Annotated in this window: 407 protein-coding genes, 6 tRNA genes and 5 pseudogenes (1 of these 418 only partly in view); 150 read left to right on the top strand and 268 right to left on the bottom strand. The window is 62.4% G+C overall.

Going from position 1 to position 461,373, the window contains the following annotated elements:
- Positions 1-214 precede the first annotated feature (214 nt).
- Positions 215-1,615, bottom strand: coding sequence for a DEAD/DEAH box helicase (locus tag D0B32_RS21540; protein ID WP_117336337.1), 1,401 nt, complete (start codon positions 1,613-1,615; stop codon positions 215-217).
- 215 nt (positions 1,616-1,830) lie between these two features.
- Positions 1,831-2,688, bottom strand: a complete 858-nt coding sequence (locus D0B32_RS21545; RefSeq protein WP_117336338.1) for a LysR family transcriptional regulator — start codon at positions 2,686-2,688, stop codon at positions 1,831-1,833.
- A 146-nt stretch (positions 2,689-2,834) separates the two neighbouring features.
- Between D0B32_RS21545 and D0B32_RS21550 the strand changes: the two genes are divergently transcribed.
- Together D0B32_RS21550 and D0B32_RS21555 are read left to right on the top strand one after the other, a co-directional pair.
- Positions 2,835-4,136, top strand: a complete 1,302-nt coding sequence (locus D0B32_RS21550; protein ID WP_117336339.1) for an aspartate aminotransferase family protein — start codon at positions 2,835-2,837, stop codon at positions 4,134-4,136.
- 196 nt (positions 4,137-4,332) lie between these two features.
- Positions 4,333-4,677 (top strand): EthD domain-containing protein, encoded by a 345-nt coding sequence (locus D0B32_RS21555; RefSeq protein ID WP_181969868.1) that lies wholly within the window; start codon positions 4,333-4,335, stop codon positions 4,675-4,677.
- A gap of 51 nt (positions 4,678-4,728) precedes the next feature.
- Here D0B32_RS21555 and D0B32_RS21560 read toward each other — a convergent pair whose 3' ends face one another.
- Positions 4,729-5,646 carry a LysR family transcriptional regulator gene (locus D0B32_RS21560; RefSeq protein WP_117336341.1) on the bottom strand — a complete coding sequence of 306 codons (918 nt, stop codon included), beginning with the start codon at positions 5,644-5,646 and terminating at the stop codon, positions 4,729-4,731.
- Between the two features lie 114 nt (positions 5,647-5,760).
- On the opposite strand from D0B32_RS21560, the gene D0B32_RS21565 reads away from it, so the two are divergent.
- On the top strand, positions 5,761-6,771 hold the full coding sequence (locus tag D0B32_RS21565; RefSeq protein ID WP_117336342.1) for an alcohol dehydrogenase catalytic domain-containing protein: 1,011 nt from the start codon (positions 5,761-5,763) through the stop codon (positions 6,769-6,771).
- Between the two features lie 194 nt (positions 6,772-6,965).
- Entirely contained in the window at positions 6,966-8,018 is a 1,053-nt protein-coding gene (locus D0B32_RS21570; protein ID WP_117336778.1) for a sensor domain-containing diguanylate cyclase, read from the top strand.
- Positions 8,019-8,058: 40 nt separating this feature from the next.
- On the opposite strand, the gene D0B32_RS21575 is transcribed toward D0B32_RS21570, so the two are convergent.
- Positions 8,059-8,769, bottom strand: a complete 711-nt coding sequence (locus D0B32_RS21575; protein WP_259295087.1) for a DUF4239 domain-containing protein — start codon at positions 8,767-8,769, stop codon at positions 8,059-8,061.
- 559 nt (positions 8,770-9,328) lie between these two features.
- Between D0B32_RS21575 and D0B32_RS21580 the strand changes: the two genes are divergently transcribed.
- The gene (locus D0B32_RS21580) at positions 9,329-10,435 is read left to right on the top strand and encodes an alkene reductase (RefSeq protein ID WP_117336344.1); all 1,107 of its coding nucleotides are present in this window, start codon (positions 9,329-9,331) and stop codon (positions 10,433-10,435) included.
- A gap of 165 nt (positions 10,436-10,600) precedes the next feature.
- Positions 10,601-11,557 carry an NAD(+) diphosphatase gene (gene nudC / locus D0B32_RS21585; protein ID WP_117336345.1) on the top strand — a complete coding sequence of 319 codons (957 nt, stop codon included), beginning with the start codon at positions 10,601-10,603 and terminating at the stop codon, positions 11,555-11,557.
- A 46-nt stretch (positions 11,558-11,603) separates the two neighbouring features.
- Here nudC and D0B32_RS21590 read toward each other — a convergent pair whose 3' ends face one another.
- The 13 genes from D0B32_RS21590 to D0B32_RS21650 all read right to left on the bottom strand — a co-directional run bounded on the left by D0B32_RS21590 (position 11,604) and on the right by D0B32_RS21650 (position 24,062).
- Positions 11,604-12,023 (bottom strand): SRPBCC family protein, encoded by a 420-nt coding sequence (locus D0B32_RS21590; protein ID WP_117336346.1) that lies wholly within the window; start codon positions 12,021-12,023, stop codon positions 11,604-11,606.
- A 155-nt stretch (positions 12,024-12,178) separates the two neighbouring features.
- Positions 12,179-12,865: an enoyl-CoA hydratase/isomerase family protein gene (locus D0B32_RS21595; protein ID WP_117336347.1), complete on the bottom strand. Its 687-nt coding sequence runs from the start codon at positions 12,863-12,865 to the stop codon at positions 12,179-12,181.
- Between the two features lie 357 nt (positions 12,866-13,222).
- The gene (locus tag D0B32_RS21600) at positions 13,223-13,594 is read right to left on the bottom strand and encodes a Rieske 2Fe-2S domain-containing protein (RefSeq protein ID WP_117336348.1); all 372 of its coding nucleotides are present in this window, start codon (positions 13,592-13,594) and stop codon (positions 13,223-13,225) included.
- A 21-nt stretch (positions 13,595-13,615) separates the two neighbouring features.
- Positions 13,616-15,640: an AraC family transcriptional regulator N-terminal domain-containing protein gene (locus tag D0B32_RS21605; RefSeq protein ID WP_117336349.1), complete on the bottom strand. Its 2,025-nt coding sequence runs from the start codon at positions 15,638-15,640 to the stop codon at positions 13,616-13,618.
- Between the two features lie 24 nt (positions 15,641-15,664).
- Positions 15,665-15,955: an MmoB/DmpM family protein gene (locus D0B32_RS21610; RefSeq protein ID WP_117336350.1), complete on the bottom strand. Its 291-nt coding sequence runs from the start codon at positions 15,953-15,955 to the stop codon at positions 15,665-15,667.
- A 10-nt stretch (positions 15,956-15,965) separates the two neighbouring features.
- The gene (locus D0B32_RS21615; RefSeq protein WP_220444949.1) at positions 15,966-16,205 is read right to left on the bottom strand and encodes a toluene-4-monooxygenase system B family protein; all 240 of its coding nucleotides are present in this window, start codon (positions 16,203-16,205) and stop codon (positions 15,966-15,968) included.
- A 29-nt stretch (positions 16,206-16,234) separates the two neighbouring features.
- Positions 16,235-17,746 carry a toluene monooxygenase gene (locus D0B32_RS21620; RefSeq protein WP_117336352.1) on the bottom strand — a complete coding sequence of 504 codons (1,512 nt, stop codon included), beginning with the start codon at positions 17,744-17,746 and terminating at the stop codon, positions 16,235-16,237.
- A gap of 42 nt (positions 17,747-17,788) precedes the next feature.
- Entirely contained in the window at positions 17,789-18,271 is a 483-nt protein-coding gene (locus D0B32_RS21625) for a nuclear transport factor 2 family protein (protein ID WP_117336353.1), read from the bottom strand.
- A 27-nt stretch (positions 18,272-18,298) separates the two neighbouring features.
- Positions 18,299-18,733 (bottom strand): ester cyclase, encoded by a 435-nt coding sequence (locus D0B32_RS21630; protein ID WP_117336354.1) that lies wholly within the window; start codon positions 18,731-18,733, stop codon positions 18,299-18,301.
- Positions 18,730-19,764, bottom strand: coding sequence for a type 1 glutamine amidotransferase domain-containing protein (locus D0B32_RS21635; RefSeq protein WP_117336355.1), 1,035 nt, complete (start codon positions 19,762-19,764; stop codon positions 18,730-18,732). Before D0B32_RS21635 ends, D0B32_RS21630 begins: the two co-directional genes overlap by 4 nt.
- Positions 19,765-20,034: 270 nt before the next feature.
- Complete coding sequence (locus D0B32_RS21640; protein ID WP_117336356.1) at positions 20,035-21,732, bottom strand: NAD-dependent malic enzyme; 1,698 nt, start codon at positions 21,730-21,732, stop codon at positions 20,035-20,037.
- A gap of 42 nt (positions 21,733-21,774) precedes the next feature.
- On the bottom strand, positions 21,775-22,722 hold the full coding sequence (locus D0B32_RS21645; protein WP_117336357.1) for an AEC family transporter: 948 nt from the start codon (positions 22,720-22,722) through the stop codon (positions 21,775-21,777).
- A gap of 335 nt (positions 22,723-23,057) precedes the next feature.
- Positions 23,058-24,062, bottom strand: coding sequence for a hypothetical protein (locus tag D0B32_RS21650; RefSeq protein ID WP_117336358.1), 1,005 nt, complete (start codon positions 24,060-24,062; stop codon positions 23,058-23,060).
- A gap of 523 nt (positions 24,063-24,585) precedes the next feature.
- Between D0B32_RS21650 and D0B32_RS21655 the strand changes: the two genes are divergently transcribed.
- Complete coding sequence (locus D0B32_RS21655; protein ID WP_117336359.1) at positions 24,586-25,044, top strand: CHRD domain-containing protein; 459 nt, start codon at positions 24,586-24,588, stop codon at positions 25,042-25,044.
- 121 nt (positions 25,045-25,165) lie between these two features.
- Here the strand turns inward: D0B32_RS21655 and D0B32_RS21660 are convergent, their stop codons facing one another.
- The 3 genes from D0B32_RS21660 to D0B32_RS21670 all read right to left on the bottom strand — a co-directional run bounded on the left by D0B32_RS21660 (position 25,166) and on the right by D0B32_RS21670 (position 28,561).
- Positions 25,166-25,867, bottom strand: a complete 702-nt coding sequence (locus D0B32_RS21660; protein WP_117336360.1) for a cytochrome b/b6 domain-containing protein — start codon at positions 25,865-25,867, stop codon at positions 25,166-25,168.
- A 139-nt stretch (positions 25,868-26,006) separates the two neighbouring features.
- Complete coding sequence (locus tag D0B32_RS21665; RefSeq protein ID WP_117336361.1) at positions 26,007-27,329, bottom strand: TIGR00366 family protein; 1,323 nt, start codon at positions 27,327-27,329, stop codon at positions 26,007-26,009.
- Between the two features lie 317 nt (positions 27,330-27,646).
- Positions 27,647-28,561, bottom strand: coding sequence for a LysR family transcriptional regulator (locus D0B32_RS21670; RefSeq protein ID WP_117336362.1), 915 nt, complete (start codon positions 28,559-28,561; stop codon positions 27,647-27,649).
- Between the two features lie 192 nt (positions 28,562-28,753).
- Here D0B32_RS21670 and D0B32_RS21675 point away from each other — a divergent pair, with 192 nt between their 5' ends.
- Complete coding sequence (locus D0B32_RS21675; protein WP_117336363.1) at positions 28,754-29,812, top strand: aldo/keto reductase; 1,059 nt, start codon at positions 28,754-28,756, stop codon at positions 29,810-29,812.
- A gap of 198 nt (positions 29,813-30,010) precedes the next feature.
- Here D0B32_RS21675 and D0B32_RS21680 read toward each other — a convergent pair whose 3' ends face one another.
- The 11 genes from D0B32_RS21680 to D0B32_RS21730 all read right to left on the bottom strand — a co-directional run bounded on the left by D0B32_RS21680 (position 30,011) and on the right by D0B32_RS21730 (position 41,420).
- Positions 30,011-31,198, bottom strand: coding sequence for a porin (locus tag D0B32_RS21680; RefSeq protein WP_117336364.1), 1,188 nt, complete (start codon positions 31,196-31,198; stop codon positions 30,011-30,013).
- Between the two features lie 368 nt (positions 31,199-31,566).
- A complete protein-coding gene (locus D0B32_RS21685) occupies positions 31,567-32,592 on the bottom strand; it encodes a substrate-binding domain-containing protein (RefSeq protein ID WP_117336365.1) in 1,026 nt (341 codons plus the stop codon).
- Between the two features lie 218 nt (positions 32,593-32,810).
- Positions 32,811-33,755, bottom strand: a complete 945-nt coding sequence (gene rbsB, locus D0B32_RS21690; protein ID WP_117336366.1) for a ribose ABC transporter substrate-binding protein RbsB — start codon at positions 33,753-33,755, stop codon at positions 32,811-32,813.
- Positions 33,756-33,956: 201 nt separating this feature from the next.
- Positions 33,957-34,910 (bottom strand): ABC transporter permease, encoded by a 954-nt coding sequence (locus D0B32_RS21695; RefSeq protein WP_117336367.1) that lies wholly within the window; start codon positions 34,908-34,910, stop codon positions 33,957-33,959.
- 70 nt (positions 34,911-34,980) lie between these two features.
- Positions 34,981-36,498 (bottom strand): sugar ABC transporter ATP-binding protein, encoded by a 1,518-nt coding sequence (locus D0B32_RS21700; RefSeq protein ID WP_117336368.1) that lies wholly within the window; start codon positions 36,496-36,498, stop codon positions 34,981-34,983.
- Between the two features lie 91 nt (positions 36,499-36,589).
- A complete protein-coding gene (rbsD, locus tag D0B32_RS21705; RefSeq protein ID WP_117336369.1) occupies positions 36,590-36,988 on the bottom strand; it encodes a D-ribose pyranase in 399 nt (132 codons plus the stop codon).
- Positions 36,985-37,875, bottom strand: coding sequence for a ribokinase (gene rbsK, locus D0B32_RS21710; RefSeq protein WP_117336370.1), 891 nt, complete (start codon positions 37,873-37,875; stop codon positions 36,985-36,987). Before rbsK ends, rbsD begins: the two co-directional genes overlap by 4 nt.
- Before the next feature lie 214 nt (positions 37,876-38,089).
- Positions 38,090-38,866: a glycosyltransferase family 2 protein gene (locus tag D0B32_RS21715; RefSeq protein ID WP_117336371.1), complete on the bottom strand. Its 777-nt coding sequence runs from the start codon at positions 38,864-38,866 to the stop codon at positions 38,090-38,092.
- 123 nt (positions 38,867-38,989) lie between these two features.
- The gene (locus tag D0B32_RS21720) at positions 38,990-40,333 is read right to left on the bottom strand and encodes an NAD(P)/FAD-dependent oxidoreductase (protein WP_259295088.1); all 1,344 of its coding nucleotides are present in this window, start codon (positions 40,331-40,333) and stop codon (positions 38,990-38,992) included.
- A gap of 97 nt (positions 40,334-40,430) precedes the next feature.
- On the bottom strand, positions 40,431-41,147 hold the full coding sequence (fabG, locus tag D0B32_RS21725) for a 3-oxoacyl-ACP reductase FabG (protein WP_117336372.1): 717 nt from the start codon (positions 41,145-41,147) through the stop codon (positions 40,431-40,433).
- Between the two features lie 12 nt (positions 41,148-41,159).
- A complete protein-coding gene (locus D0B32_RS21730; RefSeq protein ID WP_117336373.1) occupies positions 41,160-41,420 on the bottom strand; it encodes a phosphopantetheine-binding protein in 261 nt (86 codons plus the stop codon).
- A 520-nt stretch (positions 41,421-41,940) separates the two neighbouring features.
- Here D0B32_RS21730 and D0B32_RS21735 point away from each other — a divergent pair.
- The 10 genes and pseudogenes from D0B32_RS21735 to D0B32_RS21780 form a co-directional block, all read left to right on the top strand.
- Positions 41,941-42,573: pseudogene (locus tag D0B32_RS21735) on the top strand (hypothetical protein); the annotation flags it as partial.
- Positions 42,574-42,999: 426 nt separating this feature from the next.
- Entirely contained in the window at positions 43,000-44,898 is a 1,899-nt protein-coding gene (locus D0B32_RS21740; RefSeq protein WP_117336780.1) for an AMP-binding protein, read from the top strand.
- Positions 44,895-45,842: pseudogene (locus D0B32_RS21745) on the top strand (acyl-CoA synthetase); the annotation flags it as partial. The gene D0B32_RS21740 and the pseudogene D0B32_RS21745, both read left to right, overlap by 4 nt.
- Before the next feature lie 186 nt (positions 45,843-46,028).
- On the top strand, positions 46,029-46,727 hold the full coding sequence (locus D0B32_RS21750; protein ID WP_117336375.1) for an outer membrane lipoprotein carrier protein LolA: 699 nt from the start codon (positions 46,029-46,031) through the stop codon (positions 46,725-46,727).
- 17 nt (positions 46,728-46,744) lie between these two features.
- On the top strand, positions 46,745-49,426 hold the full coding sequence (locus tag D0B32_RS21755; RefSeq protein ID WP_117336781.1) for an MMPL family transporter: 2,682 nt from the start codon (positions 46,745-46,747) through the stop codon (positions 49,424-49,426).
- Entirely contained in the window at positions 49,423-50,316 is an 894-nt protein-coding gene (locus D0B32_RS21760) for a polysaccharide deacetylase family protein (RefSeq protein WP_117336376.1), read from the top strand. The genes D0B32_RS21755 and D0B32_RS21760 overlap by 4 nt, the downstream gene beginning before the upstream one ends.
- A gap of 14 nt (positions 50,317-50,330) precedes the next feature.
- Positions 50,331-51,611: a beta-ketoacyl-[acyl-carrier-protein] synthase family protein gene (locus tag D0B32_RS21765; protein WP_117336377.1), complete on the top strand. Its 1,281-nt coding sequence runs from the start codon at positions 50,331-50,333 to the stop codon at positions 51,609-51,611.
- Positions 51,611-52,444 carry a beta-ketoacyl synthase chain length factor gene (locus D0B32_RS21770; RefSeq protein WP_117336378.1) on the top strand — a complete coding sequence of 278 codons (834 nt, stop codon included), beginning with the start codon at positions 51,611-51,613 and terminating at the stop codon, positions 52,442-52,444. Before D0B32_RS21765 ends, D0B32_RS21770 begins: the two co-directional genes overlap by 1 nt.
- On the top strand, positions 52,441-53,007 hold the full coding sequence (locus D0B32_RS21775; RefSeq protein WP_117336379.1) for a hotdog family protein: 567 nt from the start codon (positions 52,441-52,443) through the stop codon (positions 53,005-53,007). The genes D0B32_RS21770 and D0B32_RS21775 overlap by 4 nt, the downstream gene beginning before the upstream one ends.
- Positions 53,007-53,267, top strand: a complete 261-nt coding sequence (locus D0B32_RS21780) for a hypothetical protein (protein WP_117336380.1) — start codon at positions 53,007-53,009, stop codon at positions 53,265-53,267. The genes D0B32_RS21775 and D0B32_RS21780 overlap by 1 nt, the downstream gene beginning before the upstream one ends.
- 414 nt (positions 53,268-53,681) lie before the next feature.
- Here the strand turns inward: D0B32_RS21780 and D0B32_RS21785 are convergent, their stop codons facing one another.
- Both D0B32_RS21785 and D0B32_RS21790 read right to left on the bottom strand, forming a co-directional pair.
- Positions 53,682-54,719 carry an aldo/keto reductase gene (locus D0B32_RS21785; protein WP_117336381.1) on the bottom strand — a complete coding sequence of 346 codons (1,038 nt, stop codon included), beginning with the start codon at positions 54,717-54,719 and terminating at the stop codon, positions 53,682-53,684.
- 176 nt (positions 54,720-54,895) lie between these two features.
- Positions 54,896-57,046: a hybrid sensor histidine kinase/response regulator gene (locus D0B32_RS21790; RefSeq protein ID WP_117336382.1), complete on the bottom strand. Its 2,151-nt coding sequence runs from the start codon at positions 57,044-57,046 to the stop codon at positions 54,896-54,898.
- A gap of 505 nt (positions 57,047-57,551) precedes the next feature.
- Between D0B32_RS21790 and D0B32_RS21795 the strand changes: the two genes are divergently transcribed.
- The 3 genes from D0B32_RS21795 to D0B32_RS21805 are packed head-to-tail and all read left to right on the top strand — an operon-like array spanning position 57,552 to position 62,050.
- Positions 57,552-58,745, top strand: coding sequence for an HlyD family secretion protein (locus D0B32_RS21795; protein WP_117336383.1), 1,194 nt, complete (start codon positions 57,552-57,554; stop codon positions 58,743-58,745).
- A 19-nt stretch (positions 58,746-58,764) separates the two neighbouring features.
- Positions 58,765-60,354 carry a DHA2 family efflux MFS transporter permease subunit gene (locus tag D0B32_RS21800; RefSeq protein WP_117336384.1) on the top strand — a complete coding sequence of 530 codons (1,590 nt, stop codon included), beginning with the start codon at positions 58,765-58,767 and terminating at the stop codon, positions 60,352-60,354.
- A gap of 1 nt (position 60,355) precedes the next feature.
- Positions 60,356-62,050 (top strand): efflux transporter outer membrane subunit, encoded by a 1,695-nt coding sequence (locus D0B32_RS21805; protein WP_117336385.1) that lies wholly within the window; start codon positions 60,356-60,358, stop codon positions 62,048-62,050.
- Positions 62,051-62,062: 12 nt separating this feature from the next.
- Here D0B32_RS21805 and D0B32_RS21810 read toward each other — a convergent pair whose 3' ends face one another.
- The 3 genes from D0B32_RS21810 to glgX form a co-directional block, all read right to left on the bottom strand.
- Positions 62,063-64,135, bottom strand: a complete 2,073-nt coding sequence (locus D0B32_RS21810) for an AI-2E family transporter (protein ID WP_117336386.1) — start codon at positions 64,133-64,135, stop codon at positions 62,063-62,065.
- A 103-nt stretch (positions 64,136-64,238) separates the two neighbouring features.
- Positions 64,239-64,430: a DUF2934 domain-containing protein gene (locus tag D0B32_RS21815; RefSeq protein WP_117336387.1), complete on the bottom strand. Its 192-nt coding sequence runs from the start codon at positions 64,428-64,430 to the stop codon at positions 64,239-64,241.
- Positions 64,431-64,611: 181 nt separating this feature from the next.
- A complete protein-coding gene (glgX, locus tag D0B32_RS21820) occupies positions 64,612-66,831 on the bottom strand; it encodes a glycogen debranching protein GlgX (RefSeq protein ID WP_117336388.1) in 2,220 nt (739 codons plus the stop codon).
- Between the two features lie 195 nt (positions 66,832-67,026).
- Here glgX and D0B32_RS21825 point away from each other — a divergent pair, with 195 nt between their 5' ends.
- Entirely contained in the window at positions 67,027-67,428 is a 402-nt protein-coding gene (locus D0B32_RS21825) for a PRC-barrel domain-containing protein (RefSeq protein ID WP_117336782.1), read from the top strand.
- 84 nt (positions 67,429-67,512) lie between these two features.
- A complete protein-coding gene (locus D0B32_RS21830) occupies positions 67,513-67,944 on the top strand; it encodes a CBS domain-containing protein (RefSeq protein ID WP_117336389.1) in 432 nt (143 codons plus the stop codon).
- A gap of 161 nt (positions 67,945-68,105) precedes the next feature.
- Here D0B32_RS21830 and D0B32_RS21835 read toward each other — a convergent pair whose 3' ends face one another.
- Positions 68,106-68,546 carry a response regulator gene (locus tag D0B32_RS21835; RefSeq protein ID WP_181969869.1) on the bottom strand — a complete coding sequence of 147 codons (441 nt, stop codon included), beginning with the start codon at positions 68,544-68,546 and terminating at the stop codon, positions 68,106-68,108.
- A gap of 837 nt (positions 68,547-69,383) precedes the next feature.
- Between D0B32_RS21835 and D0B32_RS21840 the strand changes: the two genes are divergently transcribed.
- A complete protein-coding gene (locus D0B32_RS21840; protein ID WP_117336783.1) occupies positions 69,384-70,454 on the top strand; it encodes a hypothetical protein in 1,071 nt (356 codons plus the stop codon).
- A 105-nt stretch (positions 70,455-70,559) separates the two neighbouring features.
- Here D0B32_RS21840 and tkt read toward each other — a convergent pair whose 3' ends face one another.
- Entirely contained in the window at positions 70,560-72,632 is a 2,073-nt protein-coding gene (tkt, locus tag D0B32_RS21845) for a transketolase (protein ID WP_117336391.1), read from the bottom strand.
- 401 nt (positions 72,633-73,033) lie between these two features.
- A complete protein-coding gene (locus tag D0B32_RS21850) occupies positions 73,034-73,594 on the bottom strand; it encodes a cupin domain-containing protein (protein ID WP_117336392.1) in 561 nt (186 codons plus the stop codon).
- 430 nt (positions 73,595-74,024) lie between these two features.
- Between D0B32_RS21850 and D0B32_RS21855 the strand changes: the two genes are divergently transcribed.
- The gene (locus D0B32_RS21855; RefSeq protein WP_259295089.1) at positions 74,025-75,872 is read left to right on the top strand and encodes a potassium transporter Kup; all 1,848 of its coding nucleotides are present in this window, start codon (positions 74,025-74,027) and stop codon (positions 75,870-75,872) included.
- A 58-nt stretch (positions 75,873-75,930) separates the two neighbouring features.
- Here the strand turns inward: D0B32_RS21855 and D0B32_RS21860 are convergent, their stop codons facing one another.
- The 7 genes from D0B32_RS21860 to D0B32_RS21895 all read right to left on the bottom strand — a co-directional run bounded on the left by D0B32_RS21860 (position 75,931) and on the right by D0B32_RS21895 (position 83,549).
- On the bottom strand, positions 75,931-76,167 hold the full coding sequence (locus tag D0B32_RS21860) for a hypothetical protein (RefSeq protein WP_117336393.1): 237 nt from the start codon (positions 76,165-76,167) through the stop codon (positions 75,931-75,933).
- Positions 76,168-76,461: 294 nt separating this feature from the next.
- Positions 76,462-76,707 (bottom strand): DUF6723 family protein, encoded by a 246-nt coding sequence (locus D0B32_RS21865; protein ID WP_117336394.1) that lies wholly within the window; start codon positions 76,705-76,707, stop codon positions 76,462-76,464.
- Positions 76,708-77,229: 522 nt separating this feature from the next.
- Positions 77,230-78,534: an L-fuconate dehydratase gene (locus D0B32_RS21875; RefSeq protein WP_117336395.1), complete on the bottom strand. Its 1,305-nt coding sequence runs from the start codon at positions 78,532-78,534 to the stop codon at positions 77,230-77,232.
- A 210-nt stretch (positions 78,535-78,744) separates the two neighbouring features.
- The gene (locus D0B32_RS21880) at positions 78,745-79,686 is read right to left on the bottom strand and encodes an ABC transporter substrate-binding protein (RefSeq protein WP_117336396.1); all 942 of its coding nucleotides are present in this window, start codon (positions 79,684-79,686) and stop codon (positions 78,745-78,747) included.
- A gap of 82 nt (positions 79,687-79,768) precedes the next feature.
- Positions 79,769-80,794 (bottom strand): ABC transporter permease, encoded by a 1,026-nt coding sequence (locus D0B32_RS21885; protein ID WP_117336397.1) that lies wholly within the window; start codon positions 80,792-80,794, stop codon positions 79,769-79,771.
- 19 nt (positions 80,795-80,813) lie between these two features.
- A complete protein-coding gene (locus D0B32_RS21890) occupies positions 80,814-82,325 on the bottom strand; it encodes a sugar ABC transporter ATP-binding protein (RefSeq protein ID WP_117336398.1) in 1,512 nt (503 codons plus the stop codon).
- A gap of 399 nt (positions 82,326-82,724) precedes the next feature.
- Positions 82,725-83,549 carry an SDR family oxidoreductase gene (locus tag D0B32_RS21895; protein WP_117336399.1) on the bottom strand — a complete coding sequence of 275 codons (825 nt, stop codon included), beginning with the start codon at positions 83,547-83,549 and terminating at the stop codon, positions 82,725-82,727.
- A gap of 99 nt (positions 83,550-83,648) precedes the next feature.
- Between D0B32_RS21895 and D0B32_RS21900 the strand changes: the two genes are divergently transcribed.
- Positions 83,649-84,647, top strand: a complete 999-nt coding sequence (locus D0B32_RS21900) for a LysR family transcriptional regulator (protein ID WP_117336400.1) — start codon at positions 83,649-83,651, stop codon at positions 84,645-84,647.
- 24 nt (positions 84,648-84,671) lie between these two features.
- Here D0B32_RS21900 and D0B32_RS21905 read toward each other — a convergent pair whose 3' ends face one another.
- The 4 genes from D0B32_RS21905 to D0B32_RS21920 form a co-directional block, all read right to left on the bottom strand.
- Positions 84,672-84,989: a chaperone modulator CbpM gene (locus D0B32_RS21905; RefSeq protein WP_117336401.1), complete on the bottom strand. Its 318-nt coding sequence runs from the start codon at positions 84,987-84,989 to the stop codon at positions 84,672-84,674.
- A gap of 9 nt (positions 84,990-84,998) precedes the next feature.
- Positions 84,999-86,033, bottom strand: coding sequence for a DnaJ C-terminal domain-containing protein (locus D0B32_RS21910; protein ID WP_117336402.1), 1,035 nt, complete (start codon positions 86,031-86,033; stop codon positions 84,999-85,001).
- Between the two features lie 137 nt (positions 86,034-86,170).
- Positions 86,171-87,163, bottom strand: coding sequence for a zinc-dependent alcohol dehydrogenase family protein (locus D0B32_RS21915; RefSeq protein ID WP_117336403.1), 993 nt, complete (start codon positions 87,161-87,163; stop codon positions 86,171-86,173).
- 64 nt (positions 87,164-87,227) lie between these two features.
- Positions 87,228-87,503 carry a DUF1488 domain-containing protein gene (locus D0B32_RS21920; RefSeq protein WP_117336404.1) on the bottom strand — a complete coding sequence of 92 codons (276 nt, stop codon included), beginning with the start codon at positions 87,501-87,503 and terminating at the stop codon, positions 87,228-87,230.
- Positions 87,504-87,687: 184 nt separating this feature from the next.
- Here D0B32_RS21920 and D0B32_RS21925 point away from each other — a divergent pair, with 184 nt between their 5' ends.
- Entirely contained in the window at positions 87,688-87,867 is a 180-nt protein-coding gene (locus D0B32_RS21925; RefSeq protein WP_181969870.1) for a hypothetical protein, read from the top strand.
- Positions 87,868-87,927: 60 nt separating this feature from the next.
- On the opposite strand, the gene D0B32_RS21930 is transcribed toward D0B32_RS21925, so the two are convergent.
- Complete coding sequence (locus D0B32_RS21930; protein ID WP_117336785.1) at positions 87,928-89,352, bottom strand: TAXI family TRAP transporter solute-binding subunit; 1,425 nt, start codon at positions 89,350-89,352, stop codon at positions 87,928-87,930.
- Between the two features lie 400 nt (positions 89,353-89,752).
- Between D0B32_RS21930 and D0B32_RS21935 the strand changes: the two genes are divergently transcribed.
- From D0B32_RS21935 to D0B32_RS21945, 3 genes are all read left to right on the top strand, one after another.
- Complete coding sequence (locus D0B32_RS21935; RefSeq protein ID WP_117336406.1) at positions 89,753-89,974, top strand: hypothetical protein; 222 nt, start codon at positions 89,753-89,755, stop codon at positions 89,972-89,974.
- A gap of 424 nt (positions 89,975-90,398) precedes the next feature.
- Positions 90,399-90,668, top strand: a complete 270-nt coding sequence (locus D0B32_RS21940) for a hypothetical protein (protein WP_117336407.1) — start codon at positions 90,399-90,401, stop codon at positions 90,666-90,668.
- A gap of 92 nt (positions 90,669-90,760) precedes the next feature.
- Positions 90,761-91,090, top strand: a complete 330-nt coding sequence (locus D0B32_RS21945; protein ID WP_117336786.1) for a DUF4148 domain-containing protein — start codon at positions 90,761-90,763, stop codon at positions 91,088-91,090.
- 228 nt (positions 91,091-91,318) lie between these two features.
- Here the strand turns inward: D0B32_RS21945 and D0B32_RS21950 are convergent, their stop codons facing one another.
- From D0B32_RS21950 to D0B32_RS21985, 8 genes are all read right to left on the bottom strand, one after another.
- Positions 91,319-93,034 carry a SpoVR family protein gene (locus tag D0B32_RS21950; protein ID WP_117336408.1) on the bottom strand — a complete coding sequence of 572 codons (1,716 nt, stop codon included), beginning with the start codon at positions 93,032-93,034 and terminating at the stop codon, positions 91,319-91,321.
- On the bottom strand, positions 93,031-94,302 hold the full coding sequence (locus tag D0B32_RS21955) for a YeaH/YhbH family protein (protein WP_117336409.1): 1,272 nt from the start codon (positions 94,300-94,302) through the stop codon (positions 93,031-93,033). Before D0B32_RS21955 ends, D0B32_RS21950 begins: the two co-directional genes overlap by 4 nt.
- A 182-nt stretch (positions 94,303-94,484) precedes the next feature.
- The gene (locus D0B32_RS21960) at positions 94,485-96,407 is read right to left on the bottom strand and encodes a PrkA family serine protein kinase (protein ID WP_117336410.1); all 1,923 of its coding nucleotides are present in this window, start codon (positions 96,405-96,407) and stop codon (positions 94,485-94,487) included.
- Positions 96,408-97,330: 923 nt separating this feature from the next.
- Complete coding sequence (locus tag D0B32_RS21965) at positions 97,331-98,092, bottom strand: 2-keto-4-pentenoate hydratase (protein ID WP_117336411.1); 762 nt, start codon at positions 98,090-98,092, stop codon at positions 97,331-97,333.
- A gap of 336 nt (positions 98,093-98,428) precedes the next feature.
- The gene (locus D0B32_RS21970) at positions 98,429-100,255 is read right to left on the bottom strand and encodes a methyl-accepting chemotaxis protein (RefSeq protein ID WP_117336412.1); all 1,827 of its coding nucleotides are present in this window, start codon (positions 100,253-100,255) and stop codon (positions 98,429-98,431) included.
- A gap of 605 nt (positions 100,256-100,860) precedes the next feature.
- Complete coding sequence (locus tag D0B32_RS21975) at positions 100,861-101,916, bottom strand: LacI family DNA-binding transcriptional regulator (protein ID WP_117336413.1); 1,056 nt, start codon at positions 101,914-101,916, stop codon at positions 100,861-100,863.
- Between the two features lie 936 nt (positions 101,917-102,852).
- Complete coding sequence (corA, locus tag D0B32_RS21980; protein ID WP_117336414.1) at positions 102,853-103,830, bottom strand: magnesium/cobalt transporter CorA; 978 nt, start codon at positions 103,828-103,830, stop codon at positions 102,853-102,855.
- Positions 103,831-104,043: 213 nt separating this feature from the next.
- Positions 104,044-104,532 carry a hypothetical protein gene (locus tag D0B32_RS21985; protein WP_259295090.1) on the bottom strand — a complete coding sequence of 163 codons (489 nt, stop codon included), beginning with the start codon at positions 104,530-104,532 and terminating at the stop codon, positions 104,044-104,046.
- Positions 104,533-104,832: 300 nt separating this feature from the next.
- Between D0B32_RS21985 and cydX the strand changes: the two genes are divergently transcribed.
- Together cydX and D0B32_RS21995 are read left to right on the top strand one after the other, a co-directional pair.
- Positions 104,833-104,991 (top strand): cytochrome bd-I oxidase subunit CydX, encoded by a 159-nt coding sequence (cydX, locus tag D0B32_RS21990; protein ID WP_117336416.1) that lies wholly within the window; start codon positions 104,833-104,835, stop codon positions 104,989-104,991.
- Entirely contained in the window at positions 104,988-105,608 is a 621-nt protein-coding gene (locus tag D0B32_RS21995; protein ID WP_117336417.1) for an ATP-binding protein, read from the top strand. Before cydX ends, D0B32_RS21995 begins: the two co-directional genes overlap by 4 nt.
- Before the next feature lie 106 nt (positions 105,609-105,714).
- Here D0B32_RS21995 and D0B32_RS22000 read toward each other — a convergent pair whose 3' ends face one another.
- Together D0B32_RS22000 and D0B32_RS22005 are read right to left on the bottom strand one after the other, a co-directional pair.
- Positions 105,715-106,812 carry a saccharopine dehydrogenase family protein gene (locus D0B32_RS22000; RefSeq protein WP_117336418.1) on the bottom strand — a complete coding sequence of 366 codons (1,098 nt, stop codon included), beginning with the start codon at positions 106,810-106,812 and terminating at the stop codon, positions 105,715-105,717.
- A gap of 240 nt (positions 106,813-107,052) precedes the next feature.
- The gene (locus D0B32_RS22005; protein WP_117336419.1) at positions 107,053-107,517 is read right to left on the bottom strand and encodes an Lrp/AsnC family transcriptional regulator; all 465 of its coding nucleotides are present in this window, start codon (positions 107,515-107,517) and stop codon (positions 107,053-107,055) included.
- Between the two features lie 486 nt (positions 107,518-108,003).
- On the opposite strand from D0B32_RS22005, the gene D0B32_RS22010 reads away from it, so the two are divergent.
- Together D0B32_RS22010 and D0B32_RS22015 are read left to right on the top strand one after the other, a co-directional pair.
- A complete protein-coding gene (locus D0B32_RS22010; RefSeq protein WP_117336420.1) occupies positions 108,004-108,459 on the top strand; it encodes a Spy/CpxP family protein refolding chaperone in 456 nt (151 codons plus the stop codon).
- A 254-nt stretch (positions 108,460-108,713) separates the two neighbouring features.
- Positions 108,714-109,151: a PGDYG domain-containing protein gene (locus D0B32_RS22015; RefSeq protein ID WP_117336421.1), complete on the top strand. Its 438-nt coding sequence runs from the start codon at positions 108,714-108,716 to the stop codon at positions 109,149-109,151.
- Positions 109,152-109,208: 57 nt separating this feature from the next.
- Here D0B32_RS22015 and D0B32_RS22020 read toward each other — a convergent pair whose 3' ends face one another.
- The 17 genes from D0B32_RS22020 to D0B32_RS22100 all read right to left on the bottom strand — a co-directional run bounded on the left by D0B32_RS22020 (position 109,209) and on the right by D0B32_RS22100 (position 127,011).
- Positions 109,209-109,577, bottom strand: coding sequence for a DUF3022 domain-containing protein (locus tag D0B32_RS22020; RefSeq protein WP_117336422.1), 369 nt, complete (start codon positions 109,575-109,577; stop codon positions 109,209-109,211).
- Between the two features lie 49 nt (positions 109,578-109,626).
- Positions 109,627-110,589, bottom strand: a complete 963-nt coding sequence (locus D0B32_RS22025) for a YhfC family intramembrane metalloprotease (RefSeq protein WP_117336423.1) — start codon at positions 110,587-110,589, stop codon at positions 109,627-109,629.
- Positions 110,590-110,646: 57 nt separating this feature from the next.
- Positions 110,647-111,711 (bottom strand): LacI family DNA-binding transcriptional regulator, encoded by a 1,065-nt coding sequence (locus D0B32_RS22030; RefSeq protein WP_117336424.1) that lies wholly within the window; start codon positions 111,709-111,711, stop codon positions 110,647-110,649.
- Positions 111,712-111,718: 7 nt separating this feature from the next.
- The gene (locus D0B32_RS22035) at positions 111,719-112,684 is read right to left on the bottom strand and encodes a D-glycerate dehydrogenase (RefSeq protein ID WP_117336425.1); all 966 of its coding nucleotides are present in this window, start codon (positions 112,682-112,684) and stop codon (positions 111,719-111,721) included.
- A 4-nt stretch (positions 112,685-112,688) separates the two neighbouring features.
- Positions 112,689-113,990 (bottom strand): MFS transporter, encoded by a 1,302-nt coding sequence (locus tag D0B32_RS22040; protein WP_117336426.1) that lies wholly within the window; start codon positions 113,988-113,990, stop codon positions 112,689-112,691.
- A gap of 103 nt (positions 113,991-114,093) precedes the next feature.
- Positions 114,094-115,092 carry a sugar kinase gene (locus tag D0B32_RS22045; protein WP_117336427.1) on the bottom strand — a complete coding sequence of 333 codons (999 nt, stop codon included), beginning with the start codon at positions 115,090-115,092 and terminating at the stop codon, positions 114,094-114,096.
- A gap of 77 nt (positions 115,093-115,169) precedes the next feature.
- Entirely contained in the window at positions 115,170-115,961 is a 792-nt protein-coding gene (locus D0B32_RS22050; protein WP_117336428.1) for a sugar phosphate isomerase/epimerase, read from the bottom strand.
- Positions 115,962-116,142: 181 nt separating this feature from the next.
- Positions 116,143-117,216, bottom strand: a complete 1,074-nt coding sequence (locus tag D0B32_RS22055; RefSeq protein WP_117336429.1) for a porin — start codon at positions 117,214-117,216, stop codon at positions 116,143-116,145.
- 97 nt (positions 117,217-117,313) lie between these two features.
- A complete protein-coding gene (locus tag D0B32_RS22060; protein ID WP_310591203.1) occupies positions 117,314-118,288 on the bottom strand; it encodes a LysR substrate-binding domain-containing protein in 975 nt (324 codons plus the stop codon).
- A 120-nt stretch (positions 118,289-118,408) separates the two neighbouring features.
- Entirely contained in the window at positions 118,409-119,650 is a 1,242-nt protein-coding gene (locus D0B32_RS22065; RefSeq protein ID WP_117336431.1) for a cytosine permease, read from the bottom strand.
- A gap of 41 nt (positions 119,651-119,691) precedes the next feature.
- Complete coding sequence (locus D0B32_RS22070; protein WP_117336432.1) at positions 119,692-120,081, bottom strand: glutamyl-tRNA amidotransferase; 390 nt, start codon at positions 120,079-120,081, stop codon at positions 119,692-119,694.
- Positions 120,082-120,130: 49 nt separating this feature from the next.
- A complete protein-coding gene (gene arcC / locus D0B32_RS22075; RefSeq protein ID WP_117336433.1) occupies positions 120,131-121,090 on the bottom strand; it encodes a carbamate kinase in 960 nt (319 codons plus the stop codon).
- Entirely contained in the window at positions 121,087-122,514 is a 1,428-nt protein-coding gene (locus D0B32_RS22080; RefSeq protein WP_117336434.1) for a DUF1116 domain-containing protein, read from the bottom strand. The genes arcC and D0B32_RS22080 overlap by 4 nt, the downstream gene beginning before the upstream one ends.
- Positions 122,515-122,526: 12 nt before the next feature.
- The gene (gene fdrA / locus D0B32_RS22085; protein ID WP_117336435.1) at positions 122,527-124,080 is read right to left on the bottom strand and encodes an acyl-CoA synthetase FdrA; all 1,554 of its coding nucleotides are present in this window, start codon (positions 124,078-124,080) and stop codon (positions 122,527-122,529) included.
- A gap of 35 nt (positions 124,081-124,115) precedes the next feature.
- The gene (locus D0B32_RS22090; RefSeq protein ID WP_181969871.1) at positions 124,116-124,994 is read right to left on the bottom strand and encodes a DUF2877 domain-containing protein; all 879 of its coding nucleotides are present in this window, start codon (positions 124,992-124,994) and stop codon (positions 124,116-124,118) included.
- A 42-nt stretch (positions 124,995-125,036) separates the two neighbouring features.
- Positions 125,037-125,699: a cysteine hydrolase family protein gene (locus D0B32_RS22095; RefSeq protein WP_117336436.1), complete on the bottom strand. Its 663-nt coding sequence runs from the start codon at positions 125,697-125,699 to the stop codon at positions 125,037-125,039.
- 343 nt (positions 125,700-126,042) lie between these two features.
- Positions 126,043-127,011, bottom strand: a complete 969-nt coding sequence (locus tag D0B32_RS22100) for a LysR substrate-binding domain-containing protein (RefSeq protein ID WP_117336437.1) — start codon at positions 127,009-127,011, stop codon at positions 126,043-126,045.
- A gap of 115 nt (positions 127,012-127,126) precedes the next feature.
- Between D0B32_RS22100 and D0B32_RS22105 the strand changes: the two genes are divergently transcribed.
- From D0B32_RS22105 to D0B32_RS22130, 6 genes are all read left to right on the top strand, one after another.
- A complete protein-coding gene (locus tag D0B32_RS22105; protein WP_117336438.1) occupies positions 127,127-128,236 on the top strand; it encodes a YeiH family protein in 1,110 nt (369 codons plus the stop codon).
- 386 nt (positions 128,237-128,622) lie between these two features.
- Positions 128,623-129,360, top strand: a complete 738-nt coding sequence (locus D0B32_RS22110) for a glutathione S-transferase (RefSeq protein WP_117336439.1) — start codon at positions 128,623-128,625, stop codon at positions 129,358-129,360.
- Between the two features lie 157 nt (positions 129,361-129,517).
- Positions 129,518-131,251 (top strand): ClcB-like voltage-gated chloride channel protein, encoded by a 1,734-nt coding sequence (locus tag D0B32_RS22115; protein ID WP_117336440.1) that lies wholly within the window; start codon positions 129,518-129,520, stop codon positions 131,249-131,251.
- Between the two features lie 213 nt (positions 131,252-131,464).
- Positions 131,465-132,802, top strand: a complete 1,338-nt coding sequence (locus tag D0B32_RS22120; protein WP_117336441.1) for a C45 family peptidase — start codon at positions 131,465-131,467, stop codon at positions 132,800-132,802.
- 247 nt (positions 132,803-133,049) lie between these two features.
- Positions 133,050-133,301, top strand: a complete 252-nt coding sequence (locus D0B32_RS22125; protein WP_117336442.1) for a hypothetical protein — start codon at positions 133,050-133,052, stop codon at positions 133,299-133,301.
- A gap of 50 nt (positions 133,302-133,351) precedes the next feature.
- The gene (locus D0B32_RS22130) at positions 133,352-133,582 is read left to right on the top strand and encodes a DUF2795 domain-containing protein (protein WP_117336443.1); all 231 of its coding nucleotides are present in this window, start codon (positions 133,352-133,354) and stop codon (positions 133,580-133,582) included.
- Between the two features lie 46 nt (positions 133,583-133,628).
- Here the strand turns inward: D0B32_RS22130 and D0B32_RS22135 are convergent, their stop codons facing one another.
- On the bottom strand, positions 133,629-134,087 hold the full coding sequence (locus D0B32_RS22135; RefSeq protein WP_259295092.1) for a GNAT family N-acetyltransferase: 459 nt from the start codon (positions 134,085-134,087) through the stop codon (positions 133,629-133,631).
- Positions 134,088-134,421: 334 nt separating this feature from the next.
- Positions 134,422-135,336: pseudogene (locus tag D0B32_RS22140) on the bottom strand (LysR family transcriptional regulator); the annotation flags it as partial.
- A gap of 436 nt (positions 135,337-135,772) precedes the next feature.
- On the opposite strand from D0B32_RS22140, the gene D0B32_RS22145 reads away from it, so the two are divergent.
- Positions 135,773-135,985, top strand: a complete 213-nt coding sequence (locus tag D0B32_RS22145) for a hypothetical protein (protein WP_117336445.1) — start codon at positions 135,773-135,775, stop codon at positions 135,983-135,985.
- Positions 135,986-136,010: 25 nt separating this feature from the next.
- On the opposite strand, the gene D0B32_RS22150 is transcribed toward D0B32_RS22145, so the two are convergent.
- Both D0B32_RS22150 and D0B32_RS32340 read right to left on the bottom strand, forming a co-directional pair.
- Positions 136,011-136,634, bottom strand: coding sequence for a TetR/AcrR family transcriptional regulator (locus tag D0B32_RS22150; RefSeq protein WP_117336446.1), 624 nt, complete (start codon positions 136,632-136,634; stop codon positions 136,011-136,013).
- Positions 136,635-136,672: 38 nt separating this feature from the next.
- A complete protein-coding gene (locus D0B32_RS32340) occupies positions 136,673-136,948 on the bottom strand; it encodes a hypothetical protein (protein WP_147329552.1) in 276 nt (91 codons plus the stop codon).
- 91 nt (positions 136,949-137,039) lie between these two features.
- On the opposite strand from D0B32_RS32340, the gene D0B32_RS22155 reads away from it, so the two are divergent.
- The 3 genes from D0B32_RS22155 to D0B32_RS22165 are packed head-to-tail and all read left to right on the top strand — an operon-like array spanning position 137,040 to position 142,824.
- Entirely contained in the window at positions 137,040-138,194 is a 1,155-nt protein-coding gene (locus D0B32_RS22155; RefSeq protein ID WP_117336447.1) for an efflux RND transporter periplasmic adaptor subunit, read from the top strand.
- On the top strand, positions 138,191-141,319 hold the full coding sequence (locus D0B32_RS22160) for an efflux RND transporter permease subunit (RefSeq protein WP_117336448.1): 3,129 nt from the start codon (positions 138,191-138,193) through the stop codon (positions 141,317-141,319). Before D0B32_RS22155 ends, D0B32_RS22160 begins: the two co-directional genes overlap by 4 nt.
- Before the next feature lie 2 nt (positions 141,320-141,321).
- Positions 141,322-142,824 carry an efflux transporter outer membrane subunit gene (locus tag D0B32_RS22165; RefSeq protein WP_117336449.1) on the top strand — a complete coding sequence of 501 codons (1,503 nt, stop codon included), beginning with the start codon at positions 141,322-141,324 and terminating at the stop codon, positions 142,822-142,824.
- An 18-nt stretch (positions 142,825-142,842) separates the two neighbouring features.
- Here the strand turns inward: D0B32_RS22165 and D0B32_RS22170 are convergent, their stop codons facing one another.
- The 3 genes from D0B32_RS22170 to D0B32_RS33210 all read right to left on the bottom strand — a co-directional run bounded on the left by D0B32_RS22170 (position 142,843) and on the right by D0B32_RS33210 (position 146,890).
- Entirely contained in the window at positions 142,843-144,801 is a 1,959-nt protein-coding gene (locus tag D0B32_RS22170) for a tetratricopeptide repeat protein (protein WP_259295093.1), read from the bottom strand.
- A 171-nt stretch (positions 144,802-144,972) separates the two neighbouring features.
- Positions 144,973-145,644: a hypothetical protein gene (locus tag D0B32_RS32345; protein ID WP_147329553.1), complete on the bottom strand. Its 672-nt coding sequence runs from the start codon at positions 145,642-145,644 to the stop codon at positions 144,973-144,975.
- 1,105 nt (positions 145,645-146,749) lie between these two features.
- Entirely contained in the window at positions 146,750-146,890 is a 141-nt protein-coding gene (locus D0B32_RS33210; protein ID WP_404935578.1) for a helix-turn-helix domain-containing protein, read from the bottom strand.
- A 184-nt stretch (positions 146,891-147,074) separates the two neighbouring features.
- Here D0B32_RS33210 and D0B32_RS22185 point away from each other — a divergent pair, with 184 nt between their 5' ends.
- The 4 genes from D0B32_RS22185 to D0B32_RS22200 all read left to right on the top strand — a co-directional run bounded on the left by D0B32_RS22185 (position 147,075) and on the right by D0B32_RS22200 (position 149,753).
- On the top strand, positions 147,075-147,632 hold the full coding sequence (locus tag D0B32_RS22185; protein ID WP_117336452.1) for a PAAR domain-containing protein: 558 nt from the start codon (positions 147,075-147,077) through the stop codon (positions 147,630-147,632).
- Positions 147,629-148,165, top strand: coding sequence for a PAAR domain-containing protein (locus D0B32_RS22190; RefSeq protein ID WP_147329554.1), 537 nt, complete (start codon positions 147,629-147,631; stop codon positions 148,163-148,165). Before D0B32_RS22185 ends, D0B32_RS22190 begins: the two co-directional genes overlap by 4 nt.
- A complete protein-coding gene (locus tag D0B32_RS22195) occupies positions 148,162-149,085 on the top strand; it encodes a glycine zipper family protein (protein ID WP_117336454.1) in 924 nt (307 codons plus the stop codon). Before D0B32_RS22190 ends, D0B32_RS22195 begins: the two co-directional genes overlap by 4 nt.
- Before the next feature lie 62 nt (positions 149,086-149,147).
- Positions 149,148-149,753 (top strand): hypothetical protein, encoded by a 606-nt coding sequence (locus D0B32_RS22200; protein WP_117336455.1) that lies wholly within the window; start codon positions 149,148-149,150, stop codon positions 149,751-149,753.
- A 655-nt stretch (positions 149,754-150,408) separates the two neighbouring features.
- Here the strand turns inward: D0B32_RS22200 and D0B32_RS22205 are convergent.
- Positions 150,409-152,907, bottom strand: coding sequence for a penicillin-binding protein 1A (locus D0B32_RS22205; RefSeq protein ID WP_117336456.1), 2,499 nt, complete (start codon positions 152,905-152,907; stop codon positions 150,409-150,411).
- Between the two features lie 439 nt (positions 152,908-153,346).
- Here D0B32_RS22205 and D0B32_RS22210 point away from each other — a divergent pair, with 439 nt between their 5' ends.
- From D0B32_RS22210 to D0B32_RS22220, 3 genes are all read left to right on the top strand, one after another.
- Positions 153,347-153,946, top strand: a complete 600-nt coding sequence (locus D0B32_RS22210) for a plasmid mobilization protein (protein ID WP_117336457.1) — start codon at positions 153,347-153,349, stop codon at positions 153,944-153,946.
- A 493-nt stretch (positions 153,947-154,439) separates the two neighbouring features.
- On the top strand, positions 154,440-155,120 hold the full coding sequence (locus D0B32_RS22215; RefSeq protein ID WP_117336458.1) for a PspA/IM30 family protein: 681 nt from the start codon (positions 154,440-154,442) through the stop codon (positions 155,118-155,120).
- Between the two features lie 131 nt (positions 155,121-155,251).
- Positions 155,252-156,427: a tetratricopeptide repeat protein gene (locus D0B32_RS22220; protein ID WP_117336459.1), complete on the top strand. Its 1,176-nt coding sequence runs from the start codon at positions 155,252-155,254 to the stop codon at positions 156,425-156,427.
- A gap of 79 nt (positions 156,428-156,506) precedes the next feature.
- On the opposite strand, the gene D0B32_RS22225 is transcribed toward D0B32_RS22220, so the two are convergent.
- Positions 156,507-157,160 carry a TetR family transcriptional regulator gene (locus tag D0B32_RS22225; protein ID WP_117336460.1) on the bottom strand — a complete coding sequence of 218 codons (654 nt, stop codon included), beginning with the start codon at positions 157,158-157,160 and terminating at the stop codon, positions 156,507-156,509.
- Between the two features lie 125 nt (positions 157,161-157,285).
- Here D0B32_RS22225 and D0B32_RS22230 point away from each other — a divergent pair, with 125 nt between their 5' ends.
- The gene (locus D0B32_RS22230) at positions 157,286-158,896 is read left to right on the top strand and encodes an NAD(P)/FAD-dependent oxidoreductase (protein ID WP_117336461.1); all 1,611 of its coding nucleotides are present in this window, start codon (positions 157,286-157,288) and stop codon (positions 158,894-158,896) included.
- A 115-nt stretch (positions 158,897-159,011) separates the two neighbouring features.
- The gene (locus tag D0B32_RS22235; protein ID WP_117336462.1) at positions 159,012-159,989 is read left to right on the top strand and encodes an alpha/beta fold hydrolase; all 978 of its coding nucleotides are present in this window, start codon (positions 159,012-159,014) and stop codon (positions 159,987-159,989) included.
- A gap of 944 nt (positions 159,990-160,933) precedes the next feature.
- On the opposite strand, the gene D0B32_RS22240 is transcribed toward D0B32_RS22235, so the two are convergent.
- From D0B32_RS22240 to D0B32_RS22255, 4 genes are all read right to left on the bottom strand, one after another.
- Positions 160,934-161,752, bottom strand: a complete 819-nt coding sequence (locus D0B32_RS22240) for an ABC transporter permease subunit (RefSeq protein ID WP_117336463.1) — start codon at positions 161,750-161,752, stop codon at positions 160,934-160,936.
- The gene (locus D0B32_RS22245; protein ID WP_117336464.1) at positions 161,749-162,681 is read right to left on the bottom strand and encodes an ABC transporter permease subunit; all 933 of its coding nucleotides are present in this window, start codon (positions 162,679-162,681) and stop codon (positions 161,749-161,751) included. The genes D0B32_RS22240 and D0B32_RS22245 overlap by 4 nt, the downstream gene beginning before the upstream one ends.
- On the bottom strand, positions 162,678-163,844 hold the full coding sequence (locus D0B32_RS22250) for an ABC transporter ATP-binding protein (RefSeq protein WP_181969873.1): 1,167 nt from the start codon (positions 163,842-163,844) through the stop codon (positions 162,678-162,680). Before D0B32_RS22250 ends, D0B32_RS22245 begins: the two co-directional genes overlap by 4 nt.
- Before the next feature lie 99 nt (positions 163,845-163,943).
- Positions 163,944-165,044, bottom strand: coding sequence for a polyamine ABC transporter substrate-binding protein (locus D0B32_RS22255; RefSeq protein WP_117336465.1), 1,101 nt, complete (start codon positions 165,042-165,044; stop codon positions 163,944-163,946).
- Between the two features lie 664 nt (positions 165,045-165,708).
- On the opposite strand from D0B32_RS22255, the gene D0B32_RS22260 reads away from it, so the two are divergent.
- On the top strand, positions 165,709-165,912 hold the full coding sequence (locus D0B32_RS22260) for a DUF1289 domain-containing protein (RefSeq protein ID WP_117336466.1): 204 nt from the start codon (positions 165,709-165,711) through the stop codon (positions 165,910-165,912).
- A 189-nt stretch (positions 165,913-166,101) separates the two neighbouring features.
- Here D0B32_RS22260 and D0B32_RS22265 read toward each other — a convergent pair whose 3' ends face one another.
- The 7 genes from D0B32_RS22265 to D0B32_RS22295 form a co-directional block, all read right to left on the bottom strand.
- Positions 166,102-166,746: an OmpW/AlkL family protein gene (locus D0B32_RS22265; protein ID WP_404935579.1), complete on the bottom strand. Its 645-nt coding sequence runs from the start codon at positions 166,744-166,746 to the stop codon at positions 166,102-166,104.
- A gap of 82 nt (positions 166,747-166,828) precedes the next feature.
- Complete coding sequence (locus tag D0B32_RS22270; protein ID WP_117336468.1) at positions 166,829-168,019, bottom strand: nitronate monooxygenase family protein; 1,191 nt, start codon at positions 168,017-168,019, stop codon at positions 166,829-166,831.
- 214 nt (positions 168,020-168,233) lie between these two features.
- A complete protein-coding gene (gene cyoD, locus D0B32_RS22275; RefSeq protein ID WP_117336469.1) occupies positions 168,234-168,566 on the bottom strand; it encodes a cytochrome o ubiquinol oxidase subunit IV in 333 nt (110 codons plus the stop codon).
- Entirely contained in the window at positions 168,567-169,175 is a 609-nt protein-coding gene (gene cyoC / locus D0B32_RS22280; RefSeq protein ID WP_117336470.1) for a cytochrome o ubiquinol oxidase subunit III, read from the bottom strand.
- Complete coding sequence (cyoB, locus tag D0B32_RS22285) at positions 169,175-171,184, bottom strand: cytochrome o ubiquinol oxidase subunit I (protein WP_117336471.1); 2,010 nt, start codon at positions 171,182-171,184, stop codon at positions 169,175-169,177. The genes cyoC and cyoB overlap by 1 nt, the downstream gene beginning before the upstream one ends.
- A 3-nt stretch (positions 171,185-171,187) precedes the next feature.
- On the bottom strand, positions 171,188-172,060 hold the full coding sequence (cyoA, locus tag D0B32_RS22290; protein ID WP_181969889.1) for a ubiquinol oxidase subunit II: 873 nt from the start codon (positions 172,058-172,060) through the stop codon (positions 171,188-171,190).
- 486 nt (positions 172,061-172,546) lie between these two features.
- Entirely contained in the window at positions 172,547-174,139 is a 1,593-nt protein-coding gene (locus D0B32_RS22295) for an ABC-F family ATPase (protein WP_117336790.1), read from the bottom strand.
- 307 nt (positions 174,140-174,446) lie between these two features.
- On the opposite strand from D0B32_RS22295, the gene D0B32_RS22300 reads away from it, so the two are divergent.
- Complete coding sequence (locus tag D0B32_RS22300) at positions 174,447-174,653, top strand: dodecin (RefSeq protein WP_117336473.1); 207 nt, start codon at positions 174,447-174,449, stop codon at positions 174,651-174,653.
- A gap of 142 nt (positions 174,654-174,795) precedes the next feature.
- On the opposite strand, the gene D0B32_RS22305 is transcribed toward D0B32_RS22300, so the two are convergent.
- The 4 genes from D0B32_RS22305 to D0B32_RS22320 all read right to left on the bottom strand — a co-directional run bounded on the left by D0B32_RS22305 (position 174,796) and on the right by D0B32_RS22320 (position 179,714).
- Positions 174,796-175,890: a BMP family ABC transporter substrate-binding protein gene (locus D0B32_RS22305; RefSeq protein WP_117336474.1), complete on the bottom strand. Its 1,095-nt coding sequence runs from the start codon at positions 175,888-175,890 to the stop codon at positions 174,796-174,798.
- An 87-nt stretch (positions 175,891-175,977) separates the two neighbouring features.
- The gene (locus tag D0B32_RS22310) at positions 175,978-176,907 is read right to left on the bottom strand and encodes an ABC transporter permease (RefSeq protein WP_117336475.1); all 930 of its coding nucleotides are present in this window, start codon (positions 176,905-176,907) and stop codon (positions 175,978-175,980) included.
- A 19-nt stretch (positions 176,908-176,926) separates the two neighbouring features.
- On the bottom strand, positions 176,927-178,045 hold the full coding sequence (locus tag D0B32_RS22315; RefSeq protein WP_117336476.1) for an ABC transporter permease: 1,119 nt from the start codon (positions 178,043-178,045) through the stop codon (positions 176,927-176,929).
- Between the two features lie 91 nt (positions 178,046-178,136).
- On the bottom strand, positions 178,137-179,714 hold the full coding sequence (locus tag D0B32_RS22320) for an ABC transporter ATP-binding protein (RefSeq protein ID WP_117336477.1): 1,578 nt from the start codon (positions 179,712-179,714) through the stop codon (positions 178,137-178,139).
- 255 nt (positions 179,715-179,969) lie between these two features.
- Between D0B32_RS22320 and D0B32_RS22325 the strand changes: the two genes are divergently transcribed.
- Positions 179,970-180,902, top strand: coding sequence for a LysR substrate-binding domain-containing protein (locus tag D0B32_RS22325; RefSeq protein ID WP_074764203.1), 933 nt, complete (start codon positions 179,970-179,972; stop codon positions 180,900-180,902).
- A gap of 61 nt (positions 180,903-180,963) precedes the next feature.
- Here D0B32_RS22325 and D0B32_RS22330 read toward each other — a convergent pair whose 3' ends face one another.
- Positions 180,964-182,394: an 8-oxoguanine deaminase gene (locus D0B32_RS22330; protein WP_117336478.1), complete on the bottom strand. Its 1,431-nt coding sequence runs from the start codon at positions 182,392-182,394 to the stop codon at positions 180,964-180,966.
- Positions 182,395-183,008: 614 nt separating this feature from the next.
- Between D0B32_RS22330 and uraH the strand changes: the two genes are divergently transcribed.
- From uraH to D0B32_RS22345, 3 genes and pseudogenes are all read left to right on the top strand, one after another.
- Positions 183,009-183,362, top strand: a complete 354-nt coding sequence (gene uraH / locus D0B32_RS22335) for a hydroxyisourate hydrolase (RefSeq protein ID WP_117336479.1) — start codon at positions 183,009-183,011, stop codon at positions 183,360-183,362.
- 366 nt (positions 183,363-183,728) lie between these two features.
- Positions 183,729-184,922, top strand: coding sequence for a urate hydroxylase PuuD (locus D0B32_RS22340; protein WP_117336480.1), 1,194 nt, complete (start codon positions 183,729-183,731; stop codon positions 184,920-184,922).
- Between the two features lie 331 nt (positions 184,923-185,253).
- Positions 185,254-185,502: pseudogene (locus D0B32_RS22345) on the top strand (helix-turn-helix transcriptional regulator); the annotation flags it as partial.
- Positions 185,503-185,755: 253 nt separating this feature from the next.
- On the opposite strand, the gene D0B32_RS22350 reads toward D0B32_RS22345, so the two are convergent.
- The 10 genes from D0B32_RS22350 to D0B32_RS22395 form a co-directional block, all read right to left on the bottom strand.
- A complete protein-coding gene (locus D0B32_RS22350) occupies positions 185,756-186,268 on the bottom strand; it encodes an ureidoglycolate lyase (protein ID WP_117336481.1) in 513 nt (170 codons plus the stop codon).
- On the bottom strand, positions 186,265-187,278 hold the full coding sequence (alc, locus tag D0B32_RS22355) for an allantoicase (RefSeq protein ID WP_117336482.1): 1,014 nt from the start codon (positions 187,276-187,278) through the stop codon (positions 186,265-186,267). Before alc ends, D0B32_RS22350 begins: the two co-directional genes overlap by 4 nt.
- A gap of 62 nt (positions 187,279-187,340) precedes the next feature.
- Positions 187,341-187,862 (bottom strand): 2-oxo-4-hydroxy-4-carboxy-5-ureidoimidazoline decarboxylase, encoded by a 522-nt coding sequence (gene uraD / locus D0B32_RS22360; RefSeq protein WP_117336483.1) that lies wholly within the window; start codon positions 187,860-187,862, stop codon positions 187,341-187,343.
- Positions 187,859-188,809 (bottom strand): allantoinase PuuE, encoded by a 951-nt coding sequence (puuE, locus tag D0B32_RS22365; protein ID WP_117336484.1) that lies wholly within the window; start codon positions 188,807-188,809, stop codon positions 187,859-187,861. Before puuE ends, uraD begins: the two co-directional genes overlap by 4 nt.
- 279 nt (positions 188,810-189,088) lie before the next feature.
- On the bottom strand, positions 189,089-189,892 hold the full coding sequence (locus D0B32_RS22370) for an aspartate/glutamate racemase family protein (protein WP_117336485.1): 804 nt from the start codon (positions 189,890-189,892) through the stop codon (positions 189,089-189,091).
- 23 nt (positions 189,893-189,915) lie between these two features.
- Positions 189,916-191,400 (bottom strand): NCS1 family nucleobase:cation symporter-1, encoded by a 1,485-nt coding sequence (locus tag D0B32_RS22375; RefSeq protein WP_117336486.1) that lies wholly within the window; start codon positions 191,398-191,400, stop codon positions 189,916-189,918.
- 319 nt (positions 191,401-191,719) lie between these two features.
- Positions 191,720-192,436 carry a GntR family transcriptional regulator gene (locus tag D0B32_RS22380; RefSeq protein ID WP_117336791.1) on the bottom strand — a complete coding sequence of 239 codons (717 nt, stop codon included), beginning with the start codon at positions 192,434-192,436 and terminating at the stop codon, positions 191,720-191,722.
- A 323-nt stretch (positions 192,437-192,759) separates the two neighbouring features.
- Positions 192,760-193,686: a muramoyltetrapeptide carboxypeptidase gene (ldcA, locus tag D0B32_RS22385; protein WP_117336487.1), complete on the bottom strand. Its 927-nt coding sequence runs from the start codon at positions 193,684-193,686 to the stop codon at positions 192,760-192,762.
- 32 nt (positions 193,687-193,718) lie between these two features.
- Positions 193,719-194,363 carry a tRNA adenosine(34) deaminase TadA gene (gene tadA, locus D0B32_RS22390; RefSeq protein ID WP_259295116.1) on the bottom strand — a complete coding sequence of 215 codons (645 nt, stop codon included), beginning with the start codon at positions 194,361-194,363 and terminating at the stop codon, positions 193,719-193,721.
- Positions 194,364-194,521: 158 nt separating this feature from the next.
- Positions 194,522-194,968 (bottom strand): DnaJ family domain-containing protein, encoded by a 447-nt coding sequence (locus D0B32_RS22395; RefSeq protein WP_117336792.1) that lies wholly within the window; start codon positions 194,966-194,968, stop codon positions 194,522-194,524.
- 265 nt (positions 194,969-195,233) lie between these two features.
- Here D0B32_RS22395 and D0B32_RS22400 point away from each other — a divergent pair, with 265 nt between their 5' ends.
- The 3 genes from D0B32_RS22400 (at position 195,234) to D0B32_RS22410 (ending at position 198,022) form a co-directional block, all read left to right on the top strand.
- Positions 195,234-195,497 carry a hypothetical protein gene (locus D0B32_RS22400; protein WP_117336488.1) on the top strand — a complete coding sequence of 88 codons (264 nt, stop codon included), beginning with the start codon at positions 195,234-195,236 and terminating at the stop codon, positions 195,495-195,497.
- Positions 195,498-195,618: 121 nt separating this feature from the next.
- On the top strand, positions 195,619-197,130 hold the full coding sequence (locus D0B32_RS22405; RefSeq protein ID WP_117336489.1) for a RimK family alpha-L-glutamate ligase: 1,512 nt from the start codon (positions 195,619-195,621) through the stop codon (positions 197,128-197,130).
- Positions 197,131-197,230: 100 nt separating this feature from the next.
- Positions 197,231-198,022 (top strand): SDR family NAD(P)-dependent oxidoreductase, encoded by a 792-nt coding sequence (locus tag D0B32_RS22410; protein ID WP_117336490.1) that lies wholly within the window; start codon positions 197,231-197,233, stop codon positions 198,020-198,022.
- Positions 198,023-198,074: 52 nt separating this feature from the next.
- Here the strand turns inward: D0B32_RS22410 and D0B32_RS22415 are convergent, their stop codons facing one another.
- The 3 genes from D0B32_RS22415 to D0B32_RS22425 all read right to left on the bottom strand — a co-directional run bounded on the left by D0B32_RS22415 (position 198,075) and on the right by D0B32_RS22425 (position 202,082).
- Entirely contained in the window at positions 198,075-198,536 is a 462-nt protein-coding gene (locus D0B32_RS22415) for a hypothetical protein (protein ID WP_117336491.1), read from the bottom strand.
- 125 nt (positions 198,537-198,661) lie between these two features.
- A complete protein-coding gene (locus D0B32_RS22420; RefSeq protein ID WP_117336492.1) occupies positions 198,662-199,876 on the bottom strand; it encodes a PepSY domain-containing protein in 1,215 nt (404 codons plus the stop codon).
- 91 nt (positions 199,877-199,967) lie between these two features.
- Positions 199,968-202,082 carry a TonB-dependent siderophore receptor gene (locus D0B32_RS22425; protein WP_259295094.1) on the bottom strand — a complete coding sequence of 705 codons (2,115 nt, stop codon included), beginning with the start codon at positions 202,080-202,082 and terminating at the stop codon, positions 199,968-199,970.
- Between the two features lie 446 nt (positions 202,083-202,528).
- Here D0B32_RS22425 and D0B32_RS22430 point away from each other — a divergent pair, with 446 nt between their 5' ends.
- Positions 202,529-204,460 (top strand): potassium transporter Kup, encoded by a 1,932-nt coding sequence (locus tag D0B32_RS22430; protein WP_117336494.1) that lies wholly within the window; start codon positions 202,529-202,531, stop codon positions 204,458-204,460.
- Positions 204,461-204,488: 28 nt separating this feature from the next.
- Here the strand turns inward: D0B32_RS22430 and D0B32_RS22435 are convergent, their stop codons facing one another.
- Entirely contained in the window at positions 204,489-205,166 is a 678-nt protein-coding gene (locus D0B32_RS22435) for an alpha/beta hydrolase (protein WP_117336495.1), read from the bottom strand.
- 425 nt (positions 205,167-205,591) lie between these two features.
- Here D0B32_RS22435 and D0B32_RS22440 point away from each other — a divergent pair, with 425 nt between their 5' ends.
- On the top strand, positions 205,592-206,794 hold the full coding sequence (locus tag D0B32_RS22440) for an esterase family protein (RefSeq protein WP_220444950.1): 1,203 nt from the start codon (positions 205,592-205,594) through the stop codon (positions 206,792-206,794).
- Between the two features lie 83 nt (positions 206,795-206,877).
- Positions 206,878-207,366, top strand: coding sequence for an NUDIX domain-containing protein (locus D0B32_RS22445; RefSeq protein ID WP_117336497.1), 489 nt, complete (start codon positions 206,878-206,880; stop codon positions 207,364-207,366).
- 96 nt (positions 207,367-207,462) lie between these two features.
- Here the strand turns inward: D0B32_RS22445 and D0B32_RS22450 are convergent.
- Positions 207,463-207,843: pseudogene (locus D0B32_RS22450) on the bottom strand (zinc-binding dehydrogenase); the annotation flags it as partial.
- 340 nt (positions 207,844-208,183) lie between these two features.
- On the opposite strand from D0B32_RS22450, the gene D0B32_RS22455 reads away from it, so the two are divergent.
- Positions 208,184-208,801 (top strand): hypothetical protein, encoded by a 618-nt coding sequence (locus D0B32_RS22455; RefSeq protein WP_259295095.1) that lies wholly within the window; start codon positions 208,184-208,186, stop codon positions 208,799-208,801.
- A 148-nt stretch (positions 208,802-208,949) separates the two neighbouring features.
- Here the strand turns inward: D0B32_RS22455 and D0B32_RS22460 are convergent, their stop codons facing one another.
- Positions 208,950-211,145, bottom strand: a complete 2,196-nt coding sequence (locus tag D0B32_RS22460; protein WP_181969874.1) for a GAF domain-containing protein — start codon at positions 211,143-211,145, stop codon at positions 208,950-208,952.
- Between the two features lie 250 nt (positions 211,146-211,395).
- On the opposite strand from D0B32_RS22460, the gene D0B32_RS22465 reads away from it, so the two are divergent.
- Genes D0B32_RS22465 through D0B32_RS22475 form a run of 3 tightly spaced genes read left to right on the top strand, consistent with a single transcriptional unit; the run spans position 211,396 to position 213,449 of the window.
- On the top strand, positions 211,396-211,989 hold the full coding sequence (locus D0B32_RS22465; RefSeq protein WP_117336501.1) for a cytochrome b/b6 domain-containing protein: 594 nt from the start codon (positions 211,396-211,398) through the stop codon (positions 211,987-211,989).
- Positions 211,990-211,991: 2 nt separating this feature from the next.
- Positions 211,992-212,783, top strand: coding sequence for a molybdopterin-dependent oxidoreductase (locus tag D0B32_RS22470; protein ID WP_117336502.1), 792 nt, complete (start codon positions 211,992-211,994; stop codon positions 212,781-212,783).
- A 51-nt stretch (positions 212,784-212,834) separates the two neighbouring features.
- On the top strand, positions 212,835-213,449 hold the full coding sequence (locus D0B32_RS22475; RefSeq protein ID WP_117336503.1) for a hypothetical protein: 615 nt from the start codon (positions 212,835-212,837) through the stop codon (positions 213,447-213,449).
- 98 nt (positions 213,450-213,547) lie between these two features.
- Here the strand turns inward: D0B32_RS22475 and D0B32_RS22480 are convergent, their stop codons facing one another.
- Positions 213,548-215,014, bottom strand: a complete 1,467-nt coding sequence (locus D0B32_RS22480) for a DHA2 family efflux MFS transporter permease subunit (RefSeq protein ID WP_259295096.1) — start codon at positions 215,012-215,014, stop codon at positions 213,548-213,550.
- A gap of 17 nt (positions 215,015-215,031) precedes the next feature.
- Positions 215,032-215,460 (bottom strand): MarR family winged helix-turn-helix transcriptional regulator, encoded by a 429-nt coding sequence (locus D0B32_RS22485; RefSeq protein WP_117336794.1) that lies wholly within the window; start codon positions 215,458-215,460, stop codon positions 215,032-215,034.
- Between the two features lie 250 nt (positions 215,461-215,710).
- On the opposite strand from D0B32_RS22485, the gene D0B32_RS22490 reads away from it, so the two are divergent.
- Entirely contained in the window at positions 215,711-216,037 is a 327-nt protein-coding gene (locus D0B32_RS22490; protein ID WP_117336504.1) for a hypothetical protein, read from the top strand.
- A 59-nt stretch (positions 216,038-216,096) separates the two neighbouring features.
- Here the strand turns inward: D0B32_RS22490 and D0B32_RS22495 are convergent, their stop codons facing one another.
- The 6 genes from D0B32_RS22495 to D0B32_RS22525 all read right to left on the bottom strand — a co-directional run bounded on the left by D0B32_RS22495 (position 216,097) and on the right by D0B32_RS22525 (position 221,971).
- Positions 216,097-216,477, bottom strand: a complete 381-nt coding sequence (locus D0B32_RS22495; RefSeq protein WP_259295097.1) for an L-rhamnose mutarotase — start codon at positions 216,475-216,477, stop codon at positions 216,097-216,099.
- On the bottom strand, positions 216,474-217,592 hold the full coding sequence (locus D0B32_RS22500) for a mandelate racemase/muconate lactonizing enzyme family protein (RefSeq protein ID WP_117336505.1): 1,119 nt from the start codon (positions 217,590-217,592) through the stop codon (positions 216,474-216,476). The genes D0B32_RS22495 and D0B32_RS22500 overlap by 4 nt, the downstream gene beginning before the upstream one ends.
- A 34-nt stretch (positions 217,593-217,626) precedes the next feature.
- On the bottom strand, positions 217,627-218,418 hold the full coding sequence (locus tag D0B32_RS22505; protein ID WP_117336796.1) for a carbohydrate ABC transporter permease: 792 nt from the start codon (positions 218,416-218,418) through the stop codon (positions 217,627-217,629).
- Between the two features lie 100 nt (positions 218,419-218,518).
- A complete protein-coding gene (locus D0B32_RS22510) occupies positions 218,519-219,490 on the bottom strand; it encodes a carbohydrate ABC transporter permease (RefSeq protein ID WP_259295099.1) in 972 nt (323 codons plus the stop codon).
- Positions 219,491-219,492: 2 nt separating this feature from the next.
- Positions 219,493-220,803 carry a sugar ABC transporter substrate-binding protein gene (locus D0B32_RS22515; protein ID WP_310591206.1) on the bottom strand — a complete coding sequence of 437 codons (1,311 nt, stop codon included), beginning with the start codon at positions 220,801-220,803 and terminating at the stop codon, positions 219,493-219,495.
- A 106-nt stretch (positions 220,804-220,909) separates the two neighbouring features.
- Positions 220,910-221,971, bottom strand: a complete 1,062-nt coding sequence (locus D0B32_RS22525; RefSeq protein WP_117336507.1) for an ABC transporter ATP-binding protein — start codon at positions 221,969-221,971, stop codon at positions 220,910-220,912.
- A 249-nt stretch (positions 221,972-222,220) separates the two neighbouring features.
- Here D0B32_RS22525 and D0B32_RS22530 point away from each other — a divergent pair, with 249 nt between their 5' ends.
- On the top strand, positions 222,221-223,018 hold the full coding sequence (locus tag D0B32_RS22530; protein ID WP_117336508.1) for an IclR family transcriptional regulator: 798 nt from the start codon (positions 222,221-222,223) through the stop codon (positions 223,016-223,018).
- Between the two features lie 149 nt (positions 223,019-223,167).
- A complete protein-coding gene (locus tag D0B32_RS22535; protein WP_117336509.1) occupies positions 223,168-223,638 on the top strand; it encodes a ribonuclease in 471 nt (156 codons plus the stop codon).
- A 78-nt stretch (positions 223,639-223,716) separates the two neighbouring features.
- On the opposite strand, the gene D0B32_RS22540 is transcribed toward D0B32_RS22535, so the two are convergent.
- Complete coding sequence (locus D0B32_RS22540; RefSeq protein ID WP_117336510.1) at positions 223,717-224,106, bottom strand: DUF6632 domain-containing protein; 390 nt, start codon at positions 224,104-224,106, stop codon at positions 223,717-223,719.
- A gap of 198 nt (positions 224,107-224,304) precedes the next feature.
- Between D0B32_RS22540 and D0B32_RS22545 the strand changes: the two genes are divergently transcribed.
- Positions 224,305-224,556 (top strand): hypothetical protein, encoded by a 252-nt coding sequence (locus tag D0B32_RS22545; protein WP_117336511.1) that lies wholly within the window; start codon positions 224,305-224,307, stop codon positions 224,554-224,556.
- Between the two features lie 173 nt (positions 224,557-224,729).
- Positions 224,730-225,458 (top strand): SDR family oxidoreductase, encoded by a 729-nt coding sequence (locus D0B32_RS22550; RefSeq protein ID WP_117336512.1) that lies wholly within the window; start codon positions 224,730-224,732, stop codon positions 225,456-225,458.
- A gap of 126 nt (positions 225,459-225,584) precedes the next feature.
- On the opposite strand, the gene D0B32_RS22555 is transcribed toward D0B32_RS22550, so the two are convergent.
- Positions 225,585-226,835 carry a serine hydrolase gene (locus D0B32_RS22555; RefSeq protein WP_117336513.1) on the bottom strand — a complete coding sequence of 417 codons (1,251 nt, stop codon included), beginning with the start codon at positions 226,833-226,835 and terminating at the stop codon, positions 225,585-225,587.
- A gap of 211 nt (positions 226,836-227,046) precedes the next feature.
- Here D0B32_RS22555 and D0B32_RS22560 point away from each other — a divergent pair, with 211 nt between their 5' ends.
- The 3 genes from D0B32_RS22560 to D0B32_RS22570 all read left to right on the top strand — a co-directional run bounded on the left by D0B32_RS22560 (position 227,047) and on the right by D0B32_RS22570 (position 230,388).
- Positions 227,047-227,835, top strand: coding sequence for a hypothetical protein (locus D0B32_RS22560; protein WP_117336514.1), 789 nt, complete (start codon positions 227,047-227,049; stop codon positions 227,833-227,835).
- Positions 227,836-228,033: 198 nt separating this feature from the next.
- Positions 228,034-229,443 (top strand): TAXI family TRAP transporter solute-binding subunit, encoded by a 1,410-nt coding sequence (locus tag D0B32_RS22565; protein WP_117336515.1) that lies wholly within the window; start codon positions 228,034-228,036, stop codon positions 229,441-229,443.
- A gap of 192 nt (positions 229,444-229,635) precedes the next feature.
- Complete coding sequence (locus D0B32_RS22570) at positions 229,636-230,388, top strand: haloacid dehalogenase type II (protein ID WP_220444951.1); 753 nt, start codon at positions 229,636-229,638, stop codon at positions 230,386-230,388.
- Positions 230,389-230,447: 59 nt separating this feature from the next.
- Here D0B32_RS22570 and D0B32_RS22575 read toward each other — a convergent pair whose 3' ends face one another.
- From D0B32_RS22575 to D0B32_RS22590, 4 genes are all read right to left on the bottom strand, one after another.
- Positions 230,448-231,251 carry a molybdopterin-dependent oxidoreductase gene (locus D0B32_RS22575; protein ID WP_117336517.1) on the bottom strand — a complete coding sequence of 268 codons (804 nt, stop codon included), beginning with the start codon at positions 231,249-231,251 and terminating at the stop codon, positions 230,448-230,450.
- Positions 231,252-231,265: 14 nt separating this feature from the next.
- A complete protein-coding gene (locus D0B32_RS22580) occupies positions 231,266-231,892 on the bottom strand; it encodes a cytochrome b/b6 domain-containing protein (protein ID WP_117336518.1) in 627 nt (208 codons plus the stop codon).
- Positions 231,893-231,938: 46 nt separating this feature from the next.
- A complete protein-coding gene (locus D0B32_RS22585) occupies positions 231,939-232,775 on the bottom strand; it encodes a thioredoxin family protein (protein WP_117336519.1) in 837 nt (278 codons plus the stop codon).
- An 81-nt stretch (positions 232,776-232,856) separates the two neighbouring features.
- The gene (locus D0B32_RS22590; RefSeq protein ID WP_117336520.1) at positions 232,857-233,123 is read right to left on the bottom strand and encodes a pentapeptide MXKDX repeat protein; all 267 of its coding nucleotides are present in this window, start codon (positions 233,121-233,123) and stop codon (positions 232,857-232,859) included.
- A gap of 254 nt (positions 233,124-233,377) precedes the next feature.
- Here D0B32_RS22590 and D0B32_RS22595 point away from each other — a divergent pair, with 254 nt between their 5' ends.
- From D0B32_RS22595 to D0B32_RS22605, 3 genes are all read left to right on the top strand, one after another.
- Entirely contained in the window at positions 233,378-233,950 is a 573-nt protein-coding gene (locus D0B32_RS22595) for a sigma-70 family RNA polymerase sigma factor (RefSeq protein ID WP_117336521.1), read from the top strand.
- On the top strand, positions 233,947-234,588 hold the full coding sequence (locus D0B32_RS22600; RefSeq protein ID WP_117336522.1) for a DUF1109 domain-containing protein: 642 nt from the start codon (positions 233,947-233,949) through the stop codon (positions 234,586-234,588). The genes D0B32_RS22595 and D0B32_RS22600 overlap by 4 nt, the downstream gene beginning before the upstream one ends.
- A gap of 81 nt (positions 234,589-234,669) precedes the next feature.
- Positions 234,670-235,095 carry a cupin domain-containing protein gene (locus D0B32_RS22605; protein WP_117336523.1) on the top strand — a complete coding sequence of 142 codons (426 nt, stop codon included), beginning with the start codon at positions 234,670-234,672 and terminating at the stop codon, positions 235,093-235,095.
- 6 nt (positions 235,096-235,101) lie between these two features.
- Here the strand turns inward: D0B32_RS22605 and D0B32_RS22610 are convergent, their stop codons facing one another.
- Positions 235,102-235,401, bottom strand: coding sequence for a hypothetical protein (locus tag D0B32_RS22610; protein WP_117336524.1), 300 nt, complete (start codon positions 235,399-235,401; stop codon positions 235,102-235,104).
- A 383-nt stretch (positions 235,402-235,784) separates the two neighbouring features.
- Between D0B32_RS22610 and D0B32_RS32625 the strand changes: the two genes are divergently transcribed.
- The gene (locus tag D0B32_RS32625; RefSeq protein WP_181969875.1) at positions 235,785-235,958 is read left to right on the top strand and encodes a hypothetical protein; all 174 of its coding nucleotides are present in this window, start codon (positions 235,785-235,787) and stop codon (positions 235,956-235,958) included.
- Between the two features lie 164 nt (positions 235,959-236,122).
- Here the strand turns inward: D0B32_RS32625 and D0B32_RS22615 are convergent, their stop codons facing one another.
- Both D0B32_RS22615 and D0B32_RS22620 read right to left on the bottom strand, forming a co-directional pair.
- On the bottom strand, positions 236,123-237,229 hold the full coding sequence (locus tag D0B32_RS22615; protein WP_117334213.1) for an S-(hydroxymethyl)glutathione dehydrogenase/class III alcohol dehydrogenase: 1,107 nt from the start codon (positions 237,227-237,229) through the stop codon (positions 236,123-236,125).
- Positions 237,230-237,487: 258 nt separating this feature from the next.
- A complete protein-coding gene (locus D0B32_RS22620; RefSeq protein WP_117336525.1) occupies positions 237,488-238,195 on the bottom strand; it encodes a hypothetical protein in 708 nt (235 codons plus the stop codon).
- 250 nt (positions 238,196-238,445) lie between these two features.
- Here D0B32_RS22620 and D0B32_RS22625 point away from each other — a divergent pair, with 250 nt between their 5' ends.
- Positions 238,446-239,093 (top strand): DUF3471 domain-containing protein, encoded by a 648-nt coding sequence (locus D0B32_RS22625; protein ID WP_117336526.1) that lies wholly within the window; start codon positions 238,446-238,448, stop codon positions 239,091-239,093.
- 340 nt (positions 239,094-239,433) lie between these two features.
- Here D0B32_RS22625 and D0B32_RS22630 read toward each other — a convergent pair whose 3' ends face one another.
- From D0B32_RS22630 to D0B32_RS22640, 3 genes are all read right to left on the bottom strand, one after another.
- Positions 239,434-239,907 (bottom strand): Fic family protein, encoded by a 474-nt coding sequence (locus tag D0B32_RS22630; protein ID WP_259295100.1) that lies wholly within the window; start codon positions 239,905-239,907, stop codon positions 239,434-239,436.
- The gene (locus D0B32_RS22635) at positions 239,882-240,565 is read right to left on the bottom strand and encodes a hypothetical protein (protein WP_117336527.1); all 684 of its coding nucleotides are present in this window, start codon (positions 240,563-240,565) and stop codon (positions 239,882-239,884) included. Before D0B32_RS22635 ends, D0B32_RS22630 begins: the two co-directional genes overlap by 26 nt.
- Positions 240,566-240,758: 193 nt before the next feature.
- Positions 240,759-242,339, bottom strand: a complete 1,581-nt coding sequence (locus tag D0B32_RS22640) for a DHA2 family efflux MFS transporter permease subunit (RefSeq protein WP_117336528.1) — start codon at positions 242,337-242,339, stop codon at positions 240,759-240,761.
- A 281-nt stretch (positions 242,340-242,620) separates the two neighbouring features.
- On the opposite strand from D0B32_RS22640, the gene D0B32_RS22645 reads away from it, so the two are divergent.
- Positions 242,621-244,213: a flavin monoamine oxidase family protein gene (locus tag D0B32_RS22645; RefSeq protein ID WP_220444952.1), complete on the top strand. Its 1,593-nt coding sequence runs from the start codon at positions 242,621-242,623 to the stop codon at positions 244,211-244,213.
- Positions 244,214-244,217: 4 nt separating this feature from the next.
- Positions 244,218-244,640 carry a cytochrome c gene (locus D0B32_RS22650; protein WP_117336529.1) on the top strand — a complete coding sequence of 141 codons (423 nt, stop codon included), beginning with the start codon at positions 244,218-244,220 and terminating at the stop codon, positions 244,638-244,640.
- A 120-nt stretch (positions 244,641-244,760) separates the two neighbouring features.
- Here D0B32_RS22650 and D0B32_RS22655 read toward each other — a convergent pair whose 3' ends face one another.
- The 13 genes from D0B32_RS22655 to D0B32_RS22715 form a co-directional block, all read right to left on the bottom strand.
- The gene (locus tag D0B32_RS22655; RefSeq protein ID WP_117336530.1) at positions 244,761-245,216 is read right to left on the bottom strand and encodes a hypothetical protein; all 456 of its coding nucleotides are present in this window, start codon (positions 245,214-245,216) and stop codon (positions 244,761-244,763) included.
- 275 nt (positions 245,217-245,491) lie between these two features.
- Complete coding sequence (locus D0B32_RS22660; protein WP_117336531.1) at positions 245,492-247,033, bottom strand: amidase; 1,542 nt, start codon at positions 247,031-247,033, stop codon at positions 245,492-245,494.
- A 29-nt stretch (positions 247,034-247,062) separates the two neighbouring features.
- A complete protein-coding gene (locus tag D0B32_RS22665) occupies positions 247,063-247,827 on the bottom strand; it encodes an SDR family NAD(P)-dependent oxidoreductase (protein ID WP_117336532.1) in 765 nt (254 codons plus the stop codon).
- Between the two features lie 64 nt (positions 247,828-247,891).
- A complete protein-coding gene (locus D0B32_RS22670; protein ID WP_117336533.1) occupies positions 247,892-248,542 on the bottom strand; it encodes an ANTAR domain-containing response regulator in 651 nt (216 codons plus the stop codon).
- A gap of 1 nt (position 248,543) precedes the next feature.
- Entirely contained in the window at positions 248,544-249,698 is a 1,155-nt protein-coding gene (locus D0B32_RS22675; protein ID WP_117336534.1) for a transporter substrate-binding domain-containing protein, read from the bottom strand.
- Between the two features lie 118 nt (positions 249,699-249,816).
- Positions 249,817-250,803: an acetamidase/formamidase family protein gene (locus D0B32_RS22680; protein ID WP_117336535.1), complete on the bottom strand. Its 987-nt coding sequence runs from the start codon at positions 250,801-250,803 to the stop codon at positions 249,817-249,819.
- A gap of 13 nt (positions 250,804-250,816) precedes the next feature.
- Complete coding sequence (locus D0B32_RS22685) at positions 250,817-251,524, bottom strand: ABC transporter ATP-binding protein (RefSeq protein ID WP_117336536.1); 708 nt, start codon at positions 251,522-251,524, stop codon at positions 250,817-250,819.
- Complete coding sequence (locus D0B32_RS22690) at positions 251,521-252,231, bottom strand: ABC transporter ATP-binding protein (protein ID WP_117336537.1); 711 nt, start codon at positions 252,229-252,231, stop codon at positions 251,521-251,523. The genes D0B32_RS22685 and D0B32_RS22690 overlap by 4 nt, the downstream gene beginning before the upstream one ends.
- Positions 252,228-253,334: an ABC transporter permease subunit gene (locus D0B32_RS22695; protein ID WP_117336538.1), complete on the bottom strand. Its 1,107-nt coding sequence runs from the start codon at positions 253,332-253,334 to the stop codon at positions 252,228-252,230. The genes D0B32_RS22690 and D0B32_RS22695 overlap by 4 nt, the downstream gene beginning before the upstream one ends.
- Before the next feature lie 9 nt (positions 253,335-253,343).
- On the bottom strand, positions 253,344-254,213 hold the full coding sequence (locus D0B32_RS22700) for an ABC transporter permease subunit (RefSeq protein ID WP_117336539.1): 870 nt from the start codon (positions 254,211-254,213) through the stop codon (positions 253,344-253,346).
- A gap of 65 nt (positions 254,214-254,278) precedes the next feature.
- Entirely contained in the window at positions 254,279-255,514 is a 1,236-nt protein-coding gene (locus D0B32_RS22705) for an urea ABC transporter substrate-binding protein (RefSeq protein ID WP_117336540.1), read from the bottom strand.
- 255 nt (positions 255,515-255,769) lie between these two features.
- The gene (locus tag D0B32_RS22710; RefSeq protein ID WP_259295101.1) at positions 255,770-256,114 is read right to left on the bottom strand and encodes a DoxX family protein; all 345 of its coding nucleotides are present in this window, start codon (positions 256,112-256,114) and stop codon (positions 255,770-255,772) included.
- A gap of 2 nt (positions 256,115-256,116) precedes the next feature.
- Entirely contained in the window at positions 256,117-257,040 is a 924-nt protein-coding gene (locus D0B32_RS22715) for an NAD-dependent epimerase/dehydratase family protein (RefSeq protein WP_117336542.1), read from the bottom strand.
- Positions 257,041-257,180: 140 nt separating this feature from the next.
- Here D0B32_RS22715 and D0B32_RS22720 point away from each other — a divergent pair, with 140 nt between their 5' ends.
- From D0B32_RS22720 to D0B32_RS22740, 5 genes are all read left to right on the top strand, one after another.
- Positions 257,181-257,783, top strand: a complete 603-nt coding sequence (locus D0B32_RS22720; protein ID WP_117336543.1) for a TetR/AcrR family transcriptional regulator — start codon at positions 257,181-257,183, stop codon at positions 257,781-257,783.
- A 343-nt stretch (positions 257,784-258,126) separates the two neighbouring features.
- Positions 258,127-259,035 carry a DUF3034 family protein gene (locus D0B32_RS22725; RefSeq protein WP_117336544.1) on the top strand — a complete coding sequence of 303 codons (909 nt, stop codon included), beginning with the start codon at positions 258,127-258,129 and terminating at the stop codon, positions 259,033-259,035.
- A 2-nt stretch (positions 259,036-259,037) separates the two neighbouring features.
- On the top strand, positions 259,038-259,478 hold the full coding sequence (locus D0B32_RS22730; protein WP_117336545.1) for a group 1 truncated hemoglobin: 441 nt from the start codon (positions 259,038-259,040) through the stop codon (positions 259,476-259,478).
- A 179-nt stretch (positions 259,479-259,657) separates the two neighbouring features.
- A complete protein-coding gene (locus tag D0B32_RS22735) occupies positions 259,658-260,179 on the top strand; it encodes a methylamine utilization protein (protein WP_259295102.1) in 522 nt (173 codons plus the stop codon).
- A gap of 7 nt (positions 260,180-260,186) precedes the next feature.
- On the top strand, positions 260,187-262,580 hold the full coding sequence (locus tag D0B32_RS22740) for a bifunctional diguanylate cyclase/phosphodiesterase (protein WP_117336546.1): 2,394 nt from the start codon (positions 260,187-260,189) through the stop codon (positions 262,578-262,580).
- A 51-nt stretch (positions 262,581-262,631) separates the two neighbouring features.
- Here the strand turns inward: D0B32_RS22740 and D0B32_RS22745 are convergent, their stop codons facing one another.
- The 3 genes from D0B32_RS22745 to D0B32_RS22755 all read right to left on the bottom strand — a co-directional run bounded on the left by D0B32_RS22745 (position 262,632) and on the right by D0B32_RS22755 (position 268,685).
- A complete protein-coding gene (locus tag D0B32_RS22745; RefSeq protein WP_259295103.1) occupies positions 262,632-264,026 on the bottom strand; it encodes an efflux transporter outer membrane subunit in 1,395 nt (464 codons plus the stop codon).
- An 85-nt stretch (positions 264,027-264,111) separates the two neighbouring features.
- Positions 264,112-265,380, bottom strand: a complete 1,269-nt coding sequence (locus D0B32_RS22750; RefSeq protein WP_117336548.1) for an efflux RND transporter periplasmic adaptor subunit — start codon at positions 265,378-265,380, stop codon at positions 264,112-264,114.
- A 62-nt stretch (positions 265,381-265,442) separates the two neighbouring features.
- Positions 265,443-268,685: an efflux RND transporter permease subunit gene (locus D0B32_RS22755; RefSeq protein ID WP_117336549.1), complete on the bottom strand. Its 3,243-nt coding sequence runs from the start codon at positions 268,683-268,685 to the stop codon at positions 265,443-265,445.
- 232 nt (positions 268,686-268,917) lie between these two features.
- Here D0B32_RS22755 and D0B32_RS22760 point away from each other — a divergent pair, with 232 nt between their 5' ends.
- Positions 268,918-269,592, top strand: a complete 675-nt coding sequence (locus D0B32_RS22760) for a heavy metal response regulator transcription factor (protein ID WP_117336550.1) — start codon at positions 268,918-268,920, stop codon at positions 269,590-269,592.
- The gene (locus tag D0B32_RS22765; RefSeq protein ID WP_117336551.1) at positions 269,592-270,980 is read left to right on the top strand and encodes a heavy metal sensor histidine kinase; all 1,389 of its coding nucleotides are present in this window, start codon (positions 269,592-269,594) and stop codon (positions 270,978-270,980) included. The genes D0B32_RS22760 and D0B32_RS22765 overlap by 1 nt, the downstream gene beginning before the upstream one ends.
- Before the next feature lie 19 nt (positions 270,981-270,999).
- Here D0B32_RS22765 and D0B32_RS22770 read toward each other — a convergent pair whose 3' ends face one another.
- Positions 271,000-271,296, bottom strand: a complete 297-nt coding sequence (locus D0B32_RS22770; protein ID WP_117336552.1) for a DUF4148 domain-containing protein — start codon at positions 271,294-271,296, stop codon at positions 271,000-271,002.
- Positions 271,297-271,550: 254 nt separating this feature from the next.
- Positions 271,551-272,294: an SDR family NAD(P)-dependent oxidoreductase gene (locus D0B32_RS22775; protein ID WP_117336553.1), complete on the bottom strand. Its 744-nt coding sequence runs from the start codon at positions 272,292-272,294 to the stop codon at positions 271,551-271,553.
- Between D0B32_RS22775 and D0B32_RS32350 the strand changes: the two genes are divergently transcribed.
- From D0B32_RS32350 to D0B32_RS22800, 6 genes are all read left to right on the top strand, one after another.
- Complete coding sequence (locus tag D0B32_RS32350) at positions 272,293-272,538, top strand: hypothetical protein (protein ID WP_147329556.1); 246 nt, start codon at positions 272,293-272,295, stop codon at positions 272,536-272,538. The genes D0B32_RS22775 and D0B32_RS32350 overlap by 2 nt on opposite strands.
- A gap of 171 nt (positions 272,539-272,709) precedes the next feature.
- Positions 272,710-273,054, top strand: a complete 345-nt coding sequence (locus D0B32_RS22780) for a carboxymuconolactone decarboxylase family protein (RefSeq protein WP_117336554.1) — start codon at positions 272,710-272,712, stop codon at positions 273,052-273,054.
- 63 nt (positions 273,055-273,117) lie between these two features.
- Entirely contained in the window at positions 273,118-273,786 is a 669-nt protein-coding gene (locus D0B32_RS22785; RefSeq protein ID WP_117336555.1) for a cupin domain-containing protein, read from the top strand.
- Positions 273,787-273,788: 2 nt separating this feature from the next.
- Positions 273,789-274,928, top strand: a complete 1,140-nt coding sequence (locus D0B32_RS22790; RefSeq protein WP_181969876.1) for an FAD-dependent oxidoreductase — start codon at positions 273,789-273,791, stop codon at positions 274,926-274,928.
- Positions 274,929-274,940: 12 nt separating this feature from the next.
- Entirely contained in the window at positions 274,941-275,837 is an 897-nt protein-coding gene (locus D0B32_RS22795; protein WP_117336557.1) for a LysR family transcriptional regulator, read from the top strand.
- Between the two features lie 196 nt (positions 275,838-276,033).
- Positions 276,034-276,432 carry a tautomerase family protein gene (locus D0B32_RS22800; RefSeq protein ID WP_117336558.1) on the top strand — a complete coding sequence of 133 codons (399 nt, stop codon included), beginning with the start codon at positions 276,034-276,036 and terminating at the stop codon, positions 276,430-276,432.
- An 84-nt stretch (positions 276,433-276,516) separates the two neighbouring features.
- On the opposite strand, the gene D0B32_RS22805 is transcribed toward D0B32_RS22800, so the two are convergent.
- The 6 genes from D0B32_RS22805 to D0B32_RS22830 form a co-directional block, all read right to left on the bottom strand.
- The gene (locus D0B32_RS22805; RefSeq protein WP_117336559.1) at positions 276,517-276,783 is read right to left on the bottom strand and encodes a hypothetical protein; all 267 of its coding nucleotides are present in this window, start codon (positions 276,781-276,783) and stop codon (positions 276,517-276,519) included.
- Positions 276,784-277,195: 412 nt separating this feature from the next.
- The gene (locus D0B32_RS22810) at positions 277,196-278,497 is read right to left on the bottom strand and encodes a hypothetical protein (RefSeq protein ID WP_117336560.1); all 1,302 of its coding nucleotides are present in this window, start codon (positions 278,495-278,497) and stop codon (positions 277,196-277,198) included.
- Positions 278,498-279,085: 588 nt separating this feature from the next.
- On the bottom strand, positions 279,086-280,738 hold the full coding sequence (locus D0B32_RS22815; RefSeq protein WP_117336561.1) for a cyclic nucleotide-binding domain-containing thioredoxin-disulfide reductase: 1,653 nt from the start codon (positions 280,736-280,738) through the stop codon (positions 279,086-279,088).
- A 235-nt stretch (positions 280,739-280,973) separates the two neighbouring features.
- The gene (locus D0B32_RS22820) at positions 280,974-281,990 is read right to left on the bottom strand and encodes a zinc-binding alcohol dehydrogenase family protein (protein WP_117336562.1); all 1,017 of its coding nucleotides are present in this window, start codon (positions 281,988-281,990) and stop codon (positions 280,974-280,976) included.
- 85 nt (positions 281,991-282,075) lie between these two features.
- Entirely contained in the window at positions 282,076-283,053 is a 978-nt protein-coding gene (locus D0B32_RS22825) for a zinc-binding dehydrogenase (RefSeq protein WP_117336563.1), read from the bottom strand.
- Positions 283,054-283,201: 148 nt separating this feature from the next.
- Complete coding sequence (locus D0B32_RS22830) at positions 283,202-286,006, bottom strand: winged helix-turn-helix domain-containing protein (protein ID WP_181969877.1); 2,805 nt, start codon at positions 286,004-286,006, stop codon at positions 283,202-283,204.
- 829 nt (positions 286,007-286,835) lie between these two features.
- Here D0B32_RS22830 and D0B32_RS22835 point away from each other — a divergent pair.
- On the top strand, positions 286,836-287,210 hold the full coding sequence (locus D0B32_RS22835) for a hypothetical protein (RefSeq protein ID WP_117336565.1): 375 nt from the start codon (positions 286,836-286,838) through the stop codon (positions 287,208-287,210).
- Positions 287,211-287,495: 285 nt separating this feature from the next.
- On the top strand, positions 287,496-288,212 hold the full coding sequence (locus tag D0B32_RS22840) for an isochorismatase family cysteine hydrolase (protein WP_117336566.1): 717 nt from the start codon (positions 287,496-287,498) through the stop codon (positions 288,210-288,212).
- 36 nt (positions 288,213-288,248) lie between these two features.
- On the opposite strand, the gene D0B32_RS22845 is transcribed toward D0B32_RS22840, so the two are convergent.
- A complete protein-coding gene (locus D0B32_RS22845; RefSeq protein WP_259295104.1) occupies positions 288,249-289,184 on the bottom strand; it encodes an AraC family transcriptional regulator in 936 nt (311 codons plus the stop codon).
- Between the two features lie 105 nt (positions 289,185-289,289).
- On the opposite strand from D0B32_RS22845, the gene D0B32_RS22850 reads away from it, so the two are divergent.
- The gene (locus D0B32_RS22850) at positions 289,290-290,069 is read left to right on the top strand and encodes an SDR family NAD(P)-dependent oxidoreductase (protein ID WP_117336568.1); all 780 of its coding nucleotides are present in this window, start codon (positions 289,290-289,292) and stop codon (positions 290,067-290,069) included.
- A gap of 78 nt (positions 290,070-290,147) precedes the next feature.
- Here D0B32_RS22850 and D0B32_RS22855 read toward each other — a convergent pair whose 3' ends face one another.
- Positions 290,148-290,789 (bottom strand): TetR/AcrR family transcriptional regulator, encoded by a 642-nt coding sequence (locus D0B32_RS22855; protein WP_220444953.1) that lies wholly within the window; start codon positions 290,787-290,789, stop codon positions 290,148-290,150.
- 61 nt (positions 290,790-290,850) lie between these two features.
- Between D0B32_RS22855 and D0B32_RS22860 the strand changes: the two genes are divergently transcribed.
- Together D0B32_RS22860 and D0B32_RS22865 are read left to right on the top strand one after the other, a co-directional pair.
- Positions 290,851-291,705, top strand: a complete 855-nt coding sequence (locus D0B32_RS22860; protein ID WP_147329557.1) for a hypothetical protein — start codon at positions 290,851-290,853, stop codon at positions 291,703-291,705.
- A 287-nt stretch (positions 291,706-291,992) separates the two neighbouring features.
- Positions 291,993-292,277, top strand: coding sequence for a hypothetical protein (locus tag D0B32_RS22865; protein ID WP_147329558.1), 285 nt, complete (start codon positions 291,993-291,995; stop codon positions 292,275-292,277).
- Between the two features lie 205 nt (positions 292,278-292,482).
- Here D0B32_RS22865 and D0B32_RS22870 read toward each other — a convergent pair whose 3' ends face one another.
- A complete protein-coding gene (locus D0B32_RS22870) occupies positions 292,483-292,854 on the bottom strand; it encodes a nuclear transport factor 2 family protein (RefSeq protein ID WP_117336572.1) in 372 nt (123 codons plus the stop codon).
- A gap of 177 nt (positions 292,855-293,031) precedes the next feature.
- Between D0B32_RS22870 and D0B32_RS22875 the strand changes: the two genes are divergently transcribed.
- The gene (locus tag D0B32_RS22875; protein ID WP_117336573.1) at positions 293,032-293,742 is read left to right on the top strand and encodes a YafY family protein; all 711 of its coding nucleotides are present in this window, start codon (positions 293,032-293,034) and stop codon (positions 293,740-293,742) included.
- A 28-nt stretch (positions 293,743-293,770) separates the two neighbouring features.
- Here the strand turns inward: D0B32_RS22875 and D0B32_RS22880 are convergent, their stop codons facing one another.
- The 3 genes from D0B32_RS22880 to D0B32_RS22890 form a co-directional block, all read right to left on the bottom strand.
- On the bottom strand, positions 293,771-294,652 hold the full coding sequence (locus D0B32_RS22880; protein WP_117336574.1) for a fumarylacetoacetate hydrolase family protein: 882 nt from the start codon (positions 294,650-294,652) through the stop codon (positions 293,771-293,773).
- 92 nt (positions 294,653-294,744) lie between these two features.
- Positions 294,745-295,605 (bottom strand): NAD(P)-dependent oxidoreductase, encoded by an 861-nt coding sequence (locus D0B32_RS22885; protein WP_117336575.1) that lies wholly within the window; start codon positions 295,603-295,605, stop codon positions 294,745-294,747.
- Between the two features lie 158 nt (positions 295,606-295,763).
- Positions 295,764-296,513, bottom strand: a complete 750-nt coding sequence (locus D0B32_RS22890; RefSeq protein ID WP_117336576.1) for an SDR family NAD(P)-dependent oxidoreductase — start codon at positions 296,511-296,513, stop codon at positions 295,764-295,766.
- A gap of 139 nt (positions 296,514-296,652) precedes the next feature.
- Between D0B32_RS22890 and D0B32_RS22895 the strand changes: the two genes are divergently transcribed.
- Positions 296,653-297,270 (top strand): MarR family winged helix-turn-helix transcriptional regulator, encoded by a 618-nt coding sequence (locus D0B32_RS22895; RefSeq protein WP_259295105.1) that lies wholly within the window; start codon positions 296,653-296,655, stop codon positions 297,268-297,270.
- A 55-nt stretch (positions 297,271-297,325) separates the two neighbouring features.
- On the opposite strand, the gene D0B32_RS22900 is transcribed toward D0B32_RS22895, so the two are convergent.
- Genes D0B32_RS22900 through D0B32_RS22925 form a run of 6 tightly spaced genes read right to left on the bottom strand, consistent with a single transcriptional unit; the run spans position 297,326 to position 302,671 of the window.
- A complete protein-coding gene (locus D0B32_RS22900) occupies positions 297,326-298,594 on the bottom strand; it encodes a cytochrome c (RefSeq protein WP_117336577.1) in 1,269 nt (422 codons plus the stop codon).
- 7 nt (positions 298,595-298,601) lie between these two features.
- The gene (locus D0B32_RS22905) at positions 298,602-300,836 is read right to left on the bottom strand and encodes a molybdopterin cofactor-binding domain-containing protein (protein WP_117336578.1); all 2,235 of its coding nucleotides are present in this window, start codon (positions 300,834-300,836) and stop codon (positions 298,602-298,604) included.
- A complete protein-coding gene (locus D0B32_RS22910) occupies positions 300,837-301,292 on the bottom strand; it encodes a (2Fe-2S)-binding protein (protein ID WP_117336802.1) in 456 nt (151 codons plus the stop codon). It abuts the gene before it with no gap.
- A 48-nt stretch (positions 301,293-301,340) separates the two neighbouring features.
- Positions 301,341-301,928, bottom strand: a complete 588-nt coding sequence (locus tag D0B32_RS22915; protein ID WP_117336579.1) for a MarR family winged helix-turn-helix transcriptional regulator — start codon at positions 301,926-301,928, stop codon at positions 301,341-301,343.
- Between the two features lie 7 nt (positions 301,929-301,935).
- Positions 301,936-302,226 carry a muconolactone Delta-isomerase family protein gene (locus D0B32_RS22920; RefSeq protein WP_117336580.1) on the bottom strand — a complete coding sequence of 97 codons (291 nt, stop codon included), beginning with the start codon at positions 302,224-302,226 and terminating at the stop codon, positions 301,936-301,938.
- Positions 302,227-302,278: 52 nt separating this feature from the next.
- On the bottom strand, positions 302,279-302,671 hold the full coding sequence (locus D0B32_RS22925; RefSeq protein WP_117336581.1) for a tautomerase family protein: 393 nt from the start codon (positions 302,669-302,671) through the stop codon (positions 302,279-302,281).
- A 100-nt stretch (positions 302,672-302,771) separates the two neighbouring features.
- On the opposite strand from D0B32_RS22925, the gene D0B32_RS22930 reads away from it, so the two are divergent.
- On the top strand, positions 302,772-303,677 hold the full coding sequence (locus D0B32_RS22930) for a LysR family transcriptional regulator (protein ID WP_117336582.1): 906 nt from the start codon (positions 302,772-302,774) through the stop codon (positions 303,675-303,677).
- A gap of 52 nt (positions 303,678-303,729) precedes the next feature.
- Here D0B32_RS22930 and D0B32_RS22935 read toward each other — a convergent pair whose 3' ends face one another.
- Positions 303,730-304,659: a LysR family transcriptional regulator gene (locus tag D0B32_RS22935; RefSeq protein ID WP_117336583.1), complete on the bottom strand. Its 930-nt coding sequence runs from the start codon at positions 304,657-304,659 to the stop codon at positions 303,730-303,732.
- A gap of 170 nt (positions 304,660-304,829) precedes the next feature.
- On the opposite strand from D0B32_RS22935, the gene D0B32_RS22940 reads away from it, so the two are divergent.
- Genes D0B32_RS22940 through benD form a run of 4 tightly spaced genes read left to right on the top strand, consistent with a single transcriptional unit; the run spans position 304,830 to position 308,508 of the window.
- Positions 304,830-306,188: a Rieske 2Fe-2S domain-containing protein gene (locus tag D0B32_RS22940; protein WP_117336584.1), complete on the top strand. Its 1,359-nt coding sequence runs from the start codon at positions 304,830-304,832 to the stop codon at positions 306,186-306,188.
- Positions 306,185-306,673: a benzoate 1,2-dioxygenase small subunit gene (benB, locus tag D0B32_RS22945; protein ID WP_117336585.1), complete on the top strand. Its 489-nt coding sequence runs from the start codon at positions 306,185-306,187 to the stop codon at positions 306,671-306,673. Before D0B32_RS22940 ends, benB begins: the two co-directional genes overlap by 4 nt.
- Positions 306,674-306,712: 39 nt before the next feature.
- The gene (gene benC / locus D0B32_RS22950) at positions 306,713-307,735 is read left to right on the top strand and encodes a benzoate 1,2-dioxygenase electron transfer component BenC (protein ID WP_117336586.1); all 1,023 of its coding nucleotides are present in this window, start codon (positions 306,713-306,715) and stop codon (positions 307,733-307,735) included.
- Positions 307,732-308,508 (top strand): benzoate diol dehydrogenase BenD, encoded by a 777-nt coding sequence (gene benD, locus D0B32_RS22955; RefSeq protein WP_117336587.1) that lies wholly within the window; start codon positions 307,732-307,734, stop codon positions 308,506-308,508. The genes benC and benD overlap by 4 nt, the downstream gene beginning before the upstream one ends.
- Before the next feature lie 94 nt (positions 308,509-308,602).
- Here the strand turns inward: benD and D0B32_RS22960 are convergent, their stop codons facing one another.
- The 4 genes from D0B32_RS22960 to guaB form a co-directional block, all read right to left on the bottom strand.
- Positions 308,603-309,607 carry an enoyl-CoA hydratase-related protein gene (locus D0B32_RS22960; RefSeq protein ID WP_220444955.1) on the bottom strand — a complete coding sequence of 335 codons (1,005 nt, stop codon included), beginning with the start codon at positions 309,605-309,607 and terminating at the stop codon, positions 308,603-308,605.
- A 498-nt stretch (positions 309,608-310,105) separates the two neighbouring features.
- Positions 310,106-311,689, bottom strand: coding sequence for a glutamine-hydrolyzing GMP synthase (guaA, locus tag D0B32_RS22965; RefSeq protein WP_117336803.1), 1,584 nt, complete (start codon positions 311,687-311,689; stop codon positions 310,106-310,108).
- 197 nt (positions 311,690-311,886) lie between these two features.
- Positions 311,887-312,603, bottom strand: a complete 717-nt coding sequence (locus D0B32_RS22970; protein ID WP_117336589.1) for a hypothetical protein — start codon at positions 312,601-312,603, stop codon at positions 311,887-311,889.
- Between the two features lie 5 nt (positions 312,604-312,608).
- Positions 312,609-314,069: an IMP dehydrogenase gene (guaB, locus tag D0B32_RS22975; protein ID WP_117336590.1), complete on the bottom strand. Its 1,461-nt coding sequence runs from the start codon at positions 314,067-314,069 to the stop codon at positions 312,609-312,611.
- A 301-nt stretch (positions 314,070-314,370) separates the two neighbouring features.
- Between guaB and D0B32_RS22980 the strand changes: the two genes are divergently transcribed.
- Positions 314,371-315,348, top strand: coding sequence for a DMT family transporter (locus tag D0B32_RS22980; protein WP_117336591.1), 978 nt, complete (start codon positions 314,371-314,373; stop codon positions 315,346-315,348).
- Positions 315,349-315,437: 89 nt separating this feature from the next.
- Here D0B32_RS22980 and D0B32_RS22985 read toward each other — a convergent pair whose 3' ends face one another.
- Together D0B32_RS22985 and D0B32_RS22990 are read right to left on the bottom strand one after the other, a co-directional pair.
- The gene (locus D0B32_RS22985; RefSeq protein ID WP_117336592.1) at positions 315,438-315,773 is read right to left on the bottom strand and encodes an RnfH family protein; all 336 of its coding nucleotides are present in this window, start codon (positions 315,771-315,773) and stop codon (positions 315,438-315,440) included.
- The gene (locus D0B32_RS22990; protein ID WP_117336593.1) at positions 315,770-316,207 is read right to left on the bottom strand and encodes a type II toxin-antitoxin system RatA family toxin; all 438 of its coding nucleotides are present in this window, start codon (positions 316,205-316,207) and stop codon (positions 315,770-315,772) included. The genes D0B32_RS22985 and D0B32_RS22990 overlap by 4 nt, the downstream gene beginning before the upstream one ends.
- 100 nt (positions 316,208-316,307) lie before the next feature.
- Here D0B32_RS22990 and smpB point away from each other — a divergent pair, with 100 nt between their 5' ends.
- Entirely contained in the window at positions 316,308-316,754 is a 447-nt protein-coding gene (smpB, locus tag D0B32_RS22995) for an SsrA-binding protein SmpB (RefSeq protein ID WP_117336594.1), read from the top strand.
- Positions 316,755-316,868: 114 nt separating this feature from the next.
- Here the strand turns inward: smpB and D0B32_RS23000 are convergent, their stop codons facing one another.
- The 3 genes from D0B32_RS23000 to ppsA all read right to left on the bottom strand — a co-directional run bounded on the left by D0B32_RS23000 (position 316,869) and on the right by ppsA (position 320,967).
- The gene (locus tag D0B32_RS23000) at positions 316,869-317,801 is read right to left on the bottom strand and encodes an SPFH domain-containing protein (protein WP_117336595.1); all 933 of its coding nucleotides are present in this window, start codon (positions 317,799-317,801) and stop codon (positions 316,869-316,871) included.
- 173 nt (positions 317,802-317,974) lie between these two features.
- Complete coding sequence (locus tag D0B32_RS23005; protein WP_117336804.1) at positions 317,975-318,424, bottom strand: NfeD family protein; 450 nt, start codon at positions 318,422-318,424, stop codon at positions 317,975-317,977.
- 122 nt (positions 318,425-318,546) lie between these two features.
- A complete protein-coding gene (ppsA, locus tag D0B32_RS23010) occupies positions 318,547-320,967 on the bottom strand; it encodes a phosphoenolpyruvate synthase (RefSeq protein ID WP_117336596.1) in 2,421 nt (806 codons plus the stop codon).
- A gap of 647 nt (positions 320,968-321,614) precedes the next feature.
- Between ppsA and D0B32_RS23015 the strand changes: the two genes are divergently transcribed.
- The gene (locus D0B32_RS23015) at positions 321,615-322,430 is read left to right on the top strand and encodes a pyruvate, water dikinase regulatory protein (protein ID WP_117336597.1); all 816 of its coding nucleotides are present in this window, start codon (positions 321,615-321,617) and stop codon (positions 322,428-322,430) included.
- Positions 322,431-322,461: 31 nt separating this feature from the next.
- Here D0B32_RS23015 and D0B32_RS23020 read toward each other — a convergent pair whose 3' ends face one another.
- The 16 genes from D0B32_RS23020 to rpsB all read right to left on the bottom strand — a co-directional run bounded on the left by D0B32_RS23020 (position 322,462) and on the right by rpsB (position 338,621).
- The gene (locus D0B32_RS23020; protein ID WP_117336598.1) at positions 322,462-323,244 is read right to left on the bottom strand and encodes an RNA methyltransferase; all 783 of its coding nucleotides are present in this window, start codon (positions 323,242-323,244) and stop codon (positions 322,462-322,464) included.
- 97 nt (positions 323,245-323,341) lie between these two features.
- On the bottom strand, positions 323,342-324,127 hold the full coding sequence (gene rnhB / locus D0B32_RS23025) for a ribonuclease HII (RefSeq protein ID WP_259295106.1): 786 nt from the start codon (positions 324,125-324,127) through the stop codon (positions 323,342-323,344).
- Positions 324,124-325,293, bottom strand: coding sequence for a lipid-A-disaccharide synthase (lpxB, locus tag D0B32_RS23030; RefSeq protein ID WP_117336599.1), 1,170 nt, complete (start codon positions 325,291-325,293; stop codon positions 324,124-324,126). Before lpxB ends, rnhB begins: the two co-directional genes overlap by 4 nt.
- A gap of 3 nt (positions 325,294-325,296) precedes the next feature.
- Positions 325,297-326,085, bottom strand: coding sequence for an acyl-ACP--UDP-N-acetylglucosamine O-acyltransferase (gene lpxA, locus D0B32_RS23035; protein ID WP_117336600.1), 789 nt, complete (start codon positions 326,083-326,085; stop codon positions 325,297-325,299).
- 39 nt (positions 326,086-326,124) lie between these two features.
- The gene (fabZ, locus tag D0B32_RS23040; protein ID WP_117336601.1) at positions 326,125-326,592 is read right to left on the bottom strand and encodes a 3-hydroxyacyl-ACP dehydratase FabZ; all 468 of its coding nucleotides are present in this window, start codon (positions 326,590-326,592) and stop codon (positions 326,125-326,127) included.
- Between the two features lie 225 nt (positions 326,593-326,817).
- Positions 326,818-327,897 (bottom strand): UDP-3-O-(3-hydroxymyristoyl)glucosamine N-acyltransferase, encoded by a 1,080-nt coding sequence (gene lpxD / locus D0B32_RS23045; protein WP_117336602.1) that lies wholly within the window; start codon positions 327,895-327,897, stop codon positions 326,818-326,820.
- Between the two features lie 20 nt (positions 327,898-327,917).
- Complete coding sequence (locus D0B32_RS23050; protein WP_404935589.1) at positions 327,918-328,496, bottom strand: OmpH family outer membrane protein; 579 nt, start codon at positions 328,494-328,496, stop codon at positions 327,918-327,920.
- 51 nt (positions 328,497-328,547) lie between these two features.
- Positions 328,548-330,848, bottom strand: a complete 2,301-nt coding sequence (gene bamA / locus D0B32_RS23055; RefSeq protein ID WP_117336604.1) for an outer membrane protein assembly factor BamA — start codon at positions 330,846-330,848, stop codon at positions 328,548-328,550.
- Positions 330,849-330,911: 63 nt separating this feature from the next.
- Positions 330,912-332,336, bottom strand: coding sequence for an RIP metalloprotease RseP (rseP, locus tag D0B32_RS23060; RefSeq protein ID WP_117336605.1), 1,425 nt, complete (start codon positions 332,334-332,336; stop codon positions 330,912-330,914).
- A gap of 7 nt (positions 332,337-332,343) precedes the next feature.
- The gene (locus D0B32_RS23065) at positions 332,344-333,549 is read right to left on the bottom strand and encodes a 1-deoxy-D-xylulose-5-phosphate reductoisomerase (protein WP_117336606.1); all 1,206 of its coding nucleotides are present in this window, start codon (positions 333,547-333,549) and stop codon (positions 332,344-332,346) included.
- Between the two features lie 10 nt (positions 333,550-333,559).
- Entirely contained in the window at positions 333,560-334,387 is an 828-nt protein-coding gene (locus D0B32_RS23070; RefSeq protein WP_117336607.1) for a phosphatidate cytidylyltransferase, read from the bottom strand.
- A complete protein-coding gene (gene uppS, locus D0B32_RS23075; protein ID WP_117336608.1) occupies positions 334,381-335,163 on the bottom strand; it encodes a polyprenyl diphosphate synthase in 783 nt (260 codons plus the stop codon). Before uppS ends, D0B32_RS23070 begins: the two co-directional genes overlap by 7 nt.
- Before the next feature lie 64 nt (positions 335,164-335,227).
- The gene (gene frr / locus D0B32_RS23080) at positions 335,228-335,788 is read right to left on the bottom strand and encodes a ribosome recycling factor (protein WP_117336609.1); all 561 of its coding nucleotides are present in this window, start codon (positions 335,786-335,788) and stop codon (positions 335,228-335,230) included.
- 98 nt (positions 335,789-335,886) lie between these two features.
- Positions 335,887-336,600 (bottom strand): UMP kinase, encoded by a 714-nt coding sequence (pyrH, locus tag D0B32_RS23085; RefSeq protein ID WP_117336610.1) that lies wholly within the window; start codon positions 336,598-336,600, stop codon positions 335,887-335,889.
- Positions 336,601-336,821: 221 nt separating this feature from the next.
- Positions 336,822-337,703 (bottom strand): translation elongation factor Ts, encoded by an 882-nt coding sequence (gene tsf, locus D0B32_RS23090; protein WP_117336611.1) that lies wholly within the window; start codon positions 337,701-337,703, stop codon positions 336,822-336,824.
- A 165-nt stretch (positions 337,704-337,868) separates the two neighbouring features.
- Positions 337,869-338,621: a 30S ribosomal protein S2 gene (gene rpsB / locus D0B32_RS23095; protein WP_117336612.1), complete on the bottom strand. Its 753-nt coding sequence runs from the start codon at positions 338,619-338,621 to the stop codon at positions 337,869-337,871.
- A 461-nt stretch (positions 338,622-339,082) separates the two neighbouring features.
- Between rpsB and map the strand changes: the two genes are divergently transcribed.
- The 4 genes from map to D0B32_RS33120 all read left to right on the top strand — a co-directional run bounded on the left by map (position 339,083) and on the right by D0B32_RS33120 (position 344,691).
- A complete protein-coding gene (map, locus tag D0B32_RS23100; RefSeq protein WP_117336613.1) occupies positions 339,083-339,892 on the top strand; it encodes a type I methionyl aminopeptidase in 810 nt (269 codons plus the stop codon).
- Between the two features lie 35 nt (positions 339,893-339,927).
- Positions 339,928-342,507 (top strand): [protein-PII] uridylyltransferase, encoded by a 2,580-nt coding sequence (locus D0B32_RS23105; RefSeq protein WP_117336614.1) that lies wholly within the window; start codon positions 339,928-339,930, stop codon positions 342,505-342,507.
- 295 nt (positions 342,508-342,802) lie between these two features.
- A complete protein-coding gene (locus D0B32_RS33115; RefSeq protein ID WP_310591204.1) occupies positions 342,803-343,663 on the top strand; it encodes a hypothetical protein in 861 nt (286 codons plus the stop codon).
- Positions 343,660-344,691, top strand: a complete 1,032-nt coding sequence (locus D0B32_RS33120; protein WP_310591205.1) for a pseudouridine synthase — start codon at positions 343,660-343,662, stop codon at positions 344,689-344,691. The genes D0B32_RS33115 and D0B32_RS33120 overlap by 4 nt, the downstream gene beginning before the upstream one ends.
- Positions 344,692-344,893: 202 nt before the next feature.
- Here D0B32_RS33120 and def read toward each other — a convergent pair whose 3' ends face one another.
- From def to D0B32_RS23135, 5 genes are all read right to left on the bottom strand, one after another.
- Positions 344,894-345,427: a peptide deformylase gene (gene def / locus D0B32_RS23115; protein ID WP_117336616.1), complete on the bottom strand. Its 534-nt coding sequence runs from the start codon at positions 345,425-345,427 to the stop codon at positions 344,894-344,896.
- A complete protein-coding gene (ligA, locus tag D0B32_RS23120) occupies positions 345,424-347,475 on the bottom strand; it encodes an NAD-dependent DNA ligase LigA (protein WP_117336617.1) in 2,052 nt (683 codons plus the stop codon). The genes def and ligA overlap by 4 nt, the downstream gene beginning before the upstream one ends.
- Before the next feature lie 619 nt (positions 347,476-348,094).
- On the bottom strand, positions 348,095-349,339 hold the full coding sequence (locus D0B32_RS23125; RefSeq protein WP_117336618.1) for a cell division protein ZipA C-terminal FtsZ-binding domain-containing protein: 1,245 nt from the start codon (positions 349,337-349,339) through the stop codon (positions 348,095-348,097).
- A 97-nt stretch (positions 349,340-349,436) separates the two neighbouring features.
- The gene (gene smc / locus D0B32_RS23130; RefSeq protein WP_117336619.1) at positions 349,437-352,955 is read right to left on the bottom strand and encodes a chromosome segregation protein SMC; all 3,519 of its coding nucleotides are present in this window, start codon (positions 352,953-352,955) and stop codon (positions 349,437-349,439) included.
- A 147-nt stretch (positions 352,956-353,102) separates the two neighbouring features.
- Positions 353,103-354,149, bottom strand: coding sequence for a DMT family transporter (locus D0B32_RS23135; RefSeq protein WP_259295108.1), 1,047 nt, complete (start codon positions 354,147-354,149; stop codon positions 353,103-353,105).
- A 356-nt stretch (positions 354,150-354,505) separates the two neighbouring features.
- Here D0B32_RS23135 and dapC point away from each other — a divergent pair, with 356 nt between their 5' ends.
- From dapC to cls, 6 genes are all read left to right on the top strand, one after another.
- Positions 354,506-355,735: a succinyldiaminopimelate transaminase gene (gene dapC / locus D0B32_RS23145; protein ID WP_117336805.1), complete on the top strand. Its 1,230-nt coding sequence runs from the start codon at positions 354,506-354,508 to the stop codon at positions 355,733-355,735.
- 56 nt (positions 355,736-355,791) lie between these two features.
- Positions 355,792-356,619 carry a 2,3,4,5-tetrahydropyridine-2,6-dicarboxylate N-succinyltransferase gene (gene dapD, locus D0B32_RS23150; RefSeq protein ID WP_117336620.1) on the top strand — a complete coding sequence of 276 codons (828 nt, stop codon included), beginning with the start codon at positions 355,792-355,794 and terminating at the stop codon, positions 356,617-356,619.
- Positions 356,619-356,984 (top strand): ArsC family reductase, encoded by a 366-nt coding sequence (locus D0B32_RS23155; protein WP_117336621.1) that lies wholly within the window; start codon positions 356,619-356,621, stop codon positions 356,982-356,984. Before dapD ends, D0B32_RS23155 begins: the two co-directional genes overlap by 1 nt.
- Positions 356,985-357,102: 118 nt before the next feature.
- Positions 357,103-358,242 (top strand): succinyl-diaminopimelate desuccinylase, encoded by a 1,140-nt coding sequence (gene dapE, locus D0B32_RS23160; RefSeq protein ID WP_117336806.1) that lies wholly within the window; start codon positions 357,103-357,105, stop codon positions 358,240-358,242.
- Between the two features lie 27 nt (positions 358,243-358,269).
- Positions 358,270-359,154: a 50S ribosomal protein L3 N(5)-glutamine methyltransferase gene (gene prmB / locus D0B32_RS23165; RefSeq protein ID WP_117336622.1), complete on the top strand. Its 885-nt coding sequence runs from the start codon at positions 358,270-358,272 to the stop codon at positions 359,152-359,154.
- 124 nt (positions 359,155-359,278) lie between these two features.
- Positions 359,279-360,763 carry a cardiolipin synthase gene (gene cls, locus D0B32_RS23170; RefSeq protein WP_117336623.1) on the top strand — a complete coding sequence of 495 codons (1,485 nt, stop codon included), beginning with the start codon at positions 359,279-359,281 and terminating at the stop codon, positions 360,761-360,763.
- A 3-nt stretch (positions 360,764-360,766) separates the two neighbouring features.
- On the opposite strand, the gene D0B32_RS23175 is transcribed toward cls, so the two are convergent.
- The gene (locus tag D0B32_RS23175; protein ID WP_117336624.1) at positions 360,767-361,246 is read right to left on the bottom strand and encodes a glutathione peroxidase; all 480 of its coding nucleotides are present in this window, start codon (positions 361,244-361,246) and stop codon (positions 360,767-360,769) included.
- Between the two features lie 208 nt (positions 361,247-361,454).
- Here D0B32_RS23175 and abc-f point away from each other — a divergent pair, with 208 nt between their 5' ends.
- Together abc-f and D0B32_RS23185 are read left to right on the top strand one after the other, a co-directional pair.
- Positions 361,455-363,404: a ribosomal protection-like ABC-F family protein gene (gene abc-f / locus D0B32_RS23180; protein WP_117336625.1), complete on the top strand. Its 1,950-nt coding sequence runs from the start codon at positions 361,455-361,457 to the stop codon at positions 363,402-363,404.
- Positions 363,405-363,537: 133 nt separating this feature from the next.
- Positions 363,538-364,593, top strand: coding sequence for a CaiB/BaiF CoA-transferase family protein (locus tag D0B32_RS23185; RefSeq protein WP_117336626.1), 1,056 nt, complete (start codon positions 363,538-363,540; stop codon positions 364,591-364,593).
- A 119-nt stretch (positions 364,594-364,712) separates the two neighbouring features.
- Here D0B32_RS23185 and D0B32_RS23190 read toward each other — a convergent pair whose 3' ends face one another.
- From D0B32_RS23190 to alr, 3 genes are all read right to left on the bottom strand, one after another.
- On the bottom strand, positions 364,713-364,976 hold the full coding sequence (locus D0B32_RS23190) for a DUF2866 domain-containing protein (RefSeq protein WP_117336627.1): 264 nt from the start codon (positions 364,974-364,976) through the stop codon (positions 364,713-364,715).
- A 150-nt stretch (positions 364,977-365,126) separates the two neighbouring features.
- Positions 365,127-366,503, bottom strand: coding sequence for a DNA repair protein RadA (gene radA / locus D0B32_RS23195; protein ID WP_117336807.1), 1,377 nt, complete (start codon positions 366,501-366,503; stop codon positions 365,127-365,129).
- 135 nt (positions 366,504-366,638) lie between these two features.
- Positions 366,639-367,709 (bottom strand): alanine racemase, encoded by a 1,071-nt coding sequence (alr, locus tag D0B32_RS23200; RefSeq protein ID WP_117336628.1) that lies wholly within the window; start codon positions 367,707-367,709, stop codon positions 366,639-366,641.
- Between the two features lie 218 nt (positions 367,710-367,927).
- On the opposite strand from alr, the gene lplT (D0B32_RS23205) reads away from it, so the two are divergent.
- Together lplT (D0B32_RS23205) and thiD are read left to right on the top strand one after the other, a co-directional pair.
- On the top strand, positions 367,928-369,235 hold the full coding sequence (gene lplT, locus D0B32_RS23205; RefSeq protein WP_117336629.1) for a lysophospholipid transporter LplT: 1,308 nt from the start codon (positions 367,928-367,930) through the stop codon (positions 369,233-369,235).
- Between the two features lie 76 nt (positions 369,236-369,311).
- Positions 369,312-370,118: a bifunctional hydroxymethylpyrimidine kinase/phosphomethylpyrimidine kinase gene (gene thiD / locus D0B32_RS23210; protein ID WP_117336808.1), complete on the top strand. Its 807-nt coding sequence runs from the start codon at positions 369,312-369,314 to the stop codon at positions 370,116-370,118.
- A gap of 132 nt (positions 370,119-370,250) precedes the next feature.
- On the opposite strand, the gene D0B32_RS23215 is transcribed toward thiD, so the two are convergent.
- From D0B32_RS23215 to tsaB, 4 genes are read right to left on the bottom strand one after another with little or no spacing between them, the layout of a single operon-like run.
- Complete coding sequence (locus D0B32_RS23215) at positions 370,251-371,240, bottom strand: DUF1853 family protein (RefSeq protein WP_404935590.1); 990 nt, start codon at positions 371,238-371,240, stop codon at positions 370,251-370,253.
- A complete protein-coding gene (locus D0B32_RS23220; RefSeq protein WP_117336630.1) occupies positions 371,237-372,259 on the bottom strand; it encodes a uracil-DNA glycosylase family protein in 1,023 nt (340 codons plus the stop codon). Before D0B32_RS23220 ends, D0B32_RS23215 begins: the two co-directional genes overlap by 4 nt.
- On the bottom strand, positions 372,246-372,740 hold the full coding sequence (rimI, locus tag D0B32_RS23225) for a ribosomal protein S18-alanine N-acetyltransferase (protein WP_117336631.1): 495 nt from the start codon (positions 372,738-372,740) through the stop codon (positions 372,246-372,248). Before rimI ends, D0B32_RS23220 begins: the two co-directional genes overlap by 14 nt.
- Positions 372,737-373,639: a tRNA (adenosine(37)-N6)-threonylcarbamoyltransferase complex dimerization subunit type 1 TsaB gene (gene tsaB, locus D0B32_RS23230; protein WP_117336632.1), complete on the bottom strand. Its 903-nt coding sequence runs from the start codon at positions 373,637-373,639 to the stop codon at positions 372,737-372,739. Before tsaB ends, rimI begins: the two co-directional genes overlap by 4 nt.
- Before the next feature lie 169 nt (positions 373,640-373,808).
- Here tsaB and D0B32_RS23235 point away from each other — a divergent pair, with 169 nt between their 5' ends.
- The 3 genes from D0B32_RS23235 (at position 373,809) to aceA (ending at position 378,431) form a co-directional block, all read left to right on the top strand.
- Complete coding sequence (locus tag D0B32_RS23235) at positions 373,809-374,078, top strand: acyl-CoA-binding protein (RefSeq protein WP_117336633.1); 270 nt, start codon at positions 373,809-373,811, stop codon at positions 374,076-374,078.
- 650 nt (positions 374,079-374,728) lie between these two features.
- Positions 374,729-376,360 (top strand): DEAD/DEAH box helicase, encoded by a 1,632-nt coding sequence (locus tag D0B32_RS23240; protein WP_117336634.1) that lies wholly within the window; start codon positions 374,729-374,731, stop codon positions 376,358-376,360.
- Between the two features lie 763 nt (positions 376,361-377,123).
- The gene (gene aceA, locus D0B32_RS23245; protein ID WP_117336635.1) at positions 377,124-378,431 is read left to right on the top strand and encodes an isocitrate lyase; all 1,308 of its coding nucleotides are present in this window, start codon (positions 377,124-377,126) and stop codon (positions 378,429-378,431) included.
- A gap of 371 nt (positions 378,432-378,802) precedes the next feature.
- Here the strand turns inward: aceA and D0B32_RS23250 are convergent, their stop codons facing one another.
- Positions 378,803-379,237 carry a universal stress protein gene (locus D0B32_RS23250; RefSeq protein WP_117336636.1) on the bottom strand — a complete coding sequence of 145 codons (435 nt, stop codon included), beginning with the start codon at positions 379,235-379,237 and terminating at the stop codon, positions 378,803-378,805.
- Between the two features lie 182 nt (positions 379,238-379,419).
- Positions 379,420-380,322, bottom strand: coding sequence for a LysR family transcriptional regulator (locus tag D0B32_RS23255; protein WP_117336637.1), 903 nt, complete (start codon positions 380,320-380,322; stop codon positions 379,420-379,422).
- A 158-nt stretch (positions 380,323-380,480) separates the two neighbouring features.
- Between D0B32_RS23255 and D0B32_RS23260 the strand changes: the two genes are divergently transcribed.
- Positions 380,481-381,233 (top strand): (S)-2-haloacid dehalogenase, encoded by a 753-nt coding sequence (locus D0B32_RS23260; protein WP_117336638.1) that lies wholly within the window; start codon positions 380,481-380,483, stop codon positions 381,231-381,233.
- Positions 381,234-381,517: 284 nt separating this feature from the next.
- Entirely contained in the window at positions 381,518-383,122 is a 1,605-nt protein-coding gene (aceB, locus tag D0B32_RS23265; protein ID WP_117336639.1) for a malate synthase A, read from the top strand.
- 107 nt (positions 383,123-383,229) lie between these two features.
- Here aceB and D0B32_RS23270 read toward each other — a convergent pair whose 3' ends face one another.
- Entirely contained in the window at positions 383,230-383,637 is a 408-nt protein-coding gene (locus D0B32_RS23270; RefSeq protein ID WP_117336640.1) for a gamma-glutamylcyclotransferase, read from the bottom strand.
- A 197-nt stretch (positions 383,638-383,834) separates the two neighbouring features.
- Between D0B32_RS23270 and D0B32_RS23275 the strand changes: the two genes are divergently transcribed.
- The gene (locus D0B32_RS23275; protein ID WP_181969878.1) at positions 383,835-384,695 is read left to right on the top strand and encodes a helix-turn-helix domain-containing protein; all 861 of its coding nucleotides are present in this window, start codon (positions 383,835-383,837) and stop codon (positions 384,693-384,695) included.
- Positions 384,696-384,726: 31 nt separating this feature from the next.
- Here the strand turns inward: D0B32_RS23275 and D0B32_RS23280 are convergent, their stop codons facing one another.
- From D0B32_RS23280 to xylA, 6 genes are all read right to left on the bottom strand, one after another.
- Positions 384,727-385,191, bottom strand: coding sequence for a GNAT family N-acetyltransferase (locus tag D0B32_RS23280; protein ID WP_117336641.1), 465 nt, complete (start codon positions 385,189-385,191; stop codon positions 384,727-384,729).
- 244 nt (positions 385,192-385,435) lie between these two features.
- Positions 385,436-386,632 carry a sugar ABC transporter permease gene (locus tag D0B32_RS23285; RefSeq protein ID WP_117336642.1) on the bottom strand — a complete coding sequence of 399 codons (1,197 nt, stop codon included), beginning with the start codon at positions 386,630-386,632 and terminating at the stop codon, positions 385,436-385,438.
- A complete protein-coding gene (gene xylG / locus D0B32_RS23290; protein WP_117336643.1) occupies positions 386,629-388,188 on the bottom strand; it encodes a D-xylose ABC transporter ATP-binding protein in 1,560 nt (519 codons plus the stop codon). Before xylG ends, D0B32_RS23285 begins: the two co-directional genes overlap by 4 nt.
- A gap of 83 nt (positions 388,189-388,271) precedes the next feature.
- Entirely contained in the window at positions 388,272-389,300 is a 1,029-nt protein-coding gene (xylF, locus tag D0B32_RS23295) for a D-xylose ABC transporter substrate-binding protein (protein WP_117336644.1), read from the bottom strand.
- Between the two features lie 356 nt (positions 389,301-389,656).
- Entirely contained in the window at positions 389,657-391,135 is a 1,479-nt protein-coding gene (gene xylB, locus D0B32_RS23300) for a xylulokinase (protein ID WP_117336645.1), read from the bottom strand.
- 70 nt (positions 391,136-391,205) lie between these two features.
- Complete coding sequence (gene xylA / locus D0B32_RS23305) at positions 391,206-392,528, bottom strand: xylose isomerase (RefSeq protein ID WP_117336646.1); 1,323 nt, start codon at positions 392,526-392,528, stop codon at positions 391,206-391,208.
- A 276-nt stretch (positions 392,529-392,804) separates the two neighbouring features.
- On the opposite strand from xylA, the gene D0B32_RS23310 reads away from it, so the two are divergent.
- The 3 genes from D0B32_RS23310 (at position 392,805) to D0B32_RS23320 (ending at position 395,762) form a co-directional block, all read left to right on the top strand.
- Entirely contained in the window at positions 392,805-394,022 is a 1,218-nt protein-coding gene (locus D0B32_RS23310) for a DNA-binding transcriptional regulator (protein ID WP_117336647.1), read from the top strand.
- Positions 394,023-394,066: 44 nt separating this feature from the next.
- Positions 394,067-395,155, top strand: coding sequence for an aldose epimerase family protein (locus D0B32_RS23315; RefSeq protein ID WP_117336648.1), 1,089 nt, complete (start codon positions 394,067-394,069; stop codon positions 395,153-395,155).
- A 178-nt stretch (positions 395,156-395,333) separates the two neighbouring features.
- A complete protein-coding gene (locus D0B32_RS23320) occupies positions 395,334-395,762 on the top strand; it encodes a hypothetical protein (RefSeq protein WP_117336649.1) in 429 nt (142 codons plus the stop codon).
- Between the two features lie 88 nt (positions 395,763-395,850).
- Here D0B32_RS23320 and D0B32_RS23325 read toward each other — a convergent pair whose 3' ends face one another.
- From D0B32_RS23325 to gltX, 7 genes are all read right to left on the bottom strand, one after another.
- Positions 395,851-396,822 carry a hypothetical protein gene (locus D0B32_RS23325; protein WP_117336650.1) on the bottom strand — a complete coding sequence of 324 codons (972 nt, stop codon included), beginning with the start codon at positions 396,820-396,822 and terminating at the stop codon, positions 395,851-395,853.
- A 490-nt stretch (positions 396,823-397,312) separates the two neighbouring features.
- A tRNA-Asp gene (locus D0B32_RS23330) sits at positions 397,313-397,389 on the bottom strand.
- An 83-nt stretch (positions 397,390-397,472) separates the two neighbouring features.
- Positions 397,473-397,548, bottom strand: a tRNA-Glu gene (locus D0B32_RS23335).
- Between the two features lie 60 nt (positions 397,549-397,608).
- Positions 397,609-397,685 (bottom strand) — tRNA-Asp (locus D0B32_RS23340).
- 113 nt (positions 397,686-397,798) lie between these two features.
- Positions 397,799-397,874 (bottom strand) — tRNA-Glu (locus D0B32_RS23345).
- 154 nt (positions 397,875-398,028) lie between these two features.
- Positions 398,029-398,104 (bottom strand) — tRNA-Ala (locus tag D0B32_RS23350).
- A 122-nt stretch (positions 398,105-398,226) separates the two neighbouring features.
- Positions 398,227-399,642 (bottom strand): glutamate--tRNA ligase, encoded by a 1,416-nt coding sequence (gene gltX / locus D0B32_RS23355; RefSeq protein WP_117336651.1) that lies wholly within the window; start codon positions 399,640-399,642, stop codon positions 398,227-398,229.
- A gap of 452 nt (positions 399,643-400,094) precedes the next feature.
- Here gltX and D0B32_RS23360 point away from each other — a divergent pair, with 452 nt between their 5' ends.
- Positions 400,095-401,075 carry a patatin-like phospholipase family protein gene (locus D0B32_RS23360; protein WP_117336811.1) on the top strand — a complete coding sequence of 327 codons (981 nt, stop codon included), beginning with the start codon at positions 400,095-400,097 and terminating at the stop codon, positions 401,073-401,075.
- A gap of 154 nt (positions 401,076-401,229) precedes the next feature.
- Here D0B32_RS23360 and D0B32_RS23365 read toward each other — a convergent pair whose 3' ends face one another.
- From D0B32_RS23365 to D0B32_RS23385, 5 genes are all read right to left on the bottom strand, one after another.
- Positions 401,230-401,901: a C40 family peptidase gene (locus D0B32_RS23365; protein WP_117336652.1), complete on the bottom strand. Its 672-nt coding sequence runs from the start codon at positions 401,899-401,901 to the stop codon at positions 401,230-401,232.
- Positions 401,902-402,029: 128 nt separating this feature from the next.
- Positions 402,030-403,652, bottom strand: coding sequence for an ABC transporter ATP-binding protein (locus tag D0B32_RS23370; RefSeq protein ID WP_181969879.1), 1,623 nt, complete (start codon positions 403,650-403,652; stop codon positions 402,030-402,032).
- Positions 403,649-404,755, bottom strand: coding sequence for an ABC transporter permease (locus D0B32_RS23375; RefSeq protein WP_117336653.1), 1,107 nt, complete (start codon positions 404,753-404,755; stop codon positions 403,649-403,651). The genes D0B32_RS23370 and D0B32_RS23375 overlap by 4 nt, the downstream gene beginning before the upstream one ends.
- Before the next feature lies 1 nt (position 404,756).
- On the bottom strand, positions 404,757-405,794 hold the full coding sequence (locus D0B32_RS23380; protein ID WP_117336654.1) for a microcin C ABC transporter permease YejB: 1,038 nt from the start codon (positions 405,792-405,794) through the stop codon (positions 404,757-404,759).
- Between the two features lie 91 nt (positions 405,795-405,885).
- On the bottom strand, positions 405,886-407,703 hold the full coding sequence (locus D0B32_RS23385) for an extracellular solute-binding protein (RefSeq protein ID WP_259295110.1): 1,818 nt from the start codon (positions 407,701-407,703) through the stop codon (positions 405,886-405,888).
- On the opposite strand from D0B32_RS23385, the gene D0B32_RS32990 reads away from it, so the two are divergent.
- Both D0B32_RS32990 and fabI read left to right on the top strand, forming a co-directional pair.
- Complete coding sequence (locus D0B32_RS32990; RefSeq protein ID WP_259295111.1) at positions 407,702-407,830, top strand: hypothetical protein; 129 nt, start codon at positions 407,702-407,704, stop codon at positions 407,828-407,830. The two genes, D0B32_RS23385 and D0B32_RS32990, sit on opposite strands and share 2 nt — an antisense overlap.
- 146 nt (positions 407,831-407,976) lie before the next feature.
- On the top strand, positions 407,977-408,768 hold the full coding sequence (fabI, locus tag D0B32_RS23390; RefSeq protein ID WP_117336656.1) for an enoyl-ACP reductase FabI: 792 nt from the start codon (positions 407,977-407,979) through the stop codon (positions 408,766-408,768).
- A 203-nt stretch (positions 408,769-408,971) separates the two neighbouring features.
- Here fabI and D0B32_RS23395 read toward each other — a convergent pair whose 3' ends face one another.
- The 7 genes from D0B32_RS23395 to cysS all read right to left on the bottom strand — a co-directional run bounded on the left by D0B32_RS23395 (position 408,972) and on the right by cysS (position 417,075).
- The gene (locus D0B32_RS23395; RefSeq protein WP_117336813.1) at positions 408,972-409,304 is read right to left on the bottom strand and encodes a hypothetical protein; all 333 of its coding nucleotides are present in this window, start codon (positions 409,302-409,304) and stop codon (positions 408,972-408,974) included.
- 440 nt (positions 409,305-409,744) lie between these two features.
- Positions 409,745-409,838: transfer RNA gene (locus tag D0B32_RS23400), tRNA-Ser, on the bottom strand.
- Positions 409,839-410,002: 164 nt separating this feature from the next.
- The gene (locus D0B32_RS23405; RefSeq protein WP_117336657.1) at positions 410,003-411,253 is read right to left on the bottom strand and encodes an aspartate kinase; all 1,251 of its coding nucleotides are present in this window, start codon (positions 411,251-411,253) and stop codon (positions 410,003-410,005) included.
- Between the two features lie 483 nt (positions 411,254-411,736).
- The gene (tilS, locus tag D0B32_RS23415) at positions 411,737-413,191 is read right to left on the bottom strand and encodes a tRNA lysidine(34) synthetase TilS (protein WP_117336659.1); all 1,455 of its coding nucleotides are present in this window, start codon (positions 413,189-413,191) and stop codon (positions 411,737-411,739) included.
- 52 nt (positions 413,192-413,243) lie between these two features.
- Entirely contained in the window at positions 413,244-414,215 is a 972-nt protein-coding gene (locus D0B32_RS23420) for an acetyl-CoA carboxylase carboxyltransferase subunit alpha (protein WP_117336660.1), read from the bottom strand.
- 245 nt (positions 414,216-414,460) lie between these two features.
- Positions 414,461-415,630 (bottom strand): DNA-3-methyladenine glycosylase, encoded by a 1,170-nt coding sequence (locus D0B32_RS23425; RefSeq protein WP_117336661.1) that lies wholly within the window; start codon positions 415,628-415,630, stop codon positions 414,461-414,463.
- A 47-nt stretch (positions 415,631-415,677) separates the two neighbouring features.
- Positions 415,678-417,075, bottom strand: coding sequence for a cysteine--tRNA ligase (gene cysS / locus D0B32_RS23430; protein ID WP_117336662.1), 1,398 nt, complete (start codon positions 417,073-417,075; stop codon positions 415,678-415,680).
- A gap of 229 nt (positions 417,076-417,304) precedes the next feature.
- Between cysS and D0B32_RS23435 the strand changes: the two genes are divergently transcribed.
- The 4 genes from D0B32_RS23435 (at position 417,305) to D0B32_RS23450 (ending at position 420,561) form a co-directional block, all read left to right on the top strand.
- The gene (locus tag D0B32_RS23435) at positions 417,305-418,039 is read left to right on the top strand and encodes a tetratricopeptide repeat protein (protein ID WP_117336663.1); all 735 of its coding nucleotides are present in this window, start codon (positions 417,305-417,307) and stop codon (positions 418,037-418,039) included.
- Positions 418,040-418,180: 141 nt separating this feature from the next.
- On the top strand, positions 418,181-418,762 hold the full coding sequence (locus D0B32_RS23440) for a peptidylprolyl isomerase (protein ID WP_117336664.1): 582 nt from the start codon (positions 418,181-418,183) through the stop codon (positions 418,760-418,762).
- Positions 418,763-419,064: 302 nt separating this feature from the next.
- Positions 419,065-419,559, top strand: a complete 495-nt coding sequence (locus tag D0B32_RS23445) for a peptidylprolyl isomerase (protein WP_117336665.1) — start codon at positions 419,065-419,067, stop codon at positions 419,557-419,559.
- A 204-nt stretch (positions 419,560-419,763) separates the two neighbouring features.
- Positions 419,764-420,561, top strand: a complete 798-nt coding sequence (locus D0B32_RS23450) for a UDP-2,3-diacylglucosamine diphosphatase (RefSeq protein WP_117336666.1) — start codon at positions 419,764-419,766, stop codon at positions 420,559-420,561.
- A 46-nt stretch (positions 420,562-420,607) separates the two neighbouring features.
- Here the strand turns inward: D0B32_RS23450 and cysE are convergent, their stop codons facing one another.
- Together cysE and D0B32_RS23460 are read right to left on the bottom strand one after the other, a co-directional pair.
- Positions 420,608-421,492, bottom strand: a complete 885-nt coding sequence (gene cysE / locus D0B32_RS23455) for a serine O-acetyltransferase (RefSeq protein ID WP_117336667.1) — start codon at positions 421,490-421,492, stop codon at positions 420,608-420,610.
- A gap of 178 nt (positions 421,493-421,670) precedes the next feature.
- Positions 421,671-422,567 carry an RNA methyltransferase gene (locus tag D0B32_RS23460; RefSeq protein ID WP_404935584.1) on the bottom strand — a complete coding sequence of 299 codons (897 nt, stop codon included), beginning with the start codon at positions 422,565-422,567 and terminating at the stop codon, positions 421,671-421,673.
- A gap of 457 nt (positions 422,568-423,024) precedes the next feature.
- On the opposite strand from D0B32_RS23460, the gene D0B32_RS23470 reads away from it, so the two are divergent.
- From D0B32_RS23470 to D0B32_RS23485, 4 genes are all read left to right on the top strand, one after another.
- Positions 423,025-423,828, top strand: coding sequence for an inositol monophosphatase family protein (locus D0B32_RS23470; RefSeq protein ID WP_117336670.1), 804 nt, complete (start codon positions 423,025-423,027; stop codon positions 423,826-423,828).
- Positions 423,829-424,096: 268 nt separating this feature from the next.
- Complete coding sequence (lplT, locus tag D0B32_RS23475) at positions 424,097-425,392, top strand: lysophospholipid transporter LplT (protein WP_117336671.1); 1,296 nt, start codon at positions 424,097-424,099, stop codon at positions 425,390-425,392.
- A 108-nt stretch (positions 425,393-425,500) separates the two neighbouring features.
- Positions 425,501-428,200, top strand: coding sequence for a DNA mismatch repair protein MutS (gene mutS, locus D0B32_RS23480; protein ID WP_117336672.1), 2,700 nt, complete (start codon positions 425,501-425,503; stop codon positions 428,198-428,200).
- Positions 428,187-429,548 carry a hypothetical protein gene (locus tag D0B32_RS23485; protein WP_117336814.1) on the top strand — a complete coding sequence of 454 codons (1,362 nt, stop codon included), beginning with the start codon at positions 428,187-428,189 and terminating at the stop codon, positions 429,546-429,548. The genes mutS and D0B32_RS23485 overlap by 14 nt, the downstream gene beginning before the upstream one ends.
- Here D0B32_RS23485 and D0B32_RS23490 read toward each other — a convergent pair.
- Positions 429,528-430,070 (bottom strand): peptidylprolyl isomerase, encoded by a 543-nt coding sequence (locus D0B32_RS23490; RefSeq protein ID WP_117336673.1) that lies wholly within the window; start codon positions 430,068-430,070, stop codon positions 429,528-429,530. The genes D0B32_RS23485 and D0B32_RS23490 overlap by 21 nt on opposite strands.
- 32 nt (positions 430,071-430,102) lie before the next feature.
- Between D0B32_RS23490 and D0B32_RS23495 the strand changes: the two genes are divergently transcribed.
- Positions 430,103-431,371 carry a cupin domain-containing protein gene (locus D0B32_RS23495; protein WP_117336674.1) on the top strand — a complete coding sequence of 423 codons (1,269 nt, stop codon included), beginning with the start codon at positions 430,103-430,105 and terminating at the stop codon, positions 431,369-431,371.
- A gap of 231 nt (positions 431,372-431,602) precedes the next feature.
- A complete protein-coding gene (locus D0B32_RS32995; RefSeq protein ID WP_259295112.1) occupies positions 431,603-431,881 on the top strand; it encodes a hypothetical protein in 279 nt (92 codons plus the stop codon).
- Between the two features lie 213 nt (positions 431,882-432,094).
- On the opposite strand, the gene D0B32_RS23510 is transcribed toward D0B32_RS32995, so the two are convergent.
- The 3 genes from D0B32_RS23510 to D0B32_RS23520 form a co-directional block, all read right to left on the bottom strand.
- Complete coding sequence (locus D0B32_RS23510; protein ID WP_117336815.1) at positions 432,095-434,362, bottom strand: ATP-dependent DNA helicase; 2,268 nt, start codon at positions 434,360-434,362, stop codon at positions 432,095-432,097.
- Between the two features lie 62 nt (positions 434,363-434,424).
- Entirely contained in the window at positions 434,425-434,643 is a 219-nt protein-coding gene (locus D0B32_RS23515) for a DUF465 domain-containing protein (protein WP_117336676.1), read from the bottom strand.
- A 74-nt stretch (positions 434,644-434,717) separates the two neighbouring features.
- Positions 434,718-435,659 (bottom strand): colicin transporter, encoded by a 942-nt coding sequence (locus D0B32_RS23520; RefSeq protein ID WP_147329560.1) that lies wholly within the window; start codon positions 435,657-435,659, stop codon positions 434,718-434,720.
- Between the two features lie 301 nt (positions 435,660-435,960).
- Between D0B32_RS23520 and D0B32_RS23525 the strand changes: the two genes are divergently transcribed.
- Positions 435,961-438,309, top strand: coding sequence for a Tex family protein (locus tag D0B32_RS23525; RefSeq protein WP_117336677.1), 2,349 nt, complete (start codon positions 435,961-435,963; stop codon positions 438,307-438,309).
- A gap of 227 nt (positions 438,310-438,536) precedes the next feature.
- Here the strand turns inward: D0B32_RS23525 and D0B32_RS23530 are convergent, their stop codons facing one another.
- The 17 genes from D0B32_RS23530 to ndk all read right to left on the bottom strand — a co-directional run bounded on the left by D0B32_RS23530 (position 438,537) and on the right by ndk (position 457,900).
- Positions 438,537-440,423: a potassium transporter Kup gene (locus D0B32_RS23530; protein WP_117336678.1), complete on the bottom strand. Its 1,887-nt coding sequence runs from the start codon at positions 440,421-440,423 to the stop codon at positions 438,537-438,539.
- 305 nt (positions 440,424-440,728) lie between these two features.
- The gene (locus D0B32_RS23535; protein WP_117336679.1) at positions 440,729-441,313 is read right to left on the bottom strand and encodes a phosphoribosyltransferase; all 585 of its coding nucleotides are present in this window, start codon (positions 441,311-441,313) and stop codon (positions 440,729-440,731) included.
- Positions 441,314-441,316: 3 nt separating this feature from the next.
- Positions 441,317-442,663 carry an adenylosuccinate synthase gene (locus tag D0B32_RS23540; RefSeq protein ID WP_117336680.1) on the bottom strand — a complete coding sequence of 449 codons (1,347 nt, stop codon included), beginning with the start codon at positions 442,661-442,663 and terminating at the stop codon, positions 441,317-441,319.
- A gap of 203 nt (positions 442,664-442,866) precedes the next feature.
- Positions 442,867-444,018, bottom strand: a complete 1,152-nt coding sequence (locus D0B32_RS23545) for an ATP phosphoribosyltransferase regulatory subunit (RefSeq protein ID WP_117336681.1) — start codon at positions 444,016-444,018, stop codon at positions 442,867-442,869.
- 69 nt (positions 444,019-444,087) lie between these two features.
- Positions 444,088-444,279: a DUF2065 domain-containing protein gene (locus D0B32_RS23550; protein WP_117336682.1), complete on the bottom strand. Its 192-nt coding sequence runs from the start codon at positions 444,277-444,279 to the stop codon at positions 444,088-444,090.
- Positions 444,280-444,322: 43 nt separating this feature from the next.
- Positions 444,323-445,225, bottom strand: coding sequence for a protease modulator HflC (gene hflC / locus D0B32_RS23555; protein WP_117336683.1), 903 nt, complete (start codon positions 445,223-445,225; stop codon positions 444,323-444,325).
- Positions 445,226-445,236: 11 nt separating this feature from the next.
- Positions 445,237-446,655 carry an FtsH protease activity modulator HflK gene (gene hflK / locus D0B32_RS23560; protein WP_117336684.1) on the bottom strand — a complete coding sequence of 473 codons (1,419 nt, stop codon included), beginning with the start codon at positions 446,653-446,655 and terminating at the stop codon, positions 445,237-445,239.
- Positions 446,656-446,704: 49 nt separating this feature from the next.
- A complete protein-coding gene (hflX, locus tag D0B32_RS23565; protein ID WP_181969881.1) occupies positions 446,705-448,003 on the bottom strand; it encodes a GTPase HflX in 1,299 nt (432 codons plus the stop codon).
- Positions 448,004-448,033: 30 nt separating this feature from the next.
- Positions 448,034-448,270 carry an RNA chaperone Hfq gene (gene hfq, locus D0B32_RS23570; protein ID WP_006051315.1) on the bottom strand — a complete coding sequence of 79 codons (237 nt, stop codon included), beginning with the start codon at positions 448,268-448,270 and terminating at the stop codon, positions 448,034-448,036.
- A 142-nt stretch (positions 448,271-448,412) separates the two neighbouring features.
- Positions 448,413-449,750 carry a ribosome biogenesis GTPase Der gene (gene der, locus D0B32_RS23575; RefSeq protein ID WP_117336816.1) on the bottom strand — a complete coding sequence of 446 codons (1,338 nt, stop codon included), beginning with the start codon at positions 449,748-449,750 and terminating at the stop codon, positions 448,413-448,415.
- A 458-nt stretch (positions 449,751-450,208) separates the two neighbouring features.
- The gene (bamB, locus tag D0B32_RS23580; protein ID WP_117336686.1) at positions 450,209-451,354 is read right to left on the bottom strand and encodes an outer membrane protein assembly factor BamB; all 1,146 of its coding nucleotides are present in this window, start codon (positions 451,352-451,354) and stop codon (positions 450,209-450,211) included.
- Between the two features lie 62 nt (positions 451,355-451,416).
- Entirely contained in the window at positions 451,417-452,046 is a 630-nt protein-coding gene (locus D0B32_RS23585; protein WP_117336687.1) for a tetratricopeptide repeat protein, read from the bottom strand.
- A gap of 64 nt (positions 452,047-452,110) precedes the next feature.
- Positions 452,111-453,451 (bottom strand): histidine--tRNA ligase, encoded by a 1,341-nt coding sequence (gene hisS, locus D0B32_RS23590; RefSeq protein ID WP_117336688.1) that lies wholly within the window; start codon positions 453,449-453,451, stop codon positions 452,111-452,113.
- Between the two features lie 17 nt (positions 453,452-453,468).
- On the bottom strand, positions 453,469-454,776 hold the full coding sequence (ispG, locus tag D0B32_RS23595) for a flavodoxin-dependent (E)-4-hydroxy-3-methylbut-2-enyl-diphosphate synthase (protein ID WP_117336689.1): 1,308 nt from the start codon (positions 454,774-454,776) through the stop codon (positions 453,469-453,471).
- An 83-nt stretch (positions 454,777-454,859) separates the two neighbouring features.
- The gene (locus D0B32_RS23600; protein ID WP_117336690.1) at positions 454,860-455,975 is read right to left on the bottom strand and encodes a helix-turn-helix domain-containing protein; all 1,116 of its coding nucleotides are present in this window, start codon (positions 455,973-455,975) and stop codon (positions 454,860-454,862) included.
- A gap of 236 nt (positions 455,976-456,211) precedes the next feature.
- Positions 456,212-457,363 (bottom strand): 23S rRNA (adenine(2503)-C(2))-methyltransferase RlmN, encoded by a 1,152-nt coding sequence (rlmN, locus tag D0B32_RS23605; protein ID WP_117336817.1) that lies wholly within the window; start codon positions 457,361-457,363, stop codon positions 456,212-456,214.
- A 111-nt stretch (positions 457,364-457,474) separates the two neighbouring features.
- Positions 457,475-457,900, bottom strand: coding sequence for a nucleoside-diphosphate kinase (gene ndk, locus D0B32_RS23610; protein WP_074264186.1), 426 nt, complete (start codon positions 457,898-457,900; stop codon positions 457,475-457,477).
- Positions 457,901-458,168: 268 nt separating this feature from the next.
- On the opposite strand from ndk, the gene D0B32_RS23615 reads away from it, so the two are divergent.
- The gene (locus tag D0B32_RS23615) at positions 458,169-458,867 is read left to right on the top strand and encodes a Bax inhibitor-1/YccA family protein (protein WP_117336691.1); all 699 of its coding nucleotides are present in this window, start codon (positions 458,169-458,171) and stop codon (positions 458,865-458,867) included.
- Between the two features lie 244 nt (positions 458,868-459,111).
- On the opposite strand, the gene D0B32_RS23620 is transcribed toward D0B32_RS23615, so the two are convergent.
- The 3 genes from D0B32_RS23620 to dapA all read right to left on the bottom strand — a co-directional run.
- A complete protein-coding gene (locus D0B32_RS23620) occupies positions 459,112-459,885 on the bottom strand; it encodes an MBL fold metallo-hydrolase (RefSeq protein WP_117336692.1) in 774 nt (257 codons plus the stop codon).
- A gap of 8 nt (positions 459,886-459,893) precedes the next feature.
- Positions 459,894-461,030 (bottom strand): outer membrane protein assembly factor BamC, encoded by a 1,137-nt coding sequence (gene bamC / locus D0B32_RS23625; protein WP_117336693.1) that lies wholly within the window; start codon positions 461,028-461,030, stop codon positions 459,894-459,896.
- Between the two features lie 111 nt (positions 461,031-461,141).
- On the bottom strand, positions 461,142-461,373 hold the end of the coding sequence (gene dapA, locus D0B32_RS23630) for a 4-hydroxy-tetrahydrodipicolinate synthase (protein ID WP_117336694.1). Its footprint extends 677 nt past the window's final position; 232 of the gene's 909 nt are visible here — the last part of the coding sequence; the start codon falls outside the window, past its right edge; it ends in the stop codon at positions 461,142-461,144.

Here is a 461,373-nt window from a genome sequence, read left to right on the forward strand (position 1 = left end):
TCCCGCAGTCTGAGCGCGAGCGTCCAGCATGACGCCAGTTGCAAAACCCGACATCTGTAAATAGCCAGAACACGACATTAGGATATAGCCCTTACATCCAAAACGTTGATAATTTATATTATGTCAAATACAATTTCCATACGGATACGAGCAGCACTCCGTCTCCGCCCTCCAGAAATCTCCGGCGCTCGATGATGGCTGCAGGTCGTCGCCTTCAAGGCTGCCGTTTGCCGCGCCCACCAGCGGGCTTACCGCGTGGCTTCTGCACGCTGAATGGGCTACCGCTGGCCGACCGTGTGCCTTTAGGCTCGGCCGCAGCGCGTGGCATCGCCGGCTTATGTTTGCTTTTCCCATCTTGCGGGCTGCGTGTTTTGCCCGGCACCGGCATGGCGCCGACCGCAGCCTGCGAGACCTTGGGTTTCTTGGGCTTTTTAGGTTTCTTGATGATCTCGCCAGTCGCGCTGGTTTCCGGCACGCGGTGCTCTGCTTCAAAACCCGGCTCTTCCTCACGTCGCAGTGTTTGCCGGATCAACGCTTCAATCGCGGCCAGTTGTGGCGCCTCATCGGCGCACACAAGGGACACCGCCACGCCGCTCGCGCCCGCGCGCGCAGTTCGGCCAATACGGTGCACGTAGTCCTGCGCCACGATCGGCAGATCAACGTTGATCACCAGCGGCAGGTCGTCGATATCCAGTCCGCGCGCGGCCACATCGGTGGCGACCAGCATCCGTACTGCGCCCGTCTTGAAGCGTTCCAGCGCACGCAGTCGCGCGGGTTGCGGTTTGTCGCCGTGGATGGTGTCGACCGAATAGCCCGCTTCCTCCAGCATGGCCGCGAGGTAATCCACGCCATTGCGGGTTTTGACGAACACCAGCGCGTGCTCCCAATGGTTCGCGGCCACAAGGTGCATGAAGAGATCGGGCTTGTTCCGTTTATCTACCGGCACGACCCACTGCTTGATCTTGCTGGCGGCGGCATTGGGCGGACTGACGCTGATATTGACCGGGCTGCGCAGAATGCGCGCTGCCATGGCGCGGATTTCATCGGAAAACGTCGCGGAGAACAGCAGCGTCTGACGCTCAGCAGGCAACGCAGCGAAGACTGCGTTGAGCTCACGCGCAAACCCCAGATCGAGCATGCGGTCGGCTTCATCCAGCACCAGCGTCTGGACCTGATCGAACTGCACGGCGTTCTGGCGATTGAGGTCAAGCAAACGGCCCGGTGTGGCGACGAGCACATCCACGCCTTTGCGCAACTTCATCATTTGCGGGTTGATACTGACACCGCCGTACGCGGCCAGAAACCGTAAGTCGAGGCCCTTGCCGTACTCGATAAAGCTTTGCAGCACCTGTTCAGCCAGCTCGCGAGTGGGCACCAGCACCAGAACCCGCGCACGGTTGCTTGATACTGCCGGTCCGTGTTGCACCAGCCGCTGCAACAGCGGCAGCGCAAAACCCGCCGTTTTGCCCGTGCCAGTCTGTGCCGCGGCCAGGACGTCCTTGCCACTGAGCACGACGGGAATCGCCTTGGCCTGCACCGGCGTAGGTGTCTGATAGTTCAGATCCTGCAAGTTACGCAGCAAGGGATCGAGCAGGCCGAGCGAAGCAAATGACATGGAGCATGTTCCTGACTAAAACCGCAATTCTAGCGGCTACCGTGCTGATGACACCGCGCAAATCAACGGTCGGAAAGTTCGAAGTCGATCGTCACCGTCATATCTCGAGGCCTTTGTCAGCCGCGCCGAGATGGCCGCCCCGCCCTGCCGCGTCACGCCAGACTCAGCGTCGCGCGCAGCAGCTCGATCACAGCGCTTTGATCACAACATCTCGATCACAGCAGCGGCAGCATCGACCTGATGTGCTCCGCAAACGCCGCGGTCAGTAGCGACGGTCGCTCGCGCAGGAACTTCAGGGTAATGCCGACCGTGGGTAACGGCGGAAGCCCCGGATCGGCACTGAGTACGCAAAGATCCGGCGGGACGGCGGTCTCTGTCATGACGGCCAGCGCCTGCCCTGAACGAACCAGCGCGGTGAGCCCTGCAAGACTGCTGCTCGCATAGGCGACACGATATGCCCTGCCGGCGCGTTGCAGCGCCTCGCAAGCGGCGATGTGGTCAAGCGTATCCGGATCGGAAAGCGCCAGCGGCAGTGGATCGAAATGAGTGGAGTCCATGCCCGGATAGCCAATCCAGACCAGTTGCTCTCGACGGATGACGTCGCCATTCGCATCGTCTTGCGGCAGCGAGATCATCGCGAGGTCCACGGCACGCTTCTTCAGTTGTTCGAGCAGGCGTGGCGTGGGGCCGCAAACCACTTCCACGATCGCCTGCGGGTGCTGGCGCGAAAACTGCCGCAGCAACGGCGGCAGGAAGACGGCGGCGTAATCGTCGGGACAGCCGAAGCGCACGCTCCCGGACAGCCCCTTCCCGCTCAGATCGGCCATCGCTTCATCATGCAGCCGCAAAATACGTTGGGCGTGGATGAGCAGACGCTCGCCGGGTTCCGTCAATACGACGCCGCGGCCGGTGCGCTGAAGCAGCGGCTGATCGACAATCTCTTCGAGCCGCTTCATCTGCTGACTGACCGCGGACTGGGTCCGGCCGATCCGGCTGGCCGCGCGACTCAGCGCCCTCACCTCGGCGATGACGGCGAATGAACGCAACAGGTCGATCTCGAGTGAAAGACTCAAAATATTAGCCTCAAGGTATTAGCCCCACGGTATTAGCACCAAGGTATTAGCCCTATTTCTATCTCGCATCAGAAGTATTCGATTCTATAAAACCAGACTGCCGCCTAGACTGCAAGTCATTCCCATCACTTGCCAGGAGATGCCCCGTGTCCCGCAACAACGACGCCACGTTTTGGCACAACGCCAGACAGCACCTGATCCGTTATGGCGGCACGTTCGCGCCGATGATCATCGAGCGCGCCCAGGGCAGCTTCGTCTACGATGCGGACGGCCGGGCCATCCTCGATTTCACCTCGGGGCAGATGAGCGCGGTGCTCGGCCATAGCCACCCTGACATCGTGTCGGTGATCAACGAATATGCCGGCAAGCTGGACCATCTGTTCAGCGGGATGCTCTCGCGGCCGGTGGTCGAACTGGCCACGCGCCTCGCCGACATCACGCCGGACGGACTCGACCGGGCGCTCTTGCTCAGCACCGGCGCGGAGTCGAACGAAGCCGCCATCCGGATGGCGAAGCTGGTCACCGGCAAATATGAAATCGTCGGTTTTGCCCAGTCCTGGCATGGCATGACGGGCGCGGCAGCGTCGGCCACCTACAGCGCCGGACGCAAGGGCGTGGGGCCCGCCGCGGTCGGCTCGTTCGCGATCCCCGCCCCGTTCACCTACCGGCCGCGTTTTGGCGGCAATGGCGCGTACGACTACCTGGCGGAACTGGACTATGCGTTCGACCTCATCGACCGACAGTCCAGCGGCAATCTCGCCGCCTTCATCGCGGAGCCGATCCTCAGTTCCGGCGGCATCATCGAAATGCCACCGGGCTACATGGCGGCGCTCAAGCGCAAATGCGAGGAGCGCGGCATGCTCCTGATCCTCGACGAGGCGCAAACCGGAGTCGGACGCACGGGCACGATGTTCGCCTGCGAACGCGACGGCGTGACGCCCGACATTCTCACGCTCTCGAAGACACTCGGTGCCGGTCTGCCGCTCGCGGCTGTCGTGACGTCCGCGCAGATCGAGGAACGCGCCCACGAACTGGGCTATCTGTTCTACACGACGCACGTGTCGGATCCCCTGCCCGCCGCGGTCGGTCTGCGGGTGCTGGACGTGGTTCAGCGCGACGGACTGGTCGAACGTGCGAACGTGATGGGCGCGCGGCTCAAACGGGGCCTGCTGGATTTGATGGAACGCTTCGGCTGCATCGGCGACATTCGCGGACGCGGATTGCTGCTGGGTATGGAGATCGTCAAGGACCGCCAGACCAAGGAGCCCGCCGACGAGCTTGGCGCAAAGATCACCCGGGAGTGCATGAACCTCGGGCTCAGCATGAACATCGTGCAGTTGCCCGGCATGGGCGGCGTGTTCCGGATTGCCCCGCCGCTGACCGTACTCGACAGTGAGATCGACCTTGGCCTCGAGTTGCTGGGGCAGGCGATTCAGCGTTCGCTGTAGCTGCTTTGGCGGCCGTCTTCTTTGTCACGAAGACGGCCGCATGGATTTGGACCCGCTCTTCTCTTCGGCGTGGTACGCGACCGCGAGCAAAGACCGATTGTTCAGTTTCCTTTAAAACAGATCTGGATTTGCACGAATACTTGCTCCCATGCGCGGCGCTACAGTAGACATCTCTACTCAGCGTACGGAGCATCTGATGCTTAAGGTCTATATTTTGAGCCGTCGCCGTTCCGATCTGACACACGAACAGTACATGGCACATTGGCAGAATGTGCACGCGCCACTTTTCTCAAGCCAGCCCGATACGAAGCGCTACGTGAGACGCTATATACAGTCTCATCTCACGGGTGATCGTCCGGAAGGCCCCGTGCTGGGTGACGTGGACGGCATCGTACAGCTTTGGTTCGATGACATAGACGGCTTTCATGCCTTCGCCAATTCGCCTTCGTACAGAAACGTCATCCAGCCCGACGAAGAGCGATTCACCGATCCCGCGAAATGCGAGTACTTCTTTACGACGGAGCACGTCATCATGGAATGAACGGGCAGCTGGATGACGGCAGACCGGCCCCGACTCGCGAGAAGTTTTCCGCTACCGGCCAAACAAGGCCAGCCGCTGGCTTTCAAACGTGCTGACCACAAAATCGACGAAGACGCGGGTCTTGGCCGACATGAGTTTCCGGGAAGCGTAGTAAAGGAAAATTTCGCCGACATCGGCGTGCCAGTCCGGCAGCAGCCGGATCAGCTCCCCGCTCTCCAGGTCGGGCAGCACATCGAGCAGAGAAATCAACGCCACGCCCAGGCCAAGACGCGCAGCCTCGCGTATCGCGGTGGGATCGTTCACGACGATGCTTTCATTGAGCGCCGCGGTGATCTCGTCACCGTTCGTATTCCTTAGCATCCAGTGACGGACCCGCCCCGTGCGGGGCGAGCGCATGACGATGCCGTTGTACGCAGCGAGCCCCGCCGGATCGCTCGGCTGCGTTCGGCCGGACATATAGGCCGGAGAGGCCACGACGACGCCGTGCACCGGCGTCAATGGCCGTGATACGAGACCCGGCGCAAGCTCGAAGCCACCGCCAATTGCGGCGTCGTAGTTCTCGGCGATCAGATCCACGGGCCGGTTTTCAAAGTGCCACTCTGGGCGGATTAGCGGATACCTCGCCAGAAACGACGGCAACAACGGCAGGATGTGCATGATGCCGAATGTCGGGCTCATGCTGACTTTCAAAACCCCCGCTGGCTCGCTGCTTTGCGATGCCGCTTCGGCAATGGCGACCTGAAGCGCGTCGAGACTTCCATCAATCGACATGAGGAACCGTTCGCCCGCCTCCGTCAGCGTGAGTTTGCGCGTCGAGCGGTGAAAGAGCCGAATGCCGAGGTTGCGTTCGAGCATCGCCACGTTTCGGCTGACCGCGGCCGCAGTCAATCCCAGCCGGCGCCCGGCTTGCGCGAAGCTGCCGCCTTCCGCGGCTCTCACGAATGATTCGAGGTTTGCCAGAGTCTCCATATCCCGCGCCGATTACTAACGTTTGCTTGAAACAAGAACAAGACAATAGCCCCTAATCACGACGTAATAAAGTGCCTAACCTTGCTCCACCCCTTCAACGTGGAGTGAAACTGAATGAAAGCCATCGCATTTACTCGCTTCGGCGAGCCGGAAAAAGTTCTTGAACTGAAGACGCTGCCTGACCCGACGCCGCCAGGCCCCGGCGAAGTCGTGATTCGTGTGACGAAGCGTCAGCTTCATCCCGGCAATCTCATGATGGTTCGAGGCAAGTTCAATATCCCGCTGCCGGCGCACGGATTCCTGATTCCTGGAGCGGATGGTGCGGGCATCGTCGAGGCCGTGGGCGAAGGCGCGGATTCCGCCCATCTGCAGCCGGGTATGCGCGTGATCTTCAATCCGAGCCCGGGCGCATGGGCTGAGCGTCTCAAGGCGCGCGCCGAGTTTGTGACACCCATCCCGGACGATTTGCCCGACGCTATTGCGGTGCAGATGCTCCCCAATGCTGTGATTGCGTTCATGTTGTTGCGGGCAGCGCAACGCGCGGTGCCGGATGCTGGTCGTGAGACGCCGATTCTGTTGAACGCCGCCGGCTCCTCGGTAGCACGTCTCGTGACGATTGCAGCGCATCGGCGTGGTCTGAAAGTAGCGGGCACGGTGCGAAGCGCACAGGGGGCGAAGGCTCTCTCCGACCGGTTCCCGGACATGCCCGTGGTTTCGACAGCCGATCCGGACTGGCCTGACCATCTTCGCCATGCGACGGGAGCGCAACCGCTTCAGGTCCTGATGGATCCGGTGGGCGGCGCAATGGTGAATGACTTTGTTCCGTTGCTGGGCGACGGCGCAGCCGTGTTGCTGTACGGCGCAATGTCGCCGGAGCCCGTGGTCTACCCGTTGAGCGCGCTGCCCCGCGAGATCATGTTCACGGGCGTGTCGTCGTCACGCTGGATGCAGGACACGACCGCCGTACAGCGCCGCGAGGATGTGGCCGAGGCAATCGAGATCGGCCGCGCCGCGCCCGAACAGTTCGAGGTGGCGGCCGACTACGATCTGGACCAGTTCGCCAATGCGATCGAGCATATGGAGCGTGAAAATCGCCAGGGCTCAGTGCTGCTCAGCTCAGATTGACCGTCTGAAGTCGATCGATCGTAAAAAACGATCCAGCCCGGCATCATGGCTTGCGTCGGGCCGGACGCGCTGCTTCGGTCCGACAGTCAGCAAACCGTGCAGGTCGAGGCTTTGGGTGATCGCTGTTGCGCAACGCGTTAAAGGCGCGGCTGCGATTTGCCGATAATGCACTGACGCGTTATTGGACGATCACGATGAGCCAGGAAGACAGAGATTTGACCGACAGTTCACTTCAGGCCGCATTCCTGCGACACGAGGAAAGCCTTGCACCGCCCGGGCGCCTGCTCGGCGACGACAACCCAGCGGTTTATCGCACGCTGCTCGAATCCACCCATGCCATCCCCTGGAAGATCGACTGGGCGACCATGCAGTTCGCCTATATCGGCCCGCAGATCGAAGCGCTGCTCGGCTACGCGCCGCCCACCTGGAAAACCGTCGAGGATTGGGCCGCGCGCATGCATCCGGACGACCGTGAGTCCGTGGTGAATTTTTGCGTCGCGCAGTCGCAGGCCGGCACCGACCATGAAGCGGACTATCGCGCACTGACCGCCGACGGCGGCTACGTATGGATTCGCGACGTCGTCCACGTCGTACGTAAAGAGAACGGCGACGTCGACGCGCTGATCGGTTTCATGTTCGACATCAGCGAACGCAAGCGCACGGAGGAACGGCTTGCCGAACTCCAGCGCGAACTGGAACGCCTGTCGCTGTCCGACAGCTTGACGGGTGTCGGCAACCGTCGCAAGTTCGACACGGTGATGGCGCGCGAATGGGCAAGCGCGGCGGCATCGGGCAAGCCGCTTTCGCTCGTGATGATCGACATTGATTTCTTCAAGTCGTACAACGATTACTACGGTCACCTGCAGGGCGACGAATGTCTGACACGCGTTGCGCGCGTGCTCGGCGAGGCCGCCGGACCGGGCGCATTCCTCGGCCGGTATGGCGGCGAGGAATTCGTACTGGTGCTCGCGGAAACCGACGCCGAAGACGCCATGCGCGTCGCGGAACGTTGCCGCACGCTGATTGCGAATGAAGCCATCGCGCATCTGCGCTCGCCGCACGGTCAGCGCGTGACGGCGAGCTTCGGGGTGGGCACCGTGGTGCCGAACGAAGGCATCGACATCATGGCGTTCATCAACCTCACGGACGCGCAGCTTTACCAGGCCAAGGACCAGGGACGCAACCGAATTTCGGCGGTGGACCGGGCCGGTATCGGCGGCAAAGGATTCAAGCTGCAGTCACGCTGATCCGTTCTCATCCGACGCGGGCCGCAGTTGCCGGCAGCGCTCAGCGATTCTCGGGCATCACCTGCAGCAGGGGCGCCGGCGACAGCGCGATCTCGCCTGTAAAGGGTCGATCATGGGAGAGGATGAGAAAAAAGGTCGCGGCAAGTGCCGCCGAAAAGAGTCCGATTGCCACCGCCGATGTCAGCCGATTGTCGCAATGAACGAAGGCGATGGCGAACAAAAGGCACACGGCCAGAAAAGCCAGGCATAACCATTTGACACCATTCACTTCGCTGCGGCTGATCAGGATGCGCTCACGACGCACTTCGAGTGCCTGCTCGAGGGATGCCGCGACCTCGCGCTGCGCCGTCTGCTGTCCGGGCGTAACCACTGGCAGGGACAGCGTGTACTGCAGCGCGTTGTTCAGTGTCGGCGGACTGATGTTCAGCGTGACGGCTCCCTTCGCCACCAGCGGCCATTCAGTCGTCGCGGTGTACTGGATGTAGTCCCGGATCATCCTGCGCAATTCGGTCTGGGCGTCCTCCGGCAAAACCGCGGACACGACCACAACCGAGCGCAGCGCGCTTGCCTCCGTGGCGACCGCGGCAGTGGCACGCGCAGTATCGCTCCAGACCTGCGAGGCCGTGAAAGCGATAAACAGGCCGAACATGATGCCGAGTGGCGAAAGCAAGCCCGGTGAAATTGCCTTGAATGATCGGCCGTATGGACCGGCAGCGAGGCGCCCCGTGACGAAGTGGATGGTCGCGCTCACGAGAAAGATCGCACCGGAAGTGACGAGCGCCATCAACCACAAAGGCAGCTCATGGATCCATGTACTCATCATTGTGGCTGCGCAGTGCGCAGTCTGAAGGGGATGTTTTTGATGGTCCGGAGGAGTCCGAACGTCTCTACCTGACCACGAAGACCGTCGGCAGTCTGTGCGTTCGACCACGCTGCGGCGCGATGGCTGAAACGCCCGCGCTAACGGTCACCACGGCGTAAGACCCATACCCTCTCCAACATACCGTCAACGCGCCACGGCTTCCAATGCCGCCTTCGCCATGGCCCGGCAGCGCCCACCACCGCCCGCTCCAGCGCCGGGGCATGCCTCGCAAGCATGGCCACCCACCCACAAAGTCTTTTTCCTTCTGCACGGATGGGATTAAATTTCGCTCCAGGGCAGTGACGCGAAAGCGGTGAATTCGAACGGCTTATCGCGAACCTGCAGGCAATCACAACACGGTGATGTCCAGCAGGCAGCGAGCACCCGGTTTCATGCTGCTGCAGAAAAACATCATTTAGTTAGTTATCCTTCCATATCAGGATTGAACATGACCACGCTCTTCAACGGCTTCAATATTGGCCCCCGCGCATTGTCCCATCGTGTGGTGCTGGCCCCGCTCACCCGTATGCGTTCCGATGACGGCGATATCCCCAATGATCTGATGGTCGAGTACTACGCGCAGCGCGCCAGTATCGGCGGCCTGTTGATCAGCGAAGCCACGCCGGTTTCGATTCGCGGCAACGGCTACCACGGCGCGCCGGGCATCTACGCAGATAGCCAGATCGACGGCTGGAAAAAGGTCGTCAATGCGGTGCACGCCAAAGGCGGCCTGATCTTCATGCAACTGTTTCATGCCGGCCGTCAATCGCATCGGGACCTGCAACCCGGCGGTGACGCACCGCTGGCGCCGTCGGCCGTATCGTTCGAAGGCATGGCTCACACGAAGAGCGGCTGGCAACCGGCATCGGCGCCCCGCGAGATCACGCTGAACGAAATCAAGGTGGCCATCGACGAGTTTCGCCAGGCCGCGCAGCGCGCGCTCGCCGCAGGTTTTGACGGCGTCGAGATTCACGGCGCCAATGGCTACCTGATCGACCAGTTCCTGCAGGACGGTTCGAATCAGCGCACCGACGCCTACGGCGGCAAAGTGGAAAACCGCGTGCGCTTCCTGCTGGAAGCGACCGAAGCCGCTGTCTCGGTGTTCGGCGCGAACCGTGTGGGCGTGCGTCTGTCGCCGAGCGGCACCTTCGGTGGCATGTCCGACAGCAACCCGAACCTGACCTTCGGTCATGCCGCGGAAAAGCTCAACGCGCTGGGCCTCGCCTATCTGCACGTCATCGAGCCGCGCGTCGCCGGCAGTCAGGTGATCGAGGAAGGCGCGGAGCCGGTTGCCTCGCGAGCGCTGCGCAAGGTGTTCAGCGGCCCGATCATCGCGGCAGGCGGGTTTGACGCCGCGACGGCCGCAGCCGCAATCGAGGCCGGCGACGCCGATCTGATCGCCTTCGGACGCGATTTTATCGCCAACCCGGACTTGCCGCATCGCCTGCGCCATAACCTGCAACTCAACCCGTACAACCGCGACACCTTCTACGGCGGCGATCACCGCGGCTACACGGACTATCCGTTCGCGGCGAGCACCCTCACCGCTGCCTGAGCGTCCGTCCGCTCGTACGCAATCGCCCACACCGGCAGTGCTGTTTCAGGCCTGCCGGTGCAGGAAATAGGTGGGCAACCCACCCTTCCCCAAACCGCACGCCTCCCTACACCAAACCGCCGCCCGTGCCATACTCCAGATGGTCTCGACTTACACATTCTGGTGATGACTTCCTGCTCCACGTCCATCGGCTTTAACTGCAATCCGCTCGAGCGGCGCTCCGAAAAGCGCGACGACGGCGCCTTCATTGAACGGTTGCGCAGCGATCCGGCTGCGCGCTTTCTGGTTTTCGACGGCGACGTCCCTCTGCTCAAACGTGGCAGTCAGCACGACCCGTGGTTTCTGGCACGCGAAGCGGCGACCTTTGGCGAACCGTCGCTCAGCGTGTTTCTCGGTGAAGACAGCGAAGGCAGCGGCCGTTTTGCGCTCAGCTTTACTTTCGATACCGCGCTCGACCTCCCACCAGTGGACCCGTCACAAAGCACGACCCACGAACGCATCGACCTGCGCTCGATCGCGCTGCAAGGTCTCGTCGATGCCGACACGCTCGGCATCATGGGCGAGGGCAAAGCGATGCTCGACTGGCAGCGCCGTCATTCGTTTTGCGCAAACTGCGGCTCTGCCAGCCGCGTCACGGCCGCCGGATGGCAACGCCTCTGCGACGTCTGCGGCACCCGGCATTTTCCGCGTGTGGATCCTGTGGTCATCATGCTGGTAATCGACGGCGAGCGCTGCCTGCTCGGACGTCAGCGTCATTTCGCGCCGGGCATGTACTCGGCGCTGGCTGGCTTCGTCGAACCCGGCGAGACGGCCGAAGCGGCGGTGCTCCGCGAGGTCATGGAAGAAGCCCACGTGACATGCGCGCAGGTGGTCTACTTCGCGTCGCAGCCGTGGCCGTTTCCTTCGTCGCTGATGATCGGCTGCTTTGCACAGGCGAGCGATACGGACATCGTCGTCGACACCACGGAACTCGAAGACGCGCGCTGGTTTTCCCGCGCGGAAGTCACGGCCATGCTCGCCGGTACGCACGAGAGCGGCCTGTCCGCGCCCAAACCGTTCGCCATCGCCCATCATCTGCTGCGCGCCTACGCGGATAAAGGCGCCGCGGTGCTAAACGGCTAAGCGTAGCGTCGCACGGCGCTGGTCGTACCGGCGCCGCGCGTGACACTCAAGCCCGCTTCGCCAGCTCGTTCGCCAGCGCTTTCAAACCGTCTTCATAGATGCCCTGAAAAAGTCGTGAGGCATCCTCATCAGTTCCGCTCGTCGGCACAAACCGGCCCGACCATTCGACCCGGCAGTCATGGCTGCCGCGCTCGACCACCTTCAGCGTGGACTGGTAGTCGCGCACCGGAAACGGTGCCTGCAGGATGGCATACGTGTAGCTGCGCGCCGCATTGTCGAAGGCAATCAGTCTTTCGACAATGGTCTGGCCGCCCGGATTCGTCAGATGGCGCACACGTCCGCCCTCGCTAAGCTCGCTCTCCGGAATGTACGGCAGCCATTCTGGTAGCGAGCCGAAGCCGCCAATCAGTTGCCACACCTCATCGGCTGGCAGTGCGATTTCGATACTCGTGGATGCTTCAGCCATGACGCCTCCGTATTGTGCCGGTCGATCGGCGCAGCGGTCACCGGAGACTCACGATAGTCCGATGCGCCACGGCAAGCAATCCATACGAAGGGTTACGGGTCATCGCGCAAACGGCTTGCAACTACACCTTGGTATAACGCCCTCGCCGCGCTGGTTCATTCTTCCGGCGACGGCGGCTCCTCCGGAATGTCGTTCAGCAGTCGCTTGGCGGCGCGTTGAGCGAGCGGCGAAAGCTCGAGAAGCTCGCGCACCATGTCGTCGGTGAAACTTTCCAGTTCGCTATCCACGACGAAATCGGTCGCGACGCCCCAATCGTAAGCCTGCACGCCGTCGATCACGCGGCAGCGCATGACGATCTCCTTCGCACGTCCAATGCCCACCATTTTTTGCAGACGCGCCGATCCGGCCGCGCTCGGCACCTGCCCCGCTTTCTGCAGCGCATACAACGTGGTCTCAGTGGCAATTCTGAAATCGCACGCCAGCGACAATTCGAAAGCCGCCCCAAAGCAGTAACCGCGATTCGCGGCAATCACCGCCTTGCTGCAACGTGCGGGCGCGGCCATATTCCACGCGGCGCGGGATGCCTGCCCCGACTGCGCTTCCATGACACCCTCCATCAAACTGCCGCTCGAGAAATGCTCGCCCACGGCACGTACGACGATCACCCGCACCGACGGGTCGTCGTCGAGCGCCTCGAAGGTGGCACGCAACTGATCACGCTGGGCCATCGAAATCAGATTGAACGATGGCCGGTCCAGCACGACGTCTGCGCGGAGCGTCTCCTTGAAAAATTCGACGCGAAAGCCGTCGAGGTCTGCGGGTATTTTGGGGACCGGCACCATAAGGTATCCACTGTATCTGTCCGTCGAACACGGCCCATACGAAGCGGGCGCGAGGTCATGCATGGGATCATGCAGCTCGCTCGACGCGCTTTCATTGTGGAAACGGTTCGCTGACTTCGACAGCGCGCCGGGTGCGGTTTGCAGGAAAGCACGCAAATCTTGCAGAAATGGGAGGGGTCGCTGGCTGGGATGCCGGGATGGCAGGTGATGATGAGCGGAGCCACGAAACCACGCCCTTTCAATGCGTTTATTGAGGTGGTTGCAGCGGGCTCGTTGCAGGAATCGTGCTTTTAGCCATGCACGTGCGCAGATGAAATATCGGCGCACTGCGTTTGCGCGTCCCGCCCAACGAAATCCTTACACCCGCTCCCACGCAACCTGAATGCGGCCGTCCGCAATCCGCACCGCGTACCGCTTCAGTTGTGTGCCGGCAGGATTGATCCCGGCTCCACCGTGCGCGCAAAACTCCCAGCGGTGGATCGGACATACGATGACGCCGTTAGCGAATTCGCCATCGCCCAGCCGCCCGCCTTTATGTGGGCAGCGGTTTTCATAGGCGAAAACGGTGCCGGCCAGATTGATCAACAGCAGCGGACCGGCGACGCTCTCCGCCTCGACCCTATCGCCGATCCACAGGTCGTCTGCCTCCATCACGTCGATCCAGGCCGCGTCCTCCGGTGCGTCGTGGAACGACTCGGTTTGCTTGGGCGATGCGCCGCTGTCCATCATGTGCCCCGATTGCCGACGCCGTTACAGCCGCGTCTCCGCGGTCTCCATCACGTTGAGCGTGGGCCGTCCGCGGAACTGGTTGGCGTAGTGGCTGGGCGCTTCGCCAAAGTAACTGGTGAAGGCCTTCACGAAATGCGATGCACTCGCATAGCCGGTGCGCGCGGCCGCCTCGCTCACACCCCACCCTTCGCGGATCATCAGCACGCGGGCGCGTTCGAGCCGCAACTGCTTGAGGAAGTGATACGGCGAGACCCCGATAATCTCCTTGAACGAATGCGCGAGTGTCGAGGTACTCGCGCCCACCTCGCGGGCGATTTCGTCGATGCTGATGGACCGTTGATACTCCGCCTGCATGTAGCGGATCGCCGCGAACACCTTGCGCGACGATTTCCCGTACAGTGCCGCACTCACCAGACGTGGCGCCTGATCCTGACGCAGCAGCCGGAAGACGATTTCGCGCAGAAACAGGGGGCCGAGCGAGCGGCGCTCGCTATCGTCGTCGAGCGTCTTTACGAAACGCGTGACGGCATCGCGCAGATCGCCGTCGAACTTCGACACATAGGCTTCGTCGTCCTCGTCACTGGCCGGTTGCTGTGCTTCGAGCGTCGGCAGACTTTCGATCAGCACTTCCGCCACGGCCGCCGCCGGAATCTGCAGGATCATCGATAGAAACGGCCGCGCCGGCGACCCTTCGACAATCTCTGCCTGCAAACGCTTCGCGCGGTTGATCAGCAAATAGTTCGCCGCGTCGCAGAACTGCTTCGCGCCGTTGATCGTCACGCATTGGCGGCCCTGCACCACGACACAGAACGTCAACGCGCCCGTCTGGTCCCAATGCGGCGCCACCGGGCTTTCGAAGCGGTAAAACGTCAGCCCGGACCAGCGGCATGCATTGGCTCCCGGCATGGCCGCGTAGCGGTCGAACAGCGCGATCAGCGGATCGCTCAGCGGCGGTGTGGCTTGCACGGGTGGCGAGGCCTGTGGCGTAGTTTCCGCCGTCGGAGCCGGTCGATTCATGCTCTCGGCAATGCCGGCCGCCTCCAGTGAAGCCGCAATCGCATTGCGTGCCGCTTCGAGCGTCGCGTGTTCCTCCAGGCCCGGCGTCGATACACTCGTGAGCAAGGTGGCCAGGCCTCCCGCGGCTTCCTCAGCGCGGGTGCGCCACTTCTTGACCCAGCGCACGAAGCTGCCCGCGTTGTCCGGACTGCGCTCTATCGCAAAGCGCGCCAGCGCGCAGCTCCAGCGAGTGGCGCGCGCAGAGTCTTTGGCAAGGTTGGTCAACAGCAACCAGGTGAGATCGTCATTGTTCTTGCGTGCCACGTTGGCAAATTGACCGAGCAGGATTTCATCGAGCGCCGGCCTCAGCACGAGATTCACCGCCGTCAGGCATTCGGCCCAGTCGTACGCGATCAGTGCCGTCTCCAGCGCTTTTCTGGCGGGCTGCCAGCCGTGCTCCGCCTCCCAGATGCGCCGTCCCTCGTTGAGCGAATTCACGTCGGGCCGTGCGCGCTGCAATTGCCGCGTGCGATACGCAACCAGCGAACCGCGTCGCAACAGATCCGCCGCGGAAAATGCCGCGCAGTTCGTGATGTACGACGAAGGCGCAATGGTGCCCAGGTAGGCCTGGGTCATCTGCAAGCCGTGCACCGGATAACGCGTCGGCACCAGCAAATTGGCCAGCGTGTCCAGCCAGGGCGCCGTGATCTCGCTGTCATGCGCGGTGCCGTCGTACTGGTCGAGCACGCCCTTCAGCATGCTTTCCTGCTCGTCCTGCGCCGTGACGTACTTGCGATACGTCATTTCATCCGGGTCGCGAAACTGGTTCCACTCGGGCACCTGCACCGGCGACTTGTCGCGATACGTCAGATACCACATGTTGGCCGGCGTGGTGGGATTCGACTCGAACGCAGCGGAGCGATGTTTGCGCACCGTGTAGTTCGATTCGTGCGTCACGATCTCGTATTCGCTCGGCACATGGCGAATTTCGCTGAACGCGCTCCAAGTGCGCAACGGCCGTACCTTCGCCCGCGTGTCAGTCTTGTCCATCTGACGGCCTCCTCGTGGTCAGCGTCATCCGTTCCTGAACCGCCAGATCACCTCGTCCGACGTCGTCGTGATACGCCCTGCAAACGAGGCGAGAATCTGCTCCAGCTCGCGCATCTGATAAGGACGCCCAACGTGTCGCTCGATGGATTCCCTGCTCACGCGCAGGCACCATTCCGCCTGCACGCGCACGTAGGCGCCACGGTCGACCAGTTCGACTTCACGGTCCGGATTGTCTTCCACGATGGCGCGCACCACGGCATCTACTTCATCCACCATGCGCAGCACGGGTCCCACCATGTTTGCAGAGGCTGTCATGGTTGCACCTTCAGTCCTCATAGCGAACGGTCAGGCATTGCAGCGCCTGAATGCCTGCGCCCGAAACCGTCTCGCTCATTGGCAGCGCTGCGCCGTTGAGGTAGACCGCCATCGGCGCGTCGCGCCGCGCGACTCTGACGCCGACGGATTGCTCGGCGACCTTGGCGGCAACTTCCGCGATCGTGTCGGTGTCGAGCACGAAAACAAGCTGCGTGACGATGTCGCCCACGAAGAGCGCATTGATCGCCACAGGCGTCTGCGGCGTGCTGCGGGACGCGCTCATGCGGCGCCTGCTGCATAGTATTTGCCGTCACGATACGAGTGCGCCCAAGCGTAATTCTTCGCATCCATGCCCATCACTTCGGGTGTGAGGCCCATGTAGTCCAGCACACCAGCGAGCGTCTGCGGCTGCACCTCGCCGCCCAGATAGCGCTCGACGACCGTCTTCTGGTGAATCGTGTCCTTGTCTTCCCACCAGATCTGCCGACACGGTTTCGAACAGAAGTGATAGGTGTAGCCGTTGTGTTCGAGTGGATAGCTGCGCACCGGATACTTCGCGTTGTTCGGCGCCCCGGCCGTGCCGATCGGCAGATGGCAGCAGTTGCACAACCACGGCAGCGTCTTCGGCAGCGTCTTTTCTTCCTGACCGCTGTTGAGGTTGGCGATGATCGTGTCCCAGCCAGGGCCAAATTCTTTTTCCCAGCGCGGGTATTTCTCACGCAGCCAGTCGCGTTCGTCCTCGCTCACGCCACCTTGCGGTTTCCACCACACGGTTGGCCGCCAGAACCAGATGCCCATTTGCAGCGAGTGGTGCCACACGTCGAGACCATCGAGGAATTCCTGCCAGAACCACGGCTGTTTCAGGCCGTATTCCTTCAAGGTGCGTTGATACTGATTCACCACCCACTCTTCCATGAACTCCTTGTACGACAGTTTGCGATGTTCGAGCGGCGTGTAGTAGTCCATACAGATGCCGCTGATCACCGCAAAGAGCCGCGCGCTGATCCAGAAGGTCTTGTCGATCAGCCATTGAGCGCGCTTCGGATCATGCCGCATCAGAATTTCCATGGTGGGATGGCCCTGCTGCGCGTGGCGCGCTTCGTCGGTCTGCACCGACGAAATCATGTTGGCAAAGTTGATATCCGCGGAACTGAGCGCGTCCGCGGCAAGCCCGATGAATTGCACGTTGGTGAAGGCGGTTTCGAACGTGAACGGCAGCTGAATGGCAATATCCACTGCGCTCGGATTCACCATCATGCCGTCGAACGCCGCGCGTCCGGCCACCGCCACCCATTCGTCCGTGTGATAGGCCTTGAGCGCCCAATCGTACTGGCGATCGCGGTCGATGAACTCGTGCGCGAACAACAGGTCCAGTTGCGCGTGACGAATCTCGTCGAGCGAACCGAAGAGCGCCATTTGCCGCCATGCCGGCGACAAACCAAAGCGCGCCATGCGTAATTCAGCGAGCACGGCCAGATATTCGATCAGCGAGACCGCGCCATAGTGAAGCTTCGAGACCGACTTCCAGCCCTCGTCGAGATGCTCGAAAATCGACGAACGCCGCAGCGCGGATTTCACCGCATAGGCCGAGGCCTCTTTTTCACGCTGGGTCGCGACGTACTCGGGATAGGTAATCTTGTACGGCTCGTCCCACTGCTTCCATGCTTCGATCGGCACTTTGCCAGTGCCCGACAACCACTCGGGAAACACCGCTTCCTGATCGACATAGGAGAGCGTCCATTCGACGTCACGATACAGGTCGTACCAGTCTTCACGTTTCAGTGAAGCCATCACCACCTCCCAATGTTCCCCGCGCGTCGCTTGACGAACAGGTCAGTCACATTCGAGCCGTCCGAGCTGCCGGTACCATTCCGCGGTGTCCCAGTACGCGACGATGTCGTCAATCAGGCCGTCGCGGTTGACGTGAAACAGGAACAGGTGATCCAGGTCGTAGTGCTTGCCGCTGTTTTCGATCGTGCCGAATGCCTTTGCCTGCGTGCCGGAGATCACGACTTCGGCTGCCACATTGCCTGTATCGTCGTTTCCGAGCCAGTGCACCTGATTGGTCAGATCGGGGAACGCGTCGATCAGTGACGACCACCACGTCTTGCCGACCCCGCGCACCTTGCCGTCACCGCGCACCACGCGCTGCTTGCGCATGACCTCGGCCGGCACGTAGCGAAAGCCCGCGTTGTCCGCACAGGCCTCGACCATCGCCTCGACGTCATGACGCCGGTACGCGTCGAAGAAATACTCCACCGCGCGAATCGAGCGTTGTCCGGTTGCACTCGCGCGATCTTGCGGGATGGCATCCATCCTCGTCTCCTTTCCTGCGCGTGCCGCTCAGGTCGTGATCGTCACGCGGTCCAGACGGCGCACCGCAAGCCGCCGGTACAACTGGTTCTGGCACCAGCGTAACTTGACGTTTTCGATGTAATCCGCGTTGACGCGCAGCAGCCACGCTTCATCGAGATCGACGTGCTTTTCCTGGTTGATCGCGCCGAGAAATGCGTTGGCCTGGGTGCCGTCGAAACTCGTCTCCACCGCGACGACGTCATCGCGCGTGGCAAACATGCGCCGCGTGGTCAGACTCAGGTCAGGAAACGCATGGAACCAGTTTTCAAAAAACGCGCGGCCCTCGACGTGTATCGCGCCTTCGAGTGCGAGCGGCACGATCTGGATGCTGCAATGCGGCGCGCACATCGTCAGCGCACCGTTGACGTCATGCTGGGCGAGGCACGTCATGAACGCACTACCCACCTCCAGAGCCGAACTCATGCCGCACTCCCCTGCAACACGCCGAGCTTGCGCAGCACCGCGCCCGCGCACGCTTCGTCGGACATCTGGTTCTGCGCGGTCAGCAAATGACGGTCGACCACCACATGCGAGACCCAGGCCGGCGCTTCGTCATACACCACGCCGCGATTTTTCAGCTCGCTTTCGAGGAACCACGCGGGTCGTTGCAGTCCGGCAATGGCCTGCTCTTCCTCCTCGTTGCTGAAGGCCGCGACGCGAAATCCGTCGAACAGCCAGCCGCCGTCCGGCCCATTGCCGACCGAAAGCAGCGCGGCCGGTCCATGACACAGCAGCGCGATCAAACGGCGACGCGCATGCGCGAGCCGCAGCACCCGTTCGATGTCGCGATTGTCGGACAGATCGACCATCGTCCCGTGCCCGCCCGGGATGAACACCGCGTCGAACGACAGGATTTCTTCATCCGAAAGACTCGCCAGTTCGCCGGGCCGATTCAGGGCACGGTCGTTGGCCAGCGAATGTCCGCAGGTTTGCGCCAGCACCTCGCTGTCGCGCCTGATTGCGTCGGCGAGTATCTGCGTGCGCGCAGGAGGCACGAGCGCGCTCACTTTCGGCCGCGCCGCGAGGGCTTCGAGAAAACCAATGTCGTGTTTCCAGCTTTCTTTCGCCGCCGCTTCCACATTGGCGCGCGCAAGTCCGTGCTCGACGTTCGCGAAGGTCAGCGCCTCATAGACCCGGCGCGCCGCGATCAGATCGAGTTCTGTGTAGTGATGCAGCGTGAAGCGAATGCCTTCGGGGTCGTCGGCGAAGGTTCTGACGATGCCGGCCAGAAAGTCGCGGTCGGTGTCGGGATAATGAAAGCGTGGCTCCAGACTGAAGGGGTCTGCTATGCCGGGCCAGCCGTCCACTGTATAAATGCGCACGTCAACGCCCGCGGCGCGAAATATCCGCAATGGCGTGTAGACCTCGTCGGCCCAGTAGCCGGTGGGGAGCGTGCCGCCACCTATCAGTGGAAGCTCCCGCGCGCTGGACACGATCATCAGGATGCGGCGCATGTTTGGCCTCCTCTTCGACCATTTATAGTCGTCGCGCAACGAACCTGCAATGCGTCGTGCAGAAATGCCCGTTCCTGCAACGAGGCAAACTCGCCTCGTCTGAAACGGCGCGAAAACACCGCAGCACGCGCCCTGCTCACTCCGTAAAACGCGAAGCAAAAACGCGCCGGCGCGCGTCGCCACGCTGCATTACATAACGAAAGACGGCGCTCCTATTCTGGACGTTTCAGGGCCGTTCATTACGCGCCGTAGCCGCCGTCCCTCTCGCGCTTATCCCTCCTTCACATAGCGCCGATAACGCGGCGTCCACATATATTCCGCAATGCGCGCGTCGACGGCCGACTCGTCCGTGATGCTGGCCACGCCATCCGCCAGCGCCTGCCGCGCGACCGCTTTCGCCACGGCGAGGGCCACTTCGCGCAGCTGGCTCACGCGCGGCAAGAGCCGGCCGTGTGGATCGCTCAACGCTGGCGACATGGCCGCCACCGCCTTGCCCGCCACCATGAACATGGCATCCGTCACCCGCTTCGCGCCCACCGCCAGAATGCCGAGCCCCATGCCGGGGAAGATGTACGAGTTATTGGTCTGATTGTTCAGGATCTCCGTGCCCTGCCAGTTGACGGATTTGAACGGGCTGCCCGTGCCCACCAGCGCGCGGCCCTCTGTCCACGTGACGATCTGTTCCAGCGTAGCTTCGCTGCGTGAAGTCGGATTCGACAGCGGGAAGATGATGGGCTGCTTCACGTGCTGCGCCATCAAACGGATCGCTTCTTCTGTGAAAGCGCCGGATTGCCCCGACACGCCGATCAACACCGTGGGATGCGCGTTCGCCACCACGTCGTAGAGTCCAATCTTGCCCGGCGATTGCGTCTGCCAGTTGGCGACGGCGGCCTGGCTCTGCACGAAAGGCTGTTGCCAGGCCGTGATGTCCGGCATGCCTTCGACCAGCAAGCCGTTGCGATCGACTGCGTAGAAATGCGTGCGCGCCTCCGCTTCGCTCGCGCCCGCCTCGATCATGGCCTGCAGCACGAGCGAGACGATCCCGCAGCCCGCCGAGCCCGCACCGAGCAAGGCCACCCGTTGCTCGGTGATCGGCACGCCGGTCACGTCGATGGCAGCGAGCAGCGTGGCCAGTGCCACCGAAGCCGTGCTCTGGATATCGTCGTTGAAGGTGCAGAGCCGGTCGCGATAGCGTGCGAGCAACTGTCCCGCATGCGCACCGGCGAAATCTTCCCATTGCAGCAACACGTTCGGCCAGCGCTCGATGACAGCCGCAACGAACGCCTCGACGAATTCGTCGTACTCGGCGCCGGTGATGCGCTCATGCCGCCAGCCCACATACAGCGGATCGTTCAAACGCTCCTGATTGTTGGTGCCGACATCGAGCATGATGGGCAGCGTCTCTTCCGGATGAATGCCCGCGCAGCCCACATAAAGCGCGAGCTTGCCGATGGAAATACCCATGCCGCCCGCGCCCTGGTCGCCGAGCCCCAGGATGCGTTCACCGTCCGTCACGACGATAGCGCGCACCTGATCGAAGCGCTTGTCCGCGAAAATCTCGCGAAGCCGGTGTTTGTTGGCATAACTGAGGAACAGGCCACGCGGCTTGCGCCAGATTTCACTGAAGCGCTGGCATCCTTCACCGACAGTCGGCGTATAGACAATGGGCAACAACTCCTCGAGGTTGTTGACCAGCACAGAGTAGAACAAGGTCTCGTTGGTGTCCTGCATGTCGCGCAGAAAGGCATAGCGTTCGAAGTCGGTTTCGAAGCCGCGCAGCACCTTGATGCGGCGCGCGGCCTGGTCTTCGAGCGTGCCGACATGCGGCGGCAGCAGGCCATGCAGATGAAACAGGTCACGCTCTTCCTCGGAGAACGCGGTGCCCTTGTTGAGCCCCGGTTGATTGATAAGGTCATAGCCCATCAGATCCGTTGCAAGTGGCTTCGCTGCATCAGAGGTATCTTCCATGACGAACTCCTGCATGAGGTTAGGACAGGTTGAGTGCGCGAGCTACACCGCGAACATGCCGATGAGCAGGGCTTCCGTGCCGATTCCCAGCACCGTGCTCAACAGGATGGTCGAGGTCGCGTCTGCGGTGTACGTGTTGTTCTTCAAGGCGAACATGGCGGCGGCCGTGGCGGTAGGCACGGCGCCCGTGATGATGGCCTGATGGGCGGGTGCGCCCGTCAGCCTGAACAGGATCACGCCCAGCAGCATCATGGCCGGCATGATGAAATTCTTGATGCCGATGTTGGTCAGCACGTTGAGGTTGATCTGCAATTTCTCGCCATACAGCATCAGGCCCAGCGCGAACAGCGACGTGCCGCCCGCCGCTTTCGCCATCAGATCGACGGCGGTCAAGACCGGCACGGGCAGCTTGACCTGGTAGAAACTCAGGATCACCCCGAACACCGGCAGAAACACGATGGGATTGATGGCCGCCCCGCCCAGGCTGCGGCCGATCACCCGCATCACACTCGCACCGCTATGGCCGGCCTCCTGCTGGTCCATCACGTGCGTCAACGCAATGGTCACGGGCAGCATGATGATGCTGGTGACGAGGTTGCCGACCAGCACGACCAGATAGCCAGGCGGCCCGTACATGGCAACGAGAATCGGCGCGCCGAAATAAGCCATGTCGGGGAACCCGCAGACCAGCGCCTGCATGGTGGCCGTGCGCAGGTCGTGCTTGAACACATAGAAGCCCAGCGCAAGCGCAAGCAGATAGCTGCCCATCAGGCCGAAGGTCAGACAGGCCGCGAGCCCCGGATCGATGATCTTGTTGGCCGGCGTGGTGGCGGCCGCGAGGAACAGCGCGAAGGGCAACGCGAAACGGATGACCAGCGTGGCGAGCACGTCGGCGTCCGCATGTTTCAGCAGCCCGATTCGCCCGGCGAACCAGCCGAGCAGGATGACGAACGCGACCGGCAGAAGTCCATTGAGGATCGTTTCAATCACGGCGTTGACCTTTCAGGTTCGCTCGAAGACGGATGATGGATGACAAATAGAATGACGAACAGGATGACGAACAGGATGACAACCGGACCTTGCGAGTCGGGTTCGGCGCAACGCTTCTTGAGAGTAGTGCCCACGCAACTGAAAATCCATCCATTTCCGCGCAGAATGCGCTGAACCCGCTGGATGGGGCTGGCCGTTGCCGGCTGCCGCGGGCTGCAACTAAACGCAGCTCGATGCTCCCGGCTCCTGCTGCGTTGTCTGTAACGCACGCTGCCCGTCTGCGCTGCGTGCGTATCGACAAGGCGACGTCCGGCGCCGCACACTGCGATGCACCGCTAGAAGCGATAGCCGATGCCGCCCATGATCACATCCGTATCGCGGCTATAGCGTGTCATGACGCGGTTCCACGTGACCCGCGCCGACCAGTGCTGCGTGACGCGATACGCGGCGGACACCGACAGCAGTCCCGAGAGGATGCCATCGCCGGTATCGCGCTCGTCGTCGGAATCGCCATGATGGATGGCGGCATATAGACCCGCACCGACGCCGAGTGACAGATGTTCGTCGAAGAAGGCGCGCGTGAACCACAACTGCGCGGTCGCGCCATCGCGCCGCGCGGTGATGCCGCTGCCTTCGTGCAGATAGCCGATGGTCGCATCCACATACCGGGTCAGGCCGCGCCGGTATTCGATTTGTTCGGCCGCGGAGGTTTGCGATTCGAGGCTGTTCAGAATGGTCGCGCCGGCCATCACCGTGACTTCGTTGTTCGTCACTTTTTGCGTACGCGGCAACGCGAAGTCACGCGGCCCTGGCGTGTCGGGTCCGTCCAGTTGATAGCCGATGCCGAGCAGGATCGCGGTGGTGGACGGCCCGTTGGAAACCTGGACGTGATTGACCTGGAGATTGGCGGTCCAGCGATGCGCGCTATACCAGGTGGCGCGCGCACTGTAGACCACGCCCCAGCCGTGCGTATTCGAATAGCCCTGGTCCTGCTCGGCGGCCTCGGTATCGAAGTAACGGTAGGGACCTACGCCAACTGCGAACACCACGCGCCGCTGCAGGAGCGGATAGCGCGCCCACAACTGGACGAGCGGCCCGTCGCGATGATGATCGGGAACATGTCCTTCGTTCAGCCAGGTGAAAGTGCCGGCGAAGTATTCACCGAGGCCCTCGGTATAGTCCATCGCCCAGGAATACGAATGGCTGTGCTCGCCGGTTAGCGGACCGGTATAGAGCGAGAATTCCTGTGCCGCGGCGCGCTCCGCGCCTGCGGAGAAAACTGCCAACGCAGCAACGAGGCGTACGACTAGCGGAACCGCAAGACTCCGGTTTGCCTTCATCGTCGTAACGGAGGTCGGGTCGTGATGGAGGTTCGCCAGCCCGGCGGCCGACGATAGCGCTTGCTGCTCGCAGCCATTCTGACAGGGTCCGCGCGTTTCGTGTTTCACGCCAACCGTGGCGTTTATTTCAGCGAATTTCGTGGCGGCCGTCGTGGTCCTTTTGGTAGCCCGCGCGGCAACGTCGCCTGATATCTCGCGAGCATGACACGCCATTTACGCGTCAGCGATCTGCCATTGGGCTGCCATCAAGTGACACTCGTAGCGACGCTCGAGGCGAGACTCGAAGCGAGACTCGAGCCACCATCAAGATGCCATGCGCGCGTCATGCCTCACCGAGGCTATCCGCGTGGAGCGATTCATGTACGGCAAGTGCGACGTCAGTTCGCGACTAGTGTTACTGTGCGCTTGAGCCTATCCTTATCAAACCCCTGAACTGGTGGCGGCGTCCCCATCGCAGGCATGACACTCATCGCAAGTGTCCTGCTGGCCACCGGTAAAGGACCACCCCAAAGGAGCAAATCACATGACAGTATCCCTCTCGCGACGCGCGCTCATGCTATGCGCCGGCCTGGCACTGGCAGGTTCCATGACACTGGCTCAAGCGGCGCCGGTCGCATTTACCGTCCCGTTGACGGGCGATCAGCAAGTTCCACCGGTGCAGACGCCCGGCAGCGGCACGGCCAATCTCACCTACGACGCCAGCACCCACGTCGTCACCTGGAACATTACCTTCAGCGGACTGTCGAGTCAGGCGACGATGGCGCACTTCCACGGGCCGGCGGCAGCGGGCAAGAACGCGGGTGTGAAGGTGTGGATTTCGCAGAAGGGCAATATGGACGTGACGAGCCCGATCAGCGGACAGGCCACGTTGTCAGCGGACGACGCCAAGATGTTCGAAGCCGGCGAGATGTACATCAACGTGCACACCAAGACCAACCCGAATGGCGAGATTCGCGGTCAGGTCACACCGCCGAAAAACTAACGGGCTTGCGCGCGCTTCAAGCGCGTTTTTACCGCATGTTGTTCGCGGCTTTCTTCTGGCCGGCTCCGCCGCTGCACGAAATGCAGCACCTCATGCAGCACCACATGCAGCACCACACGCACTACATGTACGCGGCGAGCAGCATCACGACGGCCACCCCTGCGCCTAGCGGCAACAACGCCAGCCATGCTGGCGTTTGCCGCGGCGGGGCAATACTGGACGGCAGGCGCTTGTAGCCGGTCAGCATCGGGCGCAGCAAGTTGTGACGCTTGACGAGTGCGTAGAGCAGGATCACCACCACATGCAGCGTGACCGCTGCGACCAGCGCATCCCACGCGAGCCCATGCAGCGACGAGATGACATTGGCGAGCCAGGCCGGCACGCTGTCGCTCAACGGCCCCTGGTCGGCGATGTCGTTGTTGACATAGAGACCGCTCAGCGTTTCGAGCAGCAACAGCGCGAGCAGCAGTAATACCATCCAGCCGCCGGCCGCGTTGTGCCCGACCTGCACATCGGCTTCGCGACGAAACAGATGCCGCAGATGCCGCCACGCCGCAATGGGCGATGCCACGAAATGGCGGAAGCGCGCAGTGTCACTGCCCAACGCGCCCCATAGCAACCGAAAGATGACGAGCGCAAGCAGCGCCTCGCCTGCTCGCACGTGCCAGTCCATCCAGTTGAGCTTCAAGGTCACGTAGGCGCTCACCACCAGCACGACCATCAGCCAGTGAAAGAGCCGCACCGGCAAGTCCCACACGAGCACGGGCCGTGTGGATGACGGATCGCGCGGCGACGGTGGCGCGCCGGATTCATGCGGGTTCATGCGTCGCGCCTCCTTTTAACGGTCTGGCTTCGTTGCCCGCGTTTCGTTGCTCAATTTCGGGCCGCCCGCTGTTTGCCGGCTGGCCCTTGCGGGTCTGTCCGTGAATCGACCATGAAGCGAGCAGCCAGTGTGACAGCCTCTAGAACAGATACAAGCCCGCCACGAACACCACCCCCGAAAACAGCAGCGCCGTGACGCAATAACCCATGATGTCGCGCACGCCGAGCCCTGCGATCGCCAAGGCCGGCAGCGCCCAGAACGGTTGCGCCATGTTGGTCCACGCCTCGCCGTAAGCGATCGCCATCGCCGACTTGCCGAGGTCCGCATGCAACGCCTGCGCTGCCGGCATCACGAACGGGCCCTGCACCACCCAGTGACCGCCGCCGCTCGGCACCGCGAAGTTGATCACCGCCGAACTGAGGAACGCCAGCAACGGAAAGGTATGCACGTTGGCGATATCGACGAACCAGTTGGTAATCACGCCGGCGAGCCCCGAGTGATCCATCAGCGCCTGAATGCCGGCATAAAACGGAAACTGGATCATGATGCCGGCGGTGCCTTTGGCAGCCGCACCCACGGCGCGCGCATAGGCCATCGGCGTTTTGTGCAGGACCATACCCGCGGCCAGAAATACCAGGTTGACCGTATCGATGTCGAGCACGAAGCCCTTCTGCACCGTGCGCACGACCAGAAACACCGCCACTGCGAGCGCCACCAGCATGGCCAGCAGACGGCTCTCTTCGAGACGCTCGGCCAACGTCGCATTGGCCGACAGCGTACGTTCGACGGTGGGCGGGTCTTCGAGCAAGGCGGGATCCACGGCCACCACGTCCTCGGGCTTCGGCACCATCAGGCGGGCCAGGATTGGCAGCAGCACGATCAGACCGAACGTGATGAAGGCGTTATAGCCCGTGAAGAGCGTATGCGAGACCGGAATCAGGCCGATGGTCTTTTCCATCGGATTGCCCTTGGTGGCCGCGACGAGCGGCACCGAACCCGACAGGCCGCCGTGCCACGTGAGGAAGCCCATGTAGGCACTGGCGACCAGCAGCCGATAGTCGGTGCCCTGCACGCGGCGCGCCACTTCACGCGCGAGCATCGCGCCCAGCACGAGTCCGAAGCCCCAGTTGATCGCACATGCCACCGAGCCGCAGAACGCCACCAGCATCACCCCTTGCCCCGGCGTGCGCGCCGAACTGGCAAGCGCCACCAGCAGGCGCTTGACCGGTCCCGAACTGGCGAGCGCGTGTCCGGTAACGAGGATCATGGCCATCTGCATCGAGAAGGCCAGCAGGTTCCAGAAGCCCGCGCCCCACTCCATCACCAGTTCGGCGGGGCCCTTGGGCGTGAGGCCGAAGGCCAGCACGAAGGTGCCGATGGTCAGGAAGATCGCGAAGATCAAGGGATCAGGCAGGACCCGATGCACCACCTGTGTAAAAAACCGCGAGATACGCTGGATCAACTTGGCTACTCCTCGAAACTTATGTTGTTTTTTGATGAATACGGGGCGCCGCGCGGGCGTACCGCGTGCCTGCAGGAATCTCCCCGCTGCAGGATCGTCGGCGCAGTGTTTGACTGCTGTGCGCGGGCGGCTGCCTGCCCTTTGGATCAGGCGGCGATTCTTGCATAAATCCCGCTATCGTTCTTGTTAGCTGCGCAAAAGATAAGGAGGCTCGGGGTCCGCATTTGCACGCTCGTTTGCGTGCTCATTGGCGTACTCATTTTGCACGCCGGTAAAAGCGCGAGACGACATGCAGCGCGCCGGGTCACTCCCCTCCATCACTGCACGATGAACGGCAGCTTGAGCATATCCAGAAAAGCCCTTGCCACCGGCGTGGCCGGTTCGCCATCGCGGCCCTTGAAGACGGCGGCCAGTTCCCAGCACGGCTCGTCGGCTTCGCACAGCGTGGCGAGCGCGATGGGTGCGCCGCGCGTGTCGCGCACGCGGGCGGCCGCCACGGATTCCGGCACCATCGCCACCGCGAGACCCTGCGCGGCCAGTTCCAGCAGCATCGGCATATCGTTGACTTCGAAACCCGTGCGGCGTTGCAGGCCGGCGGCCGCGAAGCTGCGATCGACGAGCCGCCGCACACTCCAGTCCGGCCGCAGATCGGCGAAGATTTCCGTACTCAGATCGCCGAGCGTGAGCTCGCGCTGCCCCGCCAGACGATGCTGGCGCGCGCAGACAATCACCATGCCCTCGCAGGCGAACATCTGGCATCCAAGGTCGTCGGGCGCGGGAATGGTGGGCTGCGTGAAGGCGAGATCGATGCGCCCCTCCCGCACTTCGTCGATCAGCGCGCGCGAACCATCGAGTGTCAGTTCGATATCAATGCCACCAAAGGCGGCCCGAAACTGCCCGAGCGACGCCGGCAGATCGATAAACGGTGCAAGCCCGTGAATCGCACCAATGCTGAGGCGCCCGCGTGCGAGACCATGCACCTGGGTCACCGCATTGCGCGCCTCCTGGGCGGCGGCGAGCACCCGGCGCGCTTCGGCGAACAGTACCTCGCCCGCCGGAGTCAGCGCCACGCGGCGCGTGCTGCGCACGAACAGGGGTCCACCCAGGTCGTCCTCCAGCGAACGGATCGACGCGGACAGTCCCGACTGCACCAGATTCAGACGCCGTGATGCACGGGTGAAATGACGTTCTTCGGCGACCGCCACGAAATGTTCGAGCTGCTTCAGGTCCACGATGTACGGCTCCTTGACTGGCTGAATGATTCAGCATTCACAGCGCTTAATTTAAGCATATATTTCCGTTGGAACGATAAGTGAATCTCCGCTATCGTCAATGGCTCGCATGCTTCTGATGGCACAGCGCTTGCGCGTCTGTTCGGGCTTATCCGCGTCGCTACCTCGTCGATACACAGGAGATTGATTGACATGGAATATCGTCAACTTGGCCGCTCAGGCCTGAAGATTTCGACCATCACCCTCGGCACCATGACAATGGGCGGCAAGGGCAAATTCGCCAGCGTCGGTGAGGTGGGTCTCGAAGAGGCGCGTCGGCAGATCGATATGTGCCTCGACGCCGGCGTCAATCTGATCGACACGGCGGATGTCTACTCGGCGGGGGCGTCCGAAGAAATCGTCGGCGCGGCCTTGGGCGGCAAGCGCAAAGGTGGCGTGCTGCTCGCCAGCAAGGCGCGCTTCCCGATGGGCGACGGTCCGAACGACCGCGGCCTGTCGCGCCATCATCTGATCGAGGCGTGCGAAGCAAGCCTGCGGCGCCTCAAGACCGATGTGATCGACCTTTACCAGGTGCACGAATGGGACGGCCTGACGCCGCTCGAAGAGACGCTCGAAGCGCTCGACCTGCTGGTGAAGCAGGGCAAGATCCGCTACGTAGGCTGCTCGAACTACTCGGGCTGGCATCTGATGAAAGCGCTCGGCATCAGCGAGCGCGATCGTCTGCCGCGCTTCGTGAGCCAGCAGATTCACTACACCCTCGAAGCGCGCGAAGCCGAGTACGAACTCGCCCCCATCTCGATCGATCAGGGCCTCGGCATTCTGGTGTGGAGTCCGCTCGCGGGCGGCCTGCTTTCGGGCAAGCATCGCCGCGACCAGTCGCCGGAAGGCACGCGTCAACTGGCCGGCTGGACCGAGCCGCCGATTCGCGATGCCGAGCGCCTCTGGTCCATCGTCGATACGCTGGTCGAAGTCGCGGAGGAGCACAACGTTTCGGCCGCGCAGGTCGCGCTGGCCTGGACGCTGGGACGCCCCGCGGTGAGTTCGGTCGTGATCGGCGGTCGCAACGAGAAGCAGCTCAGCGATAACCTCGGCGCCGCCAACCTCACGCTAAGCGCCGAGCAACGCGCACGGCTCGACAAGGTGAGCCTGCCGCCCCTGCTCTATCCGTACTGGCATCAGATGCGCACCGCCAGCGACCGGCTCGGCGCCGCGGATCTGTCGTTGATCGCGCCACATCTCAAGGAGTCTTGATGAATCGCGGCGGTGGGTTTTGCGCGGACGTGCAGGAAGCACGTCTAGCCATTATCGGAATCCACCGTCTGCTGGCCACGGTCTCTTGACCCGCCGCGCAAAACAAAACCGGTTGTCCGTCCACACGGGCAACCGGTTTTTTCATGTGCAGCGAAGCACGCTCGCAGGCTGCCGTACGACAGTCCGCCAACGCCAGGCTTAGAACTTGTGCCGCAGACCGACGCTCACGAGTTCCTGCGTGTTGGTGCCGCCATAACCATACGAGCCCACGGAAGCCTGTGCGGCCACCACGCCCGTACCTTCCGCATCCAGCGTTTCGCCGCTGGCATGCTGCCATGCGCCGACCAGATAAACGTCGGTACGTTTGGACAGGTTGTAATCGACACCCGCTGAGACCTGATGGTAGGTCGCGCCGGTATCGCCGCTCGACTTGGTGTAGCTATATCCGACGCCCACCAGCAGGGCCGGCGTGGCCTGATAGTCGAGGAAACCCTGACCCGTGTTGTACTTCTCGGTCGAGGCAAAGGCCGACTGGCCATCCGACTTGTACTGCGAATTGCTGTAGCCCGCGCCGAATGTGAACGGTCCGAGTATGTACTGGCCGGCCACCCGCGCGATGTTGATGGACCGCGCGGTCTGATAACCGAGGTTGATGAGCGAGCCGTCGAAGGTGCCGTCCGAGGTACCGCCCCAACCGGTGCCTCCCGTCGTCGACGGACGCACGAGACCCGTGACCGACGGATTATCCGCGACGAAGTAACCGGCCGCGATCGAGAACGGGCCGTTGTTATAGGCCGCGGCTGCCGACCACGTCTGTCCTGAGCCGGTTTGCCCCGCTACGCCGCCGAACGCATACATGCCTTCGACCTGCAAACCGGAGAACACCGGCGAGACGTATTTGATGGCGTTGTTGGTGCGCGAGCTGTTGTCGTAGTTATCGACGTCCCCGGCGGTGGCGAACGTGCTGCCGAAGTAGTTGTCGGCCGTGATGCCCTGCACGAGATCGACCAGCGGATCATATTGGCGGCCCAGCGTGACGGTGCCGTACTGATCCGCGGAGAGGCCCACGAATGCCTGGCGACCCCACAGGCGGCCGCCCTGTGCAAGCGATCCCGTGGAAGGATTAAAGCCGTTCTCCAACTGGAAGATGGCCTTCAGTCCGCCGCCCAGGTCTTCCTGTCCCTTCAAGCCCCAGCGGCTACCGGACAGGTCGCCATTACTGGCATTGCCGATCGACCACTGATTCTGCCCGGCCGCATTGGCGTTATGAATGAAGGTCACCGCGGTGTCGATCGTTCCGTAAAGCGTCACGCTGCTTTGAGCATGCGCGGCGCCGGCAACACCAAGCAAGGCGAGCGAGAGGCTCGACAGGGCTATTCGTTTCATCATTTCTCCGGGAGGTCAATGACTCGGTTATTGCGTCAATGACAATAGCGCTTTGCACTCTTCCAGAATATAAAAAAAGATTCCTGTCGCAAAAACGTCACACCCGCTCAGCCTTGCGGCGCAAGGCGTGCCAGTACTATTGCGATAGTGGAAATACTTAATTGAGACAAAAGATAAGAGTGGCCTGCGCGCCGAGGCGAGATCCGGCACGGTAATGAATGGCTGGCAATTCTTCATGCAATTCGTAAGCGGCGCATTAAAGCATAACGAATGCCAGATATAGCGCTGCTTTCAATTCCGGAGAATGCAGACAAAGCGGATTAAATACGCAAAACCGGAATTCGATCTTCTTAATTTGTGCCAGATAATCAGTCGCCCCGGCCTTGCACACCCCGATAATGGATGTGCGCCGGCACCTGTAGCGATTCGAATGCGGCATTGCCTTCGAGCAAGGCGAACACGCAGCGCAGGCTATGCTCGGCGAGCTGCCGGCTGTCCTGCACGATGGCGTCAATGGAAAGCGGCAGGCAGTCGAGCAGTTGATGATCGTCGAAGGTCATCAGGCGGCGCGGCGCCTCGCCAAGCTTGTGCGCCTCGTTCATGAACGACAGCACCCCTTCCAGCAAGGTGATGGACCCGGCGAACAGCGCCTGCGGATACCGCCCGTGCGTCTCGAACCAGGCCTGCATCAGCGCGTGTCCTGATTCACGCTGATAGTCGCGTTGATGCACCCAGTCCGGTTGTTCCGTGAGGCTGTGTTTGGCCAGCGCCTGCCGGTAGCCCGCCAGGCGGTCGCGGCTCGCCGAGAGTTCCGGCTGACCGCCGAAGTACACCACCTCGCGCGCGCCCTCTTCCAGCGCGTTGCCGACGAGCGTGGCGACCGTCTCCGTCGCATCGGTCACCACGTAGGGGATGTCGCTGTCTTCCACGCGGCGATCGGCGAACACCAGCGGCAGGCGCTTGACCCACTTCTCGTAACGCCGCGCGTCCGCGGTACACGGCACCACCACCACCCCGTCCACCTGATGCGAAACGAGGTGGGCAATGCCTTCGGTTTCGCGCACCGGGTCTTCGTCGCTCGTCACGATCACCAGTTGATAGCCGTACTGTTCGCGGCATTGCCACTCCATTGCCTGGGCGAGCGCCGAGTGCGCGGAGTTGGTCAGATCGGGAATCACGAGGCCGATCGTATTGCTGCGCCGCGAGCGCAGCGCGCGCGCCGATTGCGACGGCGTGAAATGATGGTCCTTCGCAACCTGCAGCACGCGTTCGACGGTGGCGGCGGAGATGCGATAGCGCTCGGCATAGCCGTTCAACACCATGCTCGCGGTGGTGCGCGAAACGTTCGCGAGGCGAGCAATGTCGTCAATGGTCAGACGCTCGAACTGGGACACGCTGGCTTCCTGGAGACAAAGATGTCGACGCCTTCAACCACGCCAGTCCGCCAGCGTTCACTGCCATGACGGCGCAGCAAGCGGAGCACAACCGCGATCGGGGAAGGGAGAATGCCGCCACACCAGTGAACCTGGGTGGCGGCCCGCACGGCTTCACGCGTTGATACTAACGCTGATATCAGTGCCAGATGGTACTACGGGGAAGAACGGCTGAAAACTTACTGCTTGTAGAGGTTCAGCGGCACGGGGATGAACTTGTCCACCGGCTGGCCGTCCACCAGCTTCTTCGCGGTGTCCACGCCGTACTGGCCGATCAGTTCCGGCTGCTGCTGCACGGTGGCAGCCATCGTGCCGGCCTTCACGGCGGCGATAGCGTCGTCGGTGGCGTCGAAGCCCACCACGGCCACGTTCTTCAGACCGGCAGCCTGCAGCGCCTTGACCGCGCCCAGCGCCATTTCGTCGTTCTGCGCGAACACGCCCTGGATGTCCTTGTTGCTCTGGATGATGTTCTCCATCACCGAGAGGCCCTTGGCGCGGTCGAAGTCAGCCGGCTGCTTCGTGACGATCTTCACGCCGCCCTTCGCTTCGGCTTCCGTATCGAAACCGGCGCCGCGCTCGTTGGCTGCGGACGAACCCGGAATGCCCTGCAGTTCGACGATATTGCCCTTGCCACCCAGCTTGTCGACCAGGAAGTCGGCCGCCATCTTGCCGCCCGCCTTGTTGTCCGACGCAATGTGCGAGCTGACTTCAGCGCCGTTCACGCTGCGGTCGAGCGAGATCACCTTGATGCCCTTGTCCGTCGCTTCCTTCACGACGTTCGCCACGGCCGACGAATCGGTCGGGTTGATCAGGATGACGCTGACCTTCTTCTGGATCAGGTCTTCGACGCTGGCCTGCTGTTTGGCCGGGTCGTTTTGCGCATCCACGGTGATGAGGGTCACGCCGTCTTTCTTCGCTTCGTCTTCCGCACCCTTGCGCAGCGAGACGAAGAACGGATTGTTGAGCGTCGAGATCGACAGGCCGATCGTGACGGCACCGCCGGCGGCCGGCGCGGACGCGTCGCTGGCCGCCGCGGCGGCCGTGGTGTCCGGACCCTGCTTCGAACAGGCAGCGAGACCGACGACGAGCAATGCAGCGGCGAGCGGCGAAATCATCTTTTTCATTGTCTTCCTCCTGATACCCGCAGTTAGCGTGTGACGGGCATCCGTTAGTGGTACTACGCGGCTAAAACCGCGCCTGGGTTAAAAAATCGGTTCGGGTTGTTGCTTGTACGTTGTTGCTTGTGCGTTGTCACGTTCGGCCGGTGCGTGGTGCCTGCGCAAGAGCCAGGCATTGCGACGCACGCGGCCGGCAAGACATGCCGCTTATTTCTTGTTGCCGCGATCGATCAGCACCGCGAGCAGAATCACACCGCCCTTGATGACCTGCTGATAAAACGACGACACGTCCATCAGGTTCAGACCGTTGTTCAGCACGCCGATCAACAGCGCGCCCACCAGCGTGCCGAAGATCCAGCCTCGGCCGCCCGTCAGGCTCGTGCCGCCCAGCACCACGGCGGCAATGGCGTCGAGTTCGTAGCCGGTGCCGGCGGTCGGCTGCGCGGAGTTCAGGCGCGAGGTCAGCACCACACCCGCGAGTGCCGCCATCACGCCGGAGATCGTGTACACCCACAGCTGCACGCGATCCACCTTGACGCCCGAGAGCTTGGCCGCCTCGGTGTTGCCGCCGGTCGCATACACATGACGGCCGAACACGGTCTTCTTCAGCACGAACCAGAACACCGCGAACATCACCAGCATCAGCACGACGGGAATCGGCACCAGACGCGCCACGTAGCCGCCACCCAGCAACGAGAAGAAGTCGCTATTGAAGCTGCTGATCGGGCTGCCGTTCGAGACCACCAGTGCCAGGCCGCGCAACACCGTCATCGAGCCAAGCGTGGCGATGAACGGCGCCACCTTGCCCTTGCTGATGACGAGCCCGTTGGCAAGCCCCATCACGCCACCCGCGACGATGCCGGCGAGCGTCGCAACGCCGGCCGAGGTGCCGCTTTGCATGAGACTCGCGATGATCACCGACGACAGCGCCAGCACCGAGCCCGCCGACAGGTCGATGCCGCCCAGCAGGATCACGAGCGTCATCCCGAACGCGATCAACGCGTTGATCGACGCCTGGCGCATCACGTTGAGCAGGTTGTCGAGCGTGAGGAAGCTGGGGCTGATGATGGACAGCCCCACTGCGATGAGCAGCAGCGCGATGAACGGGCCGAGCTTTTGCAGCGTGGCCTTGGTACTGGGGGTCATGGTTAAGGTCGCCATATCGTGTCTCTCGATGTCTGCGGCACGGGCCGCGGTCGCATGTTGGGTTGAGCCGTTCGGGTCGGGTCGCTCAGGCGGTTGCCGTGACGGATGTGGCAGACGTGGCGTCCTTGCCGCCGGTCGCCGCGGTCATGATGATTTCCTGGGTGGCGCTCGCCGCCGCGAAGATGCCGTTCTGCCTGCCCTGATGCATGACGAGGATGCGGTCGCTCATGGCCAGCACTTCAGGCAATTCCGAGGACACCATCACGATCGCCACGCCCTGCGCAGCCAGTTGATTGATGATCGTGTAGATCTCCGCCTTGCCGCCCACGTCGACGCCGCGCGTGGGTTCGTCCAGCAGCAGCACCTTGGGCGGCTCCGCGAGCCACTTGGCGAACACCACCTTCTGCTGGTTGCCGCCGGAAAGCGACTTGACGTCCAGTTCGGCGTCGCGCGTGCGGATGCGCAACTGTTTGATCAACTGCGCCACGGCATTGCGTTCAGCCGTGTCGTTCACCACGCCAAAGCGCGCGTAGCTGTCCAGATGCACGAGCGTGGCGTTTTCGCGCACCGACATGCCGAGCACGAGCCCCTGGCTCTTGCGGTCTTCGGTGACGAAGCCAATGCCCGCGTCGATGGCGGAGGACGCATCGCGCACATCGAGCGCGTGGCCATCCAGCGTGATCGAACCGGCGGTCTTGCGATTCAGGCCGAAAATCGTGCGCAGGATTTCGCTGCGGCCCGCGCCCATCAGACCGGCCACGCCGAGCACTTCGCCCGCGCGCACGTCGAAGGAAATGCCTTCAATCTGGCCGTCGTCGGCGAGTCCTGATACCTTGAAGCGCACCTCACCCGGCGCGTGCTCGCGCTTCGGAAAACGCTCGCCCAGTTCGCGGCCCACCATCAGACGCACGACCTCGTCGAAGCTGGTCGACTTCACTTCGCGTTCGCCGACGAAGTGGCCGTCGCGCAGCACGCTCACCTTGTCGCAGATGCGGAAAATTTCTTCCATGCGGTGCGAGACGTACACCAGCGCCACACCGCGCGCCTTCAGCGCGAGCATGATCTCGAACAGCGTTTCGATCTCGCGATGCGTGAGCGCCGCGGTCGGCTCGTCCATCACCAGCACGCGGGCATCGAGCGAAAGCGCCTTGGCGATTTCCACCAGTTGCTGCTGCCCGATCGACAACAGCCCGGCTTCGGTCTGCGGATCGATGCGTTGCGCGCCGACCATGTCGAGCCATTTGCGCGCCTGCTTTTTCATGGCTGCGCTGTCCACCACGCCGAAGCGGCTCGGCTCACGACCGAGGAACAGATTCTCCATCACCGAGAGTTGCGGAATCAGGTTCAATTCCTGGTGGATGATGGCAATGCCGGCGCGCTCGGCGTCGACGGTGTCGCGAATCTGCGTCGCCTTGCCGTCGATGAGGATTTCGCCGGCGTCCGCCTGATAGACGCCGCTCAGAATCTTCATCAAGGTTGATTTGCCGGCGCCGTTTTCACCCATCAGCGCATGGATTTCTCCCGCGCCGATGTTGAACTCGACACCCTCCAGCACGCGCACCGGGCCAAACGCCTTGCCGATGCCTCGCATGGTCACTTGCATGACACGCCTCTCTCAAGAAAACGCCCTGCGACCGCGCGGTTGGCAGACTGTGGCAGCGATGCCAGAGCCATAACGGCGGCGCAGAGGGCGCTCAAAATATCACGCCCGAATGCAGGATCACGTTCGCGTACGGGCTGCATTCGCCCGTGCGAATCACGGCCTTCGCGCGCTGGCAGAGGCGCTTGAATTCTTCGTGCGGCACGTGATCAATCGTGATGTGCGCCTCGGCAAGCTGCGCCGTGCGTTCTGCCACGGCGGCGTTTTGCGTTTGCGCTTCGGTGGCGAACACCGCGCGCTCGGCCTTGAAGTCGGCCAGCACGCTGTCGAGCACCTCGAAAAACCCTGGTACGCCGAGCGTCAGCGACACGTCAATGCATTCGACGCCGTCGGGAACCGGCAGACCGCAATCGGCGATCACGAGGCTGTCGGTGTGGCCCATGCCCGCCATCACGCGGGCGATGTCACGATTCAGATGTCCGAGTTTTTTCACGCTTGAGCCTGCAGAAACTGTTCGAGTTCGGCGAGCGTCGGCATGCCGCCCTGGGCGCCCGCCCGTGTCACGGAGAGCGCACCCGCCGCATTCGCGCGGCGTACCGCTTCGGCCGTGCCGAGATGCCAGAAAGCGGCCAGCGCGCCGTTGAAGGTGTCGCCGGCGCCGGTGGTATCCACGGCGTCGACGCTAAAGCCTGCCTGATGCACCAGTTCGCCATCTGCGGTGGAGTAGTAGGCGCCGTCCTTGCCGTGCGTCATCGCAATGCGGCCCGGCATGCGCTGCAGCACTTCGGACCAGTAGGCCTCCGGCGTCTGCAAGGCAGTAGCGAGTTCGTGTTCGTTGGGGGTGAGGAGCGTGGTGAGCGCGATCAGCTCATCGGACAGTGCAACCGCCGGCGCCGGATTCAGGAAGAACGGCTTGCCGTGGCGACGCGCCAGTTTGCCCGCATGCAGGACCGTCGCAAGTGGCACCTCGAGTTGCGCGAGCACGACGTCCGCGTCGGCAATCGCCGCCTCGGCGCGGTCGATATCCGTGGCGCTGAGTTCATGGTTGGCGCCCGGCACCACGACGATGGCGTTGTCGCCACCGGTGAGCGTGATGCAGGCAATGCCGGTGGCTTCCTCGCCCGTCGAGATCCAGCGGGTGTCGATGCCCTCGCGTTGCAGCGTGGTTTTCATCTGCGCGCCGAACGCGTCGTTGCCCACACAGCCGATCATCGTGACCTCGGCCCCGAGACGCGCCGCCGCGACCGCCTGGTTGGCGCCCTTGCCGCCCGGAAAGGTGGAGAACCGCGTGCCGAACAGCGTTTCGCCGAGCCGCGGAAACGTTTCGGTTGCGACCACCATGTCCATGTTGATGCTGCCCACCACTACTACGCGCGCCATACCGCTCCTTCTGACCGCCGGACTCGCGCTTTCGCGCGATGTTGATTTTTTGCCGTGCTAAAACGTAATCAGCTTGGGAACGGATTTATACCAGAGGGATTCCCCGGAGGGAAGATACCCAGGGTAATACCTGATACGGCGTCAGGGTGGGGATGGGATGAAAGGCGCTGAAAGAAACAACGCGGCAGCGCAGGGAAGATGCCGCCGGGGCGGACTAGCTGCTGCGTCTTTGACTCAGCCGCAACGGCAGCAGTCTGGGCAGGCGCAGCAGGAAGCCGCAGAAGAGCCGCAGATGCATCCAGGCCAGTAGCAGGTTGTCGCGCACGTAGTTGAAGTGCGAAACGCCGCCTTCGTCCGCGCGGAAATAGCGCACGGGTGAGGTGATATTGACGGGCCACACGCCTTCCCAGCACAGCCGCACGGCCGCTTCCGGATCGAAGTCGAAGCGGCGCATCCACGTATGGCGGCGCATCAGCGTACGCAGCGGGGCGACGGGGTAGACGCGAAAGCCGTACAGCGAATCGCCGATGCCGGACCACAGTGTTTCCAGATGCACCATCCCGTTCGACAGACGCCGCCAGTACACGCGGATGAGCGGCGCCTTGTCGTCGAACTTCGGCAGGCCGAGCACCATCGCGCCCGGTTGCGCGCGTGACGCCGCCATGAATTCCCCGATCAGATCGGCGGGATGCTGGCCGTCCGAATCCATCGTCAGGACGTGTGTGAAACCGAGACGCGCAGCTTCGTCGAGTCCGGTCAGCACCGCACTGCCCTTGCCCTGATTGTGCGGCAGCACGATCACGCGCAACCCCGGGTCCTGCTTCGCCATGCTCAACAGACGCTCAGTACTGCCATCCGTACTGCCGTCCACCACCACCCACACCGGGTTCCAGTTGGCGCGCGCGTTGCGCACGGTTTCATCCACCTTGACGCCGGGGTTATAGCTCGGAATCAGAACCAGATGGGTCGACGATGGGCTGGTGTGGGGCATGGAAAACAGCGTGGCTCAATCAGGATTGCAATGTTTCGGGATGCGAACGAAGCGGCGAACTGACGGCAATCCCGGCGCCCGTGTGACATTGACGAAACGTGCTGGCGTGCTTCATTCTGGACGTCAACCGTTTGCCGTCATCTGGCCGTCGTCGCGTTCGCGCAGATTACGGCGCCGCGCCCGCCAGGCCTGCCAGGTACGCGGGGCGGTGAACAGCACCGAAACGTAATACACGCCCTTGAAGAGCCGCAGCGAACGCCAGATGGGCGTGTCTTCGAAAATGTCACCGGCCAGCAGCGAGAGCAGCGCTTCCTTCATGCGCAGCACGTTGCGCGGGCCCATGAAGAGCGCACGCATGGCTGGCGAGGTCATCCGGTAGATAAACCACGAGAAGGCTTGCGGGCCATGCCGCAGACGCTTGTCGAAGCGCTTGAGCGCGGCGTCGGCGCGGGCCGGATCGCGCAGGCAGACATCAATTGCTTCCGCGCCTTCAAAGGCGCTTTGCATGGCCAGCATCACGCCCGATGAAAACACCGGGTCGATGAACGCAAACGCATCGCCGAGCAGCAGAAAATTTCGGCCGTGCGTGAGTGAGCCGGTGTACGAGTAGTTGCCGGTCGCCTCGACCTTGCTGATCATGTCGGCGTCCTTCAGACGCTCGGCGAGCGGCGCGCACAGCGCGATCGTGTCGAGGAAAAAGTCTTCCAGCGAGCGCCCCTTGGGACGGCTTTTCAGATGATACGGCCACACCACGGCGCCAATGCTCGTGGTGCCGTCGACGAGCGGAATGAACCAGAACCAGCCGTGCTCGAACCAGAACACGGTGATGTTGCCTTCGTGCTCGCCGGGGTTGCGATGTGCGCCGCGAAAGTGCGCGAACAGCGCCGAACTGTTGTGCTTCTCGTTGCGCTTCTTGCTCTTGAACTGGTTGGCGAGCAGCGTGTCGCGGCCCGACGCATCCACCACGAAGCGCGCGCGGTATTCGACCTCGCGGCCGTCGTCGTGACGGGCGCGGATCACGGCGCCGCTGTCGTCGGGCAGAAACGCCACGTCGCGCGCGTGGCAGCCTTCCAGCACCTCGACGCCACGTGAGCCCGCATGTTGTAGCAACAGATGATCGAGTTCGGAGCGGCGCACCTGATACGCGCCAGGCATCGACTTGTCCCAGGCCTCGGCGAACAGGAAGCGCTCCATGCGATTGTCGTGCTGGGGCGAAACGAACTCCGCGCCCAGTTTGACCATGCCGATGGCGCGCACCTGGTCGCCCACACCGAGCCGGTCGAACAGCCGCAGGTTGGCCGGCAACAGTGATTCGCCAATATGAAAGCGCGGATGCCGCGCCTTTTCGAGCAGCCGCACGCGGTAGCCGCGTTCGGCGAGCAGCGCGCCGGCCGTCGATCCGGCGGGTCCACCGCCAATCACGATTACGTCGCACGGTGTCGTGTCAGCTTGCATTGCTTCGGCCATCGCTTCCCTCTGGATATGCTGGAGACTGACGTTGTTGCGGGTGTCGTTGCAAATCGTGTCGTTGCAAATCACATGCCCATGCCGCTGCGCGCTTACATCACGCCATGCCGCCGTTGATCGACATGACCTGGCCGGTCACATACGCCGCTGCATCCGAAACGAGGTACGCGACCATCGCCGCCACTTCGTCCGGTTGCCCCGCCCGCTGTGCCGGGACGATCTGCTTGATGCGTTCGGGCGCGAAGGCGGAGTCGGCCATCGGCGATTCGATCACGCCCGGCGCCACTGCGTTCACGGTGATGCCGCGCGAAGCGAGTTCGAGCGACAGCGCTTTGGTCGCGCCGATCAGACCGGCCTTGGCTGCCGCGTAGTTTACCTGGCCACGATTGCCCATCACGCCCGCCACCGACGCCATGTTGACGATGCGCCCCCAGCGGGTGCGGATCATCGGCATGAGAAGCGGCTGCGTGACGTTGAAAAAGCCGTTCAGCGACACGTCGATCACGCTGCGCCATTGTTGCAGCGTCATGCCGGGCATCGGCGCATCCGCGTGGATGCCCGCGTTGTTCACGAGGATCTGCAACGGCGCGCTTTCGAGTAAACCTTTCAGTGCGGCGGCGGTGGCCTCGGCGTCGGTGACGTCGAAAGCAATCGCATGCGCGTTGCCACCCGCCGCGACGATGCTGGCCACCGTTGCTTCGGCCTGCGCGATGCCGCGGTTGGCATGCACCCAGACCTCGTGGCCCGCCTGCGCGAGCGCCACGCTGATGGCCTGCCCCAGCGCGCCGCTGCCGCCTGTCACCAGCGCTCGCATGGTGTCTCCCGGTTACTTGACGCGATGCGCCGCAACGTAAGCGGCGAGCGAGCCGAGCGAGGCGAAGATTTTCTGGTTGTCCGGATTGTCCGAACGCAGCTCGAAGCCGTACTTCTTCGAGATCAGCAAGGCGATCTCGAGGATATCGATCGAGTCGAGCCCAAGCCCGTCGCCATACAAGGGCGTCGCGGCGGACAACGTGTCGAGTTGCACGTCTTCGAGATTCAGTTCGCCGACGATCAACGCGGCGAGTTCTTCTTCCAGTTTATTCATTGTGTGTACGCCGGGTTTGCTGCCAGTGGGAAAGTGCCAGGAGACCCGTCTGGGTTCCTCGCGGACGGCGCCCAGGTGCCCCCATGCCCCGTCGCAATGGCAGTCAGCCCGGTTTATTCGAGATTGTAAGTCTGGGGGCGATTCTAGACGAAGCGGTCCCAGGTCGTATACCGGGAAAGGGTTACACGACGTTGTGCGGTCTCGCCGCCGGCCAATTAGAGACGACGGCCCAAAACCGCACGGGCGCTGGGCGGCACCCGCCAGGCTAGAATTGCGGCCACCGCGCAGCTCGGGCGCGGCCAAACAAAAGGTTACAAACCGGGCCGCGAACCTCGCGTACCCTGCCGGTCTGTGATTCGCGCAGCTTTCAGGCCCGAATAATGCGTGGCGTCCAGAAAGCGGATTCCGCCTCTGGCGCCATTCATGTGATGAAAGAACAGGCTGATAAAACATACCCATCTATGCAGCGTTTTTTTTCGGTTTCAAGTGTGATGTTCGGGGTGGCGTCATGCGTTCGCTGATGCAGCTCGGGCCGCAATTCGCGCGCGGCGCCGCCACCTGTGGCGCGTTCGTCGCGTGCGAGGCCGGCACCCACTACGCGGCCAGCACGCCCGGCGCACAGGGGCTCGGCCTCATGGTGGTGGTCGCGCCGCTGCTCGCCATCGGGCTCGCGGCGGCGGCGCGCACCTCGCAGCGCGTGTGGCTGCTGCCCCTGTGGGTGCTGGGCTGTGTCGCGCTCTGGCTGTTGCGCGCGCCGCTCGGCCGCCATTTCGCGTGGGGCGCCTACTTCGAGCATCTCGCCATCAATCTGGTCATGGCCTACGTCTTCGGACGCACGCTCGCCGCTGGACGGCGCCCCCTGTGCAGCCAGTTTGCGGCCGTCGTGCACGGCACGCTCACGCCGGCGGTCGAGCAGTACACCCGTCAGGTCACCGTTGCGTGGACCGTGTTCTTCTTGACGATTGCGGGCGTGTCCACGTTGCTGTTCGCGGTGTCGTCGGTGGTGGTGTGGTCGACCTTTGCCAACTATATGACCCTGCCGCTGGTGGCGGTGATGTTCATTGGCGAACACGTATGGCGACGCGTGGCGTTACCGGAGATGCAGCGCTCCAGTCTGCTTGCCGTGGTGCGCGCCTGCCGGGAAACCCTGCAACGCAATGAGCCGCAACATGAGCCTCGCCATGCGCAGCAGAATGGGAAACGGAGTGGCCAACTCAGTGGCCAACTCAGTGGTCAACTGGGCGCGCGGCTCGGTACGCCAGCCGCCGCGCAACGTCCCATGCGCGCGGCATTGCATGCGCGGCCGGAGCGTGTGCAATGAGTGTGCGTGCCTCGTGATCCCGAGCGGTGACCACATATAAGAAAGCACCTCATGACCACTTTTAATAGACCACGCTCGATGACTCAAGTTGAGTGAGCCCCAATAAGAAATGCGTTCATCGGCAGGCCCCTTGAATGCATTCAATGAACAGGCGCCACAGATGGCGCCGATAAACGGCCGCAAAGAAGCGGGATGCAATGTCCGCGGCACCCGCCTCACCCGGTGCGCGGATTGACGATGATGGCCTCGATTGACGGTATGCCGAGTCTTCCTCTGCTGTTTCACACCTCGCAGGATCAGACCATCGCCTGGTGCGATGGCGCTCCGGTGCGCGTACGCGAATTCCTCGCCGACGTGCGGCGCGTCGCGCAGGCGCTGCCCGCGGGCGGCCACGTCTTCAACATGTGCACGGACCGGTATCGCTTCGCAGTAGGACTGTGTGCGTCGATACTCGCCGGCAAGATCAGTTTGCTGCCGTCCGCGCACACACCGGAAGCGGTGCGCCAACTCGCGGCGTTCGCCCCCGATACCTTCTGCCTGCACGACAGCGCGACCTGCAGCGTGGCACTGCCGCAGTTCCGGTTTCCCGAGGCGAGCCACGTTGGCGCGAAGTCAGATCGCGCTTTAAATGCGCTTTCAACCGCGAGCGGGTCCGAAGAGGAAGACGACGAATTCGTCGTGCCGCATATCGACGCCGCGCAAACCGTCGCCTGTCTTTTCACCTCCGGTTCGACCGGCGTGCCGGTGCCGCATGCCAAGAAGTGGGGCTTTCTCGTGCAGTGTCTGCGGACCTCGGCCGCGCGTCTCGGCCTGGCGGAACGGGGGGCGTGCACGCTGATCGGCACCGTGCCGCCGCAGCACATGTACGGCTTCGAAAACACGGTGCTGCTCGCGCTGGTGGGCGGCTGCGCCTTCAGCAACAGACAGCCGTTCTACCCCGGCGACATCGCCAGCGAACTCGGCGCGCTGCCGCAGCCACGCGTGCTGATCACCTCGCCCGTGCATCTGCGCACGCTGATGCTGGCGGGTCAAGCGTTGCCGCCGGTCGCGCTCACCGTGTCCGCGACCGCGCCGCTCGCCCAGGATCTCGCCGCACAGGCCGAGACCGCGCTGCACGCGCCGTTGCTGGAGATTTACGGCAGCACCGAAACCGGGCAGATCGCGACGCGCCGCACGGCGCACGAGGTGGCGTGGCGGCTGTATCCCGGCGTGCGGCTCGAAAAACGGCACCGGGCTCGCCCCGCGGCAGAGGTCGACGCACACCTTGGAACGCAGCCTGAAGCACAGCGCATCGCTCAGGACGAGCGGGCCGATGACGCGGACGACAGCGCGATCTGGGTATCCGGCGCGCACGTCGAGGCGCCCGTGCCAATGGGCGACGCCCTGGAACCGCTCGACGACAACCGCTTTCTGCTGCATGGACGCAAGGCCGATCTCATCAATATCGCGGGCAAGCGTACGTCGCTCGGCTATCTGAACCATCAATTGAATGCGATCCCCGGCGTGGTGGATGCGGTGTTCTTCATGCCCGATGACACGCAGGGCAGCGCGGGGCCGCTGCGGCATGGCGAACTGGTGACGCGTCTGCTCGCCTTCGTAGTGGCGCCTGGGCTGGCCGCCGCCGAGCTGCAACGCGCGCTGCGCGAGCGCATCGACGCGGCCTTCATGCCGCGTCCGCTGATCTTCGTCGACGCGCTGCCACGCAACGCGACCGGCAAGTTGCCACGTGACGTGCTGACGGCTATGGTCGCTCAGCATACGGGCGCTGCGCGACTTCGCGTCCCGGATGCGAAGGGTGCTGCCAGCGTTAGCGGTGTTCCGGAGCCCGCCGCCCTCACCTTCACGATCCCTGCGGATCACCCTGCGTTGCCCGGCCATTTCCCCGGTCAACCCATCGTGCCCGGTGTGGTCCTGCTGGATCACGCCATCACGATGATCGGCGCGGCGCTCGGGCGCTCGCTCGATCCCTGCCGTCTCACCTCGGCCAAGTTCCTGCATCCCGCTGCGCCCGATCAGCCGCTCACGCTGAGCTTCGAGGTCGCTGCGAGCGGCGCGATCCGCTTCACGATCAGCGCGGCTGGGCGCACGGTGGCAAGCGGCGTACTGGCCGCGCCGCAGTCCGCCAGCATGAGTTCACACGACACGGTGGCCGCATGAAACGCCCTGCCTGGACCCAACGCAAGGAGCGCAGCAATTTGCCGCTGATGCGCTTCATGACATGGCTGTCGCTACGCCTCGGCCGACGCGTGAGCCGCATCGTGCTGCTGCCCGCAAGCCTCTATTTCATGCTGGCCTCGCCTGCTGCCTGCCGCGCCTCGCGTGCGTATCTGTCGCGCGCACTCGGACGCCAGGCTTCCTGGTTCGATGTGCTGCGTCACCTGGTGGTGTTTGGCGCGACCATCCACGATCGCATTTATCTGCTCAACGAACGGTTCGATCTGTTCGATCTGCGTCTGCACGGCCAGAACATCGTCAGCGAGACGCTGGCGGCGGGACGTGGCGCGTTCCTGATCGGCGCGCACCTGGGCAGTTTCGAAGTGGTACGCGCGATTGGCCGCACGCGGCCCGACATGCGCGTCGCCGTCACGATGTACGAGGAGAACGCGCGCCGCATCAATGCGATTCTGGCGTCCATCAATCCCGCCGCGAAGCAGGACGTGATCGGGCTCGGCCAGGTGGATTCGATGCTGAAGGTGCGCGAGTATCTCGACACGGGCAGCATGATCGGCATTCTCGCCGACCGCACCCTGCTCGGCGACGCCCGCGATTCCATGCAGTGGATCGATTTTCTCGGCAGCCCGGCCGCTTTTCCGCTCGGACCGCTGCATATGGCAGCCATGCTCAGGCGTCCGGTGATCTTCATGACGGGCCTGTACCGCGGCGGCAATCGCTACGATATCCACTTCGAAAAGCTGGCCGACTTCACGCATCTCGAACGCGCGGCACGCAGCGCCGAAGTGCAGGCCGCGCTCACCCGCTACGTGGCGCGTCTTGAGACACACTGCCGCAGCGCGCCGTATAACTGGTTCAACTACTTCGATTTCTGGCACACCGAGCAGGCGCAATCCGCCGCGAATGTGGCCAGCGTCGCCAAACCGGGCGGCGTCCGGGCAAGCGGTTCGGGTCCTACCGGCACCGAGGACGTATCGCCTGAGGGCAACGCTGCCAATGTGGCGAACGTTGCCAACGGTACGTCCGCCACGACGGTGTCGTCCGCAACCGAAACGCCCCCGGCGATCAAGACCGCCGCCCCCGACCTGACCTCTCACAGTGGGAACGCCTGACGCATGAACGCCGCACGTCCCTTACCCTTCGTCCCGAGTCTTTTGAAAGCCTGTACGCTGAGCGCATGGCTCGCGTGCGCGCTGCCCTTTGCCGCGGCGAATGCGGCCACGAACGGTGCTGCAAGCGGTGCTGCAAGCGCTGCTGCGGACGCCGCCCATCCAGCCAGCGTCGCAGCCTCGGGCTCGGCATCCGGCTGGACACTCGACCGCCTGATGGCCACGCTCGCGCAAAAGAAGTCCGGGCAGGCGAGCTTCGAGGAGACCAAGTACCTCGCCATTGCGACGGAGCCCGTGAAGTCCACTGGAACGCTTTCGTTCGTCGCGCCGGATCACCTGGAAAAGCGCACGGAGAATCCCAAGCCGGAAGATCTGGTGGTGGATGGCGACAAGCTGACGATCGACCGCAACGGCCACAAGTACACCCTCGCGCTCACGCAATATCCGGAGCTGTCGGCCTTCATCGAAAGCATTCGTGCCACGCTTGCCGGCAACCGCTTTGCGCTCGAACAGGTGTACAAGGTTGCCGTCACGGGTAGCGGCGACGACTGGACGCTCACGCTCACGCCGCTCGATTCGCGCATGCAGGAGAAAATCAACACCATTACGTTGACGGGCACACGCGATCTGTTGCACACGGTCGCAATCCAGCAGGCCGATGGCGATCATTCGCTGATGCGTCTGCAAAACGGTACGGCTAACTAATGAACGCGCCGCGAGACATGCAGCCGGACACTTCGCGCGACGCAGCGCGGGGCGTGGCGCGCGCGCAGCACTCGCAGCAATCGCAGCAACCGCGCGCAGCCGGCGGCGTGCTGCGGCAACGCGCGGTGCTGCTATGGCTCGCCTTCCTGCTGGTCTGCGCCGTCGTGATCAGCCGCACCACGTTCACCGCCGACCTCTCCGCTTTCCTGCCACGCTCACCGAGCGCCGGTCAGCGTGTGCTGGTCGAGCAGTTGCGCGACGGCCTCGTGTCGCGGCTGATTCTGGTCGGCATCGACGGTGGCGACCCGGCGGGACGCGCGGCGCTGTCGAAACAGATGGCGGCCAGCCTGCGCGGCGACACGCAGTTCGCCTCGGTGAATAACGGCGAGCCCGTCAGCGAAGAACGCGATCAACGCTTCATCTTCGAGCATCGTTATGTGCTGAGCCCGCTCGTCACGCCGCAGCGCTTCTCCGCTGCCGGTTTGCATCAGGCGCTGGGGGACAGTCTCGATCTGCTGGGTTCGTCCGCGGGCATGTTCGCGAAGGACCTGCTGCCACATGATCCAACCGGCGAAGTCACGGCGCTCGTCAGCCGCCTCGATAGCGGCGCACAGCCCGTGTCGCAAGACGGCGTGTGGGCCTCGCGCGACGGCCGGCGCGCCGTGCTGGTCGTGCAGACCGCGGGCGCCGGCTCAGATACCGACGCGCAGGCTCAGGCGATGACCGCCGTGCAACGCGCCTTCGACGCCGCGGTCAAAACCACGACGGCAAATGGCGCTTCCACCTATCACTTGCAGATGACGGGCCCCGGCGTGTTCTCGGTCGAAACCCGTGACAACATCAAGCACGACGTCCGGCGTCTTTCCGCAATCAGCATCCTGTTGATCGTCGCGCTGCTGCTGGTGGTGTACCGCTCGCCGCTCGCACTCGTGCTGGGACTGTTGCCGGTGCTGTCCGGCGTCGCGGCCGGGCTCGCCGCCGTCAGTCTCGCGTTTGGCACGGTGCATGGTCTGACGCTCGGCTTCGGCACGACGCTGATCGGCGAAGCTGTCGATTACTCGATCTATCTATTTGTTCAGTCCTCCCAGGTACAGGGCGCACGACGCGGCGTCGCGCCAGGCGCGAGCAGCGATTCGTTGCGTCAATGGATCAGGCTCTACTGGCCGACCATCCGGCTCGGCGTGATGACCTCGATTTGCGGCTTCGCGTCCATGCTGTTTTCCGGTTTTCCGGGCCTCGTGCAACTCGGGCTTTACTCCATTGCCGGGCTCACCACCGCCGCACTCGTCACGCGCTTCGTGCTGCCGCATCTGCGCGGCACGCGCTTTGCGATTCGCGACGTCTCGGCGCTCGCCGCGCGTCTTGCGAGGCTCACCGCCGCCGCGCCGCGTTTGCGTGGCGCGCTCATGGTGCTGTTGATCGCCGCCGTCGCAACGCTGGCGTTGCATCGTCAGGACATCTGGAGTCACGAGTTGTCGGCATTGAGCCCCGTGTCGAAGCAAAGCACCGCGCTCGATGCCAGCCTGCGTGCTGATGTCGGTGCACCGGACGTGCGCTATCTGGTGGTCATTTCAGGTGCGAGTCAGGAGAGCGTGTTGGAAGGCGCGGAACGGGTTGCCGCACAATTGCAGCCCCTGGTGGATGCCGGGGTGCTGGCGGGCTACGAAAGTCCCGCGCTGTATCTGCCGAGTCTGGCGGCGCAGCGGGCGCGTCTTGCCAGCCTGCCAGCTGCGGATGTCCTCACCCAGCGTCTGCGTGACGCTGTCGTGGGTCAGTCGATCAGCGTCAAGCCGGAGGCGTTCGCCCCGTTCGTGGCCGACGTGGAGAGCGCGCGCCAACAGCCGCCGCTGCAACGTGCCGATCTGCACGGCACCTCGATGGCGCTCGCCGTCGATGCACTGCTGACGCAACGTGACGGCCGCTGGAACGCGATGCTCTCACTGCTTGCGCCGGAACATGCCGCAGGGGCCATGCAAAACACGACGCAAAACGCCGCGCAAAACACAGCGCCCACGCACAGCACTGCTGATCAATCGAGCCTCGATGCCGACAAAATTCGCGCAGCCGTCGCACAGGCGCACGTGCCCGACGCACTCTTCGTGGACATGAAGGCCGAAGCCGATCGCCTCTACATCAACTATGTGCGCGAGGACATTCATCTGTCACTGGCGGGACTGGCGGCGATCGTCGTGCTGCTGCTGATCGCGTTGCGTTCGCCGCTCGCGGTGGCGCGCACGCTCGCGCCGTTGCTCGCCGCTGTGCTGGTGGTGTGCGCCGGACTTGCGCTAGCCGGTGAACCGCTCACCATCCTGCACCTGATCGGCATGTTGCTGATCGTCGCGGTAGGTTCGAACTACGCGCTGTTCTTCAACAAGCCTGGGAGCGGCAGCCATCACATCGCCAGTGACAGCGCCACACCAGACAGCCAGGGCATCGCACCGCTCACGCTGGTCTCACTGCTGATCGCCAACCTCGCCACCGTGGCCGGCTTCGGCCTGCTTGCGCTGGCGCGCGTACCGCTGCTCAAAGCCTTTGGTCTGACGGTCGGGCCCGGCGCAATCCTCGCGCTGCTGTTCTCGGCGATTCTCGCGCCCACCATGACACGCGCCGTGGCGCCCGCAACCGCTGCGCGTCGCAAGGAACAGCGTTTCACCGGCGAAAACGCTGGCGGAGAACCTCGCACCGGAGACAACGCATGAGCGCCGCCCCGCTCACCGCGCCGGGCGCAGCGCGTCGCTGGACGCCTTCGCCCTTCATCACCGGCACGGCTGCGCTGCATGTGGGCGCGGGCGCGGCGCTGCTGTTCGATCCGGCGTTGTGGCCGTGGGCCGCCGGCAGCGTGGTGGCCTCGCATCTGGCCTTGACCGCAGCGGGTCTATGGCCGCGCAGCAATCTGCTGGGATTGAACTGGACCACCCTGCCGCCGCACGCGGGTCAGCAGATCGCGCTCACCATCGACGACGGCCCCGATCCCGAAGTCACGCCACGTGTGCTCGATATCCTCGATCAATACCAGGCGCGCGCCACGTTCTTTTGCATCGGTGACATAGCGCACGCTTATCCGAAGTGTGTGGAAGCCATCGTCGAGCGCGGTCATGCCGTCGAAAATCATAGCCAGCAGCATCGCCATAACTTCTCGCTGCTCGGGCCAGGCGCGCTGCAGCGTGAAATTGCCGCCGCCCAACAGACGCTCACTGAGATCGCCGGCACACCGCCGCTGTTTTTCCGCGCGCCGGCCGGTCTGCGCAATCCGTTCCTCGAACCGGTGCTGTGCCGCCTCGGCCTGCATCTGGCGAGCTGGACGCGGCGCGGTTTCGATACCCGCACGCGCGATGCCGCCGTGATATCGCAGCGGCTTCTGCGCGGACTGGCGGCGCGCGACATTCTGCTGATGCACGACGGTCATCCGGCCCGCGATGCGCAGCAGCGCCCGGTGGTGCTCGACGTGCTGCCCACCGTGCTGGAAGCGGCCGCCGCGGCGCGCCTCCATTGCACCACGCTGAGGGCGGTGATCGCGCCGGCAGCGGGAAACGTCCCGGCTGCGCATCAGTCGAACTTTCCGTACCCTGAACGTAGTCAGAACCGATAACAGGATCGAACGCCGTGAAACCTCTCCTGCTCACGCACTTCACTGCTACCAGTTGCGCCGGCCGAGGACTCGACGCCACCCTCGCCGCACTGCGCGAGCAACGCGGCGGCCTCACGCCGTGCAACTTCGAGCGTGCCGATCTGGCCACGTGGATCGGTGCGGTCGCAGGCGTCGACGACGAACCCGTACGCGACGACCTGCGCGATTTCGAATGCCGCAACAACCGGCTCGCCCAGCTCGGCCTGTTGCAGGACGGCTTCGCCGAAGCCGTCGAGGAAGCTGCGAAACGCTACGGCCCGCAGCGCGTCGGCGTGTTCATCGGCACCAGCACGGCAGGCATTCTTGAAACAGAACTCGCGTACCGGCAGCGCGATGCCGCCAGCGGCGCCCTGCCCATCGGCTTTCGTTACGCTGAAACCCACAACCCCTATTCCATCGCCGCCTTCGTACGGGCGTTTTTTGCATTGCGGGGACCGGCCACGGCGATTTCCTCGGCGTGCTCATCCGGCGCCAAGGTGTTCGGCACCGCGCGCCGCATGCTCGAAGCAGGCCTGATCGACGCGGCCGTGGTGGGCGGCGTGGACTCGCTGTGCCTGACCACGCTGTATGGCTTCAACTCGCTCGAACTGCTCTCGCCTCAGCCGTGCAGACCATTCGATATCGACCGCAGCGGCATTTCGATCGGCGAGGCGGCCGCCTTTGCGCTGCTCGAACGCGTCGACGAAACGAACGCTCAGGCGGCCGCCGCTGTCTCCGATGACGTGATCCTGCTGCTCGGCATTGGCGAATCGAGCGACGCATATCACATGTCGTCGCCGCATCCGGAAGGACTCGGCGCGCGTCTGGCAATCGAGCAGGCGCTCGCATCCGGCGGTGTGGCGGCGCACGAAGTGGATTACATCAATCTGCACGGCACCGCGACGCCGAGCAACGACACGGCGGAAAGCCTCGCGGTCAAGGCCGTGTTCGACGGCACGCCGTGCAGTTCGACCAAGGGCGCGACGGGTCACACGCTGGGTGCCGCAGGCGCGCTCGAAGCGGTGATCGCCGCGTTGAGCCTGCGCGAACAATGGCTCCCCGCCGGCATCAATACGACGCAACCGGACCCGCAACTCGCGCTCAACTATCAACTGCAAAGCCGGCCGGCCACACTGCGGGCAGTGATGAGCAATTCGTTCGGTTTTGGCGGGACCAATTGCAGCCTGTTGTTTGGACGCGGCGAATTTATGCGGCAGACGGCAGGTGCGAACCGCAACGATGCCGAGCGTCAGAACATACTTCGGGATGCCAAATAATGATCGAGCTTACCGCATTCATCGAAGGCGTCGGCCTGCTGGGTCCGGGCCTGGCCAACTGGAACGAGGCTAAAGCGACGCTCGCCGGCCTCGCACCCTACACCGCCGCCCGCACCATCGTGCCCGCGCCCGCCAGTCTGCCGCCAGCGGAACGGCGCCGCACCGGCACGAGCGTCAAGCTCGCGCTCGCCGCCGGTCACGAAGCGGCCGCCATGAGCGGGCGCGATGTCGCCACCCTCGCCACCGTGTTTGCCGCGTCCGGTGGCGACGGCCAGAACTGCCATGCGATCTGCGAGACGCTGGCGGGCGACGACCGCATGCTCTCGCCCACCCGCTTTCACAACTCGGTGCACAACGCGCCCGCCGGTTACTGGAGCATCGCCACCCGGGCGATGGCGCCATCCAACGTGCTGTGCGCGTACGACGGCAGCTTCGCGGCGGGCCTGCTCGAAGCGCTGTGCCAGGTCGCCGTGGACGGCGTGCCGACGCTGCTGATCGCCTTCGACACCGACTACCCGGCGCCGATGCACGAGGTGCGCCCGGTTCCCGACGCCTTCGGTGTGGCCTTGGTGCTGGCACCCCAGCAAAGCGCGAACGCACTCGCGCGCATCGATGCGCACCTGACCGATGCCCCTGCTGGCGCACTCGCCGACACCGCACTCGAAGCCATGCGGCAGGCCATTCCTGCCGCACGCGCATTACCGCTGCTCGAGGCGCTGGCGCGGGGTCGCGCAGCCGGCATCGTGCTGGATTATCTGCCCGATGTGCAGTTGCAACTGGATGTCTCGGTCCCGGAAGAAGCAGGAGCAGGCCCAGGAGCAGTAAGGCAATGACGTCGAGCTTTCCGCTTTCGCCACCGCTCGGACGCGCGTGGATCGCAGCGCACATTCCGCATCACGGCGCGATGTGCCTGCTCGATGCAGTCACCGCATGGGACGCCGAGCACATTCGCTGTACCGCGACGAGTCATCGCGATCCGTTGAACCCGCTGCGCTCGCCGGACACCGGCGCATCGCCCGACGCCCGGGGCCGGCTCGCCGCGGTTTGCGGGGTCGAATATGCCGCCCAGGCGATGGCCGTGCATGGCGCGTTGCTGGGCGCCTCGCATGACCGGCCGCGCACGGGTTTTCTCACCAGCGCGCGCGACGTCGAAGCGCAAGTAGCACGGCTCGATACGCTGGATGATGTGCTGCTCGTCGAAGCCGAGCGGCTGAGCGGCAACGACAACACCGTGCTGTACCGCTTTGCATTACGATGCGGCGACCGGCTGCTGCTCACCGGACGCGCCACGGTCATGCTCGATGCGAGCGGCGTCATGCCAACAGCTGACCCCGTCGCCAGCCCCGTTGCTATCCCCGTCTTGAACGGCAACCCATCCACCTCTGGATCCGTGTGATGAAATCACCAACACGCTTAATCACTCTCTCAGCCGCGCTCATGCTGGGCATGCTCAGTCCGCTCGCGCATGCCGACTTCTCGGAAGGTGCGCATCAATTCAAGTCCGATGTGAAGAGCGCCGGCAAGCAGACCGGCCACGCGATCCGCGATGCCGGACATGCCGTCGCGCACGGCGCGAAAACCGCCGGCCATGCGGTGGCCGATACCACGCGCAATGGCTACTACAAGACCAAGCACTGGGTGAAGGAAAAGACCTGAGCGCCGCTGCGGAGCGTCGTGAAGGGATGTGATGTACTGGGGCTAACGCAACGGTTTGGCGCGAACCTTCACGGCCCCGCGTCTAAGGGTTTTTCCTAAGTAAAAAACCCACGTTCAATATTACGTTTTACTTTCCATATTCTTTCAAATCGTGTTTAATGAGATCTCGCATTTGACGCGGGGAGATCTTCATGTCGCACTTTTTGCCAGGTGCCGTCATCCAGGGTAGTTGCATGGGCGTGGTGGCGCCTGTGCCAGCAATATTCGAGACGTTTTCCGGATGACGGTAACGCTGGCCTTGTCCGGGGTGGGCAAGACCAGCGTCATACCTTGCAAACGGCCGCTCCCCTTCGCGGCCGTTTTTTTTTGCCTGTTGCCAATTAGTTCGTCATCCTTTGTAATCAGGCCTGCCACTCATTTCGCCACCGGCACCGGCGACGGATTGCGCTCCGGAAAGCCTTCCTGATGCCAGTACGGATACGCGGGCCGCACAGCGCTGGCCGCATCCAGTTTGGCCATCTGCTCGGCGCTCAGATTCCAGCCCACGGCGCCAAGGTTCTGGCGCAGTTGCGCTTCATCGCGCGCACCGATCAACACCGTGGACACCGTCGGCCGCTGCAACAGCCAGTTCAGCGCAATCTGCGGCACGGTCTTGCCGGTTTCCGCGGCGACTTCATCAATGGCGTCGAGCACGCGGAACAAATATTCGTCCGGCACCGGCGGCCCCATGTCCGCGGTCTTGTGCAGACGGCTCTTTTCCGGCAACGGCTGACCGCGCTTGAGCTTGCCGGTGAGACGTCCCCAGCCCAGCGGACTCCACACCACGGCGCCCACGCCCTGGTCGATACCGAGCGGCATCAACTCCCATTCGTAGTCGCGTCCCACCAGCGAGTAGTACGCCTGATTCGCCACATAGCGTGGATAGCCGTAACGGTCGGCCACGTCCTGTGACTTCATCAGATGCCAGCCGGAGAAATTGGACACACCCGTATAGCGGATCTTGCCGGCCCGCACGAGATCGTCGAGCGTGGACAGCACTTCCGTGACGGGCGTTTTCGCGTCGAAGCCGTGCAACTGGAACAGGTCGATGTAATCGGTTTGCAGCCGCTTGAGCGCGGCATCCACGGCCTGAATCAGATGGAAGCGCGACGAGCCGACGTTGTTCGGGCCACCGTCGAAACGGAAGGTGGCCTTGGTCGAGATGATGACCTTGTCACGCTTGCCCTTGATCGCTTCGCCCAGCACGGCTTCGGACGAGCCGCTCGAATAGATGTCGGCGCTGTCGAACATGGTCACGCCCGCATCCAGACAGATGTCGATCAGGCGACGCGCTTCGGCTACATCGGTTGCGCCCCACGCCTCGAAGAATTCGCCCTTGCCGCCGAACGTGCCTGTACCGAAGCTCAGAACCGGGACCTTGAACCCGGACGCACCCAAATGTCTGTATTCCATTGAAAATCCTCCATAGGGTTGTCATCGACCAACGCGCGACCAGTCTACCCAGGTCTGCGTAAACGCGTTGACGAGCCCGGCAGCGTTAGCGCTGCATCGTGGAGGTATAGCGAGGCATGCCGGGTGCAAGGCAAACGCACTCGGGACACGTAGTGCAGGGGCTTAGTGCAGGGCTACTACTCGCAATTGACGAGCGCATGCAGCTCGTCGATGTTGAAGGGCTTGGCCAGAATCTGCACGCCGATATGCCGCGCCCGATCCAGTTCGTCGGCGTAGCCCGTCATCAGCGCGATCTTCTGCGCCGGCCATTCGCTGCGCACTTTCTCGGCCAGATCGACGCCGTTCAGCTTGCCTGGCATCTGGATGTCGGAGAGCACCAGTTCGAAGCGCTCGCCGGCGGTGAGGACGTCGAGCGCGCGGTCCGCGTTGATCTCGTGCTGCACGACGCAGCCAAAGGTCTGCAGCACGGCGGCGATGCCGGCCGCCACGTCTTCGTTGTCCTCCACCAGCAGCACGACGCCTTGCGCATCCGAACGTTCCTCTTCGGGCGTCCTCGTCTGCGCGGGCACCGCGGCGGCCGGCATGCGGTAACGCGGAAAATACAGGCGCACGGTGGTGCCGCTGCCCGGCACGCTGGCGATTTTCGCGGTGCCGCCCGACTGCTCGCACATGGCCAGCACCTGCGCGAGGCCGAGGCCGGTTCCCGAGCCCTGCAGCTTGGTGGTGAAGAGCGGTTCGAACGCGCGCCGCGCCACCGCTTCGACCATGCCTTCGCCGTCGTCAGTACACGAGATCAGCACGTAATCGCCATCGGGCAGGAGCGTGTCGCTCGACACCAGACGGGTGTTCTGGCAACGAATCACGAAACGCCCGCCGTGCGGCATCGCATCGCGTGCATTCACCGCCAGATTCATGATCGCGAATTCCAGCTCGGTCGGATCGACGAACACGCCCCACACGTCAGGCACGAGATTGACGCTCACCTGCACCTTGTCGCCCACCGCAGCGTCGATCAGCGGTTCAGCCGAAGGCAGCCAGTGCGAGAGGTTGAGGGGCTCCTGTTTGAGCGGCTGTTTGCGCGCCACGCTCAACAGACGCCGCGTCAGTGCTTCGGCGCTGAGCGTGGCGCGCTCCACCGCCGTGACTTCGCGTTCGACGTTGTTGAAACCCTTGTGACGCGCCATCGTCATGTTCGACGACACCACCATCAGCAGGTTGTTGAAATCGTGCGCAACGTTGGCGACCAGATTGCCGAGCGCGCCCATCCGCTGCAACTGACGGCTCGACGCTTCCGCCGACAGACGCATCGCCACTTCGCCTTGCCAGCGCTCCCACGCCTGCCGTTCCGTGGCAAGCTGGCGCAGCGAGAAAAACACCAGCAGCCAGATGGCGATGCACGGCACGATGGCAATCGCGGCGATCAGCAGGAAGTGATGCCACCACTGCTGAAAAATCGCCGCCGTGGCATACGCGCTCATCACATAGAGCGGATAGTCGCCCACCTTTCTGAATGCAAGCAGCCGTTCCACTCCATCCACGGACGACGTCATGCGTACGTGGCCGGACAGCTGCTTGTCGCGCAGCGCGTCGTTGAATGGCGTATGCGCAGCCGGATTCGCGCCGGCTGGCCAGCTTGGATAGCGCACCAGCAACTGCCCGTCCTGGCGGTACAAGGCGAGCGCGAGCGACGGGTCATCGCTCGTCAGATCGCTGTAGAAATGCGCGAAGTAATCGCTGCGCATGGCGATGGACACCGCGCCGAGAAAACGCCCATCGCCGGTGGAGCGGCCTATCGTCGTATTGAAGACGTCGGTGTTAGAAATGCGGCCGTGCATCGGCTTCGAAAAAAACGGCTCGGGGCGAATCGCGCGCGCTGAAATGAAATCGTCACGCGAATCGACCGAGACGTTGGGCGCCGGATAGACCTTGCTGTTCACCAGCAGATTGCCATCCGCACCGAACACCGCGATGGCCGCCACCTGCGGGAAATTGCCGCCAATCACCCGCAACTGCTCGTGCAGATCGGCTTCGTTCTTACGAATCGTGGCCTCGTTGTCGTCGTCGAGCAAAGCGAGAATGCGCGCGGTGATCTGTTCGTTCAGATCGAGCACCTTGACCGCCTGCTCCTCGGTGACGCGTGAAAGACGGTCGATCACATTGTCCGCATCGGCGATGCGACGCTGGTAATCGAAGTAACCGTAACCCGCGAGGCACAGTAACGGGAACACGATCGAGGCAACGAACACCACTAGCAGCACGCGCCGCGTCGCCGCAAAATTTCGCAACGGTAGCGGTAAATCAACGACAGCACGCTCCGCGTGTTGCACTTGGTATCTCCGCAATTTGAGAGGTTCAGATTACGCGAACTGGGCTGCGTATCGCGCACCTGTAGGCGCATTGAAAGCAGCACGGCAAGCCAGGACCTCCCCTGCGGCATGCGCGCAGAGTCCTTCCTCGCCTTGATTGCCACGCCTCGTCGTTGACTGGCGCAATTCCGTTTTGCCTGACTGTACGACAGGCCGCTCGCCAACACAATTAATTGGCGCACCTGTCAGGGTCATTCCTATTCATCGCCGCTGCAACTGAGGGCAAACGGCCGCACTGGCTGGCACTTTTGCAGTACTTTCCGCACTGCTTTACGCCCCGTTTGCAAACTCTCGTCGTGAACGCTCAATGGAGCAATGTCAGGCACGCGGATTGCTGCCGCACGTGACATCGCGCTTTTCTGGCCGATCAAGGCCGCGCCGCCATCACCCCCGGCGATGCGGTGCATGGCATGACAGGCGGCCGCTTACCGCGTGCCTACCGCTCTCATTCACGGAACGAATCGCAATGTCTGATCAGACTGCATCCTCCCAAGATGAACCCAGGCAGCAGAACAATGCCGGGAAAGACGAAAAACCGGCAGACCAGAAAGGCAATGACAAGAAGAGCAACGGCGACGACAAGAACGGCAAGGAAGGCAAGGAAGGCAATGGCGGGCAAAAGAAGAAGCCCGGCAAGAAGCCGCTGATCATTCTCGCCATCGTGGTGGTGCTGCTTGCAATCATTGCATTTGTCTGGTGGTTTGCTACGCGCAACCAGCTCACCACTGACGACGCGTACACGGACGGCAACGCCATTACCATCGCCCCGCAGGTCTCGGGTTATGTCGTCGATCTGCGAATCAACGACAACATCTACGTGCATAAGGGCGACCTGCTGGTGGTGATCGACAAGCGCGAATATCAGGCGCAGGTGGATGCGGCCCAGGCACAGCTGGGACTGGCGCAGGCGCAACTGAATGCGGCTGAAGTGCAGCTCGAGATTGCAAGGGTTCAATACCCCGCGCAGTTCAAGCAGGCGAAAGCACAGACCTTGTCGGCGCAGGCCAATCTCACCCAGGCCCAGGCCGCCTACGCGCGGCAGCACACGGTCGACCAGCGCGCCACCTCGCAACAGAACATCGACACCGCCGATGCGCAGCAGGCCACCGCACGCGCCAACGTGCAGCAGGCGCAGGCGCAGCAACAGACGGCCAGCCTCGTGCCGCAGCAGATCAAGCAGACCGAAGCCACGGTCGAGGAGCGTCGCCAGCAGGTGCAGCAGGCCGAAGCGCAACTCGAGCAGGCCCAGCTGAATCTCTCGTATTGCGAAGTGCGTGCGCCGTCGGATGGCTGGATCACGAAGCGCAATGTGCAGTACGGCAGCTTCCTGCAAGCGGGCGTGTCGCTCTTCTCGATCGTCACGCCGGAAATCTGGGTGACCGCCAATTTCAAGGAGTCGCAACTCGAACGCATGCGCGTGGGCGACAAGGTCACAGTGGACGTGGACGCGTATCCGAAGGTTGAACTACACGGTCACGTGGATAGCGTGCAGTTGGGCAGCGGTTCGGTTTTCTCGGCGTTCCCCGCGGAGAACGCGACCGGTAACTTCGTGAAGATCGTGCAGCGTGTGCCGGTGAAGATCGTGATCGACGATGGGATGCCGCGCGATGTGCCGTTAGGACTCGGGCTTTCGGTGACGCCGAAGGTGTACCTGAAATGAGGCACACGGGAGCCCTGGCATGAGTACAACTGCAGGCAACGGCAGCCGCTCCGACTGGAAGCCGTCCGCCAATCCTTGGTTGATCGCGGTGGTCGTGACGCTCGCCGCGTTCATGGAAGTGCTCGACACCACCATCGTCAACGTGGCGCTGCCGCACATTGCCGGCACCATGTCCGCGAGTTACGACGAAGCCACCTGGACCCTCACGTCGTATCTGGTCGCCAACGGCATCGTGTTGCCGATCTCCGGCTTCTTCGCGAGGCTGCTTGGACGCAAGCGCTATTTTCTGGTCTGCATCGTCGCCTTCACGATCTGCTCGTTTCTGTGCGGGATCGCCACCAACCTGTTGCAGCTGATTATCTTCCGCTGTTTGCAGGGCTTTTTTGGCGGCGGCCTGCAACCGAACCAGCAGTCGATCATCCTCGATACGTTTCCGTCCGAACAACGTGGCCGCGCCTTTTCGATTTCGGCGGTGGCCATCGTGGTGGCGCCGGTGCTGGGACCGACACTGGGTGGCTGGATCACGGACAGCTTTTCATGGCGCTGGGTGTTTCTGCTGAACGTGCCGGTGGGCGTGATCACCTCGCTCGCGGTGTTTCAACTGGTCGAGGATCCGCCGTGGCGTGAGAACAAGTCGGGCGAGAAGGTGTCGATCGACTATATCGGCATCCTGCTGATTGCGATCGGGCTGGGCTGTCTGCAAGTGATGCTCGATCGCGGCGAGGACGACGACTGGTTCAAGTCGACCTTCATCTGCACGTTCGCCGTGCTCGCCGCAGCGGGGATAACGGGCGCGATCTACTGGCTGCTCTACACGAAAAAACCCGTGGTGGATCTTGCCTGCATGAGGGACCGCAATTTCGCGCTGGGATGCGTGACGATGGCCGCGTTCGCGACCATTCTGTATGGCAGCGCCGTGCTGGTGCCACAGCTCGCGCAGCAGCAATTAGGCTATACGGCGACCCTCGCGGGTCTGGTGCTCTCGCCCGGTGCGATTCTGATCGTGATCGAAATACCGATCATCAGCCGCCTGATGCCATATATCCAGACGCGCTTTCTCGTCACCACGGGCTTCCTGCTACTGGCCTGCGCGATGGCGTACTCGCATACGCTGGTGCCGAACGTGGACTACGACACGCTCGTCAAGATGCGCAGCGCGCAATCCATTGCGATTGGCTTTCTGTTTGTGCCCATCACTACCCTCGCCTACCTCACCGTGCCACAGGAACTCAACGACGATGCCTCTGCGCTCTTCACGATGTTCCGTAACGTGGCGGGCTCAATTGGCATTTCACTCGCCACGGCGATGATTCGCGAACGCACCCAGGCGCGTATGGCTCACCTCTCCGTTCATATGTCCACGCTTTCGCAGAACTACAACGACACCTTGCAGCGCACCGCGCATACCATTGCAGGCATCACGGGCCAGCCCCTCGCGCAGGCCATGCAGTCCGCGGCCGGCCAGCTGTACACCACCTTCGTGTCGCAATCCACGATTCTGGCGTACCTGGATGTCTTTGCGTATCTGGCGATATTCTGCCTATGCTTCGTACCACTGACGTTTTTCTTTTCGCCAGCCAAAGCGGCCGGCGGCGCGGGGGGACATTGAAATGAAAGCAACCGTCCGCGCGCCACGACTCTCCATGCTGACGCTCGCCTCGATCCTGAGCGCCTGTTCGGTCGGCCCGAATTTTCATGCGCAGCAAGCAGATGTGCCGCAGCAATGGCACGATACGCAAGCCGCGTCTTCCGCAGCGGCACCGCAGGCGGCTTCGGGTGCGCCGCCCGTCGTAACTTCACGGCCTACCGTGGACTCCGATCCCGATCCGCGCTGGTGGCGCAGTTTTGCCGACCCGACGCTCGACAGCCTGATCGAACGCGCCGCGAGCGGCAACCTCGATTTGCAGGAAGCCGTGCTGCGTATCGTCGAAGCGCGCACCCAGGAACAGAGCGCGGCGGCGCAGGGTTTGCCGAACGTGCGCGCGAGCGGCAGCTATCAGCGTGAGCAGTTGGGCGCGAAGGGCATCCTCCAGGAAGAAGGCGTCTACAGCAAGATCGATCAACTGGGCGCGCCGAATTCGCCCATCAACGCCATCGCGCCCGGCGCAGGCGCCACGCTCGAAAAAGGCGCCAACGGTGCGCTCGATTCGCTCACCTCGCCGATCAACCTCTGGCAGATGGGCTTCGACGCATCGTGGGAGCTCGATCTGTTCGGCCGCGTGCGTCGATCCGTCGAGGCTGCGAATGCGCAAACCGAGGCCGCTATCGAAAGCCGCAACGACGCACTGGTTTCGCTCGAAGCGGAAGTCGCGCAAACGTACATGCAGTTGCGCGGTGCCCAGGCGCTGCGCGAGATTACGCAGAGCCTCGTCGACCAGCAGCGCGACATTCTCACGCTGACGCAAAGCCAGGCGAAGGTGGGTCTGGCAAGCGAGGTGGACGTCAAGGGCGCCGCCTCGCAACTCGCGCAGACTCAGGCGCAACTGCCGCAATACGATCAGCAGATTGCCCAGGCGCTGAACGGTCTCGCCTATCTGCTGGGCGAGCCGCCCGGCGCGCTGGCGGACGAACTTTCGACACCCGCTGCCGTACCGCCGGTGCCGCCCACGGTACCCGTCGGTCTGCCTTCCACGCTGGCACGGCGGCGCCCCGATATCCGCGAGGCCGAAGCGAACCTGCACGCGGCGACGGCCAATGTCGGCGTAGCGGTGGCGCAGTTCTATCCAGACATTTCGCTCACCGGACAGGTGGGCACGCGCGGCACGGTGGCGAGCGGTCTCACGCACTGGTCGAATCTGTTCTACTCGTTTGGCCCCAGCATTTCGTTGCCGATCTTCCAGGGCGGCGCGCTGGTGGCGAATCTGCATTTGAACGAAGCGCAGCAAAAGCAGGCCGCGATCGACTATCGCAAGTCTGTGCTGATGGCGCTGCGCGATGTGGATAACGCGCTCGCCGTCTATCGCACCGATCAGGCGCGCCTCGCCGCGTTGGGTGATGCGGTGGCGGCGCAACAGACCACCTTCGATCTGTCGCGCGACAGTTTCCGCAAGGGCCTCGTGACCTTCATCAACGTGCTGGATGCAGAACGGCAATTGGGCGATGCGCGTCAGCAATATGCGCAAGGTACGACCCAGGTGAGCACGGATCTGGTGGCGCTATACAAGGCGTTGGGGGGTGGCTGGCAGGAAGGTGCGGCGGTGTCGAGTAATCCGGATGCAGCGCCGGCGCAGGGACAAACGCAGGGCGCAATGCAAGGATCAATGCCGGATCAGGCACCGGCGCAGTTGAAAACGCCAGGCGGCTGAGCCCGCTCTCGGTCAAGCCGCGATATCGTCCACCGCATGCTGCGGCTCGACGGGCATGGTCGCCGCGATTCTGCGGCACATGTCCAGCATTTCGCGCAGCGAGCTGGCGTAGCAGTCTGCACCAATGGCGCTTTGCAGATCGTCGCTCCACTTCTCGGTGTCGCTGCGCTCCCACAGGCCGACCACGATCGACGCCTGCGGCAGACGCTGCCGCACGCGCTTGACCAGATAACGTAGATGCGACGGAATGCCGTCGATACGCAGATACAGCAGGCAGACAATCGTCACGCCTGCCGTATTCAGCGAATCAATGCCGTTACGCGAGGCGGCTTCGTGCGGCGTCGCGCGGCAATCCAGATCGTGTTTGCCGAGCAACTGCACGAGCAGTGCGGTAGCGAGTCCATCGAGCGGCCCCCGTCCGGCAATGCACAGCACCCGATGATCCACGCGATTGCGCGCGGCGCGTTCGCAGGCATCAATCGAACTGGGCTTTACGTTGGCGGTTTCGGCGGCCGTTTCGGCTGTGGCGGCGGAGAGAGGCATGTCCACGCCATCTGCCGCTCTGCCTCCCGAACCCGCCTGCGCCAATGTTGATGACCGCGCGCTCGATGCGCTGGTGTCGTCGCAGTCGTCGACAACGAGGTCAGGTGAAGGATCGACATCGGGAAAGCTGTCCAGTCCTTCCATCAGATCGTGCGTGGTCGATTCGATACGCGCGAGTTGCACGGCGGTGACGCTGCCGCGCTGCACATCCGCAGCCGCCAGTTGCAAACCCTTGACGGTGACTTCGTCGTAATACGCGCTCAACGAGCGGTCTTTCAGCAGAATTTCGGCCTGCGCGATGGCTTCGTCGGGGTCGCCTGCGAGGGCGCGCTGGTAGAAGTTTTCGATGGGCGTGAGCGCGGGCTGATCGCCCAGCAGTACGTCGAGAAACTCCAGCCGTCGTACATGACGTCCCAGCACCAGCAGACAGAGTGTGAGCGGCGTGGACAGAATCAGGCCAATGGGCCCCCAGATCCAGCTCCAGAAGATCGCCGCCACCACCACCGAGAACGGCGACAGACCCGTGCTATGTCCGTACAGCAACGGCTCGACCACCTGCCCCACCGCCACTTCGACGGTAACGAACAAGGCAATCGACCAGATCGCCATCGACCAGCCCGGACTCACCGCGGCAGCCAGCGCCGTCGCGAGGGTGGCGCCAATCCAGATGCCCACATACGGCACGAGGCGCAGCAGCGCGGCCATCATGCCCCACAGAATCGGGCTGGGTACGCCGATAAAAAACAGCCCGGTGCCGATCACCAAACCCACACCTGCATTCACGCCGAGTTGCGACACGAAATAGCGGCTCAGGCGCCGCGCGGCCTCGTCCATGACTGTGGTGGTGCGATGCAGGTCGCGCGAGCCGAACAGGCGAATGGCGCGATCACGCAGATCGTCGCGTTGCAGCAGAATCACGATCGTGACGACGAACACGATGAACGCAGTTTCGAGCGGGCTGATGGCCGGTGAGAGAAACCGGCGTGCGAGTTCGAATGGCGACGGGCCCGGTTCGCGCACTTCCACCGGCATCGCGGCCGGCGCCTGCGTTTCGGCAGGCGGGGCGACGGCGCTCGGTGATGTCGGTGCAGAAGCGGGCTGCGGTTCCGTAGTGACGTGTTGCAGCGCCTGGCCCGCCGCGCCCGCGAAGCGGTCGAGTCGGCCAATGGTGACGCTATGCACGGCGTCGATCTTGCGCTCGATGGTGGCCTGATAACGCGGCGCGTTGCTGACCAGGTCGGTAAGCTGGGTAGCAATCACGCTGCCAAGCAGCACGATCACAGAGACGGATAACAGCACAGCCACGAACACCGAGGCGACATGCCCCAGTCGCAGACGCAGCAGAAAATTGGCGAGCGGCGCGACGAGGAAACTCAGCAGAATGGCGAGCGTAATGGGGATCAGCACGTCGCGCGCAAAGAACAACGCGGCTACCACCGTGACACCGACGGCAAGCGTAATCAAGCCTTCGATGCCCAACGCGGTGGAGGCCGCGATGCGCGTAGCCGGACGGCCCAGACGCGGATCGTTGAAATCTTTCATGCTCGGGAATCCTGTTGCACTGCGCTTTTATGGCCTGGCCCCGCCGCCAACGTCGTGTATCCGCCTGCCTGCTCCAATACTCACATCAACACCCGCGGCAGCCTTACACCTTGCTCGAGGGCACCGCCGAAGACGCGGTTTGTGCTGCGATTTCGGCAACAGGCGTTTCCTTTTCGATCTCCGCGCGCGCCTGTTCCCAGTATTCGTCGGGGGTGCCCTTGGGATCCGTGGCCTGCTCCCACAGGTAGTACGCGCGAGTGCGAATCTGCTCTTCCTTTGAAGCTTCCGTGTCCATGATGCTCTCCTGTTTAGACGCCGAGGTCTCGACAAAGGTCGAGCAAGCGCCATACCCAGTTTTCGGGGGCTTCGGCGCGAGCCTGTTACGCGTGACCGCCATGCGTGGGTCCGCAGGACGCGTAGTCACGAGGCACGCCCGTCAAGGCGCGCCTCGTGACCTCTTTGCACGACTTAAACGCTTACGTCGTGCGATCGCTCTCGTCGGTGGTCAACTGCTGTTCGAGACCATCCAGCACACGCTGGGTAGCGCGGCTGGAGGCATCGAGCGCGAACAGCAGCAGCGAGCGCCCCGTCACCTGATACGACGCGCCAGATGGAAACGCGGGCAGTTCATCGCGTACCGGCATGTTGGTGTCGAGCAGGCAGGTCCACTGATCGCCATCGGGAATTTCGGGCAAGGTGAAATTCACCACGTCGTGATGCGCGTTCAGCACGAGCAGCAAGGTAGCGTCCGATGCGGGCCGGCGAATGCCGCTGGCTTGCGCGCGACCGTCGATGACGAGACCGAAGCAGCGCATGGCGGGATCGTCCCATTGCTCCTGGGTCAGATCGGTGCCATCCGGCGAGAGCCAGCGCGTGTCGGTCACATCCAGCACCGGATTGTGTTCGCCCGTCAGATAGCGGCCGCGCCGCAGCACCGGCAGACGGTGCCGCAAGGTGGTCAGGTTCTTGACGAACTCAGTCAGCGCGCGTCCTTCATCGTCGATGCCGGCCCAGTCCAGCCAGCTAATTTCGTTATCCTGACAATATGCGTTGTTGTTGCCCTTTTGCGTACGGCCGAATTCATCGCCGGCGAGCAGCATCGGCGTGCCTTGCGACAGCATCAGCGTAGCCAGCAGATTGCGCTTTTGACGCTCGCGTTGCTGACGGATATCCGGATCGTCAGTGGGACCTTCCACGCCGAAATTCCACGACTTGTTGTCGGAGTGGCCGTCCTTGTTGTCCTCGCCGTTCGCCTCGTTGTGCTTGTCGTTGTACGACACCAGATCGTTGGTCGTGAAACCGTCGTGCGCCGCGATGAAATTCACACTGGCCCACGGTCGCCGGCCGCGCCGGTTGAATTTGTCGCCGGAGCCCGTCAGCCGTTTCGCCAGATCGGCGGCCGTGCCTTCGTCGCCCTTCCAGAAACTGCGCACCGTGTCGCGGAAGCGGTCGTTCCACTCCGCCCAACCCGGCGGGAAGCCACCCACCTGATAGCCGCCAGGGCCGCAGTCCCACGGTTCCGCGATCAGACGCACACTCGAGAGCACCGGGTCTTGCCGGCAACTGTCGAGGAAGCCGCCGCCTTCGTCGAAGCCGTGCGTTTCCCTGCCGAGAATGGTGGCGAGATCGAAGCGGAAGCCGTCCACCTTCATCTCGCTCACCCAGTAGCGCAGACTATCGGTCACCATCTGCAGCACACGCGGGTGCGACAGGTTCAGCGTGTTGCCGGTGCCCGTGTCGTTGATGTAGTAGCGCGGTTCATCCGGCATGAGCCGGTAATACGAGGCGTTGTCGATGCCCTTGAACGACAGCGTGGGGCCGAGTTCGTTGCCCTCGGCGGTGTGGTTGTAGACCACGTCCAGAATCACTTCGAGATTGGCCGCATGAAAGCGGTCCACCATCTCCTTGAATTCGCCCACGGGCTCGGCGGCGCCTGCGAAGAAACGCGGGTCGGCAGCAAAAAAGCCAATCGTGTTGTAGCCCCAGTAGTTCGTCAGACCTTTGTCGAGCAGATAGCTGTCGTTGACGAACATCTGGATGGGCAGCAGTTCGACCGTGGTGACGCCCAAACCTTTGATGTAGTCGATCACCGGTTGCTGACCGAGGCCCGCGAAGGTGCCGCGCAGTTTCTCCGGCACCTCGGGATGCATTTTCGTAAAGCCGCGTACGTGCGTTTCGTAGAAGATCACCCGTTCCCAGGGCAACGCATTGCGCTCGGGATGCGTCCACGAAAACGTCGTATCGACCACCTTGCACTTCGGCACGAAGGGCGCGCTGTCGCGTTCATCGAACGAGAGATCGCCGTCTTCGTGATCGAGCGTGTAGCCGAAAATCTCCGGCGCCCATTTCAGCTCGCCGATATGCGCCTTCGCGTACGGGTCGAGCAGCAGCTTGTTCGGATTGAAACGATGCCCCTCAGCGGGCGCATACGGACCGTGGACACGATAACCGTAGACTGCGCCCGGCTTCAGGTCGGGCACGAACACATGCCAGACTTCATCGGTAAATTCGGGCAGTTCGATACGCTCGATTTCCTCTTTGCCTGTCTCGTCGAACAGACACAGTTCGACCTTGGTGGCGTGCGCGGAGAACAGCGCGAAATTGACGCCAGCGCCATTCCAGGTCGCGCCTAACGGGAAAGGAACACCCTCGGCAATACGTGCAGCATAGGGGGCGTGACGGGCCTCGCTTGACATGGTTATTCCTTTGGCTGGGGGATGGCGATGCACGTGAGCCGTGCAGGAAGCTACCTGAAGCAAGTTACGGTCCCGGCAACGATGACACGGCTTGCAGCACCGGCCTGACCGCAGCTCACGGGATGGGGCACGGCTTTTGCCTCTCAGCCTGTGAAACGCTTATCAGCTTCTCGCCCATCCAATAAGGTGAAAATCATGTCCCAGCGAATCCTCACGAAGTTTGCAGCCGGCCTGCTTGCCTGTAGCTTTTCTACCGTTGCTCCCCTTGCGCTTGCACAGGGTGCGCCGCAGGCGGTCACGGAGAAACGGACCGATGTCGTGCAGGTGGCGAGCGGCTACCGCGCGTCGAAACTGAACGGCGCCTCCGTGTATAACCGCAACAACGACGATCTCGGCACCGTCGACGATCTGATCGTTGCGCCCGGCGACCACAGCGCCTATGCGGTGCTCTCAGTGGGTGGTTTCCTCGGCATGGGCAAGCATCTGATTGCCGTGCCGTTCGCGGATTTGCAGATCGAAAACCGCAAGGTGTTTCTGCCCGAGGCAACGAAGAAATCGCTGGAAGCGATGCCCGAATTCAAATATGCGCCGGATTGATGAAGCATGAGGAACACCGATTGATGAAGCATGAGGAACACCTGTTGCTGCGAAGTTACTTACTTCCACAGTACAGGAGGTCTTATGCATCACGTCTATGAAATCATGTCGCGCGATCTGCTCGAAGTCGCGCCCACCGACACGCTCCGTCATGCCGCCGAACTGATGCGCCGCTACGACGTGGCCGCTTTGCCGGTCTGTCAGAACCAGCGGCTGGTAGGGATGGTGACGCGCCACGATCTGACTGCACGCACCCGTTCGGCCAGCAAGGCGCAGGATGCGCGTGTGCATGAAGTGGCGTGCGCTTCAGTGAACTGGTGTTTCGATGACGACGATCTGGATTCGGTGCAGCGACGCATGGCGCGTTCGTCGTTGAGCCAGATGCCGGTGGTGGACCGCGACCGCAAACTGGTCGGCGCGCTTTCGCTCGACGCCCTGCCCGTGCGCACCGATCATGCAGCGCATGACGATGTCGCCCATACGCTGGAAGGCGTGTCGCAGCCTCAGTTGCATTGATGCATGCAGGAAGTGAAGGACGTGGATAGCGAAGCGGCGGCTGCTCGTGTCGCTCGAGGAAGCCGCTCGTCATTCACGCACATCAAAACGATCTGGCCGCGTTAGATATCAAGGCGTTGAATTTAGCCGCATCGAATTTAGCCACATTGAACCCGGCCACATCAGGAAGCACGATCGGTCCGCTCCGCCGTCGCTGCCTCCAGCAGCCGCAGCAGGCGCTGCGGCGTGAGCGGTTTGGCGCAGTGCGCGTCGAAGCCCACTGCCCTGGCGCGCGCCAGATCGTGCGACGAAGCAAACGCGGTACACGCCACCAGCAGCATGTGGCCGGTTTGGGGATTGGCGCGCAACCGCCGCGCGAGTTCAAAGCCGTCGAGCCCCGGCATCTTGATGTCGAGCACCACGGCGAACGGTTGCCACGTGTGGGCGAAATCGCAGACTTCCAGCGGATCGTCGAGCGCCTGGCATTCGAAGCCATCGATGCTCAGCAGCAGTTGCAGCGCGTCGGCCGCTTCACGATAGTCGTCCACCACCAGCACGCGCCGATGCGTGACGTTGATGTCCGTCATCGAGCGCCATACGACGACGTCTTCGTTATCATCCATTCCGTCGTTCTCTGCCAATGTAGCCTCCTCGGTGTCTCTGATGGACACGGCGACGCTCGTCCGCAAGTTCCGAACCCGAACCGGGAATTCGCACTGGTCGGTGCCAGGGCATTTCCTCCATTCGCACGCGTGAGAGTTGAACGAAAACTTCGCAATCCAGCGTCTCAGTAGTATCAAAGAGCCGCTGGGCGTGCCAGTGCCGGAAAACCCCTGGCCGCGTGACACCCCCGTTCAGGCGTGCGAAGCGAATCGGCCATCAGGGAAAGTCCGCAGTCTGTTTTGACTTTATTGGTGAGTTTCGACGAAGCAGCGCGAGGCGTCTTACGACATGAGTTGCCGTCTGGCCCGTCTGCCCTGTGCAATGTTTCCTGACGTTGCTAAAAGCGCTAGACGTATCCAGCAAAAGCTTACTTTTCGGCTTGTACGCCCGCTTGTACGCCCGCTCGCTCGCCCGCTCGTACGCCGGACTGGACTGCATATTGCCGGTATAACACGCCAAATCACAACGCGCAGGGTCGCCATGCGCGAGGCCTCGTTCTCTCTTTTTGCTTCATTCGTTTTACGCCGTGCATGTGACGTCATTGCGTATCTCAACAACGGCATCGATCCGCCCGGTTGCACGCCGATCACGACGTGCATACGGCAGCGTGCAAATCTTGCATTCGTCTGTACAAAGTGGACGTCCGCGCAAATTGCTTTGATCCGATGGTCGGGCTGCAACGCCCTAGCTACGGCGCACTGCAGCATTTGCGTGGCCTGCGTGCCGCGGCGGGCATGTCCTCTGCTACCCCCAACGCGACTTCACTTCACAGCGGCCCTGCCGCCCCGCCCTCGACGATGACTGCAAAAACCTCGGTAATCGCGGCACTTTGTGCGGCATGCCTCACCACTGCGTGCGTGCACATCGGTCCCACCCGTTTGCGAGCTGACCAGGTGGATTACGCAAGAGCGTTAGGCGATGCCAAGAAACGCGAGATTCTCGCGGCAATCGTAGGGCTGCGTTATGGCGATGCACCGGCGTTCCTGACGGTGAGCTCGATCATCGCTGCGTATCAGTTCGACACCACGGCGGGGGCAACGGGCAACATCGGCTCGGGCAGCGAGCCGAATTACGCGCTTGCCACTGGCAGCGTGTCGTACTCGAATCACCCAACCTTCACCTTCACACCCACCACGGGTGAGGCGTTCGCCTCTGCCTATATTCGTCCGCTTGCACCCGAACTCTTCATGCCGCTCGCGGAAGGCGGCATTCCGATCGACCTGCTGCTGCGTATCACCGCGCAGTCCATTGGCGGCCTGCAAAACGACAGCGCGCTAGGCGGCGACAACAGCGCGGGTGCACCAGGCTTTTTCGAACTGCTGCAAACGCTGCGGCGCTTGCAGATGGCAGGCGAATTGAATGTGGAGTCGCGTCAGGAGAATGGCAAGGCGACCGTGTACCTGGCGCTCGGCGCCTCCACCAGTGGTCAGTCGCCCCAGATCACTTCGGACCTCGCCCGCGTGCGGCAACTGCTGCATCTGGCGCCGAGCACGCGCACCTATGAGATCGTCTACGGTCCCTCGTCGCAACAGGGCGATCGCATCACGATGGTCACGCGCTCGGTGCTCGGCATTCTCACCGAACTCGGCGCGCAGGTGCAGGCGCCTGTAGAGGAGATCAACAATGGTTCGACCAAGCCGACCGTGGGCCTGATTGGCGGCGAAACACGTCCGACCATCATCGTGCGCTCGGGACCGAAGGCGCCGAAAGAAGCGTACGTCATCGTGGATTACGATAAGTCCGCTTACTGGGTCGACCGCAACGACTTCGATTCGAAATATGCCTTCACGGTGCTGCAAAACCTGATGGCGCTTGCCGAAGCCGACACCAGCACCAAGGCGCCGGTGGTGACCATTCCGGCCAACTGACGCGCACGTTCGGCGCTGCTGGCACGACACGCTCGCACAATAAAAAAGGCCGCTTGTGCACACAAGCGGCCTTTTGCTCTAGCCGACGCTCAACAAACCGCGCGCTTACTTCTTCTGCACCCGCGCAATCTGCTGTTTCGCTGCTTCGTAGACATGCTCCGGCGTGAAGCCGAATTTTTTCTTCAGGTCGGCGATCGGCGCCGACGCGCCGAAAGTGCGCATGACGATTTCCGCACCGAGACGCCCCACGTAGCGATCCCAGCCGAGCGAGCCCGCCTGCTCGACGCACACGCGAGCATCCACGTCAGGCGGCAGCACCGAGTCCTGATAGGCCTGGTCCTGCTTCTCGAAGATCTCCCACGACGGCATCGACACCACGCGCGCGGCCACGCCCTCGCTCTTCAGCTTCTCGTAAGCCTCGACGCAGAGCGATACCTCGCTGCCGGTGGATAGCAGCAGCACCTCGGGCTTCTTGCCATCGGGCGCATCGGCCAGCACGTAGGCGCCCTTGTGCACGCCCTCGGCCGAACCATAGCGCTTGCGATCGAAAGTCGGCAACGGCTGACGCGACAACACGAGGCACGACGGATGGCGCTTCTGCTGCAACGCTACGCGCCACGACTCGGCCACTTCATTAGCGTCGGCCGGCCGCAGCACGATCATGCCCGGAATGGCGCGCAACGAGGCAAGCTGTTCGACTGGTTGGTGAGTCGGGCCGTCTTCGCCGAGACCGATCGAGTCATGCGTGAACACGTAGATGGCCGGCACTTCCATGATCGACGACAGCCGGATAGGCGGCTTCATGTAGTCGCTGAAAATCAGGAACGTGGAGCCGTACGGGCGCAGGTTGGATACCGCCATGCCGTTGACGACCGCACCCATGCCATGCTCGCGAATGCCGAAGTGCAGATTGCGGCCGCCGTAGCTGTCATGCTCGAAGCTGCCGGCACCTTCGAACTTGAGGTTGGTCTTGGTGGACGGCGACAGGTCCGCCGCGCCGCCCAGCAGCCACGGCAGCCGTTGCGCGATGGCGTTGAGCACCTTGCCCGACGAATCGCGCGAAGCGAGACCCTTGGCATCCGCATCGAAGGTGGGAATGTCCGCGTCCCAGCCCTCGGGCAATTCGTGTTCGTCGATCTGCTTCAGCTCGCGCGCGAGTTCCGGATACTGCTTTGCATACGCGTCGTGCTTCGTCTGCCATTCCGCGCGTGCCGCCTTGCCGCGCGCACCCACGCCTTCCGCGAACCGTGCCAGCACGCCGTCTGGCACATAGAATTTCTTGTCGTCGGGCCAGCCATAAAAGCGCTTGGCCGCCGCCACTTCCTCGTCGCCGAGCGCTTCGCCGTGTGCCGCCGAGCTGTCCTGCTTGTTCGGCGCGCCATAACCGATGATGCTGTTCACCACGATCAGCGTCGGCTTGTCGGTGACGCTCTTTGCTTCGTTGAGGGCCGCTTCGAGCGCGTCGGCGTCGTTGGCGTCCCGTACGTGCAGCGTGTGCCAGTGATAGCCACGGAAGCGCTCTTCCACGTCGTCGCTATAGGCGAGATCCGTGTGCCCTTCAATCGTCACGCGGTTGCTGTCGTAGATCCACGTGAGATTCGATAGCTGCAGATGGCCCGCCAGCGACGCCGCTTCGTGCGAGATGCCTTCCATCATGTCGCCGTCGCCACACAGCGCGTACACGCGGTAATTGAACAGTTGCGCGTCCGCCTGGTTATAGCGGCTCTCGTACCAGCGCGCGGCCATCGCCATGCCCACGCTGTTGCCGAGCCCTTGCCCGAGCGGTCCCGTGGTGGTTTCCACGCCGGTGGTCATGCGATATTCCGGGTGACCCGGGGTATTGCTGTCGATCTGGCGAAACTGCTTGATGTCGTCGAGCGACACGGCCGGTCGACCGGTCGGTTTGCCGTCGTCGTCGACGGCCTTGATGCTGGTGAGGAACAGCGTCGAATACAGCAGCATCGACGCGTGCCCCACGGAAAGCACGAAACGGTCGCGATTCGGCCACAGCGGTTCGTCGGGGTCATACACCAGGTGGTTCTGCCACAGGTGATACATGACCGGAGCCAGCGCCATCGGCGTGCCGGGGTGGCCCGAATTGGCCTTCTGGACGGCGTCCATCGAGAGCGTACGGATCGTGTTGATGCATAGCTGATCGAGGGCGGGATTCTTTTGCATGAGATGCTCCTGTTTCGACGGGTGGCGACGTCGTCATGACGCGCTGCAGTGACTGCGGCTGCGCGTGTCTGACGCTCGTTGAGTGTGTTCACCAAGGGGGCGCTGCCAGGCTCTACTCAATGACTCGACTTCATGGCGCTGATGCGTGTCCGGCAGCGGTCATTGCGCAACTGAGCGCAACCGGGCACGACCGCGCGCCGTCATGCGCGAATCTCCAACGATACGCCGGTCGACGACGCAATGCTTGAATCTTGACAAGGGGAGACGCGCAGCGGTTCGCGAATTGGGCTCACGAGTTGACTTGCGACAAACCCGCGCGACGCGGCGCTCGAGCAGGTACTGAGCAGGTACTGTGAAGTACGCGGGGCAGCACATGCTCTGCGCAGACCCCGCACGGTCCATCACGACGCGTGCAACCAATGCGTCACGACGGGCCCATCGGTGCCGTCCACGGGATCGCACGCTGGAAACGGCAGTGCCTCCATGACGGCCACTTCGTCGGGCGTCAGCGCCTCGCGCCGGATATCCCACTGCTGGCCCGCGGGATAGCCGCCCACTACCTGGAAGCGACCTTCATACGATTGCAGACAGTGCCCGGTGCCCGCGGGCAGCAGCAGCGCATCGCCCGCCTCGACATGCACGACGCGGCCGCCCGGGCCGCCCACGATCACCTCGGCCGATCCTGACGCAATGCCCAGCACTTCATGCGCCGTTGCGTGGAAGTGGTGGTAATCGAAAATGCCGGCACGCCATTGCGGCGGCCATTCGTTACGCTCGAAAAGCAATTCGAAAGCTGACGCGAGATCGCCGCTGTCCGCTTGTAAAGCATGCCGGTAAATCACGACCGGCAGCTTGCTGTTGTTCGGCACCCAATCGTGCGGTTCCAGCATGAAGATCTCGTAGCTACTGCGCGCTGCGCCTGCTGCGCGCTTCATCGCAGCGTGCTTCGCATCGTTGAACATGACTGCTCCTGAAAATCTGCCAGCTTCGGCAACGATTGAGAACTCGCATAAATCGCGCCCGCCTGCTGCAGTGCACATATCCACGAGAATACGCTTGCAGCAAACATGCGAATGGCTTGCAGGCGCTTGCACAATGGCTTGCAAGAAGTCCGCAATGTCGGGTGCTTTCAGGCTCTCACCGCGGTCATGCAGCCGTCACATGGCAGGAATGCGGCTTGCTGCGAATGGTCGGTTGTAGTGCGGTTGCAGTGTGCACAAATGCGCCATTTTTCAGCGTGAATTGCTGCGCTCGCTACGCTTTGCCGCCTCCACGCCTGTCTACTGTTTTCTGCCCGCCACCATGACAGCTTCGCACACCGAAACCCGACCGACCACCTCTCGCGCTGGATCCAAGCCTCGCCCGAAATCGAAAGCCGGCACGCCGCAACTCATGCTGGGTGCGCTCGGTGTGGTGTTCGGCGATATCGGCACGAGTCCGATCTACGCGCTGCGTCAGGGCGTGCTCGATGCGGGTGCGGCGACGCAACTGATCGTGATGGGCGTGCTTTCCACGATCGTCTGGGCGGTGGTGCTGGTCGTGACGCTCAAATACGTGGTGTACGTGATGCGCGCGGACAACGAGGGCGAAGGCGGCATCGTTGCGCTGACGGCGCTCGTGCGTGCCGGCTGCGCACACGACGGCAAGCCGGCGCCACGCGTGCTGCTGCTGGTCGGCCTGTTCGGCGCGGCGATGTTCTACGGCGATTCGATGATTACGCCGGCGGTCTCCGTGCTCTCCGCGGTGGAAGGACTGCGGCAGATCAGCATGAAGTTCGACCCCTTCATCGTGCCATGCGCCATTGTGATTCTGGTCGCGCTGTTTGCGTTTCAGAGCCGCGGCACGGCCGCAGTGGGACGCTGGTTCGGTCCGGTGATGACCTTGTGGTTCGTCTGGCTCGCGGCCGTTGGCGCCTACCGGATTGCCGGGCATCCGCAAATCCTCACTGCGCTGTCGCCGTGGTGGGCCCTGCATCTCGCACTCGCACGGCCCGGCCTCGCCTTCATCATTCTCGGCGCGGTGATTCTCGCACTGACGGGTGCGGAGGCACTGTATGCGGACATGGGACACTTCGGGCGCCGCTCGATCCGCCTCGCGTGGATTGCCGTGGTGTTCCCCGCGATCCTGATCGGCTATTTCGGCCAGGGCGCCACGCTGCTCTATCAACCTGGTTCCACTAAACAACCGTTCTTCGATGCCGCGCCTTCATGGGCCCTGATTCCCACCGTGGTGATGGCCCTGCTCGCCACGGTGATCGCATCGCAGGCGGTGATCTCCGGCGCGTTTTCGATGACGACCCAGGCGATCGAACTCGGCTTTCTGCCGCGTATGCGCGTGATCGTGACCTCGCGTGAGCAACGCGGCCAGGTGTATGTGCCTGCCGTGAATCTGATCCTGTTTGCCGCGGTGATGTTCCTCGTGGTGATGTTCCGTACTTCCGACCGGCTGACTGCGGCGTATGGGATTGCAGTCGGCCTCACGATGCTCGCCACCACCATCCAGATGATCAGCCTCTCGCGGCGCGTCTGGCACTGGTCGCTGCTCGCGGTATGCGCGGTCAGCGTGCCGCTGCTCGTGATAGACGGCATGCTGGTGGCGGCGAACGTGCCGAAGATTCCGCAAGGCGGCTGGTTTCCGGTGACGATCGGCATTGTGATGTTCATTCTGATGACGACATGGAATCGTGGCCGCGAGGCGGACGCGTCGCGTGCCTCGGCGGTCGAGCCGCTCACGCAATTTCTCGCCGAGGTACTGAAGGGTCCCGAACCGCCGGCGCGCGTGAAAGGCACGGCCATCTATCCGGGCACACTGCGCGGCATGACACCGGCGGCGCTGCGCAGCAACGTGCGGCATAACCGCGTGCTGCATCAGACCTCGATCTTCTTCGCGAACCTGTCGGAGTCGGCGCCGCGCGCCGACGAGAAAACGCGTATCGAAACGCGCTCGCTCGGCGATGGCTGCTACGAGGTAGTGGCGCGGCATGGGTTCGTCGAACGGCCGAATCTTCCGGACTTGCTGAAATCGCTGGAGGGCAGACTGGGCGATTGGCGCTATGAGCCGAAGCAGACCACCTTTTTCCTGCCGCGCGAGGAAGTGGTGAAAGGCCATCACGGCGACGCGATGCTCGACTGGCGCAAGTCGCTGTTTGCAATGATGTCGTTCCACTCGGCCTCGAGCGCGGAGTACTACGGGCTGGATGGTGAAGACGTGGTCGAGTTAGGGGTGCAGGTGGTGTTGTGAAGATGAAATGAGCGATGCACGGCTGACGTGCATCGCGGTGAGAATGACGCTGCTACGACTACCCGCGTCCCGGTTTGTCCTGCGAAACCCGTTGCGACTCACGCCCTCCGCCGCCCGGAGGCTCAGCGTGCGTGCCGGTACCAAGCGGCACCTCGGCGGTCTGCTTTGGCCGCTGATGCGTACGCTGCGGATCGGTACGTTCCGCTTCTTCTTTCTGGCTCGCCGTGCGCTTGTCTTGCGGATCGGCTGAATGCGTCGATGCGGCGCGTGATTGATCGTGTTCATTCTGTGGCATGACAACCTCCATGAAATCGACCTTCGCGTTTCGAAGGAAACAGTGCTCTTGGTCATGCAGCAACAAATGGGCCGCGGAAGGGACCGTAACCTGGACCGCAAAAGGAATCACACAGGTCCCACCTCGCAACCGGCACATCATTTGCAGGAAAATTCGCAGGCGCTTTGTAAAAAGTAGGGGGCGGCTTGCGCGGCGAGAATCGAGCATAGTTCGCGATCAAGATGCGCTAGCAAAGTCCGCGAATAAAGCGAGTGACGCACACGCTCCGCGTCACATTTTCCGATGCATCCGTCCTTATGCCTCCGGCGAGGCACGATCTGCCGCCACGATTGCGCGACCATACTCCACCGCCGCGCGTCGTGCTTCTTCGACGCTGTCATACGGTCCAATCTGTGGCGCCCCTTCGAAGGGGAACAGGATCTTGCGATCTGTCTTGCGCACGACCTTCAGTCCGCCGATGTATCGACCATCGCCCGTGCTGTGGTAACTCGCGTAGATCTCGAACTCATCGTCGGCCACGTCGGCTTTGTGTCGAGCCATTTCGGATTCCTGTATAGAGCCACGGCGCCGCCCGGAAAAACCTTCGCCTTGTTTCCGGAGCGTCGCACGTCAAATGTACTGAACCGTTCACCGCTCTCCTCTCGCGTCGTGATGACACTCGCAGATGAACGTTGCTTGACTAAGCGGCGAGCAACCACCGTTCCCGCCTTGAAAACCGCGCTCCGCGCAGGTCCTGGCGGTTCTGGGCCCACGGGGCTGACACGGTTTTGACGCGGATCGAGGCTTGAATTCGAGCGGCGAATTAAAGCCTCGCATTGGCAGAGACGGGGGGCGGCAAGAGGAAAGACGCGGAACGGTGGCGCGAATCGCATCGCGCCCGCCGGAAATGAAGAACAAGTGAAGGAACGCGCGGACGTGCCGCCAACAGGCAGCAACGTCCGGCGCTTAAAGATGACGCGCGGCGCAGATCAGCTCAACGCCACGGCATAAGAGAACGAGAAGCAAGGATCAAAAATTCGCACGGGCGGCTCTATCAGTACATGCGAACGCCCGTTGTGGTGCCTACGGTCGCCCGGCCTGCCACGCCGCCCCGTTCGGAAAGTCGTGCTGGTCGAGCGACGCCGCGTGCATTTCGATGCTGTAGCCCGGTCGCTGCGGCGGCATATAACGGCCGCTGCGAATCACGACGGGATCGACGAAATGGTCGTGCAGATGATCCACGTATTCGAGCACGCGGTTTTCCAGCGACGCCGACACGCAGATGTAGTCGAACAACGAAATATGCTGGACGTACTCGCACAATCCGACGCCGCCCGCGTGCGGACACACCGGCACGCCGAATTTGGCGGCCATCAGCAGCACGACGATGACCTCGTTCAGACCGCCCAACCGGCAACTGTCGATCTGACAAAAGTCGATGGCCCCGGCCTGCAACAACTGCTTGAACATCACGCGGTTATGGCAATGCTCGCCCGTCGCCACGCCAATGGGTTTGATCCGCTCGCGGATCGACGCGTGGCCGAGGATGTCATCGGGGCTGGTCGGCTCTTCGATCCACCACGGATCGAATTGCGCGAGGCGCCGCATGTTGGCCACGGCCTGGTCGACGTCCCACACCTGATTCGCGTCCATCATCAGTTTGCGGTTTTCGCCAATTTCCTCGCGCAGGATGCGGGCGCGACGCATGTCCTCTTCCAGGTTGCCGCCCACTTTCTGCTTGAAGTGGGTCCAGCCCTGCGCCACGCCCTCGCGGGCGAGGCGGCGAATCTTCTCGTCGTCGTAGCCAAGCCAGCCCGCTGAGGTCGTATACGCGGGATAGCCCTGTGCGAGCATTTCCTGCTCGCGTTCCGCTTTGCTGCTTGCGTGACGGCGCAGCAAGGCAATCGCTTCCTCGGGTGTGATCGCGTCGGTCACGAAACGGAAATCGAGGCAACGCACCAGTTCTTCCGGGCTCATGTCCACCAGCAGCTTCCACACCGGCTTGCCAGCCGCTTTGGCCCACAGGTCCCACGCTGCGTTGACGACCGCTGCGGTGGCCAGATGGATGGCGCCCTTGTCCGGCCCGATCCAGCGCAATTGACTGTCCGAGGTCAGTGCGCGCCAGAACGCGCCCATGTTCGCCGCGATATCCTCGAGCGTTTTGCCGATCACGAGCGGCGCGAGCGCGTGCACCGCCGCCACGCAGATTTCGTTGCCGCGCCCGATGGTGAACGTGAGCCCGTGTCCCGTGAGCGACGCCGTGTCGGTTTCGAGCGTGACATAAGTCGCGGAATAGTCCGGCGCGGCGTTCATCGCGTCGGAGCCGTCCAGCGAACGCGAGGTTGGAAAGCGGATATCCCGCACGGACAGCCCGGTGATCGTAGTCATCTACACACCCTCCTCGGCAATCGGATTTGATTCGGAACCCTGAACAAAAAACAGGGGCGCGGCTTCCGCTGGATGCCACGCCCCCGTCTTTCCTGTTTGCTTCATTCAGGCGCGCTGCGGTGCAAGTGAGTCACCCGCAGCGCGCTCAGTCGGCTTGCTCAGTCAGCGCGCTCAATCAGCTTGTTTCGTCAGCGTACGTGGCCCGCGTGCTTAGTCGTACAGCACGGCGGAGATCTTCGGATCGTTCATATTGCTCTTGTCGTACCAGTAGAAGCCGGTATCGACCTTCTTCGGCAGCGTTTCGCCCTTGAGTGCCTTCACAGCGGAGTCCACCACGCACTTGCCGATACCAATCGGGTTCTGCGTAATCGCGCCGTACATCAAGCCCGAATTGATGTCGTCCTTCTGTTCCTTGCCCGAGTCGTAGCCGATCAGCACCAGCTTCTTGCCCGACTCCTTCACGCCGATCGCCGCGCCTTCAGCCGAGCCTTCGTTCGAACCGAAAATACCCTTCAGATTGGGGTTGGCCTGAATCATCGTCTTGGCGATTTCCGCCGACTTCAGATGGTCGCCGCCGCCATACTGCACCGACACGATCTTGACGTTCGGGTGCTTGGCTTTCATCTCGTTCAGGAAGCCGTCGCGACGATCGACGCCCGTGCGGCTCGTCTGGTCGTGCACGATCAGCCCGACTTCGCCGGAGTCACCGATGGCTTCGGCCATCTTGTCGGCGGCGAGGCCGGCCGCGGCGAGGTTATCCGTCGCGCAGGTGGTCAGCGGAATGGTGCTGTCCACGCCCGAGTCGAAAGCAATAATGGGGATCTTCTGGTTCTGCGCGCGCTTGAGCAGCGGAATGGCCGCCTTGCTGTCGAGCGCGGCAATGCCGATGGCCTGCGGCTTCTTCGCGAGCGCGGCCGAGAGCATGTCGATCTGCTTGTCGACCATCGCTTCGGTTTCCGGACCCTCGAAGGAAATCCTCACGTTATGCTCTTTCGCGGACTGTTCCGCACCGGCTTTGACGGCCTGCCAGAACTGGTGCTGGAAGCCCTTCGAAATGAGCGGGATGTAGACATCGTCAGCGAATGCGAGGTTCGTGCCGGCGGCCAGCGCGCTAACGCCGAGCACGACGCTGATCAGTTTTCTTTTCAACATGGGTATCTCCTCCTAAGGTGGACCTTCTACCTTCAGCTATGGGGGGAACGTGCTGCGTTCCCTTTTCTTGATGTCATGGTGCTCAGCTCTTGCGGCGCCGCAGGATGTCGGCGTACACCGCGAGAATGATGATGAGGCCGGTCACGACGATCTGCCATTCCTGCGCCACCGACATGATGCGCAGGCCGTTGGTCAGCACGCTCATGATGAAGGCGCCGATGATCGTGCCGAGGATCGTGCCCGATCCGCCGCTCAGCGACGTGCCGCCAATCACCACCGCGGCAATCGCTTCGAGTTCATAGCCCTGGCCGAGCGCCGGCTGCGCCGAATTCAGACGCGAGGCGATCAGCAGCCCAGCAATGCCGCAGATCGCACCGCCCAGGCTGTAAATGGCAATCTTCCAGCGGTCGACGTTCACCCCCGAGAGGCGCACCGCTTCTTCGTTGCTGCCCAGCGCGAAGGTGTAACGGCCCAGCGCCGTGCGATTCAACGTGATCGAACTCGCCACCGCGAGGAAGAACAGGATCAGCACCGCATTCGGAATCGGCAGGCTCGGCACCAGATAACCGATCAGCGAGTCCTGCGAGATCATGTAGAAGTTGTCGGTGTCGGTGAAGTAGATCGGCTTGTCGGCCGAGACCACCAGCGAGAGCCCTTTGAGCAGCATCATCATGCCGAGGGTCGCGATGAACGGCGGGATTTTCATCTTCGCCGTGAGCGTGCCCGAAATGCTGCCGCACAGCGCGCCCGTGCCGATCGCCGCCAGCACGCCGATCCACATCGGCAAATGCCAGTACGTGAGGAACACGCCGCAGATCACCGCCGTGAAGGTCATCAAGGTGCCGACCGACAGATCGATACCGCCGGTGATGATGACGAAGGTACAGGCAATGGCCAGCACGCCGTTGACCGCCGTTGCCTGCAGAATGCCCAGCATGTTGTCCATCTGCATGAACGAGGGCGAGGCGAAGCTGAAGAAGATCAGCAGCAGGATCAGGCTGCCGAACGCCAGCAGTTTTTGCAGCGTGGCCGGCGCGAAGATCCGGGCCTTGAGTCCTGAGCGCTGGCCCTTGCTGCCCAGCGCCGACATATCCGTTGGTTGTGTCATTTCATGGCCCTCTGAAGGCTCACTCCACTTTCAAGGTTTCGCGCCGCGTCGCGAGGCGCATGATGCTTTCTTGCGAGGCGTCCGCAGCGGCAAGTTCGCCGGTAATGCGGCCCTCGCACATCACGACGATGCGGTCGCTCATGCGCAGGATTTCCGGCAGTTCCGAGGAGATCATCACGATTGCCTTGCCCTGCTCGGCAAGCGAGCGCAGCAGTTTGTAGATCTCGGTCTTGGCGCCCACGTCGATGCCGCGCGTCGGCTCGTCGAAGAACAGCACGTCGCAATCGCGCTCCAGCCATTTGGCGATCACGATCTTCTGCTGGTTGCCGCCCGACAGCAGCCGTACCTGCTGCGTCGCGGTCGGCGTGCGAATGGCCAGCAACTTGATGAAGTGCGACGCGGTGCGGCGAATCTTGCCGCGCCGCAGAAAGAAGTTGAACGACAGGAACTTGCCGAGATTGGACATGACGATGTTCGACTCGACATCCATGCCGGTGGCAAGACCATAGCGCTTGCGGTCTTCCGAAAGGTAGCCAATGCCGCGCTTGACGGCGTCGCTCGGCGTCTTGATGCTGGCCTTCACGCCGCGCACGATGATCTCGCCCGAGTCGACCGGATCGGCGCCGAACACGGCGCGCGCCACTTCGGTACGGCCGGCGCCCATCAGTCCAGCGAAGCCGAGAATCTCGCCTTTGCGCAGCGCAAAGCTCACGTCGCGCACGAGCGGCCCCGCGTTCAGGTTCTTCACTTCGAGCGCGACTTCGCCGTGCTGCCCATTGCCTTGCGACGAGCCGATGTCGGTGAGCGTGCGGCCCACCATCATGCCGATGATGGCCTCGACGCTCGTGTCCTGGGCGTTGACGGTAGCGACGTATTCGCCGTCGCGCATCACCGTGACGCGATCGGCGATCTGCTTGAGCTCATCCATCTTGTGCGAGATGTAGATGATGCCCACGCCACGGCTCTTGAGTTCACGGATGATACGGAACAGCTCGGCGATCTCCGCGTCGTTGAGCGCCGAAGTGGGTTCGTCCATGATCAGCACGCGCGAATCGAACGACAGCGCCTTGGCGATCTCGACCATCTGCTGCATGGCAACGGTCAGCGTGCCGACTTCGGCGCGCGGATCGAGATTCACGTGCATGCGGCCGAGGATTTCGCGCGCCTGCGCGTTGAGCTTGTCTTCGTCCAGAAAGAGACCGAGCCGGCCGCGCGGTTCGCGGCCAATGAAGATGTTCTGCGCGACGCTCAGGTGATTCATCAACTGCAGCTCTTGATGAATGATGCACACGCCGAGCGCCTGCGCTTCGCCGGGGCTCGTGAATTCCACGGGCTGACCGTCGATCAGGAACTCGCCGGAATCCCGCGTATAGACGCCCGCGAGAATCTTCATCAAGGTCGATTTGCCGGCGCCGTTCTCGCCCATCAGCGCGTGGACTTCACCCGCGACGAGGTCGAACTGGATTTCGTGAAGTGCCCTCACGCCGGGGAAGCTCTTGCAGAGCCGTTTAACGGAAATGAGTGAGCTCATGGCGCGGATGGAATGGCAATGGCATGGGCGATGCCATTGCCGCCGCGGCTCTCATGACGAGAAGCACACAGATGCAGCGCCGGGCGGTGCCGGAGATCGCTGTTGAATTTGCAACGAGAAGCTAGATACATGCTTCACGCCCCCCAAATCAATGTGCAGCGATTCTACGACGCTGCAGGGCAGCGATTCAATTAGGCATACCCTAATATCATAGGTAAACCGTTTCATCGTATATAAACTAGTTGCACAGATTTTTTACGGTTTTGCCCATTTGGTGGGATCGAACCCCTTGCTGGCTGCCTTTTGGTCCCGGCCTGCCCGTTTGAGTTGTTGTTTTTGGGTAGTCGCTGGGGCTGCTACCCGTGTGGTTGGCTGCGGCGCTTTATGTCACGCTTTATGTCATGCGTCCGCGGAATGCGCCACCGCCTTCTGCGCTTCGAGTTCCGCCAGCCGCTTTGCCAGCACCGTGCTGATGGAGCGGTATGCCGTGCTGCCAAGCGTCAGGCGCAGGCCCGGCTTCTCCGCATCGGCGGCGGCGATCATCGCGTCCACGGTTTTGCCCGCGTCGCCGAGCCGCTCGAAACCGTTGCGCTCGATCAGACGGCGCACTTCGCCCGCCGGCGTTGCGTCATAGGCGGGCATGGGGTCGGCGCTGACGAGGTTCGAGCGGAAATTCGTCACCGTGGGACCCGGTTCGACAATCAGAAAGTCGATGCCAAGCGGCGCCACTTCCTGCGCCACGGACTCGACAAAGCCTTCGATCCCCCACTTGGTGGCGTGATAGAGACTGAAGCCCGGATAGGCGTACTGACCGCCCTCCGACGACACCTGCACGATCCGCCCGCCGCCCTGCACGCGCAGATGCGGCAGCACGGCACGGATGAACTGGATCGAGCCGACCAGATTGGTGGCGATCTGCCGCTCGATCTGCTCGTCCGAGACTTCCTCGCCCGCGCCGAACAGGCCGTAGCCCGCGTTGCTGACCACCACGTCGATGCGGCCCATTGCTTCGAACGCCTGAGCAGCGGCGCGGCGCACCGCCTGCGTGTCGGTGACGTCGAGCGTCAGGACATGCAGCCGCTCGCCATACTGTGCGGACAGATCGTCCAGCGCGCCGTCACGGCGCAGAGTGCCGACCACACGATCGCCGCGCGCCAGCAGCTTTTCGACCAGGATCCGGCCAAGTCCCGTGGAGGTGCCGGTGATGAGCCAGGTTTTAGACATGATTGAATGCTCCCGAAAAGAGTTAAGCCCATTGTAGGAGCGCCTCATTGGTGCGATAAGCCGGTATAGTTGGCATGCCTTCGTGAAGCGATTTCACCAATGACCCGACCTACGCTTGCCGATCTCACCGCCTTCTCGACGGTGGCCACGCATCGCAGTTTCCGGCGCGCCGCCGATGCGCTCGGTGTGTCGCGCTCTGCACTGAGCCACGCCATGCTGGGACTGGAGCGCGACCTCGGCGTGCGGCTGCTCAATCGCACCACCCGTAGCGTGGCGCCGACCGAGGCGGGCGAAGCGCTGTTGCGGCGGCTCGCTCCGGTATTGAGAGAGCTGGACGCGGCACTCGACACGGTCGCGGAAACGCGTGGCCATCCCACCGGCACGCTGCGCATCAACGCCAACGAAAGCTCGGCGCGGCTCCTGCTGCGCACGGTGGTGCCGCGCTTCCTCGCGCGCTATCCGGGCATGGCGCTCGATCTGGTGGCCGAGGGGCGGCTGGTGGATATCGTCGAACAGGGATTCGATGCGGGCGTGCGGCTCGGCGAAGCGTTGCCGCAGGATATGGTGGCGGTGCGGATTGGCGGCGATCTGCGCTTCGTCGCGGTGGCCGCGCCGTCCTATCTGGCCGGGCACCCGGCCCCGCTCGTGCCCGAGGATCTCGCGCAGCATCGCTGCATCCGTCATCGTCTGCCGAGCGGCAAGCTATACCGTTGGGAATTCGCGCGACACGGCGAGGAAGTGGTGATCGACGTGCCCGGCGTGCTGACGCTGGATCGCAACGAATTGATGGTCGACGCGGCGGCGGATGGACTCGGCATCGCCTACGTGCCCGAACCCACCGCGCGTGCCTGGCTCGCCGACGGCCGGCTCGTCACGGTGCTGGACGACTGGTGCCCGTTCATTGCCGGCCTGCATCTGTACTACCCTGGGCATCGTCATGTGCCAGCCGGCTTGCGCGCCTTTATCGAGGTGCTGAAAGAGGTGAATGAGGAAGCGGGCGGATCGAGCAACGAGAATGACGAGAGCGACGCGAGCGACCCGAGCGACCCGAGCGACCCGAGCGACCCGAGCGACGCGAGCGACCCGGGCGCGACGTAGCACTCACCACATCGCGCCGCCGCTTCAACCCTTGCGCGGACGCCGTTGATTCGCCCGCAGCGTCTCGATCTCCTCGAGCAGATCGAGCGCGAGCGCGATGCCTGGCGGATTGATCTCGAGGTCCTGGGCGAGATGCCGTGCGGTGCGTACGCGGCGCAATTCGGTGCCGCGAAAACGCCATTCGTGTGGTCCCGTGCCCTGCGGATCGAAGGCGCCTTCGGCCACCCACAGGGTCACTTCTTCCACCGACGCCCCGCTCACGCGGCACAGTTCCACCAGCGTGAATTCCACTTCCTCATTGACAATCTGACCTTCCAGCCAGGTCGTGACGGTTTCGTTCATGATGCGTGATCACCCGTAAAAATGTGCGCGCGGATCGAAATGGAACGCCTGCCGCATCGCGGTATAGGCGGCCGCGGCCTGCTCGGTATCGGCAGGCGGCAAGACGATGCTCAGGACCACGTACAGGTCGCCCGGCGGATTGCCGGGAATGCCCTTGCCCTTGAGCCGCAGACGCCGTCCCGCGGCCGAGCCCTTCGGCACCGTGATCTCCACGACGCCATCTGGCGTCGGCACCTTGACCTGGGCGCCGAGCGCCGCTTCCCACGGCGCGACCGGCACGTCGAGCGAGACGTCGCGGCCGTCGAGCCGGAAGCGTGGATGGTCCCGGTAAGCGATCTCCAGATAGAGATCGCCCGCCGGCCCGTCGCCAAAACCGGGGCCGCCCTGTCCGGCGAGCCGCAGGTGCTGGCCAGCCTTCATGCCCTTGGGAACGGTCACGTTGAGGGTGCGCGATTCGAGCTTGACGTGGCCCTCCCCGTCCACCACTGGCATCTGTAGCGTGATGCCGCGTTGCGCGCCACGGTAGGCGTCCTCCAGATCGAGCACGACCTTGGCGTGGTGATCCTGGCCGGCCATCTGCGCACTGCCCTGGAAGCCGCCCTGAAAGCCGCCTTGATATCCACCCTGATCGGCGCCTTGATAGAAGCCCTCATGGCCCCCGCCCTGTTGCCCGCCGTACCGTTGATACGCGCCCTGCCGCTGGCCGAACATCTGCGCGAAAAAGTCGTCGAGATTCGGGTCGGCCTCGGGGTGTGCCTCGCCGCCGCGTCCACGGAATTCGAAGCCTTCGTCCCAGTTGGGCGGCGGCTGAAACTCCTGGCCGTTCTGCCATTCGCTGCCCATGCGGTCGTACGCTGCGCGCTTTTCCGGATCTTTTAGCACCTCGTACGCCTCGCCGACTTCCTTGAAGCGCTCTTCGGTGTCGTCGAGCTTGCTGACGTCCGGATGATATTTGCGTGCGAGCTTGCGATACGCCCGCTTGATGTCGTCCTGGGTCGCGCTGCGCTCGAGACCCAGGGTCTCGTAATAGTCCTTGTATTTCATATGAAAGGCAGCCCCTTAAGGATGGGAGATGGCTGTGCATTTCGCATGCATCGCGCGACAACGCCTAACGATGCGTGCCGCGCGACGTGATCTGTACTCTATACGAGAACGCCCGCAAACACCTTCAGCGGCGGCCTTCACGCGCCGCGAACCGACAGCACCGCGGCGCCGCTCAGGCGTCCTTCGCGCAGGTCGGCGAGCGCACGGTTGGCGTCGCCGAGCGCATAGGTGCGGGTGTGCAGTTCGAGATGCGTTTCGGCGGCGATGCGCATGAAGGCGAGACCGTCCTCACGCGTCAGATTGGCCACCGAGACCACGCGCCGCTCGCCCCACAGAAACGCATACGGAAACGACGGAATGTCGCTCATGTGGATGCCACCGCACACCACGACGCCACCCTTGGCGACGGCTTTGAGCGCGAGCGGCACCAGTGCGCCGACCGGCGCGAACAGCAGCGCGGCGTCGAGTTCGTCGGGCGGCGCATCCTCGCTGCTGCCCGCCCACTTCGCGCCCAGCCGCATGGCGAGATGTTGCGCGGCGACGTCGCCCCGGCGTGTGAAGGCGTACACGCTGCGGCCCTGATGACGCGCGACCTGCGCGACGATATGTGCGGCCGCGCCGAAGCCGTAAATGCCGATGCGCTGCGCGTCGCCGGCCATCGCGAGCGTCCGGTAGCCGATCAGACCCGCGCACAACAGCGGCGCCGCCTCGATGTCCGAATAGTGCGGCGGCAGCGCGAAACAGTAGCGGCTGTCGGCGACGGTTCGTTCCGCGTAGCCGCCATCGAGGGTATAGCCGGTGAAGCCCGCAGCATCGCAGAGATTCTCCCGCCGGGTCGTGCAGAAACGGCACACGCCGCAGGTGTGCCCAAGCCACGGCACGCCCACCCGCTCGCCGACCGCGAACCCGCTTACGCCTTCGCCCAGTTCGGCGACCGTACCGACAATCTCGTGACCGGGGATCACCGGACGTTTGGGATGCGGCAACTCGCCGTCGATCAGATGCAGATCCGTGCGGCACACGCCGCAGGCATGGACGTCGATCAGCAACTGGCCGGCAGCGGGCACCGGATCGGGCACCTGCATGTCGCGCAGTTGCAGGACGCTGCTGTCGAACAGCATCGCGCGCATGATGGAACTCCTCGAAAGCGGCGGCTGTCCCGGCCGCTTCACGCCGCTCGCACGCGTGCCCCGCTTACTCGGCGAAGCGGAAACAGCCGCTATGCAACAGGACGGGTTTGCCGCCCACCTCCAGCAGCATGCGTTGTGCCGCGTGTTCGATGGCGCGCCGGTGGGAATCGAAGGCGCTCAGCAAGTCGCCCTCACGCAGGGATTGCGCGCTGAAATGATCCTCCAGCGCCTCGGCCGTGACCGCGCATTGCACGGGCGCGCCGTCCACCACCGCCGTAAAGGCGACCACGAGATCGCGGGCGCAGTATTCGGGGCTCTCTTGCGGAAAATGAATGTGCATGACGCCTGCCTCACTGAGGATGCTTTCGGGCTGCCGCGTCCCCACACGCGGTGCACGCCTTCTATCAGGATAGTCGACCGCTGCCAGTCCACAAGGGATTGCGCGGGGATTGCGCGGGGGCAGGACCGGGCATTGCTACTTCTCAGGCAGAGGTACCCGAACCTTTGACAGCAAGGAGCACGTGATGAGCGAAACCAAAGAGTCCAAAGAGTCGACGCAACCGGATCTCGAACATCCGAAGCCCGTTACCCATAGCGACAACGAGAAGAGCAAGCTGCCGGAGCGTGATGACGAGGCCCGCAAGCAGTCGCCCGCAGATCATCCGGGGAAAAAACCCGGTGAAGGCGAGCCGTCGGTGAGCTGAAGGGTCTGGCCTCGCACGCAGCCGGCATTGATCGCGAGGCCAGCTCGGTTCATTTTTTGTTCATTTTGTCCGGCTTGGCTCGGATTGTTCACCTGCCTGTTCATCAGACTGCCCGTCTGTTTTACCCGTTCGTTCACGCGCGCCTCGCCTGATCCCCTCCGCGCTTTCGCGTTCGCTCTCACCCACGTCCTTGACCCGTTCCGCCACCTGATCAATGCGGCCCCGCACAATGCTGATGGCCTGCTTGAGCGCATACACGTCATGAAAGTAGCGTTGCGGCATACGGATCGTGCTGGCGTGCGCATCAATACTCTCGATCTCGCGACGCCATTGCGTGACCTGCGCCGCGCTCGGCCGGTCGCTGTATTTCCACACTTCGTCTTCCAACGCCTTGATCTCGCGATACCACACCACGAGACGCCGTTTAAAGCGCGCTTCGACCATTTTCGGCAAGGCCTGCAACAAGCCGAGCAATAAGGCCATGAAGGGCAGCAGAATCAGCAGGCGCCGTTCGACGAAGCTCGCCAGCCAGAACGGCAGATAACGCTGCAGGAACGGCCGACCCGATTTGAAGTAGCGCTCGCTTTCTTCCGAGACCGGAAATTCCTCGCTGTTCAGATTGGGAAATTTGCCGAGCGGCGTGAAGTAATCCTCGCCGCCATGCACGTTTTTCGCGGCGTCCAGCAGCAGATAGATGAAAGCGGGATGCAACGAGTCCTTCGACACCAGCAACGCAGTCGCCGCCAGCAAGGTGACGTCGTTGCGCGGCAGATCGTCGACGATGCTGGTCGAGGCACGCGGAAAAATTACTTTGGACAACGATGGAAACTTCTGCACCAGCGCATCGGCCTGCGCGAAATCCATCAGCTTGAGGTTGCTGTTGAGCAGCGTGACCTGCATCGCCGCATCGGGCCGTCCGATGAAAAAGGCCGCGTCCAGTTGTCCGCTTTCGAGCCCCTGGTAGGCCTTGTCTGCTTCCAGGTGCACGAGCGTCGTGTTGCCTGACGTGATGCCGCTGTCGCCGAGCAACACCTGCGCGACTTCCAGCAGCCCACTGCCTGGCACGCCAACGGAAACGCGTTTGCCACGCAGTTGCGCAAGCCGGTTGATGACCGTGTCGCCGCGATAGAACACCCAGATCGGTTCATACGACACCGCCGCGATGATCTGCAGGTTACTGTTTTCCTGCGGGTGAGTCGTGCCAGATTGAACGAAACCCACTTCGTAGGGGCTGTTGGGATCCTTCAGGCGGTCGTAGTTTTCAACCGCGCCCGACGAATTGCGGATATCGAGCGTGATGCCTTCGCGCTTGAGAATCGCGGCGTAGCGATCCGCAAAGCCGCGGTAGATGCCGCCGCTCGCGCCGGTCGTCATGACCAGCGTGCGCTGGAAGGCCGGTTCCACGATCAGCTTCGTCGCCCACGCCAGCAGCACGAACAACACCACCGCCCCGACGATCAACAGCCGCCGTCGCCGCGCCGTCATGGGCGCTTTCAGATTGCGATGAAACTCGGGGCTGGGTGTGGGCATGGTCCGGTGCGTCGCATGAGATGGGTGCGCGAGCCGCGCGCTCTGCCGCGCGGTTGCCATCCTGCTGCCATGTTGCCGGATGAACAAAGGTCCGTCGGCACACCTGATCATGCAGTCCTTTGGACCTGCTTGTCCACCCGCCGACGAGGCGACGCGTGAGCATGCTCAACGCATCCATGCGGATGTCGTCAGTGGCGTTGCGGCTTTAAGCACGTGATGGGGTTTGCAAACGCGTATTTGTCGTTTGTCGCGAGCCACGCGGCTGACTAGCATCGAGGGTGCGACTCAGAGCTTCAGATGCCCTGACGTTCGAAACCTTCAAACGCTCAAACGCGCAGGTAAGGAGGCCAACCGTATGTCCCAGCGTGCCTGTTTCAAGCCACGGGTGATCGAACCCGTGGCCGCCAATCAACCCGATGGACTCGGACTCGCCGTCGAGCTATGGCTCGCGCGTCCCGTGGACGGCATTGCCGGGCACGCGCTGCAGATTCATCTGCGTGGCGACACGCAAATGGCCCAGGCTGAAGCCTTACGCGATCTGCTGCATCAACTGGGTACGGATATCGTCGTGTCGTAACGCGTCGCTCCAAAAAAAGACGCCCTCCGACCGGTCCGCGGCGGGGCGTCCAATACGCACTTATGTTCTCAGAGCACCTCCAAGGTAAGCAGCCAAAACCCGCCCAGCAAGCCAGTCAAAAATGCCGTTTCGTGGGGTAGCGCACATTGCGCTGCAACATCTACCGGATCGCCCGGCTAACGGCGTGCCCTCGCCTTTTTGATCTCTCATTTTCCGCAGTTCCCACGTTCCGACCCCGCCGCCAGTCCCGCCAGCCATGCCTGACAGGATTGGGCGTTATTTCGAAATAGTCATTTCGAACTATCAATACAAAGAATCAATAGTAGGGGTATACACTGCTTTCCATCGACGCCGCAGATACACTTCTTCAGACACTGTCGCGGCGCCATCCTGAAACGAAGTCGAACGCTATTTGGAGTCCATCATGAAGACCAAGATCATCGCCGCTCTGCTGGTTGCCGCTTCCGCCACCCTCGCCGCTCCGGCTTTCGCCAGCGGCTACGGCCCGGCACCGTTCTATCGTCCGAACGTCGGCGCACCTGCTTCGCAACAAGGTCAAAGCGCACAAACCGTCGCAGCAGAACGCGACGCAGCAGCAAACAGCTCGTACGGTGGCGTGAGCGACCAGGCTACGCAAGCGGGCCATCATCACCCGATCGCAGCGGTGCGCGCTTTCTTCGCCCGTAACAACTAAGCTGGCCAGTTGGCCGATGGGCTCCGGCGATCAGCAGGCGCTTTGAAGCGCGGCTGATCGCCCACCAAAAATAATCTTTGGAGGTAATGATCATGAAATCGCTTATCCAGGCAGTTGCCATTGCCGCTCTGTTCGCCGCTCCGGTGGCCTCGTTTGCTCAATCGAATCAACCGCTGACCCGCGCTGAAGTACGCGCCCAACTGGTGCAGCTCGAACAAGCCGGCTACTCGCCTTCGCATGGCCGTGACCCGTACTACCCGGCCGACATCCAGGCCGCCGAAGCACGCGTCTCCGCACAAAACGCGACCGCTCAAGCTGACAACACCGGCTACGGTTCGGTCAGCAACGGCAGCACGCAAGCCGGTCAACGTACGGAAGTTCGCGTGAGCCCGTACTCGCCGCCCGTGTACAACGCACATTGAGCGGATCGATGCCTGACGTGCTGAGCACGCGCTGAGGGCGCCGCCGGAAATGTAGAGGCGACGCACGCCGTGACGGCACATAAAAAACACAACAGGCCCGCGATCCGTGAAGACGCGGGCCTGTTTGCCGTACAGGTCAGTACCGAAATCCTCCGTCGCCAGATGCCTGGTGACTTTTTGCCCAGCCTCCCTGTCTGGGCTTTTTTTTTTGCCGCGCCGCCCGGGCGCTTAAAGCCGAACTGCCGGCGGCACGTAGCGGCACTCGTAGCGTTTTCGGACCGTGCCGTTTTCATCGACGCTTTCCAGATACACGTCGAATTGCCACAGGCGCGCCATGTGCTTGAGCACCTCGTCGCTATCGCCGGACAGATGCCGGTTGTCGCTCATGAAGTGCCGCAGTGTCAGGCTACGGTCGCCACGCGTATTCACTGACCACACCTGAATGTTCGGCTCGCGGTGATGCATGTCGTACTGCCGGGACAGGGCCTGCCGCACGTACTGATAGCCGCTGTCGTCGTGGATGGCCGACACTTCCAGCGCGTCGCGCATGTCGTCGTCGAGCACCGAGAACAGCCGCATTTCACGGATCAGATGCGGTGACAGGTACTGCGCCACGAAGCTCTCATCCTTGAAGTTGCGCATCGCGTAGTGCAGTGCCTGCAACCACGGGCTGCCCGCCAGTTCCGGGAACCAGCGGCGATCTTCCTCCGTGGGGTTTTCGCAGATGCGGCGAATGTCGCTCATCATCGAGAACCCAAGCGCATACGGATTGATGCCGCTGTAATACGGCTTCGTCACCGGCGGCTGGTAGACCACGTTGCTGTGCGAGTGGAGGAACTCCATCATGAAGCCGTCTTCCAGCTTGCCCTGGTTGTACAGCGTGTTGAGCAAGGTGTAATGCCAGAACGTGGCCCAGCCTTCGTTCATCACCTGGGTCTGACGCTGCGGATAAAAGTACTGGCCGATCTTGCGCACGATGCGAATCACCTCGCGCTCCCACGGCTCCAGCAGCGGCGCGTTCTTTTCCGCGAAGTACAGCAGGTTTTCCTGCGGCTCCGGCGGATAACGGTCGTCGGTTTCTTCGGGCAGCGGCGTGTGTTTGGTCGGCAAGGTGCGCCACAGTTCATTGACCTGCGACTGCAGATACGCCTCGCGCTCGCGGCGCGCCGCGGATTCCTTTTGCAGCGACAGCTTCTGCGGCCGCTTGTAACGGTCCACGCCGTAGTTCATCAGCGCATGGCAGGAGTCGAGCAGTTCTTCCACCCGGTCGAGGCCGAAGCGCTCCTCGCACTCCGCGATGTAGTTCTTCGCGTAGACGAGGTAGTCGATGATGGCATGCGCATCCGTCCACAGCTTGAACAGATAGTTGCCCTTGAAAAACGAGTTGTGCCCGTACGCCGCGTGCGCGATGACGAGCGCCTGCATCGTCATCGTGTTCTCTTCCATCAGATACGCGATGCAAGGGTTCGAGTTGATGACGATCTCGTACGCGAGCCCCATCTGACCGCGACGGTAGCTTTTTTCGGTAGCGAGAAAATGTTTGCCGAACGACCAGTGCCGGTAATTCACCGGCATGCCGACGGATGCGTACGCATCCATCATCTGTTCAGCGCTGATGAGTTCGAGCTGGATCGGGTAGACGTCGAGCTCATATTGCTCTGCAACATTGGCAATATGCGAGTCGTACTCTTCGATCAGTTCAAAGGTCCAGTCGGACGGGCACGGCAGAGGCCTTCTATCGGCTACGTTCATACGGACTTCCCTTTGCCACTCAATGGGCGTTCCGGTGTGTCCCCGTGCTTTGGCAGTGTGATCAGGACCCACTCCCACGTCGACGGCATCGGCGGCCGCGACGGGTTTGGCATGCCCAGAATCCTGCTTCGGCACGCCTGCGCGCGCCGGCTCGACGCCGTGCGCTTCATTTGGCAGATGTTTATCGCTCATGAGGACGCCACCTGCTTTTCAAACAACTCCCTGAACACAGGATAGATGTCGGCGGCCGTTTCGACCTTCTTCATCGCCATGTGCGGCTGCGAAAGCGCCAGTTGCGCGTATTCGAGCCACAGGTTCTGCTCTTCGGGCGTTACCTGAATATAGGCAAAATAGCGCACCTTCTCGAGAATGTCATCAGCGAGGATCTTGCGGCACTTCGGCGAATCATCGGTCCAGTTGTCGCCGTCGGAGGCCTGAGCGCCGTAAATATTCCATTCAGTGGGCGAATAACGCTCGTCCATCACCTTCTGCATCAACTCCAGCGCACTGGAGACGACCGTGCCGCCGCTTTCGGTGGAATGAAAGAAGGTGTCTTCGTCGACTTCCTCGGCACGCGTATGGTGGCGAATGAATACCACCTCGATGCGCTCGTAATTACGTTTGAGGAACAGGTAAAGCAGGATGAAAAAGCGCTTGGCCAGATCCTTGCGCTGCTCGTCCATCGAACCCGAGACATCCATCAGACAGAACATCACGGCCTGGCTGGACGGTGTGGGCTGCTTCACGCGGTTCACGTAACGCAGATCGAACGGGTCGATAAACGGAATGCGCCAGATCCGGCCGCGCAAATGATGGATTTCCTCTTCGAGCGTCTTGATGTCCTCGCGACGGTCGTCGGGGTCGGCCTTCATCTCTTCGAGCTGCCGTTCGAGTTCATGCAGTTCGTTGACGAGCGGCGCGCCCAGCGCGATGCGCCGGCCCAGTGCGCTGCGCAGCGAACGCACCACGTCGATATTGTTCGGCGTGCCTTCCGCGGCCCAGCCTGCACGAATGCTCTTCCAGGTGGGCACCGCCAGCAGATGGGTTTTGACGAGGCGTGGCAACTCCAGGTCGTCGAAGAAATACTGCATGAATTCTTCGCGGCTGAGTTCGAACACGAAGTCGTCCTGCCCCTCGCCTTCATTGCTGGCCTGATTGCCGCCGCCTCCGCCGCCACTGCCTTGCGGACGCGGAATCTTGTCGCCCCGAATGTAATCCGAGTTGCCCGGATGCACCATTTCGCGCTTGCCGCCCGGCCCATGACGGAACGACGGCTCCGCAATGTCCTTGCGCGGAATCGTGATGCTCTGGGTGTTCTGGATGTCCTTGATGCTCCGGTCGCGTACCGCTTCCGAGACGGCGCGACGAATGTAGTTCTTGACGCGACGCAGAAAGCGTTCGCGATTGGCAATGCTCTTGTTCTTTCCAGCTAACCTGCGGTCGATGATTTGATGAAGCACATCCGGTCTCCCGAGTCGACCGGAGCAGGCGTTTTAGCGCCGGCTCCGATCCCATGCAGCGGCCTCTCATTCCGGGTACGAGACGGACGTTGCACTGCCATCATGGCAACGTCATGTCCACGCAACCCGCGTCTCGCAAGGTGCCCGCGTGGACTTGCCACGCGGGCGGCACGTGAGGCCAATCATGATGACTTGCGCACGCGCAGATACCAGTCGCACAGTAGCCGCACCTGCTTGGGCGTATAGCCCTTCGCGACCATCCGGTTGACGAAGTCTTCGTGCTTGCGCTGTTCCTCTGCCGAGCCCTTCGCATTGAACGAGATGACCGGCAGGAGTTCCTCCGTGTTCGAGAACATCTTCTTCTCGATCACGACGCGCAGCTTCTCATAGCTGATCCACGCCGGATTCTTGCCCGCGTTGGCAGCACGCGCACGCAGGACGAAGTTGACGATCTCGTTGCGGAAGTCCTTCGGGTTACTGATGCCGGCAGGCTTCTCGATCTTCTCCAGCTCCGCATTCAGGGACGCACGGTCGAAACTCTCGCCGGTGTCGTGATCGCGGAACTCCTGATCCTGAATCCAGAAGTCAGCATACGTCACATAGCGATCAAAGATGTTCTGCCCGTACTCCGAATAGGACTCCAGATAAGCGGTCTGAATCTCCTTGCCGATGAATTCCGCGTAACGCGACGCGAGCACGTCCTTGATGAAGGACAGGTACTTCTGCTCGGTCTCCGGTGGGAACTGCTCGCGCTCGATCTGCTGTTCGAGCACATACATCAGATGCACCGGATTCGCGGCCACTTCAGTCGTATCGAAGTTGAACACGCGCGAGAGAATCTTGAACGCGAAGCGCGTGGACACACCGGTCATGCCTTCGTCTACCCCGGCGAAGTCGCGGTACTCCTGATACGACTTGGCCTTCGGATCGGTGTCTTTCAGATTCTCGCCGTCGTAGACCTGCATCTTCGAGAACAGGCTCGAATTCTCCGGCTCCTGCAGGCGCGTCAGCACGGACATCTGCGCCATCATCTTCAGCGTGCCGGGCGCACAGACCGCGCTTGCCAGCGAAGAGTTGCGAATGAGCTTCTCGTAGATCTTGATCTCTTCCGAATAGCGCAGGCAATACGGCACCTTCACGACGAAAATGCGGTCGAGCAGGGCTTCATTGTTACGGTTATTGCGGAAGGCCTTCCATTCAGACTCGTTCGAGTGAGCGAGAATCACGCCGTCGAACGGGATCGCACCGAAGCCTTCCGTGCCCTTGAAGTTACCTTCCTGGGTGGCGGTGAGCAGCGGGTGCAGCACCTTGATCGGCGCCTTGAACATTTCGACGAATTCGAGCAGACCCTGATTCGCGAGACACAGGCCACCGGAGTAGCTGTAGGCGTCCGCATCGTCCTGCGCGTATTGCTCGAGCTTGCGAATGTCGACCTTGCCGACCAGCGACGAAATATCCTGATTGTTTTCGTCACCCGGTTCCGTCTTGGCAATACCGATCTGCCGCAGGATGGAAGGATAGCGGCGTACCACGCGGAACTTGCGGATATCGCCGTTATATTCATGCAGGCGTTTGACTGCCCACGGACTCAGAATGCTCTTCAGGTAGCGGCGAGGAATACCGTACTGTTCTTCGAGGATAGGTCCGTCCTCGTCGTAATCGAACAGCCCGAGTGGCGATTCGTTGACCGGCGACCCCTTGATCGCATAGAACGGCACGCGTTCCATGAGTTGCTTGAGACGCTCCGCGATCGACGATTTACCGCCGCCGACCGGACCCAACAAATAAAGAATCTGCTTCTTTTCTTCGAGCCCCTGGGCCGAGTGCCGGAAGTACGCGACCACCTGCTCGATCACGTCTTCCATTCCGTAGAACTCACGGAATGCGGGGTATACCTTGATGACCTTGTTCGCGAAGATCCGTGAAGTGCGCGGGTCGTTACGAGTGTCGATCTGTTCCGGTTCTCCGATTGCCGTCAACATGCGTTCGCCAGCTGTAGCGTACGCGGCGGGATTGTCTTTGCAGAGCGCGAGATACTCCTCGAGCGAGAGTTCGTCCTCTCGCGTTTTCTCGAAGCGGGTCGCGAAACTGCTGTAGATATCCATGCTACCTCCTCGCCAAGATCTAGACCGATGTCGTGCGCGGCGCGCTATTCGGAAACGACATCGCTCGAATTCATCCTAAACCCTTTTAAATTTTTTTTCACGGACTACGTGATGAAAATCGTGCCGTGGCATCCTCCCCACAAACCTCACTTGGAAACATAAATTCGGTCGCCTACAATCTTCGCTCCACATCACGGCAGCCCGTGCTGCAATGTCAGTTGCTGTATGCGCGAAACATCCCCACGTACAGCATCTCTGAGCGCTCCAGCAGTGCATCACGCGACCGGCTCCTGGGTACTCTTTCAAGCTCTTTGGTGCATCTACCGCTGCTACTCCCACCTCTTGCTGCTTTCCCCCACAACGCACAGGCTAGCGCTTTCGACGACAGCGGTGATCCAGTGTTACATCTTGCTGCTTCGTAGTGTGCGCCAGTGCGCGTAACGATGCGCTCAGTGTGACTCGCCATATGACTCGCCGTATTGACTCGCCTGGTGCCTCACTATGTGCCCCACCTCGCGCCTCACCTCGTGCCTCGTTCCCGCGCGTTGTCCTTTCGAGCACTGCCTCTGTTTCGTCACTGCATGATGGATTTCGTTCACATCGAAATGCGCGCGAAGCCACCTTGAGCGCACGAAGCGATATCCACTTTGACGAAAGGGTTGGCGTGCGACGGATTGCATGACCTCCATACACGGGATGTCGGACACGCATGCGCGGCCATGTATAGGTGTATACGGCTAAGACGGATGCGTAGATGCAACCGGAGACAGCGGCGAGGAGGACGGCAGTGCACGGCTCACGGACGGATGCCACGCAAGCGCGAGTGTGTAGCGTGCGGGTTGTTAAGCGGCTGAACATGATCAGGCCAAGCCAGTCAGCTTGAGCGCACCTGAATGAAGCAGCGTGAAATGAGTCAGCAGCGTTTATGTCAGGTCGATCTCGACCTCACCCAGCCCTTCGATGCGGCCCTGCACGCGTCCAGCCCCCGCCACCTTATGTGCGCCCACATACGAGCCCGTCGTGATGGTCCACTCGGGTTCGATCGTGATTCCCATAGCGGCGCAATGATTGACGAACCAGACCAGCAACTCGCGGGGATCGCCCACGGGATTCCCCGTGGCTTCCGTAACCAGTGACTCGCCATTGAAGGTGAGCCCCAGTTGGGGTGAAACGAAATCGAACGTGCGCGCGAATCCGGCGTAGGCCACCGGATGCCCCGTCACCAATGCACCGTTATTCTGGGCATCGGCCAGTTGCGCGAGCGGCGCCACGTCGGGCCATTCGGTAAAGCGGCTGTCGACCAGTTCGATGGCCGGCAGCACCACGCCCACCAGCGCGAGCACTTCGTCACGCGCATACGCCTCGCGGCGGGGTTCGATGATCTCGCTGAAGCGAAACGCCACCTCCAGCTCCAGCAGCACGCGGAAAAAGCCGTCGTGGGCCAGCCGGGCCGGTGAGCCGGTCACGAGCGAGCCCGGAATCGGCGCGCCCGAGGCGGGCCCGCGCGGCGCCCTGGCACCGATTTTCCAGCCGCCGGTGGACTCGCCCAGCCCGGCCAGCACGGCCTGCTGGATCGCATAGGCCGTCGCTGCGTCCGGCGGCAGGCTGTCTGGCGGCGGCGCGTCGGTCAGTCGATGCTGCTGGCGCGCCTGAACGAGGCGGTGCGCGAGGTCGTATGGCGTCATGTCGGTCCCTGATGGCTGGCGCATGGAAAGCACGAAAGTGGCATGAACAACCGGGCCGCGCAAATCGCGGGCCTGCCGCGCGGCTTTTATTGGGTCAATCCGTGTACAAAGTGCGTGTGTCCAGCGGGTACGGCGCGTTGGCGCCTCGCCGCAACGCGACTCCATCCAGCGAGCGCGCACGTCAATGTACCGGAACGCGGGTCAAATCGGGGATGCTGCTGCCGCAGTCAAATAAAAAAAGACCACGGTTGCGCGCGCAACCGTGGCCTAGCTCCTTCCCCCTTTATACACCGCTTATGGCGCGGCTGAAAAACACCTGAATCCGTGTGACGTGGCCTAGAAGGTTTCCCAATCTTTGTCGCTGCCCGCGGCAGTGCCGGCCAACGACGCCGACGCGCCTGCCGACATCACCGGGGTGGCGGACGCGGCCTTGGCAGGCGCTGCGGCGCCGACGGAAGGCCGCAGCGTCACGGGCGCAGCCGTAGCAGCCGCCACGCGGGCCGGCGCGGCCGCAGCCGGCTTACGCGCAGCGCTCGTCACGGTGGTGGACACGGGACGCCGCACGCTCGGGCTCGCTGCCGAATCGAATCCGGCGCCGAAACCCGCGCCCGAACCCGCCCGATCGTCGAGCTGGAATACCGCCACCGCCTTGCGCAGCTTGCCCGCCTGATCCTCGAGCGATTGCGCCGCTGCGGCGGCCTCTTCCACGAGTGCGGCGTTCTGCTGGGTCACCATGTCCATCTGGGTGACGGCGCGCGCCACCTGGTCGATGCCGCTGCTTTGCTCTTCCGAGGCCGCGGCGATCTCGCCCATGATGTCCGTGACGCGTTGCACCGCGCCGATGATCTCGGTCATCGTGCGGCCGGCCTCATCGACCAGCGCCGAACCGGATTGCACGCGCTCCACCGAAGTGTCGATCAATTCCTTGATTTCCTTGGCGGCCGCCGACGAGCGTTGCGCCAGGCTGCGCACCTCACCCGCCACGACCGCGAAGCCGCGCCCTTCCTCGCCGGCGCGAGCCGCTTCGACAGCCGCGTTGAGCGCGAGAATATTGGTCTGGAACGCAATGCCTTCGATGATGGAAATGATGTCGGCAATGCGCGCGGAGCTTTGATTGATCTCGCCCATCGTGCCGACCACCTGCCCGACCACCGCGCTACCCTTGTTGGCGATATCCGAGGCATTCGCCGCCAGCGAACTCGCCTGGCGGGCGTTATCGGCGTTCTGCTTCACGGTGCCGGTCAGTTCTTCCATGCTCGACGCCGTTTCCTGCAGCGCCGAGGCCTGCTCTTCGGTGCGCGAGGACAGATCCAGATTGCCCGCCGCGATCTGGCGGGTGGCCGTGGCGATCGACTCGCTGCCGCCCCGCACGGAACGCACGGTCTCGGTCAGACTGCGCTGCATGGTGGCGATGCCTTCGAGCAGCTGGCCCATCTCGTCACGCGAGTGGATCACCACCGGACGGCGCAGATCGCCGGCGGCGATGGCGTCGAAATGACCCAGCGCATCGGCAAGCGGACGGCCAATCGCGCGGCTCAGCGTCAGATAGGAAAACAGCGCGGCGAACAGACCCACCACCACGGCGCCGATACTGAACAGGCGGAAGGTGGCGAAGGCGTCCTGCGAGTCGTCGAAGCCCTGCTGCGCCTGCGTGAACTGCAGCTTGCGCAAGGCGTCGTCGGCAACCGCCAGGTCGTTGTATTTGGCCTGCAGGTCCTTGGCACCCGCGACGATCTTCGATTGATCGTTGCCCGTCACGGTCACGGCAAACGCGTCCATCGACTGATGCAGCGAATCACGCTTCGCCGCCACGTCCTGCGCCACACGGTCTTCGTCCGCGCCGCGCGGCAGGTCGGTGTACTTCTTCCACCATTCGTCCGACGTAGCGCGCATCGACTTGGCGCGCTCGACCGTCTGCGCGACTTCGGGCGTACCGAACAGGAACGCGGCACGATCGAGTGCCAGACGTTCACGCGCCGCGTAAAGCTCGGCGTTGCCGATGTCCACCGCGCTTGGCATCTGGTTGGCGAAGGTCTCGTGTTGCGCCCGGTTGGCGTGGCTCATGCCAGTCAACCCGAGAATGCCGATGATCAGCAGCAGCGCGGCGAGAAAAATCATGGTCACGCCAATCCGCGCCTTGATGGTGATGCCCTTGTTCAACATGCTTCTTCCTGTATCTATTCCATTGAGAGGCTGCGCGTGCAGTAAGAGCGCCCGCACCCGGCCGCACGTTTCTCGCAAACGGTGGCGCAGGTTTGGCTCCCTTGGTCACGTTTACGGCATGCCGCGGACATAACTTGACGTTTTTATATAGTCTGAGGAATTCGTCAAACGGTGCTTGTATTAATTACAAAATCGCGCTGGACGGATCGAGGACGGATCGAGGCTTAAGCTGCAAAGGCCCGCTATCTGGGACTTTGGAGCGGACGTGCGATGGCAAGCGTTACAAAGACGGCGGCGTCGGCCGGCTTCGGCGTGCCCAGGAGGAAAGATGCGGAAAGGCTGGACGTGGATTGAAGCGGTTCACGTCAGCGAGGGCGCGATGATACCCGGATAGGGGTTCGGTACGGGCCACGGCTCCCGGACACGAGGGTGCCGGAGCGGGATGAAGGTCAAACACATTGCAGCGCGGCTGACTTGTGCTGTCTGGTGCTGAGTAGTGCGGATCGGTGTTGCCCAGGCTGACGGATGCCCAGCGAGCGCGCCACGGTCACGCAGCCGCCTGCGGCTCGGCCCGAACGCTTGCCACTCATGTAAAGGCCGCGGGCCTAGGCCGCGACGTCTTCCCGGCCGGCGGCCGCACCGGTCCACGTGGCGGTCGATTCACGCACGATCAGACGTGGCGCCACCACCCGGCGACGCGCCGCTGCCTGCGCCGCTTCGTTCGCGCTGCCCGAATTGCCCGTAATGCGATCAATCAGCGTCTGCGCGGCCATCTCGCCGAGCGCCCGCACCGACTGTCCCACCGTCGAGAGCGCCGGATAGGTGAAGCGCCCCAGTTCGATATCGTCGAAACCGATGATCGAACAGTCACGCGGCACGCTGATGCCCCGCTCCGCTGCCGCGCGCAACGCGCCAATGCCCATCATGTCGTTGCAGGCGAAAATGGCCGACGGCTGGATGGAGTCGAACAACTGGCTCGATGCGCGGTAGCCGCCCGTGCCCGAAAAATCGCTTTCGACGATCGCACCCGGCGCGATCTCGATGCCGCGCTCGGCCATCGCGCGGATAAAGCCGTGCACACGCATCGCGCTCACCGCCGTGGCGACCGGGCCGGTAATGCAGCCAATCTTCACATGACCGAGTTCCAGCAGATGGCGGGTGGCCAGATAGGCGCCCTTTTCATGGTCGATCTGCACCAGATCGGCGGCGAGGCCTTCGATGTTGCGATCCACCACGACCAGCGGCTCGCGTGCATCCGCAAGCGCCTGGGCCAGCACGGCGTCGTCGCCGGCCGACGCGACGATCAGTCCGTCAATGCGCTTTTCCTGCAGCACCCGCAGATAGTTGCGCTGCTTGGCGGGGTCGTCATCGGAGTTGCAGAAGAACACGCAGTAGCCGTTGCGCGCGCAACCGTCCTCGATGCCGCGCGCGAGTTCCGCGAAATACGGGTTCGTGGCATTCGGCACGACCAGACCGATCGTCGCGGTCGCACGCGCCTTCAGCGACCGGGCGACCGCCGAGGGCACGTAGTGGAGTTGACGGATTGCATGTTCGACTTTCGCGCGCACATCGGCCGACACCGGACGCGAGTTGTTCACGACGTGCGAAACCGTCGTGAACGACACGCCTGCCACGGCCGCTACATCCTTGATGGTCGCCATTCCTCTTGCTCTCCTGCCTGTTTTTCTCGCCGGACGGTGCGACCTGCACCGCGCCGGGCGTCTACATCAGTGACAGATCCTCGCTGCTACTTCCCTGTTCGGCTTGTGCTGCCCGCTCGTCTTGATGACCTGGGACGATGGCGAAGCGCAACGGCTCGAACCCTCGATCCGCCAGACTTCCCCAATCCTGCCCATCCTGCCTCGATTGCGCCCAAATACCGTGCGCGCAGGCACCCAGCGGTACACATGGTGCAATCCCGCGCGCTGCCGGCCTTACACGGGCCAGAGGCGGCTCACGGAGAATCGCACCGCTAACCGAGGGCTTCCGGGACATCCGGGAGACATCAAAACTCACGACCGACGCAAGCCACGCGCCAGCAAAACCGCGCGCTTCCCCCGATGCGAGCGTCGACACGTTGCCTATCTGTGGAATAACGGCGGCGGCGGAGCTTTCTTGAGCGCTTATTGAATTGAATTGTTTAAATCAGCCAACCCGGGCCAAAGTCCCTCTGGCACGGCGCTCCAGCGAAAGGCGTTTAAGTGCTGCGTCGATATTCCTTTGCGTTGTTTTTCGTGATCGTTTCGTGGTCATTTCGTGATCGAAAATGAATCGCTTCGCCAAAGTTATATTCCGGTGTGGCGCGCGAGCTATTTGCGCGCGCAACCAAAACAGCGCCGGACGGCCTGCGCAGCGCAACAGCGCGATGGGCGCGCGACGCTGATCGGCTCGGCAAAGCGAACGCGCGATTCATACGAAAACCGGCGAACCGGGTCATATCTAAACGGATTTCGACCTGCCGCGAGCCGTGTTTTTCACGCAACGCAAACGTTTGCGAAAAACATTCTCGACGCTGGCCCTGTAAGGTGTCAACGATTTGTCGTGCTGCACTGCACAGCGGACGACGCCGTTTTAGCGTCGCCGCTAGACGTTCACCGTTAGAGCCAGCCGGCCTTGCGGAAACGCCAGAAGAGAAACACGTCCACCGAGAACATCACCGCAATGCAAATCGGATAGCCGTACTTATAGTGCAGTTCAGGAATGCTCTGGAAGTTCATGCCGTAGATGCCGGCGATCATGGTCGGCACTGCGAACAGCGCCGCAAACGAGCCGAGCCGCTTGGTCACTTCGCTCTCGGCCAGCGAGATCATGCCGAGATCGACCTGGATCGCGGTGACGATCATTTCGCGCCGGCCGTCGAGGATGCGCACGATGCGCTCGAGGTGATCGTAGACGTCACGGAAATAGGCTTCCATGCCTGAGCAGATCAACGGCACGCGGCCGCCGCTCAGCTTGCTGACGGCCTCCTGCAGCGGCGCCACGTGATGTTGCAGCATGACGATGCGGCGTTTCAGCGAATACAGGTCTTCGATGATCGCGCGCGACGCCGAGACGTTGTTCCTGTCGAAGATGCGGTCTTCGAGCCCTTCGATTTCGGCGCCCAGCGCCTCGAGAATCGGAAAGTAGCGGTCGACGATATCGTCGACCAGCGCGTACAGCACGAAACCCGAGCCTTCCTTGAGCAGCGTCGGTTCGCGCTCGCAGCGCGTGCGTACGTCGGCGAAGCCCGTACGCGTCCGCTGACGCACCGACAGGACGTAGTTCTTGCCGACGAACACGTTCACCTCACCGATGCTCAACTCGTTTTCCGCTTCCAGTTCAACCGTATGAATCACGGCGAACAGCGAATCGCCATACTCCTCGATCTTGGGCCGCTGGTGGCCGTTCAGCGCATCTTCGACGGCGAGCGGGTGCAGGTCGAACTCCTCCTGCATGACGGCGAGTTCTTCGGCGGTTGGGTCCTTGAGCGCGACCCACACGAAGCATTCGGGCCGCGCGACGAATTCGCTGATGTCTTCGATGGGAATGTCAGCGAGTTTGCGGCCATCCTGGTAGGCCGCGCAATTGATCAGCATGGTTGGATTACCTTGAAATCGGCGGCTTAGCGCGCCGCGAGCTTGCAGGACAGCAAAGGGTGCGCCCGAGCAAATGAACGGATGACAGCCGCCATGTTAAGGGTTTTACATGACCTTGATGTTCGAGATGTGTCACCGGTAGTTGCCTGGTGGGTGCGTTGCGGGTGTGTATGCAGCGCCGTTGGCGGTGCCGCTGCCGCCTGCGGGTCGGCCTTACTGGGCGACCCGGTGCAGTTCGATGCGGTGATCGTCGTTGAAGGTGACCGAGGCATGATTCGTATAGCGCGGGTCGGCGGTCACCGTGAAGTTCAACTGGATCACGGGATCGAACTGCGTGGAAACGGCGAGACGGTGGATGCCGGGACTGAGATAGAACACGACATGCTCACCGTTCATCAGATCGGTAACCTGCACGCCGTCCACGTACACCAGGGCATCGCGAAAGCGCACCACCAGATCGCGTGAACGCTCGCGGCGCACGTCCACGGCGATCAATCCCGCGGCGGGATCGGTGTAACCCTGCTTGACGATACGCTCTGGCGGAACGGGCTTGAACGAGACCGGCTCGGCGGGCGTAGTGGCACAGGCGGCGATCAGGAGGACGCTTACCGAGGCGCTCAGGGAGGCTATCCGCGAAGCACTCAAACGGGCGAACATGGTTAGTACAGCGGTTCGGCTGGCAGCGAGCAGGCGCTTCGGCATGGTACATGTCCCCGGTTTGTTGATTTGTCCTGTAGCGTGCTGTAGCGTGCAGCGTCGAAAAGAGCTTCGTTGCGCGAGTCCTGCTTCGATGGGCGGCTCATGGCGCTGCTATGGCTGTCGATGAATCGCACGCTGCACAGGCCATGATACCAACGCACCCGCTGCCCTGGCTTCTCCTCACCTCTTGCGCCGACCGCGCTTCTTCTTCATCATCGAACCGGAAGCGCGCATGCCTCGCGCGCCTTTGCTGATCGGCAAACCGTATCCCCAGCCAACCGCGCATCGCACAAGGAGACTGCCATGTGGTACTTCAGCTGGATTCTCGGCATTGGCGTGGCCCTTGGCTTTGGCATCATCAACGTGATGTGGCTCGAGGCCAGTGGCAAGTTCGCACGTGACCCGGCGTCGAATGCGCCGGCCTCGAATTCAGGCACGGCATCGCAGGACTCGCACGCGTGACGCATCTGGTTTTCTTCTGCGGTCACGCAGGCACCGGCAAGACCACCCTTGCCAAACGGCTGATGCGGCCATTGATGCAAGCCACCGGCACCGGCTTCTGCCTGCTCGACAAAGACACGCTCTATGGCGGCTACGGCGCGGCGGCGATGGGCATGCTGACAGGCGATCCCAACGATCGCGACAGTCCCCTCTTCCTTCAACATCTGCGCGACCCTGAGTATCGCTGCCTGATCGACACTGCGCGGGAAAATCTCGGACTCGGCGTCGGGGCGCTGGTCGTTGCCCCGCTTTCGCGTGAAGTACGCGAGCGGCGTCTGTTCGATCGCGCGTGGCTCGGTGTGAGTGACGAAGTGCAGATTCGTGTCGTGTGGGTGCACACATCGGAAGAGGCGGCGCGGCAGCGGATCACGGCGCGCAATCACCCGAGCGATGCCTACAAGCTCGCCCACTGGGAGGAATATCGTCAGCGCCGCTTCGTACCGGACAACGCTGCATGTGAAGGACTATTGATGTTCGATACCACCGCGCCGAACGCGGCAGATTACGACGCGCTGGTTGCTGCGATAGTCAACGAGCGGGGGCCGTCAGCGGCAAATCTGCCGCCCATGCCGGTTTGAAAATGCATGATAGCCGCGTCGCATGCACGACGCGGCGGGTGCTTCAGCGTGAACGTGTTCGCATCAACGGCTGGGTCGTTTCGAACGCCCAGCCATTGCACGATAGTTACACCGTCGCCATCACATCCAGCGAATTCCCTTCGTACAGTTGTCCGAAGCGATTGGCAAGGAACTCGCGCAGCGGCACCTGCTCCTGACGCACGAAACCGCTTTGCGGCAGCTTCTTTTCGCGGAACAGGTCGAGCACCGCGCACATCGCGCCGGCCGTGGTGATCTGGATCGCGCTCATCGGCACGCCGCAGACTGTCTTCGCAAAGATCTTGCGCGTGAAGACGTCCTGCACCAGTTGACCATCGCGCATGCCCGTCACGGTAATGAACACCAGCACCACGTCCTGCGCGGTGGACGGCACGGCGCGCCGCATGATGGATTTCAGATTGTCGCGGTCCGTGGCAAGACGCAGATCTTCCAGCAGGAATTGCATCAGATCGCGGTGACCCGGATAGCGCACCGACTTGTAGTCGAGCGTCTCGACGCGTCCCGAAAGCGTTTCGCACAGCGTGCCGAGGCCACCCGAGGTATTGAAGGCTTCGTATTCGATGCCGTCGAGCGAGAAGTGTTCGAGGCCTTCGAGCGGCTGCACCCACTGCGTACGGCTATCGCGGATTGCTTCGCAGGGCTGACAATATTCATTGATCAAGCCATCGACGCTCCACGTCAGGTTGTACTTCAGCGCGTTGGTGGGGAATTGCGGCAGCGCGCCGACGCGCATCTTGACGTCGCGGATTTCGCTGAAGCGGTTTGCCAGTTCATGCGCGGCAATGCCGATGAAGCCGGGCGCGAGGCCGCATTGCGGCATGAACGCATGGTCGGCGTCATCCGCGATGGCGCGAATGGCGTGCGTCGCGCGCACATCCTCGGTCAGATCGAAGTAATGCACGCCCGCGCCCTTCGCCGCCGAGGCGACGTTCACCGCGAGGTAATACGGCAGCGCATTCACCAGCACGTCGAAACCCTGCACGGCTGCGCGCAGCGCGGCGGCGTCGGCTGAATCGACACGGCGGGTCGGGATGCCTTGTTCGGCGAGTTTGTCGAGGGGTGCCTGATCGCGGTCGAACGCGACGACGTCGTAGTCGCCGGTTTCACGCAGCATATGGGCAATGGTGTGGCCGATCAGACCGGCGCCAACGATGGCAACTTTCATGCGCTTCTCCTTGTTTTTTAACTGCTGTCCAGCCGGCTGCGAACATGCCGCGCGAGCGCGCTGCACGTCGTTAAGCCGAGCCCATGCGGGACAGTTTAGGGAGAAGCAAAAACAGATCATAGGCACAAATTGCTGCGCTATGACCAGTTATTTCGACGATTTGACGACCGAATCAGTCAATCTGACGGATTCACGTCAAAACCGCGTAAACAGGGATGAGGGATGCGCGTCGCCGGATTCTCAGGCCCCGGCCATCCCGCGATCAATCTTGCGCGCGAGAATGATGGAGGTCGTGGTGCGCTCCACGCCTTCCAGCGCGCCGATTTGATCGAGCAGGTCGTTGAGCCGGTCCGGCGAATCCGCGCGCAGCCAGGCCACGTAGTCGAACTCGCCGCTCACCGCGCAAAGCAGTTGCACCTCCGGCATCTTGCCGAGGCGCTTCTGCACATCGGGACCATGCTTGGGGGCAATGATGATGCCCACGTATGCATAGATACTGGCATCGAGCACATCCTGGCCGAGACGCACGCTGTAACCGGCAATCACGTTGGTCCGTTCCAGCCGCGCGATGCGCGCGATCACCGTGGTACGCGCCACGCCGAGTTGACGGGCGAGATCGGCCACACTTTCACGCGCGTTGGCTTGCAGCAGCGCGACCAGATTACGATCGAGGTCGTCGAGTTGATCGAGGCGCGGTGGTCTCATGGATGACTCATTGATGAAGATAACGTAGCGACGGAAATAAATGGTAATTGCATCGAGCAGCGCATTATCCGTCAGAATTCTTCGCCACTGGTCGTAGTACTGATGACCCCGATGCCCCTATGACCTTGATCACTGGCTGATGCCGCGGAATGCTGGTGCATGCGATTCGCGTGCAGAGGCAACGCGCCGCCATTTCCGCTTCGTTTCGGTTGTAAGCGTTTGTCGCAATGCAGCCGCATTGTAGGGATAACGTGATATTAATAGCGAGCCTGGTGCGGTGGGCATGCCGAGCCACGTTTGCATTGGCGCTGGTGTCGATGTCCGCGTTGATGTTTGTGCTGGTGTTCATGCTTGTGTTCGTGACGTCGTTGGCATTGTCATTAACAGTTCATCGACGCTTCATTGACTGCGTGCTGCATGCATGTCCACTTGCCCAGGTTGCGCCTCTCGCGCGAAGTATCCGAATTCGAACAAACAGGAGTTTCGATGAAAAAAGCACTGGTAATTCTGGCGTCCACGCTCGCCATGAGCGGCGCCTTCGCACAGTCTGCTGCACCGGCGTCCGCACCCGCGGCTGCATCCGCTCCGGCGGGCAAACACGAGCGGAACATCGAAGACCGCATTGCCTATCTGCACACGCAACTCAAGATCACGCCGGCGCAGGAATCGCAATGGAGCGCCTTTGCCGACGTCATGCGCAACAATGGACAGACGATGGGTACGCTGTTCCAGCAGCGCAAGGATGCGACTAACCAGTCCGCGCTCGACGACATGAAACAGTACACGGCCATCGCCGAGGCTCATGCCGACGGCATGAAGAAACTGGTCGACGCGTTCGAACCGCTGTATGGCAGCTTCTCGCCGGAACAGAAGAAGCTGGCTGACGAGACCTTCCGTCGCGAACCGCCGCAAGGTGGCAAGCATCACAAGGGCGCGAAGTAACGTGCCTCCCGGGCGCGCGTCACAGCGCGCTCTGGTGGAGACTCGTGCGCCTCGAGCCATCCCTCGTGTCTGCCATGCCAGCCGTGTCTGACGTGCACTCGTAGCATGTAACGACACCCGAGCAAGTCCGATAACGCCCGCCCTCACCGGCGGGCGTTATGCTTTCTGGCTTCTGGCATCATGCGGGGTGTGTGCAGTAACGTGCGACCCACGTGACACGACCTCCATCCACCTCACCGCAACCTGTTTCGCTCATGCTTGAACTCAAGAACCTCGATCTGCGCACCGACGCAGCCGCACAACGCGTCGTCAAGGACGAAACCGTCAGGGTGGAATTCGCTGTCGCTGACGGCGAATTGATGAGCCTCGAAGGACCGAACCGCTTTGTCCGCGGCGATGCGCTGATCACGGGTTCGACGGGGGACCGCTGGGTGGTGTCGCGCGATCGCTTCGACGCGAAATACGTCCCTGCGGATACGGCATTGATGCACGGCGAGCCCGGCGGCTATCGCAACCGCCCGGCCGTGGTGCTGGCGCGCCGGATGGATGAGCCCTTCACGCTGACGCGCTCGGCGGCCGGCGGCGACGTACTGCGCGGCAGCGCCGGCGACTGGGTGATGCAATACGCGCCGGGTGACTACGGCGTGGTGCAGGCGGCGCGCTTCGCCAAGGTGTACCGGCTCGCGCAGTGAACTGCACCGGCCTGCACCGGCTCACGCCGCCGCCCGCTCACACCGCGTCATACCGCATCAGGCAAACTGCTCGTCCAGTTCGACGGTGACTTCACGCGGCACGGCTTCGCCGTTCGCATACTGTTCTTCGAGTGAGCCGATCGTCGCCTCGACGTAGGCTCTCAGCACCGCAAAACTGCGGCCTCGTTGCCGTGGCGGCAAGGCCCGGTAGCGTGCCAGCACGGCCGGCGCCATGACCACGCTCAAGACAATGCGGCGCGCCGACGCGCCAAAGCGCATCGCCACCCAGTGGACCACCAGCGTCGGCGTACCGTCTTCGGCTGCGCGTTCGCTGAACTGGGTCTGCTCCGGAAAGAGATCGCTGATGACCCGTGCCAGCTCTTCGAAATCCGGGCTGGCACAGTCGTATTGGTAGGCTTCTTCCATGAGTGTCATCTGCCAGAAATAAGGACATCGCTGCAAGCGCGGCACATGCTCAGGCCGCCTGCGTCGTCAGCGCCGCGCGCCGGAACTGCTTGACCAGCACGCCGGCCACGATCAGCGCCATCAGCGCATAGAGCGCGTCCACGGCGTAGAGCGGCAGGATTTTCGCCTGAAACAGCGCGGCGGGCACGTCGATGAGCGCATGCACGGCAATCGCGAGCGGCAGGATACCGCGCCAGCCGGCACGTATGCCGCGCCACATCAACAGCGACAAACCCACCTGGAAAATCAGCGCCGCGACCCGCTCCAGCACGAATATGCCTGCCATCTGCGGCGACAGACTGGCCAGAATCAGATGGATGCGCATCAGCGAATCGCTCGAGACGTTACCGAGGTACGTGTCGAGTTCGCCACGGTTTTCGATCACCGCAAAGACGATCCACTGGATCTGCACCAGCACGCCGACGATCCACGCCTCCGCGCCGCCATGTCCAAGGCCGTAGCCGAGGGCCGTGCCGTCGCCGGTGGAGGTGGGCGCGCTCATCGGGTTGCGCTTCGTGATTCGGCCTTTCGCGGCATTCACACGCGCTGCGCGAGCGTTGGCGCTGGCAGGGTTCAGCGGGCTTGCTGCTTGTGTCGAATCCGTGGCAGCGGCGTCGTTGGCCGGCGGCACTGCCGTCGTCGCACGCGGAGTAGTCGCCCTTCGCCACAGCAGACGCATGGCGATGTAGCGCCCACCCTCCTCGCACACGCCCGCGATCAGCGCACCGTAGATCACGAAGGCGAGCGGGTTGGACAACCACGCCACGGTCAGCTCGTTGTGCTGCAGGACATAGGCATTGAGCGAGCGCTCGATCACCATCGCGAACAGCGCAAACACGGCAATGCCGGAGATCACGTCGCGCCCGCTCAGCGCGAGCGGGCGGCACAGACGCCGGTAGAGCACCACCGGCAGGATGGCGACGAACAGCGTCGCGAGGGATAGAGAGGTAAGCGTAAGGGGTGAAACGACCATGAGTTTCCTTGCGATGACGGACACGCACCGCTGCGCGCCAGTCCGAATGATCGCAGATCAGCGGGAAGTTGACGCGCGCACGATCAATTCGCCGGGCAGAATGCAGTCGCGCACGGCGGCCTCGCCGCCGTCGATACGCTCATGCAGAAACTCCACCGCGCGATAGCCGATCTGAAAAGTAGGCTGGCGCACCGCCGTGATGCCGCTCAGTTCGGCCCATTCCGGGTCGTCGATGGACATCAGCGCAACGCGTGTCTGCCAGCCGTCGCCGTAGCGTGCCTTCAGGTGCCGCGCGAGGCAGAGCGCCACCGGCGCGTTGGCGGCGAACAGCGCGAGGCGGCGGGTGGAACCGGCCTCGCCAAGTACAGCATCCAGCGCCTGGTCCAGTTCGGCAAGCGTATGTTCGAGCACCGCCGCGTCCGCCAGGTCCAGCACTACCGTCCGGCTCTGCGCACCCTCCGTGCGGCTCATCACCGCGCGAAACGCCGCCTCGCGCAGGCGTCGCGAGCTGACGCGCTCGAACGGTTGCACGACGAACCAGATCTCACCGAAGCCGCGTCCCAGCAGATGACGCGTGCCCTGTTCGACTGCCGCCGTGTTGTCGAGCCCAACCATATCGGCCACCAGACCGTCCACCGTTCGATCCACCAGCACGGCCGGAATGCCGCCCTCGCCGACCGGTCGCAAGGTTTCCTCGCGCACACCGAGCGCATTGACGATCACGCCCTCCACCCGGTAAGTGGTCAGCAGTTGCAGATAGCGGCGCTCCATCTCCACTTCGTTGGCGGCGTGGCAGATCAACGGCATATAGCCGAGTGCGTGACAGGCCGCTTCGACACCTTGCAACACCTCGACCGAGTACGGGTTGGTCAGGTCGGCGACCAGCATGCCGATCAGCCGGTTGCGGCCGCGCTTCAAACCGCGCGCCATCTGGTTGGGCTGATAGTCGAGCCGTTTGATGGCCGCCTCGATGCGGGCGCGCAGTTCCGGAGACAGCACACTCAACTCGCCATTCAGATAGCGTGAGATGCTGGTCTTGCCGGTGCCGGCTTCGCGGGCAACATCGCTGATGGTCGCGCGGCGCAGCGGCGCGCCGTGTGGAGATGAAGGTGTGGCCGTCACGGTCGGCTCACTTGCGCAGGACGTCGCGATTCACGACATTGCGGGTCAGCGTACCGGCGAGCGCGGCCAGCAGATTTTCCGCCGCGTTCATTGCCATCGCGTGACGTGTTTCGGCGGTGGCCGAGCCGATGTGCGGCAACGCGACCACGTTCGGCATGCGCAGCAGCGGCGAGTCGGCCGGCAGCGGCTCCGTCTCGAACACATCGAGCCCGGCCCCGTGGATCGTGCCGGCCTGCAAGGCGTCGATCAACGCGGCTTCATCGACCGTCGCGCCACGCGATGCATTGATCAGGATCGCGCCTGGTTTCATCGCGCGCAGTTGCGCCGCGCCGATCATATGGTGCGTCTCGGGCGTGAGCGGCACCTGCAGGCAGACGAAATCGGCCGTAGCCAGCAGCTCGGCCAGTTCGACGCGCCGCGCGCCGTACGCCTCTTCCGCCTGCGGATTCGGCTTGCGATTGGTGTACAGCACCGGCATGTTGAAACCCAGTGCCGCACGTCGCGCCACCGCGCCGCCAATCCGGCCCAGACCAACGATGCCGAGCGTCTTGCCCTGCACCTCTACGCCGAACTGCGCGGGCCCGATGCTGCTCTGCCACTCGCCCGCCTTGACCCAGTTCGCGAGTTCCACCACCCGGCGCGCGCTGGCGAGGATCAGCGAGAACACGGTGTCCGCGGTGGACTCGGTCAGCACGTCGGGCGTATGCGCGAGCACGATGCCCCGGCGAGTGAGATCGTCCACGTCGAAGTTGTCGAAGCCCACCGAAATGGTGGACAGCGCCTTCAGCTTCGGCGCGCCATCGAGCATGGCGGACGTGATCTTCGTACTGGCGCCAATCGCGCCATCCACCTCGCGCAGCGCCGTCACGAAGGCGTCGTGTTGCGCGGCATCCACTTGCACGACCTCGGCATGGCTGCGCAGATAGGCGAGCACATCGTCGGGCACCGGTTTGTAGACGAGAATCCTGTTCATTCGATTACTTTCCTTCCAGTGGAGTGGCGGCGAGCCCCGCGGACGCTCGCGGCTGTGGCTGTGGCTGCGCCTGGGGCTTGACGGTGAGCGTCAACAGCACGGCCACGACGAGCGCGAGGCTCATGAACACGTAGGATGCCGCAGGCGAGCCCGTGGCACCATTCAGATAACCCACGACATACGAACCGACGAACGAGCCGAGCGCGCCCATGCCGTTGATCAGCGCCATTGCGCCACCCGCGACGTTTTTGGGCAGCAGTTCGGGGACGATCGCAAAGAACGGGCCGTAAGGGGCGTACATCGACGCGCCCGCGATCACCAGCAGCGCGTAGGAGGTCCAGAAGTGCGTCGAGCCGAGCGCATACGAAGCGGCGAAGGCGATCGCCCCGATCAGCAGAAACGGCCAGACGAAAATCTTGCGACGGTTGAGCTTGTCGGAGGCCCACGACGCCGCCAGCATGGCGAGCGTCGCCGCCAGGTAAGGCAGCGCGGAGAGCCAGCCGGTCTCGACCATGCCGAGCGTCGAGCCGTTTTTCAGAATGGACGGCAGCCACAGCACGAAGCCGTAGACGCCGATGCTCCAGCAGAAATACTGCGCGCACAGCCTGATCACCACGGCTGAACGAAACGCCTCGCCATAGTTGCGCACCGGCTTGATGGCGGCCTGCTCCGCACGCAGGGTCTCGGCGAGCGTGTCCTTTTCCTGTTGCGAGAGCCAGCTCACCTGCGCCGGTTTGTCCTGCACGATGAACCACCAGCACACTGCCCAGATGATGGCCGGCGCGCCTTCGGCGATGAACATGGGACGCCAGCCGAACGCATGCACCAGATAGCCCGAGACCACCGACATCCACAGCACGGTCACGGGATTGCCGAGAATCAGGAACGTGTTGGCGCGCGAGCGCTCGCGTTTGGTGAACCAGTTGCTGATGAAAATCAGCATGGCAGGCATCACGGCGGCCTCGACCACACCGAGCACGAAACGCAGCACCATCAGCGACGGGATATTGCTGACCACGCCGGTGAGCGACGCGCAGCCGCCCCACAGGATCAGACTCCAGAACACCAGTTTCTTGACGCTGCGGCGCTCGGCGTAGATCGCGCCGGGAATCTGGAAGAAGAAATAGCCGAGGAAAAAAAGCGCGCCGATCAACGAGGCCAGGCCCTTGCTGATGCCGAGATCCTCGTTGATGCCGGCCGCTGACGCGAAGCCGAAGTTCGCGCGGTCGAGATAGGCGAGACTGTAGGTGATGAAGACGATCGGCATGATCGTCCACCAACGCCGGATCGCAAGCGATGAGGTCATGAGACTCTCCTTTCGGCAGGCGCGAGCGCTGAGGCGCCCGTGCCGGTTGGGTGCACGCTGAGCAGGCGGGTACGGCCGTGACGTGCAGGGGGACGTAGTTTCGTCACGCCACGTTGCTGTGCGCCGCCATTGCAACATCCTGTGCGGCTGCTCCGTCCGCTCGCTCGAGCGCGTCGAGTTGCGCCCGGGTCGGCAAGCCTTCGGAATCGCCGATCACCTGAATGGCCAGCGCGCCGATCCGGTTGCCACGCGCCACCGCATCCGTCAACGGCCGCCCTTCGAGCAGCGCGCTGATCACGCCGACCGCGAAACCATCACCCGCGCCGACCGTGTCCACCACCCGCGCGACCGGCTGCGCGACGACCGTGCCGGCCTCGTCCGCCGTGCGGAAATACGCGCCTTGCGCCCCGAGTTTGACGATCACGCCGCGTGCGCCGCGCTCCAGGTAAAAACGCGCAATGTCCTCCGGCTTCGTGTAGCCCGTGAGGATTTCCCCTTCGCCGATACCCGGTAGCACCCAGTCGGCGAGTTCCGCCAGCGCGTTCAGGCCTTCCACCATTGCCGCACGCGAAGGCCACAGCGTGGGGCGCAGATTCGGGTCGAACGAGATGGTCTTGCCTGCGGCACGCATTTCGCGGGCCAGCACGAACGCGAGTTCCCGCGAGGTCGCCGAAATGGCCGGCGCCACGCCTGTCAGATGCAGATGGCGCGCGGGCAGCACGTACGACGGCGCATAGTCGTCCGGTGACAGATGACTTGCAGCGGACCCCTTGCGGAAATACTCGATGGCGGGATCGCTGCCGTCGTCGTTTTTCGACTTCAGCTGAAAGCCGGTGGGGTAACGCGCGTCGGTGATCACGTGTTGCTGGTCGATGCCCTCGCGGCTCAACGTTGCGCGCACGAAATCGCCGAACGAATCCGCGCCGACCCGGCTCATCCAGCCCACCTTGAAGCCGAGCCGCGCGAGCCCGATGGCGACATTCAGATCGGCCCCCGCGACGCGCTTCGTGAACTGGCCGACGCCGGCGAGCGGGCCGGTTTCAGCGGCGACGAACATCGTCATGGCTTCGCCGTAGGTGATGATATCGAGGGTGGGGGCCATGCTTGCTCCTCTGGTACGTTAGTGCGGGTGTTCGTTTGTCGGGGATGTGGGTGCAGCCAACGATGTCCAGCCAGCGCTCAGACGCCGCCGAGCCACGCGACGTAATGCGCCGCGTCCGCCGCCATCCGGCTCGGGTCGAACGGAAATTCGATGCCGCGCGGCACGCTTTGCGGCAAGCACGGCAGTAGGTCGGCACAAACCGGATCGTCCGCGGCGGGTGCCGCCGCGAAACGGCGCGCGCCGCTGCCCACCACCGCCTTGCAGTGGATGTACTCGACGTGCTTCGCGAGCTGCCGGGCCGCCGCCACCGGAGACTCGCCTGGCCATTGCCAGTTGCCCATGTCGAAGGTCATGCCGAGCACGCCCGCGTGGCCCTCGCGCTGCAATGCGTCGAACAGCGCGGCGAACTGACGGATCAGCCCGCCTTCGGGCAACTGACCGTTTTCGACGACGAGCCGCGCGCGGCAACCTTCCACGCACGCGGCGATGCGGGTGCCGTGGGCCGTCGCCACATGCGTGTCCGCTCCGCCCAGTGCCCCCAGTGCGCCCAGTTGCAGTTTCACGAAACGCGCGCCGAGCGCCTCTGCTTCGTCTAATGCCAGACGCAACGCCGGTTCATCGAGCGCGCCTTGCGGGTCGAAAAGGGTCGCGGGCGTCGAATAGACCGCCCACAAACCGAGTGCGGCGATGCTCGCGCCAAGCGAACGCAGCGCCGGCAATCCAGCCTCGGCCCCGGATGCGAAGAGTTCCCGCCGCACTTCGAAACCCGCCGCGCCGGCATCCGCCGCCGTCGACAGCCAGGCCGCGTGGCCATCCCGGCGAATTGCGTCCGCACCGAATGCGCTGGCAACGATCACTACTTCAGGCATCGCCTGATCACCCTTTTTGATGCGGTTTCTACGTGCATGGAACCGGTTCCATCAAAGCATTTTAAAAAAGCGCTGATGCGCTCTGAAGTGACATCATGCGCTTCGGCGCCCGCTGCGCGCCATAGTGGAAATCCCTGAACAGGCTTTCCAGCGTCTGACCAACGCAGCGGAGCCGCCCTCTTCAGAACTTGGTGCGCAACCCGACGCCGTAGGTATCACCGCCCGATTGACCGGTAATGTGGTCGTTCATGTAAGCGGCGTAGACGTCCGTGCGTTTGGAAAACGGGTAGTCATAGCCGAGCGCCCAGGTGCGGCGCGTTTGATCCAGCCCACCGCTGTCGCGCGACCAGGCGTAAGAGGCCAGCACCGAGCCGGGCCCTGCCGGCACCGACACGCCGCCCTGCGCCGTGTTCACGTGCCAGTCGCCACCGTTGCGGTCGTTCATCGTGAACATGTACTGGCCGAAGAATTTCACGAATTTCAGGTCGTAGGACAGACCCAGTTGCGCGACGCTCTGGCTCTTCATACCCGGCACGAGCTGATCCAGATCTTGCGGATTGTTGTTGAAGTTTGTGTACTGATACACGCCCGTTGCTGAGAACGGACCGTTGAAATACAGGCCCTGCACGCTCCAGCGCTTGGCGGCGTTATCTCCCGCCGTATTGCCGAGCGCATACGTGGCGTTGCCGGTGAAACCGTTGAGGACGGGCGTGGAGTATTGCAGCGCGTTGCTCCAGCCCGAGTCGCCGATCACGCCTTGATCGGTCGTATACGCCGGGCCCGTGCCGAGGCCGAGATACACGTGATTCACCATCGGCGAAAAGACGTACGAATCGGCGAACGGATTGAACAGAATGGTCGAGACGAAGAGCGGCGTGGTGACACGACCGGCCGTCAACGTACCGTAGGGCGATTCGATGCCCACATAGGCGTCGCGCGAGAAGAAGGTGTCACCGGGGAAACGCCCCGCCTGGCCATTTTGCGCAAGGAAGAATGCTTCCAGTGCGAAGATGGCGCGGTAGTTGCCGCCCAGATCTTCCGCGCCTTTCATGCCCCAGTACGAGGTGGACATGCCACCGCCAGAGACCGACCACGCGTTGGCGTTGCCCGGCAGCTTCTGCGCCCCCACCCATTCGTCGACCTGGCCGTACAGCTGAACCGACGATTGTGCAAACGCCGCCGATGCGGCGAGACTCAACAGCACCCCAGCCACCGCTTTCGGCGCACGGCCCGAGAGAAATTTTCGAAGTTTCATTAGTTATCCTACTTTATTACTGCCTGCTTAACCGATTGTTCGTGCCTTCACTCAATTCTGATCATTCAAACCAAACGAACCGGATAGTCAGGAACCGTTACGCGGGCACCGCCCGCAATTCATCGTTTGCCGGCCGTAGCGGCGTGCCACCGCAGACATGCCGGCGTACGTGTTCACGCGAGAAATAATCCACGCACCAACGCCCCGCACTGCCCAGCCCTTCCGGCCTGTGCGCCAGAAAAAGCCGCGTGGCGCACTTCTCTTCCTGCGTCAGTTTCTTGACGAGGCTCGCACCGGCGGCATCCAGGCGCTGATGCGTCGGGATATATCCAATTGCCGCGTTACGCTTGATGAGCGCGATCGCTGCATGGAAATCAGGAACGAAGATGGCCTTTTGTCCGTCCAGCAACCACGCCTGCATCGGATTGAAGTTGACCGAGGTATCGCGAATACACACCGCCGGGTAGCGCCGCAACTGCGAGTTGGGCAAAGGATGTGCCTCCCCCGCCAGCGCGTGGCCGGCACCGACCACGAAGTCCCACGTCAACAGACCCAGCGGCACGCAGATCACGCCCTCGGTGGTAGGCACGGAATGCGGTGCGCCGACCACCAGATTCACGCGGTTGCCATACAGCACGTCCCAGCAGCCGTTATAGACTTCGCGCTGCACGCTAAGCTGCGTGGAAGGAAACGCCCGCTCGAAGTCCATAATGAAGTCGGTAATCGCCGACTGCGGAACGATGTTGTTCACCGCAATCTTCAACTCACGCTCACCGCCTTCATGAACGATCTGCACGTTACGCCGCAGCGTGTCGAAATCGTCGAGGATGGCCTTGCTGTAGGAGATGAAGTATTCACCCGCCGAGGTCAATTCGATGTAACAACCTTTGCGGGTGAACAGTTCGACGCCAAACGCCTCTTCGATTTTCTTCACGGTGTAGCTGATGGCCGACGGCACCTTGTTCAAACGCTCGGCCGCCGCACTGATGCTTTGATACTTCGCCACCATTTGTATAACGCGAATTCCCTCGTCCGACGCCAGCATCCCGACTCCCTTGCAGATCCTTTCCATAACAAAGACGCCGTGATGCACGAAGCCGGACCTAAGCAAACTCAAGCAAACTCAAACTGCGCGAAACTGAAATCAGATTGAGCTTCGCCAATTCGAGACAAGCCGTTAGCCGATTCGCTTTTACACTGGCGTGACCCTTTCCCGCGCCGGCGAGAAGCGGCTCAAGATCACATAGCAAACGCAGGCGGTCAGAATGGAATCGAGTGACGGGATGGTGGTCAAAACGAGTATACCTTTCACCGTTGCGAATCCGACCAGAGAACCTGCGATCCATGCGACGAAGGTCAACAGTTTGATCTGCGAATCACGGGCAAGGACGGTTTCATCGTAGCCGTGGCGGCGATACAGGAAAAAGTCGGCAACGTAGATGCCGGCCACTGGCGGCGTGGCGATACCCAGGAACAGCAAAAACGGGATAAACCACGCCATGATGTCCATGCAGCCCACGATTGCGGCGAGGATGCCGAGCACCACGGTGATCTGCCATTTCGGGAATTTGGGCGCGAGCGTCGAGACCACCAGCGTGCCCTGAAACATGTTCCCCGCGTTGGCCGTGAGGGTGGCGAACACCATCAGCAAACCGGCCGGCACCAGCGCACCGAACAGCGCCATCGCCGCCAGCAACGAGTCCTTGCCGGTCAGCGCGCTTGGCGTGGCGCCAGCCCAGTACAGCAGCGGATACACCACCAGAAAGGTCACCACCGCAGCCATCACGCCATGCCGGCGGTTATGCACGAAGCTGCCGAAATCAGGCAAGGTCGCCACCAGCACGATGATCGTGCCGACCACCGACGACACCGCGACGCCCCGGTTCATGCTGCTCACATTGGCGATCACGTTGGCCGAGCCATGCGTTGCCACATACAGGATGTAGCACAGCACCGCGGCAATGACCGGCACTGCGAACTGCGCGACCCTGCCGAGCACGGCGAACCCGAAGGCCGTCGAGGCCACGAAGATCACGCATCCGATCACCACCAGCACCGGCAACGGGACATTCACGCCCAGTTGCGCCAGCAGATCGTGCACGGAGTGGCCAAACATATTGGCCGTGACGGCAATCCAGCCGAACAGGCTGACCGCCAGCAACAGATTGATGGCCACCGCGCCCTTCTCGCCAAACGGATATTTGACGATGCCATACGTGGGCAGCCGCGCCTTCTCGCCCACGGAAATGGTGATGGACGCGAGAATGGCCAGAATCAGGCCGCCAATGCCGACGACTTCCACCAGATCGGCATCCGATAGCTGGCCGCCCAGGCTCGCCGAGGACAGCAACACGGGGGTCGCCGCAATCCCCAACAGGATCATTGCAATACGCCACGCCGAGGCCGTGGCGAGATTCACCTCTGTCTTACGCATTTCAAACTCCCAGTAACTGCCATGACACGCGTTCAGATCATTCAGGAATAGAAATGACCGGTGTATTGCCGCCAGCCGCCGTGCGCGGTGATTTCCTTTTGCCCTTCCACGAGCCACGGTTCGGCCAGCACGCCGAGCATCTGCGTGCCGTCGGCGAGGCGGATCTTGCCGATCGACAGGCCCGCCGGTTCGCTCAGCAACAGCTCGGCCAGTGAGGCGTTCGGCAATTGCCAGATTTCGAGCGCCACGCACACGCCCCCTTCTTCGACGCGGATCATGCCAGGGTGACGGTCGTTGATGCTCCAGATCCGATAGTGCGCATCGGTCTTGTCTTCGCGTACGAAGCTGCCGCCCGCTCGCGTCATGTTGACGTTCAGTTCGAGGCCGCGCATCAGCGTGCCGTTGACTGCCAGTAAAGTGGTCGCTGTCATTGAGGATTACCTCTTTTCGTTATGGTCAGGAATGCCGGCATGGTCACGCTTACGGCGTAATCCACGTGCCGGTCTTGTGCTTGAGCGCTTCACGGATGGCGGGCGGGCTGGTAATCAGCCCACTCGCGGCCTTGCCCTTGCTGTGCTTTTGCGAAACGAAGCGCAGGATTGCCTCGACTTTCGGCTGCATGCTGCCCGCGCCAAACTGCCCTTCGGCAATCAGGTCGCGCGCCTGCGCAACATTCAGTTGGTCCAGCCAGCGTTGCTGAGGAGTCCCAAAATTGACGGCGACTTTTTCGACGCCGGTTGGAATCAGCAACAAATCCGCATCCAGTTGCTCGGCGAGCAACGCCGAAGCGAGGTCCTTGTCGATCACGGCCTCGACCCCGGACAAACGCCGGTCCTGGTCGCGCACCACCGGAATGCCGCCGCCGCCGCAGGCAATCACCACACAGCCTTGCGCAAGCAGTTGCGCGATCACCGCGTGCTCGACGATTTCCAGCGGCTCGGGCGACGGCACCGTGCGGCGCCAGCCGCGCCCGGCATCTTCCATCAGCGTCCAGCCCAGTTCCTTCTGACGCTGACGCGCGGTGGCTTCGTCGAAGAACGCGCCCACGGGCTTGGCCGGGTGGCTGAAGGCGGGATCGTCGGCGCTTACGCGCGTCTGCGTGACGAGCGCCACCACCGGACGGTCGATGCCACGCCGCCGCAGCTCGTTGCCCATCGCCTTCTGGAACATGTAGCCAATGGCCCCTTGCGTATCGCCGACCGCGTAGTCGAGCGGCACCGGCGACACTTCCTGGGCGGCAATTTCCGAGCGCCGCAGGATGAAGCCCACCTGCGGCCCATTGCCGTGCGTGACCACCAGATCCCAGCCGGCTTCGATCATGTCGGCAATGTGGCGCACGCTTTCCGCCACCGCGCCGTATTGATCGGGGATGCTGTTATGCAAGTCATCCTGAATGAGTGCATTGCCGCCTACCGCGACAATTGCCAGAGGTTTTCTCATGATTCGTTACCTGAACATTGATCTACCTGATCCGCGAGCGCGCGAATCGCCTCGATAAAGCACGGCATGGGTGCCGTGGTAATGCCCGCGCCGATCTGTCCGACGCCGGCCTGTTTGTGCGCAATGCCCGTGTTGATGACCGGCAGGATGCCGCGGTCCACCACCTTGCGGGCGTCGATGCCGGCGGCCGTGGGCGCGAAGTTGAGACTCGGCAAAGTGAACGCCGGATTGCCACCGAGCGTGATGGACTGCATACGGCGGCTATGGCCGATGGCGTCGGCAGGCGTGCCCCCCACGAACTTGACGATGGCGGGCGACGACGCCATTGCAAAGCCTCCCACGCCCGCGGTTTCGGTAATGGCGCTGTCGCCCAGATCGGCGGCGGCATCGTCGACGCCGTAGCCAGGGAAGAACAGCCCTTCCACCGGATTCGCCCTGGCCTGGAACCAGCGGTCGCCGGTGCCTGAGAGACGGATGCCGAAGTTCACGCCATTGCGCGCCATCACCGTGACCATCGAACTGAACGGCACATAAGCGGCGGCGTCGAGCATCGACTTGCAGGCCGTCATGGAGAGGTTCAGAAAGAAGTGATCGTTGCCGGCCATGAACGCGACCGCGCGTTGAATCTGCTCGAGCGGCAGACCGCAGCCGAGCAGCGCGGGAATGATGCGTTTGAGGAACAGGCCCGTTGCCGCCGCGTTGCGGTTGTGAATTTCGTCGCCCATATGCAGCGCCTGGGCCATCAACGGCTTCAGTTCCAGCCCGCCCAGCGCGCGGATGGCCGCCTTCAACGCGCCCGCGAGTTCCGCCTTCATCCAGTGCAGGCGTTGCAGCACTTCTTCGTTGTTGGCGCCGAACCGCAGCACCTTGCCCAGGCCTTCGTTGAAGTTGCTGTACGCGTATTCGCCGTTGGTCTTGTTCTCCACCACGAACAGCGGCATGGACGGGCTGATGATGCCGGCCATCGGCCCGACGCAACGGTAGTGGTGACACGGTTCCAGTTCGATCGCACCGTCGCGCGCCAGCCGTTCGGCCTCGGCGGCATTGGCGGCCCAGCCTTCGAACAGGATGGCGCCGACAATCGCGCCCTGCACCGGCCCGCACATGTCGGCCCAGGCAATAGGCGGCCCGGAGTGCAGAATGCGCCGCCCCTGCGTCATGGCGGGGATCGCTTCAGCGGCGCTGCGCACGTCGACCAGCACGGGCTGCGCCGCGAGATACGCTTCGAAAGCGCGCTGATTGGCCTGCTCGACGCGCGGATGGCGCAACAGGCTGGCCAGCGCCAGACCCGCCTCCACGTCGCCCATCGCAGGCGGCTGCCACGTGAGATTCACCACGTCGCCACCCGCCAGCTGGAGGTTTTCCGCGAAATTGCCCAAACCGCAATTGACCACTTTCAGCGGTTCATCAAAGAGTGTGTTCATTCGGTTGCCCCGTTACTTTTGCAATTGATGCCGCGCGACCTGAGTGGCCCACAACGCTGCCTGTGCATTACAGCCGGCCACCAGCACGCCCGCCGCTTCCAGCGCCTTGATCTGCGTGCTGCGGCACTGCGGGTCGGCTTCCGTGCCGCACACGTGCGAGATCAGCAACTGGAAGTCGCCTGGCTGCGCGGCTTTCGCCTCGTTGAGGATTCCTATGAGTTCGTGCGCGGGATCGGCAGCGGCGCCATAGCCCAGCACCAGATCGAACAACACCACGGCGGTGTGCGGATCGCGGCACTCGGCGAGAATCCGCTCGTTGCGCAGCGTCGGGTCGATCATCGGATGCGGACGCCCGCGCGTGAAATCGTCGTCGCCCAGGTCGACCAGCGTATGGCCCTCGCTGCGCCAGATATCGGCGAGGCGCGTATTGCCTTTGACGGGCGTATTCGACGCGCCGGCAAAGCCCTGCTCGCGGCACAACAACTGGCTTTCGTAGCAGAACGTGCCGCCCGCGAAGACACCGCGAATCAACTGGCGACGCGCGGGCAGCGCAGCGGCCGCGGCGTCGAGCCGGGCCGTGTCCGCCGCGCTCAACCAGGTGGACGCAGCCGGTACGCCGACGCCCTGCGCGAGCGCTACGGCCATCGCCGCGGAATCGGCCAGCGTGGGCGCCGGCGTGATGCCCGGCAAGGCCATTTCCTGCGCCGGAGCACCGAGGAAATGCACCACCACCGGCTTGCCCGCCGCTTGCGCACGCGCGAGGATTTTCTCTGCGACAGGACGTGCCGGCGGCTTGGAAATCAGCACGATCACGCGGGTCTGCGGATCGCCGATCAGCGCATCCAGCCCGAACAGCATCGAGATGCCACCGATCTCTTCGTGCAGATCGTGTCCGCCGGTGCCGAGCGCCTGCGACACGCCCGAGCCCAACTGGTCGATGCGGCAGGTCACTTCCTGCAGGCCCGTGCCCGAGGCCGCCACCACGCCAATGGGACCGCGCCGTACTACGTTGGCGAAGCCGAGCGGCATGCCGTTGATGATGGCGGTGCCGCAGTCGGGTCCCATCACGATGCGCTGCTTTTCGCGGGCCAGCGTCTTGACGGCCTTTTCCTGCGCGAGGCTGACGTTGTCGCTGAACAGCATCACGTGCATGCCGAGTGCGAGCGCCTTGAGCGCTTCGGCTGCCGCGTAGTCGCCCGGCACCGAGATCAGCGCGAGATTGGAGCCGGGCTCGGCTTCCGCCGCCATTTCGAGGCTGGTCGCGGCGGGCGCTTTCTCGGCGCCATCCGCGGATTCGGCGGGGCGGCTCGTCAGGCGTTCGTTGGCGAGCGCCAGCGCCTCGTCGCACGCGGCGCTCTCGCCACGCACGGCCACCAGCAGATCGTTCGGCCCAGCGTCCACGCCGTTGTCGAGGCCGGCGTCGCGCAACTGCACGAGATTGGCCGGCGTGCCCATTGCCACGGACGCCTGCTCGATACCCGGCAGCTTGCTGATCTGTGCGGAAATCTGCATCAGGGAAACGGAATCCTGATACATATTCCTGAATATTTTTATTTTGATATCCATTTCATCACCTGGAATTGTTGCGATTACCGCGTCGGTTAATCAATTGATAAGGCTTCATGCCGCGCTGCCTGCAAGGTTCTTAATCCACTTATTACGCCAGCCAGACTGTCCGTGCCCGAAGCTGATCCAACCTGCATGACACAATCCGCCGCAAACCTGATTTTCTTCAAATCAACGTGACGGCTTATTGCATGAACCAGGCGAGCCACCGGCTCGGAAAAATCACCTTGCAATGCCAATTGCAGATAATGGCGACTAATGTCAGTGGTCTGACTGAGTTGCGCCGCAATCAACTGTTTCAATAACGCGTGATGTGCGGCAACCGGTTCGATATTCAGCCACGGGGTAAGCACGGCGAGATAACCGAGCAGGAAATCGTCGCCATCCGGCGTCAGCCCCGTGCCGAATCCCACCAGCCGTACCACCTGTTGCTGCAACTGGTGAAGATCGTCGTGCAGGCCCAGCGAAACTTCGCGTGCGTACGCCGGCCAACCGGGCAACCACTGCAGCGCGCTGCGCAGGCCCTCTGTGCCGACATGCCGCCTTAACTCCGCAGCCAGCGCCGCGGCCACTTCGGGAGCGGGCAGCGGACCGCACCAACCCTCGAAGCTCGGTGGCGCCCAGCGCGCGGCGCCGTCCAGCAAAACCCGCCAGCCCTCGCCGTGCATCACGCCGTGTTCCAGCATCACCGTCGATGAACCGGCGGTGCGCTCGCGCCAGTCCCACGCTGCCGGCGTGGCGACGCGCACTGCCGCCGGCGAATTCTCGTAGCGCGCGTCGAGCAGCGTCAGCAGGTTGCCGTCACCGCGCGTCAGATTCAGGGCATGCCGAAACCGGCTGTGAATCCGGTAATGGCGCGCCTCTGGATCTTCTCCCGGCACACGGCAGCCAATGGACAAGGCTGTCAGGTTCATGCACTGGGCCATCATGGCTGCCATGCTCCGAGCGTTATGCAATCAGGCGCGCAGTCCTTCGACGATGCTTGCCGAATCACTGACCCAGCCGAAAATTGCCCCTTGCGCCTTGATCATTTCCAGCGCGGCCTTCTGGAATGCCGGGAAATACGAGCCCACGCAATCCTGCGGCACGATGCATTCATAGCCACGGTCGTTCGCTTCGCGCACCGTGGTCGTGACGCACACCTCGGTGGTCACGCCGCAGACGATCAGCGTCTTGATGTTGTGGTTTTGCAGGATCAGATGCAGGTCCGTCTGATAGAACGCACCCTTGCCCGGCTTGTCGACCACGGGCTCGCCCGGCAGCGGATACAGCTCGGGAATGATGTCGTGACCGGGTTCGCCGCGCACGAGGATGCGTCCCATCGGGCCGTCCGTGCCAATGAAGGTCTTGCCGCCGCGCGTGAGCTTGGCGGGCGGACAATCGGCCAGATCGGCACGGTGCCCTTCACGGGTATGAATGACCAGCATGCCGGCGGCGCGCGCGGCGCTCAGAACCTTTTCGCAGGGCACGATTGCCGTGCGCAGCAGCGAGACGTCGTTACCCAGTGCTTCGCCGAAACCACGCGGCTCGATGAAGTCGCGTTGCATGTCGATCATGACGAGCGCCGTGGTACGCGGGTCGAACGGCAGCGCAAAAGGTTGCGCGTTAAAATTCTTCATGGCCACCTCGAAACTCCTTAAACAAATCCGCAATAAACCAGCTAAATAAATCGCTAAATAGTCGGATGACATGGAGATAAAATCTGAGGCGAGTTTTACCCTCCCATCAGGGATATGCTTTGCAAAGAGGAAACCAAACCCTGATTAATGACCAGAGCGATCAATTCAGCATTCACGCAAACAATTGCACGCCTGGCGACCGTTTACCTAAATGCTGCCTTGCTCATTCCGGGAATTCGCCACCGACTGGAATTGAGTATAGCAACCGGTAATTCGAGTGCAATGAATGTTTTTATCGCGCACCGACAAATATTTCGAATCTGCGAGACGGGCTCGCCGCTGCCTATTTCGAGTCGATCTGGGTGAGTGCCAGAAAGCGCTCCACCACTCGGGACGGTGCACTCGCATGCGGAATCAGCACCGAAAAACGCCGCGTCAACGGCTCCGGCCTGAGGGAAAACAGACACAGCGCGCCGGCCTCGTGCCGCATCGACATGGCCGACACGAAACCGATGCCCATGCCCGCGCGCACCGCTTCCTTCACCCCTTCGACGCCGGCAATTTCGAGTGCCACGCGCATCGGCACGCCGGCGCGCGCAAAGGCACGCTCGACCATCTGACGGACGCCCGAGCCGGCCTCGCGCAGCACCAGCGGGTAATCGCCAAGTGCGGCGAGTTCGATGCTGGCGGTGGTGGTGCCGCTGGCGCTGGCGTTGGCTGTTGCATCAGCGGTGGCCGCATCGGCCGCCCCCACGCCCTGCGCGCCGTGCCTGTGCCGTTGCGCCAGCGCGTGAGCGCGCGGCACGATCGCGACGATCTCGTCCTCGTGCCACGCGTGCACGGCGGTGTCCGGCGGCAAATCGACCCCCACCGGACCTTCGACCATCGCAATGTCAAGCGACGCCAGCGCGCCGATGATGTCCGCCGTGTTGCCGTCCACGGTATGCAGCGTCACTTCGGGATGGCGCCGGTGAAACTCCGCGATCAGATACGGCAGCAGATAGCTGGCGGGCGTGGTGCTGGCGCCCACCCGCAGCGTGCCGCTCTCGAGCCCGCGCAGCGCGTCGCGGTAGGCATGCGCCTGCCGCCAGGTGTCGCGCAGGCGCGCGGCGTAGCTCGCGAGCTGCTCGCCCGCGGGCGTCAGGCGCACGCCACGGCCGTCGCGCAAATACAGCGGCTCGCCGAATTCGTCCTGCAACTGCCGCAACTGGCCGGACACGGCGGGCTGCGACAGGTGCAAGGCGACCGCGGCGCGGCTGATATTGCGATGCTCGGCGACGGCGGCGAACGTTATAAGCTGATCGGGGGTCATGGCGGATAACTATCGTGTGAACCGATAGTTTATGTCACAAATGACGATTTTTCATATCCATATATTCAAATTAGGATTAGCACCAATCCCATTCAACACGCCGCTGGCGAACATCATGTCCACCGCTCCTGCTTCTACCGTTTCCCCCGCATCGGTTGTTCACGAGGGTTCCGCCACCCGTGGACAGCTCAACGGCATCCTGTTCGTCGCCCTGTTCGCCGCGGCCGTCACGCGGATCGCCTCGGTGCCGGCCATCGCGGGGCTCGGCCTCAGTCCGCTGATCGTCGGCATCGTGGCCGGCGCGATCTATGGCAACGCCCTGCGCGACGGCATGCCGGCCAGTTGGGCGGCCGGCGTCAACTTCTCGGCGCGCCGGCTGCTGCGTATCGCCGTCGCCTTCTTCGGCCTGCGGGTCAGCTTGCAGGAGATCGCCCAGGTCGGTCTGCCCGGACTCGTCGAGTCGGTGCTGATCGTGGTGAGCACGCTCGCGGTCGGAACATGGGCCGGTATGAAACTGATGAAGCTCGACCGTGACACGGCGTTGCTCACGGCCGCCGGCAGCGCGATCTGCGGCGCCGCCGCGGTACTCGCCTTCGAGTCGACGCTGCAATCGAAACCGCACAAGAGCGCGATGGCCGTGGGCAGCGTCGTGCTGTTCGGCACCCTCTCGATGTTCCTTTACCCCGCGTTGCTGAAGGCAGGCTGGCTGCATCTGGATACTGTCGGCGCGGGCCTGTTCTTCGGCGGCACGATTCACGAAGTCGCCCAGGTGGTAGGCGCGGCCAGCAACGTGAGCCCGGAAGCCACGCATATCGCCACCATCGTCAAGATGACGCGTGTGATGCTGCTGGTGCCGGTGCTGCTGGCCGTGGGTGTGTGGATCAACCGCCCGGCACGTGGCGCAGCGCATGCAGCACACGCCGGGACCAGCGCGGATGCAGCGCAGAAGCCGCGCAAGCTGGCGATTCCCTGGTTCGCGCTCGGCTTTCTCGCCTGCGTGGTGGTGAATTCGCTGCACGTATTGCCCGCCTCCGCGACGCAAACCGTCAACCTGCTCGATACCTTCGCGTTGACGATGGCCATGACCGCGCTTGGCATCGAAACCCGCATCTCGCAGATTCGCGAAGCCGGACCGCGCGCGTTGACGACGGGTCTGATCCTGTATGTGTGGTTGATTGGCGGCGGCCTCGGCATCACGTGGCTCGTGCAACATTTCCTTGGCTAGGCGTCACGGCGGCGGTATCCCTAGCCGCTGCTTGTTGCGCCCTACCTGGTAACAGCCCGTTTGGCAGCACGATTATCAGCACCCTTCCCTGGCACGGCCATGAGCCACATTAGCCATGCCACCGACAGCCCCGCCGCGCGCGGGGCTTCGTGCGTTTTCGCTGCCCGGGCGGCGAGCGCACGCGTCATACTGTTCACATGCACGCTTCGCACGCTATGTCACGAGAGACGTCACGCGGTATGTCACGCAAGACACGCAAAAACGAACGCACAAACGGACACACCCCGACACACAAACGGACGCGCACTTGAGGCACGAACCATGCGCGCAGCAAGCAACGCGCCGAAATGACGCGTGATCTGAACCCATCAAATGAGGACCATCGAATGAGCTTTGAACTCTACTATTGGGACGGTTTGCAGGGCCGCGGTGAATTTGTCCGGCTCGCGCTGGAAGAGGCCCGCGCGGACTACATCGAAGTGGTGCGCGGCAAGTCGTCGGAGGGAGGCGGCACGGGCGCGATGATGGCGGTGCTCGACAGCAAGGACGAAGCATGCCCGCCGTTTGCGCCGCCGTTTCTGCGCGACGGCGATCTGTTGATCCCGCAGACCGCCAACATTCTCTTCTATCTCGGCCCGAAGCTCGGCCTCGCGCCCGCCGACGAAAACCTGCGCTACGTCGCCAACGGTCTGCAACTGACCATTGCCGATGTCGTCACCGAGGTGCACGACACGCATCATCCGCTGGCGAGCGGCCTTTACTACGAAGACCAGAAGGACGCTGCCAAAATTCGCGCGCACGATTTCATCGACACGCGCATGCCCAAGTTCATGCGGTATTTCGAGCGCGTGCTCAAGCAGAATCCGGCGGGTGATCAGCACATGGTGGGTGATGCGCTGAGCTACGTCGATCTCTCGATGTTCCAGCTCATCGACGGCCTGCACTACGCATTCCCGCGCGCCACGAAGCACTTCGGCGAGCACTACCCGCGCCTCGCCGCCTTGCACGATGCCGTCGCCGAACGCCCTAACCTCTCTGCCTATCTGGCCTCGCCACGCCGACTGGCCTACAACGAGACGGGCATCTTCCGACACTACCCGGAACTCGACAAGGCGACACGTTGACCGCAGCGGCCATCCACGTCACCCGGGCGACGCATACCGAGGATCGCCATCCTGGCAAACCCGGCAAACCCTGGCCGCCGCGCTGCTCACGCACGGCGGCGTCAATGCTATTCTTGCGCGCGGATTCTTTTCACTCCTTATCGGATCTGCTGCCGTCGTGCTCTCATTCCTGCTGAAGCTGCGCACCCGCGCTCAAACCTTGTTCCGGATGTCGGAATCTCACACCATGCTGGTCTGGTCGGTGGTGGTGGGCGTGGGCGGTGCGTTGTCGACCATAGCGTTTCGCGAGGGCATCTCGCTGCTGCAACTGGCCATCTCCGGGCAGTCGGGCAGCTTCGTCGGCATGGCCCGACGCCTGCCGTGGACCGAGCGCATCTGGTTGCCCGCCGCGGGCGGTCTGATCGCCGGCCTGCTGTTGCTGGTCGCGCGGCGTCATACGGACAAGAACACCCACACCGACTATATGGAAGCGGTCGCGATCGGCGACGGCGTCGTGCCGGTGCGCCTGAGCTTCTGGCGCAGTGTGTCGTCGCTGTTCACGATTGCGAGCGGCGGCTCGATCGGCCGCGAAGGCCCGATGGTGCAACTCGCGGCGCTGTGCGGATCGCTGATCGGACGCTGGGCGCACCTCGACCCGGCACGTCTGCGCCTGCTGGTCGCGTGCGGCGCGGCGGCGGGCATTACCTCGGCGTATAGCGCGCCGATCGCCGGCGCCTTTTTCGTCACCGAGATCGTGCTCGGCTCGATGGCAATGGAAAGCTTTGGACCGGTGGTGGTCTCCGCCGTGGTCGCGAACATCACCATGCGTGAGTTCACGCGCTATCAGCCGCCCTATGAAATGCCCGCTTTTCCGCCGGTGACGGGGGTCGAAGTGCTGCTGTTCGTGGCGCTCGGCCTGCTGTGCGGCGCCGCTGCGCCGCAGTTTCTGCGCATGATGGATGTGTCGAAGGCAGCCTTTCGCAAGCTGCCGTTGCCGCTGCCGGTGAGGTTGGCGCTCGGCGGACTGGTAGTCGGCATTCTGTCGGTCTGGTCGCCCGAGGTGTGGGGCAACGGTTATAGCGTCGTCAACTCCATCCTGCATTCCCCGTGGACATGGACCGCGCTCATCTCGGTCCTGGTATTCAAGCTGATCGCCACGGCGGCCACCGTCGGCTCGGGCGCGGTGGGCGGCGTGTTCACGCCGACCCTGTTCGTCGGCGCGGTGGTGGGCTCGCTATTCGGTTTTGCCATGCACTCCATCTGGCCGCACGGCACCTCGGCGCCGTTCGCGTACACGATGGTCGGCATGGGCGCGTTTCTGGCGGGTGCCACCCAGGCGCCGCTGATGGCGATTCTGATGATCTTCGAAATGACGCTCAGCTATCAGGTGGTGCTGCCGCTGATGCTGTCATGCGTGGTGGCGTATTTCGTGGCGCGCGCCATCGGCAAGAATTCGATGTACGAGATCACGCTGCACCGTAACCGCGAGGAGCAGGAGCGTTCGCGACTGCGTGCCACGCAGATGCGCGAACTGATCCGCCCTGCGGAAACCGTGGTGCAGCCCGGCGCCACGGTCCAGGAAATGACGCGGGTGTTCCTTGAATATCCGGTGAAGTATCTGTATGTCGCGGACGCGGCCGGTGCCTTTCTCGGCGTGGTCGCGCTCAAGGACATCACCTCGGATCTGATCGAGAAGCGCGACACCTCGGAGCGGACCGCCGCCGACTATCTGCAGCCGCACTTCGACGTGCTCACGCCGGACATGCCGCTTGGGGTCGCCTTGCAGCACTTTCTGGCGTTCCAGGGCGAGCGGCTGCCGGTGGTCGAAAGCGTCGCGCATCCGACGCTTGCCGGCGTGGTCTACAAGACGTCTTTGCTCGACGCGTATTTCCGCCTCAATCCGACGCGCTGAAGCGGGCTGGCAGACGACCGGACAGCAGGACAGCAGGACGGAGGGCGCACCGCGGCGCTCCATGAGCGCGCGCAGTGACTAAAATCAGTGACTACACTAGAACGAGCAAGACCGCGCAGCGTTTTTGCGCGCCGCGCTCAGTAAAGCACAGCACGCCGTCACGGGCGCCTCGAGATGAGTCGCGTGCGCCCGCGCCTTCGACCCGGAGCGAAGATGAGCGATCCCTCCACCGACGCCGTACGCCGCGACCAGGCGGGCTGGATCTTCGTGCATATCGAAGGCGAACCCTACGACCGTGGCGAGCAGCACGGCCAGTTGCTGGCCGCTGAAATCCAGAAGGCGATCCGCACGGCCCGCTACCTCGCGAAGTGGGACACCGGCGAAGATTTCGATACTTTCGTCAATGCGGCGGTGGCGCAATTCGCGCCCAAACTCGACAACGAATTCGCCGACGAAATCCAGGGCATCGCCGACGGCGCAAAGCTGCCGTTCGCCGAAGTGCTGGCATGGAACGGCTACATGGACCTGCTGCAAAGCTGGTGGCCGAACCATGTGGGCACCCAGAAGCCGCAACTCGGCGTGAAGCCGTGGCGAGGCCGGCGCGGTCATCATTGCAGTGCTTTCATTGCCACCGGCAGCGCGACCCGCGAGGGCCGCATCGTCATGGCCCACAACTCATGGGACCGTTACGCAGCCGGCGACGCCTTCAACGTCGTGTTCGACATCGTTCCGGAAACCGGGCACCGCATTCTCATGCAAGGTCTGCCCGGCTGCATTTCGAGCCTCACCGATTTCTGGGTCACGGCTGCGGGCCTGATGGTGACGGAAACCACCATCTCCGATTTCATCGGCTACAACCCAGCGGGTGCGCCGGAGTTCTACCGCTCGCGCCGGGCGTCGCAGTACGCGAACAGCATTGGCGAGTGGTGCGAGATTTTCGCCATTGCCAACAACGGTGGCTATGCCAACAGCTGGCTGCTCGGCGACGTGAAGACGGGTGAGATCGCCCGTTACGAACTCGGGCTGCACTGCTCGGGCTTCGAGAGTACGAAAGACGGTTTCTACAGTGGCTACAACACCGCGACGGATCTGAAAATCCGCAATCAGGAATGCATCGGCGAGGGCGAAGACTATACGGACGTGCGCAAAAACGGTGCACGACGCCTGCGCTTCATGCAACTCGCCGAGATCCACCACGGCAAGATCGACGTGGACCTCGCGCGCGAGATGATCGCCGACCATCACGACGTCTATCTGGACCGCAACGACAATCCGTGTTCGCGGACCATCTGCGGTCACCTGGAACTGGATGACGCGCGCTTTGGCGGTTCGGACCAGGGGCCGTTCAACCCGTGGGGCGCCAACGACGGCAAGGTGGTGGACAGTGAAATGGCCCGCGAGATGGCGTTCAGCGCCCGCTGGGGCCATCCGTGCGGGCGGGCGTTCGACGCCCAGGCGTTCATGAAGCGCCATCCCCAATGGAACTGGCTGAACGGCTATATGCAGGACCGCCCGTCGTGGCCGTGGACGCGCTTTGCGGCACTGCGCTAGCGGCACCTGGCGGGCGGCCAGCGCCGCCGGGCAGTCTGCGCAAGAGCCGTTTTTCTGTCATGATTTCAAATAGATGGCTGCGTCGCACCGCGTTTAGGCGGCGCTTGCAAGATTTGCCGTCTAAGATGGAAGAAGTGCGCTGGCCGTTAGTCACGGCTCGCACGAGGCGCGCGCCTCCCCTGCAGCCGCAGGAATGGCACAGCGCTTGCTGCAGTCTCTGCGCTGCATGAGCATAGGAGGTCGGGCGATGAAAACCTCGACACTGTTGGTGATGGTCACGCTGTCGGCTTCGTGCTTTGCGGCACCGGTTCACACAGCGCTCGATAGCACGGCCGGTCTCGCTGCCGAGCGCGCCAACGCGGCGCCCGTCGCGCCCGCCGCGCCTGACTTTGCCGCGCCTGACAACGCGAAACCACAACACTGGGAACATATCGCGCTGCCGAAATCGCGCCACCTGGAACGCGGCTTCATGAGTCAGGACGAACATCTGCAGACCTGAAGCTCACCCCTGTGGCCACACACCAGGATCACCCACCAAGGAGCGCGTGCATGGCCAACTCGGCTATCCCCGGCGAAGCGATCAATCTGCAGATTTCCGATGTCCTCAGCGAAGTCACCTATCCGGTCAACAAGGATGGTCTCGTGGACGCCGCTCGCGAAGCGGGCGCGAGCAACGAGGTGCTGGCCATGCTCGATGGCTTGCCTGAGCAGGACTACTCGAATATCGAAGCGGTAACGGCGCTGATCGGCGGGAGTTTTGGGCCGGGTGTGAGCGGTTAGTGTTGGGCCCGAGGCTGCTTCGCGGCGTGCCGCAGGCCGTCACACGTTACTGTGTTGCCCCCGGCTCGCGAACCGGCTCACGGACATAGTAGATGTCCCATTCGCTTTCGCCCGTCTTGGTGAAACCGTGCCGCTGGTAGAAGCGGTTCGAATCGCTGTCCCGCAGCGCCTTCAATCTCACTGATATATCACGCGACTGCGCGTCCGCGAGGATCGTGCGCAGCACGATTGCGCCGACGCCCTGCCCTTGGTAAGCCGGTGCGATATAAAAATGATTCAGCAGCAGATGGTCCGCTTCTGGCTCGACCTGCACCAGACCGGCTCTGACCTCGTCCACGAGGATGAAACGGCAGAACGCCGGTTCAAATGACGCCAGAAACCCCTCGCGAGCGCGGCCGGGATCGAAGCGGCCGATCCGCTCGAGGCTTTCGCGCATGGCTGCGACGCGGATCTCAACCAACGCATGCGCGTCCTCGCGGGAGGTTGCGGAAAAGGTCACGTTCAACTCGGTGCGCTCCTCTCAGTGTCGCGCACGAGCTTGCGGCGAGGGGTCGCCGCGCTGGCTGCCTGCGCGCATGGAGGCAGCAGTATCGCCTCCCTGCGCGCCTGCACTCAAGTACCGCCGGCGTGCAAGGCCGCCTGTGGCCTGTTGGCGGGTCTCAGATTGGCGAGGGCTGTTCCGTCAGCCGCGTGCGCGACACCTTGCGCGTCGGCACGGACGACGCCTTCACGCGCCGCGTCGTCTCGGGCGTCGGGAGGTCGTCGCCGTCGGCCGGAACCAGTTCCATTTCTTCGTCAAAAGCGCGCGCTGCCTGGGCCGCTGCGACTGCATTCGTCATCTCGCCCGGCTGAACGCTGGCGGTGCGGCTGAAGTGTTCGACCAGATGATCGATGAAGGTGCGGACCTTGGCGGGCAGATGATGACGGCTCGGATACGCGATCGTGACCTCGATCTGCGGCAGGCGGTAGTCGCCCAGCAGCCGCACCAGCCGGCCGCGTTCGAGATCGCGGCCAATCAGATAGCTCGGCAGGATCGCGATGCCCATGCCCAGCAGCGCGAACTGGCGCAGCATCTCTGTGTTGTTCGCGACGATGGCGTTGGTAGGACGAACCCGCACGTCCCCTTTGCCGTCGATGCTCGAAAACACGCGCTCGTCGCCACCATACTCGGACGGCAAGGACAGGCTCGGATGATCCTGCAACTGCTCGGGCCGAACCGGCGTGCCGTGTTTCTGCAGATACGCGGGCGTCGCGCATACCGTCATATGGCCGGTGGTGAGCCGCCGCGTGACGATGCTGGCGCTGCGCATCTGCCGCGCAATCAGGACGCCCACGTCGAAGCCTTCTTCGACCAGATCGACGTGGCGATCCACGAGGGTGACGTCCGGAATGACGTTGGGATAGCGCTCGGCGTACGACTGCAGCACTGGCGCGAAGTTATGCAGACCGAACACCACGGGCGCGACGATACGCAGGGTGCCGACGGGTTCGTGATTGCGCGCCACGACCATCTGCTCGACGCCTTCCAGATCGTCGAGGATGGGGCGCACGCGCTCCAGATAGACACGGCCCGACTCGGTCAACGACTGACTGCGCGTGGTCCGGTTGAGCAACCGGGTGCCGAGACGCTCTTCGAGATCGGCCACGTGCCGGGTGACCACTGCGGTGGAAATTCCCATCGCGTTGGCCGTGCGGGCGAAACTGCCAAGATCCGCCACTTTGACGAATACTCGCATCGACTGCAGATGATTCATGGGGCCACTCCTGCCGCTAGTACAGCCAAGCCAACGAACGGCGACGCAGCGCAACACGCGCGCGTCGGCGACCGGCAAGCCCCTGATTCCAGCAGAACGCCCTGTTGCCTGACCCGTGGCGCGCAACCCGCGCCGCCCGGCCCGCTAATCATGGCTTGCCCAACGGTTTTGATTGTATCCACCCGTCATGGCCCAACCCTGACATGAAGATGGCAAAACGGTCAGATTGCCCGGTTCGCTGCAATTGAGGGAGGTTGAGGGCTGTTCGGCGCGCGAAGACGATGGCGCGGATGATCTTGACAGTGGCCAGAGCCAACTGCTCAAAACGCGAAGACATAAGGTCAACCAGTGGTCAGCCAGTTTTTGCGCAGCGCACAATTTACTAGGTGAAAACCCTTATTCGCGGTATCATTCCACCCGAAAGGAAGATACTGCCATGCCACATCGTTATCAGATTTTTGAAAAAATCGCGTTTTCGTTGGTCGTTCTGTCGGCCGCGGCCTGCTCGGCCTTCATCGCCTACGAGACCAACCCCACCGTCCGTCAAACGGTGCAAGCCGGCAAGACCGCGCTGCAGTGGAGTGGCGAATACTCGTTCGTCTGCGCTTCGCCGGTAACGGACGCCTGCGCGAACTTCCCGGTGGACTAAGCCGGGTTCTCCCCCCGCGTCCCGCTCACTGCTGTACGCCGCGCCCAAACACGACGCGCGCAAAAAACCCCGCCAGCACCGCTTCCGTGGTCTGCGCCGAAACATTCTGCGGATCGGTGGTGTAGAAAAACTGCACCCCGTCGCACAATCCCATCAGACCAATGGCCAGCGTTTCAGCCGGCAGCGGCATCGGCGTGCCGGCTCGCCGCGAAAATTCGCTGATGTAGGCAGCCAGTTCTTCCAGCTTTTCATGCAGGAACGCGTTGAAGCGCACGCGAAAGCGCGCGTCGCGCGCTGCGAGAAGCTTCGCTTCCATCCACAGCAGAAAGCATTTGTTCTCGCGGTGCAGGTTGCTGTAGTAGGCCAACACACGCGCCTCCATCTCTTCGCGCGTGAGCCCGTCTTCGAAGATGCTTTCCAGCCCCGCCTTCATCGTCTCGTGATCGCGCCGCAGTAACTCCAGAAACAACTCAGGCTTGCTGCGGAAGTTCGAATAGAACGCGCCGCGCGTGTAGCCCGCCGCCTCCGCGATGTCTTCGACACTCGCCGCGACAAATCCCTTCTTCATAAAAATGGCTTGCGCAGCGTCGAGCAGACGCAGGCGCGTCTGGTCTTTGCTCTGCTCGCGAGTGAGTCGTTGGCGTTTCATGCCGGCGAGTGTAGCACTGAAAAGAAATTCAGATACAACTACACATTCAGATACAGGTGTGTATTAGAATGCATCGCATCATCCGAAGCGATGGCTCCTGGAGAGGAGCGCTTGCAGTGGCCGCGGTCATCTATCGGCGCTGCTAACCGCTGCTGTACGCGGCTCGAAACGGTTCTTGCCGTTGCGTTTGCCTTCAGGTTGGCGTCGCGTTTGCCATCGGCGCGTTGCGTTGCCATCGCTTCTGTCGTTGCTTCCTGGCTCGCCGGCCGCTGCGGCTTGCCGTGTTCGTTCGCCGTTTCCTGATCTGGGGTCATCGTGAATCGTCCCGGTTGTCGTGCATCGCATGCGATGCACAAGCCCTCTGCGCAACGTCCTTCCCTTTTCCGTGCGCTTGAGCGCGCCGACATGCGCCGTGTCACTGGCGCCGTCGCATTGGCTGGGCTCGTCCTGCTCGGCGCGTGTCATCAGCGCGAGGCGGCGGCGCCGGCACCGCGTCCCGTCGTCACCGCAGCCGTGCATGCCGACAACACGTCCCCGGCGGCGACGCTGCCCGGCGAAGTGCAGGCACGCTACGCCACGCCGCTGTCGTTCCGCATCAACGGCAAGATCATCGAGCGGCGCGTGCGCCTCGGCGACACCGTGAAGCTGGGCGAAGTCGTCGCGAGGCTCGACCCCGCCGACGCGCAAAAGAATGCCGCGAGCACCCAGGCGCAACTCGACGCCGCGCAACACAGCCTTGTTTACGCCAAGCAGCAGCTTGACCGCGATCAGGCGCAGGCGCGCGAGAACCTCATTTCCACAGCGCAGCTCGAACAGACCACCAACGCGTATGCCTCCGCCGCGGCCCAGCGCGACCAGGCGGCGCAACAGGCCGCGCTGGCAAAGAACCAGTTGCAGTACACCGACCTGATCGCCGACCACAATGGCGTGATCACGGCGGAACAGGCGCAGACCGGGCAGAACGTATCGTCGGGACAGGCCGTGTACAACCTCGCGTGGAGCGGTGACGTCGACGTGGTGGTCGATGTTCCGGAGAGCGCGCTCGCCGGGCTGGCGGTCGGGCAAAGCGCGCGCGTGACATTGTCGGCGTTGCCGGGTCGCACGTTTGCCGCGCGCGTGCGCGAACTGTCGCCTGCGGCCGATTTGCAAAGCCGTACCTGGCGCGCCAATCTCACGCTGCTCAATCCCGGTCCCGACGTGCGGCTCGGGATGACCGCGGACGTGGCCATTGCTGCAGGTAACAGCGCAGATAACGGCGCCGGTAACAGCGCAGGAAGCAACCCCAACGACAACCCCGCGCAAACCACCGCCTCGTTCACGTTACCCGCCACCGCCCTCTTCCACGAAGGCAACACGACCGCCGTCTGGGTCGTCACTGGCAGCGACAACACGCTGGCACTGCGCCCCGTCACCGTGACGCGTTATGACGAACGCACCATCACCATTGCCGGCGGCCTCAAGGACGGCGAGCGCGTCGTGCTGCAAGGCGTTCACACGGTCACGGCCGGCGAGAAGATCCATCCCATTGCGCCGCTGCATCCCGAGGACTTCGGTTCATGAGCACCACCCACGAAGAAGGACGCTTCAATCTGTCCGCGTGGGCGCTGCGTCATCAGGCGCTGGTGGTGTTTCTGATCGCGCTCGCCACGCTGTTCGGCATCCTTGCGTACACGAAGCTCGCGCAGTCCGAAGACCCGCCCTTCACGTTCCGCGTGATGGTGATCCAGACCTTCTGGCCCGGCGCCACCGCGCGTCAGGTGCAGGAACAGGTAACGGACCGCATCGGGCGTAAATTGCAGGAGACGCCGGACATCGACTTCGTGCGCAGCTACTCGCGCCCCGGCGAGTCCCTGATGTTCTTCTCGATGAAGGATTCCGCGCCGGTCAAGAACGTACCCGAAACCTGGTATCAGGTGCGCAAGAAAGTGGGCGATATCGCGGCCACCTTGCCGCCCGGCGTCCAGGGCCCCTTCTTCAACGACGAATTTGGCGACGTCTACACGAACATCTACACGCTCGAAGGCGACGGCTTTTCTCCCGCGCAACTGCACGACTACGCAGACGAACTGCGCACCGTGCTGCTACGTGTGCCGGGTGTGGGCAAGGTGGATTACTTTGGCGATCCTAACCAACACATCTACATCGAGATTGCCAACACGCAACTCACGCGCCTGAACGTTTCGCCGCAGCAGATCGCGCAGGCCATCAATTCGCAGAACAGCGTCGCGGCGGCGGGCACGCTGACGACCACCGACGATCGCGTGTTCGTCCGCCCCACCGGTCAGTTCAAGGACGTCAAGGCGCTCGCCGATACGCTCATCCGCATCAACAACCGCTCTTTCCGGCTCGGCGACATCGCCACCATCAAGCGCGGCTACGACGATCCGCTCGCCACGCAGATGCGTTTCGGCGGCAAGGCCGTGCTCGGCATTGGCGTGACGATGCAACCGGGCGGCGACGTGATCCAGCTCGGCAAGGCGCTCGACAAGGAATCGGCCACGCTGCGCGCCTATCTGCCTGCCGGCCTGAAGCTCGTGGAAGTGTCGAGCATGCCGCACGCGGTCGCGCGATCCGTGGATGACTTCCTCGAAGCGGTCGCCGAAGCCATTGCCATCGTGCTGGTGGTGAGCCTCGTTTCGCTGGGTGTGCGCACCGGCATGGTGGTGGTCATTTCGATTCCCATCGTGCTGGCCGTGACCGCGTTGTGCATGTATCTGTTCGACATCGGTTTGCACAAGGTTTCGCTCGGCACGCTGGTGCTCGCGCTCGGGTTGCTGGTGGACGATGCCATCATCGCCGTGGAGATGATGTCGGTGAAGCTCGAACAAGGCTGGAACCGCACGCGCGCGGCCGCGTTTGCGTACACCAGTACCGCGTTTCCGATGCTCACTGGCACGCTCGTCACGGTCTCCGGTTTTCTGCCCATCGCGCTCGCCAAGTCGAGCACCGGCGAATACACGCGTTCAATCTTCGAAGTCTCGGCCATCGCGCTGATTGCGTCGTGGCTCGCCGCCGTGGTGCTGATTCCGTTGCTCGGCTATCACATGCTGCCCGAGCGCAAACGCCAGGCGCACGAGGCCGACGACCACGAACACGACATCTACGACACCCGCTTCTACCGGCGCCTGCGCGGCTGGATTGGCTGGTGCGTCGAACGACGCTTCGTGGTGCTGATCATCACGGTAGCGCTCTTCATCGTCTCGCTGCTCGGCTTTACGCTGGTGCCGCAGCAGTTCTTCCCGAGTTCCGACCGGCCCGAATTGCTGGTCGACGTGCGCCTGCCCGAGGGCGCGTCATTCGTCGCCACCTTGCGCGAAGCGCAGCGGCTCGAAAAAGCGCTGGTGGGACGGCCGGAAATCGACCACACCGTCGACTTCGTCGGCACCGGCGCGCCGCGCTTCTATCTGCCGCTGGATCAGCAGTTGCCCACGCCGAATTTCGCGCAGTTCGTCATCACCGCGAAGTCCGTCAAGGACCGCGAGAAGCTCGCGCAGTGGCTCGAACCCGAATTGCGTAACCAGTTTCCGGCCATCCGCACCCGGCTGTCGCGGCTGGAAAACGGTCCGCCGGTCGGCTACCCGGTGCAGTTCCGCGTGAGCGGTGACGACATTGCCACCGTGCGTTCGATTGCCGAACGCGTCGCGGCCACCATGCGCGCGGATCATCGAACCACCAACGTGCAGTTCGACTGGGACGAGCCGTCCGAGCGCTCGGTACGCTTCGATATCGATCAGAAGAAGGCGCGCGAACTGGGCGTGACCTCCGACGACGTGTCGAGCTTCCTCGCCATGACCTTGTCCGGCTACACCGTCACGCAGTACCGCGAGCGCGACAAGCTGATCAGCGTCGATCTGCGCGCGCCCAAAAGCGAGCGCGTCGATCCCGCCCGGCTGACCGAACTCGCGATGCCCACGCCCAACGGTCCGGTGCCGCTCGGCACGCTCGGCCACCTGCATTACGACCTCGAATACGGCGTGATCTGGGAGCGCGACCGCCAGCCCACCATCACGGTGCAATCGGACGTGACGGCCAACGCGCAAGGCATCGACGTGACCAACAGCGTCGACAAGGCGCTCAGCCAGATTCGCGCGACGCTGCCGGTCGGCTATCGCATCGAGGTCGGCGGCTCGGTGGAGGAAAGCGCGAAAGGCCAGACCTCCATCAACGCGCAGATGCCGATCATGGTAATCGCCGTGCTGACCTTGCTGATGATCCAGTTGCAGAGTTTTGCGCGCGTGCTGATGGTCGTGCTGACCGCCCCGCTCGGCCTGATCGGCGTGGTGGCTACCCTGCTGCTGTTCGGCCAGCCGTTCGGCTTCGTGGCGATGCTCGGGGTAATTGCGATGTTCGGCATCATCATGCGCAACTCCGTGATTCTCGTCGATCAGATCGAGCAGGACATTGCCTCGGGGCACAAACGCTTCGATGCGATTGTCGGTGCCACGGTGCGTCGTTTCAGACCGATCACGTTGACGGCGGCCGCCGCCGTGCTGGCGCTGATACCGTTGCTCAGTTCGAATTTCTTCGGGCCGATGGCCACCGCGCTGATGGGCGGCATCACGAGCGCCACGGTGTTGACGCTGTTCTATCTGCCCGCGCTCTACGCGGCTTCGTTCAGAGTGCGCGGCGACGAACGCGAAGCGCCGCCAGCCGATGCGGCGTCCGCATCGCACTCGGGAAATTGATCATGGCAATTTCTGTGTTCCAGCGTGTGAGCTACGCCCGTGGCCTGGCAGTGAGCAGCAGCGTGCTGTTGCTCGCAGCGTGCTCGTTCAGCCCGAGCGGCAATGCACCTACCATGCCGCAGCCCGCGCATTACGGCGCCGAGGAGCAGCCCCTGCAGACGGTGCCCGCGCAAGGCATCACGCAGCAGTTCGTGGTGGGCGCGCAACCCGTGCCGACGTGGTGGCGTCTGTATCAGTCGGACGACCTGAATGCGCTCGTCGACGAAGGCTTGCGCAATAGCCCGACACTCGCCGCCACCGACAAGAGCCTCACCGCTGCTCGCGAGCAACTGCGTGCGCAGGTGGGTAGCTCGATGTTGCCGACCATCGACGCCGGCGCTCAGGCAGCGCGGCAACGTGCGCTGGCGATTCCCGAGATCGGACCGAACACGTTCCTCTACAACGACTTTGTCGGCCAGTTGCAGGCGCGCTATACGATCGACCTGTTCGGCGCGTCGCGGCTCGCGAACGCGTCACTGGCATCACGCGTGAACGTACAGGTGTATCAACTCGAATCCGCGCGACGTGCGCTGGCCGCCAACATCGTGAGTGCCGCGATCACCGCGGCTGCGCTGCATGCGCAGATCGACACCACTGAGCGGCTCATTGCGCTTGCCGACGACGACGCTCGCGACGCGGCACGCCGCTACGACCTTGGCGCGGTTTCGCACGCGGATATGCTGAGCGCGCAACAAAACGCGGCCTCGCTGGCCGCGAGTTTGCCGGGCTTGCGGCAGCAATGGCAGACCACGCGGCATGCGCTTGCCGTGCTGATGGGCCGCACGCCCGACGCCGCGCCTGCGGATCTCGATCTGGCCAGTCTGCATGTGCCCGAGCAGGTGCCAGTGGTGGTGCCATCGGAACTGCTGCGCGCGCGGCCCGATATTCAGGCGGCTGATGCCGCGCTGAAAGCCGCCGCCACGGATGTCGGCGTGGCCACTGCGCAGATGTATCCGAGTCTGTCGCTGAGCGCGTCGATGGGGCAAGGGGGATTTAGCTGGCCCGCGGCGTTATCCGGTGCCGGCGCGATCTGGGCGGTGGCCGGATCACTGTCGCAACCAATCTTCCACGGCGGCGCCTTGCTCGCGCAGCGCCGGGCCGCGCAGGCCACTTATGAGGCCGCGATCGACCAATACAAACAGACCGTACTCAGCGCGTTTCAGAACGTCGCGGATACGCTCGCTGCTCTGGAACACGACGCGCAGGCGCTCGACGCCGCGAATGTCGCGGCGCGCGCGGCACAAGGCATCTCCGATGAGACGGCGGCACGCTATCGACTGGGCGCGGTTCCCGTCTCGGCCGCGCGCTCGAGCGAGCAGCAGTTCCGTAACGCACGGCTCGATGAGATTCGCTACACGGGTGCACGGTTGACGGATACAGCAGCGTTGTTTCAGGCGATGGGCACGCCGCCGGTGGGAGCCCCGGCTGGGGATTCGAAGCAAATGGAGAGCGTCACACGCAATTGATTGGCGCCCGGTTTTCGCTCACGCGTCGGGCGTGATTTGCAGCGCTTCTCGCACCGCTTGAATCACGGGCTGCCAGTCACCCAGTTCCTGCTGACGAAAGAGGCGCATGGACGGATACCAGGGGCTATCCGCCCTGTCGATCAACCAGCGCCAGTCCGCGCACGCGGGCAACAGCACCCAGACCGGCAAGCCCGCAGCGCCGGCGAGATGCGCGACGGACGTATCGACCGTGATGAGCAGATCAAGTGACTCGAGTATCGCCAGCGTGTCGGTGAAATCGACGATATCCGGGCCGAGGATGTGTATGTCGATCTCGTCCTTGATGGCTTCGCACTCTCGTTCACGCGCTCCTTTTTGTACGGAGTACCAGGTGATGGCAGGCGTCATGAGTAGCGGCCGCAATGTGTCCAGGTTGATCGACCGGTGGTGGTCGAACGGATGGGTCGGATCACCCGCCCACACGAGTCCGACGCGCTTTCGGGTGGCGGGTTTGGAGTGATTCGCGGGTTTTACATGACTCGTGCGTGGTGTCGGGTCGCCGAGATAGCTCCGCCAATGCCGGCGTTTCTCCGGCGCTGCTTTCACGTAGCCGCATGCGAGCGGAAGCATCGACAGGTCCAGCTTCATCACCGCCGGCATGCGCAGCATATGGCAGCAGTAGTCATACGGTCCTGGCGGCTCTTCCGTCCATACTGCGTTCACGCCGTCAACGCTGCGCGCCAATTCGCCCAGCGTACCATCTACCCACACGTCGACAATCGCACCCTTCTCATGCAGCCAGTGAACCAGTTGAAGAAACTGGATCTGATCGCCCGAACCCAGCTCCTTCACCAGCAGAAACCTGGCATGTCTAACTGGTTCGCCGCACCACTCGGGGAAATTTACCTGAACGGGCTTACGAAAAAGGTTGGTCTTTTCATGCCATTTCCAGCGCTGCCAGCCCTGTTCGAAATCTCCGAACTTCAGTTCCAGCGTTGCCAGAACGTACTGCACGAAGGCGTTCTGCGGCAGATATCTCACGGCCACCTCACAATGTTTGCGCAGGCCGGCAAGATCGTTTAACGCATCGAAGGCATACATGGCGTTCATGTGCAGCCGTTCGTTCGTGGGATCGATTTGCAGACCTTGCCGGGCGACCTCGATCGCATCTCGGTAGCGACGAATGCCGTTGAGCGCGTTAGCGAGGTCCTTGAGCGCCATCGCATCCGCTGCGAAACGGGATCGAACCGCGTGAATCACGTCGTCGATCTCGTCATCGCGCCCGGCTTTGGACAGTGCCTTGATCAGATCGAGCCCCGTGGAGAGGCGCGTTGGATCGAGCATCCACGCACGTAACCCGTAGTGCGCGGCGTCGGGAAACAAGCCGAGTTCAGCGCTGATCTTTGCCATCGCGGAATGGGCGTGGTGCAGGTCGGGTTCGAGTTCGAGCGCTTTGACATAGTGGACCGTCGCCTCGCGGAGGCATCCGCGCGCGTGCAGGCAATCGGCCAGGTTGCAATGGATGGTGGCGGAGTGCTCGTCCAGATCGAGTGCGCGGCGGTAAAAACCCTCGGCCGCCGCGGCGTCGCCGGTCTGCGCGGCCAGAAGTCCGCACTGCTCTGCGATATCGGCGCGCTCAGGCGCGATGAGCAAGGCACGCTGTAGAAAGTCGAACGCTTTTTCTGTTTGTTTGTTGAGGAACGATGCCAGACCCGCACAATGGAGCGCGTGGAGATGGTCTGGCTGATGTGATAACGCCTGCTCGTACCCGGCGATGGCTTCGGCCAGGCGATGCTCGTTAAAGTGCGCGTTAGCGCGCGCGATGAGCGCCTGCACGCTTTGGAAGTTTGGTGGAATGTTTGGCATTGACGTCGACGCGCTCGGTGTTGTGGTTCGGTGCATAGTGCGGCGGTGGGTGAAGCGTGTGGGCCGTCGCGCGTGGCGCAGTTTGAGTTGGTAGCGCGCAAGGGATGCGCCACTGCGACCGGGCGGATCCATGAATCACATGGAAAACACCACTCGCTGCGGAAGACTAGCCTCCCGGAAGCGATAGAGGCTTAGGAGACTGCCGATTTGTGTGAGAGGTAAGTTACCCGCAGCGTAAAGACGAGTGCCGCGGCGCAAGAGATTTAAGGGGTAAAAGTTAACTCGTACATGCCTCGCAGCGCTCTACTTCGACAGCGTTTCTATTGACAAACCGGTCGACTCATATTCCGTGGTGACGCCGCTTAGGTAGACGCCGATTCGATCCTTTGACTGTGCAACGCGAAAGCCGTGTGTCAGCTCTTTCCCGTCCTTTTTCAGGCTGATACATTTTGCCACCGCATTTTGGCAGCCCTGGTTGAAGTCATGCAGTTTTTCTTCGGCCTGCTTTGATCCGGCTGTCTCGCCAATCACACCCGGGAGCGCAACGACAATTCCAAGCAGACATACTGCAGCTGCAACGAGCAGAATCCAGATGGCTCCAAGCCATGCCGTCCTGACCTTCCCTGTCCAGCCAGATGGTTTGGTCTCCAGGATTTTGTCCGCGAGACATTGTCGTACGAGAGACCAGACGAACCCACCAAACGCCGATGCCACACAATATGCCACTAACACAAGCCAAGACTTTGGGTCTCCACGGAAAATGTCAGCAATGAAACCGAAAGATACCTGTACGCCATTGATCAAGTGTGAAGCTTGATCTATTGGAAACGCTTCGGCGTCGGCGTTAAACGCCCCGAGATAGGCTTGGTAGGCTGATGCCCCCGCGAAGTAACAACCCGCGGGAACAAGAATACCAACTACAGTCAGTGCCTTCGTTCCTACCCATTCGGGAACGGCTCTAAGGCTTGTAGCCACATCAATTTTTCTTCAAAAGGAGTCCTACATTTAACGAGAATTTCTGATTCTGGCACAAAATTTCGCACTCCCGGCATCTCGATATATTCGTATGGCGATGCCAAAGAATAGGACCCCTGCTGCATGTAATCAAGCAGCACGCGCTGCAAAGCGCAAATCGTGGTTCAGTTGCGAACATCCTTTGCGATCAAGACGGTCGCGGACGGTGCGGAATGCGCCCCGGTCAATGGTCGAACTGACTCTTCATAGCTTTCACCTTACGCTCGGGTTTTTGACCTACGCATTCGACCTCTTCGACGGTGCACCTTTCCGGGTCAATCAGGATCGCTCTCATTCCCGTTCTTCCGTCACTGACAGTCTTTCCCGCAGCCACGCCGCCTGCCTTGGCAATCAACTTTGCGTCGACTGCGGAGCGCAGTGACGAATAAACTTTCGATTGAATGACAGGGCACTTTGCGTTTTTGCGAGCTGCATTAATCCATCTTCCTAGATAAGGATAACTAATGCTTAACAACAAAGGGTAAAGCTGTCCGTCGCACCGAAATTTTCGCGTACGCGAAAACGCGTGATGCGCAAGCGCGTTCGCGGCACAAAAATTCAGTGCTGCTAGTCGAAAACTGGTGAATTCCGGTTCAGGGGAAACAGCCAGTCTGTGGGCCGTCCCGGATTGCGTATGAGCCGCGCTAAACCGCATGAGGGATGATCGGCTGCTGTGAGTTTCAGGAGCACCTCTTCGCGGATGTTTTGCGAACCATTTTTCCCCACGATATTCCCCACAAAACAGATGTCACGGTCGGATTCCAGCGAGCGCCGAGTCCAATATGTAAACATCTAACCTTTTGAATCTAAACAGAGCAGATGTTTGTAGGCCTTATGCGTTGCGGGGTAACTTTATCCACAGGCTTTGTTCATAATTCTATGAAAAAATCACGCCCTGTAATTAATTCGCCCGTGGCACAAGGCTTTGCGGGCGATGTGCGGAAGATAAATTTTTCCCCACATAGCCCCAAACATCCATTCCCCTACGTTTCCCCACATGCGGCGGTGCGGGGAAACTACCTTTCGCCTCAACGGATCCTAGTCGAGTTGCATTCCAAGCCACAGGTCAGCCCGGCTCCACCCCTAGCCACTGTTCGATACGAAGCGCCATTTCAGGCGTGATTCCTCCACGCTCGTTCAGGAGGCGCGAGAGGGTGACGCGCGTGATGCCAAGCAAGTCAAGCGCGCGCAGCAATGCGCCGTGCATTGGTCGCGCCCTTAATCAGATTCGTCCGATACCTCCTTCGTGAAAGCGGCATCAGCATCGCACATACGGGCGCGCTTTCGCCCGTCGCATGACCGGTTCCCAATCACCGGGCCAGTAGTCCTGGCCCGCTTCACGGAGGTAACGGAATGTCTGGAAGGCAGGGATACAACGCGGGGGGCCTTGCATGAGGCGAGCCATCCTGAAAGTGGGCGACCGCTCCACAAATGGCGGTGTAGTCACCGAAGGTATCAGCAACTGCACGCACCACGGAACGCCCATCACGTTCATCGGTGCAAGGGTATGGTGCAACGGATGTAAATCCGAAGGCGTGATTGGCTGGAAAGGACCGCACCAAAAAGCGGCGATGATGGGCAAGCAGCAGGCGCTGGATGGCGATATCTGCATCTGCAAATGCACGCCGCCACCCGTCATGCTCGCGACACAGGATAGCGCCTGGCAATCCTTCACGCCCGAAGAATGGGCGGCGATGGGCGGCGACACTCCCGGAACATCAACGTCCAGCAAAGATCACGGCGCTTACGACGAACGCGTGCGCATTCTTGACGCAACCAATCGTCCGCTTTCCAGCGTTCCCTACCATATCCGCGCCGCAGGTGGCGGTGTCTACAAGGGACTTACCGATGCATCCGGCTACTGTGACCGCGTCCACACCGATGACGTTTCACGGCTCGATATCTCTGTTGGCATGCAGGCCCTCGAACGTTGGGACGCAACACGATGAAGGCACTTGCTGCAATGGGCGACCGCACAAGTACGCGCGGTCAGGTGCTGAGCGGGTCATCCACGCAGTATGTCGAAGAAGGCCGCCCGCTCGCCGTTGATCTCGACTGGGCATCACGTGGTGAGTGCCGTGATGGCCCCTGGCGCATCCTCGGTAGCGTCACTGACTGGACGGATGAAGGCCGCAAGATGGGCAAGGACCTGGACTTGGTCGCGTGTGCATGCAGAAAGAATTTTGTACTCGCGGGACGCCGAGACTATCTCATCGAGGAATGGGGGAGCGGCACTACCACCCGCACAGGCATGCTGGATTCTTCCGCACAGGGCGTGCGCAGCCACGACAAAAAAATCCGCGTTGTTGACGAATCGGGTATCGCCGTTGCCAATTGTCTTTACCACATCACAGACGTCACAGGTACAACCCACCAAGGGCTGGCAGACAAAGATGGCCTTTGCCCCCGCGTTCACACGACAGACCTAAAGACACTCGACATCGCGGTTGGTATCAAAGCACTGGAGCGCTGGAAGCAATGAGCGAATACGTTTACCAGACCACCACGAACACAAAGCCCGATTCCCGATTCGACGTTCTGGGGCACCTGATGCCCGCAAGAGTGTTCTTCTTCGTGACCGTTGATGAAGTCGGTCCCGAAGGCTTCCTTGTCCGAAAAACCTACACGACCATCAACAACCCCTACCTAGGCGGCCTGGAGCTTTCGGAGTTACAGAAAATCAGGGAAGTTTATCCGGAGCTTACCGGGCTTTGGGCGCGCAATCCTGATTCATTGGCGAGCATCGCCGAGCACGTTCTGGGCAGGGACAAGGTGACTTCCTTCTCTTCGGCAAGCGGAAGCTTCCCCGAGGGTTCGCCGCGCTTTGACGGAAAAACCATCTATGTCGATATTGCCAAGGCCAAACGTTACGGTGCAAAGCTCGTTACTCCAGATGAAATCGGGGAAGCCGTTGACGGATACCTAAAAGACCTTCCCTCCAGGGAGCGGCGTGAGGGCCTGAACACGCTGAAAAAATCATTGGGTGTCGATAACGAATATCTGGTCAAGCCCGCGCCCGTGGTTCCTGCGGACGGCATCTTTTCGAGGTCAGGACTGGCGATTACTTTTGGCTTCGAGAAGTGGGCGCGTGTGGTACAGGTGTTTGGCATATTCTTGACTGGATACGATCTGGCCATGTCCGCAGAACGGTCTATTCGCATCAAGAGCATAAGACCAATAGAGAAATCAACTCTCCGTCAGATGGCCGGCTGGGAAGGTAGTATCGCAGGCCGGTGGGCTAGCGCCGCCATCGCTGCGCGTATCGGTGCAGCCGAAGGTACGCTGTGCGGAATCGAACTGGGGCCGGGCGCCTTCATTACGGGTCTGGTTGGAGGAATCATCGGCAGCGCAATCGGCTACTTTGGCGAGAATTACATACTTGACAAAGCAGGCGTGAATTAAGGGGCTTTATGTCGATCTTTGAGAAGGTCCGCGACCGCTTTACAGCGGAATGGAAACGACCGATGGACCACGAAAAACACCTGTCTGAACTGTTCAGAAGAACGCCTGAACTGCTACATATCATTTTTGGGAATGCAGTGTCTACACGAACTATCCGTCCTTCGAGCTATGCACGCGTTGAGTACCTAGGGGAACACGGTTTCCATGCGTTCTTATGGGCCCAAAACATGGAGGCTGCCGCATATCCCCGCTTTCTCAGCATCGTTCGTGGCGAGGGTGAGGACCAGGATTTCCGGCACTTCCGGCGCGGAGAATTTACTTCGTTCGTCGCCACCCGCGTCGAATTCCTCGGGCGTAACGTCTCTCTGCTGACGAACGACTCGGAACTGCTGGACCGTCTCTCTGAAGTGCAGTTCAGTCCCAATCCGCCGTGGATCATGTACCCCGATCTGGGTCCGCTTGCTTCCTACAATCAAGGCGAACAGGAGTACTGGGACCGCCATGTATGGACCCCGTTCTGGAAAAGTTTGTCCCCTGAACAGAAAGACCTGTACATAGACCGTCGATCGGAGGCGGCACTCACCTACATGCTGCCGGAAGAATGGGACGACTGGGTGTATTCGATCCGCAGGAACGATCCTGAATATAAACATCGTCACGGGCTTTAGCGTGCAGGATCGGGAGACAAAAAATGAAGATAAAGACACAGTACATCGCGCCTGTCTCGCTTTGGCTCGTGGTACGCAAGCGCTTTTCGAGCACGGGACTATTCATCAAACCTGCATGGGTCTGTGACTGAACGCAGGACGGCCCGGTTATCTTTACGTCGCACATCCGTTAATTACAAATGCAAAGCACAAACCTAGCAACAAAGCGCGCATCGCTCTCCGTCCTCATCAGCAAAAAACGTAGACGCTGACGGCGTGCCTACTGTCCCGCAATGGGAAAACCCTTAGTTGCGTCGCTGGAGCCGCGGCCCTCGTAGCGAACTTGATTTAACGAAATGATTCGACCGAAATACGTGGCGCAATGAGATTCGCTATTCGGGCGCGCGGCTGACAGATACAGTGACGTTGTTTCAGGCGATGGGGGAGCCGCCGGTTGGGACGATGGCTTGGGATTCGAAGCACGCGTCACGCCTGAATGATCGCGATGGCGCCAGTGAAGGCGCCGGTATCAAACAAACTTATCCCCAGAAACTGTTCACAGCCTTGTTGATAACCTTGGGGCAGCGTGCTTAAGTCGTTGAAGTCAATCGCTTAAAAGACAGCGGCGCATGTGTATGCGCCGCGCCTCAATCCACTCAAACCCGCCCCATCACCCTCAAGGCTTGTTCGATTCAAACAGATTCATGATCTGCTGCTTTTCGCTCGACGAGACATCGGGCGCCGGTGCAGGCGGCGTCATCCCGGCCGGCCCGACACCACCCACGGCGTCACTCGCACCCGCCAACGGATTGGCCGAATCGAGACCGATACTCGCGATGAAGCCATTACCCGGCGTCACGTCCTTGTAGAACATTTCGCCATCGACCGTGGTCACCGTATCCGGCATGGCCGGTTCGGCCTGCGGCACACCACGCAGCGCGCGGCCCATATACTCCACCCAGATCGGCAACGCCAGTTGCGCACCGAACTCGCGGCTGCCGAGGCTCTTCGGCTGGTCATAGCCCATCCAGGCCACCGCCACCAGCGACTGCTGATAGCCGGCAAACCAGCCGTCCTTCGCGTCATTGGTCGTACCGGTCTTGCCCTGCAGGTCCGAACGCTTCAGCGCATTGGTGCCGGCGCCCGTGCCCGCCGTCGCCACGGAATGCAGCAGGCTGTTCATGATGAAGGCGTTACGCGGGTCGATGGTACGCGGCGCATCGCGGCCTGCCGTCAACGGTTGAGCCCGCGAAATCGGCTGACCGCGCGCGTCCGTCACTTCACCGATCAGATACGGGTTGATGCGATAGCCGCCGTTCGCGAACACCGCGTACGCCCCCGCCGATTGCAACGGCGTGACCAGACCCGCACCGAGTGCCATTGGCAGATACGGCGGCGTCTTGTCCGCATCGAAACCGAAGCGCTGCGTGACGAAGTCCTGCGCGTACTTCGTACCGATGAACGACAGAATCCGGATCGACACGAGGTTCTTCGATTTCTCCAGCGCGAGACGCATCGGCATCGGACCATCCGGCTGGTCGTCGTCCTTCGGCTCCCACGCGTCGCCGCCCGGCGTGCTCGGCGGGAAATACAGCGGCGCATCGTTGATGATGGTTGCCGGTCCGAGGCCCTTGTCGAGCGCAGCTGAATAGATGAACGGCTTGAAGCTCGAACCCGGCTGACGCCAGGCCTGCGTCACGTGATTGAACTTGTTCTTGTTGAAGTCGAAGCCGCCAATCAGCGCGCGGATCGCGCCGTCCTGCGGCGTCAACGACACCAGCGCGCCTTCCACCTGCGGCAACTGCGTGATCTGCCAGTTGCCCTTGTCATCGGCAATCAGGCGCACGATCGAACCCGGCTTGATACGCAGCGCGCCCGAAGCGCGCGGGCTCAACGCGGCCGTGACGAAACGCAGGCCGTCCGGGTTGATGGTGGCCTCGGTGCCGTCGAGGAACTGCGCCTGCACCTGCTTCGGATTCGCCGCGGTCACCACGGCCGCGACGATCTCGCCGTTGTCCGGGTGATCGGTCAGGGCGTCGTCGATGGCCTGATCGCGGTCGTCGCCCGGCGGCGGCAATTCCACATAGCCTTCCGGTCCACGGTAGCCGTGACGGCGCTCGTAATCCATCACGCCCTTGCGCACCGCCGAATAGGCTGCTTCCTGGTCGGCGGAATCCACGGTGGTGATGACGTTCAGGCCGCGCGTGTAGGTTTCGTCCTTGTACTGCGCGTACATCATCTGACGCACCATTTCCGCCACGTACTCGGCATGCACGCTGTATTCGTTGCCGGGGTTCTTGGTGTGAATCTCTTCCTTGACCGCCGCGTCGTACTGGTCCTGCGTGATGTAGCGCAGATCGAGCATGCGCTTCAGGATGTATTCCTGACGAATCTTCGCGCGCTTCGGATTGACCACCGGGTTATACGCGGACGGCGCCTTGGGCAGCCCCGCCAGCATCGCGCACTCGGCCAGTGAGAGATCCTTCAGGTCCTTGCCGAAGTACACGCGCGCCGCCGCCGAAAAGCCGTAGGCGCGCTCGCCCAGATAAATCTGGTTCATGTACAACTCGAGAATCTGGTCCTTGGAAAGCGCCCGCTCGATCTTGTACGCGAGCAACATTTCGTAAACTTTGCGGGTGTAGGTCTTCTCGCTAGACAGGAAGAAGTTACGCGCCACCTGCATGGTGATCGTGCTCGCGCCCTGCGACGCGCCGCCATGCAACAGATCCGCCGAACCCGCCCGCAGGATGCCCACGAAGTCCACGCCGCCGTGCTCGTAGAAGCGGTAGTCCTCGATGGCGAGCACGGCCTTCTTCATCTGGTCCGGAATGTCCTGGAAGCGCACGAGATTACGCCGCTCTTCGCCGAATTCGCCGATCAGCACGTGGTCCGCGGTATAAATGCGCAGCGGCACCTTCGGCTGATAGTCGGTCAGCGCTTCGAGCGACGGCAGTTGCGGCCCCATCACGATCAGCGCGTAGCCGACGATCAGCGCCCCCACCACGGCGACGGTTGCCAGCAGACCGAACACGGTCAGCAGGATACGCGCGCCAAGCGAGCGGCCACCCGGCTCGTCGCCCGACTGGCCGTCATTACGCCCTGGAGTGCGGTGATAGGGATCCCGGTCTGCACCACCCGGAGAGTTTGAGGATTGCGGTCGTTTGATGATTGGCATGACTCGAATAATGGGCGCGTGACTGCACGCCTGACTGATACCGCCGGACGGCCCTGCGTCCCCGTTGGCCTGCTCGGCGCGCGTACAGGGCCCGGCCTGGAGGGAGCCCCGCGCAACGTAACAGCGCATTTTAAAGAAATCAAGCCCGCTCGACGGGCCTTTTTTTGTAAGAATTCCCTCGTGATCGTTCCCCGCTCCCTTACATGCAAAGCGTTCGTTGCGATTGTGCGCCACGCCGCAGTTATTAACAGAAATTGTTGAAAGGCCTGTGGACAAGCCTGCCGGAAACGCCTCAAGCCCTTGATGTCACGGGATTTTCATTCGCCGCCCATTTCGCAATAAGGCAACTCGCCTTATGATGGTCTTGTCGCACGAATCGCCAGTGCGGCCGCGCGCCTCTTCAGCCGTTCGACGCCAAACAAGTTACGCGAGCAAGACTATGAACAAGCCCAGCGAACGCATCGTCGTCTTTGTGACTCCTGCCCAGAAACGCGCGATCGCCGCGAGTGCGGAAAAACTCGGCATCAGCGTCAGTGAACTGATGCGCCGCGCCGTGCTGAGCTTCAGCGTCACCAGCGAACAGGTGAAGGCGGCGAGCATCGTCGACCGGATGCGCGCCCCGCGTGAACCCGACGCCCTCAACGCAGCGCTGGCGCGGGTTGCGAGCGACACCCGCAACGCCCGCGCGGCGCTGCCGTCCGTGCTGAAAAAAGACAGCGCGGCTGAGACGCCGGCCGCCGCCGAACCGGTTCCCCCGCCCTTACTCCCCGCCGACGTCCTCGCTGCGCTGGTGCGCACACCCGAGGAAGAACTCGCTGCCGCCGAGGCCGAAGCCGTGGCGCGCATGACCGCCGTGGAAGCGGCGGCGGCCGCTGCACGCGCCAATGCCAACAACGGTGCCCGGCGCCCGGCGGCGCTGGAAACCGCCGAGCCGTCGTCCATCCTGCCCTCGCTGCGGCGGCGCGTGCGGCCCGAGCCGAGCCGCGAAGAAGACGATCCGCGCAATGACCCCGCGCCGGAAGACGGACGCTTTGCCTGAGCGCGGGTGGCAGGTGATTTGCGTGCGGCGCGACAGCGGCCTGAGCGCAGCCTCAGCTTGACCATCATAAAAAGCGAACGCGACTTCGGCTACTTCGACATGACCCGCGCCAGCGCGTTCGACACATTTCGCATCACTCTTGACGAAGCTTGAAATATTCTCCCGTCAACGCTTCGAATCGCCGTTCGAAACTCGCAAAAGCCACGGCTTTAAGGCGTGTTTAAGACACGGCGTGGTGTAATATCCGCCAGCAGTTGAGCCCTGGCGCGTGCCTGCTCATCGACGTCACTTGATGCAGTCGTTCAGGGGCGTCACGCACTGGCGTCACATGGCGGCCGAACAATTTGCGGCGCCGCTATTGCAATTCGCCGGCGTGCCCCGACTTCCGCACCGGCTGCCTGCGCAATCTTGCGCGCAGCGGCGTAAACTAGTGATCGCTCGTGGTTACGCGCGCCTCGGTACTCAGCGCCGATTTCATTCTACGGAGGTATTCATGTCGCTAATTGACAGCATCTCGCGCACGCTCAAGGGTCTCCTGAACGACGCTGCGGATTCCGTGCAAGACCCGTCGCGCGATTCGCGGCAGATCGTGCGCGAGCTCGATGCCAGCATCGCCAAAGCCGAGAACTCGCTGATCGAGATTCAGGCGCAGGTCGCCACTCAGCAGAGCAAGCGCGATGTTGCCGCCGACAAGGCCCGCAAATACGAAGACGGCGCCAAGCGCGCGCTGCAAGCCGGTGACGAGACCCTCGCGCGCGAAGCACTCGGCGCTCAGGCCACCGCCGAAGCGGAACGCGACGCGCTGGCTAAAGAACTCAGCACGCTGGAGCCGTCGGTCGATCAGTTGAAGAGCCAGATCGACGACATGCGCACGCGCCGCAACGACCTCAACGCGCGCTCGAACATCCTGCAGGCCAAGCAGCAGATCGCGCAGGCCAAAGATACGGCGGCCACCGCGCTGGGCGGCATTGGCGGCAAGAATCTCGCCGAGGATTTCCAGAAGCTGGAAGACAAGGTGGCACTGTCGAACGCACGCTCCGACGCACGGCTGAATTCGGCCGATACGAAAAGCGGCAAGGCACTCGACGACAAGCTCGCCGATCTGAATCGCGGCCCGTCGGTCGAAGACCGCCTCGAAGCGTTGAAGAAGCAGTTGAACACGCCGGCGCAGTGATTGGCTGCAGTCAATTGCGGCAGTAGCCAGCAGTACACCGCCGTGACGCGGCGCCGGCTTTCATGCGGCGCTGCGTGTCACAGCGGAGACGATTGCCATGGAGACGGGCGTCAAATCGTCCGGTCCGACACATGAAAAAACTTTTTGCAGCTGCTTTCGCTTCGCTCATGCTGGTCTGCTCGCTGGCCTTCGCCGTGCCGAGCGCCCAGCAGATCGAATCGGACATGGCGCGCGGCAACTGGCAACAAGCCGATTCCGCGCTCACCGAAGTGCTGCAGGCGCATCCGAACAATGCGCGCGCGCACTACCTGTATGCCCAGGTGCTGGTGAACGAAGGCCGCGCGGCTGACGCGCTGGCGCAGGTTCAGCAGGCCAAGACGCTCGATCCGCAGATCCGCTTCACCGACCCGACCCGCTTCGCGCAGACCGAAGCGATGATCCGCCGGGCCGCCGAGCGCGCGGGCGCAACGGGCAGTCGCATCAACAATCCGCTCGCGCAGCAAAACGCGCCGTCCATGCAGGCGCAGGCTGCGATGGCGCCACCGGCGCCGGAACATCATGGCCCTTCGACGGGCCTGATGATCGGCATCGCCATCGTGCTGATCGGCGTGGCGATCGTACTGCGCTGGACGCTGCGACGCGCGCGCACGCAGGATGATTCGCGTGCCGATGACGATCGCCGCACCCAGCTCAAACGCGCTACGGATCTGCTGAACGCGGTGCGCTCGCTGAAGCTCGACGTGAAGCTGTCCGCCGCTGCCGGTCACGAGGCATTAGCGAAGGAAGTGGAAGGCACTGAAGACGAGTTGCGCAACCTCGTCGAGGCGCTGTCGAACAGCAAGAATCCCGTGCCGCCCTATCAGGTCGACGAGCTGGAGCAACGGGTCGCGAGTCTCAAGGCACGCGCGGAAGGCCGTCCCGATCCGTATGCGGCACCGGCGGCTGCGAGTTCGAGCGACTCGGCTTACGCGCGTGAAGCCGAACGCTTCGGCAACCCGCCGCAACCGCCCTATCCTTACCCGCCGCAACAGCAACCGCCGGTGGTCGTGCAGCAAGGCGGCGGCTTCGGTGGCGGCATGGGCGGTCTCCTGACCGGCGTGCTGCTCGGCCAGGTGCTCAACGGCGGCCGGGATCGCGAAGTGATCATCGACGACGAATCGCGTCGCCGGGGCGATAACGGGGGCAACGGCGGCAATAACGGCGGCGGCCTCGATTTCGGTCAGGGATCGAACGACTGGGACGATGGCAGCGGCGGCGGCAACGTCGACATGGGTAACGACGATTCCGGCGGGTGGAACGACAACTGACCGATAACCACGTGAACGCGTGAACGCGCCAGGCGTGGCGCGGCTGAAAACAGGCTCCTTTCTCAAGGAGCCTGTTTCGTTATGAGCGCCCCGAAAGCGGTGCCTCGCTCTGCGCAAGCGTCGAAGCACCCACGAACAAACGCACGATAAAACGCTCGGCGTATTCGATCAATGCGCCGCGGTGCGGTGCATTGCCAATGTATTCCTGCGACAGGTGAAACAGCTGCAGGACGATCTGCGTGCAGACCTCGTCCACGGTGGCCGGGTTGAGCGCCGGCATGAGCTTGAGCTGAACCACGTCGTCGGCCATCTCGGCAGCGACTTCGTGCAGATTGGTGCGCACCGCCGCACGCAGCGCTGGCGACGAGCCGTGATACTCGGCGAGCGCGCTCAGAAACGCCTCGCGGTTTTCCAGTGCGAACGTAAAGAACGCGACGCACGCGCGGCGCGGCACGCTGTGCGGTTCATCATGAGCCGCGAGCCAGCGCTCACGGCGCAACATGGGACGCAGGCGACGGCTGACCCATCCGAGCGCCTCGCGCGCCAGATCGTCGAGCGTGTCGAAATGCCGGTAGAACGTGTTTGGATTGAGCCCCGCCTCACGCGCGATCTCACGCAAGCCGAGACTCGCGAAACTGCGCCCGCCCGCCGTGAGGCGCAACGCCGCCTCGATCAGCCTGCGTTTGCCGGGAGCGAGTTCGAAGTCGACAGTGGATGGAAGGTCAGCAGCCATAGCGTTTGAACTGTAAACCATCTTGACGCGATGTGTACAGTTGTCTACCCTGCGCGTAACAAGCGTAGACAACTGTAGACGCTCCTCCCACAACCCGATTGCACGATTGCCGCGGAGACCCGCCCATGTCGTCCCCCACGCCAGCGTTGCGCATTGCGATTGTCGGAAGTGGCTTCGCCGGCATTGGCATGGCCATCCGGTTGAGGCGCATGGGGCTGGAGTCGTTCACCCTCTACGAGGCCGCCGCGGAGATTGGCGGCACGTGGCGCGACAACGCCTATCCGGGCGCCGCCTGCGACGTGCCCTCGCATCTGTATTCGTTCTCTTTCGAACCCAATCCCAACTGGTCGCGCGCGTTCAGCCCGCAGGCCGAGATACTCGCGTACCTCAAGCATTGCGTGCGCAAGTACGAACTCGAGCCGTATCTGCGGCGTCGCACGCGGGTCGTGGCGGCCCGTTTTGACGAAACGAAGCAGGTGTGGATGCTCGAACTCGAGCGCTTCGATCGCGCGCCGAGAGATGCGAGCTTCGAGGTGTCGTTCGATGACCCCTTGGCTGATTCGAGCGACCCAGCCGGTGTTGCCGCGAACCCCGTTGAGAGTCGCGCTGAGAATCGCGCTGACAGCCATGCGTTTAGCCGGCGCGAAACCGTCGAGGCCGATGTCGTGATTGCCGCGAGCGGGCCCTTGTCGCGCCCCGCTCTGCCGCGCATCGACGGACTTGAACGCTTCGCCGGCAAACTGTTCCATTCGGCCCGCTGGGATCACGACTATCCACTCGAGGGCAAGCGCGTCGCAGTGATCGGCACCGGCGCGAGCGCCATCCAGTTCGTGCCGCAAATCCAGCCGCGCGTGGCCCGGCTCGACCTGTTCCAGCGCACGCCGCCGTGGATCATGCCCAAACCCGACAAAGCAATCAGCGCACGCACGCGTTGGTGGTTTCAGCACCTGCCGCTCACGCAGCGCCTCGTGCGCAGCGCGATTTACTGGCAACTGGAGTCGCGTGCAGTGGGATTCGTCGTCAATCCCAAGCTCATGTCGCTGCCCACCCGGTTCGGACTGAGCTATCTGGAACGGCGCGTGAAAGACCCTGCATTGCGCGCCAAACTCACGCCCCGCTACCGGTTCGGCTGCAAGCGCGTGCTGCTATCCAGCGACTATTATCCGGCGCTCAGTCAGCCGAATGTCGAGGTAATCACGGATGCGATCCGCGAGATCGTGGCGGACGGCGTCGTCACCGAAGATGGCATGCTTCACGCAGTGGACGCGATCATCTGCGGCACCGGGTTTCAGGTGAACGACGTCGGTGCGCCGTTCGAGGTCACGGGCGTAGACGGCGCGGATCTTAGCGCCCTGTGGCTACATGACGGACCGCAGGCGTATCTCGGGACAAGCATCGCCGGGTTCCCGAATTTTTTCATGATGGCCGGTCCCAATACAGGACTCGGACACAACTCGATGATCTACATGATCGAGTCGCAGATCCAGTACATCGCCGATTGTTTGCGCACGCTGCGTTACCAACGCGCCCGTACGATGACCCTGCGCGCCGATGTGCAGCAGACTTTCAACGCGCGTCTTCAGCATGACATGCAGCGTTCCGTCTGGACCACGGGTTGCCACAGCTGGTATCAGACGAGGAGCGGCAAAGTGACTGCGATCTGGCCGGGATTCACCTTCAGCTTTCGCCGACGCACGCGGCGTGTGCGGGCGGAGGAGTATCGGTTCGATCGTTGAAGGCATGGTTGCGGAGTGATCCATAGGCTTCGCGAGTCGCGGCATTTTTAGTCATGGGGGCATAGACCCTTGGTCAAGACGCGCTAACTGCAATACACATAAGGGGGAACCACGCATGGCGAGCTTCGAATCCATTGCTTCTGAAACTCAAGCGGCGTTGCCGCGCCGCTCGCTGGCTGCAAGGCTCGGTATCACCAGCGTGCCGCGCGCCGAGTTACGGCGCCGCTATACACAGCCGGGTTCGAAGTTCATCGGGATCATGGGCGCCGACGTGCACTATGTCGACGAAGGCGGCGACGACAACAGCGACAAAGTCATCGTGATGATCCACGGCTTCGCGTCCTCACTGCACACGTGGGATGTGCTGGCGGGGCAACTGGCGCGCAACTACCGTGTGATCCGCCTCGACCTGCCGCCGTTCGGCGTGACGGGACCGTTGCGCACGACGAGCGGCGAGATAGAGACGATGAATCTGCCGACCTACCGACGCTTCATCGACACCTTCATGCAGGCGCTCGGCATTACGCGGGCGACGCTGATTGGCAACTCGCTAGGCGGATTGATTTCGTGGGATTACGCGGTGCGGCATCGCGGGGCGGTCGAACGGCTGGTGCTGATCGACGCCGCGGGTTTTCCGATGAAACTGCCTATCTATATAGGGCTTTTCAACAGCGCGCTGGTGCGCATGAGCGCGCCGTGGTGGCTGCCGGAGGCGATCGTCAAGAGCGCGGTGCGCAATGTCTACGGCGATCCGCGTAGATTACCGGCGCCGACGTTGCGACGCTATATCGAGTTCTTTCATGGAGAAGGTACACGGACGGCGATTGGCAAGATGGTGCCGACGCTGGATTTCGCCGATCTGGATACGGATGTGCTGAAGACGCTCGACGTGCCGACGCTGGTGCTTTGGGGTACGAAGGATCGGTGGATACCGCCGGCGCATGCGGATGAGTTTGTGCGAAGGATTCCGGGCTCACGCCTCGTGAGGTATGACGGGTTGGGGCATATTCCGATGGAGGAGGCACCCGAGCGGGTGATGCAGGATTTGAGTTGTTTTTTGGACTTAAGCGCTGCGGGGGGTTTGGGTGGTTAACCTCCACCTCCGCCGCCGAGGAATCGCAGTACGTCCCATAGGAATTTCAATGCCATCAGGATTAGCTCCCACAGTTGGTAGAGTTGTTGCCAGCCGGTGAAGAGCACGGTGATGTGCGGCATTTTTTACTTCTGGGTCTGATGATAAGTGGGGGTATCTTAACTGGCTTTGTTGGTGATTTGCGTTGCCTCTGCGGGCGCCTGCTCGTGTTGGCCTTCGGTGTTGGTCTTTCCTTGTTTTGTCTTTGGCCTTTCCTTGTTTTGTCTTTGGACTATTTGCGTTGCCCCTGTGCGGGGCGGCACCTACTTTTCTTTGCCGGCCGCAAAGAAAAGTAGGCAAAAGAAAGCGGGCTCAAACCGCCAGCTCGTAGGTGTCTCCCTCGCCGCTCCCGCGGTATTGGTCCGAGACAAGACCGTCCCTCGCCCCTCCAATCCCTGTGACACAGCACTCATTCATCCCACTCCGCACTCCGTGCGTCGCGGTCGGGTTTGCTCTGGAAAAAGCGGCCATTGGCCTGGTCTATGGAATATCTAGTAGGATTCCGAACCATATTCGTGACGACTTTTTTAACGAAGATACTGGTTGAGCAGACGAGGATTGGGTGGCGACATGAGGTTGTGCCGTGCGGCGGGGCGCGAAGCGCGACGCTGGAGCGGATGACTGCCTGGTCACTGAGATCAGAAATGCGGGAGATCGTCTCGTCTCGGACCAATGCTGCGAGAGTAGCGAGGGAGACACCTAAAAGCTGGCGGTTTGAGCCCGCTTTCTTTGCCTACTTTCTTTGCGGCGGCAAAGAAAGTAGGTGCCGCCCCGCACAGGGGCAACGCAAATAAACCAATACGAATGCAAGGAAAGGCAACAGACCACTAAAAAAACAAGGAAAGGCCAAAATAAAAACAACAAAAGGCCAAAACAACAAACCCGCCTGGAAGGCAAAAAAAAAACTAAATCACCATCTCCATCCTCTTCCTCTCCCCCCGCTGCACAAAATAATTCGCCACCACCACCCCAACAGTCACCACCGCAATAAACAACGTCGCCAACGCATTCATCTCCGGATTCAACCCCAACCTTACCCGCGAGAAAACCACCAACGGCAACGTAGTCGACCCCGGCCCCGACAAAAACGCCGACAACACGAGATCATCAATAGAAAGCGTAAACGACAGCAACCACCCAGCCACCAAAGCCTGCGAAATCAACGGCAACGTAATGAAGAAAAACACCCGCAACGGCGTTGCCCCAAGATCCAGCGCTGCTTCTTCAAGCGAAGGGTGCAGTTCCCGCACCCGCGATTGCACGATGATCGCCACATACGAAATGCACAGCATCACATGGCCGATCCAGATCGTCACAAATCCGCGCCCCGCCGGCCAGCCCAGCCATTTCGCCATTTCGATGAACAGGAGCAGCAGCGAAATCCCCTGAATCACTTCAGGAATCACCAACGGCGCATTGATCATCCCCGAAAACAGCGTAAAGCCCCGGAAGCGCCCCATCCGCGCCAGCACGAAACCCGCCCACGTGCCGATAAATACCGACGCAAATGCGGTCATCAAACCGATCCGCAACGACAGCCACGCCGCGGCGATCAGTTCGTCGTCTTCGAGCAGCGCCTGATACCAGCGCGTCGAAAAACGCGTCCACACCGTGACCAGTTGTGACTCGTTGAACGAATACACCACCAGACTCACAATCGGGATATACAAAAACAGAAAGCCAATTCCAAGCGCAATCAGTTGCAGGATGCGATTCGGCTTCATCGTTGCCGCTCCTCCAGCGCCTTTGCCTGCGCATACTGGAAAAACGCCATCGGCACGAGCAACAGCAACACCATCGCGCACGTCACCGCCGAAGCCATCGGCCAGTCGGCATTATTGAAGAACTCATTCCACATGACGCGACCAATCATGAGCGTATTGGCGCCGCCCAGTAACTCCGGAATCACGTATTCGCCCACTGCCGGAATAAACACCAGCAGGCATCCTGCGATAATGCCGTTCTTCGACAGCGGCAAGGTGATTTGCCAGAATGCCCGCCACGGCTTCGCACCGAGATCGTAAGCAGCCTCCAGCAAGGTCATATCCATTTTCACGAGGTGCGCGTATAGCGGCATGACGAGAAACGGCAAATACGAATACACCATGCCGATATAAACCGCGATATTCGTGTGATACAGCTCGATCGGTGTATGGATCAGGCCAATCGACATCAGGAAGTTATTCAGCAATCCGTTGTTCTTCAGAATGCCGATCCACGCATACACGCGAATCAGAAACGACGTCCAGAACGGCAGCATCACGGCCATCATCAAAATGTTGCGACTGCCCGGATTCGAGCGCGCAATGTAATACGCCATCGGATAACCCAGCAGCAAACATAGCAGCGTGGAAACGGCTGCCACCACTACCGAATTCACATACGTCGCGAAGTACAGGCTGTCCGTCAGCAGAAACGCGTAGTGCGAAAAGTCCAGCGCGATATGCAACACGCCGTCCTGAATGCTGGTCAGTTCCGTGTACGGCGGAATGCCCATTTGCAGGTCGGCAAAGCTGATCTTCACCACCAGCAGGAACGGCACGAGGAAAAACAGCAGCAGCCAGATGAACGGGCCAGCCACCACCGCCGTGCGCCCGGTCAGCCCGAAACGGCGAACCGGCCACGTCGCGAATGCGGTCAAGGCGTGCTTCATGACGTCAGCACCACGCCCGCGGACGCGCTCCAGCGCACATATACCTCGTCATCCCATGTGGGCGATTCAATCTCGGAGAGCGCGAGGCTCGTCACGTTCGCCACCACGGTCTTGCCGCTGTCCAGTTTCACGTGATACAGCGAGTAGCCACCCATGTACGCAATGTTGGTGACGGTGCCCCGGCCCCAGTTGTACGCGCCCTCGGGCGGCTTGCGGGTGAGCGCGATGCGCTCGGGCCGTACCGAGATGGTCACGGGCATGCCGAGCGGCCCGGTAATGCCGTGATTCACGTACAGGCGCACCGGCAGGTCCGGCGTCTCGACGAACACGTGGTCCGGCTCGTCCTCCACCACGTTGCCGTCGAACAGGTTGGTCGAGCCAATGAACTCGGCCGAGAAGCGGCTGTTCGGATATTCGTAGACTTCATGCGGCGTGCCGAGTTGGACGATCTCGCCTTCGCTCATCACGGCGAGCCGCCCCGCCATCGTCATCGCCTCTTCCTGATCGTGCGTCACCATGATGCAGGTCACGCCGACCTTGTCGAGAATGTTGACCAGTTCGATCTGTGTGCGTTGGCGGATCTGTTTGTCGAGCGCGGACATCGGCTCGTCGAGCAAGAGCAGTTTCGGACGCTTGACGAGGCTGCGCGCGAGCGCCACGCGCTGCTGCTGGCCGCCGGAAAGCTGATGCGGCTTGCGTTTGGCAAAGCGCCCCATCTGCACCAGATCCAGCACGGTCTGCACACGGTCCTGCAGTTCCGCCTTGGCCACCCCTTCCTGCTTCAGCCCGAACGCCACGTTCGCTTCCACTGTCATGTGCGGAAACAGCGCGTAGGACTGAAACATCATGTTGGTCGGGCGACGATACGGCGGCATCTGCGCGAGGTCTTCGCCGTCGATCAGGATCTTGCCCGAGGTCACCGTTTCCAGACCGGCCAGCATGCGCAGCAGCGTCGACTTGCCACAGCCGGAACTACCGAGCAGCGCAAACAGTTCGCCCTTGCGAACCGACAGGCTCACCTGCTTGACCGCCACGGTCTCGCCGAACTTCTTGACGACATCGACGATCTGCACGAAGTTTTCCGCTGCACTGTCTGCAACGATGGGGTTGCCCGAGGGCGGCGCGCCGGCCCCTGCCAGCACGCCCGACTGGTCACTGCTCATGATGTGCTACTTCACTCTCGCGTTTGACGAACAAAGCCCCCGGTGGACACCGGGGGCTTGTGGATGGAGCCTGGCTTGCGGTCACCGAGGCCGCAGGCTTTAGCGACCCGACTTGAATTCAGTCCACAGTCGGGTTTGCAGGCGCTGGATCTCTGCCGGCAACGGCTTCAGCAGGAACAGCGTCTTGATGACTTCAGGCGACGGGTACACGGCCGGATCGTCAGCCACGTCCTTGTCGACGTACTTGCGGGCTTCGAGGTTCGCGCTCGGATAATAGACTTCGTTGGTAATCGCGGCGTGGACCTGCGGCGTTTCGATGTAGTTGATCCATTCGAGCGCGGCTTCCTTGTTCTTCGCGTCCTTCGGAATCGCCATCACGTCGAACCAGACCGGTGCGCCGCCCTTCGGAATGTAGTACTCGATCTTGTACGGCTTCTTCGCTTCGGCAGCGCGATGCTTCGCGATCACCACGTCACCCGACCAGCCGTATGCAAAACACACGTCGCCGCCCACCAGGTCGTTGATGTACCCGGACGAGTTGAACTGCGTGATGTACGGGCGGATCTTCTTCATCATGTCGAGCGCGGCGTGGTAATCCGCCGGGTTCGTGCTCATCGGATCTTTGCCGATGTAATGCAGCGCGGCCGCAAACATCTGGTCCGGCGCGTCGAGCACGGACACGCCGCATGCCTTCAGCTTCGAAATGTTTTCCGGTTTGAACAGCATGTCCCAGTTATCGAGCGGCGCGTTTTTGCCGAGGATCTGCTGAACCTTCGTGACGTTGTACGCAAGACCGGTCGTGCCATACGCCCAGGGCACCACGTATTTGTTGCCCGGATCCGCGCCGGCGACGAGCGCCATCAGCGACGGATCGAGGTATTTCAGGTTGGGCAGCTTCGACTTGTCGAGCGGCGCGAAGATGCCCGCGGCGATCTGCTTGCCGGCGTAGTTGCTGGTCGGCACGACGATGTCATAGCCAGAATTACCGGTCAGCAACTTGGCCTGCAGCGTGTCGTCGCTGTCATAGTTGTCGTATTTGACCTGGACGCCGGTCTGCTTGGTGAAGTTCGGGATTGTGTCCTTGGCGATGTAGTCGGACCAGTTATACACGTTCAATTGCGTATCTTTTGCCGCCGCCGTCAACCACGGCGTGGCACACAGCACGAGCGCCGCGAGTTGGCTCACCACCAGTTTTTTCATCCCGTCTCTCCGATTCTGTTCGATCCAGCCCGACCGTCCACACCACGTGCCGCAGCGCGCCGCCCACGGCTCCCCTGAAAAACCCGAAAACTACCACTAATTATTGCGCGCTTCAAAAAAAATGCCACGATGTCGCGCAAAGGGTACAGCGAGATCCCAATGCGGCGGTCGCGACGCGCACAGCCTTGACACAAAATTGCGCGCAATTTTAGCGACTTATCACCGTATGTCCACTGGGAAAAAATCTTCTGCTACAGGGCAAGGCGGAAGGCTGCGGGATTTCAGCGGCGGAGATGGTGTTTGCCGCGAAAGCGCTGCCGGTGTCGGTTTGCTTTGCTTGAGGTTGCGTCCCAGATGATGTGAAACATGTGCTGGGCTGGACGTCCTGGTATCCATTCGATTGGCTTTCATTGCGCGAGGCACGCCGAGGAATGGACACGCTGCGATGGGCGATCACGCCCAGAACGAAGGCATTTTGTAATCATTCGCGTGCGGGATGCATTCGGCTTACGGCTTTCGCCGTCTCGCCGGTCAGGACTTTCAGCTCGCGCTTGAACCATGCGCTGGCCTCCAGCAACCCTGCGCCGACCCCGGGCAAAACCGGACTGTGACGCCGCATCGGTTAACATAGCGACACTTTCCGCTTTCCGAATCAAGGTCCCCGATGGCTTCGAATCTCCACGCACTGCCCGACAGCCCTTGCATCGGCGTGTGTTCCACGTTGTTCGATGAAGTCTGCAAAGGCTGCGGACGCACGGCCACTGAGGTATCGAACTGGGTGTTTCTGAGCGACGAGGAGAAGCGTGCGGTCTGGACGCGTATCGAGCAGGAAGGTACGGCGATGCGGTTCAAGAACGACCACCTGTAAGTTGCGCAGCCGTGCACTGTGGGCGTGTTCACGCTGACCTTCATGCCAGCGCGTAGGCCCCAAAAAAAACGCCGGGGATACCGGCGTTTTTGTTTTGTCGAACTGCATCGCAGTTGCGTCGCGGTTGCGTCGAGGGCGGCACGCCTCATGCATGCCGCTGACGCAACTCAGCACGCGGCGATGTGACGTCTAGAACTTCATCCCGACACCCAGCCCCACCACGACTGGATCGATACTCAACCGACCCAGTGCCTGACCGCCGAGCGACGCGTCCGTGTGCATCCAGATCTTCTTGATGTCGGCGTTGACGAAGAACGTCTTCGTAACCTGCACATCGACGCCGGCCTGCACCGCCGGTCCAAAGCTATGGTTGGTGATTGAAACAGGCTCGCCACCTGCGCTCAGACCGTTGTTATAGAAATACGTATAGTTCAGGCCCGCGCCCAGGTATGGTCTGATGCGCCCCTGATGGTTGAAGTGATACTGGAGCAACAGCGTGGGCGGCAACACGTTCACGCCACCCAGATTGCCGAGGTTCGACGTCACCTGATGCCGCGACGTGCCGAGAATCAGCTCGACCCCGAGGTAGTCGCGGATCATGTAAGTCAGATCCAGTTCCGGGACGATCGCGTTGTTGACACCCACCTGGAGTGCCGAGAGCGTGTTGGTGGTTTCGACGTTCGGGATGATGCTGATCGCGCGCAAACGCACGAGCACATCGCCCGCATGGATACCGTCGATACTGTCAGTGCCGGCTGCATAGGCCTGCGACATCCCCAAGCCCATGCCCAGCACACAGGCTGCGGCGATGGCTGACTTGGCGCCTTGTTTCATTCTGGTCTTCATCTCGTTCCCCGTTGTTGATAAACGTGGCGAAGATTGTCGAAGGTCTGAATGCGCCTTGGCTTGACTGGGATCAACCGAGCGAAAACGTCCATCGACCTGCGACAGCCGGTCGCGCCACACCCGTCAGCAGCAACTCGATCAGGTCGTGCACGCTGCGAATCGCGTTGCCAAATGGCAAGCTCTCGCGACCCCGGAAAAACAGGCCGTTTGCGACATCGCCACGCAACGCAGCGGCAAGGCGTGTATCAATGCAGAAGTGACCGAACTTCTCGATGCCATCACGCAGGCCGCACACGCTCAGACATTCCAGTGCCGTCGGGCAGACGTTTTTCAGCGCACCGATTTTGTCGCGAATACGGCTTTCGTTGCGCAGATAACGTGTGAGCCACGGCGTCTTGACCGCGCGAGCCGGCAGGCCGGTCACGCTGACGAATTCGACGATGTCCTCGGGCCTCGCCTCGACCAGCACGCGCTTGAAGTTGGGGTGCGCATCACCCTCCTCCGTCACCGCGAACGGCGTGCCGATCTGCACACCATTCGCGCCAGCCGCGAGACACGTACGAACGGCCTCGTGACTGTTGATGCCACCCGCGACGATCAGCGGCACCTGCTGGCGGCTCAGGCCGAGCGAGGCAAAAATCTCCTCCACTTCCCGCAGCACGCGCGCGAAGTCGAAACGCGGGTCGTTCATGTCGGCGAGATTGGTGACGCCCAGATGGCCGCCCGCATGCGCAGGATGCTCGATCACGATGGCATCGGGCAGGCGGCCTTTTTTAATCCACTTCTTCAGCACCAGGGCAATGCCGCGGCTGTCCGAGAGAATGGGAATCAAGGCGATGTCGTGGCCTTGCGTCATATCGGGCAAATCGAGCGGCAGACCCGCGCCCATCACGATGGCATCTGCGCCGCTCTCGCACGCCACTTTCACGTAGTCGGCGTGCGCGTTGACCGCCTTCATCACGTTGACGGCGATCATGCCGCGCCCCGCGCTCAATTCGCGGGCGGCATGAATCTCACGGGTAAGCGCCGTGAGGTTCGCCCGCTCGAGCGTGGCCCGATCTGGATTCGCGCGGCACACCTCGATCAGATCCGCGTGATGGTGGCGCAGATCAATGCTGGCAATCGTGCCCATCGCGCCTTCTTGAGCCACGCTACCGGCCAGCCGGTGGGCCGAAATGCCGACCCCCATGCCGCCCTGAACGATCGGTAACAGGGAACGCCCGCGTATGACGAGCGGCGCAAAAGAATGAGATGACAACATGGAGGTCCGCTTTGATGAGGTAAAACATGGATAGTCGCTAATGGTGCGATGCGCGTATTGCGATAGATCAAAAAAAGGCGCGCCACAGCGGGCGCGCCTTTTGTGTCGGCGTGCGGCATAAAGTAGCCGCATGGCGCCGCCCGGCATCCTTTGGACGCGGGCGGTTCCTTTACGGCTAAACCGCAGATCGACTTGACCACCGATCACGCATGACTCATCGGGACATCATATTCATGCTCACGTTATGCATCACCCATACGGTGCCGCCGATGAGAATGACCGCTGCGATGGCGGTATAGCAAAGCGCCATCACATTCCACCGCTGTCCCGAGGACGTGTTCAGATGCAGGAAGAACACCAGGTGCACGACGATCTGCACGAGCGCGAGCACCGCCAGCACCAGCATGGCCGACTGCGGCGGCACCAGGCCAGACATGACCAGCCCGAACGACGCAGCCGTCAACAGCACGGCCAGCACGAATCCAACGATGTACCCCGACAGGCTGCCGTGCGCCTCTTCTTCGTGAAGCGATTGCGTATGCGCCATTTAGATCACGCTCCCAAGATAGACAAACGAAAACACGCAGATCCATACGATGTCGAGGAAGTGCCAAAACAGGCTCAGACAGGCAAGGCGCGTGATCTCACGTTCGGACAGTTCGGGCTTGAGTACGATCTGCACTGCCAGCACCACCATCCAGATCAGACCCACGGTGACGTGCAGCCCGTGGGTGCCCACCAGCGTGAAGAACGACGACAGGAACGCGCTACGGCTCGGACCTGCGCCTTCGGCGATCAGATGCGAGAACTCGTTCAGCTCGAAATAGAGAAACGCGAGGCCCAGTACAAAGGTGACCGCCAACCAGCCGAGCACCACGCCGGATTTGCGCTTGTGAGCACCGAGCATGGCGAAGCCGTAGGTGATACTGCTTAGCAGCAGCACCGCGGTTTCCATGGCGACGCCCGGAATGTCGAACAGATCCTTGCCCGACGGCCCACCCGCGAACTGTTGCGACATCACGGCAAACACAGCGAAGAGCGACGCGAACAGCACGCAGTCGGTCATCAGGTACAGCCAGAACCCGAAGACCGAGTGCGACGGAGCGTGCTCGCTCTCGAGTTCGGCCAGGTTGGCGAAATTAGTCTTTTGCAGCATCAGTTGACCTCCGCAGGGGCACGGACGTTTTCACGTTTCATGAGCGCCGCCGCTCCATTTTTCTCTTCGGTCGCCCGGACCGTTTCCGCCGACAGGTAGTAGCCGTCGTTGTTGCCAAAGCTGCGGCCGATCACCGTTGCCATGATGCCGATGAGACCCAGCACCGCGAGCCACGTGATGTGCCACACGCCGGCAAAGCCCAGCAGCAGACTAAACACACCGATAAAGAAGCCCGCACTGGTATTCGAAGGCATATGAATCTCGCGATACACCACCGTCTTGCCCAGGCCCTGGCCGCTCTCCTTCATGTGAGCGAAGGCATCGAGTTCGTGCACGACCGGAATCGTCGCGAAGTTGTACACCGGCGGCGGCGACGAGGTCGCCCACTCCAGCGTGCGGCCATTCCACGGGTCGCCCGTCGTATCGCGGTAAGCCGGCAAATTGCGGTTACGCACGCTGACGATGACCTGCAGCACCTGACACACCACTCCAAGCGCGATCAATGCCACCCCACATGCGGCGATGATCAGCCACGGATGCCATGCCGGATTGTCGTAGTGATTCAGACGGCGCGTCATGCCCATGAAGCCCAGCACATAAAGCGGCATGAACGACACATAGAAGCCGACGAACCAGAACCAGAACGCGGCCTTGCCGAGCTTTTCGTTCAGCTTGAAACCAAACACCTTGGGGAACCAGTAATGCACACCGGCCAGATAACCGAACACCACCCCGCCGATGATCGCGTTATGGAAGTGCGCGATCAGGAACAGGCTGTTGTGCAGCACGAAGTCGGCGCCGGGAATGGCCATCATCACGCCGGTCATGCCGCCGATCGTGAAGGTAATCATGAAGCCGATCGTCCACAGCACCGGTGCGGTAAATTCCAGGCGGCCACGGTAGATGGTGAACAGCCAGTTGAACACTTTCACGCCGGTCGGAATTGCAATGACCATGGTCATAATGCCGAAGAAGGCGTTGACATCCGCACCCGAACCCATCGTGAAGAAGTGATGCAGCCACACGAGAAAGGCCAGCACCGTGATCACGCACGACGCGTACACCATCGTGCGATAGCCAAACAGCGGCTTTTTCGCGAAGGTGGCGATGACTTCCGAATAGATACCGAAGGCCGGCAGAACCAGGATGTACACTTCGGGGTGACCCCATGCCCAGATCAGGTTCAGGTACACCATCGCATTGCCACCGGCATCGTTGGTGAAGAAATGCATGCCGAGGTAACGGTCGAGACCGAGCAACGCCAGCGCGATGGTCAGAATCGGGAACGTGGCCATGATCAGGACGTTAGAGCACAGCGCCGTCCACGTGAACACCGGCATCTTCATCAGCGTCATGCCAGGTGCGCGCATGCGGATGATGGTCACGAAGAAGTTGATGGCAGTGATCAGCGTGCCGACACCCGAGAGCTGCAGACTCCAGATGTAGTAGTCGACCCCGACGCCCGGACTGAATTGCAACTCGGAGAGCGGCGGATACGCCAGCCAGCCGGTTTGCGCGAACTCGCCAATTACCAGAGACAGGTTGATGAGGATCGCGCTGATCGCCGTCATCCAGAACGAAAGCGAGTTCAGGAACGGGAACGCCACGTCTCGCGCACCGACCTGCAACGGCACGATCAGGTTGAACAGGCCCACCATGAGCGCCATTGCCATGAAGAAAATCATGATGACGCCGTGGGCCGTGAAGATCTGATCGTAGTGATGTGGCGGCAGATAGCCCGGCGAATGGTAAGCCAGCGCCAGTTGCAGCCGCATCATGACGGCGTCCACGAAGCCGCGCAGCAGCATGAGCACGGCCACTACGATGTACATCACGCCAATCTTCTTGTGATCGACGCTGGTGAGCCACTCGCTCCACAGCCACTTCCATTTGCCGGACCACGTCAACGCGCCCGCTACGGCGAGCACGAGGAGTACCATCACGGCCCCCGCACCCATGATGATGGGCTGATCGAACGGAATCGCCGATAGTGTCAGTTTTCCGAACATGAATTACCTCGTCGTGCTGCAATTTTCGTTCTGCAGATCCAGAACGTGGCCGTTGTTGTACTTCGCGATGATGTTGTGGAACAGCTTCGGATCGACCGAGGCGAAGTACTGGACGGGATCTTTCTCGCTAGGCTGCGAGACGGTGTTGTATTCGTTCATGTCGAGCCGGCCCGGCGATGCCTTGACGTTTTGCACCCAGGCATCGAACTGTTGCGGGCTTTGCGCGAGTGCGCGGAATTTCATGTCCGAAAAGCCCTTGCCGCTGAAATTGGCGGATACGCCGGCGAAGTCGCCCGCGTGGTCCGCGATCAGATGCAAGCGCGTCTGCATGCCTGCCATCGCATAGATCTGGCTGCCCAAACGCGGAATGAAGAATGAGTTCATGACCGAGTCCGAGGTGATCCGAAAATTGACCGGCGTGCCGACCGGGAAAGCCACCTGATTCACCGAAGCAATGCCGAGATCCGGATAAATGAAGAGCCATTTCCAGTCGAGCGCCACCACTTCCACGTTGATAGGCTTGACCGACGATTTGAGCGGCTTGTACGGATCGAGGTCGTGCGTGGTATTCCACGTCAGGATGCCGAGGCACAGGATGATGATGGACGGTACCGTCCAGATAACGACTTCGATTGCGGTGGAATGCGCCCATTTGGGCGCGTAGGTTGCGCGGCGATTGCTGGCGCGGTAACGCCATGCGAACCACAGCGTCATGAGGATCACCGGCACCACGACGATCAGCATCGTGAAGGTTGCCGTACCGATCAGCGTTTTTTCCGCGGCGCCGACGCTGCCTTTCGGGTCGAGCACATCAAGCTCGCTGCACCCGGAAAGACATGTTGCCAACATGGTTGTCAACGCGGCCCCAAGGGGCATCCACACCCTGTTTTTAAGGACTCCCATGTTCATGATATTTGCCTGTTCTTCATTGAGTCACCCCCGATTTCTGCTGCAATGTTCTGCTGCAACTTGCAACGTGCAAGCGACGCACACAACGGTGTACGTCGCGGGATTCTACGAAGGACAGTTCAAGGTCAATTTGATCCTGGCCAAGAAAAGCGCAGAGGGTTTGTCAAATTGAGTTGATGCGTTGACCAGGACAGAAAGCTATGTAAGAGAGCTTTGTCCAGGGACACGCGCAAGACGAATGAAGAGACGCCTGCGGCCGGCGCCGAGGTCACTTACTGGAAAGAGATGGAAAAGCGAGAACAGCGGAAGGAGTGAAGCGAACCACAGGGAAACTAAAGGGAAAAACTTCGAAACTTGCGTTGCACCCAAAGACCTGAACCGGTCTGTGGGCGTATCGGGTGCAACGCAATCACATCGACATCAGTACCACTACGACGCAGCGACGCAGTCGTATTACTGCACGCCCTGGCTCGCGAGGAAGTCCTCGTAGTTGCCGCCAAAGTCATACAGCGTGCCGTCCGAACGCACCTCGATGATGCGGTTCGCCAGGCCGCTCACGAACTCGCGGTCGTGCGACACGAAAATCAGCGTGCCTTCGTACTTGTCGAGCGCGATCTGCAGCGATTCGATGGATTCCATGTCCATGTGGTTGGTCGGCTCGTCCATCAGCAGCACGTTGTGGCGGCCCAGCATCAGCTTGCCCCAGATCATGCGGCCTTTCTCGCCACCGGAAAGCACCTTGACCGACTTGCGGATGTCGTCCGCGTTGAAGAGCAGCCGGCCCAGCGTGCCGCGCACCATCTGCTCGTCGTCGCCTTCCTTGCGATAGCCGTCAATCCAGTCCATCAGCGTGACGTCGTCAGGAAACTCTTCGTAGGTATCTTGCGGCATGTAGCCGATATTCGCGTTCTCGGCCCACTTCACCGAGCCGTGATCGGTCTTGACGCCGCCATGCAGCGAGCGCAGCAGCGTGGTCTTGCCCGCGCCGTTCTGGCCGATGATGGCAATGCGCTCGCCCGGCTGCACGCTGATGCTGAAGTTCTGGAAAATCGTCCGGTCGTACTTCTTCGTGATGGTGTCGGCCACCACCGCGATGTTGTGCAGCTTCTTCTCGTACTCGAAGCGGATGAACGGGTTCTGCCGCGACGACGGCTTGAATTCCTCGATCTTGATCTTGTCGATCATCTTCAGACGGCTGGTGGCCTGACGCGCCTTCGACTTGTTGGCCGAGAAGCGGCGCACGAAGTCCTGCAGGTCGGCCACGCGTTCCTTCGCCTTGGCGTTGGCGTTCTGCTGCCGCTCGCGGGCCTGCGTGCTGGCCAGCATGTAGTCGTCGTAATTGCCCGGATAGACCTTCAGCGTGCCGTAGTCCATGTCTGCCATGTGCGTGCAGACCTGATTCAGGAAGTGTCGATCGTGCGAGATGATGATCATCGTCGAGTTGTACTGGTTGAGCATGTCTTCCAGCCAACGGATCGAGTTGATGTCCAGGTTGTTGGTCGGCTCGTCCAGCAGCAGCACGTCCGGCTTCGAAAACAGCGCCTGCGCGAGCAGCACGCGCAGCTTCCAGCCCGGCGCCACGTTGCTCATCGGGCCGTTGTGGTCTTCGATGGCAATGCCAATGCCGAGCAGGAGTTCGCCCGCGCGCGCCTCGGCCGTGTAGCCGTCGTATTCGGCGAACTTGGCTTCGAGTTCGGCGGCGTGCATGTAGTCGTCGTCGGTGGCGTCCGGGTTCGCGTAGATCGCGTCGCGCTCGGTCATGGCAGCCCACATTTCCGTGTGGCCCATCATCACGACGTCGAGCACGCGCACGTCTTCGTACGCGAACTGGTCCTGGCGCAGCTTACCGAGGCGGATATTCGGTTCCAGCATGACGTTGCCCGAACTCGGCTCCAGGTCGCTCCCCAGAATCTTCATGAACGTGGATTTGCCGCAGCCGTTCGCACCAATCAGGCCATAGCGGTTCCCTTCCCCGAATTTGACCGAGATGTTCTCGAAGAGGGGCTTTGGCCCGAATTGCATGGTGATATTTGCGGTAGACAGCACGGCGCGTCCTTTGAAGATGGTTTGCAGCGAACAACCCAATATTTTAGCAGGTTATCAAGATGTTAGGCCGTTTCGGGGGCGTTTCTGTGGCGGGATCCGGACCGGCGGGCGGCGCTCTTGGCACCGGATCGTTGTTCTGCCGGGTTGATTTCGGCTGATCCGGCAGCAAAGACAGCAGGCATGCGACGTGCGCCAGCTTGTGACAGACGCAAGGCAAACCCAAGGCAAACCCACGGCCAACCCAAGGCTCGTTGCTGCAGGCCCGTTGCCTATACTTTTTTCACCAACCCGGAAGAAGGAGGAGAAGATGAAAGATCACGTCTACAAGCAGATCGAATTGACCGGCTCGTCGGAGAAGTCGAGCGACGACGCGGTGCGCACCGCGATTGAAAAAGCGTCCAAAACCCTGCGCAATCTGCACTGGTTCGAAGTCACCGAAACGCGGGGCCACATCGAGGGCGACAAGGTCGTGCACTGGCAGGTGACGATCAAGGTGGGGTTGCGCATCGAATAGTGAGCGGCGCGTCGGCCATCGCGCGTCAGTCGGATCATTGGCCGGATGCAAAAAAGCTGCGCCCTTGGGCGCAGCTTTTTAAATGCCGCGAAAGCGGCGGCGGCCGGAGCACCTTCCCACCGCCACCATCACGTCACCGTCGTCACTTCGGCAACGAACCGTCCACGCCTTCCACGTACCAGTTCAGACGCTGCAGATCCGCATCGCCCAGCGTCTTGCCCGCGGGCACTTTCTCGGCACCGGACTGGTCCTTGATCGGCCCGGTGAACACGTCCCACTTGCCGCTTGCCAGTTGATCGCGCTTCGCCTCCACGTCCTTCTGACCCGCCGCCGGAATCGCCGACGTATTCAGGTCCTCCAGATTGACGGCTTTCTGCGGAATGCCCCACCACACCGGGTCGTTCTTCCACTTGTTGTCCAGCACCTGCTGGATCACCGCCGTGTAGTACACGCCCCAATGACCCACCACCGAACCCAGGTGAGCGTCCGGACCAAACTTCTTCATGTCCGAATCCCAGCCAAACGCATGCACATGCTTTTCCGATGCCGTGGCGAGCGTCGCGCTCGAATCGGTATTTTGCAGCAGCACGTCCGCGCCCTGCCCGATCAGCGTTTCGGCGGCCTGTTTTTCCTTGCCCGGATCGAACCAGCTATTGATCCAGATGACCTTGGTGTGAATCTTCGGATTCACCGAACGCGCGCCGAGCGTGTACGCGTTGATATTGCGCACCACTTCCGGAATCGGCACCGAGGCGACGAAGCCAAGCGTGTTGGTCTTCGTCACGTAGCCCGCGGCCACGCCGGCGAGGTACGCGCCCTGGTACATCCGCACGTCATAGGTGCCGAAGTTCGGCGCCTTCTTGTAGCCGGTGGCGTGCAGGAAGACCGTGTCCGGGAAGTCCTTCGCGACCTTCAGCTCGAAATCCTGGTAGCCGAAGCTCGTGCCGATGATGATCTTGTTGCCCTTGTTGGCGAGATCGCGGAACACGCGTTCCGAGTCGGCGGATTCCGGCACGTTTTCGACGCGCGTGACCTTGATCTTGCTGCCGTATTTGGCTTCGGCTTCCTTCGAACCCGCGTCGTGCGCGAAGGTCCAGCCCGCGTCACCCGGGTTGCCCAGGTAGACGAACGCCACACCGGGCGCGTCCGCAGCCTGCGCGCCTTGCGACAGCGTGACGCCGAGGCCCAGTGAAACGGCACCCAGCGCCGCAGCGGTCAGCAGGTTTCTTCTCTTCATGTTCTCTCCGTCGTTAGATGGTTGTTTGATGGTTGTTTCGCTGCTTTGTTGAAATTCGTCAGGGCGTTTGCGTTGCAGGTAACTGACCTACCCCGCGGCAAAAAACGGCTTGCCAAGCGAGGCCGGCGCATTCAGGCGGATGGTGTTCGGATTGCGCGAAATCAGCACCAGCACGACGACTGTCGCCACGTACGGCAGCATGGCGAGGAACTGCGTGGGCACCGGCACGCCGATCGCCTGGGCGTAGAACTGCAGGCCGGTCACCGCGCCGAACAGCAACGCGCCGATCAACAGACGCCCCGGACGCCAGGTCGAGAACACCACGAGGGCGAGTGCGATCCAGCCGCGTCCCGAGGTCAGTTGCTCCTGCCAGAGATGCAGGTTGACGATCGAGTAATAGCCGCCGGCGAGTCCCGCCATGCCGCCGCCGAAGGCCACCGCACCGTAGCGCACGCCGATCACGGGAAAGCCGACCGAGTGCGCCACCTGCGGCGACTCGCCGACCGAGCGCAGCACGAGGCCCGCACGCGTGCGATACAAAAACCAGCCGACCACGGCGAACATGAGGAACGCCAGATAGTCGAGCGGCGTGAGGCTGAAAAATGCGACGCCGAGCACGGGAATCTTCGAGAGCAGCGGAATGGTCCACACGTCGATGGTCGCGCGCACCGCCGCCGAGGTGTACGGCTTGCCGACATACGCCGACAGTCCGATGCCGAAGATGGTCAGCGACAAACCGGTGGCCACCTGGTTGGCGAGCATGGTCAGCGTGAGGAAGCCGAACAGCAGCGACATGGCGAGCCCCGCGCCAATCGACGCGAGCACGCCCAGCCACGGGTCGCCGGTCACGGCGGTGACCGCGTAGCCGGTGACGGCGCCCATCAGCATCATCCCTTCCACGCCGAGATTCAGCACCCCCGATTTTTCGGTGACGAGTTCGCCGACGCCCGCAAACATGAGCGGAATCGCGGCAGTGACAGCGCTCGAGGTCAGCGCGCTTGCTTGTTGAATATCCATGAGATCGGGTCGGGGTGAATCAGTGGGCTTCATTGGCCACGTGAGCGGCCACGGCACGGCGGCGCACGCGGTAGTTCACAAACAGGTCGGCGCCCAGCAGACAGAACAGCAGCAGCCCCTGGAATACGCCGGAGAGCGCCTGCGGCAACTGCAGCGAGGTCTGCACGGCTTCGCCGCCCAGATACAGCAGCGCCATCAGCAGACTCGCCAGCACGATACCCACGGGATGCAAGCGCCCCACGAACACCACGATGATCGCTGTGAAGCCGTAACCCGGCGACCAGGTGGCCTGCAACTGCCCAATCGGCCCGGCGATCTCGCCCATGCCGGCGAGACCCGCCATGCCGCCGCTGATGAGCAGCGACGTCCAGATGGTCTTCTTGTCCGAGAAACCGGCGTAGCGTGCGGCGAGCGGTGCGAGACCGCCCACGTTCATGCGGAAGCCCGCGAAGCTCTTGCGCATGAACAGCCACACGAGCGGTATCGCGATCAGCGTGACGAAGATCGACGCGTTAAGACGCGTGCCACGCAGGAATTTCCAGTGCCAGTCGCCGGCAAAAGTCGGATACAGCGCGTCGCCGCTAAACATTTCGGAGAGCGGAAAATTCATCCCCTGCGGATCGCGCCACGGTCCGCTCACCAGGTAGATCAGCAACTGCGTGGCAACGTAGGTGAGCATCAGGCTCGTGAGAATTTCGTTGGTGTTGTAGCGGCTTTTCAGGAACGCGGGAATCGCGGCCCACACCATGCCGCCGATCACACCCGCCAGCATCATCAGCGCCAGAATCCACCAGCCGTTCGCCTGATCGAAATAGATGGCCACGCCGCTCGCAGCGATCCCGCCAAGCAACATCTGACCTTCCGCGCCGATGTTCCAGACGTTGGCGCGATATCCGACCGCGAGGCCCAGGCCGATCAGACACAAAGGCGAGGCTTTGAGCAGCAGTTCCGACCAGCCATTCACGTTGGAAAGCGGTTCGATAAAGAACGCATGCATGGCCTGCAGCGGGTCGCGGCCCACGAGGCCGAAAATCACGAAGCCGATCACCAGCGTGAGCAGCGCGGCGATCAATGGCACGGCAAGCTGCATGGTGCGCGATGGCGCGGTGCGGGCTTCGAGTCGATACGGAAAGATCATGGGTCAGCGTCTATGCGTGGTATGCGTGTGAACGTGCAGGCGAAAGCTCGTGCGTCAAATGGCGCAGCGTATCGGTGCGTGTGTTTCCGGCTCAGGCATGCGCCGGCATTTCTGCCGACGGCGCCGCGCCCTCTGCGCGCTCGCCGAACAGGCCTGCCATCCAGCGGCCGATTTCCTCGGCGTTGGTATCGCCCGTTACGCGCACCGGCGAGAGCCGGCCGCGCGCCAGCACCGCGATGCGGTCGCAGATATCGAACAGTTCTTCGAGTTCCTCGGAGATCACGAGAATGGCCACGCCGCGCGCCGACAGATCCAGCAACTGCTGGCGAATGAACGCCGCGGCGCCGACATCCACACCCCACGTGGGTTGCGCGACCACCAGCACCTTGGGCGCCTGCAAAATCTCGCGTCCGACGATGTACTTTTGCAGGTTGCCGCCCGACAGGCTTTGCGCCAGCGCTTCGGTGCCGCCGCAACGCACGTCGAAGGCCTCGATGCATTTCTTCGCGAAGGCGCGCATGGCCCCAGCCTTGATCCAGCCGGAACGCACCATCTTTTGACGGTAGCCGGTCAGCAACGCGTTCTCCGCGAGCGACATGGCCGGCACCGCGCCACGGCCGAGGCGCTCTTCCGGCACGAAACCGAAACCCAGCGCGCGCCGGCCGCCCGCCCCCATTTTGCCGGCCGGTTTGCCGCAGATGGTGATCGCCTCCGCGAGCGCGCCGCGATGCTCGCCTGAAAGCGCCGCCAGCAGTTCGGCCTGCCCATTACCCGACACCCCGGCAATGCCGAAGATCTCACCGGCATGCACGCTGAACGACACGTCCTTGAGCGACGTGCCGAACGGATCGTCACTCGCCGCCGAGAGTTGCTTCACGTCGAGCAGCACCGCGCCGGGCGTGTGCGTGCGGCGCGTGTAGTCGGGCAACGAGTGACCGACCATCAGTTGCGCGAGCGACGCATGCGTCTCTTCGCGCGGCTTCACGTGACCCGTCACGCGGCCGCCGCGCATCACCGTGGCGGTGTCGCACAGTTCCTGAATTTCGTCGAGCTTGTGACTGATGTAGAGAATGCTGCAGCCTTCAGCCGCGAGACGCCGCAGCGTTTCGAACAGCTTTCTGACCGCTTGCGGCGTGAGCACGGAAGTGGGCTCGTCCATGATCAACAGCCGCGGATTCTGCAGCAGACAGCGCACGATCTCGACGCGCTGCCGTTCGCCCACCGTCAGGCTATGCACGTGACGCTGCGGGTCGATGTCGAGTCCATAGTCCGCCGACACCTCGCGAATGCGTTTGGCCAGCGTCTTGAGGTCGAACGGTTCATCGAGCGCGAGCGCGATGTTCTCGCCTACCGTCAGCGTCTCGAACAGTGAGAAGTGCTGGAACACCATGCCGACACCAAGCTTGCGCGCGGCCGCCGGGCTGGCGATCTCCACCGGCTGGCCTTCCCAACGGATTTCGCCGGCATCGGGGCGTACCGCGCCGTAGATGATCTTCATCAGCGTGCTCTTGCCCGCGCCGTTTTCGCCGAGCACCGCGTGAATCTCACCGGGGGCGACGACGAGCGTCACGTCGTCGTTGGCCCGCACGGCGGGGTATTGCTTGCTGATACCCGCCAGCACGAGACGCGGCACCGCGGCATCACCGTTGAAAGAAGAAGAGTCGCCCATGTGATTTCGTAATACGCCCGTTAAAGCCATTTGCAACGAGACGGCGCGCCCCGGACATTTGCGCCGTGTCACGACCCTGGTGGAATGACAATACCTAATTCGACCCTGTCAGTCGAGCCGCCAAAAATCCCCGCAAACCCACGCCACACCTTGCTGTGCGGGTATCCCACTCTTGACGCAACTTTGTGTTCATATTAAAAGTCATATACCCCCAAGCCAGTTCGATCAGCCAGAACATATATATTCGGAGAAGTTATGAGCCAGCAACGCGAGGCGATCGACACATACTTATTGCGCGTCTTGCACACGCTTTTGATGGAGCGCAGCGTGACGCGCGCGGCCGTCAAACTCAATCAGTCGCAACCCGCGATCAGCGCGGCGCTGCGCCGTCTGCGCGACATCACCGGCGACCCGCTGCTGGTGCGCGGCAAATCGGGCATGGTCCCCACCGAGTACGGCCTGCGCCTGCTCGAACCGGTGCAGAACGCGCTGCGCGAGATCGAGCGCATCAAGTTCCAGCAGCACAACTTCGACCCCGCCACCTCTATTCGCTGTTACCGCATTGGTTGTCCGGACTATCTGAACGTGCTGTTCGTGCCCACCGTGGTGGAGCGCTTCCGTCAGGCCGCGCCGAATGCCACGCTCGAATTTCATTCGCTCGGACCCGCCTTCGACTACGAACTCGCGCTCGAGGACGGCAAGCTCGATATCGTGGTCGGCAACTGGCCGGAGCCGCCTGAACAGTTGCATCTGTCCAATCTGTTCGTCGACCAGATCGTCTGCCTGATGAGCAATACGCATCCGTTCGCGAAGCGCGGCGGCCTGACGCTCGACCAGTATCTGAACGCGCCTCATCTTGCGCCAACCCCTTACTCGGTAGGCCAGCGCGGTGCGATCGACGTGCATCTGGCGCGCGAGCGGCTCAAGCGTCACGTGGTCGTCACCCTGCCGTACTTCAATCTCGCGCCGTACGTGCTGATCAAGTCCGACCTGATCTTCACCACGACGCGCCTCTTTGCCGATTACTACGCCAAGTTCCTGCCGTTGACCGTGGTACCCGCGCCGCTGGATTTCCCGCCCATGCAGTACTACCAGTTGTGGCACGAGCGGGTTCACTACTCGGACGAAGTGCGCTGGCTGCGCAGCCTCGTCGCCGAGGCCACCAAAACCTTGATCGACAAGCCCTGAGGCAGCGGGACTGCGGCGCGGGATCCGTGCCGCGACGCAGCCAGGCACGCCCCGCTTCGACCTAGGCAGCCGCCTCATACAGCACTTTCGCCAGCCGGTTGTGCTGCTCGATCACCGGCCCAAGCTCGAGCGTGGTCAGTTGCCCGTCCTTCACTACCACCTTGCCGCCAATCACGCTGTACGACACCTGCGACGGTGCGCAGAACACGAGCGCCGCGACCGGGTCGTGCAGCGCGCCGGCGAAGAGCGGCTGACGCAGATCGAACGAGACGAAATCCGCGGCCATGCCCGGCGCCAGCGCGCCGATGTCGTCACGATTCAGCACCCTGGCGCCGCCCAGCGTCGCAATCTCCAGCGCCTCGCGTGCCGACATCGCATCCGGACCAAAGCCGACTCGTTGCAACAGCAGCGCCTGGCGCACTTCCGCGACCATCTGGGCGCCGTCGTTCGAGGCCGAGCCATCCACGCCGAGGCCCACCGGCACGCCCGCGAGACGCATGCGCTTGATGGGCGCGATCCCGGAAGCGAGCCGCATGTTCGAACACGGGCAATGCGCGACGCCCGTACCGGTGCGCGCGAACAGCGCGATGCCCGGCTCGTCCAGCTGCACACAGTGGGCGTGCCATACGTCGTGGCCGACCCAGCCCAGATCTTCCGCATACTCAGCCGGCGTCATGCCAAATTTTTCCCGGCTGTAGGCAATATCGTTGACGTTCTCCGCCAGATGCGTATGCAGCGAGACGCCGTATTGCCGCGCCAACACCGCCGATTCGCGCATCAGATCGCGGCTCACCGAAAACGGCGAACAGGGCGCCACCACCACCCGCAACATCGCGTAGCGCCCGTCGTCGTGATACGTCTCGATCAGGCGTTGCGTGTCCTTCAGGATGTCCGGCTCGCGCTCCACGACGCTATCGGGCGGCAACCCGCCGTCCTTCTGCCCCACACTCATGCTGCCGCGGCTCGCATGAAACCGCATGCCGATCCGGCGCGCCGCCGCGATGCTGTCGTCGAGCCGGCTACCGTTCGGGTAGATATACAGGTGATCGCTCGAGGTCGTGCAGCCGGACAGCAGGAGCTCGGCCATCGCCGTGAGCGTCGAAACTTCGATCATTTCCGGCGTGAGATTGGCCCACACCTTGTAGAGATTCGTCAGCCAGCCGAACAGCTCAGCATCCTGCGCGGCGGGAATCGCCCGCGTCAGGCTTTGATACATGTGGTGGTGCGTGTTGATCAGGCCCGGTATCACCAGATGGCCACGCATATCCAGCACTTCGTCGGCCGTCTCGGGCAACTCCGCCGTTGGACCTACCGCGACGATCCGGTTGTCCTCGATGTACAGACCGCCGTCGCGCAGTTCGCGCCGGGCGCCGTCCATCGTGACCAGCACGTCCGCGTGCTTGACCAGCAGGGTCTTGCCACTGCGTTTTTCCTTGCCCGCGCTCCTCGATGAACTCGCGCCGGGGGCGTTGCCTGTTTGCTGCATCGTCATTCGCTTTCTCCGCATTGTTGCTGCCGTCACCGCGCGTCATTTGAGGCGGTAACGACGGGGCCGCGCCGGTCTCGCCATGAGGGGGCGTAAAACCGGCAGTCTGCAAAGTCGTTCGAACACGATGCGGCGGTCACGCTCGCCGTGCCGCCGCGTCTCTTTCGAACGCCGATGGCCCGGTTACCCAGCGTGCTACGCCGTCTTCGGGGTGCGCGGCATGAATGGCGCCGCGCACAGACGTAACCTTCGATGGTCAAAATAACGCTGACAACATGCGCCGATGCGATACCCGGGTTCACGTGGGCAATATAGTGGTCATTTTTGGCGCCGGTAGTATCAGGACGCCCACTCAAGCCGCGATGAGCGCCGTGCGGCAAGGGTTTGCTGCGGGTGTGCGGGCTGTGGTGAAGCGCCTTTCAGGAGGCTGTCATGCGCCAGGTATTATCTTTCCTATCGCTCGTGCCCGGACGGGAACATCCTTCTTAAAATGATTGCCACGGCGCTCGCTTCAATTCGCCGACGGGTATGTAGCCACTGACGTGGAGCCTCGATCCGCCGCAACGTATTCTGGATCGGGCCGCCGCCGAACCCCCGCATTCACATAAGGAAAATTGCGAATGGGAAAGCTCACTACCCATGTGCTCGACACCGCGAACGGTCGTCCCGGCGCGGGCATCAAGGTCGAACTCTTCGCGCTCTCCGGCGACACGCGCCGGGCGCTGAAAACCACCCTCACCAATGACGACGGCCGCTGCAACGAGCCGCTGCTCGAAGGCGACGCGCTCGTCACCGGCGAATACGAACTCGTGTTCGGCGCGGGCGATTACTTCGCTGCGATCGGCACGCGCGTGCCGGAGCCGCGTTTCGTCGACCGCGTGGTGTTGCGCTTTGGCGTCGCCGATGCCACCGCGCACTATCACGTGCCGCTACTGGTATCGCCGTGGTCGTACAGCACCTATCGCGGCAGTTGAGCGGTAACGCGCGAAGCGGCCGGTTCAGCTACCGAGGCATCGAGCGAGAGAGGCAAGCAGGGACGCACCGGCAGGCACGGGATGGAGACCGGGCAGATTGAGCGCCCGCCCTCACCGCCCTGCATTTCGCAGATACGAGGAGACATCTGCGAAGCGCAGTGAGCGCCATACACCCGCCTGATCGACGCGTAGCAAAGCGACGCCCGTATAACCGGCGCCGTGCGAACACCATCGAACGCACTGCGCCCCAATCAGCAGTCTGCGCGAGCGGCGCACTGCATGCCGGAGACACGACGGATGAGGTCGTGTCGTCGAAGGCAGCAACACAGCGCCGCGCGCACAACGAATCAGAAGTGGAGGAGTTTCATGGAAGGCTTTATCACTGACTGGCTGAACCTGGCCTTGCGCTGGTTTCACGTCATCGCCGCCATTGCGTGGATCGGCGAATCGTTCTATTTCGTCGCGCTCGACAACAGCCTGAAACCGCCAACCGATCCGAACCAGCGGCGTCGTGGCGTGTTCGGCGAACTGTGGCACGTGCACGGCGGCGGCTTCTACAACATGCAGAAGTACACCGTCGCGCCGCCCGAAATGCCGGACGACCTGCACTGGTCGAAGTGGCCGTCGTACACCACGTGGCTTTCGGGTGCGAGCCTGTTCACGGTGCTGTATCTGTTCTCGCCGAGCACGTATCTGATCGACACGAGCGTGATGGACATGGGCCCCGTGGTGGCCGTGTTCTCCGCGCTTGGCTTCCTCGCCGCTGGCTGGATCGTCTACGACTCGCTGTGCCGTCTGCTGGGCAACAAGGACAAGGTGCTGGGCATCTGCGTCGGCATCTATGTGCTGATCGCGGCGTGGCTCGCCTGTCATATCTTCGCGGGCCGTGCGGCCTACCTGATTGTGGGCGCGATGCTGGCCACCATCATGTCGGCCAACGTGTTCTTCGTGATCATTCCGGGCCAGCGCAAGATGGTCGATGCGATGCTCAAGGGCGACACGCCGAACCCGATCTACGGCAAGCGCGGCAAGCAGCGTTCGGTGCACAACACGTATTTCACGCTGCCAGTGGTGTTCGCGATGCTGTCGAACCACTACGCGATGACCTACACGAACCAGTACAACTGGGTCATCCTCGTGATGATCATGCTGGCGGGCGCGCTGATTCGCCAGTTCTTCGTGATGCGTCACCGTGGCCAGGTGCTGTGGTATCTGCCGCTCGTCGGTATCGTGCTGATGTTCGGCGCCCTCTTCTGGACGATGCCGCGCCCCGTCGTGCCGACCGCCGAAGCCGCCAACGCGCCGACGCTGAAAGTGGCCGACATCGCGCCGATCCTGCAACAACGTTGCGCGGCCTGTCACTCGGCCCATCCGACCTTGATGGGCAGCGCACCGGCTGGCGTCATGTTCGATACCCCGGACGAGATCTCACAGAATGCGCAGCGAATGTATCAGCAGGCGGTTACGTTGAAAGCCATGCCGCTGGGCAACGTCACGCACATGACGGACGACGAACGGCAGAAGATTGCCGCGTGGTTCCAGGGTGGGGCTGTGAAGTAACGGAGTGAGTGGCTAAGTGAGTTGCCGGGTCTGCTGAGGTTCAGCGGCTGGCACGAAGTGAAGCAGCAGAAGTGAAGCGGGCTTTTCGCGCAGGCGGAGAGCCCGTTTTTTATTGGGTTGCCGCGTTGGCTAGTGAGGGGGCGTCGCGGCGCGGTAGCTTGCCTACGGTGCGCTCGTGGGATGAATTGGTATTGTGTAGCCCACAGGCTACATGATATGCATTTAGGACATTAATTGTAGCCTGCAAGCTACAATCTCGGATTGCTGATATTGTATCCCTTGGGCTACAATATCAGCATATTAGGTCTAAATTGATGCCCCGAGGCTACAAATGACCAACCTCGCCGATGTTTCGGACATGCTCAAGGAAGCGCGCCGCGAAGCCAGTCTGTCGCAGGAAGAACTCGCGCGCCGCGCGGGCGTGGCGCGCACCACCGTGGCACGCATGGAGACGCTCGCAAAGAACGATATGAGCGTATCGGTGCTCGTCCGTTTGCTTGAGGCTGCGGGTTACGACCTTAAGGTTGTCGCGCACGGCCACGGTCGAACACTTGAGGACATCCTTGCCGAACAACGTGCATCATTCACGCGTCTCACAACCGCCATCGAAGCCGCAGGCTTCTCAGCCGCTGAACCTCCCGAGCGGCTACGTGAGGTCATCGGTCATTCGCCCTTGCTCGGCAAGCGCGGCCGGAAGTAGTCTCAACCACGCTTCATCACGCAACGCATGCCCACAAACAACAACGCCCACGGCATCCACCGTGGGCGTTGTCTTCAAACCATTCCAGCAATACGCGCAAAGCCAACAAACGCGCACCGCTACCGCTCAACCATCAAACCGCCACTGCATTCACCGCATCTTCAGTCAGCCAGAGCGACTCCAGCAGATCCTGCTCGTTGAGATTGAGCCCTTCACCGCCACGATCCACGACGATGAAATCGCTTACCTCGCCCAGCGCGATCAACGGATGGTGCCACACGCCCTTCACGTAGTTCACCCCCTGCCAGCCGCTCGTCACGAAGGCACGAATCTGCGCCGGATCGAGTTCGCCAGCCGGCGCGACCACGACGAGATACGGCTTGTCGTTCAATGGCACGAAAGCCTGGCTGCCGAGTGGATGCCGCTCCAGCATCTTGACCTCGAACGGCAGCGTGCGCGGCTGACCGCGAAACAGGTTCACGAGCGTGCGGCCACTTTCGTCCGTCACGTCCACCCTGGCGAGATCGTGGAAGCGGATCGTCGTGCCGAGGTTGATCGGAATCTGTTTCGCCCCTTCGAGTTCGATCACGTCGCCGAACGCGGCGAACGCTTCTTTCGTCAACGGTTCGATGGCCAGCGTTTTCATGATGCGAGCGTACCCCACAGACGCAGACGCGATACCCCGCCGTCCGGAATGATGTTAAAGCGCACGTGCGTGACAGGACCCAGCGCCGCCACTTCGCTTTCGAAGTAATGTTGCTTGTCCATCTGCAGTTTCTGTTCGCCCAGCAGCACCGGCCAGAACATGGCTTGCGTAATCAGCGAGCTGTCCGTGCCGCCCGTGACATACGCCGCCTGGATCGAGCAGCGATCCGGAAAATTGCCCTTGAAGTGCGCCGTATCCACTTCGATCTTCTTGATGACGCCCGGCTGCGCGAGTGCGACGATCGCCCAGTCGTTGCCCGGTTCGCGCCGGCGCCGCGTTTCCCAGCCGTCGCCCATGTTCACGCCACGACCCGGCATCAGAATCGTGGACGCTGCGCCGAAGTGCTGGTTGTTCGCCGCCACCAGATAGGCGCCGTTTTCCATCGAGGCCAGATCGAACTGCTCGGTGCGGCTCGCGCCCGCCCAATCCACCTGCGGCTGACCATACACACGCAGACGCGCGATGCCGCCGTCCGGATAGATATTCACGCGCAGATGCGTATAGGCGTTCGTATCGCTGACTTCGTGATAGTGGTGACTATTGCCCTGCAACGACGTAGACGGGACGATCTCGGTCCACTTCGTGGACTGGTTCGGCTGGCCGTCCACGACGCGCGCGGCTTCCACGGAAGCTGCCGGCGGGAAGTTGCCCGTGAAGTGACTCGTGTCGAGATCGAGACCCTTGATCACGCCCGGACGCGCGAGTTTCACCACGCACCAGTCGTAGCCGGTCGTACGCTTGCGGCGCGTTTCCCAGCCGTCCATCCACTTGCCGTGCTCGTCGTACTTGCCGGGAATGAAGACGGCGGGCTCCGGATTGAGCATGCGTTCTTTCGGCGCAAAGAAATCGTCGCTCGCCTCGAGCGCCTGCGCGCCGAGACGCGGGTCCGCCAGATTCACGTAGCGGCGGGTGAAGTCCGGTGCGTTGGGGTCGAGAATCGGGAGTGCCATCTTGTCATCCTTCCTGTCTGTTAGTGCTGAAAAAACGCTTCGTTTCGGGGATCGCGACGCCGTCAAGCGTCGATCAGATCGTCGAGTCTGAAGCGTGCGATACGGTAGATCTGGTCGAGGCTCGCGCGCAGTTCGTCGGCACGGCTGTTGTTCACGCGCGCTTCGAAGTTGGCGATGATGCCGTGACGGTCATAGCCGCGCACCGCGAGAATGAACGGGAAGCCGAACTTCTCGCGGTAAGCCGCATTCAGGGAGAGCAGTTTGTCGAACTCTTCCTGCGTGCACTGCGAGAGGCCGGCGCCGCTCTGCTCGCGCGTGGATTCAGCGGTCAGTTCGCCGCGCACCGCTGCCTTGCCGGCGAGTTCCGGGTGGGCGTTGATGAGCGCAAGCTGCTTCGCTTCGCCTGCGGTTTCGACAGCCTTCGACATGGTCTGATGCAAGGCGTCGATGCTGGCATAGGGGCGCTCGTCGGCCGCGACTTCCGCGACCCACGGCGAGTGTTCGAAAATGCCCGACAGCGCCGCGACGAAGGCGTCGGTCGAGAGGCGGTTGAGTTGATCGAGTGTGTATTGCATCGCCTTCATGCCGCATCCCCGCGGTGGTTTTGTTGGTAAGGATGATATTCGCGCCAGTGCCGCGCAATGTCGACGCGCCGCGTGACCCAAACGCGATCATGCTGTTCGATGTGATCGAGGAAACGTTGCAGCGCGCGGAAGCGCCCAGGGCGTCCCAGCAAGCGGCAGTGCATGCCAATGGAGAGCATCTTCGGCGCTTCGTCGCCCTCTTCGTAGAGCACGTCGAATGCGTCGCGCAGGTAGGTGAAGAAGTGATCCGCGGTGTTGAAACCCTGCGGGCTCGCGAAGCGCATGTCGTTGGTGTCGAGCGTGTACGGCACGATCAGTTGCGGCGTCTTCGCGCCGCCGGTGACTTCGACGTCCATCCAGAACGGCAGGTCATCGCCGTAGTAATCCGAGTCGTACAGGAAGCCGCCGTGTTCGGCGACCAGACGGCGCGTATTGGGACTGTCGCGGCCCGTGTACCAGCCCAGCGGACGCTCGCCCGTCACACGCTCGATCGCTTCCATGCCGAGCCGCATATGCTCCGCCTCTTTCTCCGGCGAAACATCCTGATAGTGAATCCAGCGATACCCGTGGCAGGCAATTTCATGCCCCAGTTCCACGAACGCACGCGCGACATCCGGGTATCGTTCAACCGCCATGCCCACGCCGAAAATCGTCAACGGCAGCTTGCGCTTTTCGAATTCACGGAGGATGCGCCACACACCTGCGCGTGATCCATATTCATAGATGGACTCCATGCTCATGTGGCGCGCCGGATAAGCGGCCGCCCCCACGATTTCCGACAGAAACTGCTCCGAGCCCGGATCGCCATGCAGCACGCAGTTTTCGCCGCCCTCTTCGTAATTGAGCACGAATTGCACCGCCACGCGCGCCCGCCCGGGCCAGTTTGCCTGCACCGGGTGGCGGCCGTAGCCGATCAGATCGCGAGGATAGTTCGAATCGAGTGGCATGGTTTTAGAATGGATGGTGACGAGGTGACGAATGAAGTGGCGAACAAGGTGTTGCAGGGTTCACGGCGCACGATTCAAGGCACGCGCCGTGTGAATCGCCACGGCAACGAGCCTGCTGCAAAACCCGGCGGCGGTCTCCCAGCGCCTGATAAACCAGTGTAGCGAAAACAGCCGGACGCGCCCATACACACGGGCAGATAGTGCGAGTCAGACCAAGTGTATGTGTCAGGCCCGCGCGCCGGGCGATTCGCCGCCTGGCGCGCTAGCGTTTACCCGCGTCTATGAAGCATGAGTTGGGACGTCCACTGCCACGCGTTGGTCGACGGTCGCTGCATTTGACTCAACCGCTCCCCCCGGACTGAAACTGGCCAGCGCACCGTCATAGCGCTTGGCAAGCGGCCGCGCGTAGTCGCCGCGTTTGGCCGTGCCGAGGCGCAGCGATACCAGCGCCTCCACCCATTTCACGGCTGCCGTCACGCCCTCGACAACCGGCGCGCCCAGCGCGTCCTCGATCTCCCGGCACAACTCGGCCATGCCCGCGCAACCCAGCACGATGGCGTCCGAGCCATCCTCCTCGAGCGCACGGCGGCATTCGTCGAGAATGATGCGGCGGGCTTCCGAGCCGGGCCGGTCGAGTTCGAGCACGGCGACGTCGGTGGCGCGCACGTTGCGGCAGAAACGCGTCATGCCGTAGCGCTCCGCCAGATGCCAGGCGATGCCGCAGGTGCGTGAGAGCGTCGTCACGACAGAGAACCCGGGCGCGAGCACGCTGGCCGCGTGCATCGCCGCTTCGGCAATGCCGATCACCGGACCCCGCGCCAGTTCGCGCGCTGCGTAAAGACCGGGGTCACCGAAACAGGCGATCACGTAGCCATCCACGCCCTCACGCTCACCCGCCGCCACTTCGGCCAGCAGGCCCGGCGTGGCAAGCGCTTCGTCGTAATAGCCTTCAATGGAAGGAGGCCCCATTGTCGGGCTGACTGCGATCACCTCGGTGCCAGCGGCGACGACTTCCCGCGCACAGCGCCCCATTGCATCGGTCATGCGCTGGGTGGTGTTGGGGTTGATCAATTTGATGCGCATCTTGGACTCCTGTTACAGCCTGCTTACTTGAGCGTCAGCACACGGTAGAACAAAGCACCGAGCCCCGCGCCAATGAACCACGAAAAATTCGCCATGCCGTCGAGCGAAGGCACCATCACGCAGATCACCGCGATCACGGCCGCCGGCAGCAATGCCGCCACCGCCTTGTAATTGACGCCGTTGCGATACCAGTATGAACCCGTCGTCGACACCGTGTAGAGATCGTTCAGCACGATCTTCTGGCGTTTGACCAGATAGAAGTCGATGATCAGGACACCATACAAAGGTCCGATGAAGCTGCCGAGCACGTCCAGCGTGTAGTGAATCACGGCCGGATTGTTGAACAGGTTCCACGGCGTGATGAAAATCGAAGCCACCGCCGCCAGCATCCCGCCCATGCGCCAGCTGATCAGGCGCGGTGCAACGTTGGAAAAATCGAATGCCGGCGAAACGAAGTTCGCTACGATATTGATCCCGATCGTCGCAATCGTAAAGGTCAGCGCGCCGAGAATCACCGCGGTCGGATAGTCGATGCGGCCCACCGTTTCCACCGGGTCGGTGATCAACTGACCGAACACCGGCAGCGTGGCTGCTGTCGTCACCACCGTGACGAGCGAAAACGCCAGAAAGTTGACCGGCAAACCCCAGAAATTGCCGCGCTTCACGCTGCGAAAGCTCTTGCCGTAACGCGAGAAGTCACCAAAATTGAGCATCGGGCCTGAGAAATACGACACCACCAGCGAGATCGCCGTGATCATCACCGGCACCACTTCGAGGCCGTGATATTTGACGCCGCCCAGGTTGATACCAATGTTTTGCCAACCTGCGCGCCACACCATGTAGCCGGCGAGAATGAACATCACCACGTACACGGCCGGCCCGGCGAAGTCGATGAACTTCTTGATGGTCTCCATGCCGTGCCAGAACACCAGCGCCTGGAGTACCCACAGCAGCATGAAGCCGCACCAGCCGAGCGTCGAGAGGCCGAGCATTCCGTGATGATGGACATCCGCATACGGCAGCAACTGTGGAATGAATTTCAGCAGCACGATCACCAGCGCGCTGGACGCCAGATAGGTCTGGATACCGTACCACGCCACCGCGATCAAGCCGCGAATCACGGCCGGAATATTCGCGCCGAGCACGCCGAACGTCGCCCGGCAGGCAACCGGATACGGCACGCCGTTTTGCTGGCTCGGCTTGGCGATCAGGTTGCACAGCAGATTGACGATGGTGATACCCACCAGCAGCGAAATCAGCACCTGCCAGCTCGTCAGACCGAGTGCGAACAGACTGCCCGCGAAGACGTAGCCACCCACGCTGTGCACGTCCGACATCCAGAACGCGAAGATGTTGTACGCACTCCACGTCTGATTGCGCAACGGCGCGAGGTCATGGTTGTAGAGCCGCTCGCTGTAGCCGGCGGGCATGGACGCCTCGTCGCTGGCATCGGTGCTCTCGAAAGCAGGTATGGCGGGGTTGTGCGGTGCTGCGCTGTACTGAGACATAGCTCCTCCTTAAGGATAGGACCGTCGATCGGCATCGACGGCGCTGCATCCGGCATGTCGCGCGTCCTGCTCACAGGTGAAGCACACAGACATGGCGGCCCCGCGGATATTCGGTACGTAAGTACTTTTTATGAGCGCCACGCTTTCCGCCGCGGACGGTGAGCGAGCGTGTTTGCGAATGCACGACGCCGGGTGGGCGGCCGCGCGCCGGCCGTGGGCGAGTTGCGCCACACCGCCTGTCGCGATGATTGTTTAGTACACCTTCATTTACAGCGTGTACGCATGGCTGGTCAGAACACGCGCACGCCGGGTCGGGACTTCAGGGTGAAGCAGAATTTCCAGTGCGCGCGCCGAATACTTCGTGCAGATCCGCTGCGCCGCGCGCCGGCCGGTCGAGCATCTTGAGTTCGACGCTCTGCAGATGGCGCGACATCAAGGCCGCCGCCTCCTTCGCCTTGCCCGCGTCGAGCGCGGCGAGAATCGCTTCGTGGTCTTCAAATGAACACGGACTGCGGCCGAGCGATTCGTACAGCGCTGAAATCAGCGTGGAGCGCGCGACGAGCCCGTTCAGGCAATCGCATAGCACCGTATTGCCGGTCAGCGCCGCGAGTTCCGTGTGAAACTCACCGGACAACCGGATCCAGGCCGAAAAATCGCGCGTCTCGAACGCTTTGCGCTCACGCCCGATCATGCTGCCAATCGTCTTCAGGCGACGCGGACCGTGGCCCGAACAGATCTTCTCGACCACCGCCAGTTCGATGATGCGGCGCATCTCGAACACCTCGTGCACCTCTTGCAGCGAGGGACTCGCGACGAACGCGCCACGATTCGGTTCGAGATCGACGAGCCGGTCGGTGGCCAGTTGCGCCAGCGCTTGCCGGATCGGCCCGCGCTTGACGCCGAATACTTCGCACAACTGTGCTTCAGTCAATTTTGCGCCGGGCGCCAGACGATGCTCGAGAATCGCCGCGCGAATGCGTTCAGCAATCGCTTCGGGTTTCGAACCATTCGGGGTGGCTAAAATCGGCGTCGACATCATGAGCGCTCCGGTATGTTGGTCATCTTAGGATGGACATAAAGATTGTCAACAATTTTTATCGTTCTGCGCTGACAATCGAGTCGGGGCCTGCCATTGAGCCACCTCAGGATTTACCCGAAGCCCTGTTCAACAAGGCTCTTCACGATTATTCGTGCGCATGTCAGCGGCGGATTGGCGGCGAATTTTGTCAACAAAACGGACGCCGGCCGTGTTGCAAGCATGTCGTGAGGTGCTTAAAAATCTGGGCTGTTAGTTGCGTTTGAAACCCAAAAAAACAGGCGGACATTGCTGCCCGCCTGCTTCTTCCGTTCAACCAGAATTCAACTGAGGAAAGGATAGCCCGAAGCCGTCAGTTTGAAACCATGCGCATCGGCGACCAAATGGGCGTCCGCCCCTACCGGCAGCGTCACGAGATTGGGAATGTGACCAAACTGCAGCCCGGTGATCACCGGAATGCCGACCACCGAGCGCATGTGCTCGACCATTGCGTTCAGATCGTAGCCGTTGTCGGACTCGAAGGATTTGCCACCGGAAAAGTCGCCCAGCACCAGCGCCTGCTGCCGCTCGAGAATCCCCGCGAGGTGCAGTTGATACAGCGTGCGTTCGATCCGGAACGGTTGCTCGTTGACATCCTCGACAAACAGGATGCCGCCCTCCACGGGCGGCATATACGGCGTGCCGACGAGCGAGGCCAGCACGGCCAGATTGCCGCCCCACAACGTGCCGCTGACATCGACGTTGCGCGGTTGCGGCACGGTGCTGGTCAGCGTCAGGGTCGGTTTGGTCAAGGCTTGCCAGAAGTGTTGCTGCATGGCGTCGTTCAGGTCCTCGGCGCCGAAATCGCTCATCAGCATCGGACCACCGAAGGTCGTCAAGCCGGCGCGGGCCAGCAACGCCAGCTGGATGGCGGTGAAATCGCTGTGCCCGACGAAGGCGACCGGCTGATCCGTCAGACGTCGTTGCAGGCCCTCGTAGTCGAGACCATGCAGGATGCGCACCGCGCCGTAACCGCCGCGCACCGCGAGCACGATGTCCGGCAGCTTGCGGGAGGGATCAGCGAGGCGGTTCAATTCGGCGGCCCGCTCGCCGTCGGTGCCGGCGAAACGCTGATAGCGGCGTTCCGTGGCGCCCGTGCCTTCGACGTGGTGTCCCTGCGCACGCAGGCGTTTCAAGCCGCGATGCACCGCATCCGGATCAACCGGATAGCCAGAAGGAGCAATCAGTTTGAAGGTGCGATGGGCAGTCATGATCGGCAATCGCAATGAAATGGAGGTTTGTTCTAGGGTAGCCTTGCTGGCCCCGTCTCGTCCGTGGCAGCGCGTCCTGTCTGGTCCGCCGCGGCGCACGCAGCAGACGCAGCATGCACAGCAGGCACAGCAGGTGCAGCCTCGTGCGCAGCAGCCCGTGCCGCGCGCGCCTCACGCACCGCCCGCCGGCGTTCCGCGAAAAACAACTTGAGCGCCGCGCCGCATTCGTCTTCGAGCGCACCGCCCGCGACCGTCGTGTGATGATTGAGCTGCGGATTGGCGAAGGCGTCGACGACGCTGCCACACGCGCCCGTCTTCGGATCGCGCGCGCCGAACACCACCCGCGCGATCCGGGCATGCATGATTGCGCCGGCACACATCAGACACGGTTCGAGCGTCACATACAGCTCGCATCCCGGCAAGCGGTAATTTTGGAGTGTATGTGCGGCCGCGCGCAATGCGACCATTTCGGCGTGGGCGGACGGGTCGTGCGCGCCAATCGGATGATTGAAACCTTTGGCGATGACCTCGTCGCCGCGTACCAGCACCGCGCCCACCGGAACTTCGCCCGCGGCACGGGCTTCCTCGGCGGCGGCTTGCGCCAGTTTCATGAAGTGCAGATCACGCTCGGAAAACGAGACCGGCGTCGGGTGATGGGTGGATGGCGCTGTGGCCAGTTCGGCTGCGCCGGCCGGAAGCCCGGAGGTCGCCGTGGTGAGGGGCAGCGTTTCGGCAGGAATTACGGAGGCGGAATCTGCGGCAGAAGCGGAGGCCGAACCCGCGTCCGTGCCGGAGGTCGAGCCCGAGCCTGGCGACGCCGCGGGAAGCGGCTCGCTCACTGCGGCTCCCTCGCCTTCGTAGCCCCGAATGGAGATCCGGACGCAACCCCGGAAGCCGAGCCAGGCTCACCACCGGCCGCGCGCCCCGAAAGACGTTCGGCGATGCGGCGGCAGTACTCGCGCGGCATCACCAGCGGGCCGCCGCGCAAGGACTCGAGCGCCATGTCGAGCGCCAGCATGCGCGCCTGCAACCTGCAACGCGCCGAAGGATCGCTCACCGCGTTCAGTTCCTTCTGCAGATCGCACAGCGCTCGCAGTTGCTCCACGGCAGGCGGCACGAAGCCCGCATTCTTCAGGATGCGGTTCGCGACGCGCACTTCCTGGGGCACCAGGACATCGTCATCCAGCGCGAGCGGCGCGCCCGCGCCCGGTAAATCGTCGAACTCACCACGCGCCGCTGCGGCGGCAATTCGCTGTTCGACTAACGCATCAAGCAATCTCATCTGCAGTCCACTACGTTGCGGCCAACGCATTCTATCAGGGACCCGCGCGCAGATTTCAAGCTCCTGACTGACGATCCCTTCGGATTTTCGGATTCGGCGTATTTGAGGCGCGCATGTTGGCCGCTACGGTTCGGGGTGCCTGGCTGTTCCATTCGCTTCGTGCTGCTTCATGTTGCGTGTAGGACGGTCAGGCTTACACATTGCCTACGCGAGAGCCAACGGCCCGCGCCGTAGCGCGTTCTAACTCACCAAGCCCCGATTTCTCATGTTCATCAAGTTGCGAAGCACCAACCGTCTGCTTTCGATCAGCCGGCAAACAGACCTGTCATTGCAAGGCGATTACGCCACCTCAACCCCCAGCGTGGCCCAGCGTAACAACGTCGCGCCAAAGCACGCGTCGCTCGCCCGCGTGCTCCTGATTGGCGGCGCCGCGGCCGTCGCACTCTCGGGATGCGGCGTATTCTGCGGCGCAGGCGGCGGCAGCGGCGGCGGCTTCGCCGGCGGGTGCGCCACCGGCATGCGTTTCTGACCCCTCTGCGTAAATTCCTGCAACGGGCGGGCGAACGCCTGTAATCTGGATGCCGCGCGCGCCGCCCCTTCCCCGGCCGCGCCATCGCGCATTGTCGTCACGACGCCCATCCCGCAGGACTATGACTTCAGATTCCAATCGCCGCCCGGCCGATGCGGACCGCTCCGCCATCGGCCACCCCGACAACAACAAGGCCGCTCCCCCAGCCGCCGCCGCGAACATGGCAGCCGCCGCGACCACTGCAGCCACCAACGCACCCACGAGCGCGACCACAAGCGCGACCACAAGCGATCAGGCAGCCAACGAACCCGCAGCCGATACCGAACCCGCCGACCCCGCCCGCCAGCGCGCCCTGGCCGACGCATGCCGCGCCGCCGGCGACGAACTTGGCGCGCTCGCCCATCTGATCGCCGCCCACACGCTGGATGCCTACGCCAGCCACGCGCCCGACGCCAGCGCGGCCAACCTGTGCGACGTCGCCACCGGCTATTTCATGAAAGGCGAGCACGAAACCGCCGCCCGCTGGTACCGACTCGTGCTGACGCTCGACCCGGAAACGGCCGCCGCCTGCCAGAACCTTGCGGCGATCCACGCAGGCGCGGGACGGGACGCCGAAGCCCATGCGTATCGCCAGCGCGCGTATCGAATCCAGCGCGTCTTCGTCGAGCAGGCGCCCGGCCAGACGCGCCGCGTGCTCGTGCTCTGCGCGGGCGGCAGCACCGGCAATGTGCCGTTCGAGGCGCTGCTGCCAGGTGCCGTCAACTGCCGGATCAAGTACGCGATCGACTACGCCGCCGACGCGGAAGACGCCCAGTTACCGCCCTACGATCTCGCCTTCAACGCAATCGGCGAACCGGACGTCGCCGCGCCGCTCGCCGAACGCATCGCACGCTTTGCGAGCCGTTGCCAGCGGCCCTTGCTCAATCCCCCTGCGGCGATCGAGCCAACGGCGCGGCACCGCATGCCCACGTTGCTCGCCGACCTCGATAACGTTCAGACAGCGCCGTGCGTACGTATTGACGCGCCGCCGGCATCGCGCGACGCGCTGGCCGCCCTGCTCGCCGGGCACGGCATCACGCTGCCGGCGCTGGCCCGTCCCGCTGCTACGCATGGCGGCGAAGGCCTGGTTCTCTGCGCGAGTCTTGCCGCGCTCGAAGACCGTCTCCACGCACTGGACGGTGCGCAGTACCTGACCGCCTTTCGCGACACACGTTCGGCGGACGGCCACTACCGCAAATACCGGATGATCTTTGTCGACCGCGAGCCGTTTCCGTATCACCTGGCGGTCTCACCGCAGTGGATGGTTCACTATTTTTCCGCCGACATGGAAAGCCACGCGTGGAAACTCGATGAAGAGCGGCGCTTCCTGAACGATCCGGCCGCCGCGCTCGGCGAGCCCGCCATGCAGGCGATCCGCGCCATTGGACGGCGGCTCGATCTGGATTACGCCGGCATCGACTTCACGCTATTGCCCGACGGCCAGGTGTTCGTCTTCGAGGCCAATGCCACCATGCTGGCTCACTTCGAGCGCAACACCGGCGCGCTGGCCCACAAGAACCCATACGTGGCAGAGATCGTCGCAGCCTTCGAGCGCATGCTGACGCGTCGGACGGCGCGGTACATTGCAAACTGATTTGGCCAACTGATCGGGCAAACTGAAGATCATCACGACAGGCAGTCCCGGCTTCCCTAAACTTTTGTAACCACGACACGAGCATCAGGAGACGACTTTCATGGACTTGAATCTGCGCGGAAAGATAGCGGTGCTGACCGGCGCGAGCGTTGGCATTGGCCTGGCAGTGGCCGAGGGGTTTGCGGCGGAAGGCGTGAATCTCGTCCTCGCCGCCCGTCAGCCGGAGCGCCTCGCCGATGCCGCCGGCCAGCTCGCAGCGAAATACGGCGTGCAGGCGGTGCCGGTTGCCGCGGACGTGGCAAGCGTCGAAGGTGTCGAGCAGATCGTCGCGGCCGCGCGTGAGCACTTTGGCGGCGTCGATATTCTGTTCAACAACGCCGGCACCGGCAGCAACGAAACCATCATGGAAGCGCCCGACGAGAAGTGGCAGGCGTACTGGGAATTGCACGTCATGGCCGCGGTGCGTCTTGCCCGTGGCCTCGTGCCCTTGATGAAGCAGCGTGGCGGCGGCGTGATTCTCAACAACGCGTCGATCTGCGCAGTGCAACCGCTTGGCTACGAGCCAATCTACAACGTGACCAAAGCGGCCCTCTTGATGCTGTCGAAAAACCTCGCCAACGAGCTCATCAAGGACAACATTCGCGTCAACACCATCAACCCCGGTTTGATTCTCACGCCGGACTGGATCAAGACCGCGAAGCAGTTGACGCAGGACTCGGGCGGCGACTGGGAAGGCCATCTGCAACAGGTGGCCGACGAGCACGCGCCCATCCGGCGCTTCGCGTCGCCGGCAGAGCTGGCCGATTTCATTGTGTTTCTATGCTCGGAGCGGGCCAGCTACAGCGTCGGGGCCGCGTATTTCGTCGACGGCGGCATGTTGAAAACCGTCTGACGTCTACCGCACACGTGGGCGCCGTGGGGCGCCCACGCCCTCACCTTCGCCTTCAGTTAGCCGACAGATGCTGGCTCAGGAACGGTGCAAAGCCGTTTTGCACCGTGGTGATCTTCTTCACGCATTCGTCGTAGTCCGAACCCATTGCACGCTCCGGACCGTACATGCCGCGGCATTGCGCGTAAAGCGTGATGGTTGCGCCCGCACCCTTCGCCTCGCGCGTGGCGGAAAAGACCGCGTCGCCAGAACTGCTGGGCACGTCCGATTCGATTGCCACCGCGTCCGCGCGCACGATCGGCATTTGCGAATGCTGCGTCACGTAGCCCTTGGTCAACTGCCACGCCTGCTCGCATTGGGCTGCGTCCGCACACGTCACGACGGCGCTGCGTTGCGCTTCTTCCAGACGGCGCTCGGAATGGGAGAAATCGTTGGCTCGCGCCGCTTCTTTATCAGCGGACGAGGCGCAGCCCACCAAAGCAAGCGCCGCTAGCCCGACAGCAATCATCTTTTTCACGGGTTGAAAGTCCAGAGTCAAAATCGAGGACGATTATAGACGGGCGCGCATGGCAACTACCGAAGTTACCCTCGCGAGCGCGCAGGCCGCAAGCAAACTCAGCCCGCCGCATAAAACACGGCCCCTCAGGACTTCGCCAGCCTGCCGCTCGTCGCCCGCTGCGCTGCGCTGCGTCGCGCCTTCAGCTTCCTGATCCAGATGACGAGACCGGTCGCGCTCAGCATGGCGACGATCAGACCCATCGCGCTGATCATGATGCGGCCCGCGAGACCAATAATACGGCCTGAATGCAGCGGGAATTGCGCCTGCAGGAAGATATCGCCGGCGCTGCCTTCACCTGGAATCGAACTGCCGACGCGTTGGCCATTGCGGCCATCCCAGTAGAGCCACGCCGTACCGAGACCCGAACGCACCACGTTGTCACCCGGCTGAAAAAAGCCGACGCCGAAGAGATGCAGCCCCTCGAATTCGAAGATCGCGCCCGGCGGTTCGTCCAGCTTCAGGTCGCGCCCCGTGGCGGCCGCCAGTGCGACCATGCGCTCGCGGCTCAGCATGGGCGCGGGTGGATTCGACGTCGCGCGCAATTCCGGATTGCTGGCCGCATCCGGCGCGAGGGTCGAAAAGAACGACACGATGGGGCGCACCACGGGTGCCTCGAGGTTCATCGAAATGGAAGTGGTGGCGATGACCGCGAGCAGCCCCCACACCCACACACCGCCCGAGCGATGCAGATCGAACACCAGCGGATAACCGCCGCGCTGCACGCGGAACGTGAACGACTTGCGCCACGTTCTGAAACTGGGAAAGGCGAGTACCAGTGCGATCACACTGTCGAACAGCCAGACGATGCCCACCACGCCCATCAACCAGACGCCGGTTGCGATGCCGTTCCCCGTGGTGGGCAAAAACAGCGTGTAGTGCAGTTGATAAATGAATGGCAGCAGATTGAGCCGCTTCACTGACAACGCGCCCCACTCGCGGCGTCCCTGCACCACGCCCGTGCCGGGGTCGATGGCGAGCTGATTGAAGTCCAGCGCGTAGGGCTGATGCGTCGCCGGATTGATTCGGGATGCTACACGAATCTGCAAGGTGCGCCCCGGCGCGACGCCGAGCGGCAGATAGGTGACACGCACGCGCGGGTCCGCCGCTTCGACGCGATTGGCGAGTTCGAGCGAAGAAAGCGCCGGCGCGTTCGAACGCGCGTGATAGAAGTCCGGATTCAGCAGGGCGTCGAGTTCCTCGTTCCACGCGATGATCGATCCCGTCAGACCGGACATGAAGAGGAACAGCGCCGTGCCGATGCCAAACCAGCGGTGCAGACGAACGAGGACCGGTCTCATGTCAGGGTCCCCCAAAGCACGCGCTGCGGCCGCAGCGTGCGCGCCGCAGCAGCAAGCTCGTACGTGGCGAACACCGTGACCGCGGCCAAGTTCAGAACTCCATCGTCGCGCTCATCACAGCCGTGCGGGTCGGTGATGGCGACACGTAATAGCCCCAGGCCGTGGTCCAGTAACGGCGATTGAGCAGATTGTTGATGCCCGCGCGCAACGTCACGTCCTTGCCGGCCACGCGCGTTTCGTACTTGCCGCTCAGGTCGTAGGTGACATAGGCCGGCACGAACTGGGTGTTCGCGGCGTCCACCGCCATGTTGCCCACGTATTTGCCGCCGAACGCGAGCGTAAGCGGACGTAGATATGACGGGTTGTATTCGACGCGGCCCGTCGCCGTGAAGCGCGGCGCACCATAAATACGCTTGCCTTCAATGCTCGGATCTTCGATGTCCACCGCCTTCGCATCGAGCCACATCACGCCGCCCAGCACGCGCCACTCGCTCGACAGTTGCAGCCAGCCGCCGGCGTCGACGCCGGTGTAGCGTTTGGTGCCGTCCTGCACGAAGACGTTCTCGGTATTCGTGTAGTTGTAGCCCTGGTCGACACGGAACAGCGCCACATTGGCGCCCCACCTGCTGTGATCCGTCTTGAAGCCCACCTCATACTGCTTGCTGCGCAGCGGCCCAAACGTGGCCGGATAGTTGAGGTTGGTGTTCGAAGCCGAACCGCCCTGTTCGAGCGACTCCACGTAGCTCGCGTACACGGTGGAATACGGATCCGTCTTGAACATCAGCGCGAGCGTCGGCGTGACCGGATTCGCGCTGTATTGCGACGTCACCGTGGCGCCCGGATCGTAGACGTTCTCGCGGTATTGCGTATAGCGCACGCCCAGCAGCGCCGAGAGACGCGAGGTGAACTGCACCGTATCGCTCGCATACAGCGCGGCCTGCGTGGTGCGCGACTGGCGATACAGGTCCTCGCCCACGTTCACGTCCGCGTTGCTCAGCAACGTGCTGCTATAGAGGTTGCCCGTGCCGAGACTAAAGCCTTCGTTCCAGCCTTCGCTATTCGAGTACTCGCTGGTTTGCGTCTGGTAGCCCGCGCCGATCACCACGTCATGCTTGATGCTGCCGGTGTTGAACTGGCCTTGCACCATCGCGTCGACGTTCTGATAGAAGTAACGCGTCATCGCCGCGTACAGCGTGTTCGAGTAGTCGCCCGCCTGGTCGTAGACGTAAATCAGGCTGTCGGAATTGGTGCGGTTCTCCTTGGCGAAGCGGTACTTCAGGCTCGCATGCCAGTTGTCGGAGAGACGATAGTCGAGGCCCGTGCCGAACGAGGCCATTTCGGTCTCGTAGTAGTTCTGCGGCTGCGTGAGATCGCGATTGATCGAACTCGCATCCGGAATGCCCAGACCCGTGCCGAACATCAGGCCGAACAGTGTGCCGTTGGTTTTGCGCTTCTGATAGAAACCGTCCACGCTCCACGTGAGATCCGGCGTGATACGAAAATCGAGCGCGAGTGACGCCACCTGGCGCCGCACGTGACCATTCGGCTCTTCGGTGTTGCCATCTTCGTTGACGAGATTCAGGCGGAAGCCGAAGCGGTTGTCATTGCCGAAACGGCCGCCCAGATCCACCTTCTCGCTGAACACACCGGCCGTTTCATAGCCAACCGTGACGCTGCGATACGGATCGTCCGTCGGACGTTTGAGCACGTAATTGACGATGCCGCCCGGCGAACCGAAACCGTACATGAAGCCCGACAAGCCCTTGAGCAACTGCACCTGCTCGAACGGTTCGAGCGAGAGGTCCGTGTCCCACGAAGGGAAACTCTGACCGTCCACCTTGATGCCGTTGAGCGTGTCGATTGGCAGTCCGCGTACCGTGAACATCGAGTTTTCACTGACGCGGTTATTGCTGCTCTCCGACACCGCGGCGTCGTATTTGTAGAGGTCGGTGGCGGTCGTCGCCATCAGGTCCTGAGCCTGCTCGCTCGTCTTGACGTCGGTGGAAAACGGCGTGTCGACCTGCTTGCGCGAACCCAGTGCGCCGGCGTCGATGGTCTTGCCTTGTTTAGCCGGATCTTCAGCCGAGGCCGTCACGCTGACTGCGGGCAGCGTCACCGCATCTGCGGCAACCGTCTGCGCCCAGCCCGATGTGGATAAGGACGACAGCGACAAGCCCACGCTGGCGAGCAGCGCCGGCCCGAGCATGGCAGGGGGGCGGCTAAAACCCAGGCTTAAACCCCGACTCGAACCCCGCGGTAAAGCCCGCTTCGAACCCCGACCGGAACCACGGACGAAAGACTGACGTAAGGCAAAAGACAAATTCGGCATTTTTCTTGTTGGCGGTGCGCGAGGCCGTCCGACGCTGGATGTCCGGCACGGCGCTCGGAGCGAGAAAGTGTTAAGCAGAAAGCGAATAGCGAGTCGCGAATGATAATGCGAGTAATTCGCATCTGCAACACAATTCTTGCAATTTGCTTTCTTGTTTTCCAGTCCGGAAAGCCGCCTGAAACAGCCCTGCAACACGCGCACCGCCGCTATCACCGTGATTCGTAAGGAAAAGCATGTGTCACGTGACTGACCGCCCGGGGGCCTCGCGCATGTACTAGAGTTAATGGCGACAGGCCCGAGATCACGGGTCGTCGGGAGGAGACATGGGACATCCAGCGCCCGCCGCATCCGGCGCCGAGGACAGCGGCAAGCCCGGCGAGCACCGGCCGGCCATCTATGGACTCGCGCTTGCGGCACTCGGCGTGGTGTACGGCGATATCGGCACCAGTCCGCTCTACACCCTGCAAACCGTGTTCGATCCAGGCAACGGACTGCCGATGAACGCGCAGAACATCGTGGGCATCGTCTCGCTGATCTTCTGGTCGCTTACGGTCGTGGTGTCGCTCAAATACGTGACGCTCATCCTGCGCGCCAACAATCACGGCGAAGGCGGCATCATGGCCTTGCTGGCACTGGCCGCGTCTTCGGTGGCCAACCGGCCGCGCTTGCGGCATACGCTGCTCGCAGTCGGCGTCATGGGTGCCGCGCTGTTCTACGGCGATGGCGTCATCACACCGGCCATCTCCGTGTTGAGCGCGGTGGAGGGTCTGGAGGTGGCGACGCCGTCGCTCAAACCCTATGTGATCCCCGTCACGCTAGCCGCGCTGATCGCGCTCTTTCTCGCGCAACGGCGCGGCACGGGCGGCATCGGTGCTGTTTTCGGGCCGGTGATGGTGCTCTGGTTCGCCATCCTCGCGGCGGTGGGACTCGTCAATGTCATCCAGGTGCCGGTGATCCTCTATGCGCTCGACCCGTTCAAAGGACTCGAGTTCTGCCTGCAACACCGCTGGCTCGCCTTCGTCGCGCTGGGCGCAGTGGTGCTCTCGCTCACCGGCGCGGAGGCGCTGTATGCCGACATGGGACACTTCGGTGCGCGGCCCATCCGACTCACGTGGTTCGGTCTCGTGTTTCCGGCGCTCGCGCTGAATTACCTCGGCCAGGGTGCCCTGTTGCTGGGCGATCCCGGCGCGCTGCAAAATCCGTTTTACCGGCTATTTCCGCAGTGGGCGCTGTTTCCGATGATCGTGCTGTCGACGGTCGCAACCGTGATCGCATCGCAGGCCGTTATTTCGGGCACCTATTCAATGACCAAGCAGGCCATGCAACTCGGCTTTCTGCCACGCATGAACGTCGTATATACCTCGTCGCGGGAAATCGGCCAGATCTACGTGCCGGGCATCAACTGGACACTGCTCATCGCGGTAGTCGCCGCCGTGCTCGGCTTCGGTTCATCCACCGCGCTCGGGTCCGCGTACGGCATTGCCGTGACCGGCACCATGCTGATCACCACCCTGCTCACCTTCTTCGTCATACGCTACGCGTGGCACTACAACTGGCTGCTGTGCGTGGGCGCGACCGCGTTTTTCTTCGTCATCGACGCCACGTTCTTCTCGGCCAATCTGTTGAAGATTTCGCAGGGCGGCTGGTTCCCGCTCGTGATCGGCATGCTGATGTTCGGCATCATGACCACATGGGGACGTGGCTGGCAGATGATGGCGGACGAAGCGCGCGTGCGCGCCGGTACGACACCGCTCAAGCCGTTTCTGGAGTCGCTGCTCAGCAAATCACCCGTACGCGTGGATGGCATTGCCATTTTTCTCACGCCCGATACCAGTGGCGTTCCGCACGCACTCCTGAACAATCTGATGCACAACCGCGTGCTGCATCGACGCGTCGTGTTCCTCAATGTGACCACGCGCGAAGTGCCGTGGGTCTCGGCGAGCGAACGCGTCGCCGTGAAGCTGCTGTGCGAAGGCTGTTATCAGGTGACGGTGGTGTATGGCTTCAAGGACGAGGTCAACCTGCCGGATGCGTTGCAGCACCAGACCTGCAAGAGAGCGGGCCTGGTGTTCGATCTATCGGAGACCTCTTACTTCCTGAGCCGTGCCACGGTGGTGCCGGTTGGCGGCAAAGGCATGGCGCTGTGGCGTGAGCGATTGTTCGGCGTGATGCTGCATAACGTCGGCAACGTCTCTGCTTATTTCAAGTTGCCGACCAACCGCGTGATCGAACTGGGCGCGCGCGTGGAGATCTGACGCCGCTCATCTCAAACACGCTACCAGGTTACTTTGAGGACGTCGCAAAGCGCGCGCCGAGCCAGTTGCGCAGCGCTTCGATTTCCTCCGCGCACACCGAATGCGGCATCGGATACGCCTGCCATTCGACCGGGCATCCTTGCGCGCGGGCGAAATCGCGGGCGGCTTCGCCGAGCTGGATGGGCAGAATGTCGTCGAACGTACCGTGTGCGGCGAAGATCGGCGTGTTGCGGTTGGCCTCGCTCGCGCGGCTTTCGATAAAACGTGACGACGGCACATAGCCCGACATCACGATCAGGCCGGCCAGCGCTTCAGGATGCGTGAGGCCAGCCGAATACGTCATCGCCCCGCCTTGCGAGAAGCCGGCAAGAAATATCTTCGAGGTGGCGATACCGCGCTGGTTTTGCGCTTCGATCAAGTGCCGCACCGTCGCGCAGGACGCATCGATACCGGCTTCGTCGACTTGCCGCTCGATGCTGTCGAACGAACGAATGTCGTACCACGCCCGCATGACGTAGCCACTGTTCGCGGTCACGGCGATCTCCGGCGCGTTGGGAAACACGAAGCGCACGGCGGGCGCCGCGCCGAGCTGCAACTCAGGAACGAGCGGTACGAAATCGTTGGCGTCCGCGCCGAGACCGTGCATCAGGATCACGGCGTACTCTGGATTGGGGGCGGTTTCGATTTCGATGGGGGGCGTGGACATAGAAGCTTCCATGTTGAGTTGGGATCGGTGAACAGATTGGATGCAGCGCGGTGCGGCCTGAATATGCGCTCAACGTAACGATGCTACCTCAATGCGTCGGTCGCATTGGCTGCAACCTTATTCTGCGACCTTACTAACACCCGCACAGCGCGCCTCTTCAGCGCCCACCTAATAAGCTTGACGTTGTCTCGCCGTTTCGGCTACCGTACCTATCGCTTTGCAGCGCTTTGCGGCCCCCCGTCGATCGCAGCCTGCATGCCCAGCGAGGGAGGCGATCACCGATGACCCAGGCCCGTGCGGTTCTCGTGGCAGCACTACTTTCAACGCTTCTTGCAACGGCGCTCAGCGCCCCGTCTCATGCGGCAGACGCCGCCTGCATACCGCCGCAGGCCTCGGTTCCGGCAGGTGCCAACACAACGGACCCAATGGCGCCGTTCTTCATCGACACCGCCGGGCTCGACCTCAAGACCACGCCGCCCACGCGCGATCCGCACAACCCCAAATATCCGCAGGCCACCGAGCTGCCCGATGGCCAGATTCCGTCCGCGACCAGTGACGGCAATTTCATCATCGGCGCCACGCATCCCCCGGCGCCGGAAACGGTGGCTGAAGCCAGCGTGCCGCATGGCACGATCCACACCTTCACCATGACTTCGGCAGATAGCGTGATCTATCGCCCCGGCATGATTCGGGACGATTTACCCGATTGCCGAAACTCAGCGGTCGCTTCTGCCGCCACCGCGCCGGGTGACAAATCCGATCTGCTGGTGCCCGCGAGCCATGCCGGCAGCTGGACCCGCGAAGTCGACGTGTATGTGCCGGCCGATTACGTTCCGGGCACGGCTGCGCCTTTCATCGTGTATGGCGACGGTGGCCCGCATGGCTTCTTCAAGGCGCAGATGCTGTTCAACGTGCTCGACAACCTGATTCATGCGCACAAGCTGCCGCCCATGATCGCCATCGGCATTGGCGCCGGCGGACAGGATGCGCAAGGCAGCGAACGGGGCCGCGAATACGACGCGGTGTCCGGCACCTACGCGCAGTGGGTCGAGCAGGAAGTGCTGCCGCGTGTCGAACAGGACGCACATGTGCGCTTGACGAAGGACCCGGACGGGCGCGCCACGATGGGCATCAGTTCCAGCGCCGCCGCCGCGTTCAGCATGGCCTGGTTCCGGCCCGACCTCTATCACCGGGTGCTCGGCTACTCGCCCACGATGGTGAACCAGCAATGGCCGCATGACACCGCCCTGCCCGGCGGCGCGTGGCAATACCACAGTGCGTGGCCGGGGCCCGTGAAAGCGAATCTCACCGTGTCGGGCATCAACGTCACGCCCGCCACGGCGTCGAACGGCGCGCCGCTGATCCCGAATACGCCGCGCCAACCGATCCGCTACTGGTTCGAGGTGGGCGATCGCGACCTGTTCTATCCGGTTGCGCCGCTCGCCGACGGCATGCATGACTGGACTCTCGCGAACGAGGACATGGCGCGCGTGCTCGCCGCGAAGGGCTACGCCTATCAGTTCGTGTTTTCACGCAACGCGGGCCACGTCGACCCGGCTACGGTTGCGCAAACGCTCGCCGAAGCACTCGAATGGGTGTGGAAGGATTATCCGGCGCCCGTGCATTGAGCGAGACCTTGCCATCCACGCCCCTGCTCTCTGCTGATCGAAACCAGCCGGCCCGTTCCGTGTCGAGACAAAGGAATCACCCCATGCCGAGCCTCGAGGCAACGCGACCGGCTACGCTGATCGATGCGGTCTGGCGCCTCGGGCTGCGCGTCGGCTTCCGCCTGGCGCGCATCTGGTGGCACATCCGGAGGCCACGTCATGAAGGTGCGCTGGTGGCCCTCTATGTTGGCGAGGCCTTGCTGCTGGTGAAGTCGTCGTATCGCGCCGAATGGAATTTCCCCGGTGGCAGCATGCACGCCGGTGAGCCGCCCGAGGCGGCAGCGCAACGCGAAATGGAAGAAGAGATTGGTCTGCCGGCGTACCCACTGGTCGCCGCAGGCAGCGCCAGCGGCAACTGGGACGGACGCAAGGACAAGGTGTATTTCTTCGAACTGCACCTGGACGGTTTGCCGGAGTTGCAGCTCGACAATCGCGAGATCGTTGCAGCGCGCCTCGCCTTGCCCGATGAGCTGCATCACATGCCACTCACCGACGCGGTCGTCGCCTATCTCGCCAGGCAGCGCGCCCACTGAACGCACGCATCGAGCACCTGCGTGTGGCACGTAGGTTCAACCCATGAATGAAAAGCCTTGACCCGGCATCACCGGGCGAAGGCTCATCACGCTCGATCAGGCCGCTTCTTTCAACGAGGCCATGTCGATGACGAAGCGGTATTTCACATCGCTTTTCAGCATCCGCTCGAAGGCCACTTCGACATCCTGCATCTGAATCATTTCGATGTCGGCGAGGATACGGTGTTGCGCGCAGAAATCCAGCATCTCCTGCGTCTCTTCGATACCGCCGATCAGCGAACCCGCGATGCTGCGACGCCCGCCGATCAATCCCGCCACCGACGGCGACGGATGCGGGTCCTCAGGAATCCCAACCAGTGTCAGCGTTCCGTCGAGCTTGAGCAGCGAGGTGTAGGCATCCAGATCATGCGGAATGGCCACCGTATTGATGATCAGGTCGAAGCTGCGCGCGTGCGCATTCATTTGCGCCGGATCGCGCCCATGACTGACGCGCTAAGCCAGGCTCGACCACGTTCGACCGCGCTCCGGCGTCCATCCTGATTGCGGCCAGGTCACAGCAGCCCGCATCACATTCGTCCCCAATTCGCGGCGTGCTCCGGCGCTGCGCGTCCGCGCATTGCATTGCTTCAGTATGTCCTGTCAAGTCGCGCAGCATCGCAGCGAAACGACTGTGGTGAAAACACACAACGCGTAGTTTGCGCTGATTACGCCGCAAACGATTGCTTATACTCTCTGCACCTCTTTCTCCGAGGCGCATGATATGCGGCAAGATTGGCTTCAATTTTTCCAGCGAATCGACTGGAACAGTCCGGTAACTTTGGCGCTGACCTCAGCGGCCGTTGGCTCCGCCATCACACTCACGTGGCTGTCGTTGCGGGATGCCGGCGATCGCAAGCGCAAGCGGCGCGACACCGCGCTGGAAGTCGCGCTATCGCTCGAAAGTTACGCCCGTACCTGCCGAACCATGATGCACAAGGCGGCCTGGGCAGCGGCGCAACATGGCAGCCCGTCAGGACGCGACGCCAGCAGGAGCGTCGTCATGCCCACCTTCGCCTATCCCGACAAACTTCACTGGCACGTCATGAGCGGCAAGGTCATCTCCGAGCTGCGCGAGTACCCGGCAACCGTGCACGGCGCGCGAGAGTATCTGGAGGCGTTCCGCGAATTCGGTGAACCGCTCGACCTGTGCGGACAGGTTGAATACGAATGCGCGAAGGCAGCAATGGCGGCGTTGGCCCTTGCCCGCGCCACCCGGCGGCGGCACGGCGCGGCAAGCTGGAGACCCGGCGCCAAAGACTCGGCGCTGGAGCGCGAACTGTCCGACTTCATTGCGAACGCGGAAGAAAAACGCAAGGCGTCGCTCGACCATCGCGCCGAGCTGGCCCTCGACCGGCGCGGCGATGCGCAGGCGTTCAAGCACGCGCTGAGTGCCTGATTCCGCGCCTGATTGAGTGCCCGATTCCGCGCGAATCGGCAAGCGCACGCACAGACAGACCCGAGCACTCCGGCGGCCATACGCGGCCGCCGCGTGCTGGCAGCCGGGTCTCCGCTTTTCGGTCCCCAAGCCTCTCAGCGCCTCTACCTCAAGCCTCGGTCAACGTGATAAAGATGCGCGCGTTCATCTCGGCAAAATTGCCGGTGAGCGTCGCGTCGTGGCCCTTCACGATGGCGCTGGCAATGTAGAGCCCCAGTCCCAGACCGCCGCGGTTGTTCGGGTTGTCGAGCGAGCCGCTCTTGAAAGGGTCGGTGAGCCGTTCGAACGACGCAGCCGGCTTCTTCAAGAGACGGTTGCGTATTTCAATGGTCGTGGTCTTGCCTTCGACGCTCGCCAGCAGTTCGATAGGGAAACTCGTGTCGCCGTGCTGGCGCGCATTGCTGATCAGATTGGTGAGCGCCTGATTGAAGCGGTCCGGGTCGACCAGCACGTCGCCCAGATCGGCGGGGAGCTGCGTGACGATGGTGACGTTCGGATGAGCGAGGCGATTCTGCTCGACGGTGGATTCGAGCAGTTCTCCCAACCCAACCCGTTCCCGCGTCATGCCCAGACCCACGCCTGAACGGATGCGGCTCACGTCGAGAATGTAGTTGATCAGCGACTGCATCCGCCGGGTCGATCCTTCGACACGTTTAGCCGTGTCGTTCGAGGTCGCCAGCCCGCGTCCCATCAGTTGCACGGCCATGTTGATAGCCTGCAGCGGATTGCGCAGATCGTGTCCAAGCGTGGCGAGCAGCGTGGTTCTTGCGCGCTCGGCTTCCCGCATGCGCTGCAAGGCGACGTCCTGCAGGATGACCTTCAGCTCGCGGGCGGCCGAGCGGTCCATGCCCGACCACTCGCGGCTGCGGCCCCGTACGGTCTGCTTCCAGACTTCGAACGAGCCGCGCGGCGTGAGCCGGGCGCCGTTCGGCCCGGACGCGATCACCTTGTCCGGCGGTCCGGCCCAATTGATGGTTTCGACCAGTTCCCGGCGCATCCACATGATGGTGATGCGCGCGTCGCCCACCATCTGGATGGCGAGACAGCCCGCAATCGGCCCCTCGGGCGTGCTGATGGGCGCAAGCTCCGGCAGATCCTCCGTGAGCGACTGGCTGACCAGCGTATCCTGGCGCGTCGAGGTCATGTGATCGGCGAGCGCGCGCAACGCTTCGATGCTGGTGGCCTTGCTGCTGCCAAGCGAGACCACTTCGTGATCGACCACGGCCATCACGCATTCGCAGTCGATCAGCGCGGACACGTCGTCCGCGGCCGACAACAGCCCCATCAGCGCCTCTTCGGCATGCGCCAGTTCCGTGGCGATCTGCGCCCGCAGATCGTGGACGCGCCGCTCGTCGAGCGAACGCTGCCGGGCGTCGATCTGCGCGATCAGGATCGACACCACCTGCGTGAGCACCGTGCAGGACAGACGAACTGCGTGCGACGCCCGGTGCGCCGTCATGTGATGACACGCGAACAATCCCCAGAGCTGGCCGTCCACCACGATGGAGATGCTCATGGACGCGCCCACGCCCATGTTCTTCAGATACTCGATATGGATGGGCGACACGCTGCGCAGCACGGCGTAACTCAGGTCGTAGGGCGCGTTGGTGCGGGGGTGCAACGACGGCTGGATGGTGACCGGCTTCGCCTCGACCGAGGCGATCTGGCGGATCGGGTTCAGCACATACAGGCGTCGTGCCTGCGCCGGAATATCGCCGGCCGGGTAGCGTTGATGCAGATACGGCGCCAGGTCCTCGCGCCGCGCTTCACCAATCACTTCGCCGCTGCCGTCGGACAGGAAGCGATAACCCATGACCCGGTCAAAACCGGTCATCGTGCGAATCGTCTCCGCCGCGGATTGCAGCAGCGCGGCCGGGTTGGAGTACTGGGTCGATTGCAGGCGTTGAATCGCGCGCTGGGCATACAGCGCGAACTGCGACGCGGGCGGTGCGTCCGCTGACAGCTGCTCGAATTCGGCCACCAGCATGTCGCCCGACCAGTGCGTGATCAAGTCGAAGCGCTCACCGTTCGCGCCGTCGCATTCCACGGCGTCCGCGGGCTTGGCGGGGTCGGCCAGTGCCTCGAAGATGGTTTGCCGGGCCAGCGGCGTGACATGCGCGTCCGTCAAGCGCTCGCCCATTGCGGGCAATGCGCCGAGCAGCTCCGGCGCATTGGTGCTGGCAGCCACCAGATGCCCCGCCGGGTCGAAACAGAGGAGCGCGCCGTGCGGCTGCACCAGACCCAGCGCGTGAATCGGCTCCTGGTCGCAGTTCGCCACGATTTCGGAAAGCGTTTCGTTTTCCATGAAGAAGTCGGCCCCCGGCGACGCACGCAATTGATGTAGTCGCACAGTTTGCCACAAAGGCCTGTTCGCCCGGACAGCCGGCATTGGCCTTCGTTGTTGCGGTGTCGCGCTGCATCCGGCTCGGTCATTTGACCGATACCGCCCCGCCCGCCCGACTGACATCCTTACGACCAGTCCCAACTCTGTCAGCTCGCCGCGCCATCCCAATGCGTTCGCCACTGCCAACCCGGTCATTGTCCATGAGGTCATCGTGAGTCACGCCACCATTCACCCCGCGTGGGTGCGCATTTTTCACTGGATCAATGCCGCCGCCGTGATCGCGATGTGCCTGAGCGGCTGGGCCGTGTACAACGCCTCGCCGATCTTCACCGCGCTGCGGTTCCCGCCCTCCATCACGCTGGGAGGCTGGCTTGGCGGTGCGCTGCTGTGGCACTTCGCGGTCATGTGGGTGCTGGTCGGCAACTTTCTCGTCTATCTGGCACTGGGTGTGACCACCGGCCGTCTGCACCGGAAGCTGCTGCCGGTGAGCCCGCGCGCGTTCGCCTCCGACCTCGTCGCGGCCCTGCGCGGCAAGCTCAGTCACGGTGACTTCAGCCAGTACAACACCGTGCAAAAGGTCGCGTATCTCGTGGTGATCGCCAACATCGTGCTGGTCGTGCTGTCGGGCCTGACGATCTGGAAGCCCGTGCAATTCCCGTTGCTCAGGACCTTGATGGGCGGTTTCGACAACGCCCGTGTGGTTCATTTCGCGGCCATGAGCATCCTGGTCGGCTTTTTCGTGGTGCATGTCGCGATGGTCGCGCTCGTGCCGCGCTCCTTGCTCACCATGATTCGAGGCCGGTAAGCATGAATTCCCGCAAACAGAACCCCTCGCCCGATACCGTCTACCGGCCGGACGCGCAATCCATCATCAAGGATGCGCACAAGGCACTGCCCTCGGCTTCGCGACGCCTGTTCGGCAAGCGCATCCTTTCGCTGGGCGGCCTGATGCTGTTGTCCGGTTGCGACCTGAGCAGCGACAAGTCCGTCGACACGATGCTGCGCAAGTTCTCGTCGTTCAACGACGATGCCCAGGCGCTGCTGTTCGATCCGCGCAAGCTGGCGCCGACCTACCCGGAGTCGATGATCACGCGGCCGTTTCCGTTCAACGCGTTCTACGACATCGACGAAGTGCCGGACGTGGATGCGCAGAGCTATCGTCTGGAGCTGAAGGGGCGCGTCAACGGCAAAGCGATCTGGACGCTCGACGAACTGCACGCGTTGCCGCAACAAAGCCAGGTGACGCGTCATATCTGCATCGAGGGCTGGAGCGCGATCGGCAAATGGGGCGGTGTGTCATTCGCCGATTTCCTGCGTCGCGCCGGTGCCGACACCACCGCGAAGTATGTCGCGCTGCATTGCGCCGACAACTACTGGACGAGCATCGACATGCCGACGGCGCTCCATCCGCAGACGCTGCTGACCTTGTCCTATGACGGCAAAACGCTGCCCGCCAAATACGGCTTTCCGATGAAGCTGCGTATGCCCACCAAACTGGGCTACAAGAACCCGAAGCACATTGTCGCCATTACGGTGACCAACGAATTTCCCGGCGGCTACTGGGAAAACCAGGGATACAACTGGTTCGGCGGCTCCTGAGCCCCGGTGAATCATCATTCAGTCAACTGCAATCAACCCTACGGAGTACTTATGTCTATTCGCCTCAAAGTCGTTGCCTCGCTCGTCACCCTGACGCTCGCCAGCGCGGCATTCGCGCAATCCTCCGCGGTCAAGCCGGAACGGATTCGCGGGGAAATCGTGTCGTTCTCGGGCGGCAACCTGCAGGTTCATCGCCGCAGCGGCGACACGGTCACGATTGCCGTGAAAGATTCAACAGGTATCAATGCAGTGAAGGCGATCCAGCTCGCGGACATCAAACCCGGTTCGTATGTCGGCGCAGCCGCGACGCCTGGCCCGGACGGCAAGCTGACGGCAAAGGAAGTGCTGGTGTTCCCGGAAGCCGCACGCGGTATGGGTGAAGGACACTACGCGTGGGACCTGGGTTCGAACAGCTCGATGACCAACGCAAATGTCGACACTGTCGTGCAGGGGACCAGCGGCCGCGACCTGAAACTCTCGTACAAGGGCGGCAGCAATACCGTCAACGTGCCGACCAACGTGCCCGTGGTCACGCTCGTTCCCTCGTCCCGCGATGATCTGACCGCGGGCAAGAAGGTCTTCATCGTAGCAACGCCGGCGAAAGACGGTGCCTACGACGGCAACCAGGTGGTCGTCGAGAAGGACGGTGTCGCACCGCCGATGTAAATCGCGGTGTTAGCGCGATGGTTTCAGGTGGACATGCCAGAGCAGCATACGATGACGCGTTCCTGAAACACATCGCGCTACGCCACGCGCTTATGCATTCACGCTTTAGCTGCGCGCGAGATGCGTAGCGGCAGGAACAGCGCCGCTATAAAAGTGGCCGCGTGAAAAACCGCGAGCATCACGAACGCCATGAAAAATTGCGTCGACACTGCATGAGCAGCGTGAGGCAGCGTCGACGCAATGAACATCGCGAGGATCGTCGTGGCAAACGGGCCACCAACTCTTTGCGCGATGTTCAGCGCGGTGTTCGCGACAGGCAGGCGCGCCTTCGGTATCGAGGAGTACGCCGCCGAGATGGACGGTATGCTGATCGTGCCTTGCCCCGCCCCCGCCAGAAACAGGCTGAGGACCGCCCAGGTCGCCGAAAACTGCCCGGCCGCCATCCCCACAAACGCGATAGTGCTGAGCAACGCCAGCAACGCGCCGCCCGCTGACACCACGCGGCAGCCGAATTTTTCGGTCAGGAATCCAAGCAACGGGAACGAACACATCATGCCGGCGCCCGTGGCCGCGATGAACCAGCCGGCCTGTGCCGCGGACAACCCGCAGCCGGCTATCAGGTAAAGCGGCACGACGAGTTGCCGCCCGAACATGATGCTGGTCGCGAAGAATTGCGTGACCGCCGCAACCGAAAAGGTCCGATCCGCAAAAATCCGCACGTCGATCAGCGCCCCCTGGCCCTTCTTTACCGCATGCACGAGAAACGCCGTAAGCAGGACGATGCCGGCGAACAAAATCCAGCGTCCATCAGCGTGTGACGCGTTTTGCAGACCGAAGATCAACCCGACGAAGCCCGGCGAAAGCAGCGCGAAGCCGAGGAAATCGAACGGGCGCTTTTGCAGCGTGGCCGTGTCTACCGGCAGCAACAGCGCAGCCAGTGCGACGCCGAGTATACCCACCGGCACGTTGAGGTAGAACAGCCATGACCACGTGGCATGCGCGAGGATCGTTCCCGCCAATAGCGGCCCGAGAATGGGTGCGAGCAGTATCGGCAAGGTGGCGTAGCCCATCACGCGCGCCATGTTTTTGCCCGCCGCACGCGCAATCATCATCTGCGTCATGGGGGCCAGCACGCCACCCACCAGGCCCTGGAAGACGCGCGCGCAGATCAGCGCGTCGATGCTGCGCGAAGCACCGCACAAAAACGACGCCAGCGTGAAGGTCGAAAACAGGATGAGGTAGAGTCGCCGCGCACCCATGCGATCCACCAGCCAGCCGTTGAGCGGCAGCATCAGCGCCATCGCCAGCAGGTAGCCGCTGACGATCCATTGCGCGGTGGCAATGGGCGCGGCGAGTGTATGGCTGATGGTCGACAGCGAGACGTTGACTACAGTCGAATCGAGCTGCGTCATGAACGGCCCGATCACCGCGACGACGGCCACTTTCCAGACGGACGACGCGACGCCCTCTGACTCGCCGGCGCGCGTGGGTGAGTCTTCAGTCACGCTGCCCGCCTCGTCCATCTTGCCCGCCGTGCTCGTTTCATTGGTGGGGTTGCCGCGCATGCTGCTTCGCTTTGCGGTCACTTTTCCGCCAGTTTCTTGATGATCCCGGCAGCCTTGAACAGGGTGTCGCGTTCCTCGGCGTCCAGTTCGGCGATGGCTTGCGACAGCCACATCTGCTTCGCTTCACGATGTTTCTTGCGCAGCTGCACGCCCTTCGCGGTCAACTCGATCAACATCTGACGGCCGTCCGTGGCGTGCTGGGTACGCTTGACCACGCCCATTTGCTCGAGCGAAGCAATGGTCGTTCCCATCGACTGCGGCTTCATCTGCTCGGCCCGCGCGAGTGCAGCGGTCGTGGCCGGCCCGTCATTGGCGAGCCGCGACATGACGAGCGATTCCGTCATGGAAAATGTTTCCGCATGGGATTCGCTGCGGGTGCGCCGCAGCAGCAGGCCGACGGCCTGCATCAGGTCGAGGACGGATTGATCGTGGGTTTTGGTCGGCATGATCGTTCGAATACGGCGGAAGTGCGTGTCCTGCAAGGATGGCTCCACGCAGCCATAATTGCAAGCTTAACTTGCAATATAAACTTGCAAGTTAAGCTTGCAAGATAGGCTTGCAAATTTAGCCGGTTGATGCCACGCTTGGCGCCTGGTGCGGGTTCACCGTAATCTAATCGGCGCCCGCTGAACAACCCGCTTTGCAGCGCCAAACGCGCCTCGAGCAACAGCGTTCCAACGCATGGAGAGCAATGACATGCCGTGGTATCAATACCTTTCGTACTTCGCAGGCGGCGCGGTGCTGTCCAACGCCATTCCGCATTTCGTCAGCGGCGTCATGGGCCGGTCGTTCCAGAGCCCGTTCGCCAAGCCACCCGGTAAAGGGCTGTCCTCGGCAACGGTCAACGTGTGGTGGGGTGCGTTTAACGTCGTGGTGGGCTATCTGCTGATCTGCCGGGTGGGAGACTTCGACATCCGCATCGCGGCGGACGCGGGCAGCGCGGGGCTCGGTGCGCTATTGATGGGAATCGTGGCCGCCCGTATCTTCGGGCCGTTTCATGGAGGGGTTGCCGCCGGGCGGTGACGGGTTGCACGGGGCGCCCGTGTTGTGCCGGGCATGTTTGGCGGCAAGCGCCCCCTCACTCAGCGCGCCGCGCGTTCCTTGCCCAACTGCGTTTGCAGATTGAAGACTTCGGACATGGGTTGCCACAGCCCCGCCCCCTGCGCGTCGGCCAGTGCCTGCTGAAACGTGGCCATCAACTGCTCCCATTCCTTGACGCGTGGTGAACTGTCTGCCGTCACCACCAGCCGGTCTGGCTGAAAGTCCGGCGCGGTTTCGATGAGCATCATCAAACGGGTGCCGCGCCGCCAGATGGTCATGTCGTGAATGCCCGAGTCGCGCAGGTGTACGAGCACTTCCGGCCACACGTCGCCGTGGTATCGGTCATAGGCTTCGATGGCGGCTGCGTCACTCTTCAGGTCGAGCGTCAGACAGTGCCGCACCGTGCGCTCAGCGCCGCTCATGCCGAGGCCTTCGCGTCGATGGACAAATGAACGCGCTGCGCGGCGTTGACGGCGTCCCAGTCCCAGTCAATACCGATACCCGGTTCCTGCGGCGCGATTGCAAAGCCTGCCTCGATGCGCACACGGTTGTGCGTCAATGAATCGAGTTGCGGAATGTACTCGACCCAGGTAGCGTTCGGCACGGCTGCACACAAGCTCACATGCAGTTCCATCAAGAAGTGCGGACAGATGTCCATGTTCAGCGCTTCCGCCACGTGCGCGACCTTGAGCCACGGCGTAATGCCGCCGACGCGCGCCACGTCCGCCTGCACGATCGCGCAGGCATCGGCCTTCATGTACTCCGCGAATTGCCCAGGGTGATAAAGCGATTCGCCAATCGCGACCGGCACCGTAGTCGCAAGACTCAGGCGTCGGTGCGCATCCACGCTTTCCGCCGGCATCGGTTCTTCCAGCCACGCGAGCCGGAACGGTTCGAACGCATGGGCGCGACGCAGCGCCTCCGAGTACGTGAAGCCCTGATTCGCATCGGTCATCAGTTCGAAACCATCCCCCACTGCTGTGCGCACCGCGTCCAGACGCTGCACGTCTTCCGACACATGAGGACGCCCCACTTTCAGCTTGGCGCCGAGAAATCCTTCCGATTGCGCCTGCAAGGTTTGATCGACCAGTTCGCTGGCGGACAGATGCAGCCATCCCCCTTCTGTCGTATACGTGCGAATGCGCTGTTTCGCGCCGCCCGCCGCCACGGCCAGTGACAGTCCCGCGGCGCGCGTATTCCGGTCCCACAGCGCGGTATCCACCGCTGCCAGCGCCAGGCTCGTGATCGCGCCCACAGCCGTGGCATGCGTATGAAAATACAGATCGCGCCAGATCGCTTCGTACTCCGCAGGATGTCGCCCAATCAAGCGCGGCACGAGGTGATCTTTCAGCAACGCGACAATCGACGAGCCGCCCGTGCCGATCGTATAGGTGTAGCCGGTGCCGGTGCTGCCATCGCTGCAACGGATCGTGACGAGCACGGTCTCCTGCACGACGAATGACTGGATCGCGTCGGTCCGTTTGACTTTCGGTTGCAGGTCGACCTGCCGGATCTCGACGGTATCGATGATTGTCATTGAATAACTCCTCGCTTGCTCGTTCAACTACGTCCTAGCCTTTGACACCGCCCAGTGTCAGCCCCGAGATCAAATGCTTCTGCACGATAAAGGTCAATACGATGGCCGGGATGATGATGATGACCGCCATCGCGCACATGCCCGCCCAATCGACGGAGAACTGCGCCGTAAAATCCATCAGCCCTACGGGCAGAGTCTTCGTATCGGGGCTCCGGCAAAGCTGGGTGGCAAGCGCGAACTCGTTCCAGCTCGTCAGAAAGGCAAAGATGCCAGCCGAGGCAATGCCGGAACGTGCCAGCGGCAACTCGATGCGCCAGAAGGCCTGCCATCGGTTGCAGCCGTCGATCATCGCGGCCTGCGAGAGTTCGATAGGCACCTCGCGAAAGAAGCCGTCGATCAGCCAGACCGTAAATGGCACATTCATGGCCAGATACACGATGATCACGCCAAGGCGCGTATCGAGCAGTCCGGTCCACGCCCACAGAATGAAGATCGGCAACGACAGCGCAATGCCGGGAATCGCACGCGTAAGCATCAGCAGCACGAACAGCAGATTCTTGCGGCGGAATTCGAAGCGGGCAAACGCGTAGCCGCCCAGCACGCCGACCGCGAGCGCAGCGGCGGTGCTGACGCAGGAGATGATCACCGAATTGACGAAGTACTGCCGGATGGGCAACGAAGCCATCTGACCGAAGCCGAACATGCTGCGGAAATTGTCGAGCGTGTAGCCGCTCGCATTGAACGGCGACTGATTCGACAGAATCGCGACGTTCGAGCGAAACGCGTTCAGCACGACCCACAGGCCCGGCAGACAGATAATGGCCATCACCACGAACACGCCGAACCACAGCGCGCACTGATTGAACAGACGCGGCCAGTTGAACGGCACATCGCTCGCGCGGCTTGAAGTGAGATCGCTCATGATGTCAGGCGGGCCCCATGTGCCGCCGCGCGGCGTTGAGTTTGCGGAAGAAATACAGCGTGAACGCAATCGACACCAGCACCGAAACATAGGCGATCGCGTTGGCGTAACCCATGTGCGAATCGTCGTAGGCAATGCGGCCCACCATCGTCCATAGCAGTTCGGTTCTGCCGCCGGGGCCGCCGTTCGTCATGATGCGCACGATGTCGTAGGCGCGTCCCACGTCCAGCGAGCGAATCGTCATGGCGATGTAGATGAACGGCATCAGGTAAGGCAGCGTCACGTATCTGAAGGTCTGCCACGGCGTGCAGCCATCCACCTTCGACGCTTCAATCGGGTCTTTCGGCAAGGCCATCAAACCGGCCAGCAGAATCACGGCGAATACCGGCGTGGAGTTCCACACTTCGGCGGCGATCAGCGAAGCAAGCGCCGAGTTCTCGTTCACCAGAAACGGAATCGCCGTCTTGAAGCCGAACACCGATTGCAGAATGCTGTTGATCACGCCCGTGCTGTCGTTCAGCATGAACTTGAACTGGAAACCCACCAGCACCGGCGAAAACATCATGGGAAACATCATCACGGTTCGCAATGCACGTTGCCCGACCGTGACCTTGTTCAACAACAAAGCGATGCCCAACCCCACCAACATTTCGAGGTTGAGTGCGATGGTGAGGAACAGGATGGTCCGCCCGAAGGCCGCCCAGAAGTCGCCATTCGAAAACGCCCGCAGATAATTGCGCACGCCGATGAAATGCGTCAGCGTGTCGGGGTCCGTGAGCCGATACGACGTGAAGCTCGTATAGAGCGAGAAAAGCAAGGGCAGCAAGACCACGATCGCCACCGAAACGAACGCGGGCAACAGCAGCTTTACCGGCAGCGACAGCCGCTCGCGCACCGCCTGAAGATGCAGCGTGGTGCCCGTCTCGCGACGGGACTCTGCTGCCACACCGTTATTGCTGCGGGAATCTGCGCTCATCGTCATTCGTTGTCGGCGGCGTCTTGCATGATGTCGGAAACCTTTTTCGCGGCGTCGTTCAGCGCCTGCGTCGAGGTCTTGTCGCCGATGATGGCTTTTTGCAGTTCCGGCCACAGCGCATTGGAGATTTCATTCCACTGCGCGACGCGTGGCGGCGTAAAGGAGTCGTCCTTGGCGGCCTCGCTGAACACGCTGATGGCGTTTGCCATATACAGGTCGTGCTTCGCCTCGAATTCCTTCGCGGCGTCGCGCTGCGCATCGAGTCGCGACGGGATCGTGCCCAGACGAGCCTCGATCATCTGCGAATCATGGTTCGTCAGGAATTCAATAAAGCTTGCCGCCACCTCGGGGCGATCGCAGGTCTTGGTGATCGAGAAACTGTGTGAACCCGACCAGCCCGGCCGCCGGTTTCCGGCGCCGAGCGGCGCGCGCACCACGCCCACCTGCCCCGCCACTTTCGAGGTCTTGGGGTCGTTGTAGAACGAGGCAAATCCGGGCCAGTCCATATCGAGCGCCACCTTGCCTGACGCAAAGTTGTTGCCGAGATCGTCCCAGACATAACTCGGCGCGCCTTTGGGCACCACGCCCTGCTTGTACAGATCGACAAACCAGTTGAGCGTCTTCACGCCAATCGGCGAATTGAAGGCCGGCTTCATTTTGCTGTCGAGCAACTGCCCGCCGTTGGCCACCAGCAGTGAATAGAACGTGCCGGTCAGCGCTTCATCCTTGCCGGGAAACTGCGTGCCGTAGAAATTCGGCGCCTTGGTAAAGAACTTCGCCTGCTGCGTAAATTCGGCGTAGTCTTTCGGCGGTTCGAGCGGCTTGCCGAATTCCTTGCGATACGCCGCCTGATTGGCCGGATCGTCGAACGCGGCCTTGTCGTAGTACAACGCCTCGATATCCGTGGAGCGCGGAATCTGAATCAGATGTCCTTTTACTTCGGACTGCTTCAGGAGATTCGGCGCGTATTGCGCCAGTACGTCCGGCGGGAACAAGCCTTTCAGATCGCGGAAAATGGGGTATTGGGCCGCAAAATTGGTGTGATTCGACGACACGCAGTAGTCGATATGATTCGAGGCAATGTCCTGCTTCAGTTCGCGGTCGAGTTCGAAATGGCTCTTGCGCGAAATGATTTCCACTTTGGCGCCGGTCTGCTTTTCCCATTCGGGGATGCGCGTGTACAGCGCCTCGTATTGCACGCCGCCAATCAGCTTGACTCTGAGCGTGTAACCCTTGTATTCGTTATCCGCATGCGCGGCGCCGGACGACACCACGGCGACGGCGAGCGCCGCAGCCGACAATGCGATCCGCACGAGCGCGCCTTTCGTGGACTGACCGGACTTGCCGGGCTCGCCGGACTGTTGCTGTGGTAGAGCTTGCATCGTATGTCTCCTTGACCGCTTTCTTGTAGGGTGAGCGCTAGCGCATCCGGCGCCCGGTGTCTGGATCGAACAGATAGATATGGTCGACAGCGGCTGAAAGCCGTGCTGCCGACACCGCTTGCGGCGCCGCCCTGCCGTTCACGATCACGCAGCACGACTGCCCGGCAATGGAGCCAAACAGTTCCGTGCTGGCACCGGTGGGCTCGGTCACGTCGACCACGAACGGCAAGCCCGCTTCGGCCAGTTGCAGATGCTCAGGGCGCACGCCAATCGAAACCGGCATGCCGTCAGCCGCATGCACCGTCGGCGCGGGCAGCGCGAAATCGCCGATGCGTACGCGCGCGCCGTCCGCCGTCTGCTCGTATCGTCCCGAGAACACGTTCATGGCGGGCGAACCAATGAAGCTCGCAACAAACAGGTTGTCCGGATCGTCATACAGGTCGAGCGGCGCGCCCATCTGCTCGATCACGCCACCGTTTAGCACAACGATGCGATCGGCCATCGTCATGGCCTCGATCTGATCGTGTGTCACATACACCGTGGTCGCTTTCAGGCGCTGATGCAGCGCCCGAATCTCCGCGCGCATCTGCACGCGCAATTTAGCGTCGAGATTGGAGAGCGGCTCGTCGAAGAGAAACACCTTCGGGTCGCGCACGATGGCACGGCCCATCGCCACCCGCTGCCGTTGCCCGCCTGACAGATGGCGCGGGTAACGGTCGAGCAGATCGCCGAGGCCCAGTATCGAGGCGGCCTCTTTGGCGCGGGCGTCGATCTCCGTGGGCGTCAGTTCGCGCAGCTTCAGCGCGAAGGTGAGGTTCTCGCGCACGCTCATGTGCGGATAGAGCGCGTAGTTCTGAAACACCATCGCGATGTCGCGATCTTTTGGCGGCAGTTGATTCACCACGCGGCCGTCGATCAGGATCCGGCCGTGCGTGACGCCTTCGAGGCCCGCCAGCGCGCGCAGCAAGGTGGATTTGCCGCAGCCGCTCGGCCCGACGAGCACGAGGAACTCGCCGTCCCGCACCTTGAGGTCGATCTGCTTGAGCACCTGCACGGCGCCAAAGGACTTCTGGACCTGCTCGAACGCTACCTCGGCCATGCCACTGTCTCCGTCGTCATGACTGCGTCTGTGCGGACGCGAAGGCTTATCCCCAGCTTCCGCGTTCAGTACGCACCCGCATCCGTACAGAATCATTTTATTCATAAAACGTTTTTTTATACATAAAATGTCTCTCAGTACTTTCCCGACCCATCCCAACCGGCCGCCAGCGTGCCGGCCACCTTTACAATTGCGGCATACGCCCACCCTCGCATTGCGGAATCGGCTTCCTTGTCATCAGGAGCAACGTTGGACACGACGCGCTACTCGGCTCCGGCCCTCGAAAAAGGCCTGGACATCATTGAACTGCTGGCGGAACACCCGGAAGGGCTGTCGCTCGGCGAACTGGCCAAGGCGCTTGGCCGCACCACGGCGGAAATTTTCCGCATGGTCGTGACGCTGCAAACGCGCGGCTATCTGATGGAACTGGGCGAACGCTACGCACTTTCGCTGTTGCTGTTTCAGTTGGCGCACCGCCATCAGCCGGTGCGTTCACTGGTGTCCACGGCGCTGCCGCTCATGACGCAGCTTGCCAATGAAGTGAAGCAGTCGTTCCACCTGTGCGTGTATCAGGCGGGCCGCGTGATCATCGTCGCGGGTGTGGAAAGTCCCGAGCGTTGGGGCTTTTCGTTGAAAGTGGGCACCTTGATCGGCATGACTGACACGGCATCTGGCCAGGTGCTGATGGCGTTCCAGGAAGATCAGGAGCGCGAACAGATGTTGGCGCTGCATGTGCCGGTGGATGGCGAGCGGCCCGTGAATGCGAGCACCCTCACGCATGATTTGACGCAGATCCGCCAGCACGGTTTCGCGCGCATGCCGAGCCGCCAGGTCAAAGGCGTACGCAATCTCGCGTATCCGGTGTTTGGCCGCAATGGCCATGCCATTGCTTCGCTGACCACGCCATATATCGAACGCATCGACGACGCGCCGGTGCCTTCCATTGCCGAGGTGGGTGCGCGCATGAAGGACGCCGCCGACACGCTGACCACGCTGATGGGCCTGAACGTCTACTGGGACGCCGCTCATCCTGGCGCGAAAGAGTAAAGCGCATCTGCACGACAATGAGCGGCGCCGCTGCTGGAGACCTGCACGCTGACGAATTTCTGGTTGAACGTTGATTCACTCTGCCATTCGCGATACTCTTGATTCGTTCGTGGTCGTCGAATGCAAGTCAACCCGGAGACAACCATTTCGTGAAGCGAGCATGGGCATTCCCCTGCCTCCTCTTCTTGTGCGCGGTCCTGTATGGATGCAACAAGGGTGGATCGCAAAACGCTAATCCGGAGCAGAGCGCATCCGCGAGTCAGGCGGCCTCCGCTGCGGCTCAGGCCGCGAGCGACACAACGGTCGCTTCGGGCGTGCAACCAGGCGGCGCACTGGTTGCCGTCACCAAGGCGCAATTGCCCGCAGAAGCTGCCGAGACCCTTCGTCTGATCAAAACAGGCGGCCCCTTCCCCTTCGCTGAAGACGGTGTCCTGTTTCGCAACAGCGCGGCATTGCTGCCGCAGCATCCCCGCGGTTATTACCACGCCTATACGGTGCGCACGCCTGGCTCCACGGATCGCGGCCAACGCCGCATCGTCTGCGGTGGACTGCGCAAGCAGACCAGCGACTGCTACTACACCGAGGATTACTACGTCACTTTCAAGCGCATTGCGGATTGAGGCGCAGTGGCGCGAACGGCAATGGTTGCACGCGCATCGAAGCGCGCAACCAGCAAGCGCGTGCCCGCCATTGCGCGTTCAGATCAGCGCCGCATGACGCCGTGGCGTGAGCAAGGCCAGCACGATCGCAACGATCAAAAGTGCGGGGACGTCCCCCAGAAGATGGCCACGGTGCTCGGGATACGCGAAGGATTGCGCGGCCATGATGACGCCGTGCACGACGCTCGACCACACGGTAAACCAGATCAGGCTCCGGTTGGCGAGCGGGTCTCGCGAGGCGAGCAGGAGAAAGACGCCCAGGGTGGCGTAGATTCCGAGAATCATTTGCAGGTACAACGACTGACCGCTGTGATGCCACGCCCAGCCCTCCGGCCACACGATCGTGAGCGGATACACGCCCACCACAAAGATAAGGCCGACCACCACCAACGCAACACGCAGGAATTTGACGCGATCTGGCGTATTCATCAGACCCTCCTCGGCAACCTTCGCCCCCGCATACGCGGAGAAATGAGCACGAAATAAACGCGAAATAAACGCGAAATGAACGGGCAGCGCATGCGCGTGCCTCGCTCATTTTGAACTCATTCTTCGTGCTTACCATAGCTTTTGCCGATCTCGTTTCACTACCCGGATCGAAGCTAACCGTCATGCTGGAGAATCGCCATGAACACGCTTTTTCGCTCTACCCTCCTCGCCGCTGCGATCGTTCTGCCCACGGCCGCCTTTGCGCAATCTGTCGCCCCGGTCGCGCAGAATCAAACGGATCAGACTCAGGTTGTATTAATTGCGTACGACGCTGATGTTCACACGCATGCGGCAAACGAACCCGTGACGAAGCACGCCAGCACGCCTTCTGACACGTCATTCAATCCCGCCGCCGACGTCGGCCTGAAGTCGATCTATCTGCGTCATTGACGCGATTCGCGACGACAGGTCCCTCTGCACGGTGTTCCTGCCCGCCAGGCGTTGACACGACGCGCGGCGCGTCTGATCATTAGCTCGCTCATGGAGCGAATGTATGTTTGAGTCCGCGCAGTCAGCTAAAGTGTGCGGACTGCAAGCGTGGTCAACGAACGAGGATAGGGAACATGGCAGAAGAACTGCAAGGCAAGGTCGCGGTCGTCACGGGTGCGGCATCCGGCATTGGCCTCGCCAGCACCGAAGCGCTATTGGCGGCCGGTGCGCGCGTGGTACTGGTGGACCGCGACGAAGCGGCACTCACATCGGTTTGCAACCAGCACGGTGACGCCGCCATTCCGCTCGTCGTCGATCTGCTCGATCCGGCCGCCTGTGCGGCACTCGTCCCACGCGTTCTGGAGATCACTGGGCAGATCGACATCCTGCACGCGAACGCAGGCATTTACGTGGGCGGCGATCTGGTGGACGCCGACACGGCCGCGATCGACCGCATGCTGAATCTCAACATCAACGTCGTGATGAAAAATATCCACGACGTCTTGCCCCATATGATCGAACGCCGCACCGGCGACATCATCGTGACGAGTTCGCTGGCCGCGCATTTTCCGACGCCGTGGGAACCGGTCTATGCGTCGTCCAAATGGGCGGTCAACTGCTTCGTGCAGACCGTGCGGCGTCAGGTCTTCAAGCACGGCATTCGCGTGGGTTCGGTGTCGCCGGGTCCCGTGATCAGCGCGCTGCTCGCGGACTGGCCCGAGGAAAAACTGAAGGAAGCCAAGGAATCGGGCAGCCTGATCGAGCCGGCCGAGGTCGCTGAAGTGATTCTCTTCATGTTGACGCGGCAGCGCGGCATGACCATTCGCGACGTGATCGTGATGCCGACCAACTTCGATCTCTGAGTTCAGTCTCGCACAAACGCGCGTAAAAACAGCCGGATATTCAAGCGTAGGGACAAGCACACCCCGGCAATGGCCGCTCGCCAACCGATGCGAGGCCAGCCATTGCCGCTTTAGGCGTTGCAGACCTCAGCGGCCCGTTTCCGTGATCGCGCTGTAGACCAGCGTGCGCAACTGACGACGCACCGGGTAGGCACTCGACGGCAACATTTGCGTGAGAAAGACCACGATGAGATCTTCGAGCGGATCGACCCAGAAGAAGGTACTCGCCGCGCCGCCCCAGAAAAAGTCGCCTGCGCTGCCGGGAATCAGCGTGGTGGAAGGCGTCAGGGTGGTGGCAAAGCCAAGTCCAAAGCCGACGCCCTCGTAGGTGGCCTCGCTGAACATCGAGCGTGACAGACGCGGCAGATCGACACCGCCCGGCAGATGGTTCGCGGTCATCAGGGCCAGTGTCTTGGGACCGAGCAGACGCACACCATCCAGTTCGCCACCCTGCAGCAGCATGCGCGAAAAACGCATGTAGTCCGCTGCGGTAGACACCAGACCGCCGCCACCCGAGATAAAGCTGGGCGGCTTCAGATACGGGCTGCTACGCGGATCGTCCTGCAACACCGGCGCAGGTGCCGACACCTTTGAACCGAGCGCGCCGATCGCGTAGCACGCGCAGAAGCGGGCCACTTTCTCTTCCGGCACGTAGAAGTCCGTGTCGACCATCCCCAGTGGTTTGAAGATCCGCTCCTTGAGAAAGACCTCGAACGGCATGCCGCTGACCTTGCCGACGATATAGCCGAGCACGTCGGTGGCCACCGAATAATTCCATGCTTCGCCCGGCGAGAATTCGAGCGGCAACGTGGCGAGCTTGTCGATCATCTCGTCCAGCGTGCCCTCGGTGGCCAGGTCGCCGATTTTCAGCTTGCGATAGGCAGCATCGACGTTGCTGTTCTGCTGAAAACCGTAGGTCAGGCCCGAGGTGTGACGCAGCAGATCGACCACGAGCATCGGTCGCGCAACCGGCCGCGTCTGGAAGCTCTCCATGAAGCCGCCCGCATGTACGCCGAGTTTTTCCCACGCGGGGATGTACTTGCTGACGGGATCGTCGAGCGCGATCTTGCACTGCTCGACCAGCATCATGAGCGCCACCGACGTGATGGGCTTGGTCATCGAGTAGATCCGGAAGATCGAATCTTCGGCGAGCGGCACCTGCCGTTCCCGATCGGCGAGACCGAGTACCGAGTTCAACGCGAGATCGCCGCGCCGCCATACCTGGATCAGCGTACCCGCCAGCTTGCCGGTGGCAATGTAGTTATCGTCGACGAACCGCTCGATCCGTTCCAGCCGTTCACCCGACATTCCCAGCTCGTGCCTGCCTGCCATACTCATGCCGTCTCCTGTGTTGAGTGCCGCATCATGATACGGGTGTCAGAATAAGTCATTCTTGCGCATCCCGCTTTGCATCTTCCGCTTTGTGCCTGGCGTCATGCATCTCCCGTTTTGTATCTCACCCTGCATCTCCCCGGAACGCGCGCTGCCTTACTTAAGTCTTACTTAAGCGTTGCTTCAATATCATCGACGTTCCAACGAGGAGTACGCGATGAAACAGGACACGGTAAGTTTTGCGAGGCATGCGGTGAGCAAGGTCCCAGAAGTGACACTCGGCTTCTGGGTCATCAAGGTCGCCGCCACCACGCTCGGAGAAACCGGCGGCGACTGGGTGTCGATGTCGCTGAACCTCGGCTACCTGATCGGCTCCGCTATCTTCCTCGTTCTGTTCGTCGGCCTTGTTTGCGCGCAGGTGAAAGCCTCGGACTTCCGGCGCTATCTGTACTGGGCAACCATCGTGGCCACCACGACGCTCGGCACGACGCTCGCGGATTTCGCGGATCGCTCGCTGGGTGTCGGCTATCCCGGCGGCACCGCCATCGTCGTGAGCTTGCTGGTGCTCAGTCTCGCGCTGTGGTACCGATCGGAAGGGACGGTCTCCGTCGAAAGCATTGTCACGGCCAGAGCGGAATGGTTTTACTGGGTGACGATCCTGTTCTCGCAGACCCTCGGAACAGCATTGGGAGACTGGGTGGCGGGCGACGACCGCGGCGGTCTGGGCATCGGCTACGAGTACGGCGCCATGCTCTTCGGCGCGGGCCTGGTCATCGTGGCGGCGCTGTATGTGTGGACCCGCGTGTCGCGAACCGCCCTCTTCTGGGCCGCGTTCATCCTCACGCGGCCGCTGGGCGCAACCCTCGGCGATTTCCTCGATAAACCCGTTGCGCAAGGTGGCCTGCATATCAGCCGCCTGTACGCGTCCGCGATTTTGCTGGTCTTCATCGTGGCCTGCATCGCGTTGATTCCGCAACGCGCCGCGCGGCGCGGCCCGGCGGTTTGAGGCGGCGGCACTCAGGGAGGCCGGCGGGTTTGCCAACGCGTCTGCTAACGGATTTGCGAACGAATTTGCCAGCGGGTTTGCAAACATCGCGCCGGCGTTGCTTGCCTTAATGCGCGAATCCGGTGCACTCTGCGGGAGGTGCACGGCCGCCACCGGACGCGCATCGTGCCTCCTGACACTGCGCCGCCCGCGTCAACCATGAGTAACGACGACCCCGTCAGACGTTCTGCCGAGCATCCCGAGGAGGCCGCTCCCGCCGAATCGGGCCCGAGCCACGCCGCCTACCGCGTCGGCATTTCGTGGTTCGATCTGGTGGTCTCGCTCGGCATCATCGTGATTGTCGGCGCGGTGGTGATCTGGGTGGCGATTCGCATCATCCAGCCCGCGCCGCCGGATACGCTGACCATTTCGGCCGGCCCCGAGTACAGCCGCTTCTGGTATGCCGCGCAGAAGTACAAGGAGATCCTCGCGCGCAACGGCGTGACGCTGCGCGTGCTGAGCTCGTCGGGCACACTCGAAAATCTCGAACGGCTCGCCGACCCCACCTTCCATGTCGACCTCGGCTTCGTGCAAAGCGGCCTGACGAGCATTCCCAGCGTGATCTCTCCCGACACGCGGCAAGCGGGGCTGATGTCGCTCGGCAGCGTCAGCAACTGGCCGCTGTTCGTTTTCTATCGCGGCCCCGAACTCACGCGGCTTTCCGAATTCAAGGGCAAGCGGCTCGCCATTGGCCGCGAAGGCAGCGGCACGCGCCAGATCGTGCTGTTACTGCTGCGTGCCAACGGAGTCGAACCGGAAGATAGCGCGCAGATGCTGCCGCTCGTCGGCGAAGAGGCGGTGAATGCCTTGCTCACCAACCAGGTGGACGTGGCCTTTCTGACCTCGGATTCGGCCCGGCCCGCGCTGATGGAAAAAATGATTCGCACACCGGATATTCGGCTGCTGAACTTCACGCAGGCAAAAGCGTACGTGCGCAGCTTCCCGTTTCTGAGCACCTTCGACGTGCCAATGGGCGCGTTCGATCTGGCCGACAACCTGCCGCCCACCCCCACGACCACCGTGCAGACCACAGTGGAGCTGATCGCGCGCAACACGCTGCATCCGGCGCTCTCCGATCTGCTGATCGAGGCCGCCGGCGAGGTGCATGGCGGAGCCAGTCTGCTACAGAGCGCCGGCGAATTTCCGGCACCCGTGGCCCACGATTTTCCCTTGAGTCCCGATGCCGCGCGCTACTACAAGTCCGGCAAAAGCTTCCTCTACCGGATCATGCCGTTCTGGCTCGCGAGCCTCGTCGACCGTTTGCTGGTGCTGGTGGTGCCGATCGTCGTGGTGCTGATTCCCGCGCTGCGTTTCGTGCCACCGCTCTACGCATGGCGTATCAAGTCGCGCTTCCATCGCCGCTATGGCGAGCTGATCGTCCTCGAACGCAGCGTGCTCGACAATCCTTGCGAGGAGAATTTCGTCGCCTTCAACCAGAAGCTCGACGCCATCGAACAAGGCCTCAACAAACTGCGCATGCCAGCCGCGTATGCCGACCACTTCTACGCGCTGCGCGAACACATCAGCTACGTGCGCGCCCAGATCGCCGCGCTTCGAACCGGCCAGTGAGCGCGGCAGATTCGCAATCGTCTGATTAGATTGGGCGCGCGATTATCCGGAAATCAAGGATTGTCATTCCCCGCTTTGACGGCTTCTCACGTCGCCCGATGCAGCGCATTCTTGGCCCACCTTATCCCCGCTGAGCAGCGACACACGAGCACCGCACCAACGTGTCGACCCGGCGTTACCGGAGCCATGATCATGAATCGACGTACCTTCCTCACTGCGGCTGCCGCTGGCGCCGTCGTCAACGCGGTCAACGCCGTACCGGCCTGGGCCGCCAGCCACGGCATCAAGGCCATCGGCTTCGACGGCCTTGCGCTGTTCGATCCACGACCCATCTTCGCGCTGGCCGAGCAGTTCTTCCCCGGTCAGGGCGCGGCCCTCGTGGCAACCTGGCGCGGTCGGCAGTTCGATTACACCTGGTTGCGCACGATGACGGGCACCTACGTGGATTTCATTCAGGTCACCGGCGACGCGCTCGCCTTCGCCGCGGATGCCGAGAAGCTCACCGTCACGCCCGAGCAGCGTCAGCAATTGCTGGCAGGCTTCATGAACATGAAAGCATGGCCCGACGTGGTGCCGGTTCTCAAGACCCTGAAAAAGCGCGGCCTGGGACTCGCGCCGCTGACGGACTTCAGCGTGCCCATGCTGGAAGCGGCAATCCGCAATTCGCAACTGGAAGGGGTATTCGACCACCTGTTGTCCACGGACCTGGTGCGGGCGTACAAGCCCGATCCGCGTTCGTATCAGATGGGCGTGGATGCATTTGGGTTGCAGCGTGAAGAAATCGCTTTCGTGGCGTTTGGCGGCTGGGATGCGGCCGGCGCGAAAACGTTCGGATACCCAACTATCTGGATGAATCGTCTGAACGTGCCGACCGAACATCTGGGCGTGCTGCCGGATGCGATCGCCGCCAACTTCGAAGCGTTGCCGGGCTTCGTCGGTCAGTGACGGCAACGCTGGTTCAGCTCGACGGCCATCGCTACACAACGGTCGTCGAGCAGCCTTCGTTACGAGCCGCCAAACCAGTTATAGCCCTGATCCACCCAATAGCCGCCCGGAAACGTGTTGGTGACAAAAATCTCCATGATGTGCTTGGGATTCTTGTAGCCGAGTTTGGTCGGCATTCTGAGCTTCATCGGATAGCCGTATTTTTCGGGTAACTGCTGGCCGTCGTAGGTGAACGTCAACAGCGTTTGCGGATGCAGCGCGGTGGGCATGTCGATGCTCTCGTAGTAGTCGTCCGCGCATTTGAAGCCGACGTATTTCGCTGAGGTATCCGCGCCAATACGCTTGAGAAATTCCGAGAACGGTGTGCCACCCCAGCGGCCAATCGCACTCCAGCCTTCCACGCAAATGTGCCGGGTGATCTGCTCAGCCTTCGGCAATGCGTACAGCTCGGGCAGCGTCCAGGTCTTGCTGTCCTGCACGAGACCGCTTACTTTCAGGCGGAAATCGCTGCCATCGACATGCGGCACGTCGTCGATCCCGTAGAAGGCGTTAAACGGGAACGGGCGCGTGATCTCGGCTTCGGTGTAGGTCGGCGCGAGACGGTGCGGATCGAACAGCCAGCCTTGCACGCTATCGTTGATGCGCGACACGCGCGATAAAAACGTCTCCACCGATTTGTCGTCCGACAGGCTGCAACCGGTCAGCATGGCGAGGCCGCCGAGCGTGAGAATGCGCTTGCCGAACAGGCGGCGCGACGGCATGTCGAGTTCACGCCGCACGTCGATGCTCAGCGATTCGCGGTCGATGCTCGCGCGGGTCGTGTCGGTTGCATCGGTTGATGAGAAAAGTTTGAATGGCTTCATGATGGTCCTCCCGCCTAGCGGCCACGAATCATCGTAAGCAACGAGCGCGGCACGAGCGCCACCATCGTCAGATGAACAACCACGAAGCCGGCCAGCAGCGACATGGCGCAGAAATGCACGACGCGCGCGCGGTCGTAGCCGCCCATCAATTCGCGCAGCACGGGAAACTGCACCGATTTCCAGATCGCCAGTCCCGACAGGATCAGGACGGCGATATCCACCATCACGAACAGATAGGCGAATTTCTGCACCGCGTTATAACGGCTTGGGTCCGCGTGCGACAGATGACCTTGCAGCGCCTGCGCGAGATCGCGCAGAATCGCGCGCGGCGAGAGCGGAAAAAACTTCGAGAGGAAGCGTCCGGTCACGAGATTCATCACCAGATAAAAGATGCCGTTGAAGAACAGCAGCCACATCGCCGCGAAGTGCCATTGCAGCGCGCCGCCCAACCATCCGCCCAGCGTGATGCCATGCGGAATCGTGAAGCCCTGGAACACAGGCGACGCATCGTAAATGCGCCAGCCTGAAAGCATCATCAGCACCGCGGCCAGCGCGTTGAGCCAATGCGCGATGCGCACCCACGCGGGCTGCACCGTGCGCGCCGGTCTCTGCGACGCGGCGGAGTTGGGAATCGCATTCATCGAAACTCTCCCGTTTTATCCGTAGAGGGCGTGGCGCTTAGGTACTTCACTCGGCACAGGCCGGCAGTTCGCTGACCTGCAGCACTTCACCGTTCGCCTGGTTTTCGACGAAGGCCACCACGCCGCTGCTGTGTGCGTTACCGGCGCTAGCGGAGTTGCTGGAGTTAGCGGAGCCGCCGGAGCGGTTTGAATACTCGCCAGTAATAGCCGCGTGACCGTCAACCACAGGAACCGGTCCGATCCATTGACGCACGACGCGATCGTGATGCAGGGTCGCGCCGGAGTTTTCGCCCGCCTGTACGTGATTGTCGATGCCGTTCTCGTAGACGGCGACATAGGCGACGGTAGCGTCGGGCAGCTTGCCGGCGGCATGGAACGTGGCGTTGAACATGACGCGACCCGACGGCGCGGAATGCGCGTCGACGTGAATATCGACCGGCGAGGCTTCCTCATTCAGTCGCCTGATCGTCGAGCCGAAGCGCGCCTCGTCCGACCATGCGCGCAGTTCGCGGCCATCCACGAATACTTCGGGCGTGTAGACCGTATGCTGACGCCCCGCCTCGCTCAGACGTTGCTGGCGCGTCGTGAAAGCGGGCTGGTCGAACGGGTCTTTCCAGCCGAGCGTGTCCCAGTAGTCGACGTGCAGCGCGAGCGGCACGACCGTGCTCGTGGTCCGCGACCGATCCAGCTCGCTCAGCCAGTTATCGGCCGGCGGGCAACTGCTGCACCCTTCGCTGGTATACAGCTCCACCAGCGCCACGCGGTGAGGCGGACTGCTGACGCTGCACGACCCGGCAGCCCAGGCATTGGTGCTGGCACCGGCGCCCAGGCCGACGGACAGGATGAGCGCGGCGGCGATCGACATGAAGAACGTGAAGCGCATGGCTGACTCCCGCTCCAATAAGCGAAGCAGTACGAAGATTCGGCGTGCGTTAGCGGCACGCCGGGCACGGCATGGCGCGACTTATTTGCTCATCCCATCGTCTTTTTTCATCGCGTCGGATTTCATCTTGTCGCCGTCCTTGCCCATCGTATCCTTCGCCATCGAGTCCTTGCCCATCGAGTCCTTGCTCATTGCATCCTTGGACATCGAACCCTTGGACATCCCGTCTTTACTCATCGCGTCTTTCGACATCGAATCATTCGACATGGCGCCGCTTGCCTGGGCGAACGCGGAACCACCGCTAACGAGCAACGTGGCTGCGAGTGCTGCGATTGCAATGCTTTTCATGACAACTCCTTCAGTGTTTGTGGTGCGCGCCGCAATGGCGGCCCGATTGGGTTGAGCGTAAAGCTGGTTTGCCGCAACTGCCGATGCGTCATCGTCGCGCATCTGTGAGGTAATACGTCGCGTTGGCCTGCCCGGTTACAGCCGGCACGAAATTCTTTGCCACGGCGCCTGAAACACGCCGCTGCGCTGCAGCAGCGAATGCCCGGGCGCGGGGAGATGGAATAAACTCCTGTTTCCTGTAACCGACGCCCCAGATGAATCGAACTACCGATATCACCGCCGCGCAGGCGAAAGAGGCGCACCTGCGAAGCCTGTTCCTGAAGGGTCTGGACGGCGACGGCGCCGCGTACCGGCAATGCCTCGCGGAACTGGGCGCGCATTTGCGCGGCTTTCTGCGCAGGCGCCTGCACGACGGCGCGTCCGACATCGAGGATCTGGTGCAGGAAATATTGCTGGCGGTTCACAACGGCCGGCATACCTACCGCGCCGAGGAACCGTTGACGGCGTGGATTCACGCCATCGCGCGCTATAAATTGACTGATTACTTTCGGGGACGGGCACGGCACGAAGCGCTGAACGATCCGCTCGACGATGCGTTCGAGTTGCTCGCCACGCCCGATCTCGAGCCGGCGCAGGCAAAGCGCGACCTTGGGAAGCTGCTCGAACAGTTGCCTGACCGGCAGCGGCTGCCCATCGTGCATGTGAAGCTCGAGGGGCTATCCGTAACGGAGACCGCGAAATTGACTGGCTTGTCGGAATCGGCGGTCAAGATCGGCGTGCATCGTGGACTCAAGGCATTAGCGGCAAAGATTCGAGGAACGCGATGAAAACGGACGACCTTATTTCCCTGCTCGCCACCGGTGTCGCGCCCGTGGACCGTCACACGGTCATGAAACGCTTTGCACTGGCCATTCTGGTGGGCATTGTGGGCGCCACGCTGCTCATGTCCAGCGTGCTCGGCGTGCGCCACGATCTGGCCGAGGTGGCCACGACACCCATCTTCTGGGCCAAAGTCGCGTTGCCGCTCTCCCTGATGATCGGCTCGCTGTGGATGTCCACGCGGCTCGCCCGGCCCGGCGTCGCCGTGGGCGGCAGCCGCTGGGCGATCGCCGCGCCGGTCGCCGCCGTGTGGCTGGCCGCCGCCTGGGTATTGATGAGCGCACCGGACAACGCGCGGCTCGCCATCGTGCTCGGCAAGACCTGGCGCATCTGTCCGTTTGCCATTGCGATGCTGTCGACGCCGGGCTTTATCGCCGTCTTCTGGGCGCTCAAGGGCATGGCGCCCACGCGGCTGGCGCTGACGGGCGCCGCGGGCGGGCTGCTGGCCGGTTCGACTGCGACGCTCGCGTATTGCCTGCATTGCCCGGAAATGGGCATCCCTTTCTGGGGTGCCTGGTATCTGCTCGGCATGCTGGTACCGACGGTGGTCGGCGCCCTGCTGGGCCCGCGGTTGTTGCGCTGGTGAGCGGCGCGCGGTGGTGAGTGGTGGTGAGCAGTGATTGCCAGGCGTATCCTCGACGCTTCACCCTTCGCAACGGAGAGAACGATGTCGCACTCCTCGAACAGCCCCACTGCGCCGGCCAGCCGTGGCCAATGCCAGAGCATCGACCTGACCGGCAAGATCGCGCAGATCGACGGTCACTGGCAACCGCGCGTGGTCGCCGAGATGAACGATTACCAGTTCAAGGTCGTCAAGGTTGAAGGCGACTTCCAGTGGCACCGGCACGCGGACACCGACGAAACCTTCGTCGTGCTCGAAGGCGAACTGCAGATCGATTTTCGCGGCGCACCGTCGGGCGACGGCACCATCGTGCTGCGTGCCGGCCAGATGGCCGTGGTGCCGAAGGGTGTCGAACACAAGCCGCGTGCCAACGTGGAAGTCAAAATGCTGCTGATCGAGCCGCGCGGTGTGGTGAACACCGGCGACGGCCCGACTGACGAACGTACCGTCCAGAACGATCAGTGGATCTAGGCGGCCTCAGGTTGGGGTGCTTGGCGTGCTTGCCACGCTGCTCGCCAGACTGATCTTCTCGCTGGTGACGCCTGACGCGCTCACGGTTTCGGTTGGCAGCGCGGCAAGCGCCGCCGCGCCGGGACTAAGCGTGACGATGCTCAAGGCGCCTGACGCATCGGCTGAGGTTGAGGCTGAACCTGCGGCAGCGGCCACCTTGAATGCAGAAGCGGGCGCAGCACCGGGTGTGCCCACTGCGTTGAAGGCTTGCCAGCCGAACAGGGCTTGATACCCTGATGCGGCCGTCGAATTGATGGATGAAGACATACTGAGCTCCCGTGTAGATGTGGACGTCGTGCGCCGGGGAATTCGACTGCCGACACGCTCTTTCGCTTGCCGTCCCGGCGTTTTTGTAGCGCGAAAACTGCGCGCGATAATTGTTGCTGACGACGCCCGCCCGGACCATCTTCGTTCGTCCAAATCTCCTATCGGATCAACCATATTTGCGGGTGTTCTGCGGGCCTGCTGGGGACGTTTTGCCGGGCGACCGTAAGGAGCTTGTCAACCGGAATCCAACCGAGGCTTTCCACCAGAAAATAGTTGGCCGCAGGCCTAAATTCCGGGCGATTTCTTCCGATGACCAGATATATCGCGCTCATCAAAGCCGCGAGTGACAGCGCCACAAGCGCTTTAACCTGGTAGAGGGAATCATGGATGTGAGTCAGTTGGCCGCGCAGTGGAATGACCTGCAATCGCAGGCAACGGATGCCGAGCTATTTCAGCGCGACGCGGAAAAGGCCGGCATGCTTCGCGCCGAAGCCGTTGGCATCGAAAAGCAGCTGAAGGCGGCCGGGTACGACCTGCACTCGCTCGTCACGCTGTAAGCTTCCCGCAAAAAAAAACGATATGAGCACCCGGCTCATATCGCTCACTCAGTGTCCACTCAGTGCCCACTCAGTACCCACTCGGCTTGCGTGGGAAAAGTCGCCGGCGGGTGGAGCCACCAGCGCGTTAGCGTGTCCCGGTTGGCAAGCGCCGCGTTGCCAGGCTAATACAGCACGACCGAGCGGATCGACTCGCCCTTCTTCATCAGATCGAAGCCTTCGTTGATGCGCTCGAGCGGCAGACGATGCGTGATCAGATCGTCGATGTTGAGCTTGCCTTCCATATACCAGTCGACGATCTTCGGCACGTCGGTGCGGCCACGTGCGCCGCCGAACGCCGAGCCTTTCCATTGACGCCCCGTCACCAGCTGGAACGGCCGCGTGCTGATTTCCTCGCCCGCCGCCGCCACGCCGATGATGAACGACTGGCCCCAGCCCTTGTGCGTGCATTCGAGCGCCTGACGCATCACCTTCGTGTTGCCGATGCATTCGAACGAGTAGTCCGCGCCGCCGTCCGTGAGTTGCACGATATGGTCGACCACGTTCTCCACTTCATTCGGGTTGATGAAGTGCGTCATGCCGAACTTCTTTGCCAATTCGACGCGGCCCGGGTTCAGGTCCACGCCAATAATCTTGTCCGCGCCGACCATTTTGGCGCCCTGGATCACGTTCAGCCCGATGCCGCCGAGGCCAAACACCACCACGTTGGCGCCCGCCTCGACCTTGGCCGAGTACACCACCGCGCCGACGCCCGTGGTCACGCCGCAGCCGATGTAGCAGATCTTGTCGAACGGCGCATCCTCGCGCACTTTCGCCACGGCAATTTCCGGCACGACGATGTAGTTCGAAAACGTGGACGTGCCCATGTAGTGAAAGAGCGGCTTGCCATCCAGCGAGAAGCGCGAGGTCGCATCGGGCATCAGGCCTTTGCCCTGGGTGGAGCGGATTGCCTGACACAGGTTGGTCTTGCGCGACAGGCAGAACTTGCACTGACGGCATTCCGGCGTGTAGAGCGGAATCACGTGATCGCCCTTCTTGAGCGTGCCGACACCGGGACCTACATCGACGATCACGCCCGCGCCTTCGTGCCCAAGAATGGCCGGAAAGATGCCTTCGGGGTCCGCGCCTGACAGCGTGTAGTAGTCGGTATGACAGATGCCTGTTGCCTTCACCTCGATCAGCACTTCACCGGCACGCGGTCCTTCCAGATCCACCTCCTCGATGGTCAGGGGTGCGCCTGCTTTCCATGCGATCGCTGCTTTTGTTTTCATCGAGCTGTCCTTTAGGGCATTGACATGCGAAGGGGTCGTGACAGGGGGCTGACGTCGCGATCACGGTAATGGATTGGCAGCGCGGGTTCAGCCGGGAAACTGAGGGGTTTCCATCAAGCGTCCTGCCGGGCCTCGCGGTGCAAGGCGTTTGAATGGAAAACGACTGCGCCGGCAAGACGACTTGCCATGCCTTCGCGTCACGTCAGGTCCACGCCACGTCGTGCCATGTCACGACACGTCACGCCATGCCGTCAGCCATCACGGATTCGCCTGGTTCTGCGGCACCGCGTGGGCGTAGTACTTGACGTCAGCGTAGTGGTCCGCTGCGAACGAGCCGCGCGCCGACCAGCTCACGTGGTTGTGATAGCTGGCTTCCGCCACCTGGGGTCCATGTACCTGCAGATAGGCGTCGGTCTTGCTGGATGGGCGCACGACCACGATATGGCCTGGCCGGTGCCTGTCCGGATTGATGTACACCCCGACGACGAACCACCCCTGATTGGCAAGCGCCTGTACCTGCTCGAGCGAGCTGACCGGCTGCCATCCGGCCCGACGCCCCGCCGCGCTGTCGAGCCACTCGCCCTGCGCATTGGCGAGCAGCCCCAGCCGATGTTCAGGCGGGCGCAGCAGATACACCGAGAGGCGCACGGACATGGCCGCCGCGAAGGCGCTGCAATGCGTTTCAGCGTCGCGGCCTTTCCAGTCAGCGGGCATGTCGGGCTCGCCGGTTTGCCAGTCGACGTGGCGCTCGTTTTGCCAGAGGTGCTCCACGTCCGACGCGTCGAGTATCTGCGCCAGATGCTGGCCGGCCGGCGTGACGGGACCGCAGCACGGTCCCTCCTGCGCGACGGGAAACGGCGAAGGTAGAGTCGCCTGCTGCGCCGCCCCGTCCGATGGCGAAGCGCAGCCTGCCAGTACAGCCAGCGCCGCGGTCGCGGCACATGCTCTTGCGTTCCAGACCGTCAACGTCGATCCCTCCTTTTCTTATCGGTTTGCAGGCTTGGCGTCAGAGTGGCGGCAGCCGGACTGGCAGCGGGCTAGACGGACGCGGACACTTTTTTGCCGCGCGGTCATCTAAAGTCGAGGTTGCGCAAACCCGTTGACCGGATTGCTGCCGGCACGACTCGTCAATTCGCAGTACCCGTTGCATGCTCCCCGCATCGCGGGAGCGCTGACCGCTTCGGTCAGCCTGATCAATTAACTGAGCCCTTCTACCATGAACGACACCTCGAATGAGCTTACGCCAGTGCCGGTGGCCGCCGACATTTTAGACAGATACGTCGGCACGTACCGGTTCCACGGATCAGCGGTAATGAAGGTGCGCCGTGAAGGCGATCATCTGGCCATCCAGTTGACGGGGCAAGGCTGGCTCGAAGTCTTTCCCAAAAGCGAAACGGTGTTCTTTGCCAGAGCGGTCGAGGCAACTGAAACGTTCACGATCGACGAGCACGGGCAGGTGACCGCCTTGATACATCATCAGAACGGCCGCGATAACACCTTGCCTCGCATCGACGCTGCCGAGGAGGAACGATTGGCGACGACGCTCGCGGTGAAGGTCAAGAGCCAGTTGGCCACGCCGGGGACGGAAGCGGCTCTGCGGCGCAACATCGAAGGCTTGCAGTCCGGCAATCCGGTTTATGCGGAAATGTCGCCGGGGCTAGAGGAGGCAACGCGCGAGCAGCTGCTGGACCTGCAAGATGATCTAAACAGCATCGGCGCGATCAAGGCGATCCGCTTTATGGGCGTGGGCAATCAGGGTTGGGATATCTATCAGGTCACGCACGATGCGGGATCGTCCACCTGGCGTATTCATCTTGCCGACGACGGCATCATTGATGGGTTGCTGGTTCAGACGGGTCCGTAGGAATCCGTAGGGTTCAACAGGAGGACGACAGTTTGCTGCACATGTCGCTGACCTTCCCTGTGCAGCAGGTCCAACAAGCCGCTCGCTATTCTCCACGCGCACGCTTCACGTCGAGGTATCTCTGATTTGCGACAGTATCATCCGACCCGTACACCACGTTCGGAGCACCACTCCAATCCTCTCCGTTTAGACCCGCCAGCGACATGAGATCGTCGCGTAGATCACGACGGCCTAACGCAGTGACCACCAACGGGCGAAGGTAGGCGTCGAGGTGCTTGTTGTGTGGATTTTCGAGTTCCCGCGTAAGCGATTCCAGGTAAGCGCCTTTACGCGATGCATTTCAGTTGATGGCGAAACCTGCGCGATGGCAAAGCTCGGCATGAACGAGAAGCATGGTGCGACCGTTCCCGTCCAGGAAAGGATGTCCCCATGCAAAAGCGCCCATCACCATTCCCGGTTTCTCGCGCATCGTCTTCGGATTGTTGCCCGCGGACAGGCCCCATTCAACCGCACGCTGGCACAGCTCGGAACATTCGAATTGTATGCGCTGCCCCTTGCCGACCAATCTTCCGACACCCAGTGCATGGCGATCATGCCCCGCCCATGGATAGAACTCGCCGAACAGAATCCGGTGAACCTCGAGGAAGTGCAGATACGTAATTGAACCTCTGATTGCATGCAGGTATGTCAATGCCGCATCCAGGTTCGACTCGAAGAATCCGTGCTCTATGTACTTGACTTCATCGGAATCCTTGATGCCGTCGACATTGCGCAGATAGCCTCTGGTTTCATAGTCCCCGAACGGATCGAACACGCTTGATTTCCCTGATGTGATTGGCCATCAATCGGGCAAATTGCCGGCCATTGATTCGATCCTGCTTCTTGAGCGCAACCAGCAGCTTTCCTGTGAGATCGAGTTCGACATCGTCGCCTGCCGCACGCGTCACGGCCTCAGCGAAATCGTCGAGACCCGAGCGCCGATATTGAACGCCATAGTCTGCCGCGAGCCGCTCAACGAATGCGCCGACGTTTTCGGTTGGCAGTTCATCGACGTCTGCTGTCAGGCAAGGGGAAGCGTCAGTGAGAGATTTTTCGCGTCGATCAACATATCGCACCTGGACGTTGTCCCAACCCAGCTTGCGAGAAATTCGGCTCGTGCCAATGTCAACCAGGCAGATGAAGTAACCGTGCTCGTGCTGCACTGTCACACCAAAGACTGCGACGCCTAACTTCTCGAGGGCCTCGCGCAGCAGCATGTCGCGATCAACGCAAATTTGCGCATTGCCCTCCGCATCCGGACTGGATTTGGCATAGACGCCTGATCCAAGTCGAATGAGGTATCCAGCGGCAATGAGATGCTGAAGCGCATCGCTGAGGTTCGACGCGCTACCCAGGCCGGCCAGTTCACGTCGAAGCACGACATTGCCCGACCGTTTCTTCAGCGAGATAAGAAGTTTGCTGTCCAGATTCACGAATCGCCCCGGATCCGGTCTACGAGGTACGATTATATCTCATCATAAACTGCTTATCAAACAATACGTTATCTCCACAAATCTTGCCGGATATGCGGCATTTTTTGTCAGCAGGATTGCTCCCCGCGTCGTTCTGCAACAAGCCACGCAACTGTAGAGATCCCCATTCCCCGCTGCACAAAACCAGCTCGTATCAATGCGCCGCCGACGCCTCCGCAGAGTCCCCGCCCTTTGCCGGCCGCGTCAACCAGATGAGCGGGATGATCAAAATGAAAATGAAGGTGGAAGCGTAGAAGAAATCGTCGAGCCCCATCACTGCGGCCTGATTCGCAACCATCGCCTCAAACGATGCGTAGGCCGAGCCCACCCCCATGTGGAATTGCGACTGCCACGCGCTCATGGCCTGGTTGAACAGCGGATTGTCGAGGCTCGCTTGCTCCGTCAACCGCACATGATGAACGACCGTCCGGTGGTTCCACACCGTACCCGCGATGGACGTGCCCACAGCGCCGCAGAAAATGCGCGCGAAGTTGGACAGGCCCGCCGCAGCGGGAATGCGCTCGGGCGGCAAGCCCGACAGAATGATCGACACGAGCGGCACGAACCACAGCACCGTTGGAATGCCTTGCAGCAAGGTGGGGATCACCAGATGCCAGGCATCCACGGTGCTCAGATACTGCGTGCGCATGAAGAACACGCCCGACAGTCCGACGAACGCCGCCGACACCAGCACCCGCGCGTCGAACCATTGCAGCAGACGCCCGATAAACGGCGACAGCAGCACCGTGAAGATGCCGACCGGTGCGGTGACGAGCCCGGCGTCGTAGGCCCGATAGCCGAGGTACTCCTGCATCCACTGAGGCAGCAGCACCAGGTTACCGAAGTACAGCGCGTAGGAAACGGAAATGGCGATCGTGCCGCTGCTGAAATTGCGTAACGCAAAGAGCCGCAGATCGACCACCGGATGCTCCTCCGTCAACTCCCAAATGAGAAAGAACGCGAAGCTGACCACGGCGATCAACCCAAGCGCAACGATAAAGGGCGAGGCGAACCAATCGAGGTCGCGGCCCTTGTCGAGCATCACCTGGAGCGAACCCACCCATGTGACGAGCAGCGCGAGTCCCACCATGTCGATGGGCAGCTTTTTGGTCGGCGTTTCGCGCTTGCGGTAGATGATCCACGTAGCCCCGGCCGCGATGAATCCCACCGGGATATTGACGTAGAAGATCCACGACCAGCTGTAGTTATCCGTGATCCAGCCGCCTAGCACGGGACCCGCGATCGGGCCCACCGTGGCGGTCATCGCCCACAGCGCCAGCGCCATGTTGGCCCGCGCCTTCGGATATGAACTGAGCAGCACGGCCTGCGACAGCGGAATCAGCGGACCCGCCACCAGCCCCTGCAGGATGCGCGCGCCCAGCAGGAACGGCAGGTCCGGCGCAACCCCGCAGAGCCACGAGGCGAACACGAACATCACGATGGCGCCGACGAACAGCCGGATCTGGCCGATCTGCTGCGTGAGCCAACCGGTCAGCGGAATGGACACCGCATTGGCAGCGGCGAAGATGGTGATGACCCAGGTGCCCTCGTCGACCGATACGCCGAGGTTGCCAGACAGGTTCGGCACCGCGACGTTCGCGATGGAGGTGTCCAGCACGGTCATGAAAGTGGCCAGCGCCACCACGATGGTGGCAATCACGAGCTGCCCGCCCTGCAGCGGTGGATGCTGAACCGGCCTCGCAGCCGGGGCGGACGGCGTGGATTCCTGCGTCATAAACTCGTAGGGATAGTTTGTCAGAAAATTATTAAGCGCTTACACCATAATGTGCCCGAAATGCCTGTTTATAGCCAACAATTTCGATGCTGCGGTGTGAAATGAGCCCTGGTGCGTGTGCTGGGACAATGCGCTCAGGCGGATGATTCAGCCAGCGCGCGTTGCACGCGATTACGCGAAACGGTTCATAGTTTTGCTTCGTTGCGTGCCTGATCCGGCGCCAGCGGGTCGCCGTTCTCGCGTTTGCCTTCGTTCTTTCCCAAAGGGGATACGCCGTCCTTATGTCGAGCATGACCACCCACGCGATGAGCCGCCGGCATCTGCTGACGCTGATCGGCAAGAACCTCGGCGCCGCTGCCATGCTGCAAGGCATGAGCGCGCTCGGCCTGGCCGCCCCCTCGACCTACGCGGGCCCGATCCGGCTCGACGGTGCTCCCAAAGGCACCCGCATTCTCGTGCTCGGCGCGGGCATGGCCGGCCTCGTCGCGGCCTTCGAGTTGCGCAACGCGGGATATCGCGTGCAGGTGCTCGAATACAACCATCGGGCGGGTGGTCGCGCCTGGACTGTCAGGGGCGGCGATCGCTACACGGAGCTAGGCGGCGCCACCCAGAACTGCGAGTTCGCTGACGGGCTTTATCTGAATCCGGGGCCGTGGCGCATCCCGTATCACCATCAGGGCGTGCTCGACTACGCCAAACGGTTGAAGGTGCCGCTCGAGCCCTTCATCCAGGTCAACTACAACGCCTATCTGCATTCGCCGGACGCTTTCGATGGCAAGCCGCAACGCTTCCGCACGGTGCAGGCCGACTATCAGGGCTACGTCGCCGAGCTGCTCGCCAAGGCGATCCACAAAGACGCACTGGACGATGCGTTGTCCGCGGACGACGGCCAGCGGCTTTTCGAATCGCTGCGTCAATGGGGTGCGCTCGATCGAAATGGGACCTATCAGGCGGGCAGGCGCAGCAGCGAGCGGCGCGGCTATGCCACCGCACCGGGCGGTGGACTGATGCCGAAAGCCGTGCCGTCTAATCTGCTGCCGCGCGACGCCTTGCTGGCATCGACGCTGTGGCAAGGGCTGTCGTCGGGCAGCGAGCTGGACTTCCAGAGCAGCATTTTCCAGCCCGTAGGCGGCATGGACAGGATTGCTCACGCGCTCTATTCGCAGGTCGCAAACGCAGTCGAGTTCAACGCCAGGGTCACGGCGATCGCGCAGGACGCGCACGGGGTCAGCGTGCGCTATACGGATACTGTCAGCGGCGTTGACCGGAACGCGCACGCGGACTGGCTGGTATGCACGATCCCGCTGTCGATCCTGAGTCAGATCGACATCGAGGTGGGAGCGGAGATGCGCGCCGCGATCGAGGCGGTGCCCTACGAGACGTCGGTGAAGGTCGGCCTGCAGTTCGGCCGGCGTTTCTGGGAAGAGGACGAGCAGATCTACGGCGGCATCACGCGTACCGATCTGCCGATCTCGAACATCGCCTATCCGCCGATGGGCTTCGGCTCGGCCGGTCCAGCGGTGCTGCTCGGCGCCTACACATGGGGGCCCGCCAGCTACGAAATGGGCGCGCTGCCGCCTGCCGAACGGATTGCGGTGGCATTGAGCCAGGGCAGCCAGATTCATCCTCAGTATGCACGCGAGTATCAGACCGGCTTTGCGATGAGCTGGAGCCGCTCGCCGTACACGAATGGCTGCTTCGCCGCCTGGACGGATGCGCTAAGAAAGGCGCACTACACAAACCTCTGTCAGATAGATGGGCGCATCGTCCTCGCTGGCGAGCACGCCTCGCATATTCCGGCATGGCAGGAAGGCGCGGTGCTGTCGTCGCTGGATGCGATCACCCGGCTGCATCGGAGGATCGTCAATGCGTAGGGTAATGCACAAGCGCGCGGTGTTGGCCGGTGTGGCGCTGATGCTCTTGCTGATGAGGGCCGGGGTGGGATCGGCTGAGTCTGCAGCGGCCGAGGACGCGCCGGGCACTTTCACGATTTCGCCGGGCTACCGCTTCACCGAGCAAAGCGGCGCAGCGCTTTACCGCGCCTCTTGCGCGGGATGTCACATGCCCGATGGAAAAGGCGCACAGGGCGCGGGCCATTACCCGGCGCTCGCCGGCGACCCGGCGGTCGAAGCCGCGCCCTATGTGATCGTCAACGTACTGCACGGACACAAGGGGATGCCCGCGTTCGGCGATGCGATGAGTGACGCGCAGGTCGCCGCCGTGGTCAACTACACCAGAACACACCTCGGCAATCACTTCGACGCGGATGTCACGCCGGACGAGGTGAAAAGCTTGCGATGAGTTGACCCGGCGCGGCTACGCTGTGCAGAGACGCTGCGCAGCGAGAGCGGCAGCGCGCCCTGATTGCACCTTTCTCGCACCTTCGCGCCCTCATCGCACCCTTTCGGCCCAGTGGCTCGCTCAGTGCACCGGCTCGATCTTGAAGTCGTCCAGCGCGATGCCCAGGTTGATCCCTTCACCGCTCGCGCTCAGCGCCATCGACGTATCGCCCTTGGTCAGCACCTGAGCCGTACCGCTCTGACCCGCGCCGGCCGAAGCGCCGGCCTGCGCATAGCTGCCATACACATCCTTGATGCTATAGACGTGGGTGATATCGCCGTGACCGGTGACACGGAACTTGCCCGCGGTCAGACCGCCGCCGTGCACGCTGATCTTCACAGACGACCTTTGGCCATTGCTGCAGGTCAGTTTGCCGTGTCCTTCGGCGTGCTGATAAAGCGCCGACCATCCGGACATGCTGAAGGTCAGATGGCATTTCACCGGCGCGGCGGCCTGAGCCGAGGTGGCAGTCAACGACGTCAAGGCGCCCGCGCACAGCAAGGTGGCGGCAGTCGATACGAGGGTACGCTTGCTCATAGAACTCTCCTGGCAACTGAAGAAAGATTATCCGGCGCAATTGTCATTCGCAGTTTAAATCAGTCCGGCTGAGCGCGCGTCAATGCTGACATGCGGACAATCGAAACCGATCACGCCAGCTTGTCAGGCCCCGCCGTATCCGAGTGTGACCTGGGCCTGCCGACGCGGAGCGTCATGCCTGAGCCGCCCAATCTTCGCGCCCTCGCCCGCCAGTAACTCTACCCGTTGTTGCCAGGGTCGGCTACGCAGCCCGTCAGCCGGCCACCCGCCCTGCCTTAATCGAGCACCGGCGCCTGCCGGTGGGCCGTGCCGCTTTCATACGCGTAGGCATAGCCCAGCAGCGCGGCTTCATCCCACAGGCGGCCGACGAAGATCAGACCGAAGGGCGACCCTGACTGGTAATAGCCCGCCGGAACCGCGATGCCCGGCAGCCCTGCGATATTGATCTCGCCCACCGTCGTTTCCTGAATGGTGCTCGTGCCGTGCAGCGGCGGAAGCTCGCCGCGCATTTGCGGAAACACGAGCGCATCGAGACGTTGCTCATCCATGACCGCTTCGAAGATGCGCAGATAACGCGCCTTCAGTTCGACGAACTCTGGCATTTCAGGCGGCAACGATGGGTTGGCCAACGCCGCCTTGAAATCCGGCAGGTTATGCAGATAGCGCAACACGCCACGCGGGCCAAACGCGTTTTCGTCTTTGGTCGCTTCGGCGAATGCCGCGAAGGTCTTGAGCGGCGCCTGCTTGCCGAGCCGCTCAAGATACTTCTCGAGATCGTAAGGAATCGATTCGAGTCCGCGGGCATCGAAGTTCGGCAGCGGCGGCGTGGTCTTGCGCAATTCCGCGAACCCCGAGCCTGCAAACGGATCGTCGATCAGCGTCGCGCCCAGCGCAGTCAGTTCGCCCTTGACGCGCTCATACAACGCCGCGGCTTCTTCGGTCAGCGGCTGGGTGCGCCATCCAGGACCGTACAGGCCAATGCGCTTGCCCGCTAACGCATCGCGGTAGAGCCTCGCCGCGTAGCCGCCTTCCGGTTGACGCCCTACGCTGGCGAGCGTCTTCGCATCCTCGCTCGAATAGCCCGCCAGCGCGTCGAGACACAGCGCCGCGTCCCTGACATTGCGGGCGATGGGCCCCACCACATCGCGATTCGCCGAGAGCGGCACGACACCCGCGTTCGGCACGAGCCCGATGGTCGGCTTGATGCCGACCAGGTCCTGTGCCGAGGCGGGATTCTGGATCGAGCCGCCGGTTTCCTCAGCGAGCCCCAGCACGGCCATGCCCGAAGCCACCGCCGACGCGGTCCCTGCGCTGCTGCCGCCCGGCGCCCGTTCGGGCATCACCACATTGATCGTGGGTCCGGCCCAACTATCGTTGGCATGCGTGCCGGTGTGGCTCAACACGGGCACGTTGGTCTTGCCGAGCAGAACGGCGCCCGCGTGCCGCATGCGCGCAACAACCGGCGCATCGCGCTCAGGAAACAGATCGACGCCGCCTTTCTTGCTGTACAGCTTCGACCAACCCGCCGTGGTCGGAAAGCCGACCATGTCCATCGGATCCTTGATGACCACCGGCACGCCCGCGAGCGGGCCGAGCGGTTCGCCAGCGGCGCGGCGCTGGTCGATCTTGCGCGCATCGTCGATGGCCGCCGGGTTCAGAAAGATCAGCGCGTTGTATTTCGCGTTGTAGCGCTCGATCCGCTCGAAGCAGGCGCGCGCCAGTTGCTCGGCGCTGTACGTGCCCGCCGCGAAGGCCGCCTGCACCGCTTCCACCGTCAGATTGTCCAGTTCGATATGCATTGCACTGCCCTGTTCCATTCACTGCTCCCGTTGAGTTGACGCACGCCTCAAAGCTGCACGCCACGCGTCAGCGCACCGTCCACCACCAGGTTCGCGCCGCTCACGAAGCTCGCCGCCGGGCTCGCGATGAACGCCACCGCATTGGCGATTTCCTGCGGCCTGGCCATGCGTCCAGTTGGATTCAACGCCAGCGCGCGCTCGAACAGCGCCGGGTCGTTGTGCTCGATCCAGTCCCACACGCCGCCTTCGAAATACACGTTGCCGGGCGAGACGGTATTGGCGCGAATGCCCTTCGCCGCCAGTTGATTGGCGAGCCCCTGCATGTAATGCACGAGCGCCGCCTTGAATACGCCGTACGGTCCGGCGGCGAAATCGATCTCGCGTGCCGAGACGCTTGAAATAGCAACGATCGACGCCGCCTTGCTCGCCAGCAAAAACGGCATGGCGGCATCCACGAGGTTGACCGTGCCGAGCAGGTCCGTTTCGAACTCCTTGCGCCACGATTCGATGTCGTTGCCAATCGCCAGCGCGCTCACGTTCGCCACGACGATATCCACTCCGCCCCACTCCTCGCCCACACGCGTTACCCACGCCTTCAACGCTGCGCCATCGGCCACATCGAGCGCCGTACCCGAGGCGCGTGCACCGCTCAGTTGCGCCAGTGCACTCGCGGTCGAACTGACGGCGGCTTCGTCGCGCGCGCAGATGGCCAGCTCCGCGCCCTCCGCCGCGAGCGTGCGGGCAATCGCGAGGCCGATGCCTTTGGTGCCGCCCGTCACGATCGCTTTCAGGCCCTTCACTTGCAGATCCATACTCGTCGCTCCTTTGCCTGTTGCGCTACGTTTCGACGGCACGCGCCTTCCTGCTCACTGCCGCTTATTCTTTCCCCTGCCCCTCTTCCGATGCCACGCCACGCGCGATCTGCAGCACTTCGCCCGCCTGAATCACGGAGTGACAGATATCGTCGATAGTCACGCGCTTCTCCATTGCCTGCGCGCGCAGCATGTCGTACGCCTCACGCTCGCTCACGTGATGCATGATCATCAGAATCTCTTTGGCTTCCTGCAGATGCCGGCTGTCGAGCAGCTTCTGTTCGAGCCGCGCAATGCGCTGCGCGTGCTGACGCGCACGTTTCGCGTGATACAGCGCCATCACCACGGTGGAGAGCAAACCGGAGGCGCGAATCGGCGTCGTCACGATGCCGTCCGAGCCCATCTTGATGGCCTGATCGATGAAGGTGGGGTTCTCGTAGCTCACCACGCAGATGACCGGCGGCGCGTCGGGCCCGGACCACTCGCTCTTCGGCGCACGCTCTTCGGGCAGCAGGGCGCGAAACACGAGGTCGGTGTGTTCCGGCAGCGTATCCGTGGGCGGCCAGCATCGTTCCACCACGAAGCCCATGCGCCGCAGATGGTTGGTGAGCGTCTGCCCATCATCGTCGTCTGGATGAAACACGACCACGCGCGCATTGCGCTCGAGGATCGAACTCGTGAGGCTGCGCTGGCCTCTGTCCGCTCGCGTGCTCACGTCAGTAGTCCCGCGAACTCAGCTTGGTGACCCAGTCCCCGAGCGTTTGACGCGTCATGTAAGGATCGGGACCAACGGCGCACTTCGATTCGCGCAGAATGGTGAACTGGCCGTTCGCATTGGCGCGGCCAATGCGTGGATAAAGCGCCATGTGATGATTGACCGGATCGATGCGCACGCGGCCCTGCGGCGCAGCGAATTCCGAGCCGAGCAGATGCGGCATGATGCTGCCAATCTCATCGGAGCCCGCGCGCGCGTACGCCTCCGCGAACATGTGCATCTGATAGTACGCGGCCTCCCAGTTCATGTCCGTGGGAGTGTCAGAGCCAAAGCGCGACTGATGACGGCGCACCGCGCGATGATTTTCCTCTGTGTCGATACTCTGGAAATACGGCGCCGCCGTGTAGTGTCCTGCCGCGATGCCACGCTCCATCGCATGTATTTCGGTCTCGGATGTATTGAGGCTGCCAATGGGCATCTTCGACGGATCGAGGTCCGCGTGGGCAAAGGCATCGTAGAGATACGGCACGGTCGCGCCGATCACGGTGCTGAAAATCCAGTCCGGTGACTTGCGCCGGATGTCCGCGACCACCTGCGCAAACTGGTCACGCGTGGCGTCGAGCGGCAGATAGCGTTCGCCGAGAATCGCGCCTTCAGGATGCTGCAGCAGCAGTTCCTGCATGGTCCGATTGCATTCGTACGGATAGACGTAGCGCGAGCCGATGAAATACACCCGCGCGCCGTACGTTTCGGTCATGAAATCGGCCAGTTGCACGCCGTTCTGATTGGGCGACGCGCCGCTGTAGATGATGTTGTCCGAGTATTCGAAACCCTCGTACTGCTGCGAATAGATCAGCAGCCGGTTGTGTTTTTCCACCACGGGCAGCATGGCCTTGCGGCTCGTCGAGGTGTAGCCGCCAAAGATGACATTCACGCCATCTTGCAGGATCAGCCGCTCGGCAAGTTCACGAAACGCGGCAGGATCGGAGGCCGGGTCATAGTGCAGCGCGACCAGTTCGCGGCCGTCTATGCCGCCACGTGCGTTGATTTCCTCGATGGCGAGGTTCGCTCCGCGCCACTGCGACTGCTCGAGCAAGGCGGTCGAGCCGCTCGTCGAGCAAAGAAGGCCAACGCGGATAAGATCGGACAAAGCCATATCGTGACGCTCTCGAATGCGCGCGGAGCGGGTGCCCCGCGCCTTGATCGTGCTGCGCTGCTGGTTCCTGGGTAGAACGGTACTTCAACGCGTTACTTCGAAGCTTTATTTCGAAGCCTTACTTCAGGTAGTGCTTGGCGACCATTGCACCCACTGTGTATTTTGGATCGACAAAATTACCAAGGCGAACCTTGCCGACCTGACTGAGCATCATGTAGGCGTCCCATTTGTCGAAGCCGTATTCGGCGGCCATCCACAGCACGAGTTCGCGATACGCAATGCGCGTCGCGTCTTCGAGCGGACGTGCGCTGCCAATGCTCATCAGGGCGTCCTCGTTTTCGAGCCGCGGCCAGTCGATCTGCCAGTTCTTGATGAGATCGACGCGCACCGTGGTCGTGCTCGGGTACTCCACCGCCGTGCCGCACACTTCGCCATCGCCCTGGCAGGCGTGTGCGTCGCCGATGAAGAGCCGGCCGCCCGGCGAGCGCACCGGCAGATACGTGATGCTGCCAGGCCCCATGTCGGGTACATCCATGTTGCCGCCGTGGTTATCGGGCGTGAGGGAGTTGATGGAGTCGATTTCCGGCGAGAGACTCAGCGTGCCGATATGCGGCTTGTACGGCAGCGTATTGCGCTTGCTCCAGTACACGTTTTCTTCGTCGATCTTGATCTTGCGCACCACCTCGGGCAGCGGCTCGTTGAGCAGCGCGGTGTAGTCCGTGCCGGTCAGGCCGCCGAAGTTCGGGATCATGCAGCAGAAGCCGTGCGGATCGTCGCCGCGCGGCGCCATCTTTTCGATGTAGACGGCCACCACGTCACCCTTTTCCGCCCCCTCGATCATGATCGGACCGTTTTGCGGATTGAGAAACGGCACTTGCAGAACCTGCGACGGCTTGTCGGTTTCCTCCTTGATCTTGCCTTCGAATGCGTCACGCGTCTCGACCACGATGCGATCGCCTGGCTTGACGTGCAGCACCGGCTGCGAATATGGCCCGATGGTGTAGTGATAGGTCTGCTGCAACTCCTCGGTCAGATGATGCTCCACCGGTTCACGACTCGCGCCGACACCGCGTTTCATCATGATCGATTCTTCAAGCCATGTCATGTTCTGCTCTCCGTTACAGTGCCAGGTACTGGCGAATCAGTTGTTCGTCCCCGAGTTGCGCGGGGCTCAGTGTTTCGACGATGCGGCCCTTGTCCATCACGCAGCAGCGCGTTGCGATGCGTTCGACCATGCCCATGTCCTGTTCGACCAGCACGACGCCGATGCCCGTCTCCTGCGCAATCTGCTGGAGCGTCTCGCCGATCAGATCGACGATGGAAGGCTGAATGCCTTCCGACGGCTCGTCGAGCAGCAGCACCACCGGCGCGCTGATCAACGCGCGCGCAATGGCCAGTTGCTGTTGCTCGCCGCCGCTCATGGTTCCCGCTTTCTGCTGGTAGCGCTGCTTCAGCACGGGAAAGTAGCTCACCACTTTCTCGCGCATGCCCGCCGCCTTCGCGCGGTTGGCCTGAGCGCCGACCTGGAGATTCTCGGCAACGGTCAGCGCGCCGAAAATCTCGCGGCCCTGCGGCACGTAGCCCATGCCTCGTTGCGCGCGGACATACGGCTTGCGATGGCCGATTGCTTCGCCATCCAGAGTAATTCCTCCGGCATCGAGGTTGACGAGGCCGATCAACGTGCGCATCAACGTGGTCTTGCCGACGCCGTTGCGCCCGATCAGCGCGAGCACCTCGCCTTTGCCGACGCTGAACGACACGCCATTGAGCACGCGTCCGCCGCCGTAACCCGCCTCCACGCCTGATACATCAAGCAACGCGCTCATTTCCGCTTCCCCAGATAGACTTCCGCGACGTCGTCGCGCGCGAGAATCTCGTCGAGCGGACCATCGGCGAGCAGACTGCCGCCATGCAGCACCGTCACGCGCGAGGCGATCTGCTTGACGAAGGTCATGTCGTGTTCGACCACCATCATCGTGAGACCGTCTGCTGACAAACGCTTGATCAACTCCCCAGTCGCATGCGTTTCCTCCACCGACATGCCCGCAACGGGTTCATCCAGAAACAGCAGCTTTGGCCGCAACGACACCGCCATGGCAATCTCGAGCCACTGTTTCTTGCCGTGCGAAAGATTGCGCGCCAGCACATGCTCTTCGTCTTGCAGCATGAAGCGCTGCAACAGCGCGTCGAGACTGTCGGGCCGGTCGTCCTTCGCGCGATGCAGCGACAACTGCAGATGCTGGCGCACGCTCAGATCCGGGAACACGCCCGGAATCTGGAACTTGATGCTCATGCCCATGCGAATACGTTCATGCGGCAGCACATGGCTCATGTCCTCGCCGAGGAACATGACACTCCCTTCCGACGGCCGATGCTCCCCGGTGATGAGCTTGAAAAAGGTGCTCTTGCCCGCGCCATTCGGCCCGATCACGCAGCGAATCTCGCCGGCGTCGATCTTGAAGTCGATCCCATTGATGACATGCACGCCGCCAAAGCGCTTCTTGAGCCCGCGCGTTTCCAGTAACGTGGTCATGACTTGCCCTCCTCCTGCTTGAGGCATGTGCCGGCGTGGTGCGCACCGCCGCTTTTTGCCCCGCTTTTTGCCCCGCTGTTCGCTGTGCTTCCGCGGCGCGAGGCACGCTGCAGATGCCGTGTGACGAACGGCAACAGGCCTTCGGGCGCGGCCAGCACGACGATCAGCAGAATCGCGCCGAGCAGGATCAACGCGTACTGGCTGCCGTACACCGCGAGATTCTGCGAGAGCCAGACGAGCAGCGCCGTGCCGAGAATGGCCGCGCCGATGCTCTTTCTGCCCGAGGTCGCTACCCAGATCACGGGCATGGCCGCAGCGGTGAGGCCCATCGTCGAGGGCGTGATATATGAGCCCCAGATCGTGTACAGCGCGCCCGACAATCCGCCCAGCGTGCAGCCGAGCACGAACACGAGCAGTTGATGACGGCGGATATCCACGCCCAGCATTTCCGCGCGCTGCGGATTCTCGCGAATCGCAATGAGCGTGAGCCCGAACGGGCCGCCGAGCAGCTTGCGCATCGCGGCATAGACGACGATCAACAGGATCAGCACGAGGTAATAGAAGCTCGCGTTCTCCAGCGTGAGCGCTCCGCCTGGCCAGGGAATCGTCAGTTGCGGCATGCCGCCCATGCCGTTGTAGCCGTTCAGGCGCGCCTCGCCGATGGCCCATTGCGGGCCGGCCGTCTGCGCCATGAAGGTTTCCAGCACGAGCGTGACCGACAGCGTGACGATGCCGATGAACACGCCCTTGATACGGCCATAGAAAATCATGTAGCCAAGCAGCGCGGCGACCAGCACGCTTACCACCAGCCCTGCGCCGAGGCCGAGCCACGCTTCGAACCACGTATCGCCGTAGTTCAGCGTGAAGATGCCGTAGCTGTAGCCCGCCAGTCCGAAGAAAGCGGTCTGCCCGAATGAGAGGATGCCGCCGTAGCCCCACATCGCAGCGAGTCCCACCGCGCTGAACGCCCAAAGCAGGCAGTAGGCCAGATTGCCGCTGGTGTTCGCATCGACCACGAGCGGCAGGCATAGCGCCACGAGCCACGGCACGTACGGCAATGCGCGCGTGGCGACGCCGGTGGAAGGCAGAGGAGATTGCTTCACGTCTGCCTCCTAGCGCGCGCGCGTGAAGAGATTGCCGAGGCCCTGCGGCATCAGCCGAATCACGACGATGACCGTGAGCAGCAGCCCGATCTGCCCGAACAGTTGACCGTACGACGCAGTCAGCGCGGACTGGATGATGGCGAGCACGCCAGCAGCCGGCGTGGTTCCCGCAATCACGTTGGCGCCGCCCACCACCACAGAGACGAAGGCCTGCACGATGAAGTTGCTGCCCATAGTTGGAACCAGGGTCATGGTGGGCGCGTAGAGCGCGCCGGTGAGTCCCGCGAGACCCGCGCCGAGCGCAAAGGTCAGCGTGTAGAGCCGATCAGTGCGCAGGCCGAGACACTGCGCGATGTTCGGATTCAGGATCGTGGCGCGGGCGCACACGCCGTAATTGGTCTTGAAGAACAGCAGATAGAGTCCCGACAGGATCGCCAGCGCGATGACCGGCAGCACGGCGCGATACGTCGAAAACGAATAGTCGCCCAGGGCGAATGAACCGAATGGTGTGCTGATGCCTTCGAGCGAGGGGCCGGCGACAAGCAGCATGGTCTGCTGCACGATCAGGCTGATGGCCCACGTTGCCACCACGGAATCGAACAGGCGGTCATACAGATGACGGATCACCAGCCGCTCGATCACCACACCAGCCAGCGCCGCTGCAATCGCACCCAGCAGCATCGCAAGGGGTAAGGGCACGCCACGTTTGGCCGCGATGATCGTGACGTACGCCCCGCACATGATGAACTCGCCATGCGCGAGATTGATCACGCCCATCATGCCGAAAATCACCGCGAGGCCAAGCGCCGAGAGCACCAGGTAGGCAAAGCTGTCGCCGAACTGATAGATGATCGAATACAGAACCGATAAGGTGGCCATGCAGGCTCCACGTTCAGGAACGGGCGCGCGGCGGCCATGCATCGGCCGCCGCGGGTTCGTTCAGATCAGGACTTCTTGGGGAGATTCGACGGCGTGTACTGACGATGATCCGGCTTGTTCGGCAGATCGCAGCCCACCTTGCCGAGCCAGTACGGTTGCACGTCGGCCCAGACCTTCGGAATTTCCACCGAGTGATCTTCCTTCACGTGGACGAGGAAGATGGTGTGGCTCGCGTGATGGCTCTTCGGGTCCATACAGACCTTGCCCTGCTCGCCGTCGGTGCAGATGGTGCCGCTTTCCAGCGCCTTGCGCACCGCGTCCTGATTCGTCGTGCCGGCCTTTTCGACGGCGGCCTTGTAGAGATAAATGGCGTCGTAGGCGTTCGCCGCTTCCTGATTGATGTACGGCTCATTCGGAAATTTCGCGTGGAAGCGCTTCTTGAAGTCGTTGCTTGCGGGCGTATCCACTTCTTCGACGTAGTTCGCCGTCACGTACATGTCCTTCAGTGCAGGCGGTTTGAAGCGCTTGTGCTCATAGGCCTGACCGACGTTCACCGAACTTGCCATAGGCAGATTCAGATGCGCGGAGGCCTGCTGCTCGTAATACGACGACTGGTTCGCGCCCACCAGCAGCGTGACCACGAAGTCGGGTTTCGCCTTCTGGATGTTCTGGATCGTCTGGCCGAACTGCGATACGGACAACGGAATAAATTCCTCGCCGACCATCGTGCCGCCGTTTTCCTTCACGATATTGCGCACCCATTCGGCGGAGATCTGTCCGAAGTTGTAATCGGCGGCAATGGTGTACACCTTCTTGCCGTACTTCTGCATCATCCACGGAATCAGCGTGGAGAACTGCTGCTCGGGCACCGCACCCGTCACGAACGTGTTGGTGTCGCACACGCCGCCTTCGTACTGGTTGTCGTACCAGTACAACTGATGCGCGCGGTCCATGATCGGGCGGATCGCTTCGCGCGAGGCGCTCGAGAAAGCGCCGAAAATGACATCGGGCTTGTCGGTCTGCACGAGACGCCGCGCGAGTTCCTGAAACTTCGTGTTGTCCGACTGCGTGTCGTAAGCGATCAGCTGCACGGGGCGGCCGAGAATGCCGCCCTTCGCGTTGATCTCATCCACCGCGAGTTCCGTGGCGTGAATCTTCGGAATGGTTGCCAGTGCGAAATTACCCGAGGCGTCTTCCAGCAAACCGATTTTCACGGGATCGGCGGCGCTCGATGCGAGCGAAGTCAGTGCAAGTCCTGCGGTAAGGGCGAGAAGCATCCAGCCCGACGGCTTCAGCAACATGCGGATTCTCCAGAAGTGAGCGCTAGACAGGGGAAAAATGCGGACAAAAAAAAGCCCTCTGACGAACGATGGGTTCGTCAGAGGGCTTCTGTGCCGGGTCCCCGGGCGGACGTCTTTGTCAGGCCGCGAGGTATGAGCGAAGTCTAAAGCGCCGAATTTTTGCTTGTCAACTAAGCAAAAAATAACCGGTGCATGCAGCGACGCAACAACGCGCTGCGTTTCGCGCGTTCAGCGCCGTCATGGATCGAGGAATCGTCAACCGCGAACGGCCACCGTACACGCAACGAGCGCCGCGAAGACCAGCGCCGGCGCAAGATGCCGCAACGGCTCGCGATTTCGCAGCAACGTGAAGAGCGCGCCCATCATGATGATGCTGGCCAGCGTGAGGCCGAACACGCGTGTCTGTTGCGCTGGCAGCAGCGCTGCGGTGAGCAACTCAAGAGCGCCACAGAGCAATGGAAACCACGCCGGATAACCCCAGCGTGCGAAGTCGCGCTTCACTGAGTCACGCCGCGCCAGATTGACCACGCCGGCAATCGCAAACAGAACCGCTACGAGCATCGCAAAGATGGGTTCGAGAGAAGCAGCATTCAGCGGCATGATCATGCTCCGTTGCTTTGCTCGAAGTGCTGCGGGTCAGCAAGGTCCGCAAGCAGACGAGGGCCGTGCGGTTCCCATGCCAGCACTCGCCGCGCGTGCTCGCCGCTGACCGCCTGGTCGAGCGCGAGTGCGTCGGCAAAGGGCCCAAACGATTTGCGGGCATCCTCCAGCGGCCAGAACACGACCCGCTCGGCGCCGAGCGAGGCGCGCATCGCTTCACCTATTTGGGCAACGGCTACCGCATCTTCCGTGACGACGTTGAAGATCTGCCCGGCGACGCCACCGTCTGCCCTCGCCGCTCGTTCCACTGCGCTCAGATAGGCGCTGGCGAGATCGTCGACATGCACCGCTGGCCAATGGTTGGCGCCGTCGCCGATCATCGCCACATTGCCGGACTGACGGGCCATGCCGGCGAGCATGCCGAAGACGCCGCGACCGTAGCCGTGCACCATCGCCGGCCGGAGGACTACCGCGGCAATCGAGCGGCGCGCGGCCAGCGCGAGCACCTGTTGCTCCACTGCCGGCCGCCACGCGACGAGCGGCGTCGGATTCAGCGCCGAGGCTTCCGTCGCGGGCGCCGCGCCCGTATTGCCATAGACCCAGGTGCCCGAGGTGTAGACAAAGGCCGCGCCCGGCTGCAGTTGCGCAAGCATCGCGACAATTGCGGCTTCGTCGGCCGCGCCGGCCGATGCGTCGTTGGTCGACGCCGTATGCAGCACCCCGTCAGCAGCGCCCGCAGCCGCAGCGAAAGACTGCGGCTCGCGCAGATCGCCACCATGCAAGATCACGCCGAGACGTGCCAGCGCGCCGGCCGCCGCCGAACTGTCATCGCGCACCAACGCCGTTACCTGATGGCCGAGGCTGACTGCCTTGCGCGCGACCGCTTGCCCGATGAAGCCCGTACCACCTGTCATGAACAGTCTCACAGCGTTCTCCAATGATTGGCTACCGATTGAATGGTCGTATTCAATGGTCTTACGAACGAGACCGATCAGTCTCGTTTTGAGCAATCTAAACGAGACTGGTCAGTCTTGTCAACCGTTTGACGATCTGTTATTTATCTCGTATGGATACTTCTCTCCTTGATCTGAGCACGCTGCAACGCCGCAAGCGGTCCGCCATTCTCGACGGCGCGAAAGCCGTTTTTTTGAGCGAGGGCTTCGGCCTCGCAACGATGGACGATGTCGCCGCGGCCGCGGGCGTCGGCAAACAGACGGTGTACCGCCACTTCAAGTCGAAGGAGGCGCTTTTCGTTGGTCTGGTGAGCTGGATGTGCGCCGAGGTGGGCGGCGTGCTCGCGAGTGCTCAGGACCAGCAGTCCGATGGATCACCGGAAGCCGCGTTGCGCGAGCTGGGAGAGATGCTGGCGCAGATCCTCATCACGCCGGATTATCTGCGGCTGTATCGCGCCATCGTTGCGGAGGCCGAGCGTCTTCCGGAACTCGGCCAGGTGTTTCACGAAAATGGCGCGAAGGTCGTGCGCGCCTACGCGGCAAAAATCCTGCGGCAACGCTTTGATGAATCGACGGCAGCATTGCGGGCAGCGACCTTCGTGCAGTTGGTGCTGGGGGATGCGTATCTGGAACTGTCGATTGGCTTTGCGGTGCCCGACGTTGAAGCGCGCTTTGCGATGCAGATCGATGAGGCGGTGGCGGCGGCGCTTCGGTGAGGGGGTGTTGCGAGGATGTCGCGGCGCTTGCGCCGGGCGGTCGGGATCGGGGCACCGCAGAGGTGCGGGGTGCGCAAACCTTTGCGGATCGCATTGGAAGAGCTTGGCTGTACCGCAGCTGAACAAAAAGTACAAAGCCCCTGACACGGCAAGCCGTCATTTTCCATGTAATTGCTCAAGTATCAATTTCGTATGCCGTTATGTGAGAAGCGCGCCGACGCTCCGCTGACTGGCTCTACAGCTCAACGACCCGATAACCGCGCTCAGCCAAACGCATGACGCACTGATCGTTGCACATACGCTGCTGCGCAATCGCGTCCTTACTCACCTTCAACGACACGACATGCGCCTCAGGAATTCGGCCACGCCGCTCGCATCCGCAGCCCTCGCACTCATTGCGCTCCAGTCTCAACCGGTTCTCGCCGATGAGCCCACCGGACCGATCGTACCGAGCACGTCAGGAAAACTGCTGTTGACGGGCGGTGTCTCAGAGGTCGAAGGATCGGCTGGCGGGGGCCTCGTACCCTGGGCCGTGATTGGTGGCTACGGCACCGCGTCACAACTAGGCGCCGACGCCTACGGTACCTACCTGCATACCCAGGATTTCGCGCTCACCACCTATGGTGCCGCGGTAGGTGTCGCCAATCGGGTCGAATTCTCGGTTTCACGCCAGGAGTTCGACACGCGTGACGCCGGTGCCCAACTCGGTCTCGGTTCGGGATTCCGCTTCAACATGGACACGATCGGCGTAAAGGTGCGTTTGTTTGGCGATGCCGTGCTCGATCAGGACACCTGGGTGCCTCAAGTCGCTACGGGCATCCAGTTCAAGCACAACGAACAGGGCGATGTCGTCAAGGCCGTTGGTGCGGCGAGCAATTCCGGCACGGACTTCTATCTGTCCGCAACCAAACTCCTGCTCGCCCAGAGCCTGCTGCTCAACGGCACGCTGCGCTTTACCAAAGCCAATCAATTCGGGCTGCTTGGGTTTGGGGGAGATCGGTCGAACAGCTATCACCCGGAGTTCGAGGCATCCGCTGCCTATCTGTTATCGCGATACGTCGCCGTCGGTGCCGAATACCGCACGAAACCCAACAACCTGAGTTTCGCGCGCGAGCAGAACGCATACGACGCGTTCATCGCATGGGCGCCGAATAAACACATCTCGCTGACGCTCGCCTACGTCGAACTGGGCGACGTAGCAACCATCCGGAATCAGCACGGCGCTTATGCGTCTGTGCAAGTGGGGTTCTGATCATGAAGTTGAGAAAACCTGTCCGTCTCGTTGCATACGTGGCACTCGCGTTGAGCGCGATGCTGTCGCCAGTCGCCCGTGCCGACGATACGCTCTATAAAGAATTCGGTGAGCAACCGGGTCTCGTCAAGATCATCGACGATTTCTATGATCTCCTGCTCGTCGATCCACGCACGCAGCCCTACTTCGAAGGCGCGCCGATCAAACGTATCAAGCAGAAGCTCGCCGAACAGTTTTGCGTGCTGCTGGACGGCCCGTGCGTCTATACCGGCCGTACGATGAAACGAGCGCACGAAGGCCAAAATATCGATCGCGCTGCATTCAACGCACTCGTGGAAGATCTTCAAACCGCGATGGACCGCAACGGTGTGCCATTTCGCGCGCAAAACAAACTCCTCGCAAAACTGGCGCCCATGTATCGCGACATCCAGGACCGCGAGTGAGCGCAACGTTCATCCGGAGTTTCGCTCCCCTTGCGGGTGTCGCATCGGTCACTCACTCCGCCATGAGACCTTATTCCATGCACTCAGATAACTGCACCTCAGTCGGGCGGAAGTGGTTCAGCGCCGCGCTTTGCTGGGCCGCCCTGCACGCTGCGACAGCCTGCGCCGCGAGTTTTCAGGTGGATGTCGTCGACCAGAACGGCGCGCCGCTCGCTGACGCAGTCGTTTATGCCACACCGTTGAACGGCAAGCTCCCGGCAAGCCGGCCCGCAGGCGCTGTCGTCGACCAGATCAAGCGGCAATTCGTGCCGCTCGTGTCGGTCGTGCAAACGGGAACGGCCATCACATTTCCGAACAAGGACAATTTCGAACACGATGTGTATTCGTTCTCACCGGCCAAAAAGTTCGAGTTGCATCTCTACCACGGCGTGCCGGCCAATCCCGTCGTGTTCGACAAGCCAGGCCTTGTCGTGATGGGCTGCAATATCCACGATTCGATGGTCGCGTACGTGCTGGTGGTCGACACCCCCTGGTTCGCAAAGACCGACTCTAACGGACATGCCTCGATAGACAACCTTCCAGCGGATAACTACAAGCTGACCGCCTGGCATTATCGCCTCGCCGAAGGGAGCGACATGCCTACGCAGAAGCTGCCTTCCGGCGAACGGGCATCGTTCAAGCTGAACGTGTCGGCACCGTAAGCCCGCCATGCGATTCCATAGCTTGCGCGCCCAGATTGCGCTTGTCATCGTGATACTGATGCTGGCTGCGCAACTCGCGGGTTTTGCGATGATCAGCACGGTCATCCACTCGAACGCGCGCCGCAATGCCAACCAGGAACTGGTGGTGGCAGAGCGGGTGTTCCGCCAGGTACTTCGCTCGAACGGCGAAAAGTTGAGCCAGGCCGCTGTGGTTGTCGCGGCGGACTTCGGCTTTCGCGAGGCCGTCGCGACGCATGACGAGAATACGGTCGTGTCGGCCCTGCACAATCACGGTGCCCGCGTCAATGCAGACGTCGTCATGCTGGCGGACCTCGACGGCAAGCTGATCGCCGACAGCCGCGGCGCGTCGTACGTCGGCGCGCCCTTCCCGCTGGGCAGTCTGATTCGTGCGGCATCCCGGCAGGGCGACTCATCCTCCATCGTTGCGGTCGACGGGAAGCTGTATCAGGTCGTCGCTGTGCCGGTCAAGGCACCGTTGACGATTGCCTGGGTGGCAATGGGTTTCTTGATTGACGACGATGTCGCGAAGGAAATGGCCACCCTGACGTCGCTCAACGTCTCCTTTCTCGAAGGACGCCGCGACGGCCGCTGGACGCTGCTTGCCAGTTCACTGCAGGACGACCACTCGCACGTCCGCGCGGGCATTGCCGACGTCGACGACAGCAACTATGCAACGCGTGTCGTGCTCCTGCAATCGAGCGGCGAGCGGACTGCGGTCATGCTGCAGCGCTCCCTGCGCGAAGCGATGGCACCGTTCCGGCAGCTTCAGACCGCGCTGCTCGTGATCACCGCATGCGGCGTGCTGCTCTCTGTGATCGGAAGCGTGCTGACGGCGCGCAGCGTCACCCGTCCCGTGACCGCGCTCACCCGTTTCGCCCGCCGCATCGGCCAGGGCAAGTACGACGAGCCGATCGAAATTTCGCGTCAGGACGAACTCGGCGAACTTGCGACAGCATTCAACCAGATGCAGGACGCCATCTCGCAGCGCGAGCGTCATATCGTCGAGCTCGCCTACATGGACCGCCTGACGGGACTGGCGAACCGCGCCATGTTCAACGAGCGGTTGCAGGCCGCCGTTGACGAAGCGGGAGCCGATCTCCAGCAATCGGGCCAGGTGTTCAGCGTGATGATGATGGACCTCGACCGTTTCAAGCTGGTGAACGATACGCTCGGGCACCCGATCGGCGATCTGCTGCTATGTGAGGTGGCGTCACGCCTGCGTAGTGCGCTGAGGGAAACCGATGTCGTCGCGCGGCTCGGCGGAGACGAATTTGCCGTGCTGTTGCAGGGCGATGCAAACGAGGGCGCGCAACGTGTCGCGACCCATCTGCTAAAAACGCTCGAACAACCCATCGTGATCGAGGGCCAACTGGTCGACGTTGGCGCAAGCATCGGCATAGTCGTGTTCCCGCAGCACGGCACCGACCTGAGCGTCCTTATGCGGCGGGCCGATATCGCGATGTACGTGGCGAAACGATCGAACCTCGGCTACACGCTATACGACGAGAAACACGATCAAAACAGCGCAGAACGGCTTTCGCTGATGAGCGAGTTGCGTCAGGCCGTCGAGCGCGATGAACTGACACTCTACTACCAGCCAAAGCTCGATCTTGCGACCGGTAGCGTGAAGTATGTCGAGGCGCTTGTGCGCTGGGAACATCCGACGCGGGGCTTCGTCTCACCGGACCAGTTCATTCCGTTCGCCGAGCAGACGGGCTATATCAAGATGATTTCGCAGTGGGTCGCCAACAAGGCGATCGCGCAATGCGCCGCGTGGCAAAAGGCCGGCATCGACCTCGCCGTATCGGTCAACGTTTCGGCGCGCGAATTGATTCAATCTACCCTGCCCGATACGTTTAACGCGTTGCTGCAAAAACATGCGGTCGCGCCAGAGATGCTGTGGATCGAAATAACAGAAAGCGCGATCATGGACGATCCCAACCATGCAATCGAGACACTTGATCGCTTGCATGCGCTCGGTATCCGGCTCGCGGTGGACGATTTCGGCACCGGCTATTCATCGCTTTCGTATCTGAAGCGTATGCCCGTCGACGAACTCAAGATCGACAAGTCCTTCGTCATGGGAATGACAGAACATAAGGATGACGAAACGATTGTGCGATCCACCATAGATCTCGCGCACAACATGGGCCTGAAAGTAGTAGCCGAAGGTGTCGAGAGTGAAGAAGTGCTCATGCGTCTCCACGAGTTGGGTTGCGATCTCGTCCAGGGTTATCACTTGACCCGGCCGCTGCCGCCGATGAAACTCGAGGCATGGTTGATCGACTGGGCGATCGCGCAGTCAATCGATACAAAACCGGGCGTCGCGCCCGAATCAGTCGACCAGAAGGTGCTTTTTGCGAGAGACGTCACGTCCTGATTGCGCGTAGAAAACGATCAACTCGATGAACGACGCGCGATGATCGCGACTTCACCAGATACCACCCAGCGCTTTCACGAGCAACACGCTTGCGACCATCTGACGGCGCGCCAGATCGATTTCGTTCCTTTCGTTCGTCAGAGCGGCGCTTTGTGCGGTGACGACTTCCAGATAGTCGGCCGTTCCGATCCGGTATTGATCCAGTTCCAGCTGCAGCGTCTTCCTGGCCGCCTCCACCGCTGCATCCTGCTTGCTGGACTCCTGGCCCAGGATACGCAGCGATGCCAGGTTGTCCTCGACTTCCTGAAAAGCCGTCAGCACGGTTTCGCGGTACTCCGCCGCGCTGGCATCGTATTGCGCCTGCGCCTTTTCACTCATCGCGTGGCGCCGCCCGCCGTCGAACAGCGTGCCAACCAGCGCCGGACCGAGTGTCCACATGCGCGACGGCGCAGTGAGCCAGTTCGTGAACGTCGAACTTTCCCTGCCGCCCGTCGCCGTCAGAACCAGATCGGGATAGAACGCGGATTGCGCAATGCCGATCTGATCGTTGGCCGCCGCCGCGCGCCGCTCCGCAGCGGCAATGTCCGGCCGGCGTTGCAGCAGTTCCGAAGGCAGACCCACGGGAATCGCCGGTGGCGTGAAATCGGCCGTGGCCGGTGGAAGATTGAAGCTCGACGCAGGTACCCCGGTCAGCGTGGCAATCGCATGCTCGTATTGCGCGCGGGCTACGCCCAGGTCGATGTCCTGCGCTTCGGTGGCACGCAACTGTGTCTCGGCCTGGCTCACATCGGCTTGCGACGACACGCCCACCACGAGGCGGCTTTGTGTGAGCGCGAGCGTCTGCCGGTAAGCGTCGGTGGTCTGGTCGAGCAACCGTTTTGACGCATCGAGCCCACGCAGATTGAAGTAGTCAACCGCTAGTTCGGCATGCACACCCAGTCGCACGCTCTCGAGATCGGCTGCACTGGCCTGTGCGCCGGCGCGGGCAGCGTCGTTTTCGTGCGCGATTCTGCCCCACAGATCCGGCTCCCAGCTTGCATCGAGCGTTACGGCGTAGTCGTCGAAAGACTTGCCCGCCGTCTCCTGATGGCCGATCACGTTCGCGGAATCGTGCAGACGGTTCACGCCCGCTGCGGCCCCAATCGTCGGCAGATACGCGGCATGCGCAGACTTAACCAGCGCACGTGCCTCCTGAAGCTGGGCCACGGCTTTGCGGATCGTCTGATTCGACACGTTGACGCTCGTTTCGAGCGCGTCGAGTTGCGGATCGTCAAAACGCGTCCACCATGCGCCGCGCGCTTCGTTGTCTGCTGGCTCGGCGCCGGTCCACCCCGGCGCTGCATGCGACGACGGCGCAGCGGCCGTGCCGGCTTCCTTATAGGCTGCCGGCACGTTCACCGAAGGACGTACGTAGTCCGGTCCGATCGAACAGCCTGCCGCACTCATCAAGCTCGCTGCGCAGATCGCCGCCAGCAGCAGCAAGCAAGGTCGGCGACGCGGCATGCACTCAGGTAACAACTCAGGTAACGTCTCAGGCTGCATGACCGCTCCCCGCACTGTGTACCGCCGGGCTTGCAGCAGCGGCTTCGCTCGACACGCGCACCGCTTGACCATTACTGATCGAATCGGACGGGTTGAGGATGACGCGATCGGTTGCAACCAGCCCCGAGTCCACTTCGATGCGCGTACCGAAGTCGCGACCGGGTTTGATGGTCTTCAGCAGCACATGTTGTTGCGCATCCACCGTGGCCACCTGCAAGCCCTTCGGCCGATACAGCAAGGCATTCACCGGCAGCGACAATCCCGGTTGCGCGGTGCGCAAGGAGACGCGCAACTGGCCGTACGAGCCAGGCAAGACCGCACCATCCGCATTCGGCACGTCCACTTCGATACGCAGCGTCCGTGTCACTGGATTGATCGCGCCGCTGTTGCGCGCCACCGTGCCCGTCACGCAACGGCCCGGCAACTGCGCGACGACGAGGCACGCAGGCGTGCCGTCCAGTGACGTGCCCGCGTAGGCCTGCGGAACGTCGGCATAGACACGCAACGTGCTGGTCTGCGCCAGATCGAACAACTCCTTCGCTGGGCCGCCGGCGCTACCTGCATCGATCAGCGCACCCACCTCGACATTGCGCGTCGTGATCACACCGTCGAAGGGCGCGTAGATCTTTTCATACGACTGCATTTGCGCGAGCCGCGCCACGTTCGATTGCGCCGCGAGTAGCGCTGCGTGCTTGGCCTGCGCGTCGCTTTGCTTCATGTCGGTGTCCTGCTGCGATACCGCGTGTGTCTGCACCAGTTGCTGCCAGCGCGACGCCGTCACTTCGGCCAGTTGCGCGTTGGCCTGCGCCTGCTGAGCATCCGCACGCGCCTGGCGCAGCGCGGCGTCGACTTCGGGCGCATCGATGGTCGCCAGCAGTTGCCCTGCTTTCACATGCGTGCCGATATCCGCGTACCAGGCCTTCAGATAACCATTGGTGCGCGCGAAAATGGGCGTCTGCTGATTGGCTTCGATCTCGCCTGGCAGGACTAACGACTGTTCAGGCGGTGCAACCAAAGGAAGCGTGGTCTGCACGGTAGGCACAGCGAGCGCAGCGGTCTGTTGCAACAGCGCCGCGCGTGCATTCAGACGCGGCACGATCCCCGCAGCGAGGATCAGCGCGACTACAGCGACCATCGCCATCAGGCGCACAATGCGGCGCCCCCGCTGAAGCCCGGCCGGCGCCGACGACGCGCGGGTTGAATGCGGCGTCGTGTCCGGCGTTACGTCCGGCACGGACTCGGGATGTTGGCTCGACATTCAGCGTACTCCGGTCTAATCAGATCAGTTCAAAGGGCGGACTCAGCAACGCGTGCCGTGGATCACTCGAGGATCGCCAGGTCGGGCTGGGGCACGTCACGCGGACGGTGCTTCGCCAGCCAGGCATGCAGCATCGAAAACACCACGGGCAGGAACACCAGCGTGGCAAGCGTACCGATCATCAGACCGCCGATCACCGCGCGGCCAAGCGGCGCGTTCTGCTCGCCGCCGTCGCCGAGGCCGAGTGCCATCGGCACCATGCCGATCACCATCGCAAGTGCCGTCATCAACACCGGCCGGAAGCGTCCGACGCCGGCTGCCAGCGCGGCCTGCAACGGCGCCATGCCCTGCGACAGACGTTCCCGCGCGAAATTGACGACGAGAATGCTGTTGGCCGTTGCCACACCAATGCACATCATCGCGCCTGTCAACGCGGGCACACTCAGCGTGGTATGCGTGACGAACAGCATCCACACGATGCCGGCCATCGCGCCGGGCAGTCCGGCGACGATCACGAGCGGATCGAGCCACGACTGGAAATTGACCACCATCAGCAGATACACGAGCAGGACAGCGAAGGCGATTCCGAGCGCAAGCCCTGTGAACGAGCTTTGCATGGTCTCTACCTGCCCGCGGATCACGACTCGCGCACCGCGCGGCAAATCCGCCCGCGAAGCGTCGACGATGCGCGTGACGTCACTCGCCACGCCGCCCAGATCGCGGCCTTGCACGGAGCCGAAAATATCCAGCACGGGTTGCACGTTGTAGTGCGAGACCACCGCCTGCTGCGTCGTGCGCGAGAACGTGCCCAGTGCACCGAGAATCCCGCTCACGCCGCCCGCATTGCTGCCCGCTCCGCCGGTGCCGGCCGTAAAGGTCGCGCTCAGCGGCAGATTGGCGAGCGCCTGCAATGAATCGATGTCGTACTGCGGTGCCTGGGTCATCACCGGATAACTCACGCCATTTTGCGGATTGAGCCAGAAGTTCGGCGAGGTCTGCGAACTGCCGGATAGCGCGATCAGCAGACTGCGCGCGACGTCCTGCTGCTGCAATCCGGCTTGCAGCGCCTTGGTGCGATCCACGTCCACTTCGATGGCAGGCTCGTCGTCGGGTTGCTGGATGCGTAGATCGACCAGTCCCTGCACGGCGTGCAACCTGGTCAGCAACGCATTGGCAAACGCGCGGTCGTCGTCGAGGTTATTGCCCACCACCTGAATATCGATGGGTGCCGGCAGACCGAAGTTGAGAATCTGGCTGACCATGTCGGCGGGCAGAAACGAGAACGTCACCGCCGGAAACTGCGCAGCGAGCGTCTGCCGCAACTTCGCCACGTATTGTGCGGTGGGTCGATGGCTCGCGTTCAGGGTGATCAGGATGTCGGCATCGGCCGAGCCGATGGGCGCCGAACTGCTGTACGACAGATTGATGCCGCTGGTCGGCAGGCCGATGTTATCGACAATGGTCGTCAGTTCGCTGGCGGGGATGGTTGCGCGGATGCTGTTTTCGATTTCATCGGCAAGCCGCGCGGTTTGCTCGATACGGGTGCCGGTTTTTGCACGCATGTGCAGGCGGATCTGCCCGGAATCGATCTGCGGAAAGAAGTCGCGGCCGAGGAACGGCAACAGCGCGAGAGAACCGATACACAGGATGAGGAAGCCGGCGACGAACCGGCGCGGTGCGGCAAGCGCGTGTTCCAGCACGCGCTGGTAGCGGTTGCGCAAGCCGTCGAAGCCGCGTTCGAAGCCCTTCTGGAAACGCTCGAGGCGCGCGAAGCGATTCGACGGCCGCGAAGGCCGACCGCCCTCGCCCGCTGCCACCGCCGGCTGTGCGCGTAGCAGATACATGGCCAGTGTCGGCACGAGCGTGCGCGAGAGGAAGTAGGACGCGAGCATCGCGAACACGACGGCCTCGGCCAAAGGTGTGAACAGATAGCGCGCGACGCCGGAGAGCAACAGCATCGGCACGAACACGATGCAGATGGACAACGTCGAGATCAGGGTCGGCACGGCGATTTCGCCCGAACCGTCGAGGATGGCCTGCAGCAGCGGTTGCCCCTGCTCCAGATGGTGCGTGATGTTCTCGATCGCTACCGTGGCGTCGTCCACCAGGATCCCCACGGCGAGCGCGAGACCGCCGAGCGTCATGATGTTGATGGTCTGGCCGAGCAGCGACAGCGCGATCAACGACGTGATCATCGCCAGCGGAATCGAAATGCCGATGATCAGCGTGGCACGCCAGCTGCCGAGAAACAGCAGAATCATCACGGCCGTGAGACCAGCGGCAATCAGGCCCTCGCGCACCACGCCCTGCACCGCCGACTTGACGAAGATGGACTGGTCGGTGACGGTCTGGATATCGAGGGCGGCAGGCATCTGCGAGCGGATGCGCGGCAGCAGACGCTTGATGTTGGCAATGATGTCGAGTGTCGAAACGTTGCCGCTCTTTTCCACTTCGAGCAGCGCGGCGCGCTGGCCGTCGTGGCGCACGATATTGGTCTGCGGCGCATAGCCGTCGCGCACGGTTGCGACGTCATGCACATAGGTCACCGTGCCGTCTGGCTGGGCGCGGATCGGCAGCGTATTCAATTCCGCCACCGACCGCGCCGCGCCGTTCATGTCGACGTTGTATTCGAAGCTGCCGATCTTGGCCGTACCGCCCGGCAACACGAGGTTCTGCGCGTTGACCGCGTTGACCACGTCCGCAGGTGTCAGGTGCCTGGCTTGCAACGCCTGCGGGTCGATGTCGACCATGATCTGCCGCACCTTGCCGCCATACGGAATCGGCACGGCCGCGCCCTCGACCGTCGCAAGCTGGGTACGGATGAAGTTGTTGCCGAGGTCATAGAGCGTCTGTTCGGGCAGCGTCTTGCTCGACAGCGCCAGCTCCATGATCGGCACGGTGGAGGCGTTGTAGGTCAGCACCATGGGCGGCAGCGTGCCGGGCGGCAGGACGCGCAGCAGCGATTGCGCGCTGGTCGAAGCCTCCGTCATGGCGCGTGTGATGTCCGCGCCAGGATGAAAAAACACCTTGATGACCGCGACACCGTTGAGCGACTGCGATTCGATATGCTCGATATCGCCCACATCCGAGGTCAGCGCGCGCTCGTATGGCGAAATGATCCGGTGTGCCAGATCCTCCGACGCCATGCCGTTGTAGCTCCACACCACGCTGATCACGGGAATGTCGATGTTCGGGAAGATATCGACCGGCATGCGCAAGATCATCAGCGGGCCGATGATCATGAGCAGCAGCGCCAGCACGATGAAGGTATAGGGGCGGCGCAGGGCAACTTTGACGATCCACATGATGCAAGCGGTGCCTGGGAGGATTTCGATGGGCGCAGTCTAGCGAGACCGTGCTTGCGCCGGGATTGCCCGTAGATGACAAAGCCGTAATGAAGCGCACGGCGTTGCGCGGGTATCATCGTAGGCACTTGCCAAACGCAGCCAGGCACTTGCCAACCGCAGCCAATCGCAGCGAGGCACAACCAGGCACACCCAGGCACAATCAGGCGCATCAACCGGAGAGGCTGCGGCAGTGAAGGTACTCGTGATCGAAGACGAACCGAAGGCCGGCGACTACCTCAAGAAGGGCCTGGAGGAATCCGGCTTTGTGGTGGACGTGGCGCGTAACGGTGTGGACGGACTGCATCTCGCGCTGGAGGAATCGCACGACGTGATCGTGCTCGACGTCATGCTGCCGGGCATGGACGGCTGGCAGGTGCTTCAGCAGATTCGCGGACGCAAGGACACGCCCGTGCTGTTTCTGACGGCCCGCGACGAGATCGAAGATCGCGTGCATGGCCTCGAACTGGGCGCCGACGACTACCTGATCAAACCGTTTGCGTTCGTCGAGTTGCTCGCGCGCGTGCGCACGCTCGCGCGACGCGGCCAGTCACGCGAGAGCGACACGCTGACGATCGGCGATCTGGAGATCAATGCAAGCCAGCGCAAGGTTCGGCGCGCGGGCCAGCGCATCGACCTCACGCCGCGCGAATTCGCGCTGCTGCATCTGCTGGCGCGGCGTAGCGGCGAAGTGTTGAGCCGCACGCAAATCGCCTCGTACGTATGGGACATGAATTTCGACAGCGACACGAACGTCGTCGACGTGGCGATCCGGCGTCTGCGCGCGAAGATCGACGATCAGTATCCCGTCAAGCTGGTCCATACGGTGCGCGGGGTCGGTTACGTGCTCGAAGTGAAGGACGCGTGATGCAGCAGACTTCGTTGACAGCGAAGCTGGCCGCTTCGTTTGCCCTGATTACCCTGCTGGTGTTCGGTGCCGGTGGCAGTGTGCTGTATCACGCGCTGGCAACGCAGATCCGCGCTCAGGACGACTTCGACCTGGTGCTGACGGCACGGCATCTGCGCCGTCTTGCAAGTGAGCTGGAGTCTCCGCAGGGCGTCGTGCTGCACGAATCGCGGCTCGATAGTCTGGTGCTCGGCAACGAGGCCTTTTTCCTGCGGATGACGGATGCGAACGGCCGCGTGCTGCTCGAACGCAATCCTTCGCACTTCGCGATTGGCGAGTTGCAGGAAGTGAAACCGTTGAACCGCATTTTCGAACACGACGTCCAGCAGTGGCATACCGCCAACGGCCAGACCGTGCGCGGCATCGCCACGGATATCGCGCTTGCCGACGGGTCAGTGGTGGACGCCGTAGTGGGACGTGAAATGGGCGATCGCGAAGCGTTGCTGGCCCGCTACCGCACCACCCTCTACCTGACCACGCTGTGCGCGCTGCTCGCCGCCACAGCACTCGGCTACCTCGCCGTGCACGCCGGGCTGCGTCCGCTGCGCGACATTGCCGGCAGTGCCGCGCGCGTGACTGTTGGCAAGCTCGATACGCGGCTCGCCTCCGACAACGCGCCGCGCGAACTGGCGGTGCTGGTCGACGCGCTGAATTCGATGCTCGCCCGCCTCGAACTCGGCTTCCAGCGCCTGTCGCAATTCACCGGCGACCTCGCGCACGATTTACGCACGCCGCTTGGCAATATGCGCGGCGCTAGCGAGGTGGCGCTCGCCCGTCCGCGCTCGATTGAAGAATATCAGGCGCTGCTGGTGTCGAATATCGAGGAGTGCGAACGGCTCTCGCGTATGGTCGAAAACGTGCTGTTTCTCGCCCGCGCCGACAACCCTCAATACGTGACGAGCGCCGTCGATTTTCCGGCCCGTGACGAGTTGCTGCGGGTGGCCGATTACTTCGAGGGCATCGCCGACGATGCCGGGATCGCGCTCCTGGTCACGGCGACGGGTCAGTTGCACGCCGACGTCGACCTGTTCCGTCGCGCCGTGAGCAACCTGCTGGCGAATGCGCTGCGCTATACGCCGCGTGGCGGCACTGTGACGCTTGCCGCGCATGAGACGCCCGAAGGCGTCACGGTCACCGTAAGCAATCCGGGCGCAGCTATTCCAGCGCAGCATCTCGAGCGTTTGTTCGACCGCTTCTACCGCGTCGACGAATCGCGCAGCAATTCGTCCGGATCGACGGGCCTGGGACTCGCCATCGTGCGGACCATCATGGAATTGCATGGCGGCCATGCAACCGTGCAAAGCGACGCGGCCGCCACGCAGTTCCATCTGTACTTTCCACGACTGTAAACGGGCATGACGCGTCGCCCTATTCGGATGCCATGCTGGAACCTTCGTCCTGGTGACGGGCTTGATAGACGGCGCGATTTTGTGCGATCTCGCGCGGCGACGGCGGGTAGTCATTCTTCGAGCCGGGCAATAGGCCCTGCTGTTCGGCCTGGATCAGTTCCGCGCGCACTTCGGCGCGCGTCTTGCCGGTGTTAGCGGTTGTAACGGCTGGCGTCATGACGCCCGGCGCTTGCGCGGTTTGCGCGAATGCTGATTGACCTGAAGTTGCGAGTGCACCAACGACGGTAGCAAGTGCGGCATATCGGCTGAGTTTCATGGCTGGCTCCTGAGACGGGTTGCGCCGGCGTGCGCTTCGGCGCTACCGGCTCGTTCGACGTAGCAATCAAGCTACGAACCCATTCTCGGCTCCGGCGGTTTGCGCAGAGGTGACGCGTCCATGACGGATTTGTCATCTCGGACGTGAGTGGCAGCGGCGTGGCGCGCAGTGCTTCAGGTCGGCGAATGCGCGGTTACGAGCCTGAGGGGACAAACACTGTGCCCGAGCGCAGCCGGTCGATCGTCACTTGCCTGCTACGTAAGATTCAATCCTCCATCCGAGAGCAGGATTTCTCCCGTCAGATAGTCTGAGGCCACTAGCAACGCTACGGCCTGAGCAATATCCTCGGGACTTGCGGCCCGTCGCATGGGCGACCGCTCCTTCCAGAGTTGCTGCGCTTGCGTCCAGTCCGCTGTGAGAGGCGTATCGACCAGGCCGGGCGCGACAGCGTTCACGCGAATATCCGGGGCAAGCGAGAGCGCGAGCAGGCGGGTCACGTGGTTCAAGGCAGCCTTGGTCGCAGCGTAAGGAATGGATGCGCCCTTGGGTCTCACACCAGCATGCGAACTCACATTGACTACGCATCCCGCTTTCCCTCGCGCTGCCGCTTCACGCAGCGCCGATTCCGCTTCCGCTACCAGGCGAAATGGCGCAACAACATTGATCTCATGCAGTTCCTGCCACACCTCCGGTGTAGCGGCGGCCAGGTCGGCATGGGGGATAACTCGGCTGATACCGGCGTTATTGACGAGGACATCAAGTCGCCCCCACACCGCAATCGCTTCGCGGATGAGCTTCACGCGGTCCGCGTCATCAGCCAGATCGGCCTGTACGTACGCTGCCGATCCGAGTTCACGGGCCAGCGCATGACCCGCTTCGGCCGAACTCCGCGAATGCAAGACGATTGAGAATCCGTCCTTTGATAGACGCCGTGCAATGGCGGCGCCAATGCCCGAGGTTGAACCGGTGACAAGAGCGACAGGAGGCTCGGCTTTCATGGATGCGCAATGGCGTAGTGGTTTCGGAACGGAAGAGCCCGTTTCGATGGCTCTTTTTAGCCAGGCGACAAAGAACCAGACATTACCGCGGCCCTGTTCGTCGGCCTTGCTCGGACTGATTGTCGACGATCTGGGCGGCGGTGTCGAACGACAACATCTCCAACCGGTCCGCGGCAAAAAACGTGCTTGCTTGTCGATAAAGATTTTCTTTCAATTAGAGACACATTTTCTCATTTGTCCGTGAATGGAAAGAGGTGAAGAATCTCAGCTAAGCCGAAGGAAAGCACTTCTGCCCGATGACGGGATTTTGATAGCCCACGCTTAGCGGATTTAATAGTTTTTCTCCCCACCGGTGTGCATTGCGCCCAGCGATCAGGCAGGCGCCCGGCGCCCAACCCGAATAGGAACCAAAGCCATGATGCAAGACTGGAACACCTACCGTGAGTCCCTCCTGGAACGCGTGGGCGACTACGCCACGCAGACCCCCGACGTGATGCGCGGCTTGATGACGATCGAGAACGCTGCTGGAAAGACGGGTTATCTCGAACCGAAGATGCATGAACTGATCGCCTTGGCCGTGGCAGTGACCACGCGCTGCGATGGCTGCATCGCCGTGCACACGAAGAAAGCCGCTGAGGCTGGTGCCACGTTGGGGGAAATCTCCGAGGCACTGGGCGTCGCTATTGCCTTGAACGCCGGTGCCGCTCTGACTTACTCGGCGCGCGTCATCGAGACCTACCAGCAATTGCCCAACGAGTAAGCCGGAGCAACAGATGCCCGCTGCCAGCAGGCATCTGTTGCTGCCAGGTCTGGAAATCCGTCCATGCTAATTAACGCCGATTTCTCGCGCCCCGCCAACGTGGCGCCCCACGAATATCAATGGGTCGCGTCGCCCCAAAGCGGCGTCGAACGCGTGATGCTGGACCGCGTGGGCGCAGAGAAGGCCCGCTCAACCAGCATCGTGCGGTACGCCCCCGATTCCAGCTTTCCTCGTCACGTTCACCCCGGCGGCGAGGAAATCCTGGTACTGGCCGGCACGCTCTCCGAAGGGGACGAGCACTACCCGGCGGGCTGGTATCTGCGCAATCCGCCTTATTCAAGCCACCAGCCCTCCAGCCGCGAGGGCGCCATCATCTTCGTCAAACTCCAGCAAATGCGAGCCGACGAGCGTCGTCGAGTGCGCATCAACACCTACGATCCTGCCGCCTGGCGCCGCCAGAATGGCCGCGAAATCTGCCCGCTATTCTCGGATGACGTCGAACAGGTCTGTCTGCAACGCCTTGCGCCAAACGAAGTCCTGTTTGCCGAACCTGTGGAAGGCGCTGAACTGCTGGTGCTGGCCGGCGACGTTTTGGCAGACGAGCAATCCTATGGGCGCGGGAGCTGGATGCGATTGCCCGTAGGCGACTCCTCCAGGATCGCAGCGGGCGCGCATGGTGCCACCGTCTATCTAAAAACCGGTCACCTGGCTGCCGTGGTGGTTGAGGCATAGCCATGCAGACCACACGCATCGTGATCGTTGGTGCAGGATTGAGTGGCCTGTACGCCGCGTATCTACTGGCGCGCCAAGGCATCCGGGAATATGTGCTGCTGGAAGCGCGAAATACCCTCGGCGGCCGGATCGCGTCCGTCGACGCGTCGGGGCGAGCCATGCCGCACATGGCGAACACCATTGACCGCTTCGACTTGGGGCCGACCTGGTTCTGGCCCGATCAGCAGCGCGAACTGCACCGCCTCGTCCACGAACTGGGACTGGAGAGCTTCACGCAATTCGACACGGGCGACACGCTGGTGGAACGCTCGTACAACGAGCCGCCCGTGCGTGTGCGCGGTTACACGAACTCACCCGCCTCGGTCCGCCTGATTGGTGGCATGGGCGGACTGATCGACGCTCTGCGCCGCACACTGGACCCGCAACAGATCGTTACCGGCCAGGTGGTGCGCCGCCTGCGCAGCAGAGAATCATATGTCGAGTTGGACAGCACCAACGACGACGGCGGTGTCACCACCTGGCGCGCTGAGCATGTGTTGCTTGCGCTGCCTCCACGCCTTGTCGAGGCCACCATCGCGTTCGAACCCGCTTTGCCGCAAGAACTGAGTCAGGAATGGCGCGCGACAGCGACATGGATGGCGCCCCATGCCAAATACCTTGCCATCTACGATACCCCGTTCTGGCGCAAGCGAGGACTGTCTGGCGTGGCTCGTAGCGCGCGGGGGCCTCTAGCCGAGATCCACGACGCCTCCATGCCCGGCGGGCGCGCGGCGCTGTTTGGCTTCTTCGGCATTCCGGCGCACGTGCGCAAGAGCGTCTCCGAAGACGTCTTGCGCGCTCAATGCCGCGCGCAGTTTGCACGCCTGTTCGGACCGCAAGCAGCGGCACCCCGCGCCGATGTCATCAAGGACTGGGCGCAAGACCCCTATACGGCCACTGCCGCCGATCTGAAAGCGGCGGCCCATCACGCTGAAGCACCCTCCAGCACCGCCGCGTCCGGTCCGTGGTGTGGACGCTTGACCGGCATCGCCAGCGAATGGTCATTGCAATTTCCGGGCTATGTCGCCGGCGCCATTGAAGCCGCGCGCGAGGCAGTCCATGCACTACCTATTTTGCCCACTCGTGCCGGCCAATGCTTTTGAGCGAGGTTCAGCATGAAGCGAGGGCAACTCGATGAACTTCTGGCGTTCGCGACCATCGCGCGGGCGCGCAGTTTCACACGTGCTGCCGCCGAGCTCAGCCTATCCCCATCTGCACTGAGTCATACTCTGAGATGCCTTGAGATGCGCCTGGGCGTACGGCTGCTCGCGCGTACCACGCGAAGCGTCGCCCCCACTCCAGCTGGTGAGCGGTTGCTGCGTTCAGTCGAATTCGCACTGGAAGAAGTTGAGGCCGGCATTAGTGACATCAATGAACGGCAAGGCACCCCGTCAGGATTAATCAGAATCACGACATGCCAATTTGCCGCGCTCGCCGTGTTAGCGCCGGCTTTACCGGGATTTCTTTTAGAAAACCCGAAAATTTCCATCGAAATCACGGTCGATAGCCGGCTGGTGGATCTTGTTCAGGGTGGTTTCGACGCGGGGATCAGGTGGGGCCAGCATCTCGATCAGGACATGATTGCTGTTCGCGTAGGTCCCGACACTCGTATGATCGTTGTCGCTGCTCCAGCCTATCTGGAACAGCGCTCTCGCCCGCATTCGCCGGCAGATTTAAAGCGCCACAGTTGCATCAGCTACCGCCTCCTCACCCGGGGCGGAACTCTTCCATGGACACTCGAGCGTGACGGCAAGACATTCCGCAGCCAGACGGAAGACCAACTCATCGTTGATGATCCAGAAGTTGCGGTGAATTTAATTTTAGCGGGCGCCGGACTTGGAATGGTGCTTGAGCCAAAGGCCTCGCCGTACATGAAAACGGGCCGACTTGTTCAAGTTCTGGACGACTGGTCGGTGCCTTTTGAAGGGCCGCATCTCTACTATCCAAGCAGGCACGTGACGCCAGCATTGCGGGCGTTAATAGAGGTGTTGAAATGGGAGCCGTCGGCGTGATTTGAAATCACCAGCCCTCGGAAACGTCGAAGCCTACCGAACGTTCAAGCTTGAATGGCTGACGCGCTCTAAACGAGATCACTCACACGATTCTTATTTAACCTGCCTACAGGTCAAATTGTAGTATCAGCAAAAAAACGTGCGCAACCCGCGCACCTGTCACAACCGATATGTCCAGAACCCCGGAGAATTTGTAATGCCATTCGTGACCTTCACCGTCCGACGCGGACTCGACCGTGCCGACAAGTTGCAGTTGTCGGCGGCGATGATAGAAGCCCAAGTGGCCGCTGGTTTTCAGCGAGAGGATCTGTTTCATCGTTTTATCGACGTCGACCCTGACGATCTTCTGGCAGATCCCCGCTACCCCAACTACACCGCTGACAGAACCGACCGGTTCCTGGTCGTCGAGGTCGTCATTTCAAAAGGAAGGCCGAAAGCTACTGCTGACCTTATCGCTGATGAAGCAATCAGGCAATTCGGCGAGCGCCTGCAGCTAGCGCCTCGCGACGTCTTGTTTGTCTTCCATGAAGTGGACCCGGAACTCCCTCGCTTCCCTGCTGAAACGCTCATCCCGAAGGCGACGGCCGACGCCTAAGCCATCGAAACACGACCCGCTCGTAGAAGCGACGAAAGCACTGCTCTAGGAAGTCGGCTACGAGGCCATGTCGCCTCGTGACATTCAGGCTCGACGCCGCCAGCGCCGGGTCGCCTCTATCACCATTTCCCGTCGAAGCTTGCGATTGCGGAGACGGCGCTGGCAGAGGCGGCCGAGGAGGAAATCGGACGTCTCGATGAAATTTTCGCGGCCGATATCCCACCGCTGGAAGCTCTCCGCCACTACCCGCCGGGCCGCCGATGGAATCCTGGCTCTGCTTCCCGAACTGTCTCCATCGAAATGAATCGGTGAGGTGAACATCGCTGTAGCGTCTTTTAGTACATCGTCCATGAACCGCCTCCCCCGAAGCGCCCTACGCAGCGTGGTGAGCGAACGAGCCAATGCTCTCCACGGCGATAATTCTTACTATCAGGGTTGAGATGCGTTCCGATTGCGCGTCCTCGCTCCTGGCTGCCGCGGCGGCATGAGACTGGCACCTTGTGCCTCATCTCGAATCGTTTGGAAACGTCAGGGGTCTCGCCTAGAGTGACAAACTCCACCTTCACAGCACCCATGCCGCGATATCGCTTGCGCGCCAGTATGTCGCTTACAGTCAGACGATATACGGTGGTCGCATGCTGGCACGTTCGGCGGTACAAACTGACCCACTTCTGCTGGTCGTGCCATTGGCACTACAACGGCAGGTATCAGAGATGAACGGCTACTCATCATAAGAGTTTGCGCCGTAGCCTTCACGGCTTTCTCATGCGAGATACTTATTAAGGGTCGGGGCTTTCTGTGCGAAGGGTGCGTCGGCCGTCACGTTATTGGGGACGAACGCGTTGTCTGCAGACATCGCCCGGACCAGTTCTAACGCGCCCGAAACCCCACCGGATATGGCTCTTCCGGACCAAACTGTATTGAGCCTGCGCCCGAAGACGTCTCGATTGTGACCCTCGGCAGTAAATGCACTTCCTTCAAATGACCGTGGAACGGTTGCCGATTGCGAGTCGAACGCAAACTTATATGACGCGCCACCTTTAATATACTGCGTACCGCTTTGACGAGTGAACATGAAGTCGAAACTAGCAACGTTCGCTCCAGGTCGAATGGAGAAAAACGACGAGTCGGATTCAAATGAACGGGATTTAGCTTCGAATTTACCGTTTGCGAATCCGAATACATGGCCAAATACTTTCAGCTCAGTTCCACTGAGTTCGATTCGGATGACTGCACAATCAGTTAATGTCCCGGCTGCGTCGCAAGCGACGGAGATCCAAGCTCCTTCAATATCATTGCGCCACAGCGCACTCCACGGCGCCGCGTCTTCAGCAAGCACATCCCAATAACGGTCGAAGTAGTCGATAACTGAACTATCTGTCGTCCGAAAAACAGGATGTGCATCCGATGAAAACAATCCAAAGCCGAACCACACCTCACGCTTGTCAAATAGAACCATATTCACGGTAGGCACTGCCTTTGTAAGTAGCGGTCTATAATTTACGCTCCATTTGTCTTTCGTCTTTTGGATCGCCTCTACAAAGTTCCGGCATTTCTCTGCGTTCTGCGTGTTCTCGGAGATCAAATCGTGCCAGACGCCGTCATTGGATAACGTCTTGTCCAGAACGGCAAATCTCCTCTCAACGTTCGACTTTGAAAGATAGTTTTCGATTTCGTCTGAAGGTAGATTTGAGAACACCAAGGTATTCTTAACAATGCTCGCGGACTGTGCAGCCAATATCAGATCCTTATAGTGTGTGGATACGATACCCGCTGCTGTTCCCATTGGCTCAAGCACAGGGAACGACTTACTCCGTTCTATTTTAGCCAATAGCCGCGTAACTTCAATCGAGCGTACCTCCAGCGTTACTAGGATTTGGACAATAAGCACACCCAAAAATACCGCCAGCGCGGCAAACGCTGCTATCGCTTGCCACATGTGCTCCTGAAGCTTTTCCAAGTCAGTATGACCAAAGAACGGCGAACTAAAGGATGCGTAGAAGATGAGCAGCGCAACCAAAGCGCCCAACAGCGGAATTCCCCACGCTACAAGATGCCTTTTCATTTACTCACTCCAGTCGGACCTCTTCGAGACTGCAGCTCTATCGAACCCCAAATAGACGGAGATTCGTCGGGAAATAGAGGAAGCTAAAGCAACGAACGCCTTGAATGTGTGCGCTAGCGCACGTTTATATGAGTATCATCCCCATCCCCGCACCGGCTCTGCATCGAAACACCAGCGCGCAGTCAGAAGAAGTCGAAAGGTCGTGCGACGAACGACAGTTATCGGGCCGATGACAGTCGCCTGAACGTTTGAGTGCGGATACGGGCGAACGGCGGCTCGTGGCCAGCTGCCGACCCACTTAACCTGCCTTTGCAGCTTCAAGAAAAGACCGAGCGACAAAGCTTTCGAGAGTAAGCGAGGTCATGGGCTGACTTGCGCCCTTGGGCTGACTTGCGCCCTTGGGCCGACACGGCCCCAACCCGCAACACCTGGCAGTTGTCGGGGACAGCATCCATAGGATGACTTACGAAGTGCAGGAAGCGACAACCTACCGTGGAAAAGAAATGCCGCCGATCGCACACAACGAACGCTTAATCGTGCGCAACCAGATACCCAACCGCTCTCCCCAGCCTCAGCAAAAACTACCCCCTACTGCCGCGTTTCCTGCAGATACTTGTGCACGAACGCAATCGCCATGCTGCCCTCGCCGACGGCAGATGCAACCCGTTTCACCGGGCTTAACCGCACATCGCCACAGGCGAATATTCCCGGCACACTCGATTCGAGCAGATAAGGATCGCGAGTGTGCGACCAGCGTCCCGCCTTGACGACGTCGTCTCCCGTCAGCACATAGCCGCGCCCGTTGCTCGCAATTTCATCCGGCAGCCATCCCGTTTCCGCATCGGCGCCGATAAAGACAAACAGGCCCCCGCAATCGTGCCGGCTGACCGTGGCGTTCGCGTTGTCGACCACGTCGATGGCTGTCAGATGCGTCGACCCATACGCGCCGACCACTTCCGCCTGCAACCTGACCGCCACGTTCGACTTCCGGGCAAGCTGCTCGATCAGATAGCGGGACATGCTCTTCTCCAGCGCGTCGCCGCGGATCACGAGCGTGACGAGGCGCGCGTGGCTGGCGAAGTAAAGCGCAGCCTGCCCGGCCGAGTTGCCGCCGCCGATCAGATACACGTCGAGTCCGTGAGTGGCGCCCGCTTCACTGCGCGAGGCGCCGTAGTAGATGCCTTTACCGATGAAGCGGTCGAAGCCCTCGATGGCAAGCCGCCGCCACGTGACGCCTGTCGCGAGGATGAGCGCGCGTGCTCGGATGACGTCGTCGCCATCGAGGTGCACATGCCGCGATTCGACCTCGATGCGTGCCACGGAACGCGTGACCAGAATCTCCGCGCCAAGCCGCTTCGCCTGCAGTAGTGCGCGGTTGGCGAGTTCATCGCCCGACACGCCATTCGGGAAGCCGAGATAGTTTTCGATGCGCGACGAGGTGCCGGCCTGCCCGCCCGGCGCTTCACGCTCGACCACCACGGTGCGCAATCCCTCGGATGCGCCGTAGACGGCCGCTGCGAGCCCTGCCGGGCCCCCGCCGATGATCATCGCGTCGTACTCGGCGAGATGCGGTTTCGTCTGTAGACCGAGGCGCTCGGCGAGTTCGCGTGTGGCTGGCCGATTGAGCAGCGTGCCGTCAGCGAGGCGCAGCGCCGGGCACTCGTGCTCCGAAGGACAGTTTCCGGGCCAGCGCCCCTGTAGTTCGGGCGCATCGGGCGCCATCCAGTCGCAACTGATCTGATTGCGCTCGAGGAACTGGCGCAACCCTGTGCAGGCCGGGTCCCAGCGCGCGCCGACGAGCGTCACACGCGGCTTGGGTGGCTCAGCGGAAAGGCCCTGCAGCCCGCCGATGCGCTCGCGTGCGAGTGCCCCCATCTTCTCCGCGACTTCGGGCGACGACGCTGCAAGCGCGTAATAGTGCTGCGCATCCACCCGCATGACGCGCGACGGCTCCGCGGCGCGATAGGCACCCGGAAACGGCGAACTCAGGGCGAGCGGCACTTCGCCAAAAATGGTTCCGGGCAATCGCCATCCGAGCGTGCGCTCGACACCGTCGAACAGCTTCACGACTTCCATCTTGCCGGCAAGAACGGCGTAGAGCGCGCGCTCTCCCCCTTCGTGAACTGCGAATTCGCCAGTGAAAAGATGTAGGTCGGCCGATGTGTGCGCAAGACTCTCGAGTTCGGCATCGCCGAGCGTCGAGAAGAGCGGAAGCGCGCGGATGTCGTCAATGGTCAGCATGGTTCGTTGGCCCCGGGCGAGCGAAGAATCACGATGCGAGAAGTGAACTGCATTCCGGCATGGCGGGTAGCACGGCGCCCAACCTGAGTGCCTGAACGAACCAAGTATAGGTCCACCCGTCGCGCTCGCGTATCCTGCCCAACCCCGATCACGGCATCAACGTCCGTTGCCTGAGACGGAAACCACCTGACAACACAAATCCGGACAGCAAAATCCGCTTTTCGTGAAGACGAACTTAACTCCACCCCTCCAGCACGACCTTCCCGCGCATCGTCCCACCTTCAACCATCGCGTGAGCCCGCTTCAGATTGGCCGCATTGATCGGCGAGAGCCGCTGCGTTAGTGTGGACTGCAGATGTCCCCGGTCGGCGAGATCCGCGAGGCGGTTCAGAATGCGTCCCTGCAGGCCCATATCGAGCGTGTCGAAGAGCGAGCGCGTGTACATCAGTTCCCAATGAATCGAAACTGACTTCTGCTTGAAAGGCACGATGTCGAGTGTTTTCGGATTGTCGATCAATGCAAAGCGACCCTCCGGCGCGATCAGATCCGCAATGGCAAGGACATGACGATCCGTGTGCGTCGTCGAAAAGACGAAACCCGGCGCGCCGAGGCCAAGCGCATCGAGTTGCGCCTTGAGCGGCCGGGTGTGGTCGATCACATAGTGCGCACCCAGGGCTGCCACCCAGTCGCGTGTTTCAGGCCGGGACGCCGTCGCGATCACGGTCAGGTTCGTAAGTTGGCGCGCGAGTTGAATCGCCATTGAACCCACGCCGCCCGCGCCGCCAATGATCAGGATGGCTGGGCTGCATCCCGCCACGGGCCGGTTGATATCCAGCCGGTCGAACAGCACCTCCCACGCCGTCACGCCGGTCAACGGCAATGCGGCTGCCTCCGCCCAGTCGAGTGAGCGCGGCTTGCGGCCCACCAGACGCTCGTCGATCAAATGGCGTTCCTGGTTGGTGCCCGGCCGTGTGATCGTGCCGGAATACGCAACCTCGTCGCCCGGCTGGAACAAGGTGACGTCCGGACCGACCGCTCGCACGATCCCCGCCGCATCCCAGCCCAGCACCCTGAATCGCTCCGCGACGGGTTGCGCGCTGGCGCGTATCAATACGTCCACCGGGTTGACGGAAACCGCCTTGACCTCGACGAGCAAGTCTCGACCGTTAGCGATCGGCTCCGGCAAGTCGAGATCGATCAGTGCTTCTTCCCGGTCAACGGGACCGGCATGTTCATAGCCTACAGCGCGCATCGCTTTCCCCTGCTTGGAGTGCGGATCATTCGCGACCGTGACGATTCGCGATCGCGCCTGTGGTTCGTTTGCCTGAATTCAATCCCTAGAGTCGCAGCAAGACTTTCCCGCGTCGGGAAGCAGCGGCATTGGCACTGATCGCCTCCGCCACCTTCTCGAGATCGAAAATCGAATCGACTCGCAAGCGGATCACATCGCTCGAGACAAGGCCGAGCAGTTCGCCGATCGCCGCATTGATTTCCTCCGGCGGCGCGGTCTGAAATAGCTTGGTGAACCAGAAGCCCTTGATGAGACCCTCGCGGAAAATGATCTCGCCTTGCGGAATCTGCATGGGTTTGCCGGACATCGCGCCAAACGAAACCAGTACCCCTTTCTCGGCGAGCAGCGACATCAGATCACCCGAGGCCTCACCGCCAACACCATCGACACCCGCGACGATCGGCTTTCCGCCCGCCACCTTCTGCACGTCCTGTTTCCAGTCGGCGCCGGCGGTAGAGACACCGTTGCGGATGCCGAGATCCGCGAGATCCGCAATGGCGCTTTCTTGCCGGACGAGATTGACGACGTTGATGCCTTTCGCCTGCGCGGCCATCGCCAGTGCCGTGGCGACCGCACCGGTGGCCGCATTCTGGGCGATCCACTGGCCGGGTTGCGCGCCCACGAAGCGCAGCAGAAATATCGCACTCAGCGGCATGCCGATCAGTTGCGCGGCGCTCTCGTCGGAGATCGTGTCAGGCACGGGGACGATGGTGCGCGCGTCGGCGAGAAAAAACTCCGCCCACGTACCATGCGCGCCCGCCACGGAAACGCGTTGCCCGATGGTCACGCCTGTTACGCCCTCACCCAGATCGTCGATCGTGCCCACGGCTTCGCTGCCGGCAATCGCAGGGAACGGGGGTTTGTAGCCGTACTGACCCGCGATGGTCATCAGATCATGGTTGTGAACGGCGGACAAAATGGTCTTGATCCTGACCTGGCCAGGGCCGGGATTGGGCGTTGGGCTCGATTTGATCTCGAGCACCGTGGCGGGCTCGCCGAATGATTCGAATACTGCGCTGCGCATAGGATCACCTGTCGAATAGCTTGAAGGGCCCGGAGATTCACCTGTGCCGCGTGTCCTCGGAGTCAAACCAATATAGCTTTCAGGCGACGCTGCCGCGGTCAATCGTCGTTAAGCGTGGTCAACGGTTTCGGCCGCCTGGCGCCTGAAGTTATTCCCGGCTTTCGGGTCCCATCCAGCACGCTTCCTTCATCCGCGATTGCGTTTGTCTGAGGCGATCGAGTAGCGAACGGGCCTTGATCAGATCCGCGTAATCGGGGTCCTTGTCGAATCGTTCGACAAGGGGGCTCAACAGATTGAGTGCTTCCTGACTACGCCCCTCTGCTATCCACTTGTCGCCAAGCGTGAGCGCGGCACGCAGCTCCAAAGCGAGTGCCCCCATTTGCCGCGCTTCGAACAGAGCATCCGTCAGTGAGCGCTCTGCCGCCACCGGGTTGTGGTTGTGCAGGTCGATGAGGCCCTGAACGCGCATGATTTCCGGCAGGCACCATTGTTCACCTTGTGCCACGGCGCCCGCGCGCGCTTCCTTCAAGCTCAGTTCAGCATCGCGAACCTCACCGGCTGAAAGAAGCGCTTCGGACAACATACTTCGATACATGGGCGTGCGGCCAACGAAGTTGCCTTCGACAAGCACACTCAACGCTTCACGCATCTCCGCAATGCCGCCCCCTTTGCCTTGTGCAACCTCTATTGCGCCATGAAAGAAGCGACTGACTGGCCCCCAGATTTCCATGTTTTCGAGCCGGTTATTCTCGTCGAGCGTCGCCTGAAAAGCGGCTGCCTGAGCGTATTTCCCCGACCAGACCGTCACAGGCAAAATCCACAGTGCGAGCGAAGTGGAATGCGATGCGATGTGACCAATTGCAAGCGCGCCATCGACCGCTTCCTGCGCGACATGGGCGGCGCGCGCGGGCGCGCCGGTCAGCCAAAGTGCCAGGGCGAGCGTACCGCGTATCGCGACATAGCGGTCCACCTGGAAGCGGGAAATGCGCGAGCGCTGCGCGATGTGATCGTAGCGGTCGGCGAGTGCGATCAGCCGCTGGAGTGCGCTCCCCAGGCGACCCACGTAGATCTCGCCGTTTGCGAGCAGGCGCAAGCCGTCGGGTGCTGCCGAGTCCTCCGACTGCTCCGACGCGATGGTCCGAAAGCGCTCCAGTTGCGCGATCGCACGATGATGACGCCCGGTGTACATCAGATAGACGGCAAAGCCCCACAAGCCACGCAACTGATATTCGGTGCTCTGTGCCTCCACCGCGAACCGTACGCAATCGAGCCAGGCCGCTTCGGTTTCGGGCACGAGCTGCTGCGAGTGGTTCATGCTCCACGCTCGCGCCGTCGCCAGTTTCATCTTGAGAACCAGCGCGCTGTCACCCATCTCCTGCAATGCCGCGAGCGCATATTCGACCCGAGCACGCGCCTCTTCCATTGACGACAGCTCGTCCCACAGTGGAATGGCTGCCGTGGTCAATCTCACGCCGATCTCGCGATCTCCCGTTGGCCCAAACGCCCAACTGATCGCCTTGCGCAGATCGTCGATTCTGCCCGCGTGCTCGAAGAGCCAGTCCTTGCCCGTGCGCCAGAACCACTCGCTCTCGGCGCGTTCAAAGCGCGCGACGACAAGCAACGCATAACAGCGCAATGCCCGATCTTCCTCGGCTTCGGCGACCAGCCTTTCTGCCGCATAGGCGCGGGTACTTTCGAGCAGGCGGTAGCGAACCGCCGCGTCACGATATTCGGTTGCCACGAGCGATTTCGCAACGAGCTGTGCGAGCCCGTCGACGGTATCGGAAATCGCCAGATCGACGCCCTCTGACAATGCGATCGCATCGTCCTGACTGAAGTAGCCAACGAACACGCTAAGCAGGCGCAAGACCGCCGCCTCGCTGTCCGATAACAGCCGATAGCTCCAGTCCAGCGTTGCGAACAAGGTTTGCTGGCGCACCGGGGCATCGCGAGGCCCGCAACTGAGCACGCGAAACCGCTGCTCGAGCATTGTCAGCAGCCGCGCGGGATCACTGCCCGTCATCTTGCCCGCAGCCAGTTCGACTGCCAGCGCGTTGCCATCCAGCCGCTGGCAGATGGCCACGACAGTGGGCACGTCCGCGTCCGCGAATACATAGTCGCTGCGCTGCGCCGCACGCGTGACAAACAGCTCGATGGCCGGAAACTTCAGCGCCTCAGACGCCGTGATACCCTCTTGATGATTTGGGACGCCGAGCGGCGATAACCGGTACACCTGCTCTTTGGCGGTGCGCAGCGGTTCCAGACTCGTCGCGAGAATGCTGACACCGCGTGCGGTTTCGAGAATTTGCGCCGCTGCCGACGCCACCGCGAAAGACAGATGCTCGCAATTGTCGAGCACAAGCAGCAGTTGCCGATCACGCAGTGCTGCAATCACACCGGAGAGCAGATCACGCGCGCGCAGTTGCGTGCCCAGCGCGGTCGCGATGGCCGCAGCAACGTATTGCGGAGCGCCAACCGTGGAGAGGTCGACGAAGCAGACCCCGTTCTCATAGCGAAACTTCACCTGATGGGCGACGGCGAGCGCCACCGTCGTCTTGCCCGCTCCGCCCGCACCAACGATGGTCACACACCGGTTGTTCTGCAATTGCGCGGCGAGAAACCCGATCTCATCCGTGCGTCCAATGGTGTGATGCGGCTCAGGAAGATTGTTGAAGAACGACGCCGGGCCAGCATGCGACGAACCTGGCATCGCCGCCAACTCGACCCGCACTGGCATGACGAAGCGATACCCTCGCCCCGGATTGGTCGCGATATGGGCCACACCGGGCGAACCCTCGGAAAGCGCGCGACGCAGTATCGCGACATTGACCTTGAGATTGCCCTCGGAAACGATCGTATCGGGCCAGACGAATTTCGTCAGGTCCTCTTTGGAAACCAGCTCACCCGCGCGTTGCACCAGCAGCGAAAGGATATCGAGCGCTCTCGCACCCACTGAAACCGGCGCGCCGTTGCGAAGGAGAAGTTGCCGGCCTGGAGAAAATCTGAATGCGCCGAACACGTACATTCGGTCGTCTCGATCGCGTGGGCTAAATTCCATGTATTCGTACTATGAGAAGTCCAACGTTTGAGAGCGCGCAATCGCGGTCAATCGCAGTGCGTCGGCCGCGCGCCGCCAGCCAGGCGACCAGGGCATGCAAGTGTACCCAGGCAACGTGAGCGCAGACGAGCCACGCCACGGCCTCGAGGCAACGATTAAAGGGGCTGCGGAAAACGGCCTTTACAGCTCTCGTGGATGACAAAGCTGAGCGACGCGCGCGGGCCGAATCTCCCACTCAACGGCGTGCCGTATCCTGCCGTGAGGCACATCGGTAGCGACGCGCCTATTGTCAAACACAACGCGCGGTTTGAATTTCTCATTCTCACGCCGCATTGCCGATACGCACGATGTGTGCCCTGAAGATCGCCCCGAAATCCGTTCGGGTTGTGGAGTTGCACACCAGACCGACGATTGGCCGGCGTGCTTGCCTTGTTTGAGGCAACGGACGCTTACGCCGCAGCCCTTGCGCGATCCAGCGCCTTGGATGGGCCACGCACGCGCATTACATTCGGCACGGTCGGACTATCAAGCGGTTTCGACGACCGCGGAAAGATTAGCGTTGGGACGGTTGAGTAGCTCGTCAATAGAAGTCAATTCTGGTTAGTGCGTGTGCTGGACCGCCGCTGGCTGCGCCCGTCGAGCCCCAAAGTGGACCAAATCACAGACCTGGCGCCGACGTGCGAAAATCGACCTTCTTTACCTGTCACCCACAACCGGAGCACGCATGACAACGCTTCTTACCGTTTCTTTGATCGAGGAAAATGGCCAGATCTCGATTAACTACGAAAACGGCGATCCAACTTCGTTGGTCAAGCCTGAAACCATCGAGCAGTTGATCGAGGTACTTGCGCAAATGCGCGCCTCGATGGCGCCCGCGCGCGTTCCCGTCGAGCCGCAAGCCGGGCAGCCCATGCAGGCGGTTCCGGATCCGCGCTGGTACGTCGGCAATGCTTTGAATACACCGCATGCATTTGTCTCTTTGCATCATCCGGGATTTGGGTGGACGCCGTACGCGCTACCGCTTGTCAGCGCAAAAGCGTTTCACGAGCAACTGGCCCATGCGATCGCCGCCATCGAGGAGCAGCCCGGCGAGGAGTGAAACGAAATTGATGGACGGCGCAGGAGCCTTTCATCCTCGCGCCGTACGAATCTGTGTTGCGGCTGGCCGCGCATCTCGTGATTGCCGCGCCCAGCTACAAAGCCATGCAGCCAGCCAGACGGGCGAAGCAATACCTTAGTCTAATTGTCGTGAATGCACGGATATGATCTATTGGCGACTACGCGACGTATCGAAGCAGTCTTTCGTCGTCCTATTCAAGGGTGGCCGAATCCATGCGGCGCCCCGCGTAATTTTCCCCCGTGCATGCATGACAGGAGAGTCTCGATGGCGTTCAAATTCACCCCTCGCAATCCCGAGATGCAGCTCGACAAGCCACACACCGCACTCGTCGTCACTGATCTGCAGAACGAGTTTCTGCAGCCCGCCACGGGCACCTACTACGAGATGATCGAAGACACGCTCAAGGCGCGGAACGTGGTGGGGAATCTGGAGTCGCTGCTGAAGACGGCGCAGGAACTCGGCTATTACATCATTCATTCGCCGCACTACTACTATCCCAGCGACGCGCAGTGGAACGTGCCGCCGGGCGCCCTTGGCGACTATCTGATTAGTATCGGCTTCTGCGGCAGAAACAATCCGTGGAATGAGAGTTTTGAATGGGACCTCAAAGACTTCAAGGGTCAACGTGCCGATTTTTATGAGCCGTTCAAAAAGTATCTAATGGACGGTCACACCTGCAACTGCTCGCCGCATAAACATATGAGCACGGAGTCGAACGACGTGGTCAAGCAGTTGCGCATGCGCGGTGTGAAGAAGCTCATCATGGCCGGTCCAGCGGGCAATATCTGTCTGGAAGCTCACATGCGCGATCTGATCGAGGCCGGCTTCGAAATCGCGATGGTCCGCGACGCCGCAGGCGCCATCTCGAACGAGGAAGGCGACGGTTACGCAGGTCAGATGAATGTCTGGCGATTCCTCGCCAACGCGTTGTGGACTACCGAAGAAACGATCGCCAAGATGAAGGCGGCCGCTGTGGCGTAATGGCGGCACCACAGCGCCACCCACCTCGCGCACAAACTATGCGGCCTCGCCGATCGCCTTCACATGGGCTAACTCTCTTTTCGGCGGGGCGCCGAACATTCGCGCGTATTCGCGGCTGAATTGCGACGCACTTTCGTAGCCGACCTCAAAGGCGGCAGCCTGCACGCTCATGGACTGCGACAGCAGCAGTCTGCGTGCTTCCAGCAAGCGCAACTGCTTCTGGTACTGCAACGGCGGCAAACCCGTGAGCGCCTTGAATTGCCGGTGAAACGCCGACTCGCTGAGCTGCGCGATTTTGGCGAGCTCCTCCACTCGCACGGGCTGCGCATAATTTGCCCGCAGATTGTCGACCGCGTGCGCGAGCTTGTGCGAAGGGCTCTGGATTGACGCAAGCTTCGCCACCTCGGCGCCATTGGGTCCGGCGAGCAGCCAGTAGCCGATCTCCCGCATGATCATCGGCAAGAGGACGGCGGAGGCCTCGGGCGTGTCGAGCAGTTGCACGACGCGCAGTGCGCAGTCCGCCAAAGGTCCGTCGAAATGGGCGACGAATACGCCGCGGCTTGCATCGCCCGACGGCGCTGGCGCATTCGCCATTTCACTGGCCACCGTGCGGATCATCGCGAGATCCAGTTGCAAAAGCAGAACCAGGCAAGGTTTGTCGGGGCTCGCTTCGAACACCCGCCCCGTGGATGGCGTTTGAACGCCAATGACCAGCGCCTGCCCCGCCCGATATTCGAGCTGCGCGCCGCCGAAACTTGCCCACTTCGCGCCTTGGGCAACGATGCACAAAGCGGGGCTCGCCGAGCGCAATGTCGGCGGTTTTGGCTGATCCGAGCGAAGAATGTAGACGCCCTCGAGCGGCGTCGCGTACGGGCTCGTACCTGGACATCTTTCGGTGTAGCGAAGCAAGGCGGTGGCCAACGGGTTCGGCATGGCTGATGGGAATGCTAAGGAGAGGGGTTGGTCCATCATAGGACAGCCGGGCAGGATCAGGCAATAACCGGGTAGCTTCGGGCATTCACGCGGCGAGGATGCGAGCGGAGAATTCAAGCTAATCCAGCCAACCAGAGGTGTCAGATGACTACGACCAGCGCTAACCGCACCGGTTCGAAGATTGCGATCGTTACCGGCGGAAGCCGTGGCATTGGTCGCGATACGGTACTGCGACTCGCCGCTCGCGGCGTCGACTCGGTTTTCACCTACAACGCCAATCAGGCCGAAGCCGACAAGGTCCGTGCACTCGTCACGGAGGCGGGCGCGAAGGCGATTGCGCTGCAGTTGAGCGTAGAGAACGCCGCCACCTTCGACGCTTTCGTCATGCGTGTGCGTGAAGCGCTCGATAGCTGGGGGGCGAAGCGCTTCGATTATCTGGTGAACAATGCCGGCACGTCTTCCGCGTCAAGCTTCGAGTCGGGCACCGAAGCCGAGCTCGACGCGCAGTTCGCGGTTCATTTCAAGGCGCCGTTCCTGCTCACGCAAAAGCTTCTGCCCCTGATCAATGACGGGGGACGCATTGTCAACATCTCGTCGGGTCTCGCGCGTTTCACGTTTCCGGGGCGCGCCATTTACGGCCCGATGAAAGCCGCCGTCGAAGCCTTGACGCGTTACATGGCGCTCGAACTGGGGCCACGCCGTATCACGGTGAACGTCGTCGCACCGGGTGCGATAGCGACCGATTTCAGCGGCGGCATGGTGCGTGACAATCCACAGGTCAACAAAGCGGTCGCTGACCACACCGCGCTGGGGCGCGTCGGTTTGCCGACCGATGTCGGCCCGGTGATCGCGGCACTGCTCTCGGACGAGTTCGGATGGGTCAACGCGCAGCGGATCGAAGTGGCGGGCGGCATTCATATCTGATGCCCACTTGCGCCGCCGGGTCCGTGCTTATCCTCAAGGCGGATTTCCGCCTTGAGAGCCTCATCGACGGTCCCGGCACTACTTCCTGATCGTTTGCTGTTGACCGAACTGGGGAATCAGTCCAAACAGATCGGCGATGTCCGGCAAATTCTCGACACCGACAAATGCCGCCTGCTCGTCGATCGTCAGGAGTGCAAATCCATGCACGAGCGACCACACCCCCACCGACCCGCGCACGGCCGTTCCGGGATCCCCCCCGGTAACGCCCAGGTATTCATCATAGGCGCTGGCGAGACGTGAAAATGCCATGCCAGCGGATTCACGAAGCTCGTCGTAGGTAGCGTAAGCGTGCTGCGGCATGCGAAACATCAGCCGATAAGTGTGTGGGTCACTGCGAGCAAAACTCACATAGGCTTCGGCCAGGCGCAGCAGCGCGGGCGACGTTCTGCGACGCCGCAGAGCGCCTTCAAACGCTCGCGACAGCTCCTGGAAACCCTGAGCAGCCATCGCGGCAAGTAAAGCCTCCTTGCTGGCAAAGTGCCGGTATGGCGCCGCGGTACTGACCCCCGCTTCCCGCGCTGCCTCCCGTAGCGAGAGCGCGTCGACACCCCGGGCGGCCAGCAGCCGTCTCCCGGCCGTGATCAGCGCATTTTGCAGATCACCGTGGTGATAATCCGAACGTGGATGCCGGTTCAAGTTGATCCCATCTGTTGTTGACACCGCTAACATCATAGACTAGGCTTGAATGTAAGCGGTGGTAACATCTATCCGGGAGGCTCTCTTGGTTGCCACACCTCCTCCTGTAAATACCCGCGCGCTGACGATGTCCTGCTGCAGGACTCTGGCGGAAATCAGGCGTGAAAGCCCCCTGCTCTTCTGGGCAGGCGTGGGCCTGTTGACCGCGACGATACTCACATACCTCCTCTCCTGGGTCGACCCTCAGACTTTCAACGGCATCGACGCGTACGACAAACCGTTAAAGTTCCAGCTCTCTCTTGCCACGTACCTGCTGACACTCGGCTGGATGCGCCGCTATCTGTCCCCCACCGGAATGCAGGGGCGCAGTGTGTATTTCATTTCCGAAGTACCTTGCGCTATGGCATGGCTGGAGATGCTGTACATCCTCTGGCGAGCATCGCGTGGCCAAGCTTCGCACTTCAACATCAGCACAGCGCTCGGCAGCGCGCTCTATTCGCTGATGGGGGTCGGCGCGGGCGCGCTGCTCGCAGGTAGCGCAGTACTGGCTGTCATGCTTGCGCACCACCCGCGCGAGCGTCTGGACCCCGCTTATCTGCTGGCCGTGCGCGCGAGTTTGTGGATGACCGTCATACTGGGTGGCTTCGCGGGCGTGTTCATGAGCATGCACATGAGCCACTGGATTGGTGGCGTCGCAAGCGATGCGAACGGGCTCCCGCTACTGCAATGGTCTCGCACCGGAGGCGACCTTCGCGAAGCGCACTTCCTGGGCATTCACGCCATGCAGATCGTCCCTATGCTTGCCGCGCTGATTACGCGTGATCGCAACCGCCCACGCGCACACCGCAACGTACGCCTGCTTTGTCTGATCTATGCAGTGACCACCGTCGCGACCTTCCTGCAGGCGCTGGCGGCCGTGCCGCCACTCATCGGATTTTAAGCACGTGCGTCAATCTCAACGACCGCCTGTTCACAGCTTTTGAGAGCCTCGTGCGTACAGCGCGACTGCACGATGCAATGAGCCATGAATGCCGCTCATTCCTCGCCCCTGCGTAAAACAGTTTTACATACATCTATTTACGGGTTTTCTGGCAGATTTGCCACGCTGGCGCCAGAATTTCGACATGCTAACCACGCTAAACTCAACGCAAGTTGTTGAATGAAGCCAGCGCGATACTTCCGTTGGTCAACTAACTTATTTATCGTTAAACCTCAGGACTTTTAGCCATGATTCGAATCGTATCTCTCGCTGCAATGCTTTCTCTGGCCGCTCTGGCATCGCCCGCTTTCGCGCAGCAAACTGCAGACGGCACGACGTCGGTGTCCGCACCGTCCGCTTCCGCTTCGAACCAGGATTCCGGTGTGGGTGGTGTTGCCGCCGGTGCGTCGCAAGGCCAAGCCGGCGCAGTGAGCGGAGAGCTCACGCGCGCGGAAGTTAAACAGCAACTCGTCGAAGCTGAACGTGATGGTGAACTCGCGCGCCTGAACTCGACCCTGTACCGGGGCCAGTGATTTTGTCGAAGATGTTGAATTGATGCGGACGGTCTTGTGAAAGGAAGGATGGGGCCTAAACGGCCTTTACCACTGTCTCGACCGTGGGTCGAAGCGGGCGCTTCGACCCATCAATGAAGCCCGGCTACCTTGCGGTATCGCCGGGCTCATTGTTTTTTCCGGTGAGCATCCTGAAAGAAGTTTGGTACGAGACGTAGACGGAGCGTTACTTGTGCCACACCGACTTGTTCAACACGACGACCAACTGCGTGATTTCACCGCCATCCACTGAAAAGTAATAGCTGAGGATGAGAGGGTCAGGCAGGTTCGACTTGTCGAAGTCGCCGTCCACGCGCGCGTGAACGACAATTCCTGCGCGATGCCGATACGCCTTCTCGACCTGCATCGTCAGATGGTCGCCGAAAACCTCCTTGTCGGCCCACGCGCGGATCGCGTCGCGTCCAACGAACTCTCGCTTGGCATCATTGAGCAGTGCGTCAGAGGCGAACGTTGCGATGAATGTGTCGCGCTCAGCATGGTTGTGTGCGTCTATCCAGCGGGCAATCACGTCGGGCAATGTGTGGGTGATGTCTTCCATAACGTTCTCCTGTTCTCCTGAAGTGGCAAACCCGATCTTAGGTGACGCTTCTGTCAGTTCCTGTCAGGAGGCGAGATCGCGCTTTGTGTGCGGGTGTACGCTGGTGACGGCTACAATCACACAGATACCGTCGGTTGATCCGCCGACAATCCAAACACCGTTGAAGCGGAGTTCTGCATGGCACGTTCGGGGCGGCTACTGCGCCTGACCGAAATACTGCGCACGCGGCGTCGCGCGGTAACCGCGGCACAACTGGCAGCCGAACTGGTCGTGTCCGAGCGGACCATCTATCGCGATGTCGCCGAGTTGATGGCACAGGGCGTACCCATTGAAGGCGGCGCCGGAGTCGGCTATGTGCTGAAGCGCGGCCATTTTCTGCCACCGCTGATGTTCGCGCGTGAGGAACTGGAAGCGATTTTGCTGGGTCTGCGCTACGTCGACCAGCGCGGCGACGACGTGCTGAAGAATGCCTCGGCCAGTGCGCTCGCCAAGATCGCCGCCGTGCTGCCGCCCCATGCAGATACGACGCTGGAGATGCCGCTGGCAATGCCCGGCCCTCCCGTGGCGTCGTTTCCCGAGAACGCGGTAGAACTCGACATTTTGCGGGCGGCCATTCACGCGCAGCGCCGTCTCGAGATTGTCTACGCCGATGCAACCGGGAAGCGCACGCGGCGTGTGGTCTGGCCGGTGCAGATCGGCTTTATGGAGAGCGCACGCGTTCTTGCCGCCTGGTGCGAACTACGGGAATCGTTCAGGACATTCCGGACTGACCGGATCATCGAGGCGACCGAGGGCTCGCGTTATCCCGGCCGCCGCGCTGAACTCATGCGCCAGTTGCGCGAGAATCTGGCTCTCTCGACCTACGCGCAAACGGATCGCAAAGACTAAGCTCCGCTTCATCGAATGAGCGATGTCGTCAGTCACCCACTTCGTTTTCAAGCACACCGAGGTTCTCGATTTCGATCCGGATCACGTCGCCCTTTTGCAGAAACCGGGGAGGCTTAAAGCCAATTCCGACGCCTGCAGGCGTCCCCGTCGCGATGACGTCGCCCGGATGCAATTCGATCCCTGCGGACAGGGTCTCGATGAGCGTCGGGATATCGAAAATCAATCGTGATGTATTCGAATTCTGGCGCAAGTCTCCGTTGACCCAGCATTTGACATTGACATGTTGTCCGTTAACCTCGTCTGCCGTGACGAGGTAAGGCCCCATCGGACAGAAGCCATCGAGCGATTTGCCCAGGAACCACTGGCGGTGGCGTTGCTGAAGATCCCGGGCCGTGACGTCGTTGATGATGGTATAGCCGAATACGTGATTCATCGCGTCAGCCTTCTTGATGCCGAGGCCTCCCTTTCCGATCACGACACCTAGCTCTGCCTCGTAATCGAGTTGACTCGACACGTTCGAATGCCGGGGAATCTGGACACCGTGGCCAATGATCGTCGACGCGGGTTTGCTGAAATAAACCGGTGCCTCAGGCGCGTGCTCGCCGTTCTTTGCGCTGCTATCAAAACCCGAATTCTGAAACTCAGCAGCATGCTCATGATAGTTCTTGCCGACGCAGAAGACGTTGCGGCGCGGTTGGTCGATTGGCGCAAGCAATCTTGCCCCCGACAATGGCAGCCCTGCCGCGCCTGGTCGAAGGTCCTGATAGCGATGGTGGAACTGCTGAATCAGTTGGACCATATCGCCGTTAAACCCTGGGACCAGATCGCTGACTGGCCAGTAGCGTTGTTCGATCGTATCGACGACGGCGACAAACGTTTGTCCCGCCACATTCAGATTTGCGAGTTTCATAGTGACAATGGGTACTGCCTGGTTGGGGTTAGTTCATGTTCATGTTCATGTTCAGGTGCGGCGCTGCGTACACGCAGGATGCTGTGCGGCGCTTACGTGAAGAGCTTCACCACACCCGTCATGTTGTCGTGGCCGAATCCTCGTTCCACGGCGGTACGAAATACATTCCGCGCGGCGCTGATCGTCGGCGCGGCAGACTCGGAGCCAGCGGTCTGCACCGTATAGGCGAAGTCCTTCTCGATGAGATCCACAGGAAACTGCGGCGCGAAATTTCCCGCGAGCATCAGACTGGATACACGCCCCGCTACCACGTTCCACACCGGCGTTTTCGCAACGGCGTCGAGCACACGCTCAACGTCTGAGCCTGAACGCTTTAGCATGCCAATCAGCTCTGCAAGGGCGGTCACCTGAATGCCGAGCAGCGTATTCGCAGTCAATTTCGTCAACGCAGCGGTGCCAATCGCGCCAACGTGATGCAGGGATGACCCCACCACCTTGAGTACCGGCTCCGCGCGCGCCAGAACATCGGGTTTGCCACCCACGAAGTAGGTCAGTTGCGCGGCTTCAGCCTGCGGCGTGCTGCCGACAACCGGCGCTTCCAGAAGCGATATCGAGCGCTCGGCCATCCTTGCTTCCAGTTCACGGATCCATTCGGCCGTTACCGTCGAACTCTCGATGGCGATAGCGTCCGCAGACATGCCTCGTAACGCCCCATTCTCTTCATCTAGCCATACTTGTCGCGACGCATCGTTGTCCCGCACCATCGCGACCACGAAGTCCGCACCGCTGGACGCTTCCCGCGGCGTTCGCGCCAGGTGCGCGCCGGCATCCACCACGCGCTGAGCCGCAGCCGGTCCACGGTTCCACACCGTGACTTGATGACCCGCCTTGATAAGGTTGATCGCCATGCGCGATCCCATCGCACCCATTCCGAGTACCGATATCTTTGCCATGATGACATTCCTGTAGGAATACGAAATACGCTTAACCAACCCAGGCCTATTTGTTCACGCCCTGAACGTTAGTCAAAGAGATGCGAAATGAAGTGGAAGGCCTTGCATAGACTCACCCGTCCTGGCAGCGTTCACCAGAACAGGTGTTCATATCGCAATCAGATCTGTGCGATTCCGCCATCCACGAAGATTTCGCTGCCCGTCACAAAGCTGCTGTCGTCGGACGCGAGGAACGCGACGACATTCGCAATTTCCGTATCGTTTCCGGTGCGGCCGAGGGGCGTAATGCTCGCGGCGAAACCAAAGAACCCGGCAAGATCATCTTTGCTCGCGCCAGTCTTGTCGTGGCCAGGGGTCACGACCACACCCGGGCTCACCGCATTCACGCGGATATTGCGACCTTTCAGATCCGATGCCCAGGTCCGCGCAAATGAGCGCACGGCGGCCTTGGTCGCGCTGTAGATGCTCCAGTTGGCGAAACCCTTGCTCGCGACGATAGAGGCGGACAGGATGATCGATCCACCCGAACGCATCAGCGGCAGCGCCTTTTGAACCGTCCAGATCACGCCCTTGACGTTGGTGTTCAGGAGACCATCGACGTGCTCTTCGGTGAGACCACCAAGGGGCGAGAATGCCGCGAACCCTGCATTTGCGAAGACGATGTCCAGATGACCGACTTCAGCCTTTACCTGCTCATAAAGCCGGTCTAGATCAGCCTGGCTCGTGACGTCCCCCTGCACGGCGACAGCACGCTCACCCAGTGAGGCGGCAGCTTGCGCGAGTTCATCCTTGCGACGGCCGGTGATATACACGCGTTCCGCACCTTGCTCGATGAGTGTTTTGGCGGTGGCAAATCCGATACCCGAGTTAGCGCCGGTAACAAGAGCAATTTTTCCCGCGAGTTTCATAAATACTCCTAAATGTTGAATTCAGTCCCAAACGTAAGCGACGGGTAGACACGGTTGCGTTCGCGCCCTCCCACTTCTCGGCATCCCCGCAGACATCGCTGTCTGCGCATGCCGGCGAACAAACCATCGAACTACTTGAGTGCTCAAGTATAATTCGGAACGCGCACTTGTCAATGCTTTTGTGCTCAACTATTCTTCTACTATGCAAAAAATGCTGGGAGAAATGATTTTGAAAGGTGACGCAACCACGCTGGAATCCGCCGAGATCGACCTCTTTGCGGAACCGGTGTGCACGAATACGGCTGTGCGACGGGCGGCGCGGCGGCTCGGCAATCTCTACGATGCGGCATTTGCCGCCGTCGGGCTGAAGGCCACCCAGGCGGGGTTATTGGCGGGGCTCGATCGACTCACGACCGGCAACCACGGCACCCCCCCCACCCTGCAGGAGCTGGCGTCGAACCTGGCCATTCAGATTTCCGCGTTGACACACGCGTTAAAACCGCTGGTGCGCGAGGGCCTGGTCGAATTACGGCCCGATGCGCAGGACGGACGAGCGAAGCGTGTCGCCCTGACAGCCTCGGGTACCGAACGTCTACACGCAGCGGATCTGCACTGGTCCACCGTCAATCAGCGTGTCGAAAAGGTCCTCGGCAGCGAATCGGCCGCCGCCCTCCGAACCCTCGCCGACAGAGTTGCTTCCGACAGCTTCCTCGCCGCCTATGACGAACTTCTGTCGCAGGACACCGGCGCGCCCTAAAAACTAAAAGACCCCGTCGCTCCACCGCGCCGCCGGCGAGAAAGCCGCGACGCAATCAACGGACGACCGCCGTCGCCTTCCTCGTCTTTGCGACCTGGGCCTCGTCCACACGGGTGCCGTCGTTGCCCCACCCTGCACGCATGAATGTCAGGACTTCCGCAATCTGCCGGTCGTCGAGGACAGTGCCAAACTTCGGCATCGGATACGCAGCAGGCACACCATCGATCACAAGGTTAGGTGTGCCATTCAACGTAACGTTGATCAACGACACCGGATCAGATGACATCAAGTTCGGGTTGCCTGCCAGCGGCGCGAGCAAGGGCGCGTCGCCCTTCCCGTCAACGCCGTGACAGTGCATGCAAAACGTCCGGTAGATCATCGCGCCCGAGTTCGCAGCGGGCTTGTTCAACGACGCAATCGTGTCGGCGCTCGCATCTTTGCTAACGGCATTCGCACTGCTGGAACCGAGTGATTTCAGGTAGATCGCGATATCGGCAGCATCGCGATCCGTGAGGCCCTGGGTGCTGTTGTTGATGACCTCCGTCATCGCACCAAACGCGGACGCGTGGTGGTTTGCACCATTCTTGAGGAATGACACGATGTCAGCCTCGGACCAGTCGGCCAAACCGTCCCAATGCGATCCGGTGATATTCGAAGCAAACCAGTTGTCCTCGGCCGCACCCGTCAGATACGAATCGCCGTTCTCATCCAGCGCCTTCTCCTGAAAGCCCACGCCTCTAGGCGTATGGCAAGCTCCGCAGTGTCCGAGTCCCTGCACCAGGTATGCGCCACGATTCCACTCTACGCTCTTACTATCCTTGATCTGATAGCTATCGTTCTGGAGGAAAAACAGGTTCCACACTTTGAGGGGCCACCTCGCATTCAAGGGAAACGGTATATCCGAGGGACGGTTGGCTTGCTTGACGGGCGCAACGCCGGCCATGAAGTAGGCGTACAGTGCGTCGACGTCCTTGCTTTGAATCTTCGCGTACGAGGGATACGGCATCGCGGGATAAAGGTTGTGGCCATCTTTGGAGACGCCTTCGCGCAAAGCACGCTCGAAGTCCTGTCTGCTCCACTTTCCAATACCCGTTGACGGGTCCGGCGTGATATTGGTCGAGTACACCGTACCCAGCGGTGTTGCCATAGGCAGTCCACCGGCGAACGATTTCCCACTCGGCGCTGAGTGACAGGCGATGCAATCGCCGACTCTGGCCAGGTATTGGCCACGCGCAATGAGCGCGCTTTGCGGATCATCCGAACCTGCCGCATGACAGATCATTGGAATGGATACCGCAAGCCATGCGGCTAGTGTCTTGAACATGACAACCTCATGCGGCCGCGAGTTGCGTGCCGACAGGAAGCGTCCGTATCCGCTTCCCGGTTGCCGCAAAGATTGCGTTACACAGTGCAGCAGCAAGCGCTGCCGTACCCACCTCTCCCATGCCTCCCGGCGCCTCGCTGCTGCTAACGATATGCACTTCTACCGGAGGAATCTCGTGGATGCGCAAGATCCGGTAGTCCGCAAAATTGCTTTGTTCGACCCGCCCACGCTTGATGGTGATCTCGCCATACAAGGCGGCTGTAATGCCAAAGATGACGCCGCCCTGGACTTGCGCCTCGATAGTTCGAGGATTGATCGCGACACCGCAGTCAACCGCACACACGATGCGATTGACGGCAACCTCGCCCCGCTCATTCACGGACACCGTGGCCACGATGCTGATAAAGCTGCCGAACTCGCGCATCACGGATACACCCATACCCGTTCCCTCGGGAAGCGGCTTGCCCCAACCAGCCTCCTTCGCCGCGACCTGAAGAACGTTAAGCGCACGTGGCGCTTTGCCCAACAAGCGGCTACGGTACTGCACCGGATCGACCTCAGCGAGCTTCGCCAGTTCGTCGATAAAGCTTTCGACAACGAAGGTCCCGCGCGTGGGACCGACACCTCGCCAGAAAGCCGTGGGAACGTGATACGGCTCTTGCCGCACGTATTCGATCAACTGATTGGGGATGTCGTACGGCAACTCTGCCGAGACTTTGACGGCGTCAGGATCCAGTCCATTTTTGAACGCCTTTGGCCGGAATCGCGCAACGATTGAGGACCCGACAATCCGATGTGTCCACCCGACAGGTTTGCCGCTGGCGTCCAACGCAGCGGAGATGGCATCGTAGTAGCAGGGACGATACATATCGTGCTGAATGTCTTCTTCTCGCGTCCAGAAGACTTTGACTGGCTGGTCGATGGACATCGCCACCTTGACTGCCTGAGCGATGAAGTCTGTGTCCAGCCGCCGACCGAATCCTCCCCCAAGGAGATGGTTGTGCACCGTGATGCGGTCGAGCGGCAAGCCCGTGATGCGCGCGACGGTATCTGCTGCCCGCGCTGGAACCTGAGTACCGACCCAGATTTCGCACCGGTCTGCGCTCACATGCACAGTGCAGTTGACGGGCTCCATGGGCGCGTGTGAGAGAAACGGCTGCTGGTAGACCACGTCGAGTCGCTTGTGTGCGTTGGCAAAGGCTGCCCGTACGTCGCCATCCTTCCTCGCGACGACGCCTGGACGCGTCGAGGCTTTACGCAAGTCATCAACGATCATCTCCGTAGAGACATTGGCGCCACTTCCCTCGTTCCATTGCACATCGAGCGCCGAAGCCCCACGTTTAGCCGACCAGGTATTGGTGCCCACCACCGCTACCGCGTTGTCGACTTTTATCACGCGCAGCACGCCATCAATCTTGTGCGCCGCCGCTTCGTCGACGGTACCCACGGTTCCGCCGAAAACGGGGCAATTGACGATTGCAGCATGTGCCATGTCAGGCAAACGTACGTCGATCCCATAGATGGCCTGTCCATTCACCTTGATCGACGAATCCAGTCTGCTGGTAGGCTTGCCGATCAAGCGGTAACTGGACGGCGGTTTGAACGCAACGTTTTGAGGTGCAGGCAGACGTGCCGCGCGTTCGACGAGTTGGCCGTATCTGACGCGCCGTTGCGTCGGCTTGTGAATCACCTCGCCCATTTCCGCGTAGCACTCGTCCTCACCGACGGACCATCGCTGAGATGCGGCCTTGATGAGCAGGGTCCGGGCAACGGCACCCGCTTGACGCATGGGTTTCCACGCGTAGCGCATTGACGTCGAGCCGCCCGTCAACTGCCCGCTCAGTAGTGCGTCGCCGTACAACACATCATTCGGGGGAGCATGCTCGAGCACGAGACCTTCCAATCCCACTTCCAGCTCTTCAGCAATCAACATCGGGATGGACGTGTACGTGCCCTGGCCCATTTCCACCTTCGGCATGATCAGCGTGACGCGACTGGATTTGTCGATTCTGATGAAGGCATTGGGAAAGAAGGCTTCGTCAGGCGCCACGGGCGCCTCGTCGTCTTCGATATCAACGGAATCACGGTTCGCCACCCCTTCACCCTTCGCCGCCGGAATACTCATACCGAGGAGGAGTGAACCTGCTCCAGTCAGCCCGACCGAGATGCCGAACTTCAGGAAGCTGCGCCTGCCGGACCGGAAGACGGCGTCGGCTTTCGCCGGACTGACTGTCTCGTCCATTCAGATCACCTTGGCAGCGAGCTTGATCGCGGACCGGATGCGATGATACGTGCCACATCGGCATATATTTCCCGCCATAGCCGCATCGATGTCTGCATCGGTTGGATGGGGATTGTCTTGCAGCAGCGCAGTCGCGGACATAACCTGACCAGATTGACAGTACCCGCATTGCACGACATCTTCGGAAAGCCACGCAGCCTGAACCCGGGCACCTACGGTCGTATTGCCAATCGCTTCAATGGTCGTGACATTCCGCGCACCGACCGATCCAATTGGCGTTACGCAAGCGCGTGCAGCCTCGCCATTCAGATGCACGGTGCAGGCGCCGCATTGCGCAATGCCGCAACCAAACTTGGTTCCAGTCAGGCCGATTTCGTCGCGCAGCACCCACAGCAGCGGCGTATCAGGCGATGCCGTTACCGCGATCTTCTTTCCGTTAACCGTAAGGTCGAGCATGTTCATTCTCTAGTGAAGTGAGATTTCCCCGATTCGATGTATGTGCATCTATTCCATCGTGGCAATCAAAAAGGAGCGCTCAGTCTTGCTCTCACGCAGGTTGACCTTGGGTACGGCGATCGTGGTTGAAGCGCGAGGCGTGAATTCTCGCTCGCTGTCCTTCAAACCTAGAATCAGGTCTTCGAGCATGTCACGCAGTGCATGCTTTCTGACAGCATCAAACGACTGAAGCGCGGTATCGACAACCTCATCCAGGATTGTCGGGAAGCGCTCGGCAAGCAGTCTTCCCGACACGGTCAACTGCAAGCGCGTCACTCTGCGGTCCGAGCTTGCGCGGACCCGCTCGATCAAACCGCGTGCTTCCAGTGTTGCGACGGTTCGCGAGGTGCTTGCCATGTCCATGCCACTGCTCTGCGCCAGCGCTTTCATGGAAGCCGCCTCACCCGTTGCGACCATGAAAAGAAGGATCGCCTGAACGTTGCTGATACCCAACTCGTTGCCCAGCTTTCTGTTGGTCAAAGTGGACAACCTGAGCCTCGCCCGGCCAAGCAGAAAGCCCACATTTCTCGTCAGTCGAGTGGCGTCAGGCGGATCATTTGCATCGCCATCCGGGACACTTTCAGCGTGGTGATGCATGATGCGCTCAAGCGCGCGGCGCAAAGCCGAAGTAAGGCGCCAGCGCCACGACCTCGGGTGCCAGCAGGATGCCCTCGCGAACGAGCGGCAGTTCAGCAAGCTGTTTCGCCGCAATCTCAGCCGACTCGGCTTCCGCGAGAATAATTGCGCCGCTGCCGTCAGCGCGTACCCAGATCTGCCTGACGAGGCCATCCATGTAAAAGCCGCGCACGACCTGCGCTTCCGCCTCGGCGAGGTCTTTCGAGGGTGCAGCTTTCGCCTTCTCGGGGTTCAAATTGATAGAGACCATGAATTGCATGATTAAGACTCCTTAGCTTGGATGACTTGACGACTTCTGTCGCGTGACCACCTTACTCAGTCGGCGCGTATTGCATTTCACCGTTGCCGAAAGACCAGTTTTCCCGGGCGACATCGACAAGGTTGATGAAAACATCTTCCTTGCGAATCCCCGTCTTTTCGTGGACACCATTCGCGACCGCGGCGTAGAAGGCCTTTTTCACTTCGATCGACCGGCCCGCGTTCCAGGTGACCTGGATAATGACGATGGACGGCGAATACTGGATGCCGAGGTAACCGTCTGCCGGGTAGACGACCTCACCCGCTTCGTGCCGCGTGATGACCTGAAACTTGTCGTTTGGCGGCACGTTGGCGACTTTGACCATCGCGTCATAGACAACCTCGCCCACCGCTTGTGCATCATGCAGCGAGGCGCTTCTGGAAATATCGATCCGAACGAGTGGCATGTGAGCCTCCGGGGATGTGTCGAAAGAGAATGTATATTAGACTTGGCACAAGACTTCCGAAAGCGAATAATTCGACTGTCTATGATGAAGGATCGGAATAATGATAGATGAGCTGAAATCGTTCATGGCCGTGGTCGAAGAAGCTTCGCTTACGCGTGCAGCGCAGAAGCTTTGTGTCACGCAGTCCACCATTTCGAAACGCATCCAGCGCCTCGAAGAGGCGCTCGGCGCGCAGCTATTCGACCGGGATTCGAAGCCCCCGCGGCCCACGGCACTGGCTCACCGCGTCCAGGAACACGCGGCGCCACTGTTGCTCGCATTCGAGCGCCTCATGCACGTCACCAGCGAGGACGGCGATCCGACTGGCAGGCTGCGATTTGGGCTGCCTCAGGGCATTGCGGACATCGTCCTGTTCGACGCTCTCACCACGATGAGAGATGCGTTTCCAGATCTGCATGTCACGTTGCGAGCCGATTGGAGCCCAAACCTCGTACGCCTGTTGATGGCAAGCGAACTCGACGTCGCGGCAGTCATGACTCCACGAAACGCCCCTCCGTTGGAGGGCCACGCCAACCGCTACGTGGCCGCGCTGGAACTTGTCGTGGTACAGAGCAGAGAACGCCCGCTGGTTCCCGCCAATGCGACGTTCGCCAAAATCACCGGTCAGGAATGGATACTCAACCCGGAAGGCTGCGGCTACCGTGCTGCACTGGAAAACGCCGTGGAAGCGGCGGGATTCTCGCTGAACGTGCGCGCCGATACCTATGGGAGCGAGATGCAGTTGCAACTGATTGCGTCGGGACTCGGCTTGGGGCTCGTTCCCAAGCCTGTTCTCGAGCACAGCGCCTGGAATCAACGCCTTGAAGTGGTGAACGTCACCCGTTTTGCACCAAGGCTCAACATATGGCTGGTTGCCCCACAGAACCTGGGGAATCTGAAGCGCGCGGTCGACTACCTCGGTGACAGACTGGTCGCCTCATTCGAGAGCAGGCAATCACCGCAGTAATTCCGCGCGAGCGCACGGCCGGTCGCATCACAACGACTTCTCGAGCAACGACTCAGCCCATCCTGGTCTTGTCCATCCGTGGAACGTGGGGGATGTGCTCCTCCTCGTACAGCCGATAAATCAGACTGAGCATTTCGCTGATATCACGCGACTCGTCCTTTGCCCGCGTACTCATGATGATGGGCGACACCAGCGTTGGATCGTCGAGTTCCTGATAGCTGACGTCGTCCCGCTTCAGTCCATACACGCTGCTCGGGACAATGGAAATTCCCTCTCCCGCGGCCACCAGACCCAAGGCGATCTGTATCTCGCGTACCTCGTAGATTTTGCGCGGCTTGAGTCCGCGGTCCTGGAACGCTGAGAGCACCTGGTCCGCGTAGCTTGGGCGCGGTGTTTTGGGGTAGATGATGAGGGTCTCGTTGACGAGGTCCCGAAGCGCCGAGACCGGGCTGGCGAGCGCCAGTGGGTGCCCCAAAGGAAACGCGACAATCATTTTCTCTTCTCTTAGCACCACGCGCCGGATGTTTGCATCCTCCAGACGAATGCGGCCAAAACCTATATCAATGCTGCCTTCCTTGAGCGCGCGTATCTGGTCCGTTGTCGGCAATTCGTGGAGGCTGAGTTCGACCGTAGGGTTCTCGTCCCTGAATCGACGGATGATTTTTGGCAGCAGGCCATAGAGCGTGGACGCCACGAAACCAATGGACAGGCTGCGCTCGATGTTGCCAACACGCCTTGTCATGGATTCCAGCTCAGACGTTTTCGCCAACAACTGCACCGCGTGCTCATAGAAGAACTTGCCGGTCTCCGTGAGCTTCAGCGGGCGTGAATCGCGCTCGAAAAGCTGCACGCCCAGTAGTTCTTCGAGTTGTTGAATCTGGCGGCTGAGCGGTGGCTGCGCGATATGCAGACGCTGCGCTGCGCGCGTGAAATTGCGCTCTTCCGCCACGGCCACGAAGTAGCGCAGATGCCGCAGCTCCATACGATACCTCCAGGGTATAGGTCGATACTAAAACGGTCTTGGACCAGGCGCTTCCGCCTCCACTACTCTGATGTCAAGGCTCGCTTCGCCGTTAGCTTATACCTTACAGGCATATACGGAATAACGCACGAACAAGGGCTACCCGCAAGCATCAGAGGAAAGGAGCAGACATGAGCATCAACGGGTTCGCACTGACGGAAGTGCAGGATTTGCTTGACCACGCCGTGCAGGACGACAAGGAAAACGGCGTGTTCCGCTGCCGCCGCGACATCTTTACCAACGCCGATCTGTATGAACTCGAGATGAAACACATCTTCGAGAGCAACTGGGTCTATCTGGCGCATGAAAGCCAGGTGCCGAACAACAACGACTACTACACGACGTGGATGGGTCGCCAACCCGTTGTCATCACGCGTGACAAGGCCGGCGAACTGCACGCTGTGATCAACGCCTGCGCGCACAAAGGTGCGATGCTCTGCCGGCGCAAACATGGCAACAAGGGCAGCTTTACGTGTCCGTTTCACGGGTGGACCTTCTCCAACGCGGGCAAGCTTCTGAAGGTGAAGGACGAGAAGACCACGGAGTACCCGATTCAATTCAACCAGCAAGGCTCGCACGATCTGAAGAAGGTCGCTCGGTTTGAAAATTATCGCGGCTTCCTGTTCGGTAGTTTGAGCGAAGAAGTCATGCCGCTCGAGCAGTACCTGGGCGAGACCAAGGTCATCATCGATCAAATCGTCTCACAGGCTCCAGATGGCCTCGAAGTGTTACGCGGCAATTCCTCGTATATCTACGACGGCAACTGGAAGATGCAAATGGAGAACGGCTGCGATGGTTATCACGTCAGCACCGTGCACTGGAATTATTCGGCCACGATGGGCCGGCGCAAGGTTGAAGGGACCAAAGCGGTGGACGCCAACGGCTGGAGCAAATCCGTCGCAGGCGTCTATGGCTTCGAGCACGGCCACATCCTGCTCTGGACCCAGACGATGAATCCTGAAGTGCGGCCGGTCTATGAGCACCGCGAAGAAATTGCAGCGCGGGTCGGCGCGGACAAGGCGAACTACATCGTCAATCAGACACGCAACCTGTGCCTGTATCCGAATGTCTTCTTGATGGACCAGTTCAGCACGCAGATTCGCGTGGTTCGTCCCCTCGGCGTCGACAAGACCGAAGTGAGCATATTCTGCTTCGCGCCAAAAGGGGAAAGCGCCGAAAGCCGCGCCATTCGCATTCGTCAGTACGAAGACTTCTTCAATGTTTCGGGCATGGGGACGAGCGACGACCTCGAAGAATTCCGGGCGTGTCAGACGGGTTATGCCAACACGACTTCAATGTGGAATGACCTCTCACGCGGCGCACCGCTCTGGGTCCACGGTCCTGATGAAAACGCGCAAGGCATGGGTCTGAATCCGCTCATCTCGGGCGAGCGCAGCGAGGACGAGGGTCTTTTCGTGGTTCAGCACGAATACTGGGTGCAGGTGATGCGCGAAGCCCTGCGTAAAGAACAGGCAGAGGCAACGGCATGAGCATCGACTACCAGACCATCTGTAGCGCCCTCTACCGCGAGGCGCGTTTCCTGGATGACCGTCAGTGGGACGAATGGCTGGCGTGTTACACCGAAGACGTCATCTACTGGATGCCGGCATGGGACGACGACGACAAGCTCACCGACGACCCGCACAGCCAGATCTCGTTGATGTATTACCCGGATCGCGGCGGCCTCGAAGACCGTGTGTTCCGTATCAAGACCGAGCGAAGCGGCGCATCAATGCCCGAACCGCGTACCAGCCACAACGTCACCAATGTCGAAGTGCTCGCCGAGCGTGATAGCGAAGTCGACGTTCGCTACAACTTCAACACGTTGAATCATCGGTACAGGATCACCGATCAGTTCTTCGGCACCATCTGCGTGACCTTTCGCAAGGTCGACGACCGTTTGCTCATTGCACGCAAAACGATTTCGCTAAAGAACGACTATATCCGCCAGGTGCTCGACGTGTACCACGTTTGATGTCACGGGTCGGAGTGAGACAAGGAATCAGGAGGCAACATGTCCAGCTATAACATTGCGCTGAATTTCGAAGACGGAGTGACGCGCTTTATCAAATGCAAGGCCGGCGAAAAGGTGCTCGATGCCGCGTTCCGCGCCAAAATCAACCTGCCGATGGATTGCTCCGACGGCGTGTGCGGGACCTGCAAATGCCGCGCAGAGAGCGGCAGCTACGACCTGGGTGACGATTATATCGACGATGCCCTGAGCGACGACGAGAAAACCAGCGGTCTCGTGCTGACGTGTCAAATGGTGCCGCAGAGCGACTGCGTCATCGCCGTGCCGGCATCGTCGACAGCGTGCAAGACCCAACAAAGCAAATTCGCCGCCACGGTCACAAAAGTCGAACCGCACAATGACGCCGCGGTGGTTCTCGAACTGGACGTGGCAGGTCTCCCGCCTGTCTTCCTTGCTGGGCAGTACGTCAACATCGACGTTCCTGGAAGCGGCCAGCACCGCTCCTATTCGTTCTCGTCGGCGCCCGGCGAATCCCGAATCAGCTTCCTCATCAAGAAGATTCCCGGCGGCGTAATGAGTACCTGGCTGGAGGCCGCCCGCCCCGGCCACGAGGTGGAATTGACTGGCCCGCTTGGCAGCTTCTATCTGCGCGCGGTGGAACGTCCATTGCTCTTTCTGGCGGGCGGAACAGGTCTGGCGCCATTCCTCTCGATGCTCGAAGTGCTCGTGCGGGCGAACTCGCAACAGAAAGTCCATCTGATTTACGGCGTCACGCGCGACCTCGATCTCGTTCAGGTCGACGCTATCGAAGCATACGCGGCGAAGCTGCCGAACTTTACGTTCAGCACCGTCGTTGCGGAAGACGCATCGCGTCATCCCCGCAAGGGTTGGGTGACGCAGCACATGCCCGCCGCGTGTCTGAACGACGGTGACGTGGACGTTTATCTTTGCGGTCCCCCGCCGATGGTCGATGCGGTCCGCAAATACTTCGACGATAACGGCGTAGTGCCCCGTAGCTTCCACTATGAGAAGTTCACGCCCAACGCTACCCCGGAGCTTGCGTGATGGCACAGCGATTCGAAGGCAAGGTGATGGTGGTGACCGGAGCGGCGCAGGGCATCGGCCGCGGCGTGGCGCTACGCGCGGCGGCCGAAGGCGCAAAAGTGCTGTTTGTCGATCGTGCCGCATTCGTCCCAGAGGTCGCCGCCGAAGCGCATTGTGCCGATACCGCCGGCTTTGTTGCTGACATGGAAACCTATGACGGCGCGGCAGCCACGATGGCTTACGCTGTCGAGAAGTTTGGTCGCATTGATATTCTCATCAACGGCGTGGGCGGTGCGATTCGAATGCGGCCGTACGCCGAATTCGAGCCGGCTCAGATTGACGCAGAAATCCGCCGCTCGCTGATGCCGACGCTGTACGCGTGTCACGCGGTACTTCCTCATATGCTCGCGCAAGGCCGCGGCACCATCGTCAATATTTCTTCGAATGCGACCCGAGGTATTCGCCGCGTACCGTATTCGGCTGCCAAGGGCGGCGTCAACGCCATGACCCAGTGCCTCGCCATGGAGTATGGCGAGCACGGCATCCGCGTGGTCGCCGCGGCGCCGGGGGGAACCGAGGCTCCGCCGAGACGCGTACCACGCAATGCCGCAGGAGACAGTGAACAAGAGAAGAGATGGATGGCCGAAGCGACGCGGCAAGTCACTGAATCGACCTTCTTCAAACGCTACGGCACAATTGAAGAGCAGATTGCGCCGATTCTGTTTCTTGCCTCCGACGAAGCAGCCTATATTACGGGCGCCGTGTTGCCCGTGTCGGGCGGCGACAATGGGTAGGCGTTGTAAGTGAATGGCGGTTCGAGATTCAGTTAGTACTCTTTATCTTTTGGCTAGACCACCATCACATTTTGTGCCTGCTTGAACGACCCGTTTATTTCCCAACGTACACGGGTTTTCGCCCTTCCGCCTCCGCTCTGCGGCCTTCGAGAAAGTCCTGCGTGTGATACAGCGCGCCGTATTGTTCATCCAGCTTCATTAGCGCGTCTGCCTGTACAGGATCAATGACCAGATGCGCGGATGTGAGCGTCATCTTGATGCCAAGTGGTCCGCACGCAGCGATCTTGTTGGCGATCTCGACGGCACGATCGAGCGCCGCTTGAGGGGTGGGCAGCACTTCCTGAGCCTCGCCCATTCGATACGAGTCTTCGGCGGTCCAGTGGTCGCCGGTGAGCATGTATCTCATCGCATTGCCCCAACCCACCTCGTGAACAAAGCGAATGGTGGAACCGCTTCCGGGGAAACGACCGTGCGTGTTTTCGTCCTGGCCATAGCGCGTATTCGCAGCGGCAATCCGGATATCAGCGACCAGGTTCAATTCATGTCCCAGATTCCAGGTATCGCCGTGGACGACCGCGATCAGGGGTTTCGACAGGCGCTGCCCTTTCGCCAGCGGGTCGATATAACCGGGTCCGCTGACCAAGGGCTTCTGGCTGCGGGCCAGTTCGGCAAATGCGTCGACGTCGATGCCGCGGGAGAAATTGTCGCCGTGGCCGAACAGGACGGCCGCGCGCAGCGACGGATCGTTGTCGTATTCGTAATAGGCTTTGGCCAGCGCTGTGAAGGTCTCGGGATCCACCCGGTTCTGAATGTACGGACGGTTAAACCCGATCAGGACGATGGCGCCGCGGCGCTCGATGGTCAACTTCGCCGCGGGCGAAAGAGGTACGTCCCGAAGCGTGGTGGGTTCGGCACTCTGCGCGACAGCGCTGCTGGACGATTGCTCCGTGGCAACGCTGAGCGCCGGAAGCGCCAGCATGCCGCCAAGCGCGGCCACCCCTCGGAGCAACGTTCGACGGTCGAGGGTTACGTCATTGTCCATACTGAATGTCCTTTCAATGCAGATAGAAGTTTCGTGCAGCAGCGCTTCCCCGGTCATGGCAACTGTTCTATTGCGTTGCGATTTGTCCGGGGACGGGGCTTGGTTCGATAATCGTTTAGGATAGCGAATTTAATAGTACCGGCACGGTACGTTTTACAGTTGTCCGGTGTGGATTAAAGAAGCGATAGCCGCGCTGATCCAATCAGGTAACGATACTTCATTTCTGAACGGCGAAGCGGACAAACGATTGGTGCGACCAATCAATCTGGGACGGTAAGCGTTACTGCGGGCGACGCCTTGGCGTCACTAATCAAGGTTGCCCGAAGGCCGCCCGCGAAAGGAGCGTGAGGGGTCGGCATGTGCCATCTTCATACGTCTCTAAAGCGCTTAATGCATCACCAAGATAGCATTTACGCCAGACGGCAAACCACCGTCTTAAGAAAGCACCCCGCAGCGCAGATTTCGTCGAATCCTCGATTGAAACAAAAAAAAGCCCGCAAAATTGCGGGCTTGGTCTTTACTTCCTGACGTTATCGAGTTGCACCACAGTGGCGCTCACTCCCACTCAATCGTCGCCGGCGGCTTTCCCGAGATGTCATACACGACGCGGTTGATCCCCCGCACTTCGTTGATGATCCGGTTCGACACGTGGCCCAGCAGTTCATGCGGCAGATGCGCCCAGTGCGCAGTCATGAAGTCCAGCGTCTGCACGGCGCGCAACGCCACGACGTACTCATAGGTACGCCCATCGCCCATCACGCCCACGCTCTTCACCGGCAGGAACACCGCGAAGGCCTGGCTCGTCAGGTCGTACCATGACTTGCCGGTTTCCTTGTCGATGAAGGTGCGCAGCGTCTCGATGAAAATCGCGTCCGCGCGGCGCAGCAGATCCGCAAAATCACGCTTCACTTCGCCGAGAATCCGCACGCCCAGACCCGGGCCCGGGAACGGGTGGCGATACACCATCGCCGGCGGCAGACCCAGCTTCACGCCCAGTTCGCGCACTTCGTCCTTGAACAGTTCGCGCAGCGGTTCGAGCAGCTTGAGATTCAGCGTCTCCGGCAAGCCGCCCACGTTGTGGTGGCTCTTGATGGTCTGCGTGGCCTTCTTGCCCTTGCCGGCCGATTCGATCACGTCCGGATAGATCGTGCCCTGCGCGAGCCACTTCGCATCCGTCAGCTTGCCCGCTTCTGTCTGGAACACTTCCACGAATTCCGCGCCGATGATCTTGCGCTTCGCTTCGGGATCGGTCACACCAGCGAGCTTCGAGAGAAACACTTCGCTCGCGTCGACGTGAATCACCTTGACGCCAAGGTGATCGGCAAACGTCGCCATCACCTGCTCGGCTTCGTTCAGACGCAGCAGGCCGTGATCGACGAACACGCACGTGAGTTGATCGCCAATCGCGCGATGCAGCAGCGCTGCCGCCACCGACGAATCCACGCCACCCGAGAGGCCGAGGATTACGTGCTCTTTGCCCACCTGCTCGCGAATCTTCGCGACCGCCTCATCGACGTAATGGCCCATCTCCCAATCGGGTTGCGCGCCGCAGATCTTCAGCACGAAGCGCTCGAGCATGGCGCGCCCCTGCACCGTGTGCGTGACTTCCGGGTGCCATTGCAGGCCATAGAAATGACGCGTCTCGTCGGCCATCGCGGCGATCGGACACGATTCGGTGGACGCCATCAACTGGAAGCCCGGCGGCATTTCCAGCACCTTGTCGCCGTGGCTCATCCACACCTTCAACATGCCGTGGCCTTCCGGCGTCGTGAAATCGCTGATGCCTTCCAGCAGGCTCGTATGATTGCGCGCCCGCACTTCGGCATAACCGAATTCGCGCAGATGGCCGTTGTCCACCTTGCCGCCGAGCTGCTCGGCCATCGCCTGCATGCCGTAGCAAATGCCGAGCACCGGCACGCCAAGTTCGAACACCGCTTGCGGTACGCGCGGCGTGTCGGTCTCGGTGACCGAACTCGGGCCGCCGGAGAGGATCACGCCCTTCGGCGCAAAGTCGCGAATGAACGCGGCGTCCACATCGTACGGATGGATTTCCGAGTACACGTTCGCCTCGCGGACGCGACGTGCAATCAGTTGGGTGACTTGCGAACCGAAGTCGAGAATCAGGATCTTGTCATGCATGGCAGCGGACGGCATCAAAAGTGAACGAATAAGGAAAGCCGCGCACGTGGCGCGGCGTTGAATGCAACGCTGCCCGACCTCTCAGGCCGCTCTGGCCTGGATGAGCAGCACGATGTCTGGAAGCGAACCGGCGTGCCGTGAAGCACGCGTGCAGACGGAAACCGGGGGCAACGGCAAGTGGCGTGAAAAACTTGCCCTCAGCCATGAAACGGTGGCCGCGGCGCGCCCGGTGCATCCGCAGCGGAATTGCGTGCGTCAGTGTCGCTCGCCGAGAGCGGCGCCTTGCGGTCGCCGGCCAGATAATCGGCTTCCACGGGACGGGTGCTTGCCGCGCTGGCCGGCGTGACCGGCATGACAGGACGCGTGACCGGCGACACCACCGGATCGAGCACAGGCTCGACCACCGGTTCGGTACGCACAGCCCGATAGCCCACCGCGTCACGCCCTCTGGCCGCGTCTTTCGCCGCCTGGCGCTCAGCACGCTCGGCCGCTGCGGCTTCCGTGACACGCAGCCGTTCGCGACGCCGCACCACACGCGTGAGCCGCACGCCGCCAAGACCGACCACCACCAGCAGCACACCCGCCGACACCGCCACCAGCTGGCCGAAGCCGGTCAGCTCAGGGCGGTGCAGGCCGATCAGCCAGACCAGCATCAGCAGGCCCGTCAGCCAGTTCACATGCCCGACGACCTTGGCGACCGTGGTGGTCAGCGCGCCGTCGATCGAGGCATGGAACGCCAGCCACGCGAGACCGATCAGCGCGATGCCCAGCCCTTGCCCAACCAGCGTGGGCTCGGTCTGCACGAGCTGCAAGGCGTTGTACAGCGAGGTCCACGGCGTCAGCAGAAACAGCAGACCGAAGGCCAGCAACAGCAAGGCATCGATGATCAGGATGGCGCGCAGCAGCGGCTTCATAGGCGTTAGTCCACGTGGTAGTTGGGCGCTTCCTTGGTGATCTGCACGTCATGCACGTGCGACTCGCGCAGGCCGGCACCGGTGATCTGCACGAACTCGGCCTTGTCGTTCATCTCGGCGATGGTGCGGCAGCCGCAGTAACCCATGCTGGCGCGCACGCCGCCGATCAACTGGAACAGGATGGCGTTCACCGAACCCTTGTACGCCACGCGGCCTTCGATGCCTTCCGGCACCAGCTTGTCGATGTTCGCCGAGTTGTCCTGGAAGTAGCGGTCTGCTGCGCCGTCCTTCATCGCGCCGACCGAACCCATGCCACGGTACGACTTGTACTGACGGCCCTGGTACAGGAACACGTCGCCCGGCGCTTCTTCCGTGCCGGCGAACATGCTGCCCATCATCACGGCATTCGCGCCGGCGGCCAGCGCCTTGCTGATGTCGCCGGAGAAGCGCACGCCACCGTCTGCGATGACCGGCACGCCGGTGCCCTTGAGCGCTTCCGACACGTTGGCAATGGCCGTGACCTGCGGCACGCCCACACCCGCGACGATACGCGTGGTACAGATCGAGCCCGGGCCGATGCCCACCTTCACGCCGTCCGCGCCGTATTCGACCAGCGCCTTCGCTGCGTCGGCAGTGGCGATGTTGCCGCCAATCACTTCCACGTGCGGGAAGGTCTTCTTGACCCAGCGCACGCGCTCGAGCACGCCCTTGCTGTGACCGTGCGCCGTATCCACGACGATCACGTCGACGCCCGCCTGCACCAGCAGCGTGACGCGCTCTTCGTTGTCTTCACCCACGCCCACTGCGGCGCCCGCGCGCAGCTTGCCGTGTTCGTCCTTGCAGGCGTCCGGGTGTTCGGTCTGCTTGGTGATGTCTTTCACCGTCATCAGACCGCGCAGTTCGAACGAGTCGTTGATGACCAGCACGCGTTCCAGCCGGTGGCTGTGCATCAGCGCCTTGGCTTCGGCGAGCGGCGTGCCTTCCTTGACGGTGACGAGGCGCTCGCGCGGCGTCATGATGTTGCGCACCGGTTCGTCCAGACGCTCTTCGAAGCGCAGGTCGCGGTTGGTGACGATACCGATGAGTTGCGCGCCTTCAACGACCGGGAAGCCCGAAATGCCATGCTGACGGGACAGCGCAATCACGTCGCGCACCTTCATTTGCGGCGGCACCGTGATCGGATCGCGCACCACGCCCGATTCGAAACGCTTCACCTTGGCCACTTCCCGCGCCTGTTCAGCCGGCGTCAGGTTCTTGTGGATGATGCCCACGCCACCCATTTGCGCCATCGCAATGGCCAGACGGGCTTCGGTGACGGTGTCCATGGCGGCGGACACGAGGGGCATGTTCAGGGAAATGTTGCGGGTCAGCCGGGTTTTGAGGCTGGTGTCGCGCGGCAGAACGTCGGAGAAGGCCGGGACGAGGAGCACGTCATCGAACGTGAGTGCTGTTTGGATCAGACGCATGGCAAATCCTATAGGCGCAAAAGCGAATTATACGCGATACCTCCACGGTTTTCACTGCACGAACAGCAGCTTAGCGAATTTCCCGCGGCTTTCCAGGGTCTTTCCAGACAGTTTCGGCGGGCGAATTTCGCTTCGCCGTTCGGGTCGGGTTCAATCGGGTTTCGTTTGCGCGTTCGAATGTGCCGGCAAGCCCGGCGCCCGCCATTGCGCAAGCCTTGCAGTGCAGAATGAAACAAGACACCCACCCGCCCGAACGGGTAACCTGCGCAACCGTTCAGTTTTTTTCAGGTTGGAGCAGTTCATGCAGCGTGGTGTGGCTTACGGCGTCATGGCCGGGGCGTTGTGGGGCATGGTGTTTCTGGTGCCGCGGATGTTGCCCGATTTTTCCCCGCTGCTCCTCAGCGCGGGTCGCTACACCATGTACGGCCTCGTCTCGCTGGCCGCCGCGCTGCCCGTGGCGCGCTCGCTGCGCGCCCGTCTGACGCGCGCCGACCTCGCCGCCCTCATCAAGCTCGCGCTGGCGGGCAACCTGCTCTACTACGTGCTGCTGACGAGCGCGGTCCACCTGATCGGCATTGCGCCGGCCTCGCTGATCGTCGGCGTGCTGCCCGTCACCATCACGCTGCTCGGCCAGCGCGACCACGGCGCGGTGCCGCTCGCGCGGCTGGCGTGGCCGCTCGTCATGGTGGTGGCTGGCATTGCCTGTATCAACGTGGATGTGTTTACGGCAGTTGCCGACGGCGCCCCCACCGGCGTGCTGACGAAGCTCGCCGGGCTCGCCTGCGCGATCGGCGCGCTCGCCTGCTGGACCTGGTTTGCGATCGAAAACGCCCGTTACCTGCAGCGTCAGACGCATTTCAGCGGCAACGAATGGTCGGTGCTGTGGGGCGTGGTGACGGGGGTGCTCGGCGCGTCGCTGTGGCTCGTGATCGGCCTGCTGCCGGCCGGCAGTGTCCAGACTGCCGTCGCGGGAGAGCGCTGGCAGACCTTCTGGCTGCTCAACCTGGGGCTCGCGATCGGCGCGTCCTGGCTCGGCAACGGTCTGTGGAATGCCGCCTCCAAGCGGCTGCCATTGACGCTATCAGGTCAGATGATCGTGTTCGAAACGCTGTTCGCGCTGCTTTATGCGTTCATTTACGATCACCGGCTGCCCCGCCCGCTGGAAATGGCCGCGATCGCGCTGCTGGTGGCCGGCGTGAGCTGGTCGGTGCGCCAGCACGCGGGTGATGATGCCGATAGCGCTTCAATCGAGGACAAGGCGCAGGCGTCCGCGCATTGATCGACATGGAGTGGACGGGCGTCCTGGCAGATCTGGGCCACCGCCGCCCAAGGCCGAGGCTGAAGCCGAAGCCGAAGCCGACTACGCTGCTAGCGCGAGTCGCGGTTCGTCCACCGGCGCCCTTCTATTGAACCCGCCTTGCGGGTCTTCTCGACGCGCCGCTGGCGCGCCGCTTTCGGGTCGATGATCAACGGACGATAGATCTCGACGCGGTCATGGTCGGCAAGCACCGCATCGAGCGTCTTGAGCTTGCCGAACACACCCACCTTCTGTTCGGCCAGATTGATCTGCGGATAGCGCTGGAGGATGCCGCTCGCGTCCACCGCCTGTTGCACGGTGGCGCCTTCGGGCAACGTGAGCGCAAGCAGCGCCTGATCGCCGCCTGGCAGCGCGTAGCAGACTTCGATCGACAGCAGCGCGCTCATGCCTTACCGTAGCGCTGGTCGGCGCGCTTCACGAACGATTCGACGAAGGTGTTGGCAATATGGCTGAACACCGGGCCAATGATCTTCTCGAGAATGATGTTGGTGAATTCGTAGTGCAACGCGAATTCGATCTTGCAGGCGTCTTCGCGCAACGCGGTGAAGCGCCAGTAGCCGGTGAACTTGCGAAACGGTCCGTCGGCAAACTCCATATCAATGCGCGTGGGCCGTTGCATGCTGTTACGCGTGGCAAAGTGCTGCTTGATGCCCTTGAAGTTGATGTCGATCTTTGCCTCCATGCCGTGCTCGTCCTGACGGCGAACCTCTACCCCGCCGCACCAGGGCAGGAAGTTGGGATAATCGGCGACATCGGTCACGAGGTCGAACATCTGTTCCGCCGAATGGCGTATCAACACGGTTTTCTGGACATCTGCCATAAATTGGACAGCACGTGGCAAGGGTGGACAAGCGCCGCGGGCTTTCCTCGCCCCGCTTTGCTAAAATCGTGATTTTAAACGAGTTGGGCACTTTCCATTCATGAGCATCATAGACAACAGAAAAGCCTTCTACGACTATTCGGTCGAAGAACGCTACGAAGCAGGGCTCGTGCTCGAAGGATGGGAGGTCAAGGCATTGCGCGCCGGCCGCGGGCAGATCAAGGAAGGCTATGTGGTCATCAAGAACAACGAACTGTTCCTGATCGGCACGCATATCAGCCCGCTACCCGAGGCCTCCACCCATATTTCGCCGGACCCCGTGCGCACCCGCAAACTGCTGCTGCATAGCGAGGAAATCAGCAAGCTGATCGGCAAGGTCGAGCAACGTGGTTATACGCTCGTGCCGTTGAATTTTCATTACAAGGGCGGCCGCGTCAAATGCGAGATCGGTCTTGCGAAGGGCAAGAAGCTGCACGACAAACGCGAAACCGAAAAGAAGCGCGACTGGGAACGCGAGAAGGCGCGGTTGATGCGCACGCCGACCTGAGCGGCAAGCTGTCTTTTGCCGACGAATGCTTTGCTGAAAAGCCCTGCTGACAAAAAAAAGCCCGCGTGATTCGCGGGCCTTTTTGTTTGCACAGCGTGTGTGTTTGCGCAGTGCTCAACGCACCTCTGTAGCGCCCTTGCCCTTGTTCACGATGGTGAGCGCCGAAGCGATCATCGCGCTCATGTTCGACAGATCGCCCGGCACGATCAGCGTCGTGCCCTGCTTGGCCAGATTGCCGAACGCATTCACATATTGTTCGGCCACCTTCAGATTCACCGCCTCCATGCCGCCGGCCGACTGGATCGCCGCCGCAATCTTCTGGATGGCCTGCGAATTGGCCTCGGCGACCGCCAGAATCGCCGCTGCCTGCCCCTGCGCCTGGTTGATCGCCGCCTGGCGCTCCCCCTCTGACTTCTGGATCGCCGCCTCGCGGCCACCCGAGGCGATATTGATCTGCTCCTGCCTGCGCCCTTCCGAAGCCGCGATCAGCGCGCGCTTCTCACGTTCCGCGGTGATCTGCGCCTGCATGGCGTGCAGGATCTCCTTGGGCGGCGTCAAATCCTTGATTTCGTAACGCAGCACCTTGACGCCCCAGTTCGAGGCCGCTTCGTCGAGCGAGGACACGATGCTGTGATTGATGTAGTCGCGTTCTTCGAAGGTCTTGTCGAGTTCGAGCTTGCCGATCACCGAACGCAAGGTGGTCTGCGAGAGCTGGGTGATGGCGAAGACGAAATTGCTCGACCCGTAGGATGCCTTCATCGGGTCGGTGACCTGGAAATACAGCACGCCGTCCACCTGCAACTGCGTGTTGTCGCGCGTGATACAGACCTGGCTCGGCACGTCCAGCGGGATTTCCTTGAGCACGTGCTTGTAGGCGATGCGGTCGACGAACGGCACGACGAGGCTCAAGCCCGGCGTGAGCGTGGCGTGATAGCGGCCGAGCCGCTCCAGCACCCACGCATGTTGCTGCGGCACGATCTTGATGGTCTGCGCCGCGATGACGATCACGATGATGAGAAGCACTGCCCCGACGATAGTCGAATCCATAGTTGCTCCAGTTTCTGGTTTGAATTGTTATGTGGTGAGGCGGCGCTCTGCGAGGTTCCTGTTTTCGAGGCTCCTCAGGTTCCGCATCACTCCCCCGCCTGGCCCCGCGCCTGTGGGCCCGTTTTCATTTCCGCGCGTTCGCCACGCTTGCAAGGCGCGCGGCTCGCGCGCATTCAGACCTGCACTGCGCGTTTGCTCGCCACGACGATCAGACGGCAACCGTCCAGTGCGCTGATTTCATAGAGCTTCGCGTCCTCCGGTTCGCCCGGCGCAAGCTCGACGTCCCATGCCGCGCCCCGATAGTTCGCGCGGGCACGCCGGTCACGCCAGCCTGTAACCGCCAGCGTCTGACCGATATCCAGGTTCACGTCGGGATTGCGTGCGGCCACCGTGCGCGTGCGCGTCCTGCGTCCAAAACGCGAGCGCCGCAGCAGCACGACAGCCGCCAGCGCCACCAGCGCAGCGACGCCAAACTGCACGTCGGGTGTGGCCCCCGCGATCCGCGCGAAGGCCGCCGCGATAAAGCCCAATGCGATCATCAGCAGATAGAAAGTGCCGCTCATCAACTCCAGCACGATGAGCACACCGGCTCCGATCCACCAGAACAGTCCACCTGGCGCCACGTCGACCTCCACAAAGCAAAACACCCCGGATCCACCGGGGTGTTTATAGCACGAAGCTGGTGCAAATTACCGCGCGTGACGGCCCACCTTGACGAGCCTCACGCAGCGGCGATGCGCACTGCTTACTGCGCGGTTGCCTTCTCTGCCGTTGTCTTGGCCAAGGCCTGCCACGTCTCGATGATCGTGTCCGGATTCAGCGAGATCGACGCAATGCCTTCTTCCGTCAACCACTGCGCGAAGTCCGGATGATCCGACGGACCCTGGCCGCAAATACCGACGTACTTGTTCAGCCGCAGACAGGTTTCGATGGCGCGCTTCAGCATGAATTTCACGGCCGGATCGCGCTCGTCGAAATCCACCGCCAGCAGTTCCATGCCGGAGTCGCGGTCGAGACCCAGCGTGAGCTGCGTCAGATCGTTCGAACCAATCGAGAAGCCGTCGAAGAACTGCAGGAACTCTTCGGCGAGGATCGCATTGGACGGCACTTCGCACATCATGATCAGGCGCAGGCCCTTTTCGCCGCGCTTCAGACCAAACTTGCCGAGCAGGCCGACCACCTTTTCCGCCTGCTTGAGCGTGCGCACGAACGGCACCATGATCTCGACGTTGTCCAGACCCATCTCTTCACGCACGCGCTTCAACGCGATGCATTCCATCTGGAACGCTTCGGCGAAGTCTTCCGCGATATACCGCGAAGCGCCGCGGAAACCCAGCATCGGGTTTTCTTCATCCGGCTCGTAACGCGAACCGCCAATCAGCTTCTTGTACTCGTTCGACTTGAAGTCCGACAGACGTACGATCACCGGCTTCGGATAGAACGCCGCCGCGATCGTCGCGATACCTTCGGTGAGCTTGTCGACGTAGAAAGCACGCGGCGACGCGTGACCACGCGCCACGCTTTCGACCGCTTTCTTCAGATCCTGATCGACGTTCGGATACTCGAGAATCGCCTTCGGATGCACACCGATGTTGTTGTTGATGATGAACTCGAGACGCGCGAGGCCGACGCCCGCGTTCGGCAACTGCGAGAAGTCGAACGCGAGTTGCGGGTTGCCGACGTTCATCATGATCTTCACCGGGATGGCCGGTAGTTCGCCGCGCTGCACCTCGGTGACTTCGGTTTCGAGCAGACCGTCGTAGATCTTGCCTTCGTCGCCTTCCGCGCAGGACACGGTGACGAGCGCGCCGTCCTTCAGCAGGTCGGTGGCATCGCCGCAACCCACCACCGCCGGCACGCCCAGTTCACGCGCGATGATCGCCGCGTGGCAGGTACGGCCGCCTCGGTTCGTGACGATGGCCGACGCGCGCTTCATCACCGGTTCCCAGTTCGGGTCGGTCATGTCGGCGACCAGCACGTCGCCCGGCTGCACACGGTCCATCTCCGACGGGTCGTGAATCACGCGTACCGGACCCGCGCCGATCTTCTGGCCAATTGCACGGCCCGTGACGATGACCTGCGACTGGCCCTTCAGCTTGAAGCGCTGCTCGGCCTTGCCGCTCGCCTGGCTCTTCACGGTTTCCGGACGCGCCTGCAGGATGAAGATCTTGCCGTCGCGGCCGTCCTTGCCCCATTCGATGTCCATCGGACGCTGGTAGTGCTTTTCGATGATCACCGCGTACTTCGCCAGCTCGATCACGTCGTTGTCCGTAATCGAGAAGCGGTTGCGCTGCTCATGCGCGACATCCACGGTCTTCACGCGGCCCGGCTCACCCGGCTTGGTGAATTCCATCTTGATCAGCTTGGAGCCGATGGAGCGACGGATGATGGGGTACTTGCCCTGTGCGAGCGTGGTCTTGTAGACGTAGAACTCGTCCGGATTCACGGCGCCCTGCACGACGGTCTCACCGAGGCCGTAGCTCGACGTAATGAACACCGCGTCCTTGAAGCCGGATTCCGTGTCGAGCGTGAACATCACGCCCGCTGCGCCCACGTCGGAGCGCACCATGCGCTGTACGCCGGCGGACAGCGCCACCTCTGCGTGCGTGAAACCCTTGTGGACCCGATAGGAGATGGCGCGGTCGTTGTAGAGCGACGCGAACACGTGCTTCATGCGATCGAGCACTTCGTCGATGCCGACCACGTTCAGGTAGCTTTCCTGTTGACCCGCAAACGACGCGTCCGGCAAATCTTCTGCCGTCGCCGACGAGCGGACCGCGAACGACAGCTCTTCAGGCGAGCTGTTCTGCAGCGTGTCGAAGCCCGCGCGAATGTCAGCCTCGAGCTTCGGCTGCAGCGGCGCGTCGACGATCCATTGACGGATTTCCTTGCCGGCTTCGGCAAGCGCTTTCACATCGTCCACGTCGAGTGTTTCGAGACGTTTGGCGATGCGTTCGGTCAGGTTGTTGTGATGGAGGAAGTCGCGAAATGCCAGTGCCGTGGTGGCGAAGCCCGTGGGCACCCGCACGCCGGCCTGGGCAAGCTGACTGATCATCTCGCCTAGCGAAGCGTTCTTGCCGCCCACGATTTCTACATCGGTCATCCGCAACTGCTCGAACGGAACTACATACGCCTGATCCTTTGCGACGTTAACTGCGTTAGTCATACAAGCCCCTAAGTGTGAAAGAAATACTCGGCTGTGCAAGTGGGCTTGGACACGAGGCGCTCATAGGAAGCGGGGTCTCGGTCTTGCACAACCTGTTGGGTAAGCAATCGCGCACTGCACGGGTGATAGTGCAGGCTTGCAAATGCCGTGCCGTGCCGCGGCGCTTTAGGGGCGCGGCACGGCACCTGAAAGCGGGCGGAAGCGAGCGGTTTGACGAAATTACTCAAAATTGCTCGAAATCGCGGCGAGTTATCAGCACAATCGCCGCAGAAGGCGGGTGGATGACCAGCGTTCGAGGCAACTTAAGCGCGGTTCGCCTGCAATTGCTTATCCAACAGGTTCTGGCTATTCTACCGTGCCGACTCTCGAAATGTGACTGTCGGACGAGAATTGCGCTTCCAACCGCGCCGCGCACGCGCCGCCGGGCTTATGGCACGGTCGCCGCGAGGCGGACAGGGCGGAACGCGCCGCCAGCGGCGCGCCGTGTCGACGTCTGCGTGGCTTGCGTTGCGTCGCTTGATGCGAGGCGTGCGCGCCGCGTAGCGTCCAGTTGGCTACCGCACATCAGGCGTCGTTACGGCGATGTAGATTCAAGCGTCCGAAGTTAGATCCGAGCGTCATTCCCGCTCACGTTCCCTGCCCCACTGATGCCGCCAACCGTATTCATCGTCTCCGACGGTACCGGGATTACTGCCGAAACCTTCGCGCACTCAATCCTCTCCCAGTTCGACCAGAAATTCCGTCTGGTTCGCGTGCCTTTTGTCGACTCGTCCGAGAAAGCCTACGCCACGCTCGAAAAGATCAACGAAGCGGTCCAGCAGGACGGCCGCCGTCCGATCGTTTTCACGACGCTGGTGGACAGTGCGTCGAACAAGATCGTCAAAAGCTCGAACGCGCTGGTGCTCGATATGTTCCAGACCTTCGTGGAGCCGCTCGAACAGGAACTGGAGTTGAAGTCGAGCCATGCGATGGGACGCGGCCACCAGAACGCGGATACCGAGGAATACAAGAACCGTATCGAGGCGATCAATTTCTCGCTGGCGCATGATGACGGTCAATCGAATCGCAATCTGGCCGACGCCGATGTGATTCTGGTAGGCGTGTCACGTAGCGGCAAGACGCCGACGAGCCTCTATCTGGCCATGCAATACGGTGTGAAGGCGGCCAACTATCCGTTGATTCCGGAAGACTTCGAACGCGGCAAGCTGCCGACACCGCTGCTCGCGCACCGGCAGAAGATGTTTGGGCTGTCTATCGATCCCCAGCGGCTCTCGGAGATTCGCAACGAGCGCCGGCCGGGCAGCAAGTACGCGGCGCCCGAAAACTGCCGTTATGAGATCAACGAAGCCGAATCGATGATGCGGCGTGAGGGGATCAAGTGGCTGTCGTCGACCCACAAGTCGATCGAAGAAATCGCGACGACGATCCTGCAAGAGATCAAGCTGGACCGGCCGACTTATTGAATAGATTGAGGAGACTGGGGCGTGTCGCGTTTCACGCGCCCCGCTGCTGCCGGCATTGCTCGAAGAGACACACGGCGGCAGCCGCTGCCACATTCAGCGATTCCATACCGCCCGGCTGCGGGATCGTGACGCGCAGCGTGACCGCATCGCGCCACGTCTGCGACACGCCCGCGCCCTCGTTGCCCATCACCCAGGCAAGCGGCCCCGACAGATCGCAATCGTAGATGGCCTCAGCGCCGTGCGAATCCGTAATGACCACGGGCACAGCGAGACGCTCGATCAGCGTTTGCGGCTCCACGTCTTCGTGGATCTGCAGCAGGAAATGCGCGCCCATCCCCGAACGCAATACCTTGGACGACCACGCGTAAGCCGTACCCGGTGCGCAGAACACCTGCTGCACGCCGGCCGCCGCCGCGCTGCGCAGAATCGAGCCCACGTTGCCGGCATCCTGCACGCCGTCGAGCACCACGCAGGTCTCGCTGACGCGCTCCGGCAACGGGGCGGCGAGCTTCTCCACCAGCAGCAGAATGCCCACCCCGTTCACCACGTTCGACAACTGGCCGAACAAGGCATCCGGCAACGTCACGATGCGCTGCGCGTCGAGCCGCGCCACGATGGCCTGAGCCTCTTCGTGACGCAACGCGCCTTCGGTGATCACACAGGTTTCCGGCTGGCCGGCGACGTCCAGATACGCGCTTGCAAGGTGGAAGCCTTCCAGCAGCGCATGACCGCTGCGACGCTGTTGATGCGTCGAGCCGGCCAGGGCCTTCAGGCGTTTATAGAGCGGATTGTCCCGCGAGGTGATGGCTTTCACAGGCAGCGCAGAGCGTCAGAAAGTGAGTGAGTCGGTGATGCGGCGAAGCGATGAGGCGTTTAGACAAACAGGCACGCGGCATGCCGCCGTGAGTACGTCAGGCGCGGGCGCCGTTTTCGTTGAATGGGTCGTCGAGCCATTCATTGGACATGTCGGCCGGGGACAGCGGCGGCAATATCTGCGTCTGACCGGTCAGCACGTCGATGGTGCCCAATGTGCCTATCGTGCCGCCCGTCCCGATGCGCAGATGCGCCTCGCGCACCGGTGCAAACGAGCGCCGATGATGCTCGCACGGCCCATGCTCACGCAGCGCGGCGAGGTGCTGCGGCGTGCCGTACCCTGAATGCGCGTCGAAACCGTAGACGGGAAAGGTTTGATGCAACTGCAGCAGCATGCGGTCGCGCGTCACTTTGGCGAGAATCGAAGCGGCGGAGATGCTTTTCACCAGCGCGTCGCCGCCGATAATCGCCTCGCTGCGAACGCTCAGCACGGGGCAGCGATTGCCGTCGATCTTGACGAGCGTCGGCACCACCGCGAGCCCTTCCACCGCGCGCTTCATCGCCAGCATGGTGGCATGCAGGATATTAAGCGTGTCGATTTCCTCGACCGACGCCGACGCGATGCAATAGCACAGCGCCCGCTCGACGATCTTGTCGTACAGTTCGTCGCGCTTTTTCGCCGTGAGCGCCTTGGAATCGTCGAGGCCGCGAATCATCGGCTTCGACGGATCGAAGATCACCGCCGCGGCCACCACCGGCCCCGCCAGCGGCCCGCGTCCGGCTTCGTCCACGCCGCAGATAATCTCGTCGGGCGCGTTGAAGTTAAAGCCGGGTTGCGCCGCAGCCGCAGCCGGCTTGCGGCGGGGCACGCGTGCGCCGGTCATCGCCGCGCTCCACGGCGTTCGACCACGCTCGCGACGACTTCAGCTGCCCGCTCAGCGGTGTTTTGCTTCAACACGTGATGCATTTCCGTGAAGATTTCCGTCAGCGTGCGCCGGTTGGCTTCGTCGCGCAACTGTTTCAGCGTGGCATCCGCGAGCGCCTCAGGCGTGGCGAAGTGCTGAAGGATTTCCGGCACCACGAAGCGCCCTGCAAGAATGTTCGGCAACCCCACGTAGGGCAAATATCCCTGGCGCCGCATGATCTGACCCGTGAGCCAAGGCACCTTGTAGGAAATCACCATCGGCTTTTTGAGCAGCGCAGCCTCGAGCGTGACCGTGCCGCTCTTGACGAGGATGGCGTCGGCGGCCGTCATGGCCACTTGCGACTGCCCTTCCGTCAGCGTCAGCGCGAGGCCCGGGCTGGCGTCGATGAGCGGCTGCAGCAGTTCGCGCAGCCCTGGTGTCGCCACCGGCATCACGAAACGCACACCCGGCTCGCGATGCTGCATCAGCTCCATCGCCGCGAAAAACGTCGGACCGATCAGATTGATTTCCGAGCGACGGCTGCCAGGCAGCACCGCGATCACCGGACCGCTCTCGGGCAGGCCCAGCGTGCGCCGCGCGCCCAACGTGTCGGGTTCGAAGGGAATCTGGTCGGCCAGCGGATGGCCGACATACGACGCGTTGACGCCGGCCTTTTCCAGCAGCGCGGTCTCGAACGGAAACACGCACAGCATGTGGTCGACCGCTTTGGCGATCTTCTTGATCCGGCCGCCGCGCCACGCCCAGATGGACGGACACACGAAGTGGACCGTCGGAATACCGGCTTCGCGCAGTGCGTGTTCGAGGCTGAAGTTGAAGTCCGGCGCGTCGACACCGACAAACGCAGCCGGCCGATCCGCCAGCAACTGACGCTTCAACTCGTTGCGAATGCTCAGAATCTCGGGGATATGACGCAGTACTTCGACATATCCGCGCACGGTCAGCTTTTCGATGGGGAAATGCGCGTCGAAGCCGGTGGCAATCATGCGCGGGCCGCCGATGCCGTAGTACTGCGTGCTGGCGGGCAGGCGCTCGGCGAGGCCATTGAGCAGGGACGCGGCAAGCAGGTCGCCGGAAGGCTCGCCCGCCACCATCGCGAGCCGCAGCGGGCTGGGTTGAAGGACCATCGGTTAGCGGATGATGCCGCGTTGCGATGCGACCACGAAGTCGACCAGCGCCTGCACCGGCGCGTCGCCGTCGCCGCCGGCCGAGGCCAGCTCGGTCAACTGCACCTTGGCTTCTTCCAGCGACAGACCGTTCTTGTACAGCAGCCGATACGCCGCGCGCAGCGCCGAAATCGCATCCGGCGAAAAACCGCGCCGGCGCAGCCCTTCGACGTTGATGCCGTGCGGCTCGGCCTTGTTGCCCGCCGCAATCACGAACGGCGGAATGTCCTGCACCAGCGCCGACGCGCCGCCCAGCATGGAATGCGCGCCGATGCGCACGAACTGATGCACGCCCGACATGCCGCCGACGATGGCGTAGTCGCCAATCGTCACGTGCCCTGCCATCTGCGCATTGCTCGCCAGAATGGTGTTGTTGCCGACATGGCAGTCGTGCCCAAGGTGCACGTACGCCATGATCCAGTTGTCGTCGCCCAGCGTGGTGACACCCGCGTCCTGCACCGTGCCGGTGTGGATCGTGGTGAATTCGCGAATGGTGTTGCGATTGCCGATCTCGAGCCGGGTGGGCTCGTCGCGGTATTTCATGTCCTGCGGCCGGCCGCCCACGGAAGCGTAATGGCCGATGCGGTTTTCTTCACCAATGGTGGTGTGGCCTTCGATCACGCTGTGCGAACCGACGGTCGTACCCGCGCCGATCGTTACGTGCGGGCCGACAATGGCATACGGCCCGATTTCAACCGTTTCGTGGAGCTGTGCGCCCGGCTCGACGATTGCAGTAGGATGAATCCTGCTCATGCGCCCTCGCTTCTGATTCCGTTGCGTTATGTGGATGCGTTACTTGCCGTCGGTGTCCGTGTGCCGGACCGCGCACATCAGATCGGCTTCCGCCGCAACGACGCCATCCACCTCGGCGCGCGCCTTGAACTTCCAGATGCCGCGCATGTGCCGCTCGAACGTGGCGTTCAGGATCAACTGGTCGCCCGGTTCCACCACCCGCTTGAAGCGCGCATTGTCGATACCGACGAACAGGTACAGCGTGTTGGCCGGATCGTGCGGCTCTTCCGAGAACGTCAAAAGCGCCGCGGTCTGCGCGAGCGCTTCGAGGATCAGCACGCCGGGCATCACCGGACGGCTCGGAAAGTGACCCATGAAGTACGGCTCGTTGATCGACACGTTCTTCAGCGCTTTGATGCTCTTGTGCGGCTCGAGTTCGAGCACCCGGTCAACGAGCAGGATCGGGTAGCGATGCGGCAGCAGCGTGAGAATCTTATGAATGTCGAGATTGATTTTTTCGGTGCTCATGGTGTTTCTGCTCACGCATTGACTGCGCGATGATGACTGCGGATACGGTTTCAGGTGGGTTGTAACGCATGCTGCCGTCGCTTCCTGTGACCTTGCAGCCCCATGCTGCACGGCCAATGCAAGCGACGCTTCCTGCTTGATCTGCCTGTTTCGCCTGACATCGGGCGCCGCGCCCATGCCGCACCGCTCATGCGATGCGCTGGCATGCGAACGGCCGCGCGATGCTCAGGCCTTGTCGCTCGGCGCGTTGGCGGCAGTAGCCGCCTCCAGCGCCTTGATACGGTCACGCAGTTTATCGAGATTACGCAGCAATGCCGCGCTTTTGTTCCAGTCCGCATGATTCACGGCGGGAAACGCGCTCGTGTACATGCCAGGCTTCAACAGCGACTTCGAGACGCCCGACTTGGCGGTCACGATCACATAATCGGCCAGTGTAACGTGCCCGGCAATACCGACCGCGCCGCCGATCATGCAGTGACGGCCGATCGTCGTGCTGCCCGCAATGCCCGCGCAGCCGGCAATCACGGTGTAAGCACCGATCTTGCAGTTATGGCCGATCTGCACCAGGTTGTCGATTTTCACGCATTCTTCGATGACGGTATCGGCCATCGCGCCGCGGTCGATCGTGGTGTTCGCGCCGATCTCCACGTCCGGACCGATCGACACCGCGCCGACCTGCGGGATCTTGACCCAGCTGCCGGTACGCGCCTCGCCCTCACCGACGAAGTCGGGGGCAAAGCCAAAACCGTCCGAGCCGATCACCGCGCCAGCGTGGATGATGACGCGCTCGCCGATCTTGCAGCCGTAGTACACGCTGACGTTCGGATACAGATGCGCCCCCGCGCCGATCTTCGTGTTGCGCCCAATCACCACGTTCGCGTCGAGCCGCACGTTCTCGCCGATTTCCACGCCCGCTTCGACCGTCACGTTGGGGCCGATCACGGCGCTCGCCGCGAGTTTCGCGGAAGGGTCGATGGTCGCGCTCAGATGCACGCCCGGCACAGCCTTCGGCGTGGCCAGGTCGATGAACGCCTGGGCGATACGGGCAAAGTAAGCGTAGGGATTCGGCGTGACGATGAAGTTGCGCGCCTCGACACCATTCAGCTTGCCGAGATCGTCAGCATTGATCAGGACAGCACCCGCACGCGTGCTCTCGACTTGCGACAGATACTTCGGATTGGCGAGGAACGCCAGCTGGTTCGGGCCCGCCTGGTCGAGCGGCGCCAGACTGCCTACGCGCTGCGACCGGTCTCCGACTACCTCACCGCCGAACTGCTGGACGATTTCCTCGAGCGTAAATGCCATGCGTGTGCTGCTCCTGCTAATCAGTTACCGGGTGTCGACGACGTGCCGTTGCTCGGCGCCGCTGCCAGCGCCTTCAGAACCTGATCGGTGATATCGATGCGCGGGCTCACGTACACGGCTTCCTGAACGATCAGGTCGTAGTGCTGCTGCTCCGCAATCTGCTTGATCACCTTGTTGGCGCGATCGAGGACGGCTGCCAGCTCCTCGTTACGGCGCTGGTTCAGGTCCTCGCGAAACTCACGCTGCTTGCGCTGGAAATCCGTGTCGAGCTGCGACAGTTCGCGCTGCTTCTCGGCGCGGTCGGCCGGCGCCATCGAAGCGCCGTTTTTATCCAGCGAATCCGACATGGTCTTGAGCCGCTGCGCCATGTCTTGCAGATCCTTGTCGCGCTTGGCGAATTCGGCTTCGAGCTTGGTCTGCGCGGCCTTGGCTGCGGCGGACTCGCGCAGAATACGATCCGAGTTGACGGCCGCGATCCTCGCTTCCTGTGCATGCGCAACGCCCACGCCAAATGTCATGGCCAGCGCCAGCGCGCACGTCACGGAGGCGAACCTCGCAAAGACCCGCCTCAAACCTGTCGAAAACATACCTGTTAGCAAAGTCATCCTCTCGATACTGTGAAGACGTCCGGCAATGCCCGGACTATCCAATCAGAATGCCGTTCCGAGCTGGAACTGGAATTTCTGGTACTGATCGCCACTGTGCTTCGTGAGCGGGAAACCCAGGCTCAGCTTGAGGGGCCCGATTGGCGAGATCCACGCCAGACCCACACCGTAGCCGTACCGCAAACCGTTCGCCCCGACGCTATTGCCTTCGTTGCCCCAGACGTTACCCGCGTCGAGGAAGGTAAACACGCGCAGCGTGCGATCATAGCCTGTGCCGGGCAACGGGAAGGTCAATTCGACGTTGCCAACCACCATCTTCGACCCACCGACCGGATCGCCCGTGGACGCGTCCCGCGGGCCCAGCGAACTCGGTTCATAGCCGCGCACCGAACCGATCCCGCCTGCGTAGTAGTTCTTGAAGATCGGGTAAGGCTTGCCGCCCAGACCGCTGCCATAGCCGCCTTGCAGGTTGAAGCCGAGTACGAAGCCGCGCGCAAACGAATAATAGTACTGTGCCTGTACGTCAGCCTTGTAGTACTGCGTGCCGCCGGCCGGCGTGCCGAATTCTGCGTTGGCCTGCGTGAAGTAGCCGCGGCTCGGCACCAGCGCGCTGTCACGTGCGTCGCGCGCCCAGCCCACCGTGATCGGCACGTTGTTCGAGACGCGCCCGAACTGGTTCACGTAGTCGATATAGCTCTGCGGCGTGGCGGAGTCTACATCGATCTGGTTCTGCTCCAGACCGGCACCGAAGTAGACCGTATCCACTTCCGAAAACGGAATGCCGAACTTGAGGTCGCCGCCCACCGTGACGATCTTGAAGCTCGAATCCGTCGAGTAGTACAAGGGTTGCTGGGTACGGTAGTAGACGTCGGTAATGCGCTTGATGCCGTCAACCGTGAAATAAGGGTCGACCTGCGTGACCGTCAGCGTACGGTACGTCTTCGCCGTATTGACGTTGACCGAGAGGCTCGTGCCTGTACCGAACACGTTGTCCTGCGACACACCGGCCGAGAGGATCACCTTGTCCGTGGACGAAAAGCCCGCGCCCAGCGTAATGGCGCCGGTCGGTTTCTCCGCCACCTTGACGTTGATATCGACCTGGTCCGCCGTGTCTTCGACTGGCACGGTGGTCACGTCGACGTCAGTGAAATAGCCGAGACGGTTGATGCGGTCCTTCGACAACGCGAGGCGATTCGAATCGAACCACGAGCTTTCGAGCTGGCGCATTTCGCGGCGCACCACTTCGTCGCGCGTGCGTGTATTGCCGACGATGTTGATGCGGCGTACGTAGACGCGTCGGCTCGGATCGACGACCAGCGTCAGATCGACGGTATGACCTTGCTGGTCGATCTGCGGTTGCGCATTCACCGTGGCGAACGCGTAGCCGTATTCACCGAGTTTGTCGACGAGCGCCCGGGTGGTGGCTTGCAGCTTCTCAGCCGAGAAACGCTCGCCCCGTTTGATCTGCAGCAACGAACCGAGTTCGGCTTCGCGGCTCAGCAGATTGCCCGCCAGATGCACGCCGGAAATGGTGTACGGCTCACCCTCGTGCAGCGAGAGCGTGAGGTACATGTCCTTCTTGTCCGGCGAAATCGAGACCTGGGTCGAGTCGATCGAGAACTCGAGATAGCCGTGATTCAGATAGTACGCACGCAGGTTTTCCAGATCGCTGGTGAGCTTGTCTTTCGCGTACAGATCGCTCTTCGTGTACCACGAGAACCAGTTCGGCGTGGCCTGCTGCATTTCGTCGAGCAGCGTGCTGTCGCTGAAGGCCTTGTTGCCGATGAAGTTGATCTGACGGATTTTCGCGCTCGGACCTTCGTCCACCGAAAACAGCAGCGAGACGCGATCGCGGTCGATGGGCGTGACGGTTGCCGTGACCTCAGCCGCGTAGTAGCCGCGCGTGAGGTATTGACGCTTGAGCTCCTGCTCGGCCTTCGCGGCCAGCGCCTTGTCGTAGTAACGGCCCGGCGACAGGCCGACAGCGCGCAGCGCCTTGGTCAGATTGTCCTTGTCGAATTCGTGCAGACCGGAGAAGTCGATGGTGCCAACGGCGGGACGCTCCACCACGCGCACGATGACGATATTGCCTTCAGTGGCAATCTGCACATCGTCGAAGAAGCCGGTTGCATACAACGCGCGAATGGCGTCAGAGGCCATCTGGTCCGTGAAGGTGTCGCCGACATGGATGGGCAGATAGGCAAACGCAGTGCCCGACTCGACGCGTTGCAACCCCTCGATACGGATGTCACCCACCACGAATGGTGTGGTGGCATGGGCGACCAACCCATGCGCGGTCAATGCCGCGGCCGCTACCGTTTTAGGAATAAAGCGAGGTTTCAACAACGGACTTCCCCATGTAGAGCTAAACCCGTTCAGGCGGCTGCCATGCAAAGCGCCACCGGAACTTTAAAAATGGATCAAACGCGCCAGATCGTTGAACAGCGCAATGGCCGACAACGCGACGATGCAGGCAAGTCCTGCTCTCTGGAACACGAGCTGCCAGCGATCCGATACGGCTTTGCCGGTCGCGGCTTCGACCAAATAATATAACAGATGACCCCCATCCAATACCGGGATAGGGAGCAGGTTCAGCACGCCGAGACTAATACTGACAAGGGCGAGGAACGACAGGAATGCTGAGGGACCGAGACGCGCACTCTTGCCGGCGTAGTCGGCGATCGTCACCGGGCCGGACAGATTCTTCAGCGACGCTTCGCCGGTGATCATGCGGCCGAACATACGCACCGAATACACCGCGAGATCCCACGTGCGATGCGCGCCCAGTTGCAGGCTTTCGAGCGGGCCATAGCGCACGTCGATCGACGGCACCTGGGTAGCCAGTTCCGCGCCGATGCGGCCGATCTGCTGACCGGAGGTGTCGTCGCGCTGCATCTGCGGCACGACCTGCAAGGTCTCGATCTTGCCGTCGCTCTTGTTGCTGTCAGTTTTGTTCGCTGCACCGGTCTGGCTCGCGTCGGTACCGCGCTCGACCTGCAACGCGAGCGTTTTGCCTGCGTGCGTCTTGATGTAAGAGATGAAGGCCGTGGCGTTGTCGGTGGGCGTGCCGTCGATGGACAGCAGGCGGTCGCCCGGCAGCAGGCCCGCGCTCTGTGCCGCGCTGCCCGGCTGCACGCCGGCCACGATCAGCTTGCCGCCGCCAGGCTCAAAGCCCAGGTGCGACATGAAGTTATCGTCGACGTCTTTCTCCGAGACGTCGCGCAGATCCAGCGGAAATTCGAAGGTGCCGTGACCGTCACGCGCACTGAGCACGATGCGGCGGTGATCGAACGCCGCGCCCAGCATCTTCCAGCGCAGATCGGACCACGACCGCACCGGTTCCGATTGACCGCCATTCGCATTGCGCACGGCTACGATGGTCTCGCCGCCGTCGAAACCCGCGAGCGCCGCAGCCGTATTCGGCGCGGGAGCCGCGACGATGGCCGCGGGTTCGCTCACGCCCGTGGCAAACACGGCGGCGAACAGTACGATGGCAAGAATGAAGTTGGCAACCGGACCGGCGGCGACGATCGCAAAGCGCTTCGCCACCGACTGCCGATTGAACGCCTGCGGCAGGATGTCAGCGGGAATGGGCGCGCCGGCCTCGCGCTCGTCGAGCATCTTGACGTAGCCGCCCAGCGGGAGCGCGGCGACCGTCCACTCCGTGCCGGTTTTGGGGCTCACCCACTGCAGCAGCGGCTTGCCGAAGCCGATCGAAAAGCGCAGCACTTTCACACCGCACAGGCGCGCTACGCTGTAGTGCCCGTACTCGTGGACCACCACCAGCACGCCAATCGCGACAACGAAGGCGAGCACTTCGATCAGCAGATTCATATTCGCCTCACTGGACGACGCGTTCCGTGCGCGGCGCGGACACCGACAGCCGCTCGATAAAACCAGCAGCGGCCCGGCGGGCGGCCGCATCCGCTTCGATCACGTCCTCGAGCGCCTCTGCGCTGCGATTGGGCAGCGCGTTCAGCACGGCATCGACGGTTTGCGCGATCGCCATGAAGCCGATCTTGCGCGACAGGAACGCATCCACCGCAACTTCGTTGGCGGCGTTCAAGGCCGCGCTCGCGATGCCGCCCTCGGCCAGCGCCTTGACGGCCAGCGCCAGACACGGGAAACGCGCGTAGTCGGGCTTCTCGAACGACAACGAAGCGACCTGCACGAGATCGAGTTGCGCCACACCGGAATCGACGCGGTCCGGGAACGCCAGCGCGTGCGCAATCGGCGTGCGCATGTCGGGGTTGCCGAGTTGCGCGAGCACCGAGCCGTCCGCGTACGAGACCATCGAGTGGATCACGCTCTGCGGGTGAATCAGCACCTCGATGCGCTCGCCCGGCAGCGCGAACAGCCAATGCGCCTCGATCACTTCGAGGCCCTTGTTCATCATGGTGGCGGAGTCGACCGAAATCTTGCGGCCCATCACCCAGTTCGGATGCTTGCAGGCTTCGTCAGGCGTGACGTCGACGAGACTGGCCGGATCGCGGGTGCGGAACGGGCCGCCGGAAGCGGTCAGGATGATCTTCGAGACGCCGCCGTGCAGCGCGGCTTCGCGCGGCAGGCACTGAAAAATCGCGTTGTGCTCGCTGTCTACGGGCAGCAGCACGGCGCCGTGATCGCGCACCGCGTCCATGAAAATGGCGCCGGACATCACCAGCGCTTCCTTGTTGGCGAGCAGGATGCGTTTGCCGGCGCGCGCTGCGGCCAGACTCGGCGCCAGCCCTGCAGCGCCGACGATCGCGGCCACCACCGTATCGCAGCCGTCGCTCTTCGAGACCTCGACCAGCGCCTCGGGACCGTACGTCACCTCGGTCTTGCAGCCGGCCTCACGCAGTTTACCGGCCACGTGCGCCGCGGTCGTCGCGTCGCCCACCACCGCCACTTCCGGGCGAAAGCGCAGGCATTGTTCGACGAGCTTGTCGCCGTTGCGATGCGCGGTGAGCGCGTAGACCGAAAAGCGCTCGGGATGCCGCGCGACGACGTCGAGCGTGCTGTCTCCAATCGAGCCCGTGGAACCGAGCAGTGTCAGACGTTTTTGCATATCTCTTTCTCTAGCCGAAGTGCAGCAGCAACATCGCGAGCGGCAACACCGGCAGTAGTGCGTCGATGCGGTCGAGGACCCCACCGTGTCCCGGCAACAGGCCGCTTGAATCCTTCACGCCGGCCTGGCGTTTCAACATTGACTCGAACAGGTCGCCAATCACGCTGAAGACGACCAGAACCGTGAGAACGACGAAGGTTCGGACGCCACCGGCGCGTTCCAGCAACGCAGAATACAGGGTCGGTTCAAATGCATGCAAGGCAATGGCCGCCGTAGCGACGATCAGCACCGCCAGCCAGCCGCCCACCGCGCCTTCCCAGGTCTTGCCGGGGCTGATGGCGGGCGCCAGCTTGTGCCGCCCAAACGCCTTGCCCGCAAAGTATGCGCCGATATCGGCCAGCCATACCACTAGCATCAGGGACAGGACAAACGAGACGCCAACGGTGCGTGCAGCGACCAGCGCATGCCAGCAGGCGGCGAACACGACGATTCCCGCCAGCAGCAGGAAAGCACGCCACGCGCCTTTCGCGAGCACGGGCTTGCGCACGAGGACGAACGGCCCTGCGAGCACCCAGAAAATGGCCGCGGCCTTGAATAGCGACTGCGGCGGCTGATGCTCGGTGCCGAGCAAGGTGCTGGCGACCAGCGCCACGGCTGCCACCATGGCGTAAATCACCGGGCCCGCGCCTTCCATTTTCAGGAGCCGCGCCCATTCCCAGGCAGCGAAAACGAGCACGAACGCGATCAGCGCGCCAAACGCGCCGATCGGCGCGAACAGCGTGACCGGCAAAAACACCGCCAGCAGAACGATCGCCGTGATAACACGGGTTTTTAGCATGGAAGCGAATCGACGTTTTGCGATTGCGGCTCGAGTTGAGCGCTGGTCCGGCCGAAGCGGCGCTCACGCTCCGCGTACGAGGCGATGGCGTGGCCGAGCGCGTCGGCGTCGAAATCCGGCCAGAAGGTGTCGGTGAAGTAGAACTCGGTGTAGGCCAGTTGCCACAGCAGGAAGTTGCTGATGCGTTGCTCACCGCCTGTGCGGATAAACAGATCCGGCTCCGGCGCGTAGGCCATTGCCAGGTGTTCGGCAAAGGATTCCTCGCTCACCTCGACGGCATGGCCAGCCAGCGCGGATTGCTCGGCCAGCTTGCGGGTGGCCTGCATGATGTCCCAGCGTCCGCCGTAATTGGCGGCGATGGTCAGGGTGAGACGGGTGTTGCGCGCGGTCTTGGTTTCCGCGCGGCGAATCAGGTCCTGGATGCGCTTGTCGAACATCGACAGATCGCCCACGACGCGTAGACGGATGCCGTTCGCGTGCAGTTTGCCGACTTCGCGCTCGAGCGCGGTGACGAACAGGCGCATCAGGAACGACACCTCTTCGTTCGGACGGCGCCAGTTCTCGGAACTGAAGGCGAACAGCGTCAGATATTCGACGCCGGAGCGCGCGCAAGCCTCGACGGCGGCGCGCACTGCGTCCACGCCGCGCGTATGGCCCGCCACGCGGGGCAGACGGCGCTGCGTTGCCCAACGGCCGTTGCCGTCCATGATGATCGCGATATGTCGCGGCACCGCCGCGACATCAGGCACGCGAACGGTTGAGCTGGTGTAGGTCATGGCCGTCGGGACAATAACTGCAAAAAAAGAAGTAAAGACCTGAAGATACTGAAGCCTGACGGCCTCAAACCGTCATGATCTCGGCTTCTTTGGTCGACACGAGCTTATCGATCTCGGTCACGAACTTGTCCGTCAGCTTCTGGACGTCGTCGCCGGCACGACGCTCGTCGTCTTCGGAGATTTCCTTGTCCTTGACGAGCTTCTTCAGTTGTTCGTTGGCGTCACGACGCAGATTGCGTACCGCGACCTTGGCGGTTTCCGCTTCGCTGCGGGCCACCTTGGTCAGTTCGCGGCGACGTTCTTCGGTCAGCGCGGGCATCGGGACGCGGATCACGTCGCCTTGCGTGGCCGGGTTCAGGCCCAGATCCGATTCGCGGATCGCCTTCTCCACCACCTGCACCATCTTCTTTTCCCACGGCTGCACGCCGATCGTGCGGGCGTCGATCAGCGTCAGGTTCGCGACCTGCGAGATCGGTACCGGGGAGCCGTAATAATCGACCTGGATGTGATCGAGCAAGCCGGTATGCGCCCGGCCCGTGCGGATCTTCGACAGATCGTTCTTGAACGCGTCGATCGAGCGCTGCATCTTCTGCTCGACGCTTTTCCTGATATCAGCCACAGACATTTTTAAACCTCCGAACCTTCAGAACGGTGCGAGCCGGCCAGCGCGCGCGTAGCGGCGGCCCGGGCTCGCGTAAAAGCCCACGTTATGTGAACGAGAGTTTACACGTGGACGAGGGTACCCTCGTCCTCGCCTTGCACAATGCGCTTTAGCGCACCTGGTTTGACAATTGAGAACACGCGGATAGGCAGCTTCTGGTCGCGGCACAGTGCGAACGCAGTCGCGTCCATGACCTGCAGATTGCGGCCAATCGCCTCGTCGAAGCTGATCGTGGTGTAACGCGTGGCCGTCGGGTCCTTCTTGGGGTCGGCCGAGTAGACGCCGTCCACCTTGGTGGCCTTCAGCACGACTTCCGCGCCGATTTCCGAGCCACGCAACGCGGCGGCCGTGTCCGTCGTGAAGAACGGATTGCCGGTACCAGCCGCGAAAATCACCACTTTGCCTTCTTCCAGCTGACGGATGGCACGGGGGCGGATGTAAGGCTCGACCACCTGGTCCATGCGCAGCGCGGACTGCACGCGCGCTTCGATGCCCGCGTGACGCATGGCGTCCTGCAGGGCGAGCGCGTTCATCATCGTGGCGAGCATCCCCATGTAGTCGGCCGTGGCGCGGTCCATACCCGCCGCGCCGCCCGCGACACCGCGGAAAATATTGCCGCCACCGATCACGACGGCCAGCTGCGTGCCGAGGCGCACCACCTCGGCCACGTCCGCCACCATTCGTTCGATCGTTGCGCGATTGATGCCGAAGGCATCATCGCCCATCAGTGCTTCGCCGGAGAGTTTGAGCAGGACGCGTTTATAGGCAGTGGGCATAGGGGTATCCAGATCGCGCAGAACAGGGCAACAACAAGGAACTAACTGTAGGGGTGAAATGCTGATTCGGGCAAGCGTCGCCAAATTGACGAACCCTGAGGTTCGCCAGTGGCAGCGGCGCAGCGAGGGTCGACCCGCGCACCGCCTTGCGGCGCTGCCGACCGCGGCAGGGTCTTGCCCCACCGCGGGTCCAACGGTACAGCCTGATACTTAAGCGAAGCTTATTGCTGCTTTGCAGCAGCGACCTGAGCAGCCACTTCTGCTGCGAAATCGTCCTGCTTCTTCTCGATGCCTTCGCCGACCACGAACAGCGCGAACTTCTGCACGCTCGCGCCTGCTGCCTTCAGCATCTGTTCGATCGTCTGCTTGTCGTTCTTAACGAACGTCTGATTCAGCAGCGAGACTTCCTTCAGATACTTCTGCACGCTGCCGTCCACCATCTTGGCGACGATTTCAGCCGGCTTGCCCGACTCGGCGGCCTTTTGTTCAGCGATGCTGCGTTCCTTGGCGATCAGGTCGGCCGGCACGTCGTTCGACGACAGCGACACCGGCTTCATTGCCGCGATGTGCATCGCCACGTCCTTGCCCACTTGCTCGTCCGCGCCGGTGTACTCGACCAGCACGCCGATGCGCGTGCCGTGCAGGTACGCAGCCAGCTGGTTGGCGGTTTCGAAACGGGCGAAACGGCGGATGGAGAGGTTTTCACCGATCTTGCCGACCAGTGCGAGTCGCACTGCGTCAACCGTCGAGCCTTCCAGCGGCAGTGCCGACAGGGCAGCGACGTCAGCCGGGTTTTGTGTAGCGACCAGTTCGGCCACTTGCTTGGCGAAGCCCAGGAAGTCGTCGTTCTTCGAAACGAAGTCGGTTTCGCAGTTCAGTTCGACGATCGCGCCGACCTTGCCGCCGATGAACGAAGCGATCACGCCTTCTGCCGTGACGCGCGAAGCGGCCTTGCTGGCCTTGTTGCCGAGCTTCACGCGCAGCAGCTCTTCAGCACGCGCCATGTCGCCGTCGGCTTCCGTCAGCGCCTTCTTGCATTCCATCATCGGCGCATCGGTCTTTGCGCGCAGTTCTGCAACCATGCTTGCGGTAATTGCCGCCATCATTTGCTCCTTGAGTCTGTCTTTCACACGCCGCCCGCATTTCGATGCCAGCGGCAAGAATTCGTTTCCGGGCAGCGTGTATTTTTACTGCGCTGTAGGAAAGTGTCGTGACTTAAAAAAAGGGGGCCTGTAGAAAGCCCCCTTTTTTGCCGGACACGGGGCAGCTTACGCCTCCGAGTTGACCTCGACGAACTCGTCGCCGTCACCGCCACGGGCAGCCTGCACCACTTCGTTCACTGCGTTCGCACGGCCTTCGAGGATCGCGTCAGCCACGCCAGCCGTGTACAGAGCGACAGCCTTGCTGGCGTCGTCGTTACCCGGGATCACGTAGTCGATGCCTTCCGGCGAGTGGTTCGTGTCGACCACGGCGATAACCGGCACGCCAAGCTTGTTGGCTTCGGTCACGGCAATCTTGTGGTAGCCGACGTCAACCACGAAGATTGCGTCCGGAATGCCGCCCATGTCCTTCACGCCGCCAATCGACTTTTGCAGCTTGGCGATTTCGCGTTCGAACAGCAGCGCTTCCTTCTTGCTCATGCGCTCGGTTTCACCGGCTTCCAGCGCTGCTTCCATGTCTTTCAGGCGCTTGATCGAAACCTTCAGCGTCTTGAAGTTGGTCAGCATGCCGCCGAGCCAGCGGGCGTTGACATACGGCATGCCAGCGCGTTGTGCCTCTTCGGCGATCGTGTCACGCGATTGACGCTTCGTGCCAACGAACAGGATCGTGCCGCGGTTGGCTGCCAGTTGACGCACGTACTTCAGTGCGTCGTTGTACATCGGCAGCGTCTTTTCGAGGTTGATGATGTGAATCTTGTTGCGATGACCGAAAATGAAGGGGGCCATCTTCGGGTTCCAGAAGCGCGTTTGGTGACCGAAGTGGACACCTGCTTCCAGCATTTGACGCATGGTAACTGCCATGAAAATCTCCGCTAGGGTTGGGTCTTAAGCCGACTGCCGTATCTGCCGCGCCGCCCTCGCCGCTTTTGTAGTTTGCGAGGACTGAACACGACGGACACCCTGGGTGCTGCCGGCTTGCGAGTCTGCTGCCTTGGGATGCTCCCTCGTGCCACCTGTGCCGCCTGTGCGCCACCACGGGAACAACCTGATTCACCACCCGTAGCGCAGGCAACTATGACTACGGGCCAAGCTTTCCACGAGATAAAGAATGTGGATCGACTTAGCCAAACAGTATAGCACGTGACTATCGGGCGACTCAACCGGCCCGGTGCTCCTGCATGCCTAGACGGTTGCACCTGCCGGCCGGCCCCGAAACGCCCTGCCACCGGCCCGTCCGCGCGGCCGCCCACTCTCTCAAAACCCTGCGGGTGGGGGAAGATGGTGCGATAATCCCGTAATAATCCGCATTTCAGGCCCGACTCATGGCTATTACGCTCAAAAACGAACACGATATCGCGCAGATGCGCGTCGCTTGCAAGCTGGCCAGCGAAGTGCTCGACTACATCACGCCGTTCGTCACCGCCGGTGTCACCACGGGCGAACTGGACCGTCTCTGTCACGAATACATGTTGAAGGAACAGGGCACGGTGCCCGCGCCGCTCAACTATCAGCCGCCCGGGTACCCGCCCTACCCGAAAGCCACCTGCATTTCCGTCAACGACGTGATCTGCCACGGCATTCCCGGCGACAAGACGCTGAAAAACGGCGACGCGCTCAATATCGACGTCACCGTGATCAAGGAAGGCTATTTTGGCGACACGAGCCGCATGTTCATCGTCGGCGAAGGCTCGATTCTGGCCAAACGGCTCGTCCAGGTCACCTATGAATGCATGTGGCTCGGCATCGATCAGGTCCGCCCCGGCGCGCATCTGGGCGACATCGGTCACGCCATCCAGAAACACGCGGAAGGCCAGGGCTATAGCGTGGTGCGCGAATACTGCGGCCACGGCATCGGCACCGTGTTTCACGAAGACCCGCAAATCCTGCATTACGGGCGTCCCGGCACCGGTCTCGAACTGCAGCAGGGCATGATCTTCACGGTCGAGCCGATGATCAACGCCGGCCGGCGCGATATCCGCACCATGCCGGATCAGTGGACCGTCAAGACCAAGGACCGCAGCCTGTCGGCGCAGTGGGAGCACACGGTGCTCGTGACCGAGTCCGGTTATGACGTGCTGACGGTCTCCGCCGGCACGCCTGCCCGCCCGCCCATCGTGGCCGCCACGGCCTGAGCGCCGTTCCCCGTTTCCAACTCACGCGCGTGCCCATGAGCAGTGTTCCAGCCGTTGCCCGTTCCAATGCCTCGACGTTGAAGGCGGACTACAAGGTGGCCAAAGCCCGATTGCTGGAACGCTTCAGGTTGGCAAGCAACGTCGAATCGTTGATGGCCTCGCTCGCCCGCGCCACGGACGAGTCGCTGCGCGGCGCCTGGAATACCTGCGATCTGCCCGCCACGCTCGCGCTGGTGGCCGTGGGTGGCTACGGACGCGGCGAGCTTGCGCCGCATTCGGACATCGACATCCTGGTGCTGCTGCCGGACGAGCCCATCGCTCATCTGGAAGCGCGTATCGAGCGCTTTATCGGTCTCGCCTGGGACCTCGGCCTTGAACTCGGCAGCAGTGTGCGCACGGTTTCGCAATGCATCGAAGAAGCTGCCAACGACGTCACCGTGCAAACCTCGCTGCTGGAAGCGCGCTGCATCACCGGCAGCAAGACCCTTTTCGACGACTTCGCGCAACGCTATCGCGCCGCGCTCGATCCGCGCGCGTTCTTCCAGGCCAAGGTGCTGGAAATGCGCCAGCGGCACGCCAAGTTTCAGGACACGCCGTACGCGCTCGAGCCCAACATCAAGGAAAGCCCGGGCGGCCTGCGCGATCTGCAACTGATCCTGTGGATCACCCAGGCGGCCGGCTTCGGCAGCAGCTGGCAGGAACTCGAAGCGCGTGGCCTCGTGACGGAACGCGAAGCCCGCGAACTCGAACGCAACGAAGGCTTTCTGAAGGCGCTGCGGGCGCGTCTGCACGTGATTGCCGGGCGGCGTCAGGACATTCTGGTGTTCGACCTGCAAACGGCGCTTGCCGAGAGCTTCGGCTACAAGCCCACCGCCACCAAGCGCGCCAGCGAACAACTGATGCGCCGCTATTACTGGGCGGCCAAGGCGGTCACGCAGCTCGCCACGATTCTGATCCAGAACATCGAGGCCCAGCTCTTTCCCAGCACGAGCGGCATTACGCGGGTGCTGTCGGAGCGCTTCGTCGAGAAGCAAGGCATGCTGGAAATTGCCAGCGACGATGTCTTCGAACGCGAACCCAACGCCATCCTCGAAGCGTTTCTGCTCTACGAGAAGACGCCAGGCGTAAAGGGGCTGTCGGCCCGCACGCTGCGCGCGATCTATAACGCCCGCGACAAGATGGACCTGCACTGGCGCCGTGACCCGGAAAACCGGCGCCTGTTCATGGAGATTCTCAAGCAGCCGGCCGGCATCACCCATGCCTTCCGGCTGATGAACCAGACCAGCGTGCTGGGGCGTTACCTGCTTAATTTCCGCCGCATCGTCGGACAGATGCAGCACGACCTGTATCACGTGTACACGGTCGATCAGCACATCCTGATGGTGCTGCGCAATCTGCGCCGCTTTGCCGTACCCGAGCACACGCACGAGTATCCGTTCTGCAGCCAGTTGATTGCCAATTTCGAGCGTCCGTGGGTGCTGTATGTGGCGGCGCTGTTTCACGACATCGCGAAAGGCCGTGGCGGCGATCATTCGACGCTCGGCATGGCCGACGCCCGGCGTTTTTGCCGCGAACACGGCATTGACGGCGCCGATAGCGAACTGGTGGTGTGGCTAGTCCAGCAACATCTGACGATGAGCCAGGTCGCGCAGAAGCAGGACACGAGCGACCCCGAAGTCATCAAGCGGTTCGCGGAACTGGTGCGCAACGAACGGCACCTGACCGCGCTATATCTGCTGACCGTCGCCGATATTCGCGGCACCAGTCCGAAAGTCTGGAATACGTGGAAAGGCAAGCTGCTCGAGGACCTGTACCGCACCACGCTGGCGGTGCTCGGCGGCGCGCGGCCCGATGCGCACTCCGAACTGAAGTCACGCCAGGAAGAAGCGCTGGCGCTGCTGCGCCTCGAAACGGTGCCCGAGAATGCCCACCAGGCATTGTGGGACAAGCTGGACGTCGGCTATTTCCTGCGTCACGACGCAGCGGATATTGCCTGGCAGACCCGCGTGCTGTACCGCCACGTCGAGACCCCCACGCCGATCGTGCGCGCACGGCCGTCGCCGGTGGGCGAAGCATTGCAGGTGCTGGTCTACGTGAAGGACCGCCCTGATCTGTTTGCAGGCATCTGCGCCTATTTCGACAGGAACTCCCTGTCGGTGCTCGATGCGCGCGTCAGCACGACCCGTCACGGCTATGCGCTGGACAACTTCATCGTCCAGCACACCGAAGACGACGTGCATTACCGCGACATCGCCAATCTGGTCGAGCAGGAATTGACCGCACGTCTCACGACGGACAGTACACTGCTGCCCGATCCGTCCAAGGGACGTTTGTCGCGCCTGTCGCGAACCTTCCCTGTTACGCCGCGCGTCGACCTTCGGGCCGACGAACGTGGCCAGTACTACATCCTGTCCGTGTCGGCGAACGACCGGCCAGGCCTTCTTTATTCGATCGCGCGCGTGCTGGCCGAGCACCAGGTCGGCGTCCAATCGGCGCGGATTAATACGCTCGGCGAACGCGTCGAGGACGTGTTCCTGCTGGATGGACGCGGCCTCTCGGACAACCGCCTGCAAATTCAGGTCGAGACCGAACTGCTGCGCGCGATCGCAGTGTGAGATTTCATGCGAGTCAAATTGACAGCCAAGCATCCGCGGTCGGCTTCGTCCGAACGCGCCCCTGTTCGCTCGGGTAGTTCCACCGCGCGCAAACCGACGCGTCCGCCAGGACCGCGTCCCGCCACGCCCCGTACGGGCGAGCGCGACGCGGGGTCGGGTGGCACCGGCAAGCGGGCCGGTGGCGCGGAGCGCGGATCGGCGAGTGGTGCACGGCCGCCGCGCGCCGAGGGTGAGCGGCGTGGGCCGAGTGGGTTTGCAGGAGAACGTAGCGAACGTGCGCCGCGGAAGTTCGAGGGTGAGCGCGGTGAACGCCGTGCGCCGGGTAGCTTCAGCGGCGAACGCGGTGAACGCGCGCCCCGGAAGTTCGAAGGTGAACGTGGCGAGCGGCGTGGTCCTGGCGGTTTTGGAGGTGAGCGTAGTGAACGGCCGCCCCGGAAGTCTGAGGGTGAACGTAGTGAACGCCGCGCGCCGGGCGGCTTCGGCGCAGATCGCAGTGAACGCGCGCCTCGCAAATTCGAAGGTGAGCGTAGTGAACGACGTGCACCAGCTGGCTTCGGCGCAGAACGCGGTGAACGTGCACCCCGGAAGTTTGAAGGCGAACGCGGTGAGCGGCGTGGTCCTGCGGGTTTTGCAGGCGAGCGTAGTGAACGGCCACCGCGGAAGTTCGAGGGTGAACGCAGCGAACGACGTGCCCCTGGCGGCTTTGCTGGCAGCGAACGCAGCGAGCGCCCACCGCGCCGCGAAGGTCCTGCCGGCGCACCTCGTCGCAGTGGCGACGCCGAGCGTGATCGCGGCGAGCGGCCTGCCCGTTTTTCACGCGACGAAGGCACGCGTCGGCCGTCGTTTGGCGGCGCACGCGGCGCCGACGACACGCGCCGCCCCAGCACCCCACGAACCGGACGCCCGTCGGATGCCGGCCCGCGCGGCGAGCGCCCGGCGATTCGGCGCGAGCGCGACGACTCTCGCGAGCGAAGCACGTCTGATCGGCCACGCTTCGGTGCTGACCGTGGCACCGGCGACGAGCGCCGTCCGTTCGACCGGACGCGGCGCGACGACGCCCCGCGTCGTGGTCCTGCCGGTTCGCGCGACGACCGCCCTGCTTCGACAGAACGCGGCTCCTTCGCACGCGGCGAGCGCACGTTTGCCAAACCGGTGAAGAGCGGCTATGCAGAGCGTTCCGAACGCGGCACGCGCGACGAACGCCCCACTGGCACACGGACATTCGGCGACCGGCCGCCGCGTGAAGAGCGCGCCCCCGGCACACGTGGACCACGCGGCAGCGAAGGCTCAGCAGGCGGCGGTTTCGCCAATCGTGAGCGCAGCGGCGGCAAGGCTCCTCGTCACAACGCACCCGACACCCGCGCGCCGCGTGCCGAAGAAGCCACGCCTCATGCGTCCGCTCCGCGCCGCGACCACGACGACGCGCCCGGCACGTTGCGCCTCTCCAAGCTGATGTCGGAACTGGGCCTGTGCTCACGTCGCGAAGCCGACGAATGGATCGAAAACGGCTGGGTGCGTGTGGACGGCGTGAAAATCGACACGCTCGGCACCAAGGTTCGCCCGGACCAGCGCGTCGAGATCGACCCGGCCGCGCAGGCCATGCAGGCACGCCAGGTCACGATCCTGCTGCACAAGCCGGTGGGCTATGTGTCGGGTCAGGCTGAGGACGGCTACCAGCCGGCCATCACGCTCGTGACGCCTGACAACCGCTGGGAAGGCGACCGTTCGGAGATCCCGTTTTCGGTATCGCATCTGCGCCAGCTCGCGCCGGCGGGCCGTCTCGACATCGACTCCACGGGTTTGCTCGTGCTGACGCAGGATGGACGCATCGCCAAGCGCCTGATTGGTGGTCACTCCGAGGTCGAAAAAGAATACCTGGTGCGCGTGACGTACGGCGACATGTCGAGCGAAATCGACCAGCACTTCCCACTCGAGAGCCTCGAGTTGTTGCGTCATGGACTCGAACTCGACGACCAGCCGCTCAAGCCGGCCAAGGTCAGCTGGCAAAACGGCGAGCAGTTGCGCTTCGTGCTGCGCGAAGGCAAGAAACGCCAGATTCGCCGCATGTGTGAACTGGTCGGACTGGCGGTGGTCGGTTTGAAGCGCGTACGCATGGGCAGCGTGCCGCTCGGCGCACTGCCGCCGGGGCAATGGCGCTACCTCGCGCAGGATGAGTCGTTCTAAGGCTTGTTTGCATTTGACGCTATCGTGGCAGCAAATGACAGCGCTTCCAAAGACAGACCAAAGCTCCCACCGCTTCGTATAAAGCTTCTGATAAAAAAAGCCGACGCACATGCGTCGGCTTTTTTTCTATGGCCCGCGTCGAACGGCATGAACGACAACTCCGTGGTCAATACGTCAACGCGTAACCACGTACGCCGAATACTCAATCGTCGCTCTTCGGATCCAGATCCGGGAACAGGACTTCGGTAAAGCCAAACTTCGCGAAGTCGTTGATCCGCATTGGATAGAGCTTGCCGATCAAATGATCGCACTCGTGCTGCACGACGCGCGCATGGAACCCCTCGGCCACGCGGTCGATCGCCTTACCAAACTGGTCGAAGCCGTGATAGCGGATCATCGAGAAGCGGCTTACCGCGCCGCGCAGGCCCGGCACCGACAGGCAGCCTTCCCAGCCCTCTTCCATGTCCTGCGAGACCGGCGTGATGGTGGGATTGATCAGCACCGTTTCCGGCACCGGCGGCGCATCCGGATAGCGCTCGTTGTGCCCGAAGCCGAAGATCACGACCTGCAGGTCCACGCCGATCTGCGGCGCGGCCAGTCCCGCGCCGTTGGCGTCGTGCATGGTGTCGAACATATCCTGCACGAGCGCATGCAGTTCGGGCGTGTCGAAATGATCGACCGGGGCAGCGATGCGCAACAGACGCGGATCGCCCATCTTCAGAATTTCGCGGATCATGTTAACTGCCCCTCCAGGAGCTTACGCATACCATCTTCGTCGAGTACGGGGATGCCGAGTTCCTCAGCCTTCGCAAGTTTGCTGCCGGCTTCGGCACCGGCCACCACGTAATCGGTTTTCTTCGACACGGAACCCGCCACTTTCGCACCGGCCGCTTCCAGTAATTCCTTCGCTTCGTCGCGACCCATCGTCGGCAAGGTGCCGGTCAGCACGACGGTCTTGCCGGCCAGCACACCCACCGGTGCCTTCGGCGCGGGCGGACCCTCCAGCCACGTGACCTTGCCGGGCGCACGCAACTGGTCGATCACGGTGCGGTTGTGCGACTCCGCAAAGAACTGATGAATCGACTCGGCCACGACTGGCCCGACATCGTTCACTTCGAGCAGTTCTTGGACCGACGCGTCCATGATCGGATCGAGCGAGCCGAAATGTTTGGCCAGATCTTTCGCCGTCGATTCGCCCACATGACGAATGCCCAAGGCATAAATGAAACGAGCCAGCGTGGTGTGCTTGGCCTTTTCCAGTGAATCGAGCAGGTTCTGTGCCGACTTTTCCGCGAAGCGGTCGAGCTCCGCCAAAGTGGCAAAACCCAGATTGAACAGATCAGCCGGCGTGCGCACGAGATTCAGTTCGACCAACTGATCAATGATCTTCTCGCCCAAGCCGTCGATATCCAGCGCGCGCCGCTGCGCGAAGTGCCACAGCGCCTGCTTGCGCTGTGCCGGACAGAACAGGCCGCCCGTGCAACGCGCGATGGCCTCGTCAGGCAGACGCTCGATGGCCGAGCCGCACACTGGGCATTGCGTAGGCATCACGAACTCGGCGGCATCCGCCGGCCGGCGCTCGAGTAAGGCGCTCACCACCTCCGGAATCACATCCCCCGCGCGACGCACGATCACGGTATCGCCGATACGGATGTCCTTACGACGCACCTCGTCTTCGTTATGCAGTGTCGCGTTGGTCACCGTGGCGCCGCCCACGAACACCGGCTCGAGCCGCGCCACCGGCGTGATGGCGCCGGTGCGTCCCACCTGCACGTCGATGGCGAGCAGCTTCGTCAAGGCTTCCTGCGCGGGAAACTTGTGCGCGAGCGCAAAGCGCGGCGCCCGCGAGACGAAGCCGAGCGCGTCCTGCTCGTCGCGTGCGTTGACCTTGTACACCACGCCGTCGATGTCGTACGGCAGCCCGTTACGTTTTTCGCCCACCGCGTGGAAAAAGCCCAGCAGCCCTTCCACGCCCTCGACGACCGCGCGCTCGCTGTTCACCGGCAGCCCCATCCCGGCATACCAGTCGAGCAGCGCGCTATGGGTAGCGGGCATGGGCTCGCCGTCGAGCACGCCAATCCCATACGCGAAAAACGATAGCGGACGTTGCGCCGTGATCTTCGAATCGAGCTGGCGCAAGCTGCCCGCCGCGGCGTTGCGTGGATTGGCGAATTCCTTCAGGCCAGCAGCGCGCTGCCGTTCGTTCATGCGTTCGAAGTCGCGCTTGAACATCAGGACTTCACCGCGCACGTCGAGCACCTTCGGAACGTGCCGCCCTTTCAACGTCAGCGGAATGGAACGGATGGTGCGGACGTTCTCCGTGACGTCCTCGCCCGTGGCGCCGTCGCCTCGGGTGGACGCCTGCACGAAGCGACCATCCACGTAGCGCAACGAAATGGCGAGGCCGTCGAACTTGAGTTCGCACGCGTAGCTGACGGGCGCCTTGTGCAGCGAGTCGGCAATGCGCTTGTCGAACGCGGCGATGTCTTCGTCGGCAAAGCCGTTGTTCAACGACAGCATGGGCTGGTCGTGCACGACCGGCGAGAAGCCGCTCGCCGCCTCGCCGCCCACGCGCTGCGTGGGCGAGTCCGGCGTGATCAGATCCGGATGCCCGGTCTCGATCTGCTGAAGCTCCTTGAAGAGCTTGTCGTACTCCGCATCGGGCAAGTCCGGCTGATCGAGCACGTAGTAAGCGTGGTTCGCACGTTCGAGTTCCGCGCGCAACCACGCGGCACGTTCGGCCGGTGCACTGGTTGCAGGATTTGGGACGTTGGTTCGAGGCATGCTATCGGAAGAGTCGCCGGTGAAATTCAGACGTCAGATTATCGCAGGAACCGCTTGTGGTGCACATTGGCCGGATGGCCAGGTTGGTGCGGCGGACCACCGGCTTCGAGCGCATGCAAGGCATGATGCGTCGAGCCCTGGCTGGATGGCTAACGTGAGCGCCGGCGCGTTGACAGGCAGGGGGCGGGATGCGAACGTAAGCGAATTACGCCGGCAGTTGCGCTGCGCTGGCCGATGACGATTGAACTGCTTACCTGTTGACTCGAGACGACGCCAACCCGGGCGCGTGCTCGTTCAGTGCAGCCGGACGCAATGCGGCGGGCGCGTCCGCGCAGCACGGGCATGGTTTGCTTGCGGTGTGTGGTGTGCGGCGAAGGGCGAAGGGCGAAGGGCGAAGGGCGAACAGTGTGAGCGTCAGGCAACCCGCGTCAAGGCATGCGCCGCCACACATCGATGCGGCGGGCGAGACAAGGGGAGTAACGAAACGCTCGTGATCAAGCTGTGGATACGCGGCTCGCAATGGCCAACGAAAGTCGACCGACGCGTGCAATCGCGAAGGACCAGGCCCGCAGCGAGCAGTCGCTCGCCGCAAAGCCGGCTCTGGCTCCTCCAACCCGCCCTACTGGCTGAACAACCGCCGCGTAGCCGGCGAACCAGCGGGAATACCGGCCTGCTCCAGCTTCGCGTACAGCGTCATCAACTGCTTCTCGATGGCGAGCAGCGACGTCTCCGGCAACGGCCGGCGGCCATCGTCCACCACGCGCCCGCCGATGCGTTCCGAGAGCGACTTCGCGTAGTCGCACATCAAGCGGAACGGCAGAATGTCCTCGTCGGCCACCGGCACGTCGAGCACCAGCGTGATCATCTGGCCGCCCTTGTAGGTGAGGTCGTCGCGCAAGAAGTTGGTGTCGCCGAACTGCAGCATGAAGACCGGGCTTTGTTTGGCGTCGAGCTTCACGAAGCGCGTGCCGTCACGCGAGAGCAGCAGACCGTCCTGCGATGCCACGGCCTGCACGTAGTTCGCCGACCACGGCGCGCCGTCCGACAGCACGTTGATCGACAGTTGCGCGTCGCACTGCGCGGCAAAGCCGTCCAGTTCACGCGCCATCGCCACGGTTTCCATCATGTCGGGGAATTCCGGCGCAGCGTCGATCGCGTCGGCGAACTGCTGCACGCCCGTCACGAACTCGGAAAACTCCAGTTCGTTCAGCGGACCGCTGCGATTGGCGAGCTGGGCGGCCGCGCGCAACTCCTCATAGCGCACGCCGTTTTGAAGCAGTTCCCAGGCGCCGCCGCCTTCCGGCTTGCCTTCGATATGCACCGGCTTGCTGCCGGCGCGGCGCAGACGTTGCGCGAGCGGCAGCACCTTGTCGCCGGCCAACGGACCTGCAAGGCGGATCGGCACGATGCAGTCGATGCGGCGATCCACGAGCGCAGGCGGCGCCGACGAAATGGTGGTGGCCGCAGGCATGATCGGCTCGACCGGCACGTGTTCCGCACCGCTTTCGGTACTGCCCGCAGCAGCCTCTTCGGGCGTTTCGGGAAAGCCATTCGGCGTGGTGGTTTCGGCCTGGATGTCGGCTGCCGTATCGGCGGGTGCGACTGCGCCGAAGGTGGGCTCGACCCGCGCCCCGCTCTCGCCCGCTTCATCGCCAGCGGGCTCACGGCGCGTGGTGGGACGCGCCGGTTCGATAAACGGACTCTGTTCTTCCTGATCGTCCCGCGCGAAGTTCTCGGCGGCGTCGGCCGGCATTGGCCGTGGCATGCGGCGCCGCACCTTCGCGCCCTGCCATGCGTTGTACACCACCACTCCCCCGACCACTACGGCACCCGCGCCGATCAAACCGAGTGTCAACTCGTCCATGCATGCTCCATCAGCAATTCTTCTGTTTGCGCAGCGCCCTGCCTGCTTCGCGCGGCAAGCGGGCCGCAGCGGTTGGCACAGGCCGGCGCCGTCCGTATCAAACGATATTCTGGGCGAAACCCGCGGCGGTTTCCATGTCGACCGCGACGATCCGCGACACGCCCTGCTCCTGCATCGTCACGCCGATCAGTTGCTGGGCCATCTCCATCGCAATCTTGTTGTGCGAAATGAACAGGAACTGCGTCTTGTCCGACATCGCGCGCACCAGGTTGGCGAAGCGCTCCGTGTTGGCGTCGTCGAGCGGCGCGTCCACTTCGTCCAGCAGACAGAACGGCGCCGGATTCAGCTGGAACATCGCGAACACCAGTGCCGTTGCCGTCAGTGCTTTCTCGCCACCGGAGAGCAGGTGAATCGTGGAATTCTTCTTGCCCGGCGGCTGCGCCATTACCTGCACGCCGGCGTCGAGAATTTCGTCGCCAGTCATGATGAGCTTGGCCTGGCCACCACCAAACAGACGCGGGAACAGCTCGCCGAAATGCTGGTTCACCTGGTCGAAGGTGCCCTGCAGCAGCGTGCGGGTTTCTTGGTCGATCTTGTGAATCGCGTCTTCCAGCGTCTCGATCGCGCTCGTCAGGTCGGCAGACTGCGCGTCGAGGAAGTTCTTGCGCTCTGTAGCCGCCTTCAGTTCGTCGAGCGCCGCCATGTTGACCGGTCCAAGCGCCGCAATCGCGTTGTTCAGGCGCGTGGCTTCGCCCTGCAGGTAGGACGGCTTCATGTCCGGCGTCAGTCTGGCCTGCAATTCGGCCTCGTCGACACCCGCGGCCGTGAGTTGCTCGATGAACTGCTCGGCGTTCAGACGCGCGGCCTGTTCCTTCAGTTGCAGTTCATTGATGCGATCGCGCAGCGGCTGCAGCGCGCGTTCGGCGGTGAGACGCGTTTCGTCGGCCGCGCGCAGCTTGGCGGTCAGGTCGTCCAGTTCGAGGCGCGCAGCATGCAACGCCTCTTCCTTGACGGCACGAATTTCGAGCGCGCCCTGCAAGCCGGTGTGCGCAGTCTGTTCGTTGATGGTTTCCAGCTCGGCCCGCGCGTCTTCGAGCGACGCCGCGACGCGCTCGCTTTGCTCATGCGCAACCTGAATGCTGCGCGTGAGTTCGTCGATGCGATTGGCCATGTTGCGCGCGGCAAAGCGCGCATCCGTGGCGGCACGATCCAGATCGCGCGACTGCGCACGCGCGGAAGTCAACTCTTCGTCGAGGGCTTCGAAGGCCAACTGGTTGTCTTCGAAGCGCGCCTGCAACTCGGCCAGTTCCGCGTCGTGACGCTCGAAGTTCGCTTCCGACTCGCCGCGCAAGGCGCGCTGCTCGTCGATCTGCGCGGTGATCTCTTCAAGTTCCTCACGAATCTGCGTACTGCGCTGCATATAGCGCTCGTGCGCCTGGGTCAGCTTCAGCACGTCCATTTGCAAGGCATGCACGCGCTGCGTGGCGCGCTCGGCTTGCTGGCGGACGTCCGTGAGCGTCTGCGACGCCTGCGTATGCGCGGCTTCCGCGCGGATCGCGGCCGACTTCGCCTCGTCCGCGAGCAGTGCCTGAGCCCGCACCTGACGCGTCAGATTCTCGATTTCCTGCTGACGGGCCAGCATGCCGGCCTGTTCCGAATCGGCTGCGTAGAGTTGCACGCCGACCCGCGTCACCACGTGCCCCGCCTTGACCACAAACGAGCCGCCTTCCGGCAGTTGCGAGCGGGTGGCCAGCGCCTGGGTGAGATCGTCGGCGACGAACGCGAGGCCGAGCCAGTCGTTCAGCACCGCGCGCAAACCCGCATCGTCGATGCGCACCAGCGACAGCAGCGGCCGCAGATTCGCCGTCGCGGTCGCCGGCGCACCCGCTGCGGGCGGCGCGTAGAAGGCGAGCTTGGCCGGCGGCGCGTCGGTAGCGAAGGCTTTGACCCAGTCCAGATTCGACACTTCGAGCGCGGCGAGCCGCTCACGCAGCACCGCTTCGAGTGCGGTTTCCCAGCCGGCTTCGACGTGCAGCTTCTTCCATAGACGCGGCAAGCCGTTCAGTTCGTGCTTTTCCAGCCACGGCTGAATCTTGCCTTCGGTCTGGACGTTTTCCTGCAACTGCTTGAGCGCGGCGAGGCGCGCGTCGAGCTGATGAATCTGCGCGCTTTCCGACTGCACACGCTCCTGCGCGCTACGCCGCTCGCCATCCAGACGCGGCAGGGTTTCCTGCGCGTCCGTCAGACGCGCCTGGGCGTCATGCAGAATTTCTTCGTGCTCGGCAAGCTGCATGCGCAGTTCTTCGAGCTGCGCTTCGTCCGGCGCGTCGAGACCACCCGCTTCGGACTTCAGGCGCTCATGGCGCTGCTGCAATTGCTGAAGCTGCTGATCGGCGTTGCGTTGATGGGCGGCTTCGAGCTTGAGCGCCTGTTCGGTTTGCGCAATACCGCCGCGCTCCTCGTTCAACTGCGTCTGCGCATCGCGCCAGCGCGCTTCGAGCGCGGGCATGGCGTCGTGTTTCGCCGCCGCTTCGTCTTCGGCGAGCGCGGCCTTTTCTTCCGCGACCGCGAGTTGCTCCTGGGCGTCTTCGAGATCGCCCTGCGCCTTCTGCGCCTGGGCAAGCCACTGCTCGCGCTGCGCGGTCAGTGCCGCGATCTGCGCCTGCACGCGGTTGCGCGACTCGACGATGAACTTGATCTCGGCTTCGAGACGGCTCACTTCGGCGTTCGCTTCATAGAGCGCGCCCTGGGCGCCCTGCATCGCGTCGCTTGCCGAATAGTGCGCCACGCGCAGCGTTTCGAGCTGCGCTTCCACTTCGCGCAGTTTCGCCGTCTGTGCTTCGAGGTCGATCTGGGCCTGCTCGATGGCGCGTTGCTGGCGTTCCTGCTCGCTACCCGCTTCGTTCTTGCGCAACAGCCACAACAGGCGCTGCTTCATCTCGCCGTCGGCCTGCAGTTCCTTGAACTTCGTCGCGACGACGGCCTGGCCTTCGAGCTTCTCGAGATTCGCGCTGAGTTCGCGCACGATATCTTCGACCCGCGTCAGGTTCTCGCGCGTGTCGTGCAGGCGGCTCTCGGTTTCGCGGCGGCGTTCCTTGTACTTCGACACGCCCGCGGCTTCTTCGAGGAACACGCGCAGTTCTTCCGGCTTCGCCTCGATCAGGCGCGCAATCATGCCCTGCCCGATGATGGCGTACGCACGCGGTCCGAGACCGGTGCCGAGGAAGATGTCCTGGATGTCGCGGCGACGCGCCGGCAGGTTGTTGATGTAGTAGCTCGAGGTGCCGTCGCGTGTCAGCACGCGCTTCACGGCGATCTCGGCATACTGGCCCCACTGGCCAGCGGCGCGGCCGTCGGCATTGTCGAACACGAGTTCGACGCTGGCGCGGCTACCCGGCTTGCGGGCGGTGGAACCGTTGAAGATCACGTCCTGCATCGACTCGCCGCGCAACTCGGAGGCGCGCGATTCGCCGAGCACCCAGCGCACGGCGTCGATGATGTTGGATTTGCCGCAACCATTCGGACCGACCACGCCGACAAGCTGGCCCGGGACCTGGAAATGCGTGGGATCGACGAAGGATTTGAAGCCAGCGAGTTTGATCGAGGTCAGACGCACGGCGATATCGCTGATTGAAAAGGGAAATTGATTTGGACCGCGAGGGCCGCATGCACCGTCTTCCGCTACAGCAAAACGACGCGCGCCAGCCCCGCGATACGGGCGCCGCGCGGGCCACTCAGGGCGCGCAACGGCAAGCAGGGGCAATCATACCATCGCGCGTGAGCCATCCTTACGCCGTCGGTGTTGAGCATCGCCTTTAGTATCAGACGAGCCATCGCCTGGGCCCTGCGGCGCGGCATCGAGCGTCATGTCGGGAGTCGCTTCCAGGGTCGATTCCGGATGACCGCCCGTGTCCGGTGTGGCCCGGCTTCGATGAATCCAGCTGGACAGCACCGAAGCCAGCACGATGCACGCACCGCCCGCCCATTCGCGCGGACCGGGCGTCTCACCGGCAAAGAGCCACGCAGAGAGTGCCGTCACGACCAGTTCGAACAACATGATGATCGACGCACGATTGGCCGGGATGCGCGCCACGCCGAACTGCACGAGCATGTTGTTGGACGCCAGCAGGAAACCGAGGCCGAGCACCAGCAAGACGGCCGTGCCGAGATGGGCGCCGGTGGGCGCCGCGGGCATCGCCTCGAAGAAGGACGCGCAGGCGCTGAAGAGCGCGGCGCCGCCGAAAATCGTCGCCGTGCGCATTTCCGGCCGCATGTCGGGCAGCACGCGGCTCGTCTTGAGGATCAGCACGTTGCTCATCGCGAAGCCCATGCCGCCCGCGAGGCCGGCCCATTCAGCCGGGTTCGCCGGCAGCGGCAAGCCCAACTGGGGCGACCAGAGCATCGTCACGGCGCCCGCCAGAGAAAGCGCGGCCAGCCCCGCACCCGCCCAGTTCAGGCGTTCGTGCAGGATGAAGTGGGCGAACAGCGCGGTCCATGCCGGCGTCAGATAGAACAGCAGCAGCACGCGCATAACCTGGCCGTGGATGGAGCCCCACACGAAGCCGAGGTTGGTAATGCCGGCGGCCAGCGCCAGCGCGGGCAGCACCCAGTGCCAGCGCACGGTTTTCAGGGCACGGCGGCGCACCGCCAGCACGAACAGACAACCGGCGCCGCTCGTCAATGCGCTCGCCGCCGTGCCGGTCACGCCGAGCGCGGCCAGCATACGCAGCGGATACCAGATCACGCCCCACACCGAGGCGCCCAGCATGATGGCGAGCGTCGGCCAGCTCGCGCGAATCCGCTCGATCATGGTGTGGCGCTCCCATCCGGAGCCGCGTCAAGCAGGCGATGGGCGTCGCTGGCGCTGCCTGCGCCTGTCTCTGTCTCTGTGTCTGCGTCTGCGTCTGCGTCTGCGTCTGCGTCTGAATCTAAGTCTGCAACCGCACACGCTACCGCGCGAGGCATCGTGCCTGCCACTTTCACTACCCACTGCATCTTGTCTCCTCGTTTCCAGCCCTGCCCGCGGCCTGCGACGCCACGTTATAATCCTTGGTCCGCCGTTTATACGACCGATAGCCGTTGATGGCCAGTCGCCCGCCCATGACCGGCGGCGCCCGTACCGTCATCACCTGCTTCCGCCGTCTTCCATCAGGCTCGATCTGCCAAGTGAACCCGCTACTCGACTCCCTCCAGCCCTATCCGTTTGAAAAGCTGCGTCTGCTTTTCAAGGACGCGACGCCTCCTGCCCATCTGCCGCATATCAGCTTCGGCATCGGCGAGCCGAAACATCCCACGCCGGCGCTGATCCGCGACGCAGTGATCGCATCGCTTGGCGGGCTGGCGTCGTATCCGGCCACGCTCGGTACCCCGGCATTGCGCGAGGCGATCGCCAGCTGGGTGACGAAACGCTACAACCTGCCGCCCGTCGATCCCGCCACTCAGGTTCTGCCGGTAGCCGGTTCGCGCGAGGCGCTGTTCGCGCTCGCGCAGACCGTGATCGACCCGAAACGGAACGCCGCAGGGAATGAAACGGGTGAGCCCGCGATCGTACTCTCGCCCAATCCTTTCTACCAGATTTACGAAGGCGCGGCGCTGCTTGCCGGCGCGCAGCCCTATTTCGTCAACAGCGATCCGGCACGCAATTTCGCCTGCGATTACTCGGCAGTACCCGCTGACATCTGGGCGCGCACGCAACTGGTGTACGTCTGCACGCCGGGCAATCCGACCGGCGCCGTGATGACGCTCGACGACTGGCGCGAACTGTTCGCGCTGTCGGACAAGTACGGTTTCGTGATCGCCTCGGACGAGTGCTATTCGGAGATCTATTTCGACGAAGCACAGCCGCCGCTGGGCGGCCTCGAAGCGGCCCACAAACTCGGCCGTGGCTTCGAGCGCCTCGTGATGCTGTCGAGCCTGTCGAAGCGCTCGAACGTGCCTGGCATGCGCTCGGGCTTCGTCACCGGGGATGCCGACATCCTCAAGCAATTCCTGCTGTATCGCACCTACCACGGCGCGGCCCTCTCCACCGTCTACCAGATGGCCAGCGTCGCCGCCTGGAGCGACGAAGCGCACGTGCGCGAGAACCGCGCGAAATACGTGCAGAAGTTCGCCACTGTCACGCCCATGCTCGCCGAGGTGCTCGACGTACGCCTGCCCGACGCGGCGTTCTATCTGTGGGCGGACGTTTCGCGCACCGGCCTCTCGGATACCGAGTTCGCCCAGCGCCTCTACGCCGACTATAATGTGACGCTCATGCCGGGCTCGTATCTCGCGCGCACGGCGCACGGCACGAACCCCGGCCGCAATTTCGTACGCATTGCGCTCGTTGCCGATGTCGACGAGTGCACCCAGGGCGCCCAGCGAATCGTCGACTTTTGCCATGCGCTGGCGCGCTAAGCGCCTGCCGCTCGCAGCCTTCTTCCTCAGCCTTCATTCTCCAAGCCAAGCTAACTATGTCGCAACAACTTCAGCAGATCATTGATAACGCCTGGGAAAACCGCGCGGAACTGTCACCCAAAGCCGCGCCCGCCGACGTGCGTGAAGCGGTTGCACACGCCCTCGAGCAACTCGACAAGGGTGCACTGCGGGTTGCCCAGAAGACGAACGGCGAATGGGTCGTCAATCAATGGCTGAAGAAAGCTGTGCTGCTGTCGTTCCGCCTGGAAGACAACGCGCCGCTGGCCGCTGGCGGCTACACCCAGTTCTTCGACAAGGTGCCGTCGAAGTTCGCCAACTACACCGCTGAAGACTTCGCGGCCGGCGGCTTCCGCGTGGTGCCGCCCGCCATCGCGCGCCGCGGCTCGTTCATCGCGAAGAACGTCGTGCTGATGCCGTCGTACACCAACATCGGCGCTTACGTGGACGAAGGCACGATGGTCGACACGTGGGCCACTGTCGGTTCGTGCGCGCAGATCGGCAAGAACGTGCACCTGTCGGGCGGCGTGGGCATCGGCGGCGTGCTGGAGCCGCTGCAGGCCAACCCGGTCATCATCGAAGACAACTGCTTCATCGGCGCGCGCTCGGAAGTGGTGGAAGGCGTGATCGTCGAAGAGAACTCGGTGATTTCGATGGGCGTGTACCTCGGCCAGAGCACCAAGATCTACGATCGCGAAACCGGCGAAGTGACGTACGGCCGCATTCCGGCCGGCTCGGTGGTGGTGGCGGGCAACCTGCCGTCGAAAGATGGTTCGCATAGTCTCTACTGCGCCGTGATCGTCAAGAAGGTCGACGCGAAAACGCGCGCCAAGGTCGGTCTCAACGAGCTGCTGCGAGGCGACTGATGGCCCGCGCCAACAAAACCGTCGTCTACGGTATCCCGAACTGCGACACCGTGAAGAAGGCCCGCGTGTGGCTGGAAGAACACGGCGTCGAGTTCGAGTTTCACGACTTCAAGAAGGCCGGCGTGACCGAGCCGCTGGTGCAGGACTGGCTGAAAGACGTCAAGCTCGAAGCGCTGCTGAACCGGCGCGGCACCACGTGGCGCGCTCTGTCGGACGACATGAAGGCCGCCGCCGACACGCAATCCGGCGCGATCGCCTTGATGATCCACAAGCCTTCGGTCATCAAGCGGCCAGTGGTGGTCGTCAACGGCCGCGTGAAGACGCTCGGCTTTTCCGTGGAAGAATACGAAACGCTGTTTGGCTGAACGCCAGTGCGCGCCGGCTCGACACCGCTGGCGCCGTCTGTAGCAAAAGCTGTTGCCGGCTGCGGTGATTTACCTGCAGCCGGCATTTTTTCATTTCAACGTGGCTTGTACTGAACCCATGTCCGGCACCCTCGCTCTTACCGAACAACTGATCGCGCGCGCTTCCGTCACGCCCGACGACCAGCATTGCCAACGCCTGCTGATCGAACGCCTCGCCGCGCTCGGCTTCGAATGCGAGACCATCGAATCGCACGGCGTGACCAACCTGTGGGCCGTCAAGCGCGGCGTCGACGGCACGCGCGGCAAGCTGCTGGTGTTCGCCGGTCATACCGACGTGGTGCCCACCGGTCCGCTCGAACAATGGCGCTCGCCGCCGTTCGAGCCCACTCATCGCGACGGCCTGCTGTATGGCCGCGGCGCCGCCGACATGAAAACGTCGATTGCCGGCTTCGTGGTGGCGAGCGAGGAATTCGTCGCGGCGCATCCGGCGCATCGCGGCTCGATTGCGTTCCTTATCACGAGCGACGAAGAAGGCCCGGCCACCGACGGCACCGTGAAGGTCGTCGAAGCGCTGCAGGCGCGTGGCGAGCGGCTCGACTACTGCATCGTGGGCGAACCCACCTCGAGCGTGCAGTTTGGCGACATGGTGAAAAACGGCCGGCGCGGCTCGATGTCCGGCAAGCTGACCGTCAAGGGCGTGCAGGGGCATATCGCCTATCCGCATCTGGCGAAGAACCCGGTGCATCTGCTGGCGCCCGCGCTGGCGGAACTGGTCGCCGAGCGCTGGGACGAAGGCAACGAATATTTCCCGGCCACCACCTGGCAGGTATCGAATATCCACAGCGGCACCGGCGCGAGCAACGTGATTCCCGGCCACGCAGACGTGATGTTCAACTTCCGCTTCTCCACCGCCAGCACCGTGGAAGGCCTGCAAAGCCGCGTGCACGCGATTCTCGACAAGCATGGCCTCGAATACGACCTGAAGTGGTCGGTGAGCGGTCTGCCGTTTCTCACACCGCGCGGCGATCTGTCGAATGCGCTGGAACGGGCCATCAAGGACGAAACCGGCGTGACCACCGAACTGTCGACCACCGGCGGCACCTCGGACGGCCGCTTCATTGCGCGCATCTGCGAACAGGTGGTCGAGTTCGGCCCGCTGAACGCCAGCATCCACAAGATCGACGAGCATATCGAAGTGGCCCATATCGAGCCGCTCAAGAACGTGTACCGCCGCGTGCTCGAACAACTGATTGCCTGATCCAGGCCTGACCAAGGACATCCCGCGATGACGCTCCCGTTTGCCACCGTCCGCGACCTGCTGCGTTTTGCAGTGACGCGTTTCAACCAGGCCGAACTCTCGTTCGGCCACGGCTCCGCCAATGCTTATGACGAAGCGGCCTACCTCGTGCTGCACTCGCTGCATCTGCCGCTCGACCTGCTCGAACCGTTTCTCGACGCGCGCCTCACCGCCGCGGAAATCGACGCCGTCATCAACGTGATCGAGCGCCGCGCGAGCGAACGCGTGCCGGCGGCCTACATCACACAGGAAGCGTGGATGCATGGCTTCCGCTTCCATGTCGACGAACGGGTGATCGTGCCGCGTTCGTTCATTGGCGAACTGCTGCAGGACGGCCTGCAACCGTATGTGGAGGACCCCGAACAGGTGGGCGCCGTGCTGGAACTGTGCACCGGCTCGGGCTGCCTCGCGGTGCTCGCCGCGCATGCCTTCCCGAACGCCGATATCGACGCGGTCGATCTGTCCAAGGCCGCGCTCGAAGTGGCGACGCTCAACGTCGACGAGTACAAGCTCGACGACCGCATCGCGCTGTTCGAAGGCGACCTGTTCGCGCCGCTGGCCGAGCGCCGCTACGACGTCATCATCACCAATCCGCCGTACGTCAACGCGGATTCGATGGCCTCGCTGCCTGCCGAATACAAGCATGAACCGGAGATGGCGCTGGCGGGCGGCGCTGACGGCATGGACATCGTGCGGCGCATTCTCTCCGAGGCGCGCAACTGGCTGACCGAAGATGGCGTGCTGGTGGTCGAGATCGGCAACGAACGGGCGAACGTGGAAGCGGCGTTCGGTGGCCTCGATCTCGTGTGGCTCTCCACCAGCGCCGGCGACGACAACGTATTCCTGATCCAGGCCGCCGATCTGCCCAGCTGACATGCGTTGAACCGATGAGGAACCCGACCGCAACGGGGTCGGGTTCGGTAAGATGGGCGCGATCGGCTCCGCCCTGCCCCGCTCCAGCGGGCAGGCGAGCACTTCGACAACCTTTCGCGTGCCTATGCCATTCGATTTCGTCCACGTCGCACCGCTCGTCGCGCTCGCGCATATCCTCGGCGTGATCGCGGCATGCCACGCCATTCTCAATACGCGTACCTCACAGGGCGCCGTAGCATGGGCCGTCTCGCTGGTCGCCATGCCGTATCTGACGCTGGTGCCGTATCTGTTTCTCGGCCGCAGCAAATTCCAGGGTTACGCCGACGCTCGCCGCATCGAAAACGAATCGTTGCGTACGCTGGCGCATCCGCGCGAATGGGACGCTCACGCTTCCTCCGGCGGCCAGCCCACTGATGAACTCGGGCAAGGCCTGGTCCGTTCGCTGACGCAACTGGGCGGCATGCCGTTCCTGCCGGGCAATGCGGTACGCACGCTGGTGAACGGCGAAGCGACCTTCGCCGCCATCTTCGAAGCCATCGAACAGGCACGCAGCTACGTGATCGTGCAGTTCTTCATCGTGCGCGACGATTCGCTCGGCGAAATGCTGAAAGACCTGCTGCTGAAGAAAGCCGCGCAAGGCGTGCGCGTCTACTTCCTCTACGACAGCATCGGCAGCTTCGATTTACCGCACCGTTACGTGGCCACGCTGCGCGCGGGTGGCGTCGAGGTGCATCCGTTCGCCACCAACCGGCGCTTCGTCAACCGCTTCCAGCTCAACTTCCGCAATCACCGCAAGATCGTTTCGGTGGACGGCGAGCGCGCGTTCGTCGGCGGACACAACGTTGGCGTGGAGTATCTCGGCGCCAAGCCGCCCCTGTCGCCGTGGCGCGACACGCACATCGAACTGCGTGGGCCGGTGGTCGCCAGCATCCAGTTCGTGTTCGTCGAGGACTGGTTCTGGGCTACGCAACAACTGCCGCCGCTGGACGTGCCCTCACTTCAGGGGCCTTCGTCTGAAGGACTGGCGACTGAAGGGTCATCCTCAGGGATATCCGGCGACGGCATGCATTGCCTCGTCGTGCCGAGCGGTCCCGCTGACAAACAGGAAACCTGTTCGCTGTTTTTCGTCGAAGCGATCAACGCAGCGCGCGAACGCATCTGGATCACCACGCCGTATCTGGTGCCCGACGAAGCGGTGTTTTCCGCGCTGCGGCTTGCCGCCATGCGCGGGGTCGACGTGCGCATCCTGATTCCGAGCCGGCGCGATCATCGCGTCGTGTTCGAAGCTTCGAAGCTCTATGCCTACGACTGCATCCGCGCCGGCGTGCGGATCTTCCGCTACCGGCCCGGCTTCCTGCATCAGAAGGTGGTGCTGATCGACACGGTCGCGGCCGCGATTGGCAGCGCCAATCTCGACAACCGCTCGTTCCGGCTGAACTTCGAAATCATGGTGCTGACCGTGGACCGCGACTTCGCCCTCGAAGTCGAAGCGATGCTGCAGCGCGATTTCGCCGAAGCCTTCGAGATTGACCGCAACGAGTACCGCCATGCCTCGGCCGTCCGACGCGTGGCCATGCACGTGGCCCGGCTGTTCGCACCGATTCTGTAGCGCTTACAGCAAGGCCTCGACTTCGTCCGTGATCGCCTCCGGCTTGGTCAGCGGCGCAAAGCGCTTGACCACCACTCCGTCGCGCCCCACCAGAAACTTGGTGAAATTCCACTTGATGCCTTCGAGGCCGAGCAGGCCAGGCGCCTCGCCCGTCAGGTAGCGATACAGCGGATGCGCGTTGGCGCCGTTCACGTCGATCTTGTCGAACATCGGGAAGGTCACACCGTAGTTCTTCTCGCAGAAGCTGCCGATCTGCGCCGCGTCACCCGGTTCCTGCTTGCCGAACTGATTGCAGGGAAAGCCGAGAATCTCGAGACCACGCGCCGCGTACGTGTCATACAGCTTTTGCAGCCCGGCGTATTGCGGCGTAAAACCGCATTCGCTCGCTGTGTTGACGATCAGCAGAACCTTGCCCTTGTAGCGTTCCAGGCTGACTTCTTCGCCGCCCAGTGTGCGTGCCGAAAACGAATAGATGGATGTCATGTGTTCTCCTTCCCCAAGGTCAACAGAAGTTATGTGTTTTAGAGTCCTGCAAAACGCGCGCAAGACGCGTGCAAGCCCGCGACGAACGGCGACAGTCTAAGCGAAAAGCGGCGCGTGGACAGTCGGCCAAATGGCCAGGGTCCGCAGCGTGACGGCCATCACACGCCCGCCCAGTCTAAAATAGCGTTTTTCTCCAGCCGGCCTTCCTGTGATCCGCTTCAACCAGTTCAGTCTCGCGCGCGGCACCAAACCGCTCTTCGAACAAACCACCTTTACGCTCAACCCCGGCGAGAAAGCCGGCCTGGTTGGCGCGAATGGCGCGGGCAAGTCGACCCTGTTTGCCGTGCTGCTCGGCGAACTGCATGCGGATGGCGGCGACTTCGCCATGCCGCCGTCGTGGCAGATCGCCCACGTGGCGCAGGAAACCCCCGCCGTCGACAAGACCGCGCTCGCCTACACGCTCGACGGCGACGCCGCCCTGCGTGCCATCGAAGCGCGCATCGCGGCGGCATCGGCGGCTCATGACGGCGCGGCCGAAGGCGAAGCGCACGCCGCCTTTGCGGACGCCGACGGCTACACCGCCCCCGCGCGCGCCGAAGCGCTGCTGCTCGGCCTCGGCTTCACGCTTGAACAAACGCGTCTGCCGGTGGCGAGCTTCTCCGGCGGCTGGCGCATGCGCCTTAACCTCGCGCAGGCGCTGATGTGCCGCTCGGACCTGCTGCTGCTCGACGAGCCGACCAATCACCTGGACCTCGACGCCATCGTCTGGCTCGAAGACTGGCTGCATCGTTATCCCGGCACGCTGATCGTGATCTCGCACGACCGCGAGTTCCTCGACTCGGTGTGCAACGTCACGCTGCATCTGGAACAACAGCAGATCAAGCGCTACGGCGGTAACTATTCGCAGTTCGAAATCCTGCGTGCGCAGCAGATCGCGCTGCAACAAAGCGCGTACGAGAAACAGCAGCGCACGGTCGAACATCTGCAGAGCTACATCAACCGCTTCAAGGCGCAGGCTACCAAGGCACGCCAGGCACAAAGCCGGGTCAAGGCGCTCGAAAAGATGGAGCTGATCGCGCCGGCGCATGCCGCGTCGCCCTTCACGTTCGAGTTCCGCACGCCCGATTCCGCGCCGAATCCGATGATGGTGATGGAGGACGTGCGCTGCGGGTATCGCACCGAAGACGGCGAGATTCCGATTGTCGAACGCGTCACGCTCTCCATCCAGAACGGTCAGCGTATTGGTCTGCTCGGCGCGAACGGCCAGGGCAAGTCCACGCTCATCAAGACGCTGGCCGGCACGCTCGAGCCGCTGGGCGGCGACGTCCGTGAAGGCAAGGGACTGCGAATCGGCTATTTCGCCCAGCATCAGCTCGAAACGCTGCGCCCGGACGACTCGGCGCTGCAACATCTGGCGCGGCTCGCGCCCGATACGCGAGAACAGGAACTGCGCGATTTCCTCGGCGGCTTCAACTTCTCCGGCGACATGGCCACCGCGGCCATCGCGCCCTTCTCCGGCGGCGAAAAAGCGCGGCTCGCGCTGGCGCTGGTGATCTGGCAAAAGCCGAATCTGCTGCTGCTCGACGAACCGACCAACCACCTGGATCTGGAAACCCGTCACGCACTGACGATGGCGCTCGCGCAGTTCGAGGGCACGCTGATTCTCGTCTCGCACGACCGTCATCTGCTGCGCGCGACGACCGACCAGTTCATGCTCGTCGCCAAACATCGCCTGCAACCGTTCGACGGCGATCTGGACGACTACCGCGACTGGCTCCTGCAACACGCCGCCGAGCAACGCGCCGCGCTGAAGGCAGGTAATGCGGGCAGTGTCAGCGGTACGACACAGGATAACGGCGCGGATAGCGTCGCCAATCGCAAGGAACAGCGTCGTCAGGATGCCGAGGCGCGCCAGAAGCTGGCTCACCTCAAGAAGCCCCTGCAGAGCCGGATCAACAAGATCGAAAAGGAAATGGATGCGCTCAATGTCGAGAAAGCCACTCTCGACGCGTTCGTTGCCGACCCGGCCAGTTATGACGCCGCGCAGAAAACCCGCCTGACCGAAGCGATCCGCCGCCAAGGCGAAGTGAACGCGCGTCTCGAAGCGCTCGAGGCCGACTGGCTCGGCGCGCATGAGGAACTGGAACAAATCGGCTAGCGGCACGCAGCCTGGTTTGGGTAGGATGGCGAAACACGTTCGAAGCCGGACGCCCTGCACCGCCGCGGCGCAAGGCGTCGGCCTGATCCGGCCTTATTCCTGAGAGAGGTTGACCTTGTCGTCTCCCGCTGCTTTGCAAGGCCTGCGCGTACTCGATCTGACGCGGTTGCTGCCGGGGCCGGTCGCGGCTCTGCGCCTCGCGGAAATGGGCGCAGACGTGCTGAAGATCGAAGCGCCCGGCGCCGGCGACCCTACCCGCACCATGCTGCAGGCCTCCAGTGACCGCGTCGCCGGACGCCCCGGCGCGTTCTACCGGCTGGTCAACCGCGGCAAGCGCGAGACCCGGCTCGACCTCAAATCCGAAGCGGGACGCAACGTGCTGCGCGCGCTGGCGAGCGAAGCGGACGTGCTGATCGAGAGCTTTCGGCCCGGTGTAATGGAACGACTCGGCATCGGCTACGAGATGTTGCGCGTGCTCAACCCGAAGCTCGTATATTGCGCGATCAGCGGCTTTGGTGCGACGGGGCCGTTTGCCGGCCAGGCCGGTCACGATCTGAACTACATCGGCTACGCCGGCGTGCTGGATCAACTGGCAAGCCGCGATGGCGCACCGATCCTGCCGAATTTCCAGATTGCCGACGTGCTGGGCGGCGCCGCGAACGCGGTCGCGCAGATTCTGGCTGCGCTGTGGCACGTCGCGCGTGGCGGCAACGGGCGTTTCGTCGATATCTCGATGACGCATGCGACCCACGCCAACAACTTCGTCGCCCAGGTTTCGCTGGCCAACGACGGCGTGACTCCACCCGTCGGCGGCGGACTGCTGAATGGCGGTGTGCCCTGCTACAACCTCTACCGCACGCAGGACGGCCGATGGCTTGCCGTCGGCGCACTCGAACTCAAGTTCTGGGAGACGCTGTGCCATGCGCTGGACCGGCCCGAATGGGCCTTCCGGCACTGGAGCGTGGGGCAGGCGATCGGCGGCCCGGACGCGGTGGCTCTGACGAAGGAACTGGCCGCCGTGATCGCGAGCCGGCCGCTCGCCGAGTGGGTGAGCCTGCTCGAGCCGCTGGATTGCTGTGTGTCGCCGGTGCTGACGGCGGCCGAGGCGGCCCAGCATCCGCTCTTCAACCCGGATGCGTATTCGAGCGTTGCCGACGAACTGGACACCGGCAACGGGCCGCTTGGCTGAGAGGGCGTCACTCTGTCACTCGCTCCTGGCGGGCGTTGCGGGCGTCCATAACGCTCCGGTTACGCCGTTAGCGCCGTTAGCACCTTTAGCGTCGTTATCGCCGTGCGCCCTTCGCGGCCTCAGCGGCGCGGCAAGGTCTGACGCGGCGCACGCTCGTCGTCATACAGCATGTGCTTGCGGCCTTCCACGTGACGGTTGATGGTGGCACGCACTTCGTCGGCGGTAACGTTTTCAGCGACCACGCGCCGTGAAATCTGACCGGTCGTGTCGATCCACTCGACGATCCGGCAGGCCCCGCCCCAAGGCTGGCGGATGGGTTCGGAGACGCGACAGCCGCGCACCTGTAGCTGGCGCTCGGTCACGGTTTCATGGGACTGTTTCAAGGCGCGATCCTTTCCGCCTGAAGGCGATAGCATTTTCGCCAAGCTTAGGGAAAACGCGCCCCGCGAAGGTTACAGCCGCTAGCGAGTTATTTACGGCACATTACGCGCCCAAAGCCCCTTGCAGACGGCCCGCGGCGCGCAGAGCGGCGCCTATTCGAGCGTTTTAATTTTGTCGATGGCCTGTTCGAGCCGATCCACCGCAATGACCTGTAAGCCTTCGATGGGCTGCTTCGGCGCATTCGCCTTCGGAATCAGCGCGATCGAAAAGCCCAGCTTGGCCGCTTCCTTCAGCCGGTCCTGGCCGCGCGGCGAAGGACGGATTTCACCGGCCAGCCCGATTTCGCCGAACACGATCAAGCCCTTCGGCAGCGGCTTGTTGCGCATCGACGAGTGAATCGCCAGCAGCACGGCCAGGTCGGCCGCAGGCTCGGTGATCTTGACGCCGCCCACCGCGTTCAGGAACACGTCCTGATCGAAGCAGGCAATGCCGGCGTGACGATGCAACACCGCCAGCAACATGGCGAGGCGGTTCTGCTCCAGTCCCACCGCGAGCCGCCGTGGATTGGGCACATTGGCCGCATCCACCAGGGCCTGCACTTCCACGAGCAAAGGCCGCGAGCCTTCCTGCGTCACCAGTACGCACGAGCCCGGCACGATCTGCTCATGCTGCGACAGAAACAGCGCCGATGGATTGGCCACGCCGCGCAGTCCGCGCTCGGTCATCGCGAACACGCCCAACTCGTTGACCGCGCCAAAGCGGTTCTTGAAGGCGCGCACCAGGCGGAACGACGAGTGCGTGTCGCCCTCGAAATACAGCACGGTATCCACGATGTGTTCGAGCACGCGCGGGCCGGCGAGATTGCCTTCCTTGGTGACGTGGCCAACCATGATGATCGCCGTGCCGGACTGCTTGGCAATACGCGTGAGTTGCGCCGCGCACTCGCGTACCTGGGCGACCGAACCCGGCGCCGAAGTCAATGCCTCTGAATACACCGTCTGGATGGAGTCGATCACGGCGACGTCGGGCCGCTCGCTTTCGATGGTCGCCTGAATCTTTTCGAGCTGGATTTCCGCGAGCAGTCTCAGCTCGCTCGCCTTCGAACCGGGGTCGAGCAGCGAGAGCCGCTGGGCGCGCAAGGCAATCTGCGCCGCCGATTCCTCGCCGCTGATGTATAGCGCGCGCCGGTCATGGGCGATCTCGGCAAGCGACTGCAGCAACAGCGTCGATTTGCCGATACCCGGATCGCCGCCAATCAGCACCACGCCACCCGGCACGAGACCGCCGCCGAGCACCCGGTCGAATTCGCTCACGCCGGTGGAGAAGCGCGGCACGTCGGACGCTTCGATATCCGCGAGACGTTGCACGGGCGCGCTCTTGGCGAGCGACTGGAAGCGGTGCGCGGAGGGCGACTCGGCCACCGTCTCCACCAGCGTGTTCCACGCGTTGCATGCCGGACACTGTCCTTGCCACTTGGGTGACTGCCCCCCGCACTCGGTGCAGGTGTACATCGTTTTCTGTTTAGCCACGCGCCCTTGCCTGCCTGCTTTGCTGATCGGGTTAGTTGAATGAGAGAAGTCTGCTCGAGGCGATTCGATCAGGTCGAAGATCGAATCGCCCCGCAGCGCGCCGGTCACGCCGTGCGCAATGCAGTGCGCCGCGGCTTATTCCGCGCGCACCGGCACGCGGGGCGCCACCGCGCACATCAGCTCGTAGCCGATCGTGCCACAGGCCTTTGCCACATCGTCGATAGGCAGCGCATGGCCCCACAGTTCGACGCGCGAGCCCACGTTGGCGGTGGGGCATGGCGTGAGATCGACGGTCAACATGTCCATCGAGACACGCCCGATGACCCGCGTACGTACGCCGTCGACCATCACTGGCGTGCCTTCCGGCGCAACGCGCGGATAACCGTCCGCATAGCCACATGCCACGACGCCGATGCGCATGGGTGTCTGCGCTGTGAAGATCGAGCCATAGCCGACCGTTTGCCCCTTCGCGACCGACTGCACCGCGATCAGTTCGGAGGCGAGCGTCATGGCCGGCTGCAAGCCGGTGCCTTCGATGGCCTGATGGACGCCCGAAGGCGACGCGCCATACAGAATGATGCCCGGGCGCACCCAGTCGAAATGCGAGTCCGGATGCCACAGCGTGGCTGCCGAATTGGCGAGGCTGCGCGCACCGGCAATGCCCTGCGCGCCGCGCTCGAACGCTTCCATCTGATACGCGACGCCGCGCTCAGTGTCGGCATCCGAGAAGTGCGTCATCAGCGTGATCTGACCCACGCCCTGACACGCCCGCGCGCGCTCCCATGCTGCGCGAAAACGTTCCGGCGTGTAGCCGAGCCGGTTCATGCCGCTGTTCATTTTCAACTGGATATTGACGGGTTTGGACAGGCGCGCCATTTCCAGCATGCGCAACTGTTCATCCGAATGCAGCGCCGTGCTAAGGCTGTAGCGGTCGATCACGTCGATATCCGTAGGCCGGAAAAAGCCTTCCAGCAACAAAATTGGCCCCGCCCAGCCCAATTCACGCAACTTCACGGCTTCTTCCAGGTCGAGCAATCCAAAGCCGTCCGTTGCGCGCAGTCCCGGAAAGGCGCGCGCGAGCCCATGTCCGTAGGCGTTGGCCTTGACGACAGCCCAGATCTTCGAATGGGGGGCGTAACGGCGGACGACAGCGAGGTTATTGGCGAGTGCGGCAGTGTGAATCGTGGCTGAAAGGGGGCGCGGCATGGGAGATTTTCGTAAAGACGCTTGTGAATCAGGAGCTTACAGTGCGTTTTCAGCGCTCAGGAGCCCGCTGGGCGGCGCGATCAAGGATTCTGCTAGTCCGAATCCAGCTATTTTCGTGATATAAAGCCGTGCGCACAACCCATTTCGAACGGAATAAGCCCGGACGCATTGCACACGGCCGGGGCGGACGGACCGCAGCGAGGACAGCATCGCATCAGATGAAAAAAGGTTTTTACACCATCATGGCCGCGCAGTTTTTTTCGTCGCTGGCCGACAATGCGCTTCTGATTGCTGCTATTGCACTGCTGAAAGACCTCCATGCCCCGAACTGGATGACGCCGCTGCTCAAGCTGTTCTTCGTGCTGTCCTACGTGGTTCTTGCTGCATTCGTTGGCGCCTTCGCCGACTCCCGTCCGAAAGGACGCGTCATGTTCGTCACCAACACGATCAAGGTGCTCGGCTGCATCACGATGCTGGTGGGCGCGCATCCGTTGATTGCCTATGGCATTGTCGGGTTCGGTGCGGCGGCGTATTCGCCCGCCAAGTACGGCATCCTCACCGAACTGCTGCCACCTGACCGGCTGGTCGCCGCGAACGGCTGGATCGAAGGCACCACGGTGGGCTCCATCATTCTCGGTACGGTGCTCGGCGGCGCGCTGATCAGCCCGCACGTTGCTTCGCATATCCTGAAGCACCATATCCCCACCGTCGACACGCCCGCCGAAGCCGCGATGCTCGTCATCATGGCGATCTACGTCATCGCCGCATTGTTCAATCTACGCATTCCAGACACGGGCGCACGCTATCCGAAACAGGAACGCGGGCCCATCAAGCTCATCACCGATTTCGCCGACTGCTTTCTCGTGCTCTGGCGCGACAAACTCGGGCAGATTTCGCTCGCCGTGACCACGCTGTTCTGGGGCGCGGGCGCCACGCTGCAGTTCATCGTGCTGAAGTGGGCCGAAGTGTCGCTGGGCATGTCCTTGTCAGAAGGCGCGATCCTGCAGGCGGTCGTCGCCGTGGGCGTGGCCGCGGGCGCCATCATCGCCGCCTCTCGCGTGCCGTTGAAGAAGTCATTGTCCGTGCTGCCGGTCGGCATCATGATGGGCCTCGCTGTCATGCTGATGGCCTTCTACACGCGCAGCCTGTTTCCCATGCATTGGGGCTTCTACGTGGGCCATATGCATGTGTCGGGTTATCTGATCCTGGCTTATCTGTTCCTGATGATCGTGGGTGGGCTGTCGGGATTCTTCGTGGTGCCAATGAATGCGCTGCTGCAGCATCGCGGCCACGTGTTGCTCTCGGCGGGTCATTCGATCGCCGTGCAGAATTTCAACGAAAACCTGTCCGTGCTCGTGATGCTGTGCCTGTACGCGGTACTGGTCTGGCTCGACGTGCCGGTGTCCGCGGTCATCGTGCTGTTCGGCACCTTCGTGTGCGTGATGATGTGGCTCGTGATGCGGCGCCACCAGGCCAACCAGCGCGCTTTCGATTCCGTCGCGCTGATCGGCGAAGTGAAGCACTGAGCGTGCTGCCGCGCGCTGCGTGGGGCCGCTGCGCGGCATCCGCGTGGTCCGCGCCTCCCTTCTTTTCAGCCTTGCCATGACTCAACCGATTCCCAACGTCCTGACGATCGCCGGTTCCGATTCCGGCGGCGGCGCCGGCATCCAGGCCGACCTCAAGGCTTTCTCGGCGCTCGGCGCGTATGGCGCAAGCGTCATCACGGCGCTCACCGCGCAGAATACGCGCGGCGTCACGGCCATTCATACCCCCGAGCCCGAGTTCATCGCCGCGCAACTCGATGCGGTGTTCGACGATATCCGTATCGACGCGGTGAAGATCGGCATGCTCGCGAACGCGCGGGTCGCGCGCGCGGTGGCTGACGCGCTGCGGCGTCATCGTCCGCGGCATGTGGTGCTGGATACCGTGATGATTTCGAAGAGCAATCACGCGCTGCTCGCGCCCGACGCGGTGGCCGTGGTGCGCGACGAACTGCTGCCGCTCGCCGATCTGCTGACGCCGAATCTGCCGGAAGCGGCGGCGTTGCTAGGAGTCGATGCAGCCACCGACGAAGCCGGCATGGTCACGCAAGGCGAAGCGTTGCGGGCACTCGGGGCGCGCGCGGTGCTGATGAAAGGCGGTCACCTGAGTGCCGCCGACAGTCCCGACTGGCTGCTGCAGGACAGCGGCTCGCTGCGTCTCGCCGCGCCGCGCGTGCCGGTGAGAAACACGCATGGCACGGGCTGCACGTTGTCGTCGGCGATTGCCGCGCTGATTCCGCAGCGCGCAGATCTCGCGAGTGCTGTTGCGGATGCGAAGACGTATCTGACGGGTGCATTGGAAGCGAGTGATCGGCTCGAGGTGGGTACGGGTGTCGGGCCAGTGCATCATTTTTATCGCTGGTGGTGAGCGCGGAGTGAACGCAGATGGGGCGCTCGGGATTCAGCGGGCGCTGCCGGACGCGTGAGTACCACTGTTCCAGAACGCTCACGCACACTCCGCACGCCTTCCACGAACACCAGCGGCGAAGCTGCCAACCCCTCATTCACGCGCGAACGCGTATGCCTTGTCCGGCCAGTCGTCCGGCACGATAAAACCTCTTGATCGTTCGATCCAGCGACCGGCGTCGTCTGTCGCAAAGGCCGCCACCATCGTCGGGCTGTTTTGCTGCGCAATCCGCGCCAGCAACGCGTTTGCGTCGAGAAATTCGATGCCCTGTTCCGCGGCGGCGGATTGCTCATGCCGCCGTGGCGCGAGCCATTCGAGCCGCGGCAGCAGTCGCCACGAGCCCGCGTGCGCCGCGGCGAACGCCGGCCATTCCGAACGCGTCGCCCACCAGCCGCGCCCGTGGGCGGGATCGAGCTGTTCGGGATCCTGGCTTGGTTCACCGCGCCGGTAGAACAGCCAGCCCTTGATGAACATCTGCGGCTGCCACGGACCGATGTGTCCGAGCGTGGCGAATTCCTCGCGGGCGCTCAGCGGCAACTGATGATCGAGCAAGTGGGCGAGCTTGAGATCGAAACGGTCCTGCAGGTTGGGGCCGACGTAGTCCGCCAGCAGTCCGCGCCCCGCTCCCGCGTGCAGATAGCACTTCACCGCCAGTTCCCAATGCAGACGCTGCCCTGCTCGGCTTTCCACCAGAAAATCGCATTCGCCGAGCGTGACGCCGCCGCGCCGCAACGGCACGTTTGCGGCAATCAGCCGAGCAGCGGGCCCATGCTGCAGGAACCAGCCGAGCAGGTACTCGGCGTAACGGCCAAGCCGCGTGATGCGGGACGCTCCGATGTGTGCAAGCAGGTCACCGGGATCGGCGTCCAGCGCGCGCAGCCAGTCGAGCGCGGCCGCCTCTTCGGCGACCGTCTCGAACGCGTGCGCGAGCACACCGACGGGTGGTTGCGCGCGCAACAGGTCCGGGCTGAACAGCAGCCACGCCAGATCCCGCACAACTGGGGTGTGCAACGCGTCGCCCTGCGCGAGCGCGCTCGCCGTGGCCGCCGTGACAAACGAAGCGGGCCCGGTCGACGCCATCAGCGCGCCGGCGCGCCGGCCGCTTTCTGCCACACGTCGCGCGCGAGGCACAGGTCGGTCCACGCTTTCGCCTTGTCGGGCAGGCTGCGCAGCAGATACGCTGGGTGGTACGTAACGATCACCGGCACGCCTTCGTACTCATGCACGCGTCCACGCAGCGACGAAATGCTGGCATCGGTTTTTAGCAGACTCTGCGCGGCGAAACGGCCCAGCGCGACGATCAGCCTGGGTTTGACGAGCGCCACCTGCCGTTGCAGATACGGCTCGCAGCGGGCGACCTCATCCGGCTCGGGATTGCGGTTGCCCGGCGGGCGGCACTTGATGACGTTGGCGATGTAGACGTTGGTGTCGCGTGCGAGTGTGAGCGAACGCAGCATGTTGTCGAGCAGCTTGCCGGCCTGGCCGACGAACGGTTCGCCCTGACGGTCCTCGTTCTCGCCGGGGGCTTCGCCGATCAACATCCAGTCCGCGTTACGGTCGCCGACGCCGAACACCGTGTTGGTGCGCTTCTCGCACAGGCGGCAGCTTTCGCATGCGGCGACGCGTTCGCTCAGCGCGTCCCAGTCGAGCGTCTGCACGGACGGGCGGGCCGGCTGCGGCTCCGGCGTGTTAGCGGAGTCGGCGGCGGGTCCGGCGGGGAGGTCGTCGAACCAGGCGAAGTCGTCGTCGGCCGCGGGCGCGGGCGGGGATGACGCGTTGACGCGTGCAGGCGGAATGGCCTGGCTGCCAGGTGGGTTTGCTGACTGGGCCCGTTGCGGAGTGGGGTGCTTCGCGTCGTCCTCTGCACGTGCCAGGGTCGCGCCTTGTGCCGTGCGGTTTTCGCTGCGCGCTTGTGCAGCGCCCTGCCCCGTTACGCCATCACGCGCGGCCATTTCGCCGGCACGCAAATTGACCTCTGGAACGCCCGAGCTTTCAGCCCCCGCAAGCGCCGCGTTCTCGACCGCCGGCGGCTGCCCCATACCCCGCCGTACCCACAACGGCGCGAGTCCAAACTCTTCCAACGCGGATTCATGCAGCGCCATCTGCGCCCTCCCTGGCAAACGAAAAACGCATCACGATGGCGTCCTCCCGGCTGCGATGACGCGCCGGATAGTAGTTCTTGCGACGGCCAATCGAAGCGAAGCCGAAGCGTTCATAAAGGCGAATGGCCCGATGGTTCGACGGCCGCACTTCCAGCAGCAGACCCTCGAGTTTCTCATGACGGGTGATGCGCACCGCCTCACGCAGCAACGAGAGTCCCGCGCCCACGCCCTGCGCGGCAGGCGCGACGCACAGATTGAGCAGGTGCATTTCGTCGACCACCGGCATCAACACGCAATAGCCAATCAAGGTGCCGGTGACATGCCGCAGGCACACACCGAAATAGCCATTGCGCAGCGAATCCTCGAAATTGCCCCGGCTCCACGGAAACTCGTACGCGGCCTTTTCGATCAGCGCGACCTCGTCGAGATCGCCTTCGGTCATTGGCGACATATAGCGGTCGGCGAGCAATACCCCGCTCATCGTCCGCCCTCGCCCGGCGTATCGGGGTTGGCTGTGAGTTGCGACGCTGGGGCCGGTTTAGCCGAGGTGACGGCGGCGGCGGCTGCGACAGACGGTGCGGACCCGGCACCACGCGCGGCATCCACGGCCTCGGCACTCTCCGATGCTTTGGCCGCCTTGGCTGCCTTGTCGGCCATGCGCTCTGCTGTGGTCTGCGCAACCTTGTCGCGCACATATTCGGGCGCCGCCAGCTCGGCCGGCACCGTGCGCCCGGCGCGCAGCGCGCGTAGCGCCGCGTGCGCGAGCGGCAAGGCGTGGGGCAGCGCTTCGGCGTCGATGGCCTGCGCCACCGCCGTCGCCGTCAGCCGCGCGCCGAAGGCCGCGGCGGCATTGCCCGCCAGCGTGAACGGCACTTCAGGCAGCACCAGCTTGTCCGGTGCGTCCAGCGACGCAGGCTGCACCGTGCGCCACTCGCCTTCGGCGTCATCCCACGCAAAATCCGCCCAGTAGACTTCGTCCATGCGCGCGTCGAGCGCGGCCAGCACGCGCGTGGCCGCCGGATTGCGCAGCCGGGCACTTTCCGCGCAGGCGAGCAGCGTGCCGATCGGCACCACGGGCCGGTTCAGCCCGAAGGCGAGCCCCTGCGCCACGCCGGTTGCCGTGCGCAAGCCGGTGAACGAGCCGGGGCCCGCGCCAAACGCGATCGCCGCGCAATCGGCCAGCACGAGACCCGCTTCATCGAACAACTCACGGATGGCAGGCAGCAAACGCGTGCTGGAGACAGCGCCGGTGGCTTCGTGGCGCACCCAGGCGCGCGGTTCGGGAGCAGAGGCACCCGCCTCAGGATGGACGGCGGAAAGCAACGCGACCGAGCAGAACTCGGTCGAGGTATCGAGGGCAAGCAGCACAGTTCGGTTCATGTCCGCTATTGTAATGCGACGCCCCGCCTCGCCGGGCACGCAGCGTGCGCCGGTCGGGCCGGCTGCGTTTGGAGTAGTCGTTCCAGCCTGATTTGGTGCGATCCGGCGCAGGCAGAGGCTGCGCTTGATATGATCGACGGCCCATCCTGAATTTGCCACGGAGAAACACATGAGCGACGTCGACGCGCAATTTGCCAAAGCCCACGAAGAGGTGCAACAACTGCCGGAGCGCCCGGGCAACCTCACGCTGTTGCGCCTCTATGCGCTCTACAAGCAGGCCACCAAGGGTGACGTGCAGGGCGACAAGCCGGGTTTCACGGATATCGTCGGCAAATACAAGTACGACGCCTGGTCGGCGCTGAAAGGCACGCCGCAGGACACGGCGAAGCAGCAGTACGTCGAACTGGTCGAATCGCTGAAAAGCGGGGCTTCGGCCTGATGCTTCGGCCTGATGCTTCGGCCTGATGCTTCGGCCTGATGCTTCGGCCTGATGCTTCGGCCTGATGCTTCGGCCTGATTGTTAATATCCGGGCCGGAACGCAGCGCGTGGCTTTGACCTACGGCCCGGCGGGCGGGTGCCGATTTGGTCACATACGTTGGTCAGGGCCCGCCTCGACCCCGCTCCGGTTTCGTCGTCCCCCGCGCACCGCCAGCCACAGCCGCCGCGGATACCGCCCGGCAAAATTCAAGCCATCAACGACGCTTTTCGGCTGCGGAAACGTCTTAAATGTGGCGCGGTGCAGCAAAACCCTATACAATGTTGCCTGCGCTTCACTGCTTTTGCCCGGCTTTCTCCAGCGGCCTCTGCGGCGCAGCGCCTCGTAGCGTTTTGCTCCAATCCAGTTTAGAACCTGTCCCCTCCTGCCTAGCCCCCTACGGGCGATCATGTACCAGGCTGGCGACACGCCGTGTTGGCATGTCGCAACCGATACAGCTTCTAACGAAAAGCTCGCCTTGATTGTCGCGAGCTGCCCCCGTTTTTCGATTTGCTCGCTGCTTCTTTGCTCGCTGAATCCGACGACTTGGGTATGCCGATTGGCGCCGACGTATTAATTCCGTGCATTTCCCAGGATCGTTTCAAGGATTCTCATGACTTCGAGCAATACCCAAAGCCCGCTGAACGCCATCGCCGACCAGGCACTCGGTTTCGTTGACAGTGACGCCGCACCCGCACAAGCCGCAGCAGCCGCTGCCGCTCCGCAAGCCGTCGCTGCTGAAACCGCTGCTCCGGCCGGCCCGTCGTTCGCGTCGCTTGGCCTGTCACCGGATGTCGTCTCCGCGCTGACGGCAACCGGCTATCAAACGCCGACCCCGGTGCAGCAACGCGCCATCCCCGCCGGCATCGCCGGCCGCGACCTGCTGGTCTCCAGCCCGACCGGTTCGGGCAAGACCGCTGCGTTCATGCTGCCCGCCATCGAGCGTTTCTCGCAACTGCAAAAGGCGCAAGCCAGCCAGCCGCGTGAACCGCGTCCGGCTGACGGCGCCCGTGGCCGTCGCCCGCAACCCGTCGCCCGTCCCACCATGCTGGTGCTGACGCCGACCCGCGAACTCGCGATGCAGGTCACCACGGCCGCTGCCACGTACGGCAAGCACCTCAAGCGTCTGCGCACCGTCAGCATTCTGGGCGGCGTCGCTTACGGCCAACAGCTCATGCTGCTGGCGAAGAACCCCGAAATCCTGGTCGCCACGCCGGGCCGTCTGATCGACCACCTGGAGCGCGGCCGTATCGACCTGTCGCAACTGCAGATCCTCGTGCTCGACGAAGCCGACCGCATGCTCGACATGGGCTTCATCGAAGACATCGAGACCATCGTTGCTGCTACGCCGGCTACGCGTCAGACCATGCTGTTCTCGGCGACGCTCGACGGCAAGATCGGTTCGCTGACCGGCCGTCTGCTGAAGGATCCGGAGCGTATCGAGATCGTGCAACGCCTCGAACAACGCACGAACATCGCGCAAACCGTTCATTACGTCGACGACCGCGATCACAAGGATCGTCTGCTCGACCATCTGCTGCGCGACGAAGGCCTTGACCAGGCTATCGTCTTCACGGCAACCAAGATGGACGCCGACCAGCTGGCTGGTCGTCTGGCCGACGCCGGTTTCGAATCCGCAGCACTGCACGGCGATCTGCCGCAGGGCGCGCGTAACCGCACCATCCGCGCACTGCGCGAGCGCCGTGTGCGCGTGCTGGTGGCCACGGACGTCGCCGCTCGCGGTATCGACATCCCCGGCATCACGCACGTGTTCAACTACGATCTGCCGAAGTTCGCAGAAGACTACGTGCACCGTATCGGCCGTACCGGCCGTGCTGGCCGCTCGGGTATCGCCGTGAGCCTCGTGCATCACGCCGAACAAGGCGCGTTGAAGCGCATCGAGCGTTTCGTGCGCACTCCGCTGCCGGTCAACGTCGTGGAAGGCTTCGAGCCGCGCAAGTCGGCACCGTCGGGTAATGGCCGTCCTGGCTTTGGCGGCCGTGGCCGTCCTGGCGGCGGCAACGGAGGTGGCCGTCGCTTCGGTAGCGGCAGCGGCAAGCCGGGTGGCTATGCCGGCAACGGCGGCGGCAATGGTGGCGGCGCACGCAGCGGTAGCGGCAATGGCGGCGGCTGGGCCGGCAAGTCGTCGGGCGGCGGTTCGCGTGAAGGCTTCGGCGGTTCGCGTGACGGTGGCTACGGCGCACGCCGCAGCGATGGTCCGCGTACGGCGCGTCGTGGCAGCTAAGACGCTGCAAGTGGCCTGAGGCCACTGCGAGATTCACAGGAAAACCGGTGCTCATGCACCGGTTTTTTTTCGCCTGCGCATTTTGTGCGGCCGCTGTGCGCGCGATTTCCGCGATCGCTCTCCGCGTGTTCTCTCTCGGCATCTCTCCAACATCTCTTTCCGCGTTCTCTCGGAGCCCTCTTCCCGGCTCCCACTGCGCGAGCTGTCTTCGACACCTCTTCTCACCTTCCCGTTTAGAGTCTCGCAGCACAATCTGCGCGTTCTCTTTCCAACCCTCCTCCCACGTTCCCTCTGAGAAGTCTCCCAACACCCTCCGCGCGTCCCTCACCACCATTCTCCGCGCCTTCCCAGCATCCAGACTCCCCCTTCTCTACCCCGCGCCACCTCCGTTCCTCTCCCCTCTGCTTCGCTTTCCAGCCGCTTCCGCGCCTCCGCTTCCGCCCCAATCTCATCGTTCAAAAAATTTTCACCATGTGAAAAATTTTTTTGCGTCGTAAAAAATCGTGCTGCGTGGCACAAGACGCCTCATTGCGACAGGGAAAACGTCATTTCTCAATGTGGAACACGCACCATAAACAATTGATTAATAACAATAAAAAATCTCCAACAAAGCGCCTCACGCGGCTATTTCGCATCAGCCCTTGCGCCTAGACTCTTATACAAGACTTCACGAAACGAAGCGCCAACGAGACACCTTGCTTCGAGAAGACAGAGATCACTAACCCCGATTGATCCCATTTACCAGGCAAACAAGGAGAACACCATGACGACACGCCAACAACAAGCGCAGCAACTCCAGCAGCAATGGGACACCGATCCGCGCTGGAAAGGCATCAAGCGCACCTATAGCGCCGAGGACGTGGTGCGCCTGCGTGGCTCCCTGCAGGTCGAGCACACGCTCGCCAAGCGCGGCGCGGAAAAGCTGTGGGAAAGCGTGAACAACGAGCCGTTCGTCAACTCCCTCGGCGCGCTCACCGGCAACCAGGCCATGCAGCAGGTGAAGGCGGGTCTGAAGGCGATCTATCTGTCGGGCTGGCAGGTGGCGGGCGACGCCAACGTCGCCGGTGAAATGTACCCGGACCAGTCGCTGTATCCGGCGAACTCCGTGCCGCTCGTCGTGAAGCGCATCAACAACACGCTGACTCGCGCCGACCAGATCCAATGGTCCGAGGGCAAAAACCCGGGTGACGAAGGCTACATCGACTACTTCGCGCCGATCGTTGCCGACGCGGAAGCCGGTTTCGGCGGCGTGCTGAACGCATTCGAACTGATGAAGGCCATGATCGAAGCCGGCGCTGCGGGCGTGCACTTCGAAGACCAGCTTGCTTCGGTGAAGAAGTGCGGCCACATGGGCGGCAAGGTGCTCGTGCCGACCCGCGAGAACATCGCCAAGCTGACGGCCGCACGCCTTGCCGCCGACGTCTGCGGCACCCCGACCGTCCTGCTGGCCCGCACCGACGCGGAAGCGGCCGATCTGGTGACCTCCGACATCGACGAAAACGACAAGCCGTTCCTGACCGGCGAGCGCACGGTGGAAGGTTTCTATCGCACGAAGGCGGGTCTGGAACAGGCCATCTCGCGTGGTCTCGCTTACGCGCCGTACGCCGACATGATCTGGTGCGAAACCGGCAAGCCCGATCTCGAGTTCGCCAAGAAGTTTGCCGACGCGATTCATAAGGAGTACCCGGATCAATTGCTGTCGTACAACTGCTCGCCTTCCTTCAACTGGAAGAAGAACCTGGACGACGCAACCATCGCCAAGTTCCAGCGCGAACTCGGGGCAATGGGCTACAAGTTCCAGTTCATCACGCTGGCTGGTTTCCATGCGCTGAACTACTCGATGTTCAACCTGGCGCACGGCTACGCCCGCAACCAGATGACCGCGTTCGTCGAAATGCAGCAGGCCGAATTCGCTGCGGCCGAGCGTGGCTTCACCGCCGTCAAGCATCAGCGCGAAGTGGGCACCGGCTACTTCGACGCCGTCACGCAAACGGTGGAGCGCGAAGCCTCCACGACCGCGCTGCACGGTTCGACCGAAGACGAACAGTTCTTCGACAAGAAGGTCGCCTAAGCAATGATGCAGCAGCCGTTTTAAAGGCTGCTGCAGGGCGACACAAAGACAGATCGCAGCAGAGGTGGAAGACGACAGCGGCCTCGCTAGAAGGCCGCGCTCACGAAGGAAAACAGTCAGCGCCGAGGGCCAGCAAGCAGTCCTGTGCAAGCAGCAGACAGGCACCGCAGAAGACAGGCCCAGGCCGACTGGAATCTGAGAGAGTCAGAAGAGCATGCAGGGCATGGCAACGTGCCCATTGAGTACGGCGCGCCGGTGGATCCGCTGGCGCGCTTTTTTAGCGCGTGCCTGGTTTTCTGACGCGTCCACTCGCACGCAGAGTGCAACGCAACGCATCGCGTCATCGCGGCAAACCAGCGGCAAACCACGCCTCACCGATAAACGATCACCGGAATCCGCGTATGCGTGAGCACCCGCTGCGTCTCGCTGCCAATCAGCAGGCTCCCCAGCCCGCGACGCCCATGCGAGGCCATGAAGATCACATCGCAGCCGCCCTTTTCCGCCGCTTCGATGATGCCCAGATACGGCGAAGGATGAACACTGGTGCGGCTCGTCACGGCAACGCCCACGTTGCGCGCGGCGCGTTCCACCTCTTGCAGATGCACACGCGCCTCGCGTTCGCTGCGTTCGAGGAAGTCCACCGGCGGCTCGATCACGACCTCGGAGAACGGCGAGTAAGGATATTGCGGCAGACACGCATACGCGGTGACGCGTGCGCCGACCGCCTGAGCGAGATCAATTGCGCCTTCGATCGCTTTGCGTGAGAGATCGGAACCATCGGTCGGAACCAGAATGTGCCTGAACATGCTGTCCTCCGTCGTCGACTGCGGCAGGACCCGTCAGTGGGCATGCAAGGCGCATGCGCGGCAAGGAACGCTTAGCAGGTCCTTCAACGATTGTAGTGCGCAGGAAGCCGGCTTGCCGCGCGCTGCGGGTCTGTCCGCATATCGGAAACCCGCGCAGGCGAATGCGGCAAGCGGCCCGGTCCTTAACCCCAGTACTCGGGATGCCCGTACGTATGCTTGAGGAAATCGAGGAACAGCCGCACGCGCAACGGCAAATGACGCCGCTGTGGAAACACCGCATGAATGCCGATGGGCGGTGCCGCGAATTCGTCGAGCACGCTCACGAGCCGGCCAGCGGCGATATCCGCGCCGACCTCCCACCACGAGCGCCACGCGAGTCCGTAGCCTTCCAGACACCACTCGTGCAGCACCGCGCCGTCCGAACATTCCATCGTGCCGGAGACCTTGATGGACACCACCTTGTCGCCTTGCTGGAACATCCAGCCGCGCTGCTGATTGGCGCTCGCACCGAGCGCCAGACAGTTGTGATGCGCCAGATCGGCGAGACTGCGCGGCGCGCCGCGACGCGTCAGATACGTGGGCGAGGCGACGCACACGCGCCGGTTCTCCCCCAGCCGCAGCGAGACCAGCGACGAGTCCGGCAGTTCGCCGAGCCGCACCGCGCAGTCGAAGCCTTCGTTGACGAGATCGACCAGCCGGTCGGACAGATCGAGCGTGATGGAGACATCGGGATGCGCGACGGTAAAAGCCGGCACGAGCGGCGCGACGTGCCGCCGGCCGAAACCCGCCGGCGCCGAGAGCCGCAGATGCCCGCTCGCCTTCACACCGCCGGCGGAAACGCTGGCCTCGGCATTCTGCATGTCGTGAATCACGCGCTGGCAGTCTTCGAGAAAGGCCGAGCCTTCGAATGTCAGCGTGATCTTGCGGGTGGTGCGCACCAGCAGCTTGACGCCCAGGCGCTCTTCGAGGGCGTCAATCCGCCTGCCGATGATGGCGGGCGCGACGCCCTCGGCCTGCGCCGCCGCGGACAGACTGCCCTTGGCTGCCACGGTGACGAAAGTCTCGATCTGCTTGAAACGGTCCATAGTGGGAGAACCGGGCGCGCTCGGTCAGTGCGCGCAAAAGTAGGAATGCGCGACAGATTAGGTGCATGAAAGTAAAAGATCAAGTGATGTTTAGCCTCTTTTTTAACGCATAGCATCACCAATACAATCAATCCGACCTCGAACTGGAGCGCACGGCAATGTCGGCCACAACGACACTCTTCCCCAAAGCAGTGATTTTCGACGCCTACGGCACGCTCTTCGACGTGCATTCGGTCGTCGCGGCGGCAGAGCAGATGTTCCCCGGCCACGGCGACGCGCTGTCGCAACTGTGGCGCCAGAAGCAGATCGAATACTCGCAGCTGCGCACGCTCGCCGACCCGGCCGGCGCGCGCTATCAACCGTTCTGGAACATCACACTCGATGCCCTGCGTTTCGCCGCGCTCAAGCTCGGCCTCACGCTCAACCGGGCGGCGGAAAAACGTCTGATGGACGAATACGCGTGTCTCTCCGCCTTTCCCGATGCCGTGCCGACGCTGCGTGAGTTGCGCCAACTGCATCAACCGGGCGCGCAGGCCGAGGACGTTGCGCAGTCAGGTTCGACGCCTGGGCTCGCCATCCTCTCCAACGGCAATCCGCAGATGCTCGATGTCGCCGTGAAAAGCGCAGGCATGACGGGCCTGTTCGATCACGTGCTGTCCGTGGATACCGTGCGCGCCTACAAGCCGGCCCGCGCCGCATATTCGCTTGGCACCGCGGCATTCGCCGCGCAACCGCGCGAGATCGTGTTCGTCTCGTCCAACGGCTGGGATGTGGCTGGCGCAACGTGGTTCGGCTACACGACCTTCTGGCTCAACCGGCAAGGCGCGCCCGCCGAAGAGCTGGGCGTGACGCCGCGCGGCACCGGCAGCCGTATGAGCGATCTGCTCGAGTTTCTGAAGAACCCGCCTTAGCCGCATGTAGCCGCCCCTTTGTAGAAGCTGTTTTCCGACATGCATGAAGCGCTTGCGAAGCATTTGCGAAGCTTTTGCGAAGTGTCGACGTCGCATACCACAGCCCTGGTGTGTCACGGCAACGCTGCGCAACTGCAGTGACCGGCGCGCGTCATGTACCGGAACCGTACGACGTAGCACTATGCAGCACAACGAAATAAATCCCGGCGCACCCAAAAACACGGCGTCACCACACTGCATTCGAACATTTGCATCTTTGCCATCTGACCGACCAAGGAGAAAACATGGCGCCTCATTCGCCTAACCTGCCGTATCTACCTCAAGGCATGGAAATCACCGCTGAAATCCAGCCCGGCTACGAAACGATCCTCACCCGCGAAGCGCTCGAACTCGTCGCCGCATTGCATCGCACCTTCGAGCCGCGTCGTCAGGCATTGCTGAAGGCGCGTGTCGAACGCACCAAACGTCTGGATGCCGGTGAGCGCCCTGACTTCCTCGCGGAAACGAAGAGCATCCGCGAAGGCGACTGGAAGATCGCGCCCTTGCCGCAGGATCTGCAATGCCGCCGCGTGGAAATCACCGGGCCGGTGGAGCGCAAGATGATCATCAACGCGCTCAATTCGGGCGCGGATTCGTACATGACCGACTTCGAAGATTCGAACGCGCCGAGCTGGGACAACCAGATCACGGGGCATATCAATCTGCGTGACGCCGTGCGCCGTACCATTTCGCTGGAACAGAACGGCAAGTCGTATCAGTTGAACGAGAAGATCGCGACGCTGATCGTGCGTCCGCGTGGCTGGCACCTCGACGAGAAACACGTCAAGGTGGACGGCCAGCGTGTGTCGGGCGGCATCTTCGATTTCGCGCTGTTCCTGTTCCATAACGCCAAAGAACAGGTGGCGCGCGGCACCGCCCCCTACTTCTATCTGCCGAAGATGGAAAGCCACCTCGAAGCGCGTCTGTGGAACGACATCTTCGTTGCTGCGCAGGAAGCGGTGGGCGTGCCGCGTGGCACGATCCGCGCCACGGTGCTGATCGAAACCATCCTCGCCGCGTTCGAAATGGACGAGATTCTGTACGAGTTGCGCGAGCACAGCTCAGGTTTGAATGCGGGCCGCTGGGACTACATTTTCTCGGCTATCAAGAAGTTCAAGACCGACAAGGATTTCTGTCTCGCGGACCGTTCGCAGATCACGATGACCTCGCCCTTCATGCGCGCGTACGCGCTGCTGTTGCTGAAGACCTGCCATCGCCGCAATGCGCCGGCCATTGGCGGCATGAGCGCGCTGATTCCGATCAAGAACGATCCGACCGCCAACGACCGCGCGATGGGCGGTGTGCGCTCGGACAAGGCGCGTGATGCAGGCGACGGCTACGACGGCGGCTGGGTGGCGCATCCGGGTCTGGTGCCGATCGCGATGGAAGAGTTCGTCAAGGTGTTGGGCGATCAGCCGAACCAGATTGGCAAGCAACGCGCGGACGTGCAGGTCAGCGCGCACGATCTGATGGACTTCCGTCCCGAAGCGCCGATCACGGAAGCGGGCCTGCGCAACAACATCAACGTCGGCATTCACTACCTGGGTTCATGGCTCGCGGGCAATGGCTGCGTGCCGATTCACAACCTGATGGAAGACGCCGCCACCGCGGAAATCTCGCGCTCGCAGGTGTGGCAGTGGATCCGCTCGCCGAAGGGTGCGCTCGACGACGGCCGCAAGGTAACCGCGCAACTGGTGCGCGAGTTGTCGGCGCAGGAACTCGCCAAGGTCAAGGAGGCCGTGGGCGGTGACACGAAGCCCTACGAGCGCGCCGCGCAGATCTTCGAAGAGATGTCGACCTCCGAGCAGTTCACCGATTTCCTGACGCTGCCGCTTTACGAAGAAATCTGAACATCACGCCGGTCACGCAGCTGACCGACGCATCGACTGACCGACCGGACGGCCCGGCAGGCACTTGCCTGTTGGGCCGTTTTTTTGTCTGCGCGAGCTGGCAGCGTTCAGTTTTCGCGCGAGCGCCGATACACGACCCAATCGCCCGAACGAATCTCCGGCAAGCCCTTTACCGCCTGTTTCGACACTGGATAAAAGCGGCAGGTCGTTGCGACACCATCCACTTCGAGGCTCACGTCCTCGGCAATGAACAGGCCTTCTACGCCCGGATACACCTCTTCGATTTCGTCCAGCACCGCGATCAGTTCAGCTTCGATCGCATACACGTCGCCATGCACCGGCACGCCCGTCTCATCGCGCACGAAGCCCGGATACGGGCCAAAGTCGTACAGATGCCCGCGCACGGTGGTGTGGCCGAGTAGCGTCGGCGCGCCTATGCCGTGCCGCACAGCGGCTTCGCCAATGTCGTTGATCTCTCCGGCGCGCAAAGTGCCATACACAAATACCTTCTGCATCGTTGCGGTTCCTCCTGTTCAAGGGAACATTATGCCCTTGTGGCCACGATGGCGTGAATGACGCAAATGGCTGGCCTGAAAAAACCCTTCGTTATCCCAGGTATCGACACACGCGCTTCGAAGAATGCGAGCGGTGCGCGTCTCGCCCTACAATGGAAGCTTCCACGCGTTTGCGGGACTCGCCCGTCGCCCATTTCATGGATTCATCCACCGCCGCCTCCGTGTCGACCCGCGTCGACTTCGCCGACATCCCGCCGGAATTTGCGCCAACGCGCGTGCACCCTATCCGCGTGCGCTCACGGCCCATGCCGGCAGGCGTGCGCATCGCCCGCCACACGCATGCGTGGGCCCAGGTCGCGTACGCGTCGCGCGGCGTGCTGCGCATTGCCACCGCCGGCACGACGTGGACGGTGCCGCCGTCGCGCGCCATCTGGGTGCCGCCGCATGTGACACATGAAGTGGTGATCGTCGAGGAAGCCTTTCTGCGCACGCTGTACATCGACGAACACGCGGTGCCGGCCGGGATGGATGCGTGCCGCGTCGTGGAAGTGTCGAATCTGCTGCGGGAAGTGATTGCCGCGCTGGATGTGCCGGATCTCTCCACCAGCCGCGAGCAGGTGCTCGGCGCGCTCGCGCTGGACGAACTGACGCGCTCCGAGCCGCTGCCGCTTTCCGTACCCATGCCCAACGAAAAGCGCCTGCGTGCGCTGTGCGAAGCGGTGATCGCCGATCCGGCCCGTTCCGATTCGCTGGAACAATGGGCCGAGAGTGTCGGCGCCAGCACGCGCACCATTGCGCGGCTGTTTCGCCAGGAGTTGGGGGTGAGTTTTTCGCAGTGGCGTCAGCAGGCGCTGCTGGCGCGGGCGATTCCTCTGCTGAGTCAGGGACGGCCTCTTGCCCACGTGGCGCAGGAGCTGGGCTATCAGAGCCAGAGTGCCTTTTCCGCCATGTTCCGGCGGGCCTTCGGCAAGAGTCCGCGGGCGTTTATCGAAAGAGACGCGGAGCGTGGCTCGGAGCGTGCGATGGTGGAAAGCGAAGCGGAGCCGGACCAACAATAAGAGTCAAGCGCGTGCCGGTGGATCGCCGCCGTCAAACCCGCCGCGCCAGATGCCGGATGGCGCCGAGTTGCGCGAGCCTTGGGCCGGCCAGCTTGTAACCCAAACGTTGATAGAGCCGTGCCGCGGGGTTATCCACGAACACGCGCAACTGCAGTTCGCGCAAGCCGCGCTCGCGGGCCCATTGATGCGACATGTCCAGCAGATACGTGCCCGCGCCGCGCCGCCGATGGCCCTCGGCAATCTGCACGTCGCGGATATGCAGCGAATCCCCTTCCACCGTGATGCGCAGCACGCCAATGGCTTCGCCGTCGGCTTCGAGGATGTAGTTCTCCGACTCACGCCAGCTGCCGAGAAACAGATCGCTGCGCCAGATCAGGTGGTGACGGTGGTAGTAGCCGCCCATGTTGCCGCGCGTCAACGCTTCGGCAAACGCGAAGTCGTCCATGCTGGCCCTGCGCAACTGGAACGGCAACGGGTAATCGGTTGGGACGAACATGACGCGGCGGGCAAAGGAGGAAATCGCACCACGGTAAAACAGCCGGCGCGTGCTGGCAATGGCTGTTTGTCCCGAGAGTGTAGTCCAACCCTCGTGGGCGCGTCGAAAGCGTCCCCCTGGCCGCGTCTGGGTCCGCCAACATGACGTTTGGCTTACGGAGTGACGCGCGACTACGTGTCCATGCCTGGAACGGCGACCAGGGACCGCCGCCCTCTCCGGCCACACGCTGCCGCGTCCGCTGACCTCAGCGCCGGTTGGACCCCGACACCACGTCGATCCAAACCGCCAGCACGAGGATGCCGCCTTTGACGATCATCTGCCAGTATGCATCCACGTCGAGCATCGACATGCCGTTGTCGAGACTCGCCATCACCAGCGCGCCGATCAGCGCGCCGTACACCGTGCCGGACCCGCCGCGCATCGAAGTGCCGCCAATGAAGCAGGCGGCGATCGCATCCAGTTCACCCATCGAGCCAGCCGAGGGCGACCCGGCCGCCAGCCGCGCCGTATTGACGATGCCGCCGAACGCGCACATCAGACCCATCAGCGCGAAAATCACCAGCTTCACGCGGTTCGTGTTGACGCCCGAAAGACGCGTGGCCTCGAGGTTCGATCCCACCGCGTAGATGCGGCGTCCAAACACCGTCTGCGTGGCGATCCACGTGAAGATGCCGAGCAAGGCGAGCAGCAGCAACACCGGCACCGGAATGCCGCCGTAACGGTCGAGCGTGGCCACGAACGCCAGCAGGATCACACCTGCACCGACGATCTTCGTCGCGTCCTGCCAGACCGGCACCACCGGCAACTGATAGCGCTGCCGGTTGCGCCGCTGCCGCACCGTGAGCACCGCCAGCAACGCGAACAACACGACGGCGAGCAGGTCGCCGGCAACGCGCGGCAGATAGCCCTGGCCGAGGAACACGAAATTGTCCGACACCGGCGCGATGGTCGAGCCGCCCGTCACGCCGAGCAGAATGCCGCGATAGGCGAGCATGCCGCCGAGCCCGACGATGAACGACGGCACGCGCCGATAGGTCGACCACCAGCCGTTGAAGAGCCCCACCAGCACGCCCAGCAGCATCACCACCGGCACCGTGACGCCGATCGGCCAGTGCCGGTTGACATCGAGAATCGCGGCGACGCCGCCGAGCAGGCCCAGCAGCGAGCCCACCGACAGGTCGATCTCACCCGCAATGATCACGAACACCATGCCGCAGGCGAGCATGCCGGTAATCGACATCTGCCGCAGCAGGTTCGACAGATTGCGCGGCGTGATGAACGCACCATTGGTGAGAAATGAAAAGAACAGCCAGATGGCGGCTACCGCAATCAACAGCGCGAGAATCTTGTAGCGCGCAAACAGTTGCTGCAACCGCTGCGGACCGAACGACCCGCGCAATGCGGAGTCCTTAGGATTGGGAGAAGTGACGTCGGGAGTCATGCTGCGCTCGCTTCGGTTAGGTTCGTATCTCGCTGCACGGGGCTGATGGCGGCCGTCAACACATCTTCCTGCGTGAGTCCTTCGTTGATGAAATCGCCGCGCAGTTCGCCCTCGCCGATCACCAGCACGCGGTCGCTGATGCCGAGCACCTCTGGCATTTCCGACGACACCATCACGATCGACATGCCGCGCTGCGCCAGTTGCACGATCAGTTTGTAGATTTCGTATTTCGCGCCGACATCGACGCCGCGCGTGGGCTCGTCGAGAATCAGCACCTTCGGATTGGTGAGCAGCATGCGCGTGAGCACCGCTTTCTGCTGATTGCCGCCGGAGAGGCTCGCAATCGACAGCATCGGATGCGCGGCACGCACGGACAGGCGCTTCATCTCCGTGTGAATCGTGTCGAGTTCGGCGGCCGAGTCGATCCGTGCGCCTTTCGCGAAACGCTGCAACACCGAGAGCGTGATGTTGTGCCCCACGCTCAGATGCGGCACGATGCCGTGGCGTTTGCGATCTTCGGGCACCATGCCGATGCCGGCCCGGATTGCATCTTCCGGCGCGCGGATTTTCAGCGGCTTGCCTTCGAGTATCACGGTGGCTTCGCTCACGCCCGGATACGCGCCGAAGATTGCCTGCATCAGCTCGGTACGGCCCGCGCCGACGAGGCCCGCCACGCCCAGAATCTCGCCACGGCGAAGCGAAAACGACACATCGTCGACGCGTTTGCGGCGCGGGTTCGTCACGTCGAAGCACGTCACGTTGCGCGCCTCGAAGATCACCTCACCCAGCTCGCGTGGTTCGCGCGGAAACAGGTTCTTGATTTCGCGGCCCACCATCATCGCGATGATGCGGTCGGTGGTCAGTGCCTGCATCGGCTCAGTGGCGACATGGCGGCCATCGCGAATCACGGTGATCGTGTCGCACACCGCGGCAACCTCGTCGAGCTTGTGCGAAATGTAGACACAGGCCACGCCGCGCCGTTTCAGATCGCGCACGATGTCGAGCAGGATGCGCGTCTCGGAGCCGGTCAGCGACGAGGACGGCTCGTCCAGAATCAGCAGCTTCGCGCGCTTGTTGAGCGCCTTGGCGATCTCGATCAATTGCTGATGGCCGCCGCCATAGTTCATCACCGGCTGCGCGACGTTGATGCCTTCAATGTGCAGTTCGCGCAGCAACTCGTCGGCACGCTGGAACATCGCGGCGTAGTTCATGCGGCCGCCCGGCAAGGTGATTTCGTTGCCAAGAAAGATGTTCTCCGCCACCGACAACTCCGGCACCAGCATCAACTCCTGGTGAATGATGACGATGCCCGCATGCTCGGTGTCGCGCACGTTAGCCGCCTTCAGCGGCTGACCTTCCCACAGGATCTCGCCGTCCCACGTGCCATACGGATACACGCCGGACAGCACTTTCATCAGCGTCGATTTGCCCGCGCCGTTCTCGCCGCACAGGCCCACGCACTCGCCCGGCGCGACCGTCAGGTCGATACCGTCGAGCGCCTTGACGCCGGAAAACGCTTTGACGATGCCGTGCATCGCCAGTAAAGGTTGCGCCATTCGCTTTGCCTCACTACAAGCTACAAGGAGCGCGACGGCGCCGCTGCGTGCAATCGTCAGCAGCGTCGTCGCGCACGTCCCGTTTATTGGCTCGCGAGTTGAGCCTGCGTGTAGAAGCCGTCCTTCACGACGACGTCGGCATTGCTCTTCGTCAGCAGCGTGGGCTGCAGCAGCACCGTGTCGACCTTCTTCTTGCCGTTGTCGTACTGCGCGTTAAAGCCCGGCTTCTCACCCTTGGCGAGTGCCACGGAGAGCTTGGCCGCTTCGCCGGCGATCAGCTTGAGCGGCTTGTAGACCGTCATGGTCTGCGTACCCGAGATCACGCGCTTGACCGCGGCGAGATCGGCATCCTGACCGGAGATAGGCACCTTGCCGGCCATGTGCTGGGCTGCCAGCGCCTGAATCGCGCCGCCGGCCGTGCCGTCGTTCGAAGCCACCACGGCGTCGATCTTGTTGTTGTTCGCCGTCAACGCATCTTCCATGATGCGCAGCGCCGTGGAGGCGCTCCACTCCGGCACCCACTGCTGGCCGACCACCTTGATGTCGCCCTTGTCGATGGCCGGTTGCAGCACCTTCAACTGACCTTCACGCAGCATCTTCGCGTTGTTGTCGGTCGGCGCGCCACCAAGCAGGAAGTAGTTGCCCTTCGGTTGCGCGTTGTAGACGCCTTGAGCCTGCAGTTCGCCGACCTTTTCGTTGTCGAACGAGATGTAGGCGTCGATATCGGCGTCCAGAATCAGGCGGTCATACGACACGACCTTGATGCCGGCCTTCTTCGCTTCGGCCACGACATTGCCGAGCGTCTTCGAATTGAACGGCACGATCACGATCACATCTACGCCGCGCGAGATCAGATTTTCGATCTGCGAAATCTGCCGCTCTTCGCTGGCGTCCGCCGATTGCACCGACACCTTCGCGCCGAGCTTTTCCGCAGCCGCCACGAAGTAATCGCGGTCCCGCGACCAGCGTTCGACCCTCAGATCGTCGATACAGAAACCGATTTCCGGATGCTCCTTGCTGGCATGCGCCAGCGGCGCGGCGAGCGACAAACTCGCCAGCACGGCGCCGCACACGAGCGAACCTAGAACCGAACGACGCGTTGAAAATTTCATGTCTCACTCCTCTCTCTTATGATCGGCAATGCCGTACTCGGCGGCGCCGGACTGAACGGCACGCGCGTCTCGACGCGCGGCCGGCTGGATAAAAACGGCAATGGCAACGACAGCGACAGCAACTACGACGGAACTACGATGCGACAAACCTTGCGGCGACGAGGGACGACTTTGAATAGACGCGACACGCGCATCCGCCTTCATTTATTTCGTATTCCTATGTAACTACTTCAAACTGACGCGAGGACTTGCAGACACGGTCAGGTTGAGTCGAGACACAGCGCTGCGCTGCGTCTTTCTGCTGATAGCCTGAGTGAACGGGCAGCCAGGCGTGCTGCCCGTGTTCGAATGACCAGCTAGGCGTCCGCAGCAAACACCGGTTCCAGCGCCCGATAGAGCGCGTGGAAAGTCGGGCGGCGTTCATTGCTGTACCACGTATGACGCGCGCTGTCCGGTTCACGCACCGCAAGCACTTCCGGCCTTGGACAGATTGCGTCGAGCGGCGCATCCGGTTCGAGCGCAAGATGCGCGAGACGCGCCGCACCGAGCGCCGGCCCCACTTCGCCACCAGCGCGCAGGGTCAGCGGACGGCCGGCGATGTCCGCCAGCATCTGGGTCCAGTAAGCGCTGCGCGAGCCGCCGCCAATCACCGAAATCTCATCGGGCACGAGCCCCGCTGCGTGCAGCGCATCCATGCCGTCTAGCAACGCGAAGCCCACGCCTTCGAGCGTCGCGTTCGCCATGTCGGCACGGTCGGTCTGCGGCACGAGTCCGTAAAACACGCCCTTCGCGTTGACGTTGTTGTGCGGCGTGCGCTCGCCGCTCAGATACGGCAGGAACCAGGGGCGCCGGTCGCGTGCATTCGCTTCGGCATCCGCCAGCAACGCGGCCACGTCCTTGTAGCCCGTCAATTGCGCGGTGAAATCGATGCAGCCTGCCGCGTTCAGCATCACCGACATCAGATGCCACGTCTGCGGCAAGGCGTGACAGAAGCTGTGCACCGCCGAGGCTGGATTCGCGCGATAGCCGTCGGAGACCGCGAAATACACGCCCGACGTACCGAGCGACAGCATGGCTTGCCCAGGTCGGACGATACCCACGCCCACCGCACCCGCCGCGTTGTCACCGCCGCCTGCGATCACCGGAATCTCGCCGAGACCCCATTGACGCGCCAGCTCGGGCTTGAGCGTGCCGGTGATGCGATTGCCTTCGAAGACCGCCGGCATCTGTTCACGCGACAGCCCGCAGGCCGCCAGCAACGCGCCGCTGTAATCGCGCTGTTCGACATCGAGCCACAACGTGCCGGCCGCATCCGAAGGGTCGGTCGCGAAATCGCCGGTCAGTCGATAACGCAGATAGTCCTTGGGCAACAAGACCTGCGCGATGCGGGCAAAAATCTCCGGTTCGTGTTTGCGCACCCATAGCAGCTTGGGCGCGGTAAAGCCCGGCATCGCCATGTTGCCGGCAATCTCGCGCAGTTGCGGCGCGGCGATCTCGAGTTCGCGGCACTCGACATCCGAGCGCCCGTCGTTCCACAAAATGGCCGGACGCAGCACCTCGCCTTGCGCATCGAGCAGCGTCGCACCATGCATTTGCCCGGTCAGACCGAGCGCTTCGATCTGCGCCGCGTCGATACCGGCTGTCCTGGCTTGCGCCAGCAGGTCGGCGAGCGCGCGCGTGGTGGCGCCCCACCAGTCCTGCGGCGCCTGCTCCGACCAGCGTGGATGCGGCCGGCTGACCGTCAGTGCCTGCGAGGCCGTGCAACGCACCCGGCCGTCGCGATCGAGTAGCACGGCTTTGACGCCTGACGTGCCGAGGTCGATACCGATAAACATGTCTCCACCCTCGTTATGCGCAAGTGTGCCCTGCGTTCGTTACCCTGCGTTCATGACCGTGCTTTCGCGCTCAGCGCAAGCCGTAGATGGCCTGATTCACGACGCCTTCCAGCCGTTCCTGCTGACCGCTGGCGTGCTTCGGGCTCAGGCCACGGTCGAGCGCGTCCTTGGCGAGTTCCGACAACGAGAAGCCGCCATCGAGGATATTGCGGCCGTACTGCGTTTCCCAGCCCGCGTAGCGCTCACGCTTGAACTTTTCGAGCCGGTCGTTTTCGATCAGGACTGCTGCACGCTCGACACCGAGCGCGAGGTTGTCGATCGCGCTGATGTGGCCGTAGAACAGATCAGCCGCATCGACGCTTTGACGCCGCACCTTGGCGTCGAAATTCATCCCGCCGGTCGTGAAGCCGCCGTGCCGGAGGATTTCGTAGAACGCCAGTGTCAGTTCCTCGACGCTATTCGGAAACTGGTCCGTATCCCAGCCGTTTTGCGGATCGCCGCGATTGGCGTCGACGCTGCCGAAGATATCCAGTGCAAACGCCGTGGCGATCTCGTGATGGAACGAGTGACCGGCCAGCGTGGCGTGATTGGCCTCGATGTTGACGCGAATCTCTTTCTGCAGGCCGTATTGCGTAAGAAAGCCATGCACGGCGGCCACATCGTAATCGTATTGATGCTTGGTTGGCTCCTGCGGCTTCGGCTCGATCAGGAGCGTGCCCTTGAAGCCGATCTTGTGCGCATGCTCGACCACCATCGTGAGAAAGCGGGCGAACTGCTCGCGTTCGCGCACCAGGTCCGTATTGAGCAGCGTTTCATAGCCTTCACGGCCGCCCCACAGCACGTAGTTTTCGCCGCCCAGCCGTTGCGTGGCGTCGAGCGCGTGGCACACCTGAGTGGCCGCATACGCAAACACTTCCGGGTTCGGGCTGGTTGCCGCGCCGCCTGCATAGCGGGGATGCGAGAACAGATTCGCCGTGCCCCACAGCAGTTTGACGCCGGTGTCCTGCTGCTTGCGCGCCAGGTAATCGGTGATACGCGCGAAGTTCTCGCTGTATTCCTTGATGCTGCTGCCTTCAGGCGCGACGTCGGTGTCGTGGAAGGTGTAGTAAGGGGTGCCTAGCTTCGAGAACAGCTCGAACGCCGCATCCGCTTTCTGATGCGCGCGCTCCATCGGGTCACCGGGTTGATGCCACGGACGCTCGAAGGTGCCCTGTCCGAAGATATCCACGCCGGGCCAGACGAAGGTGTGCCAGTAGCACACGGCAATGCGCAGATGTTCTTCCAGCGTCTTGCCGAGCACCTGTTTGCTGCGGTCGTAATGGTGATAGGCCAGCGGGTTATCCGATTGCGGGCCTTCATACTTGATGGTCGGGATATGTTCGAAGTAGGACATCAGCGTCTCCTGTTATTGTTGCAGCGCAACCCGTACCGCGTCCGTGCGCCGGGTTCGACAAGGTGACGCCATGCTGCCAGTGCGGCGCCCCTCCCCGCAATTGCGAAATTGCGCAGGGCGGTTAATGTTTCTCACCGCGCGCGCATTTCACGTTCACAGGCGTGGAAATAGCAGCCTAAAATAACCCGACGCTTAAAAACCGGCCCGGCGCATGGCGCCCCGCCCAACAAGGAGACGCTGGCACGCAGGCCGCAAGGCCCACGCGCCATCAACGCGATGACCCGACCCCAGACGCATCAGACGCCGCATCGGATCGCCCTGCTGTTCAACGCCAATAAGGTGTACGACCGCGAGATCATCGCGGGTATCGGTAATTACCTGCTGTCGACCCGCGTGGCGTGGGACCTGTTTCTGGAGGAAGACTTTCGCTGCCGTCTGACCGGCATCGAGCGCTTCGACGGCGACGGCATCATTGCCGACTTCGACGACCCCGCAGTTTGCGAAGCGCTGCGCGGTTGCCCGCTGCCGGTGGTGGCGGTGGGCTCGTCGTACGAGGACGAGTCGCTCTATCCGCCCGAGGTGCCCTACATTGCGACGGATAACGCCAAGCTGGTTTCGCTCGCCTACACGCATCTGATCGGCGCGGGGCTCGCGCATTTTGCGCTGTACAGCCTGCCGCAGGCGCCGGAAAACCGCTGGGCGCAGCAACGCGAACTGGCCTTCGCCAATCTTCGCGCGGCCGACGGGCGCACCGCCGAAGAAATCGACGCCGAGATCTATCGCGGCCTCTCCACCAGCGCGCACGCCTGGAACCAGGCCACGGATCAGCTCACGGCATGGCTCGAAAAGTTGCCCAAGCCGGTAGGCATCATCGCCGTGACCGATGCGCGCGCCCGGCATCTGTTGCAGGCCTGTCTGATTGCCGGCATCGCGGTGCCCGAGCAGGTGGCGATCATCGGCATCGACAACGATCCGTTGACGCGCACCCTCACGCGCATTCCGCTGTCGTCGGTCATTCAGGGCACCGAGGAAATGGGCCGCACCGCCGCGCACGTGCTGCATCAGATGCTGCACGGCGCGCGCTTTCCGGGCCGTTGCATCCGCGTGCCGCCGGTGGGCATCAACGTGCTCGAATCGACGCGCCATCAGCCGCTCACGAGCCCCTACGTGATGCGCGCGCGGCACTTCATCCGCCAGTACGCCTGCCAGGGAATCCGCACCGAGCAGGTGGCCGATTACGTGGGCGTGTCGCGCTCGTCGCTCGAAGATTATTTTCGGCGTGAGTTGCAATGCACGGTGCACCAGGAGATCCTCCGGCATAAGCTCGACGCGGCCAAGGCGATGCTCGCCAGGGGCGATGCGTCGAGTGCGGAGGTCGCGATCCGCTGCGGCTTCACGTCCTTGCAGTACATGTATGCCGTGTTTCGGCGTGAGTTGGGCTGCACGCCGCGCGAGTATCAGGAGCGCGTGAAGTCCGAAGCGGCGCCACGCTAGTCTCGCTCTTTTCCCAGTTATCAGGATCTCTTTCTCTCGCCGCCATGATCAGTACCGCACGATTTTCCACCGAGCCTTGGGGCACCCTGCCCGGCGGCGACCCGGTCCAGCTCTTTACGCTGCGCAACGCGCACGGCATGAAAGTCGCCATCAGCGATCTGGGCGCGACACTCGTGTCGTGGCACGCGCCGGACCGCACTGGCAGGCTCGGCGATATCCTGCTCGGTCACGACACGCCGGCGGATTACCTCGCGGCGACGACCTACATGGGCGGATTGATCGGCCGCTGGGCCAATCGCATTGCGGGGGCCCGCTTCACGCTCGACGGCATCGAATACACGCTCGATCGCAATGAGGGCAACAATCTTTTGCATGGTGGCGCGGCAGGATTCAATCGGCAGCGTTGGGACGCGAGCGAAGACAACGGCACGCTCGTCATGCGGCTCGAATCGCCCGAGGGCGATGCGGGCTTTCCCGGCAACGTGACGGTGCAGGTGCGCTATACGCTCGATGACGACGGCGCGCTGACGATCGACTACGAAGGCATCACCGATGCGCCCACTCCGCTCAATCTGACGAGCCACGGTTACTTCAATCTGTCCGGCGTGCCGGCGACCGACGTGCGTGGACATGTGGTCTCTATCGACGCCGATCAGTTCTTCGAAGTCGATGCCGCGATGATTCCGCTGCGGCGCGCGGAAGTGGCGGGCAATGCGTTCGACTTCCGGCGCAGCGCGCCCCTTGGCGCGCGGCTCGACTGGCCGAATACGCAGCTCGCGCTCGCGCAAGGCTTCGATCATTGCTACGTGCTGCACGAGACGCTCGATGCCAACGGCACGCTGAACAGCACGCCGCCCGTGCGCGAAGTGGCGCGCGTTTATGATCCAGGCAGCGGCCGCGAACTGACCGTGCTGACCGATCAATGGGGTCTGCAGTTCTACACTGGCAACTACCTGACCGGGCTCAAGGGGCGCGGCGGTGTCATCCATCCACGCTATGCGGGCCTCTGTCTCGAAGCGGGCGGCTTTCCCGACCAGATCAATATGGCCGACCATCAGCGCGTCGTGTTGCGACCCGGCGAAACGTACCGTCAGGTCACGCAGTATCGCGTCGAAGTGCGCTCCGGAGTGTAAGTTGGCGTCGGAAAATCACGCGTAAAAAAGGCGTGATAGAGTCCCGTGCGATGCCACCGGCCGTGATGGCATCACACGTGATTACAACGACCTTGCTCTCGAGCTGAAGGAGAAAAAAATTAACAGGAAGCTAACAGCAGCGATTGCCGTCAGTGCATCTCTGCTTTCAATTTACAGCGTGGCCAGTGTTGCAGCGAAGACCGACACCGGGCTCGAAAACGCCAATACGGTGAACGTGACCGGCGCGACGAATCGCAATGGCGGTGAAAACAAGGACCGCGAAACATTGTCGATCGCGGCAGTGGACGCGAACGGTCCTGTGACCGGCGCAAAATGCACGTTGACCAATGCGAAGGGCGACTGGTCCGTCACTGCACCTGATAGCGTGGACGTGCGACGCTCGGATTCAGACCTGCAGGTCAAATGCGAAATGCCCGGCTATGACCCGGTCGTGACGACCATCAAGTCTTCCAAGACGCAGATTCCGAAACCGCAGTTCCACTTTGCAGCAGGTGGCGGCGACGATGACGATGCGACGATCACCGTGCCCCAATACACCGCGTCGATCACCGTGACGTTTGGCAGCAAACAGGCTGCCGCCAACTAGGCGTACAACCGCACGACGCGTGATGAAATTGCATGGTCTGTCACAGGCCATGCAATTGCCTGGCGTCACATTCATTCCTGCGTTTTGGTTAACGCGCGGAGCGAGGCGTCGGTGCAATTGGCTTCTTCTGCACAGAGGCCAATAGTGAATTGCGCACACGCTTGATGGCCAGACGTCCACGCCACAACCAGTGTGCGATCAGGACATCGCGCCAGAAGCGCACGGGCACGAAGGTGGCCCGATGTGACTGCCGTTGCAGCAGCCCCTTGCCGGCGGGAAGGTGCACCAGCGAGCAACTGCGAAACCACGCGAGATTGCGATAGCAGTTGCCTGCCCAATGCCGCCCGATGGCCTGCCAGGCGCCCACTTCCACCATGCCCTGCCCTTCGTCCGCAAGCGTGTTGAGCGCAGCGGAAACGAACGTCTCATCGCCGTGATGCAGCAGGCGATGACTCTCCTGCAAGTAGCGCTCGTAGCACTCGCGTGCGCGTGACACAACCAACGCGAGTGTATGCGGCGTGGCCAGCATGAATTCGCCACCGTACCAGCGCGGATTGCGCAGACGGCGGTTCGCCACGAGTTCCAGATCGTTGATCACCGACGCAAAACCATACGCGGAAAACAGCTGGTCGGAGATATCGAAGATGCCGATGCCGGCCTCCGCACAGCGTGTGATCAAGTCATCGTTCAGCGGCCGCACCGCGACGATATCCGCATCGAGCAGCAGCATCAGCGTGTCGTCGGGCAGCGTGCGCGCCAGTTGATCCATCAGATCGAGTTTGAAGTGAGCGCCATAGAACGGCGTGGCTTTGGGCAACTGGATGGTCATGACCAGTTGCTGAACGGCAGCATGCGAGTTGGGCTCGAATGACTTCAGCCGTGCTTCGACCTGTTCGGGCGAGTTGGTGAAGATGGTCAGACGCGGCATGCCCGCCTGCACGAGACTTCGATTGAGCCCCACGGCCTGATCGACGTAAGAAAGGGGGTCTTTGCTTGAGGAGTTTGGACTGCGACCCGCATCGGCATCCACGAATACCAGCGTGCAAGGAAAGATCGTCACCCCACTGCCCTCCCGGCGAAAGCCGCTCACGCCCTTTTTGCACCGTCGCGACGCGCGCGGTGCAGTATCCGTTCGCGCCTGCCGTTGCCGTCGAGACCGGTCACAGCGTGTCGTGCACGCATGCCGCAGCGCAGCGCAGCGGATATGCATCAATACTGGTTGGCTCGCGCAGCCAATGCAATCGCCAACGCCAGGCGGGAACCGTCAAGACTCAGGCGCATATAGACGAAGCGGCAAACTCTGCCTTGCGAGCGGGACGGGCGACGCGGGAGTGGTGAAGATTACTGACTCGTGGATCGCCAAGGCCGGCGCTCGAACGGCGCAGATGTGGTGCTCGATCGTGGTGCACCGACGCAGCACTTGCTACACGTGTTTGACGATACGCTTACATGGACATGGCGCGTTCGCAAATGCTAAGGCATCCCAGGTAGCGTCCGGAAAACAAAAAAGCCGTTGAATCAAGTCTGATTCAACGGCTTTCGTGCTTTTCTGGCGGAGCGGACGGGACTCGAACCCGCGACCCCCGGCGTGACAGGCCGGTATTCTAACCAACTGAACTACCGCTCCAGATTTTTGCACCGGCGTTTGCGAACGTTGATGCGGCTCGCAAACTGCATCGCTTCGAAGCACTTCAAACGATGCCGATGTCTTGGCGTCCCCTAGGGGATTCGAACCCCTGTACTCACCGTGAAAGGGTGATGTCCTAGGCCTCTAGACGAAGGGGACAACGTACGCTTACACCTTTAATGAAAAAGCCCGTTCAAGTTCATATGAACGGGCTTTGTCTGGCGGAGTGGACGGGACTCGAACCCGCGACCCCCGGCGTGACAGGCCGGTATTCTAACCGACTGAACTACCACTCCAGTCTTTACACCCTGGCTTGCGAGCGTCGGTTAATTCTCTGCAAGCTGCGCTACCTTACCGCCAACCAAGTGCGACTTGCACTTACTTGAAACACTAAAGCGACGCTGATGTTTGGCGTCCCCTAGGGGATTCGAACCCCTGTACTCACCGTGAAAGGGTGATGTCCTAGGCCTCTAGACGAAGGGGACATAATCTTTTCAGATCTGTCTTTATCTTGCTGCTAACTGGCGATAATTTCGTTTCGTCAGCAGCAAAGACCAATATTCTAACTAGCTTGTTACTATTTGTGAAGTCTTTTTTGCTACAGGATCCAGACATCGGAAAGACTTCAATCTGCTCTGATGGTGGAGGTAAGCGGGATCGAACCGCTGACCTCTTGCATGCCATGCAAGCGCTCTCCCAGCTGAGCTATACCCCCCTTGCAGAACAGAAACGAGATTTTAAGGAGCAAATCTCGCTTTGTAAATACCCTTTGAGTGATTACATGCGACTTTTTTTGCCCGTCGCATGCAATCCCTCTCAGCGGTATTTCGCCTGCTTTCAGGCGAGCCCTTTTTCGAGGCGCTGGACCACGACGTCGCGGCCGAACAGCATCAGTACGGTGTCGATGGACGGCGTATGCGTCGTGCCTGCCACGAGCAGACGCACCGGCATGGCCAGTTGCGGCATCTTCAGCTTGTGCGCGGCCAGCGTCGCCTTCAGTGCCGCGGCGATGCTCTCCTTGTTCCACTCCACTGTCTTCAGCGCGCTCGCGAGATCGGCGATGGCTGGACGTACGGCGTCGGTCACGTGCTGCGCGAGCGCGTCCGCTTCAGGCGCCGGCTCGCGGTAGAACATCGCGGCGCTCTCGGCGATTTCCTTGACCGTCGAGGCGCGGTCTTTCAGCAGACCCACTACCGCCACCAGATCGGCGCCTTGCGCGATCGTGGCCGCGTCGATGGCCGGCTCCAGCTGCGCGAAAAACGGCCGCGTCAGTTCGGCGAGACGCGCGTTATCCGCTTCCTTGATGTAGTGAGCGTTGAGCCAGTTCAGCTTGTCGTGATCGTACTGCGCCGGCGACTTGCCGAGATGCTCCAGGTTGAACCACTCGACGAACTGCTCACGCGAGAAAATCTCCGCGTCACCATGCGACCAGCCAAGCCGCGCGAGGTAGTTGAGCACGGCTTCCGGCAGATAGCCCGCATCGCGATAGCCCGTCACGCTCATCGCGCCGTGACGCTTGCTCATCTTTTCGCCCTGCTCGTTCAGCACGGTCGGCAAGTGCGCGTAGACCGGCGGCTCGGCGCCCAGCGCGCGCAGGATGTTGATCTGACGCGGCGTGTTGTTCACGTGATCGTCGCCGCGAATCACGTGCGTGATGCGCATATCGAGATCGTCCACGACCACGCAGAAGTTGTAGGTCGGCGTGCCGTCAGGACGTGCGATCACCAGATCGTCCAGCTCTTCGTTGGAGATTTCGATGCGCCCTTTCACCGCGTCGTCCCAGGCCACCACGCCCGTCAACGGATTGCGAAAGCGCGTAACCGGCTGCACGCCTTCCGGTGGCGTGGGCAGCACCTTGCCGGGTTCCGGACGCCACGTGCCGTCGTAGCGTGGCTTTTCGCCCGCGAGACGCTGCCGCTCGCGCAACGCGTCGAGCTCTTCCGTAGACATGTAGCACGGGTACGCCAGCCCCTGCTGTTCCATCTGCTTCAGCACTTCGCGGTAACGGTCCATGCGCTGCATCTGATAGAACGGGCCTTCGTCGTAATCGAGGCCAAGCCAGGCCATGCCTTCGAGGATCGCATCCACGGAAGCCGAGGTCGAGCGCTCCAGGTCCGTATCTTCGATGCGCAGCACGAAGTCGCCTTTGTTCTTGCGCGCAAACGCCCACGGATACAGCGCCGAGCGGATGTTGCCGAGGTGGATGAAACCCGTGGGGCTCGGTGCGAAGCGGGTACGAACGGAGGTGGTCATGTGCGGTTACTCGGAAACGGGCGACGCTACCGGACGTTTGAGCGCGACATGCGCTGAGACGCGCGGCAGCGGAACGTATTCGTGCAGCGAAGCGCGTCGCGCACGGATACGAATGGAAAATGCGAAAGGCGAATTATAACTGCTGCACCTGGTCGGCGTGATGGCGTGGGGCGGCGGTGGATGGCCCGTGGGGCTGGGTGGGCGGTCTTCTAGACCAGCTCATGGCCGTGCGCGTGCAGGAGATGCTGGACGCTACCACCCACACGCCTTTCACGTTTCTGTAACGATTCCTCACGCGCGCCGCGCCGCCGCGAAGCTTTGATTTATGATGTGCGCGCGCCGTGACCGAGCCCGCTCACGGCATCTGAAGATCGCCACTGGCGGTCCTGTTTGCGTGACACGCGGCCGCGCGGCGATCCTCGCTGGAGCCGGCGCCGTTGCTGGAGAAATCGTTGAATTCGTCCACCCCTCGTTTGAGCCGCCGCACCTTTTCGCTGGCCGCGGCATCCGCGGTGCTCACCGCCTGCACCACCGTCACGACCGGCAGCCGCCCGGACAATCCCGCGCCGTCCGAAAGCACGGCCTCCACCACGCCGCCACCCACTCCCCCGGTCGCGCCATCTGCCAGCGTCAAACCCCAGCGGCCGATTCGCGTCGGGCTTGCACTGGGCGGCGGCGCCGCGCGCGGCTTCGCGCACATCGGCGTGATCAAGGCGCTCGAGGCGCGCAACATTCAGGTGGATCTGGTGGCAGGCACCAGCGCGGGCTCCGTGGTGGCCGCGCTGTACGCCTCGGGGATGAATGGCTTCGCGCTCAACAAGCTCGCCTTGAACATGGATGAAGCGTCGATCAGCGACTGGGCCATGCCGTTTCGCGCACGCGGCTTCCTGCAGGGGGTCGCGCTGCAGAACTACCTGAATACGACGCTGAACAACCGCCCCATCGAGAAAATGGCCAAGCCGCTCGGCGTGGTCGCAACTGATCTGAACACGGGTCAGCCCATCCTGTTCCGGCGCGGCAATACGGGTACCGCGGTACGTGCGTCGTGCAGCGTGCCGTCGATTTTCGAGCCCGTGAAAATTGCCGGCCACGAGTACGTGGATGGCGGTCTGGTCAGTCCTGTGCCGGCGTCTTTCGCGCGCAAGATGGGGGCGGATTTCGTGATTGCCGTGGATATCTCGCAGCGTCCCGAGACCGGCGTGACGTCGAGCTCGTTCGACGTCCTCTTGCAGACCTTCACGATCATGGGTCAGACCATCAAGGCGTACGAACTGGACAAGTACGCCGACGTCGTGATCCGCCCGAATCTGGCCGCCATGAGCGGCAGCGATTTTTCTCAGCGCAACGCGGCGATACTGGCGGGCGAGGAAGCGGCCGCGCGCATCATGCCGGAACTGCAACGCAAGCTGGCTGCGAGCCAGGCTGCGGTTTAAAAACGAGCGCGGCGGGCGTGGGCCGGCCGCGCTTTTCACCCTGTTGCAACACACAACCCCGCGCAACGAAAAAAGCCTGCTTCAAACGAAGCAGGCTTTTTGTGAGCGCATCTGACGGTCAGAACAACAGCGCTTGCGCGCAGCAGAGCCGAACCTAGTTGGCGCCGCCCAGCGCAGCATTCACGCGCTGCTTCAGATCCTGACTGCCCTGATACGACGTTTCGATCCGGCGTGCGCCTGTGAAACGCTTTTCCCAGTAGCCTTCGTCCAGATCATCGACGCGGATTGTGCTGCCGGTAGACGGCGAGTGCACGAACTTGTTGTCGCCAATATAGATGCCAACGTGCGAGAACGTGCGGCGCATGGTGTTGAAAAACACCAGATCGCCCGGCTTCAGGTCGTTCATGCTGACCTTTTCGCCCACGCGGCTCATTTCTTCAGCACGACGCGGCAAAGCCATGCCCAGCGTGTCCTGGAAAACGTAGCGTACGAAGCCGCTGCAATCGAGCCCCGAATCCGGGGTATTGCCGCCCCAGCGATAACGCACGCCGATCATATTCAGCGCGCCCACCACCACGTCGCCCGCTTTGCCCGCCATGCCGGACAAAAACGACCGAGCCCCACTGGTGGCATCAGCGGCCGGAGCGAGATTCTGGGAGGAGGATGCGGACAGGGAATTCGACCCATCTTGGGTCGAAAATGAAGCATTCTGATTTGAACTGCCTACTTCGTCGGCGAAAGCGCCGGGAGCTGCTGCCATCAGTACGCCAATGAACATCCCGGCGACGACGCGCGTGCAAGCCTGGGTTAAGTTTCGGTGCTGCATTGGTCGGTATTTTTTGCCTAAAAATCAGTGGGATACGAAAAAAAGTTTGGTCGATACTAGCCAGTAAGTATTCACGTGTCAAAACAAATAGAAAAATACAATCGCGACACGCACCCAATTGGTGAATGTCAGCTTGATAACACGGCTTTCAACAGCTTTCGCGTGTACGGATGGGCGGGTCTCGCAAAAATCTCCTCGACCTCGCCGGTTTCGACGATGGAACCGTTCTGCATCACCGCGACCCGGTGTGCCATCGCGCCAATCACTTGAAGATCGTGACTAATGAACACGAAGCCAAGGTTGTATTTGTGCTGCAAGCCGGCGAGCAGTTTGAGCACCTGCTGCTGGATCGAAACATCAAGCGCGCTGGTGGGTTCGTCGAGAATCAGGATGCGCGGTTCGAGCACCAGGGCGCGCGCAATTGCAATGCGCTGACGCTGTCCGCCGGAGAACTCGTGCGGATAGCGGTGCAGCACCGTGCGATCAAGCCCGACTTCGCGCAACACCGAAACGATCTTGCTGCGCCGCGCCTCGGCATCCATCTGCGGCCGGTGCAGGGCCAGCCCTTCGCCGACGATGCGCTCGATGGTCTGTCGCGGCGAGAGCGAGCTGAACGGATCCTGAAAGACCACCTGCATGTTCGAACGGAGCGCCGTCTGCTCCGCGCCGCGATAGCTCGAGAGCGCCCTGCCCTGAAATTCGATTTCGCCTTGCGCGGTGCGTTGCAGCCCGAGCAGCGCCATCGCGAGCGTCGATTTGCCCGAGCCCGATTCGCCGACAATGCCGAGCGTCTCACGTTGCCGCACCGAAACGCTCGCGTCAGTCACCGCACGAAAGCGTCCCGAGCGGAACCAGCCGGCAAAGCCCGGCAGCTTCGTTTTGAATTCGACTGAGACGTCGCGCGCCTCGAGCAGCACCGGCGAGATGGGTAGCACCGGCACCACCGTCCGCTCAGGACGGCTTTGCAGGAGCCGCTGGGTGTACGGATGTTGCGGCGACGTGAAGATCTGCTCCACGGGGCCGCTATCGACCAGCACGCCCTTCTCCATCACCGCAACACGTTGCGCGAAGTGCCGCACCAGATTCAGGTCATGCGTGATCAGCAACACGGCCATGCCGCGCTTTTCCGCTTCGTCGCGTTGCAGTTCGAGCAGCAGGTCGACGATCTGCGCGCGGATCGTGACGTCGAGTGCGGTCGTGGGCTCGTCGGCGAGCAGCAGACGCGGGCGGCAGGCGAGCGCCATCGCGATCATCGCGCGCTGACGCTGGCCGCCGGAGAGTTGATGCGGGTAGCTGTTGACGCGCTTTCCCGGCTCCGTGATGCCAGTGCGCGCCAGCAGCGCAACGGCGCGCTTCTTCGCCTCTTTCGACGTCACGCCGTCGTGGACCACGATCGTTTCCGCGATCTGCTCACCCACCGTGAACAGCGGATTGAGCGCGGTCATCGGCTCCTGGAAAATCATCGCGATATCGGAGCCGCGCAAGCCGCGCATTTCACGCTCGCTTCGCGCCAGCAAATCTTCGCCGTTAAAGCGAATCGCGCCGCTCACGTCGGCGTCGTTCAGGAGCCGCAGGATGGACAGCGCGGTCACGCTCTTGCCCGAGCCGGACTCACCGACCAGCGCCACCCGCTCGCCACGTTCGATGGCAAGCGTGACGTCCTTCACGGCAACGGTATCGCCAAACGTCACGCGCAGACGATCCAGTTCGAGCAGCGGCGGCGCCGTGCCTTGCTTCAACGCTTCGCTCACTGGTTGCCTCCGGCGCGCATGGCATCGGAGATGCGGGTGTCGAGCGCGTTACGCAGCGCGTCGCCCATGAAGGTCAGCAGCAGCAGCAACACGACTAGCACGCCAAAGGTGAAGAGCGAGATCCACCATGCGTCGAGATTGTCCTTGCCCTGCGCGAGCAGCTCGCCAAGGCTTGGCGTGGGCGACGGCACGCCCAGCCCCAGGAAGTCGAGACTCGTGAGCGAGAGGATGGCCCCGCTCATGCGAAACGGCAGGAACGTGATAACCGGCGTGAGACTGTTGGGCAGCACATGCCGCCACATGATCTGCCAGTTCGACAGCCCCATGGCCCGCGCCGCCCGCACATAGTCCTGGGTGCGATTGCGCAGAAATTCCGCCCGCACGTAATCGGATAAACCAATCCAGCCGAACAGCGAGAGCAGCACGATCAGCAGGATGAAACCAGGCTCGAAGATCGACGCGAAGATGATCAGCAGATACAACTCCGGCATGGCGCTCCAGATTTCGATGGCGCGCTGTCCGATGATGTCCGTACGTCCGCCGAAGAAGCCCTGCACGGCGCCGGCCAGGATGCCGAGTACGGTGCCGATCAGCGTCAGCACGAGCGCGAACTCCACCGACACGCGAAAGCCGTATAGCAGCCGCGCGAACAGGTCGCGGCCCCGGTCGTCGGTGCCGAGCCAGTTGTCACGCGAAGGTGGCGCGGGGTTCGGCAGTTTCGAAAAGTAGTTGAGCGTGTCGTAGTAGTACGGATTGGGCGGATAGAGCGCGAAATTGCCCGGCTTGCTGAAGCGGTCGCGCACGTAGGGATCGAGATAATCGGCGGGTGTCGGGAAGTCGCCGCCGAACGCCGTCTCCGGATACGTCTTGAACATCGGGAAATACAGGTGGCCGTCGTAGCGCACCACCACCGGCTTGTCGTTCGACCAGAGCGGCCCCGCGAGGCTCGCCGCGAACGCGACGAGAAACACGATCAGGCTCCAGTAGCCGAGCCGCTGCTTGCGAAAACGCTGCCAGACGCGGCGCGCGGGCGAAGGCGACACGAAGGCGCGCACCGGTTCGGTACGCGCCGCCAGATCGGCTCGGGAACGGGCCCGACTCAAATCAGCGCTCCAGTTGTTCGAATTGAATCCGGGGATCGACCCAGACGTAGCAGAGGTCGGAGATGAGCTTGGTGGCGAGGCCAATCAACGTGAACAGATACAGTGTGCCGAGCACGACGGGATAGTCGCGCTGCACCACCGACTGATACGACAGCAGGCCCAGCCCGTCGAGCGAGAACAATGTTTCGATGAGCAGACTGCCGGTAAAAAACGCGCCAATAAACGCGCCAGGGAAACCGACGATCAACGGCAGCGACGCATTGCGAAACACGTGTTTCCACAACACGCGCCGCTCGGACAGACCCTTGGCGCGCGCCGTCAGCACGTACTGCTTGCGGATCTCGTCGAGGAAGGCGTTCTTGGTGAGCATCGTGACCACGGCGAAGCTGCCCACCACCGAGGCCGTAATCGGCAGCGTGATATGCCACAGATAGTCGAGGATCTTGCCGCCCAGACTCAGTTGCGCCCAGTTGTCGGAGGTGAGATTGCGCAGCGGGAAGAGTTGCAGGAACGAGCCGCCGCCGAACAGCACCAGCAGCAGCACGCCCAATACGAAGCCTGGAATTGCATAGCCGACCAGCACGACGAGGCTCGTCGCAAAGTCGAAATGCGAGCCGTTGCGCACCGCCTTGGCGATGCCGAGCGGCACCGAGATCAGATAGGTGAGAAAGAAGGTCCACAAGCCGATGCTGATCGACACCGGCAGCTTCGAGACTACCAGCGACCACACGCTTTGATGGCGGAAATAGCTCTGCCCCAGATCGAAGGTCGCGAAGCGCTTGAGCATCAGGCCATAGCGTTCCAGCGGCGGCTTGTCGAAACCGTACAGCACCTTCAACTGCTCGATCTGTTTGGCGTCGACGCCGGTGTGCGCGCGCAGGCCGAACGGTGCGCCGTTCTCCGCGCCCTTGCGCAGTTCGTGCGTCATCTGCTCGACCGGGCCGCCCGGCACGAACTGGATCACGACGAAGGTCAGCGTCAGCACGCCGAGCAAGGTCGGAATCATCAACAGCAGTCGTTTGAGGATGTAGCTCCACATGGCGGCGGTTCCGAAGCGCTAAGGCAAAACGTGCAGGACGTTGGGATGACGAACGAAAGCAATCACAGGCGCCAACATGCTTTCGCCGTCGTCAGGGCTGGGCCGGCGTGGGCGTGAACCACCAGTTGGAGATGATCCAGTCCGTTGCCGAATAGTACAGCGGCAACGTTTTCGGCCACGCCATGCCGCGTTTGAACGCCACCCGCCACACGTTACTGTACCAATGCGGGACCACATAATAGCCATGCATCAGCAGACGGTCGAGCGCATGCGTGGCGTCGGTCAGTTGTTCCAGCGTTTGCGCCTGCACGAGCGCGCGCAGCACCGCGTCGATCGCCGGTGATTTGATCCCGCCCAGATTGCCGGAGCCAGGAATGTCCGCGGACTTGCTGCCGAACTGTTCCACCTGATCGCTGCCCGGCACCTGCTCGTCCGGCACCTTGATGATGGTGGCATCGAACTCGAACGCATCCAGCCGCTTCTGGTACACCGCGAAATCCGTCGTACGGTAGTTCAAAGTGATGCCGAGCTTGGCCAGGTTGCGTTGATACGTGGCAATGACCGGCGGCCACACGGCGGCGCCCGACGAATCGTCCAGCATCTCGAACACGAACGGCTGCCCCTGCGCATTGCGCAACGCGCCGTCGCGATAGGTCCAGCCGGCCTGCGCGAGCAGCGCGCGTGCTGCGAGCAGATTGGCGCGCAGCGAGCCGGGCGGGTTGGTATCGGGCTGCGTCGGCATCGGGCCGAACACGGCGGGGTCCAGTTGCTTGCGCCACGGATCGAGCAACGCCAGTTCCCCCGCGCTCGGCGTGCCGGTGGCCTGCCATTGCGTGTTGACGAAGTAACTGTTGATGCGCTTGTACTGGTTGTAGAACAGTTGCCGGTCGAGCCACTGGAAGTCCAGCGCGAGATCGAGTGCCTTGCGCACGCGCAGGTCCTGAAACATCGGGCGGCGCAGATTCAGCACGAAGCCCTGCATGCCGACGCCGTTGTGCTGCGCAAACTCCTGCTTGATCAGTTCACCGGAATCGAACGGCTTGCCGACATCGCGGCGCACCCAGTTGCGCGCCACCATCTCGACCATCGCATCGTATTCACCGGCCTTGAAGGCCTCGCGGCGCGCGGTGTCGTCGGAATACAGCTTGTAGGTGATGCGGTCGAAATTGTTCATGCCCACGCGCACCGGCAACGTTGCGCCCCAGTAGTGCGGATCGCGCCGGTAGGTGATGGTGCGGCCGTTGCTGTAACTCTCGATCAGATACGGGCCGCTGCCAATCGGCCTTTCGAAGCTCAACTGGTCGAACGGAATGCGCGTGCCGTCCGGCTTCATCCCCCACTTGTGCGAGAACACCGGAATGCCGCCCGCCAGCAGTGGCAATTCGCGGTTGGGCTCGCGAAATTCAAAGCGGATGGTCTGCGGATCCACCACGACTGCCCGCGTGATATCAGCGAAGTACGACGCGTAAGCAGGCGCGGCCTGCGGGCTCTTGAGCGTGTCGAACGAAAACTTGACGTCGTCCGCGGTCACCGGATCGCCGTTGGAAAAATGCGCGTGGGGATTGATGTGGAACGTGGTGGAAAGACGGTCTGGCGCGATGCTGATGTCGTCGGCGAGCAGCCCGTATTCCGTCGCGACTTCGTCCGAGCTGCCGGTGGCGAGACTCTCGAAGATGAAGCCGCTGCCCGGCGCCGCGTTGCCGCGCAGCGTGAACGGATTGAACTTGTCGAAGCTGGTTTGCCGGTCGGGATTGGCCAGCACCAGCGTGCCGCCCTTTGGCGCGTCCGGGTTGACGTAATCGAAGTGCTTGAAACCCGCGGGATATTTGGGCTCGCCGTATTGCGCGATTGCGTACGCGGCATGCGCGTTTTGTGCGCCCAGGAGCGCGGTGCAAAAGATGCCTGGCATGCAGAGTGGCAGCAAAACCGCCGGGAAAGTCCGCGTCAATGAGCATGCCAATGAGCGTGACAAAGCCGGAAAACAGACCCGCGAGAGCTTCTCGATCATGGCGCGCAAGGTGGCGAAGGAGCCTTGACGCAGCGCTTGAACCCGTCGCGAGCCAGTTGTCATAGGGGCCTTGTTGGTCAGTGGGCGGTTGCAATGTGAGAGAATTCTACCTAATAATCCCGCGCGATCCCGCACGTCCAAGCTCGCGGCGCGCAGACTTCATTAGGAGAATTCATGGGCTTCCTCGCTGGTAAACGAATCTTGCTGACGGGCCTCCTGTCGAACCGTTCGATCGCGTACGGCATCGCGCAGGCCTGCAAGCGCGAAGGCGCGGAACTGGCGTTCACGTACGTCGGCGACCGCTTCAAGGACCGCATCACCGAGTTCGCCACGGAATTCGGCAGCGATCTCGTGTTCCCCTGCGACGTGGCTGACGACGCGCAAATCGAAGCGCTGTTCGTGTCGTTGAAGGAACACTGGGAGAATCTCGACGGCCTCGTGCATTCCATCGGCTTTGCGCCGCGTGAAGCGATTGCCGGCGACTTCCTCGACGGCATGACGCGTGAGAATTTCCGCATCGCTCACGACATTTCCGCCTACAGCTTCCCTGCCCTCGCCAAGGCCGCCCTGCCGATGCTCTCGCAAGACGCGTCGCTGCTGACGCTCAGCTACCTGGGTGCCGAGCGCGCGATTCCCAACTACAACACGATGGGCCTCGCCAAGGCATCGCTCGAAGCGAGCGTGCGTTATCTGGCCGTTTCGCTCGGCGCGAAAGGCGTGCGCGTCAATGGCATTTCGGCCGGCCCGATCAAGACGCTCGCGGCAAGCGGCATCAAGGGCTTCGGCAAGATTCTCGATTTCGTGGAAGGCAATGCGCCGCTCAAGCGTAACGTGACGATCGAACAAGTGGGCAATTCGGCGGCCTTCCTGCTGTCGGATCTCGCAGCGGGTGTGACCGCGGAAATCCTGCACGTCGATAGCGGCTTCAATTCGGTCGTCGGTGGGATGGCTTCGATTGCGGAGTAAGAGAGGCTGAGCCGTCGCGCTGCGCCTGCTTTGCGTGTTCTTTGCGCGTGCAGGCACGCCTACGCGCGCCCCTGAACGCGCACGCCAATTGGCTCGCGCAGGCAACAAAAAACCGCCATTTCTGGCGGTTTTTTGTTTTCCGGCTGCGTTCGCGCTGGATTCACCCTGCGGACAGCCGGGGACTTCTCACACGAATAGCCGGCTTAATAGCGGTGGCCGTAGCCACCACCGTAACCGCCGTGGTAGCCGCCGTGATGGCGATACCAGTCGTCACGGCCCCAGTAGCGATGACCGTCCCAATACCGGTCGCCGTGCCAGCCGATCACGATAGCCGGGCCACCGTAGTAGACCGGTGCCGGTTGATAGACGACCGGCGGCGGCGGGGGCGGCGGCGGTGCGTACACGGGTGCCGGAGCGACATAAACCGGCGCCGGAATACCGATGTTGACACCCACGCTCACGCCGGCCATTGCGGCACCCGACGCGCCTAGCGCAAGAACCCCGATGAGAAGCGGAACAAGACGTGCGGACTTCATGGATTCACCTTTTAACAAGTGTGTGGTGTTGTTGGCCGAAATATAGCGCAAGGTAGCGATCTGCGTATTTCAAGTTTGTAAGAACTGATGCATAACGTCGTACTCTGATGCGCCTCGTTACGTCCTGTTACACGTAACGGAATTTCGGTGAAAAGCGAGGCCGTTCGTAATAATGTGCCTGCGTTTTGGGGCGCAAAAACAACACTCGCACCTTACTGCCGCCTTAAAGGCTTGTGAGAGGCGCAACGGAAACGCACTAGACAACGAGACGCTGATCGTTCGGCATCCGAAGCAAATGGATTCGCTTTCGCAAGTGAGGTTCGAATCGGCCCTTCTGGCGAATCAGGCACATCAGCCGCACTCGCAACAGCACACAAAAACGGCCCACAAAAAACAAAACCCCAAGAGACCGCGATCTCTTGGGGTTCCGCCGCCATTGCTGGCGGAGACGGAGGGATTCGAACCCTCGATCCAGGTTTTGGCCCAGATGCTCCCTTAGCAGGGGAGTGCCTTCGACCTCTCGGCCACGTCTCCCAAACTTTCGGTCGCGCAGGGAGTCAGCGCGACGAAGCCAAGATAATAGCGGGCCGGGCTGCGAAGGTCAATCTCTTGCGAACATTTTTTGTGCCAGATTGGTCAACGATCAGTCGACCATTAGCCAATCCCGGCGCATACCGTTCGCGAAGCCGCAGCGGGTGTTACGCCTGATCGAGTTCGAACGCCTTGTGAAGCGCACGCACGGCGAGTTCCATATACTTCTCGTCGATCAACACCGAAATCTTGATCTCCGAAGTGGAGATCATCTGGATGTTGATGCCCTCTTCCGACAGCGTGCGGAACATCGTGCTTGCGATGCCGACGTGCGAGCGCATGCCCACGCCCACCACCGATACCTTCGACACCTTCGGATCGCCCAGCACCTGCTCGGCCTTCACGTGATCCTTCACCTGACCCGTGAGAATGTCCATGGCGCGCTGATAGTCGCCGCGACCCACCGTGAACGTGAACGCCGTTTTACCTTCGACGCTCTGGTTCTGGATGATCATGTCGACGTCGATATTCGCGTCGGCCACCGGTCCGAGGATCTGGTAGGCGATGCCCGGCTTGTCGGGTACACCCATCACGGCGATACGTGCTTCGTCGCGCTGAAACGCGATGCCCGAGATGACTGCTTTTTCCATGGTCTCGTCTTCTTCAAAAGTAATCAGGGTGCCCGAGGTCATTTCGGCTTCGAGCGGAATGAGCGGATCGGTCAGGCTGGAGAGCACGCGCGTCTTCACCTGATATTTGCCGGCGAATTCCACCGAGCGGATCTGCAGCACCTTCGAACCCAGGCTGGCCATTTCCAGCATTTCTTCGAACGTCACACGGTCCAGACGCCGTGCGCCATCGACCACGCGCGGATCGGTGGTGTAGACGCCGTCTACGTCCGTGTAGATCAGGCACTCGTCGGCCTTCAAGGCCGCCGCGACCGCAACCGCCGAGGTGTCCGAACCGCCGCGCCCGAGCGTGGTGATATGGCCTTCCGGATCGATGCCCTGGAAGCCCGTGATGACCACGACCTTGCCCGCATCCAGGTCGCGCAGCACGCGCTCGCCGTCGATCTCGCTGATGCGCGCCTTGGTGAACGCGCTATCCGTTTTGACCGGCACTTGCCAGCCGGCGTAGCTGACCGCGTCGACGCCCGCTTCCTGCAGCGCGATGGCGAGCAGGCCCGAGCTGACCTGTTCGCCGGTGGCGGCAATCATGTCGAGTTCGCGCGGACTCGGCTGAGCCGCGATGTCTTTCGCGAGGCCCAGCAAGCGGTTCGTTTCGCCGGACATCGCCGAGGGCACCACGACCATCTTGTGGCCAGCCTTGTGCCATTTCGCGACGCGCTTCGCGACGTTCTTGATGCGCTCGACCGAGCCCATCGAAGTACCGCCGTATTTATGTACGATGAGTGCCATTGTCGTTCTGAACTGGAGTAGTAGCCGCGCTGGCGCGCTGGAGACGACCGCACAAAAGCACAAAAGCGCAACGTTTCAGGAACGACGGCAAAGTGTGGCGGTGTAGATACAGCGCACGTGCAACACGCGCGGATTTGCCCGCGAGGGATCGCTGGGTTGCCAGGTCTTGCGGTTGCCAGGCATTGACCGGGAAAGAAGCAGAAAACACCCGGAAAAGAGCGATGGCGACGTCAAAAGCGGCTTGGGCAAACAAGTTAACGTACCTGATCGAGCGCAAAAAGACAAGCCGCAATGCACGTCGGGACGCCGGCAAAGGCTTGACCACAAAGGATTTGCGCCGGTTTAGGGAAATCCGGAAGCGGCACGATATGCAGCTTGCACGCGCTACGTTTCCCGTCCGACCGGTCAGTCAGTGAACTATTTAGTGAGTTCTTCGGTGTGTCTTTTAGCGGCTGTTTTAGTGCGTCCGTTTTAGTGCGTCCGTTACGCGATGGTGAGGTCCTCGCGCCATTCGATCCGCAGGTACCGTTCGGCAGCAGTCGCTGTCGTGCCGCTCGTAGATGACGCAGGCTCCCACGCCCCGCGGTTCACGCCGAGCAGCGGCACGAACAACAGCGTGTCGCCCACGAACAGCAGCGGCACGTCGCGTTTCCATGCGGGCACGCGCTGTTCCTGAAACAGATTCTTCAGCGTGCGGCCAGGTCCCTGCGCGCTGACGCGCATGCGCTCGCCACCGCTGCGTGAACGCGCGATCAGCGGTGCAGCCGCTAGCACCGAAGCCGGCAACGCGAACGGATCGTCCGCCGTGGCATCCACGAACACGAACGTGCCGCGCCATTGCGGCAAACGCCAGATGGATTCGCCCTGCCACTTCATCTGACTGACGGGCCTCGGCGCCAATGCGGTCTCGTCCGCCGCTTCGGTGCTGTCGCCCGCCTCCCAATAGATCTGCCCGTCATAGCTGCGCAATGCATGCCCCGCGTGATCGACCCGCAGGTTGTGCGCCGCGCCGACTTCGCGCAGTTGTCGCAAGGCATCGCTCAGGCGCGCGGTCGATGCCGCCGGCAACCCTCGCAAACGCATCCAGTACCGCAGCAGATTCAGTGCGCGCTCATCGTCGAATGCAAGCAGCACGTCGTGCGCGAGTGCCGCGCCGTCCTCGCGCGCGGCGGCATCCAGGTCGATCCGCGCCAACGCGTCCAGCAAACGTTGCGCCGAAGCCGCGTGCGCTGCCGTGCGCGCCAATGCGTCGCGAAAGCCTGGAAACGTCACCCCGAGCGCGGGCAGCACATCGTGACGCAGCGCGTTGCGGGCATAGCGCGTGTCCGCATTCGATTCGTCCTCAATCCACGACAGCCCGCGCGCCTGCGCAACCTGCACCAGTTGCGCGCGCAACAAATGCAGAAACGGCCGCACACGCGTGACGCTGGCACCTGACGGCAGATGTTCCGGTGCCATTGCGGCAAGCCCCGGCAGACCCGCGCCACGCAGCAATTGCAGCAAGACAGTCTCCGCCTGATCGTCGGCATGTTGCGCGAGCCACAGCGTGGCGACGCCGTGCTGCGCGCACAGCGCATCGAGCGCGCGATACCGCGCGTCGCGCGCGGCGGCTTCGATACTCACGCCCGCATCCCGCGGCACCTCGACGCGTTGCGCAGCAAACGCGATGCCCCGCTCCCGCGCAAAGTTCTCGCAATGCGCGAGCCATTGATCGGCGTGCGGACTGAGCCCGTGGTGAACATGCAAGGCGAGGCAACGCGCGGGGCCCGCAACGCGCACCGCCGCATCGAGCAGCACGGCCGAATCCACGCCGCCACTGAAGGCCACCGCGACGCGCGTCTGCGAGCCCGCGTCCAGGCCTGTTGTCGAAGCAGAAAACACAGCGCCGACCGCCTCGAGAACGAGGCGGTCGGCGTGAATGTCGGAGAGTTGGGTCACGGCTGTGAGGCCTGACGCGCGAGGCGCCGTGCCATGAGGAGCCGGCGCCGGCTTATGCGCCCGGCGTCGTTTCCTTGAATTTGCCGTACGCCATCAGCCGTTCGAAACGGCGCTCGCGCAGGTCGGGGATGCTCATGCCCTGGAACTGACGCAGCGAGTCCGCCAGCGCACGGCGCAGCAGCGCAGCCATGCCCTTCGGATCGCGATGCGCGCCGCCCAGCGGTTCGTTGACGATCTTGTCGATCAGGCCCAGCGCTTTCAGGCGATGCGCAGTGAGGCCCAGCGCTTCCGCTGCTTCAGGCGCTTTTGCCGCGCTCTTCCACAGAATCGACGCGCAGCCTTCCGGCGAGATCACCGAGTAGGTCGAGAACTGCAGCATCAACACGCTATCGCCAACGGCGATGGCCAGTGCGCCGCCCGAACCACCCTCGCCGATGATGGTCGAGATGATCGGTGTCTTCAGTTCGGCCATCACGTACAGGTTACGGCCAATGGCTTCCGACTGGCCGCGCTCTTCCGCACCGATGCCCGGATACGCACCCGGCGTGTCGATGAAGGTGAAGATGGGCAAACCGAACTTCTCGGCCGTACGCATCAGACGCTCGGCCTTGCGATAGCCTTCCGGACGCGGCATGCCGAAGTTACGCAGCGAGCGCTCCTTCGTATCGCGACCCTTCTGATGGCCGATCACCATGCACGACTGACCGTTGAAACGCGCGAACCCGCCGACGATAGCCAGGTCGTCTGCGAAGGCGCGGTCGCCATGCAGCTCATGGAAATCGGTGAACAGTTCGCTCACGTAGTCGAACGTGTAGGGACGTTGCGGATGACGAGCAATTTGCGAAACCTGCCACGGTGTCAGGTTCGCGTAGAGATCTTTGGTGAGCTGTTGACTCTTCTTGGACAGCCGCTCGATTTCTTCCGAAATATCGACGGCCGAATCGTCCTGCACGAAGCGCAATTCTTCGATCTTCGCTTCGAGCTCAGCGATCGGCTGCTCGAAATCCAGAAAGGTGGTCTTCATTGGTTTTAATCCTTGGACTTACCGGCAGCGCGTATTCTAACCGCGACCGCCCCTGTCAAAACTACCTCGAAACTATCGAATCAGCCAAATTGATAGTTTCATATCAGCGTCCCGCCTGTTGCGGACAAAGCGCCGCGCCGTCTGGGCTTGCGAATGCGACCCCTTCAGGTTGATGCTCGTTCACCGGACACGCAAGATTTACTCGGGGTTCGAGCGGAGGCCCAGACTGGATCCGCCCGCTTCGTTCAGTAATCGACCGGCAGCGGGTCGAGACTACGCCACATATACCACGTGGCCACCGTGCGCCACGGTTCCCAGTTCGCCGCGACCTCGCGCGCCTCGCTGCGCGTGACCGGCTCGCCGCTGAAATAGTTGACGCTGATCGCGCGGATCAGGCCGAGATCGTCGAGCGGCAACACATCTGGACGCGACAGATTGAAGATGAGGAACATCTCGGCAGTCCAGCGGCCTATACCGCGAATCTGCGTGAGTTCGGCAATCACCGCCTCGTCGTCCATCGAGGTCCACTTGCCCACGTGCAACGCACCCGAAACGAAGTGGCCGGCGAGATCGAGAATGTATTCGGCCTTGCGTCGGGACAAACCGCACGCCATCAGCTTGTCTTGCCCAAGCTTCATGAACTGCTGCGGCACGAGCTTCGGACACGCGTTTTCCACGCGCTCCCACGCCGCTTGCGCCGACGCCACGGAAACCTGCTGGCCCACCACGGAACGTGCCAGCGTGACGAACGGATCGCCGCGGCTCATCAAATGCACGGGACCGAATTTTGGAATCAGCTTCTTGAGAATGCGGTCGCGCTTGACGAGGTCGGCACAGGCCTTGTCCCAATACGCGGGGCGTGTGACTTCAGGCGTGAGACCGCCCACCTGGACCGGCACGGCGACATTGGTGTCATCGACCAGCACACGCGATTTGCGCACCACTTCGCCTTCATGCAGCGTGTCGCGCGCGAGTTCCTGGACATCGTCCTTCAACGCCACGGGCAATGCGCCATTGGACCCGTTGATGCCAATGGCAACGTTAGTGCCATTCACCGCACCATGCGCGGCCTTCGCCGTTTTCGCGCCCTTCACTTCCCTGGCGGCTTTTACGCTGACGCCTGCTGTGCTGCCCGCCGTACTACCGTTACTGCGCGTGTCGTCATGGAGTTTGCCGCGCGCAGGACGCACAGCCTTTGCGAGCCGGGTCACTTTCTTCGAGGCAGGCGCATGCGCACCGGCGCCGTTGAGCGCACGTTTCACCGTCGACTTGCCCGCCGCCGCGCCGGTCTTGCCCGCACCGTCCGACGACGCCTTCGCCGTGCTGCCGCTGCGTGCGCGCGTGGATTTCACTGCGGCTGCCGCGCTCGTTTTAGACGCGGCTCGTTTAGCCGGCGCCTTCGTGGCCGTTGCCATCCTGCCTCCTGCCTGGCGAATCGATCAAAGGGAAGTACGAGGTGCGCTCACACGCGCCGCCACTCGGTCAACCCGCCGGGTTTGTCTTCAAGTGCAACGCCGGCCTCGAGCAACGCTGCCCGGATCCGGTCTGCTGCCGCATAGTCCTTTGCCTGCTTGGCCGCCGCCCGCGCTGCGATCTGCGCTTCTATCGCGGCAACGTCGAGCGCGCCTTCTTGTGCGCTGCCCGATGCCTGCTGCAGAAACACACGCGGCTCACGACCGAGCAGCCCGATGATGCGTGCCAGTGCGCGCAGTTGCCGGGCCAGCGCAGCATCGCGCGTGCGGTTCACTTCGCTTGCCAGTTCGAACAACACGGCCACTGCAACGGGCGTGTTGAAGTCGTCATTCATCGCCGCATGAAAACGTTGCGCGTGTGCTTCGTTCCAGTCAAGTGCGGCGTCATCCGGCGTCACATCTTTCAATGATGTGTACAAGCGCGTGAGTGCCCCGCGCGCGTCGTCGATGTGTGTGTCGCTATAGTTCAGCGGCGAACGGTAGTGGGCACGCGCAATGAAGAAGCGCACCACTTCAGCGTCATACTGCGCAAGCACTTCGCGGATCGTAAAGAAGTTGCCGAGTGACTTCGACATCTTCTCATTGTCGATCTGAACGTAGCCGTTGTGCATCCAGTAGTTGACGAACGTTTGACCTGTTGCACCTTCGCTTTGCGCGATTTCATTTTCGTGGTGCGGAAACTGCAGGTCCTGACCGCCGCCGTGAATGTCGAAATGATCGCCGAGCAACGTGCAGCCCATTGCCGAGCATTCAATGTGCCAACCGGGACGACCGCGTCCGTATTTCGAATCCCAACCGGTATCCGCGGGCTCTTCAGGCTTCGCCTGTTTCCACAACACGAAGTCGAGCGGGTCCTGCTTGGCGTCGTTGGCCGCAACGCGTTCACCTGCGCGCAGATCTTCGAGCGACTTGCCCGACAGCTTGCCGTAGTCAGCAAATTTGCGCACGGCGTAGTTGACGTCGCCATCGCTCGCCTGGTACGCGTAGCCATTGGCTTCGAGTTTCTCGATCATGCCGAGCATCTGCGGAATGTAGTCCGTGGCGCGCGGTTCGAAATCGGGCCGTTCGATGCCCAGCGCGTCCGCATCTTCATGCAGCGCGGTGATAAAGCGATCGGTGAGCGACTTGATGGTCTCGCCGTTTTCGACTGCGCGGCGAATAATCTTGTCGTCGATATCGGTAATGTTGCGCACATAGGTCACGTTGTAGCCGAGCGTGCGCAGCCACCGCTGTGCGATATCGAACACGACCATCACGCGTGCATGACCAATGTGACAGTAGTCATACACCGTCATCCCGCAGACGTACATTCGTACGACGCCCGCCTGCAGCGGCACGAAATTTTGCTTTTCACGCGCGAGCGTGTTGTAGATGCGCAGTGATTCCATAGAGACGGTGCGTGGGCCGAAAGAAATCCGCAATGCAGTTTCGTGCGTGCTGAACCGATCTGGCAAACGGGACAGCACATACAGCAGCAAACCGGCGCACCTGGTGCGGCAGTCAGGCTGCGCTCAAAGCGGAGACGACCACGAGTGGCGAAAGAACAGTCTGAGGTTCGACGGAACGCGCAGACCTTTTGTTAGAATGGCTCGGAGTATAACATCCAGACCTGAGCCTATGAAACCTTCCAGCGGCCGCGCGCGCAGCGCTGCGACCCTCGCCGCGACGGCCCTGTGCGGCTTCGCGGTCCTGCTCGTGCCCGGCACCCGTGCCTTCGCACAGGCACAGAAAGCGACCCCCGTGGTGTCCGGCCCCGCGGTGCGCGACGGCACGCCGGAGATCGACGCTGCCATCGCACAGAAGAACTGGAACGCTGCGCTCACGCAACTCGACGCACGCATTGCGGCGAATCCGCGCGACGCCCAGGCGCAGTTCAAGCGCGGCACGGTGCTCGCGCATCTGAATCGCGACGACGAGGCCATCAGCGCCTTCGTCGCACTCACGCAAAGCTATCCGGAACTGCCCGAGCCGTATAACAACCTCGCTGCGCTGTACGCGAAGCACGGTCACTATACGGAAGCGCGCGAGGCACTCGAAACGGCCACCAAAGCCAATCCGAACTACGGCCTCGCCTACGAGAATCTGGGTGACCTGTATCTGCGGCTCGCCGCCTCGGCCTACCAGCGCGCGCAAACTCTGGGCCAGGCGAGCGGCACCTCGCAGCAACGCCTCGCCGACATCCAGAAGATCGTCTCGCCGCCCGCGAACGCTACGCCGGTGAAGAAAGTGGCCGCGCCCGAAGAGGATTACACGCGTCGTGCCACGTCGAACATGACGCAGACGCCGAGCTTCAACTATGGCGGCCCGAACGGCTCACTCGCCATGCCTCCGTACATGGCACCGTCGCAATGAGCGCGTGAATGTTTCGTGTGAGCGTGCGTGACTGCGTGCCGCCTGGCTGTCACGCGTGGCGCTCTCACAGACGTGTCACGCACCAGTCAATGTCACCGGCACGCATCATCGCCAACGTTTTTTTCCACCCAGAGGATCTACATGAAATGGTTGATGTTGGCGCTCGGTAGCGCCGCCCTGATCGCGAACGCCCCCGCCTTTGCCCAGTCCGCGCCGCAGGCCGCGCACCCGTCGGTGCTCTTCAAGACCACGGACGGCGACATCCGCGTCGAGCTGTACCCCGAAAAGGCGCCGAAGACGGTGGCCAACTTCCTCGACTACGTGAAGGCAGGCCAGTACAGCGGCACGATTTTCCATCGCGTGATTCCGGGCTTCATGATCCAGGCCGGCGGCTACACGCAAAGCTTCGCGGAGAAGCCGACGCGCGCGCCGATTCCGCTCGAAAGCCGCAATGGCCTGAAGAACGTCACGGGCTCGATTGCGATGGCACGTACGAGCGATCCGGATTCGGCTACCGCGCAATTCTTCATCAACACCGCGGATAACGCAGGCCTCGACTATCCGGGTCAGGACGGCAATGGTTATGCTGTGTTCGGCAAGGTGACCGCCGGCATGGACGTCGTGAAGAAGATCGAAGGCACGCCGACCACCACGCGCGGCCCGATGGCCGATGTGCCGCAAACGCCGATCGTGATCGAATCGGCTACGGTGGTCAGCAAGTAACAGCACGCGGGTTTCATATAGAACTCGCGCAGGACTCGAGCAGCAGGCAGGTCCGAATCAGTACATGGCTCGTCGACACGCCATCTGCCCCGCCGGGTGCATGCCTGGCTCGCAGATGATGCGTCGAACGGCGAATCGAGCCACAGTCAGCACGACTGGCGATACGACCCATCGCCAGTCGTGCACAATCGAACGCCCGGGCGCGGTCTCACGCGCAAGATGGGATGCATGCACAATGTGCACACCAGCTCCATCGCGCGCGAGGCGCACCTTCCACCCATCGTCCAGAAAAGGATTCCATCATGGTCGAACTGCATACGAATCACGGTGTCATCAAGCTTGAACTCGACGCCGAAAAAGCACCGAAGTCGGTCGAGAACTTTCTCAACTACGTGAAGGCCGGTCATTACGACAACACGGTGTTCCACCGCGTGATCGACGGCTTCATGATTCAGGGCGGCGGTTTCGAACCCGGCATGAAGCAAAAGCCGACCGAAGCACCGATCACCAACGAAGCGAACAACGGCCTGAAGAACGTCAACGGCTCGATCGCGATGGCACGCACCAACGATCCGCACTCGGCCACCGCGCAGTTCTTCATCAACGTGAACGACAACGACTTCCTGAATCACTCGTCGCCGACGCCGCAAGGCTGGGGCTACGCGGTGTTCGGCAAGGTAGTCGACGGCATGGATATCGTCGAGAAGATCAAGAAGGTCAAGACCGGCTCGAAGGGTTTCCATCAGGACGTGCCGGCGGACGACGTGATCATCGAGAAAGCGGTCATCGTCGACTAAACAGGCCGGCATGCCAGGGCACGGCGCGGGCAGCACACTTGATGCGCCCGCCGCGCCACCTGGCGTGCTGGTTGAGCCGCGGGTTGAGCCGCAGGTTGAGCCGTAGTCTGCGAGCTAGTCGCTGAAAAGCCGCTGAAAAACCGCTGCGTGCGCTGCGCCAACGCGCGCGCAGCACTCACTGCAACTGAGATCAGGCACTCTTCGATGCTGCAAGAAACGCCGCTGCGAAGCGTCGCCGCGGGCGTGCCTGGCGAGGGCAAACGCCCGCACGCCGCTCGCCCGTATTTTTTCATTTCGGACCTGCATCTAAGCGAGGCGATCCCGCGCACGGTCGCCGCCTTCGAGCATTTCATCCGTGTCACCGCTGAAGAAGCGGACTCCGTTTTTATTCTCGGCGACCTGTTCGAGTATTGGGTCGGCGACGACATGCTAAGCGACCCGTTCGTCGCGCGCATGGCAGCGCTCATGCATACCCTGTCGGAGCGCGGCATCATGCTTTACATCATGCATGGCAATCGCGACTTTCTGCTGGGCAAGCGCTTCATGGCCGCGGCGGCGGCGATCTGGCTGCCCGATCCGTTCGTGATCACCGCCTTTGGCGCGCGCATCACGCTCGCGCACGGCGATGCGCTGTGCACCGCGGATCGCGCCTACATGCGCTTTCGCCGCGTGGCCCGCAGCCGTGTCGCGCAACTGCTGTTTCTGGCGTGGCCGTTCAAATGGCGGCATGCGCTGGCGCTCAAGATGCGCAAGGCGAGTCACGAGGGACGTTCACGGCCCGTCTCCGCAAAGTACGACGTCACGCCGAACGGTGTGGCGGCCTTGTTCAAACGCACGGGGACGACGATCATCGTGCATGGTCATACGCACCGGCCGGCACGTCACCGTGAACCGGGCGGCACACGCTGGGTGCTGCCGGACTGGGACCTCGATCATGGCGAGCCGCGCGGCGGCTATCTGCGCGTCGACGCGGAAGGCGTGCGAGCGTTGCCGCTGGATTGACGCCGGCATGAAGCGGGAGTGACGCGAGGCGAGGCGCGGCCCCTCCCTAGCGCCCGGTCAACCCGGTCACCTCACCCTCTTCCGTTTTCCCGGCAATCGCCGCCGACAGTCGTCGCAGATCGAGCAGCGCCGCGTCCGTGCCTTGCAGCGCTTCGAGACGCGTGCCGAGCCGCTCCAGCGCAATCACGATCTCGTCGATGCGGCGCGACTGCCCCGCGGCATGATCGATCAACCCGTGGATAGCAAGCGACACCGGATCGTCCGCATTCGGCGTAATGCCGTAGGCGCAGAACGCGGTACGTTCGGGCGCCGCCATGCCACCACCGGCGTCACGGACATCACGCGCATTACGCGCATCACGTTCAGCGTCTTTCGCATGGGCAGCACCGGCCGCGGAAGACGAAACCGCCGCCGCAGCCGCGACGATCACGCGCGCCGGATTGCCCACGGCCGTGCCGCCAGCCGCTACAGGCTTCACCACCACCGCGTTCGAGCCGATCTTGGCGCCCGCGCCGATCGTAAAGCCGCCGAGCACTTTCGCGCCCGCCCCCACGATCACGCCGCGTTCGAGCGTCGGATGCCGTTTGGCACCGCGCGTCAGCGACGTGCCGCCAAGCGTGACGCCCTGATAGATGGTGCAATCGTCACCGATCTCCGCGGTCTCGCCGATCACCACGCCCATGCCGTGATCGATGAACACGCGACGGCCGATCGTGGCGCCCGGGTGAATCTCGATGCCCGTCAGAAAGCGCGCCACTTGCGACACGAAGCGCGCCAGCCAGCGACGCCGCATCTGCCAGCAGGCGTGCGCGAAGCGATGCAGTACCAGTGCATGCAGGCCCGGATAACACGTGAGCACTTCCCAGGCACTGCGGGAAGCGGGATCGCGCTCGCGGATCGTGGCGATGTCTTCGCGAAGTCTCGTGAACATAGTCTTGACGCCGGCATGGGGGAGAGAACCGTCGTGGCCGCGAGGCGCGCGACAGCGTGCTGCCAGTTAGCAGAACGGCAGCTTTGCTTAGAACGATGCGAGGAATTGTAGGGCGATTGCGCAAAACCTGCCGGATGCCCCCGCACCCGGCAAGGTCGTCACGCGAACGTGCCGCCGCTCAGGCGGATTCGTCGTCCGGCGCGGCGCCGGTGCGGGCGTCGCTCTTCGGCGTCTTCACATTCAGCAGAATGTGTTTGGCGATACCGCGCACGATATTGACCTCTTCGCGTTCCAGCCCCGAGCGCGCAAACAGGCGCCGCAGACGCGACATCAGCTTCTTCGGATTGGCGGGGTCGAGAAACTCCAGCGCGATCAGCGCGTTCTCCAGATGCACGTACATGCGTTCGATGTCGTCACTCGGCGCAAGCGCTCCGGCTGCGGCACCCTGGCCGTCCGCGTTCGGCAAACCCGACGCGCTGCCGGCACCGGCGCTGGCGCCGTCATCGCCCAGATAGGCCGTGCGCAACTCGTACGCGAGCACTTGCACCGCCTGGGCCAGATTGAGCGAGCTGTACGCCGGGTTGGCGGGAATATGCGCGAGCACGCTGCAGCGCTCCACGTCCTCGTTGGACAGCCCGGTGCGCTCGTTGCCGAAGACCAGCGCGATATCGCCGTGCACCGCATGCTCGCGGGCGTGGGCGGCAGCGGCGCGCGGTGCAAACTGGGGCGGCCCGTATTCACGCAGGCGCGCGGTCAACGCCACCGACCATTGCACGCCGTTCAACGCGTCCGCGAGCGTGGGCACGACATGGGCGCCCGCCAGCACGTCGTCCGCGCCGCTCGCCATCGCGATCGCCTCCGGGTCGGACTGCACGTGCGGCACGCGCGGTGCCACCAGCACGAGCCGCGAAAAACCCATCGTTTTCAGCGCGCGTGCCGCGGCACCGACATTGCCGGGATGGCTCGGTTCGACCAGCACGAAGCGCGTGGACGTAAAGCCGCCGCGCACCGGTGCGGCGCTGTCGGGCGCGCACAGTTCGGAAGAAGAGGAAGACGGGTTGTGGGGTTGGGCCACGATAAAAATGGGGAGCTAAAGGGCGTATGTTACCCCGCCTGGTTGCGCCATGCGGTGCTGATGGGCGCACCGCTTGGTGGCCGCTTGGTGGCCGCTTGGTGGCCGCTTGGTGGCCGCTTGGTGGCCGCTTGGCGGCCGCTTGGTGGCCTTTAGTGGCCCTTAGTGGCCCTTGACGGCCGCCTGCGCCCGCGGGAGGCCCAGCCGCGGCTCGTAGGGGCGCACCGGAAGGCGGCGCTGCCGGATCGGCCCGGAGTCGGGTAAAATCATGTCATTCGCGCCGTCTTCGAACGCGCGCCTCGCTCTTATCCAATTCGTCTCCGTCGACGGAGCGCGCCATCCCGCGTCGCTTCGTGGTGTTTTCTGCTGATTTCCAGCGGTATTTTCAGCCGAGTGGTCGACCACTCCTCGGCTCATTCCGGTAAGCAGCCACGCTGCCCCGGCACAAGGATCCTGGCTTATGCATCCCATGCTCAACATCGCCGTCAAGGCCGCCCGCCGCGCCGCGCAGATCATCAATCGGGCATCCCTCGACCTCGACCTGGTTCAGGTCAGCAAGAAACAGCACAACGATTTCGTCACGGAGGTCGACAAGGCATCGGAAGCGGCCATCATCGACACGCTGAAGACGGCTTATCCCGATCACGCCATCCTCGCCGAAGAATCCGGCAAGTCGGACAACGAGTCCGAATACCAGTGGATCATCGATCCGCTCGACGGCACCACCAATTTCATTCACGGCTTCCAGTACTACTGCGTGTCCATCGCGCTGGCGCACAAGGGCATCGTGACGCAGGCGGTGGTCTACGACCCCAACCGCAACGACCTGTTCACCGCCTCGCGCGGCCGCGGCGCGTTCCTGAACGACCGCCGCATCCGTGTGAGCCGCCGCGACCGCCTCGCCGACGGCCTGATCGGCACGGGCTTCCCGTTCCGTGACACGGACGGTGTCGACGCCTACGGCCGTCTGTTCGCCGAAATGACCGAAGCCTGCGCCGGCCTGCGTCGTCCGGGCGCGGCCGCGCTCGATCTGGCCAACGTCGCGGCGGGCCGCCTCGACGGCTTCTTCGAGCAGGGTCTGCACGCGTGGGACATGGCTGCCGGCAGCCTGCTGATCACCGAAGCGGGCGGACTGGTGGGCAACTACACGGGCGATTCGGACTTTCTGCACGTGGGCGAAGTCGTCGCCGGTAATCCGAAGCTGTATGCGCAGATGGTGCCGATCCTGTCGCGCTATACCCGCACCAAGCAACAAGCTGCGTAAAGCGGTAATCTTGCGAAAGCGGCTTCGGCCGCTTTTTTGTTAGCTTCATTGTGGTTATGCCCTGCTATACCCTTGGCAGAAGCCACCGCCAACACCTTGGCCATAGTCAGGCCTAAAGCTACAAACCGAAAGACCTCGCCGGCATGCCAGCCGCCGTGCATCACGACGTCCCCCGCGTTAAGAAGGCAACGGGCGTTCCGGACGTGCGACGCGACCTGCGTGCCGTTCGCCCTACGCGAAAATCCTGCGCAGCATCCACAACGGCTTCATGAAAAAAGGCTTCTACACAATCATTGCAGCGCAGTTCGTGTCCTCGCTCGCGGACAACGCGCTGTTGATTGCGGCGATCGCGCTGCTCTCGGTCATCAAGTCGGCCGCCTGGGTTACGCCGCTGCTGCAGATCTTCTTCACGGTCTCGTACGTGTTGCTGGCGCCGTTCGTCGGCGCCTTCGCGGACGCGCTGCAAAAACGCCACGTGATGTTCGTCTCCAACGCGCTCAAGGCGAGCGGCTGCCTGATGATGATTTTCGGCGTGCATCCGATGATCGCGTATGGCGTAGTGGGTTTTGGCGCGGCGGCGTACTCGCCCGCCAAATACGGCATCCTCACCGAGCTGCTGCCTCCCGAACGGCTGGTGGCCGCCAATGCGTGGCTCGAATCGGCCACCGTGCTGTCGACCATCGTCGGCACCATGCTTGGCGGCGCGCTGATCAGCACGTACGCCACCAACTTCGTGGCGCACGCGCATCTGCCGCTGATCCACTCCGCCGCCGATCTGGCGATGCTGGCCGTGATGGTCACGTATGTGCTCGCTGCCGTGATCAACATCGGCATCCCCGATACCGGCGCCCGTTATACGAACCGTCTCAACGAACCGAAGAAACTGGTGGGCGATTTCGCGCACTGTTTCAACATGCTGTGGGGCGACAAGCTCGCCCAGGTCGCCTTGTGGGTGACCACCCTGATGTGGGGCGGCGCGGTCACGCTGCAGTTGCTGGTGCTCAAGTGGGCAGACGTGAATCTCGGGCTGTCGCTCTCAAAAGCTGCCGTCATGCAGGGCATCACGGGCCTCGGCATTGCGGTGGGCGCGGCCGCGGCGGCGACGCTCGTGCCGCTGCGCAGTTCGCTGAAGGTGCTGCCCATCGGCATCATCACGGGCGCCGTCGCGATTGCAATGGCCTTCTACAGCAAGGGGCTCTTTCCGCCGGGCGCGGGCATCCGCGTGGGCCCGTTCGTCGCGCCGATCTACATCGTGCTCGCCTATCCGTTGATGATTCTGCTCGGCGGTCTGTCAGGCTTTTTCATTGTGCCGATGAATGCCCTCCTGCAGCATCGGGGCGCCACCTTGCTGACCGCGGGCCTCTCCATCGCCGTGCAAAACTTCAACCAGAATCTGGCCGTCCTGCTGATGCTCGGCTTGTACGCGCTGCTACTCACCGCAAAGCTGCCGGTGCCGTGGATCATCGTGGTGTTCGGCAGCTTCATCACCTTCATGATGTGGCTCGCCAAACGCCGCAGCATGGCGAATGCGCGTACCGTCGACATGCGCGTGCTGGTCGAATAATACTGCCCGGTACGCTGCACGCGAAAGCTGGCCATCCGGCCAGCTTCACAGTGCGCGGCGACGGGTTAAACTCACGCCCTGAACAGCTAACGCAAGAAGATACACAGGATGGGCATGCAAACCGCAGCGGCTACCGACGTCGCACAACATACTCCCATGATGCAGCAATACCTGCGCATTAAAGGGGAGCATCCGGGCACGCTGGTGTTCTACCGGATGGGCGATTTCTACGAGCTGTTTTTCGACGATGCCGAGAAGGCCGCGCGCCTGCTCGATCTCACGCTGACGCAGCGTGGCGCGTCGGCAGGCAATCCGATCAAGATGGCGGGCGTGCCGCATCACGCGGTCGAGCAGTATCTGGCCAAGCTCGTCAAGCTCGGCGAGTCCGTCGCGATCTGCGAACAGATCGGCGACCCGGCCACCTCGAAGGGACCGGTCGAACGCAAGGTCGTGCGGGTCGTCACGCCGGGCACGCTGACGGACGCCGCGCTGCTGTCGGACAAGAACGATGTGTACCTGCTCGCCGTGTGCGTGGCTCACAACCGTCGCGGCGTGGCGACGCATGTAGGGCTGGCGTGGCTGAATCTGGCGAGCGGCGCGCTGCGCCTCGCAGAGGTTGCGCCCGAGCAGGCCGCGGCTGCACTGGAGCGCATTCGCCCCGCCGAAATCCTGATCGCCGATACCGGCTCTGAAGCCACCACGTGGACGCCGCCGGCTGGCTCCGGCGCACTCACGCGGGTGCCGAGCTGGCACTTCGACGTGACCTCGGGCACGCAACGTCTGTGCGATCAGATGGAAGTGGCGAGTCTGGACGGCTTCGGCGCGCACTCTCTGTCTTGCGCGTGCGGCGCGGCCGGCGCCCTGCTCCTGTACGCGGCCGCCACGCAAGGCCAGCAGCTTCGTCACGTGCGCAGTCTGAAGGTCGAATACGAGTCGGAATATATCGGGCTCGACCCTGCCACGCGCCGCAATCTCGAACTCACCGAAACCTTGCGCGGCACCGAGAGCCCCACGCTGTGCTCGCTGCTCGATACCTGCTGCACGACGATGGGCAGCCGTCTGCTGCGTCACTGGCTGCATCATCCGCCACGCGAGGCGGCCATTGCGCAGGCACGTCAGCAGGCAATCGGCGCGCTGCTGGATGCGCCGCCCGCCGCGAGCGTGGATACGCTGCGCGGCGCCTTGCGGCAGATCGCGGATATCGAACGCATCACGGGCCGTCTCGCGCTGTTGTCCGCGCGGCCACGCGACCTCTCGAGCTTGCGTGACACCTTTCTCGCGCTGCCCGATCTGCGCGTGCAACTGGCCGCGGTAGCCAGTGCCGCCGATTCGCTCGCGCGCATCGACGCAGCGCTCGAACCGCCCGCGCCCTGCGTGGATCTGCTCAAGCGTGCGGTCGCACAGGAACCGGCAGCGATGGTGCGCGACGGCGGCGTAATCGCCCGCGGTTACGACGCCGAACTCGACGAACTGCGCGATATCTCCGAGAACTGCGGACAGTTCCTGATCGACCTCGAAACGCGTGAACGGACGCGTACCGGCATCGGCAATCTGCGGGTCGAGTACAACAAGGTGCACGGCTTCTATATCGAAGTCACACGCGGCCAGACCGACAAGGTGCCGGACGATTATCGGCGCCGTCAGACGCTCAAGAACGCCGAGCGCTACATCACGCCTGAACTGAAAACCTTCGAGGACAAAGCCTTGTCCGCGCAGGAACGCGCCCTCGCCCGCGAACGCTCGCTGTACGACGGGGTGCTCCAGGCGCTGCTGCCGTTCATCGCCGATTGCCAGCGGGTCGCCCTGGCGCTGGCGGAGCTCGATCTGCTAGCCGCCTTCGCCGAACGGGCCCGCGCACTCGACTGGGTGGCGCCGTCGTTCTCGAGCACGCCCGGCATCGAAATCGAACAGGGGCGGCATCCGGTCGTCGAAGCGCAGGTCGAGCAATTCATTGCCAACGACTGCACGCTCAACCCGGAGCGCAAGCTGCTCCTGATCACCGGCCCGAACATGGGCGGTAAATCGACCTTCATGCGGCAGACCGCGCTGATCGCCTTGCTGGCCTACGTGGGCAGCTATGTGCCGGCGCGGCGTGCGTCGTTTGGCCCGATCGACCGCATCTTCACGCGCATTGGCGCCGCCGACGATCTGGCCGGTGGCCGCTCCACCTTCATGGTCGAAATGACGGAAGCGGCCGCCATTCTCAACGACGCCACCCCGCAAAGTCTCGTGTTGATGGACGAGATCGGGCGCGGCACCTCGACCTTCGACGGCCTCGCACTCGCGTGGGCCATCGCCCGGCATTTGCTGGCACATAACGGTTGCCACACGCTGTTTGCCACGCACTACTTCGAGCTGACACAACTGCCAGCCGAATTTCCGCAAGCGGCGAACGTGCATCTGTCGGCGGTCGAACATGGCCACGGCATCGTGTTTCTGCACGCTGTCAGCGAAGGCCCTGCCAACCAGAGTTACGGCTTGCAAGTGGCACAACTGGCAGGCGTGCCGAATGCGGTGATCCGAGCCGCGCGCAAGCATCTCGTGCATCTCGAACAGCAATCGGCGGCAAAGCCTGCTCCGCAACTCGACCTGTTCGCGGCGCCGCTGCTGCTCGAAGACGCGTACGACGACGACAGCGACGCCAGCAACACGAATGGCACGCATGGGGAGCCCGCACTGACGGAGGCCGAGCGTACGCTGCTCGAACGTTTGCGCGCGCTCGATCCGAACGAACTGCGCCCGCGCGATGCGCTCGACCTGCTGTACGAGCTGCATGGCCTCGCCGTCGAACCGGATGCGGATCATTGACCGCTACCCGAATCCGCAGGTGCCGCGCACGCTGTGCGCGGCACTCGGCATTGCCTTCGTTCTAAGCTGCGGCGCGTGGTCGCGCGCGCACGCGGCGCCCGTGCGCTATAGCTTTGCCGTGCTGGCCGACACCCTTCAAGGCAACGCCGACGAAGCGCCCACCCAGCGGTTGCTCGACACGATTGGGCGCGAGCGCAATATCTCCTTCATCGTCTACGACGGAAACCTCAGGGGTCCGAAGGAAGCGTGCCGTGACTCGCTTTACGAGCAGCGTCAGGCCATCCTCGAAGCGGCGCGTCCAGCGCTGATCTTTATTCCCGGCCAGTACGACTGGACCGATTGCGGCTCACCGGAGGCAGGTGGTTTCGATCCCGTTGAGCGGCTCGATCAGTTACGGCAAACGGTGTTCGCCGATTCCGCCTCGATGGGCCAAAACCCGCTTGCGCTGACGCGCGAAAGCGAAGTGTCGCGGTTCCGGCAATACCGCGAAAACGTGCGCTGGCAACTCGGCGATACGGTGTTCATCGGCCTGAACGTGCCCGGCACGAACAATCACTATCTGACTGCGGGCGGGCGCAACGGCGAATTCGAAGACCGCGTGATCGCGAACGCGTTCTGGCTCGAGCACGCTGCGGAGTATGCAAAGCGGCGCGAGGCACGGGCAATCGTGGTGTTCATTCAGGGCGACCCGGATCCCGAACGTTACGAACGGCCAGACCGTTTTGCGTGGCTGCGTTTTGGCCGCAATTCGCGCCGCGACGGCTTTCTCGAACTCAAGCGCACGCTCGTGAAAGTCGCGCAGCAGTTCCACGGACCCGTGCTGCTGATTCATTGCGATGACGAGCGCAGCGCGCGTGGCTTCGTGATTGATCAGCCGCTACGGAATGACAAGGGAGAGGTGGTGACGAATCTGACGCGCATCGCTTTTGCGCCGCGTGATCGTCTTGACCAGTGGATTCAGATCGACGCGGACCTGTCGCGCCGGCCGCCGTTTCGCGTGAGTGTGCGTGAGGTACCGAAGAATGTGCCGCTGCTGCCGGTGCGACCGCCCCAACCCGCGGCGCCGGAGGCGGCCTCCGAGGAGGACATGGTCCCCACCGCCCCACCCACGCCGGAACCGGACCAGGCACCGGGGGCAAACCCCTCGATGAATCCGTCGGGCAACCCCGCGGTCAGTCCATCAATGAATCCGGCCTCGAACCTGCCACCTTTGCTGCCCGTCGCGCCGCCCGCGTCAACCTCGCCGTCAGCGCAGCCGTCTTACCAGCAAGGTCCGCAGGCTCAACCGGACAGTTCGACGCCGGCCTCCACCGGCGTCCCGGCAGGCTCAGTGCAGCGTGGGCCCTGAAGGCTCTTCGCCGTCTTCGTCGTCATCCTCGTCGAGCACTTCGAGGCCATCAGCGCCGTGCGCGTGCTCGTGCTGGATTTCGTCTTCGGTAGCGGGCCGCACGTCCTTGACGGTGAGCGCGAAACGCAGCGCCATGCCGGCGAGAGGATGATTGCCGTCCAGCACGACCTTGTCTTCCGCGACGTCGGTCACGATGTAGACGAGCGAGTCGATGTCTTCATCGCCTTCTTCCGGCGTACCTTCGAATTGCATGCCGACTTCGAGCGGTTCCGGGAAGCGATTGCGCGGCTCGATCTTCACCAGATCAGGGTCGTACTCGCCGAACGCATCTTGCGGCTCCAACTGGATCTGGGTTTCGAAGCCAGTCTCGTGGCCGTCGAGCTCTTCCTCGATCTTGGGGAACGTGCCATCATAGCCGCCGTGCAGATAGACCATCGGCTCGTCGCTCTCTTCAATCAGGTTGCCCTGCGCATCCGACAGCTTGTAAGCGACCGACACGACGGTGTTCTTTGCAATTTTCATTCGATTCTCCAGAATACAACTCACATTATACGATGCCCAAGCGGCCCTCTGACCACCCGGCGAACCTGGGTTCTGCCCGGGGTTTTGTCCGGATTCCTGCACCGGTTCCGCCGCCTTCGCCCGACGTGCCGACGCCGTTGCTCGGCAATCTCACCCCCGCGCAATTCATGCGCCGGTACTGGCAGAAGAAGCCCCTGTTGATCCGTCAGGCTATCCCCGGCATCGCCGCGCCGCTTTCGCGTGACGAGCTGTTCGAACTGGCCGATCAGGACGAGGTGGAAGCACGTCTGATCACGCGCTTTCGCAACAAATGGCAACTGGAGCACGGTCCGTTCGCAGCCGACGAACTTCCTGCCGTCAAGCAGCGTGCCTGGACCCTGCTCGTGCAGGGCGTCGATCTGCACGACGACCGCGCCCGCGCACTGCTCGACCGTTTTCGCTTCGTGCCGGATGCGCGTCTGGACGACCTGATGATTTCCTACGCCAGCGACGGCGGCGGCGTAGGTCCGCATTTCGACTCTTACGACGTGTTTCTGCTGCAAGTGCACGGCAAGCGCCGCTGGCGCATCAGCGCGCAGCGCGATCTGACGTTGCAGCCGGACATGCCCTTGAAAGTTTTACAGCACTTCGAGCCCGAACAGGAATGGTTACTGGAACCGGGCGACATGCTGTATCTGCCGCCGCATATCGCTCACGACGGCGTGGCCGCGGGCGAGTGCATGACCTGCTCGATCGGCTTTCGCGCGCCCTCGGCAAGCGAGCTCACCGGCCAGTTCCTGTACCACCTTGCTGAGCGTGGCGAGCGCGGCAATCGCAGCGGCGGCGGTGCCGCCCAGGAGCGTGCGCCGCAGCTCTACCGCGATCCGCAGCAACCGGCCGTGGCCCATCCCGCGGAACTGCCCGCGGCGCTAATCGAGCGGGTAGGCGCAATCCTTGCTCAGGTGAAATGGGACGAGAAAGACATTGCCTCGTTTCTTGGCTCTTACCTGAGTGAACCCAAGCCAAGTGTGGTATTCGATCCGCCGGAAAGCCCGCTTAATGAAGCACGTTTTATTCAACGTGCCTCAAAGTCTGGCGTCCGGCTCGACCGAAAAACCGTTTTGTTGTACGACCGCCGCTTTTTCTACCTGAATGGAGAAGAAAATCGGCTGGCTAACGTTAAAAAATGGTTAATTGAATTCGCTGATAACCGGTGTCTGAGTGCGAAACGCTTTGTAACACTCTCAGGCGATTCATCGGTGACAGCATTGCTGCACGAGTGGTATCGTGCGGGCTGGATACAGGTGGGCGAGCTTGTCTAGCCTCGACTACGTGGTATGCCGTACTGTGAAATTTTGTATGAGAAAGACAACGTATTGACCCCGCATTTGTCGACGGTCGGTACGAAAGTGCATATAATTTCCGCCCAAGCCGTAGGGAAGATTCACGCTCTTGTGAAGTGCGTCTCCACCAGCGGCCCAGGTCGATGTTGGAGCACATTACCGGTATTATTTTGCGCTGTTGCTTACCTTTAACCATAAAAGGACGTGATCATGAAGAAATCCCTCCTCGTAGCATCCCTGTTGGCAGCTGTGGCACTGGCTGCATGCAACAAGAGCAGCGACCAGGCAGCTGCCCCGGCTAGCGATGCATCCGCTGCTTCGGCACCGGCTGCTGCTGCTTCGGATGCAGGCGCTGCAGCTTCGGACGCTGCTGCTGCTGCGAGCGACGCTGCTGCTTCGGCACCGGCTGCTGCTGCTTCGGACGCAGCCGCTGCTTCGAGCGACGCTGGTGCAGCTTCGGCTGCTGCAGCTTCGGGCGCAAGCCAGTAAGCTGTCGTGCAGGGTTCGCCTCTGGGCGAAAACTACATGGGAAGCTCGACCTGAACTTCCTGTGTAGTAAAGCAAAACGCCACGGATTCACATCCGTGGCGTTTTGCCATTCTGCGGCCGGTTTTCATGCGGTCGGTTTTCATGCGGCCAGTCTTCTTGCGGCCGATTTTCACGCGGCCGGCAGCGCGCTCAACTGCCCGCTCAACGGCCCCCTCAATTCTCCGACACCGCCCCCGCTTCACGCTCTTCGAAGAACTCCCGCACCACGTCGATCTCACGGGTACGCTTGAAAGGCGGCAGGCTCTGCCATATACGGCGCCCATACGGTTTCTCGACGAGCCGGGTATCGCAGATCATCAGCACGCCGCGATCGGTCTCAGCGCGAATTAGACGCCCTGCGCCCTGCTTGAGCGTAATCACTGCCTGCGGCAACTGATGAACCGCGAACGGGCTCAAGCCCTTTTTGGTCAGCGCCTCGAGACGGGCCGACAGCACCGGATCATCCGGCGGTGCAAACGGCAGCTTGTCGATCACCACCAGTGAAAGCGCATCGCCGCGCACATCCACGCCTTCCCAGAAGCTCTGGCTGCCCACCAGGATCGCATTGCCATGCGCGCGGAAGCGATCCAGCAACTCCGTCCGGCTCGCATCGCCCTGTACCAGCAACGGGTAGTTCCAGCCGCGTGACTCGATGACTTCGCGCAGCTTGTTGGCGATGCGATCCACCGCGCGCAAGGTCGTGCAGAGCATGAAGACGCCCCCTCCTGACGCCTCGATGGCCGGCAACGCGGCGTCGAAGACGGCGTCCGTGAACATGGGCGAGGACGGCTGCGGCAGGTTGCGCGGCACGTATAGCAACCCTTGCGTCGGATAGTCGAAGGGGCTTGGCAGCGTCATCGAGCGGCGCGCGTTCAGCCCCATCTGCGCTGCGTAATGCGTGAAGTCGCCGCGCACGGACAAAGTGGCCGATGTGAAGATCCAGGCGCGCGGCACGCCCGCGCGTTGCTTGGCAAAAATCGGCGCCACCGAGAGCGGCGTCTCGTGCAACTGCACGGTATGCGCGAACACTTCGATCCAGCGAACCTTCTCGTTGGGATCAGCGGCCGCTTTCGCATCCGACGCGCCGGCGTTGCCCGAAGCAGCGTCGCGCTCGACCTCGGTGGGCGGCGTGGTCCAACCCGCCAGGATGCCCTGCAACTCGCGCGCGCGACGCTGACACGCGCCAATCGATTCGGCACGCTCCGCCTGGCTGGCAAGCGCGTTCGACAGCGCGGTGAGTTCCGTCTCCAGCGCTTCGAGCGCGGCAAACAGCGGATGATCGTCGGCAAGCTGGCCAATCGACAGTCGCAGCGAATCTTCCCTGAACGCCAGCCGCACATCGCGCGCGGCCCGTTCGAGCGCGGCGCCGAGTTTGCTCCAGTCCCCCCCTTCACGCGCGTGGCTCAGACCTTCAGCAACCGAATCGCGCGCGAGTTCCAGGAACTGCGCCGTCGACAAGGTCTCGCCGAAGAACAGCGTCGCCGTTTCGGGCAACTGGTGCGCTTCGTCGAAGATGATCGTGTTGGCCGTGGGCAGCAGTTCGGCCATCCCCGTGTCGCGCAGCATGATGTCCGCGAAGAACAGGTGATGGTTGACCACCACGATGTCGGCCTGCTGCGCCTCGCGGCGCGCCTGCATCACGAAGCAGTCCTTGTAGTGAGGACATTCCTGGCCGAGACAGTTGTCGCGCGTGGAGGTCACCATCGACCACACCGCCGCCGTCTCCGGCACGCTCGCAAGCTCGGCCTTGTCGCCGGTGCGGGTGATCTTCGCGAAACGGACGATGTCCTGCAGATACGAGGTTTCCTGGCGCGACGGCAGACGGCCATTGTCCGCGGTGCGCTGCAGGTAGTAGTGACACAGATAGTTGGCGCGCCCCTTGAGCATGGCGACCGAAACCGGCACGGCCAGCGCATCGCGCACGGTGGGGATATCGCGCTGGAACAACTGGTCCTGCAAGTGCTTGGTGCCGGTGGACACGATCACCTTGCCGCCCCACAACATGGCCGGTACGAGATACGCATAGGTCTTGCCGGTGCCGGTGCCCGCTTCGACGATCAGCGTGTTCTCGCTGCCATCCAGACCATCCGGGGTTTCCGCCGGGGTCGTCTCGGCGCCCGCTGCACCCACGCCCTCTGCAGAGGTTTGCAACCTTCTTGCGGGGCGTTTCTGTGCCTCGAACATGGCGGGCTCGGGCATGGCTCGCCCCGAGGCTTCCATTGCGGCCGCGACGGCACGCGCCATCTCGATCTGCGAGGCTCGCGAGCGATAGCCGTCGATTTGCCGCGCGAGCAAACCGTCTGCGGCGAAGATGTCGTCGAGCTCGGACTGGCGGCGCGGATTCAGCGATGCCGCCAGCGTGCCGCCCGCGCTGCGGGGATCGCGAGCCGGCGCCTCGTCACTCGACGTGGGGCGCGAAGTAGAAACAAGCGGTGAATTCAAGGCAAGCGTTTCCTGCAAAATCCGGTGCCCGCGCGGGCGACCCGGCGCCTGCCAGGTCGCGCTTAAGCGCGCGTGTCCGGTTCGAGCTGCAATTGCAGCAAGATGATGGTGTCCTTGACCTTGAGTTTGCGCTTTTTCAGGCGCTGTAACTCCAGGTCGTCGAAGCCGGGCTCATCCGACATTTTGTCGATCAGACGGTCGAGCCCACTATGCTCCGCTTCCAGTTGCAGGATACGGTCCTGAAGTGCGTTCGCGTCGATGACGTGATGATGGTCGCGCATGCTCGCCTCCCTATGCGGCGAGGGCTGCCTCGTGCAGCTTGCCCGCCTGAGGTTGCTGTCCGGCTTAAAACGCGTTACTGCTGTTGCTGCTGTTTCTGTTGCTGTTCCAGCTGTTGTTGCTGCTGCAACTGATCCTGCTGTTTCTGCTGTGCCTTCTCGGCAGCCTGCTTCTGACGCGCCTCGACATCCTGCCGGTGCTGCGCGGCCGCTTCCTGTTTGCGCGCGTAACTGTCCTGCTTCTCGACCCGCTCCTGGGCCTTTTGCGCGCCCTGCTCGCGTGCCTGCTCGAGCTGGGTCTGGAAGTCGGCCTGCTGTTTCTGGCTGGACACCTGCTGGCTGGCGCCCGGCTGCGTGGGGTTCACGCCGCGTTGCGCCTGATCCACGGCGTGCTGCTGCAACTTCTGCTGGTAAGCCTGCTGGTTGGCCGCCGCCTGCGACGGGCTGACGCCGCGCTGCGCCTGGTCGATGGCATGCTGCTGGAGCTTCTGCTGGTAGGACTGCTCGTTGGCCGCGCGCTGCGGCGCTTCGGCGTCACGCTGGGCCTTGTCCAGTTGATTCTGCCGCTGCTTTTCCTCGAATGCCTGCTGGCTGCTCGCTTCGTTCGCGGCGCGCTGCGGGGCGTTCGCTTCGTCCTGCGCACGCTGGATAGCAGCCTGCTCGTCACGCTGCTGCGCGTGCGCGGCGCGTTGCTCTTCGTTCAGCGCGAGCTGTTCCTTGCGGATGTCCGCCTGCACGGTACGCATCTTGTCGCGCGCCTTGCCGAGGCAGTAGTTCACGAAAAACTTGCTATAGCAGTCGTGCTCGGCGACCGCATAGTTGTAGTTGTTCAGTTCGCTGCGCCGGTTCAGCGTGTTCTGCCGAGCCTCGAAATCGTTCACTGGCGCAGCCGACGCGCCCAGCGTGCTGTCGTCGTTGCGCAGGTCGGCGGCAGGCGCGCTCGCGGCAGCCATTCCAGACGCGTCCGCACCGGTTGGCGCTGTCTGTGCCAACTGTGGTCCCGGTTGAGCCTGTGCCATAGCCGGTGCACTCACGGCGAAAGCGGCAGCGGCAGCGGCAACGCCGAGCGTCGTGCAGGAAACGAGCGGCGCGCCAAACGTGACGATCAGCGAGACGGCAAGCGAAGCAAGAGGAAAACGGGAGATCGGCAACGTCGTAGGTGGGCAACGGAACATGCCCGAAATTCTATCACCCTGCGGTTGAGCCCTTTTGCATTTATGGCAAAATGCCCCGCTTCAGCAACCCGGTCGCGGCGTGCGTGCCTCGCGCGTGTCGCCTTATGCGACCCTAGATCGAGTCCGGCAGGAACACCTAGAGCTTATGACGGAAACCGTAGCACTCAAGATCGTACAGCGCATCGCCAGCGAACTCTCCGTGCAGCCGCGCCAGGTCGCGGCCGCGGTGCAACTTCTCGACGAAGGCTCGACTGTTCCGTTTATCGCGCGTTACCGCAAGGAAGTGACCGGCAATCTCGACGATACGCAATTGCGTAACCTCGAAGAGCGTCTCTTGTACCTGCGTGAACTGGAAGACCGGCGCGCGGCGATCATCGCCAGCATCGACGAGCAGGGCAAGATGACGGACGAACTGCGTGCCGCCATCGAAGGCGCCGACAGCAAACAGGTCCTCGAAGATCTCTATCTGCCGTACAAGCCGAAGCGCCGCACGCGTGCGCAGATTGCCCGCGAAGCCGGGCTCGAACCGCTGGCGCACGCGCTGCTCGCCGATCCCCTGCTCGATCCGCAAACCGAAGCCGCGAAATTCGTGGACGTCGAGAAAGGCGTGGCCGATGTGAAGGCCGCTCTCGACGGCGCGCGTGACATCCTCTCCGAACAGTTCGGCGAAACCGCCGAACTGCTCGGCAAGCTGCGCGAGTACCTGTTTAACCAGGGCGTGGTGTCGTCCGCCGTGGTGGAAGGCAAGGAAAGCGAAGAAGGCGAGAAATTCCGCGACTACTACGACTACTCGGAAACCATCAAGACGGTGCCGTCGCACCGCGCGCTTGCCCTCTTCCGCGGCCGCAACGCCGGCGTGCTGATGGTCAAGCTGGGCTTGGGCGAAGAACTGGACGCGCAGGTGCCGCATCCGGGCGAAGCGCTGATTGCGCGGCACTTCGCCATTGCCAACCAGAACCGCCCCGCCGACAAATGGCTCTCCGACGTCTGCCGCTGGTGCTGGCGCGTGAAGGTGCAGCCGCACATCGAAAACGAACTGCTCACCAATCTGCGCGAAGAAGCCGAAGGTGAAGCCATTCGCGTGTTCGCCCGCAATCTGAAGGATCTGCTGCTCGCGGCGCCGGCCGGGCCGAAGGCCGTGATCGGTCTCGATCCGGGTCTGCGCACCGGCGTGAAGGTGGCGGTGGTGGACCGCACCGGCAAGGTGCTCGCTACCGACACAATCTATCCGCACGAGCCGCGCCGCGACTGGGACGGCTCGCTCGCGAAGCTGGCGCGTCTGTGCGCGCAGACCCAGGCTGAACTGATCAGCATTGGCAACGGCACGGCCTCGCGCGAGACGGACAAGCTGGCGAGCGAACTGATCGCGCGTCACCCGGAATTCAAGTTGCAGAAGATCGTGGTGTCCGAAGCGGGCGCGTCGGTGTATTCCGCGTCCGAACTGGCAGCAAAAGAGTTTCCGGAAATGGACGTGTCGCTGCGCGGCGCGGTTTCGATTGCACGCCGTCTGCAGGATCCGCTCGCTGAACTCGTGAAGATCGAACCGAAGGCGATCGGCGTCGGCCAGTATCAGCACGACGTGAATCAACGCGAGCTGGCGCGCTCGCTCGACGCGGTCGTCGAAGATTGCGTGAACGCGGTCGGCGTGGATGCGAACACGGCTTCCGTTGCGCTGCTCGCACGTGTGTCGGGTTTGAACGCCACACTCGCGCGCAACATCGTCGATTTCCGCGATGCCAATGGTCCGTTCCCGACCCGCGAACATCTGCGCAAGGTGCCGCGTCTCGGCGACAAAACCTTCGAGCAGGCGGCCGGCTTCCTGCGCATCAACAACGGCGAGAATCCGCTCGACCGTTCGTCGGTGCACCCGGAAGCATATCCGGTGGTCGAGCGTATGCTCGCGAAGATCAACAAGCACGTGGGCGACGTGCTCGGCAATCGTGAGGCGCTCTCAGGCCTTTCGCCGGCCGAGTTCGTCGACGATCGCTTCGGTCTGCCGACGGTTCGCGACATTCTGAGCGAACTCGAAAAGCCGGGCCGCGATCCGCGTCCCGAGTTCAAGACCGCGACTTTCCGCGAAGGCGTGGAGAAGATTTCGGATCTGTCGCCGGGCATGGTGCTGGAAGGCGTCGTGACGAACGTCGCCGCGTTTGGCGCGTTCATCGATATCGGCGTTCACCAGGACGGCCTCGTGCACGTGTCGGCGCTGTCCACCAAGTTCATCAAGGACCCGCACGAAGTCGTCAAGGCTGGTCAGATCGTCAAGGTCAAGGTGCTCGAAGTGGACGTGAAGCGTCAGCGCATTTCGCTCACCATGCGCCTTGCGGACGACTTCGGTGCAAGCGGCGGCGGTGCTGCGCCTCGTGGTGCAGGCGCGCAGCCGGAGCGCGGCAACGCGCGGCCGGGTGGCAACGCCCGCGCACAACAGCCGCGCTCGCGTGAGCCGGAACCAGCGGGTGCGATGGCCGCGGCGTTTGCGAAACTCAAGCGCTGATCGCTGCCTGAAGAGGTGCCCGGTGGCAATTCGATCGGGCGCCTGATTCAAGAGGTTTGCAAATGAATAGCCCAATCGGCTCACGCTGATTGGGCTATTTCTTTGTGCGGTTTTGTCCGCTGGCAATCACAGGTTTCTATTGGCCAGCCGCGTTTAAACGAACTTCCTCGTCCTCGACGAAAAACACTCCGCGTCATTTTTCGAGCGCGGCGGCGTCTCTCATTCCATCAAATCTCGATCTTCGTCCCCAGCTCCACTACGCGATTGGCCGGAATACTGAAGAAATCGGTCGGCTTGGCTGCGTTCTGATGCATCCACGCAAAGACCCGTTCGCGCCACACCGACATACCCGGCAACTGCGTCGGCACCACCGTTTCGCGAGCAAGGAAGAAGGACGTGTCCATGATCTCGAACGTCATGTCATGCGTGCGGCCCACGTCGAGCAGGACCGCCTTCACGTCCGGCGTCTCATTGAAACCATACGCCGCCTTGACGAGGAACAGGCCGCCGCCAATTTCCTTGACCGTCACGCGCTCGCTGTCGTTCACGTACGGAATGTCCTTCGTCATGAAGGTCAAAAAGATGGTGCGTTCGTGCAGCACCTTGTTGTGCTTAAGATTGTGCAGCAAGCTGACCGGCACCAGAGTGGCGCTACCCGTCAGATAGATTGCCGTACCCGATACGCGATGAGGCGGATGCGCGAGCAGACCCTGCAGGAACGGCATGAGCGGGATACCGTCCGCGGCCGTGCGCTCCTTGACGATCATGCGGCCCTTGAACCAGGTCATCAGCAGGAAGAACAGCAGTGCGCCGATACCAAGCGGAAGCCAGCCGCCCTCTTCCACCTTCAGCAGGTTGGCGCCGAAGAAGCCCAGGTCGACCACCATCAGACCACCGATGATGAGCGCCACCAGCAGCTTGTTCCACTTCCACACATTGACCATCACCACGCAGGCAAGGATCGTCGTAATCACCATGGTCGCCGTCACGGCAATGCCGTACGCGGCGGCGAGGTTGTCCGAGCTCTTGAAGGCGACCACGATGCACAGGATGATGAAGAGCAGCATCCAGTTCACCACCGGCACGTAGATCTGGCCAATTGCGAGATCCGACGTATGCAGGATCTTCATGCGCGGCACGTAGCCCAACTGGATGGCCTGACTCGTCAACGAATAGGCGCCTGAAATGACCGCCTGCGACGCAATCACGGTCGCCACCGTCGACAGCACCACGAGCGGCAGCAACGCCCAATCTGGTGCGAGCAGGAAGAACGGATTTTCGATGGCCTTCGGGTCGTGCATCAGCAGCGCGCCCTGGCCGAAGTAGTTCATCACGAGCGACGGCATCACCAGCGCATACCAGGCCATGCGGATCGGCTTGGCGCCAAAGTGACCCATGTCGGCGTACAGCGCTTCCGCGCCGGTCAGCACCAGCACCACGGAGCCAAGCACGACGTAGGCCTGCAACACGTGCGCGGCCATGAACGAATAGGCGTAGTAGGGATTGAGCGCGGCAATGACGCTCGGCGACTGCACGATGTGCACGATGCCGAGCAGACCGATCACGACAAACCACACCACCATGATCGGGCCGAACAGACGGCCCACCATTGCGGTGCCGTGTCGCTGTATCCAGAACAGCACGATGAGAATGACGATGGTGAGCGGCAGCACCAGATGCGACAGATTCGGCGCGGCGATTGCGAGACCTTCGACTGCGGAGATCACCGAAATGGCCGGCGTGATGACTGCGTCACCGTAGAACATGCAGGCGCCGAAGATGCCGAGCATCATCAGCAGACCGGCCAGTTTTTTCGTGTGATCCACCGACCGCAACGCCAGCGCCATCAGGGCCAGCACGCCGCCCTCGCCGTTGTTGTCGGCGCGCATCACGAACAGCACGTACTTCACGCCGACGACGATCACGATGGCCCAGAAGAGCAGCGAGATCACACCAAGGATGGATTGGTCTGTCAGCGGAATGCCATGCGACGGGCTAAACGCCTCCTTCAGCGAGTACAACGGACTGGTGCCGATGTCGCCGAATACCACGCCGATCGCGGCAAGCGCGAGCGAGGGCAAAGGCTGTTTGTGCACGTGATTGGACTCTGTCATAAACGCGAGGGATCCGTTCCTGGGCGGAAAAAACGAGCGCTATTCTAAACTGGCTGTAAGGTAGCGCCCCGGCCTGTTGTGCGTACACCACGTGGACAGCCCGCGCAGTTTAGCACCGAGCAACAGGCGCGTCAGTGCTTCAAGGCGCATGCGACGCGGCGTGCCTACGCCCGTCACATAAGGCTGCGCATGCGCTTTGCATGACACGCGCCATCTCTGCAAAACCTGTGGACGAAAAAAAACGGAACCCAACCGGGCTCCGTTTTTGCGGATTCGATGCCACACGCCTCGCGTGTCGGCGCGCATCACTTTTCCGCGCGCTCCTGCGCCATCCCGCGCTTGATCCATGCGCCGAGATTGTGAGGACGAACCGTGTCCCACTCCTCGAACGGTTGATGAATCCACGGATTGGTGGGCAGAAACTGCACGTGATAGTCGGGCTTCACTTTCGAGCAACCCTTGTACCAGAGCACCGCCGAACGCACTGCGGTGATGGCCGGATAGCGTTCCTTCAGATGCTGCTGCACGCGCGCGAGCGTCACGCCCGAATCGACCAGATCGTCGACCAGCAGCACGTTGCCCGAGAGTTCACCGCGCGTCATCGTGATGTATTGCGCGATGTCGAGCTCGCCCTGCTCCGTGCCCGCCGCTTCGCGGTACGAACTGGTGGCGAGAATGGCCAGCGGCAGATCGTAAATGCGCGAAAGCTGATCGCCCACACGCAAACCGCCGCGCGCCAGACACAGGATCTTGTCGAACTTCCAGCCCGACTCATGGACCGCGAGCGCCAGCAGTTCGATCAGGCGGTGATACTCGTCCCAACCGACCCACAGGTTCTTGTCGTCATTGCGCGGGTCCTTCATCGCAATCATGGGTACACCCTGCGTCATCTGTTAAACCTTGAACGGGTGACGAAGCAGAATCGTCTCGTCACGATCGGGACCAGTCGAAACCATGTCGATCGGCACGCCCGCCACTTCCTGCACACGCGTCAAATATGCGCGCGCGTTGGCCGGCAGCTTGTCCCATTCCTTGATGCCCACGGTGCTTTCCTTCCAGCCGCCGAAGGTCTCGTACACCGGCGTGCAACGCGCCACTTCCGTTGCGCCGCGCGGCAGCAGATCGCAGTCCTTGCCATCCACCTTGTAGCCGACGCACAGCTTCACTTCGTCGAGACCGTCGAGCACGTCGAGCTTGGTCATGCACAGACCCGAGACGCCGTTGATCTGGATCGAGCGGCGCAGCGCGGCTGCGTCCAGCCAGCCCGTGCGGCGCGGACGGCCGGTCACCGAGCCGAATTCCTTGCCGACCGTAGCCAGCGTCAGACCGATCTGCTCCTGACGATCCGCGTTGTCCGCGTCGTACAGTTCGCTCGGGAACGGACCCGAGCCCACGCGCGTGCAGTACGCCTTCGTGATGCCGAGAATGTAGTTCAGCTTTTGCGGACCCACACCTGCGCCCGCCGCGGCCGCACCGGCCACGCAGTTGCTCGAGGTGACGAACGGATACGTGCCGTGGTCGATATCGAGCAACGTGCCTTGCGCGCCTTCGAACAGCAGATTGCGGCCGGCCGCGTTTTCGTCATACAAACGGCGCGAGACGTCCGTGACCATCGGCTTCAGACGATCGGCGTAGCTCAGCATCGTGTCGAGCGTTTGCTGGAAGTCGACCGCGTCGACGCCCAGGTACTGCGTCAGCACGAAGTTGTGATAATCGAGGTTTTCGCGCAGACGTTCCGCGAAGCTTTCCGGATCGAACAGGTCCTGCACGCGCAGGCCGCGACGCGCCACCTTGTCTTCGTAGGCCGGGCCGATGCCGCGGCCGGTGGTGCCGATCTTGGCGGCGCCACGGCGCTTTTCACGGCCCTGGTCGATGGCGACGTGATACGGCAGGATGAGGGTGGTGGCTTCGGAAATGAACAGGCGCTTCTGGACGTCCACGCCGGCGGCTTCGAGCTCGCCAATTTCCTTGAACAGTGCTTCCGGCGACAACACGACGCCATTGCCGATGTAGCACGCCACGCCGGGATGCATGATGCCCGACGGAATCAGACGCAAGATGGTTTTCTTGCCGCCGATGATAAGCGTGTGACCGGCATTGTGACCGCCCTGGAAGCGAACGACGCCGTGGGCGTGGTCCGTCAGCCAGTCGACGATCTTGCCCTTGCCTTCATCACCCCACTGGGTCCCCACGACGACGACGTTGCGCCCGGGGTTCACATTCACTGCGCTGGCAGACATGTTGTTTCTTAAGCTGGTTAAAAACGTATTCTACCCATCTTCGCGGAAGCTTCCGAATTTTTCCGTTTCCGCTCAAAGGCATGGGCGTTATGTTGGGTATAGCGGATGCTACTTCATCTGATGCGGTGCTACTTCGCGCTCACGCGCGACCAAGCGTACGTGAGCATGCCCCGGTGGCACGAGCGCGCAGCAGTTCGGCGTGCTCAGGAACGCGGCTCGACGACCCATGCACCATTGCGCTCCACAAGCACACGGTCGCAGGCAAATTCATCGAGCGCATGGTCATGACCCGGCAACGCCTGAATGACGATTTCGCCGGCGTCGCGCAACGCAGCCACGCTCGCGCGCAATGCCTCGTCGTGCTGCCACGGCGCGAGAATCGCGCTGCTGCGCGCTTCGACCGGCGAGATGCGCGCCACTTCGCGCAGATCGAGCGAGAAGCCGGTTGCCGCACGTGCACGGCCGTACGCCTGGCCAACATGGTCATAACGGCCGCCGCGGGCCACCGCGTTCGGCACGCCATCCACGTAGGCTGAGAACATCACGCCGCTGTGATACGCGTAGCCGCGCAGATCGGCCAGATCGATCATCACCTCCGCGCCTTCCACCTGCGAGGCGAGGAACGCGAGGTCGTTGAGCGCACGGTCGATCTCCGGCATTTTCGGCAAGCGCTGGCGTGCTTCTTCCAGCACCGAGCCATCGCCGTACAGCGCAGGCAGTGCGCGCAGCGCGTCACGGATAACCGGGCTCAGGTTGGCCGTCAGTTCTGCAAGACGCGGCACGTCCTTGCCGGCCAGCGCGCCATACAGCGATTCGCCGAGCTGTGCCGCGGCCGGTTCCGCCGCGATCAGCGCGGCCAGCACGCCCGCATGACACAGGTCGAGACGGACTTTCGACAGACCTGCCAGACGCAGCGCGTCGAGCATCAATTGCTGGATTTCGAGGTCGGCTTCGAGGCCGGCGTGGCCATAGATTTCGGCACCGATCTGGATCTGTTCGCGCGTGGCGTGCAGACCGCGCGGACGCGTATGCAGCACGTTGCCGGCGTAGCACAGACGCGTCACGCCTTGCCGGTTCAGCAGGTGCGCGTCGATGCGTGCCACCTGCGGCGTGATGTCGGCACGCAGACCGAGCGTGCGGCCCGACAACTGGTCGACCAGCTTGAAGGTGCGCAGATTGAGGTCGTGTCCCCCGCCCGTCAGCAGCGACTCGAGATATTCGAGCAGCGGCGGCATCACCATTTCGTAGCCGTAGACGCGGAAACGGTCCAGCAGATGACGCCGCAGTTCTTCGATCTTGCGGGCTTCCGACGGCAGCACGTCGGCAATATTCTCGGGAAGTAACCAGGTCGACATCGATACAGTCCTACGACATTGAACGCGGCGCCTGCGCGCGCCGGGAAATGAAAAGAAGTGGCACCGGGTTCAGGTCGCGATCACCAGCAAAATCAGTCCGAGCGCCATCACGATCAGGCCGCCAATGCGGATCTGATGCGTGGGCCGTTCCGCTATTTTACGAAACGTGTCGCGCCATGCCGCGGGAAAAACGAAGGGAAACATCCCTTCGATAATCAGCATCAGCGCGATCGCAAGCAATAACGAGCCAACTATATCCATGCGAATGGGGTGCCGCGAGACGGACGCCGCGGCGCTCCTGTGATCAGTGTTTGCGCGGTGCCGCGGCGGCGTCCGGCGTCACATCACCGGTCGGACTACGCATGAAGCGGAAAAACTCGCTGCTCGAATCGACCACGATGACGTCGTTCGGCTTGAAGGTGTTCCGATAGGCCAGCATGCTCTGGTAGAACTCATAAAACTGGGGATCGCGGCCGTAAGCGTCCGCTGCAATCGCGGCGGCCTTGCCATCGCCCTCACCCTTGATGGTCTGCGCCTGCAGGTTTGCCTGCGCCAGCAGCGCCTGCTGCTGGATGAGCGCGTCGGCCTTGATCTGATCGGCTTCCGCCACGCCCTTGGCGCGTTCGACGCTCGCCGCCTGTTCGCGTGCCGCGCTCATGCGCTTGAAGACCGAGTCGGTCATGGCCGCCGGGAAGTCGATGCGCGCCAGCTGAATGTCGATCACGTCGACACCGAGCGAGCCCGCCGCCGACGCCATCGCGCCGCGCGCTTCATCTGCAATGGCCTGCTGCTTGCCGAGTGCGTCGGTGAGTGTGACCTTCGCGAAGGCATCGCTCAGCGCGCTGCGCGCGAGCAAGGCGAGCCGGTCCGGCAAGGTCTGCTCGTCACCCTTGGTCTGGGCGAACAGTTTTAGCGGATCGGCGACGCGATACCGCACGACCGGATCGACCAGCAGATCCGTTTTGTCAGACGTGATGTAACGGTCTTCATCCGGTGTGTCGAGCGAGCGGATACGGCTGTCCACCAGCATCACCGTCTGCAGCGGCGGCGGCAGCTTTACGTGCAGGCCAGGTCCGAGCAACACCGGCTCGGCATCGCCATGCCCTGACACCACGGCCATATGACGCTGATCCACCACGAACACCATCGACGACGCAGCAAACAGCACGATGACGATACCCACGACGAGCGCAATGATTCGATTCATGTTCGCGCTCCTTATTGAATGTCGTCTTCGCGGCCGCGGCTGCGGAACGCGTCGCGCGAGCGCAGCGAATCGCTGGCGGCGTCGGGGTCGCTGGCGGCCGTCGCGGCGCCGGGGGTGCCCGGCGCGGTGCCCGTATTACTCGTCGCATCCGCGGCGGAACCGGCCGGCGCCGTGGCGCCTGAAGCGTTGGCACCACTGGCGGCTGGCGGTGCAGCCGCAGCGGCTGCACCCGATGCGGCGCTCGCCCCGGCGGCCTGCTCCGCGTGCTGGCGGTTCGCCTCGACCAGCTTGTCGAGCGGCAGATACATGACGTTGTTACTCGCCTTGCTGTCGACAAAGACCTTCGTGGAATTCGAGTAGATGTGCTGCATGGTGTCCAGGTACATGCGCTCGCGGATCACCGCCGGCGCTTTCGCATACTGCTCGTAGACCTGCTTGAAGCGCTCGGCGTCGCCTTGCGCCTGCGCCACCACCTGGTCGGCATACGCCTTTGCTTCGTCGACGAGACGCGCGGCGTCGGCCTGGGCATGCGGCAGCAGGTCGTTGGCGTAGGCCTGCGCATCGGCCTTCGCACGTTCGCGATCCTGATGGGCCTTGGCGGCGTCGTCAAAGGCAGCCTGCACCTGCTCGGGCGCCTGTACACCTTGAATCGTCACACCGGTCACGACGAGCCCGCTTTGCGATTCGTCCAGGGAATGCTGGATCGCGTCGGTGAGCTGCTGACGGATTGCTTCGCGATCCTGATAGAGAATGTCGTCCGTGCTGCGCGCGCCGACGATATTGCGCACCGCCGCCTGCCCCGCCTGCACGACGCTTTGATCCGGATCGGCACTGCGGAACAGGTAGTCGGTGGCGTTGCGCACCTGATACTGGACTGCAAAACGCACGTCGATGATGTCGCCGTCATGCGTGAGCATGGCGGCGTCCTTGACGTTGGCGAGACGCACGACGTTATTGCGGCCGATTTCCACCGAGCGCACTTCGCCGATATTCACGAGTTCCTGCGCTTCGAACGGATACGGCAGACGCCAGTGCACGCCCTGCGCAGCCGTGTAACGGTACTTGCCGAACTGCGTGACAACCCCGGCCTGACCGTCCTGCACCACGAACACGCCGCTGCCCAGATAAATGGCGATGAGCACGCCGATCACGATACCCACGCCAATGCGCGCACCGCGGCCGTTGTCCGGGCGACCCAAACCGCCGCCCGAGCCCTTGCGGCCGAACACACTGCTCAGGCGCCGGTTGAAATCGCGCCACATCTCGTCGAGATCGGGCGGACCGTCACCGTCCTTGCCGGACGGCGGACGCTTTGGATCGTTCGGACGCTGGCGATCGCCATTGCCCTCACCCCGGCCCCAGCGCGGATCGTTCATCGACAGAATGGCGCGCAGGCGCAGCCAGATACTCCGCTCGTTGTAATCGTTCACCTGTGTTCGTTCACCAGAGTAGACAGCGGGTCAGTGCAATTGGGACGGGTCAGTGCCCGAGTTCGGGGACCTTGCGGTCGTCGCGTGGCGCTGCAAGCCGGTGTTGTTCCGGCTCTTCTTGCGGCTCTGCTTTTGGCTCGGCGCTCGTCTCTTCGTTCCGCTCTTCGCTCGGCTCTTCGTTCTGCTCTGCTTTTGGCTCAATCTGCAGCCCATCAGGAAGAGAATCAGCGGCTGCGATTTCGGCGATGGCAGCGCGCAATGTATCAAGCCCCTGCCCGGTGCGCGCGCTCAAAAAGACGCGCGAAATATTACCATACTCATCCCGCTCGACCGCGTCGCCTCGGGCCGCCAGCTCTGGCACCGCGTCGATCTTGTTGAACACCAGCACCTGACGGATCGTGTCCGCACCAATCTCGTGCAGTACCTCGTTGACCTGATCGATCTGGTCGAGCCGCACGGCGCTCGATGCGTCCACCACATGCAGCAGCAGGTCGGCGTGAATGGTTTCTTCGAGCGTGGCGCGAAACGCCGCGACCAGTTGGTGAGGCAACTCGCGGATGAAACCGACTGTGTCGGACACCACCACCTGGCCCGCCTCGTCACCGAGGTAGACGCGCCGCGAGGTCGTATCGAGGGTAGCGAACAATTGATCCGCCGCGTACGCCTGCGCCTTGGTGAGCGCATTGAAGAGCGTCGACTTGCCCGCGTTGGTGTAGCCGACCAGCGAGACCGACATGGTGCGGTTGCGCTCACGCGCGCGCCGCTGCGTGCCGTGCTGGCGACGCAGTTTTTCGAGGCGCGTCTTGAGCGCCTTGATGCGCTCGCCGATCAAACGGCGGTCGGTTTCGAGCTGCGTTTCACCCGGACCGCGCAGACCGATACCGCCCTTCTGCCGTTCAAGGTGAGTCCACGCGCGGATCAGCCGGGTGGACAGGTACTGCAGCTGCGCGAGTTCCACCTGCAACTTGCCTTCGTGACTGCGGGCACGTTGCGCAAAAATATCGAGGATCAGGCTCGTGCGATCGATCACACGCCTGTTAAGCGCCTGCTCCAGATTACGTTGCTGGGCCGGTGCCAGTGCGTGATTGAAGATGACGATTTCGATGTCGTTGGCCTCGCACGCAAGACGCAGTTCTTCGGCCTTGCCGCTGCCGACGAACATCTTGGCATCGGGACTGGACCGGCGTCCGGTGAGGGTAACGAGGGGATTCGCACCCGCGCTTTGCGCGAGCAGACTGAGTTCTTCGAGACTGGCTTCGAAATCGATCTTACCGAAGTCGATGCCGACAAGCGCTGCGTTGATCAAATTGGAGGGTATCAAAATGAGGCGGCCGGGAGAAATCGCCAACGGGCGACACTACGCCGGCCGCGACGGGGGTTAGGACTGTTCAGAATCCGGGTGGAAATTCACCGGACGGGCTGGCACGACTGTCGAGATTGCGTGCTTGTAGACCATCTGGGTGACCGTATTCCGGAGCAACACGACGTACTGGTCGAACGATTCGATGTTCCCTTGAAGCTTGATGCCGTTGACCAAATAGATCGAGACCGGCACATGCTCTTTACGCAGTGCGTTCAAAAACGGGTCTTGTAACAATTGCCCTTTGTTGCTCATAGCAAACTCCGTATTTTTTTGCAGGTTGACTAAATCGACGACGAAGAAAAAGAAATCCGTCGTCAACCGCTACACTATAGCCGATTTTCGTTTTTGCGCGCGCAGCCTGGCCATCCGGCCAAACCCAACACACACGCGGGTTTCAGCCTTTGTCCGCGTAAGGGTTCGTGGATGATCTGAACTCTATGCGCAATGGAGTCCCGGTCAGCGCGAAAGTTTCCCGGAAGCGGTTTTCGAGGTAGCGTTTATAGGTTTCCGTGATCGCGTCGAGCGCGTTGCCGTGGATGACGATGATCGGTGGATTCTGTCCTCCCTGGTGCGCGTAACGCAGCTTCGGGCGCACCGGACCGCGGCGGCGTGGCTGCTGGAATTCGACTGCGTCGATCAGCGCCCGCGTCAGCTTCGGTGTCGGAAGCTTGGCCATAGCGGCAGCGTAAGCGTCGTCGACCGAGCGCATCAACGCGCCGATCCCCGTTTTCTCTGCTGCCGAAATGAAGTGAAACTTGGCGAAGTCCAAGAATTTTAGTTTGCGCTGCAAGTCGGCTTTTGTGCGGTCCCGCACATGGGAGTCGAGCCCGTCCCATTTGTTTACGCCAACTACCAGCGCGCGGCCCTGCTCGACCACGAAGCCGGCAATGTGCGCGTCCTGATCGGAAATGTCCTGACGGGCATCGAGCAGCAGAATCACGACGTTCGCATCCGAGATGGATTGCAGCGTCTTCACCACCGAAAATTTCTCGATCGCCTCGAACACTTTGCCGCGCCGGCGCAAGCCTGCCGTGTCGATCAGCGTGTAGGGCTTGCCCTGTCGCTCGAAGTCGACGTAGATCGAATCGCGCGTGGTGCCCGGCATGTCGAAAGCGATCACGCGTTCCTCACCCACCAGCGCATTGATCAGCGTCGACTTGCCGACGTTAGGACGGCCGACGATGGCGATCTTGATGCCGCGCGTGGCTTTCTCTTCGTCGCTCTCTTCCGGCTGACCGGCGTAAGCGACTTCGAGCGCCTCGTTGATCATCTCGGTGACGCCGTCGCCGTGCGCGGCGGAAATGGCACGCGGGTCGCCGAGTCCCAGCTCGTAGAAATCGGCGGCCACTGCGCTGTACTTCATTCCCTCGGCCTTGTTGACGACGAGGAAGATGGGGCGGCCCGTCTTGCGCAGATAGTCGGCAATCGACTTGTCCTGCGGCGCGAGACCATTGCGGCCGTCGACGATGAACACGACGATGTCCGATTCCTCGACGGCCTGACGCGTTTGCCGCGCCATTTCGTGGAGGATGCCGTCCTTCGCGACCGGCTCGAAACCGCCGGTGTCGACGACGAGATAAGGACGCTCGCCGGTACGGCCTTCGCCATAGTGGCGATCGCGCGTGAGGCCCGGCAAGTCGGCAACGAGTGCATCACGCGAGCGCGTGAGGCGATTGAATAGCGTGGATTTCCCCACATTGGGGCGCCCCACAAGGGCAATAACGGGTTTCATCAGATGTTGTTCACGGTGAAACGCGGGGTCGACAACGAGCATCCCGCGCGCGACGCCAGGCGGCCGCGTCGCGGCTGCGTTTGACGCAAATTAGCACGAATTCGGCCGGCCCCGGATACGCCGCAAATATGCGCGGCCGGGCGGACGTTGAGTTGGCTGTATGGGCGATGCCGTTGCGCCACTGGGTTTCAATGTCGCGGCGCGTCGCATCGCAGCGCCCACGGCTTGCCGATGCCGCCAGGTTCGGACGGTGACGCGGACCGTCTCGGAAGCGACTGCTGGACCAGCCAGGCCAGCAGTCTGTCGTTCTGTTTCTACTTGATCTGTTTCTGTTCGGGCCACCCGCGTCATGCGCATGACTCGGGTTTGAATAACCTGCAAACGCGCGCGGCCGGCAAAGCCGGCCTGCGCTACTGCTGCCCTCAGCGGACGTCGTGCAGCAGACGCCCGAACCTCAATTAACGCGGACGGAACCCGTACAGGTCGCCGTCATGCGTTTGCACCACCAGCGTCTCGCCCGCGAGTACCGGCGCTGCGGTGATCGGGCTGCCGTCAGTGGGCAGGCGCGCAACGAAGGTGCCGTCATCACGCGAGAGGAAGTGCACGAAGCCTTGATAGTCGCCCAGCACGACCGCGTGACCGAGCAGGAACGGAATGCTGACGTCGCGGTTCTTCAGCTTGTCGTTGGTCCAAAGTTGCTTGCCGCTGGTGGCGTCGAACGCGTTCACGACCGACCAGTCGTCGCCGCCCACTACCGTGCTTTCATCCTGCGCGAGACCGGTCGTGCTCGAGAAGGCCTTTTCCCACAGCGGACGGCCGGAGTTCGCGTCGAAGCAACCAAGCTGGCCCTGGAACGTCACCGCGCACGTTTGTGCGTTCACCAGCGTAGGCGCACCCGTCACGTCGTTGATCCGCTCTACTTCCGTTACGCCCTTCGGGTACGACACCGGCGTTTCCCAGTAGGCGTCACCCGTCTGCACGTTGATGGCGGCAAACGAGCCACCCGGGAAACCTGCCAGCACGGCTGCATCGCCCGCGAACGTCATGCCCGATGACACACGCAGATTGAGCGGCACTGCGCGGTTGCGGTACACCCACCGCTGCTCGCCGGTCTGCGCGTTGAACGCCGTGATCTGGCCGTCGACCGTACGCACGATCACGTAGCCATTGCCGACCAGCGGCGGCGAGATGATTTCGCCCGGTGCAGTGTTCTTCCACAGCAGCTTGCCGTCCTGACCCAGCACATACACTTCGCCCTTGAGCGCGCCGACCGCGGTCAACGTGCCGTCGCTACCGACGCCTGCCGACAGATCGCTACCCACCTTCACGCGCCAGACATCCTTGCCGGTTGTCGCGTCGATCTTCGCCACCGAGCCGTTGGCCCCTGCCGCATAGACGTCGTTACCGACTGCGACCGGCGAGAACAGATAGCGCCCCGCCTTGCCGACGCTCGACTTCCAGGCCTGCTGCACGGTCAGCACGGATTTGAATTCGGTGAGCGGCGTCGGCGTGCGGCGCTCGTCTTTCGTGGATGAGCAAGCCGCCAGCATGAAGACGGTCATCGCACAGGCAACGGGCACAGCGTAGCGTTTCAGCAGATTCATCGGTTGACGTTGCATTTAGGGAAATTAATCAAATTGAAGGGGTGGATTGTCGCTTATGGCGATCAACCGCCCAGCGCGTCCAGTTTGAACTGAATCAACTGGCGCTCGGATGTATCGTTTTTCGGCAGCGCATCGAGTGCGAGCTGGTAGGCCGCACGTGCGTCATCGCGTTTGCCTTGCGCGGCGAGCAGGTCACCACGGCCATTGGCAACGACACCCTTGAACGCGTCCGACTGCGGCTCGGAGAGCAACGCCAGGCCCTGGTCGTAGGCCTTGTCGTCGAGCAGCAGCGAAGCAAGACGCAACTTGGCGATCTGCTTGAATTCGTCGTCCTTCGCGTTGTCGATGGTCCATTGCAGCTGCGCCTTCGCGCCGGCTTCATCGCCTGCTGCATACAGTGCCTTCGCTGCGGCGAGTGCCGTCATCTGCGCGTACGCGGTGCCGCCAAAGCGGCTTTCCATGTCGCCAGACACGCGGGTCACCAAGGCCTTGTCGCCGGCATTCACGGCCTGTTGCACCTGGTCGTACAGCACTGCGGCTTCCGCTGCCTGATGACGCTGCCAGTAATTCCAGCCGTTCCAGCCAGCCGAGGCGATCAGGGCGGCCAGCACGATCCACGTGGTGGCATTGCCCCACTGTGCCCACCATGCCTTCAGCCCTTCAATCGATTCTTGTTCGTCGTGGTAACTCATCGCCAGGCGATTCCTTCTCTTTTAACCTTGTATATGTCGAACCGCGTGGCCGACTACATCGCAATCAGTCGTCGCCGTCTTCGGCGGATGCAACCATCGCATTGATTAGAAATTCGGTCAAGTCTTCGGCCGGAACGTTCTGTTGCTCGTTCTTACCGCCCGATTGACTCGTATCCCGCAACGGTTTCACACCCACGGTGCCGTTGGCGATCTCGTCTTCGCCGAGGATCACCGCAAAGGCGGCGCCGCTCGCGTCGGCGCGCTTCATCTGCGACTTGAAGCTCGCCGTCTGACCGTCAGGACTGCAATGCAGAATGACGTCGAGGCCCGTATCGCGCAAACGCTCGGCGATGATGAAGGCCTGCTCGCGCGCTGCGTCGCCCTGGTGAACGACGTAGACATCGCAGCCTTCGTCTTCCGGCACGAGATCATCTTCCTTCAGCAGTTCGAGAATGCGCTCGATGCCCATTGCCCAGCCGCATGCCGCCGTCGGCTTGCCGCCCAGCTGTTCGATCAACGGATCGTAACGGCCGCCCGCCGCCACCGTGCCCTGCGCGCCGAGCTTGTCGGTCACCCATTCGAAGACGGTGAGATTGTAGTAATCGAGACCGCGCACGAGACGCGGGTTGATCGTGAACGGCAGGTTGTTCGACTTGAGGATGCGCTGCAGCCCGTCGAAGTGGGCGCGCGACGCTTCGCCCAGGAAATCGATCAGCTTCGGCGCGTTCTGTGCGACTTCCTGCAGCGCCGGATTCTTCGTGTCGAGCACGCGCAGCGGGTTCGTGTAGAGACGACGCTTCGCATCTTCGTCGAGCACGTCCATGTGCTTTTCCAGATACGCGATCAGTTCGACGCGATGCGCCGCGCGTTCTTCCGCGAGACCCAGCGAGTTGATCTCGAGACGAATGCCGGTGAGTCCCAGGTCGTCCCACAAACGCTGACACATCATGATGATTTCAGCGTCGGTGTCGGGTCCAGCGAAGCCGAGCGCCTCGACGCCGACCTGATGGAACTGGCGATAGCGGCCACGCTGCGGACGCTCGTGACGGAACATGGGCCCGATGTACCACAGCCGCTTTGGACCGTCGTACAGCATGTTGTGTTCAATCGAAGCGCGCACGACAGCGGCCGTATTTTCCGGACGCATTGTCAGGTTTTCACCGTTCAGCGCATCGGTGAAGCTGTACATTTCCTTCTCGACGATGTCAGTGACTTCGCCGATACCGCGCGTGAACAGTTGCGTATGCTCGACGATCGGTGTCCGAATGTTCTGGTATCCGTAAGAACGGAGCAGGGATTTGACGGTCGTTTCGAAAAACTCCCACAGACCAGCTTCCTGCGGGAGGATGTCGTTCATGCCCTTCACGCCGGACAGCTTCTCAAGCTTTTTCTTCTGTTCAGTCATCTGTCTTCGATTGACGGTTATGCGTTGAGCGCGGTCGCGCGGCCATACGTGCGCTCGACATATTCGCTCACGATTTGCTGGAATTCTTCGGCAATGCGTTCGCCGCGCAGCGTCTTTACCTTCTCGCCGTCGATGAACACCGGTGCGGCCGGATTCTCACCGGAACCCGGCAGGCTGATACCGATATTGGCCTGCTTCGATTCGCCCGGGCCGTTGACGATGCAGCCCATCACGGCCACATGCATCTTCTCGACGCCTGGATATTGATCGCGCCAGACCGGCATCTGCGTGCGCAGATACGTCTGGATCTGCGAGGCGAGTTCCTGGAACAGCGTGCTGGTGGTACGTCCACAGCCCGGGCACGCGATCACCATCGGCGTGAACGAACGCAGACCCATCGTTTGCAGGATTTCCTGACCGACGATCACCTCACCCGTGCGCGATGCGCCCGGTTCAGGCGTCAAGGAAATGCGGATCGTATCGCCAATGCCTTGCTGCAACAGCACCGAAAGCGCCGCCGTCGAGGCAACGATGCCCTTCGAACCCATGCCCGCTTCCGTCAGCCCCAGATGCAGTGCGAAGTCGCAACGGCGCGCGAGTTCACGGTACACCGCGATCAGGTCCTGCACGCCGCTGACCTTGCACGACAGAATGATCTTGTCGCGGCCCAGACCGAGTTCCACGGCGCGTTCGGCCGAGCCGATCGCCGACTGGATCAGCGCTTCATACATCACGCTTTGCGCTTCCCACGGGGTACTGCGCGTCGCGTTTTCGTCCATCATTTTCGCGAGCAGATCCTGATCGAGACTGCCCCAGTTGACGCCGATACGCACCGGCTTGTCGTACTGGATTGCCGCTTCGATCATCTGTGCGAACTGGGTGTCGCGCTTGGCGCCATGCCCGACGTTGCCCGGATTGATACGGTACTTCGACAGCGACTCTGCGCACGCGGGGTAATCGCGCAGCAACAGGTGGCCGTTGTAGTGGAAATCGCCCACCAGCGGCACCGACACGCCCATGCGGTCCAGCTGCTCACGCACCGCCGGCACCGCCGCCGCCGCTTCCGGCGTATTGACGGTGATACGCACGAGTTCGGAGCCCGCTTGCGCGAGTTCCTTGATCTGAATGGCCGTGCCGATCGCATCTGCGGTATCGGTGTTGGTCATCGACTGCACGCGAACGGGCGAGTCGCCACCGATCGTCACGAGCTGGCCGCCCCAACGGACGTCTACCGCATGCGATTTGCGACGTGGCGCGTGGCCGCCGAACACCGGTTCGGTGGAACTGATCTGGCTACTGGATTGGGATTGCATCGAAAAACCCATTTACACCGCATGCGTTGCGCTTCACGCATGCCGCATGAATTGAAAAAGCGCCGCGGCCGTTTTCAGCCGCGACGCGGACCCTATCAAGGCAGCGTCATGCGCGCCACATTGCCCTTGGCGGACGCGTATTTCTGCGGGTCGACTGGCTGGCCGTCGAGCGTGATCGAATCGAGTCCTGCCTTGTTGCCGACAGTGACCTTGAACGGTCCGACGCCCGTGACCTCTTTGGTGTTGCCCGCCTGCACGAGGCCCGAGAACAACTCCTTGCCGTCGTTCTGACGCACGCTAAACCAGCTATCCTGCGTCACGCGGACCGCGACGATCGACTCACCTGCCGCTGCCGTTACCGCCTGCGATGCCGCCGTGGCCACCGCTGGCGCGCTTGCTGCCTTGTTCAATGCTGGTGCCGCGGTCTGCGAGGCCGCTTTTGGCGCGGCCGCGAGCGGCGCCGCCGAAGCTGCAACATCAGCCGTGGGCAACGGCGCAGGCATCGGTGTCCCCGACGCAGCGTTATCCGTTGCCGCCTGACCCTGGTCGCTCGCCGATGCCGCAGCATCCTGCGATGCATCCGAACTCGCCGTTTGTCCTTGCGCCACGGCCCCCGATGCGCCATTCGGACCAGCCGCCGCATTGTTGGCCGTCGCACGCAGGCGCGCCAGCCACGCCGACGAATCGCCGCCGTTGGTATGCCACATGGCCAGCGCGATGACAGCAACGATGACCGCCGCGATACCCCACAGCCATGAACGATGCCGCTGCCCGTTACCGCCGAGCGACAGCGACACGCGCCCGCGCGGCAGATCGCGCCCAGACGAGGCGGGCATGGACAGATTCGGCTCAGCGATGCCCTTCTCACGACGCAACGCCTGCGTGAAGGGCGCCGGATCGGCGCCGAGCATCTTTGCGTAACTGCGCACCACGCCAAGCGCGAAAGTGGTGTCAGGCAGATGGCTGATGTCACCCGCCTCGAGCGCACGCAGCTTGGCCGACGACACTTTCAGGCGCGCCGATACGTCGTCGATCGACCAGTTTTTCGATTCGCGCAATTGCGCGAGCCGCGCGCCCACCGCCGTCAGCGAGTCCAACGCCGTTTGCCCGACAGGCGACACGGCCGGCTGCACCACAGCCCGTGCTGCCGGCTCCGGATGCCCTGCGTGGTTCCCTGTGTCCTGCGGGTGCGGGTGCTGCGGCTCACTCATCCCAAATCCTTTCGCGTCGATTCTTTTTCATTCGTGCGATTCCGTCGGGCGTCATTGCCTCGAATCCGGTTCGCAGTCCGTTTATAACAAAATGCGCGGCCTCATGTGCCGCTTCCGATCGCTTCTCTCAACTTTCTTTTCAACACCCCGATGCACCGTGGATGTTTCGCGCTTCTGCGCCCCTCTTATTCATCTTGCGCACTCGTCCAGGCGCATGAGCGCCGCAGACGCCGCGCTTACACCGCGCGGACTTCGATCACCTTACCCATCTTGCCCGTGCGTTCGGCAAGGCGCGTGCGATCCTTGACCGCGCCGGCCAGCTGGCCGCACGCCGCGTCGATATCGTCGCCGCGCGTCTTGCGGATGGTGGTGACGACGCCCGCATCCATCAACACCTGGGCAAAGCGCCTGATCTGCTCGTTCTTCGAGCGCAGCAAGCCCGACTCAGGGAACGGATTGAACGGAATCAGATTGAATTTGCACGGCACGTCACGCGTCACGGCGAGCAGTTCACGCGCCTGCGCTTCGCTGTCGTTGACGCCGTCAAGCATGCAGTATTCAAACGTAATGAAATCGCGCGGCGCGACCTTCAGATACCGCTGGCAAGCCGCCATGAGCTCACGCAGCGGATACTTCTTGTTGAGCGGCACCAACATGTCGCGCAGCGGATCGGTTGGCGCATGCAGCGAGACCGCGAGCGCCACCGGCAGATCCGCGCCGAGCCGGTCCATCATGGGCACGACACCCGAGGTGGACAACGTGACCCGACGGCGCGACAGACCGTACGCATTGTCATCGAGCATCAGACGCATGGCCGGGACCACCGCGTCATAGTTGAGCAGCGGCTCGCCCATGCCCATCATGACGACGTTCGTGACGACGCGCTCGCCCTTGCCCTCGCCTCCCAGCGCGCGGCCGCCCGCCGTGCCCAGCGAGGCGCGCAGCGCAAACTCGGCCATGCGCAACTGGCCAATGATTTCGCCGGTGGTGAGATTGCGGGAGAAACCTTGTTTGCCGGTGGAACAGAAACGGCAATTGACCGCACACCCCGCCTGCGACGATACGCACAGCGTGCCGCGCGTTTCTTCGGGGATGAAAACGGTTTCAACCGCGTTGCTGTTGCCGACGTCGATCAGCCACTTGCGTGTGCCGTCGGTAGAAATGTGGTCGCTGACGATGCCGGGCATCGCAATGGTTGCCCGATCTTTGAGCTTTTCGCGCAGCGACTTCGCCAGATCCGTCATGCCGTCGAAGTCGGCGGCATTGTATTGATGGATCCAGCGTTGCAATTGCTTGGCGCGAAACGGCTTCTCGCCCAGGCTGTCGCAATAGGCGACCAGCCCTTGGGCGTCGAGATCGAGAAGGTTGACGGTGGGACTGCTCGTCATATCGAATCCTGCCATTTCAGTGCGAGACTTTCATTCATGCAACAAGCTGCATGAACGCATGTGCCGTTCGCGCCCGTTCCTGCTGCTTTACCTTACTACTTTGCCGAGCGCTTAGCGCGAGTAAACGTTGACTTCCGGGAAGAAGAACGCGATCTCGACCTTGGCCGTTTCCGGTGCATCCGAACCGTGCACGGCGTTAGCGTCGATGCTGTCGGCGAAATCGGCGCGAATCGTGCCCTTCTCGGCCTTCTTCGGATCCGTTGCGCCCATCAGGTCGCGATGCTTCAGGATAGCGTTTTCGCCTTCCAGCGCCTGCACGACCACCGGGCCGGATATCATGAAGTCGACGAGGTCCTTGAAGAACGGACGTGCAGCGTGCACAGCGTAGAACTTCTCTGCGTCAGCGCGCGACAGATGAACCATGCGCGAAGCGATGATCTTCAGACCAGCGTTTTCGAAACGGCTGTAGATCTGCCCGATCACGTTCTTGGCCACTGCGTCCGGCTTGATAATCGACAGGGTGCGTTCGATCGCCATAAAAACTCCAGAAAATTAAGAGGTTACAGATTCAAATGAATCCGCTATTGTAGCATGTTCCAATGTATGATTGCGATTGAACCCTTACAGCATTGAAAGACTCGAAGCAGGAGTCTCTATTTGTTTGTAGCGTGGGCTGCCGGGCATTGAAACTACCCGCGTCGGCGCTAATCTTAGGGATGACAGAACCACCGGCTGGCGGCATATTTCGCCAGCGGCCGGACTGCATAACCACGGCGAGTTACTACGTCTGAAGCAAGGAGAAACCATGAACGAACATCCCTACAGTTTTGGCCGCAATGGTGCTGTCAGCACGGCCGAGACTCGCAACCGCGTACTACGCAACACGTACTGGCTGCTGGCGCTTTCCATGGTGCCGACCGTGCTCGGCGCGTGGGTGGGCGTGGCTACCGGCTTCTCGCTGTTCGCCGCCACCAGCCCGGCCATGAGCATGCTGGCGTTCTTCGCCATCGCGTTCGGCTTCATGTTCGCCATCCAGCGCACCAAAGACAGTTCGCTGGGCGTGTTCGTGCTGCTCGGCTTCACGTTCTTCATGGGCCTGATGCTGTCGCGCATGCTGAGCTTCATCCTCGGCTTTTCGAACGGTCCGTCGCTCATCATGCTGGCGTTCGGTGGCACCGGTGTGATCTTCGCGGCTATGGCGACCATCGCCACGGTCAGCAAGCGCGACTTTTCGGGCCTCGGCAAGTGGCTTTTCGTCGGCGTGATCGTGCTGCTGCTGGCTATGGTGGCCAACATGTTCCTGCAACTGCCGGCGCTGATGCTGACGGTGTCGGTGCTCGCCATCGCCATCTTCTCGGCCTACATGCTGTTCGACGTACAGCGCGTGGTGAACGGCGGCGAAACCAACTACATCACGGCTACGCTCGCAATCTACCTCGACCTGTATAACGTGTTCGTGAATCTGCTGGCGCTGCTCGGCATCTTCGGCGGCAACCGCAACTAGGCAGGTTCAGGCAAGGCGCGCCCGTGAATGCGAACAACACGGGCCGCTGAAGTACCGGGTGCGAAGCACCTGCTGTAACGAGCCGTAATCAGTGCGTTTAGAGGTACGGCTCAGACAGATCCAAAAACAAAACGCCCATGACGTTCATCGTCATGGGCGTTTTGTTTTTTGAACCCGTCTTTTACATTTCATTTTTGCGCAGCGCTGTCGCGCGCGGCGCCGCTTGGGGCATCTACGACGCGGATCACAGGCTCAGCCAGGCAAACCCATCGTCCTGCGATGCCACCACGACCTCCGTCGCCGCCGCACCCAGCACGCCAGCCATAGCGGCCTGCGCAAGTTCAGGCAGGTTGTTCTGCTTGCTCAGATGGGCCGCCACCAGGTGCCGCAGGCGCGAGCGATCGAGTGAGGCAAGAATTTCCGCCGCCGCGTCGTTGTTCAGATGGCCGTGATTGCCGCCAATGCGTGCTTTCAACGACTGCGGATAGCGGCTCGCCGCGAGCATCTGGACGTCGTGATTGCATTCCAGCACGAGCGCGTCGCAGCCGCTCAGCACCGCGCTGATGTGCGGCGTCGACGTACCCACATCGGTGAGCACGCCCAGCCGCTGCGCACCATCGGACAGCACATATTGCAGGGGCTCGCGTGCGTCGTGTGGAACGGTGTAAGGCAAGACGCTGAGATCGCCGATCGCGACCGCTTCGTCACCCCACAGCACGTTGAGTTCGACGTCGGCTTCGTCCGCGCCCACTGCCCGCGCGGTGCCCCAGCTCATGAAGAGCGGAATGGACCACTTGCGCGCCAGCGTCAGCGCGCTACCAATGTGGTCGGTATGTTCGTGGGTGATGAGAATGGCGTCGAGACTGTCGACGCCCGCGCCGAGGCGCTGCAAGCGGCGCTCGACTTCCTTCGCCGAGAAGCCGCAGTCGAGCAGGACACGCGTGGTGGTCGCGCCGCTTTGCACTTCCACGAGCAAAGCGTTGCCTTCGCTGCCGCTTCCCAGGCTGGCGAACCGCACAGGTCGCCTTAGTTCAGTTGCGCGTGCAGCAGCGACACGATGTTCTGTGCGTCCGACGACGTATCAATCTGGCCACTGGTGTCCACCACTGCCACCTGGGTCGCTGCGTCGCCATTCGACGTCACGCGCACGAGGAACTCCTGGCCCGGCTTGTCGGACTTGCCGCTGTAGAACAGCTTGCCGAACAGGCCTTCCTTCTTCAGTTCCTGCGCGGAATCGGCGTAGCGCACGTAGTAAATGCCCTTCTGGCGATCCCGGTTGTCAACAGCGAAGTTGGTGCGGTCGAGTGCGAGACCCACACGCAACCAGGCGCGATCGAACGATTCCTGCAGATCGAGCGTTTCGGCGCCCGCCGCCATCGCGACCTTCACCGGCGCGGTGGCCGGCCGTGCGTCGGTCAGCAATTGCTTCGACTGCGCGTCCGTCAGACCGAATTTTTCCATCAGCTTGGCGAGGAACAGCGCTTCGAGCGCCGGATCACGCGGACGCTCCACCCACTTCGAGGTGGTCTTGTCCTGGCCCGTCAGCATTTCTTCCATCGCGCTATGCGTGATCGAAATATCCGTGGCGTCGTCCGGACCGCGCGATACGAGGGTGCGGAAGCTGTCGCGGGTACCCGACGAATACGCGAAGTCGATCACCTTGCCGACCGTGCGACGGAACCAGTCGTCCGGAATGTTGGCGCGGTTTTCCGCCCAGTCGGTCGTCATGATGCCGGTAGCCGCCGCGTCGGTCTTTAGCACGAAGCCGTTTTCCTGCCAGAACTCCTGCAACTGGGGCCACAACTGCTCAGGCGTGCGGCCGTCGACGACCAGCCAGCGGCGGTCGCCATCGCGCTCGATATGCATGCCAAGCGGGTCTTGCGCAGTCGGCACGCCTTCCGTGGAATTGCCGGCGGCCGTGACGTTACGCGTGGGCGCGCCACCCAGCGCCAGGTTGGCCGGCGGTGCCACGTATTGCTGCTGGGTCTTCTGCGCCTGCAGATCGCTCGGAACATTCAGCGGCGGTGCCGTGCCCGCGCCCTTGTAGTTGACGCGGTCGGAAGCAAACCAGTCGTTCAGCGTGTCACAGCCGGCGAGCGTTACGAGAGCAAGCGCCAGCGCCGCCATGCGGGTTGCGTGGAGGGAAAGTGCGGAACGTTTCATGAGGTCCTTCGTGAAGCTGGAACGCGGTGCCTGGTTCTATGCCGGGAACGTGGGCGATATCGACGTCGGTTAAGGAAATGCCGGTGACGGGCTGCGCAGTGCTGAAACGACTCAGCTCAGCAGGCCCGCTTCGCGCAGCGCCGCACGCACCACTTCGTGGTAGCGCGCATCGAGCGGGGTGAGCGGCAGGCGGATGCCGCCCTGCGCGCGCCCCAGTTGCTGCAGGGCCCACTTTGCCGGAATCGGGTTCGATTCGATAAAGAGGTTCTTGTGCAGCGACAGGAGTTTCAGATGAATTTCGCGCGCGGTTTTCGCGTCGCCTGCCAGCGCGGCCTTGCACAGC

The organism is Paraburkholderia sp. DHOC27 (genome assembly GCF_003429005.1).
Taxonomy (GTDB): Bacteria; Pseudomonadota; Gammaproteobacteria; order Burkholderiales; family Burkholderiaceae; genus Paraburkholderia.

What these genes read in the sequence shown, in the direction of transcription:
- D0B32_RS21540 (WP_117336337.1), bottom strand. Translation starts at nt 1,615, where the DNA reads ATGTCATTTGCTTCGCTCGGCCTGCTCGATCCCTTGCTGCGTAACTTG.
- D0B32_RS21555 (WP_181969868.1), top strand. Translation starts at nt 4,333, where the DNA reads ATGCTTAAGGTCTATATTTTGAGCCGTCGCCGTTCCGATCTGACACAC.
- D0B32_RS21560 (WP_117336341.1), bottom strand. Translation starts at nt 5,646, where the DNA reads ATGGAGACTCTGGCAAACCTCGAATCATTCGTGAGAGCCGCGGAAGGC.
- D0B32_RS21565 (WP_117336342.1), top strand. Translation starts at nt 5,761, where the DNA reads ATGAAAGCCATCGCATTTACTCGCTTCGGCGAGCCGGAAAAAGTTCTT.
- D0B32_RS21570 (WP_117336778.1), top strand. Translation starts at nt 6,966, where the DNA reads ATGAGCCAGGAAGACAGAGATTTGACCGACAGTTCACTTCAGGCCGCA.
- D0B32_RS21580 (WP_117336344.1), top strand. Translation starts at nt 9,329, where the DNA reads ATGACCACGCTCTTCAACGGCTTCAATATTGGCCCCCGCGCATTGTCC.
- nudC (WP_117336345.1), top strand. Translation starts at nt 10,601, where the DNA reads ATGACTTCCTGCTCCACGTCCATCGGCTTTAACTGCAATCCGCTCGAG.
- D0B32_RS21590 (WP_117336346.1), bottom strand. Translation starts at nt 12,023, where the DNA reads ATGGCTGAAGCATCCACGAGTATCGAAATCGCACTGCCAGCCGATGAG.
- D0B32_RS21595 (WP_117336347.1), bottom strand. Translation starts at nt 12,865, where the DNA reads ATGGTGCCGGTCCCCAAAATACCCGCAGACCTCGACGGCTTTCGCGTC.
- D0B32_RS21600 (WP_117336348.1), bottom strand. Translation starts at nt 13,594, where the DNA reads ATGATGGACAGCGGCGCATCGCCCAAGCAAACCGAGTCGTTCCACGAC.
- D0B32_RS21605 (WP_117336349.1), bottom strand. Translation starts at nt 15,640, where the DNA reads ATGGACAAGACTGACACGCGGGCGAAGGTACGGCCGTTGCGCACTTGG.
- D0B32_RS21610 (WP_117336350.1), bottom strand. Translation starts at nt 15,955, where the DNA reads ATGACAGCCTCTGCAAACATGGTGGGACCCGTGCTGCGCATGGTGGAT.
- D0B32_RS21620 (WP_117336352.1), bottom strand. Translation starts at nt 17,746, where the DNA reads ATGGCTTCACTGAAACGTGAAGACTGGTACGACCTGTATCGTGACGTC.
- D0B32_RS21625 (WP_117336353.1), bottom strand. Translation starts at nt 18,271, where the DNA reads ATGGATGCCATCCCGCAAGATCGCGCGAGTGCAACCGGACAACGCTCG.
- D0B32_RS21630 (WP_117336354.1), bottom strand. Translation starts at nt 18,733, where the DNA reads ATGAGTTCGGCTCTGGAGGTGGGTAGTGCGTTCATGACGTGCCTCGCC.
- D0B32_RS21635 (WP_117336355.1), bottom strand. Translation starts at nt 19,764, where the DNA reads ATGCGCCGCATCCTGATGATCGTGTCCAGCGCGCGGGAGCTTCCACTG.
- D0B32_RS21640 (WP_117336356.1), bottom strand. Translation starts at nt 21,732, where the DNA reads ATGGAAGATACCTCTGATGCAGCGAAGCCACTTGCAACGGATCTGATG.
- D0B32_RS21650 (WP_117336358.1), bottom strand. Translation starts at nt 24,062, where the DNA reads ATGAAGGCAAACCGGAGTCTTGCGGTTCCGCTAGTCGTACGCCTCGTT.
- D0B32_RS21655 (WP_117336359.1), top strand. Translation starts at nt 24,586, where the DNA reads ATGACAGTATCCCTCTCGCGACGCGCGCTCATGCTATGCGCCGGCCTG.
- D0B32_RS21660 (WP_117336360.1), bottom strand. Translation starts at nt 25,867, where the DNA reads ATGAACCCGCATGAATCCGGCGCGCCACCGTCGCCGCGCGATCCGTCA.
- D0B32_RS21675 (WP_117336363.1), top strand. Translation starts at nt 28,754, where the DNA reads ATGGAATATCGTCAACTTGGCCGCTCAGGCCTGAAGATTTCGACCATC.
- D0B32_RS21680 (WP_117336364.1), bottom strand. Translation starts at nt 31,198, where the DNA reads ATGAAACGAATAGCCCTGTCGAGCCTCTCGCTCGCCTTGCTTGGTGTT.
- rbsB (WP_117336366.1), bottom strand. Translation starts at nt 33,755, where the DNA reads ATGAAAAAGATGATTTCGCCGCTCGCCGCTGCATTGCTCGTCGTCGGT.
- D0B32_RS21695 (WP_117336367.1), bottom strand. Translation starts at nt 34,910, where the DNA reads ATGGCGACCTTAACCATGACCCCCAGTACCAAGGCCACGCTGCAAAAG.
- D0B32_RS21700 (WP_117336368.1), bottom strand. Translation starts at nt 36,498, where the DNA reads ATGCAAGTGACCATGCGAGGCATCGGCAAGGCGTTTGGCCCGGTGCGC.
- rbsK (WP_117336370.1), bottom strand. Translation starts at nt 37,875, where the DNA reads ATGGCGCGCGTAGTAGTGGTGGGCAGCATCAACATGGACATGGTGGTC.
- D0B32_RS21715 (WP_117336371.1), bottom strand. Translation starts at nt 38,866, where the DNA reads ATGCCCCACACCAGCCCATCGTCGACCCATCTGGTTCTGATTCCGAGC.
- D0B32_RS21720 (WP_259295088.1), bottom strand. Translation starts at nt 40,333, where the DNA reads ATGGCCGAAGCAATGCAAGCTGACACGACACCGTGCGACGTAATCGTG.
- fabG (WP_117336372.1), bottom strand. Translation starts at nt 41,147, where the DNA reads ATGCGAGCGCTGGTGACAGGCGGCAGCGGCGCGCTGGGGCAGGCCATC.
- D0B32_RS21730 (WP_117336373.1), bottom strand. Translation starts at nt 41,420, where the DNA reads ATGAATAAACTGGAAGAAGAACTCGCCGCGTTGATCGTCGGCGAACTG.
- D0B32_RS21740 (WP_117336780.1), top strand. Translation starts at nt 43,000, where the DNA reads ATGCCGAGTCTTCCTCTGCTGTTTCACACCTCGCAGGATCAGACCATC.
- D0B32_RS21750 (WP_117336375.1), top strand. Translation starts at nt 46,029, where the DNA reads ATGAACGCCGCACGTCCCTTACCCTTCGTCCCGAGTCTTTTGAAAGCC.
- D0B32_RS21755 (WP_117336781.1), top strand. Translation starts at nt 46,745, where the DNA reads ATGCAGCCGGACACTTCGCGCGACGCAGCGCGGGGCGTGGCGCGCGCG.
- D0B32_RS21760 (WP_117336376.1), top strand. Translation starts at nt 49,423, where the DNA reads ATGAGCGCCGCCCCGCTCACCGCGCCGGGCGCAGCGCGTCGCTGGACG.
- D0B32_RS21770 (WP_117336378.1), top strand. Translation starts at nt 51,611, where the DNA reads ATGATCGAGCTTACCGCATTCATCGAAGGCGTCGGCCTGCTGGGTCCG.
- D0B32_RS21775 (WP_117336379.1), top strand. Translation starts at nt 52,441, where the DNA reads ATGACGTCGAGCTTTCCGCTTTCGCCACCGCTCGGACGCGCGTGGATC.
- D0B32_RS21780 (WP_117336380.1), top strand. Translation starts at nt 53,007, where the DNA reads ATGAAATCACCAACACGCTTAATCACTCTCTCAGCCGCGCTCATGCTG.
- D0B32_RS21785 (WP_117336381.1), bottom strand. Translation starts at nt 54,719, where the DNA reads ATGGAATACAGACATTTGGGTGCGTCCGGGTTCAAGGTCCCGGTTCTG.
- D0B32_RS21795 (WP_117336383.1), top strand. Translation starts at nt 57,552, where the DNA reads ATGTCTGATCAGACTGCATCCTCCCAAGATGAACCCAGGCAGCAGAAC.
- D0B32_RS21800 (WP_117336384.1), top strand. Translation starts at nt 58,765, where the DNA reads ATGAGTACAACTGCAGGCAACGGCAGCCGCTCCGACTGGAAGCCGTCC.
- D0B32_RS21805 (WP_117336385.1), top strand. Translation starts at nt 60,356, where the DNA reads ATGAAAGCAACCGTCCGCGCGCCACGACTCTCCATGCTGACGCTCGCC.
- D0B32_RS21810 (WP_117336386.1), bottom strand. Translation starts at nt 64,135, where the DNA reads ATGAAAGATTTCAACGATCCGCGTCTGGGCCGTCCGGCTACGCGCATC.
- D0B32_RS21815 (WP_117336387.1), bottom strand. Translation starts at nt 64,430, where the DNA reads ATGGACACGGAAGCTTCAAAGGAAGAGCAGATTCGCACTCGCGCGTAC.
- glgX (WP_117336388.1), bottom strand. Translation starts at nt 66,831, where the DNA reads ATGTCAAGCGAGGCCCGTCACGCCCCCTATGCTGCACGTATTGCCGAG.
- D0B32_RS21825 (WP_117336782.1), top strand. Translation starts at nt 67,027, where the DNA reads ATGTCCCAGCGAATCCTCACGAAGTTTGCAGCCGGCCTGCTTGCCTGT.
- D0B32_RS21830 (WP_117336389.1), top strand. Translation starts at nt 67,513, where the DNA reads ATGCATCACGTCTATGAAATCATGTCGCGCGATCTGCTCGAAGTCGCG.
- D0B32_RS21835 (WP_181969869.1), bottom strand. Translation starts at nt 68,546, where the DNA reads ATGGATGATAACGAAGACGTCGTCGTATGGCGCTCGATGACGGACATC.
- D0B32_RS21840 (WP_117336783.1), top strand. Translation starts at nt 69,384, where the DNA reads ATGACTGCAAAAACCTCGGTAATCGCGGCACTTTGTGCGGCATGCCTC.
- tkt (WP_117336391.1), bottom strand. Translation starts at nt 72,632, where the DNA reads ATGCAAAAGAATCCCGCCCTCGATCAGCTATGCATCAACACGATCCGT.
- D0B32_RS21850 (WP_117336392.1), bottom strand. Translation starts at nt 73,594, where the DNA reads ATGTTCAACGATGCGAAGCACGCTGCGATGAAGCGCGCAGCAGGCGCA.
- D0B32_RS21855 (WP_259295089.1), top strand. Translation starts at nt 74,025, where the DNA reads ATGCTGGGTGCGCTCGGTGTGGTGTTCGGCGATATCGGCACGAGTCCG.
- D0B32_RS21860 (WP_117336393.1), bottom strand. Translation starts at nt 76,167, where the DNA reads ATGCCACAGAATGAACACGATCAATCACGCGCCGCATCGACGCATTCA.
- D0B32_RS21865 (WP_117336394.1), bottom strand. Translation starts at nt 76,707, where the DNA reads ATGGCTCGACACAAAGCCGACGTGGCCGACGATGAGTTCGAGATCTAC.
- D0B32_RS21875 (WP_117336395.1), bottom strand. Translation starts at nt 78,534, where the DNA reads ATGACTACGATCACCGGGCTGTCCGTGCGGGATATCCGCTTTCCAACC.
- D0B32_RS21880 (WP_117336396.1), bottom strand. Translation starts at nt 79,686, where the DNA reads ATGTTGAAAAGAAAACTGATCAGCGTCGTGCTCGGCGTTAGCGCGCTG.
- D0B32_RS21885 (WP_117336397.1), bottom strand. Translation starts at nt 80,794, where the DNA reads ATGACACAACCAACGGATATGTCGGCGCTGGGCAGCAAGGGCCAGCGC.
- D0B32_RS21890 (WP_117336398.1), bottom strand. Translation starts at nt 82,325, where the DNA reads ATGAGCTCACTCATTTCCGTTAAACGGCTCTGCAAGAGCTTCCCCGGC.
- D0B32_RS21895 (WP_117336399.1), bottom strand. Translation starts at nt 83,549, where the DNA reads ATGTCTAAAACCTGGCTCATCACCGGCACCTCCACGGGACTTGGCCGG.
- D0B32_RS21900 (WP_117336400.1), top strand. Translation starts at nt 83,649, where the DNA reads ATGACCCGACCTACGCTTGCCGATCTCACCGCCTTCTCGACGGTGGCC.
- D0B32_RS21905 (WP_117336401.1), bottom strand. Translation starts at nt 84,989, where the DNA reads ATGAACGAAACCGTCACGACCTGGCTGGAAGGTCAGATTGTCAATGAG.
- D0B32_RS21910 (WP_117336402.1), bottom strand. Translation starts at nt 86,033, where the DNA reads ATGAAATACAAGGACTATTACGAGACCCTGGGTCTCGAGCGCAGCGCG.
- D0B32_RS21915 (WP_117336403.1), bottom strand. Translation starts at nt 87,163, where the DNA reads ATGCGCGCGATGCTGTTCGACAGCAGCGTCCTGCAACTGCGCGACATG.
- D0B32_RS21920 (WP_117336404.1), bottom strand. Translation starts at nt 87,503, where the DNA reads ATGCACATTCATTTTCCGCAAGAGAGCCCCGAATACTGCGCCCGCGAT.
- D0B32_RS21925 (WP_181969870.1), top strand. Translation starts at nt 87,688, where the DNA reads ATGAGCGAAACCAAAGAGTCCAAAGAGTCGACGCAACCGGATCTCGAA.
- D0B32_RS21930 (WP_117336785.1), bottom strand. Translation starts at nt 89,352, where the DNA reads ATGACGGCGCGGCGACGGCGGCTGTTGATCGTCGGGGCGGTGGTGTTG.
- D0B32_RS21935 (WP_117336406.1), top strand. Translation starts at nt 89,753, where the DNA reads ATGTCCCAGCGTGCCTGTTTCAAGCCACGGGTGATCGAACCCGTGGCC.
- D0B32_RS21940 (WP_117336407.1), top strand. Translation starts at nt 90,399, where the DNA reads ATGAAGACCAAGATCATCGCCGCTCTGCTGGTTGCCGCTTCCGCCACC.
- D0B32_RS21945 (WP_117336786.1), top strand. Translation starts at nt 90,761, where the DNA reads ATGAAATCGCTTATCCAGGCAGTTGCCATTGCCGCTCTGTTCGCCGCT.
- D0B32_RS21950 (WP_117336408.1), bottom strand. Translation starts at nt 93,034, where the DNA reads ATGAGCGATAAACATCTGCCAAATGAAGCGCACGGCGTCGAGCCGGCG.
- D0B32_RS21960 (WP_117336410.1), bottom strand. Translation starts at nt 96,407, where the DNA reads ATGGATATCTACAGCAGTTTCGCGACCCGCTTCGAGAAAACGCGAGAG.
- D0B32_RS21965 (WP_117336411.1), bottom strand. Translation starts at nt 98,092, where the DNA reads ATGACGCCATACGACCTCGCGCACCGCCTCGTTCAGGCGCGCCAGCAG.
- D0B32_RS21970 (WP_117336412.1), bottom strand. Translation starts at nt 100,255, where the DNA reads ATGTTGAACAAGGGCATCACCATCAAGGCGCGGATTGGCGTGACCATG.
- D0B32_RS21975 (WP_117336413.1), bottom strand. Translation starts at nt 101,916, where the DNA reads ATGGCGACCATCAAGGATGTAGCGGCCGTGGCAGGCGTGTCGTTCACG.
- corA (WP_117336414.1), bottom strand. Translation starts at nt 103,830, where the DNA reads ATGCTGATCAATTGCGCGGCCTACCAGGATGGCCGCAAACTCGCTGAC.
- D0B32_RS21985 (WP_259295090.1), bottom strand. Translation starts at nt 104,532, where the DNA reads ATGCCGAAGCGCCTGCTCGCTGCCAGCCGAACCGCTGTACTAACCATG.
- cydX (WP_117336416.1), top strand. Translation starts at nt 104,833, where the DNA reads ATGTGGTACTTCAGCTGGATTCTCGGCATTGGCGTGGCCCTTGGCTTT.
- D0B32_RS22000 (WP_117336418.1), bottom strand. Translation starts at nt 106,812, where the DNA reads ATGAAAGTTGCCATCGTTGGCGCCGGTCTGATCGGCCACACCATTGCC.
- D0B32_RS22005 (WP_117336419.1), bottom strand. Translation starts at nt 107,517, where the DNA reads ATGAGACCACCGCGCCTCGATCAACTCGACGACCTCGATCGTAATCTG.
- D0B32_RS22010 (WP_117336420.1), top strand. Translation starts at nt 108,004, where the DNA reads ATGAAAAAAGCACTGGTAATTCTGGCGTCCACGCTCGCCATGAGCGGC.
- D0B32_RS22015 (WP_117336421.1), top strand. Translation starts at nt 108,714, where the DNA reads ATGCTTGAACTCAAGAACCTCGATCTGCGCACCGACGCAGCCGCACAA.
- D0B32_RS22020 (WP_117336422.1), bottom strand. Translation starts at nt 109,577, where the DNA reads ATGGAAGAAGCCTACCAATACGACTGTGCCAGCCCGGATTTCGAAGAG.
- D0B32_RS22025 (WP_117336423.1), bottom strand. Translation starts at nt 110,589, where the DNA reads ATGGTCGTTTCACCCCTTACGCTTACCTCTCTATCCCTCGCGACGCTG.
- D0B32_RS22035 (WP_117336425.1), bottom strand. Translation starts at nt 112,684, where the DNA reads ATGAACAGGATTCTCGTCTACAAACCGGTGCCCGACGATGTGCTCGCC.
- D0B32_RS22040 (WP_117336426.1), bottom strand. Translation starts at nt 113,990, where the DNA reads ATGACCTCATCGCTTGCGATCCGGCGTTGGTGGACGATCATGCCGATC.
- D0B32_RS22045 (WP_117336427.1), bottom strand. Translation starts at nt 115,092, where the DNA reads ATGGCCCCCACCCTCGATATCATCACCTACGGCGAAGCCATGACGATG.
- D0B32_RS22050 (WP_117336428.1), bottom strand. Translation starts at nt 115,961, where the DNA reads ATGCCTGAAGTAGTGATCGTTGCCAGCGCATTCGGTGCGGACGCAATT.
- D0B32_RS22055 (WP_117336429.1), bottom strand. Translation starts at nt 117,216, where the DNA reads ATGAAACTTCGAAAATTTCTCTCGGGCCGTGCGCCGAAAGCGGTGGCT.
- D0B32_RS22060 (WP_310591203.1), bottom strand. Translation starts at nt 118,288, where the DNA reads ATGGAAAGGATCTGCAAGGGAGTCGGGATGCTGGCGTCGGACGAGGGA.
- D0B32_RS22065 (WP_117336431.1), bottom strand. Translation starts at nt 119,650, where the DNA reads ATGCGTAAGACAGAGGTGAATCTCGCCACGGCCTCGGCGTGGCGTATT.
- D0B32_RS22070 (WP_117336432.1), bottom strand. Translation starts at nt 120,081, where the DNA reads ATGACAGCGACCACTTTACTGGCAGTCAACGGCACGCTGATGCGCGGC.
- arcC (WP_117336433.1), bottom strand. Translation starts at nt 121,090, where the DNA reads ATGAGAAAACCTCTGGCAATTGTCGCGGTAGGCGGCAATGCACTCATT.
- D0B32_RS22080 (WP_117336434.1), bottom strand. Translation starts at nt 122,514, where the DNA reads ATGAACACACTCTTTGATGAACCGCTGAAAGTGGTCAATTGCGGTTTG.
- fdrA (WP_117336435.1), bottom strand. Translation starts at nt 124,080, where the DNA reads ATGGATATCAAAATAAAAATATTCAGGAATATGTATCAGGATTCCGTT.
- D0B32_RS22090 (WP_181969871.1), bottom strand. Translation starts at nt 124,994, where the DNA reads ATGAACCTGACAGCCTTGTCCATTGGCTGCCGTGTGCCGGGAGAAGAT.
- D0B32_RS22095 (WP_117336436.1), bottom strand. Translation starts at nt 125,699, where the DNA reads ATGAAGAATTTTAACGCGCAACCTTTTGCGCTGCCGTTCGACCCGCGT.
- D0B32_RS22100 (WP_117336437.1), bottom strand. Translation starts at nt 127,011, where the DNA reads ATGACCCCCGATCAGCTTATAACGTTCGCCGCCGTCGCCGAGCATCGC.
- D0B32_RS22105 (WP_117336438.1), top strand. Translation starts at nt 127,127, where the DNA reads ATGTCCACCGCTCCTGCTTCTACCGTTTCCCCCGCATCGGTTGTTCAC.
- D0B32_RS22110 (WP_117336439.1), top strand. Translation starts at nt 128,623, where the DNA reads ATGAGCTTTGAACTCTACTATTGGGACGGTTTGCAGGGCCGCGGTGAA.
- D0B32_RS22120 (WP_117336441.1), top strand. Translation starts at nt 131,465, where the DNA reads ATGAGCGATCCCTCCACCGACGCCGTACGCCGCGACCAGGCGGGCTGG.
- D0B32_RS22125 (WP_117336442.1), top strand. Translation starts at nt 133,050, where the DNA reads ATGAAAACCTCGACACTGTTGGTGATGGTCACGCTGTCGGCTTCGTGC.
- D0B32_RS22130 (WP_117336443.1), top strand. Translation starts at nt 133,352, where the DNA reads ATGGCCAACTCGGCTATCCCCGGCGAAGCGATCAATCTGCAGATTTCC.
- D0B32_RS22145 (WP_117336445.1), top strand. Translation starts at nt 135,773, where the DNA reads ATGCCACATCGTTATCAGATTTTTGAAAAAATCGCGTTTTCGTTGGTC.
- D0B32_RS22150 (WP_117336446.1), bottom strand. Translation starts at nt 136,634, where the DNA reads ATGAAACGCCAACGACTCACTCGCGAGCAGAGCAAAGACCAGACGCGC.
- D0B32_RS32340 (WP_147329552.1), bottom strand. Translation starts at nt 136,948, where the DNA reads ATGACCCCAGATCAGGAAACGGCGAACGAACACGGCAAGCCGCAGCGG.
- D0B32_RS22155 (WP_117336447.1), top strand. Translation starts at nt 137,040, where the DNA reads ATGCGCCGTGTCACTGGCGCCGTCGCATTGGCTGGGCTCGTCCTGCTC.
- D0B32_RS22160 (WP_117336448.1), top strand. Translation starts at nt 138,191, where the DNA reads ATGAGCACCACCCACGAAGAAGGACGCTTCAATCTGTCCGCGTGGGCG.
- D0B32_RS22165 (WP_117336449.1), top strand. Translation starts at nt 141,322, where the DNA reads ATGGCAATTTCTGTGTTCCAGCGTGTGAGCTACGCCCGTGGCCTGGCA.
- D0B32_RS22170 (WP_259295093.1), bottom strand. Translation starts at nt 144,801, where the DNA reads ATGGATCCGCCCGGTCGCAGTGGCGCATCCCTTGCGCGCTACCAACTC.
- D0B32_RS33210 (WP_404935578.1), bottom strand. Translation starts at nt 146,890, where the DNA reads ATGCACGGCGCATTGCTGCGCGCGCTTGACTTGCTTGGCATCACGCGC.
- D0B32_RS22185 (WP_117336452.1), top strand. Translation starts at nt 147,075, where the DNA reads ATGAGGCGAGCCATCCTGAAAGTGGGCGACCGCTCCACAAATGGCGGT.
- D0B32_RS22190 (WP_147329554.1), top strand. Translation starts at nt 147,629, where the DNA reads ATGAAGGCACTTGCTGCAATGGGCGACCGCACAAGTACGCGCGGTCAG.
- D0B32_RS22195 (WP_117336454.1), top strand. Translation starts at nt 148,162, where the DNA reads ATGAGCGAATACGTTTACCAGACCACCACGAACACAAAGCCCGATTCC.
- D0B32_RS22200 (WP_117336455.1), top strand. Translation starts at nt 149,148, where the DNA reads ATGGACCACGAAAAACACCTGTCTGAACTGTTCAGAAGAACGCCTGAA.
- D0B32_RS22205 (WP_117336456.1), bottom strand. Translation starts at nt 152,907, where the DNA reads ATGCCAATCATCAAACGACCGCAATCCTCAAACTCTCCGGGTGGTGCA.
- D0B32_RS22210 (WP_117336457.1), top strand. Translation starts at nt 153,347, where the DNA reads ATGAACAAGCCCAGCGAACGCATCGTCGTCTTTGTGACTCCTGCCCAG.
- D0B32_RS22215 (WP_117336458.1), top strand. Translation starts at nt 154,440, where the DNA reads ATGTCGCTAATTGACAGCATCTCGCGCACGCTCAAGGGTCTCCTGAAC.
- D0B32_RS22220 (WP_117336459.1), top strand. Translation starts at nt 155,252, where the DNA reads ATGAAAAAACTTTTTGCAGCTGCTTTCGCTTCGCTCATGCTGGTCTGC.
- D0B32_RS22225 (WP_117336460.1), bottom strand. Translation starts at nt 157,160, where the DNA reads ATGGCTGCTGACCTTCCATCCACTGTCGACTTCGAACTCGCTCCCGGC.
- D0B32_RS22230 (WP_117336461.1), top strand. Translation starts at nt 157,286, where the DNA reads ATGTCGTCCCCCACGCCAGCGTTGCGCATTGCGATTGTCGGAAGTGGC.
- D0B32_RS22235 (WP_117336462.1), top strand. Translation starts at nt 159,012, where the DNA reads ATGGCGAGCTTCGAATCCATTGCTTCTGAAACTCAAGCGGCGTTGCCG.
- D0B32_RS22240 (WP_117336463.1), bottom strand. Translation starts at nt 161,752, where the DNA reads ATGAAGCCGAATCGCATCCTGCAACTGATTGCGCTTGGAATTGGCTTT.
- D0B32_RS22245 (WP_117336464.1), bottom strand. Translation starts at nt 162,681, where the DNA reads ATGAAGCACGCCTTGACCGCATTCGCGACGTGGCCGGTTCGCCGTTTC.
- D0B32_RS22250 (WP_181969873.1), bottom strand. Translation starts at nt 163,844, where the DNA reads ATGAGCAGTGACCAGTCGGGCGTGCTGGCAGGGGCCGGCGCGCCGCCC.
- D0B32_RS22255 (WP_117336465.1), bottom strand. Translation starts at nt 165,044, where the DNA reads ATGAAAAAACTGGTGGTGAGCCAACTCGCGGCGCTCGTGCTGTGTGCC.
- D0B32_RS22260 (WP_117336466.1), top strand. Translation starts at nt 165,709, where the DNA reads ATGGCTTCGAATCTCCACGCACTGCCCGACAGCCCTTGCATCGGCGTG.
- D0B32_RS22265 (WP_404935579.1), bottom strand. Translation starts at nt 166,746, where the DNA reads ATGAAACAAGGCGCCAAGTCAGCCATCGCCGCAGCCTGTGTGCTGGGC.
- D0B32_RS22270 (WP_117336468.1), bottom strand. Translation starts at nt 168,019, where the DNA reads ATGTTGTCATCTCATTCTTTTGCGCCGCTCGTCATACGCGGGCGTTCC.
- cyoD (WP_117336469.1), bottom strand. Translation starts at nt 168,566, where the DNA reads ATGGCGCATACGCAATCGCTTCACGAAGAAGAGGCGCACGGCAGCCTG.
- cyoC (WP_117336470.1), bottom strand. Translation starts at nt 169,175, where the DNA reads ATGCTGCAAAAGACTAATTTCGCCAACCTGGCCGAACTCGAGAGCGAG.
- cyoB (WP_117336471.1), bottom strand. Translation starts at nt 171,184, where the DNA reads ATGTTCGGAAAACTGACACTATCGGCGATTCCGTTCGATCAGCCCATC.
- cyoA (WP_181969889.1), bottom strand. Translation starts at nt 172,060, where the DNA reads ATGCCCCTTGGGGCCGCGTTGACAACCATGTTGGCAACATGTCTTTCC.
- D0B32_RS22300 (WP_117336473.1), top strand. Translation starts at nt 174,447, where the DNA reads ATGAAAGATCACGTCTACAAGCAGATCGAATTGACCGGCTCGTCGGAG.
- D0B32_RS22305 (WP_117336474.1), bottom strand. Translation starts at nt 175,890, where the DNA reads ATGAAGAGAAGAAACCTGCTGACCGCTGCGGCGCTGGGTGCCGTTTCA.
- D0B32_RS22310 (WP_117336475.1), bottom strand. Translation starts at nt 176,907, where the DNA reads ATGGATATTCAACAAGCAAGCGCGCTGACCTCGAGCGCTGTCACTGCC.
- D0B32_RS22315 (WP_117336476.1), bottom strand. Translation starts at nt 178,045, where the DNA reads ATGATCTTTCCGTATCGACTCGAAGCCCGCACCGCGCCATCGCGCACC.
- D0B32_RS22320 (WP_117336477.1), bottom strand. Translation starts at nt 179,714, where the DNA reads ATGGGCGACTCTTCTTCTTTCAACGGTGATGCCGCGGTGCCGCGTCTC.
- D0B32_RS22325 (WP_074764203.1), top strand. Translation starts at nt 179,970, where the DNA reads ATGAGCCAGCAACGCGAGGCGATCGACACATACTTATTGCGCGTCTTG.
- D0B32_RS22330 (WP_117336478.1), bottom strand. Translation starts at nt 182,394, where the DNA reads ATGACGATGCAGCAAACAGGCAACGCCCCCGGCGCGAGTTCATCGAGG.
- uraH (WP_117336479.1), top strand. Translation starts at nt 183,009, where the DNA reads ATGGGAAAGCTCACTACCCATGTGCTCGACACCGCGAACGGTCGTCCC.
- D0B32_RS22340 (WP_117336480.1), top strand. Translation starts at nt 183,729, where the DNA reads ATGGAAGGCTTTATCACTGACTGGCTGAACCTGGCCTTGCGCTGGTTT.
- D0B32_RS22350 (WP_117336481.1), bottom strand. Translation starts at nt 186,268, where the DNA reads ATGAAAACGCTGGCCATCGAACCGTTGACGAAAGAAGCGTTCGCCGCG.
- alc (WP_117336482.1), bottom strand. Translation starts at nt 187,278, where the DNA reads ATGGCACTCCCGATTCTCGACCCCAACGCACCGGACTTCACCCGCCGC.
- uraD (WP_117336483.1), bottom strand. Translation starts at nt 187,862, where the DNA reads ATGAAGGCGATGCAATACACACTCGATCAACTCAACCGCCTCTCGACC.
- puuE (WP_117336484.1), bottom strand. Translation starts at nt 188,809, where the DNA reads ATGCCACTCGATTCGAACTATCCTCGCGATCTGATCGGCTACGGCCGC.
- D0B32_RS22370 (WP_117336485.1), bottom strand. Translation starts at nt 189,892, where the DNA reads ATGCGCATCAAATTGATCAACCCCAACACCACCCAGCGCATGACCGAT.
- D0B32_RS22375 (WP_117336486.1), bottom strand. Translation starts at nt 191,400, where the DNA reads ATGTCTCAGTACAGCGCAGCACCGCACAACCCCGCCATACCTGCTTTC.
- D0B32_RS22380 (WP_117336791.1), bottom strand. Translation starts at nt 192,436, where the DNA reads ATGTCGACGCCGATTTTAGCCACCCCGAATGGTTCGAAACCCGAAGCG.
- ldcA (WP_117336487.1), bottom strand. Translation starts at nt 193,686, where the DNA reads ATGACTGCCCATCGCACCTTCAAACTGATTGCTCCTTCTGGCTATCCG.
- D0B32_RS22395 (WP_117336792.1), bottom strand. Translation starts at nt 194,968, where the DNA reads ATGAGATTGCTTGATGCGTTAGTCGAACAGCGAATTGCCGCCGCAGCG.
- D0B32_RS22400 (WP_117336488.1), top strand. Translation starts at nt 195,234, where the DNA reads ATGTTCATCAAGTTGCGAAGCACCAACCGTCTGCTTTCGATCAGCCGG.
- D0B32_RS22405 (WP_117336489.1), top strand. Translation starts at nt 195,619, where the DNA reads ATGACTTCAGATTCCAATCGCCGCCCGGCCGATGCGGACCGCTCCGCC.
- D0B32_RS22410 (WP_117336490.1), top strand. Translation starts at nt 197,231, where the DNA reads ATGGACTTGAATCTGCGCGGAAAGATAGCGGTGCTGACCGGCGCGAGC.
- D0B32_RS22420 (WP_117336492.1), bottom strand. Translation starts at nt 199,876, where the DNA reads ATGAGACCGGTCCTCGTTCGTCTGCACCGCTGGTTTGGCATCGGCACG.
- D0B32_RS22425 (WP_259295094.1), bottom strand. Translation starts at nt 202,082, where the DNA reads ATGCTCGGGCCGGCGCTGCTCGCCAGCGTGGGCTTGTCGCTGTCGTCC.
- D0B32_RS22430 (WP_117336494.1), top strand. Translation starts at nt 202,529, where the DNA reads ATGGGACATCCAGCGCCCGCCGCATCCGGCGCCGAGGACAGCGGCAAG.
- D0B32_RS22435 (WP_117336495.1), bottom strand. Translation starts at nt 205,166, where the DNA reads ATGTCCACGCCCCCCATCGAAATCGAAACCGCCCCCAATCCAGAGTAC.
- D0B32_RS22440 (WP_220444950.1), top strand. Translation starts at nt 205,592, where the DNA reads ATGGCGCCGTTCTTCATCGACACCGCCGGGCTCGACCTCAAGACCACG.
- D0B32_RS22445 (WP_117336497.1), top strand. Translation starts at nt 206,878, where the DNA reads ATGCCGAGCCTCGAGGCAACGCGACCGGCTACGCTGATCGATGCGGTC.
- D0B32_RS22460 (WP_181969874.1), bottom strand. Translation starts at nt 211,145, where the DNA reads ATGGAAAACGAAACGCTTTCCGAAATCGTGGCGAACTGCGACCAGGAG.
- D0B32_RS22470 (WP_117336502.1), top strand. Translation starts at nt 211,992, where the DNA reads ATGAATTCCCGCAAACAGAACCCCTCGCCCGATACCGTCTACCGGCCG.
- D0B32_RS22475 (WP_117336503.1), top strand. Translation starts at nt 212,835, where the DNA reads ATGTCTATTCGCCTCAAAGTCGTTGCCTCGCTCGTCACCCTGACGCTC.
- D0B32_RS22480 (WP_259295096.1), bottom strand. Translation starts at nt 215,014, where the DNA reads ATGCGCGGCAACCCCACCAATGAAACGAGCACGGCGGGCAAGATGGAC.
- D0B32_RS22485 (WP_117336794.1), bottom strand. Translation starts at nt 215,460, where the DNA reads ATGCCGACCAAAACCCACGATCAATCCGTCCTCGACCTGATGCAGGCC.
- D0B32_RS22490 (WP_117336504.1), top strand. Translation starts at nt 215,711, where the DNA reads ATGCCGTGGTATCAATACCTTTCGTACTTCGCAGGCGGCGCGGTGCTG.
- D0B32_RS22495 (WP_259295097.1), bottom strand. Translation starts at nt 216,477, where the DNA reads ATGAGCGGCGCTGAGCGCACGGTGCGGCACTGTCTGACGCTCGACCTG.
- D0B32_RS22500 (WP_117336505.1), bottom strand. Translation starts at nt 217,592, where the DNA reads ATGACAATCATCGATACCGTCGAGATCCGGCAGGTCGACCTGCAACCG.
- D0B32_RS22505 (WP_117336796.1), bottom strand. Translation starts at nt 218,418, where the DNA reads ATGGCCATTATCTGTCTGCCGGGCCTGTGGGTCGTGCTGAACGCGTTT.
- D0B32_RS22510 (WP_259295099.1), bottom strand. Translation starts at nt 219,490, where the DNA reads ATGAGCGCAGATTCCCGCAGCAATAACGGTGTGGCAGCAGAGTCCCGT.
- D0B32_RS22525 (WP_117336507.1), bottom strand. Translation starts at nt 221,971, where the DNA reads ATGGCCGAGGTAGCGTTCGAGCAGGTCCAGAAGTCCTTTGGCGCCGTG.
- D0B32_RS22540 (WP_117336510.1), bottom strand. Translation starts at nt 224,106, where the DNA reads ATGAATACGCCAGATCGCGTCAAATTCCTGCGTGTTGCGTTGGTGGTG.
- D0B32_RS22545 (WP_117336511.1), top strand. Translation starts at nt 224,305, where the DNA reads ATGAACACGCTTTTTCGCTCTACCCTCCTCGCCGCTGCGATCGTTCTG.
- D0B32_RS22550 (WP_117336512.1), top strand. Translation starts at nt 224,730, where the DNA reads ATGGCAGAAGAACTGCAAGGCAAGGTCGCGGTCGTCACGGGTGCGGCA.
- D0B32_RS22555 (WP_117336513.1), bottom strand. Translation starts at nt 226,835, where the DNA reads ATGAGTATGGCAGGCAGGCACGAGCTGGGAATGTCGGGTGAACGGCTG.
- D0B32_RS22560 (WP_117336514.1), top strand. Translation starts at nt 227,047, where the DNA reads ATGAAACAGGACACGGTAAGTTTTGCGAGGCATGCGGTGAGCAAGGTC.
- D0B32_RS22565 (WP_117336515.1), top strand. Translation starts at nt 228,034, where the DNA reads ATGAGTAACGACGACCCCGTCAGACGTTCTGCCGAGCATCCCGAGGAG.
- D0B32_RS22570 (WP_220444951.1), top strand. Translation starts at nt 229,636, where the DNA reads ATGAATCGACGTACCTTCCTCACTGCGGCTGCCGCTGGCGCCGTCGTC.
- D0B32_RS22575 (WP_117336517.1), bottom strand. Translation starts at nt 231,251, where the DNA reads ATGAAGCCATTCAAACTTTTCTCATCAACCGATGCAACCGACACGACC.
- D0B32_RS22580 (WP_117336518.1), bottom strand. Translation starts at nt 231,892, where the DNA reads ATGAATGCGATTCCCAACTCCGCCGCGTCGCAGAGACCGGCGCGCACG.
- D0B32_RS22585 (WP_117336519.1), bottom strand. Translation starts at nt 232,775, where the DNA reads ATGCGCTTCACGTTCTTCATGTCGATCGCCGCCGCGCTCATCCTGTCC.
- D0B32_RS22590 (WP_117336520.1), bottom strand. Translation starts at nt 233,123, where the DNA reads ATGAAAAGCATTGCAATCGCAGCACTCGCAGCCACGTTGCTCGTTAGC.
- D0B32_RS22595 (WP_117336521.1), top strand. Translation starts at nt 233,378, where the DNA reads ATGAATCGAACTACCGATATCACCGCCGCGCAGGCGAAAGAGGCGCAC.
- D0B32_RS22600 (WP_117336522.1), top strand. Translation starts at nt 233,947, where the DNA reads ATGAAAACGGACGACCTTATTTCCCTGCTCGCCACCGGTGTCGCGCCC.
- D0B32_RS22605 (WP_117336523.1), top strand. Translation starts at nt 234,670, where the DNA reads ATGTCGCACTCCTCGAACAGCCCCACTGCGCCGGCCAGCCGTGGCCAA.
- D0B32_RS22610 (WP_117336524.1), bottom strand. Translation starts at nt 235,401, where the DNA reads ATGTCTTCATCCATCAATTCGACGGCCGCATCAGGGTATCAAGCCCTG.
- D0B32_RS32625 (WP_181969875.1), top strand. Translation starts at nt 235,785, where the DNA reads ATGGATGTGAGTCAGTTGGCCGCGCAGTGGAATGACCTGCAATCGCAG.
- D0B32_RS22615 (WP_117334213.1), bottom strand. Translation starts at nt 237,229, where the DNA reads ATGAAAACAAAAGCAGCGATCGCATGGAAAGCAGGCGCACCCCTGACC.
- D0B32_RS22625 (WP_117336526.1), top strand. Translation starts at nt 238,446, where the DNA reads ATGAACGACACCTCGAATGAGCTTACGCCAGTGCCGGTGGCCGCCGAC.
- D0B32_RS22640 (WP_117336528.1), bottom strand. Translation starts at nt 242,339, where the DNA reads ATGACGCAGGAATCCACGCCGTCCGCCCCGGCTGCGAGGCCGGTTCAG.
- D0B32_RS22645 (WP_220444952.1), top strand. Translation starts at nt 242,621, where the DNA reads ATGTCGAGCATGACCACCCACGCGATGAGCCGCCGGCATCTGCTGACG.
- D0B32_RS22650 (WP_117336529.1), top strand. Translation starts at nt 244,218, where the DNA reads ATGCACAAGCGCGCGGTGTTGGCCGGTGTGGCGCTGATGCTCTTGCTG.
- D0B32_RS22655 (WP_117336530.1), bottom strand. Translation starts at nt 245,216, where the DNA reads ATGAGCAAGCGTACCCTCGTATCGACTGCCGCCACCTTGCTGTGCGCG.
- D0B32_RS22660 (WP_117336531.1), bottom strand. Translation starts at nt 247,033, where the DNA reads ATGGAACAGGGCAGTGCAATGCATATCGAACTGGACAATCTGACGGTG.
- D0B32_RS22665 (WP_117336532.1), bottom strand. Translation starts at nt 247,827, where the DNA reads ATGGATCTGCAAGTGAAGGGCCTGAAAGCGATCGTGACGGGCGGCACC.
- D0B32_RS22675 (WP_117336534.1), bottom strand. Translation starts at nt 249,698, where the DNA reads ATGGCTTTGTCCGATCTTATCCGCGTTGGCCTTCTTTGCTCGACGAGC.
- D0B32_RS22680 (WP_117336535.1), bottom strand. Translation starts at nt 250,803, where the DNA reads ATGACATGGCTTGAAGAATCGATCATGATGAAACGCGGTGTCGGCGCG.
- D0B32_RS22685 (WP_117336536.1), bottom strand. Translation starts at nt 251,524, where the DNA reads ATGAGCGCGTTGCTTGATGTATCAGGCGTGGAGGCGGGTTACGGCGGC.
- D0B32_RS22690 (WP_117336537.1), bottom strand. Translation starts at nt 252,231, where the DNA reads ATGACCACGTTACTGGAAACGCGCGGGCTCAAGAAGCGCTTTGGCGGC.
- D0B32_RS22700 (WP_117336539.1), bottom strand. Translation starts at nt 254,213, where the DNA reads ATGGCCACCTTATCGGTTCTGTATTCGATCATCTATCAGTTCGGCGAC.
- D0B32_RS22705 (WP_117336540.1), bottom strand. Translation starts at nt 255,514, where the DNA reads ATGTTGCTGAAGCCGTCGGGCTGGATGCTTCTCGCCCTTACCGCAGGA.
- D0B32_RS22710 (WP_259295101.1), bottom strand. Translation starts at nt 256,114, where the DNA reads ATGCCGCTGAATGCTGCTTCTCTCGAACCCATCTTTGCGATGCTCGTA.
- D0B32_RS22720 (WP_117336543.1), top strand. Translation starts at nt 257,181, where the DNA reads ATGGATACTTCTCTCCTTGATCTGAGCACGCTGCAACGCCGCAAGCGG.
- D0B32_RS22725 (WP_117336544.1), top strand. Translation starts at nt 258,127, where the DNA reads ATGCGCCTCAGGAATTCGGCCACGCCGCTCGCATCCGCAGCCCTCGCA.
- D0B32_RS22730 (WP_117336545.1), top strand. Translation starts at nt 259,038, where the DNA reads ATGAAGTTGAGAAAACCTGTCCGTCTCGTTGCATACGTGGCACTCGCG.
- D0B32_RS22740 (WP_117336546.1), top strand. Translation starts at nt 260,187, where the DNA reads ATGCGATTCCATAGCTTGCGCGCCCAGATTGCGCTTGTCATCGTGATA.
- D0B32_RS22745 (WP_259295103.1), bottom strand. Translation starts at nt 264,026, where the DNA reads ATGAGTGCGGCAGGCTGTTCGATCGGACCGGACTACGTACGTCCTTCG.
- D0B32_RS22750 (WP_117336548.1), bottom strand. Translation starts at nt 265,380, where the DNA reads ATGTCGAGCCAACATCCCGAGTCCGTGCCGGACGTAACGCCGGACACG.
- D0B32_RS22755 (WP_117336549.1), bottom strand. Translation starts at nt 268,685, where the DNA reads ATGTGGATCGTCAAAGTTGCCCTGCGCCGCCCCTATACCTTCATCGTG.
- D0B32_RS22765 (WP_117336551.1), top strand. Translation starts at nt 269,592, where the DNA reads ATGCAGCAGACTTCGTTGACAGCGAAGCTGGCCGCTTCGTTTGCCCTG.
- D0B32_RS22770 (WP_117336552.1), bottom strand. Translation starts at nt 271,296, where the DNA reads ATGAAACTCAGCCGATATGCCGCACTTGCTACCGTCGTTGGTGCACTC.
- D0B32_RS32350 (WP_147329556.1), top strand. Translation starts at nt 272,293, where the DNA reads ATGGATGCGCAATGGCGTAGTGGTTTCGGAACGGAAGAGCCCGTTTCG.
- D0B32_RS22775 (WP_117336553.1), bottom strand. Translation starts at nt 272,294, where the DNA reads ATGAAAGCCGAGCCTCCTGTCGCTCTTGTCACCGGTTCAACCTCGGGC.
- D0B32_RS22780 (WP_117336554.1), top strand. Translation starts at nt 272,710, where the DNA reads ATGATGCAAGACTGGAACACCTACCGTGAGTCCCTCCTGGAACGCGTG.
- D0B32_RS22785 (WP_117336555.1), top strand. Translation starts at nt 273,118, where the DNA reads ATGCTAATTAACGCCGATTTCTCGCGCCCCGCCAACGTGGCGCCCCAC.
- D0B32_RS22790 (WP_181969876.1), top strand. Translation starts at nt 273,789, where the DNA reads ATGCAGACCACACGCATCGTGATCGTTGGTGCAGGATTGAGTGGCCTG.
- D0B32_RS22795 (WP_117336557.1), top strand. Translation starts at nt 274,941, where the DNA reads ATGAAGCGAGGGCAACTCGATGAACTTCTGGCGTTCGCGACCATCGCG.
- D0B32_RS22800 (WP_117336558.1), top strand. Translation starts at nt 276,034, where the DNA reads ATGCCATTCGTGACCTTCACCGTCCGACGCGGACTCGACCGTGCCGAC.
- D0B32_RS22805 (WP_117336559.1), bottom strand. Translation starts at nt 276,783, where the DNA reads ATGGACGATGTACTAAAAGACGCTACAGCGATGTTCACCTCACCGATT.
- D0B32_RS22810 (WP_117336560.1), bottom strand. Translation starts at nt 278,497, where the DNA reads ATGAAAAGGCATCTTGTAGCGTGGGGAATTCCGCTGTTGGGCGCTTTG.
- D0B32_RS22815 (WP_117336561.1), bottom strand. Translation starts at nt 280,738, where the DNA reads ATGCTGACCATTGACGACATCCGCGCGCTTCCGCTCTTCTCGACGCTC.
- D0B32_RS22820 (WP_117336562.1), bottom strand. Translation starts at nt 281,990, where the DNA reads ATGCGCGCTGTAGGCTATGAACATGCCGGTCCCGTTGACCGGGAAGAA.
- D0B32_RS22825 (WP_117336563.1), bottom strand. Translation starts at nt 283,053, where the DNA reads ATGCGCAGCGCAGTATTCGAATCATTCGGCGAGCCCGCCACGGTGCTC.
- D0B32_RS22835 (WP_117336565.1), top strand. Translation starts at nt 286,836, where the DNA reads ATGACAACGCTTCTTACCGTTTCTTTGATCGAGGAAAATGGCCAGATC.
- D0B32_RS22840 (WP_117336566.1), top strand. Translation starts at nt 287,496, where the DNA reads ATGGCGTTCAAATTCACCCCTCGCAATCCCGAGATGCAGCTCGACAAG.
- D0B32_RS22845 (WP_259295104.1), bottom strand. Translation starts at nt 289,184, where the DNA reads ATGATGGACCAACCCCTCTCCTTAGCATTCCCATCAGCCATGCCGAAC.
- D0B32_RS22850 (WP_117336568.1), top strand. Translation starts at nt 289,290, where the DNA reads ATGACTACGACCAGCGCTAACCGCACCGGTTCGAAGATTGCGATCGTT.
- D0B32_RS22865 (WP_147329558.1), top strand. Translation starts at nt 291,993, where the DNA reads ATGATTCGAATCGTATCTCTCGCTGCAATGCTTTCTCTGGCCGCTCTG.
- D0B32_RS22870 (WP_117336572.1), bottom strand. Translation starts at nt 292,854, where the DNA reads ATGGAAGACATCACCCACACATTGCCCGACGTGATTGCCCGCTGGATA.
- D0B32_RS22875 (WP_117336573.1), top strand. Translation starts at nt 293,032, where the DNA reads ATGGCACGTTCGGGGCGGCTACTGCGCCTGACCGAAATACTGCGCACG.
- D0B32_RS22880 (WP_117336574.1), bottom strand. Translation starts at nt 294,652, where the DNA reads ATGAAACTCGCAAATCTGAATGTGGCGGGACAAACGTTTGTCGCCGTC.
- D0B32_RS22885 (WP_117336575.1), bottom strand. Translation starts at nt 295,605, where the DNA reads ATGGCAAAGATATCGGTACTCGGAATGGGTGCGATGGGATCGCGCATG.
- D0B32_RS22890 (WP_117336576.1), bottom strand. Translation starts at nt 296,513, where the DNA reads ATGAAACTCGCGGGAAAAATTGCTCTTGTTACCGGCGCTAACTCGGGT.
- D0B32_RS22900 (WP_117336577.1), bottom strand. Translation starts at nt 298,594, where the DNA reads ATGTTCAAGACACTAGCCGCATGGCTTGCGGTATCCATTCCAATGATC.
- D0B32_RS22905 (WP_117336578.1), bottom strand. Translation starts at nt 300,836, where the DNA reads ATGGACGAGACAGTCAGTCCGGCGAAAGCCGACGCCGTCTTCCGGTCC.
- D0B32_RS22910 (WP_117336802.1), bottom strand. Translation starts at nt 301,292, where the DNA reads ATGCTCGACCTTACGGTTAACGGAAAGAAGATCGCGGTAACGGCATCG.
- D0B32_RS22915 (WP_117336579.1), bottom strand. Translation starts at nt 301,928, where the DNA reads ATGCATCACCACGCTGAAAGTGTCCCGGATGGCGATGCAAATGATCCG.
- D0B32_RS22920 (WP_117336580.1), bottom strand. Translation starts at nt 302,226, where the DNA reads ATGCAATTCATGGTCTCTATCAATTTGAACCCCGAGAAGGCGAAAGCT.
- D0B32_RS22925 (WP_117336581.1), bottom strand. Translation starts at nt 302,671, where the DNA reads ATGCCACTCGTTCGGATCGATATTTCCAGAAGCGCCTCGCTGCATGAT.
- D0B32_RS22930 (WP_117336582.1), top strand. Translation starts at nt 302,772, where the DNA reads ATGATAGATGAGCTGAAATCGTTCATGGCCGTGGTCGAAGAAGCTTCG.
- D0B32_RS22935 (WP_117336583.1), bottom strand. Translation starts at nt 304,659, where the DNA reads ATGGAGCTGCGGCATCTGCGCTACTTCGTGGCCGTGGCGGAAGAGCGC.
- D0B32_RS22940 (WP_117336584.1), top strand. Translation starts at nt 304,830, where the DNA reads ATGAGCATCAACGGGTTCGCACTGACGGAAGTGCAGGATTTGCTTGAC.
- benB (WP_117336585.1), top strand. Translation starts at nt 306,185, where the DNA reads ATGAGCATCGACTACCAGACCATCTGTAGCGCCCTCTACCGCGAGGCG.
- benC (WP_117336586.1), top strand. Translation starts at nt 306,713, where the DNA reads ATGTCCAGCTATAACATTGCGCTGAATTTCGAAGACGGAGTGACGCGC.
- D0B32_RS22960 (WP_220444955.1), bottom strand. Translation starts at nt 309,607, where the DNA reads ATGACCGGGGAAGCGCTGCTGCACGAAACTTCTATCTGCATTGAAAGG.
- guaA (WP_117336803.1), bottom strand. Translation starts at nt 311,689, where the DNA reads ATGCATGACAAGATCCTGATTCTCGACTTCGGTTCGCAAGTCACCCAA.
- D0B32_RS22970 (WP_117336589.1), bottom strand. Translation starts at nt 312,603, where the DNA reads ATGAAGCCGCTGCTGCGCGCCATCCTGATCATCGATGCCTTGCTGTTG.
- guaB (WP_117336590.1), bottom strand. Translation starts at nt 314,069, where the DNA reads ATGCGTCTGATCCAAACAGCACTCACGTTCGATGACGTGCTCCTCGTC.
- D0B32_RS22980 (WP_117336591.1), top strand. Translation starts at nt 314,371, where the DNA reads ATGCAGCGTGGTGTGGCTTACGGCGTCATGGCCGGGGCGTTGTGGGGC.
- D0B32_RS22985 (WP_117336592.1), bottom strand. Translation starts at nt 315,773, where the DNA reads ATGAGCGCGCTGCTGTCGATCGAAGTCTGCTACGCGCTGCCAGGCGGC.
- D0B32_RS22990 (WP_117336593.1), bottom strand. Translation starts at nt 316,207, where the DNA reads ATGGCAGATGTCCAGAAAACCGTGTTGATACGCCATTCGGCGGAACAG.
- smpB (WP_117336594.1), top strand. Translation starts at nt 316,308, where the DNA reads ATGAGCATCATAGACAACAGAAAAGCCTTCTACGACTATTCGGTCGAA.
- D0B32_RS23000 (WP_117336595.1), bottom strand. Translation starts at nt 317,801, where the DNA reads ATGGATTCGACTATCGTCGGGGCAGTGCTTCTCATCATCGTGATCGTC.
- ppsA (WP_117336596.1), bottom strand. Translation starts at nt 320,967, where the DNA reads ATGACTAACGCAGTTAACGTCGCAAAGGATCAGGCGTATGTAGTTCCG.
- D0B32_RS23015 (WP_117336597.1), top strand. Translation starts at nt 321,615, where the DNA reads ATGCCGCCAACCGTATTCATCGTCTCCGACGGTACCGGGATTACTGCC.
- rnhB (WP_259295106.1), bottom strand. Translation starts at nt 324,127, where the DNA reads ATGACCGGCGCACGCGTGCCCCGCCGCAAGCCGGCTGCGGCTGCGGCG.
- lpxB (WP_117336599.1), bottom strand. Translation starts at nt 325,293, where the DNA reads ATGGTCCTTCAACCCAGCCCGCTGCGGCTCGCGATGGTGGCGGGCGAG.
- lpxA (WP_117336600.1), bottom strand. Translation starts at nt 326,085, where the DNA reads ATGAGCAGGATTCATCCTACTGCAATCGTCGAGCCGGGCGCACAGCTC.
- fabZ (WP_117336601.1), bottom strand. Translation starts at nt 326,592, where the DNA reads ATGAGCACCGAAAAAATCAATCTCGACATTCATAAGATTCTCACGCTG.
- lpxD (WP_117336602.1), bottom strand. Translation starts at nt 327,897, where the DNA reads ATGGCATTTACGCTCGAGGAAATCGTCCAGCAGTTCGGCGGTGAGGTA.
- rseP (WP_117336605.1), bottom strand. Translation starts at nt 332,336, where the DNA reads ATGAATCTGCTGATCGAAGTGCTCGCCTTCGTTGTCGCGATTGGCGTG.
- D0B32_RS23065 (WP_117336606.1), bottom strand. Translation starts at nt 333,549, where the DNA reads ATGCAAAAACGTCTGACACTGCTCGGTTCCACGGGCTCGATTGGAGAC.
- D0B32_RS23070 (WP_117336607.1), bottom strand. Translation starts at nt 334,387, where the DNA reads ATGCTAAAAACCCGTGTTATCACGGCGATCGTTCTGCTGGCGGTGTTT.
- uppS (WP_117336608.1), bottom strand. Translation starts at nt 335,163, where the DNA reads ATGACCTACACCAGCTCAACCGTTCGCGTGCCTGATGTCGCGGCGGTG.
- frr (WP_117336609.1), bottom strand. Translation starts at nt 335,788, where the DNA reads ATGTCTGTGGCTGATATCAGGAAAAGCGTCGAGCAGAAGATGCAGCGC.
- pyrH (WP_117336610.1), bottom strand. Translation starts at nt 336,600, where the DNA reads ATGCCCACTGCCTATAAACGCGTCCTGCTCAAACTCTCCGGCGAAGCA.
- tsf (WP_117336611.1), bottom strand. Translation starts at nt 337,703, where the DNA reads ATGGCGGCAATTACCGCAAGCATGGTTGCAGAACTGCGCGCAAAGACC.
- rpsB (WP_117336612.1), bottom strand. Translation starts at nt 338,621, where the DNA reads ATGGCAGTTACCATGCGTCAAATGCTGGAAGCAGGTGTCCACTTCGGT.
- map (WP_117336613.1), top strand. Translation starts at nt 339,083, where the DNA reads ATGGCTATTACGCTCAAAAACGAACACGATATCGCGCAGATGCGCGTC.
- D0B32_RS23105 (WP_117336614.1), top strand. Translation starts at nt 339,928, where the DNA reads ATGAGCAGTGTTCCAGCCGTTGCCCGTTCCAATGCCTCGACGTTGAAG.
- def (WP_117336616.1), bottom strand. Translation starts at nt 345,427, where the DNA reads ATGATCCGCGAAATTCTGAAGATGGGCGATCCGCGTCTGTTGCGCATC.
- ligA (WP_117336617.1), bottom strand. Translation starts at nt 347,475, where the DNA reads ATGCCTCGAACCAACGTCCCAAATCCTGCAACCAGTGCACCGGCCGAA.
- D0B32_RS23125 (WP_117336618.1), bottom strand. Translation starts at nt 349,339, where the DNA reads ATGGACGAGTTGACACTCGGTTTGATCGGCGCGGGTGCCGTAGTGGTC.
- D0B32_RS23135 (WP_259295108.1), bottom strand. Translation starts at nt 354,149, where the DNA reads ATGATCGAGCGGATTCGCGCGAGCTGGCCGACGCTCGCCATCATGCTG.
- dapD (WP_117336620.1), top strand. Translation starts at nt 355,792, where the DNA reads ATGTCGCAACAACTTCAGCAGATCATTGATAACGCCTGGGAAAACCGC.
- D0B32_RS23155 (WP_117336621.1), top strand. Translation starts at nt 356,619, where the DNA reads ATGGCCCGCGCCAACAAAACCGTCGTCTACGGTATCCCGAACTGCGAC.
- dapE (WP_117336806.1), top strand. Translation starts at nt 357,103, where the DNA reads ATGTCCGGCACCCTCGCTCTTACCGAACAACTGATCGCGCGCGCTTCC.
- prmB (WP_117336622.1), top strand. Translation starts at nt 358,270, where the DNA reads ATGACGCTCCCGTTTGCCACCGTCCGCGACCTGCTGCGTTTTGCAGTG.
- cls (WP_117336623.1), top strand. Translation starts at nt 359,279, where the DNA reads ATGCCATTCGATTTCGTCCACGTCGCACCGCTCGTCGCGCTCGCGCAT.
- D0B32_RS23175 (WP_117336624.1), bottom strand. Translation starts at nt 361,246, where the DNA reads ATGACATCCATCTATTCGTTTTCGGCACGCACACTGGGCGGCGAAGAA.
- alr (WP_117336628.1), bottom strand. Translation starts at nt 367,709, where the DNA reads ATGCCGCGCCCCCTTTCAGCCACGATTCACACTGCCGCACTCGCCAAT.
- lplT (WP_117336629.1), top strand. Translation starts at nt 367,928, where the DNA reads ATGAAAAAAGGTTTTTACACCATCATGGCCGCGCAGTTTTTTTCGTCG.
- thiD (WP_117336808.1), top strand. Translation starts at nt 369,312, where the DNA reads ATGACTCAACCGATTCCCAACGTCCTGACGATCGCCGGTTCCGATTCC.
- D0B32_RS23220 (WP_117336630.1), bottom strand. Translation starts at nt 372,259, where the DNA reads ATGGCGCTGCATGAATCCGCGTTGGAAGAGTTTGGACTCGCGCCGTTG.
- rimI (WP_117336631.1), bottom strand. Translation starts at nt 372,740, where the DNA reads ATGAGCGGGGTATTGCTCGCCGACCGCTATATGTCGCCAATGACCGAA.
- tsaB (WP_117336632.1), bottom strand. Translation starts at nt 373,639, where the DNA reads ATGAACCGAACTGTGCTGCTTGCCCTCGATACCTCGACCGAGTTCTGC.
- D0B32_RS23235 (WP_117336633.1), top strand. Translation starts at nt 373,809, where the DNA reads ATGAGCGACGTCGACGCGCAATTTGCCAAAGCCCACGAAGAGGTGCAA.
- D0B32_RS23240 (WP_117336634.1), top strand. Translation starts at nt 374,729, where the DNA reads ATGACTTCGAGCAATACCCAAAGCCCGCTGAACGCCATCGCCGACCAG.
- aceA (WP_117336635.1), top strand. Translation starts at nt 377,124, where the DNA reads ATGACGACACGCCAACAACAAGCGCAGCAACTCCAGCAGCAATGGGAC.
- D0B32_RS23250 (WP_117336636.1), bottom strand. Translation starts at nt 379,237, where the DNA reads ATGTTCAGGCACATTCTGGTTCCGACCGATGGTTCCGATCTCTCACGC.
- D0B32_RS23255 (WP_117336637.1), bottom strand. Translation starts at nt 380,322, where the DNA reads ATGGACCGTTTCAAGCAGATCGAGACTTTCGTCACCGTGGCAGCCAAG.
- D0B32_RS23260 (WP_117336638.1), top strand. Translation starts at nt 380,481, where the DNA reads ATGTCGGCCACAACGACACTCTTCCCCAAAGCAGTGATTTTCGACGCC.
- aceB (WP_117336639.1), top strand. Translation starts at nt 381,518, where the DNA reads ATGGCGCCTCATTCGCCTAACCTGCCGTATCTACCTCAAGGCATGGAA.
- D0B32_RS23270 (WP_117336640.1), bottom strand. Translation starts at nt 383,637, where the DNA reads ATGCAGAAGGTATTTGTGTATGGCACTTTGCGCGCCGGAGAGATCAAC.
- D0B32_RS23275 (WP_181969878.1), top strand. Translation starts at nt 383,835, where the DNA reads ATGGATTCATCCACCGCCGCCTCCGTGTCGACCCGCGTCGACTTCGCC.
- D0B32_RS23280 (WP_117336641.1), bottom strand. Translation starts at nt 385,191, where the DNA reads ATGTTCGTCCCAACCGATTACCCGTTGCCGTTCCAGTTGCGCAGGGCC.
- D0B32_RS23285 (WP_117336642.1), bottom strand. Translation starts at nt 386,632, where the DNA reads ATGACTCCCGACGTCACTTCTCCCAATCCTAAGGACTCCGCATTGCGC.
- xylG (WP_117336643.1), bottom strand. Translation starts at nt 388,188, where the DNA reads ATGGCGCAACCTTTACTGGCGATGCACGGCATCGTCAAAGCGTTTTCC.
- xylF (WP_117336644.1), bottom strand. Translation starts at nt 389,300, where the DNA reads ATGAAATTTTCAACGCGTCGTTCGGTTCTAGGTTCGCTCGTGTGCGGC.
- xylB (WP_117336645.1), bottom strand. Translation starts at nt 391,135, where the DNA reads ATGTTTATCGGTATCGACCTCGGCACGTCAGGCGTCAAAGCCGTGCTA.
- xylA (WP_117336646.1), bottom strand. Translation starts at nt 392,528, where the DNA reads ATGTCCTACTTCGAACATATCCCGACCATCAAGTATGAAGGCCCGCAA.
- D0B32_RS23310 (WP_117336647.1), top strand. Translation starts at nt 392,805, where the DNA reads ATGACCCGACCCCAGACGCATCAGACGCCGCATCGGATCGCCCTGCTG.
- D0B32_RS23315 (WP_117336648.1), top strand. Translation starts at nt 394,067, where the DNA reads ATGATCAGTACCGCACGATTTTCCACCGAGCCTTGGGGCACCCTGCCC.
- gltX (WP_117336651.1), bottom strand. Translation starts at nt 399,642, where the DNA reads ATGACCACCTCCGTTCGTACCCGCTTCGCACCGAGCCCCACGGGTTTC.
- D0B32_RS23365 (WP_117336652.1), bottom strand. Translation starts at nt 401,901, where the DNA reads ATGCAGCACCGAAACTTAACCCAGGCTTGCACGCGCGTCGTCGCCGGG.
- D0B32_RS23380 (WP_117336654.1), bottom strand. Translation starts at nt 405,794, where the DNA reads ATGTGGAGCTACATCCTCAAACGACTGCTGTTGATGATTCCGACCTTG.
- D0B32_RS32990 (WP_259295111.1), top strand. Translation starts at nt 407,702, where the DNA reads ATGCAGAGTGGCAGCAAAACCGCCGGGAAAGTCCGCGTCAATGAGCAT.
- D0B32_RS23385 (WP_259295110.1), bottom strand. Translation starts at nt 407,703, where the DNA reads ATGCCAGGCATCTTTTGCACCGCGCTCCTGGGCGCACAAAACGCGCAT.
- fabI (WP_117336656.1), top strand. Translation starts at nt 407,977, where the DNA reads ATGGGCTTCCTCGCTGGTAAACGAATCTTGCTGACGGGCCTCCTGTCG.
- D0B32_RS23395 (WP_117336813.1), bottom strand. Translation starts at nt 409,304, where the DNA reads ATGAAGTCCGCACGTCTTGTTCCGCTTCTCATCGGGGTTCTTGCGCTA.
- D0B32_RS23405 (WP_117336657.1), bottom strand. Translation starts at nt 411,253, where the DNA reads ATGGCACTCATCGTACATAAATACGGCGGTACTTCGATGGGCTCGGTC.
- D0B32_RS23420 (WP_117336660.1), bottom strand. Translation starts at nt 414,215, where the DNA reads ATGAAGACCACCTTTCTGGATTTCGAGCAGCCGATCGCTGAGCTCGAA.
- D0B32_RS23425 (WP_117336661.1), bottom strand. Translation starts at nt 415,630, where the DNA reads ATGGCAACGGCCACGAAGGCGCCGGCTAAACGAGCCGCGTCTAAAACG.
- cysS (WP_117336662.1), bottom strand. Translation starts at nt 417,075, where the DNA reads ATGGAATCACTGCGCATCTACAACACGCTCGCGCGTGAAAAGCAAAAT.
- D0B32_RS23435 (WP_117336663.1), top strand. Translation starts at nt 417,305, where the DNA reads ATGAAACCTTCCAGCGGCCGCGCGCGCAGCGCTGCGACCCTCGCCGCG.
- D0B32_RS23440 (WP_117336664.1), top strand. Translation starts at nt 418,181, where the DNA reads ATGAAATGGTTGATGTTGGCGCTCGGTAGCGCCGCCCTGATCGCGAAC.
- D0B32_RS23445 (WP_117336665.1), top strand. Translation starts at nt 419,065, where the DNA reads ATGGTCGAACTGCATACGAATCACGGTGTCATCAAGCTTGAACTCGAC.
- D0B32_RS23450 (WP_117336666.1), top strand. Translation starts at nt 419,764, where the DNA reads ATGCTGCAAGAAACGCCGCTGCGAAGCGTCGCCGCGGGCGTGCCTGGC.
- cysE (WP_117336667.1), bottom strand. Translation starts at nt 421,492, where the DNA reads ATGTTCACGAGACTTCGCGAAGACATCGCCACGATCCGCGAGCGCGAT.
- D0B32_RS23470 (WP_117336670.1), top strand. Translation starts at nt 423,025, where the DNA reads ATGCATCCCATGCTCAACATCGCCGTCAAGGCCGCCCGCCGCGCCGCG.
- lplT (WP_117336671.1), top strand. Translation starts at nt 424,097, where the DNA reads ATGAAAAAAGGCTTCTACACAATCATTGCAGCGCAGTTCGTGTCCTCG.
- mutS (WP_117336672.1), top strand. Translation starts at nt 425,501, where the DNA reads ATGGGCATGCAAACCGCAGCGGCTACCGACGTCGCACAACATACTCCC.
- D0B32_RS23485 (WP_117336814.1), top strand. Translation starts at nt 428,187, where the DNA reads ATGCGGATCATTGACCGCTACCCGAATCCGCAGGTGCCGCGCACGCTG.
- D0B32_RS23490 (WP_117336673.1), bottom strand. Translation starts at nt 430,070, where the DNA reads ATGAAAATTGCAAAGAACACCGTCGTGTCGGTCGCTTACAAGCTGTCG.
- D0B32_RS23495 (WP_117336674.1), top strand. Translation starts at nt 430,103, where the DNA reads ATGCCCAAGCGGCCCTCTGACCACCCGGCGAACCTGGGTTCTGCCCGG.
- D0B32_RS32995 (WP_259295112.1), top strand. Translation starts at nt 431,603, where the DNA reads ATGAAGAAATCCCTCCTCGTAGCATCCCTGTTGGCAGCTGTGGCACTG.
- D0B32_RS23515 (WP_117336676.1), bottom strand. Translation starts at nt 434,643, where the DNA reads ATGCGCGACCATCATCACGTCATCGACGCGAACGCACTTCAGGACCGT.
- D0B32_RS23520 (WP_147329560.1), bottom strand. Translation starts at nt 435,659, where the DNA reads ATGGCACAGGCTCAACCGGGACCACAGTTGGCACAGACAGCGCCAACC.
- D0B32_RS23525 (WP_117336677.1), top strand. Translation starts at nt 435,961, where the DNA reads ATGACGGAAACCGTAGCACTCAAGATCGTACAGCGCATCGCCAGCGAA.
- D0B32_RS23530 (WP_117336678.1), bottom strand. Translation starts at nt 440,423, where the DNA reads ATGACAGAGTCCAATCACGTGCACAAACAGCCTTTGCCCTCGCTCGCG.
- D0B32_RS23535 (WP_117336679.1), bottom strand. Translation starts at nt 441,313, where the DNA reads ATGACGCAGGGTGTACCCATGATTGCGATGAAGGACCCGCGCAATGAC.
- D0B32_RS23540 (WP_117336680.1), bottom strand. Translation starts at nt 442,663, where the DNA reads ATGTCTGCCAGCGCAGTGAATGTGAACCCCGGGCGCAACGTCGTCGTC.
- D0B32_RS23545 (WP_117336681.1), bottom strand. Translation starts at nt 444,018, where the DNA reads ATGTCGACCTGGTTACTTCCCGAGAATATTGCCGACGTGCTGCCGTCG.
- D0B32_RS23550 (WP_117336682.1), bottom strand. Translation starts at nt 444,279, where the DNA reads ATGGATATAGTTGGCTCGTTATTGCTTGCGATCGCGCTGATGCTGATT.
- hflC (WP_117336683.1), bottom strand. Translation starts at nt 445,225, where the DNA reads ATGAATCGAATCATTGCGCTCGTCGTGGGTATCGTCATCGTGCTGTTT.
- hfq (WP_006051315.1), bottom strand. Translation starts at nt 448,270, where the DNA reads ATGAGCAACAAAGGGCAATTGTTACAAGACCCGTTTTTGAACGCACTG.
- der (WP_117336816.1), bottom strand. Translation starts at nt 449,750, where the DNA reads ATGAAACCCGTTATTGCCCTTGTGGGGCGCCCCAATGTGGGGAAATCC.
- bamB (WP_117336686.1), bottom strand. Translation starts at nt 451,354, where the DNA reads ATGAATCTGCTGAAACGCTACGCTGTGCCCGTTGCCTGTGCGATGACC.
- D0B32_RS23585 (WP_117336687.1), bottom strand. Translation starts at nt 452,046, where the DNA reads ATGAGTTACCACGACGAACAAGAATCGATTGAAGGGCTGAAGGCATGG.
- hisS (WP_117336688.1), bottom strand. Translation starts at nt 453,451, where the DNA reads ATGACTGAACAGAAGAAAAAGCTTGAGAAGCTGTCCGGCGTGAAGGGC.
- ispG (WP_117336689.1), bottom strand. Translation starts at nt 454,776, where the DNA reads ATGGGTTTTTCGATGCAATCCCAATCCAGTAGCCAGATCAGTTCCACC.
- D0B32_RS23600 (WP_117336690.1), bottom strand. Translation starts at nt 455,975, where the DNA reads ATGAGTGAGCCGCAGCACCCGCACCCGCAGGACACAGGGAACCACGCA.
- rlmN (WP_117336817.1), bottom strand. Translation starts at nt 457,363, where the DNA reads ATGACGAGCAGTCCCACCGTCAACCTTCTCGATCTCGACGCCCAAGGG.
- ndk (WP_074264186.1), bottom strand. Translation starts at nt 457,900, where the DNA reads ATGGCGATCGAACGCACCCTGTCGATTATCAAGCCGGACGCAGTGGCC.
- D0B32_RS23615 (WP_117336691.1), top strand. Translation starts at nt 458,169, where the DNA reads ATGAACGAACATCCCTACAGTTTTGGCCGCAATGGTGCTGTCAGCACG.
- bamC (WP_117336693.1), bottom strand. Translation starts at nt 461,030, where the DNA reads ATGAAACGTTCCGCACTTTCCCTCCACGCAACCCGCATGGCGGCGCTG.